A 453,934-nucleotide genomic window follows, 5' to 3' on the forward strand; every position below is an offset into this window, starting at 1 on the left:
GCGCGGATGTTCGGGCTCTACGGGAAGAAGGGCGTGATCCAGCCGGGCGCGGATGCCGACATCGTCGTGTACGACCCGAACGGTCACACCTCGATCGGCCTCGGCAAGACCCACCACATGAACATGGACCACTCGGCGTGGGAGGGCTACGAGATCGACGGACACGTCGACACGGTCATCTCGCGGGGAAAGGTCGTCGTGGACGACAACCAGTACCTCGGCGCCAAGGGCGACGGCCGATTCGTCAAGCGCGGCCTCTCGCAGTACCTGGTCTGACTCGAAGGGTGTGACGTAGACATGTCTATGACCAGCTGGACACCGCCGCGCGGGTGTCAGAACGCCCGGAAGCCTGTCCGACACAGCTCACGGACGGTCAGCTGATGGATTTCGGAGCAGTCCTTCAGACCAACCCGCCCGCGAGCCGCACGGTGCACCTCGCGAAGCTCGCCGAGCAGTACGGCTTCAGCCATGTCTGGACCTTCGACTCGCACATCCTGTGGCAGGAGCCGTACGTCATCTACAGCCAGATCCTCGCCGAGACGCGCAAGGTGAAGGTCGGTCCGTTCGTCACGAATCCCGCCACCCGCGACTGGACGGTCACCGCCTCCGTGTTCGCGACCCTCAACGAGATGTACGGCAACCGCACGATCGTCGGCATCGGCCGCGGCGACTCCGCCGTGCGCGTCACGAACGGCAAGCCGACGACGCTCGCCGAACTGCGCGAGTCGATCCACGTGATCCGCGAACTCGGCAACAGCCGCGCCGTCGAGTACCACGGCTCCACCCTGCAGTTCCCGTGGTCCGAGGGCTCCGAGCTCGAGGTGTGGGTGGCGGCGTACGGCCCGCTCGCACTCAAGCTCACGGGCGAGGTCGGCGACGGCTTCATCCTGCAGCTGGCCGACGTCGACATCGCCAAGTGGATGATCAAGACCGTCCGCGACGCCGCCGAGAAGGCCGGCCGCGATCCCGACGAGATCACCTTCTGCGTGGCCGCGCCGTTCTACATCGGCGACGACTGGCAGCACATGCGCGACCAGTGCCGCTGGTTCGGCGGCATGGTCGGCAACCACGTGGCCGACATCGTCGCGAAGTACGGTGCCGACGGCAGCGTGCCGAAGGCGCTCACCGACTACATCGAGGGCCGCACCGGATACGACTACAACTCCCACGGCAAGGCCCACAACGACCACGTCGACTTCGTCCCGGATGAGATCGTCGACCGTTTCTGCCTGCTCGGCACCGCCGACGACCACATCGAGAAGCTCGAGGAGCTGCGTTCGATCGGCGTGCACCAGTTCGCCGGATACCTCCAGCACGACAACAAGGAGGAGACGCTGCGGGTCTACGGCGAGACCGTGATCCCCGCCCTCCGCGACCAGGTGACGGCCAAGTCGTGAGCTCCGACCCCGGGTCCCTGCCGCGTCGCCGCACGCGGGGTCGCGGCTGGGCGGCCGTCGGCTGGGGCGTCGCGGGTGTGCTGCTCGTCGCGATCCTCTGGGAGGTCTACAAGTTCCTGGGGCCGTCCGAGGGTGTCGTGATCGGCGCGGTCGAGGGCGAGGCCGGCTCGGGGGTGCTGATCCTGCCGCGCACTCACGATCGCGCGATGCCGCACGTCTGGAGCATGCTCATCCGTCTCGGCGAGCCGACGAGCGGGGGAGCGACGCCGCCGCTCGTGGTGTCGGTCGCGCAGGCGGCGGTGATGACGCTCGGGATGGCGGCGCTCGGCTGGCTCATCGGCGTGGCCGTCGGGATGCTGCTCGGCCTCGCGATGCAGCGCTGGAAGCTCGTCGAGTGGGGTCTGCTGCCCTGGATCGTGGTGAGCCAGATCGTGCCGCTCATCGCCTTCGCGCCCGTCGTCAACGTGATCGGCAACCAGATCGACCGCTCCGGCATCCCGTGGCCGCAGTGGCTGTCGGTCGCGGTGATCGCGTCGTATCTCGCGTTCTTCCCGGTGGCGGTCGGCGCTCTGCGAGGCCTCGAGGCGCCCGACCGGATCCACGTCGACCTGATGCGCAGCTACGCGGCCGGCTACTGGTCGACCCTCGTGCGCTTGAGGCTCCCCGCATCCGTGCCGCACCTGCTGCCGGCGCTGCGCCTCGCCGCCGCGAACGCGGTGCTCGGCGCCGTGGTCGCCGAGGTGTCGATCGGGATGCGCGGCGGCATCGGCCGGATGCTCATCCAGTTCGCGGGGCAGGCGTCGAGCGACCCCGCCGCACCGTGGGGGCCGATGTTCGGCTCGATCGCGCTGGGGCTCATCGCGGCGGGGTCCGTCGCGCTCATCGGCTTCGGCCTCACCAAGTACCGCAGAGGAGAGGCGGCCGCATGACCACCGACACCACCCTCGCCGGCACCGCGTCCACCGGCGCCGCCCTCGCGGTGAGCGCCTCGGGCGTCGGCAAGGTGTTCCCCGCCAAGGCGGGCGACGTGACGGCCCTGACGGGCGTCGACCTCGAGGTGCGGGCGGGGGAGTTCGTCTCGCTCATCGGCCCCTCCGGATGCGGCAAGTCGACGCTCTTGCGCCTCATCGCCGACCTCGACGAGGCGACAGCGGGCACGCTGACCATCTTCGGCAAGCCCGCGCGCCGCGCCCGCATCGACCAGGACTATGGGATCGCATTCCAGCAGGCGGGTCTGCTCCCGTGGCGCACGGTCGCCGACAACATCGCCCTGCCGCTCGAGCTGCACAAGGTGCCGAAGCCCGATCGCGCGAGGCGGGTCGCCGAGCTGGCCGAGCTCGTCGGCCTCTCGGACTTCGTCGACCGCTACCCCGATCAGCTCTCGGGCGGGATGCAGCAGCGGGTCGCGATCGCCCGGGCTCTCGCGGCGAGTCCGAAGCTCCTTCTCATGGACGAGCCGTTCGGCGCGCTCGACGAGATGACCCGCGAGTACCTGCAGGGCGAGCTCACCCGGATCGCGGCCGAGACGGGCGCGGCGGTCGTGTTCGTCACGCACTCGATCCCGGAGGCCGTTTTCCTCTCGGACCGCGTGGTCGTCATGAGCCCGCGCCCGGGCCGCATCACCGAGGTGATCGAGACAGGTCTCGGGCCGGTGCGCGACGAGGCGCTGCGCGAGACGCCCGCGTACTTCGCGAAGGTCACCGAAGTCCGCGAGGCGCTGCACGGCGCCCCGACGCAGAGGGCGAACGAGCGATGAGGGGCGCGGTCCCGACCGGCTGGCTGCGCATCGCCGCACCGATCGTGGTGGGTGTGCTGGGTGCGTTCGCGTGGGCGCTGTACGTCGAGTTCGGCGATGCACCCCGCGCGCTCCCCGGCCCCGCGGACGTGGCGTCGGAGTTCGTCCTGCGGTGGGGCATCATCTGGGACGAAATGCTCATCACCGCGACGAACGCGGCGATCGGTCTCGCCGTCGGCACGGTGCTCGCGGTGATCCTCGCCGGCTTGTCGGCCACCTGGCGTCCGATCGACGGCATGCTCGCCCCGCTCGTCGCGGCGCTCGCCGTCATCCCGATCGTCGCGATCACGCCCATCCTCAACACGATGTTCGGGGCGTCCAGCCAGTTCGGCCGCCAGGCGGTCGCCACGATCGCCGCCTTCATCCCGGTCTTCGTGAACGTACTGCGCGGGCTCCGCCAGACCCGGCCCGTGCACCGCGACCTGCTGCGCGCATCCGCCGCGACGGGCGGGCAGACCTTCCGCAAGCTCACCCTCCCGACCGCCGTGCCCTACCTGATGACGGGCGTCCGCGTCGCGGCCTCGCTCGCCGTGATCTCCGCGCTCGTCGCGGAGTACTTCGGCGGCCCCGCGGACGGCGTGGGCACCTCCATCGCGACCTTCGCCAAATCCGGGCGCGCCTCGCTCGCGTGGGCGTATGTCGGCGGGGGCATCCTCATCGGGCTCGCATTCTTCCTCGTCACCGCGCTCATCGAGCGCATCGTGACGCGGCATGCGCCGGACTGACCGGCATCCGCACCACCCCACGCACCACCACCCACCGCACCACCTGCACCACCATCACGAAAGGGAACAGCATGAGACTCCGCACCAGACGCGGCCTGGCTCTCGCCTCCGCGGCGACCGTCACGGCGCTCGCGCTCGCCGCGTGCTCCGGCACGAGCGATGACGGCGACGCCGACTCGGGCGACTTCGAGCCGCTCACGTCGATCAAGCTCCAGCTGCAGTGGCTTCCGCAGGCGCAGTTCGCCGGCTACTACGTCGCGCTCGATCAGGGCTACTTCGAGGAGGAGGGCTTCGACTCGGTCGAGATCGTCCCCTCGGGCGGCGACATCGTGCCGCAGGACGCCCTCGTCGCGGGAGACGTCGACTTCGCGATCGCCTGGGTGCCGAAGGTTCTCGGCAGCATCGAGGCATCCGGTGTCGAGCTCACCGACATCGCCCAGGTGTTCCAGGCATCCGGCACGACCCAGGTCTCGTGGGCGGGTGACGGCATCACGTCCGTCGCCGACTTCGAGGGCAAGCGCATCGGCTCCTGGGGCTTCGGCAACGAGTGGGAGATCTTCGCCGCGATGGCGGCCGAGGGGCTCGACTCCACCAGCGTGTCGATCACGAACCAGGACTTCTCGATGAACGCCCTGCTCGACCGCGATGTCGACGCCGCCCAGGCGATGACGTACAACGAGCTCGCGCAGGTCCTCGAGACGGTGAACCCCGACACGGGCGAGCTGTACACGATGGACGACCTCGACGTCATCTACTACGAGGACACCGAGGGCGCGATGCTGCAGGACGCCATCTGGGCCGACACCGAGCGCCTCGACGACCCGGCCTACGCGGATGCGGCGGTCCGGTTCCTGAAGGCGACCGTGAAGGGCTGGCTCTACGCCCGCGACAACCCGGAGGAGGCCGCGGACATCGTCTACACCGCCGCGACCGCGCCGGGCGTCGACGCGTTCCCGGTCGGGCCGACGCACCAGCTGTGGCAGATGAACGAGGTCAACAAGCTCATCTGGACCGGCGGCGACTTCGGTGTGATCGACGAGGCCGCGTGGCAGAAGACCGTGGCGGGCGCGCTCGCCGCGATCAACCAGCAGGGCCTGCACCTCATCGAGTCGGACCCGCCCGCCTCGGCGTACTCGAACGACTACATCCAGCAGGCGCTCGACGCGCTCGCGGAGGATGGCGTCGATGCATCCGGGACGTACACTCCGATCGAGGTCACCCTCACCGAGGGCGGCCAGTAAGACCCCCGCGTGCCGGGCGGCCCGTCGTGGGTCGCCCGGCCGCACCCCTGATCCAGGAACGGATATGAGCACCAACCAGCACGCACACGACCTCGACCGTGCGCACGTCTTCCACTCGTGGTCGGCGCAGGCGTCCCTCGACCCGCTCGTCATCGCGGGTGGCCTCGGCACCGAGGTGTGGGACTTCGAGGGCAATCGCTATCTCGACTTCTCGAGCCAGCTCGTCAACGTCAACATCGGGCACGCACACCCCAAGGTCGTCGCGGCCATCCAGGAGCAGGCGGCGATCCTGCCGACGGTGGCGCCCGCCCACGCGAACCTCACCCGCGGCGAGGCCGCCGCGCGCATTCTCGCGAAGGCCGGCTCGTCGTTCACGAAGGTCTTCTTCACCAACGGCGGCGCGGATGCCAACGAGAACGCGATCCGGATGGCACGGCTCACGACGGGCCGCGACAAGATCCTCAGCACCTACCGCAGCTATCACGGCAACACGGGCGCCGCGATCGTCGCGACCGGCGACTGGCGCCGCGTGCCGAACGAGTTCGCCCGCGGGCACGCGCACTTCTTCGGTCCGTTCCCCTACCGCTCCGAGTTCTGGTCCGACAGCCCCGAGCAGGAGACCGAGCGCGCCCTGCACCACCTCGAGCGCGTGATCCAAGCAGAGGGGCCGTCGTCGATCGCGGGGCTGCTTCTCGAGGGGATCCCCGGCACGGCGGGCGTGATCATGCCGCCGCCCGGGTGGTACGCGGGCGTGCGCGACCTCTGCGACCGCTACGGCATCCTGCTGATCGTCGACGAGGTCATGTCGGGCTTCGGCCGCACGGGCGATTGGTTCGCCTGGCAGAACGCGGAGGTCAACCCGGATCGCGTCGTGCCCGATCTCATCACCTTCGCGAAGGGCGTGAACTCGGGCTACGTGCCGGTCGGCGGGGTCATCATCTCCGCCTCGATCGCGCAGGTCTTCGACGATCAGGTGTTCCCCGGCGGCCTCACCTATTCCGGGCATCCGCTCGCGGCGGCGTCGATCGTCGCGTCGATGGATGCCATGGAGGAGGAGGGGATCATCGAGCATGCCGCCGAGATCGGGCGCGATGTGCTGGGCCCGGGCCTCGCGGCCCTCGCCGATCAGCATCCCCTCATCGGCGAGGTGCGCGGGGTAGGGGTCTTCTGGGCGCTCGACCTCGTCACGGATCGCGAGACGCGCGAGCCGGTGCCGCCCGCGACGATCGGCGCGCTCAAGAAGGAGCTCCTCGGCCGCGGCTACCTGCCGTTCGTCATGGACAACCGCCTCCACGTGGTGCCGCCGTGCACCGTCACGGCGGAGGAGTGCCTGCGTGCGCTGGCGATCCTCGACGAGGCGTTCACGGCGATCGAGCACTGACGCGGAACGTGGATGCGCGGCCCCGGACGGGGGAGGCGCCGTCCAGGCAATCGGCAGCGGATGCGGCGTAGAATCGCTGACCGTGCCTGCACCCACCAGCCCGTTCGTCGTGCCCGTCCACGACGTCATGCATCGACCCGGAGAGATGCGCGAGCGCGTCCTCGAGTTCGATGCGCCCGAGCGTCTGGGCGAGTCGGTGGCGTCCGTGCACGCCGGTTCGCCGGTGCGGATCGACCTGCGTCTCGAGGGTCTGCACGACGGGATCCTCGTCACGGGCGACGTCGATGCGGTCGCGGATGCCGAGTGCGTCCGCTGCCTCGACCCCGTGAAGCTGCCGGTCGAGGTCGAATTCCAGGAGCTTTTCGCGTATTCTCCTGATGAAGCTTTCGACTTCGCGATTCGAGATGATCACGTGGATCTCGAATCCGTCGTGCGGGACGCGGTAGTGCTGGCACTACCGTTCCAGCCGGTCTGCCGGCCGGACTGCCCCGGTCTCGACCCCGCCACGGGGGAGAAACTGCCGGATGGCGCCGAGCCGAGCGACCGCGAGATGCTCGACCCCCGGTGGGCCGCGCTCGAGGGCTTCCGCCCCGACTCCCATACCGACTGACACAAGCCTCCGGCCCTGCGCCGAACACAGGAAGAGACACCATCATGGCCGTTCCCAAGCGCCGCCAGTCGCGTGCCAACACGCACGCCCGCCGTTCGCAGTGGAAGGCATCCGTGCCGAACCTGGTGAAGACCGTCGAGAACGGCAAGGTCACCTACAGCCTCCCGCACCGCGCCAAGGTCGTCGAGGACTCGGCGGGCACCCCGCTGTACCTCGAGTACAAGGGCCGTAAGGTCGCCGACGTCTGAGACGCGCCCGGCCGGCTCACCGCCGGTCGGTGCTGAGGTCCTCGCCGAGCTCAACTCGGTGCTGCAGCTCGAGATCGAACCCGAGCTGCTCACTCTTGCGCTCACGCACCGGTCCTACGCCTATGAGAACGGCGGTATCGGGCACAACGAGCGACTCGAATTCCTGGGTGACTCGATCCTGGGGCAGGCCGTGACGGTCATGCTCTACCTCGAGAACCCGAACGTTGACGAGGGCGAGCTCGCGAAGCGCCGGGCAAGCCTCGTCAGCTCCGCCGCGCTCGCCGAGATCGCGGTGCACATCGAACTGGGTCGCTACATGCTGCTCGGCCGCGGTGAGGAGCTCACCGGGGGGCGCGAGAAGCAGTCGATCCTCGCGGACGCCGTCGAGGCGATCATCGGCGCCGCGTATCTGTCCGTCGGCCCGGATGCGGCGACCGCGCTCGTGCTGCGCCTCATTTCGCCGCTGCTCGCCGACCCGAACCGCTTCGGCGCCGCCATGGACCCGAAGACGAGCCTGCAGGAACTCTCCACGCGCCTCGGCAAGGGTCTGCCCCAGTACCGCGTCACCGACTCGGGCCCCGACCACTCCAAGCGCTTCCACGCCGAGGTCGCCCTCGGCGGCGACGCGATCGCCGCCGGCGACGGCACGAGCAAGAAGCAGGCCGAGATGGCCGCCGCGCTCGCCGCCTGGGCGATCCTGCAGCGCCCCAAGCGCTAGAGCACCGTGCCCGAGCTGCCCGAGGTCGAGGTGGTCCGCGCGGGTCTCGTGCCGGCGGTCACCTCCGCCCGTGTGACCTCCGTGGAGGTTCTCGATGAGCGCTCCCTGCGGCGGCATCCGGGCCCCTCGGAGGACTTCATCGAGCGTCTGACCGGTGCCCGGCTCGTGGCGCCCTCGCGTCGCGGCAAGTTCCTGTGGATCCCGGTGGCGGATGCCGACGAGGCGCTCGTCGTGCACCTCGGCATGAGCGGCCAGGTGCTGCTGCGTGATCCGGATGCGCCGGTGCAACGGCTCACGCGGATCGTCATCGGGCTCGACCAGCCCGGATACGGCCCAGTGCGCATGGACTTCGTCGACCAGCGCATCTTCGGCTCCATGGCGCTCGACCGGCTCGCCCCCGCGGCCGACCGGCCCGAGGAGCGGATTCCGGCATCCGTCGCGCACATCGCCCGCGATCCGCTCGACCCTCACTTCGACGAGCGCCGCTTCCTCGACCGCCTTGCGCGCCGCGACACGACCGTGAAGCGCGCGCTGCTCGATCAGACCCTCGTCTCGGGCATCGGCAACATCTACGCGGACGAGGCGCTGTGGGCCTCGCGCATCCACTACGACCAGCCCACGCGCTCGCTCTCGAGGCCCCGCGCGCGGCGGCTGCTGTCCGAGGTGCGGGCGGTGCTCGGCCGTGCGCTCGAGGAGGGCGGCACGAGCTTCGACGCGCAGTACGTAAACGTCAATGGGGCGTCGGGCTACTTCTCGCACTCGCTCAACGTGTACGGGCAGCAGGGGCGGCCGTGCCCGCGTTGCGGGCGTCCGATCGTGCGCGAGGTGTTCATGAACCGCGGTTCGCACCTCTGCACCCGCTGCCAGCGCATCCGCTGATCGAGGCCCGCGCGCGGAAGATCCCCAGCCGCCGAGGCCCCAAGGCGCGTATCCTCGGAACCAGGACCCCGACGTAAGGACCCGCCATGGCCCTCAACAATCCCGCATTCTCGAACAGCCCCGCGTTCAACGGGAAGGGGGTGGCGCCCGTCCCGACCCCGACGGCCGAGGAGCTCCAGCAGCAGTTCAACCTGCCCTCGGCACCGCAGCGCTCGGCCGAGCCGATGACGATCGACGGCACCCTGCGTGTCTCGCTCGGCACCTTCGCCGTGCTCGTCGTCGCCGCCGCGATCGGCTGGGTCACGATGCCCGCCGTCCCGTTCCTGTGGATCGGCGCCGCCATCGTCGGCTTCGTGCTGGCCCTCGTCAACATCTTCAAGAAGGAGCCCTCGCCGGCGCTCATCCTCGCCTACGCGGCAGCGCAGGGCGTGTTCCTCGGCGGCATCTCCTCGTTCTACGAGGCGCAGTGGCCCGGCATCGTCAGCCAGGCGGTGCTCGCGACCCTCGCGGTCGTCGGCGTCACCCTCGCGCTCTTCGCGAGCGGCAAGATCCGCGCGTCGAAGCGGGCCACGAAGGTGTTCCTCGTCGCGATGGTCGGGTACCTCGCCTTCTCGGTGATCAACGTCTTCGTGATGATCTTCGGCGGCGCGAACGCCAACCCGTGGGGCCTGCGCGGTGACATCGTCTTCTTCGACGTCATTCCGCTCGGACTCGTTCTCGGCGTCTTCGCCGTTCTGCTCGGTGCCTACTCGCTCGTGCTCGACTTCGACTTCATCCAGAAGGGCGTGCGTCAGGGTATCCCGAAGAAGTACGCCTGGACGGGTGCCTTCGGCATCATGGTCACCGTCATCTGGCTGTACCTCGAGATCCTGCGGATGCTCGCCATCTCGCGCGACTGACCTCGTCATCCACGACGGCCCACGGCACCGCGCCGTGGGCCGTCGTGCGTCTCACTGCAGTTCGCGGCGCCAGGCGCCCTCGCCGCCCATCCGCTCGAAGCCGATCCGCTCGTTGACGGCGAGCATGTGGGTGTTCTCCTCCGCGTTCCAGGTGAGGATCGACGGATGCCCGGGGCGCACTTGGGCGAGTAGCTCGAGGTTCGCGAGCTTCACGAGCATCCCGAGGCCGTGGCCGCGGTGCTCCCGCAGCACGAGCGTGTCGTGCTGCTCGATGGGGCGGGTCACGTCGATCGGCGGGATCAGCTGCGTGTAGGCGATCAGTCGACCGCTCGGCACGTGCACCGCTCCCGCGGTGACCGGCGCGAGTCCCGCACGCACGCTCGCCGCGTCATCCTCGGCGATGCGGGCAGCGGTCCAGACGTCCTCCGGCTCGCCGAGCCCCGACTGCGGGGCGTCGGTGCTCATCCGGGTGTGGAGCACGGCGAGGTCGTCCCGCCACTCCTCGGGGGTGACGCCGACCCAGGACACAGCACGGTAGTCGTCGCCGGCGTGGCGATCGGCTGCGCCGAGCTGTTCGGGGAGCGCGACCGGATCGACGGGTAGTTCGAGCCTGCTCGCGCGCACCACTTGCTCCAGTTCGTATCCGCGAGCGATGAGGAAGCGGACCTCCGGATTGTGCGCGGGGAGGGCACCGACTCCGCTCGAGGGGGCGACGGTGTCGCCCGCGGCATCCGCGGAGGGCACGTACGCGACCGCGTGGGTCGACCCGAGTGCGCGCGCCTCCGCCTCAGCGGCATCCGCGAGCGCTGTGCCGATGCCGCGCCCGCGGTGCTCCGGCAGCACGCGCGTCTCGAGCCACGACGCGGACGGGTCGGCGATGAGCGCCGAAGCGAGCGCGTACGCAACGATGCGTCCATCGATCCGCACGCCGAGCAGCCGGCTGTGCTCGTTCGGATCCGCCCAGTAGCGCTGCAGGTGGCCGACGCTGTGGCCGACATCCGGCGTGCCGTACGCGAGCTCCTCGCAGGTGTTGCGGACCTCGGCGACCTCGGCGAAGTCGCGGCTCGCGTCGTCATCACCGAGCCGCTCGGGTACCTCGAGTCGTATGACCTCGATGTCATCCATCCCTCCAGCATGGGGTGCGGCCGCCCGCACCGCACTCAGAAATGCAGGAGATATTCGCTCCGCCGCCCGTGATACCGCCGCTCCGCACGGGGGGAGGGGTCAATCTCCTGCATTTCTGCACGTGCGTCGGGCCGCCGCCGCCGCGGGCGCTAGCGTAGAGCGACGCCGAAAGGGGATGGAGGTGGCCGGGTGCATCTGAAGAGCTTGACCCTGAAGGGGTTCAAGTCGTTCGCCCAGCCCACCAGCTTCGTCTTCGAACCGGGCGTGACGTGCGTCGTGGGCCCCAACGGATCCGGCAAGTCGAACGTGGTCGACGCCCTCGCCTGGGTGATGGGCGAGCAGGGAGCGAAGACGCTCCGCGGCGGCAAGATGGAGGACGTCATCTTCGCCGGCACCGCCACCCGCGGGCCGCTCGGCCGTGCCGAGGTGCTGCTCACGATCGACAACTCCGACGGCGCCCTCCCGATCGAGTACAGCGAGGTGACCATCTCGCGCACGCTCTTCCGCAACGGGGGCAGCGAGTACGCGATCAACGGAGAGCAGTGCCGCCTTCTCGACCTCCAGGAGTTGCTCTCCGACTCCGGGCTCGGCCGCGAGATGCACGTGATCGTGGGGCAGGGCCAGCTCGACCAGGTGCTGCACGCCACACCCGAGGACCGCCGCGGATTCATCGAAGAGGCCGCGGGCATCCTCAAGCATCGCCGTCGCAAGGAGAAGACGCTCCGCAAGCTCGACGCGATGCAGGCGAACCTCACGCGCCTCTCGGACCTCGCGGGCGAGATCCGCCGGCAGCTGAAGCCCCTCGGACAGCAGGCGCAGATCGCGCGCGAGGCGCAGACGATCGCCGCGATCGTGCGCGACGCGCGTGCGCGTCTGCTCGCCGATGAGGTGGTCGAGCTCCGCCGGGCGATCACGGATGTGACCCGCAGCGAGTCGGAGCGCAAGACCGAGCGGGTGGTGCTCCAGGAGCAGCTCGATCAGTCGAAGCTGCGTCAGAACCGCATCGAGCAGTCGTCGACCTCGAACGCGGTCGACGAGGCGCGGCGCATCGCGTTCGGGCTCGAGCAGGTGCAAGACCACCTCCGTTCGCTCTTCACGCTCGCGAACCAGCGACTCTCGCTGCTGTCGCAGCAGGCGGAGCTTCCGGGGATGGCGTCGACGCTCAGCGAGTCGGCCGTCGCGGATGCGTTCGCGGAGGCGACCGCCCTGGAGGCGGGCATCGCCGCGGCTGAAGAGGTGCTGGGTCGCGCGAGCGCGGCGACCGCCACGGCGCGGGCGAGCCTCGACTCCCTCGACGAGGAGATCAGCGCGCAGTCGGCGCTCGTCAGCCAGCACGACCTCGAACAGGGGCGTCTCGTGGGCGCGGTGCGCGCCGCCGAAGAGCGCCGCGCGGCGACCGTCGCGCAGCTGGAACGCCAGCGGGCCGCACTCGCGGCGGCCGAGGAACGGCGCGAGGCGGCACGTGCCGAACTCGTCGCCCTCGAGGGCGACGACACCGGTGCGGTCCATGACACCGAGCTCGCCGCGGCCGTGACGAGTGCCGAGGAGTCCGTGCAGGCACTCCAGGTGCGGGTGGATGCCCTGCGCGACGAGCTCCACACCGCCGAACGCGAACGCGACGCCCTCGCCGCCCGGACGAGCGCCCTCACGCTTGCGACCGACCAGCGCGACGGATCGCAGCAGATCATCGGACTCGACGGCATCCGTGGGCTCCTCGCCGAGCACGTCAAGGTCGAGGCCGGTTACGAGGCCGCGATTGCCGCAGCTCTCGGCACCCTTGCGGACGCCGTGCTCGCCGACACCTGGGATGCCGCCGCCGCAGCTCTGGCGCACGCGCGCGGAGCCGAGGCCGGGCGGGTCGAGATCGTCGTCGCCGACGCGGCATCGCCGGAGATCGTGCAGGGGCTGCCATCGGGGGTGCGCGCGGCGGCATCGCTCGTGAGCGGGCCGGACGGCATCCGCGGCGTCCTCGCCGGAGTGGTCGTCGCGGACGACCTGGACGCGGCGCGATCCGCGTGGCCGGCGCTCGCGCGGATCGGCGGCATCACGGTGATCACGCGCGAGGGCGATGTGCTTGCGGAGCACGTCGTGCGCGGCGGCTCCGGCGGCTCCCGGAGCCGTATCGAGCTCCTGGCCGAGCGCGATGCGGCGCAGGAGCGCCTCGTCGGGGTCACCACCACGATCGAGCGCCTCGCGCACGAGCTCGCCGAGCACCGCGAGCGGCTCGACCTGGCGCGCATCGACCTCGTGCAGGCGCAGGGCGCGCTTAAGGAGTTCGAGACGCGGCTTGCGGAGCGCAGCGAGGCCCTCGGCCGGTCGCGCGTGCAGCTCGAGGCCGCGGCCGCCGAGAGCGAGCGCCTCGCGGAGGCCGTCGCCGGGCTCGGCGAGCAGGTCGCAGCCGCGGATGCCGCAGTCGAGCGGGCCTCATCCGAGCGCGATGCACACGCCGCCACTCCGCGCCCCATGCTCGACGTCTCGGCTCGCGACGGGCTCGTCGCCGAGCTGGATCAGGCGCGCCAGACCGAGGTCGCCGCGCGGGTCGACCTCGAGACCGCGCGTGAGCGCGTGCGTGCCCAGCGCGAGCAGGCCGAGCAGTTGCGGAAGCGGCTCGACGCCGAGCGCCACGCGGCCGAGGAGGCGGCGCGCCTGGCCGTCATCCGCCGCCACCAGATCGAGGCGGCGCAGGGCGTCATCGACGCGCTTCCCGCCGTGCTCGACACCGCCGACCGGTCGGTGTCGGAGGCGCGGCTCGGGCTCGCGACCGCCGAAGCGGAGCGCGCGAAGCAGAACGAGGAACTCACTGAACTGCGCCGTGCCGAGACCCAGCTGCGCGAGCGACTTCAGGCGCTCAACGAGAACGTGCACGGGCTCGAGATGCAGTCGTACGAGAAGAAGCTGCACCTGTCGTCCCTGCTCGAACGCGCCGCCGAAGAGCTGGGGCTCGTGGAGGACGTGCTGGTCGCCGAGTACGGCCCCCAGGTGCCCGTCCCCGTCGACGTCGTCGTGCCGCCCGCGCCCGCCGCGGCTCCTCTTGCTGCCACTTCAGAAGTGCAGGAGATCTTGCCGTCGGGCGCCGAAGACTCCAACGATCACGCCGCCGCATCCACGGAATCTCCTGTATTTCTGGAGGAAGAGGACCGCGCAGCCGCCGAATCCGAGCCCGATGACGCCCCCGAGGTGGCGACCGAGCCCTACGATCGCGCGCGGCAGAAGGCCCGCCTCGACCGCGCCGAGCGCAAGTACGCGCAGCTCGGCCGCGTGAACCCGCTCGCCCTCGAGGAGTTCGCGGCGCTCGAGCAGCGCCACAAGTTCCTCACCGAGCAGCTCGCCGACCTCCAGGCCACCCGCAAGGACCTCATCACGATCATCGGCGAGATCGACGAGAAGATGCAGGACATCTTCGCGGCGGCGTTCGACGACACCAAGGCCGCCTTCGACCAGGTGTTCCCGATGCTGTTCCCCGGCGGCACCGGATCGCTGCACCTCACGAACCCCGACGACATGCTCACCACCGGCATCGAGGTCACCGTGAAGCCCGCCGGCAAGAAGATCGAGCGCCTGTCGCTGCTGTCCGGCGGCGAGCGCTCGCTCGCGGCGGTCGCGCTGCTGTTCGCGATCTTCACCGCCCGCCCGAGCCCGTTCTACATCCTCGACGAGGTGGAGGCGGCGCTCGACGACGCGAACCTCGGCCGCCTGCTGAGCGTCATCGAGCGCCTGCGTGAGAGCTCGCAGCTCATCGTCATCACGCACCAGAAGCGCACGATGGAGATCGCGGATGCGCTCTACGGCGTCTCGATGCGGCAGGACGGCGTGAGCGCCGTCGTCGGTCAGCGCGTCGCGGCCGAGGCCAGCTGACCCGGAGCCCCGGGCCCGAGGCTCAGGCGACCGCTTCGCCGTTGACGGTCAGCACGCGCCATCCGTCTCCGTCGCGCTCGATCGCCGAGACGGTGCCGTTGCCGATGACATCCACCGGGTAGCCGGTCAGGCGGATGATTGTGTACTTGAGGATCGTGCCGTGGCACACGACGACCACGTTGCCGCCCGGGTAGTCGCGATCGATGTGGGCGAGCCCCTGCAGGCAGCGATCGACCACCGCGTCGAGCGGCTCGGCGCCCGGATAGTCCCGATCCGGCCAACGCTCCATCGCGGCAGCGCTCGACGTGCCCTCGAGTGCGCCGTAGTCGCGTTCCACGAGCTCGTCGTAGGCCGGCCCGAGCGGCAGGCCGAGCCCGTCGGCGACGATCTGCGCGGTCTCCCGCGCGCGTGCGAGCGGCGAGCTCACGACCGCATCCCACGTCCACTCCTCGAGCATCTGCTCGACCTCCCGGGCCTGTTCGCGTCCGGTGTCGTTGAGGGGGATGTCGCTCGAGCCCTGGAGGAGGGCGTCACGATTCCAGTCGGTCTGGCCATGGCGGATGAAGGCGAGAGTCACCCGTCCAGTCTCGCCCACCGTGGGGCAGCTGGCTGACGCGCGGGACGGTCGCGCCCACGTGATCCGGCCGCGGGCGCGCGCCGGTAGCCTGGGGGGATGGCGGCATCCTGGTCTCTCGGCGGCGCACTGCGCGGGCTCTTCGCGAAGCCGACGATCGATGACTCGACGTGGGATGACCTCGAAGACGCGCTCATCGGTGCGGACTTCGGACCGGACCTCACCGAGACGATCGTGGACGAGCTCCGGGCGAAGGTCGAGCGTTACCGCACCACCGATCCGGCCGACCTGCAGCGGATGCTGCGCGAGACGATCGAGGAGCGCCTCGCGAAGCTCGATCCGACGCTGCGTCTCACCAACCGGCCGGCGGTCGTGCTCGTCGTGGGCGTGAACGGCGTCGGCAAGACCACGACGATCGGCAAGTTCGCCCGCTTCCTCGCCACCCACGGTCGTTCGGTTGTGGTCGGCGCCGCCGACACCTTCCGCGCGGCCGCGGTGGAACAGCTCGCGACGTGGGCGGAGCGAGCGGGAGCGCGCATCGTGCGCCCGCAGCAGCAGGGGCAGGATCCGGCGTCGGTCGCGTTCCAGACCGTCGAGCTCGCTCAGCGCGACGGTGTCGAGATCGTGCTGATCGACACGGCGGGCCGCCTGCAGACGAAGTCGGGGCTCATGGACGAGCTCTCGAAGGTGCGCCGCGTGGTCGAGAAGCTCGAGCCGATCGCCGAGGTGCTGCTCGTGCTCGACGCGACGACGGGCCAGAACGGGCTCGCGCAGGCGGATGCGTTCATCCAGCACGCCGGGGTGACCGGTCTCGTGCTCACGAAGCTCGACGGCTCGGCCAAGGGCGGATTCGTGCTCGCCGTGCAGGAGAAGACGGGCATCCCCGTGAAGCTCGTCGGTCAGGGTGAGGGCATCGGCGACTTGACGGGATTCACCCCGCACGTCTTCGCCCAGCAGCTCGTCGGCTGACCTCCCTGCCCCGCGCCCTCCGCGCCGCGCCCCTCTCTCTTCCCCGTGAGAGTACGCACTTTTGCGTGCTCTCACGCCCGAGAGCACGCAAAAGTGCGTACTCTCACGGGGCGTGCGGGGGCATGCGGCGCCCGGTGGGGCAGGATGGCACGGTGAGCGATGACGCGACCGGATTCCTGATCGACGCGGGGGGCGACGCGGGCACCGACCCGCGGGCGTTCGCGTCGGGAGCTGCCGACCTCGAAGCCGCCGGATACGACGGCATCTTCGCCGCGGAGACGAAGCACGATCCCTTCGTGGCGCTGACGGCCGCGGCGATGCGCACCGAGCGGGTCGACCTCATGACCGGCATCGCCGTCGCTTTCGCCCGCAGCCCCATGACGGTCGCCGAGACGGCCAACGATCTGCAGCTGGTCTCGGGCGGCCGATTCATCCTGGGTCTGGGCTCGCAGGTGCGTCCTCACATCGAGCGGCGCTTCTCGATGCCCTGGTCCGCGCCGGCCGCCCGGATGCGTGAGTTCGTCGCCGCCATCCGCGCCATCTGGTCGTCGTGGGAGACCGGAGAGCGCCTCGCGTTCGAGGGCGAGCACTATCGCCACACCCTCATGACGCCCTTCTTCTCGCCGGGCCCCAACCCGTTCGGTCCGCCTCCGGTCTGGATCGCCGCCGTCGGGCCCCGGATGACCGAGACGGCCGGTGCCGTCGCTGACGGCCTCCTCGCCCACACCTTCACGACCCCGCGGTACCTGCGCGAGGTCACGCTGCCAGCGCTCGCCGCGGGCGCCGCATCCGCCGGGCGGGATGCGGGGCAGCTGGGTGTCTCGGTACCCGCCTTCATCGCGGTCGGCGAGACGCCCGAGGAGCTCGACCGCGCCATCGAGGCGACCCGCGGCCAGATCGCGTTCTACGGCTCCACTCCGGACTACCTTCCTGTCCTCGAGCTGCACGGCTGGGAGGGCGTCCATGAGCGTCTCAACGCCGGTGCACGCCGTGGAGCCTGGCGTGAGATGGCGGCGGAGGTCGACGACGACATGCTCGCCGCCTTCGCGGCCGTCGGATCCCCCGCAGAGGTCGCCGGTCAGCTGCGCGAGCGGTTCTCGGGCCTCGTCACGCGCCTGTCGTTCAGCGCGAGCTACCCGATCCCGCCGCAGACGGCCGCCGCGCTGCTCGCCGCGCTGCGCTCCTGAGCGGGAGGCTCAGCCCGCTGCGGGCAGCTGCAGCTCACCCGTCGCGATGAGCACGAGTGTCGTGATGACGAGCACGAGGAACATCGCGACGCCCGCGCTCGCGGCGAGCACGAGCGCCAACAGCCACGGGCGCACCGAGGTCCAGCCGACGGTGCCGGGGTAGCGCTCCTGGATCTCGCGCGCGGGCAGCCCCGGCGGTACCTCGTGCACGGGTGCGCCGATCGCGGCGGAGACTTCGTCGAGCGCCTCCCGCTCCCAGAACGTGCCCGAGAGCCAGAACAGCCGCTCGTTGAGCCGTGAGACCGCGTAGAGCGTCGCCGGTCGGACGGGGCCAGGCGGACCCGGCAGCGGCACGAACACGACGGCCGCGATGTCGTGTCGGATCCACGAGCGCGTGAGGAACGGTCCGCGCACCCGCAACGTGTCGCCCTCCGCATCCACCCGCACGCGCCCGAAGTAGATGGCGAGCGCGACGCCGCCGATCGTCAGGGTGGCGCCGAGCATCAGCAGGCCGAGACCGAGTGACGGCCACGACAGTACGAAGATCACGAGGATGAGCACGGGGCCGACGATAAGCATCCGTCCGAGCAGCCGCCGATGGAACACGGACCACGACGGCAGGAACGTGCGCGTCGGCGCGTCGGTCACTCGAGCTCCCGATGACGGGCGGTCAGCTCCCGGTAGGTGGCAGCGTTGCGGCGGATGCCCGCCACCTCGTCGTCGGACAGCTCGCGGCGCACCTTCGCGGGCACTCCCGCGACGAGGGAGCGGGGAGGTACGACCGTGCCCTCGAGCACGAGCGCGCCGGCCGCGACGAGCGATTCCTCGCCGATGACGGCACCGTTGAGCACGGTCGCGTTCATGCCGATGAGGCAGTCGTCGCCGATGACGCTCCCGTGCACGACCGCGCCGTGACCCACCGAGACACCCGCGCCGATGACGGTGGGGGAGCCCGGGTCGCCGTGCACCACCACGTTGTCCTGCAGGTTCGACCCCGCGCCCAGCTCGATCCGGTCGCGGTCGGCGCGCACGACCGCGCCGTAGAAGACGGAGGCGCCCGGATGCAGCACCGCGTCGCCGATGACCGTCGCGTTCGGCGCCACCCAGGCGGACGGATCGATGCGGGGGACTGCGTCGCCGAAGCCGAGGATCACGCTCATCCCGCCACGCTACCGCCCGGCATCTAGACTTGAGCCCGTCATGGCAACCTTCGGCACGCTCTCCGACCGGCTCACCCAGACCTTCAAGAACCTCCGCACCAAGGGCAAGCTCAGCCCCGCGGATGTCGATGGCACGGTGCGCGAGATCCGTCGCGCCCTCCTCGACGCGGATGTGGCGCTCGAGGTCGTGAAGGACTTCACCGGGCGGGTGCGCGAGCGAGCCCTCTCCGACGAGGTCAACCGCGCGCTCAACCCGGCGCAGCAGGTCGTGCAGATCGTCAACGAGGAGCTCGTGGGCATCCTCGGCGGTGAGCAGCGCCGCCTCGAGTTCGCGAAGAAGCCGCCGACCGTCATCATGCTCGCCGGCCTCCAGGGTGCCGGTAAGACGACGCTCGCCGGAAAGCTCGCCAAGTGGCTGAAGAAGGAGGGGCACACGCCCCTGCTCGTCGCCTCCGACCTCCAGCGTCCGAACGCCGTCACCCAGCTGCAGGTCGTGGGTGAGCAGGCCGGCGTGCCTGTCTTCGCTCCGGAGCCCGGCAACGGCGTCGGCGACCCCGTGAAGGTCGCGAAGAACGGTGTCGCCGAGGCGCAGCGTAAGCAGTACGACGTGGTCGTGGTCGACACGGCCGGTCGTCTCGGCATCGACGCCGAGCTTATGAAGCAGGCCGCGAACATCCGCAAGGCGGTCGACCCCGATGAGGTGTTGTTCGTCATCGACGCGATGATCGGCCAAGACGCGGTCACGACGGCGCGCGCCTTCCAGGAGGGCGTCGACTTCACGGGTGTCGTGCTCACGAAGCTCGATGGCGACGCGCGAGGCGGTGCGGCCCTCTCCGTCGCCTCCGTCACGGGGCGCCCGATCATCTTCGCCTCCACGGGCGAGGGTCTCGACGACTTCGAGCCGTTCTACCCGGACCGTATGGCGAGCCGCATCCTCGACCTCGGCGACATCCTGACGCTCATCGAGCAGGCGCAGGAGGCCTTCGACGAGGAGGAGGCACGCAAGGTCGCGGAGAAGTTCCGCACCGACAGCTTCACGCTCGACGACTTCCTCGCGCAGATGCAGCAGCTCAAGAAGATGGGCTCGCTGAAGGGCATGCTCGGGATGCTGCCCGGCGCCCGGGGCATGAAGGACCAGCTCGAGAACTTCGACGAGCGCGAACTCGTGCGCACGGAGGCGATCATCCAGTCGATGACGCCCGCCGAGCGGCAGAACACGAAGCTGCTGAACGGCTCGCGCCGCCTCCGGATCGCGAAGGGCTCCGGCATGACGGTCACGGACGTCAACCAACTCGTCGCCCGTTTCGAGCAGGCCGCGAAGATGATGAAGACCGTCGCGAAGGGCGGCATGCCGCAGGTCCCCGGGATGGGTCCGATGCCCGGCGCTCACGGCGGCAAGAAGCAGCAGGCGAAGAAGAAGGGCTCGCGCTCCGGCAACCCCGCGAAGCGCGCCGCCGAGAACGCGGCGCTTGCGCAGGGGTTGAAGCCGAGCGCCGGCGGTGGCGAGCCGGGAGGGTCCGGATTCGGGCTCGGCGCCGCGAAGGCTCCCCAGGAGGGCCCGAGCCCCGAGGAGCTGCAGGCGCTGCAGCGCTTCCTCGGCCGCTGACGCGCCGGGGTGTTCCGGCCCTCGCGGTGTGGATGCCAGCGCGCGGTCGGGCGTCTTCCCTAGTGTGAGGCGAGTGACTGTCTCCACTGCCGCCCGCCCCATCCGCATCGCCGCTCAGGTTCAGCCTCAGCACGCGACCTATCCGCAGATCCGCGACGCCGTGCGCCGCCTGGAGGACCTCGGCGTCGACGTGATCTTCAACTGGGATCACTTCTACCCGCTTTCGGGCGACCCCGATGGCCTCCACTTCGAGTCCTGGACGATGCTCGCCGCGATCGCCGAGCAGACGAGCCGCGTCGAATTCGGTGCGCTCGTGAACTGCAACTCGTACCGCAACGCCGACCTGCAGGCCGACATGGCCCGCACGATCGATCACATCTCGGCCCACAGCACCGGCACGGGACGCTTCATCCTGGGCACCGGGTCCGGCTGGTTCGAGAAGGACTACACCGAGTACGGGTACGACTTCGGGACGGTCGGCTCACGTCTCGACGCGCTCGCCGAGTCGTTGCCGCGCATCGAGGCGCGCTGGGCGAAGCTGAACCCCGCGCCGACCCGCGACATCCCGGTGCTCATCGGCGGCGGCGGCGAGAAGAAGACGCTCCGACTCGTCGCCCAGCACGCCGACATCTGGCACTCGTTCCCCTCGCCCGAGGTGCTGCAGCGCAAGCTCGGCATCCTGGGTGAGCACTGCGACGCCGTCGGCCGGGACATCTCCGAGATCGAGATCTCGGTCGAGAACCGCGAGGGCGACGAGAAGATCGCCGACGAACTCCACGAGCTCGGCGCGACCCTCTTCACGGTCGGGATCTCGGGTCCCGACTACCCGGACGAGGCCCTCCGTCGCATGCTCGCGTGGCGCGACTCGGTCAACGGCTGACGGCCGCTACGCACCGCCCCGGAACTCGCGGATGAGGTGGGCGGCGACCGCGCGCAGGTCGCCGCCCGCGTCGTCCGCGACCGCCAGTTGGCGTTGATAGCTCGCGCCCGTCGCGAGCGTCCGCCGGATGCCCTCGAGCTCCGCTCGGCAGCCGAGCTCGGCCGCGATCGGGAGCAGATCGTCGAGCAGCTCCTCGAGGTGTGCCCGCACCGGCCGTTCGACGCCTGCGCGGTCGACGATCAGCTCGGCGTCGAGACCGTATCGGGCCGCACGCCATTTGTTCTCGCGGTGGTACCAGGGCTGGAGGGTCGGAAGTGGATGACCCGCGTCGAGCTCCCGGGAGAAGTGCTCGACGAGGCACTGCGCGAGCGCGGCGAGCGTGCCGAGTTCTTCGATGGTCGAAACCCCGTCGCATGCGCGGATCTCGATGGTGCCCCAGCGCGGGGCGGGGCGGATGTCCCAGCGCACCTCGGTCGCATCCGCCATGATCCCGGTGCGGGTCATGTCGTCGAGGTAGCCCTCGTATCCGGCCCAGTCGTCGAGCGCCCACGGGAGCCCCGCGGTGGGAAGCTGCTGGAAGACCAGTGCGCGGTTGGACGCGTAGCCGGTGCGCTCGCCCGCCCAGAACGGACTCGACGCGCTCACGGACTGCAGGTGCGGCAAGTAGAGCGTCAGCGCGTTGATGAGCGGCATCACCTTGCGCACATCCTCGACGCCGACGTGCACGTGCACGCCCCAGATCATCATGTTGCGTCCCCACCACTGGGTGCGCTCGATGAGGGTGTGGTAGCGGGTCTTGTCGGTGACCGCCTGGTCGTACCACTGCGCGAACGGATGGCTGCCCGCGCACATGAGCTCGAGGCCGCGCGGGTCGGTGGCGCGGCGCACATCGGAGATCGCAGCTTCGATGTCGGCGATCGCTTCGGCCACGTCGCGCCCGACTCCGCTTGTCAGCTCGACCGTGTTCGTGAGGAGTTCGGCGGTCGCCGTGTGCCGAGTGTCGGAGGTACGCGCGGCGGTGACCTCGTCGATCACCTCCGGCCCGCGCCCGGCCAGCTCGCCCGTCGTGGGATCGACGAGCATGAGCTCCCATTCGACGCCGACGGTGCTGCGTCCCGAGGGGGCGAATGCGACCTGCATGCGGCGAGTCTTCCACCATCGGGCGGACGATGGCCGGATTCGGTCGAACGCTGGCAGGAGACGGGGGTCGGGTGTCGTGGGTGGCGCGTAGCGTGAGGCCGTGCAACAGCCCTCGCCGCTTCGGCCGCTCGTCCTGATCGCCATCGGGTTCACCGTTCTGGCGTGGGCGAGCGCGTTCATCGTGATCCGCGGTGTCGCACCCGAGATCGGGGGAGGGGCGCTCGCGCTCGGCCGTCTTCTCGTCGGGGTCGTCGCGCTCGGCGTGCTCGTGCTCGTCACCCGCGGATGGGTGCGGCCGACGCGTCGGGAGTGGCTGCTGCTGGTGCTCTACGGACTGGCGTGGTTCGGGGCCTACAACGTGGCGCTCAACCTGTCCGAGCACACGCTCGATGCGGGCACGACGGCCATGATCGTCAACATCGGCCCGATCCTCATCGCCATCGGCGCGGGTGTGCTGCTCGGCGAGGGTGTCCCGCGCTGGCTGGCGATCGGGGCGGGCGTGGCCTTCTCCGGCGTCGTGCTCATCGGACTGGGCGTCGGCGTTCTGAACGAGGGCGGCCATGTCGATGTGGCGGGTGTCCTCTGGGCGCTGCTGGCGGCTGTCACCTATGCGGCGGGTGTGCTGGCGCAGAAGCCGGTCGTCGCACGGATCCCTCCGGTGCAGGTCACGTTCCTCGGATGCGCGATCGGTGCCATCGCGTGCCTCCCGTTCGCCGGGCAGTTGATCACCGAGACGGCATCGGCATCCCCTGCGGCGGTCTGGGGAGTCGTGTATCTGGGCGTCGTGCCGACCGCGCTCGCGTTCACCACCTGGGGGTACGCGCTCGCGCGGGTCCCGGCAGGTCAGCTCGGGGTGTCGACCTACATCGTTCCGCCGCTGGCGATCCTCGCCGGGTGGGTGGTTTTCCAGGAGGCGCCGGGGGTGCTCGCGCTCGTCGGCGGCGCGCTCTGCCTCACCGGTGTGGCGTTGTCACGGCGTCGCACGCGCGTCCCGGAGCCCGTCGCCGCCGTCGAGTAGCACCCACCCCTCGGGGCATGCCACAATAGGACGTTGGAGCCGCGCTGCCCGACCCTCTATCTGGCGCGACGGCTCACCCCTCAGAGCTTTCTGCCGAGTGTGCCCCCACGCGCACGGGAGCAGTTCGATCCCAACACACACGTCTCAGGAGAATTGTGGCTGTCAAGATCCGCCTCAAGCGGCTCGGCAAGATCCGTGCCCCGTACTACCGCATCGTCGTCGCCGACTCGCGCACCAAGCGCGATGGTCGCGTCATCGAGGAGATCGGCAAGTACCACCCCACCGAGGAGCCCTCGTTCATCGAGGTCGACTCCGACCGCGCGCAGTACTGGCTCTCCGTCGGCGCTCAGCCGACCGAGCAGGTCCGCGCGATCCTCAAGCTCACGGGCGACTGGGGAACCTTCAAGGGCGAGAAGGGTGCCAAGAGCACCGTCAAGACCAAGGAAGCCCCCGAGGCGTTCGTCGCCGACGAGAAGAAGAAGCCGGTTCTGAAGCCCAAGGCCGAGAAGCCGGCGAAGGCCGAAGAGGCGGCGCCCGAGGCGCCGGCCGACGAGGCCCCCGTCGAGGAGCCGACCGCCGAGGCCGCCGAGTCGGCAGCCGACACGGCCGACGCCGACAAGGAGTAATCGGTGCTCGCCTCCGCCCTGGAGCATCTCGTCAAGGGGATCGTCGATCACCCGGATGACGTGAAGGTGGATTCGGCGAGCACCGCGCGCGGCGAGGTCCTCGAGGTGCGCGTGCACCCCGAGGACCTCGGTCGCGTCATCGGCCGCTCGGGCCGCACAGCGAAGGCCCTCCGGACCCTCGTCAACGCGCTCGCCGACGGCCGCCGCGTACGCGTCGACGTCGTCGACACCGACGCGGCGTGAGCCGGGGGAAGCGCTCCGGCACCACCCAGCTGCGGGTCGGGCGGCTCGTCAAGGCGCACGGTCTCAAGGGCGCGCTGAAGCTCGAGCTCTACACCGACGACCCGGCGAAGCGTTTCGTGCCGGGTGCGACGTTCTCGTTGCAGGTTCCCTCCTCGTCGCCGTGGCACGGTAAGACCATCGAGCTCTCTGAGCTGCGCTGGTACAACGGGCATCCCGTCGCGTTCTTCGTGGATGTCGCGGACCGCACCGCCGCCGAGACCCTCGTCAAGGCGATCCTCTGGGTTGACGCCGATGTCTCTGACGACGACGAGCCGGACGCCTGGTACGACCACCAGCTGGTCGGGCTCCGCGCGATGCGCGACGGAGTCGAGGTGGGCACGGTGATCCGCGTGGACCACCTTCCGGCTCAGGACCTGCTGGTCGTGCGTGCCGGTGAGCGTGAGGTCCTCGTGCCGCTCGTTGCGGCGATCGTGCCCGGGGTCGACATCGACGGCGGAACGGTGACTCTCACGCCGCCCCCCGGCCTCTTCGAGGACCTCGCCGAGCCCGACCCCGAGCCGGCCCCCGCCGCTGCTGCGGCCTCCGACCTGGCCCCGGAGCCGGCCCCCGACTCCCCGGGAGAGGATGACGCGCCGACTCAGGCGTAGCAGCGCCGATACGCTCGATGGGTGCGCATCGACGTCGTGACGATCTTCCCCGAGTTCTTCTCGGTGCTGGATATCTCGCTTCTCGGCAGAGCCCGTCAGGCGGGCCTCATCGATGTCGCCGTGCACGACCTGCGGGAGTTCACCCACGATCGTCACCGCACGGTGGATGACACCCCCACCGGCGGGGGCGCGGGCATGGTGATGAAGCCGGAGCCGTGGGGGGAGGCGCTCGACGCGATCCTCGAGGGTGCGACGGATGCGGTGGTCGTGTTCCCGACGCCGGCGGGCGAGCTGTTCCGTCAGCCCGTCGCACGCGAGCTGGCCGAGTGCGGGCATCTCGTCTTCTGCTGCGGACGCTACGAGGGCATCGACTACCGCGTGGTCGAGCACACGCGATCCCGTCCGGAGGTCGCGGCCGTGCGTGAGCTGAGCCTCGGCGACTACGTGCTGAACGGCGGCGAGGTGGCGGTCATGGCGATGATCGAGGCGGCCGGTCGCCTGGTGCCGGGGATGGTCGGAAATCCGGAGAGCCTCGTTGAGGAGAGCCACGAGGACGGCCTGCTGGAGTACCCGAGTTACACGAAGCCGGCCCTCTGGCGCGGTCTCGAGACCCCGCCCGTGCTGCTCTCCGGAAACCACGCCGCGATCGCCGCGTGGCGTCGGGAGCAGCAGCTGGAACGAACCCGCCGAACCCGTCCCGATCTCCTCCCCGACTCCGGCCCCAGCGCATAGACATGTCTACGACCGGCTAGACACCCGCGCGGCGGTGTCTGTCAGGCCATAGCCATGTCTATGGCGCAGGGAGCACCAGCGCAGGGCAGCGCAGCGTCAGGAGGTGCGCGCGGTCAGCACGAGAGGGCCGTCGGGCGTGACGGCCACGGTGTGCTCCGCGTGGGCGCCGCGGGATCCGTCGCGCGAGCGCAGAGTCCATCCGTCGCGGTCCGTGTAGATCTCGTCGGTGCTGCGCATGAACCAGGGCTCGATCGCGAACACCAGGCCAGCCCGCAGCGGGAGGCCGCGCTTGCGGCGCCCGTCGTTCGGGATGTGAGGATCGCCGTGCATCTCGCGGCCCACACCGTGACCGCCGAAGTCGAGGTTCACCCCGAGCCCGGCGGCGTGCGCCACATCTCCGATGGATGCCGAGATGTCGCCGATCCGGTTGCCGACCGTGGCGGCGGCGATCCCCGCCTCGAGTGCCCTCTCGCAGGTGGCGATGAGCTCCAGATCGGCCGGGTCCGCCTCGCCCACGACGATCGAGATCGCCGCGTCGGCCACCCATCCGTCGACGGATGCGGCGAAGTCGAGAGAGAGCAGGTCGCCGTCGCGCAGGCGGTAGTCGTGCGGCAGCCCGTGCAGCACGGCGTCGTTCACGGAGGTGCAGATCACCTTGCCGAACGGCGAGCCGCCGAACGAGGGGTGGTAGTCGATGTAGCAGCTCTCGGCCCCGGCGGCGCGGATCATGTCGTGGGCGAGTGCATCGAGGTCGAGGAGGTTCACGCCGACGTCCGCGGCATCCCGGGTCGCCTCGAGGACGCTCGCCACGAAGCGGCCGGCGCTCTTCATCTGCTCGATCTCAGCGGGCGTCCGGAGTTCTATCACCCGAAAAGCGTAGCCTTGAGGCATGGTCGTCCGCCGCGTGGTCTACCGCCTCCTCTTCCCTCTCGCCTTCGTGCTGCCCCTGTGGGTGCTGATCGGGCGGGGCATCCTGCTCGATGGCATCGGGTGGGACTTCCTGGTCTACCTGTTCGCGTGCCCGGTGCTGTTCGTCGCGCTCGTCGTGGTGGGCGCGCTGCTCGTGTGGCGCCCGGGTGCGCGCGAGCAGAAGGCGGTCTCGGGCTGGGGTTCCGCGGTCATGATCGCGCTCTGGGTCGCGCTCGTCGCATCCGGGTTCGTGGCCCATCCGGCGCTCGTCGCCGCATCCGTCGTGCTCGTGTTGGTCGCGTTCTGGCTGGCGGTCTGGGAGCTGATCGCCGAGGGCCGCCGTCGGCTGCAGGCCGTGATGGATGATGTGAACGCCACCACTCGCGGTGCCCGCGCGTCCGTTCCTCCGCAGCGCACGGTCGATCTCGGCGAGGTGATCGTGGTGACGTCGGAGGATGTCACCGAGCGTCGCCCGGGGGAGTGACCGGCCCCTCAGGTCGCGGCACCGCCCGCGGTGTGGCAGAATTGCTCCTTGTGCTTCCGCACGACCCTGCCACAGGGGGGTCGTCGCCGCGAGAGGCGCATCCCATCTTCTGATATCCGTATACCCGCGGTCGACCTGTGGCGGGCGCAGAGAGCGAACATCCCATGCACATCCTCGACGACGTCGACGCCGCATCCCTGCGTTCCGACATCCCCGAGTTCCGTCCCGGCGACACCGTCAAGGTGCACGTGAACATCATCGAGGGCAACCGCTCCCGTATCCAGGTCTTCCAGGGCGTCGTCATCGCCCGATCCGGTGAGGGCGTGCGCGAGACCTTCACGGTCCGCAAGGTCAGCTTCCAGGTCGGCGTCGAGCGCACCTTCCCGGTGCACTCGCCGGTCATCGACCACATCGAGCTCGTGACGCGCGGTGACGTTCGTCGCGCGAAGCTCTACTACCTGCGCGAGCTTCGCGGCAAGAAGGCGAAGATCAAGGAGAAGCGCGAGGCCTGAGCCCGCGTCCACGACATCGAGCCCGGTTCCCGCTTAGCGGGGCCGGGCTCCGTCGTATCCGGGGCGTGGCACGGGGCTCGGCTTTCGCGGCGGCGCTTATGCTGACAAGGACTTCAGGGGAGACATGAGCGACAAGACCAACGCGGGCACCGATCAGGTGGATTCGGATGCCGAACGGCCGGATGCCGAGGTGCAGCGCTCTCGCAAGCGCGGGTTCGGCCTGTTCTTGCGGGATGTCGCCATCATCATCGTCGCGGCGATCGTCATCTCGTTCCTCATCAAGACGTTCCTGATCCGCTCGTTCTACATCCCGTCGGAATCGATGGAAGACACCCTCCTCGTGAACGACCGGATCATCGTGAACCAGCTCGAACCGGGCCTCATGCCGCTCGAGCGCGGCGACATCGTCGTGTTCCGCGATCCCGGCGGCTGGCTCGACCCGCTGCCGCAGGTCGAGCAGAACCCGGTCGCGGCGGGGATCGACTGGCTGCTCTCGGTGGTCGGGCTCACGGCCCCCGATTCGAACGATCACCTGATCAAGCGCGTGATCGGTCTTCCCGGTGACACGGTCGAGTGCTGCAACGATTTCGGGCAGGTGAGCGTCAACGGTGTCGCCCTCGACGAGAGCCCCTACGTCAAGCTGCCGGACGGCGTCACGAAGGTGTCGCGCGACGACTTCGAGGTGACGGTTCCCGAGGGTTCGCTGTGGGTGATGGGCGACAACCGCTGGAACTCCCAGGACTCGCGCTACAACCGCGACAAGCCGGGCAACGGGTTCGTGCCGATCGAGAACGTCGTGGGTCGCGCGATCCTCATCTCGTGGCCGGCGGATCGCTGGACGTGGCTCGACAACTACCCGGTCACGTTCCAGGATGTGCCGGATGCGGAGTCGACGCCGCCCGCGGTCGAGAACGAGGGAACGCCGACCCCTGACCCCGACACGACCGAGACCAGCGAGTAATGGCCGTCGCCGATCCGACGCTCCGTTTCGAGCGCGCTCTGTTCCGGGAGGGCGCGGCACTCGTGATCGGATGCGACGAGGTCGGGCGTGGCGCGATTGCGGGGCCCGTGGCTGTGGGGCTCGGCGTCTTCCTCCCGGATGTGCGGCGCATGCCCGAGGGTCTGCGCGATTCGAAGCTGCTCTCCGAGGCGAGGCGCGAGGCGCTGCATCCGCTGGTCGCTTCGTGGGCACCGTTCTCGGCGGTCGGCATGGCCGACAACGCCGAGGTCGACCGCATCGGCATCGTCCCGGGTCTCGGCCTCGCGGCGATGCGGGGTCTCGAAACGCTCGTGCTCGCAGGCGTTCCCGTCGAGGCGGCGGTCGTGGTGCTCGATGGCTCGCACGACTGGCTGACGCCCGCGCTCGCCGACTGGCCCGAGACGTCGCGGCCACGGGTGGTCACGCGCGTGAAGGCGGATCGCGACTGCGCCACGGTGGCCGCCGCGTCCGTGCTCGCCAAGGTGCAACGTGACCGGCTGATGGTCGAGGCGGATGCCGTGCACCCCGGATACGAGTGGACGAGCAACAAGGGGTACGCCTCGGCGTCGCACTATTCGGCGATCGAGCGGCTCGGCTCGAGCCCGCTGCATCGCTGGAGCTGGCTGAAGCAGCCCGCTCTCTTCTGACCGCACTGCGACACCCGGGCAGCGCAACTAGACTCGCACCGATGGACGAAGACGAGTTCGACGACTACGACCGCGAGGTGGAGCTCGCGCTCTACCGCGAGTACCGCGACGTGGTCGGTCAGTTCCGGTACGTGGTCGAGACGGAGCGTCGGTTCTATCTCGCCAACGAGGTGACGCTCGAGCGCCACGACACGGAGCACGACTTCTATTTCGAGCTCACCATGACCGACGTGTGGGTGTGGGACGTCTACCGGTCCGACCGTTTCGTGAAGAGCGTGCGGGTGCTGACCTTCAAGGACGTCAACGTGGAGGTCCGCGGCGACAAGGATCTGGAGCTCCCCAAGGAGCTCGCCCTCGACGAGTAGTCGCGTGAGCGTCGAGCCGTGCCCCTGCGGTTCGGGGCGTGCGTTCGCCGTGTGCTGCGGCGCGATCCTCTCCGGTGGAGCGGCGGTGACCGCGGAGGCGCTCATGCGTTCGCGGTTCACGGCCTTCGCGCGGGGAGATGCCGCGTATCTGCTGCGCTCGTGGCATCCGTCGACCCGTCCTGGATCACTCGATGTCGATCCGGAGGTGCAGTGGCGCCGCCTGCAGATCGTCGACACGGTGCGCGGTGGCGAGCATGACGAGGACGGCGTGGTGGAGTTCCGGGCGTCGTTCCGTGGCCCGGAGGGCGCGGGGCTCCTGCACGAGCGTTCCCGCTTCGTGCGCGTCGGCGGTCGCTGGGTCTACGTCGACGGGGAGGTGTCGTAGCGCCGTCGCGCCGGTCGGGCATCGCCTTGCGCATCCAAATGTTAGTGGCTAACATTTCGAGCATGACAGTCACTGAGGCGCCCATAGGGCGTGCCGCGCGCACCCGAGTGCGCATCCTCGAGACGGCGCTCACGCTCTTCGCCGAGCACGGATACGACCAGGTCACGGTCTCGCGGATCGCGGCAGCCGTCGGCATCAGCGAGATGACCTTCTTCAGGCACTTCCCGAGCAAGGAGTCGCTCGTGGTCGACGACCCGTATGACCCGCTCATGGCGGAGCATGTCGCAGGGCAGCCGTCGTCTCTTCCCCTCCTCGCGCGGGTCGCAGGCGGGATCCGCGAGGCGTGGGTCGCGGTGCCGCAGCCTGAAGCGGGAGTGGTACGGACGCGGCTGCGCATCGCCGCAGCCTCGCCGACCCTGCGCGCGGCGACTCGTCAGGCGAACGAGGCGTCGGCCGACGCGATCGCATCCGCTCTTGTCGACGCGGGGGCCGACCCGGTCGATTCGCGCATCGCCGCGGGAGCCGCGATGGCGGGGATCACCGAGACGTTGCTCGCGTGGGCCGTGAGCGATGACGGCTCCCTCGGCGAGGCGCTCGAGCGGGCTCTCCGCGTGATCGAAGGTGCCCGATGAGCGGCATCGAGATGGCCGGCGCCACTCGGGTATTCGCAGGCGGGGCGGGAGTGCGGGGTATCGACCTCGAGGTGCGAGAGGGACGCATCCACGCGCTCGTCGGGTTGAACGGTGCGGGCAAATCCACGCTCATGCGCCTGCTGCTCGGCATGCTCGCGCCGCAGTCCGGATCCGTGCGGATCGCCGGGTTCGATCCGCGGCAGGCGGGGACCGCCCTCGGCCCGCTCGTCGGCCACCTGATCGAATATCCGCTCGCCTATGGCGAGCTGACGGGCCGCGCCAACCTGGAGTTGGGCGCGCGACTGCACGGCGTGCGTGCTTCGCGCATCCGGGAGACGGTTGACGGCGTGCTCGATGAGCTGGGCCTGGCACGTTACGCGGAGGTGCGTGCCCGCCGGATGTCGCTCGGAAATCGTCAGCGGCTGGGGCTCGCGTCGGCACTTCAGCACGACCCGCGCGTGGTGGTGCTTGACGAACCGACCAATGCGCTCGACCCGGCCGGGGTGATCCTGCTGCGGGAGGCGCTCTTGCGTCGCGCCGCCGCGGGTGCTGCCGTGCTGGTGTCGAGCCACCACCTGGATGAAGTGGCACGAATCGCCGACGACATCACCGTGATCAATGCGGGCCGCGTGATCGGGTCGTTGCCGCCGGGTGAGCGCGACCTTGAGCACACGTTCTTCGAACTCGTCCGTGCTGACGACCTGAACCGAGAGGAGGTACCGGTATGAACGCCATGTCGACAGCGCTCCGGGTGGAGTGGTCGAAGACCCGCGCTTCGCGGGTCGTTGCGGCGACCACCGGATTGACCGTGGCGGGGATCGCGGCCATTGTGCTGGCGTTCCGTGCGGTGGCTGCGGGAGGCGACCCAGACCTTCTCGCGAAGCTCGGCGAGGCCGGTGCAGCTCCCGGATGGCCGGGGCTGACGGCCACCGCTCTGCAGGTGTCCGGGCCGGCTCTCTTGCTCGGGATCACTGTGCTCGTCAGCTGGTTCATGGGGCGCGAATTCGCGGACGGCACCGTCACCGGCCTCTATGCCCTCTCGGTGGGGCGCGGGCAGCTGGCGGCGGCGAAACTCGTGCTCGCCGTGCTCGTCTCGGCGGTCATGGGCGCGGTGCTCGCGCTCGTGCTGCTCGTGGGCGGGGTGATCCTCGGCTACGGACTGCCCTCGGCGGATGATGCCGCCGTGCTCGTACGCCTCGCCGTGCTCGCCCCGTTCTCGGCCGTGGTGGCCACGCCGGTGGCGCTCGCGGCGACAATCGGGCGGGGTCTGCTCGCCGGGGTCGCGACGGGGTTCGTGCTCGTCGCCGCCGCGCAGGTGCTCGTGGTCGCGGGTGCCGGGCCGTGGTTCCCCACTGCGGCGCCGCCCCTCTGGGCCCTCATGCCGGATGCGGTGGCGCCTCTCGCGGTCGTCGTCGCGCTCGCGGTCGGCGTGCTCGTCGGGGTGATCACCGGCTGGATGTGGCGGCGGCTGCAGCTCGATCGGTGACCCGTGCGAGGCTGGACCGGTGGGGTTCCCGGGTCGGCGAGGTGTCGTGGTGGTCGCCGCGGCCGCGGCTGCGCTTGTGGCGCTGAGCGGATGCGCCACGGCGCAGACGCAAGGTGCGGGGGATCCTGTGGACTCGACCGCGCCGGTCGTCGCTGACTTCCCGGTCGGCGCGGGGGTCGACTACCAGCTCGGGGGTGCGTATCCGCCGCCGGATGGTGTGGGAATCGTCGCCCGCGACAGCACCGCCGAGCCGGCATCCGGTGTCTGGTCGATCTGCTACGTGAACGGGTTCCAGTCGCAGCCGGGCGACGAGGCCCGCTTCGAGGAGGTGCTGCTGCGGGATGCCGCGGGGGCCCCGGTGGCCGACCCCGATTGGCCCGACGAGTATCTCTTCGACACCTCGACAGACGGAAACCGCGCGCTCATCGCCGCGCAGCTGGACACGGAGCTCACGCGGTGCGCCGATGCGGGGTTCGACGCCGTGGAGTTCGACAACCTCGACACCTTCACCCGGGATCCGCGGGTCACGTTCGAGGGCAACCTCGCGCTCGCAGCGGAGCTGGTGGCCCGCGCCCACGAGCTGGGGCTCGCCGCCGGTCAGAAGAACACCTCCGAGTTCACCCGCGAGCTGCACGAGAGAGCAGGATTCGACTTCGCAGTGGTCGAGGAGTGCGTCGCGTACGAGGAGTGCGGCAGCTACACGAGCGTTTACGGCGACGCGGTGGTGGCGATCGAGTACACGGATAGCGGCGCCACGATCGACGAGATCTGCGCATCGCCCGGGCATCCGGCGTCGCTCGTGCTCCGCGACCGCGACCTGGTGCCTGCGGGGGAGGCGGGGTATGCATTCGCCCTGTGCCCCGCGCCACCCGCCTCGTAGCATGTGGCGATGACCAACCTCGTTCCGTACCTGTTGTTCCCGGGAACCGCGGCTGATGCGCTCGAGTTCTATCGGCGCGTGTTCGGAGGCGAGCTCGTCGCGCACAGCTACGCGGAGTTCGGGCGTGATGACGGCCCCGCCGACGCGGTCGCGCACGGGATGCTGCGCGGCACGGTGACCCTCTTCGCGGCCGACGCGGGGGAGGGGGAGGCGCCGTTCGCGATGTCGGGGATGCTGTTCTCGCTGCTCGGGGCTGCCGAACCGGCCACCCTTCGGGAGTGGTTCGCGCAGCTCGGCGAGGGTGGCGAGGTGTTGGCGCCGCTCGAGGTGCGCGAGTGGGGCGACGTGGACGGTCAGGTGATTGACCGGTTCGGGGTGCGTTGGCTGATCGGGTTCCAGGACTGAGGGGTTCTGGGGTAGCTATAGGGCCAGTTGCACGCGGATCGCGTCGTCGAGTTGTCGCATCAGGTCCTCCGGCATCCATCCCGCAGCGTCGCGGATGCGGGTGACCGACACCGATCGCAGCTGTTCGGCTTGGGCTTTGGAGTCCTTGGGGAGGCCCGTCTGCGCGGCGGGAACTAGCACCTGAAACGGGTACACCCGGCGGGTGTTGCTCGTGAGAGGTATCACCGTGATCACGCCGCCAGTTCGCGCGGCCGCAGCGTTCGCGGTGTTGTTGCTGACGATCACGGCCGGACGCACCTTGGCGACCTCGGATCCGGTCGAGGGGTCGAACGAGATCGCTACGATGGCGCCGCGCCTGAGGAGCGTCGTGACGGTGTCGCTCACGCGGTAAGCCCGTCACCGAGCGCGTCATCCCAGACGTCGTCGTGCCACTCGGCGAACGCCTCGGCATATGCATCCGCGAGCTCGCTCTCGCGGAGCTTGCGGATCGCGTCCTGCAGCGCCGCCGACCTGCTCCCGTAGCGCCCCGCGAGCGTCTGCGCGTCGAGGTAAGAGATATCGGCGTCACTCAAGCTGACACTCACCTTGGTCATGGGCATGCGTCGATGCTACTTGAGTAGCAATGAGCTTGCTACCGGTCCTGCGCCAGGAGGGTCGCGGGTGCCCTCGACTTCTCGTCCACATGTGGTCGGATGCGCGAGCTTTCCCCGGATGTCGTGGTCAGCGGTCGAGGCTGCACGTGTTCCCGCAACCCTGGGGGCATGGCGGCGAAAGACGATCTTGGCAGGCGTGGCGAGCGGATCGCGGAGCGGCATCTGACCGCACGCGGGTTTCGGGTGCTGGCGCGGAATTGGCGGTGTCGACACGGCGAGCTGGATCTCGTGATGCGCGATGGCGAATCGCTGGTGTTCGTGGAGGTGAAGACGCGCGCGTCGACGCTGTTCGGGCATCCGTTCGAGGCGATCACCCCGGCGAAGCTCGCGCGCCTTCGGCGACTCGCCGGGCTCTGGCGGGAGGAGCATCCCGGGGAGCCCGGGCGGATGCGCATCGACGCGGTCTCGGTGCTGGCGCCCGTGGGAGATGATCCCGTGGTCGAGCATCTCGTGGGGGTGTTCTGATGGGGGTGGGTCGCGCGCGGTCGATCGCGCTGCAGGGGCTCGAAGGGGCGCCCGTCGAGATCGAGGCGGACACCGCGAGCGGGTTGCCTGCGTTCGCGTTGGTCGGCCTGCCCGACACGGCGCTCGGCGAGGCGAAGGCCCGCGTCCGATCCGCCATCGGCAACTCGGGCTTCGATTTCCCGGCAGGTCGGGTGACGGTCAATCTCTCGCCCGCGTCGCTCCCGAAGACGGGCGCTGGGTTCGACCTCGGCATCGCGATCGCCTTGCTCGCCGCTGATGGGCTCGTCGATCCGGAGCGCGCCGCGCGCGCCGTCCATCTCGGCGAGCTGGGGCTAGACGGGCGGCTGCGCCCCTCGCGCGGCATCCTGCCGATGGTTCTCGCCGCGGCACGCGCCGGATTCGAGTCGGTCATCGTGCCCGCGGGCAACGCCGGTGAGGCTGCCCTCGTGCCCGGCATCCGGGTCGTTCCGATCGCGAGCCTCCGTGGCGTTGCGATCCACCTCGGCGCGGAGCTCGACCCGATCGACGTCGACCCGCTGCTGCCGCCTGCGGTCGCCGAATCTCCAGACGAATCGGGCGATCTGGCGGATGTCGTGGGCAACCGCGACGCGGTTGAGGCCGTGCAGATCGCGGCCGCGGGCGGCCACCACATGTTCCTGTTGGGGCCACCCGGCGCGGGCAAGACGATGGTCGCCGCGCGCCTGCCGGGCATCCTCCCAGACCTCGACGAGCACGCGGCGCTCGAGGTGAGCTGCGTGCGATCCCTGTCCGGGCTCCCGGTGGGTGGCGCACTCGCGACCCGGCCACCCCTCGAGGCTCCGCACCATTCCGCGTCGCCCGCCGCGATCGTCGGCGGCGGAAGCGGCGTGATCCGCCCCGGCGCCGCCGCGCGAGCGGCCCACGGCATCCTTTTCCTCGACGAGGCTCCCGAGTTCGCCCCGTCGGCGCTCGACAGCCTGCGCCAGCCTCTCGAGTCGGGCGTGATCTCGATCTCGCGGGTGACTGGCACCGCCACCTTCCCCGCGCGTTTCCAGCTGCTGCTCGCCGCGAACCCCTGCCCGTGCGGTAACGCGGGAGTGCGCGAGGCCGAATGCAGCTGCACCCCCTCCGCCCGGCGGCGTTACCTCGGTCGGCTGTCGGGACCGCTGCTCGACCGAGTCGACATCCGCCTCAATGTGCCGCGGGTCACCGCGGCGCAGCTGAGGCTCGCAGGCGACGGCCCCGTCACGACGAGTGCAGAAGCCCGGACGCGCGTCGTCGCCGCGCGCGAAAGAGCGGCACGACGGTTGCGAGGGCGCTCGTGGCGGCTGAACGCGCACGCCCCGGGGAGGTGGCTGAGAGGTGACGGCGCACCGTCGCCCGGATCCGCAACGACCCTCGACCGCGCACTCGAACGCGGCGCACTCAGCATGCGTGGCTACGACCGCGTGCTGCGTGTCGCCTGGACGCTCGCCGACCTCGACGGCGTCGACCGACCGGGGCTCGACCAGATCGGCCGCGCCCTTTACCTCAGGACGGCGGGAGCATGAGAATCCTCGGAATCCCGGCGGCCACGCTCGCTTCCCTTATAAAGCCCCTGGGCGGAGCCGTCGATGATCGTGGGGCCGTGGCGGAGCGCTTCGCCCGCGCCACCTGGACCCTGCTGGCGGAACCCGGCGATCGCATCGCGCGCCTCGTGATCGCCGCGCTCGGAGCCGAGGATGCGCTCGCCGCGCTGCTCGACGATCACGGAGGTGGGGGCCTCGTGCGCGCGCTCGCGAGTGCCGGTCACGAGCACGATGCCGATGACATCGTCGAGGCGGCCACCCGATGGGCACCGCGCATCTCGCGAGAGTCCGCGACCCTGTCGCTCACTCAGGCCGCGAGATTCGGCATCCAGCTCGTGATCCCCGGCGATCCCGAGTGGCCGTGCGGTCTCGACGACCTGGGCGAACATGCACCCCTCGCTATGTGGATGCGGGGCAGGCGCGAGACGCTCCACCGCCTCGCGGACTCGATCGCGATCGTGGGCGCACGCGCCGCCAGTGGGTACGGGGAGCACGTGACGGTCGAGGCATCGGCGGGGCTCGTCGATCGCGGGTACGCGATCGTCTCCGGAGCCGCCTACGGGATCGACGGGGCCGCACATCGATCCGCACTCGCGAGTCGCGGCATCACCGTCGCCGTGCTCGCCGGGGGACTCGATCGGTTCTACCCGTCCGGCCACGACGAGCTCATCACCCGGATCGCCGAGCATGGCGCGGTGCTCTCCGAGGTGCCATGTGGGGTTGCGCCCACGCGCTGGAGATTCCTGCAACGCAACAGGATCATCGCCGCGATCAGCCGCGCGACCGTCGTGGTCGAGGCGGGAGCCCGATCCGGTTCGCTCAACACCGCCGGCCACGCCGCAGCCTTGGGCAGACCGCTCGGCGCGGTGCCGGGGCCCGTCACGAGCACGGCCTCCGCCGGATGCCACCGACTGCTGCGCGAATACGACGCGATCTGCGTGACCTCCGCCCAGGAGATGGCGGAACTTGCGCCCCGCGAGACACCGGAATTTGCGGTCACGAGCGAGACGGAATCGCGCGGCGGGAGTGCGGACGACCGCTCGCTGCTCGACGACCCGTCCGGTGTCAGGCTGCGGCTGCTCGACGCCCTCTCGACCCGAACTTCTCGCACCGCCGAGAAGGTCGCGGCCATCGCGGGACTCGCACTCGACCGCACTCGTGCGGAGCTCGGCCTCCTCGCCCTCGACGGACTCGTCAAGGAACGAGGGGAAGGGTGGGTGCGTGTGAGCGGATAGCGTCTCCCCGCTCGCCGCGGCGGCTCCGCGACGGCGACGGAGGCCCGGGATACCCTCACACCATGATCCAGCTGGGCAGGTACGGGGCGCCGCGGCACACCATCGCGCACCTCAGCGACACCCACCTGCTCGCCGGAGGTCGCCCCCTCCACGGCTCCCTCGACACCGACGCCACCGTGTCGGGCGCGCTCGGCCAACTCGAGCGCAGCGGCATCCGCCCCGACGCGATCGTCATCACCGGTGACCTCACCGACCTCGGCGAACCCGACGCGTACGAACGACTCAAGAACCTCATCGAACCCGCCGCTGCGCGCATGGGCTCCCAGCTCATCTGGGTGATGGGCAACCACGACGAACGCGAACCCTTCGCCACCGTGCTCCTCGGAGACGCCCCCAACACCCAGCCCCAGGACCGCGTCTACGACCTCGACGGGCTACGGATCATCGTGCTCGACACCACCGTCCCCGGCTACCACCACGGCGACCTCGACCCCGACCAGCTCGACTGGCTCCACGAACAACTCGACACGGCCGCCCCCCACGGAACGCTCCTCGCACTCCACCACCCGCCCATCCCCACACCCCTCGAGCTCATGGCGATCCTCGAACTCGACCACCAGACCGAACTCGCCGACGTCATCCGCGACACCGACGTCCGCGGAATCCTCGCCGGGCACCTCCACTACTCCACCAGCGGCAGCTTCGCCGGCATCCCCGTCAACGTCGCCTCAGCCACCTGCTACACCCTCGACGCGAACTCCCCGCCCCACACCATGAACGGCGTCGACGGCGGCCAGAGCTTCAGCCTCGTCCACATCTACGACGACCAGATCGTGCACTCCGTCGTCCCCATCGGCGACCCGCCCCAAGTCGCCCACTTCAGCGACGACGTGCTCAACGCGTTTGCCGCCATGACCCCGCATGAGCGACGCGAAGCCTTCTCCAACAAGCGTTCCACCGTCACCCTCGACGACCTCCTCCGCCCCAGAGCCGAACGCGGATGACCCGGATGCAGCTGCACGCCGCCGTCGACGCCTACCTCACCGAACTCGACACCGAGCGCGGCTACTCACGCCACACCATCCGCGCCTACCGCAACGACCTCACCGACCTCGTCACCTTCGCCGAAGCCCTCGGCGAGACCGACGCCGCCACCCTCGACCTCGAAACCCTGCGCGACTGGCTCTGGCGGGCCTCCCAAGCAGGACTCGCCGCCACCACCCTCGGCAGGCGGGTCTCCTCCGCGCGATCCTTCACCGCATGGCTCGCCCGAGAAGGCATCGCCGCCACTGACCCCGGCCTCCGCCTCCGCACCCCCCGCGCCGGTCGCCGCCTGCCCCGGGTGCTCACCCGCACGCAGATCGACGCGATCCTCGAACGACTCCACACCTCCGCGGCCGACGGCGATCCGGGTGCCCTCCGCGACCTCGCTGTGCTCGAACTCCTCTACGCGGCGGCCGTCCGAGTCAGTGAACTCGTCGGCCTCGACCTCACCGACGTCGACCCGAGCGCCCGCACCATCCGCGTCCTCGGAAAGGGCGCCAAGGAACGAGTCGTGCCGTTCGGCGCGCCCGCCGCGCGTGCGATCGACGAGTACCTCCACCTCGGCCGGCCCGCACTCGTCACCGAGCAGACAGGCTCAGCCCTCTTCGTCGGAACCCGCGGCGGACGCCTCGGCACCCGCGCCGTCTACGAACTGGTCGCCCGCGAACTCGCCGACATCCCCGGCTCCGGACCCGCCGGGCCCCACGCCCTGAGGCACACGGCCGCGACACACCTGCTCGACGGCGGAGCCGACCTCCGCATCGTGCAAGAACTCCTCGGGCACGCGAGCCTCGCCACGACCCAGCTCTACACGCACGTGTCGGCCGAGCGCCTGCGCGAGAGCTACCGTCTCGCGCACCCCCGCGCCTGAGAACGAGCCCCCTCTCATCAGGGCGGTAGCAGTACTGCTCGCGGCTGACCTCCGAGGAACAGCAGCGGCGACACGTACGCGCCATCCACCCTCACCCCGAGGTGCAGGCACGTCTCCACACAGTGCGACGCATCGGAGGTGACCCGCCCGACCGTCTGCCCCCGGCTCACGACATCGCCCGCGGCGAGGTCCGACTCCACCGGCTCGACACTCGAGACGACGCCGTCGCCGTGGTCGATCGTCAGCACAGGGCGATCGACCACCCACCCCGAGAACCGCACCACGCCATCCGCCGGTGCCCGCACTTCCGCATCCGCTGCCGCGAACAGGTCGACACCGCGGTGCCCGGCGGCGTAAGCATCCGCTGGCGCGACGAAGGGGCGCACGACGGCATGCGGCGACCCGGCGACCGGCCAGCCCCAGAGCGTCGCGGTGAGCACCAGAGCCGCCACGCGCCCGACACCGGAAGGCCGAAGGGGTGGAGCCCGATGGATGCGCATCCGTCCACACTCGCGGAACCGGAGCGCCCGAGACCCCGTGGACCGGGAACCTGGGCAGAGTCGCCCCCGATCAGTGCCGGGGAGGAGCTGTCAGAACATCACCCCCATCGCATCCGCGAACAGCTCGCCGGCATCTGCATCGAGACCGCGCCTCGCGAACCAGTCGCACACGTTGCGGCAGTCCCGCTCGAGCAGTGCGAACCCGTTCGGATTCGACGCCACATCGACCAGCTGTGGCAGGTCGATGACCACCACGCGCCCGTCGTGCACGAGCAGGTTGTACGCGGAGAGATCGCCGTGCGCGCATCCCGCCCGAGCGAATCCGAGCAGGATCTCGCGCACCTGATCGAACAGCGCCCGAAGCTCCGCGCCCGTGGCGCGCGACGCCGCCAGCCGCGGAGCCGCGGTCGTGCCATCCCCGATGAACTCGAGCAGCAGCTCCGTGCCGTTCACCTGCACGGGATACGGCACCGCGACTCCCAGCTCCCACATCCGCGAGAGCGCCGCGAACTCGGCGTACGACCACGAGACCGCAGCGACCGTGCGGCCATAGGCGGTGCCGCGTTCCACCGCCCGGCGATCGCGCGTCCGGCGCTCGACTCTGCCTTCGCGGTAGAGGTCCGATCTCTGGAAGTCGCGGTGCTCGGTCGAGCGGTACCGCTTCGCGGCGAGGAACACCCCCGGCGGACCCGCGGGCACGGCACGCTCGATCAGGAAGACGTCGGCCTCCTTGCCGGTCTTGAGGATGCCGAGTTCCGTGTCGAGGGCGGCCGCCGAGGTGACCACCCAGTCGGGCCACGGACGGGGTCCGCGTTCCGAGGGTGTGATGGCCGGCCACGTCGACCAGCGCTGACCCGCGCCGGGCTCGACGTCGGCGAAGGTGGGGACGACGAAGTCGTCGCCGAAGAAGTTGTCCATGGTGGGCTCCGGATGAGGAGGCCACCGCGGGATCAGCGGGCGGCGGCCTCGAGGATGTCGGTCGGGGTTCCGAACACGACGGAATCGATGCGCATCGGATGCCTCCCTTCCTCTCGAAGCCGCGGACCACCCGTGGCGCCGTCAGCATAGACCAGCCGCGCATGCCCCGGCACCCCCGCGCTGCTACACTGACGGCAGCACCCGCTTCGGCGGGTGACTTCGCGTGCCCATCGCACACGGCTCAATTCCTTCGGTCCGCCTCGAACGAGGCGGCGGATGCGCGCCGGGGCACCAGGGTTCGCGGCCGACCGGCCGCAACACACAACTGAGAAACCGCAAGGTATGGCACTGCCGTGCCCTGCGAGGAAAGGAATGCGGCCATGGCCGTCGTCACCATCCGCCAGCTGCTCGACAGCGGCGTTCACTTCGGACACCAGACCCGTCGCTGGAACCCGAAGGTCAAGCGTTTCATCCTCACCGAGCGCTCCGGCATCCACATCATCGACCTGCAGCAGTCGCTCGCCTACATCGACAAGGCGTACGAGTTCGTCAAGGAGACGGTCGCCCACGGCGGCACCGTGCTCTTCGTCGGCACCAAGAAGCAGGCCCAGGAGGCCATCGCCGAGCAGGCGACCCGCGTGGGTCAGCCGTACGTGAACCAGCGCTGGCTCGGCGGTCTGCTCACCAACTTCCAGACGGTCTCCAAGCGCCTCGCGCGCATGAAGGAGCTGGAGGAGATCGACTTCGACGACACGACGAAGGGCTTCACCAAGAAGGAGCTCCTCATCAAGAAGCGCGAGCTCGACAAGCTGCACAAGACGCTCGGCGGTATCCGCAACCTCACCAAGACCCCGAGCGCCATCTGGGTCGTCGACGCCAAGCGCGAGCACCTCGCGGTCGACGAGGCCACGAAGCTCGGCATCCCGGTGATCGGAATCCTCGACACCAACGCCGACCCCGACGAGCTGCAGTACCCGATCCCGGGCAACGACGACGCGATCCGCTCGGTGGGCCTGCTCACCCGCATCATCGCCGACGCCGCCGCCGAGGGCCTCATCCAGCGCCACCAGAAGCCGGAGGCCGAGGGCAACGTGTCGGCCGTCGAGCCGCTCGCCGAGTGGGAGCGCGAGCTTCTCGAGGCCTCGAGCAACCCGCAGTCGGTTGCCGAGCAGATCGAGTCCGTCGACGAGCGTGTCGAGGGCGATGTGGCCGAGGGTGCCGAGAAGGTCGCCGAGGTCGTCGAGGCCGAGACCCCCGTCGAGCAGAACGACGCGGATGCGGTCGTCGCCGAGCACGAGGCCGAGGCCGACGCCACGCTCGTCCCCGAGCACGCCCCCGAGTCGGATGAGCTGACCGAGGCGAAGATCGAGGCCGAGGCCGAGAAGCCGGCTCCCGCCAAGAAGCCCGCGGCCAAGAAGACCGCCGCGAAGTAATCAACACGAACCCACACACGAACAGCTAAGGAACACATCCATGGCCAACTTCAGCCTGGAAGACGTCAAGGTCCTGCGCGAGCGCCTCGGCACCGGCATGGTCGACACCAAGAACGCACTCGTCGAGGCCGAGGGCGACATCGAGAAGGCCGTCGAGATCCTGCGCCTCAAGGGTGCGAAGGGCAACGCGAAGCGTGCCGACCGTTCCACCAGCGAGGGTCTCGTGGCGGTTGTCGAGTCGGCGACCGCGGTGACGCTCATCGAGCTCGCCTGCGAGACCGACTTCGTCGCCAAGAACGACAAGTTCGGCGCCCTCGCCGAGAAGATCGTCGGCGCCCTCGCCGACTCCGGCGCGGAGACCGTCGACGCGGCGCTCGCGGTCCCGGTGGACGGCGGCACCATCGCCTCCCTCATCGAGGACCAGGCGGCCACCATCGGCGAGAAGATCGAGCTGCGTCGCGTGGCCCGCATCGCCGGTGACCAGTTCGCCGTGTACCTGCACCGCACGAGCAAGGACCTCCCGCCCCAGATCGGCGTGGTCGTCGCCTACACCGGCGACGACGCGGAGACCGCCCGCTCGATCGCGCAGCACATCTCGTTCGCCGACCCGAGCTACCTCTCGCGCGACGACGTGCCGGAGGCTCAGGTCGAGAACGAGCGCCGCATCGTCGAGGAGATCAGCCGCAACGAGGGCAAGCCCGAGGCCGCGCTCCCGAAGATCGTCGAGGGTCGTCTCGGCGCCTTCTTCAAGCAGGTCGCACTGCTCGAGCAGGACTACGCGCGCGACAACAAGCTGAGCGTCGGCAAGGTGCTCGCCGACGCGGGCCTCACCGTGACGGGCTTCGCCCGCTTCAAGGTCGGCGCCTGACCTCCAGGTCGCAGCCAGCAACCGCGCGAAGGGCCCGGTCTCGCCATTGAGACCGGGCCCTTCGGCGTCTCACACCCCAGCGGATGCGGGGCGGCTCGCGACGTCTCGCGAGTGTTCGGGCACGCCCGACATGTTCGTCGCCTGTGCCGCGCACAGCAACCGCGGATCGTCGATCGTTGCAGAGCTGTTGCCTGCACGGGACGAATCCGGCGAGCCGCACGGTTGACGAACCCGCGGCGTCGGCGTCCCGAGCGGGTAACCTGTACCCGGCCCACTCGGCCGCAGCCTCCCCGGAAGGACCCCCATGTCGAAGCGCCGCCGCGTCCTGCTCAAGCTCTCGGGTGAGGCGTTCGGCGGTGGTCAGCTGGGCGTGAATCCTGATGTCGTCGGCGGCATCGCCCGCGAGATCGCGGAGGCGACCCCGAAGGGCGAAGACGATGAGGGCGGCGTCGAGGTTGCGGTCGTCGTCGGCGGCGGCAACTTCTTCCGGGGCGCGGAGCTCAGCCAGCGGGGCATGGACCGCGGACGCGCCGACTACATGGGCATGCTCGGCACCGTGATGAACGCGCTCGCTCTCCAGGACTTCCTCGAGCAGGCGGGCGCACAGGTGCGCGTGCAGTCGGCGATCTCGATGACGCAGGTCGCCGAGCCGTACATCCCTCTCCGTGCCGAGCGGCACCTCGAGAAGGGTCGCGTCGTGATCTTCGGTGCGGGTGCCGGGCTCCCGTACTTCTCCACCGACACCGTGAGCGCCCAGCGTGCGCTCGAGATCGGTGCGGATGCGGTGCTCGTGGCCAAGAACGGCGTCGACGGCGTCTACACCGCCGACCCCCGCAAGGATCCGACCGCCACGAAGCTCGACCGCATCAGCTACCAGGAGGCGCTCGTGAAGGGCCTCAAGGTGGTCGACTCGACTGCCTTCAGCCTCTGCATGGACAACGGCATGCCGATGCTCGTGTTCGGCATGGAGCCGGAGGGGAACATCACCAAGGCGCTCCAGGGCGACCACATCGGCACCCTCGTCACCGCGTGAGCGCTCGCGCATGAGCGATCGGTACGGCGAGGACGTCCTCGCGGGTGATTGGCGCGCCCGGGGCCGCGTGAGCGTGCCGACCGTCGAGGCCGCGCGCGACCTGGTCGTCGAGCTCGCCGACGGTTTCGTGGGAGCAGTCGTCGGCGTCGAGAAGGGGAACGTGGGCCTCGAGGACCGCCACGGGCGGGTGCGGTGGTTCCCACTGGGCGGCGGGTTCCTTGTGGACGGCGCTCCGGTCGTGCTCGCGGCGCCCCGGGTGGCGGATCGCGGGCGCGCCTATACGGCATCCGGATCCCGGGCCGTGGCGGGGCAGAGGGCACGGGTAGCCCGAGCGAGCCGGATCCTCGTCGAGGGGCGGCATGACGCCGAGCTGGTCGAGAAGGTCTGGGGCTCGGATCTGCGCGTCGAAGGCGTCGTGGTCGAGTACCTGGAGGGCGTCGACCATCTGGCTGAGACGCTCGTCGATCTGCAGCCGGGGCCGGACCGCCGCATCGGCGTGCTCGTCGACCACCTCGTCGCGGGCTCGAAGGAGTCGCGGATCGCGGAGCGGGTGCAGGGTGAGCACGTGCTGGTGGTCGGGCATCCGTACATCGACATCTGGCAGGCGGTGAAGCCCGAGCGGGTCGGCATCCGGGCTTGGCCCGCGGTGCCGCGGGGCATCGAGTGGAAGCACGGCGTGTGCGAGGCGCTCGGCTGGCCGCACGACGACCAGGCGGACATCGCGGCGGCCTGGCAGCGCATCCTCGCCTCCGTGCGCACCTACGCCGACCTGGAGCCCCCGCTCCTCGCCTCCGTCGAGCGCCTCATCGACCACACCACCACCTGACTGGTCCGTGAGGGGTCGCAAACTGCTCGAGACACGGCGTGTTGGGCGCAGTTTGCGACCCCTCAAAAACGAGCATCTCGCGCGATTGAGGCGGGGACGCTACGCTCCGGTCATGAAGAAACCTCTGCGAATCTCTGCTGTTGCGGTGGCGATGGTCGCCACGGCGACGCTCATCCCCGCGGCACCCGCCGCGGCGTACAACGGGTACTGTGTCAACTCCGAGTGCAATGCGCTGTACAACGATACGTACTCGATCTGGCAGGACAACTGGGAGCCGACACCGGGGCGGGGTTGGTGGGGTACGACGGCTGGTCACAATTGCACCAACTACGTGGCGTGGAGGTTGACTCGCGATGGTGTGCCTGCCAAAAGCGGACTTGGCAACGCAAAGGACTGGGACAACAATCTCGGCGCGAGTGGCCATGTGTATTCGCAATCAGCGTCCGCGAACCATGTCGTCGTCGGCGCGGTCGCACAGTGGAATGAAACTTCGGTACCTCCAAAGGGCCACGTTGCCTACATCCAAGAAGTAGTCGCGAACTCGTACATCGTCCTTTGGGAGGACGGAACCGGTGGCAACTTCCGGATCAAGAAGGTGCTGTGGAACAGCTCGGGCTGGCCCGACAACATCCTCCATTTCAACGGCTCGGAGCCCGCACCCCCGCCGGGGTTCGAGGAGGAAGAGGAAGAGGCGCCGTCGAACGAGATGGTGCTGGCTGACTGGCGCTTGAACAATGCCAACGACTCAAGTTCCGCAGACCTCTCTTATTCGCACGGACTGCCGGGAGACGTGCCGCTCATGGGTGACTGGGACGGCGATGGAATCGACACCGAGGGCGTTTTCCGCAACGGTCGATGGATCCTGACGAACGTGCAGGGTGGCGGTGCGAGCTTCCAGAGCTACATCTTCGGCAACGGGTCGGACACACCGCTCGTCGGCGACTGGGATGGCGATGGGATCGACACCCCGGCGCTCTGGCGGGAGGGTAAGTGGTACATCTCGAACGAATTCGGGGCATCGGCGCCGTATACGATCCACGTCTACGGAAAGAAGACAGACAAGCCCGTCGTCGGTGACTGGGATGGCGACGGCGTCGACAGCTTCGGCGTCGTGCGCAAGGACATTTGGATCCTGACCGACACCCAGTCCAGTGATCAGGCGTACGACGGGTTCCTGTACGGAAAGCCCGGCGACATCCCTGTCGCCGGTGACTGGGATGGGGACGGAGTCGACACCATCGGGGTCAAGCGCGATGACAAGTGGATCCTCACCAACACCTGGTCAAGTGCCCAGTCGTGGCCCTTCCTCTACGGACGTGATCACGACATCCCTCTCGTCGGTGACTGGGACGGGAACGGTACCGACACGATCGGAATCGCCCGCTGATCCGATGGGGGCGCTCAGATGGGCGCCCCCATCTCCCACGCGCTGCACCCCCCGCGAGATGTTCCTCTCTCCCGTGAGGGGTCGCAAACTGCGCTCAACACGCCGTGTCTCGAGCAGTTTGCGACCCCTCAACGACCGAGCTCTCGCGGGGGGTCAGTAAGCTTGGGCGTTGGATCAACCGCGCAGCACCGAAGGAGCCACTCCCGTGATCAGTGACGTTCTCGCCGAGGCGAAGGAGAAGATGGGCCGAGCGGTCGAGGTTGCGAAGGACGACTTCGCGACGGTGCGCACCGGCCGCGCCAACCCGGCGCTCTTCCAGAAGATCCTCGTCGACTACTACGGCACCCCGACTCCGCTCGCGCAGCTCGCGAGCCTCCAGAACCCCGAGGCGCGCACTCTCGTCATCACGCCCTACGACAAGTCGGCGCTCAAGGAGATCGAGAAGGCCATCGTCAACTACCCGAACCTCGGGGCGAACCCGAGCAACGACGGCAACATCGTGCGCGTCACGATGCCCGAGCTCACCGAGGAGCGCCGCAAGGAGTACGTGAAGATCGTGCGCCAGAAGGGCGAGGACGCGAAGATCGCGATCCGCAACGTGCGCCGCAAGGCGAAGGACGATCTCGACGCCACGAAGGAGGTCGGCGAGGACGAGATCGCCCGCGCCGAGAAGGAGCTCGACCAGATCACGAAGTCGTACGTCGACGCGATCGACGAGGCTTTGAAGCGCAAGGAAGCCGAGCTTCTCGAGGTCTGATGGACGACGACCCCGGCGCGAGCGCGACGCGGAAGCGCACCGCACGCGAGGAGTTCGAGGTGCGGGCGCAGCAGAGACGCGCCGATCTCGAACAGCATGCTCAGCACGCGCGCGAAGAGTTCGAAGCCCAGGTGCGGCACGCCCGTGATCAGTTCGACGCGACGCAGGAGCGGATCCGAGAACGTACGGGACGCAACCTGCTCGCCGCGATCGCGATCGGCGTGGTCCTCGGCGGCACGCTGCTCGCGAGCCTGCTGTTCTCCACCTGGATCTTCATGCCGTTCGCGGCGGTGTTGCTCGGATTCACGGTGTTCGAACTCGCGACGGCGTTGCGCCATGCGGGCCGGGACGTCCCGCGGGTCGCGTCGATCGTCGTCGGCATCGCCGCCGTACCCGCCGCGTTCTTCTTCCATGTGCCGGGGCTCTGGCTGGCGACTCTGGCCGGGGTGCTCGTCATCACACTCTGGCGGCTCGGCGAGCTCGTCCGTCCCAGCCACCGCGGCTCCGCCCGCGACGTGTTGGCGGATATCGGCGCCGGCCTGTTCGTGCAGCTCTACGTCACCTTCTTCGCGGGCTTCTACGTGGTCCTCGCAGGTGAGGTCGCCAACGGCGGGCAGTGGTGGCTGCTCGCGTCGCTCATCGTGGTCGTCACGACTGACGTCGGTGCGTATGCGAGCGGACTCGCGTTCGGCCGGCATCCGATGGCCCCCAAGATCAGCCCGAAGAAGACCTGGGAGGGCTTCGCGGGGTCGGCGCTCGCGGCGATGACGGCAGGAACTCTGCTCGCCTGGCTGATGCTGGGCCAGCCGTGGTGGGTGGGCACCCTGATGGGTGCCGTGCTGATGCTCGTCGGCACGATGGGCGACCTGATCGAGTCGCTCATCAAGCGCGAGCTGGGCATCAAGGACATCTCGGGGTGGTTGCCCGGTCACGGCGGATTCCTCGACCGGCTCGATTCGATCCTCCCGTCGGCGGCAGTCGCCTACGCGTTCTTCCTGATCTTCCATTGAGCCGTCGGTAGCATGTCGGGGTGAGCATGACCTTTCCCCGGTCCCGCAAGGGGCGCCTCGGCTACGACATCGACGAGGTCGAGGAGTTCCTCGAAGACGCCCGGCGGGCGTACACGGGTGATCAGCCGGGTGAGGTCATCACGGCCGACAGCATCCGCACCACGGCCTTCTCGATGCGCAAGACCGGCTACTCCACCTCCCACGTCGATGCCGCCCTCGAGCGTCTCGAGGACGCGTTCGCCGCACGTGAACGCGAGCGCGAGATTGCCGAGGTCGGAGAAGAGGCCTGGTACGCGACCGCTCGCGAGACCGCGCAGGAGATCCTCGATCGCACCGTCCGCCCGCGCGGCAAGAAGTTCCAGCGAGTGAGCCTGCTGACCCTCGGCTATTCGACGCGCGATGTGGACGCCTTCGCCGATCGCATCGCCGAGTACTTCCAGTCGGGCGGCGAGCTGACCCCCGCCGACGTGCGGACCGTAGCCTTCCGCCCCCAGCGCGGCGGCTACCGCGAGGCGCAGGTCGATCTGCTCCTCGACGTCGTGACGCGGGTCATGCTGTCGGTGCGCTGAACGGCCGCCTACCTGTCGGATCCCCGGGAACCCGCCCCTCGTCCATGACCTTCCCGGAATCCGCCGTTACACTGTCGTTACTGTGAGCGGAATTCGGCGCAGCGGCACCCACGCCGCGACCACTCAGGCGGTGGTTGCGGTGCCCGTGGGCACCCCTCGCCGTGCCCGGAGTCCTCGATTCCACTGGCTTCTGGGCGTGTTCGCCTATCTCGTCTCCACCGGGCTCGTCGCGGTGCTGCTCGTCGAGCCCACGGGCCTCAGTTCCGCCGCCTCTGTCGCGGCATCGGGGGATATCGCCGAGGTCGCGGCGATCGAGGGGCAGGAGCTCCTGGTCGACGACGCGGACGGCGCCGCTCGCGCCCGTGACGAGTTCACCGTGACCGCGAAGCCCGCTCCGGTCCGCCCTGCGGCCGTGAGCGCCCCCGCGGCGGGCACCCCGGATCCCGGATCCGCGAAGGCCATTGCACTCGAGCTGGTGACGGCCCGCGGTTGGTCCTCGGCGGAGTACGACTGCCTCGTCGCGCTCTGGAACAAGGAGTCCGGCTGGAACGTCTACGCGCACAACGCGAGCTCCGGCGCCTACGGCATCCCGCAAGCGGTCCCGGGTAACAAGATGGCCTCCGCCGGGGCAGACTGGGCGACGAGCGCTCGCACCCAGATCGTATGGGGCCTCGGGTATGTGCAGGGACGCTACGGCACGCCCTGCGGTGCCTGGTCGCATTCTCAGATCAAGGGTTGGTACTGAGCCGCTGATCGGCCCCGGACCTGACGGTTCGCTCGCTCGTTACGATCGAGTATGGAATACGCGCTCGTGGCCGTTGCGGGCATCGTCGTCATCGTCGCGGCCGCGGCGTGGGCACCGCGTCTCGGGGTCGCCGCCCCGCTGATCCTGGTGGTCGTGGGCGTCGGCTACAGCCTGATCCCCGGCGTGCCTCCGATCGAGCTCGAGCCTGACGTCATCCTCTACGGGGTGCTGCCGCCCCTGCTGTATGCGGCGGCGATTACCGTGCCCTTCGTCGACTTCCGTCGCAACCTCTCGACGATCACGCTGCTCTCGGTCGTGCTCGTGGTCGCGAGCGCGTTGATCACCGGATTCCTGCTGCACCTGATCCTCCCGGGGCTCGGGCTCGCCGCAGCGATCGCGCTGGGCGCGGTTATCTCGCCGCCGGATGTCGTCGCCGCCACGTCGATCGCCAAGCGGATGGGGCTTCCCGCGCGGCTCGTGTCGATCCTCGAGGGCGAGGGGCTCGTGAACGATGCCACCGCCCTTGTGCTGCTTCGCGCGGCGATCGCCGCCAGCGCCCTCGTGGCTCGCGGAGAGACCTTCGTGGTGTGGAGCGCACTCGGCGACTTCGCCTATGCGCTGTCGGTCGCGGTCGTCATCGGCCTGGTCACGGGCGTCATCGCGGTGTGGGTGCGGCGCAAGCTCGACAACCCCATGCTCGACACGGCGATCTCGTTCGCGGTGCCCTTCATCGCCTTCCTCCCCGCCGAAGAGTTGCACGGCTCGGGTGTGATCTCGGTCGTGGTCGCGGGACTCTACAGCGGCCACCAGAGTGCGAAGGCTCTCACTCCGCAGTCCCGTATCTCGGAGCGCTTCAATTGGCGCACGCTGCAGTTCGTGCTCGAGAACGGGGTCTTCCTGCTGATGGGTGCGCAGATCTCGACGATCATCTCGAACGTGCACGCCGACGACCTCTCGGTCGACAAGGCGATCCTCTTGGGCGTCGTCCTCACGGGTGTGCTGATCGTCGTGCGGTATGCGTTCGTCATCCCGCTCGTGTTCGTCATGCGTGGTCAGGTGCGCAACTTCGACGCGCGCGACTCGATGCTGCAGAAGGCCCTCGAGCGCATGCGGGCGATGGCCGGGATGGGCGAGCGTTTCGAGCGCCGACGGGAGGGGGTCGAGCGGCGCATCGATCGGCGGCGCAACGACCTCGCGCAGCTGCGCGCCGAGGGCCTGGGGCTCCGCGGCGGCGTCATCCTCGGATGGGCGGGTATGCGCGGGGTGGTGACGCTCGCGGCCGCACAGTCGCTTCCGCGATCGACCCCGTACTACGAGCAGCTCGTGCTCATCGCGTTCACGGTCGCGATCTCGACGTTGCTCCTGCAGGGCAGCACCCTGCCGATCCTCATCCGGGCTGTCGGGATCCGTGGAACGGATCGGGCGTCGGATCGCCGCGAGCTCGCAGCGCTGCTCGAAGAGATGTCGGTCGCGGGCATCGCGGTGCTCGACCGCAGCGAGGTCGAGGTCGAGGGCGTGGAGGTGGGTCGCAGTGTCGTCGCGCGAGTTCGGGAGGACACCCTGCTCGCCGTGTCGTCCGCGTGGGAGCGCGCCGAACACGCCGACGAGGAGGACGGCCTGCAGCGCTCGCCCCATCAGCAGTACCGGTCGCTTCGGCGCGAGGTGCTCGCCGCGGAGCGCGACGTTCTGCTCGAGGCCCGTGCCCAGGGCACGTATCCGTCGCGCATCCTTCAACGCGCCCAGTCGCTCCTCGACCTCGAGCAGGCGCGACTGGAGCAGCTCGACACCGGCGGACGCGTCGAGGAGTAGTTCCGTAGACTCGACGGCATGCCCCGATCGCATCGTCCTCGCCGACGGGGCCACGAGGATGAGCCGGAGCCGCTGGACCTGGAGCGCATTCTCGGCGGGGCCCGGCGCACGGAGGCGAAGCGCGACGGAGTCTGGAACGTGCAGCCTCAGAGCGCCGCGAGCGCGGTCAAGGAGTACATCTGCCCCGGATGCGCGCTGGCGATCTCCCCGGGAACACCCCACCTCGTCACGTGGCAGGCGGATGGCATGTTCGGCGACGAGGCTGCGCTCGCCGATCGACGACATTGGCACACCCACTGCTGGAGGATCCGAGCGTGAGCACCCGCATCTCCGGAGGCACCGAACTGCCGGCGTTCCGGGAGGACATCGAGCTGGCGACCGCCGACGGGCTGACCCTCGTGGGCGAGCTCGCTCTGCCGGAGACCGCCGATCCGGTCGCGACGCTCGTCTGCCTGCATCCGCTCCCGACCCACGGCGGCTTCATGGACTCGCACATCATCCGGAAGGCTGCCGCGCGTCTGCCGGCGCTTGCGGAGCTCGCGGTGCTGCGGTTCAACTTCCGCGGGGTCACCTCGCCGCGGGGCACGAGCGAGGGTGAGTTCGGTCACGGCGTCGACGAGCGGCTCGACCTCGCCGCGGCGATGGCGTTCGTCGCCCAGCGCGCGCTCCCCAACCCCTGGCTCGTGGGGTGGTCGTTCGGCACGGAGGTTGCGCTTAAGTACGGCCTCGAGCATCCGATCGAGGGGGCGATTCTGCTCTCACCGCCGCTCCACCGCACCTCGCCGGAGGAGGTGGCCGCGTGGGCGGGCAGCGGCAAGCGCCTCGTCGCGGTGGTTCCCGAGCTCGACGACTACCTGCGCCCCGCGGAAGCGGCCGAGCGTTTCGCTTCCGTGCCCGAGGCGGAGCTCGTCGCGGTCGAGGAGGGCAAGCACCTCTGGGTGGGGGAGAAGCAGACCTACCGCGTGCTCAGCGAGATCGTGCGCCAGGTGAACCCGGAGGCGCTTCCCCTGCCGACGGAGTGGCCCTAGAGCTCGTTCTGACGCGGGATCACGACCTGCTTGATGATCAGCAGGATCGACGCGGCGACGGGGATCGCGACGAGCGCCCCGAGGATGCCGAGCAGTGTGCCTCCCGCGAGGGCGGCGATCACGACGACGACCCCTGGCACCTTCACCGCGCGGTTCATGATGTTGGGGCTCAGCAGGTATGCCTCGAGTTGCATGTATACGAGATACCAGATGCCGACGATGATCACGGCGGGGGAGCCGTTGAAGAGCCACACCGCTGCCGTGATGATGACGGAGCCGGTCACGGTACCCACGAGCGGCACGAGCGAGAACAGGAAGGCGATGAACGCGAGCAGCGCCGTGTACTCGATCGGCGTGCCGAGGATCCACCCGAGCACCGTCATGAAGAGGAGCGTCTGCACGCCGTTGATGGCGCCGAGCGTGCCCTGGCCGATCACGTAGCGGCCGACGGAGGTCGAGATCTGCTCCGAGATGTCGATGAACTTCTCACGCTTGCTCGCCGGGATCAGCTGGTAGAGCGCCCGCTTGATCGAGCCGAGCGAGGCGACGAAGTAGAGCGTGAGGATGAGCACGATGAGGCCGCCGAAGACACCGCTGGCCACCGTGATGACGGTCGCGAAGACTCCCGTGGTGATCGTCTCGATATTGTCCGTGAACCAGTTCTGGACGTTCTTGACGACCTCGGAGTAGTCGAGCCAGGGGAGGGTTGTCTGCCACCATTCCTTGATCGCAGCCTGGTTCGTGAGCGTGTCGATGAGGTTCGGCACCTGCTGGATCAGTGTGCCGACCTGGTCGGCGATCACCGGGATGACGGCGAAGATGAAGCCGGCGAACACGCCGAGGATCACCGCGAGCACGATGAGAATCGCGCCGGACCGTGGGATTTTGCGGCGCTCGAGGAACGACACGGCCGGATCGACGCCGAGCGCGAGGAAGAGGGCCGCACCGACATAGGTGAGGATCGTCGCGAGGGTCGAAAGCCCGGTGCCGATCACGACCGCGACGAGCACGCCGATTCCGCCGAACAAGCCCAGGCGGAATGCGTTCTGGATCTTCATGCCGTCTCCTCCGCGCCCCGCCTGATGCGGGGCGTAGGGAAAGGCTAGCGTCAGGCGTCGGCGGGGGCGTGCGCCTCGCGACGGGTGTTCCCGCTCTCGTCGGCGGCGTCAGCGTCGTCGCCGTCAGCGTCGTCGGCCGCGTCCGCCTCGCCCGCGGGCTCGGTGTCGTCAGCCGACGTCTCCGACGGCTCCGCTGCGGCGTCGTCGCCTGTCTCGTCGAAATCGTCGTCGCCCGGGCCGGGGAAGTCTCCGAGGGCCCCCGACAGACGATCGGCGCCCGCGATGAGCCCGCGCAGGCTCTCGAAGTAGCCGGCGACGGCCTCGCGCTCGACGCGCAGCTGCTGCAGCCGCTCCTCGGCGTCGGCGATCAGCTTCGACGCGCGCTTCTCGGCGTCGTCGACGATGCGCGCGGCCGTGGCCTCGGCGTCGCGCGTGGTCTGCTCGGCGGCGACGCGGGCATCCTCGGTGAGACGCTTGGCCTCGGCGACACCCTCGGTCTCGAGCTGTTCGATCTCCGCACGACGTTCGGCGGCACGGGCGTTCGCCTGCTCGAGCTGGGCGGTGGCCTCGTCGAGGTACTTCTGGGTATCGGCGGCGGCCTCCTGCTGGGTGCTCAGGTACTCCTTCTCGGCCGCGTCCCGGCGAGCGGCGAGCTCGACGTCGAGGTCGGCGCGCGCCTGCTCCGCGTCTGCGGCGAGGCGCGACGCGAGCTCCGAGGTCTCGTGCTCGATCCGGGCACGGCTCGCCTCCTGCTCGGCGGCGATCTCGCTCCGGATGCGGGCGGCATCGCGCTCGGTGTCGGCGCGCAGCTTGTCGGTCTCGACGGAGGCGGTGTGCCGCAGCTGCGCCACCTCCTGCTCCGCCTCGGCGCGTGCGGCGGCGAGCTCGGCCTCGAGGCCCTCACGCGCGGCCTGCTGCTCCGCGGCCCATCCGGATCGCTCGGCCGCCTCCTGGGCTTCCCAGGCGCTGCGTGCGGCGGCGAGATCGGCTTCCTCCGCCGAACGACGCTCGGCGAGCTCGACCTCCACCGACCGGCGAAGCGCCGCGGTCTCGGTGTCGGCGACAGATCGTGCGCCCGCGAGCTCGGTCTCCTGGCGCTCGCGTGCGGCGGCGAGCTCGGCCTCGAGCGTCGCGCGCGCGGCTGCCGTCTCGGCCTCGAGCGCGGCGCGGGCCGTGGCCAGCTCGCTCTCCCACGCGGTTCGCGCGGCCGTGAGCTCGGTCTCGGCAGCCCCGCGCCTCTCGGCCAGGGTCGTGTCGGTCTGGGCGGTGCGCTCGGCGAGCTCGCCGTCGACCGCCGCGCGGCGCTCTGCCAGCTCGGTCTCGAGCGCGGCGCGAGCGGCGGCGGTCTCGGTCTCGAGCGCGGCGCGTGCGGCCGCGGTGTCGGACTCCAGCGCGGAGCGGTCGCGGGCGATGGCGGCGTCGAGTTCTGCCTTCGCCTTGGCGGTCGCGGCGGCGAGTTCGGCGGCGGCGGCCTCGGAATCGATGCGCAGAGCCTCGCGCTTCTCGGCGATCTCGCGTTCGAGGTCGGTCCGGCCCTGTTCCAGGTCCGAGGCGAGTTCTGCTCGCAGGCTGGCGTCTTCGGCGGCGAACTCGGCGCGGCTCCGTTCGGTGTCGCGCGCGAGCGCCGCGGCGGCCTCGCGTGCCTCGGCGACTTCGCGCTGCACGACGACGCGCAGTTCTGCCACCTCGCGCTCGGCCTCGGCCCGCAGTGCGGCGACCTCGCGGCGTCCCGCGGCACGGGTCTCCGCGACCTCCGTCGCCACCGCTCCCCGGATCGCGGATGCCTCCCGCAGGGCCTCCTGCGTGGCCGACTCGGCGTCCTGAGCAGAGCGCGAGACGAGCGACTCGGCCTCCTCGCGAGCACCGGTCAGGATGCGGTCGGCCTGCGCCTGGGCGTCCTCGACCAGCCGCCTCGCGGTGTCCGTGCTGCTCTGACGGAGGGCGTCCGCCTCCTGCTGCACCGAGGTGCGCATGCGCTCGGCGTCGATGTCAGCCTGGGCGATGAGGCGCGTCGACTGCTCCTCCGCCATCCGCAGGGTGCTCTCGAGCTTGGTACCGAGACCCGAGTAGGTGGGGCTGCCGACCTCGTGCAGCTCCGCTTGGAGGTCGTCGGCCAACGCCTGCAGGCGCTTGACCTCTTTGAGGGCCTCGGTGCGGTCACTCGTGGCCTTGATGAGGTCGCGGCGAAGGCTACCGACCTCCTGGTCGACCTCGTCCTTCTTGTAGCCGCGAAGCTCGGTGCTGAAACCCGCGTCGTCTGCCGCCACGTGCGCTCCTCAATCGGGAAGTCGTCGGGACCGACCCGAAGCTACGGGTCGCGGAACCTTCACGAGTGTAATCGGCGCGAGCCGCTTTCGTCGCCCGAAGGGCAGCAGGTGCCGCCTGAGGGAGGTCAGCGTACTCCCAGGCGGCTCCCGGGGGTCGTCCGGGACGCGAGCCGACTCGTCCGCTAATCTTGGGTGTCTTTGCCTGCTGCCTCCTCGCGCCCCCGGCGAGGTCCGATCCGCCGGAGGCGGTGTCGGATTGCGTGGAATTCCCCCGCGGGCGGCTCGAGAGGAGATTCATCCGTGAGATTCGTACTCGCGATCGTGCTGTTCGTCGTCGCTGTGGCGACCGCGGGGCTTGGTGTCGCCCAGCGGACCGTTCTCCAGGGCCCCGACCACATCACGGCGTCTGTGCAACTGGCGGGTGACGCGCCCTTCGTGATCCTCGACGGGTCCGTGTTGAACTCCCATCCCGGCACTCAGATGGTGAAGATCGAGGGCGAAGGCCCCCTCTTCATGGCCTATGGCCGGTCCGACGACATCACCGCGTGGGTCGGCGAGGCGTCTGCGGATGTCATCGGATACGACGCGGATGCGGTCGAGCTGACGGCCGATGCCCGACCGGGCACCGAGGAGGAATCGCCGTCGCCGGCGGGCAGCGACCTCTGGATCCAGGAGTTCAGCGGCGAGGGCGAACTCGTCCGCAACATCAACGTGCCGACCGACGTCTCGGTGCTCATCGCATCCGACGGCACCGCGGCGGCACCCGCTCAGATCTCCGTGACCTGGCCGCTCGACAACTCCACTCCGTGGTCGGGTCCTCTCATCGTCGGCGGGATCGCCATCCTGCTCCTGGGGCTCGTCGCGCTCATCTGGGCTCTCGTCCACGCTCGCCGCCGCCACGGACCCCGGCGCAAGACCCCGAAGATGCCGAAAGCCCCGCGCCCGGCGCAGCTGAAGCCGGCCCCGCGCCGGTCCGCCATCACCGCGGGTGCGGGTGACACGGGTGCGCGAGGTCGCCGTCGTGCCGCGGTCGCCGCGCCGATCGCGCTCGTGGGGGTGCTGGCGTTCACCGCGTGTACCGCCGACGGGGGCGCGGTGCCGAGCGCCACCCCATCCTCAACGGATGCGATCGCGGCGGCCGAGATCGATCCGCCCGTCGTCACCCAGCAGCAGTTCGAGCGCATCGTGTCGCAGGTCTCGTCGGCCGTTGCGAAGGCGGACGAGGCATCCAGCGCCAGGACGGCGGGGACTCGTCTCGCCGGCCCCGCGCTCGAGCTGCGCACCGCGAACTACAAGGCCCGCAAGGAGAACAGCAAGGTGGCGGCGCTGCCCGCCTTCCCCGCGGGCGAGGCTCAGCTGATCCTCCCGCAGCAGCGACACGAGTGGCCCCGTGTGGTCTTCGCGACCATCTCGGGCGACGAGAACGCCGAGTACGGTGCCATGTTCGTGCAGGAGACCCCGCGCTCCGATTACAAGGTGCACTACATCATGCGACTCACGCAGTCGATCCCCGAGGTCGCGCCGGTCGATCTCGGCGCCGCGAGGCTCGCGCCCGACAACAAGCTGCTCGCGTACACGCCCGAGCAGCTCGCCACCGAGTACGGTGACGTCCTTCTGAAGGGCGACGAGTCGGAGTTCGCCACGCACTTCGACGCAGAGAACGACCTGCTCCGGTCGACCTTCGGCGTGGAGTATAAGGAGCAACGCCGCAAGGATCTGCCGACAGCGTCGCTCAAGTTCTCGAGTTCCGTTGGCGACGAGGAGCCCTACGCGTTCGCGACGAACGACACGGGCGCGATCGTCGCTGTCGACCTGCAGGAGACCGAGACGGTCAAGCCGAAGGAGACGGGCGCGGCGATCAACCCGACAGGTGCGGTGAAGGCGCTGTCCGGCAAGCAGACCACCACGAAGGGGATCGCGGCCACGTATGGGATGCAGGTGCTGTTCTACGTGCCGCCTGCGACGGCCGACGATCAGACGGTGCGGGTGCTGGGCTTCACGCAGGGTCTGATCTCCGCGCGCGAAGTAGCGTAGACGCGTGAGCGATCTGTCCCCGTCGAACCTGCGCGGTGCCGTCGACCTGTCCGGACTGGTGAATCGGGCGAACCGCCCCACGCCGTCCCCAGGGGCCGCCCCCGCGTCCGCACCCGCCTCGGGGCTCGTCTTCGACAGCTCCGATGCGGAGTTCCAGAGCGTCCTCGAGCTGTCGGCGCGCGTGCCCGTCGTGGTCGAGTTCATCGCCCCCGGACTCGCCTCGGCGCTCGGCCCGATCGTCGAGTCGTACCAGGGGCGCCTCGTGCTCGCGGTCGTCGACGGGTCGGCGAACCCGCAGCTCGCGCAGGCCTTCCAGGTGCGCGAGGTGCCCGCGGTCGCCGCGGTCGTGGGTGGACGCCCGGTCAACCTCTTCCTCGGCATCCCGTCGGACGCCGAGGTTCGGCAGGTGTTCGACGAGCTGCTCCAGCTCGCCGCCGAGAACGGCGTCACCGGGCGGGTTCCCACCGCGGAGGGGGAGGACGCACCGGACGGCGCTGAGGCCGAGCCCGTCGAGGAGCCATTGCCCCCGCACCACCAGGAGGCGTACGACGCGATCGAGCGGGGCGACTACCCTGCTGCCATCGCCGCCTACCGCTCGGCCCTCGCCGAGAACCCGCGCGACCAGCTCGCCGTGGCGGGGCTCGCGCAGGTCTCGCTCCTCGATCGTCTCTCGGGAGCCGGTGTCGCCGAGATCCGCGATGCGGCGGCGGCGCGTCCCACGGATGTCGACGCACAGCTCGCCGTCGCCGACCTCGATGTCAGCGGCGGTCACCTCGATGACGCGTTCGGACGCCTGCTCGAACTCTTCGCGCAGTCGGCCGCGCCCGAGCGCGACCGGATCCGCGCGCGTCTGCTCGATTACTTCGAGATCGCGGGAGGCGACGACCCTCGCGTCGTGACCGCCCGGCGTTCTCTCGCGACGCTGCTGTACTGAGCCGATGGCCGTGGCGCGGATGAGCCGCCGAGATCTGTTCCTCGCAACGGGAGAGGTCGTCGTCGCGGCGGTCGTCGTGGTCATCGTGCTGCTCCAGCCGCAGTCGCCGCAGTGGCCGCTGAACGTGACCTTGTTGTTGCTCGTTGCGTGCACCGCTGCGGCATCGGCCGTGCGCATCCGCGTCTCCCGTGCGCCGTCCGGGCAGGTCACGCTGGGGATCTCGGCCGCGCTGCTGAGCATCGGCCTCGTGCCGGGCAGCGAGTGGGTGACCCTGCTCTTCTGGGCGGTGGGGATGGGCATCGGTTGGGGAGTGATCCAGCGCGGGTTCATCGCGGGTCTTCGCGCTGCCAGCCGGTCGGTGGTGCTGGGGGCGGCGTTCGTCGCCGTGTGGTTGCCGCTCGGGATGGAGATCGCGCTTCCTCTCGTGGCGATCACTGCGACCTCCGCGTACGTCGCGCTGGCGGTTCTCGTTCACATCTCAGTTCAGCTGGTCCGGGGAGTGCGGTTCGCGACCATCATGCGCGAGCTCATCGTTCGGCGGATCATCGCTGCATTCGCGTTGAACACGGCCATCATGCTTGTGGTGATCCGGGTGCGCACCCAGGTCCTCGACGCGGGACCGGAGTCGCAGGTCGAGCTCGGCATCATCATCTCCCTCACCGCGACCACGGCCATCATCTCGGCCGTGTCGATGCTGGTCACCGCCCGCGATGCGCGGCGTCGGCTGGATGGCGTGTTCGCGGCCGCCGAGGCTCTCCCGTGGCCGGCGGATCGAGAGCCCTTCGACCTCATGCGCGAGTTCGCCACTCGTGCGCTCGGTACCGCTCGGGTGGAGGTGCGTGAGGTGCCGCCGGACCCTCGGATCGAGATCGGCGCCCGGGTGCGCACACCGACCGCCGAGACCGCGTACCTCGTCGCCCGCCGTCAGCCGGGCCAGTCGCCGTTCCTCGACCGCGACGTACAGACGCTCGCCGCCATCGCCAGAATCGGCGAGGAGACCGTTCGGGCGCGAGTGGAGACGATGGGCCTCATCGAAGAGGCGCAGACGGATCCGCTGACCGGCCTGCGCAACTACCGCGCGTTCCAGTCGGCCCTCACGACCGCGTTGCGCGCGGGCCCCGTCGCCGTCGTCTACCTCGACGTCGACAACTTCAAGTCGATCAACGACGCTCACGGTCACGAGGCGGGCAACCGCGTGCTGCAGGTTGTCGCCGCCCGACTCGGGCGCGCCGTGCGCCCGAGCGACATCGTCGCGCGCGTCGGCGGCGACGAGTTCGTCGTGATCCTCACCGAGGTCGTCGATCTCGCCCACGCCGAGCGGATCGCGGCGCGCATCACCCGGACGGTCAGTCCGCCGATCGACGTCGGAGGCGGCGTCATCGCCCTCACCCTGTCCACCGGACTCAGCTTCTCCGACGGCGACTCGGCCATCGACGCCGCAGCGCTCGTGGAGCAGGCGGATGCGCGGATGTACGCGAGTCGCGGGCGCGCATCCGGCGGGCTCCGCGCGGACGTCGATCAGGTGACGCTCGTCGGTGAAGCGGGCGACACCGTGCGCGCCGCGGCGGAGGTCATCGACCAGAAGCTCATCACCGTGGAATATCAGCCCATCGTCGACAACGTTCTCGGCGCGATCATCGGTCTCGAGGCTCTCGTGCGCGCTACGCACCCGACGGCCGGTGCGATCACGCCGAGCCTCCTGATTCACGAGGCGCGCCGCACGGGGCGGCTCGACATGCTGACCGATCAGGTGCTCGACCTGGTTCTGCGCGATGCCCCGCGGATTCGGGAGGTCGCCCCCGATCTCGCCGAGATGCACGTGAACGTCGAGGTTGATCAGCTGGTGCCGGCGCGGCTGCTTCCCCGCCTCGAGGCGATCATCGGCGAAACCGGGGACATGATCCTCACGCTCGAGATGACCGAGAATTCGCTCAACAAGGCCACCGAGGCGCAGTTGTCGGACCTCAGGGAGTTGCGATCCGCGGGGATGCACTTCGCCCTCGACGACTTCGGGCAGGCTTACTCGACGATGCTCGCGATCGTGCAGTACCCGTTCGACACGCTCAAAGTCGACCGGGTGCTCGTGGAGGAGTCACCCGATTCGCAGAAGTCGCGGCAGGTGATGCGCTCACTCGTGACGCTCTCGCGCAAGCTCGGCGTCACGATGGTGGTCGAGGGTGTCGAGACCTTCGAAGAGCGCGATCGCCTCGCGAGCCTCGGCGTACGGTACATGCAGGGCTTCCTGTTCGGCAGGCCGGAGCCCATCGACGTGCTCCTCGCCCGGTTCGCCGCGCACGGTACGGACGTCGCCAACGCGACGCGCCCCGAGCTCTGAGTCTCAGCCGTCGGCGGAGTCGGCGTCAGCGAGCAGGCGGGTGACCTCGTCATCCGACAGACGCTCCCACGGCGAATCGCCGGGGGAAGCGAGCGCCACTTCCGGGCTCGCGGTCTGGTTCCACCAGCGCGCCTGGTAGGCGATGCCTTCGTACAGGATCCGGTCGCCGGCCTCGTAGATCGCCTCGGGATCCCACGTCGGGTAGAAGCCCTCCGGGAGCGTCGGCACCGCGATCGGTGTCTCGCCATCGAGCACAGGGCCGATGTAGCGCCACGGGGTGCTCGACTCCTCCGCCACGGGATCGTCCGGCAGGTCGCCCTGGGTCCACCACTTCGCCTCGTACACGTTGCGGTGCCACACGATCTTCGTTCCGGCCGGGTAGGAGGCGCTCTCGTTCCAGATCGGGTACGGGCTCGTCTCGGGGTCGTCCTCGTCGGAGCCCGACTCCACCGGTTCGGCGGTCGTGGCGACCGCGGAGGCGTCCGGTGAGGCGTCGAAGCCGTCCGCGAGGAGTTCGGCGTAGGTCGTGTCGCCCTGGTCGACGCCGCTGCAGGCGTCGCTCACGCGTGTCGTGTCGCCGTAGTTGACGCTGCAGGTCTTGTCGCGGTTCAACGACCACATCGACATGCGCCCGAGTTCCGTCTCGATGCCGAACGCGTTGAGCGCCTTCGCGTCGGCGAGGGTGAAGATGTCGGTCGAGACGTCGTTCTGACCGATCATCGGGGTCGCGCCGATCTTGCGCCAGAGCGAGCGATCGCCGAGCTGGATCCCCGCCGAGCGGTAGAGGCCGGCCAGCTGATCGTGCGTGCTCTGCAGGGCGCGGATCGACGCATCCGACATCGACTCGCTGCTGCTCCGACTCTCGCCGAAGTTCATCGTCATCGCGTTGACACCCGCCAGGTCGACCCCGGCGGCAAGGAACCGGGCGACGGTAGCCGAGCCGTCCGCGGTGAGGCCGTCAGGGGAGACGGGCAGGGTGAGCCACACGGCCAGCTGGTCGCCCGCGTCGCGTCGGGACTGCTGCAGTGCGGCGACGGCCTCGGCCCTCAGCTCTCCGCTTGCTGTGTCGGCGAGCGCGGTCCCCTCGATGTCGAAGTCGATCGTCGTGAGGTCGTACCGCTCGACCACGGCGCGGTATGCATCCTCGAGCTCCGATGCGGAGTCGCAATCGAGCGCGAGCTCGTCGTTCGCCTGACCGCCGAACGAGACGATGACGTCGCGGTCCTGGTCGCGCATGCGGGCGATCCTGCGGTCGAGATCGAGGCTCGCGGCGGCCTCCGTGAGGCTGTAGGCGCCGCCCCAGCTGGGGGAGCAGGCGCCATTGGAGACGACGAACGCGAGCGTCACGTTCTCGGTGCCGTCGGATGTCTCCGTCTCGACGGCATAGCTCGGAGTCGCCGTGATGTCGACGTATCCGGCGAACCACGGGGCAGCCTCGGAATCCACCTCGGCGGTGTCCTGCACCCAACGCACGCCGACGAACGCGGAATAGCCCAGCGCGCCGACGACGACGAGCAGGATGGTGAGCCGGAGCCAGGAGAAGCGGCGACCGGCGAAGCGTGACGACATGACGGGGCGGGAGGTCCCTCTGTGCGGGTGAACGGGTCCCGACGCCCCTGAACGGGGGCGGGGGCACGCGTGTGTGCGGATGTTATCCTACTGGGCGTTCTTCGGAACTCCCCGAGACCTGCGGCTCCCACTCGACCCTGAGGACCCAGGTTCCCCTGCTGCCCACGATGGGACCCTGAGTGACGTCTGCCAAGTCGGCCGCTGCTCGTCGGCGCCAATGGGGCGCTGAACGCCGACCTGAGCCGCTGGCGATCCTCCATGAGAGGCCGAGCTCCACGAAGGTCACTCTGGGGCGTCTGTCGATCGTGTTCACGGTCTTCGCATGGGCGATGTACGTGATCACCACGGTCATCCGCGAATTCTTCGACAACGACGACCTCGACTTCCGGTTCGCGGCCGAAGCCACGTCCTACCTGCTGGTCGTCACGGGTCTCACCTTCTCGGCGCTCATGTATCTGCTCGCCCGACAAGGCGCTCTCTACCGCTTCCGTGATCATCGGCGCTCGCCGCGCGCGGTCGTCGACCGCCACTACGCGGCCGACTATGACGAGCGGGTCACCGTGCTCGTGCCCTCGTACATCGAGGAGCTCCAGGTCGTGCGCAAGACCCTGTGGTCGGCAGCGCTCCAGGAGTTCCCGGACGTGCGGGTCGTGCTGCTGATCGACGACCCGCCGTATCCGACCGACCCCGAGCGCCTCGCGGAGCTCGAGGAGACCCGGCGGATCCCGCAGGAGATCGAAGCGACTCTCGCGCCGATCGCACAGCGCATGGAGAAGTTCTCCCGGAAGCAGGCGAAGCGCATCGCCGAACGTGGTCGGGTGACCGTCGACGACGTCGAAGCGCTCGCCGATCAGTATCGCTACGCGGTTCACTGGCTCGAGCGCCGCGCAGACGCGTGGCCGCTCGAGGACCACACCGACGTGTTCTTCATCGACCGCGTGCTGCTCGGTCTCGCGAGCGAGCTGCGGTTGACGACACTCGCGCTCGACGCCGCGCTCGACCAGGGCGGAACCCCGGACGCGGAGCGCATGGCGGAGCTCGTGCGACGACTCGTGTGGACCTTCCGCGCGAGCCTCACCTCGTTCGAGCGCAAGACCTACGCCTCGGTCTCGCACGAGGCGAACAAGGCGATGAACCTCAACGCCTACATCGCTCTGATCGGCAAGCGCTGGCGCACCGAGCACAACTCGGACGGCGTCGTGCTCGTCGAGGCGGAGGCCGACGAGCCCGCCGACCTCGACATCCCCGACTCGACCTACTTGCTCACCCTCGATGCCGACTCGATGCTGCTGCGCGACTACTGCCTGCGCCTCGTCGAGCACCTCGAGCAGGAGGGCAACGAGCGCATCGCGGTCATCCAGACCCCGTACTCCGCCTATCGCGGCGCCCCCACCCGCATCGAGCGGATCGCGGGCGCGACGACCGACGTGCAGCACATCCTGCACCAGGGGCTCACGTATTACGGGGCGACCTTCTGGGTGGGTGCCAACGCGGTCATCCGCAAGCGCGCGCTCGAGGACATCGTCGAGGTCGAGAACGTCGGCGGGTACGTGATCCGCACGTACATCCAGGACCGCACCGTCATCGAGGACACCGAGTCGTCGATCGACATCGCGACCCACGGATGGACGCTCTACAACTACCCCGAACGACTCAGCTACTCGTCGACGCCGCCCGACTTCGGATCTCTCATCGTGCAGCGCCGCCGCTGGGCGAACGGCGGTCTGCTGATCCTCCCGAAGCTCTCGCAGCAGCTGCGCGAGCGCCGGCTGCGGCGGGAGCCGATCCTGCTGCGCGAGACGCTCCTGCGCATCAACTACATGGCATCGATCTCGTGGGCGAGCTTCGGGCTCATCTTCCTGCTCGCCTATCCGTACGACGGGCGGTTGCTGAGCCCCTGGATCCTCGCCGCCGCGATCCCGTACTTCCTCTCGCAGGCGTCCGATCTGCGGCTCTCGGGCTACCGACGCCTCGACATCTTCCGCATCTACGGCTTCAACCTCGTGCTGCTCGCCGTGAACCTCGCGGGTGTCGTGAAGTCGGTGCAGCAGGCCGTCACGGGCGAGAAGATCCCCTTCGCCCGCACTCCGAAGGTCGCCAACCGGACCGCGGCGCCGGGCCTGTACGTGTTCGTTCCGTACTTCATCGTCGGATTCTCGATCCTCACCTTCTGGCGCGACTTCTCGGCGCAGAACTGGGGAAACGCGACCTTCGCCGCCTTCAACGCCGTGATGTGCGTGTGGGCGATCCTCGCGTACATCGGGGTGTTGAACTCGATCACCGACATGGTGCTCGGCGTCGTCAACTGGCTGTGGGTCGAGCGCAAGCCCGCTCCCGTCGAGCAGACCCGCGACCCGAAGGCGCCGATCAACTGGGAGGGCATCCTCTACAACGGCGAGCGACGGCTCGGACGCGACCTCCGGCGCGATCTGGACCGACGGCGCCGGGTGGGCATCCGGTTCTGAGTCAGCCGCGGGCGAGCAATAGCGCCGCGAGCGGCGGCAGGGTGAGCTCGACGGATGCCGGTTGGCCGTGCCACGGCTCGTCGCTCGCCGTCACCCGACCGAGGTTGCCGACGCCCGATCCGCCGAACTCGACGGCGTCGGTGTTGAGCAGTTCCCGCCACGTGCCGGATGCCGGCAATCCGATGCGGTATGGGCCGACGGGGTTGCCGCCGAAGTTCACGATGCAGGCGATCTCCTCGCCCGAGCGCGAGCGGCGCAGGAACGCCACGACGTTGGATCCGGGATCGCTCGTGATCCAGGTGAAACCCGCTGGGTCGGAATCGAGCTCCCAGAGGGCGGGGGTCTCGCGGTAGATCCGCCCCAGCTGGCCGACGAGCCTCTGGAGGCCCTGGTGCGCCGGCTGATCGAGGATCCACCAGTCGAGTCCGCGTTGCTCGGACCATTCCGAGGGCTGGCCGAACTCCGACCCCATGAACAGCAGCTGCTTGCCCGGATGCGCCCACATGAAGCCGAGGTAGGCGCGCACATTGGCGAGCTTCTGCCACTGGTCGCCCGGCATCTTCGCGAGCAGCGACCCCTTGCCGTGCACGACCTCGTCGTGGCTGATCGGCAGCAGGAAGCTCTCGCTGAACGCGTACAGGAACGAGAAGGTGATGTCGCCGTGGTGATCGCCGCGCCACATCGGGTCTTCGTGGATGTACTGCAGCGAGTCGTGCATCCAGCCCATGTTCCACTTGAGGCCGAAGCCCAGGCCGCCGTCGCTGGTGGGGCGGGTGACGCCGGGCCACGAGGTGGACTCCTCGGCGATCATCACGATGCCGGCGTTCCGCTTATAGGCGGTGGCGTTGACCTCCTGGAGGAACGAGATCGCCTCGAGGTTCTCGCGGCCGCCGTGGATGTTGGGAACCCACTCGCCGTCCTTGCGGGAGTAGTCCCGGTAGAGCATGCTCGCCACCGCGTCGACGCGCAGACCGTCGATGTGGAAATCCTCGAGCCAGTACAGCGCGTTCGCCACGAGGAAGTTGCGGACCTGCGAGTTGCCGAAGTCGAACACGAGCGTGCCCCAGTCGGGGTGCTCGCCGATGCGAGGATCGCTGTGCTCGTAGAGCGGCTCGCCGTCGAAGCGGGCGAGCGCCCATTCGTCCTTCGGGAAGTGCGCGGGAACCCAGTCCATGATCACGCCGATGCCCGCCGCGTGGAGCCGGTCGACGAGGTGACGGAAGTCGTCGGGGTGACCGAAGCGGCTGGTGGGCGCGTAGTAGCCCGTGACCTGGTACCCCCACGACCCGCCGAACGGATGCTCGGCGAGGGGCATGAACTCCACGTGGGTGAAGCCGAGCTCGGTCACGTAGGCGATGAGCTCGTCGGCGATGTCACGGTAGCCGAGCCCCGGCCGCCAGGAGCCGAGGTGCAGTTCGTAGACCGACATCGGGCCCTGGTGCGGGTCGGTCGTCGCGCGGCGTTCCATCCACTCCGAGTCGCCCCAGGTGTACGAACTCGTGCCCACCACCGATCCGGTGGACGGCGGCACCTCGGTGTAGCGAGCCATCGGGTCGGCGCGGGTGACCCATCCGGAGGAGGGGCTGAGCAGCTGGAACTTGTAGACCCCGCCCGCGCCGACTCCGGGCACGAAGAGCTCCCAGACGCCGGAGTCGTCGAGGCGGCGCATCGCGTGGCCGGTGCCGTCCCAGCTGTTGAAGTCTCCGACCACGCGGGCCGCCTGGGCGTGCGGTGCCCACACCACGAAGCCCGTGCCGGCGACACCCTCGTGCTCCTTCACCTGGGCGCCGAAGACGTGCCAGAGCTGCTCGTGGCGCCCCTCGCCCCACAGGAACAGGTCGACCTCGCCGATCGAGGGCCCGAAGCGGTACGGGTCCTCGACGATCCAGTCCGGGCCCTCGGGATAGCTCGTGCGGATGCGGTACGCGCCGGGAGCCGAGGTGCGCGCCTGCCACAGTCCCCGGTCGACATGCGCGAGCTCGACCTCGCTGCCGTCGCCGAGCATCGCCGTCACGGATCGAGCGAGCGGCCGCAGGGCGCGGATCACCCATCCGTCGGCGTCCTCGTGGGCGCCGAGCCAGTCGTGCGGACGCGGATGCCGGGCCTCGGCGAGGCTCGCTACGAGACCCCCGTCGAGCGGTGGGAGGCCATCGTCCTGCGCTGCGGCTCCTTCGGGGGTGCGACGGCGAGGCATCTCAACGTCCCTTCTGCGGCTCGACCGCGAGGATATGGACGGGCTCGTCGAACGCATCCAGCCGGACGTAGTTCGAGGAGCCCCACGTCCACCGGGCATCGGTGACGAGGTCGTGCACGGTGAACGATGCGTCCGGGTCGAGACCGATCGCCTCGAGGTCGAGATGCACCATCGTCTCGCGCACCGAGTGCGGGTCGACGTTGGCGACGACGATGAGGGTGTCGGCGCGTCCCGAGGGGGTGAAGGCGCCGTCGAGGTGCTTCGAGTACACGAGCACGGAGTCGTCATCGCTCCAGTGGATGCGCAGGTTGCGCAGCTGCTGCAGGGCCGGGTGGGCGCTCCTGATCCCGTTGAGCATCGTCAAATACGGCGCGAGGCTGCGCCCGGCGGCCTCGGAGCCCGCCCAGTCGCGATGCTTGTACTCGTACTTCTCGTTGTCGATGTTCTCTTCGGAGCCCGGCCGCGCGACATCCTCGAACAGCTCGTATCCGGCGTAGACGCCCCAGGAGGGCGAACCGGTCGCGGCGATCGCTGCGCGCACCTTGTAAGCGGGTCGGCCGCCGAACTGCAGGTACTCGGTCAGGATGTCGGGCGTGTTCACGAACAGGTTCGGGCGCAGATAGTCGGCCGATTCGCCCGCGATTCCGGTGAGGAACTCCTCGAGCTCGTCTTTCGTGTTCCGCCAGGTGAAGTACGTGTACGACTGGTGGAACCCGGCTCCCGCGAGCGAGTGGAGCATCGCGGGCCGAGTGAACGCCTCGGCGAGGAACACGACCTCCGGATGCCGGTCGGCGATCTCGCCGAGCAACCACTCCCAGAAGTCGAGGGGCTTCGTGTGGGGGTTGTCGACGCGGAAGATGCGCACGCCCCGCGAGATCCAGAGCTCGACGATCCGCAGGATCTCGGCGCGGATGCCCTCGGGGTCGTCGTCGAAGTTCAGGGGGTAGATGTCCTGGTACTTCTTCGGCGGGTTCTCGGCGTAGGCGATCGACCCGTCGGGGCGCCGGGTGAACCACTCCGGGTGCTCGGTGACCCAGGGGTGGTCGGGAGAGCACTGGAGGGCGAGGTCGAGAGCGACCTCGAGACCGTTGGCTTCGGCCTGCCGGACGAAGAACCGGAAGTCGGCGAGGCCGCCGAGGTCCGGGTGGATGGCGTCGTGCCCGCCCTCTGCTGCACCGATCGCCCAGGGGCTGCCGGGATCTTGGGGGCCGGCGACTGTGGAGTTGTTCGGACCCTTGCGGTGTGCGCGACCGATCGGGTGGATGGGCGGCAGGTAGATCACGTCGAATCCCATGGCGGCGACGCCGGGCAGCCGCTTCGCGGCGGTGCGGAAGGTTCCCGACACCCAGGTGCCATCGCGCTTCAGACGCGCCCCCTCGGAGCGCGGGAAGAATTCGTACCAGCTGCCGACGGCGGCGCGGGCGGTCTCGACGATGAGCTCGACGGACTCCGACCAGGTGGTGAGCGAGCGCACGGGATGGCGCGCGAGCATCGCGACGAGCCGTCGGTCGTGCGCGACCTTCAGCCGATCTGCCGCAGAGAGGGAGGAGTCGAGGAAGGCGGTGCGCGCATCGGCCGCCGTCTTTCCGGCGATGCCCTCCAGCAGCTCGGCACCCATCGCGAACACGAGCGCCGGATCGTCGCCCGCACCGATCTTGATCTCCGCCGCATGCAGCCAGGTTGCCCAGTCGTCGCTGTAGGCGTGCACGCGGTAGCTGTGGGCACCCAGGGCGTCGGCTCGCACCTCCGCTCGCCAGCGATCGGTGCCGGGGGCGACCAGCGTCATGGGGTGCAGCGTCACGGAGCCATCGGGATGCGTCAGCTCGACCTCGGCGCCGATGATCCCGTGACCCTCGCGGAAGACGGTCGCCTCGAAGGGCACCACCTCGCCCAGGTAGCTCTTCGCGGGCCATCGTCCCTCCGGCTGCTGGGGCGCGAGATGCCGGATCGGGATCCTCCCGATCCGGGCCGGCCGCGGGTTGGTGGCGGGGGGAGTGTGGTCGGTGGGCACGTTCCGACCGTATCGCGTCGATTCGCGTCCCCCGAGGTTGGCGGCGGGGGTTGCGCGTGACTCCCGTTTGGGGGAGGGGACAACACGGTCGTCCCCCATATGTACCCCAGTGAGAAATGCGCAAGACTCCGCAACAAATAAGAAACCCCTGGTCAGAACGATTGTGAACGTGAACACCCGATTGTTCATCTGCCCCTCGCAGTGGGGGGCGGTTGTGCCCTTGTCCTCCACATGGAGGACACAAGAATGGGATGCGGGGCACAGAGCTCCGCCGAATGCCACTCGAAGGCAACGGCACCAACCCGAACAACACAAAACCCGAAACCCGCCAGCGCCACGCGCCTCATCTACTTGCGCGCGCTTACTCGCAGGCGCTCGAAAGGACAATCCGAAATGAACAAGGTCGCCAAGGGCACCATCGCTGCAGCCGCCGGCGTCATCCTGCTCATGGGTGGCGCGGGTTCGCTCGCCTACTGGAACGACACCGCGAACGCCGGCCCCGCCAGCGGGAGCAACACCATCACCGCGGGAACCCTCTCGGTCGCCGCCGTCAACAACGGCACCTGGACCAAGGGCTTCTACAACAACGCCGGCACGCAGGTCACGGCTCCGGCCGCCGTCACGAGCCTCGCGAACGTGCGCCTCGTTCCCGGCAACCGCCTCGTCTACACGCAGACGTTCAACGTGAGCGCGAGCGGTGACGACCTCTACTTCACGATCGGCAGCACCTCGGGCGCCGTCACCGCGGCCTCCGTTGCCGCGGCCGACACCGCCCTCGCCGCGCAGATCAACGCCTCCGGCACCACCGCCTTCTCGGTCGCCTCGGTGACCGGCGGCAACGTGGTCGCTTCCGGTGTCACCTCCGGCGTCTACAAGGTCAGCTCGAACACCGGCGGCCCGTCGACCATCACGGTCACCTGGACCATCGACTTCCCGTTCGGCGCCTCCGCCGTCAACACCGCCAAGCTCGGTGCGGTCAACCTGTCGCAGGGGTCGCTGACCCTCACGCAGGTCGCCGCTCCGTAACCCGAACAGCGAGGGGCCGGAAACCCGAACCGGCCCCTCGCAACGGGAGTGGCGGCTCCCACCCGAACGCACCACCTGCACTACCCGAATCACCCGAACTACCCGAACCACCTGCGTCACCCGGACACCTGCAGCACCCCGAACGCTCCACGACTCGATACGGATGAGACCCATGCCCCGCACGCGTCAGCCCGCTCACCCCCCGCGCGGCCGCCGCTCCACCGAAGGAGCCCGGCGCCGCCTGCCCCGCGTGACCCTCGGCCGCATCTTCGGCGCCACCGCGGCAGTGATCGTCGGCACGATGGCCGCCGTCGTCGCCGCGGGCGGCAGCTACGCGTATCTGAACGCGAGCGCCGTCGTCGGCCAGACCGGTGCCGCGGTCACCGCGGGCACCAGCACCCTGCTCGTCCAGCGCGGTAGCGACGCCGCCGCCGCCACCGTCGTGCTCCCGTCGTCGCTCTTCCAGGGGATGCTCCCCGGCGACGTCGTCAACCAGACCCTCACCGTGCTCAACACGGGAGACGCAGACCTCCAGGTGACCGCCGCTCTGACCGGCACCAGCGCCTGGGAGACGCGCGTCGCCGTGGGAGCGTGTCCCTCATCCGGCACGCTCCCCGGCGGCGCGCTCACCACGGTCCCCTCCGCGTCCGGCGGCCTCGCCGCGGGCACGTCCGCCGCGATCTGCCTGCAGGTCGTGTTGCCCGCGACAGCGCCGGCGTCCGCGGAGGGGACCACCACCTCGTTCAGCCTCGTCCTCACCGGGAGCCAGGCATGAGTCGGGGGTTCGGACTGAAGTCGCGCATCGCCGCCGTGACGGCGATCACCGGCTTCCTCGTGCTGGCGGGCACGGGAGCCGGCTGGGCCTACTGGTCGAGCCAGGCGAACGTGCAGGTCCAGACGGCTTCCGCCGACCTCACGCTCGACGCGACCGGGTTCGATTCCCTCGCGAAGACCTTCACCAACGACTCGCTGAGCCACACCGGCTCGGTCTCGGTGAAGAACACGACGACCACCACGAGCACCCAGAAGGGTGCCGTGACGCTCACGTTCAGCGCGACCGGCCAGAGCACCTCGTTCCTCCAGAACTTCGCGATCCTCGTGTGGCAGTCGACGACGGCGAACCCGTGCACCGCATCCGCGACCCCGGGAACCTCGCTCCTGTCGAGCAACTGGGGCAGCACCTCCAGCTACACGACTCCCGCCGCGAGCGGGTTCAGCGCCGGTGAGACGCGCACCTACTGCGTGCGCACCACGGTCGCGACCCGCGAGTCGGTCGCCACGACCGCCGGGTCGGTGACCTTCACCCCCCGCATCAGCGGCAGCATCGCGGTCGGCTCGTTCACCGGAACCGATGCCGAGACCACCACGCAGGCGACCGGCTACATCTACACGCCGTCGACGATCACCACGAGCACGTCCACCTATTACTGGGTGCGTCCCAACCTCAGCTCCACCGACTACTCGACCTACTGCGCCGACGTGAACGGCGGATCGCCCGGATCCGGGACGACCGTCATCTCCTACGGATGCAAGACGAGTGGAGCCGAGAACCAGGTGTGGCGGTTCACCGGAATCTCCGGACGCACGGGTTACTACACGATCACCACCCGCGCGAACACGAACTACCTGATCGACGGCTCCAGCGGCACCCTGCGCACGCAGACCTCCTCGGGCGCCACGTCGCAGGCCTGGCACCTGCAGCACGTCAGTGGCAGCATCTACCAGATCGTCAACGACGCGTCCGGACTCTGCTGGACCTCGCCCATCGGATCCGGCATCAACCTCGGCGACATCACCCTCGCGTCGTGCTCGAGCTCGGCGCAGCAGCAGTTCGTGATGTCGCGTGCCGTCTCGAGCGTCTCGTGCACCTATAGCGGCGGCAACTTCTCGGTCTCGCTCACCGCCGCACCCAGCACCCCGTACTCGGTCCTCGCCGATGGCACGACTCGTGACACCGAGACCACCAACGCGAGCGGCACGACCACCCTCAGCTTCTCGCGCACCTCGGCGTCGTCGGGCACGCACGATCTCGAGGTCTACGACGAGAACGGCACGCGCGTCGCGTTCGGCTCGTACACCCGCAGCACCTTCTCGTCCAGCACGAACTCGAACTCGTGCTCCATCGGGGACATGATGTGATGGCCACGCGACGGATCCACGCCGCCGGGATGGCGGTAGCGCTCGCCGGGGCTGCGGCCCTGGTGGTCGTCCCTGCGCTCGGTGCCGCCGCACCGGCGAGCGCCGATGTCCAGCCGATCGCGCTCTCGGCGGACGGCAGCACCTTCGTCGACGACCTCGGTACCGCCCTATTCGGAGGCGCGAAGATCGTCCCCGGGGCCTCGGTCACCCGCACCTTCTGGGTGAAGAACCGCACAGCCGAGCCCGGCCACCTCGCCGTCGCCGTGCAGGGCGTCGGCAGCGCCGACCCGGAGCTCCTCGCGCGACTCACCGTCTCCGCCGACGCGGATGGGACGCCCGGCTCGGATGTCGCTCTCGCCGACGTCGATCCGTGCGCGACGCTCGTCAGCGGGGTCACGCTCGCCGGCTCCGGCGCCATGCAGGTCGATGTCGTGCTCGCGCTCGGCGATCTCGCCGGACTCGATGCCCAGGGATCGCTCGGCACGTTCGACCTGCGCGTGACCCTCACGAGCACCGACGTCGACGCGCCCGACGGGTGCGCGACCGTCGACCCGCCCACCGACGGCGGCTCCGGCTCCGGAGGGTCCGGTTCCGGCGGATCCGGCTCGACCGGCACGGCCGGCTCCGGCGGTTCCAGCGTCGTGGTGACCGGTGCCGGTGGCGGCTCCGCCCCCGCAGACACCGACACGGCAGAAGAGCCCGTCGCATCCGGCGAGGACGGCAGCCTTCAGGGCGAGCCCGCCGGAGCCAGCTTCACCCCATGGAACACCGACCGTTTCTACCAGGAGTACATCGTCGCGCTGTGGCTCGTCGGCATGATCGTGGGCGCCATCTACGCCCTCGCTCGTCGCCGTCGTCGCCGCAGCACAGAGGAGGACGCATGAGCACCATGACCACACCGCGCCCGACCGTCGCACCGGTCGAGCTCGCGCCGCTCGCACCCATGCCCGCGCAGGTCGCCGTCCGCGGTCGACGCCGCGCGCTGAAGGAACGCGGGCTGCTCGGCTACCTCGCGCTCGGACTCAGCTGGGGGCTGCTCGCCTTCGTTCTGCTCGTCGCGGCTCTCGTCGTCGTCGTCCCGGCCGCGACCGGATCCACCCCGTACACGATCCTCACGAGCTCGATGGAGCCGAACATGCCCGCGGGCACGCTCATCGTCGTGAAGCCCACGGATGTCGACGACATCCAGATGGGCGATGTGATCACGTACCAGCTGAACTCCGGTCAGTCCGAGGTCGTCACGCACCGGGTGATCGCGATCCAGGGTGAGAACCTCACCGACGGCGAGCGGCACTTCATCACCCAGGGCGATGCGAACTCCGCGCCCGACGAGAACCCGGTCCGCGAGGTGCAGGTGCGCGGTACCGTCTGGTACTCGGTGCCCTGGATCGGCTGGGTCAACAACCTCGTCAACGGCGACATGCGCGCCGTCGTCATCCCGATCGTGGCCGTGCTGCTGTTCGGCTACGCCGGATGGATGCTCGTCACGAGCCGAATCGACAAGCGTCGGTCACGCGAAACCTCCGCGACATCCTGAGAGAGGTTCGCCGATCTAGGGTTGAGCCGTGAAGGCCATCCGTCGGTTCACCGTCCGATCCGTTCTGCCCGAGGAGCTGCTCCCGCTGGAGGAGCTCGCCGCGAATCTGCGGTGGTCATGGCATCAGCCGACCCTCGATCTGTTCCGCGACATCGCGCCGGACCTGTGGGACGAGCTCGGGCGCGACCCCTATGGACTGCTGGGCGAGGTTCCGCCCGCACGGCTCGCCGAGCTCGCATCCGACGAGGTGTACCTCGCCCGCATGACGGCCCAGCGCGACGAGCTGCGCGCCTACCTCTCGGAACCCCGCTGGTACCAGGGAATCGGCGGCGACACCCCGCGGACGATCGCCTACTTCTCGCCCGAGTTCGGCATCGCCGAGGCGCTGCCGCAGTACTCCGGCGGCCTCGGGATCCTCGCGGGCGACCACCTCAAGTCGGCATCGGATCTGGGGGTGCCGATCGTCGGCGTGGGCCTGTTCTACCGGTCCGGATACTTCCGCCAGGCGATCTCACGCGACGGGTGGCAACTCGAAAGCTACCCGGTGCTCGACCCCGACGGCCTGCCGATGAACGTCCTCCGGGCACCGGATGGGGCGGCCGCGCAGGTCGTGCTCGCCCTGCCCGGCGGCACGGCGCTCACGGCGCGGATCTGGCGGCTCGCGGTGGGGCGTGTCACGCTGCTGCTCCTCGACACCGACATCCCCGAGAACGACGAGGCCCTGCGCAGCGTCACCGACCGTCTCTACGGGGGAGGCGGTGAACATCGCCTGCTGCAGGAACTGCTGCTCGGGATCGGCGGAGCGCGGGCCGTCGCCCTCTACGCCCGGCTTGCCGACATCCCCCAGCCGGAGGTCTTCCACACCAACGAAGGGCACGCGGGCTTCCTCGGGCTCGAGCGCATCCGCGAACTCGTGGCAGGCGGGCTCTCGTTCGCCGAGGCGCTGCGCGTGGTGCGCTCGGGGACCGTGTTCACCACCCACACCCCGGTCGCGGCAGGCATCGACCGCTTCGAGGCTCCGCTCGTGGAGCGCTACTTCTCGACCGATCTGCTGCCCGGCATCGACGTCGCCGATGTGCTCGCGCTCGGCGCCGAGGATTACGAGGGCGGAACGCCCGACACCTTCAACATGGCCGTGATGGGGCTGCGTCTCGCCCAGCGCGCGAACGGCGTCTCGCAACTCCACGGCGACGTCAGCCGCCACATGTTCGGCGCCCTGTGGCCCGGGTTCGACGCCGACGAGGTGCCGATCGCCTCGATCACGAACGGCGTGCACCCCTCCACGTGGACGGACCCCGAGGTGCGTCGACTCGCGGCGTCGCGCCTCGGTAATGAGGACTCCACGGCGGTCGACTGGACGAGCCCGGATGTCAGCGACGCCGAGATCTGGAAGCTGCGCGGCACGCTGCGCGCGCAGCTCGTCGCCGACGCCCGCGCCCGGATGACCGCCGCCTGGGAGGAGCAGAACCCGACGAGCCCCGCCCCGCCCTGGTATCGCGACCTGCTCTCGCCGGATGTGCTGACGATCGGCTTCGCCCGGCGCGTACCCACCTACAAGCGCCTCACTCTCATGCTCCACGACCCCGAGCGGCTGCGGGCGCTGCTCACCGATCCGGATCGGCCGGTCCAGCTCGTCGTGGCGGGCAAGTCGCATCCTGCCGACGACGGGGGCAAGCGGCTCATTCAGCTGCTCGTCGAGTTCTCGCAGGACCCTGCGGTGCGTGAACGCATCGTGTTCCTGCCCGACTACGACATCGGCATGGCGCAGAAGCTGTACCCGGGGTGCGACGTGTGGCTCAACAACCCGCTGCGGCCCCTCGAGGCGTGCGGCACCTCCGGGATGAAGGCGGCCCTGAACGGCAGCCTCAACCTGTCGATCCTCGACGGATGGTGGAACGAGTTCCACGACGACCACAACGGGTGGGCGATCCCGTCGGCGGACTCCGCGGGCGACGGAGCCGAGCGCGACGCCCTCGAGGCGGCGGCGATGTACGACCTCATCGAGCACCAGATCGCCCCCCGGTTCTACGACCGCGGGGTCGATGGCGTGCCGACGGCGTGGGTCGGCGACATCCGGCACACCCTCGACACCCTCTCGCCGGCGCTCTCGGCGGATCGCATGGTGCGCGAGTACGTCGAGCGACTGTACCTGCCTGCGGCGTCAGCGATGCAGGCGATCCGCGCCGACGACGCGGCTCCGGCGCGCGAACTGGCCGCGTGGGTCGCGCGGGTGACGGCGGCGTGGCCTGAGGTGCACGTGGCGCATGTGGAGTCCGGGGGAGTGGATGCGACCCCGCAGGTGGGGGAGGAGTTGCGGGTTCGCGCGTTCGTGGAGCTCGGCGAGCTCACCCCCGACGATGTCGCCGTCGAGCTCGTCTACGGTCGACCGCGCACGGGGGAGCAGCTGTCGGAGGTGCGGATCGCGGAACTCGCGCTCGAGAGCCACGACCTCGGCCGACCGGCGGTCTTCCTCGGGTCGGTGACCTTCGACCGTGCCGGAGCCTTCGGCTACACGGTGCGCGTCATCCCGCGCCACCCGCTCCTGGCCTCCTCCGCCGAGCTCCCCCTCCTCACCCTCCCCTGACCCCGTCCCAATCCCGCGAGATGTCCAAATGTGCACATCTCGCGGGGCGAGATGTGCACATTTGGACATCTCGCGGGATTGGTCTCGCGGGCTGGGGCGCGCTGGGCCGCGCGGCCCGGGGCGGGGCTAGAGAGCGATGGGGGCTACGCGCGCGTCGGTGGCGCGGATGAGGTCCGCGGGGGCGAGGCCCAGATCGAAGCCGCGGCGGCCTCCGGAGACGTAGATCTCGTCCCACAGCTCCGCGGTCTCGTCGAGCACCGTCTCGTGCCGGGTCTTCTGCCCGATCGGGCTGATCCCCCCCACGACGTACCCGGTCCGGCGTTGCGCGACCGCCGGATCCGCCATCGCCGCGCGCTTGCCCCCGACGGCGGCGGCGAGCGCCTTCAGATCGAGCTTGCCGGTCACGGGCACGATGCCGACGACGAGTCGACCGTCGACATCCGCGAGCAGCGTCTTGAACACCTGCTCCGGATCCAGGCCGAGCGCCGTCGCAGCCTCCATCCCGAAGTCGCGGTTGGCGGGATCGTGCTCGTACGCGTGTTCCGTGAACGGGATCCCGGCCGCCAGCAGCGCGACCGTCGCCGGGGTGCCGCCCGCCGCCATCAGTCGGCCCGGAACAGCAGGATCGAGGTCGGCGCCATCGGCAGCTCCTCACCCGGTCGGTGTACGCCCTCGATGTTGCTGATGTCGTCGTGCCCGGAATCCCACAGCAGTGTGTAGCGCTCGACGCCCTCGTGCGCGGGCAGCGTCACCGACACGTCGGTTTCGAGGCCGTGCACCACGAGCAGGATGCGGTTGAACTCCTCGAATTCGGGCGTCGACGCCGCGAGGTACTGCAGTGTGCGCTCCTCGGGGGAGTCCCAGTCCTCGAGAGTCATCGTCTCGCCCGACTTGTTGTACCAGTCCATCTGGCTGGCGGACGGCGTCGTCTCGCCCCAGCGACCGAAACGCACCGGACGCAGCGCGGGGTTCTCGCGGCGCAGTCGGATGAGCGTCTTGACGACCTCGAAGAGGTCCTGCTGCCATTCGCTGCGATCCCAGCTCAGCCAGGTGAGCTCCGAGTCGTGGCAGTAGGCGTTGTTGTTGCCGCGCTGGCTTCGCCCGAACTCGTCGCCCGCGGTCAGCATCGGGATGCCGGCCGAGAGCAGCAGCGTGCCCAGCAGATTCCGGACGGCCTTGCGGCGGATGGCGAGTACTTGCTCGTCGCTGGTGGGTCCCTCGACGCCGTGGTTGAACGACTTGTTGTCGTTCGAGCCGTCGCGGTTGTTCTCGCCGTTGCCGAGGTTGTGCTTGCGGTCGTACGCCACGAGGTCCGCCGCCGTGAAGCCGTCGTGCGCGGTGATGAAGTTCACGCTCGCGAGAGGCCCGCGCTCAAGCGAGAACACGTGGTTCGACCCCGCCAGCCGCCGCGCGAGCGATCCGATCCCCTCACTCGCGGTGCCCGACTCGCGGGCGCCCGCGATGTCGCGCAGCCAGAAGTTGCGCATCCGGTCGCGGTAGCCGTCGTTCCATTCCGACCAACCGTCCGGGAAGTTGCCCACCTGCCAGCCGCCGAGGCCGACATCCCACGGCTCGGCGATCATCTTCACGCCCTGGAGCGCCGGGTCGTCGAGGATCGCGTGCAGCAGCGGATGGTCCGGGCTGAATTCCGCTCCCTCCCCGCGGCCGAGGGTCGCGGCGAGGTCGAAGCGGAATCCGTCGATCTGCACCTCGTTCGCCCAGTAACGCAGAGAGTCGAGCACGAGACGCTGCGCAGCGGGCAACTCGAAGTTCAGCGTGTTGCCGCAGCCGGTGGTGTCGATGTAGGCGCCGTCGGGTGTCTGCCGGTAGTAGGACGCGTTGTCGATGCCGCGGAACGAACTGGTCGGGCCGCCGGGTCCCTCCTCCGAGGTGTGGTTGTAGACCACATCGAGGATCACCTCGAGCCCCGCCTCATGCAGCAGCTTGACCATGCCCTTGAACTCGCGCAGCACCGCGCCCGTGCCGCCGAACTGCGCCTCCCGGGTGGCATAGCCCGCGTGCGGCGAGAAGAAGGCGAGAGTGTTGTAGCCCCAGTAGTTGACGAGGCCCATCTTGCGCAGCCGCTGCTCGGAGACGAACTGATGCACCGGCAGCAGCTCGACGGCGGTGACGCCCAACTCCTTCAGGTAGGCGATCGTCGACGGATGCGCGAGGCCGGCGTAGGTGCCCCGCAGCTCCTCGGGGATGTCGGGGTTGAGCTTGGTGAGCCCCTTCGCGTGGGCCTCGTAGACGATCGTGTGGTCGAGGGGCGTGCCGGGCTTCCGGGCGTCGCCCCAGTCGAAGGAGTCGTCTTGCACATAGCTGCGCCAGGCGCCATCCGGGGTGCGCTCGAGGCCACGTGCGTAGGGATCGAGAAGGAATCGCTCGGGGTCGAAGTCGTGGGTGGGCCCTGAGGGACCGTCGACGCTCAGGGCGTACGCGGCTCCCGGTACGAGCGAGCGGGTGGTCGCCTGCCACACATCGCCGTCGCGGGTGAGGGGTACGCGCTTCGCGACCCAGTTCGGGTCGTCATCGTCGAAGATGCACAGCTCGATCGAGGTGGCGTGGGCACTCCATACCCGGATCTCGCCGCCGCGGGAGGTATGACGGACCCCGAGATTCCTGAGCGGATCCGCGGGCGACATGACGTCTAGGTTAGGACGTGCTCATGTCGGACTTGTAACGCGCCCACGAGGAGGCGGGATGGCGGTCTACCTCGATCACGCGGCCACCTCTCCGATGCCGCCCGAGGTGCTCGCCGCCTACGTCGAGGCGCTCGGGGTGGTCGGCAATCCGTCGTCGATCCACGGTGCGGGGCAGACGGCGCGCGAGCTGCTCGAATCGGGGCGCGAGGCGGTCGCACGCTCGCTCGGCGCCGATCCGGTGGAGGTCGTGCTGACCGGCGGCGGCACCGAGTCGGTGAACCTCGCCGTGAAGGGGCTGTTCTGGGCGCGGGCGGGTCGCGCGGGTGCCGGTCGGGCGTCGGGATCTCGGGCGCGCGTGATCGCTCCGCGGGGCGAGCACCACGCGACCCTCGACGCGGTGGAGTGGCTCGAACGCCATGAGGGGACGCGGATCGACTGGATCGATCTCGACGCGCATGGCCGCATCCGCCTCGACACGCTCGCGGCCGCCCTCGACGACGAGCCGGACGACATCGCCCTCGTCACCGCGCTGTGGGCCAACAACGAGGTCGGCACGGTGCAGCCGGTCGACGAGATCGTGCGCCTCGCGCACGCCCGGGGGGTGCCGGTGCATCTGGACGCGATCGCCGCCTACGGCCAGGTGCCGGTGGATGTGCACGCGGTCGGCGCGGACGCCGTCTCGGTATCGGCCCACAAGGTCGGCGGTCCGGTGGGCGTGGGCGCACTCGTGCTCGCTCGCACGGCGACGGTCGAACCGCTCCTCCACGGCGGCGACCAGCAGCGGGGCCGCTCGGGAACTCAGGATGCGGCGGGCGCGGTGGCGTTCGGTGTGGCTGCGGCGCTCGCGGTGGCGCAGCAGCCGCTCGACGCTGTCGCGGCTCGGCGCGATCGGCTCGTTGCGGGGGTTCTGTCCGAGATCGATGGGGCGCGGCTGCGCGGCGACCCGGATGCGGCGGGCCGTCTGCCGGGCAATGCCCACTTCACCTTCGACGGGGTCGACGGCGACGCGCTCCTCTACCTTCTCGACGCATCCGGCATCGCGGTGTCGACGGGGTCGGCCTGCCAGGCCGGGATCCCGGAGGTGTCGCACGTGCTCCTCGCGATGGGCGTTCCGGAGCAGGTGGCGCGGGGGGCGCTCCGGGTGACTCTCGGGCACGAGACGACCGACGCCGACGTGGATGCGTTCCTCGCGGCGCTTCCGGATGCGGTCGAGCGGGCGCGAGCGGCCGCCGGCTGACGGGAGCGGATCCTCTTCTCCGGCCGTCTCCGCCGTCGCGCGCCTGCACCTCCCGTCGCGCGCCTGCCCCGTCGCGCGCCTGCCCCGTCGCGCGCCTGCCCCGTCGCGCGCCTCCCTCCTCGCGCACCTGCACCTCCCGTTCAGAAATGCAGGAGATCCGCCGCGAATGGGCCGCAACATGCGGTGCAGCCGCCACCTGGACGACAGATCTCCTGCATTTCTGACGTGATCCGAGCTCGGATCCCGAGCGATCGACCCACGACCGACCAGCATGTCGGCGGGGCGTCGGCCACGTACCCTGGATGCGTGAAGGTTCTCGCGGCGATGAGCGGCGGCGTCGACAGCGCCGTCGCCGCGGCGCGCGCCGTGGAAGCCGGCCACGAGGTGGTGGGTGTGCATCTCGCCCTCTCGCGGATGCCGGGCACGCTCCGCACCGGATCGCGCGGATGCTGCACCGTCGAAGACGCCATGGACGCCCGTCGTGCGGCGGCGAAGCTCGGCATCCCGTTCTACGTGTGGGATTTCTCGGAGCGCTTCCGGGCAGATGTGGTCGACGACTTCGTGGCCGAGTACTCCGCTGGCCGCACGCCGAATCCGTGCATGCGGTGCAACGAGCGCATCAAGTTCGCGGCCCTACTCGAGAAGGCGCTCGCCCTCGGGTTCGATGCGGTCGTGACCGGGCATTATGCGGATGTGCGCGAGGGTGCGGACGGTCCCGAGCTGCATCGCGCGGCCGCGTGGGCGAAGGATCAGTCGTATGTGCTGGGGGTGTTGACCGGGCAGCAGCTCGCGCACGCGTGGTTCCCGCTCGGGGCGACACCGTCGAAGGCCGAGGTGCGTGCCGAGGCTGAGCTGCGCGGGCTCGCGGTCGCCGCGAAGCCGGACAGCCACGACATCTGCTTCATCCCCGATGGCGACACCCGCGGGTGGCTCGCCGATCGTGTGGGCGCCGAGGAGGGTGCGATCCTCGACCGATCCGGTGAGCGGATCGGGACGCATCCGGGCGCTGCGGCCTTCACGGTGGGCCAGCGCAAGGGACTCAACATCGGCTATCCGGCGCCCGACGGCAAGCCGCGCTTCGTGCTGGAGGTGCGGCCGAAGACGAACGAGGTGGTCGTCGGCCCGCGGGAGGCGCTCGCGGTGGCCGAGCTGGCCGGATCCCGGTTCACGTGGGCGGGCTCGGCGCCTGCGGACGCCGAGGGTGGGTTCGCGTGCGAGGTGCAGGTGCGCGCGCACGCCGATCCGGTGCCCGCGTGGGCGGCTGTCGTGGACGACGAGCTGCTCGTGCGTGTGGACATTCCGATCGAGGGCGTCGCCCCCGGCCAGACCGCCGTCGTCTACGTGGGCACCCGCGTCGTCGGCCAGTGCACCATCGACCGCACCGTCTCCGCGACCCCCGCCCCCGTCTAGCTCGAGGGGTCGCAAACTGTCGCGACACGCGGGGGATTCGCGCGGTTTGCGTCCCCTCACCCTCCGGCAGGACGGGGCTCGGGGATGTCGGACGACCCGCCTAGGCTGACACCCGTGGCACGTGACGCGAAGTCGGACGAGGTGGAGCAGGTCCCGCAAGAGACGCGCGTCGATCTGCAGACCGCGCATGCCGAGGCCGGGCAACTGACAGCGCGCATCCTCGAACTCCGCGAGGCGTACTACGGCCGCGACGCGAGCCTCGTCGACGACGCCGAGTACGACGGCATGATCCGCCGCCTCGAGCAGCTCGAGCGGATGTTCCCCGAGTTGCAGAGCCAGGATTCGCCCACCCAGACCGTGGGTGGGGGCGCCGCTGCCGCGGGGCTCGACACGATCGAGCACGCCGAGCGCATGCTGAGCCTCGACAACGTCTTCTCGGCCGACGAACTCCGCGACTGGTGCGTCAAGACGGCGGATGCCGCGGGTCGGGCCGTCCCGTGGCTCACCGAACTCAAGATCGACGGGGTCGCGATCAACCTCCGCTACGAGAACGGCGTGCTCACCTCCGCCGCGACTCGTGGCGACGGCCGTGTGGGCGAGATCGTCACCGAGAACGCGCTGCGGCTCGCCGACGTGCCCCAGCGTCTCTCGGGCTCCGGACATCCGCCGATCGTCGAGGTGCGCGGCGAGGTGTTCATCCCCGTCCTCGCCTTCGAGAAGCTCAACGAGCTGCAAGCCGAACTGCGCGAGCGGGTGGTCGCCGAGGCGCGCGAGCGTGCGGCATCTCGGGGCGTCGCGTTCGATGAGGAGAAGGCGGAGGCCGGGGCCGCCCGTCGCTTCGCCGCGTTCGCGAACCCGCGTAACGCGGCATCCGGCGGTCTACGCCAGCAGCTCGACAAGAAAGACGGTCTCGAGCTCGAGGCGGCCCTCGCCCGGATCGGCTCGCTACGGCTCTTCGTGCACGGCATCGGCGCCTGGCCGGATCCGCCGGTCACCGCTCAGAGCCAGGTGTACGAGATCCTGAAGGGCTGGGGCCTGCCCACCACCCCCTACAGCCGGGTCAGCAACGACGTCGAGGGGGTGCTCGACTACGTCGCGCACTACGGCGAGCACCGGCACGACGTCGAGCACGAGATCGACGGCATCGTCGTGAAGGTCGACGAGCTCGCCCTGCACGACGAGCTCGGGGCGACGAGCCGCGCACCGCGCTGGGCGATCGCGTACAAGTACCCGCCCGAGCAGGTGAACACGAAGCTGCTCGACATCGTCGTGTCGGTCGGGCGCACGGGCCGCGCGACCCCGTTCGCGGTGATGGAGCCGGTGCGCGTCTCCGGGTCGACCGTGCGTCAGGCCACGCTCCACAACCAGGACGTCGTGAAGGCGAAGGGGGTGCTCATCGGCGATACGGTCGTGCTCCGCAAAGCTGGCGACGTGATCCCCGAGGTGCTCGGCCCCGTGGTCGAGCTGCGCGACGGCACCGAGCGCGAGTTCGTGATGCCCACCCGCTGCCCCGAGTGCGACACCCCGCTCGCCCCGGCCAAGGAGGGCGACATCGACCTCCGATGCCCGAACGCGCGGGCTTGCCCGGCGCAGGTGCGCGGGCGCGTCGAGCACGTCGGATCCCGTGGCGCGCTGGATATCGAGGGCCTCGGCGAGGTGGGCGCCGCGGCACTCACGCAGCCGGTCGTTCCGGCGACACCTCCGCTCGTCACCGAGGCGGCCCTGTTCGAGCTGACCCTCGACGACCTCATGCCGATCGAGGTGGTGGTGCGCGATGCCGAGACCGGCGCCCGCAAGATCCTCCCGGACGGCAGCGACGATCTGCGCACCCCGTTTCGCAAGATCGTGCAGCCCGCCCGCAAGGATCAGCCGGCCGTCGAGGGCCCGTCCGAGGCGGCGCTGCGCCTGGTCGAGGAGCTCGAGAAGGCGAAGTCGAAGGAGCTGTGGCGGTTCCTCGTGGCGCTCAGCATCCGCCACGTCGGCCCGGTTGCGGCCCGCGCGCTCGCGGAGTGGTTTGGGTCGCTCGACGCGATCCGATCCGCGACCCGTGAGGAACTCGCCGCCGTCGACGGCGTGGGCGGCATCATCGCGGATGCGGTGCTCGACTGGTTCACGGTCGACTGGCACGTCGAGATCGTCGAGCGGTGGGAGCGTGCAGGCGTGCCGTGGCGCATGCGCGACCACCCCGGCCCCGGGCAGGCCGCGTCGATCGACGGTCCGCTCAGCGGACTCACCATCGTGGTCACGGGGTCGATGCCCGATCATTCCCGCGATGGGGCACAGGAGGCGGTGATCCAGGCGGGCGGCAAGCCTGCGTCGAGCGTGTCGAAGAAGACCGACTATGTGGTCGTCGGACCCGGCGCGGGGTCGAAGGCGACGAAGGCGGCCGACCTCGGCATCCCGGTCGTCGACGCCGACGATTTCACACGTTTTCTCGCGGAAGGCCCGTCCGCATTGGGCTGAGTCCTGTTACAGGTGTATTTCTCATCTCGCAACCCCGTATTCCGGCGGTAGAATGAGGTGTTCGCTGCTGAGAGTCACTGGGAAGGCAATCAGCTGATCGAGATCGCATTGCTCTGGGCCGCCCCGGTCTTCGTGACCGGGGCCTTCGTCATGCCCGCAGACCATGTGCCCGGGCCTTCGCTCACCTCGATCATCGCAACGGCGAACTCGGAGCACTCCGCGACCACCTCCTTCGACCCGACCGCATCGACCCTGGGCGCGTCGGGCGCATCCGCGGCATCCGCTGACTCGCTCATCACGTCTCTCGGGCCGGTCGCAGGCACCTCGGTCCCCATCTCGCAGCTCCAGGGCATCGTGCTTCTCGACCGCCTCAGCACACTCCCACGCCGTGACATCGCGAGCTACCTCGAGTCGAATCCGCAGGTCGTCAGCGAGATGCTCGCCGACCCACCGACGTCGGCATCGGTCGCCACGTGGTGGGCATCCGCTCCGGTCGAGGGCCGACGAGCGCTGCTCAACGAGGCGCCGAACCTCGTCGGCGGCCTCGAGGGTGTGCCGTATGGCACGCGCGACGCAGCGAACCGGCGGGTGCTGTTTGCTTCGCTCGACGATCTCCGCGAGACACTTGACGGATTCGTCGGCCGCGCCGAGCGGGATGAGCTCGTGAGCCGCGAGCACATGCTCACGGAGGTCGAGAACGCCCTCGTGAGCACTGATGGCCACGTGCGACGCCTCGTGAACCTCGACCCCGAGGGGGAGGGGCGGGCGGTGATCGCCGTCGGCGACATCGCACGCGCCGACTACGTGAGCTTCCTCGTGCCCGGCATGTTCTTCGGCGTCGATGCCCAGATCGGCGCCTGGGCGGACACCGCCGAGGATCTCGTGGTGGAGCAGGAGGAGTGGCTTGCCCGCCTGCACCCGGACGGCGACGCGACGGTCGCGGCGGTGGCCTGGATCGGGTACCGCACGCCGAGCCTCGTGAACGTCGCCTCGATGGAACTCGCGCGCGAAGGTCAGGACGCCCTGACGGCGTCGCTGAAGGGACTCGCGGGTTCGCGCACCGACGACGAGCCGTACCTCAGTGTGCTCGCGCACTCCTACGGCTCGACCGCCGCGCTGTTGTCGCTGGCAGAGGACGACGTGGCGGTCGATGCCCTCGCACTGGTCGGCTCCCCGGGCAGCCCCGCGCGCTCGGTGGCCGAGTTGCACGTCGCCGACGCCAACGTGTGGGTGGGTGCCGCGGACTGGGATCCGATCCCCGCATCCGGCGTGTTCGGGAGCCAGCCCACGTCGGCCGCGTATGGGGCGCACCGCTTCTCGGTCGCGCCCGGCACTGACCCGGTTACGGGCGAGGCGCTCACGGGTGCGACGTCGCACAACGAGTACTTCGCGCCGGGCGGGAGTTCGCTGCGCAACATGGCCCTCATCGGCATCGGCGAGGGATCTCTCGTGACGGACGCGAACCGTAGTGCGGGCGACGCGCTCAAGAAGCTCGGCAAGAGCGGCACGTCGTCGCGGACGTACCTCCTGCGCTGACGCGATCGGCCGGGCGTGCCGCGGCTCCTAGGATGGAGGTCGTGTCTGAGATCACTCCGGAAGTCGTGCGCCATCTCGCGCAGCTCGCACGAATCGGCATCGCCGACGACGAGGTGCAGAGGCTGACCGGCGAGCTGTCGCAGATCGTCGACGCGGTCGCCACGGTGCGTCAGGTCGCCACAGAAGACGTGCCCGCGACGAGTCACCCGATCGCGCTCGGCACGGTGACCCGGCCGGATGTGGTGGGCACTCCGCTCACGCCCGACGAGGCGCTCGCGGGCGCTCCGGAGCGCGACGGCGACTTCTTCAAGGTCACCTCGATCCTGGGGGAGGAGCAGTGAGCGACCTGACCCGCCTGCCCGCGTCGGAGCTCGCGGCGCTGCTCGACGGCGGCGAAGTCTCGAGCGTCGAGATCACGCGCGCCCACCTCGACCGCATCGCCGCGGTCGACGGCGACGTACACGCGTTCCTCCACGTGAACGAGAAGGCGATCGAGACCGCCGAGGCGGTGGATGCGGCCCGTGCCGCGGGAACCGCATCCGGTCTCGCCGGGGTCCCGGTGGCCATCAAGGATGTCCTCTGCACGCTCGACATGCCCTCGACTTCCGGGTCGAAGATCCTCGAGGGCTGGGTGCCGCCGTACGACGCGACCGTGGTCGCTCGGATGCGGCGGGCGGGACTCGTGCCGCTCGGCAAGACCAACATGGACGAGTTCGCGATGGGCTCCTCGACGGAGCACTCCGCGTACGGCAACACACACAACCCCTGGGATCTGACCCGCATCCCCGGCGGATCCGGCGGCGGCTCGGCGGCGGCGCTTGCCGCATTCGAGGCCCCGCTCGCGCTCGGTTCCGACACCGGCGGATCGATCCGTCAGCCGGCGTCGGTCACGGGCACGGTGGGCATGAAGCCGACCTACGGCGGGGTCTCCCGTTACGGCGCGATCGCGTTGGCGTCGTCACTCGATCAGGTGGGCCCGGTGACGCGGACGGTGCTCGACGCGGGCCTGCTGCACGATGTGATCGGCGGGCACGACCCGCACGACTCGACGTCGATTCCGGATGCGTGGCCGTCGTTCGCCGACGCGGCGCGCGCCGGCCGGCGCGAGGGCTCGGTGAAGGGGCTGCGCGTCGGCGTGGTCTCGGAGCTGGCCGGCGGCGAGGGCTTCCAGCCGGGTGTCGTGGAGCGGTTCCAGGAGTCGCTCGCACTGCTTGAAGAGGCGGGTGCTGAGATCGTCGAGGTGTCGGCGCCGTCGTTCCAGTACGCGATCGCCGCGTACTATCTGATCCTCCCGGCCGAGGCGTCGAGCAACCTCGCCAAGTTCGATTCGGTGCGATTCGGGCTGCGCGTGACGCCAGACGGCCAGCCGACCGTCGAGGACGTCATGTCGGCGACCCGCGAGGCGGGTTTCGGCGATGAGGTGAAGCGCCGCATCATCCTCGGTACCTACGCCCTCTCGGCCGGCTACTACGACGCGTACTACGGCTCGGCGCAGAAGGTGCGCACGCTCATCCAGCGCGACTTCGCGGCCGCGTTCGAGAAGGCGGATGTGCTGGCCACCCCGTCGGCACCGACGACCGCGTTCCCGCTGGGCTCGAAGGTCGACGACCCGCTCGCGATGTACCTCAACGACCTGACGACGATCCCGGCGAACCTCGCCGGCGTGCCGGGCATCTCCTTGCCGTCTGGGCTGGCGTCGGAGGACGGCCTGCCGGTGGGCATCCAGTTCATGGCTCCCGCCCGTGAGGACGCCCGCCTCTACACGGTGGGCGCGGCCCTCGAGCAGCTGCTCGAATCCCGCTGGGGCGGCCCCTTGCTCGCGCAGGCCCCGTCCCTCTGAGTCGGCGCGGCGCGTTCCGCGCGCTGCGCCGCGCTGCGCCCATGCCATCCCGCGAGATGTCCATTTCTGCACATCTCGACATGCGAGATGTGCAGAAATGGACATCTCGCGGGGCCGTGCGCTCCCCCTACGCGGGCGGGGCGAGTCAAGCGGGGCCGTAGGCGGCGGCGATGTCTCGATGGCTCGGCCACCGATTGAAGTCATCGGACTGCGGCCATCCCTCCGGGGAGTCCTGCCACGTCTCCTGGCGCCCATACGGCAACAGGTCGATGAGTGAGAACGTGTAGCCGAGTGATTCGGCGCCGCGTCCGGTCGAGTGCCACGTGCGGTACACGGTGTCGCCGTCGCGCAGGAAGACGTTCACCGCGAACCCACCTCCTCGGGGAGCGTCCACATCCGCGCCGAAGTCGCTGCGCGCGGTCGAGTACCACTCCATCCGGTTGCCGACCTTCTCGCGGTAGGCGAGCGCCTCATCGATCGCGCCCTGGGTCACGATCACGAACTTCGCGTCGAACTCCTTGAGGAATTCGAGACGGGTGAACTGCGAGGTCAGGCCGGTGCACCCGATGCACTGCCACTCCGCGCCGTCGCGCCACATGTGGTGGTAGGTGATGAGCTGGCTGCGCCCCTCGAAGATGTCGACGAAACGGATGGGGCCGTTCGGGCCGTCGAGCGTGTAGTCCGGCATCTCGACCATCGGCAGTCGCCTCCTTTGCGCGGCGATCGCGTCCAGCTCGCGTGTCGCGGCCTTCTCGCGGATGCGCAGGGCGTCGAGTTCGCGTCGCCAGCTCTCGGCATCCACGATCGGGGGAACGGCAGTCATCTGAACCTCCTCGTCAAATGTGGACAGCGTACACATCCGAGGAGACCTCGCGCCAGAGTCCCTATCCCGCGAGATGTCCGTATTTGCACATCTCGACGTGCGAAACCTGCAGTTTTCGACATCTCGCGGGATGGGGGATTGGGGATTGGGGGGTGAGGATGGGGGCATGAGCGCGTCGCGAAACCTCCTCCGGCTGGCCCTCGGTGCTGCACTCGCTGGCGCGGGGGTCGCGCACCTGACGTCGGCGCGCCAGGAGTTCCAGGCGCAGGTGCCCGACTGGGTGCCTCTGGATCCCGACACGACGGTCGTCGCATCCGGGGTTGTCGAGATCGCACTCGGTGCGGCGCTCGTCGTGGCGCCCCGCCGCATCCGCCCGAAGGTCGGCGCGCTCGCAGCGGCGTTCTTCGTGGCCGTCTTTCCCGGCAACGTCTCGCAGTGGGTGCGACGCCGCGACGGATTCGGCCTCGACACCGACGGCAAGCGCTTCGCCCGCCTCTTCTTCCAGCCCGTCCTCGTGGTCTGGGCGTGGTGCTCCACACGCGCGTGATCGCCCGGTAGTTCAGGTCTGTCCCCCAGTCAAGGCCCTCGCGGGTAAAATTGATTGCAGTTGTACTGGGTCGCGTACCCCGGGGGTGGTTGTGTTATGCCGAGAATTGTGGGGGCCATTGAAGTTGATGTGCCCGTCTCGACCGTCTATGCGCAGTGGGCGCAGTTCGAGTCGTTCTCTCAATTCCTCGACGATCCGGATCGGATCACGCCGATCGACGACACGCACCAGCACTGGAAGGTGAAGGTCGGCGGCAGCTACCGGGAGTTCGACACCGTGATCACGGAGCGTCGCACGGACGAGAGCATGGCCTGGCGCACGACCGGCGGCGAATCGAACCATGTGGGGCTCGTCACCTTCGAGGCGCTCGGATCGAGCACCCGCGTAAGTGTGCAGATCGACTGGGAGCCGATGGGTGCGATGCAGGCCCTTGCGGCGCGGATGGGCGCAGGCAATCTTGCGGTGAAGCGCGATCTGGCGAACTTCAAGCAGTACATCGAGTCGGTGGCGACCCAGCGCTGAGGATCGTGCGGGTGAGGACCGCCGCACCGCCGCACCACAGCGCCGCGAGTCCGCCCGCCCCGCGCGCATCCGCCCCCGCGCCGCAACCTAGAATCGAACCCATGCCCAAGCCCGACCTGATGGACTTCGACAAGGCGCTCGAGCTGTTCGAGCCGGTGCTCGGATTCGAGGTGCACGTCGAGCTCTCGACCGCCACGAAGATGTTCAGCGACGCCCCGAACCCGGCCGCTCCCGGCGGATTCGGCGCCGCCCCGAACACGCAGATCACGCCGCTGTGCCTCGGACTCCCCGGCAGCCTGCCGGTCGTGAACGAGAAGGCGATCGAGTATTCGATCTCGCTCGGCCTCGCGCTCGGATGCCAGATCGCGCCGTCGAGCCGCTTCGCCCGCAAGAACTACTTCTACCCCGACCTCGCGAAGAACTACCAGATCAGCCAGTACGACGAGCCGATCGCGTTCGAGGGTTCTGTGGAGATCGAGTTGGAGGACGGCACGGCGTTCACCATCCCGATCGAGCGCGCACACATGGAGGAAGACGCCGGCAAGCTCACCCACATGGGCGGGTCGACGGGCCGCATCCACGGCGCCGAGTATTCGCTCGTCGACTACAACCGTGCAGGTGTGCCGCTCGTCGAGATCGTGACGAAGCCGATCTTCGGCGCCGAGCACCGCGCCCCCGAGGTGGGCAAGGCGTACGTGTCGACGATCCGCGACATGGTGCGCGCCCTCGGCATCTCGGAGGCGCGGATGGAGCGGGGCAACCTGCGCTGCGACGCGAACGTGTCGCTGCGCCCGAGGGGGCAGGAGAAGCTCGGCACCCGCACTGAGACGAAGAACGTGAACTCGTTCCGTTCGGTGGAGCGCGCGGTGCGTTACGAGATCCAGCGTCAGGCGGCGATCCTCGCGGCGGGCGGCACGATCACGCAGGAGACCCGTCACTGGCACGAAGACCGCGGGGTCACCTCCGCCGGTCGCCCCAAGTCGGATGCCGACGACTACCGCTACTTCCCGGAGCCCGACCTGCTGCCAGTGGAGCCGTCGCCGGAGCTCATCGAGCAGCTGCGTGCCGCACTTCCTGAGGCGCCGGCCGTGCGCCGTCGCCGCCTTCAGGAGGCGTGGGGCTTCACCGACCTGGAGTTCCGCGACGTGAAGAACGCCGGGCTGCTCGTCGAGGTGGAGGAGACGGTGGCCGCGGGTGCGGCGCCGGCTCAGGCCCGCAAGTGGTGGACGGGCGAGATCGCTCGCATCGCGAACACCCGCTCGGCGGAGCCCGCGGAACTCGTGTCGCCGCTGCACGTGTCCGAGTTGATTGCGCTCATCGAGTCGGGTGACCTCACCGATCGTCTCGCCCGCCAGGTGCTGGAGGGCGTGATCGAGGGGGAGGGCCGCCCGTCTGAGGTGGTCGAGGCCCGGGGCCTCAAGGTCGTCTCGGATGACGGTGCCCTCATCGCCGCGATCGACGAAGCTCTCGCTGCCCAGCCCGACGTGCTCGAGAAGATCCGAGACGGCAAGGTGCAGGCCGCCGGTGCCGTGATCGGCGCCGTCATGAAAGCGATGCGCGGCCAGGCGGATGCGGCGCGCGTGCGCGAGCTCGTGCTGGAGCGGGCGACGGGGGAGTAGCTGGATGGCTGGTGGCGCCGTCAGTTAGTGATGGCGACGCGCGCTCTCCTACGGGCTCGCATTGAAACGAGCCGATCCAACGCGATCACCGCGAACGCGATCGCCGCGAGGATCAGAATGATTCGCCCGAGCGCGAGGCTCATGCTGCCGATCCCGGCGACGGTCGGATCGAGGAACGGATACGGGTACCGATCGTTCACGGCAGGCAGCAGCGTTCCCCGCACGATCATGACGGCTCCGTATCCGATCGGGTACAGCAGCCACACGAGGGCGGTGCGCCAGCGGATGACGCCGTGCGGGCCGATGGCGAGCCAGTCGATCAGCACGAGGATCGGCGACACGTAGTGAAGCAGGAAGAGTCCGGTGTTGTCGATCGCGACGGCCGGGTCGGGATCGAAGAGACCCGGTATCGGGTTCGTGCCGTGGCTGTTGAGGAAGTGCGCGATGAGGGCGGTCGTCGTGAGCCAGAACGTCACCGCCCCGCGCAGTGCGGGTACGGGAGTGACCGTCGCCCGGCGCTGCGCCATGAGGACGAGCGCAGTGAGGAAGTACCCGAGCGCGATGAGGCTGCTCTGGCTCGTGAAGAACGCGAATCTCCGTTCGCCGAGCAGCAGACCCGACACGATGACGATCACGATGGCGGAGCGCAGGGCGAACGCTGCGTATCGGGTGGCGGGTTCCATGGACCTGTGCATTCTTCGTCGAGTGCGAGGGGTAGAAGCACGCTAGCAGTTTCCCGAGGGGCCCCTCGGCGCGCGTGCGCGAGCTGGTGCTGGAGCGGGCGACGGGGGAGTAGGTCTGCCGCTCGGTGCCCTCAGCGTGATTCGTTCACATCGCGCCGATGCCCGACCTTGAACACTGTGACTCGTACCGTCTCGTGCCGAGCTGGTGAACTCGACAGCAAACAGCCTCACTCGGAGAGCTCGTCTCGCAGTTCTTCCAGAGTGACGCGCTCTCCGGTGTCAGCGGACCGGGCTGCCCGGAACTCCGCCGCGTCTCGAGCGTCTTCGAGTGCTTCGAGCAGTTCGAGGTCTTCGACGCCGATCATCACCGCGGCGAGCTTGCCGTGGCGGGTGACGCCGACGCGTTCATGGCCATACAACACCCGCCCGACGACGTCTGCCAGGTCGTCCCGGAGCGCGGCCGTCGTCACTGAGCGGTTGAGCGAGTTCACGGTCGCAGTATACGTCCGTTTGCCACTTAAGTGACGATGTGCAAAAAATGTACAAAACTAGGGCGCGCTGCTCTCGTCGACCGACGACATTGCCGTCGAGACGAGGCTCTTCGACACTGACGGATCGACTTCGACCTCGTCCTGGTCCCGGAACCGCGGGGGCGCGGCCGCCCAGGGCTTCAGCACCTGGCCGAGCTCCTCGTAGCTCGTCTCCACGGCGTCCAACACTGAGTCAATGAATCCGCCTCGCCCGGCCCCGCGTTTCGATCCCATCGTGAAGGTCCGCGCAACGGTGAAGGACTTGAGATCCTTGCCGGGCTCGCCGACGAGCTTCGCCGGGGCCTCTCGGGCGTCGCGTAGCAACTCCGCCATCGCCGTGCGTGACCGGAACGCGAACGCCTCGACCCGGGTGCTGTCCGGAGCTGCCTTCAGCTGACGCAACAGCCAGTTGATGCGTGTGAGGGCGCGGCCCGTCCTCGGTGCATCGATGTCGAAAGAGCATGTGACCTTCGAGGCGCGGAGGTCCGCGACGACCCGCATCGGCGAGATCGCGTTCGGGATGCGAATCTCGCCCGACAGCACTCCCTCCTCGATCAGCTGGTGCGCGAGCGCGTTCGTGCGAAGCGTTGGATCCTGCGACTCGGCACGCGTGCTCACGGGAACGACCTCCGTACCGAGTCGCCGTCCGAGTCGAAGGCACGCGAATCTCAGCAGTGCGTCGAATCGCAATGCGACGTCGACGGCGGTCTTGTCGCTGGAGCGCAGCGTGCCCGTGGAGACTGCCTCACGGACGGGAACCCAGCTCGGACCCATGTCGTCGAACTCCATGGCGCCCGACTTCGGATGTTCGAGGTACCGGATCAGCTCGCCCAGAATCCATGACTGGTCAGGGTCGGCGACTCCCCGGAACTGCCTCTGGAGCACCGCGTGCGAAAGGATCTCGGTCCACGAATAGTGGTGCATGGTGACCTTGCGCAGCTTGCGTCGATCCACCACCGTCGGATGCGACCCTGCCGCTGCGGGAAGCTCATTGGAGATCGTGATCAGGTAGTCGTATCCACGGTCGCGGGCCACGTCGAGGTACTGCTCGAGCTGGTCCGGTCCCAGCGTGTTCGCCCCGGTCTTCACCTCGACGAGCGCGGTCCACTCCTTCGAGGCCCGCTTCACGCGGATGAGACCGTCCGGATAGATGCGCCTTCCGTCGGGCAGGTCGAAGGGCACCTCGATGTAGGTCTCCACGTGACCAGCCGGCGCGCCCAGCGGCCCGAGGAGGGATCTCGAGAACTCGCGCACCGCCTCCATCACGGCGAGAAGTGCCGATGTCGCGCGGCGCTCCTGCTCCTCGGCGCCGTTGATTCCGGATGTGGGGATCAGCCGTGCGGCGTTCCAGGTCTGCTCGTCAGCCACGAGACCTCCTTGCGATTCGACAGCGGTGTCGATGGGTTGGGAGACAGTGTGGCTTGCCGCGGGGTGAGGTTTCCAGCCCCGACTTTGACTTGATCGCCACGCAGCTATGTAGAGTAGCCGCATGGGTCAGCCAGGGAGCCGAGGGTGCCAGTGATGGGTATTGGAGAGCTCGCCGAAGCGGCCGATCGGCCGCGCACGTGGAGTGCCTTGGCGATCATCGCTGTTGTGGCGGCCGTCGTCGCCCCGCCGCTGGGTCTGGTGCTGGGCATCGTCGCCCTGGTTCGCGTGCGCAGGCGCAGGTTCCGGGGCCGCGGCCTCGCCATCGCTGCGATCGTCGTGGCGGGCGTGCTGTGCGTCGCGATTGCCCTGTCGGCGTGGGCCTGGGCGAGTTTCACAGTCGAGTACTCGGCGACGTCCGAGACGGTGTCGCGCGCCGACGGGTGAGGCCGCCAGCCCCGAAGCGGTCGAGCGGCGGCAAGCCGCCTCAATACGGCGCCGCAAGCCCTGCGAACATCGGAAAGTGCTTCACATTCCGCGTGAGAAGCCGCACACCGAGCGCGACCGCCGTCGCGGCGATCGCCAGATCCGCCGTGTCGATCCCACGGTTGCCCGGCAACCACGCGCGACCGAGCTCGCCGGCCAACTCCGCGAGGGTCGCATCGAACGGATGCCAGGTGAACACGTCGAGAAGAGCGCGCGTCGCGACCGCCTCACCCGAGCGCATCCCCGCCAGAACCTCGAGCCGAGTCAGTTCGCTCGCATGAAGAGGGCCAGCCCGGCGCGCCTCCTGCAGTACCAGCGCGGCCGCGTCCGAACCACGGAGCACATCGATCACGATCGAGGTGTCCACGAGCACGGTCATCGATCGATCGTCCCACCGAGGCGCCCACCCGAGCGCAGGCTCTCCACATAGCTCTCGCCGTCGAACTCACGGCCCGACCAAGCTCCCGCGGCGTGAGCGATCGCGCGCAGATCCGCATCCACATCCGCCGCAGGCGCATACACGACGGTGACCGCGTGGCGGATGAGCGCGGACAACGAGCGCCCCGTGCGCGCCGCCTCGGCATCAAGCAGACGACGCTCCTCCTCGCCGAGCGAAATCTGCGTGCGCATCATGATGTAAGGCTACATCACCGCGCTGTTCGCCACCCCTCGTTCACCTCCGGGTCACCCGCACCAACCAGGCTTCGCATGTCCCCCATCGCGCCCCCGAAGGACCCCATGAACCGCCACGCCGCGTCCCGTATCCGCAACATCCGCACCCTCGTCGCAGCCGCCACCGCGACCCTGATCGCCGCATCCGGCGCCCTCGTCGCCACCCAGGCCGCCACCGCCGGCGCCCTCCCCACCGTCGTGATCAACGAGGTGGAGTCGAGCGGCGGGACCCCCGGCGACTGGGTCGAGCTGAAGAACGTGGGTGATGCCCCCGTCGACGTCTCGGGCTACATCGTGAAGGACGACAACGACACCCGTACCAAGGCGATCCCCGCCAATACGACAATCGCGGCGGGCGGGTACTACACGATCGACGTCGAAGACGGCACCGACGGCTTCGGGCTCGGCGGCGCCGACAAGGCGCGCCTCTTCCTGCCCGACGGCACAACCCTTGTCGACGGCACCAGCTGGACGGCCCACGCCGCCACCACGTGGGGCCGCTGCCCCGACGGCACCGGCGACTTCGCCGAGACCGCCGCATCCACCAAGGACGCCGCGAACGCGTGCGCCGAGCCGGTCGACCCGGCCGACGTGCTCGTGATCAACGAGGTCGAGTCCTCGGGCGGCGACCCCGCCGACTGGATCGAGCTCTACAACACGGGCGACGAGGCGGTCGACGCGGGCGGCCTGATCCTGAAAGACAACGACGACACCCACGCGTTCACCATCCCCACGCCCACCACCGTTGCGGCCGGCGGCTACGCGGTGATCGTGGTCGACGACAGCAGCGGCCAGGCATTCGGGCTCGGCGGCGCCGACTCCGCACGCCTCTTCGACACCGACGGCACCACCCTCGTCGACAGCACCAGCTGGACGGCCCACGCCACCACCACGTGGGGCCGTTGCCCCAACGGGACAGGCGATTTCAGCGTGACCGAGAGCTCCACGAAGGGCGTCGCGAACGATTGCGGCGCAACCGACCCCGCGCCCGCCACCCCGCACATCGTCATCAACGAGGTGGAGTCCTCCGGCGGCACTCCCGGCGACTGGGTGGAGCTGAAGAACCTCGACGAGACGAACTCGGCCGACCTCACGGGATGGCGCATCCGCGACAACGACACCGGCCACACCGCGAACCCGTTCCCGACCGGCACCACCATCGAATCCGGCGGCTACCTCGTGATCGAGGAGGCCTTCCTCGGATTCGGGCTCGGCTCAGGCGACTCCGCCACCCTCTTCAAGGCCGACGGCACCACCGTCGCCGACACCACCACGTGGCCCGGCCACGCGAGCGTCACCTGGGCGCGCTGCCCCGACGGCACCGGTGACTTCCGCGACTCCACCGCCTCGACCAAGGGCACTGCGAACGACTGCACCGCTCCGATCCGCATCAACGAGGTCGAGTCCTCGGGCGGCGACCCGGGCGACTGGGTCGAACTCGTCAACACGAGCGCCACAGCCCAGGATGTCGGCGGCATGATCCTGAAGGACAACGACGACACCCACGCCCTCGCGATCCCGACCGGCACGACCATCGCCGCGGGGGAGTACCTCGCGATCGACGTCGACGTGACCGGCGGATTCGGGCTCGGTGGCGCCGACAGCGCGCGGCTCTTCGCGGCCGACGGCACCACCCTCATCGACAGCTACAGCTGGACCGCCCACGCCTCCACCACCTACGGGCGTTGCCCTGATGGCACGGGCGACTTCGCCACCACCCTCGAGCCCACCAAGGGGGCGGCGAACCGCTGCGAAGGCATCGTGCCGGTCGAAACCTGGCCCGGCGGCACGAACATGACCGCCGTCCCCACCGACGTCACCTTCGGCGGCGACCTCTCCGGCCTCGACTACGAGACCCCGCTCGTGGGTGGCGACGTCATCTGGGCCGTCAACAACGGCACCGGAGTCTTGTCGAAGCTCACCCCCTCCACCTCCAACCCCACCCACTGGAACGGGGCATCCGGATGGGGCCAGGGCAAGCGCCTGCGCTATGCCGACGGCACCGGCACCCCGGATGCCGAGGGCGTCACCGTCTCGGGCACCGGATCCGGGGCGGGCGTGTTCGTCGCCACCGAGCGCAACAACGACGCATCCGGCACCAGCCGTCCCTCGATCCTGCGCTTCGACGTGAGCGGTAGCGGTTCGGAGCTGCTCGCCACCAACGAGTGGAACCTGGCGTCGGACCTCGCCACCGACGTGCCCACGATCGCCCCGAACTCCGGGCTCGAGGGCATCACCTGGATTCCGGATGCCGTGCTCACCGAGCGCGGGTTCGTCGACGAGTCGACCGGTTCGGCCTACGACCCTGCCGACTACCCGAACCACGGCACCGGCATCTTCGTGGTCGCCCTCGAGGCCACCGGCGACGCCTACGCGTACGTGCTCGACCTCACCGGATCCACCGCCCACCGCGTCGCGACGATCGAGACGCCCGGCGCGATGGAGCTCGCGTACGACCCTGAGGTCGAGCTGCTGTGGGCCGTCTGTGATGAGGCCTGCGAAGGGCGCACCGCCACCCTCCAGATCGGCGAGACCGGTGCATACGAGGTGACCCACCGCTACGCGCGCCCCGCAGAGGCCGCCAACTACGCGAACGAGGGTTTCACGCTCGCTCCGCAGTCCGCCTGCACCGACGGCCTGAAGCCGGTGTACTACGGCGACGACGCGGACACCGACGGCGTTTCACTGCGCGTCGGCACGATCGAGTGCACCGAGAGCGAGCCGACCGACCCGGGCACGGATCCGACCGACCCGGGCACGGATCCGACGGACCCGACGGACCCGACGGAACCCGTAAACGGCGGCGAGACGGATGCGCCGGACGAGAGCGACCTCACCCCCGGTACCGAGAACCTCATCACCGGCCCGGCGACGGCCGTCCAGGGCGGCACCGTGACGGTGCAGATCAGCATCGAGCTCGCGGGAGAACAGGTCGAGGGATGGATCTTCTCCACCCCGACGTACCTCGGCCAGCGCACGGTGAACGCGGCGGGAAGCGTGACCTTCACGATCCCGGCGTCGCTTCCCGCGGGAGCACACCGGCTCGCGGTTCTCGACGCGGACGGCGAGTTGATCGGCTGGTTCGCGCTCACCGTTGCACCTTCGGAGCTCGGCGCGACCGGAGCGGATGCGTGGGGCGGCGTCGCCCTCGCGGTGCTGCTCCTCGCGGCGGGCGCAGGCTTCGTGGGGGCACGGGGCCTGCGGCGTCGAGTGGCCTGAGCCACCCCACGCCCAAGAGAGCGTCGCCACCCCGGACGGGCCGGGGTGGCGACGCTCTTCGATTCAGGTGTTCAGCGGATCAGCAGTCGTCCTTCGTGAACTCCAGCTCGTACACGTCGTCCGTGCCTTCGACCTCGTAGGTGTACTTCACCGCGATGTCGAGGTCGAGCAGCTTCTCTGTCTCCGGAGTGGAGCACAGGGCAGGCTGCACGACGCTCCGCAGCAGATCCTCGGTCACAAGCGTCGGATCCACACCGGTGAGGGTGTAGTGGTAGGCGATTGCGCTCTCCTCGGCGACGATGTCGGTGAGGATCGTGACCTCATCCACCTGTGCGGGGAGATCGTAGGAGTTGCGGGCCTCTTCGACGTTCTGCTCGATCAGCGCCTGCTTGGTCGGGCCCGCAAGCGCGGTGACGACTGCCCAGGTACCCACGCCGATCCCCACGAGCACGAACACCCCGACCGCGACGAGCACGGTGATGAGCGTGGCGCGGCTCTTGCGCGGGGCGACGGGCGGCGCGTAGGTGCCGGGCGCGGCTGCATCGGCGGGTGAGGCCCCTTCAGCCGGGGCGGGGGTGGGCTGTTCGTTGGACGGGTCGGTCATGTGTTCTCCTCGTGGTGATTCCGCGGTGGTGATGCTGCTGTGGTGGTCAGGTGTCGGGCGTCAGCAGTCGGCGCCCGTGAAGACCCGCTCGTACACGGTGTCGGAGCCCTCGAACTTGATGGTGTACTGCACGCCGATGTCGCTGGCGAACAGCGTCTGCGAGTCCGTGTCGGCGCAGACCGAGGGAACCATGCTCGCGGTGAGGGTTTCCTCGTCGATCAGCGACGGGTCGATGCCCGAGATGACGAAGACGAAGTGGACGGCGTCTTCCTCGGCGAGGATCTCGGTGAGAGTGGTGTTCTCGTCGATCTGGGCAGGCAGCTCGACCTGTGCCTTCGCGATCTCGACACCGCTGGCGATGATGTCCTGCTTGGAGGGCGTGGCTTCCGCCTCGGGCGTCTCGGCCGGCTCCTCGCTGACCGTCTCGACCGGGGTGGGCTCCGCCTGGGCGACGACATTGGTGAGCGCGCTCACTCCGGCCCACGTGGCGACTCCGATCCCGCCGAGCACGATCACGCCCACTGCCACGAGGGCGATGATGAGCGGCGTCCGGCTCTTCCGGGGTGCGGGTGCCGCCGGGGTCGCCGACGCATCCTCCGGTGTTGCCGGTGTTGCCGCCGCCGCGGGGGCCTCTGCCGGCGTTGCGTCCGTCGGGTCGGCGGGCGTGGTGTTCTCGTCGGATGACTCGGCCATCCGTCCTCCTGATCTCGTGGTGGTGTGATTGCCGGATGGCCTTCAATCGCGAGTGTACTTCAGGAATAGAGGACGGGAATCCACCGTCCGGCGACACTTCAGCTCAGGCGGGCCAGACGCCGATGATCACCGCCATCACGACCACCGTCACGAGTTCATGGGCGCAGTTGAGCACGGTCAGGCCGGTGGTGCGCCGATCGAACTGGTCGTGCGTGATGAACCGCGCCGCCGTGAATCCCGCCCAGAGGATCACGGCGGTCAGCACCGAGTTCCAGAAGAAGCTCCCGCCGTAGAACGAGTACGAGATGAACGCCGCGCCGGCGAGCACCCACGCCGTGATGAAACTCACGATCAGGGTCACGATGATCGGTCGGACCGCCGAGCCCATCTCCGATTCGACGATTCCCGCCTCGCGCATCCAGTACCGCCCGAACACCTTCGGGGTGTACCAGACGGAACCCACGATCATGCTCGAGAGCGTTGCGAGCACGACGGCGATGTAGTTGATCTCCGGGACGGTCATGGCGGTTTCTCCTTCATCGGAGGCGGAGCGGATGCCCCGATGCTAGCCCCGTCGGGCGTACCTCAGGCGGCGTCCTCCGGGCGCACGCGGAATCCCTTCGCGAGGTTCTCGCGCAGCTCGTCCGCATCCTGTCGCACGACGTACGCCGGGCGGTCGCGTTCCACCCGCCACGACTCGGCGAGGGGTCCCGCCGACACCGTGTCGAACCCGATGCGGTCGTAGAGCTCGGTGACCAGCTGGACTGCCTCGGGGAAGTCGGATGCCGTCGCGAGCGCCCGGCGGCCGGGGGTTCCCGCGGGCGAGCCGGTGGTCGTGATGTCGGCCGCCATGATGTGGTTGAACGCCTTCGCCACCTTCGCGCCGGGCAGGTGCCGCTGGAGCAGCCCGCTCACGGTCTCCTCGCCGCGATCGAGCTCGGCGATGTGGCCGTCGCGCTCCCAGTAGTAGTTGTTGGTGTCGAGGACCACCTTGCCGACGAGCGGCGCCGCCGGGATGTCGCGGTAGGCGCGCAGCGGCACGGTCACGATCACCACGTCGCCCGCCTCCGCTGCCTCGGCCGCCGTCACGGCGCGAGCGAGAGGGCCCAGTTCGTCGATGAGCCCACCGAGCGTCTCAGGTCCCCGGGAGTTGGCGATGACGACGTGCTCCCCGAGGCCGGTGAGGGCCCGGGCGAGCTGCGATCCGATGTGGCCTGCGCCGATGATTCCGTAAGTGGTCATGTGGGGGTCAACTCGGCGGAGCTCGACACGATTCCCTGAGGGCCACCGGTTTCGCATCGGCAGGGGTGCGCGTCGGGGGAAGGTGACAGAGTGTGCGGATGACCGACCTGCCCACTCCACGCGATCGCACGCGGTCCGCGGTGCTGCAGGGTGCGCGCGACAGCGGGCTCGTGATCCTCGCGTACATCCCGTTCGGGATCGCCCTGGGCGCGACTCTCGCCACGAGTGGCGTGGATCCGTGGCTCGTGGTCTCGTCGTCGGTGCTGATCTTCGCGGGGGCGTCGCAGCTGGCAGGTATCCAACTGCTCGGTGCGGGGGCGGGTATCGCGCTCGTCGTGCTCACGGTCGCCGTCGTGAATGCCCGACATCTGCTCTACAGCGCGTCGCTTCAGCCGCACCTCGCCGAGTGGCCGAGGGGCCTCCGGCTGCTCGGTGCCTTTCTGCTCGCCGACCCCGTGTACGCGCTCGCTGCGGCGCGCTTCGAGCGCCCGGGAGGCGCGGGTTCCCGCCACGAGCAGTACGGCTACTACTTCGCGGCAGGCATCACGTGCCTCATCGGGTGGACGGGCCTGACCGCGGCGGGCGTGTTCGTGGGCTCTCTCGTACCCGACTCGGTGCCGCTCGGGCTCGCCGTGCCGCTGACCTTCCTACTTCTGCTGCTTCCGCTCGTGAAGGACTCGGCGGGCGCCGTCGCGGCCGTGGTCGGCGGGATCGCGGCCCTCCTGGCGAGCGGACTGCCGCTCGGCCTCGCGACGCTCGTGGGTGCCGCGGTCGGCCTCGTCGCGGGCGGCGTGGTGATACGGGCGTCGGGCACCCCAGCGAACTCGAATCCGGATCCGGAGGCGAGCGATGCTTGACGCGATCGCGATCCTCCTCGGCGGGGTGGTGACCTACATCACCCGGGCGATCTTCCTCGTCTCGCGACGGGTGCGTCCGCCTCGTGCTGTGAAGCGCTACCTGCCGCTCGTCGGCCCGGCGGTGCTCGGGGCCATCGCGGTGCCGGGGCTGCTCGCCCCCGGTGGGGAGATCTCGCTGGCGACGACCGTGCCCGCGGTGCTGGCGGGTGCCGCCGCGTGGGGAGCGTGGCGCCTGGCGCGCCGGCAGATGGTGGTGGGCCTCGTCGCCGGACTCGGGGTCTGGTGGGCGTCGCTCTGGCTGTTCCACACCCTCGGGTGGGGCTAGGCCGTCTGCTTCTTCTTCTGGGGACGCAGGCGCAGGTAGCGCTGCTGGCCGTCCTCGCGCAGCTCGACCTGCCCCGAGCGCTTCTTCACGAACTCCGTGAAGTTCGCGTGGCCGAGGCTCTTCTCCGAGAACTCGGGGTTGAGACGCTTCATCTGGCTCTTCACGACGCCCGCGAGCGCCCACCCGTCGTCGTCTTTCGTGACGAGCCCGAGCGCCTTGATGAGCAGCTTCGACGCCCCCGGTCCGCCGATCCGCTGGCCCGGTTGGGCGACCGCGGTGGCCGCGTCGGGTGCGGTGGCCGCGGGCGCGGCATCGGGCGCATCGTCGGCGACGAGCACGTCGACGAGGGCGTCATCGCTCGTGGCGCGCTCCTCGGCATCCTCTTCATCGGCGGCGATGTCGTCGTAGTAGGCGAAGTCGTCGCACGCGGCGATGAGAGCCTGGCTCGTGCCTCCCCGCACGCCGACGCCGACGACCACTCGGCCGAGTCGCTTGCTGCGCTGGGCGAGGGGGATGTAGTCGGAGTCGCCCGCGACGATCATCACGTGCGTGATGTCGGGGAGGCGGAAGAGGTCTTCGAGAACGTCGACCGACAGGCGGATGTCGGCGCCGTTCTTCGTTCCGGATGCGGGGAACATCTGCGTGAGGTCGATCGCGCGGTCCACGAGCTGCCCTCGGTAGGAGGCGTTGGCGGGCACGGACCAGTCGGCGTAGGCGCGTGAGACCGCGACCGTGCCGAACTTCGACGCGTAGTCGAGCAGCGAGGTGACGTCGATGCGGGCGGCGTCGAGCTTCTCGGCCACCGCCTTCCGCGCGTCGCGTGCGTTGTCCTTGCGCCAGGCGCCGGATCCGTGGATCTGGTCGTAGCGCGAGATGACGATGTTGTCGAAGTCGATATAGACCGCGACGCGTTCGGCGTCCACCGAGTCGGGCATCCGGACCTCCCTGAGGTTCGCCCTCGACCCTACCGCCGGTGCCCCCGCGAGAGTCGCGTCGCGGTGTTGAGCGCGGTGGGGAAGTCGTCGGCGAACTCGAGACGAATGTCGAGGCCGCCGAACCAGGTGTCGGCGTACGCCGAGAGCTTGCCGGTGGTGTTGTCGATCGCCACGACGTTGCGCCCCATCTGGAGGCCGAGCAGCATCCCGTGCAGGCGATCGGTCACGATCGTCTCGCCGAGGGAGAGCATCATGACGCCATGACTCAGTCGCCGCCGCGCGCGTTCGAGCCATCTGACGTTCTCTTGGTGGAACAGCGGCTTCAGCATCGGCAGCTGGCGGGAGCGTCTGCTCCACCATGCGAAGCGCCGCAGGTCGTGCGGGTCGGTCAGCCAGTCGACGGCGAACAGCGGCGGCAGCGCAGCGGATTCGCCGTCGGTCCGCGCGAGCACGAGCACGTCTTGCACGGGCTCGGGGGCGCTGATCGCGCCGAGCAGGTGGACCGCGTCGGGCACGAGGATCGGGTCGACCTCGTCGGCGACGGCCACCGCCGAGGCCTCGTCGCGGACCGCGAGCCGCAAGTGCTCCCGCCCCGCCATCCGATCCCGGAAGGCGTACCGCGCCTTGTCGTCCACGAAGTGCACGGACTGCGGCTCTTGGATCAGAAGCGTGTCGGGCTCGAGACGTTCCGCCATCCTGTAGCGATGCTCGGAGATCGAGCGGTAGGTGCCGCCGAGGCTGCCGCCGCCGTTCAACGCGACCGGGACGGATGACGAGTACACCCGCCGGGGGAGCACCTGCTCACTGAAGGTCTCGTGCACCTGGATTCCGGATCGCTCCCAGTAGGCCGCCTGGCCGAGCGCGATGGCCGAGTCGCCGACGTTCGCGTAGTCGGGGAAGTCGGTGAACACGAGCTCGTCGACGCCGTCGTGCAGGCGGTCGAACGCCGACTCGGTTCGAGTCCGCATGAGCGTGGCATAGCTGCTCACTCCGAGCTCCAGCCCCACCACCACGGCCCCCACGGCGGACGGATGCGGGTGGGCGGCGGGGTCGAGGCGGGGACCGTCGCGGTCGGGCTGGGGCTGGGCGTGGGGCTCGGCTGGGTCGGAGCTTGTGGCGACGATTCCGAGGGCCACAGGCGGATCCAGTCGATCAGCATCGTCGACACGGCGGGCGTTGTGGCATCCGGATTCCCCGGCCAGTTGCCGCCGATGGCGAGCGAGAACAGCACATGGAAGTCCTGCTCGAACACCCAGGTCGCACCCTTCGGCAGCTCGTCCTTCGAGACGGTCAGCACCGTTCGCCCATCGATCTGGATGCGCAGCAACCCGGGGGACTTGTCGAGCGTGTAGACGTGGAAGTCGTCGGCGAGGGGAAGGTCGTGCGCGACGGTCGAGTTCACCGCTGCGCGGCCGTCGGAGTCGGCGGCCGGCATGTGCACGTGGTGGGCGCTCGTCGAGGTGGTGTTCGGGGTCTCGACGACATCGATCTCGCCCGCCGCGGGCCATCCGACCTCGTCGAGGTCGTCGCCCAGCAGCCAGAAGGCCGGCAACAGCCCCTGGCCCTCGGGCAGCTGGATGCGCGCTTCGAGTCGGCCGTAGCGGAACGATCCCTTGCCCTGCGTGGTGATGCGGCCGGAGGTGGGGCCACCGGTCGCCGGGTCGTCGAGCCGGGCCGTGATCGCCAGGTGCCCCTTGCCGTCCAGTCGGACGGACTCGGAGGTGTAGGTCTGCAGCTCTGCGTTGCCCCATCCGCCGCCGCCGGTCTGCGCGGACCAGATCCACGGATCCGGTCGATCGCCGGCGTTCCCCTCGAATTCGTCCGACCAGATCAGGTCGGGGGTGGGGCTCGGGTCGGGTGTCGGCTCTGCCGCGCTGGCGACGGCGCCCACCGCTGCGCACCCGGTGGTGATCGTCGCGACGGCTGCCGCGAGACCACCCGCGAGGAGGCGTCGCGCCTGCGCGTTCATCGCGTCTCCGCGAGCGGTGCCGTCGCGGGAGCGAGCGCACTCAGGGGGTCGTCGGCCACGAGCGCGAGGGCGGCGGTGAGGGCGCGCCGAGGTATCCGGGCCTCATCGAAGGCGGTTGTCAGGTGGAGGACGCCGTTCGAGAGGAGGGTGATCAGCGTGATCGCGCCGGCGGTTCCCGGGTCGACGTAGACGACGAGTCTCTGCTCGGCAGGGGGTGCGCTCCACGGCAGCTGCTCGATCGCCCGGACACGCCCGATGCTCGTCACGATCAGTCGGGTACCTGTGGCGACCTCCGAGGCCCCGGTGCGCGTCCGGCGGGGGGTGAGCATGCCGAGCGCGAACCCGGCGAGGGGGCGGCCGTTCGCGAGATCGGTACGGAGCCCGGCGGAGGCGCTCTCCGGGTCGGTGCCTGCGAGTGGGACACCCGTCACGAAGTTGCTCGAGACACGGGCGCCCGCGGGGAGGTATCGGCGGAGATCCACGAGAACGGTGGGCGGCGGGACGAGCCTCACCCCCGCCCGCGCTGCGACCGCGCGACCCAGCTCGACGTCGGCGACCGTGGGAAGGGCGCCCGCGTCGCGCGCCCACCGGCGCACCTCCGCGTAGGCGCGCGCTCCGAGTCGAGCGGTCGCGGCGGCGGCGACAGGAGGCCCCGCCGGAGGTGACGGCGTGCCATCCGCCGCGGGGTTCGCCGCCGTCGCCGCCCTGTCGAACTTGCTCGCGATCACGCGTCGCGCCGTGCCGGGATGCCGGAGGAATGTGGTGCGCAGCGCCGCGACCACCGGCCGTCGCGTGTCGGTCGAGCGCAACATGTCGGGGGCCTCTGCCCCCATCGCGACCGCGACGAGCACTCCGGCGATCTGCGCCGTCACGACGCCGTCGAAGAGGCGGTGGTCACCGACCTGCACGAGTGTGTCGTCGGAGATGAGGAACGTGAGGGGGCGATCGGCGGCATGCCTTCTCACGTCGGCGACGATCAGGTCGATGTCGGCGTCCGGATCATCGAGGGGTCGGATGGTGTCTTCGCACCGTGCGCGAATCTCGTCATCGCGCGGAGACGACCAGCCCGAGCCGCCATCGCGGAGGATCACACGCCGCTCCGGATCGGCCCGCGCGATGCGTTCCAGGGCGTCGACGAGCGCGGCGCGCGACGGGACCTGCAGCGGACGGAACGCCAGCACCATCGCGGTGCCGGTCATCGCGTCGTCCCGACGGGCCCGAGGGATCAGCCGCTCAGTCATCGTCACCGAGCTCCAGCTCGAAGAACGTGAGTGTCGGAGTCTCCTCGGCAAGACGCCAGTGCGGGTTCTCGCGCAACTGCTCCTCGTATCGGTCGATCGATCCGGGCGGGAACATCCCGTAGTAGTCGCTGTAGATCTTCATCTGATCCGTGATGAACACGACGGCCGGCTGGTCGGCGGCAACCAGGTCGTCGGTCATCTTCGTGACCTTCTCGTCGGAACGGAAGTCATAGCCGAGCCAGCCGTACCAGTTGTTGACCCCGTAGTCGAAGGCACCGTTGATGGTCGCGAACTCGGTGTACCGGGCGACCGTCCGCCCCGGCGCTCCGGGTGCGAGCCCGATCATGAGCGTGTGCGGATCGGCGGTGAGCAGGATCTCGGTTGCGCCCACATACGAGTCCTTGCTCACGCGATTCGCGAACCAGCCGCCGAAGTTCGCCTCGGCGCTCGCGAGCGCTGTCACCGAGAGCGCGATGACCGCTGCCGTCTGTGCGATCCAGCCGAATCGCCGGCTGGGACCGAGCCGCCGACGGGCGCGGACGCGTCCGCCGATTCCGGATTGCAAGGCACGCGTGAGGAGCGGCGCGAGGATCAGCGCGCATCCGACGATCGAGTAGAGCATCACGCGGAAGATCGCCTCGCCCCCGTAGCTCTGCCCGGCGAGCAGCGCGAACGACGCGAAGGCGAGCGCGCCGAGCGCGAGCATGCGGCGTCTGGTCCGCTTCTGCCGGATGACCGAGACGATCCAGACGGCCGCCGTCCCCACCCACAGTGCGGCGGTCGTGGCCCGCCCGGCGAGCGAGGAGAGCGCGTGTCCGGGGCTTCCGGCGCCCTCGACATTCGTGTTCGCGTTGCTCAGCACGTCGAACTGCAGGAGCGAGCCGTAGCGCGCGACGATGTCGTAGTTGAGCGCCAGGTAGCCGACGACGACCGCAACGAAGAGCACGACGATCCATCTCGGGCGCACCCAGCGGAGCACGGCGAACGCCGCGACGATCGCCACCAGCCAGTACGGCGTCAACTGGTGGCTGACGGTGATGGCGGCGAAGATCGCGAGCGCGATCCATGAGGCAGCGGGCGAGCGCCGAGAGCGCCCGAGCAGGGCCAGCACGGCGACCCCGAGCAGCAGCGCCACCGCTTGCGGGGAGAAGTAGTCCTGGGCGACCCAGTTCACGAGATGACCGACGAACGCGGCGACGAGCGATGCCTCCCGAGAGAGTCCGAAGCAGCGCGCGCACACGTAGATCGCCCCCGTGAGGGCGACCTGGAAGAGCGGCGTGAACCAGTGCGCCACGTCGACCGTCTCGACGCCGGTGAGGTCGTTGATCCAGGCGACGCCGGCGAAGACACCCGGCCAGGAGTGGTAGATGTCCACGCCATGGGCGACCGTGCCGAAGGTCTGGATGTAGTCGACCACTCCGAAGTGCTTGTACGTCCACGAGTACAGGGGCAGATCGGTCGCGAGGGCGAGTGGCAGGCGCATCACGAGCACCGACGAGCCGAGAGCGACCCATGCGGCCCCGCGTGCGTGTGCCGCGATCGCTGCGGCGAAGGCCAGCGGCCCGAGCACGATCGCGATGACATACGCGAGAGGCGCCGCAGCGAGCAGCCCGTACGGATGGTAGGCCGCATCGTGCAGGTCGGGCATCGTCACGAGCGTGATCCCGAGAGCGACGAGAGAGATTGTGAGCGATGAGGCCGAGCCGAGTCGCTGCCGCTGGACCGTGCGCGCGTATACGAGCGGCTGCTCGCCGCGTTCGATCGCCGGAGGGGCACCCACGAGCGAGTCCATGGTGGTCATGTGCGCACGCTCCGCATCCATCGCGCGCCGGCGACCGCGAGACGGGCGGCGCTCGCGGTCACTGTGGGCGCGGCGATCGCGAGCAGCCCGAGCTGCGGGTCCCAGATGGCGAGTTCGGCCATGACGGTCGCTGCGAGCAGCCACACCGAGATTCCGATTGCGGGCACGACGAGCCACACGGCAGGGGAGGGGATCGGCACCCACGAGGCCAGCGCGCATCCGGGACCGAGCAGGATGAACGCCACGAGCAGCATCCCCACCGCCCACCCGGGCAGGGGGCCGGCGGCGAAGACTCCGGCGATCCCTGCGGCGAGTCCGAGGGTCGGCGGGATCACGGGATCGCTGCGGCTCATGCGGCGCTCCCTCGCGGGCGGGCGAGGTGCTCGCGCAGGTAGGCCGGGGGGCCGGAGAGCACGCTGCGCAGCTCTGTCCGTGCGATCCCCGGATACGCGGGAGCGGGCGCGTCGCCGCGGTCGACCGTCGTCATCGGCTTGCGGATCAGCCGCCCGACGGCGGCGGGTGCCCGGCGCATCGCGGGTGCGAGTGTGCGGGGATCGAGCGCCACCTTCGTGAGCCAGGCGCCGAGGCCGCGGCCGTATCCCACGGCCTGAGCGCGGAGCGCATCCACATCGGACCGGTGCCGATGCCAGATGACGGCAGAGGGCTCGACCACGAGAGCATGCCCGGCGAGCAGCACGCGCACGAACATGTCGATGTCTTCCCCACCCTTCGTCCGGGTGCCGACTCCGAGCCGCCGATCGAACCCGCCGAGTTCGATCGCGACGTCTCGACGCAGGGCGAAGTTGGCGCCGGTGCCGAACTCGCCGACGCAGAACGGGAACATCGGCAGTTCGGCGGGTGGCGTCGCCGTGCGATACACGGCACGGCGGGTGGTCTTGGACCAGTTGACTCGAGCGTCGAAGTAGCGCTGCACGTCGTTGCGCAACTCGCCGCTCGGCACGAGACCGCTCACGCACCCCACGCCCGGGTCGGCGAAAGCCGTGCGGATCCATCGCAGCCAGAGCGGATCGGCGAGCACGTCATCGTCGGTGAACGCGATGATGCCGTGACGTGCTGCCCGAATGCCGCTGTTGCGCGCTGTGGCGAGACCGGGGATCGGCTCCTCCACCAGCCGAATCCGAGGATCGTCGATCTCGTCGACGACGGCACGGGTCGCGTCGGTCGCCGAGGCGTTGTCCACCACGATGATCTCGAACGCCCCGTCCTGCAGCGCGCGCAGTGAGGCCAGTGCGGTGCGGAGGTGATCGGGTCTGTCGCGCGTGCAGACGACGACGCTGATCGGCTCGGGCGGTCCATCGTCTCCGCGCGGCGATGACTCAACGGGCGCGCTGCCCAACTCCGCAACGGCAGACACGAGCTCCGCGGCCGACGCGGCGCCGCCCACGAGGTCGACGCCCGCGTAGCCGCGCACGACGGTGCCGGTTCGCACCAGCAGGCGTGCGCGACGGTGTCCGATCGCGCCGTCGAATGAGACGAGCGCCGCGCCCGGAAGCGTCTCGAGCAGTTCGGTGTCGAGCGCGCCGACCCAGATGGCGCCCGGATCGGGTTGTCCGGATGGGGGCATGGCGCGGGGGATCCGCAGCACGGCCGTCGAGGTCATGCGGCCTCCGATCCGGTGCGCTCCAGGTGCAAGCCGACGGCTCCCGCGGCGCACGACACGAAGGATGCGGCGAGCACCCCGACGGCCGCCCCCACCGACCCCCACGTGGGGACGAGCCAGAACGAGACGGCCACCACCACGGCGGCCGTGACCGCGTTCCATCCGGCGACTCGTCCTACGAGACGCCGCGCCCGCAGGAGAGCGGTCCAGATCGTGTAGCCGCTGCGCAGCACGCACGCCACGACGAGCAGCACGATCGTCGCGATGCCCGCACGGGCGTCGTACGCGGGCCCCAGCAACGCGAAGACGACGGGAGCTGCGGCGGACGCGGCGAGAGCACCGAGCGCCACCACCCCCACGAGTCGCACCCATACTCCGAAGCCCGCGCCGTGCCCGCTGGCATCAGTCGCCGCCCGTCGGGCGAGCGCCGTGGCCACGCTGACCGCGACGAGGTCGAGGGCGGTGCCGAGCGGGAACGCGATCGAGAACACGGCGCCCTGTTCCGGCCCGGCGAGCGCGGTCACGAGGAACGCGAGCGAGAGGTTCACGCCGAGCACCGTGCCGATGGCGAGGGTGTCGCGTGTCACGTAGCTGCCGTATCCGATGGGATGCGGCGGCAGCTCGATCGGTGCCCGCCCGTTCACGGCGCGTGGCAGCAGCCAGACTCCGACGACGATCGTGGCGAGGATCGCTGGACCGAACGATGCGACGAGCACCACATGGGGCACCGAGAGCGCGAATGCGCCCACCACCACGACGACGCCGAGCTTCGCAGCGGTCACGGGGGCGGTCACGGCGACCGTGAGCGGTGCGCGGTCGAGCCCGGCGAGCGCTTGTCCTTGGATCGTGAAGATCGACCAGCCGACGCACAACGCGGCGATCGCCACCACGACCACCCCGAACGGTGCATCCGGCACGATGAAGCGGTGCGCGAGGAGGCCCGCGACGATGCCGAGAGCACCCGCGAGCCCTGCCGTGACGAGGTAGGACCGTCTCAGTACCTGGGACCGGTCGGTTCCGGCGAGCATGACGACGAGCGCCGTGCCGACCCCGCTCGAGGCGACCGCAGAGGCCGCCGTGATGATCGAGACGAGAGCCGCGTCGTGGCCGAGCTCCGCAGGGGTCAGGAGGCGCGCCGCCACGATCCAGAAGACGAACCCGAGCGCGGCGTTCAGGGCGTACCCGCCGAAGAGCCACAACGACTCCCGGGCGATCCCGGAGCCCGCGCGGCTCGTCGCGGGTGCTGCTGCAGGGGCGACCGCGGGTGTCGTCACGGCGTCACCGCCAGGGCCGGGCGGATGCGCGGGGCAGGGGTTGCGCGCCCGTAGAGGTAGCCGACCGCTGCCGCCGCAGTGCTCGTCGTGATCGCGAACGCTCCGACGAGACCTCCGCGATGCGGCCGGAGCAGCTCCCGGCCCACGGCCCGGGGCAGCACGCGCCGCACGTAGGCGCTCTCGGTGCTCAGCGCACTCGCCGGGCCGAGTCGGCGTCCGAGCGCTGCTTTCGAGACGCCTTCGCCGAAGCTGCGTGCGACCAGGTAGCGCATGCGCGTGCGGGGCAGCGTGACCGTGTGGTGGACGACGGCGTCGGGTGTGAAGGCGATGCGCGCACCCGGGCGCAGGCGAGTCAGGCGGATGCACGCGTCGGTCTCCTCCGCGCCCACCGGCACGGTGCCGACGCGCCCGAGGCTCTCGTCGAATCCGCCGACCGCGCGGAGCTCACGCGCCCGGAACGCCATGTTGCAGCCCATGACGTTGCGAACGTCCCGGCCTTCCGGCTGGCCGCGGAAGCTGCATCCGACGATCCACCACAGCTCCGAGGGCAGCGAGGCGGGGCGGACGCCCGGCCATACGGGCTCGGCCCGCCCACCGGTCGCGACCACGGAGGGCTCCGCGAAGGGCTCGACGAGCGCCTCGAGCCAGCCGTCGGCTCCCGCCGCGTCGTCGTCGAGGAAGGCGACGATCTCGTCCTCGACGAGGTCCAACGCGGTGTTGCGAGCGCCCGAGAGTCCCTGCCGGTGTGTGTTCTGCACCACCTGATGCGCGGGCCAGGTGTGCCGGGCGCGCGCATAGAGTTCGGGGTTGTGATCGATCACGATCAGCACACGCGAGGCCACGTCTCCATCGCCCGCTGAGGCGACCGCCTCGCAGAGACGCTCCCAACGGTCCTCGGTGTAGGCGCAGATCACGACCGTGATGCTGCGCATGGTCATGCCGCCGATTCGAGCGAGTCCGGGCCGAGGTCCGCGACCAGGTGCCCTCGTTGTGGCACCCGAGACGCGCGGCGGCGCTCGTCCCACACCGTCCGCAGCACGCGCAGTCCGTCACGCACGGCATTGAGGTTGCTCACGCCGTGGATCCGTTCCCGCTCGATGCTCGGCACCTCGCGCACCCGCAGCCCGAGGGTCGCGAAGCGGCAGTTCAGCACCGTTTCGATCTCGAACCCGTCTCCCCAGCGCTGTGGGCCGGGCACCGTGGGATCGGGGAGGTCGAGAGCCTCGACGTGCTGGCGCCAGAAGGCGTTGTAGCCGTAGCAGAGGTCGCTGTAGCGGGTGCCGAGCAAGACGTTCGTCAGAGTGTTGAGGAACGCGTTGCCCGCGCGACGGAAGCGGGTGATGTCGGCGCTCCCACCGCCCGGCGTGAACCGGCTGCCTTTGGCGACGTCAGCTCCGAGCACGAGCGTGCGCACGAAGTCGGGGATCTCGGCCGGATCGGCTGAGCCGTCGGCGTCGAACATCACGACGATGTCGCCGGTGGCTTCGGCGAAGCCCGCGGCGAGAGCGTTGCCCTTGCCGCGCCGCACCTGGCGGATCACGCGGATCCCCGGGAGCGTGCGTCGTGCGACCTCGATGGTGTCGTCGACCGAGTGGCCGTCGACGAGGATCACCTCGTGGACGGGGGGCAGGTCGGGCAGGACGACCTCGAGGTTGCGAGCCTCGTTGCGAGCAGGGATGACGATGGTGACTCGGGGGGTGTCCGAGCCGTAGGCGTAGAGGTTCACGCGTGCTCCTGTCGGGGGGTGTACAGAAGTTCCGGGTGAGCGGTAGGGCGCCGCTCCGCGTGGTGCTGGTGGTTCCGGGGTTCGGGTAGGGCTGGTGGTTCGGGTGGTTCGGGTTCGGTGGTTCCGGATGCGGCGGTTCGGGAGCCCGTTGCGTCCGTACGTCGATGGTCCCGACCCTATGTAACACCTGAGTTACGACACGGAGAATGTCCCGTAACGCATCGGGGCACGCCGAGCGCGCCCCGCGCCTAGGCTGTGCACGTGAAGCAGTGCGTGTGCGGCCATCCTGAGGAGGCGCATCAGCACTACCGACCGGGCAGCGATTGCGGCATCTGCGGCGCAGCGGTCTGCCCCCGGTTCCGGCCCGCCGGCTGAGTTCCGCTACGGCGACGCCGAGAGGAACAGGAACGACGCGAACAGCACCAGATGTGTCGTGCCCTGCAGGCGCGTCGCGCGTCCGGGGACGACCGTCAGGGTCGCGACGGCGCCGGTGAGGAGCAGCAGCACGATCTGCACCGGGCCGAGCCCGAGCGTGAGCGGCGTCGGCAGCCAGATCGATGCGACGGCGAGCGACGGGATCGTCAGACCGATCGTGGCCATCGCCGATCCGATCCCGAGGTTGAGCGACGTCTGCAGGCGGTTGCGTGCCGCCGCCTTCGTTGCGGCGAGCCCCTCCGGCAGCAGCACGACGAGCGCCACGATCACACCGACGAACGACTCGGGGATCCCGACGGCGTCCACGCCATCCTCGATCGCGGGCGACATCGCCTTCGCGAGCCCCACGACCGCCACGAGCGAGGCGAGGAGCAGGCCGAGGCTCGCGAGTGTGGCCCGCGCCGAGGGGGGATCGGAGTGGTCGTCTTCATCGATGACCTCGCCCGACTTGCCGACCGGGAGGAAGAAGTCCCGATGGCGCCCCGTCTGCAGCAGCACGAACGCCCCGTAGAGCACGATCGCCGCGGTCGCCACGAATGCCAGCTGGAGCGGGGTGAATCGCGCCCCCGGCTCGGAGATGGTGAACGAGGGCACGACGAGGGTGAGCGTGGTGAGTGTCATCACGACGGCCAGCCCGGATCCGGCGCCCTCCGGATTGAAGCGGGGCATGTTGTGCTTGAGCGACCCCACGAGGATCGAGAGCCCGACGATTCCGTTGATCGTGATCATCACCGCGGCGAAGGCCGTGTCACGGGCGAGGGTCGACGCCTCGGTGGAGGGCTTGCTCAACATGAGCGTGATGATGAGGGCGACCTCGATGACCGTCACCGAGACCGCGAGCACGAGAGATCCGTAGGGCTCACCCACGCGGTGGGCGATCACCTCGGCGTGATGGACGGCGGCGAGCACGACGCCGATCAGCACCGCACCCACCACGAGGTAGAGCGGCCCGGGGAGTTCGCGTTCCCAGCTCAGGACGAGTGCGACGAGGCCGAGCAACGGCAGCGCCCACACCCAGGCACCGGCGATTCGGCGGACGGTCAGGGTCGTCGATGCCGCGCGATTCATATGTCCATTGTTCCAGGCGTGCTCGCGCGACGCCCCGAAGCCGCGGGATGGGCTCTCGACAGCCGATCCCGTGACGCGTACCGTCGCACCATGGCGCAGAGCACAAGCCCCGACATCACCGAGACGCTTGCGGCGGGCGTGCCCGATCGAAGCGTGCGACTCGCGTACGGCGAGAAGCAGTCCGTCGACGGTACCGAGATCATCCCGGTCGCCCTCGTCACCTACGGTTTCGGAGGAGGCCAGGACATGGCCGAGCTCGGTACCGGTGGCGGCGGTGGCGGCGTGGCCGTGCCGGTCGGGGCGTACATCGGTGGGCCCGACGGCCTGCGATTCCGCCCCAACACGATCGCCCTGCTGGCGGTCGCGATCCCCGTCATCGGGGTGATCGGATGGTCGATCGCACGGATCGTGAAGGCGGCCTGATCCGTCCGGCGCACCGGTAAGGTGGGCGCATGAAGGTCGCCGTCTTCCTGTTCTCGCTCGTGCTCTTCGTGGGCTCGTTCCTGATGTTCGCGTACGCGGGCACGGTCGGTGGGATCGGTGCGGGGGCTATGTTCCTCGGCGGCATCCTCCTCGTGAGCGCGGCATTTGCCATCCCATTCCACCTGCTCGAGAAGTTCGACTGACCGCGATCTCAGCCGCGCCTGCGCCGCCCCGCGAGCGGCAGGTTGATCGCCGCTGAGACGAACGACGCTCCCGCCGCCGCGACCAGCGCGATCTGCATCGTCGTGACGTCGGCCAAGGGCAGCAGCACGAAGGACGAGACACCTGCTGCGACCGTCGTGACGGCGAGGAATGCGGCTGCGGCATCGCCGATCTCATCGGGCCGCACCGTGTGCTGCACCGCCGCCCGATCTGCCGCGTGAGCGACGCCGAGCGCCAGAAGCGCGAGGATCATCCCCGCGATGACGCCCTCGACCTGTGTCATGAACGACAGCCCCAGCACCACGAGCCCGAGCGCGCCGCGACCGATCGCCGCGGTTGCTGCGAAGCCGATCCGAGGGCCGAGCACGGCCACGAACGACGTGCCCAGCCCATGCAGCACCCAGCCCACGGCGGCCGCCGGGCCGAAGACGGCGGCACCGGCACCGTGCCCGCCGGTCAGCTCGACGAGCTGGGCGGGGATGAGGGTCCCGGTCGCCACGAGCGCTGCGGCGCCCACCGCCTGCGACAGGAGCACCCACCGAAGGGTCGGCGTGGTGAGCGCGAGGTGGATGCTGAGGTGGATCGAGGTGCGGATCCTGTGCGTGGACGGGGAGCTGATGCGAGGCACCGCTCGCGAGGGAGAGGGGATGAGCAGCGCGACCGCGACCAGATGCACGGCCGTCAGCGCCGCGGCGGAGAGGGCGGGGAGCACGAGCGCGCTCCAGCCGGGCACGGGATCCCAGGTCGCGAGAAGTCCGCAGACCAGCACGCCGAACGCGACTGACGTGCCGATCGTGCCGCCCGCGCGCGCGATCGCGTCGCCGAATGATGCCAGTGGTGCGCGGGCCCGGAGCGCATCGACGTACCAGGCCTCGAGGACGCCGATGTCCAGGCCGCGCGAGACGCCGACCGCGACGACCGCGATCGAGAGCTGTGTCGGGTCGCGCGCGACCGCCAGCGTCGTGGTCGCGACCAGCGCCAGTGCTGCGGCGGCGAGCAGCACGCTGCGGTTTCCGAGGGTCGTCGCGATGCCGGTGATCGGCAGTTGGAAGACCAGCGCCAGGAGGCACCCGGCCGCGATGAGGGTTCCCAATTGGCTGAGGCTGAGGCCCCGGTCGAGCGGCACGAAGGTGACGAGCCCGAAGGTCATGCCGACCGGCGTCCATCGGGTCGTCGTGAGGATCAGCAGGCGCGTCTCTGCGCCCTGGGGCGTCACTTTGACCCCGCTAGGAGACCCCCACCGGGTTCGTCGCCGGATGCGGTCACGCTAGGGTTTCGCGCCACGGGACACGGCATTGCTTCTCGGGTGCAGCACGTCATCGCCATCGGCAGTCTGACACGCGGTGATCCGTGCGACGGCAATTGATCACGCGCGTCGCTCACCTTTTGCGGTGTCAGTTGCGGGGGGCCAGCACCTTCGCGGTGAACGCCTCGAGACGGCGGAGGAGCGAGGCGGCGCGTTCGACCACGACCGCTTCGGGGTTCGGGTCCCACGGGCTGCCATGCGGGGCCATGCGGATGAGGGTCGAGCATCCGAGGTCGGAGCAGATGTAGGTGCCCACGCTGTCGCCCGCGTCTCCGGCGTCTCCGGCACGTTGCGCGCTGAAGAGGCGAACCTGGCCGGCGGGCTGCGAGGTCTGGCAGAGCGAACACATGGCGGCTCCTCCGGGGAGCCGGTTCGCCGCGGCGCGCAGCACGATGCCGATGGGGCCGTCGTCGGCATGGAAGACGATGTATCCGCGGTGGGCGGTCGAGCCGTCGCGCCAGCCCAGGAACTCCCGCTCGTCCCAGAGCATCTCGTGGAGCCCCGGCAGCGGGATCCGCTCCGGATCGATGCTGCCGGCGTTCACGAACGAGCTGCGGATCTCGGAGGCGGTGAGCGGTCGCATGACCCCGCCAGGTTAACCGAATCCCCGGGGTGAGCGCTCAGATGCCGCGGATCGCCATCTCGACGACCCGGCGGCCGACCGCGGTCGCCATGTCGGGGTCGAGCCCGCGCAGCGGACCCTCGAGCACGAGCATCGCGAAGCCGTGCACGGCAGACCAGGCGAGCATCTCGGCTGCCGGGCGGCGCTCGGCGGGCAGAGCACCGGATGCGGTCAGCTCGTCGAGCACACCCGCGAGCAGCCCGAAGGGGGTGCCGCCGCCGGGGCCCGACCGCTCGGGCGAGAACGCCCGATCGAGGTCGGTGGGCACGCTGAAGGCGGTGCGGAAGAGCCCGGGCTCGTCGCGCGCGAAGCGCAGGTATCCGATCCCCACCGCACGCAGGCGCGCTTCCGCGCGCTCGATCCCCGGCGCCGACGGGACCGCGGCGAGCTCCGCCTCGATCGCGGCGGCGGCAAGGCTCTGAGAGGAGTCGCTCACGGCGGCCACGAGGTCGGCGCGGTCGGCGAAGTGCCGGTAGGCGGCATTGGGCGAGACCCCGGCGCGGCGCGTCGCCTCGCGGAGCACGACCGCATCCGGGCCGCCCTCGCGGGCCAGTGCGATGCCCGCCTCGACGAGAGCCTGGCGGAGATCACCGTGACGATAGGTCGCGCGTTCGGCGCTCATGGCCTGGTGACCTCCCGGGAGGTTCGGCGGACGACGGGCGTGGACAGTGTACACATCCGCTCGGCGCATCCGGAGAATGTTGAATAGCGGGATGGACCCCGCTCGCGTCGCCGCTCTGCGCGACGATCTCGCCGCCGCAGCTTTCCATGTCGAGACGCTCACCGCCCTCTGGGGTGCGGAGGCCGACGCCGCCCTCCGTCGCGGAAACCGGGTGCAGGCGTCGCGGGCGCTCGGCGGATCGTCATCCCCGGCGGCGGTACTGGCGCGCCTCTTCGTGCTGGGTCATGAGGTCCGAGACGCGGAGCTGGACCGCGCCCTGCCGTCGGTCGGGGTATCCGGTGCCCGCGAGCTCGGCCTCGTGAACCTCGAGGGCGCCCGAGTACAGCCGCGAGCCGATCTGCGGCCGTATTCGTTCGTCGACGCGGAGGGCGCAGGGGAGTGGTGGATCGCCTCCGATCCGGGTGAGCTGGTGACGGGTGGCGCGCTTCCGGTCGATCACGTGCTGGGCGTCGGGGGCGCATCGGCCACTCTCGCGGGCCTGCAGTTCTCGGACCTCGTCGACCGAGCGCTCGACCTCGGCACCGGATGCGGCATCCAGGCGCTGCACGCCCGCCGATTCGCACGCACTGTCGTGGCGACCGACATCTCCGAGCGTGCCCTCCGCTACGCGCAGCTGAACGCCCTGCTCAACGGAATCGACGGCATCGAGTTCCGTCACGGCGACCTCTTCGAGCCCGTCGAGGGGGAGCGCTTCGATCGGATCGTGTCGAACCCGCCCTTCGTGATCACGCCCCGCACCGAGGGCGTGCCCGCCTACGAGTACCGCGACGGCGGACGCGAGGGCGATGCACTCGTCGCTGCCGTCGTCGCGGGCGTCGCACGGCACCTCGCTCCCGGCGGTACCGCGCAGCTGCTCGGCAACTGGGAGTACCGCGCAGACGAGGACGGGCTCGCGCGGGCCGGCGCCTGGGCTCGGGAAGCCGGACTCGAGCACTGGATCGTGGAGCGCGAACGGCTCGATCCCGCGCTCTACGCCGAGACCTGGATCCGCGATGGCGGCACCCGCCCCGGCACTCCCGAATTCGAGCGGATGTGCGGGCTCTGGCTCGACGACTTCGCCCGACGCGGCGTGCTCGGGGTCGGCTTCGGGTATCTCGTGCTGCGGCGCCCGGTCGGCGAACCGGTGCTCCAACGCGCGGAGCGTCAGTCGGCTCCGCTCGACGAGTCGACCGGTTCGGGCGCCCACCTGCAGGCCGCGCTCGCCGCGATCGACATCGTCGCTCCGCTCGACGACGACGCCCTCCTCGCGATGCGGATGCAGGTGGCCGGAGATGTGACCGAGGAGCGCAGCCACTGGCCGGGCGACGCCGACCCCTCGGTGATCGTGCTGCGGCAGGGCGGGGGGCTGCGTCGTGAGCTGCGAGTCGACTCCGCCCTCGCCGCCATCATCGGCGCCTGCGACGGCGAGCTCTCGCTCGGCGTCATCATCCAGGCGGTCGCCGATCTGCTCGACGCCGACCCGCTCGCGCTGCGTGCGGCCGTCGTTCCCGAGGTGCGCGAGCTCGTCGCAGACGGCATGCTCGCGCCTCGCGTATAGGTGCGTGTCAGCCTCGTCACAGCACTCACCCAGCACCCCCACTTAGCTTTTGTTGTGGAGGCAGACATGGGTTTTCTCGATCGCTTGTTCGGCGCCGGAGACTCGCCCGAGCGGGCGACCGCGGCATCGTCGGCGTCGGCGCGCACGGATGACGAGCGGGCTCTCGAGAGGTACCGCTATCTGCTCCGCACCGCGCCTCCCGAGACGATCGAACAGGTACACGCGGACGCCTTCGCGCGGCTCACCGACAGCCAGCGCGCCCTCATCTACGAAGAGCTGAGCCGAGGGGCTGGCACGGGCGAGCGCCCATTGTCGAGCGAGCCCGCGACGCTCGCCCGGGCGGCGACCCGCGCCGAGATGCGCACCCCGGGTGCTCTGGAGCGCTCACTCTCGGGCAGCTCGGCGGGCCTCACCCCGGGGGCGCCGTCGTTCGGTTCGATGCTCGCGAGTTCGCTTCTGGGCACGGTCGCGGGCTATGTGATCGGATCTGCGCTCGTGAGCGCCTTCCTGCCGTGGGACGCCGGATACGATCAGGCGGCGTCGGGCGACGACGCGGCCGCCGACGCATCCACCGCCGACGCATCCGCCGACTTCGGTTCGGCCGACTTCGGTTCTGCCGACTTCGGTTCTGCTGACTTCGGCGACTTCGGCTTCTGACCCGCGCGGAGCGCGATAACGGCGACCGCGTAGCCCAGAGCCGCCGCGACGGCCGACCAGAGCGTCAGACCGCGAACGGTGATGACGACGATGGGTGCGATAGTGGTGACCCCCGCGATCGCGAGCGTCGCGAACGACGCCGGCCGCGCGACCGGTACGGGGCGTTCGAGCCGCGCGACGCCGAGTGAGATCAGGAAGACGACCCCGAGCACCGCGAGGTAGACGAGGGGGCGGGTGAGCCACCATTCGGAGGACCCCGCGACCGGCGTCAGGGCCGGTACGAGCAGCCCGGCGCCCGCGATCGCGACGATCACCGGCAGATGCCAGAGGTACAGCGTGATGAGCCGGGAGCCGAGAGCGTAGACGGCGCCCCGCACCGGACGCGCGCGCATGAGCGCGCTGAGCGGACGCTTCAGCAGCTGGAGCAGCGCCGCCTGGCCGACACCGAGGGCGATGAGCGGAACGGTCGGAGGGTTGAGATTCGTGAGCATGTCGAGTGAGTACGGACCCCACGCGGTGAGCGGCACCAGCACCGCCCAGGAGCCGGCCGCCAGAAGCACGAGCTGCCAGGGCCTCCGTCGGGCGAACGCGCCGTCGGCGTAGTGGAACCCGATGAGCTGCACAAGCGGCCACACGAACAGCAGGTTGAGATAGCCGAGCACGCTCATCCCGGAGGTGTCTTCGGGGACACCGGGAAGGCTGAACTGCAGCACATCGACCGCCGTGGAGGCGACGAGCAGCGACCCGGCCGTGACCCACGGCGCGATCTCGTGCGCGCGCAGCAGAAGAGGCGCGGCGAGCTGGCAGATGAGGTACGCCCCGAGGAACCAGAGAGGGCTCCCGACCCCGATCGCGACTGCGCCGACGAGAGCCGGATCCACGCCCACGACCGCCGCCACTCCCAGCGCGACCGCCAGGAAGGCCAGCAGCGGCAGCGCCGGACGCGCGAGCCGGTCGAGGCGTCCGTGAGCGAAGGTGCGCGCCGCGAGATCGGCATCCGGAATCCGCCGACGGGCGCTGCGAAGCGCGGTCGCCGTCGCGAACCCGCCCACGACGAAGAACAGGGGCATGACCTGCCCGAACCAGGTGGCCAGCCAGAACCACGGCTGCTCCTCGAGCGGCCGACGGATCTCAATCCCGCCATCCGGGGTCGCGCCGACCCCCACGAACATCAGGTGAACCGCCACGACCAGCAGCACGCAGAAGACCCTGGCGAGATCGAGAGTGAGATCCCGACCCGCGAGCGCGGCATCGCGCTCGGGTGAACTGGCGCCCGCGGTCGTCACGAGCACACTGTATCGGCGGGGTCAGGCGTCGACGAGGATCCGCACGGCCGTGTCCAGGTCGCGCGACTGCCCCACCTCCACCGAGGTGTTGAATACGGCTCCCCGGAGACTCACGAAGACCATCCCGGTCTCCATCACGTACCCCAGAACGTGCTCGTCGGTGCGGACCCGATGAATGTCGTCGAGCACTCGTTCCACGTCGACCTCGGCCACCCTCGCCGATCCGATCGTGACATGCATGATTCGACCGTCCCTTCTCGATGCGCCCTCAAATCGGGGGACAACATCAATTACACGCCCGTGTGTATGGGACGGCAAGGGCTGGGGGGAGGGAGTTGTCCGAGAGTTTCCGCAGACGTTCCTCCGAGACGGTGATCCGTACCCCTGAGGCGGCCCGATACCCAGGGTTCTGCCAGGAAGACCAGTCAACGTTGACGATGCCCGGGTGGCCCGGCGTGTCTTCACCGCCGCGGCTCTCCGCCCACCACGGCCTCCATCAGATCCAACGGCGCGCTTCCGCGCAGAGGACGCCTGCGTCCCGACGAACCGAAAAGACCCGACCCGTGCCCCACTCGTCCTCGCCCGCTTCGGCGCATGCGCACTCCCACGTGCGCCTGCACGGCTTCCGAGCCGTCAGCCGCCGTTCCCTCGCCATTTCGACCCTCACGCTCAGCACCCTCCTCGTGGTGGTTCACGACCTGCCCGCCTCCGCGACCACGCTTCCGGAGCCGGAGGTCGAGATCGCCGGACAGGAGCTCGTGCTCACGCGCGCGACCGTCGAGTCGAAGCTCAGCGCTCCGGTCACCGAGGACCGCGACGAATTCGAGCTCATCAGCTACACGCCCGTGCAGTGGCCGATCGATCCGTCGTCGACGATGACCGCGGGATTCGGCTACCGCACCGCTCCCTGCGCGGGGTGCTCCACGAATCACTCCGGCGTCGACTGGACTCCCGGCTACGGCACCCCCGTCGAGGCGATCGCCGACGGCGTCGTGGTCGCCCGCCCCATGTCCGACTGGGGCACCTACGTGGTCATCGAGCACGAGATCGACGGTCAGACCGTGCTGAGCGGATACGCGCACCTCGTCGCGGGATCCGCCCTCGCCGTCGGCACCCGCGTCTCGCGGGGTGACGTCATCGGTCTCGTCGGCAACACGGGACCCACCTCGGGCACGCACCTGCACTTCAGCATCCTCGTCGGCGACACCTTCGTCGACCCGATCGCCTGGATGACCACGAACGTCACGGAGGCATGGGGCGAGTAGCCGTTAGCCTCGACCCGTGACCGACGTCGACATCCGCCCGCTGCGATCCGACGACCTCCCGGCGATCGTCGCGATCAACGACGGCGCCTACCCGGCCGTGCCGATCACCCCGCTCGACGAGCTCGGCGCCCTGGTCGCCCATGCCGAGCTCGCCCTCGTGGTGGAGCGCGCCGGGGCGACCGTCGGATTCCTCGTCGCGATCGCGCCCGGCCGCGACTACGCGAGCGAGAACTACCGCTTCTTCAGCGAACGCTCGAACGACTTCCTCTACGTGGACCGCATCGTCCTCGCGCCGGATGCGCGGGGAGCCGGCGCGGGTCGCGCGCTCTATGGGCGCGTGTTCGACGCCGCCCGCGCTCGTGGCGCGAGCGAGGTGGTGTGCGAGGTGAACGTCGAGCCGCCGAATCCCGAGTCGCTCGCGTTCCATGCCGCGCTCGGGTTCCGCGAGGTGGGCAGACAGGAGACCAAGGGCGGCTCCGTGATCGTCGCGTTGCTCGCGGCGCCCGTAGAAGGCGCCTGAGCCTCACGCCTCCTGGGGGCGCTCGCCGGTGGAGTCGTCGAGCAGGTCCTGCAACGCCCGGTCGACGTCATCCTGTTCGGGTTCGTCGCCCGTGAGCCGTGCGATGAGCAGCGTCGGGTCGTCGATGTCGGCGTCGACGGGAACGATGTCCGGGTGCGCCCAGAGCGCGTCGCGTGCCTCGGCGCCGACGGCATCCGAGACGGCGCGCCACATCGCTGCGGCCTCGCGCAGGCGGCGGGGCCGCAGCTCCAACCCCACGAGGCTCGCGAACGCCGACTCGGCGGGGCCCCCCGCAGCGCGGCGCCGACGCACCGACTCCGCGATCGCGTCGGACTTCGGCAGACGTTTCGTGGCCTCCGCCGTCACGACGTCGACCCAGCCCTCGACGAGCGCGAGCATGGTCTCGAGTCGCGCCAGGGCCACCCGCTGCTCGTCGCTCTTCGGCGGGATGAGCTTTCCGCTCGTCAGCGCGTCGCGCAGAGCCTCGGGGTTCTGCGGGTCGAAGTCGGCCGCGAGCTCCTCGAGCGGGGCCGTGTCGATCCGGATGCCGCGGGCGTAGTCCGTGATCTGGGAGAGCAGGTGCAGACGCAGCCACCGCGCGTGGCGGAAGAGCCGCGCGTGGGCGAGTTCGCGCACCGCGAGGTAGAGCCGCACCTCCTCGACGGGGATCTCGAGGCCCCGCGCGAAGTCCTCCACGTTCTGGGGCACGAGAGCGGCCTGCCGCTGTTCGCCGTCGAGCAGGGGGATTCCCACGTCTCCGCCCGAGACGACTTCCTGAGCCAGCTGTCCGACCACCTGACCGAGCTGCATCGCGAAGAGCGTGCCGCCGACGTTCCGCATGAGGCGGCCCGCATCCGGGATCATCGACGACAGCTCCTCCGGAGCCTGCTCCTCCAGCACGCCGGTGAGCGCGGATGCGATCGAATCGGCCACCGGCTCGGCGAGTTGCGTCCACACGGGCATCGTCGCCTCCGCCCACCCGGCGCGGGTGAGCAGCACGGGTTCGGCGGTGAGCGCCGCGATGCCCGTCGACTCCTCCAGCCACAGCGCCGCGACGTGCAGCGCCTGCTCGAGTGCCGAGACCTCGCCCGGCGTCGCGGGAACGGCAGAGCGCGCGGCGAGTGCCGATGCCTGCTCGCGCGCGAGACCCCAGTCGATCTCGTCACCCGAGTTCTGCAGCGCCTGCTGCAACTGCCCGATGAGTCGCTGCACGAGTTCGGGATCCGAGGGAAGACCGGCGGCGCTCGCCAACTGCGACGGGTCGAGGTCGGAATTGCCCGCGAGGAACTCGCGCAGCATGTCGCGGAACTCCTCCGCGGGATCGTCGGAGGAGCCGTCCCGGGGCTCGAGCGGGTCGTCAGCCATGGAATCAACGCTAGCCCTCGCTGACAGGGAAGACCCGGGGGTTGGCCCTATGCTGGGCCGGTCCGTCTGCGCCCGCAGCGAACACGGAGGGGTATGTGAGCGAGTCCGTCACCGCATCATCGGATCCGCACGCGCGCCGCCGCATCACCCTTCAGGCGATCGGTGTCGCGCTGATCGTCGTGGTGTCCCTCATCGGCATCATGCCCTCGCCGTTCGTCATCGAGCGTCCTGGGCCCGTCTACGACACCCTCGGCACGACGACGGTCGACGGCGACGACGTGCCGGTGATCGAGATCACGGGAACCGAGACGTTCCCGACCAAGGGGCGGCTCGACCTGCTCACGGTGTACCTCGACGGTACGCGCGAGAGCCCGATCGACTGGTTCTCGGTCGCCAGCGCGTGGTTTGATTCGAACCAGGCGATCATCCCCGTCGATCAGGTGTTCCCCGCTGGTCAGACCGACGAGGAGGCCGATCAAGAGAGCGCGATCGACATGCAGGTGTCGCAGCAGGAGGCGGTCGCCGCCGCCCTCTCGCAGCTCGACATCCCCTTCACCGCGAAGGTCGCTGTCGGTGCCGTGACCACCGATGGCCCGTCCGACGGAGTGCTGCTGGAGGGCGATATCGTCCTGGAGATCGGGGGAGCGTCGATCGCCACCGAGGACGAGCTGCGCGAAGCGATCGCGGCGTCGACGGTGGGCGAGCCTCTCGCGATCGTGGTCGACCGCGACGGCTCCGAGCGCGACCTCGAGGTGACACCGCAGGCGAGGTCCGCGGAGGATGCCGGCCCTGTGCTCGGCATCTACCCGATCACGGCCTATACCTTCCCGTTCCAGGTCGACATCGGTCTGCAGGATGTGGGCGGCCCGAGCGCGGGCACGATGTTCGCGCTGGCCATCTACGACAAGCTGACCCCGGGGCCCCTTGTGGGCGGCGAGCACGTCGCGGGTACCGGCACGATCTCCGCCGACGGCACGGTCGGCCCGATCGGCGGCATCCGACAGAAGATGATCGGGGCGCGGGATGCGGGTGCCGACTGGTTCCTCGCGCCCTCGGCCAACTGCGACGAGGTCGTCGGGCACGTCCCGAATGGGCTCACGGTCTTCGCCGTCGACACCTTCGACGACGCGGTCGATCTCGTCACCGCGATCGGTGACGGCGGTTCGACGTCCGCGTTCGCCAGCTGCGAAGGCTGACCCGCTCCCAGAGCCCGTCCAGCCGTAGGCGTCTAGGATCGACCCTGAGCCGCCGGGGTCCGCAATCGCCCCGCTGACCGCAGGAGTGCCACCCGTGACATCCGCCAGCAGCCCCGAAACCCGCCCCCGTGGACGCAGCACCGTCGCGATCGTCATCGCGATCCTCGCCGTGTTCGTGGTCGGTTTCCTCGTGTTCGCGAACCTCTACACCGACGTCCTCTGGTTCGACCAGCTGGGCTATCTGCCGGTGCTCACCACGCAGTGGGCCGCGACGGGAGTCCTGTTCCTTGTGGGGTTCGCGACCACCGCACTCGTCATCTGGGCGAGTATCTACATCGCGTTCCGGTCACGCCCGCTCTACCAGAAGCTCAACTCGCAGCTCGACCGCTACCAGCAGGTGATCGAGCCATTGCGTCGGCTCGCGATGATCGGCATCCCGGTGCTGCTCGGCCTCTTCGTCGGAGTCTCGACGGGCGCGCGGTGGTCGACCACCGTCCAGTTCCTCAACCGCACCTCGTTCGGCCAGACCGATCCGCAGTTCGGGCTCGACGTGTCGTTCTTCGTCTACGAGCTGCCGTTCTATCGCGGTCTCGTCGCCTACGCGTCGGCGATCGTGCTCATCGCGGGGCTCGCCGCACTTGCGACGCACTACCTCTACGGCGGGATCCGCATCAACGGCCGCGAGGTGCGCGTCACGCGCCCCGCGCGTATCCAGCTGGCGATCACGGGTGCGGTCTACGTCGCCCTGCAGGCGATCAGCATCTGGCTCGATCAGTACGCGACGCTCACCGATGACAGCGGGATCGTCACAGGTGCTCTCTACACGGACGTGAACGCGGGCATCCCGGGCCGCGCGATCCTCGCTGGCATCGCGGCGTTCGTCGCGGTGCTGTTCATCGTCACGGCGGTCATCGGCCGCTGGCGCCTGCCGCTCATCGGCACGGGGCTGCTCATCGTCTCGAGCATCATCATCGGAAGCGTCTACCCGGCGATCGTCCAGCGCTTCACCGTCGAACCGAACGCGCGCACCGCCGAGTCGGAGTACATCCAGAACTCGATCGAGGCGACCCGAACCGCATACGGTCTCGACGACGTAGAGGTCGTCCCGTACGACGCGACGACGACCGCATCCGCGGGTGCGCTCCGTGCGGATGCCGCGACGACGGCGAACATCCGCATCCTCGACCCGGCCCTCGTGAGCCCGACGTTCGCGCAGCTCGAGCGCGTGAAGCAGTACTACCAGTTCGCGACGCACCTCGACGTCGATCGGTACGAGATCGACGGCCGTTCCCAGGACACGGTGATCGCCGTCCGCGAGCTCAACCAGTCCGGCCAGAGCAACAACAGCTGGTACAACAACACGCTCGTGTTCACCCACGGATTCGGTGTGGTGGCCGCGTACGGCAACAAGCGCACGGTCGACGGCCAGCCGGAGTTCCTCGAGTCGGGCATCCCGTCGGCGGGCGAGCTCGGCGAATTCGAGCCGCGCGTGTACTTCGGCGAGTCATCGCCCTCCTACTCGATCGTCGGCGGCCCCGAGGGTTCCTCCCCGATCGAGCTCGACTACCCGTCGGGCGGCGAGGACAGCGACGCGAACGCGAAGACGACCTTCACGGGCGACGGCGGACCGCTGCTCGACAACATCGTCAAGAAGATCGCGTATGCGATCAAGTTCCAGTCGGCTGACCTGCTGCTCTCGGACGCGGTCACGCCGGAGTCGCAGATCCTGTACGACCGCGACCCGCTCGACCGCGTGAAGACGGTGGCGCCCTACCTGACGCTCGATTCCGACACCTATCCGGCAGTCGTCGACGGCAAGGTTCTGTGGATCGTCGACGGCTACACGACGACCGCCGACTACCCGTACTCGAGCATCCAGCAGTTGTCGTCGACCATCGCCGACACGTACACGCCGGCGCCCGCGTACCCGGTCGACGACGTGAACTACATCCGCAACTCGGTGAAGGCGACGGTCGACGCGTACAGCGGCGAGGTCACCCTCTACGCCTGGGACACGGAGGACCCGATCCTGCAGACGTGGCAGAAGGTGTTCCCGACCTCGCTCGTTCCGATGTCCGAGATGAGCGACGACCTGATCTCGCACGTGCGTTACCCCGCGGACCTCTTCAAGGTGCAGCGGGCGATCATGCAGACCTACCACGTGGACGACGCGGGCACCTTCTATTCGGGTGATGACGCGTGGGCCACCCCCGCCGACCCCACCCAGTCGGACGATGTGCTGCAGCCGCCCTACTACCTGACGATGCAGGTGCCGGGCACGGATACGCCCGCGTTCACGCTGTACTCCACGTACATCCCGCAGCGTGCGGGCTCCGACAGTCAGAGCGTGCTCACCGGGTACCTGGCGGTGAACGCCGATCCGGGGGAGGACTACGGCAAGTTGACGCTGCTGACGCTTCCGAAGCAGGACACCGTGCCGGGGCCGGGCCAGGTGCAGAACTCGTTCAGCACCGACACGGAGGTGGCCAACCAGATCGCGCTCCTCGAACGCGGTGCGACCTCGGTCAAGCGAGGAAACCTGCTGACACTTCCCGTGGGTGGCGGTCTGCTCTACGTGCAGCCTGTGTACGTGCAGTCCACGGGTGAGACGAGCTACCCGTTGCTGCGTAAGGTGCTGGTGGCATTCGGCGATCAGGTCGCCTTCGAAGACACCCTCGACCAGGCCCTCGATGTGCTGTTCGGTGGCGACTCCGGCGCGAATGCGGGCGACGGCGACGCCGAGAATCCGGATACGGGTGGCGACGGCGGCGACGGCGGCGACGGTACGACCGACCCGGGCACGGGCGGCGGAACGATCGACACGAGCGAGCTTCAGCAGGCGCTTCAGGACTACCAGGACGCCCTCGAGGACCGCGAGGCGGCGTACGCCGATAACGACCTCGTCGCGGCCGCGGAGGCCGACCAGCGCATGCAGGACGCCATCGAGCGCGCGATCGAGCTCGCCGACTGACGCCCGCGCGACTGCCCACCCGATCCGTGCTAGGCTCATTCCTTGTGCCGCGGGGTGGAGCAGTTCGGTAGCTCGCTGGGCTCATAACCCAGAGGTCGCAGGTTCAAATCCTGTCCCCGCAACTGAAGAAACACGAAAAGAACCCCGGGCCCGCAAGGGTCCGGGGTTCTTTTGTCGTTCCGGGAATCGCGGAAGCCGGTCTCCCGTTGTGCACTTAATACCCCATGGGGGTATAGTGCATACCGCAACCCCCTATGGGTATGGAGGAACGATGGCGCACGACCACGACCACACATCTCACGCGTCGCTCGAGGCGTCCGACGACGAACTCGCGGTCTGTCCGGTGATGCCGGGCAATGTCGTGGTGAAGAGCGAAGCCGAAGCTGCAGGCCTCTTCCGTGATGTCGACGGCCAGCGATATTGGCTGTGCTGCGAGAGTTGCGGACCCCGATTCGATGAGGATCCCCAGCGATTCGTCGCTGCGGCGGCCACGCTTCCCACGCCCCGCGAGGTGCTCGAACGGCGGGAGTCGTCCCATCACCACTCCCACGAGCCGCACGAGCACGCGTCGCATGGCCACGGTGATGCGCATGCGCACGACCACGAGCACGACTCTCACGAAGGTCACGGTGGCCACGAAGGTCACGAAGGTCACGGCGGTCACGGCGACCACGTCGGCCAGTTCCGGCGGTTGTTCTGGATCATGCTGGCGTTCGCAGCACCCGTCGTCGCGTTCTCGGGCATGTTCGCGATGTTGATCGGCTACGAGCTGCCTGACGTCGCGGTCATCGCGTGGATCTCCCCGGTCCTGGGAACGGTCATGTACTTCTGGGGCGGCTGGCCCTTCCTCACCGGAGCGGTCTCCGAGCTGCGCAGCCGCGCGCCCGGCATGATGCTGCTGATCGGCTTGGCGATCACGGTGGCCTACCTCGCCTCGCTCGGCGCGAGTCTCGGGCTGCTCGATCATCGACTCGATTTCTGGTGGGAGCTCGCGCTCCTGATCGTCATCATGCTGCTCGGCCATTGGATCGAGATGCGCTCGCTCGCTCAGACGACCTCCGCGCTCGACTCGCTCGCCGCACTGCTGCCCGACGAGGCCGAGGTGGTGGATGGTGAGTCGACCCGCACGGTCGCCCCCGCCGAGCTCGTCGTCGGCGATGTCGTGGTGGTGCGGCCCGGCGGCCGGGTCCCCGCCGACGGTCGTGTCGTCTCCGGTTCGGCGAGCATGGACGAGTCGATGATCACCGGCGAGTCCACGACCGTCAGCCGCGGCGAAGGCGCGACGGTGGTCGCCGGGACGATCGCGACCGATTCGTCGATCCGCGTCGAGGTCACGGCGGTCGGCGACGACACGACCCTCGCCGGAATCCGGAAGCTCGTCGCCGAGGCCCAAGGCTCGACGTCGCGCGCCCAGCGCATCGCCGACCGTGCGGCAGCGTGGCTGTTCTGGTTCGCGCTGGGAGCCGGTGTGATCACGGCGATTGTGTGGACCGCAATGGGTCGTCCCGACGACGCCATCATCCGCACCATCACGGTTCTCGTGATCGCGTGTCCCCATGCGCTCGGTCTCGCGATCCCGCTCGTCGTGTCGATCGCGACGGAACGTGCAGCCCGGGGTGGCGTGCTCGTGAAGGACCGCCTGGCGCTCGAGAGCATGCGGACGGTCGACACGATCCTGTTCGACAAGACCGGCACGCTCACCAAGGGTGAGCCCACCGTGACCGCGGTGGAGGCCGCCGGCGGCCGTTCCGAGGATGAGGTGCTAGCTCTGGCGGCGAGCGCCGAGTCCGATTCGGAGCATCCGCTGGCTCGCGCCATCGTGCGGGCGGCGGCGGAGCGCGACCTCGCCGTCCCCACCGCACGTGACATCAGCTCGTCGCCTGCGGTCGGCGTGGCCGCGACCGTCGACGGCACCACCGTCCGCGTCGGCGGTCCGCGCCTCCTGGAGGAGGAGCGCGCCACCGAGCTGCCGGTCGTCGAGGATTGGCGTCGGGATGGCGCGATCATCCTCCACGTGCTGGCCGGGGGAGTCGTCGTCGGCGCCCTCCGGCTGGAGGACGCGATCCGGCAGGAGTCGCGCGAGGCCATCGAAGCTCTGCATGCCCTCGGCCGCCAGGTCGTCATGATCACCGGTGACGCCGAGGCAGTGGCCATGTCTGTCGCCGAGCAGCTCGGGATCGACCGCGTGTTCGCGGGTGTGCGTCCCGAGGAGAAGGCCGCGAAGGTCCGAGAGCTGCAGGCCGAGGGGCGCTCCGTGGCGATGGTCGGTGACGGCGTGAACGACGCGCCGGCGCTCGCACAGGCGGATGTCGGAATCGCGATCGGGGCCGGGACCGACGTGGCGATCGCGTCGGCCGGTGTCATCCTGGCCGGCTCGGACCCGAGATCGGTGCTCTCGGTCATCCAGCTGTCGCAGGCCTCGTACCGGAAGATGAAGCAGAATCTGTGGTGGGCAGCCGGATACAACCTGCTGTCCGTGCCATTGGCGGCGGGAGTGCTCGCCCCGATCGGTTTCGTTCTGCCGATGTCGGTGGGAGCCCTCCTGATGTCGGCCTCGACGATCGTGGTCGCGCTGAACGCGCAGCTCCTTCGTCGCCTCGATCTGCGGCCGGATTCGAGTGTGCGCGAGATCATCGGGCGAGCACGCCCTCAGCACGAGCAAGAGCAGGAGAACGACCATGTCCACTGAACACGCGCACCACGGCTATATCAGCGACAAGGACAAATACCTCGCCCGCCTCAAGCGGATCGAGGGGCAGGCTCGCGGCATCTACCGCATGGTCGACGAGGAGCAGTACTGCATCGACATCCTGACGCAGATCTCGGCCCTGACGAGCGCCCTGCAGGGCGTCGCAGTCGGGCTGGTCGACGACCACCTCAAGCACTGCGTCGCCGACGCGGTCCGGGAGGGCGGCGAGGTCTCCACCGCGAAGCTGGACGAGGCGAGCAAGGCGATCTCGCGCCTCGTCCGCTCCTAGGCGCTCAGTAGTAGAGCAGCGCCTCGTCGATCGACATGAACACGGTGTCGATCTGGTCGTCGCTCGGCGAGAAGGCGACGAGCGGACCGTCGCTCGAGACGCCCACGATCGCATCCTCGGGGAAGAACATGGAGTAGTACTCGCTGTCGCGGTAGGCGTCGAGCTGCTCCTCGGTGACGTCGAAGTCCCAGTCGCCCGATTCCGGATGCACGTAGTCGAGGGCGAGCGCCGCATCCACGGGCTCGACCTGGGCGTCGGCCTCGCTCGCCGCGATGACCACCCGCACCGGGTCGGTGAATCGCGACTCGAGGCTGTCGGCGTCTCCCGCGTCGAACGCTGCGATCACCTCGGCGCGCAACTCGGCAGTCGGATCGCCGACGGGTTCCGGGTCCGGGTCGGGATCCGCGGCGGTCGCGCTCGGCGCCGCGGCGGGCGGTGTGCTCTCGGAGGGGCCGGGGATGTCGGTGGAGCACGCGGTGAGCACGCCCGCGATGGCGACCGCGATGAGCCAGAGGGCGGGGGTGGAACGTGAGCGCAGGGGCACGGTGCACCTCGATCTTGCGGTGGTGGTTGCCTGATGCTAGCTGAGCCGGGCGACATCGGGCAGGCCCCCGTCGAGGCGTAGTGTGACCGTTATGAACGCCGAGGACACCCCCTTCGCGGTCGCCGTCGCCCAGTTCGCTCCCGGGGATGACACGGCCGCCAACCTCGACGAGATCTCCCGTCTCGCGGTCGACGCGGCCTCGCGCGGCGCGATGCTCGTGGTGTTCCCCGAGTACTCCTCCTACTTCACCCCGACGATGGGCGCCGACTGGGTGGAACATGCGCAGACCCTGCACGGCCCGTTCGTGCGGGGGCTCGCCGAGATCGCCGCAGAGCTCGGCATCCATCTCGTCGCGGGCATGCTCGAGGTCGTCCCCGGTGAGCCCGAGCGGGCCGCGAACACGATCGTCGCGCTCGATCCGAGCGGTGAGCTCGTGGCCCACTACCGCAAGACGCACCTGTACGACGCGTTCGGGCAGCGGGAGTCGGACTGGATCGTCGCAGGCCCCGTGGAGGACCCCCGCACGTTCGAGGCGGGCGGCTTCACCGTGGGCCTGCAGACCTGCTACGACGTGCGCTTCCCCGAGGTCACGCGGCGACTCGTCGATGCGGGCGTCGACCTCGTCCTCCTGCCGAGCGAGTGGGTGCGGGGTCCGCTCAAGGAGTCGGCGTGGCGCACGCTCGTCACGGCGCGCGCGATCGAGAACACTGTCTACGTCGCCGCGGCCGACCAGGCGCCGCCGGTGGGTGCCGGAAACAGCATGGTCGTCGACCCGATGGGGGTCGAACTCGCCACGATCGGCGAGGCGACCGATGTGGCCGTTGCGTGGATCTCGCCCGCCCGCATCCGCTCGGTGCGCCACCTCAACCCGGCGCTCGAGCTGCGCCGGTACCGCGTCGAGCCGCGCTGAGTCGCGTCTCCTCGGTTCTCAGGCGCTCGCGAGCGCCGCACCGGCCGCCGAGCGTGCCTGGATGGCGACCACGATGAGCACGATGCCACCGAGCACCGCATACGCGCCGAGCACGTAGATGAGGCCGACAAGGGCCGCGAGCGGCGTGGAGAACAGCAGGATCGCGAGCAGCACGCCGAACAGGATCGACAGCGCGCCGAACACGATCCCGAGCGTCTTGCGTCCGCCTCCGGCCATCGACGCCGCCGCCGGGATCGAGAAGATGCCGCCGATGATCGCCCACACCGCGACGATCCAGAGCAAGACCAGCAGGGCGAATGCGCCCGCGAGGAGCGGGAAGATGAGCACGAGCACGCCCGCCACGATGCCCACGATGCCGATCGTGAGCAGCCAGCCCCAGCTGCTGTCCTCCTTGCGGATCGAGATCGCGTGCATGATGTTCACGACGCCGTCGACGACGGTGTAGATCCCGAAGACCCAGAAGACGGCCCCTGCGGTCGCGACCGGCCAGATGAAGGCCAGGATCCCGAGGATCACGGCGAAGATGCCCCGCAAGAGCACGAGCCACCATACGGACTTGATGAAGCGGCTGACCTGGATGACGTCGTCGGTCGACATGGTGGTGGTCTCCATCCCGGCGACATTCGCGCCGTCGGGGCGAGCCTAGCGAGGCAGCGCGCCGGCGACCAGAGACTCCGCGAAACGGCGGAAGACCTCCTTGCCCGGGGAGGTGTCGGTCACGTCCGCGTCGACGCCGCGCTCGAGCAGCATCGCGAGCGCCGAGCACACCTCGTCCAGCCCCGCCCAGGGCGCCGTCAGCGAGACCCCGTAGCCGAGCGATCGCACGAGCGCCACGACGGCTTCCGCGTCGACGTCCTCCCGGACCATACCCGCGTGCTGCAGCGCCGGCAGCAGCTGCGGGTGGATGGAGAGCTCGGGGATCGAACCCATGCCATCCAGCGCGCTGACAATCTGCGCGATGCCCCCCGGCGCCATGAGGTGCAGCGCCCGCAGCAGGGGGCGCTCGTAGATACCGCAGATGACATAGGAGAAGATCCGCGATGCGAGCCCACCGCGCGGGTCGCGTTCGACATTGTCGGAGACGGAGGTGACCGCCTCGAGCATCTCGCGCGCAAGAAGCGCTTCGAACACCGACTCGAGGGTCGGGTGCTGATCTTCGACGACCGCACGGGCGATGCCTGTCCGGCTCGCGATGGAGCCGTGGGTGAGCGTGTCGACGCCGTCTGAGATGAGGATCTCGGCTGCCGCGTCGAGGATCCGGTCGGACGTCGGGATAGTGGGCTGCATGTGGTCCGCCTCGGGTGCAATCAGTGGTGGTGCGGAGCGGTGATGCGAGGGTTTGGGCACAGCTTATGCGCGGAATGAAACGTTCTGTGAACCCCCTTCGGGGGTGGCCCGTGGGGGTCCGCCGATCAGTCGACAGCGCCCCGGAGCCCGGCGAGGCGATGTGCCGCCTCATCCAGAACCTCGAGGCGCTTGCAGAACGCGAATCTGACGAGCGTACGGTAGCCGTCGCGTCGCTCGGGGGCGACGAAGGCGCCGAGCGGCACACCGACCACCCCCGCGAGCTCGGGGAGGCGGCGGCAGAACGACTCGGCGTCGGTCACGCCGAGCGGGGCCGCATCCGCGATCACGAAGTATGAGCCGGCGGGGCGCGAGACCGCGAAGCCCGCCGCGCGGAGGCCCGCCGAGAGGACGTCGCGACGCTGCTGGAGTTCCGCGGCGGCTCCGTCGAAGAACGCATCGGGCAGATCGAGCCCGCGCGCGATCGCGGGCTGGAACGGGGCGCCGTTGACGTAGGTGAGGAACTGCTTCACCGCGAGGATCGCATCCCGTACCGGAGCAGGCGCGGTCAGCCAGCCGATCTTCCACCCCGTGGTGCGGAAGGTCTTTCCCGCGGACGAGATCGACACGACCCGCTCACCAGCGCCCGGTCGTGTGGCCGCAGGCACGTGGCGGACGCCGTCGAAGACCAGATGCTCGTAAACCTCGTCGGTGACGACGTACGCGTCGAACCGATGCGCGAGCTCGATCGCCACATCGAGGAACGCCGGCTCGAGAACGGTGCCCGTCGGATTGTGAGGGCTGTTGAGCAGGATCACTCGGGTGCGCTCGCCGACCGCGGCCCGGAGGGCGTCCGGATCCGGCTGGAAGTCGGGGGTCGCGAGAGGAACCGCGACGCGGCGGCCACCCGCGAGCGCGATGAGAGCGCCGTATGCGTCGTAGCTCGGCTCCAGCACCACGACCTCGTCTCCATGGCCGACGAGAGCGAGCAGAGTCGCGGCGATCGCCTCCGTCGCCCCGGCCGTGACGAGCACCTCATTCTCGGGGTCGACCTCCAACCCGTAGAACCGCCGTTGGTGGCGAACGATCGCCTCCCGCAGCTCCTGGGTGCCGAGGCCCGGCGGGTACTGGTTCACACCGTCGGCGATCGCTGCACGTGCGGCGTCGAGCACCTCCGTCGGGCCGTCTTCGTCGGGGTATCCCTGCCCGAGGTTGATCGCGCCCGTGCGTGCCGCGAGGGCGGACATCTCGGCGAAGATCGTCGGACGCGGATCCCCATGCTCGTCGAGCAGGAACGCGCCGCGTGCCGCACGCCGCCAGGGTGATTCGCTCACGCCTCACACGCTATCGGGCAGGTCACAACGACGCCGAAGTAGGCTCCCAGGGACGACTTATGGTTCGTTCAGCTTCGAGTTGGAGCCTGGCGGAGCTGAAAGGAGCACCACCCATGTCTGAGACTCCGTCGTCCGAGACGCCCACACCCGAGGACGGCGCGCCCGCCGCGCCGCAGCCCACCGCGGAGTTCCCTCCGCCCGCTCCGATCGTCGCGCCCGCCGACCAGCCCGCGCCCGTCGCGCAGCCCGTAGCCGAACCCGTCGCACCTGCGGCGGAGTCGGCTCCCGCACCGCAGCACGCGCCCGCAGTGCAGTCCGCCTTCGTGCCGCCGTCGACGCAGCACGCGCAGCCCACCGAGCCCCTCCCGCCCGCAGGCCTGGTTCCTCCGTCGTTCGCTGCGGCGCCTCCGGCTGCACCCCCCGCGTCGCCCTCTGCTGCCACCGGGCAGCCCGAGTCCCGACCGCGATCGATCATGGTTCCGGTGATCGCGGCGGCCGTGGTCGCTGCCCTCCTCGGAGGTGGCGCCGGCGCCGGGGTCGCCGCGTGGGCGATCACGAGCCAAGACGACACCACGACCGCGAGCTCCGCCGGTTCCAACCAGACGATCACCGTCAACAACCCCGACAGCGTGGATGTCGTCACGGCTGTCGCGGCGAAGGCTGCACCGTCCGTCGTCACGATCTCCGTGACCACGTCGAGTGCAGGAGGCACCGGATCCGGCGTCATCCTCAGCGAAGACGGCTACGTGCTCACGAACACGCACGTGGTGACCCTCGACGGCGAGTCGGCCGACGGCACGATCGAGGTCACGACCTCCGACGGGCACATCTACTCCGCGGAGGTCGTGGGGCTCGACCCGATCGTCGATCTCGCGGTCCTGAAGCTCGATGGCGCCTCCGGTCTCACTCCGATCGAGTGGGGCGACTCCGACTCCCTCGACGTGGGCGACCAGGTGATCGCGATCGGCGCACCGCTCGGCCTGTCGAACACGGTGACCGACGGCATCGTCAGCGCGCTGGATCGCAGCATCCAGATCGCGTCGTCGGCTGTTCCGGACGACACGACCGGCGACAGCGACAGCACGCCCGACGACAACCAGAACGGCGGCCAGGGTCCGTTCGACTTCTGGAACTTCGACGACAGCCAGGGCCAGAGCGGCAGCTCGAGCACGAGTTCGACGATCTCGCTGCCCGTCATCCAGACCGACGCGGCGATCAACCCGGGTAACTCCGGCGGAGCCCTCGTCGACTCCGAAGGCCGCCTGGTCGGCATCAACGTCGCGATCGCCTCGACCGGTTCGAGCAGCTCGAGCCAGAGCGGATCCATCGGCGTGGGCTTCTCGATCCCCGCGAGCCTCGCGCAGCGCGTCGCCGAGGAGATCATCGCCGACGGCGAGGCCACCCACGGCCTGCTCGGCGCGAGCGTCACGACTGCGACCTCCTCCGAGTCGGATGTCGTGGGCTCGGTGATCCAGGAGGTCACGAGCGGCGGCGCGGCGGCGGCGGCCGGACTCGAGGCCGGAGACGTGGTCACGAGCTTCAACGGCCACCCGATCACGAGCAGCACCGATCTGACCGCTCAGGTGCGGGCGCTCGCCGCCGGCAGCCAGGCCGAGCTCGTGTATCTGCGTGACGGAGAGTCGCACACCGTGACGGTCACGCTCGGTCAGCTCTGACCTGACAGATCCCGAGAGGGGCGCAGGCGTCGCGACGGCGCCTGCGCCCCTCTGTGTGTGCGGCGCATGTGTGTGGCGCATGCATGCGGGGCGGGCATGGGGGATTGCTAGGCTCGTCGGCGCCGCGATCCACGCGGTGACTCGGGAGGACGGATGGCCGACGCACCCGACGCGACCCCCGGGGTCTCGTACGTGATGCCGGTGCTCAACGAGGTGGGATACCTCGCGGCGGCCGTCGAATCGGTGCTCTCGCAGAGCTACGACGGGCCCGTCGAGGTGATTCTCGCCCTCGGACCATCGACCGACGGCACGGCGAAGGTCGTCGAAGAGCTCGTCGCCCGCGATGAGCGCATCCGGGTGGTCGAGAACCCGGGCATGGACATCCCCATCGGCCTCAACCTCGCGATCGCGGCCGCCCGGCATCCCGTCGTGGTCCGGGTCGACGCGCACACCGAGCTCTCGGACGGGTACACGCGGCTGGGCGTCGAGGTGCTCGAGCGCACCGGTGCGGCGAGTGTGGGCGGCGTGATGGTCGCGGAGGGCCGGCCCGGGGTGCAGGCGGCAGTGGCGCGTGCCTACAACAGCCCGCTCGGGCTCGGGGGAGGCGCCTACCACCGCAGCGATGCGCGCGAGGGCCCCGCGGAGTCCGCGTACCTCGGCGTGATGAGGGCCGAGGTGCTCCGCAGCGTCGGCGGGTACGACGAGACCGTGCGTCGTGGCGAGGACTGGGAGCTGAACTTCCGCATCCGGGAGTCCGGACACCGCGTGTGGTTCGATCCGCGGCTGCGGGTTCGGTACTGGCCGAGATCGAGTTGGGGCGCGCTCGTGCGCCAGTTCTGGGCCACGGGCGTGTGGCGCGGCGAGCTCGTTCGCCGCCTCGGCACGCGGAACTCGTTGCGGTACTTCGCTCCTCCCGTGCTGGTCGTCGATCTGCTGCTGTGTCTCGTGCTCGCGCCGCTCATGATCGCGGGGGTGGTCTCCGGCTGGCCGGCATGGCTGCTCTCGCTCGCCTATCTCGGGCCGCTCGCATACCTCGTGATGCTGGTGGTCGCCGCAGTCGGATCGCACGGCGGTCTCGCCGACCGCCTCCGTTTCGCCTACGCGCTCGCCCTCATGCACCTGAGCTGGGGCTCGGCGTTCCTCGTCGGCGCCACCCGGGGTGCACGCGATGCCGTCGACACCTCGCGCACCGAATCCTGACGGCGCGGCTCAGAGCCATCCCGCGTCGGTCATGCGGCGGACGACACGCATGCCCGCTGACCCGTCGTCGAGCGGGGTGAAGCGCTCCCGCCAGCGCGCGGCTTCCGCCCGGTAGCGCTCGCGGATCAACTCGACATCGGCGATCGCGTCGGCGAGTTCCTCACGGGTGCGCACCACGGGGCCTGGCGCCTCGGCGAGCAGGTCGAAGTAGAAGCCGCGCAGGTCGGAGCTGTAGTGCACGAGGTCGGGCGTGAAGAAGATGATGGGCCGTCCGGTCGCCGCGAAGTCGAACATCACCGAGGAGTAGTCGGTCACGAGGACGTCGGCGATCTGGAGCAGCTCGGCGACGTTCGGGTAGCTCGTGACGTCGATGAGCCGCTCCGCCTCGAGGTCGCGTCCATAGCGCAAGGTGCGCGAGTGGCCGCGGACGAGCAGCACGTGGTCGTCGCCGAGGTCGGCCGCGAAGCTCGTGAGGTCGAGATAGTCGACCATCTCGGTGCGGTCGTCGCGCCAGGTAGGCGCGTAGAGCACCACACGCGCATCCGCCGGGATGCCGAGCGTGCGCCGCACGGACGACGCATCGGATTCTGAGACCAGACGGTCGTTCCGCGGGTAGCCCTCGTCCCAGGTGGGGCGGGCGAACGCATACGCGGAGGCGAAGATGCGGGAGGCGTACGAGTTCTGGGTGAGCAGCGCGTCCCACCGGGCGCTCTCTCGGCGCACGGCGATCCTCGTGCGCAGGCCGACCCCCGCCCGGTCGAGCGCGAGACGCTTCAGCATGGTTCCGTGCCAGGTCTGCAGCACATGCTGGTGCGGACGTCGGCGGTAGCGCTTGCGCAGCCAGTCGTTGACGATGAGCACCCGCGCCGATCCGCGGACGCGCCACCACTCGCGGCTTCCCTCGACGAGGCGCACGTCGCCCTCGGGAACCGCCACCGAGCCGTCGGCGACACTCCAGTACCGGGTGACGTCGGGATGCATACGCCGGAGCATCTGGGCGATTCCGGCGGGATTGCACGACGCCGACTGCCCGTAGAAGCTCTCGAGGAAGACGGCCCGCTCGGGCTCGGGTGTGCCGCGGCGGTAGGCGCGTTCGAGGCGCTTCTGAGCGCGCGGCCCGCGTTCGTCGTCCGCGAGAGGCGCGGAGACATGCAGAACGAGGCCACCCGCGTGCCGCACGAGCTCCGCGTGAAACAGCGGATGCGTGAGCTTCGCGGGCAGCGCTCCGGCGACCTCGAGGCGGCTCGTCGGCACCTCACCCTCGAGCCGGACGCGGTAGCTGCCCGAGGGCAGGGCGAGACCCGGCGTGCCCCAGCGCTCGCCGAGCAGGGGGAGCTGGACCTCGATCCGTGTCGTCGCGTCTGCGGCGGCATCCACTCGCGCCCGCGCGCCTTCGAGGCGCACCGACGTGACCTCGCGCACCGGATCCTCGATCGCGAGACGGAGCACGGGCGCGTCGTGCGCCTCGTCGAACTGTGCCTCGACGACCCGCGCGCGGGACATCGGCGCATCGACCGCAGCCGGAAGGCGGGCGCCGTGCCCGGTCCGCTCCAGGATCTCGCGCAGGACGCGATCTGCCGCATGACCTTCGGGGTAGTCGATGTGCTCTTCGCGCAGCCACCGGCTGTGGCGGGCGATGCGGCGACCGAGCGAGGACTCCGCCCCCGCGTCGAGGTGCTCGAGCACGTGCGGCCATCGCGTGACGTACCGGTCGTCGCTGAAGGTCCGGTAGTTCTCATACAGCCCACGGGCCCGGGCGTAGCGCTCGACGTCCGGCGCGAGGAAGATCACCGGTCCGCCGGTGAGGGCGTAGTCGTACGCGATCGACGAGTAGTCCGTCACGAGCGCGTCGATTCCGGGCAGCACGGGCGTGACGTCGACGATGCGGTCGCCGCCGAGCAGCCGTATGCGGTCGGAGGCGGCCGTGCCCCCCGCGTAGTCGCCGATCCCGAGCGGATGCGCGCGCACGAGCAGCACCGCGTCGCGCGCGTCCAGCCAGCGGGCGATCAGCGCCCAGTCATCGGAGGTCGGGACGCCGGGGTCGGGTGCGCCGTCGCGCCAGGTCGGGGCGTAGAGGATCACGCGCGAGTCCTCCTCGAGCGGCCCGACCGCGTCCGCGAGCCGCGCCCGCGCCGCCGCTCGCTGCGCGTCCGGGTCGATGCCCTTTCCGGAGTCGAGCAGGGCGTCGTCGCGGATGTCGCCGACCGCCACCACGCGATCCGGGCGCACTCCGAAGGCCGAGACGATCCGCGGGGCGACGAGCTCCGAGGCCACGGGGAAGAGTGAGATGCCACGCCCCGCGAACCGGTAGGCGCGCCTCAACAGCGCGCGCACGAGCCGATGATCCGGCACCCCGCGGATGCGGAGGGTCGCGGGGGAGTCGAGGTGCAGCTTCTTGAGCGGGATGCCGTGCCACAGCTGCACGACGAACGCGCGCGAGGTCGCGTAGCGGTTCGCATCCCCGAAACCGTGCGTGACCACGACCACGCGGGCGCGCAGCGTCGCCCAGAAGCCGCGGGCCGAGTGCTTGAGCACGGCGTCCATGCCGCGCCCGCGCGCATCGGCGCACTCCGCCTCGGACGACGCCAGCCACACCATCCGTGTCTCGTCGCCGAGCAGCTCGGTCGCCCGGAGGTAGAGCGGCAGCGCTCCCTCGCCGAGGCCGATCCCCGATCCGAACACCCACAGACGGGAGCTGCGGGGCACCAGCAGCGCGGCGAGCGCCCCGAGCGCGTAGAGGGGCAGACGGAGCAGCTTGCGGGCGTTACCGGCGCCGAAGGTGAAGGTCGCCGACACGGTCCCGATTCTGTCACGCGTGGGAGCGGCGACGAGGCATGCGCGGCGCTGCAACCGAACGATAACGATGCCCCGCATCCGCCGATCCGGTCCGGGGGCGGCTGCTGTAATGGGGAGGGCGCCGTGTGCGCCGAGGAAGGAAGCACGGATGGGGATCGCCGCCGACCTGCGCGCTGCACGACGGGTGATCCGCAACGCGATGCGCTCCCGACAGACCTCGCGCGAGCTGGCCCGCCGCATCGCCGAGCACGGGGCGGGCGAGCCGTCCGAGGTCGACATCGTCGTCTACTTCGCCGACACGCGGGTGAATCTCTACCAGATCCGCCAGTGGTACGCCCCGCTCGCGGAGCTCGCACGAACCCATCCGGTGACGATCCTGACGCGCAGCCCGGGTGCGACGCTCATCCTGCAGGACGAGGCGCCCGTACCCGTGGTCTACCGGCGCAAGGTCACCGATCTGGAGGCGTTCGTCGGGCGCCATCGCGTGCGCATCGTGTTCTACGTGAACCAGAACATGAAGAACTTCCAGATGTTCCGGTACGCCCGCATGTGGCACGTGTTCATCAACCACGGCGAGTCCGACAAGATGTACATGACCTCCAACCAGTTCAAGGCGTACGACTACGCGTTCGTCGCCGGGCAGGCCGCGATCGATCGCCTGTCGCACAAGCTGTGGGGGTACGACGTCGCGCGCAAGGCCATCCCGATCGGCCGGCCGCAGGCCGACCACTTCGCGGGCGAGGTTCCGTACCCGGATGACGATCGCACGGTCGTGCTGTACGCGCCCACCTGGGAGGGCGACCGCCCGGCGGCCGCCTACGGCTCGATCGCGTCCCACGGTGTTGCGATCGCGGAGGCGGTGCTCGCGTCGCCGCAGTACCGGCTCGTCTATCGCCCGCATCCGCGGTCCGGGGTCATCGACCCGGCATACCGCGCGGCGAACGAGCGGATCATCGCCGCGATCGCGGCAGCGAACACCGCCGAGCCGACCGCGCATCACGTGTTCGACGACGGCCCGCAGCTCGGGTGGCAGCTCGCCGACGCGGATGTCGCCATCACCGACATCTCGGCGATGGTGTACGACCGCCTCGCGGTCGGCAAGCCGATCCTCGTGACCCGGCCCTCGTCGCCGCTCGCCGAGGTCGACGAGACCGGATTCCTCGGATCCGCCGAGTGGGTCCACGCCGCGGACGCGCCCGGCATCCTCGCCGAGATCGACCGGGTGCTCCACGACGAAACCGCACTCGACAGCCTCGCCCACTGGTCGTCGCACCACTTCGGCGACACCTCGCCGGGCGCCGCGACGGCGCGGTTCCATGCCGCCGTGGAGCAGCTGATCGCCGAGTGGGACCGCCACGCCGCCGTTCACGCCGGTGATCGGCTCACCTCTGAGTCCGATCCGTTCGATCAGGATGAGGACGACGAGGGTTTCCCAGCATCCGGTGACTAGTCGTCGCTGACGCGCGTGATGGCCTTCCGTCGCGCGGCGATGCGGCGGATCCCACGCACGGGGTCGCCGCTCACTGACGGCCGCGGCTCGGTCTCCGGCGGGAAGAACCTCGGGGGCGGTCCGAATGCCGTGCGCGCCGTCGCGACGACCCGGCGCCCCAGCAGCTGATTCGCGGTACCACCGACCACCGCACCGACGCCGAACGGCAAGACCCGCCCGACGATGCCGCCGCCCGCCGTCGCCAGCAGGCGGGGCAGGTAGACGGTGCGGACGCGGTCCATGAACTGGGCGACCACCGTGCGGGGGAGGTTCTTGGCGATGAGCGCGCCCCAGAACTCGGTGCGCCCCTTCGCTTGCCCGGTCGCCTGCCCGGCAAGCTGGCCGAGCAGTTCCTGTGCCGGCCCGCCGATCACCATCGCGAGGACGAGCGCCCGTGCGCGGTCGGGGTCGTCGACGGGGATGCCGTGCAGCTCCGCCACCGATTGCGCGAACAGTGCAGTCGCCTCTAGAAACAGCACTGTCTCGGCCCCCGAGAGCGCGAGAGCCGCACCGGTTCCCACCGCGGGCACTGCGGCCGCGACACCGACTCCCGCGCCACTCGTCGTCACGGTGGCGAGGTAGCGGCGCTCGAGGGAGCGCAGCACCTGCCACGGTGCGGCATCCGGATGGCGTCCGCGGACGGCGCGCAGATGGGCGAGCACGACCGGCCGATGCACCGACATCACGCGATCGAGGATCGCGTCGACACGCGCCCCGGTGACGGACGGCGCCGGTTCGCTCGGTGCGTTGCTCGGCTCATCCATCCCCTCACGCTACGTCGGGTGAGGGGCTGACACCATGCCGCCGGGAATTCACCCGGCGACCCCCGCGCGTTCACCGCTCGCTCGTCGCCCGCTCACACGCGCGCCTCAGGCTCGCCCGAAGGAGGGCCGGAATGGTGGAGCGTGCGAACGACGAGCGCGCCCGTGCGGCCGTCGCATGGGTGGAGTCGCCGCTGCAGCTTCTCGCCGCAGCGGAGTGGGCCCATCGCCATCGTACGCGCACCGGAGGCACCACTTCCGTGATGCTGCGGATCACCGATCCTCACGTTGTCTCCGCGGCCGAAGAGCTTCGTCGCATGGGCGCCCCCTTCGTCCGGTTCGAGCCGTACGTCGGGATCCCCTGGGCCCGCCTCGCCGGATCGCGGCACTGGGTCGTCGGGGATCCGATGTCGGGGCAGTTCCGTGCGGCTCTGAGCGTGCTGCCCTCGCCTCGCCGGGTCTCTCTCGTGGACGACGGATCGATGATCGTGCGCGCCATGGCCGCCATCGCAGGCGAGACCCACTACTCGCGCCCCGGCCACGCCGAGTCGCGGATGAAGACGGTGCTGGGCGAGTTCGCCGGCGCCCGACTGCGTCGTCTCGCTCACGAGCGCCGACTCGAGCTGTTCACCGCCTTCCCCGCAGCGCTGCCCACGGCCGAGCGTCTCGGCGCGACGATCGCGATCGACGAATTCGCGTGGCTCCGCGACGCCGCGGCGCGCGGTCTCGCTCCCGAGATCGACCTTCCCGGAGAGCGACTCGTGCTGGGCACCGCACGTGTCGTCGACGGGCAGCTCTCCGCTGAGGACCACCTCCGATGGGTCGCGCGACTCGCTCGCGACGAACCCGTCGGCTACCTCCCGCATCGCCGGGAGGCCCCGGAGCAGCTCGCAGCAGTGGCTGCGCTCCCGGGCGTCACGGTCGTGCGCACCGGCCTGCCCGTCGAGATAGCCCTTGCGGGGGCCAGGCGCCCGCTCGAGATCCACGCGCTCCCGACGAGTGCGACGACGACGCTGTCCGCGGTCCTGCGGGGGAGCGGCAGCGTCATCCGGACCGGCAGCATCCCGACCGCGTCCGGCCACGGAAGGACGCCCGCATGAGCGAGACCGTCGCGATCATCCCTGCGCGGGGCGGCTCGCGGGGCGTGCCCCGCAAGAACGTCCGCCGGGTGGGCGGGGTGCCGCTCATCAGCCGTGCGGTTCGGACGGCGACGGCGGCACGCGGAATCGATCGCGTGGTGGTGACGACCGACGATCCGGAGATCGCCGCCCACGCAAGCGCCGCCGGAGCGGAGATCGTCGATCGTCCGGCAGAGATCGCAGGCGACACCGCCAGCTCCGAATCCGCGATCGATCACGCCCTCGAGGTGCTCGCCTCGCGCGGAGTCGACGTGGGGATCGTCGTGTTCATTCAGGCGACCTCGCCGTTCATCGAGGCGCGAGACATCGCGGGGGCCGTGGATGTCGTGCGATCCGGGGATGCCGACGTGGTGTTCTCCGCGGTGCCGTCGTGGGGCTTCCTCTGGCGACCGGCAGCTGACGGGCGCGGGGTCGAGGGGGTCAACCATGACCCGTCCCACCGGCCGCGTCGGCAGGAGCGCGACCCGGAGTACCTCGAGACCGGCGCCTTCTACGTACTGGACGCCGACGGATACCGTGCCGCCCGCCACCGCTTCTTCGGGGTCGTCGAGGCGGCGCTCGTCGCCGAGGCGGGGTCGATCGAGATCGACACCGAAGAGCAGCTGCGTCTCGCCGGGATGATCGCCGTCGAGTTCGAGCGCGGCACACCGATCGGCGTCGACGCGGTCGTCACGGACTTCGACGGTGTGCACACCGACGACCGGGCTCTTGTCGGCGAAGACGGCAGCGAGTTCGTCACCGTCAGCCGCTCGGACGGGATGGGCGTCGCGCGCCTCGTCCGCGCGGGAATCCCCGTGCTCATCCTCTCCACCGAGCGCAGCAGGGTGGTCGCCGCGCGCGCACGCAAGCTCGGAGTCGAGGTGCGGCACGGCCTCGACGACAAGGCGGCGGCGCTCGCCGAGTGGGCGGCGGATGCCGGGATCTCGCTCGAGCGGATCGCCTACCTCGGCAACGACGTCAACGACCTCGGATGCCTGGAGCTCGTGGGTTGGCCCGTCGCCACCCCGGGCGCCCACCCGCTCGTGCAGGCCGCCGCCCGCACCGTGCTGGAACGCGCGGGAGGCGACGGCGCCGTCCGTGAGCTCGCCGAGCGCGTGCTGGCCGATCGATCCACCCCACGAGAGGACTCACGCGGATGAGCATCACCATCGGTTCCCGGGACGTCGGTCGCGACGCACCCGTCTACGTGATCGCCGAGATCGGACTGAACCACAACGGTGACGTCGACCTCGCGAAGGCGCTCATCGACGTCGCCGCGGATGCCGGCGCGCAGGCGGTGAAGTTCCAGAAGCGAACCCCCGAGATCTCCACTCCGGAGCACATGCGCGACGTGCGGCGCGAGACGCCCTGGGGCGAGATGAGCTACCTCGAGTACCGCTACCGGGTCGAGTTCGATCGTGAGCAGTACGTCGAGATCGGCGACTACGCGACGCTGCGCGGGCTCGACTGGTTCGCCTCCCCGTGGGATGTGCCAGCCGTCGGCTTCCTCGAGGATCTCAATGTGGTGGCGCACAAGGTCGCGTCGGCGTCGCTCACCGACCACGAGCTCCTGCGAGCGCTCGCCGACACAGGCAAGCCGATCATCCTGTCGACCGGCATGTCGACGCTCGAGCAGATCGATGCCGCCGTGCGGATCCTCGGCACCGAGCGGCTCGTGCTCATGCACGCCACCTCCACCTATCCGCTCCCGCCGGAGGAGGCGAACCTGCGGATGATCGCGACCCTCGGCGATCTCTACCCGGGGGTGCCGGTCGGGTACTCGGGTCACGAACGCGGGCTCCAGATCTCGCTCGCCGCGGTTGCGCTGGGTGCGGTCGCGGTCGAACGGCACATCACCCTCGATCGGACGATGTGGGGGTCCGACCACGCGGCCTCGCTCGAGCCGACCGGGTTCGACCACCTCGTGCGCGATATCCGCATCATCGGGGAGGCGCTGGGCGACGGGGTCAAGCGCGTCTTCCCGGGTGAGGTCGCGCCGATGGAGAAGCTCAGGCGGGTGACGGTCTGAACGGCCCGCACCTCGAGCCGGATCGGCCGATGCGCGTCGTTGCGATCGCCGACAGCGACTCGTACGTCAAGTGGGCGGCGGCGACGCTTGCCGCGCTTCCCGACGACGTCGAACGCTCACTCGTGATCGTCGACACACGTGCCGCGCCGAGCGCGACCCAGCGGAGCGCCGCACTCCACGGCAGCGGGATCGGGTCGGACGACGTGACCCTCGCCACCCTTCCTGAGTTGCGCCGAGTCATCGCCCCGCGAGGCGCCGACGTGGTGCTCGTCGCCACGCGCGGCCCGCAGGCGCGCGTGCTGCTGCGCGAGCTCGCGAAGCTCGACCCGAGGCCGGTGCTGGTGAGCGGGATGCCGGGCATCTCGGTGCCAGCGACGCGGAAGGCCCTCATCTTCCGGCACCAGGCCGATCTCTTCGTCGTCCACAGTCGGCGCGAGGTGCGCGAGTTCCGGGTCCTCGCCCGTGAGCTCGGGGCGGATCGCGCCATCGCGATGGCCGCTCTCCCGTTCGCCCGGGAGTCGGTGGCGCAGCAGGCGGAGGGGGAGGACCTCGTCTTCGCCGTCCAGTCCGTCGTGCCGGCCGAGCTCGACGACCGACGGGCCGTCGCGCGGATGCTCATCGCTGCGGCGGAGGACGACCCCGGCCGCCGCGTCGTGGTGAAGGTCCGCGCCATGGGCGCCGAGCGGCAGACCCACGACGAGCGGTTCCCGATCCCCGACCTCATCGCAGCGGAGCTCGAGGGACGACGGATGCCGCAGAACCTCGTCGTGTCGGGCGAGCCGATGTCCACGGCGCTGGAGCGTGCCCACGGCCTCGTGACCGTGAGCTCCACCGCGGTGCTCGAGGCGATCGCACGGCGCATCCCGGTGATCGCGCTCGATGACTTCGGTATCTCCCCGGTGCTCATCAACGAGGTGTTCCGCGGGAGCGGACTTTTCGGGGGAGCGGATGACGTCGTGGCGCGCCGTTTCCGCCACCCCGACCCGTCGTGGGTCGACGACAACTACTTCCACGCGCCCGCACAGGACGACCTCGTGCCGCGTCTCCGTGAGCTCGTCGAGGCCCGCCGCGCAGGCGAGCTCGCGCCCCGTGCCGCGCAGCCCCTCTGGGGTGGTGCCCTCCGTCTGCGGTGGCAGCGGATGCTGGCGTTCCCAGACAGCGAGCCGCGGTCCGTCCGTGTGGCGCTGCTCACGGTCGGTGTGCCCGCCCGCGCCGGTGCGGTGCTCGTGCGGCGTGCGCGTCGCGCGGTGCGCGCGTACCGCGGACGCCTGATCGATCAGACGGTGCCGTAGTCGGCGTTGTACCGGTCCACGACCTCGCGGATCGACGCGTCGAGCACGAGGGCGCCCTTGTCGAGGTAGAGCCCGCGCGTGCAGAACCGCAGCAGATCCCGCTCGCTGTGCGAGACGAAGAACAGGGTCCGTCCGCCCGCGAGCAGCTCCTCGATGCGGCGGTAGCACTTCTCACGGAAGGCCTTGTCGCCCACCGCGAGAACCTCGTCGACGAGGATGATCGGCTCCTCCAGGCGCGAGATCACCGCGAATGCGATGCGCACCTTCATGCCGCTCGACAGGTGCTTGTAGGGGGTGTCGACGAAGTCGCCGATCTCGGCGAAATCGATGATCTCGGCGAAGCGCTCGTCGATCTCCCGCCGGGTCATCCCGTGCAGCCCCGCCGTGAGGTACACGTTGTCGCGCACCGAGAGGTCGTTGACGAAACCGCCGGTGATCTCGATGAGCGGCGCGACCCCTTCGCGGACTTCGACGGCGCCCTCGTCTGCGTAGACGACCTGCGCCACGAGCTTCAGCAGGGTCGACTTACCCTGGCCGTTGCGGCCCACCACGCCGATCGCCTCGCCCGCGCGCACCTCGAAGTCGACCCCTCGCAGTGCCCAGAACTCGCCGGGCCGGGTTCGACGGTTGCGGCCCGCGAACAGGTCCTTGAAGCTCCGGCGCGACGAGCGGTTGCGCTTGTACCGGATCCCGGCGCCGCGGACGGCGATCACGATGTCCTCGTCGGCCATCAGATCTCCTTCAGCACCGTGCGGATGGTGCGCGAGAACACCGCGGTACCGATGGCGAGCAGTCCCAGCGAGATCACCGCGGCGATCCCCACCGCGAACCAGTCGAGCTCCTGCGGGAAGAACGCCGCGCGGTAGAGCGAGAAGATACCGGTCAACGGGTTGAAGGCGCCCCAGAAGTGGAAGTCGATGGGGGTCGTGGGCAGGTCGCGGATGCCGTAGATGATGGGCGAGGCGTAGAAGACGAATCGCAGGGCGAGCTTCACGGCACGCTCGAGGTCGCGGAAGAACACGACGAGGGGCGCGACGATCAGGCCGATGCCCACGGTGAGGATCGTCTGCAGCACGATCGCGAGGATCGACCACAGGGCTTCCGGATGCAGCTGCGCCGGGTCGTCCGTCCACAGGCTGAGCACCGCGAACACGACGAGCACGGGGATGCTCGCGAGGAACTCGATGCCCTTGGAGAGCACCAGTCGCGTGACCCAGATGGTGCGGGGGATCGTAGTGGAGCGGATGAGCTTGGACTCGCGGGTGAACGCGCGCGTGCAGTCCGACACGGCGCCGGTGAACCACATCCAGGGCAGGAGCCCGCTCAGCAGGAACACGAGGTACGGCTCGTGTCCGACGCCGCGGTGGAAGATCTGCGTGAAGACGAACCAGTAGATCGCCGCCATGACGAGCGGGTCGAGGATCGACCAGAAGTATCCGAGGAACGACGTGGAGTAACGGACTTTGAGATCGCGAGTGGTCAGCAGCCAGAGCGAGCGCCGGTAGCGAGTGAACGGCGACCAATCGCGTCGGGACAGCGCGGCAGAGGTCACCGCAACAATCTAGCCGGGTGAGACGCCGTGGATGCTCGCGGCACCGCCGAACTCAGACGAAGAGGTTGGCGCGCTCGAGGTCTTCGGCGAAGTCGATCTCGACCGCGTAGAGGTCGCTGATGTCCACCGGCTGGAAGCGGACGCCGTCGTGCTCGATCGCGAGCTCGATTCCGCGCTCGAAGTAGTCCTGCGCGTCCACGCGCTGCAGCTGGCGCACGAGCGCCGCCTTGTCGCGGCTCGAGACGAAGTTGATCCCGACGGCCTCGCCGAGCCCGTCGCGGACGGTCTTCGACAGCTCGCAGATGTGGCCGGTCTCGTCGATCGTGTACTTGACCTCTTCGTCCGACACCTTCGAGGTGTTGACTGTCACAAAACTCTGGTCGCGCGCGATGAGATCACCGGCGCGCACGAGCGCCTCCGGGTCGAAGACGACATCGCCGTTCATCCAGAGCACGCCGCCGTCCTTCGTCGCCTGGAGGGCGCGGAGGAGGCTCTTGGAGGTGTTCGTCTGGTCGTACGCCTCGTTGTAGACGTAGTCGACGTGCGGGAACGCCTCGATGATGTGCTCGAGCTTGTAGCCCACGACGGTCGTGATCGACACGTCGCGACCGAAGGCCTGGTGGATGTTGTCGTGCTGCTGCCCCATGATGGTGCGGCCGTCGCCGAGCTCGGTCAGCGGCTTGGGCAGTGAGCGGCCCAGTCGGCTGCCCATGCCCGCGGCAAGGATGACGATCTGGGTGGTCACGGGGTCTCCTCGGTGGTGTATCGAGCCCCACGAGGCAGCGACGCCATCCGCGTCAATGCTGCCGGGGCAAAGTTCAGGACACGCCATCGTGCTTTATGGATTTTAGCGATGGACGCCGGGAAGTCACGGTCCGTTTACCTGTTGTTCCCGTTTTGTGATGAGTCTTCCAGGCGTTGCCCGGGGTGCGGATCATCCTCGGGATTGATCTCTGTGCCCGCCGGCTGAGCGGACCTCCGCTGTTGATACGGTGAACCGGTGGAGTCAGAGCCCACCACCCCCGCATCCTCCCCCCGGCGACCGTCCGGCACGTCTGCGTGGCGTGGTTCCGCTTCCGTAGCCTCTCGTTCACGAAGCGGTCGGCCTCGGGTCGATGTGTCGCGCCCGCGCGCCGTGGTGGATGCAGAGGCCAAGGAGGCCGCGGCAGCGCTCGCCGTGGTCGAGGCGGCTGAGGCGGCTGAGGAGATGCTCGTGGCCGAGGGGCCCGACGTCGAGACTTCGACGCTCGACCCTGCGCCCGCCGAGGTGCTCGAGCCTGCACCCGTTCCCGCCCCGAAGAAGCGGCCGGTGCGCCGAACTGCAGGTGCCCCGCCGGTGGCGGAGACGACGTCGGAGACGTCCGAGCTCGCGTTGGCGGTGACCGGCCTCACGAAGTACTTCGGCGATTCGCCGGCCGTCGACGGGATCGATCTCGAGGTGAAGCCCGGATCCTTCTTCGGCGTGGTCGGCCCGAACGGCGCGGGGAAGACCACGACGTTGTCGATGCTCACGGGCCTTCTGCGCCCCGATGCGGGCGTGGTCCGCGTGTTCGGTCTCGACGTGTGGGACAACCCGGCACTCGCGAAGCGCACCATCGGTGTGTTGCCCGATCGTCTGCGTCTCTTCGACCGTCTGACCGGCGCCGAGTTCCTGCACCATGCGGGAACCCTGCGCGGACTCGATCGGATGACGACCTCGCAGCGGGCAGCGGACCTGGCGGTTGCGTTCGGCCTGGAGCATTCGCTTCACCGGCTGGTGTCGGATTACTCGGCCGGCATGACCAAGAAGATCGCGTTGGCCGCCGCGATGATTCATGCTCCGCGATTGCTCGTGCTCGACGAGCCGTTCGAGTCGGTGGATCCGGTGTCGACGTCGCGGGTGCTCGATGTGCTGCGGAAGTTCACGGCAGCAGGCGGAACCGTGGTGCTGTCGAGTCACAGCATGGAGCTCACCGAGAGCGTGTGCGATGCCATCGCGGTGATCGTGGACGGCCGGGTTCTGGCCGAAGGGCCGACGGCGGAGCTTCTCGAGGGCCGCAGCCTCGAGGAGCGGTTCGTCGAGCTGGCCGGTGGCGAGGCGGCGGTGGAGGGCATGGAGTGGTTGCACAACTTCTCCGACTGAGGCTGCGGGTTCTGCTCAACGCGTTCCGGCGTCCGCCGGGGCAGGCCTTCGGGCTGGCGGTCGTGCTGGTGCTCGCGGTGGTCGGCGCCGCCGTGTTGTGGTTTGCCGCCCCGGCGCTCACAGACACCGACGGACCGTTCGCGATCAGCGCGACCGTGGTGATCGGGTCGTGGCTGGTGCTGGCCTCGTTGCTGCTTCCGTTGATGCTGGTGCGCCGCGAGGATCTGCCCCCGCGGGCGTTCCTCGGGTATCCGATCTCGTCGGCCGCCGTGTGCGTGGCGCTCTTCGTGTTCCTCATCGTGGGGCCTGGGATCCTCATCGTTCCGATCGCTTTCGCGCCGGTGCGGGCGTGGTCGGATCCGCTTTCCGTGCAGATGGCGTGGGCCGCTGCTCCGCTGCTTCTGCTGCAGGGGCTGCTGACGATGTCTCTCGCCCGTCGGGGTGGGGTGGCGCTTCGGCGGCGGCCTCGGCTCGGACGGCTGGTGCGGGTCGTCGGCACGGTCGTTCTGATCGTCGTGGGGGTCGCGGCGCTGCTCGAGATCGCTCGACGTGTTCCTGAGCTCCTCTGGGTTGTCCGGCTCGGTCGGCCGTTCTACGGCATGGTGGGCGGTCTGGTCGACGCGCTCGCGTTGACGCCGTTCGGGATGCTGTGGGCGGCGCCGGGAACTGCCACGAGCTGGGTGGACGATCCGGCCGCGGGGTGGCGCATGATCGGCGCGGGGGCCGTGCTGGTCGTGGTGCTCGCGGTCGCGTGGTTCGCGATGACGGGCGCGCAGCTCTCGGCTACGCGGCGGCATCCGCGTCCGCGGCGGGCACGCGCGCCTGGCTGGTTCCGGCGTTTCCCGGCGACGTCGGCCGGGGCGATCGCGGGGCGTTCGTTCACCTACTGGGTGCGCGATCCGAGGTATCTCGCGATCTTCGTGATGATCCCTGTGATCCCGGCGCTCATGCTGCTCGCCTTGTGGGTCGGCGGGGTGCCGTTCTCGATCTCGGTGCTCGTCCCGCTGCCGGTGCTGACGCTTCTGGTGGCGTGGTCGACGCTGCACAACGATGTGGCGTACGACTCGACGGCGGTGTGGCAGCATGTCGCGTCGCCGACTCAGGGCGCGGCCGATCGTTCGGGCCGGGCGGTGCCGGTGCTCATCTGGGGCACCTTGCTGTTGGCGGCAGGCATTCCCTTGACCGCGTGGGGGCACGGCGCGACGGATGTCGTCGTCCCTCTGACGGGCGTGTGCGTGGCTCTGCTGCTCGGCGGTGTCGGCATCGCGAGCGCGTTCTCGGCGCGTTTCCCGTATGCCGCCCCGCGTCCGGGGGATCGCGCGTGGCAGTCTCCGCAGGTGCCGGGCAGCCAGGGCGGTGTTGCTCAGTCGATGTCGATCCTGCTGACGTTGCTGGTGGCTGCGCCCGCGTTGGGGGCGTCGGCGTTGTGGTGGCTGCATGGCGGTTTCTGGGGCTGGGTGGCGCTGGCTGCGGGTGTCGGGGCCGGTCTGACCGCGTATGCGGGTGGTCTTCGTGCCGGGGGTGCGACGTTCGACCGTCGCGGGCCGGAGCTGTTGGCGTTCACGTCGCGCAACTGAGGCCTGCGTCGGGGGCGCGTTCGCACGTAATCTGGGCGTATGAGCGATGTGGATGCGGATCGGGTCGGCGGCGGCACGGATGTGTTGGACCGTGAGCTCGAGAAGCTTCTCGAGGGGGAGCTGACGGAGGATGGCGAGCACGATCGCTTCGCGCACTACGTGAAGAAGGACAAGATCGTGGAGTCCGCGGTGACGGGTAAGCCTGTGCGCGCTCTGTGCGGCAAGAAGTGGGTGCCGGGCCGCGATCCGTCGAAGTTCCCGGTGTGCCCGGATTGCAAGAAGATCTACGAGGCGTTGATCTAGCTGCCGCTGGGCGTGCCCTGCTCGATGTAGCGGGTGGGGATCGCGGGTTCTCCGCGGGAGAGCCGTCGGGCGTCGTCGGGGAGTTCGGTGATGGCGCGGGCGTGGTGTTCGCGGGCGTTGGTGACGCCTTCAGGGCCGAGTGCGGTTGGTTCCGGTGCGCCGTGGCGGACGAGCTCGGTGTGGAGGGCGCGTCCCGTTTCGGGGGTGATGCCGGTGGGTGCGGCGTCGATGTGGATGTCTTCGGAGGTCGCGGTGCCGTCGCGGAGTGCGCGGACGGGGTGCTTGCGTCCGCCGACGGTGGCTTTGCCTTCGGAGGTCTTGCCGACGCTCTTCCAGGTGCCGTCGGGGTCGTGCCGGGCGACGAGTTTGTAGACCATTCCTGCGGCGGGGGCGCCGGATCCGGTGACGAGTGAGGTGCCGACTCCGTAGGCGTCGACGGGTGCGGATGCGAGGGCGGCGATGGCGTGTTCGTCGAGGTCGTTGGTGACGGTGATGCGGGTGTCGGTCGCGCCGAGCCGGTCGAGTTGTCGGCGGACGTCGCGCACGACGACTCCGAGGTCGCCGGAGTCGATGCGGACGGCGCCGAGACGGGTGCCTGCCGCGCGGACGGCGTTCTCGACTCCTTGCCGGATGTCGTAGGTGTCGACGAGCAGGGTGGTTTCGGGCCCGAGGCTCGCGACTTGGGCGGCGAACGCTTCCTCTTCGGTGGGGAAGAGCAGGGTGAACGCGTGGGCGGCGGTGCCCATGGTGGGCACGCCCCATCGGCGTCCTGCTTCGAGGTTGGAGGTGGCGGCGAATCCGGCGATGTAGGCGGCGCGTGCGGCGGCGATGGCGGAGTGTTCGCCGGTGCGTCGGGATCCCATTTCTGAGAGGGGTCGGCCTTGGGCGGCGGAGACCATGCGGGCGGCGGCGCTTGCGACGGCGGTGTCGTAGTTGAGGATCGAGAGCGCGAGGGTTTCGATCACGACACCTTGGGCGAACCCGGATTCGACGACGAGCAGGGGGGAGCCGGGGAAGTACAGCTCACCTTCGCGGTATCCGCGAATATTGCCGCTGAACTGGTACGCCTCGAGCCAGTCGAGGCCTTCGGCGGAGACCACGTTGTTGCGTTTCAGCCAGCCGAGTTCGTCGGCGGTGAATCGGAAGTCGTGGATCGCGTCGAGGAGGCGCCCGATCCCTGCGACGACGCCGTAGCGGCGCCCGTCGGGGAGTCGTCGCGCGAAGAGCTCGAAGACGGCGGGGCGTTCGGCGACGCCTGCACGGAGGGCCGCGTCGATCATGGTGAGTTCGTATCGGTCGGTGTGCAGCGCCGTCGACGTCATGGTGTTCAGCGTAGGGCGCGAGGTGGGGGGCTGAGGTTGCGGCGGCGGTGTCAGCACCCGGGTCCGGTTGGGGTTCGACGGCAGTCACGGTCGACGAGGACGGTGTCGGCCCGGACGATGGTGACCGTGGTGGGTGGCGCGGTTCGGGTGAGGGTGCCGGCGATCGGTACGAAGCGTCCTCCGTCGAGTCGGTACTCGACGTGGTACCCGATCTCGAGTCGAACATTTACGGTTGCCGGTTTTCGGTAGGTGTGGCTCGTCGGGGTCGCGGTGAATTCGGCCTGCTGGAGGCGTTGCCAGCTCGTGCCCGCGGTGCTCGTGGTGCGGCTGGTGTCGTCGCCGTAGTCCCAAGTGAACCTTGTGGGGGTGAATCGGACCTCGGCGGGCAGGTCGAGCAGCGTGCCGGATACCGTGACGGGCCGCGGATCCGCGTGGAAGTTCGCAGGGAGCCCCGCTACCGCCCAACCGTCGGGTTCCATCCCGATCCCGGCTGGGGTCGGACGGAATCGCGCGACATCCGCGAGCGAGATGGTGACGACTTCATAGCCGTCCCGAGGGGTGCACAGGTCGGCTTGCCGAAGCTCCTCAGCACACTCCGGTTCGGGACCAATCTCGGAATCGTCCTCCTGCGGGCGCCCAGGAGAGGGCGGGCCGTTCTCGCGGCCATCGAGGACGGCATCGTCGTCCTCGATTGTGCCGGTTATGACGCAAGAGCCCTCGCGTGCGTCCGCGAGTTCACATGTGTTTCCTCCAGAAGCAGCCGAGATCCCTAATAGCAGAATGAGGGCGGTCAGCATACGGGGCTCTGCTCCCATACGTCCTTGCGGACAATGCGCAGGTTGTCGGCCACGTCGAACTCGACAACATAGGGGATTCGCTCAACACGCTCAGGTTTGACGACCGACTGCCCGTCGGGGCCCAAGAGATCGGTTTGAGATACGTCGTCGCACGCGTACACCGAGATGATCGATGCGCCATGTTCGGCGAATGTCAATTCAAACGTCGTCGTGCCAATACCCGTGAGTCGTCGTGCGGCGACTCGCTGGAAGCCCTCGAGCTCTCGTTCAAAGACTTCTGCGCTTACAAGCTCCCGCAGTCTCTCCGCATCTCTGCCGCCGTCCGCAAAGATCGCGTCAGCCGTCGCGAGGTACTTCCCATACGCCTTCTCCGCGGCGGCGAGAGCGTCGGCATCCGTCGCGAACGCGGGTGGGGGACTGCTGCTCGGAGGTTCGACTGGTGGCTCGGTGCAGGCGACGAGGGCGAGAAGGAGGACGGCGGCGAGAGGCACGACGGTGTTCCGTGTGGTGGTGGGGTGGTGCATCCGGTCACCCTAGGGAAGGGCGAAACCCGTCGAGGCTGCTTGTCCACAGGGCGGCCGGGTGCCCGCGCGGCGCGGGTACGCTGGTTGCTCGTGACCGTTCCCGTCCCCACCGATGCGCCGCTCGGCGTCTTCGACTCGGGGGTCGGGGGGCTCACGGTGGCACGCGCCATCATCGACCAGCTGCCGCACGAGGCGATCCTCTACGTGGGCGACACGGCTAATTCGCCCTACGGCCCGAAGCCGATCGCCGACGTGCGCGCATATGCCCTCGCCGTGATGGACGACCTCGTGGCACAGGGTGTGAAGGCGCTCGTGATCGCGTGCAACACCGCGTCGGCGGCAGTTCTTCGCGATGCCCGTGAGCGCTACACCGTTGGCGCGGGCATCCCGGTGGTGGAGGTCATCCAGCCGGCAGTGCGCGCCGCGGTGCGCGCCACGCGCAACGGTCGCGTCGGCGTGATCGGCACCGAGGGCACCATCCAGTCGCGCGCCTACGACGACGCCTTCGCCGCTGCTCAGGGGCTCGAGCTCGTGAGTCGGGCCTGCCCGCGCTTCGTCGAGTTCGTCGAGGCGGGCGTCACGAGCGGTCCGGAGCTCTTCGCGGTGGCGCAGGAGTACCTGAGCCCGCTCATCGAAGCGGACGTCGACACGCTCGTGCTCGGCTGCACCCACTATCCGCTCATGTCCGCCGCGATCCAGTACGTGATGGGGCCCGGGGTGCGGCTCGTGTCGAGCGCCGAGGAGACCGCGGCCGACGTGTACCGCACGCTCGTGAGTCACGGCATTGAAAGCGGTCCCGACCGCCGCCCCGTGCACCGCTTCGAGTCGACCGGCGACGACGAAGGCGCCTTCCGCACGCTCGCCGCCCGGTTCCTCGGGCCCGAGGTGCGCCACGTCGAGAGCTTTCCGACCGGGACGATCCGCGTCCCCGGTATCTGACCTCACCCCGACCGCATCCGCAGGAGGAGCCCGCATGACCGACACCCGCACCGACGGACGCACACCCGACCAGCTCCGCCCCGTCACCATCGAACGCGGCTGGAGTGCGCAGGCCGAGGGCTCGGCGCTCGTCTCCTTCGGGAACACGAAGGTGCTGTGCACGGCGAGCTTCACGAACGGCGTCCCGCGCTGGCTAATGGGCAAGGGCAAGGGCTGGGTGACCGCCGAGTACGCGATGCTGCCGCGGTCCACGAACGAGCGTATGGACCGCGAGTCGGTGAAGGGGCGCATCGGCGGCCGTACCCACGAGATCTCGCGCCTCATCGGCCGCAGCCTCCGCGCCGTGATCGACACCAAGGCGCTCGGCGAGAACACGATCGTCATCGACTGCGACGTGCTGCAGGCCGACGGCGGCACCCGCACGGCCGCCATCACCGGCGCATACGTGGCCCTCGCGGATGCGGTCGCGTGGGGGCGCGAGAAGGGCTTCATCGGCAAGAACGCGAAGGCGCTCATCGACACGGTCTCGGCCGTGAGTGTCGGCATCATCGACGGCACCCCGATGCTCGACCTCGCCTACGTGGAGGACGTGCGCGCCGAGACCGACATGAACGTCGTCGTCACCGGTCGCGGGCTCTTCGTCGAGGTGCAGGGCACCGCCGAGGGCGCCCCCTTCGATCGCCGCGAGCTCGACTCGCTGCTCGACCTCGCCCTCGCAGGCAACGTCGAGCTGGCCCGTATCCAGACGGAGGCGCTCGGCTCGTGACGGTGTTCGTGCTCGCCACCCACAACGCGCACAAGGTCGAAGAGCTGCGACGCATTCTCGGTGAGCGTCTCGGCCCGCACGAGCTCGTCGCGTACGACGGACCCGAGCCCGTCGAGGACGGCGACACCTTCGAGGCGAACGCCCTCATCAAGGCCCGCGCCGCCTTCGCGCATACGGGCCTGCCTGCGATCGCCGACGACTCGGGGATCGCCGTGCGAGCGCTCGGCGGGGCACCGGGCATCCACTCCGCGCGGTACGCGGGAACCCGGGATGACGCCGACAACTACCGCCTGCTGCTCGCGAACCTGCAGGGCGCGACCGACCGTGCCGCCGAGTTCGTCTGCGCCGCGGCCCTCGTCGACGGCGAGCGCGAGCTCACGGTGCGGGGCAGCTGGCCGGGCGACGTGCTCGACGCGCCACGAGGCGACCACGGATTCGGCTACGACCCCGTCTTCCGCCCCGCGGGGCTCGAGATCTCGTCGGCCGAGCTCACCGCAGACCAGAAGAACGCCACGAGCCACCGGGCGCGGGCCTTCGGGGAGCTCGTGGTCCACATCCGCGAGCTCTACGGCTGACGCGCGGCCGCTCATGGCCGTCGTGCTGAGAACGATCGTGAGCAGCATTCCCGAGAACGACACGCGCGGTGCTCGCCGCCCCACGCGGCCTTAGCCTGGAACGGTGGGAGCAGGACACGATCACGGCAGCGCGCTCGACGCGCGACGTGCGGGCGACCGCGTGCGCCTGCGGGTGGCGCTCTGCATCGTCGTTGTCGTGCTCGTCGCGGAGGTCGTCGGGGCAGCCCTCACCGGCTCGCTCGCCCTCCTGGCCGATGCCGGCCATATGGCATCCGACGCGATCGGCCTGATCGTCGCGCTCGTCGCGAGCGGCATCGCGGCTCGTCCGGCGACCGATCGGCACACCTACGGCTTCCGCCGGGTAGAGGTGCTGGCCGCACTCGTGAACGGCGTGCTGCTGACCGTGCTGGCGGTCACGATCGGCATCGAGGCCATTCGGCGGCTTCTCCCCGCGGAGGAGGCGCAGGTCGACGCGGCTCCGATGCTCGCCGTCGCGATCCTGGGACTTGTCGCGAATCTCGTCGCCCTGCTCGTACTGCGCGGAGGCGACCGCAGCTCGCTCAACATGCGCGGCGCGATCCTCGAGGTGGTCGGCGATCTTCTCGGCTCGGTTGCGGCGATCGCAGCCGCCATCGTGATCCTCGCAACCGGATTCGCGGGCGCTGACGCCCTTGCGTCCCTTGCGATCGCGTTGCTCATCGCGCCGCGCGCGGTGCTGCTGCTGCGCGACGTGATGCGAGTGCTCACCGAGTCGGCGCCCCGCGAGACCGACGTTCAGCAGATCCGCCGCCACATCGAGGCGGATCCGGCGGTGGTCGCGGTGCACGACGTGCACATCTGGACCATCACCTCCGGCTCGCCGGTGTTCACCGCGCACGTCGTAGTGGAGCCGGACGTGCTCGTGCGAGGCGAGGTGGGCGAGGTGCTCGATCGTCTCGGAGGCTGCCTCGCCGGCCACTTCGACGTGGCGCACTCGACCTTCCAGATCGAGCCCCACGGGCACGCCGAGCGCGAGGAGCACGCACATCGCTAGACACGCCTCGACCGCCGTCGAGGACTACCTGAAGTCGATCTATGGCCACACCGAGTGGCAGGACGCCCCGATCACCGGTACGCAGCTCGCGGCGCGACTCGGTGTGGTCCCGTCGACCGTCACCGAGATGGTGAAGAAGCTCGCGGCGCTGGGGCTCGTGCGACATGCGCCGTACGGCGCCATCACCCTCACCGACGAGGGGCTCTCTCAGGCCCTGCGGATGGTGCGGCGGCATCGCCTCGTGGAGACCTGGCTCGTGGAGGGTTTCGGCTACACCTGGGACGAGGTGCACGACGAAGCCGAGGTTCTCGAGCACGCGCTGAGCGATCGCCTGCTCGAGGCGATCGACGCGCAGCTCGGTCATCCGCTGCGCGACCCGCACGGCGACCCGATCCCCGACTCGAGCGGCCGGGTCGTCCAGCCGGATGCTGTGCTCGCGTCGCAGCTCGCCGCCGATGCTGCGGGCCGCGTGGCGCGCATCAGCGACCGTGATCCGGAGGTATTGCGCCGGATCGACGCCGACGGCATCGGGCTCGACACGGTCGTCGTCGTGGGGGAGCTCCCGCAGGGCGCGGCGGAAGCCGTCTGGGTCGTCCCGGTCGGTTGATTTCGGTATACCGAAAAATCTCGTAGGATCTCAAGGGCACCATCCCTGCGAGGCAATCTGTGACCCCTCCCGTCGACACGACCGACCGAACGCGCGCTCGCGCCCGTGCAGGAATCGGCGGCGCGCTCGGTCCCGCGATGGTGGCCGGAGTCGCCTACCTCGACCCCGGCAACGTCGCGAGCAACGCCAGTGCCGGTGCCGCCTACGGCTACCTGCTGGTGTGGGTGGTCGTGCTCGCCAACGTGATGGCGTGGCTCGTGCAATACCTCTCCGCGAAGCTCGGCATCGTCACGGGCCGCAGCCTGCCCGCGCTCCTGGGGGAGCGCTTCCGCTCGCGGGGCGCCCGCTACGCCTACTGGATTCAGGCCGAGCTCGTGGCGATGGCCACCGACATCGCCGAGGTGATCGGCGGCGCGATCGCGCTCAACCTTCTCTTCGGGCTGCCGCTGCCTCTCGGCGGCGCGATCACGGGGGTCGTCTCGATCGTCCTGCTCGCCCTCCACAGTCGCCGGGGGCCGGGGATCTTCGAACGGGTCGTCATCGGAATGGTCACGATCATCGCGATCGGATTCTGCGCGGGTCTTCTCGTCGCACCCGTCGATCCGGGCGCGGCGATCGGCGGTCTCGTTCCACGGTTCGCGGACGCGGGTTCGGTGCTGCTCGCGGCCTCCATCCTCGGCGCGACCGTCATGCCGCACGCGATCTACGCCCATTCCGCACTCACCCGCGACCGCTTCGGGCGCGTCGACGAGGGTCCGGAGCGACGTCGCATCCTTCGCGCGACCAGGATCGACGTGACCATCGCTCTCGCGATCGCGGGATCCGTGAACCTCGGCATCCTGCTGCTCGCCGCGGCGACCCTCCCCGGCGTGGCGGGCACCGACACGCTCGAGGGCGCGCATGCGGCACTCGCGGCGGCTCTCGGCGGGGGAATCGCGACACTCTTCGCGGTGGGCTTGCTGGCGTCGGGACTCGCCTCGGCATCCGTAGGCGCCTACGCGGGCGCGGAGATCATGTCGGGGCTCCTCCGGGTGCGCCTGCCGCTCATCGTGCGCCGCCTCGTCACCCTCGTGCCGGCGCTCGTGCTCCTCGCGGTCGGCGCGCCGCCGACCTTCGCGCTGGTGCTCAGCCAGGTGGTGCTGTCGTTCGGCATCCCGTTCGCGCTCGTGCCCCTCGTGCGGCTCACGACGCGTCGCGAACTCATGGGCGACGCGGTCAACGGTCGCGTCACTACGGCGCTCGCCGTCGTCGCGGCGGTGCTGCTGATCGGACTCAACGCCACGTTGCTCGTGCTCGTCGCGACCGGCGCCTGATCAGACGGACGCTCGATCAGACGGACGCCTGATCAGGCGGACGCTCGATCAGTCGTCGAGCACCTGGGGGTCGATCGCGGCCTGCTCGTCGGTGAGCGGCTCGACGCCCGCGGCGCGGGCCCGGCGGGCCTTCACGAGCGACTGGACGTAGTGGAACACCGTGGGGATCACCGCGAGGGCGATCGCCAGCAGCAGGATGATGTCGATGTAGTCGACGACGAAGTCGGCGAGCGGCGGGATGTAGCCGAGGATGAACCCGGCGAACGTGAGCCCCGCGCCCCAGATGAAAGCGCCGACCGCGTTGTACAGGGAGTATCGCTTGTAGTTCATGTGGCCGACGCCCGCTGCGACCGGCGCGAAGGTGCGTACGATCGGAACGAATCGCGCGAGCACGATGGCGAGCGGGCCCCACTTCGTGAGGAAGGCGTTCGTGCGAACGACGTTCTCCTTCGAGAAGAGGCCGCTCTCCTTCCGCTCGAAGATCCGCGGGCCCGCCTTGTGGCCGATCAGATAGCCGACTTCGCCACCGAGGAATGCCGCGAAGGCGATCGCGAGGCACACCACCCAGATCGGGATCTGGATGCCGGTGCCCTCCGCCGTCATCGTGCCCGTGAACGTCAGGAGCCCCGTGATGACGAGCAGGGTGTCGCCGGGGAGGATGAAGCCGACGAGCAGGCCGGTCTCCGCGAACACGATGAGGCACACCACGAGGAGAGCCCACGGTCCCGCCGACACGATGATCGCGTGAGGATCGAGCCACGGAACGAGCGCCGTCGGAGCGGCTGCGATGAGGGCCATCAGGGAGGTGGTGAAAGGCACGCGGGATTCTCCTGTGCGTCGGTCGCAGGGCGATCGGCGGGTGTCCCGTTCAGAGTAGCGGGCGGACAGCATCCGAACCTGGGGGTTCACCCCCGCTTCATTGGGCAGCGGACCGGCGACGCACGACGGGACTACCCTCGGGGGATGCCCCGGCGCACCATCGGCTTGCTCGTCACGGGCGCCCTTGCACTGGCGCTCGCGGCCTGCGCGCAGCCGGCGGAAGTCTCCACCGAGCCCCCGCACGGGTGGGCGGCCGCCGCACCCGCGGAACCCGTTGACCCGGTCGTCGAGTACGCCGAGGCGCGGCTCGCCGACATGAGCGTGCGAGAGCGGGCGGCGAGCGTCCTCCTGATCCATGTACCGGGCACGGATCCCGCCACGCTCCGAGATCGCGTCGCCTCGAGCGGCGTGGCCGGGGTGATCCTCATGGGCGACAACACCGCGGACTCGGTCGCCACGACGCGCGCGCTCACCGCCGGACTTGCAACCGACTCCGGCCTTCCTCCTCTGAGTGCGATCGACCAGGAGGGTGGAATCGTCGCCCGGCTGCCCGACCCGGGGCCATCCGCGCGTGCGCTCGCCGGGCTCCCGGTGGACGACACCCGGACCGCCTTCGCGGATCGGGCGCGTCTCGTCGCGGACGCCGGGGTCGACATCAACTTCGGGATCGTCGCCGACGTGACGGGTGATCCGACGTCGTTCCTCGCCCCCCGCGTGTTCGGGGGAGACACGGATGCCGTGTCCGCCCGCGTCGCCGCCGCGGTGGAGGGGGAGCAGGGCATCGTGCTTTCGACGCTCAAGCACTTCCCGGGACACGGTGGCGCCCCGGGCGACTCCCACCGCCTCATCCCGCAGAGTGCGATGAGTCTTGCGAAGTGGCGAACGGACGAGGCGCCCCCGTTCGAAGCCGGCATCGCGGCGGGGGCCGAGCTCGTGATGATGGGGCACCTGCGCTACACGGCTGTCGACGACGCGCCCGCGAGCCTGTCGCCGGCCTGGTACGGCATCTTGCGCGATGAGCTCGAGTTCGAGGGCGTCGCGGTGACCGACGACCTGTCGATGCTTCAGGCATCCGGAGAGTCGGATCTCGTCGATCCGGTGAGCAACGGCGTGACGGCGCTGGAGGCGGGCGCGGACCTCTTGCTCTATGTGGGACCGATCGACACGGGCGCCTTCGCGGCGCGGGTCGCCCAGGAGGTCGAGCGCGGGTCGCTTCCCCTGTCGCGGCTCGACGACGCCGCACTGAGGGTGCTCGAGCTGCGGCGTGCGGAATCGGCATCGGACGCGCCCTACGTGCGGTGTCGCGACGTGTGCGCCCTCGCCGCGAGCTGACCGGTCGGGCCGGGTCAGTCGAGCGGAAGCGTCTCCAGCTGAACGTCGACCTCTGTGCCTGCGTCGTCGGTGGTCACGGCCGACGCGGGCGCGATCCCGAGCCCGGTGGACGGCTGAAGCACCGCAACGCCGGTGATGGAGGCGACTCCCGCACCCGCGACGAGCGCGATGGAGGCGATGCCGCGGCGCACGTCGAGTCGCCTCGTGCGGGCGAGGCTCGCCACGGCGAGTGCGACGCCGACGACGGCTGCCGCGGCGAGCGCGACGATCACAGCCGACAACAGGGATGACATGCCGATGTCTTTCGGGTGGGGGGAGCCGACCGGGGAGTCGGCAGCAGGGGTTCGCTCACGCTAGCAGCCGACCCGCCACGCCACAACGGTTACGAGCGCGGCGCCGTGACGAGGCCGAGCCCCGCGAGCTGCTCCGCGAGTTCCGCGCCGTCTGCGCCGTAGACCCACGGCACGTCTCCGCCGTGCGGGTACTTCGGAGCGCGTCCGCCAGCGAACACCGCCTCGCCCGCCGTCAGCTGACGAATCGCGACGGCGGCGACCGACGTGGGATGCGCCCTCGCGAACTCCGCGTACCGCGTCTCGTCATGCTGCCCGTCGTCACCGAAGAGCAGCCAACGCATGCTGGGGAACTCGACGGCCAGGCGAAGCAGGCTCGCCTTCTTGTGCTCCTGCCCACTGCGGAACCAGCGCTCGGGCGTCGGGCCCCAGTCGGTGAGGAGGAAAGTGCCGCGCGGGTAGAGGTTGCGCGACAGGAAGCGGTCGAAGCTCAGAACCGTGTTCCAGGCGCCCGTCGACAGGTAGACGACGGGGGAACCCGGATGCGCGGTGACGAGCCGGTCGTACAGCACCGCCATGCCCGGCACCGGACGCCGGGCGTGCTCGTTCACCACGAACGTGTTCCAGGCCGCGAGAAACGGGTGAGGCAGCGCCGTGACCATGACGGTGTCGTCGATGTCGGAGATGATGCCGAAGTCGACCTTCTCATCCACGATGAACAAGGGAGTCTCGATCGCGTCCGAACCGTCGAGTGTGAGGAGCGCTGAAGTCCAGCCGGGCTCGACCGGCGCCTCGACGCGCGCGTCGATGACGCCTCCGCGGTCGGCGCGGATCGTGTGCTCCTCGTTGCCCACCCGCACGCGGATCTCGGCGTCACGCACGGGGATGCTCGTGAAGCTGCGCCAGCCGCGGATGCTCGTGTAGCGGTCGGGCATCCGGCGCCCCGGGCGCACGAGCACGACGCGACCGAGCACGCGGATCCAGCCGTCTCCGCCGTATCCGGGGTAGGGGACGATGGTCGGTACGAGGCCGCGTCGCCGTCCGCGTCGCTCGCGGAACCGGTGGAGCGCATCCTCGATCCGGGCCGCCAGGTGGAGCGGCGCGCGCTCGGCATCGGGGTCGGCGGAATCCACTGCTCAAGTGTGTCATGGTGTCGTTCAGCAGCATTCAGGGATTCCAGGTCTAGAATCTCCGGCGAGACGAGGAGACCCCCGTGCCCGAAACCCTCATGGAAACAAACGAGCACCCCGCGATGCTCATTCGCAACGAACCGGTGCAGGCGCGGAGCACCGCGCGGCTGGCGGCTCTGCTCGACGCGGCCGCCAAGGTAGTCGCCGAGATCGGCTACGAGCGCTTGACCACGGCGATGGTCGCCGATGGCGCTGGCGCGTCGATCGGCACCGTCTACCGGTACTTCCCCGACCGCATCGCGGTGCTGCAGAGTCTTGCGGCGCGCAACGAGGAGCGAGCGACCGCGCGCGTTCTCGAGGGAGTGTCCGACCCGTCGCACGGCGACTGGCTCGATGCGCTGACCTCGACATTCGATGCGTTCGTGGAGTGCTTCCGCTCGGAGCCGGGCTTCGCCTCGCTGCGGCTCGGCGACGTGCTCGACCTGCGTCCGTCGGAGGGCACGCCGCGCAACTCGGTGATGGCCGCGACGATCCACGAGGCGATCTACGCCCGCTTCGGTGGCCCGGCGCTCGACACGCGCGGAGCGTTCGAGCTGGCGATCGAGGCGACCGATGCGCTCGTCGCGCGCGCCTTCGCCCGCGATCCGCAGGGCGATCCCGAGCGTCTGGACCTTGCGCGCCGGGCTGTCGGCGCCATCTTCCGCGAGTACGTGGAGCTTCCGCCCCGCTGATCGCGGCGCATCGAGCGCCCATTACCCTGACGATCTCATCCGACTCCAGCGTCGGTGGCCCGTTTTACGGTTGAGTGGTTACGGACCTGACAGGTTTCGGATCGGCGAGGGGTGGCGATGATCGAGTTCCGAGGTGTGACGAAGCGGTTCCCCGAGGGGACGCTCGCGGTCGACGATTTCAGTCTCGTGATCCCGGCCCGCACGACGACGGTTTTCGTCGGATCCTCCGGCTGCGGCAAGACGACGCTTCTGCGCATGATCAATCGGATGGTCGAGCCGACTGCGGGCGACATCGAGATCGACGGCGAGAGCATCCGCGACCGCGATCCGGTGAAGCTACGGCGGAGCATCGGCTACGTCATGCAGAACGGCGGCCTGCTTCCGCACCTGAAGGTCATCGACAACGTCGCGACCGTTCCCGTGCTGAACGGGGTGTCGCGCCGAGTCGCTCGTGAGCGGGCCGCTGAGCTCCTCGACATCGTCGGGCTCGATCGCGGCCTGGCCGAGCGGTATCCGAATCAGCTCTCGGGGGGTCAGCAGCAGCGTGTGGGCGTTGCTCGCGGCCTTGCGGCCGATCCCAACATCCTGTTGATGGATGAGCCTTTCGGTGCCGTCGATCCGATCGTGCGGGCAGAGCTGCAGCAAGAGACCATGCGGCTGCAGCACGATCTGCACAAGACGATCGTCTTCGTCACCCATGACATCGACGAGGCCTTCTTGCTCGGGGATCAGGTGGTGATCCTCGAGAAGGGCGCGCGTGTGGCTCAGGTGGGATCGCCGTCCGAGATCCTCGAAGCCCCGGCGAACGACTTCGTCGCGTCTTTCGTGGGGATCGACCGGGGCACGCGGGCGCTGCGCCGCAAGCGCACAGCAAATGGCACCGTGCTGGTCGATTCCTCCGGTCGGGCCCAGGGTGTCCTGGTGGACGAGGACACATGACCTGGGTTCTGGGGAACCTCGATCTCATCGCCGGGCTCGCACTGGAGCATCTGCGGCAGTGCATTCTGCCGATTCTGCTCGGCTTCGCCATCGCGATCCCGCTCGGGTGGGTCGCCCACAGGTACCGCCTCACGCGCGGCCTGCTTCTCACGGTCATCGGGCTGCTCTACACGATCCCGTCGCTCGCGCTCCTCGTCGTCATCCCGAGCGTGCTGGGTGTCGGCTATCTCTCTGAGACCAACCTCGTGATCGCCTTGACGATCTACGCGGTCGCCATCATGACCCGCACGATGTCCGACGCGCTCGGTTCGGTCGACGCCGACGTCAAGCAAGCGGCCACGGCGATCGGATACGGCGGATGGCGCCGGTTCTGGTCGGTGGAGTTCCCCCTCGCGGGGCCCGTCATGCTCGCGGGCCTGCGCGTTACCGCGGTCTCGACGATCGCCCTCGCGACGGTCGGCATCCTCATCGGGGTCGACAATCTCGGCTATCTCTTCACGAACGGCCTTCAGCGGCGGATCGTGCCCGAGGTGCTCGCGGGCGTCGTCGCGGTCACGGTGATCGCGCTCATCGTCGACGGACTCCTCGTGCTCGCCGGGCGCATGCTCATGCCCTGGGCGCCCCGCCGCCGCAGTCGTCGCACCGAGGCGCGGATGGCGGTCCGGGCGGAGGCGACCGCATGAACCTCTTCGCCGATGCGATCGCGTGGCTCTTCACCGAGAGCCTCGACTCGTCGCTCCCGCTCCCCGAGGCGATCGCCCAGCATCTCGGCTACACCTTCGTCTCGGTGCTCATCGCGGCCGCGATCGCCGTGCCCCTCGGGTGGGCGATCGGGCACACGGGTCGTGGTCGCGAGGTCGCCGTCGCCGTATCGGGAGCGGCGCGCGCGATCCCCTCATTCGGACTGCTCGTGTTGCTCGTGCTGCTGATCGGGGTGCTCCACAAGCCCGAGGCGGCCACGATCGCGTTCGTATTGCTCGCGATCCCCTCGATTCTCGCGGGTGCGTACTCGGGCATCGAGGCCATCGATCGCCGCGTCATCGACGCGGGGCGCGCCATGGGCATGACCGAATGGCAGATCCTGTGGCGCATCGAGGTGCCGCTCGGGCTTCCCCTCCTCATCGGAGGGCTCCGTTCGGCGACGCTGCAGGTGGTCGCGACGGTCGCGATCGCCGCCTACGTCAACCTCGGCGGCCTCGGCTTCTACATCATCCAGGGCGTGCAGCTGCGCGCCTTCGACCAGATCCTGGGTGGAGCGTTGGTCATCATCGCGCTCGCCCTCATTCTCGACGGGATGTTCGCACTTCTGCAGCACCTCGTCGTGCCGCGCGGCGTGACCGCGACGCGCATCGATGACTCCCTGACGGCGCCCACGAGGCGGCGTCCGGCGGTCGCACCCATTCCCACTGAGGAGAGATAGAGAAATGAGCACAGCACGCACTGGTCGCCTCGCGGCCATCGGCGCGATCGCCGCCTCCGCGGCGCTTGTCCTGGCAGGTTGCTCGACGGGCGACCCGCTCGACTCGGGCGATGGCTCGAACGACGCCGGCACCATCGTGGTCGGCTCGCAGGCGTACTACTCGAACGAGATCATCGCCGAGATCTACGCACAGGCCCTCGAGGGCGCTGGGTTCGACGTGGAGCGGAACTTCAACATCGGGCAGCGTGACGCCTACCTTCCGGCGCTCGAGTCGGGTGAGGTCGATCTCTTCCCGGAGTACACCGGCAACCTCCTGCAGTTCTACGACCCCGAGACCGAGGCGACCACCTCGGACGACGTCTACGCGGCGCTGAAGGACGCGCTTCCGGACGGCTTGACCGTGCTCGACCAGTCGCCCGCGACCGACCAGGACTCCTACAACGTGACGTCGGCATTCGCCGATGAGTACGAGGTGAACTCGCTCGCCGACCTGGCGGCTCTCGACATCCCGCTCACGATCGGCGGGCCGCCGGAGCTCGAGGAGCGCCCGTACGGTCCGTCCGGGCTCGAGAGCAAGTACGGTCTGACGGTCTCGTTCGAGGCCACCGGTGACACCACGGTCGAAGACCTGGTCGCGGGCACGATCGACATGGGCAACGTCTACAGCGCCGACCCGCGGATCCAGACCGAGGGCCTTGTCACCCTCGCCGATCCCGAGGGGCTGTTCCTCGCCTCGAACGTGGTGCCGCTCGTCAACGCGGACATCGCCGACGAGGTCGCGGATGTCATCAACGCGGTGAGCGCGGCGCTCACGCCTCAGGGGCTGGTGGCGCTCAACGTGCAGTCGACGGTCGACGAGATGTCGTCTGCCGACATCGCGTCGAAGTGGCTGTCCGACCAGGGACTCGCCTGACCTCGGCAGCACCCAACGCCTGCGGGCGCCGCGTCGGATCTTCGGCGCGGCGCCCGCAGCGTCATTCTGGGTCAGTCTCGGTCGTGCCGGTCGTCGTGGTCTCTTCCGTGTGGCGGTGGCGCCAGTGACGTGATTCCGAGCGCTCCAGGAGCTTCTTCCCGAGCATGACGGCGACGAGGAAGACGACGATGATCGCCACGAAGATGTACCCGGCGAAGTGCAGCTGTTGGGAGAGCTGCCGGTACGAGCCGGCCGCCGCTGATCCCACCGAGACGTACGCGAACGCCCAGATCACGGATGCCGGTGCGGTCCACGCTATGAAGCGGCGGTAGCTCATCGAGCTCATGCCCACCGTGAGCGGTACGAGCGAGTGCAGCACGGGCAGGAACCGTGAGATGAACACCGCCGGCCCGCCCCGTCGTGCCACATAGTTCTCGGCGCGCACCCAGTTCTGCTCGCCGATCCGGCGCCCGAGGCGGGAATGCCGGATGCGAGGGCCGAAGAACCGGCCGAGCGCGAACCCGAGGCTCTCACCTCCGAGTGCGCCGAGCACCACCGCGACGACGAGCGCGAAGTACTCGATCGGGCCGTCCACGGCTGTCGCCGCGACGATCACGACCGTGTCGCCGGGCACGATCAGCCCGATGAGCACCGAGGTCTCGAGGAGGATGCCGAGACCGGCGAGGAGCGTGCGCAGCACCGGATCGACCGCCTGCACTCCATCGAGGATCGCGGTGAGGACGTCGTCGAACCAGGTCACTCCGTCGCCTCCGTCGCCTCCACAGTGTCCGGCAGCGGTCGACGCAGGGCGTCCAGGCGCAGGCTCCAGCGCGAGAGCCGCCCGGGCTCCTCGGCGGTCGAGAGCGGCCCGCCCTGCCACGCCGTGGCGATCCGGATGCCGTGCAGAGCGTTGAGGGCCCACACCTCGCATCCGTCGAGCTCTTCCGGACGCACCCGCAGCTCAGCGATCTCGATCCCGAGCGCTGTCGCGAGGGTCACCACGGTCCGTTCGGTCACCGAGTGGATACGGGCGAGCGAGCGGTCGGGAATGCAGAGAGTCTCGCCCGCCCACCAGACGAGGCAGGTTGTGGTGCCCTCGACGACCCACCCCTCCGGGGTGACGATCACAGCTTCGTCGGCGCCTCGGGTCTGCGCTTCGGTGCGCAGGCGCGTCATGGCCGCGAGGTCGGGCCCCTTGACCTCGGGTGCGGTGCGGGGATCGGATCCCGTGTGGGTCGTCAGGATGAGCGAACGGTGTCGAGTAGGAGCCTCGCGCATGCGGGCGAGCAGCTGCGGTGCGCCGAGTTGATCGCGCAGCTCCACCCGGGGGAACCACGAGCCCTCGCGCGGGATCGCGGCGATCGCCGCGTCCCAGAAACGTTCGACGTCGAGGCGTTCGCCCGTCTCGCGCGGCACCGCGCGCAGGAACCGATCCCGGTGCAGGTCGAGGCCCCGGGTCGATCCGTTCTCGACGAGCCAGGAGTCGGCCGCGATGATCGTCGCAGGCGCGACGTCGCAGTCCTCTCGCGGCATGAGCTCACTCCCGGTCCACACGGACGCCGTGGGGACGGTCGACGGCGCGCTCATAGGATCAGGCTATGCGTCTCCGGCTCTTGCGGCATCCGCTCGGCGGCGGATTCCGCGCCGACCAGGTGGCGCGGGTGATACTCCCGGATGACGACGCGTTCTGGCTGGATTCGGGCGCAGGTGGACCCGCATTCCTCGGCACGGGGAGCCGGGTGGAACTGTCCTCTGGAGCTGTCCTGCCGGCGCTCCGTGATGCCCTCGCGTCGATGCGCAGCGCCGAGGAGCTCGGCCACGTTCCGCTCGGCCTCGTGGGGTGGCTGGGCTACGAGCTGCGGGGCGAGACCACCGGGATGCCGGTGTCGCGTCGCGGGGCATTGCCCGACGCCGCGTTCCTCCGGGTGGATCGTCTCGTTCGGGTCGATCCCGACGGCTCGGCCGAGCTGCTGGCGCTGGGTGAGGGGTGGACTCCCGATCTCGCCCGCTGGCGGGACCGCATCGAGCACGCACTGACCGAACAGGCAGCCCGCCGAAGCGATCACGAGCGCCCGCGCCCGGTCGAGGCGCCGGATGCCGTGTCCGTTCGCTGGCGCGACTCCGACGACGACTACCTCGCCCGCATCCGTGCATGTCAGCAGGCGATCCGCGAGGGCGACGCCTACCAGCTGTGCCTCACGACCGAGGCCCGTGTTGCGGGGCGCTTCGATCCTCTCGAGGTCTTCGCGCGCGTCCGTGAGGCAAGCCCCACGCATCACGCCGGGCTCGTGCGGATCGGCGGGGCCGCCCTCGTATCCGCGTCGCCGGAGCGCTTCCTCGAGGTCGATCCCACGGGCCTCGTGCGCACGCGCCCGATCAAGGGCACCCGGCCACGGGACGCCCGCCCCGACGAGGACGCACGACTGCGGGGCGAACTCGTCGCGAGCGAGAAGGAGCGCGCCGAGAACCTGATGATCGTCGACCTCATGCGCAACGACCTTTCGCGGGTGTCCGAACTCGGATCCGTCGCGGTGACCTCCCTGCTCGAGGTCGAGTCGTACCGTCAGGTCCACCAGCTCGTCTCGACGATCGAGGGGCGGCTTCTGTCGGGCCTCGGTGCTGTCGATGCGATCGAGGCCTGTTTCCCGGCCGGGTCGATGACGGGCGCACCGAAGCTGCGGGCGATCGAGATCCTCGACGACCTCGAGGGGCGCCCGCGCGGTCCGTACGCCGGTGCGTTCGGATATCTTGCGGCCGACGGCTCGGCGGATCTGGCCATGACGATTCGCACGATCGTGATCGACGATGTCGGCGCGAGCGTCGGTGCGGGCGGAGGGATCACCGCCCTCTCCGCGCCCGAGGATGAGCTCGCGGAGGCGCATCTGAAGGCGGATGCCCTCATCTCAGCGCTCGTCGGACCGCGGGCACAAGATGGCGTCCCTCAACGTTGACTACTCTGGACAGGTTGTCACCCGAGAGATAGAGAGAGCAGTGGCGCACCACGAGCACGGCCCGATCGCCTCCGACGCCGAGGAATACGACTTCCGGCGCCTCCAGGAGCGTTGGCTCCCTGTGTGGGACGAGCTGCAGCCGTTCGCCACGTCCGACAGCGACGACAAGCGTCCGCGCAAGTACGTGCTCGACATGTTCCCCTACCCCTCGGGCGACCTGCACATGGGGCACGCGGAGGCGTATGCGCTCGGCGACATCATCGCCCGCTACTGGCGGCTGCAGGGCTTCAACGTGCTGCACCCGATCGGCTGGGATTCGTTCGGCCTGCCGGCCGAGGGCGCCGCGATCAAGCGCGGCATCGACCCGCGGGAGTGGACGTACGACAACATCGCCCAGCAGCGCTCGTCGATGCGCCGCTACGCGACGAGCTTCGACTGGGATCGGGTCATCCACACCTCCGACCCCGAGTACTACCGCTGGAACCAGTGGCTGTTCCTGAAGCTCTATGAGAAGGGCCTCGCCTACCGCAAGGCCAGCTGGGTCAACTGGTGTCCCTTCGACCAGACGGTCCTCGCGAACGAGCAGGTCATCGATGGCCGGTGTGAGCGATGCGACAACATCGTCGTCAAGAAGAAGCTCACGCAGTGGTACTTCAAGATCACCGACTACGCCGACCGGCTGCTGGACGACCTGAACCAGCTCGAGGGCAAGTGGCCGAGCAAGGTCATCGCGATGCAGCGCAACTGGATCGGTCGATCCACCGGCGCCGACGTCGACTTCGTGATCGAGGGCCACGACGAGAAGGTGACGGTGTTCACCACCCGCCCCGACACGTTGTTCGGTGCGACCTTCATGGTCGTGGCACCCGACTCCGATCTCGCCTCGCAGCTCGCGGCCGAGTCGACGCCCGAGGTGCAGGCGGCGTTCGCCGAGTACCTCGCCCAGGTGCAGAAGTCGACCGAGATCGAACGGCAGGACACCACGCGCCCCAAGACGGGCGTGCCGCTCGGCCGCTACGCGATCAACCCGGTCAACGGCGAGCGACTCCCGGTGTGGGCCGCGGACTACGTGCTCGCCGACTACGGGCACGGCGCGGTCATGGCGGTGCCCGCTCACGACCAGCGCGACCTCGACTTCGCGCGCGCATTCGATCTCCCGATCAAGGTCGTGGTCGACGTCACGGCGTCGATCACGGGTGCGATTCCGGTGATCACTCCCGAGATGCTCGAGAACGCGGATGCCGTCCGCGATCTGTCGTCCCTCGACCCCGCGGTCACGGGTGAGGCGCTCACCGGCGACGGGCGGATGATCAACTCGGGTCCGCTCGACGGCCTGAGCAAGCAGAACGCGATCCGACGCGTCATCGAGCTGCTCGAAGGTGCCGGCACGGGGCGCGCTGCCAAGACCTACCGGCTGCGCGACTGGCTCATTTCGCGACAGCGCTACTGGGGCACGCCCATCCCGATCCTGCACACGGAGGACGGGCGCGAGATCCCGATCGCGGAGTCCGAGCTGCCGGTGCGGCTACCCGACTCGCGGGGTCTCGACCTGCAGCCCAAGGGCACCTCGCCGCTCGGTGCGGCCGACGAGTGGGTCAATACGACCGCACCGGACGGCACGCCCGCGCGCCGCGACCCCGACACGATGGACACCTTCGTCGACAGCTCGTGGTACTTCCTGCGGTTCCTCTCGCCGAACGACGACACGAAGGCGTTCGACGTGAAGGAGGCCGAGAAGTGGGCGCCCGTCGACCAGTACGTCGGCGGCGTGACCCACGCGATCCTGCACCTGCTGTACGCGCGCTTCATCACGAAGGTGCTGTTCGACCTCGGGTACGTCACGTTCACGGAGCCCTTCACGGCGCTGCTGAATCAGGGCATGGTGCTCATGGACGGCTCGGCGATGTCGAAGAGCCGCGGCAACCTCGTGCGCCTCTCCGACCAGCTGGACGAGTTCGGCGTCGACGCGGTGCGCCTGACGATGGCGTTCGCGGGGCCTCCGGAGGACGACATCGACTGGGCGGATGTGTCGCCCGCCGGGTCGGCGAAGTTCCTCGCCCGTGCGTGGCGGCTGGCGAACGACGTGCAGCTCGCGGGCGAGACCGCCTCGGGCGAGGGGGAGCTGGCGCTGCGTCGTCAGACCCACCGCCTGCTCGCGGACGCGCCGGGCCTCGTCGAGTCGTTCAAGTTCAACGTGCTCGTCGCGCGTCTGATGGAGCTCGTGAACGCGGTCCGCAAGACGATCGACCAGGGCGCCGGTGCCGCCGATCCTGCGGTGCGGGAGGCGACCGAGGCCGTCGCGATCCTCCTCTCGATGTTCGCGCCGTACGCCGCGGAGGACATGTGGGCGAAGCTCGGCTATCAGCCGGGCGTCGCGATGCAGACGCTCCCGAAGCCCGATGGGCGGCTCCTCATCGAGGAGTCGGTGACGGCGATCGTGCAGGTCGACGGCAAGGTGCGCGACCGACTGGAGGTCTCTCCGCAGGTCGACGCGGGCGAGCTCGAGGCGCTGGCGCGGGCATCCGCCGCAGTGGTGCGCGCGATCGGCGAGCGCGAGATCGTGAACGTCATCGTGCGGGCGCCTCGCGTCGTCAACATCGCCACCAAGGGCTGATCTCTCCACAGCCGGTCGGCCTGCGTCGGAGGCGGCCCTCGCGGCCGACCTAGCCTTCCCAGGTGAGCGACCGCCCCGACCCCGGCACCTTCCGCGCCCGGGTGCGTCGAGGGGTCGGGGCGGCGCTCATCGTGCTCCTGGCGGCCGCGGCGATCACGGTAGTGGCGGTGGCCGTCACGCCAGGTGGTGCGGCGCGCGAGGTGGCTCCGCCCGATCCAGGGTCGTCGGGTGCGCCCATGATCGAGGTCGGTGCGGCCGACGGATCGGTGCTGTATGTGCACGTCCTCGGCGAGGTCGCGCATCCGGGTCTCTATGAGCTGAGCCCGGGTGACCGAGTGGTCGATGCGATCGCTGCGGCCGGCGGACTGACCGACGACGCCGATCCGGGTGCGGTGAACCTGGCGCGTCCCGTGTCCGACGGCGAGCAGTTGGCGGTTCCGGCGGTGGGGGAGTCGCCCGCCCCCGGTTCCGCGGGCGGCGAGGGTGCCGCATCCGATGGCCGGGTCGACCTCAACACAGCGGACGTCGCGGCGCTCGACACGCTCCCGCGCGTCGGTCCCGCGATCGCGCAGCGCATCATCGATTGGCGCGAGCAGAACGGACCGTTCTCGTCGGTCGACGACCTCTTGGCAATCAGCGGCATCGGCGAGAAGACCGTCGAGGCGCTGCGACCTCTCGTCGTCCCGTGAGCGGGGAGGCGCTCGTGGCTCGGGCTTCGGATGCGGTGCGCGCGGGCGGACGTCCGTCTCGTGCCGAACTGCGCCTGATTCCCGCCGTGGTCGGTGCGTGGGTGGCGGGTGGCGTGCTCGTGGGGGTCTCGCCGGGAGAGTTCCCGGCGCTCGCGGCCGTGGTGCTGTGGGCTCTGGCGCTGGGTGCCGCGCTGGCCGTTCGCCGCCTGCGCGTGGCGGGCGTGGTCGTCCTTGGGTTGATCGCGGCGGCCGCAGTCTCGACCGTCGTAGCCGTCCGGGGTCCGCTCGTCGCACCGCCGACGTTCCGAGACGCCGCCGAGACCCGAGCACATGTGGCGCTCGAGCTCGTGACGACGGGACGGGCGGTCGAGGGGCGAGTGCATGCCCGTGCACGGATCGTCGACGAGCCGGGGGCAGGGGAGGTGACGGTGCTCGCGTTCCTGAAAGAGCCCGCGGACGCCGACCGGCTGCGCATCGGCGACCGTTGGCGAAGCGCCGGAACCTTGCGGGCGGCGGAGCCGGGCGACCAGATCGGATTCCTACTGTTCCTCGATCAGCCCGTCGAGCAGGTCGCACCCCCGCCTCCCGTGCTCGCGGCCGCGGCTTCGCTGCGTGAAGGCCTCGTCGCGCTCACCGCGGACCTCCCCGGGTCAGGAGGCCGACTGCTGCCCGGTCTCGCAGTCGGTGACACGTCGCGCGTCGACGCTCCCCTCGATGAGGCGATGGTGGCGAGCTCGCTCTCGCACCTCACCGCCGTCTCCGGAGCCAACTGCGCCATCGTGGTCGGCGCCGTGTTCGCCGTCGCTGCGGCCTGCGGTGCCTCCCGCGGGCTGCGGGTCGGCCTCGCGCTGGCGTCGCTCGTCGGGTTCGTGGTGCTTGTCACCCCCGAGCCGAGTGTGCTGCGGGCTGCGGTGATGGCGGCGATCGTGCTGCTGGCCGTCGCATCCGGGCGCCCGAGCCGCGGGGTTCCCGCGCTCTGTCTGGCGGTCGTCTTGCTGCTCATCATCGATCCGTGGCTCTCTCGATCCTTCGGATTCGCGCTGTCCGCATTCGCTACGGGTGGTCTGCTGCTGCTCGCCCGTCCGCTCGCGTCGGCACTGTCGCGGTGGATGCCGATGCCGCTCGCGCTCATCGTCGCCGTGCCGCTCGCGGCTCAACTCGCGTGTCAGCCGGTGCTCGTGCTGCTCAGCCCGACCCTGCCCCTCTGGGGAGTGGTGGCGAACCTTCTCGCGGGTCCCGCAGCGCCGATCGCCACCGTGATCGGCCTGGTCGCCTGTCTCCTGGCGCCATTCGCTCCGGATGTCGCGCACGGGCTGGTGACCGTCGCATGGTTGCCTTCTGCGTGGATCGCCGCCGTCGCCGAGTCCACCTCCGCCTGGCCCGGTGCGCGGATGCCGTGGATCGAGGGTGTGCCGGGTGTCGTCGCGATCGCTGCCGCCACGGCGGTTTGCCTCGCGGCAGTTCTCGCTCCCCGCGGCAGTCGGTGGAGGCGCGTGACGGCGATCGTCGCGCTCGCTTCCGTGGTGGGCTACGGAGGTGCCGTGGCGGGGGTGCGGGTCGTCGAGCTCTCGACCCGGCCGGCCGGCTGGCAGGTGGCGATGTGCGATGTCGGTCAGGGAGACGCCGTCCTCCTGCGCTCCGGTGATCGCGTCGCGCTCGTTGACACGGGGCCGGATCCCGCGGCGCTCGCGGCGTGCCTCGACGACCTCGCGATCGGGTGGATCGATCTGCTGGTTCTCACCCATGGCGACCTCGATCACGTGGGCGGCCGAGATGCGGTCGCCGGTCGCATCGGCACGGTGCTGGTCGGCCCGGCAGCCGACGAGTCCGACGAGCGGATGCGGGAGGATCTGCTCGCGAGCGGCGCGCGGGTGGTAGACGCTCGGCGCGACACACGCGGCACTCTCGGCGAGTGGGATTGGCGCGTCCTTTGGCCACCTCCGAGGGGAGTGGAGCCCGGAAACCCCGCGAGCGTGGTGCTGCTGCTGGAGCCGGGGCCCGTCTGCGAGACGTGCCTGCGAGTGCTGCTGCTCGGGGATCTGGGCGCAGAGGAGCAGGCGCGGATGCGCGCCGCGACATCCGTCGGTCCGGTGGATGCGCTGAAGGTCGCCCATCACGGATCGGCCGACTTCGACGCACGACTCACTGCCGAGGCGGCCGCTCCCGTCGCCCTCGTCGGCGTGGGCGCCGACAACGGATACGGACACCCCACCCGGGCTGCCCTCGACGCGCTCATCGCGGCCGGGTCCACGGTGTTCCGCACCGACCTCGACGGTCTCGTGCTCGTCTCCCCGGGCGAGGCGGGTCAGCCGCCACGGGTCTGGTCCTCGCGGGCTCCTGCCGCAGGTGACCAGGGAGCGTCGGCGTCCGACGCCCTCACTAGGCTGGACGCATGGCGGCCAGGAGCGGGGGAGCAGCGAAGAAGCCGGCGATCCCGCAGCCCGCGTGGCACAGCGTCACCCCCGCACCCGTGGTGCTCGTCTCGGGTCCCGAGAGCCTTCTCGCTGAGCGCGCCATCCGGTCGATCCGCGAGCAGATGCGTTCCGCCGACCCGAGCCTCGAGGTCTCCGATATCGACGCAGGCCAGTACGCGCCCGGCGAGCTCCTCACCCTCGCGAGCCCGTCGCTCTTCGCAGAGCCCCGCCTCATCCGCGTGGACCAGGTCGAGAAGTGCACGGACGCGTTCCTCGAAGAGACCCTTGCCTACCTCGCGGAGCCTGCGGACGACACCGTGCTCGTCCTGCGACACGGCGGGGGAGTGCGGGGCAAGAAGCTGCTCGACGCCATCCGTGGCGGCCTCGGATCCGGCGTCGAGGTCGTGTGCGCCGAGCTCAAGCGCGAGAGCGACAAGGTCGACTTCGCCGCTGCCGAATTCCGTGCCGCCGGTCGGAAGGCCACCCCCGGCGCCGTGCGCGCGCTCGTCTCAGCGTTCTCCGACGACCTCGCCGAGCTCGCAGCGGCCTGCCGCCAGCTCGTCTCCGACACCGACGGCGACATCACCGAGGCCGTCGTCGACCGCTACTACGAGGGGCGAGCCGAGGTCACTGCCTTCGCGGTTGCGGACGCGGCGATCGCGGGCAGGCTCGGCGAATCGCTCGGTCTCATGCGCCACGCGCTCGCGTCCGGGTCGGATCCGGTCCCCATGGTCGCCGCGTTCGCGATGAAGGTGCGCACCATGGCGAAGCTCGCGGGAGCGCGAGGGTCGTCCAACGACCTCGCCAAGCGGTTCGGCCTGCAGAGCTGGCAGGTGGACCGCGCGCGCCGCGACCTCCAGGGCTGGACCGACGAAGGCCTCGCCCGGGCGATCGAAGCGCTCGCCACCGCGGATGCTCAGGTGAAGGGTGCGGGCCGCGATCCGGTCTACGCGCTGGAGCGCATGGTCGGCGTCATCGCCTCTCGCGGATCTGGAGTCTGACATGGAGCGTCGCGCCCGGTGGGTGCCCTGGGCAATGTTCGTCGGTCAGGGCATCGTGACCGCCACCGTCATGGGCATGCTGAGCGTGGTCGTGGTGTTCGCCTTCGGTTACCACCCGCTCGACGTCGTCGCCGTCTTCAACGTGTTCGCGATGGCGGGTCTTCTCGCGGCCCAGACGGCCATTGCGGCCGTCACCGCGGTGCTCCTGTTCATCCTCACCGGGGTCGTCGTCGCCGTGCTCGGCTTGCCGGTGCGACTCATTCCCCGATGGAGACGCGCATGGTTGCGCAACGGTGAGTGGACGATCGCCGGAGTGCTCGTCGGCATCGCGCTCCTCATCATCTCGATCACCCGCGGGCAGCCGATCACCACCGCCGTCGGCGGTCCCGCGTTCGCTCCCGAGCCGTGGACGCTGTTCGCTGGCTGGTGGATTCTCGCGTTCTCGCTCTCGCTACTCGTCTGGCCTGTGCGGTGGATGCCCGCTTCCGCGAAGGCGTGGTGGATGCGCACGCAGGTCACGGCCTGACCCAGCGAAGCCGCACCTCATCCCGCCCAGACAAGAAACGGGCCCCGCACCCGGAGGTGCGAGGCCCGTTCGATGTCTGATGCGATCAGAGCGCGGAAACCTGCTTCGCGATGGCCGACTTGCGGTTCGCGGCCTGGTTCTTGTGGATCACGCCCTTGCTCACGGCCTTGTCGAGCTTCTTCGTGGCCACGGCGAGCGACGCCTCGGCCTTCGCCTTGTCGCCCGAGGCGACTGCCTCGCGAGCGGAGCGGACGGCGGTCTTGAGCTCGCTCTTGACAGCCTTGTTGCGCTCCTGGGCCTTCTTGTTGGTACCGATGCGCTTGATCTGCGACTTGATGTTCGCCATGAATGTCTTTCGTTTCGTTCGGAAGGGATCTGCCGGGGAACGGTAGAGGGGCGCTTCCGGCGACTCGCGTGGAGGAATTCACGCGCAAACCAAGGGTCAACGTTACCAGGTAGGGCGGTCGTCGAGCAACGCGGGCGGGGCGTCACCCGGTCCATCAGGGAGGCGAACCGCGCCCCGGTCGGGGGTTGGCCGGATGTTGCGCATGCCGCCCGCTCACGACCATAGACACCATGACCGACAACACCACCGCTCCCGCCGCCGACGGCGCCACGTCGACCGCCGACGCCGAGCTCCCCGACACCCCGACGAACCCCTACGCCGCCCCGGCGAAGCCTGCCGCACCCACCACGGGCCCCGGCGGGCTCAGCATCGCGAGCCTCGTGCTCGGCATCGCCTCGATCCCCACCGGCATCGCCGTTGCGGGTGTCGTCGGCATCGTGCTTGGATTCCTCGCCCGGTCCCGTGAGCCGCAGTCGCGAACCATGTCGACCTGGGGCATCGTCCTCGGTTTCGTCAGCGTCTTCGGCTGGGTCCTCATCGCCATCCTGGGCATCCTGTTCGCCGCCCCGTTCGCGTTCTGGGGCATGCACGTCGGATGGGACGGCTTCGGACCGGGCTTCTTCCACGGGTTCTGAGGGCTCAGGCGGCTTATCCGCCCTCCCTCACGAGCCCGTCTGCTCGCGCCGGAACACGGCCGGGCCGGCGGGCTCGAGTGCGTGCGCGATCCGCCCGAGGAACTCCTCGCGCATCGGCGGCAGCGCGTCGACGGGGAACCACGCGACCTCGAGCGCCTCACCGTCGACCGGCCGCGGCTCGCCTTCGAGGTAGCGGCAGCGGAACGCGATGTCGAGATACTGCGCCCGATCCCCGTTCGCGTAGACGACCGGATCGGTCACCGCGATCGACGCGAGTCGCTCCACCTCGATCCGCACCCCCGCTTCCTCGGCGGCCTCTCGGGCTGCCGCGACCGCGGGCTCCTCGCCCGGGTCGATGATCCCCGTGATCGGTGCCCACTCGCCCGTGTCCGAGCGCCTGATGAGCAGCACCCGGTCGCCGTCGACCACGACGGCGGTTGTGCCGCTCAGCCACAGAGGCGCCGTGCCGATCGATGCGCGCAGTTCGAGGATGAAGTCGGGGATCGCCACCCCGCGATCCTACGGAGGGCCCTCGGCGCGTGTGCACCCCGGCGGCCCGCGCATGGGAGAATCGTCCGGATATGTCACCCCGCGCCGTGAAGCCCCTGCCGCCTGCTGCGACCGACCCCGCGCGCATCCGGAACTTCTGCATCATCGCGCACATCGATCACGGCAAGTCGACCCTCGCCGACCGCATGCTGCAGATCACGGGCGTCGTATCGGACCGCGACATGCGCGCCCAGTACCTCGACCGCATGGACATCGAGCGCGAGCGCGGCATCACCATCAAGAGCCAGGCCGTGCGGATGCCGTGGCAGGTGGGCGGAGACACCTTCGCGCTCAACATGATCGACACCCCCGGGCACGTCGACTTCACCTACGAGGTGAGCCGTTCGCTCGCCGCGTGCGAGGGCGCGATCCTGCTCGTGGATGCCGCGCAGGGCATCGAGGCGCAGACGCTCGCGAACCTGTACCTCGCGCTCGAGAACGATCTCGAGATCATCCCGGTACTCAACAAGATCGACCTGCCCGCGGCCGACCCCGACAAGTACGCACGCGAGCTCGCCCAGCTGATCGGCGGTGACCCCGACGACGTGCTGCGGGTCTCCGGCAAGACCGGCATGGGCGTCGAGGATCTGCTCGACCGTGTCGTCGACCGCATCCCGGCTCCGGTGGGTGTCAAGGACGCACCCGCCCGAGCCATGATCTTCGACTCCGTCTACGACTCCTACCGCGGGGTCGTCACCTATGTGCGCATGGTCGACGGGCAGCTCAACCCGCGCGAGCGCATCCAGATGATGTCGACGCGCGCGACCCACGAGATCCTCGAGATCGGTGTGAGCTCGCCGGAGCCGTCGCCCTCGAAGGGACTCGGTGTCGGGGAGGTCGGCTACCTGATCACGGGCGTGAAGGACGTGCGCCAGTCGAAGGTCGGCGACACCGTCACGAGCGCCGCGAAGCCTGCGACGGATGCGCTCCCCGGCTACACCGACCCCCTTCCGATGGTCTTCTCGGGCATCTACCCGATCGACGGCAGCGACTACCCCGACCTGCGCGAGGCGCTCGACAAGCTGAAGCTCTCGGATGCGGCCCTCCAGTACGAGCCGGAGACCTCGGTCGCGCTCGGCTTTGGCTTCCGGTGCGGGTTCCTCGGACTCCTGCACCTCGAGATCATCACCGAGCGTCTGCGCCGCGAGTTCGACCTCGACCTCATCACGACTGCACCGAGCGTGCCCTACGAGGTGACGACGGAAGACAAGAAGACGGTCACGGTGACGAACCCGTCGGAGTACCCGTCGGGAGCGAAGATCGTCGAGGTGCTCGAGCCGATCGTCTCGGCCTCGATCCTCGCGCCGAAGGACTACGTAGGAGCCATCATGGAGCTCTGCCAGTCGCGGCGCGGCACTATGAAGTCGATGGATTATCTCGGCGAGGATCGCGTCGAGCTGAAGTACACACTGCCGCTCGGCGAGATCGTGTTCGACTTCTTCGATCAGCTGAAGTCGAAGACGCAGGGCTACGCCTCGCTCGACTACGAGCCCGCAGGTGAGGCCCCGGGTGATCTCGTGAAGGTCGACATCCTGCTGCAGGGTGAGACGGTCGACGCGTTCAGTGCGATCGTCCACAAGGACAAGGCCTACGCCTACGGAACGATGATGGCGACGCGCCTGCGCGAGCTGATCCCGCGCCAGCAGTTCGAGGTGCCCATCCAGGCGGCGATCGGCGCCCGTATCATCGCGCGCGAGAACATCCGCGCGATGCGCAAGGACGTTCTCGCCAAGTGCTACGGCGGCGACATCACCCGCAAGCGCAAGCTGCTCGAGAAGCAGAAGGAGGGCAAGAAGCGGATGAAGATGGTCGGTCGCGTCGAGGTCCCTCAGGAGGCGTTCATCGCCGCGCTCTCGGGCGACGTCGAGGCGAAGAAGGACAAGAAGTAGGGTCGTGGGTGCTCCGGTCGATGGTCTGCCGCAGGCGGCGGTCGAACTCGACGGTGCCGATCTGCCCTGGGAATCGCGAGGCCCGGATGCGCCTGCGACGGGATCCCTGCGATGACAGATGACGGGGGTGAAATCTCGGACCTGTATGACCCGGAGAAGAGCTCGCTCACGCGTCGCATCCGGCGGATCTTCGCAGGCGACGATCCCGCGTCGCGGCGCGCGATGTCGGCGATGAGGTACGCCCACCCCCTGGGCTACGGCGTCATCGGGCCGCGGCGGGGTCCCTTCGACGATCCGCCGCCCGAGGCCGCGGCGCTCGACCCCGCCGAATTGCCGTGGGAGCTTCGAGACAATGATGAAGCGGGGCGTTCTTCGGAAGATTGATGCCGGCGGGATGGGTTGGCTGCGCGGTGAAGCAGCTCAACCCCGACCCTCGCGCCGCAGCAGCGGCCTCGGCCAGATCCCGAGCACGAGCATCACGAGCACGCACTGGGCGAGGCCCGTGCCGAAGTAGATGAACTGCAGGGCCGAGAGCCCGCGGATCACGCCCGTCTCGACGAAGATCCAGATCATCATGCCGAAGCCCGCGGTGGCGAAGAGTCCCCACGCGACATCCAGCCGTGCACGGATGGCCAGGATCGGCAGCAGCTGGGTGCCGCCCACGACGACCCCGAGGATCACGCCCGGCCAGAGGTAGTCCGGGAAGATCGAGCCTTCCAAGAGCGATCGCGACAACCCGAGCGATTCGAGCGACCCGGTGGCGACGGCGATCGACCCGCCCGCGGCCGACACGAGGTTGAACCAGGTGATCGCGAGCAGCGTCACCCGCATCCACCGCGGCGCGTGGAACCCGGTCGTCGAACCTGAGGTCATGGTTCAGGCGTACCCGCCGTGGTGCGGCGCCGCATGTGCCAGAGGTCCCGTGGGCCCTGTCATGATCGACGCATGACCGACGTCGTGTCCGAGGGGCTCAACTATGGACCCATCGGTATCGCGCGACCGGGGTCTGAGGCGCCGGAAGGCATGCGGGTGCGTACCCAGCGTGTCCCGCTCGGCTCGAGCGACGAGATCTGGCGTCGTGCCGTCGATGCGGTCTCCGGCTGGGCGATCAAGAAGGCGGTGCGGTTCCGCGTCGACCCCGACGACGCCCGGGTGGCGCTCGGGCGTGACTACGACACCCGGTTCGGCATCGGGTGGTTGCGCCTCCTCGAACCGGTGCGGATCGTCTGGATCGCCGAGGAGCCGGACCTGCGAGGCTTCGGGTACGGCACGCGCACCGGCCACCCGATCACGGGCGAGGAGTGCTTTCTCGCGGAGCGGGACGCCGAGGGCATGGTCTGGCTCGTCGTGCGCACCGTCTCGCGGATCTCGGGCGGCCGCTGGTTGCTCCTCTGGCCCGGCATCCGGATCATGCAGCCGTACTTCCAGCGCTGGTACGCACGTGCGGCGGTGGGGCTTGCGACCGCGGGCGAGAATCCCCTCCAGGGGATGCGCGGCATGCGGCGACGGATGGTGGGCGAGGGGACCTCGCAGGTCGACGGGATCGCCCGTCTCGGCTACGGGATGCAGCCGTCGCGGGGCCCCTTCGACGCTCCACCCGACGAGCCCGTCGAGCTCGATGCGGCCGAGCTTCCGTGGGAGCTGCGGGGCGACGGAGACGCCCGCGAACCGGGGTCCGACGCCCGACTCTCGTGATTCTGGGAGAATAGGACGGTGACCCCCGTCTCTCCCGACGAGTTGTGGCGCGCGCCCGTGGACTACGGCGCAGTCGGCGCGACGCAGGCCGATGACCTGCTCGCGTACCCGCCGCGTGGGTTTCGCGCGCTCGAAAAGCGCATCCGCGTCGGCCACGGGCCCGAGCGGTGGGAGTACGCGTGGATGCGGGTTCTCAGCTGGGGCATCCAGCGCGGCGCGGGCCTGGAGGTCGTTCCCGTGTCTGCTCCCGCGGAGGCCACGGCTGAGACCTACGTGCCCGTTTCGTTCGATGAGGCCGGGAATCCCGTCCAGCCCGCCGCGATCGGGAGTGACGGCGAAGTGCTCTACACCCCAGAGGGTGATGCGCTGGTCCGCCCTGGCGACACGGGGTTCCTGAAACCGTGGTTCTGGCCGAGGCCGATGCCGGTGCGGGTCGTGTATGTGGTCGACGAGCCCGCGCGCCGCGGTGCCGCCTTCGGCACCCTTCCCGGACATCCGCTCTCGGGCGAGGAGCTGTTCCTCGTCGAGCGGGGGGAGGACGACTCGGTGTGGTTCACCGTGCGGATCTTCTCCCGCCCTGCGAACGGATACTGGCTGGCTGTTCTGCCCGCTCTGCGTCTCGTGCAGGCGTTCCTCGTGCGCCGGTACCTGCACGAACTCACCGGACCATTGCCCGGCGCCTGACTCAGAGAGAGCGCTGGTAGGCGCGGATCGATCGCACCGTCCATGCGAAGGCGAGTGCGGCGAGCAGTACCAGCCCCGCGCCCTCGAGCAGCAGGCGTCCCGCATCCGCCGAGTCGTCGAACAGCGTGCCGTCGAGTCCGGCGCGGCCGAGCTCGACGGCCCACGTCATGGGGTTCCACCGCGCGACCGCCTGCACCCACTCGGGCAGCAGGGTCGCGGGCATCATCGTGGTCGAGAGGAACGTCGCCGGAAGCACGATCAGCTGCGACAGCCCGATGAGCGCCACCTGATTGCGGGTGATCAGCGCGACCGCGCTCGATGCGCAGCAGAACACGGTCGCGAGCAGGGAGGCGGCGACGAGCGCGAGCAGGATGCCGCCCACGCCGCCGGGGTAGCTCGCGCCGGCCAGCGCGCCGATTCCGAGCACCACCGCCGACTGCAGCACGTTGATCACGAGCTGCTGCAGCAGCTGGCCCGTGACGATCGCGCTGCGTGACAGCGGAGCGCTCAGCAGCTGGTCCATGACGCCCGAACCGATGTCGTCGATGTAGCCGGTGCCGGCCCACGCGCCCGAGTAGAGCACGGTCATCATCAGGATGCCGGGCACCAGGTAGCCGATGTAGCCGCCGTCGCCGAACACCGGCAGTGCGCCGAGGGCGCTGTAGACCTGGCCGAACAGCACGATCCAGATCACCGGCTGCAGCAACGACATCGCGGGACCCCACACCTGTCGCCAGGTGCCGATGATCCAGCGGCGGAACACCTGCCCCGTCTGAGATGCCCAGGAGGCGCGGACGAGGCGGGGGGATGCGGGGGCGAGTGCGGTCATGCTGCGGCTCCTTCGCTCGGGCGGACCTCGCCGAAGCTGTGGCCCACGTGATGCAGGTAGACGTCGTCGAGCGTCGGGCCCGAGACGGATGCGGCACCGAACGCGATGCCCGCCGCGTCGAGCGCCTGGAGTAGCGGACCGAGAGCCGCCGAGCCGTCGGCGGCGCGGGCGATCAGCGAGCCGGTGGGCCCGGACACCTCGACGACGACGTCGCGCAGCAGCGGCAGGGACGCGGCGGCGCGACGCACGCGGTCGGCATCCGGTTCGAAGAGCTCCACCCGCACACCGTCGCCGGCAAGGTCGGCCTTGAGCGCCTGCGGGGTGCCTTCGACGACCATCGCGCCGTGGTCGACGATCATGACGCGATCGGCGAGTCGGTCGGCCTCCTCGAGATAGTGGGTGGTGAGCACGACTGTGAGCGACTCCTGCCCGGCGAGGCGCCGGATCTCGCCCCACATCGCGGCGCGCGATTCGGGGTCGAGGCCGGTGGTGGGTTCGTCGAGGAACAGCACCCTCGGCGCGTGCACGAGGGCCGCCGCGACGTCGAGGCGCCGCCGGGTGCCGCCGGACAGCTTTCCCGCGAGGCGTTCGCGGTGCTCTGTCAGCGCGAACTCCTCGATCAGCCGCAGGGCTCGGCTTATGGCATCCGCTCGCCCGACGCCGCGCAGCCGCGCCGCCAGCGCGAGGTTCTCGCGGACGGTGAGCAGGGGGTCGGTGCTAGTGCCCTGCGACACGTAGCCGATGCGGGTGCGCACCGCCGCGGCCTCGCGCACGACGTCGGCACCCGCCACGCGCGCGGCGCCCGAGGTGGGCAGCGCGAGGGTCGTCAGGATCTTGGTGGTGGTCGACTTTCCGGCACCGTTCGGGCCGAGCAGTCCGAACACCGATCCGGTGGCGACCGCGAAGCTGAGTCCGCGGAGGGCCTCGACGGGCGGGGTGCGGTGGCCGGTGCGGTAGCGCTTGACGAGCGCCTCGGCCTCGATGGCATGGGGAGAAATGGGCATGGTGAACCGTCCTGAGGTGTGCGGTGGGGAAGGAGACGAGGAACGAGCGGATGCGTCAGCGTGTGGGCGGAAACAGCATCCGGGCGAGCACGATCATCATCACGAGGAAGCCGGCGACGAGGGCGAGCCACGACCACGCCCAGCCGAGGGCGATGGTCAGCACGATGAACGCGACCACCGCGACCACCATGATGACGAGCGTGTAGATGCCGAAGCGCGCGGCCGCGGCGGGATCCTGGGTGAAGCGGTCGCCCTGCTCGGCGTAGTGCTCGCTCTGCTGCAGCGCCCACGCCTTATGCCGGTTGGTCTGGCTTGCGCCGAGTCCGGCGAAGAGTGCCACGCCGCCGAGGAACAGTGCCCCCACCAGGATGAGCCAGGGGAACTCGAGACCGCGCAACACCAGCCACCCGGTGCCGAGTGCGGCGAGCACCGCCGCCGTCGCGACGCCGTAGCCGGAGGCGCGTCGGGGCGACATAGGGTAGTTCGTGGAAGTCTCCTGTCGCAGCGCGTCGCCGACCACGACACCGAGAGACAGCGCGACGGCCGTGACCGCGAGCGCCGCCGCGAGCGTCGGCAGCGCGAGCAGGCCGACGCCGTCCGTCACGAGCACCGCGAGCGCCGCCGCCGCGACGACGCTCAGCACCACGGTGCGCACGACGAAGGCCGGCCGAGGCCGCACCCGGTGCGCGTTCCACGGCGAAGCCGCCGGCAGTTCGGCGACCAGCGCGCGCACATCACCGAGTTCCTCGATCGCCCGACGTGCCGCGGCGTCCGAGTCGGTGCCACTCGACTCCAGCTCGGCGACGCGCGCCTCGAGGTTGGCTCGGATCTCGTCCTTCAGGTCGAGAACGTCGGGGGTCGGGTCGACGCCGGTGAACGCCTCGTCGAGCAGGCGGTGGATCGTGGTCATGGTCAGTGCCTTTCGATGAGGAGCGAGTCGATGGTGTCGCGGGTGGCGATCCACGCGGCGACGTTGCGCTGGTAGACGGCGCGGCCGGCATCCGTGATGCGGTAGTACTTGCGGCGGCCGCCCTGGGTCTCGTCGCCCCAGAACGACTCGACGAGGCCGTCCTTCTCGAGTCGGCGGTAGGCGGCGTAGAGCGTCGCCTCCTTGATCTCGTGGGCGCCTCCGGTCGCGTCGCGGATCGTCTTGTAGATCTCGAAGCCGTAGCTCTCGCCGCGCCGCAGCACGCCGAGCACGATCGTGTCGGTGTGTCCGCGCAGCAGATCGGCCGCGAACGCATCGGAGTCTTGAACCATGTCGAGTACTGTATCTGATCAAGTACTCCATCTGCAACAAATGCCGGTTTCGCGTGAATGCTGTTGGGCAGCGGGTATGAACGCGCGCAATGGAGACCGCGGGGGAGAATGGGCGGATGCCGAGCGCACTCCCCATCGCCGATCCCGCGCCCGCGGACGGGGCGCTTCCGGCATCCGCCGCCGAGGGATCCGCCACGCGCGACCTAGGGGTGTACCTGCACGTGCCGTTCTGCCGCGTTCGGTGTGGGTACTGCGACTTCAACACCTACACGGCCTCCGAGATCCGCGGAGTTCGGCAGAGCGACTACGCCGACGAAGCGATCGCCGAGATCGACCTCGCCGCTCGTGTGCTGCGCGACTCCGGTGCCGCTGCGCGCCTTGTCTCCACGGTGTTCGTGGGGGGAGGCACGCCCACGCTGCTGCCCACCTCCGATCTGGCGCGGATGCTCAGCGCGGTCCGCGACACCTGGGGTCTCGCGCCCGGCGCAGAGGTCACGACGGAGGCCAACCCGGACTCGGTGACCGAGGCGGGGCTCGCGGAACTCGCGGAGGCAGGATTCACGCGAGTGAGCTTTGGGATGCAGTCGGCGGTGCCGCACGTGTTGCGGACCCTGGAGCGCACCCACGATCCGGCCCGCATCCCGGATGTCGTGCGGTGGGCCCGGTCGGCTGGGCTCCAGGTCAGTCTCGACCTCATCTACGGCACCCCCGGGGAGAGTCTCGACGACTGGCATCGCTCCCTCGAGCTCGCCCTCGCACAGGAACCCGACCACCTGTCGGCTTATGCCCTGATCGTCGAGCCGGGAACGAAGCTCGCGCGGCAGATCGCTCGTGGTGAGGTCGCCGAGCCCGACGACGAGGTGCAGGCGGATCAATACGAGCTGGCCGACGAGCTGCTCTCCGCCGCGGGGTTCGACTGGTACGAGGTCAGCAACTGGGCGCGGGACGACAGCCGCCGATCGCGCCACAACCTGGCCTACTGGACCGGCCAGGACTGGTGGGGCGTCGGCCCCGGGGCGCACAGCCACGTCGGCGGTGTCCGCTGGTGGAACGTGAAGCACCCGGCCGCGTACGCGGCGAGGCTCGCCGAGGGGGTGTCGCCGGCTGCAGGGCGCGAGACGCTCGACGCCGAGACCCGCCGGGTCGAAGACGTGCTGCTGCGCATCCGGATCATCGACGGTCTTCCGGTTGACGCGCTCGACACGTTCGGTCGTGAGGCGGTCGCGGGGCTCATTGCCGACGGCCTCATCGAGGGCAGGAACGCGATAGCCGGCCGCCTCGTGCTCACACGACGCGGCCGGCTATTGGCGGATGCGGTGGTCAGACGGCTTTTGCCGTGACCATCGATCTCAGCTGACGAATTTGATCGACAGCGGGTAGGTGTAGAACTCGCCCTTGTTGGCGGCGATCGCGGCCATGATGCCGAAGATGATCGCGAGCACCCACGCGGCGAACCACACGACGAAACCGATCACCACGAAGGTCAGGATGAAGCCCACGACGTAGGCGATCAGCAGCGTCAACTGGAAGTTGAGCGCCGTCGCGGTGTGGGCGCGTACGAACGCTCCGCGGTCCTTGAGGACGAGGTAGGCGATCAGCGGGGCGAGCCAGCTGAACAGGATGCCGCCGACGTGGGTCAGCGTGGACCAGAGTCGCTGGTCGGCAGGGCTCATCTCCTGCGCAGCGGGCGACGCGGCGGGCGGAGGCGGCGGAGGTGTGGCAGTCATGGGCCCATTAAAGCAAGTGCGCCGGGTGAGAGCACCCGGCGCACCGCAGATTTTGCTACTTGATCAGGCGGATCGCGAAGGGGTAGCGGTAGCTTCCGCCCGCGTTGACCTTCGTGAACGCGACGATCGAGAAGATGATCCCCACTGCCCAGAGGGCCAGCCAGATGAGCGTCTGGATGATGCCCCACAGGCCGAAGGTCACGATCGACAGGATGAGCCCCAGGATGAAGTTCGCGACCTGAGCGATCACGAGCGTGATCTGGAAGTTGAGGGCCTCCTTGCCCTCGACGTTCGTCTTCGGTCCTCGATCCTTGAAGATGAGCCAGATGATGAGTGCCGGCAGGAAGCTCAGGATGCCGCCGAGGTGGGCGAACGACGCCCACTGCTTGTCTTCGGCCTCGGTCAGCGGAGCGGCCGGCTGGGGGGCGGGCTGCGCGGGATCGGTCATGCGGGAACCTTTCTCTACGTGGCGCTCTCCGGGGGGAGAGCCGGGGTGGAGCACCCACACGGTAGCGTCCGGGGTTCCGTGCGTGCAACGGATATGAGCGACGACCTCGCGGTAGTATTGGCAGTCTCGTACTCGGAGTGCCAGAGCGTGTCCGGGGCCCGATCCGATTCTCGTGCGGAAAGGTGGTGCACATGACGTCCGAGCGCAGCCTCAAGGTTCTTCGCGTGATCGTGCAGGACTACGTCTCCACGAGCGAGCCGGTCGGGTCGAAGTCGATCGTCGAGCGTCACTCCTTCGGCGTCTCGTCGGCCACCATCCGCAATGACATGGCGCAGCTCGAGGAAGACGGCCTCATCGCCGCCCCGCACACCTCCTCGGGTCGCGTCCCGACCGACAAGGGCTACCGCGTCTTCGTCGACCAGCTCACCGAGGTCCGTCCACTGAGCACCGCGCAGCGCAACGCCATCGAGTCGTTCCTCGGCGAGACCGGCGACCTCGACGAGGTGCTCGGCCGTACGGTCCGGCTGCTGTCGCAGCTCACGAGCCAGGTGGCGCTCGCGCAGTACCCCTCGTTCGGCACCGCGCGGATCCGGCACGTCGAGCTCGTCGCGCTCGGCCCCTCCCGGGTGATGGTTGTGCTCATCACCGACACCGGTCGGGTCGATCAGGGAACCGTCGAGAGCACCGCCGGCGGAGACGTGGATCAACTCGGGCGGTTGCGCGAGCGGATCAACGCGGTGCTCGACAGCAAACCGCTTTCCGATGCCGCGGCGCTGCTCGGCACCATCGGTGACGCGCTCGAGCCGGGAGATCGGGACGCCGCGATGCCGATCGTCGCGAGCCTGCTGGCTCAGGTCGCGGCCACGCGACACGACCGGTTGGTCATCTCCGGGGCGGCGAACCTCGCACGCACCGAGCGCGATTTCCGCGGCTCGATCTACCCCGTGCTCGAGGCGATCGAGGAGCAGGTGACGGTGCTTCGCCTGTTCGGGGAGATGGACCTCGACGAGGCGGATGTCGCGGCACGCATCGGCGCCGAGAACGCGGACTACGGGCTCGGCGAGGCGAGCGTCGTCGCGAGCGGATACGCGGCCCCCGGTGGTGCGCTTGCGCGGCTCGGGGTTCTCGGGCCCACACGCATGGACTACTCGACCAACATGGCTGCGGTACGCGCCGTCGCGCGCTACCTCTCGCGCCTGCTGGGCGAAGACGAGATCAGATAGAGGAACGTTGACCGATCATTACGACGTCCTCGGGGTGGAGCGCACCGCGACCCCCGAGGAGATCAAGAAGGCTTACCGGCGACTCGCGCGCGAGCTCCACCCGGACGTGAACCCGAGCGAGGATGCGGCCGAGCGCTTCAAGCTCGTGACGCACGCCTACGACGTGCTGAGCGATCCGGAGCAGCGGGAACGCTATGACCTCGGCGGCTCGAACCCGTTCGGTGGGGCGGGGGGCACCTTCGGCTTCGGCGACATCTTCGACAGCTTCTTCGGAGCGGCGCAGGGAGGTCGCGGTCGCCCGCGGTCCCGCACCGAGCGCGGCCAGGATGCCCTGCTCCGCGTCGAGATCGACCTCGACGAGGTGATCTTCGGCACCAAGCACGAGATCGAGATCGACACCGCGGTGCTCTGCGAGACCTGCCAGGGATCCTGCTGCGCTCCCGGCACGAGCGAGACGACGTGCGACATCTGCCGCGGGACGGGGCAGATCCAGCGCCAGGTGCGCTCTCTGCTCGGCAACGTGGTCACCTCGAGCCCCTGCGGCACCTGCCGCGGCTACGGCACCATCATCCCGAACCCGTGCCCGACGTGCGCCGCACAGGGCCGGGTACGCGCGAAGCGGACGGTCGCGGTCGACGTCCCGGCGGGTGTCGACACGGGCATGCGGCTGCACCTTCCCGGCGAGGGCGAGGCGGGCCCCGCGGGCGGCCCCAATGGCGACCTGTACCTCGAGGTCAAGGTGCGCCACCACGACGTCTTCAGCCGGTCGGGCGACGACCTGCTCGCGACGCTCGAGGTGCAGATGACCGACGCGATTCTCGGGTCGACGGTGACCCTCGACTCGCTCGACGGACCGGTCGAGATCGAGATCAAGCCCGGCGCGCAGTCCGCCGACATCGTCACAGTGAAGGACCGCGGCGTCAGCCGCCTGCGCGGCGGGGGTCGCGGCGATCTGCGTGTCGGCATCCACGTGCAAACGCCCGTGCGCCTGAACTCGGGCGAGCTCGATCTGATCCGCCAGTTCGCTTCCAAGCGACCCGCAGCGAAGCCGCAGTTCTCGAAGTTCCAGCAGGGGCTCTTCGCGAAGCTCCGCGACCGCTTCCTCGGCTGAGCCCGTGGCGAGCCTCTACCTGCATCCGGATCTCGCGGGCGTCGAGGTCGGGGCGGTCATCGAGATCACGGGAGACGAGGCGCGCCATGCGGTCCAGGTTGCCCGCGTACAGGCGGGCGAGCGGCTCGCGTTCGGCGACGGACGGGGCACGATCGCGCGGGGCGTGGTGACGGATGCGTCGCCCGCCGCGCTCGCACTCGCGGTGGAGGAGGTCGTCCGAGAAGCGGCGGCACTTCCCGAGCTGTGGCTCGCGCAGGCGCTCGCGAAGGGCGACCGTGATGAGCTCGCGGTGCAGGCCGCCACCGAGCTCGGCGTCGCGGGCGTGATTCCGTGGGCGGCCGAACGCTCGGTGTCGCGCTGGCAAGGTGCGAAGGTCGCCCGGGGTGAGGAGCGTTGGCGCTCGATCGTGCGCGAGGCGAGCAAGCAGGCGATCCGTGCCCGGGTGCCCCAGGTGTCGGGGTTGGCATCGACGGGTGAGCTCGCGGCACTCGGCGGGCTGCTCGTGGTGCTGGAGCCGAGCGCAGCGACGCCCCTCAGCTCGGTGGAGCTCGGCGACGCGGAGCGCGTCACGCTGATCGTCGGCCCCGAGGGCGGGATCGCGCCCCGTGAGCTTGAACGCTTCGCCGAGGCAGGAGCGGTGCTCGCTCGGCTCGGGTCAGAGGTGCTGCGCACCTCGACCGCGGGGCCCGCGGCGCTCGCGGTGCTGAACGCCCGTCTCGGCCGATGGTGATGCCCCTCGCCTCGGCTCCCCGGGGTCCGGTCGAGATACCGGATGTCGTGCGCGTGCGTGCACCGGACGCGATTGCCGTGTGGCAGAACCAGGCGGGCGGGCTCACCTTCCGCGCCGACGGGCGCTACCTCAAGTGGAATCCGGCGGGCACGGGGGAGTCTCTGGCCGCCGAGCGGGAGCGCCTCGCGTGGATGGCGCCGCTCCACCCGGTGCCCGAGGTGCTGGATTACGTGGCGGCCCAGGACGGCGAGCTGCTCGTCACCCGCGCCCTGCCCGGCGAGGGCGCCGTGCACGAGCGTTGGCTCGCCGAGCCGCGCACCGCAGTACGCGCGATCGGCGAGGGGCTGCGCGCCATGCACGAGGGCCTCCCGGTCTCGACGTGCCCGTACGACTGGGGCGTGGAATCACGGATGCGCGGAAAGGACGTGCCCGACCTCGGCACCACGCCCGAGATCGATCTGCTCGTCGTCTGTCACGGCGATGCCTGCGCACCGAACACGATCATCGGCGCCGATGGGCGCTGGGTCGGTCATGTCGACGTCGCGGCGGTCGGAAGCGCGGACCGCTGGGCCGATCTCGCGGTGGCGAGCGTGAGCCTCGACTGGAACTACGGCCCCGGATGGGAGCCGGAGTTCTTCGCCGCGTACGGGATCGCGCCCGATGCGGATCACATCCGCTTCTACCGGGCCCTGTGGAACGCCACCTGATATGGTCGAGGACCTCATCGGTTCCCGAAGCCTCGCGATGAGAACGACATATCTTCGGAGGGCTTCGATGATCTCCCGCATCTACACCGCGCCGGTGGCGATCTCGGTCGCGCTGTTGAGTCTGGTGATCGCCGTCGTCCTGTCGCCGCTCTGGTTCGTCGTCGTGGCCGCGCTGGCGTGCGTGAACATCGTTCGGAACGGACGGCGCCTGATGGCGGATCCATCGGCACCTCTTGCGACGGTCTCCCTCATCGTGGTGGTCAACCTGGCGCTCATCGCGGTGGTACTCGTCTGGCTCGCCTCTCTCCTGTGACCGCGGCGGCTTCTCGCCCGAGCGGGCGGCGAGCCGGTTTCCGTAGAATGAAGCAATGACGGATGCCCCCACGATCTTCGAGCGGATCATCGCGCGCGAGATCCCCGCGGACATCGTCTTCGAAGACGACCGGGTGATCGCGTTCCGCGACATCGCGCCCAAGGCACCCGTGCACCTGCTGGTCGTGCCCAAGACGGCCGCGTATCCGGATGTCGCGTCGCTCGCCGATGCCGACCCGGCCCTGCTCGCGCACGTCGTCGCCGTCGCGAAGCAGCTCGCGGGCGAGCACGCCGACGGCGACTACCGCCTCGTGTTCAACAGCGGTGTCGGTGCCGGGCAGACGGTATTCCACGTGCACGCGCACGTGCTCGGCGGCGGACTGACGGAAGGCTCCCTTGGCTGAGCTCACCACCGGCTCTCAGGAGTTCGCTCACGCGGAACTCGAGGTCGACGGCGTCGCCATGGTGCGTCTGCTCGGCCCGCAGGACCGCCTCCTCACCACGCTCGAGCACCAGTACCCGCGCGTGCAGGTTCTCGTGCGCGGCAACCAGGTGAACCTCGACGGGCCCGCCGACCAGGTCGAGGCCGCCCGTCGTCTGGTGTCCGAGCTCGTCGAGCTCGTCCGTCAGGGGGTCGACCTCTCGCCCGGCGAGGTCACGACCTCGCGCCGCATCCTCGATAGCGGCGGTGCGCCCACCGAGGTACTCAGCCAGGCGATCCTCACGGCGCGCGGCAAGGCGATCCGCCCCAAGACACTCGGGCAGAAGGCCTACGTCGACGCGATCGACGAGAACACGATCACCTTCGGGATCGGCCCCGCCGGTACTGGAAAGACCTACCTCGCCATGGCGAAGGCCGTGCAGGCGCTTCAGCGCAAAGAGGTCGACCGCATCATCCTCAGCCGCCCTGCGATCGAGGCGGGGGAGCGGCTCGGATTCCTGCCGGGAACCCTCACCGACAAGATCGACCCGTACCTGCGGCCGCTGTACGACGCGCTCAACGAGATGATGGATCCGGAGCTCGTGCCGAAGCTCCTCGCGGCGGGCACCGTCGAGGTCGCGCCGCTCGCCTACATGCGCGGCCGCACGCTCAACAACGCTTTCGTGGTTCTCGATGAGGCGCAGAACACCACGCCCGAGCAGATGAAGATGTTCCTCACCCGGCTCGGATTCGGTACCAAGATGGTCGTGACCGGCGACATCACGCAGATCGACCTGCCCACGGCGGCGTCGGGCCTGCAGCTCGTCACGCGCGTGCTCGACGGCATCGACGACATTCACTTCGCGCGGCTCACGAGCGACGATGTCGTGCGCCACTCGCTCGTCGGGCGGATCGTCGACGCCTACACGAAGTTCGACGCCGAGAAGCAGGCGCGGGCGCACGAGCGCCGCGAGGCCGCCGAATTCGCGAACCGCGCCGAGCGGCGCCGGGGCATGGGGAAGAGATAGCGATGTCGATCGAGATCAACAACGAGTCGGGCATCGCCGTCGACGAAGAGGCGCTCGTGCGGCTGTCCGCCTTCGCCCTCGACTTCCTCCATGTGCACCCGGACGCCGACCTGGCGATCGTGCTTGTCGACGAGGCCGCCATGGAGCAGTTGCACGTGCAGTGGATGGATGAGCCCGGCCCCACCGACGTGCTGAGCTTCCCGATGGACGAGCTGCGCCCCGGAAGCGAAGAGGAGCTCACCCCGGCCGGGTTGCTCGGCGACATCGTGCTGTGCCCGCAGGTCGCGATCGAGCAGGCGAAGACCGCCGGCCACTCGACGCAAGATGAGCTGCAGCTGCTGACCGCGCACGGCATCCTGCACCTGCTCGGATTCGACCACGCCGAGCCCGACGAGGAGAAGGAGATGTTCGGCCTGCAGCGCGACATCCTCGTCGGGTACGCGCACAGCCAGCGCCGCAGCCGATGATCACACTCTTCGTCGCGGTGGCGGCGCTCGCCGTGGCGGTGGGCGGGCTGCTCGCGGCGGTCGATGCGGCCCTCTCGGTACTCTCGCGCACGGACCTCGTCGAGCTCGCCGGGCACAGCCGCGCGAAGCGGTCGCTCGTGGCGATCTCGTCCGATATCGGCGCGCACGTCAACGCGGTGAACTTCGTCCGCGTCATGTCGGAATCGATCGCCGCGGTGCTCGTGACGTTGAGCTTCGTCGAACTCTTCGAGGACTGGTGGTGGGGGCTTCTCGCGAGCTTCTTCGTGGTGACCGGCATCTCGTTCGTGCTCGTCGGCTCCAGCCCCCGCTCCGTGGGGCGCGCGCACGCCAAGGGGATCATTGCGTTCTCGGCGGTGCTGATCCGCGCGGTGCGGGTGATCCTCGGGCCCGTGGCGGACGGCCTCGTGGCTCTCGGCAATCGCGTCACGCCGGGTCGCCCGAAGTCGTCGGCCTCCTTCTCGAGCGAGGAGCAGCTGCTGTCGATGGTCGACGAAGCGGCCGAGCTGGAGGTGCTCGGGGAATCGGACCGCGAGCTGATCCACTCGATCTTCGAGTGGGGCGACACGCTCGTGCGCGAGATCATGATCCCTCGAACCGACATGATCACGATCGAGCAGGACGAGAGCGTGGGCGCCGCTCTCGGGCAGTTCTTCCGCACCGGCGTCTCGCGGATCCCGGTGGTCGGCAAGGATGCCGACGAGGTCGTCGGGGTGCTCTACCTGCGCGATGTCGCGCGGATCAGTCACGAGCAGCCGCTCGACGTCGCCTCGATCGTCGCTCGGGATCTCGCGCGGCCGGCGACGTTCGTCCCGGAGTCGAAGAAGGCCGACGACACCCTTCGCCTCATGCAGCGCGACCGCGCCCACCTTGTGATGGTCGTCGACGAGTACGGCGGAATCGCGGGTCTCGTCACCCTCGAAGACCTCATCGAGGAGCTCGTGGGCGACATCTCCGACGAATACGACCGCGATGTGCAGGAAGTGCAGGCGATCGGCGAGGGCGTGTATCGCGTGAGCGCGCGTCTGCCGACCGACGAGCTCGGTGATCTGTTCGGAATCGAGCTGGAAGACGACGACGTCGACTCGGTGGGCGGCCTGCTCACCAAGGCGCTTGGGCGCTTGCCCGGTCCCGGTGCGGTGGTGACGGTGTCGGGGCTCATCCTGACCGCCGAGCGTACCGAGGGGCGCCGCAAGCGACTGTCGACAGTGGTGGTCGAGCGTGACCAAGCGCTCGCCGAAGTCGAGGAGGCGCTCGCGCGCGCGGAGGGGGAGTCATGAGCGAGGAGTCGATGCCGAGTGCAGGGTTCCGCGCGGGTTTCGTGACCTTCGTCGGGCGCCCGAACGTCGGCAAGTCGACGCTCACCAACGCGCTCGTCGGCGAGAAGGTCGCGATCACGTCGTCGAAGCCGCAGACCACGCGCAACGCGATCCGCGGGATCGTGCACACCGAATCCGGTCAGCTCGTGATCGTCGACACCCCGGGGATCCACCGGCCGCGCACGCTTCTCGGCGAGCGTCTCAACGCGGTGGTCACGTCGATCCTGGGCGATGTGGACGTCATCGGATTCTGCGTGCCCGCCGATGAGAAGATCGGCCCCGGCGACCGCTTCATCGACGAGCAGCTGGAACGCTTCCCTCGCGCGAAGAAGGTCGCGATCGTCACGAAGATCGACGCGGTGCCGCGCCCGCGGGTTGCGGAACAGCTGCTCGAGGTGAGCCGCCTGCGCGAATGGGAGGCGATCATCCCCGTCTCGGCGCAGAGCCGCATCCAACTCGACACCTTGATGCGTGAGCTGATCGGTCTGCTACCGGAGTCTCCGCCGCTGTATCCGGAGGACGCGCGCACCGACGAGTCGCTCGAGCACCGGATCGCGGAGCTCATTCGCGAGGCGGCGCTCGAGGGCGTGTCGGATGAGCTTCCGCATTCGCTCGCGGTGACGATCGACGACATCGTGGAACGCGACGACCAGGAGCTCGTGGAGGTCTACGCGAACGTCTGGGTGGAGCGCGACAGTCAGAAGGGCATCATCATCGGCAAGGGCGGCGCACGCCTGCAGGAGGTGGGAACGCGCGCCAGAGCCGGCATCGAACCTCTCGTGGGATCGCGCGTCTACCTCTCGCTGCGCGTGAAGGTCGCGCCCAACTGGCAGCGCGACCCCAAGCACCTGACCCGCCTGGGCTTCTGACCCCGCCCCCATCCCGCGAGATGTCCATATCTGCACATCTCGCGTGTCGAATCCTGCACTTCTCGACATCTCGCGGGATGTGCACGGGGGGAGGGATGCGGAGGCGGTTGCGGAGAGGCGCGCGGGCAGGGTGGGCGGATGCACGACATCCCTCACGATCTCGCCCGCCGTCCCTTCAGCGTTCAGGAGGCTCTCGCCCGCGGAATGACGCCGGGTCAACTCCGACGGATGCGGTGGGCGCGGCCGTACCCCGGCGTCCGGTCATCGCAAGCACCGCCAGAGGACGACATCGACGAGCGCTGCAGGCACTACCTTCCGAGGCTCGGGGCGGATGAGTACTTCAGCCACCTGACCGCCGCGCGCCTCTGGGATCTGTGGCTCCCGACGCGCGTTCAGCCCGCCGAGCCGTTGCACGTGACCGTGACCGGCTCGGCGCGCGCACCCCGCATCCAGGGTGTCATCGGACATCACATCGAGCCGGATGCCGCTCACGCCACCTTCGTCCGCGGTCTGCCGGTATCGACGCCGATCGACACCATCCGGATGATCTCTCCGTCGCTCAGCTTGGAGGCGCTCATCGTCGTCCTCGACGGTGTTCGCCGCCGCACCGACCCGCTTGTCGGTGAGCGCAGCCTCCTCCACATGCTTGCCAAGCACCGAGGCAGGCGAGGCATCCGGATGCTGCGTGCGGCATATGAGTTGAGTCGACTCGGGGTCGACTCGCCGCGCGAGACGCGCCTGCGCCGCCGAATGGTGTTGGCCGGATTGCCGGAGCCGGCCGTGAACGCGGTGATCTCGCGGCCGGGCGCGCCCGAGCGCCGGGGAGACCTCGTATTCGCGTCCTGGGGCGTCGTCGTGGAATACGAAGGCGAGCATCATCAGAGCGACCGCGCCACCTATGTGTCCGACATTGCGAGGTTCGAGCAGCTGCGCGATGACTGGACTTTCGTACGCGTCACCGCCGAGCACATGCGAGACATCCCTGCGCTCATCGCTCGCATCCGCCGCGCGAGACGTCGATAACTGCACGATTCGGCCCGCGAGATGTGCATATTTGGACATCTCGCGGGATGGGGGATGGGGCGGGGGAGGGATACATCGGGGGGTGGATGTGGCCGGGGAGGCGGGCGCGTAGCGTGGCGGGTATGTGGAGGCCGATCGCGACGTTCCAGCTCGTCGTCGACATCCTCATCGCCTCCGGCTATTTCGTCTTCTTCGGCCTGCTCGCCTACCGCGGCTATGTCGTCGACCTCATCGTGATCGCTGGGTTCGCGGCCTCCCTCGCCCTCCGGCGGAAGGCGCCGGGCTTCGCTCTCGGCATCGCGTGGTGCGCGGCGATCCTTCAGATGGTGCTCCGCATCGATCCCGGCCCGCTCGATGTCGCCGTGTTCCCGATCGTCTACACGGCGGCCGCCTACGGCACGTCGCTCGTCCGCTGGCTCGCGCTCGCCTCGTCGATCGTCGCCCCCGCCACGATCACCGGGTACATCATCATCACCCAGGGCTGGGACTCGCTCAGCATGTGCCTGCAGTTCCAGTACAGCTCTTGCGCCAGCTACGTCCCCGGCCTCGCCGGACGTGCCGTCGGCTGGTTCGTCGCCTTCACGTTCGCATTCCTCCTGGCCTGGACGATCGGGCAGCTCGTGCGCACACGCGTGCGCGCCCGGGCGAGCCGCGCCGCCGCGCTCGCCGCCGAGACGGAGATCGTGGCCGAGCAGGAGCGCACCCGCATCGCCCGCGACATGCATGATGTGGTCGCGCACTCCCTCGCGGTCGTGGTGGCCCAGGCGGATGGCGCGCGCTACGCAGCCGCGTCCGATCCCGAGACCGCCAACGAGGCGCTCCGGACGATCGCCGCCACGGCCCGCGAGGCGCTCGCCGACGTTCGGGTGCTGCTCGCACAACTGCGCTACCAGCAGGACGACGGCCCGCAGCCTACTCTCGGCGATCTCGACCGCCTCCTCGATCAGCTGCGCTCGTCCGGACTCCGGATCGTGCGCGAGGACTCCGGTGCGCCGCTGCCTCTCGGCGCGACGATGCAGCTGGCCGTGTATCGCATCGTTCAGGAGTCGCTCACCAACGTTCTCCGTCACGCGGACGCGTCGCGCGACGTGGGCCTGCGTTTCGCCTGGAGCTCGCACGGTCTCGAGCTGCAGGTCTCGAGCGCGTTGCGCGATGCGCGACCTCGAACGGGACTCATCCAGGTTCCCGGCAGCGCGGGTCACGGCATCGCAGGCATGACCGAGCGCGCCGCGCTCTCCGGGGGATGGCTGCGCGCGGCCCCGCAGGGCGATCGCTTCATCGTCACCGCGTGGCTTCCCTACGCGCCGACGGCCTCCCATCCGCCCATCACGGTTCCCGTCGCCCCGAAGGACCCCGCATGACGATTCGCGTCGCACTCGTCGACGACCAGGCCCTCTTCCGAACCGGCATCCGGATGCTCGTGAGCTCCCAGCCGGACCTCGAATTCGTGGGGGAGGCGGGCGACGGCGCCGAAGGGGTCGCCCTCGTGGAGAGCTCGCAGCCGGATGTCGTGCTCATGGACATCCGGATGCCCGTGATGGACGGCATCGAGGCCACCGAGCGGATCCTCCGCACCGCCGATGCGGGCGGCCGCTCGACTCCGCGGGTGATCGTGCTCACGACCTTCGACCTCGACGAGGCGGCGACTCGCGCGATCCGCGCGGGGGCGAGCGGTTTCCTGCTCAAGGACTCCGACCCCGAGTTCCTCCTCGCGGCGATCCGCACGGTGCACGCCGGCACGGCGGTGCTCGCGCCCTCGGCGACCCGGGAACTGTTCGAGCACTTCGACTCCCGGGGAGCGACAGGCATCGAGCCGGAGGAGTTCCAGGCGCTCACCGCGCGCGAGCGTGACATCTTCCTGCTCGCCGGTCGGGGTCTCTCGAACTCCGAGATCGCACGCAGTGAGTACGTCAGCGAGGCCACCGTGAAGACGCACATCTCCCGGATCCTCGCCAAGCTGGGCCTGCGCGACAGGGTGCAGCTCGTCGTCTACGCGTTCGAGCACCGGCTGGTCGACTGAGCGTCATCCTCAGGGTGGATGCGGATGCCCCGCCCGCCCGATGCGGGCTCCTCGACCCGATCCCTAGCGTCGTGAGCATGGACCTCACCACCAGCATCCCGACCTCCGGTGCTCCCGCTCCGAGCCTCGTCGCCCGTGTCGAGGCGCTCACCAAGAGCTACGGCGCACACGGCGCGCGGGTCGACGCCCTGCGGGAGGTGACCCTCGGCATCCGGCGGGGCGAGTTCACCGCAGTCATGGGGCCGTCGGGCTCCGGCAAATCGACACTCATGCACATCATGGCCGGGCTCGACTCGCCCACCTCCGGCCGGGTCTGGTTGGGCGACACCGAGATCAGCGGGCTCGACGACGAGAAGCTCACGCTGCTGCGTCGTCGCCGCGTCGGCTTCGTGTTCCAGTCGTTCAACCTCGTGCCCACACTCGACATCGAGGGCAACCTTCTGTTGCCCTTCGAGCTCGACGGGCGTTCCCCGAGCGCGCGCGAGCTCGAGTGGATCGACGAGCTCGAGTCGACGCTCGGCCTCGATCAGCGTCTTACTCATCGGCCCCACGAGCTCTCTGGAGGCCAGCAGCAGCGCGTCGCGATCGCGCGGGCGCTCGTGACTCGCCCCGAGCTGGTGTTCGCCGACGAGCCGACCGGCAACCTCGACTCCCGCTCGGGTCGCGAGGTGCTGCGAGTGTTGCAGGCGGCGACCCGCGACTACGGCCAGTCGATCGCGATGGTGACGCACGATCCGGTCGCGGCGAGCCACGCGGACCGTGTGCTCTTCCTCGCGGACGGTCGTCTCGTCGACGATCGGGCGCGTATGGATGCCGCCGAGATCGCCCAGTACATGCTCGCGATGGAGGGGGTCGCCTGATGGCCGTCTCGACCTCGACGGGCCTGCGCGAGCACGCCTCGTCGATTCTCGTCGCGGGGCTCTCGTCGGCTTTCGGTGTGAGCCTGCTGCAGGTCACCAACGTGTTGGCGGATGCTCTCCGCAACGATCCGCTCGCGTCCTCGAGCGACACGGTGCTCTTCGTGTTGCAGATCATCGCCCTCGTCTTCATCGTGATCGCGGTCTACGTCGGCTCGATCGTCACGGCGAACACGTTCGCGACGATCGTCTCCGGGCGGTCGCGACTCATCGCGCTCCTGCGTCTCATCGGGTCGAGCGCCCGCGCTCAGCGTCGCGCGGTCGCCCGCGAAGGGCTCGTCGTGGGCCTCATCGGCTCGGCGGCCGGGGCGATCGTCGGGACGGCACTCGCCCTCGGGCTCGAACGGATCGCGGTCGCGATCGGGTGGCTGCCGGACATCCCGCACGCCTGGTTCGCTCCGATCCTGCTCGCTCCGATCCTCGGCATCGTCCTGACGACGTGGCTGGCCTCCTGGGTGGGGTCGCGCCGCGTGCTGACCGTCACGCCCCTCGAAGCCATCGGCGGATCGCAGCCGTCGTCGACCGAGGAACTGCGCGCGCGTCCCGCCCGCACCGCGATGGCGATCGTCCTCTCCGTCGGCGGTCTGGGGCTGCTGGTGCTCGCCGTGTTCGTGGGTCTCGTGAGCCCGATCGCGGTGCTCATCGGGGTGGCCGGCGGGGTCGTCTCGTTCACGGGCGTGATCCTCGGTGCGCACCTCTTCATGCCCGCTGCACTGCGGCTCGTCGGGAGGGCGCTCGGACGCACCCCCACGGCGCGCCTGGCGGCGGCGAACGCCGTTCGGTACCCCGAGCGCGCGACGCGGACCACGATCGGGGTCGTGATCGGGGTGACCCTCATCACGATGTTCGGTGTCGCCGTCGCGAGCTTCCGCCAGATCATCGCGGAGGCTCAACGCGGGCAGCCCGAGGTCTCCCAGGCCGCCGACCAGATACTCGACGCGGTCACGGCGGTGTTCTCCACGCTCATCGGAGTGAGTGCGGTGATCGCCGCGGTGGGCCTCGTCAACTCGCTCTCTTTGAACGTGCTGCAGCGCACCCGCGAGCTCGGGTTGCTTCGTGCGCTGGGGTTCTCGCGGGCGCAGCTGAGGCGCATGATCCTCGCCGAGGCGACGCAGTTGACGGTCACATCAGTCGTCGTCGGACTCGTGCTCGGCTCGTTCTACGGCTGGGTCGGCGCGCAGTCGTTGCTCGGATCGGCGAACGGGGTGCCGGGGATCGTGCTTCCGGGCATTCCATGGGCGCTGCTCGGAGCGATCCTCGTGGCGGCCGCCGCGCTCACCTTGATCGCCACGGTCGCACCCTCGCGCCGGGCGACGCGAGTGACCCCGGTCACGGCGCTCGCCGTCGACTAGGCGCTGCGGGCGGCGGCGCGAGTCAGGACATCGACATGAGGTCCGACCGCGCCGTCGTGCCGTCCCAGGTGGAGAGGAAGCAGCCGAAGGGATACAGGCCTTCGTCCACCGCTCCGCTCTCTGCGGTGTCCCAGTCGCCTCCCACGAACCAGCCGGACCACGCGTAGTACAGATCCTCGTTCCAATCTCCGTACACCGTTCGGATCATCGCATCGCACAGGGAGTCGGATCCGGAAAGGGTCTCGGCATCGTACGTGTCCGGATCCCGAATGAAGTCCTCGCCGAGGGCGAGCGCCGAGAACATCAACATGCTCTGATCCGTGTGCGGCTGGCTGCACTCCACGGCGAAGAGGTTGTAGTCGTCGTCGACCTGGTAGCAGTCGCGGGCACGGTTGGGGAATGCGGGGTCGAGCAGGTCGGAGAGCTGCTGGCCCGAGGTGTAGGCGATCGGGTCGTACCAGCGGACCAGGCACCGGATGCGGTGGTCGCCAACCACGAACGCCTCGCGCGGAGCGAGGGCGGCCCGGAGCTCGTAGGCGCCGCCGGGCAGAAGATCGAGTTCTTCTGCGCTCTTCCCTCCCGCCTCGATGTCGGTCCAGCCGATCACTTCGCGGAACGACTGACCGCACGCACGCTCGCCCCAGTGGTCGAAGTCCAGAACCTCGGTGTAGGTCACGCGGGCGTTCGAGAGCTTCTTCCATGCGCCCTCCTCGTCGGACTCCGCGATCAGGGCATCCATATTCGACCACTCGACGAGGCCGACCAGGTCGGCGTGGTGGCGCGTGGCGCAGGTCACGAGCTGGGAGGAGTCGGCGACCGCACCCATCACGTCGTCCAGGCAGTCACCGACCTTCAGCTCGCCCTCCGGATCGACGGTTTCGATGGGCGGCGGATTGAGCAGATCGCCGGGGGACGGCAGCACGCCGCATGCCGACAACAGTGACATAGTCGTGAGGGCGAGCATCGCCCCCGCGACCCGTATGGTGGTGCGCATTCTTCGGGTCCTCTCTGCGCCGGGTCGCCACAGGTTACTCCATGAGTTGTCGTCATGATCGACTTCAGCCGCCTAGGGTGGCCCAATGGATCGCAGCACGTGGATCGAGCATCGCCGTGGCGACGGCGAACTCGTCGGGTGGTTCCGGCCGAGCGGCGATGGATACGTCGTGGTCGACCTCCTCGGGCGCGACGTGAGCGGTGAGCTGAGTTGGCTCGAGGCCGAAGAGACGCTCGATGCCCTCGGGATCGGCTACCTCGCGGACCCGTACCTGCTCGACCGCGAAGGCGAGGAGCCTCTCCGGGTGCGGATCGTGGAGGTCTCGACGCAGCGCATCGTGCTCAAGCTCGACGATTTCGGCGCGATCGGCGGTCCGCGGTACAGCTACGAGCTGCCCTGGCCGATGCCTTCTGAGTTGCGCCCTCTGGTCCGCGGAACGTAGAGCAGCAGATCCGCGACGGGCGCCACGCTATCGACCGTCCGATCGTTAGGCTGTACAGGCCATGCTCGATGAACTCCCCGCCCAGGTTGCGGCCCTCCGCAGCACCTTCTCCGACATCCGCGCCGTCGTGGGGGTGGAGCGGCTCCAGGACGAGATCGCCGATCTCTCCGAGAAGGCGGGCGCTCCCGATCTGTGGGACGACCCCGAGTCGGCCCAGAAGGTCACCAGCACTCTCAGCCACCGGCAGTCCGAGCTCGCTCGCATCACGGCGCTCGAGCGTCGCATCGACGACCTCGAGGTGCTGATCGACCTGGCCCGCGAAGCCGATGACGCGGATGCCGCGGCGGAGGCCGAGCAGGAGTTCGGCTCGCTGCAATCGGCGGTCGGCGACCTCGAGGTGCAGACCCTCCTCGATGGCGAGTACGACTCCCGCGCCGCCGTGGTCACGATCCGTTCCGGTGCGGGCGGTGACGACGCCACCGACTTCGCCGAGATGCTGCTGCGCATGTACTTGCGCTGGGCGGAACGGCACGGCTACCCGGTCAAGGTGATGGACACCTCGTACGCGGAGGGCGCCGGCATCAAGTCGGCCACCTTCGAGGTCGATGCACCGTACGCCTACGGCACGCTCTCGGTCGAAGCCGGCACCCACCGCCTCGCGCGGATCAGCCCGTTCGGTTCGGCCGACAAGCGGCAGACCTCGTTCGCGGCGGTCGAAGTGATCCCGCTCATGGAGGAGGCGACCGAGGTCGACATCCCCGAGGGCGACATCCGGGTCGACGTCTTCCGCTCGTCGGGTCCCGGTGGGCAGTCCGTCAACACGACCGACTCGGCCGTGCGGATCACGCACCTCCCCACCGGCATCGTCGTGTCGATGCAGAACGAGAAGAGCCAGATCCAGAACCGTGCCGCGGCGCTGCGGGTGCTTCAGACGCGTCTGCTGCTGCTCAAGCGCGAGGAGGAGGCGGCGAAGAAGAAGGAGCTGGCAGGCGTCATCACGGCGAGCTGGGGCGACCAGATCCGCTCCTACTTCCTCTACGGTCAGCAGCTTGTGAAGGACCTCCGGACGGGCTACGAGATGTCGCAGCCGGATGCAGTGTTCGACGGCGACCTCGACGGCCTGATCGCCGCGGGCATCCGCTGGCGCAAGTCTTCTCCCGTCGACTGAACCGCGCCTCCTCCGACGGGTGTCAACCGGGGGAGTGTCGTAACCGGGCTCTCGTCGCGGGGTGCTTAGGCTCGAATGGCCATGATCCGATTCGACCAGGTCACCAAGACCTATTCCGGCACGACGCGCCCCGCCCTCGACGGCGTGAGCCTCGAGGTACTGAAGGGCGAGTTCGTCTTCCTCGTCGGAGCCTCGGGCTCAGGCAAGTCGAGCTTCCTGCGGCTGATCCTCAAGGAGGAGCGCCCCTCGAAGGGACGCATCCATGTGCTCGGGCACGACCTCACCACCTTGGCCAACCGCAAGGTGCCGTACTTCCGGCGCAGCCTCGGCGTGGTGTTCCAGGACTTCCGACTGCTTCCCGGCAAGAACGTCTTCGACAACGTCGCCTTCACCCTGCAGGTGATCGGAAAGTCGAAGGGGTTCATCCAGGAGGCGGTGCCCGACGTCCTGAAGATGGTGGGTCTCGCAGGCAAGGCGCAGCGCCTGCCGCACGAGCTCTCCGGCGGTGAGCAGCAGCGCGTGGCGATCGCCCGTGCGATCGTCAACAAGCCGGCCATCCTTCTCGCCGACGAGCCGACCGGAAACCTCGACCCCGCGACGAGCGCCGGGATCATGACCCTGCTCTCCACGATCAACGCCAACGGCACGACCGTGCTCATGGCGACCCACGACTCGGGCATCGTCGACACGATGAAGCGGCGCGTCATCGAGCTCGTCTCGGGCCAGATCGTGCGCGACGAGCGCGCCGGCGGATACCAGACCCAGGCGCTTCCCATTCAGGACATGTCGGCGGCGATGGAGCGGGAGCAGCTCGCGTTCTCCGGTCCGCCCGCTCCGGACTCCTTGCGCACGCAGGTGCCGCCGCCCGGTTCGAGGTTCGCGCCCCAGCCTTCGGCGGCTCCCGCTCCTTCGCAGGCCTCGCCCGCGCCGCAGCCTGCAGCCGCGCCCGAACGGCGGCAGAGCTCCGCGCCCGCGACGCCCGTGAGCCCCATGTCCCCGCCGTCCCCTGCGTCCGTGCCCCCGACGACCTCGTCGTCTCCGTCGGCGCCTCCGCCGCTCGTCGAACCCGGGAGCCGATGATGCGCCTCGGACTCATCCTGTCGGAGGTCGGTCAGGGCTTCCGCCGCAATCTCTCGATGGTCGTCTCCGTCATCCTCGTGACGTTCATCTCGCTCACGTTCTTCGGTGCCGCGGTGCTGCTCCAGCTGCAGATCGGCCAGATGAAGGGCTACTGGTACGACCGGGCCGAGGTCACGGTCTACATGTGCTCGGCGATCGTGCCCACCTGCGACGGCGCGGATGCCACCGAGGAGCAGATCGACGCCGTGAAGGCGCAGCTCGAGGGTGACACCCTCGCCGACTTCGTCGACGCGGTCAACTACGAGACCGCGGAGGACGCCTTCGCGCGGTTCCAAGAGGAGTTCGAGGGCACCACAGTGGCCGAGCTCGCCACGATCGACTCGTTCGGCCCCGACTTCCAGGTGAGGCTCGTGAACCCCGAGGAGTCGGGCGTCATCATCGACAGCGTGAGCGGGATGCCCGGCGTCGACGAAGTGCGCGACCAGCGGGCGTTGCTCCAGCCGATCTTCGATGTCATGAATGCCGCGAGCTACACGGCGGTCGGCATCGCTGCGCTCATGCTCGTGGCGGCTGTGCTGCTCATCTCGACCACCATCCGCCTTTCGGCGTTCTCGCGCCGACGGGAGCTCGCCATCATGCGTCTGGTCGGTGCGTCGAACCGCTTCATCGAGACGCCGTTCATCCTCGAGGGGATCGTCGCCTCGTTCATCGGGTCGCTTCTGGCGTCCGGTGCCGTCATCGTGATCGTGCACTTCTTCGTGCAGGGATATCTGACTGAGATGTTCACGACGTATTCGTTCATCGGATTGCAGGATGCGCTTCTCGTGGCTCCGATTCTGATCGGGGTGGGTGCGCTTCTCGCAGCGTTGTCGGCGAGTGTCGCGATCCGGCGATACCTCAAGGCGTAACGCCCTGCACCGCGTTCGTCGCATAGACTGAACGGCTGCCCGTGATCCGCGGGCCGTTTCATCGAGCGTGCAGGGAGGTGCGCCATGCCCCGCGAGAAGGGCGAGAAGGTCGTCGCGACGAACCGCAAGGCGCGCCACGACTACACGATCGAGGACACCTACGAGGCCGGCATCGTGCTGTCGGGCACCGAGGTGAAGTCGCTGCGGCAGGGGCGGGCGTCGCTCGTCGACGGCTACGCCTTCATCGATGGCGGCGAGATGTGGCTCGACGCGGTGCACATCCCGGAGTACACCGAGGGCACGTGGACCAATCACGCTCCTCGACGCAAGCGGAAGCTGCTGCTGCACAAGGCGCAGATCATCAAGATCAGCCACCGCACGAAGGACGGCGGGTACACGCTCGTGCCGCTGTCGATCTACTTCAAGGACGGCAAGGCGAAGGTCGAGCTCGCGGTCGCGAAGGGCAAGCGCGACTACGACAAGCGTCAGGCGCTGCGTGAACGTCAGGACAAGCGCGAGGCCGAGCGCGCGATGTCCACTCGCCGCCACCTGGGGGAGTAGCTCAGCTCGCCTCGAAGCGGGCGTCGACGCTGACGGAGACCTCGATGTCCTCCGGTGTGAAGTCGAGGACGCGGTCGCCGCCGCCGCTGCCCGTGCTGGCCGCGGCGCGCATCGTCGCCGGCGAGGTGGTGTCCGCGGTGCTCCGCACGCCCAGCATGCCGGGGTCGGAGATCGCGACCGCCCGTACGTCGCTCGCGCCGATCGCCTGCGCGAACACACGCGCCTTGTCGGCGGCGCCCTTCACGGCGCGGGAGCGTACCTCGGTGGTGACGGACGTGCGCCGCGCCTGGGTGAGCGCCCACTCGATGCCGCTCACCTGCACGCCCGGGACTGTCGCCGCCTCCGTCAGCCATTCTGCGAGGGCATCGAAATCCTTGAACTTCACCGACACGGCGATGGAGGCATGGTGCACGGGCGCGAGCTGCTTGCCCTCGGTGTTCCACGGGCGTTGCGCCCACACCCGGATGCGATCCGATGACCACCAGGTGACGGGACCGTCCTGCGGGTCGTGGAGCGGTGCGATGGACGACGTGACGGTCTGCACGGCGGCCGTCACCGAGCTCAACACGCTCGATCGCTCCGGCCCGTCGAACCCGACCACGATGCTGACTGTGGCACGCTCGGCGGGGATCCACGCGGTGAAGTGACCCTGGACGGTGATCTCGGTGCTCACCGGCCCCATCCTGCCAGCGCTCGCCGGTCTCGGCTAGGATGGTGGATCACGCCTTCGGGCGCTCTTTGAAACTCCACAGCGCGTGATGACGGCCCACCTCTCACGGATCCGCGGATCCGGAGGTGACCATGGGGATGATCGGTTTCGACATCGCCTGCGAAACTGCGAGAAGCGGGCCGAGGATGCAGGGTTATCTCGTTAACGATCTCTGCAAACCATAGGTGCCAACGTTAAGCGCACCGACCTCGCTCTCGCTGCCTAAGCGGAGTAGATAGGTCCGTCAGTCCGGACTCGTCCCCGATCCGGATCCTGGCGTCATCTAGGGGACTTGCTGCGCGGTTGGGTTCCAGGGCCGCGCGGGACTTTCACTGGGGCTGGGCTCGTCGACCTAGGTGTTCGTGACAAAGGTCGGAGCCGAGCAGAACGAATCCACGGACTGCGCCCGGAGAAGGCGCAGAATCACAGCGATGGACGGGGGTTCAATTCCCCCCATCTCCACCATCGGCCGTCATCACGCGCTGCGGTCAGGCCAACGCGAATCGATCGCGCGCTGCGAGGCTCGGTCCGGGAACCGCTCGGAGTGCATTGCGCTCGCGCGTGTCCCCCGATTGCTCGGGCGGGGTGCAAATGGTCGGGGATGTCAACCGTGGAACGACTGCTCTGTCTGTGGTCCATCCGGGTGAGCCCGAGGGACTGATACCAAGGAATGGGACGTCGACTCATCCGAGTCAGAGCGCCCACCACTCTCACTCGCCGGGCATGAGCCCGAATTCTCTGAAGGAGAACTCCACGCATGAAGCGCGCCCTGAAAGTCGGCATTGCCGCCGCCACTGCCGGGATCCTCACGATGGCGGTTGCTGCCCCGGCTCAGGCGGACCCGTGGGACGGTGACGACATCGACTACGGACTCGGAATCTGGGGTTTCTACGACGGTCGCATCGAGGACGTCTATCTGAAGACGAGCGGCGAGCCCGAGTACACCGACATCTGGGATGGAATGGGACAGGTCTTCATCGCAGCGGCCGACGCGGGGATCGACGATGAGCTGGTCGACTGCCCGTCTGACGAGGCCACCGACGTCTCGATCGACGATGTCACGGGCGACTTTCTCTTGACCTGCACCTCGGAGGCGGGAGTGTTTGAGGACGCGGGCCTGACGGTGAAGCTCGAGGTGCGCATCTATGCAGACAGCGACCTCGTGCGTGTGTCGACCACGATCGAGAACACGACTGCCGAGCCCGTCGACATCGACGGCGTGGGTTTCTACACCGACTTCGGCACCTCGGGATCGCTGTGGGGTTATCAGGGTCAAGATGACGCGGTCCTTCCCGTTCCTGCGGACGAGACCGAAGAGTCGGGTGAGGCACTCGCGGCGGCCGGCGCGCGGTGGGCAGTTCACTACAACGACTATGACGCGCCTGGCGGGCTTGCATGGGGGAGCGCGGGCGCGTCGGCCCCGGCGTCGCTCGACTATCTGGACGGTGACGAGTACCTCGCCGTGGTCAGCGGATTCACGGTGCCGGCGGGCGCGTCGCGCACCGTCGCATACTTCGCTCTCTGGAACCCGCAGCTGCTGATCGACCTCGGCTACACGAACGACCCAAGCGAGGTGCAGGAGACAGCCGCTGACGCCCTCGTCCCGTCGATGTCGGAGTTCGACACCTTCTCGGGTCGCCTGGCGACGGGCCTCAGCAACGTCGTGAACTGGAGCGTCGTCGCGGACGAGGAAGAGGAAGAGGAGCCTGCGGCCGCGCCGGCCGCAGAGTCGGAGGACCCGGAGCTCGCCGACACGGGTGTGGACGATGTCGCGCTCGGCCTCGGAGCTGCCGCTCTGCTCGCGCTTCTCGGTTCCGCCGCGATCGTCGTGAGCCGCACGCGTCAGCGTCGCGCGACGCGCTGATCGTCTGGCGGGCTTCCGCCATCATCGAGAGCGGCTGGGTGCGTACGCGCCCAGCCGCTCTCGCATATGTGCGGTGACGCTCACGCGCTGCGGAGCATCGACTCCGGCCCGAGGCACAGGGTGCGGTAGGACTCGATGATCTTGACCGTCACGCGGAGCTCGTCGGCGATCGCCTCGGCCTCCGAGTAGAGGCGCTCGGCTTGCGCGTATTCCTCGGGGTCGATGAGGAGGCGGGCGGCGTAGCGGTTGGCCAGGCGCTCGTTGCGCGGGGTGCTCTCGCGATGGCCGTAGTGGTGATGACCCAGCTCGTGGGCGATGACCGATCGACGCTCGTGCGGGGTGAGTCGCAGGTCGAACCAGATGCGCTCCGCGCCCGGCTCGTAGCATCCGAGCATGTCGCCGGGCAGGTGGCAGGCGTGGACCGTGACACCGCGTTCAGAGGCGAGTCGGAGTAGCTCGAGCATCGTCCCTCCTCGCCTCAGCTGTCGGTCTTGCGTTCCCCGTGTTCGGCGGCCAGTCCGAGATCGGATGCGGGGCCGTCGGGGGTGACTTCATAGTGGGCGCCGCGTCCGACATCGGAGCCGGATTGTGCGGCGAAGCGCTCCTCGGCCCGCTGCACGATCACGTGCGGGGGCACGTCGACGGCGCTGGCGATCCGGTAGAGCGTCGTGATGCTCAGTGCACGCTCTCCCTTCACCCAGCGGTCGAGGGTCTCTCGGTTGATACCTGTGGCGCGCGCGACGCCCGCGACCGTCGTGTTCGCCGCCGCGATCTCGGCACGGACCTGCGCAGCCACCGTCTGGGCGAACCGCTCTGCATCGGAGGGGATGACCATGTGGGCAACGATATGCGCATCGCGGCTACACAACAAAGCCGGATCGATATCCCTGTCGGGGCGCGGCCAGGTAGTGTATCTGCATGGCTACATACTCCAGCTGGATATCGCAGGCGATTGCTCAACTGGTGATCGCGTTGCTCGGGGAGACGGGTCTCACCCGTCGCGCGCTCGCGACATCGAGCGGGATCACGTACTCCACGCTGCTGCGCAAGCTCGATGGGCAGGGCGAGTTCTCGGTGCAGGAGCTCTATCTGATCGCGAAGGTGTTCGGCATCCCGCCGTCCGAGTTGCTGCCGCGTGCGTTCCAGCGGGTCGCAGCCTGAGCATCCGGCTCAGGTGCTGCTGAGCACCAGGATCGGCTCGCTCGTCGGCGCGCTCGAGCCGCCCGCAGGCTCGACGGTGATCCCGAGGCTCGCGCCCGCAGGCATCCGTCCGTCGACGAGAACCGTCTCGTCGCCCCCGGCGAGCAGACCTGCCGGCATCGCCCCGGCGTCATCGATGTACCAGAGCTGATACGTCTCGTCGTCGGTCAGGGTGGGCATGTCGTCCACGATCACCGCGGACCGCGCGAGCGAGGGCGACCATACCCAGCTCACCGTCCCACCATCGGGCATCGCGGTGTCGATGTGTTCGGCATCCGGGGCGTCCAGCACCTCATCGAGGGCGGAGATGACCGGCGCGGGCCGGTTCAGCAGCGTGACTGCCGTCGCGGTGCCGCCCACGATCAGGCCGAGCGCGGCGGCCACGGCCACGAGTCCCGTCACGGGTCGCCGCATCCAGTCGCGGATCGACGTCACCCGCCCACCCGAGGGCTCGGGGGTGGGCGGGCGACGTACGAGGTCGGCGTCGACCGCCGCGAGCACCGAGGCTCGCAACGACGCCGGAGGCTGTTCCGGCTGCACCGCGAGACCGAGGATCGCCGCGGTCTCGGCGAACTCCGCCGTCTCGGCGGCGAGTTCCGGATCGGTGGCTCGACGGCGCTCGAACTCGGCGCGTTCGACGTCGCTCAGCGCGTCGAGGGCGTACGCCGCGGCCTGCGCGGTGAGGTCGTCGCGTTCGGTCATGACGTCACCCCCAGGTCATCGCGCAGGCGGATCATCGCGTCGCGCAGTCGGGTCTTCACGGTGCCGAGTGGAATCCGCAGGATCTCGGCCATTTCGCTGTGAGTGTAGCCGCCGTAGTACGCGAGGATCAGGGCCTCCCGCTGCAGTTCGGTGAGCCGCGACATGGCGCGCTTCACGCGTTCATGCTCCAGGCGAACCTCGACGGTCTCGGCGACGTGATCGTAGGGGGCGTCGAGATCACGAACCCCGATCCGCTCGTCCCGGTCTCGACTCGACTGGGCGGACCGCACGCGGTCGACGGCGCGTCGGTGAGCAATGGTGAGCATCCACGACACGGCGGCACCGCGCGCGGTGCGGAACGACGAGGCCTGCTGCCAGATCTCGAGGAAGACCTCCTGGGTGACCTCCTCCGACTGCGCCCCGTCGCGCAGGAGCCGCTTCACGAGGCCGAAAACCCGAGACGCCATCCGGTCGTAGAGCTCGGCGAAGGCGTCGCGATCCCGGTGGGCGACGCGCGCGAGGAGCACCTCCAGCGTTTCCCCGCGCGCGTCGTGACCCGAATCGGCGTCGTCGTCGGCCGCGCTCACGTGGCCCAGCATGACATCCGGTCTCCCCCTCGGATCCGTGCGACCCGCACGATGGAGCGGAAAGGCGATGACGGAGCTCATGCGCTTCTCCTCCTGTCGTCGGGTCGTGGTCGGTTGTGTCGACGGTAATTCGGAGCCGTCGGTCGATCGGATGGGACCGATTCCGTTCACCCGAAAGTGAAGGAGTACACGGTCACACCCCGGGGCACGGTCAGCTCGATCTCGCCCACCGTGGGACCGTCGACGGCGAGGATCTGCGACGAGTCCGGAGCGCCCGCCACCTCGATGCTCCCCGCATCCGATCCGTCGACTCTGACTCGGATCGTGCCGGTGCCTCCGGCCACCACCCGTACCTCCTGTGTCGCCGTGAACGCGAGCCGGATGGACGCGTCGCGGCCCGAGGGGGTGGCGCCCTGGAAGTCGAGTGTCCAGGCGCCGTCGAGCGCGAAGGTGTCGCGCGCAAGGTCATCCGGGAAGCGGTAGCTCGACGTTCCCGAGCGGTACTCCTCGGCTCCGCCGAAGTTCACCTCTTTGCCGAGCCCCAGGTAGCTCTCCGGTGTCGTCGCGCCAACTTCGGGGGTGTCGTCGGCTACATCGGTAGCCTCCGGAAGCTGAACGTCCGGATCGGCATCGGTCAGCAGCTCGCGGATGAGCTTCTCGGTCGTCGCGTATCCGCCCTCGCCGAACTTCACATGCCGCACGACACCCTCGGCGTCGATCAGGTAGTGCGCGGGCCAATAGCGGTTGCGGTAGTTCGTCCAGGTGGAGAGCGAGTTGTCGAGTCCGACCGGATACTCGATCCCGAACTTCGCTGCACCCTGGGCGACGTTGCGGGTCCCCTTCTCGAAGGCGTACTCGGGGGAGTGGATGCCGACGACCTGAAGCCCCAGGTCGCGATAGGCCTCATCCCACGCGACCACGTGCGGCAGCGACCGCTGGCAGTTGATGCAGGAGTAGGCCCAGAAATCCACGAGCACGACCTGACCCCGCAGCTCGGCGAGGTCGATGCCGGAGCCTCCCGGGGTGTTGAGCCAGGTGTCGATGCCGCGGATATCGGGGGCTGTCCCGCAACTCTCGAGCTCGGTCGCGCCGTTCGAGCACTTGTCGAGGTCCTTGTTCTGCTCGTTGACGAGTCCGCCGAGGTCGAGGGCGTCGCGCACCTGGTCGGATTCGGCGAGCTGCTCCTGCAGGGTGCTCGTGTAATCGGGCACGAGCCGCTGCAACGCCGCGGGCACGTCGAAGACGAGGCCGACGGCGAGAGCCAGCATTGCGACTCCTCCCGCGATGCGGATGCCCCGCTGCCGCCGGCGGAACGACTTGACCCGCTCGGCCACCGCGCGCCCGGCGAGAGCGAACACGAGCAGCGGGGCCGCGGCGCCGAGCGCGAACGACACGGTGAGCACCACGGTGTCGATCCCTACGCGACCTGTCGCTCCCGCGACCGTGATCGCCGCGAGGACCGGTCCCGCGCACGGCACATACACGGCGCCCAATGCGAACCCGAGGACGAAGCCGTTGCGCTCGACGCCGACCGCCTTCTGCGGGATCCGCGAGAACGGCTTCTCGAGCAGATGCTGCACGCCCGGCACGATGAGGCCCACGCCGATCACCGCGAGCACGATGATCCCGGCCCAGCGCAGCACATCCTGGGGCAGTCCGAGGAGCGAGAGCAGCACCGAGCCCAGCAGGGTCACGAGGGTGAAGCTCAACACGAGACCGGCGATCACGAGGAATGGGCGCCAGCGGCTGGGTGAGGCGCTGCCGCCGTCTCCGCGCGCACTCTGCGCGCCGCCCGAGAGGAAGATCACGGGCAGCACCGGGAGGATGCACGGCGAGATTCCGGTGACGAGACCGCCGAGCAGTCCGATGAGAACGAGCGAGATGTCCATGCCGGGTGTTCGGAGACGACGCCCGCTGGGATCGGTCATCGACCGAGATCAGATCCGTACCCATCCGATCCCGGGGGTGTTCCGAACCCCTCGTGAGCGTCGCCGCCAGGCGGCCCACTGCGAAAGGGACATCATGCGAAACACACGTCACACACTCGCGGCCGTTGCGCTCCTCGCGACCGCCGGTCTCGCCCTCACGGGTTGTATGGCCAGCACCGACGACACCGATGCCGACACCGCCGCTCCTGAGGAGACCACTCCGTCGATGCAGACGGAAGCGGCCTACGACGACCTCGTCGGCCCCGGATGCGAGGCCTACGCCGAGCAGGTTCCGGACGGCGCCGGCTCGATCGTCGGGATGTCGCAGGACCCGGTCGCGGTTGCCGCGTCGAACAACCCGCTGCTCACCACGCTCGTCGCCGCGGTCTCCGGAGGTCTCAACCCTGAGGTCGACCTCGTCGACACTCTGAACGGCGGCGAGTTCACGGTGTTCGCGCCGGTCGACGACGCGTTCGCGAAGCTCGACGCCGAGACGGTGGACGCGCTCTCCCAGCCGGAGAACGCCGACATGCTCATCTCGATCCTCACGTACCACGTGGTGCCCGGGCAGATCCTGCCGGCCGACATCGTGGGAACCCAGACGACCGTGCAGGGGGGCACGGTCGAGGTGACCGGTACGCCCGACATGCTGATGGTCGGTGACGCCAACGTGATCTGCGGTGGCGTTCACACGGCCAACGCAACGGTCTACCTCATCGACTCGGTGCTCGTCCCAGCGAGCTGACCGAGAACGACCGACGGCCCCGGCGCTCCACCGGGGCCGTCGGCTTGCCCGCAGGCCACGCGCTCAGTCGTAGTCGGGTGCGGCGGGCAGCCCGAAGTACTCCTCCAGGGTCTTCGTCCCGCTCGCGTGCATCTCGGCGGCGACGGTCGTGCCCACATAGCGGAAGTGCCACGGCTCGTAGCGATACCCCACGATGGGCTGCCACCCGTTGCCGTAGCGCAGCACGAATCCGTACTTCCAGGAGTTCTCGGCGAGCCACCGGCCGCCGGGCCGATCTGCGAAGCAGACGTTGAGGTTGCAGCCGGTGCCGTCGTCGAAGTCCGCCGCGAGACCCAGTTGGTGTTCCGAGTGGCCCGGGCGCGCCGAATGCTCGTCGGCTCCCGCAACTCCCTCTCGCGCGACGAACCCGTTGTAGATCGTCGCCTGGCGGCTGTAGCTGCGGTATCCGCTCGACATCCGCAGCGAGATGCCTTCCTTCGCCATGGCGGCGGCCATCTTCTCGGCGGCCGTCGCGGCCTCGGCGCGCAGGGGCAGCGCCCCTCCGATGCCGACCGGTCGCCGGAGGCCCGGGGGCACGTAGTTCGCCGAGAGGCTGCGTTGCTTGTTCACGACGGCGGTGAGCGAGGCGGGGTCCGGGATCCGGTATCCGCCGCCGCCCTCGCCGTCGGTCGTGATGTTGCCGCCGCCCGTCGAGGTCGCGCGGGCGGCATCGGATGACGTCACGACGGCGTCGACGCTGCGGCGGTAGGCGGCGAGCAGTGAGGCCAGCTCGTCCGGCGCCGCGACGCGAAGGGCGTCGACCGCGGATGTCAGCTGGGCGAGATCGTCGTCGTCTGCATCCGAGCGATCGTCGAGCACCTCGTCGCCCCGATCCGCCGTCGCCTGGGCGTACGAGGACGACGCGAGGGTGAGGTCCGCGAAAGCGTCGCGCAGAAAGGTCGTGGCGGCGACAACGAGAGCCGTACGTTCGCCGAGCGCTGTGGTGCGGGCGGTGACGCGGTCGCGCTGAGCGTCCAGTTGCTCGACGGTCGCCGCATCGGCGTCGATCGGTTTCACCGCCGCGGCGACCGGGGGAGAGACCACGGAGTCGCCGGAGGTCGCGGCGGCGGTGTCGATCGCGTCGCGGAGCGCCGCGCGATCCTCGTCGTCGATCCCGGCTCCGCTCACGTCGAGTGCCGCACGGAGTTGCGTGATCAGAGCGACGAGTTCCTGCGATGCCGCTTGGGCGTCGTTCTCGATCCGTCGGTCGGCGTCCGCGGCCATCTTCTGGATGCGCTGGGCCGCATCGAGCCGCTCTGCTGCGGCGTCATGCGCGAGTTGAGCGCTGACGAGCACCCCTGTCAGTGTGCCGCCCACCAGCAGCACGACGAGCAGCGAGGCGACGACGGCGATGAGCCGACTGCGGCGGCGTCGCGTCGTCGTCGGCGCGTGCGCCGTATCGGGCTCGGCCGCATCCGCGGTCTCGACCACGTCGTCGGGTGCGGTCATGGCGACGAGCCTAGGGTGCGACGACGCTGCGAGGGGAGAACCGCGTGGTCTACCGATGGACCTCTCCGCGGGTCAGTCCGTGCTCTGCTCGGTGAACATGGATGCGTACCGCTCGTCCGGATCGAGGGCGCGGTTGATGCTGGATGCGATCGTGGCGAGCTGATCGAGCTGCTCGCGGCTCAGGCTGTCGATGACCACACGCCGGACGAGCGCGATATGGCCAGGTATCGCGCGGACGAGCTCGCGCCTTCCGATGGTCGTGAGTCGCACGTTGGTGGCACGGCGGTCCTCCATGCACGGGAGGCGCTCGACGATCCCGCGCCTCTCGAGGCGGGTGATCACGTGCGAGAGCCGGGGGAGTGTCGCCGCGACACCCGCTGCGAGCTCCGTCATTCGGACGGTCTGGTCGGGCGAGAACCGCAGGAACGACAGCACTCCGAACTCGAAATGCGTCATGTCGGAGTCTCTCTGGAGCTGAGAGTCGAGCGCGCTCGGCAGCAGTTCGAGCAGCGTGATGAGCGAGAGCCAGGCGGCCGATTCCTCGGCGTCCAGTCGTGGAACCAATCGGGCGGTCATGCAGGCATCCTATCGGAATGGTTGTCATAACAACTTTAATGACCTATGGTTGTTGATACAACCAACTGGAAGGATCTGTCGTGACCTCGATCAGCATCATCGGAATCGGCAAAATGGGTGGCGCCATCGCCGGCATCGCGTCGGCCAGCGGAGCGGACGTGCAGGTGGTCGCGCGCGATGTCGCCAAGGCGGAGCAGCTCGCGGCCGGGTCCGGAGCCGCTGTCGCGGCGCTCGGTGAGCCGTTGACGGGCGAGATCGTCGTGCTCGCGGTTCCCTTCGCGGCACTCGATGAGGTCCTCGAGAGCTACGGTGACCAGCTCGCGGGCAAGGTCGTCGTCGACATCACCAACCCGGTCGACTTCTCGACCTTCGATGGGCTCGTCGTCCCGTCGGACTCGTCCGCAGCGGCGGTCATCGCGGAGAGGGTGCCTGCGGCTCGCGTCGTGAAGGCCTTCAACACCACTTTCGCGGCCGCGCTCGCGACCGGATCGATGGGTCAGGCGCCGACGACCGTCCTGGTCGCGGGTGACGACCAGGCGGCGAAAGACGCGGTGATCGGATTCGTGCGCGCCGGGGGCCTCTCCGCGGAGGACACCGGCTCGCTGAAGCGCGCGCGTGAGCTCGAAGGAATCGGATTCCTGCAGATGACGCTCGCCGTCACCGAGAAGATCGGATGGAGCGGCGGGCTCGCGCTCTCCAAGTAGCTTCCCTCGTCCCCCCAAGGGCCCCGGTGTATACATCGGGGCCCTTTCTTCGGCCTAGGCTGGCGGAATTGTTGCTCAGTGTATACATTGAAGGAGTGGTGGCCACAAATCCCCGCGCGAGTGATCGTGCCTATGCGACGCTCCGGGAGGAGATCCTCCACGGCAGCCTCGCGCCGGGCGCGGTGCTCGCGGAGGTCGAGCAGTCGTCGCGTCTGGGAATCTCACGCACGCCGCTGCGGGAGGCCCTCGCACGTCTCGCGGCGGACGGGCTCGTCGAGCAGCTGAGTGGTCGCGGGCTCGTGGTCGCATCCGTTTCGCCGGATGCCATTCGCGCCCTGTTCGAACTGCGTGAAGCACTCGAGACCACGGCCGTCGCCCTCGCCGCTGCGCGTGGAGACCGAGAGCTGTTCGCTCGTCTCGTCGACGAGTTCGCCGACGCCGAGTCGCTCGTCGCCGAGCATCGAATCGACGACTACTACGCGCTCGTGGCGCGCTTCGACGATGCGATCGACGAGAGTATCGACAACCCGTACCTCGTGACCGCACTCCGGGGGGTGCGCACCCATCTGCAGCGCCTCCGCCGTCTCGCACAGGACGACCCGGCGCGCCTCGTGCGCGCAGCTGCGGAACACCGTCTGATCGCGGAGGCGATCCGCGACCGTGACGCCGACCTCGCGCGCCACGCCACGCACGTTCACCTGCGGGCGAGCCTGCGCCGCATCTCGACCGACCCCCACCTGCACCAGAAGGGCACCGAATGAAGCTCCACAGCGTCCGTACCTATCGCAGCGATGAGCAGCTGCCGCGCGAAGACGAGCTTGCCTGGAAGATCGCCCAGGTCGCCGCCGACCCGGTGGCTGTCGATTCCGAGGTCGCCGAGATGATCGTCAACCGCGTCATCGACAATGCGGCTGTCGCAGCCGCCTCCCTGACGCGCGCCCCGGTCGTAGCCGCCCGCGGGCAGGCGGAGTCCCGCCCCCAGTCCGACCCGCGCCCGGGTCGTGCCGGGTCGCGCGTCTTCGGCATCGACGGCGACTATTTGCCCGAGTGGGCGGCATGGGCGAACGGGGTCGCGGTTCGCGAGCTCGACTATCACGACACGTTCCTCGCCGCCGAGTACTCGCACCCCGGCGACAACATCCCCCCGATCCTCGCGGTGGCGCAGCACACCGGAGCGGACGGCGCCGCGCTCGTGCGGGGCATCGCCACGGGGTACGAGATCCAGATGGATCTCGTCCGCGCCATCAGCCTCCACCGGCACAAGATCGACCATGTGGCCCATCTCGGCCCCTCTGCGGCGGCCGGCATCGGCACCCTGCTGGGCCTCGCGCCCGAGGTGATCTACCAGGCGATCGGGCAGGCGCTCCACACGACGACCGCGACGCGGCAGTCGCGCAAGGGACAGATCTCGACGTGGAAGGCGCACGCACCCGCATTCGCCGGAAAGATGGCCGTCGAAGCGATCGATCGCGCGATGCGCGGTCAGACCTCGCCCGCTCCCATCTGGGAGGGCGAGGACGGCGTCATCGCGTGGCTGCTCGACGGCCCCGACGCGCGCTACGAGGTGCCGCTTCCCGAGCCCGGCGAGTCGAAGCGGGCGATTCTCGACAGCTACACGAAGGAGCATTCGGCGGAATACCAGGCGCAGGCGTGGATCGACCTCGCCCGCCGCCTGGGGCAGCAGCATCCCGAGTTGCGTGATCCGGCCGCAGTCCGCTCGATCGTGCTGCACACGAGCCACCACACGCACTTCGTGATCGGATCCGGATCGGGCGATCCCCAGAAGTACGATCCGACGGCCAGCCGCGAGACGCTCGATCACTCGATCCCGTACATCTTCACCGTCGCCCTCCAGGACGGCGCGTGGGATCACGTCGGTTCCTACGCCCCGGAGCGTGCGGCCCGCCCCGACACGGTCGCGCTCTGGCGTCTCGTCACGACCGCGGAGGACCCGGAGTGGACCCGCCGCTACCACTCGATCGACCCCGACGAGAAGGCGTTCGGCGGTCGGGTCGAGATCGAGCTGGCCGACGGCTCACGGATCGTCGACGAGATCGCCGTCGCCGATGCGCACCCCCTCGGTGCCCGCCCGTTCGCACGCGCCGAATACGTGCACAAGTTCCGGACCCTCGCCGATGGGATCCTCGAGGCGGAGGAGATCGAGCGCTTCCTCGCGCTCGCCACCCGCCTGCCCGAGCTGCGGGCCGACGAGGTCGCCGAACTCACCGTCACCGCCGCTGGAATCCCGGCCGCCCCGGAAGGACTCTTCTGATGCTTCACTCCCGCCTCACCTCCCAGAGCAAGCGTCGCGCGCTGCGTGACCGGCTCGCGTCGGGCGAGCTCGTCCGCATGCCGGGCGCGTTCAACCCGCTGTCTGCGAAGCTCATCGAAGAGAAGGGCTTCGAGGGCGTCTACATCTCGGGTGCCGTGCTCTCGGCCGATCTGGGCCTGCCCGACATCGGACTCACCACCCTCACCGAGGTCGCGCAGCGCTCGAGTCAGATCGCGCGCGTCACCGATCTTCCGGCCCTCGTCGATGCGGACACCGGGTTCGGCGAGCCGATGAACGTCGCGCGCACCGTCCAGGTGCTCGAGGACGCGGGAGTCGCAGGACTCCACCTCGAAGACCAGGTGAACCCGAAGAGGTGCGGGCATCTCGACGGTAAGGCCGTCGTCGACGAGGCGACGGCGCTGAAGCGGATCCGGGCGGCGGTCGACGCGCGCCGGGACCCCGACTTCCTCGTCATGGCGCGCACCGACATCCGCGGGATCGACGGGATGAGCGCAGCGGTGGACCGCGCGAAGGCGCTCGTGGACGCGGGCGCGGACGCCATCTTCCCGGAGGCGATGGCGAGCCTGGAGGAGTTCGCGGCCATTCGCGCAGCTGTCGACGTGCCGGTGCTCGCCAACATGACCGAGTTCGGCAAGTCGGAGCTGTTCAGCACTCAGCAGCTGGCCGACGTGGGCGTGAACATCGTGATCTTCCCCGTGTCGTTGCTGCGGCTCGCCATGGGGGCCGCCGAGCGGGGTCTCGACACGCTCGTCGAGGAGGGGAGTCTCACCTCGCGCGTGCCCGAAATGCAGACACGTGCGAGGCTGTACGAGCTGGTCGACTACGCCGGGTACTCGGACTTCGACGCCGGCGTCTACACCTTCGATCTCCGCAACAACCGATCCTGACGACCCCGCGAGATGTCCGTTTTGGCACATCTCGCGCGCGAGATGTGCCAAAACGGACATCTCGCGGGAACCGGGAGCATTGAGAGGACCCATATGAGCGACATCAAGAAGGGGCTCGCGGGCGTCGTCGTCGACGAGACCGCGATCTCGAAGGTCAACCCCGAGACCAACTCCCTGCTCTACCGGGGCTACCCCGTCCAGGAGCTCGCCGCGAACTGCACGTTCGAGGAGGTCGCCTACCTGCTGTGGAACGGCGAACTGCCCACGCCCGTCCAGCTCGAGGAGTTCCAGGCGTTCGAGCGCGCGCACCGCGAGCTGTCGCACGTGGCGAAGCACGCGATCGACCTCCTGCCGCTCGACGCGCATCCGATGGACGTCGTCCGCACCGCCGTCTCGGCGTATGGTGCGGCCGATCCGACCGTCGGCGACCCGGCGGCCGAGACCCAGCTCGACCAGGCGATGCGCCTCTTCGCGCAGCTGCCGGCGATCGTCGCGTACACCCAGCGCCGTCTCCGCGACGAGGAGATCGTGGAGCCCCGCGACGACCTCGGATACTCCGCGAACTTCCTCCACATGACGTTCGGTGAGGTCCCCGATCTCGTGGTCGTGAGCGCCTTCGACGTGTCGATGATCCTGTACGCCGAGCACTCCTTCAACGCCTCGACGTTCACCGCCCGCGTGGTGACCTCGACGCTGTCGGACCTCTACTCGGCGGTGACGGCGGCGATCGGAACCCTGAAGGGTCCGCTCCACGGCGGCGCGAACGAGGCGGTCATGCACATGTTCGACGAGATCATCTTCGCCGACCGTGCCGAGGAGTGGCTCGACACCGCTCTCGCCGAGAAGCGCAAGATCATGGGCTTCGGGCATCGGGTCTACAAGAACGGCGACTCGCGCGTGCCGACCATGAAAGCGGCCCTCGACACGTTGCTCGCCGAGTACGACCGTCCCGATCTCGGCGAGCTGTACGAGAAGCTCGAAGCCGCGATGGACGCTCGCAAGGGCATCAAGCCGAACCTCGACTACCCGTCCGGCCCGGCCTATCACCTCATCGGATTCGACACCGAGCTCTTCACGCCGCTTTTCGTCGCGAGCCGCGTCACCGGATGGACTGCGCACATCCGGGAGCAGGCCGCGTCGAACGCGCTGATCCGCCCGCTCTCGGAGTACGTGGGTCCCGACGAGCGTCACGTGAATCCGCCCGCCTGACCTTCCTCGAACCACGACTGGCCGCCCGGATCCTTCCGAGCGGCCAGTCGTGTGAGGTGCCCGATCAGGTTCGGAACAGCGAGCCTCCGGCCCGCACCCGCGACACGGCGTCGACGGTAGCCGCGAGGACGAGCACTCCACCGGTCACGATGTAGTTCACGCCCGCCGGAAGATTCAGCAGGCCGAGCCCGTTCGCGATGACCGCGATGACGAGTGCGCCGATCGCGGCGTGCATGAGCCGGCCGCGTCCGCCGAAGAGGCTCACGCCTCCGACGACCGCCGCCGCCACACCGCTCAGCACGATGTCGACACCGAAACCGGCGTTGACCGAGCCGACCTTGCTGGCGCTGAACACACCCGAGACGACCGCGAGCACGGAGCACACGATGAACGCCGCCCACCGGATGGTGATGACCTTCACGCCCGAGCGGCGGGCCGCCTCGGCGTTGCCGCCGATCGCGTAGATGTATCGCCCGAACTTTGTCCGGTCGAGCACGAATGTGCCGACCCAGAGGATCAACAGCACGATCGGAACGACGATCGGCACGCCCTCGATCACCTTGATGCTCGACGAGCGGTTGACGCTCAGCACACCGACGACGAACCCGCCGACGGCGGCGATCACGCCGAGCTTCAGCCACACGAGCGCGATCGTGCGGTTCGGTACGCCGGCGCGGGTGCGCAGCGTGCGATCCCACATCGACATCCCGAACGAGACGAGGAGGATGACCGCGAGCATGACCCATCCGCCCCAGACCGGCAGGTTCGAGTTCTGGATCGCGAGGATCTCGGGGATCTGGATGCGGAACACGCCACCCGCGCCGAGCAGGATGAGCGTCACGCCCTGCAGCCCGATGAAGAGCCCCAGCGTGACCACGAACGATGGAATGCCGACGCGCGCCACGAAGAACCCGATGAAGGTACCGATCAGGAGGCCGGTCAGCAGCGCGATGATGAGCGCGGGGATCCAGTTCATGTTCACGCCGTCGGGTTTCGTCAGCACGACGAACGCCGAGAGCGCGACACCCGAGGTGACACCGGCCGACAGATCGATCTCGCCGAGCAGGATCACGAAGACCAGCGCCATGGCGAGCATCACGAGCGAAGCCGCCTGGGTCAGCAGGTTCGCGAAGTTCCGCTCGGTGAGGAAGTACTGCTGGCCGAGGAGGACCTCGCTGAGCAGGGTGAACAGGAGCACGAGCACGACCAGTCCGCCGATGGCGGGGAGTGCGCCCATCTCGCCGGACCGCACCCGCTGCACGTATGCGCGAGCCTGATCGAGCACACCTCCCTCTTGCCCGCTGCCGATGAACCCGCCCTCGGCGGGCAGGCTCGTCGTGTCCGTCGACGGGGGAGTGCTCGGGGCCTGTGGTGTGGTGCTCATGCGCTCGCTCCGTCGTAGGTCTTGCTGCCGGTGATGTAGCCGACGACGTCATCGCTCGTCGTGTCGGCGGTGGCGATCGAGGCGACCATCGTGCCGAGGTAGAGCACGTTGATGTAGTCGGCCACCTTGAAGACGTCCTGCAGGTTGTGGCTGATGATGATGACCGCGACGCCCTGGTCGGCGAGGCGCCGCACGAGGTTGAGCACCTGCTCGGTCTGGGCGACGCCGAGGGCGGCCGTCGGCTCGTCGAGGATGACGAGCTTGGCCTTCTTGAGCACCGATCGGGCGATGGCCACGGTCTGCCGTTGTCCGCCGGAGAGGGAGGACACCTTCTGGCGCACCGACTTCACGGTGCGCACCGACAGCGATCGGAGGGTCTCGCTCGCCTCGCGCTCCATCCGCCCTTCGTCGAAGATGACGCCGGCGCTCTCCTCACGGCCGAGGAACATGTTCTGAACGATGTCGAGGTTGTCGCAGAGCGCGAGGTCTTGGTACACGACCTCGATGCCGAGGTGTGAAGCCTCTCGCGGGGTGTGGAGGTGCACCTCCCGGCCTTCGAATCGCACCGTGCCCCCGTCATAGGGCTGCACCCCCGCGAGACCCTTGATGAGAGTCGACTTGCCTGCTCCGTTGTCGCCGACGAGGGCGGTGACCTTCCCGGAGTACGCCTTGAGGTTCACCCCCTTCAGCACGTTGACGGGTCCGAAGCTCTTCAGGATGCCGCTGAGTTCGATGAGGGGCTCGTCCATCGAGTCCACCCCTTTCTGGGGCGTCGTCGCCCCGTCGTGTCTTGGTCCAGCCCAAAGGGGCCCCGCGTCGTGGAGAGTTCCCGACGCGAGGCCCCTCGTCGCCAAGGGTCAGCTGACGCCGTACTCCTCGCACTTGGCTGCGACGTCGCCGGTGCAGATCTCCGACGCGCTCGCGTTGCCGTCGTCGATGACCGTCTGGACGTCCTCCGGTCCCACGAGGACCGGGGTGACCGCGATGTACGGCGTGCCGTCGTCGAGCGTCTTGTCGACGGAGGGCGTCTCGCCGTTCAGCAGCTGGATGGCGAGGTCGGATGCCGCCTCGGCCTCGAGCTGGAAGGGCTTGTACACCGTGGCGGTCTGCTTGCCGAGGAGCACGTTCTGCAGACCCGCGACCGAGGCGTCCTGACCCGAGACCGGAACGGTGAGGCCGTTCTTGTCGAGGATCGAGATGACTCCGGCTGCGTTGGCGTCGTTCGCCGACCAGACCGCGTCGACCTTGCCGCCGAGCGAGGTGAGTGCCTGCTCGAAGTTGGTCGCCGACTTCTCGGTGTCCCAGACACCGGTGGGCTCGGCGGCCGGCTTGATGCCTGCGGCCTCCATGACCGAGACGGCGCCGTCGTGGAACATCGCGGCGTTGCCGTCGGACGGGTCGCCGCCCATGTAGACGACAACAGCGCTCGCCGGGTCCTTGCCGGCGGCCTCGAGGCCATCGACGACCGACTGGCCCTCGAGCTCGCCGACCTTGAAGTTGTCGAACGAGACGTAGTAGTCGGCGCCCGAGATCGGACGGTCGTAGGCGATCACGGGGATGCCTTCGGCCTTCGCCTTCTCGGTGACGGCGGTGCCGGCGCCCTGGTAGTCGACGACGAGCATCACGCCGCAGCCCTTGGAGAGCTGCTGGTCGGCGATGGTCGCCATCTTGTCGGTGCTGCCTTGTGCGTTCTGGATGTCGGCCTCGAAGCCAGCGTCGGTGAACGCCTTCTCAAGAGCCGGGCGGTCGCCGTTCTCCCAGCGGTCGGACGACTCGGTGTCGGGCAGGATGACGCAGGCGCGTGTGGAGGCCGTGCCGCCGTCTCCACCGTCCCCTCCGTCACTGGGGCTGGAACATCCGGTCAGGACCAGTGCCGAAGCACCGGCGAGTGCAGCGATCGAAATCAACGATGACTTCTTCACGTCGCTCCCTTTCTCATCGTTGAGGGGGGACTTCCTCGGAGTACCGCGCGTTCATCGGTGAACGACGGCAGTGCGATTGTGCACTGCATTCAAGTCTTGAAGGAACCACCCCGCGCCGAAAGTCGGTAACTATTCGGTAACGACGAGTGTATTCGCCGGAGGCGATGGGAGAGAAGCGCCTGCAGGGCGCAGTGAGTTCACTTCACGACGTGAACGTTTTAGCTGGCGAGACGCGAGAGAACAGCGTCGTGCACGACGCCGTTCGTGGCGATGATCCCGCTCGCGAAGACCGTCTCCTCGCCGTCCACGGAGGTGAGGCGTCCGCCCGCCTCGCGCAGCACGGGCGCGAGAGCTGCGACGTCCCACGGCTTCAGGTCGAACTCGCCCGCGATGTCGATGGCGCCCTCCGCCACGAGCATGTACGACCACAGATCGCCGAACGCACGTGTGCGCCCGACCTCGCGAGACAGGCCCACCAGCCGGTCGAGATAGCCGTACTGATCCCAGGTCTGCAGATTGTTGTAGCTGAGTGTGGCGTCCTCGAGGCGATCGACGCCGCTGACCCGGATGCGCCGCGGCTCCTCGCCGTCCTCCTGGACCCACGCGCCGAGTCCGGTCGCGCCCCACCAGCGCCGCTTGAGCGCGGGAGCGCTCACGACGCCCACCACAGGGACGTCGTCCACCGCGAGCGAGAGGAGCGTGCCCCAGATCGGAACTCCCCGCGCGAAGTTGCTGGTGCCGTCGATCGGATCCACGATCCAGCGCCTCGCACCCTGGCCCTCCGAGCCGAACTCCTCTCCGAGGATCGCATCGTGAGGTCGCGCCTCGGCGAGATGATGGCGGATCATGCGCTCGACCCGCGTGTCGGCGTCCGTGACGATCGAGGTGTCGGGCTTCAACTGGATGCCGAGGTCCTGCGATCGGTAGCGATCCATGGCGATGAGGTCCGCCTCGGCCGCGAGAGTCAGGGCGACGGCGAGGTCGTCGGCGATACCGGGCTCCGAAGGTGCGCTCACCCGCCGAGCCTACCGGGAGGCGTCCGGACCGAGCGAGGCCAGCAGGCGCTGCAGGGAGTCGACCCGGGCGGCGTCGAGCTCCCCGCGCTCGACCGCCTCAGCGAGGGCGCAGTCGGGTGCATCCGGCAGGTGCGTGCAACCGCGCGGGCAATCCTCCGCGACCGCGGCGAGGTCCGGAAATCCGCGCAGGATGTTCGCCGGATCCACGTGCCCGAGGCCGAAGGACCGCACCCCCGGGGTGTCGATGATCCAGCCGCCCGTCGGCACGCGCAGCGAGACGGTGGACGACGAGGTGTGCCGACCACGCCCGGTCACGGCGTTCACCACACCGGTCGCACGGTCGGTGCCCGGCACGAGCGCGTTGACGAGCGTCGACTTGCCCACCCCGGAGTGACCGACCGCGACGGTCGTGCGGCCGTCGAGGAGCGGCGCGAGCTCGTCGAGGGGCCAGCGCCCTTGCGCGCTGCGGATCACCGGGATATCGAGCGCGGTGAAGTTCGCGAGGAATGGCCCGGGGTCGGCGAGATCCGTCTTCGTGATCACCATGAGCGGCTGGATACCCGCGTCGTAGGCGGCGACGAGGTACCGGTCGACGAGGCGCGGTCGTGGCTCGGGGTTGGCGGCTGCGACCACGATCATCAACTGATCGGCGTTGGCGACGATCACGCGCTCGACGGCGTCCGTGTCGTCGGCGCTCCGGCGCAGCAGCGTCGTCCGCGGACGGATTCGGACGATGCGGGCGAGCGTGCCGACCTCTCCGGATGCGTCGCCGACGAGATCCACGCGGTCACCCGTGACGATCGCCTGATCGCGGAGCTCGCGGGCCCGCGTCGCGAGAACGGTTCGCTCGTCCGGCGAATCCGCCTCGACCAGCACGGTGTACCGGCCCCGATCGACCGAGAGCACGCGCGCCTCGACGGCGTCGACGTGGCTCGGGCGGATCTTCGAGCGGGGGCGGTTGCCCTTGGGGTTCGGGCGCACTCGCACATCCGACTCGTCCCAGGCGTCGAAGCCCTCCGGATCGTCGTCGTCGTCGCTGAGCCAGCTCACAGAGGCAACTGCTCCCACCGGGTCGCGTGCGCGCCGCGTCCCAGCATCGCGTTCCAGAGCTCCGGGAACTCGGGCAGGGTCTTCGCGGTCGTCCCGATGTCGTCGACCGTCACGCCCGGCACGATGAGACCCGCCAGCGCCCCGGCGGTCGCTATGCGGTGATCGGCATACGCCTCCCACGCTCCGCCGTGGAGGGGCGCGGGGCGGACCTCGAGGCCGTCCTCGAGCTCATCCGCGTCGCCGCCGAGCCGTCGGATCTCGGCGACGAGCGCCGCGAGCCGGTCGGTCTCGTGTCCGCGCAGGTGGCCGATCCCAGTCAAGCGGCTGGGACCGTCCGCAAAGGCGAGCAGGATCGCGAAGGTCGGTGCGAGCTCGCCGCCGATCGTGAGGTCGAGGTCGGCGGCCCGCACAACGCCACCTCCGCGGACTCCGGCGCCGCCATCCACCGTGACGGCGTCGCCCGTCCTCGTCACCGTCGCGCCGAGCCGCGGCAGGATGCGCAGGAATTCGTCGCCCACCTGGGTGGTCTGCTCGGGCCAACCGTCGATCGTCACCGTCCCGCCCGCGAGGAGCGCGGCGGCGAGGAACGGGCCGGCGTTCGAGAGGTCGGGCTCGATGTCGACGTCGCGCGCACGGATGGGCTGAGGTGCGACGTGCCAGACGCCCTCCTCGGGCTCGTCGACCTGGACGCCGTGGGCGGCGAGGCATGCGATCGTCATCCGGATGTGCGGCATGCTCGGCAGGCGTTCGCCCGTGTGGCGAAGGGTCAGCCCGTCGCGGAACCGCGGGGCGGCGAGCAGCAACCCGGAGACGAACTGGCTCGAGGCGGATGCGTCGATCGCCAGGTCGCCGCCGATGACTTCTCCCGTGCCGTGGACGGTGAAGGGCATCGTGCCGCGCCCGTCATCGTTCACCTCGACACCGATCCCGCGGAGCGCGTCGATCGTGGTGCGCATGGGGCGCTTCCGCGCGTAGGGATCGCCGTCGACGTTCGTGGGGCCGAGCGCGAGCGCCGCGACGATCGGCAGGAACCGCATCACGGTGCCCGCGAGCCCTCCATCGATCGTGCCCCCGAGCAGTTCGCCCGGTGTCACTCGCAGGTCCGGCCCGAAGTCGCCGTCGCCGGGCACCTCGGCGATGTCGATGCCCAGCGCGCGGAGACCGTCGACCATGAGCGAGGTGTCGCGTGAGTGGAGAGGCCGCCGGATCGTGGACGGACCGTCGGCGAGCGCGGCGAGGACCAGCTCGCGGTTGGTGAGGCTCTTCGATCCCGGGAGGGTGAGGCGGGCCGCGAGCGGTGCCTCGGCGGTGGGCGCCGACCACGGCCCCGACTCGCTCGGAGGCGCCAGAATGTCGCCCGTCACCGGATCCGTCTCCTCCGGCCGGGCACCGAGGCCCAGGATCAGTTCGTCCCGACCGGAATACCGCAACACGCCCATCGGTTATTCAGGGTAGTGCCCGCGAGAGAGGGATGGAGCGCCCGTGCTGCTGTTGGAAGCACCTCCCGCGTCGAGCGCCCCACGTGAGGTCGCCCGACGCGACATAGACTCGACCCCGATGGCCGACACCGACCGACCCGCACCGACCCCCGACGAGCTTCGGGGAGCCTTCTCCGAACAGGCGATCCCGTTCATGGATCAGCTGTACGCGGCTGCCATGCGGATGACCCGCAACCCCTCGGATGCCGGGGATCTCGTACAAGAGACGTACGCGAAAGCGTTCGCCGCGTTCGCGTCGTTCGAGCAGGGCACCAACCTCAAGGCGTGGCTGTACCGCATCCTCACGAACACCTACATCAACAGCTACCGCAAGAATCAGCGCAGCCCCTACCAGGGCACCCTCGACGACCTCGAGGACTGGCAGCTCGGGTCCGCCGAGTCCCTCACCCAGGGGCGCTCCGCGCGATCCGCGGAGGCGGAGGCGATCGATCACCTCCCTGACAGCGATGTCAAGGAGGCCCTGCAGTCGATCCCCGAGGACTTCCGTCTCGCCGTGTACCTCGCCGACGTGGAGGGGTTCTCCTATCAGGAGATCGCGGACATCATGAAGACCCCCGTCGGCACCGTGATGAGCCGACTCCACCGCGGGCGTCGACTGCTGCGCGAGCGGCTCGCCGACTACGCCCGCGAGCGCGGCTATGTTGCCGCGGACCCGACACCCCGGAGCACGACATGACCGATTGTGGCTGCGACAAAGCCAAGGCCGAGCTCGAAGAGTTCCTGCATCGGGAGCTCTCCGATAAGGACCTGGAGGACATCCAGGACCACCTGGACGCATGCGAGGACTGCTCCACCGAGCACCTCGTGGGGTTGACGCTCACCCAGAAGGTGCAGCGCGCCTGCCAGGAGAAGGCCCCCGACGAGCTTCGCGCGCAGATCCTCGCGAGCCTCGACAGCTGATTCCCGACGCCTGATCGGCGGACTCCGAGGGCGATGAGGCCCCGGGAGTCCGCCGTCGGCTAGATGTTGAGCGCGTCGGCGATCAGAGTCGACTGCTCCCCCGAGCTGCGCTTCGACGACCCGGTCGCGGGCGACGCGGATGCCGCACGCGAGGAGACGAGCAGCTCTCGGTCACCGAGCAGCGGCGCGAACTCGAACGACAGGAACGGCCAGGCGCCCTGGTTCGCCGGCTCCTCCTGGACCCACATGAGCGAGGCCTCCGGGTAGCGCTCGGCGATGGCGAGCAGCTGCTCGCTCGGGAGCGGGTAGAACTGCTCGAGTCGCACGAGTGCGAAGGCACCCGAGTCGCCGCGCTTCTCGACCTCAGCCAGCAGGTCGTAGTGGATCTTCCCGGAGTGCAGCAGCACGCGCTTCACGGTGCTCGGATCCTGGATGCGTGCATCGTCGATGACAGGCTCGAACTTGCCGTTTGTGAAGTCGGCGACATCGCTCGTCGCTCCACGCAGGCGCAGCATCGACTTCGGGGTGAAGACGATGAGCGGTCGCCGCGGGCGCGCGTAGGCCTGTCGGCGCAGCAGGTGGAAGTACGACGCGGGAGTCGACGGCCGGGCGATCGTCATGTTGTTCTCGGCCGCGAGCTGCAGGTAGCGCTCGATGCGGGCCGACGAGTGGTCGGGACCCTGCCCCTCGTAGCCGTGGGGGAGCAGCATGACCACACTCGAGCGCTGGCCCCACTTCTGCTCTGCGCTCGAGATGAACTCGTCGATGACGGTCTGGGCTCCGTTGGCGAAGTCGCCGAACTGGGCCTCCCACAACACGAGGGCATCGGGTCGCTCGACCGAGTAGCCGTACTCGAACGCGAGTGCGGCGTACTCCGAGAGCAGCGAGTCGTAGATCGCGAGCCGCGCCTGCGACTCGGAGAGGTTCCCGAGGGGCAGCCACTCCTGGCCGTTCTCACGGTCGTGGAAGACGGCGTGACGCGAGACGAACGTGCCGCGCCGCGCATCCTGGCCGACGAGCCGCACGGGGGTTCCCTCGAGCAGCAGCGAGCCGAGAGCGATCAATTCGCCGAAGCCCCAGTCGACCGATCCGTTGCGGCTCATGTCGTGCCGCTTCTTGAGCAGCTGCTGGAGCTTGGTGTGCACGGTGAAGCCAGCTGGCGGGTTGGCGTGCGCGTCGCCGACGAGCTCGACCACCGAGAGGTCGACGGCCGTCGACGCCGGTTCCCCGACGGCGCTGTCGTCGGCCTGCTGGGATCCTGGACGCTCGAGGTCGGCGACCGGCTTGCGGTCCTGCGCGACGACGGGGAGCGATCCGGTCTGCGCGGCGTGCGTCTCGGCGAACGCGCGCTCCAGGCGGTCCTGGAAGTCGCGCTGCGACTGCTCGAACTCCTCCTGCGTGATGTCACCGCGACCGACGAGTGCCTCGGTGTAGAGAGTTCGGACGCTGCGCTTCGCCTCGATGAGGTTCGTCATGAGCGGCTGGGTCATCGACGGGTCGTCGCCCTCGTTGTGCCCGCGGCGGCGGTAGCAGACGAGGTCGATGATGACGTCGCGCTTGAACTCCTGGCGATACGCGAAGGCGTGCTCCGCGACGCGCACCACGGCCTCCGGGTCGTCGCCGTTCACGTGGAAGATCGGCGCCTGGATCGTCTTGGCGACATCGGTCGAGTAGACCGAGCTGCGTGCATCGTGCGGCGTCGTGGTGAAGCCGACCTGGTTGTTGATGACGACATGGATCGTGCCACCGGTGCGATACGCCCGCAGCTGCGACATCTGTAGCGTCTCGACGACGACTCCCTGCCCGGCCATCGAGGCGTCCCCGTGCACCAGGATCGGGAGTGTGGCGAACTGCCCGCCGCCGGAGCGGTCCTGCTTCGCGCGCACGATGCCTTCGAGGACTCCGTTCACCGCCTCGAGGTGCGAGGGGTTCGCGGCGAGGTAGACCGGCACCTCCTTACCCGACATCGAGGTGTAGCTGCCCTCGGTGCCGAGGTGGTACTTCACGTCTCCGGATCCCTGGACGGTGCGCGGGTCCTGCGTGCCCTCGAACTCGCGGAAGATCTGACCGTAGGTCTTCCCCGCGATGTTCGCGAGCACGTTGAGGCGCCCGCGGTGCGCCATCCCGATCGCGACCTCGTCGAGACCTGCCTCGGCCGCGCCCTGCAGGATCTCGTCGAGGAGCGGAATCGTCGACTCGCCGCCCTCGAGGCTGAAGCGCTTCTGTCCGACGTACTTGGTCTGGAGGAAGGTCTCGAACGCCTCCGCCTCGTTGAGCTTGCCGAGGATGCGCAACTGCTCGTCGTGGGTGGGCTTCACGTACGGCTTCTCGAGGCGATCCTGGAACCACGCGCGCTGCGCCGGATCCTGGATGTGCATGTACTCGAGCCCCACCGTGCGGCAGTAGGAGTCGCGCAGCACGCCGAGGATCTCGCGCAGCAGAGCACTGCGCTTGCCCCCGAACCCACCCGTCACGAATTCGCGATCGAGGTCCCAGAAGGTGAGGCCGTGGCTCGCGATGTCGAGGTCGGGGTGCGAGCGCTGGCGGTATTCGAGCGGGTCGACATCGGCCATGAGGTGGCCGCGCACCCGGAAGGAGTTGATGAGCTCCTGTACGCGCGAGGTCTTAGAGATGCGCTCGGAGAGATCGACGTTGATGTCCTCGGCCCAGTGGATCGGGTCGTAGGGGATCCGCAGCGCGGCGAAGATCTCCTCGTAGAAGTGCCGCTCCCCGATGAGCAGTTCGTGCACCTTCTTGAGGAACTCGCCCGAGCCCGCGCCCTGGATCACACGGTGGTCGTACGTGCTCGTCAGCGTGATGGTCTTGCCGATGCCGAGCTCCACGAGCGTCTTCGGCGAGGCGCCCTGGAAGGCTGCCGGGTACTCCAGCGCTCCGGCTCCGACGATGCAGCCCTGGCCGCGCATCAGGCGGGGCACGGAGTGCTCGGTGCCGATGCCGCCCGGGTTGGTGAGCGAGATCGTCACGCCCTGGAAGTCGGCGGCGGTGAGCTTGTTGCCGCGTGCGCGCGCGACGACGTCCTCATACGCGGCGAGGAACTCGGCGAAGTTCATCGTGTCGGCGCGCTTGATGCCCGGAACGAGCAGCGAGCGCGTGCCGTCCGGCTTCGGAAGGTCGATCGCGATGCCGAGCGTCACGTGCGCGGGGGAGACGACGGCGGGCTTGCCGTCCTCTTCGCGATAGAAGACGTTCTGGCTCGGGAAGTCCTTGAGCGTCTGCACCATCGCCCACGCGATGAGGTGCGTGAACGAGACCTTGCCGCCGCGAGCGCGGCGCAGGTGGTTGTTGATGACGATGCGGTTGTCGATCATGAGCTTCGCGGGCACGGTGCGCACGCTCGTCGCGGTCGGGACCGTGACGCTCTGATCCATGTTGGTCGAGAGGGTCTTCGCCATTCCCTTGAGCACCGTCACCGACTCCTGCGGCTCGGCGGATGCGACGGGAGTGGACGCCGTCGTCGGGGCCTGGGCGGGGATCGGCTGCGGCTTGGCGGGTGCGGAGGTGGTGCGCGCGATCGGTGTGGTCGGGGGAGCGGGCTCCGTGGCGGTCGGCGCCGGCTGCTGGGGCGCGGGCTGGGAGGCGGCGGGCTGCTCCTGTGCGGCGGGCGGCTGCGGTGCCGCGGGCTGCTCCTGTGCGGCGGGCTCGGCGGCCTGCTCTGTCGGCTCAGCCGCGGCGGGCTCTGCGGCCGACTCGGAATCCGCGACCACGGGGATCGCGGAGGTCGGAGTCGGGTCGTCTACCGGCCGGTAGGACTCGAGAATCGGCCACCAGCTCCTGTCGACCGAATCCTTGTCGACGAGGTACCGCTCGTACATCTCGTCGACGAGCCATTCATTGGCTCCGAACTCGCCCGAGGCACTATCCTCGGGCGTCACACCCGCGACGGGGTTGGACACTGCCGACCGCCCACTCTCACTACTCGTCGATGCCCGGGATCCGGCTGATCCCCACTGGCCACACCGGGTCCAAGCCTAGTCCGGTCTCGAGGCGCGTTGCGGCTCTCATCGCGGACATTGCGCGAAAGCACAGCATCGCGCGCGCGTAGCCTGTGAGCATGCGCTTCACGGGACAGATTCCGGCCCACGACCTCACCTATTCCGACGTGTTCCTGGTGCCGAGTCGATCGGATGTCGCCAGTCGTCTCTCGGTCGATCTGGCGACCACAGACGGCACGGGCGCGACCCTCCCGATCGTCGCCGCGAACATGAACTCGGTGACCGGCCCGCGACTGGCCGCGACACTCGCCCGCCGCGGGGGTCTGGGCGTATTGCCGCAAGACCTTCCGCTGCAGGAGCTCGACGCGGCGATCCGGTGGGTGAAGGATCAGCCGGTCGGCTGGGATGCCCCCATCGAACTGCCCGCTCATGCGACCGTGCAGGACGCGTTGCGCGTCATCCCCGCGATCGCCGCTGGGCTCATCGTGCTGCGCGCCCCCGACGGATCCGAGGCGGGGTGTGTTCCTGCATCGCGACTCGCGACGGCACTTCCGGATGCCCGGCTGGGCGATCTCGTGCACGGGACGGTCGCCTCCCTCGATGTCGACGACCTCACGGGAGCGCGTGCGGCCTTCGATCTCCTCGTCGAGGCGGATCTCGACGCCGCGCTCGTGCGACATCACGGGCACCTCGTGGGCGAGGTCACCCGCAGAAGTGCATTGCGCTCGACCCTCTATCGGCCCGCGGTCGATCGTGACGGTCGCCTCCGGGTTGCGGCGGCGGTCGGCATCAACGGCGACGTCGCCGCCAAGGCGCGCGCGCTCGCCGACGCGGGTGTTGACGTTCTCGTCGTCGATACCGCTCACGGCCACCAGGAGGGCATGCTGCGTGCGCTCCGCACCGTCGCCGGTCTTGGTCTCGGCATTCCGATCGTCGCCGGCAATGTCGTCACGGCTGAGGGCGTGCGGGATCTGGTGGAAGCGGGGGCATCGATCGTCAAGGTCGGCGTGGGTCCCGGCGCCATGTGCACGACCCGCATGATGACCGCCGTGGGTCGCCCGCAGTTCTCCGCGGTGCTCGAGACGGTCGAGGCGGCCCGCGAGCTCGGCGCCCACGTGTGGGCGGACGGTGGCGTGCGCTACCCGCGCGACGTCGCGCTCGCGCTGGCGGCGGGAGCGGCGTCCGTGATGATCGGATCGTGGTTCGCCGGCACGATCGAGGCGCCGGGGCGTCTGGAGACGGACGCCGACGGCCGGCTCTACAAGGAGAGCTGGGGCATGGCGTCGACGAAGGCGGTGCAGGAGCGCTTCGGGCGGCTCGACCCGTACGAGCTCGCCCGCAAGGAGCTGTTCGCCGAGGGGATCTCGAGCTCGCGAATCTACCTCGACCCGAACCGCCCCTCGATCGAGGACCTGCTCGACATGATCACCTCGGGCGTGCGCAGCTCGTTCACGTATGCGGGAGCGGGAACGCTCGCCGAGTTCCACGAGCGCGCGGTCGTCGGTTTCCAGTCCGCGGCCGGCTACGAGGAGGGCAAGGCGCTCCCGGTTTCGTGGTGACCGGCGCCCTGCGGATTCCTGGGGCGTGCCGCTAAGCTTTTCCGATCATGGATGACCCTCCGTCTTCGACGTCAGAGCCAGACCACAGTCCCACGCCGGTGGGGTCCGAGACGGGTCGCCTCCGATGAGCGCCGAATGGTGGATGCTCATCGCGGGAATCATCCTCACGGTCGGCACCGGCTTCTTCGTCGCCAGCGAATTCGCGCTCGTCAATCTCGATCGGCATGACCTCGAGGACCGCCAGTCCAAGGGCGAGACCATGCTCGGGCCGACCATCTCGGCCCTCAAGGTCACATCGACTCATCTCTCGGCGGCTCAGCTCGGCATCACGCTCACGACACTGCTCGCCGGTTTCACGCTCGAACCCGCCTTCAGCGTCTGGCTCGAGCCCCTGTTCTCGGGATGGGGACTCACCGACGCGACCGCGGGCATCGTCGCCACGATCGTCGCGGTCGCTGTTGCCACCTTGCTCTCGATGATCGTGGGCGAACTCGTGCCGAAGAACTTCGCGCTCGCGCTCCCGCGGCAGACCGCCAAGCTCGTCATCCCGTTCCAGATCGTCTTCACCACGGTGTTCCGCCCCGCCGTCGCCCTCCTCAACGGCACCGCGAACGCCGTGCTGAGACGCATCGGCATCGAACCCAAGGAGGAGCTCAGTTCGGCGCGCACGGCCGACGAGCTGAAGAGCCTCGTCCGGCGCTCCGCGAGTGAAGGCGCGCTCGACCGCGACACCGCCACGCTCCTCGCGCGCACTCTTGCCTTCTCGGAGCACACCGCATCCGATGTCATGACGCCTCGGCCGCGCCTCGCGATGCTCGAGCGCACCGACTCCGCGGAGAGCGTCATCGAGCTCGCCCGGCGCACCGGGTATTCGCGCTTCCCGGTCGTGGAGGACGGCATCGACGACATCGTCGGGATCGTGCACGTCAAGCAGGCGGTCGCCGTGCCGCGCGAGCGTCGCGCATCCGTTCCCGTGCAGGCGCTGCAGACCGACGCGCTGCGGGTGCCGGAGACGATGAAGCTCGACATGCTCTTGGGCGAACTGCGCGCGCGCAGCTTCCAGCTCGCCGTCGTCGTCGACGAGTACGGCGGCACCGCGGGGGTTGCCACACTCGAGGATCTGGTGGAGGAGCTGGTCGGTGAGGTCGCCGACGAGCACGACCGCTCGCGTGCCGACGTGGTTCGCAGCCGCGACTGGCTGACCTTCCCCGGAGCACTCCGCCCCGATGAGCTCGTGGAGCGGGCCGGGGTGCGGGTTCCCGAGGACGGCCCCTATGAAACGGTCGGCGGTTTCCTCATGAGCGAGCTCGGCCGGATCCCCGAGGCGGGCGACACGGTCGAGATCGAGGCCGGGATCTTCCGGGTCGAGCGGATGGACGGTCGACGCGTGGATCGGGTGCGTTTCACGCCGCGCCGCGAGGTCACGGGCGAGGAGGCGAAGGCATGACCTCCGCTGATTGGTGGGGCATCGGCTGGCTCGTCATCCTGCTCGCCGCGAACGCGTTCTTCGTCGGCGCCGAGTTCGCTGTCATCTCGGCCCGGCGCTCGCAGATCGAGCCTCGGGCGGAAGCCGGATCCCGTGCCGCGAAGACCGCTCTTTGGGCGATGGAGCACGCGACGCTCATGCTCGCGACGAGCCAGCTCGGCATTACGGTCTGCTCGCTGCTGATCCTGAACGTCTCGGAGCCTGCCATCAAGCACCTCCTCGAGGTGCCGCTCGGCGGCTTCGGATGGTCGGAGGATGTCATCGCGACCGTCGCGTTCATCATCGCGCTCGTGGTGGTCTCGTTCCTCCACGTGGTGTTCGGCGAGATGGTGCCGAAGAACATCTCGTTCTCGGTTCCGGATCGCTCGGTACTGCTGCTGGCGACGCCGCTCGTGGCGATGGCGACGGTGCTGCGCCCCATCATCCGCGCCCTCAACGCGACCGCCAACGGCGTGCTGCTGTTGTTCCGGGTGCAGCCGAAGAACGAGGCGACGAGTGCGTTCACGGTCGAGGAGGTCGAGCTGATCGTCAGGACCTCGACCCGCGAGGGTGTGCTCACCGACACCACCGGAACGCTCAGCAACGCGTTCGAGTTCACGACGAAGCGGGTGAAGGAGGTCGCGGTCACGATGGACGGCCTCATCACGCTGCCGGAGGACGCGACGCCCGCCGATGTGGACCACGCCGTCGCCCGTCACGGATTCAGCCGCTACGTCTTGGTCGATGACGACGGCGAGCCGACCGGCTACGTGCATCTGAAGGACGTCATCGACCTCGACGACGACGAGTACACCGAGCCGGTGCCCCCGAAGCGCATCCGTCAGCTCATCTCGCTCTACCGCGAGATGGAGCTCGAGGACGCGCTGACGACCCTGCGTCGTGCCGGGAGCCACGTGGCGCGGGTCTTCGACCAGAACGGCGCGACGCGGGGTGTGCTGTTCCTCGAGGACATCATCGAGGAGCTCGTCGGCGAGGTGCAGGACGCCACACGTCGCCGGCCGTAGGCGCGAAGCGTCAGAGACGCGCGCGGAGGTACTGCGGCGGCCAGTAGTCGAGGTCGACGCCGAGAGCGGATGCCGCCCGTAGGGGAAAGTGCGGGTCGCGCAGCATCTCGCGGCCCATGAGCACCGCGTCGGCGCGCCCCTCGCGGACGATCGCATCGGCCTGCTCGGGGGTCGTGACGAGTCCCACCGCTGCGACCTCGACGTCCGCAGTGCGCGCGACCTCCTCGGCGAACGGCACCTGGTAGCCGGGCGCGACGGGGATCTGCACGCCGGCCACGAGGCCTCCGGTCGAGACGTCGAAGAGGTCGGCTCCCGCGTCGCGCGCCCACGCGGCGACCGTCGCCGTCTGGGCGGCGTCCCATCCGCCGTCCGCCCAGTCCGTCGCCGAGAAGCGGACGAGCATCGGCACGTTGTCGCCGATCGCGGCGCGCACCGCGCGCACCACCTCGAGCAGCAGGCGAGCCCGGTTCTCGAGCGAACCGCCGTACTCGTCGTCGCGCTCGTTCGACAGGGGTGAAAGGAACTGGTGGAGGAGGTACCCGTGCGCCGCATGGACCTCCACGAGCCCGAACCCGGCCCGCACCGCGCGCGTGGCGGCATCGGCGAACGCGGCGACCACCTGTGGCAGCTCATCGGCATCCAGCGCCCGCGGGGTCGCGAAGCCCTCGTAGGCGATCGCCGACGGTGCCACCGTCGACCAGCCGCCCTCGTCGAGCGGGACCGAACCGCGGCGTTCATCGCCCCACGGTGAGAACGTCGACGCCTTGCGGCCTGCGTGAGCGAGCTGGATCCCCGGCACGGCGCCCTGCCCGCGCACGAACGCGGCGATCCGCGACCAGGCGTGCTCCTGCGCGTCGTTCCAGATGCCGACGTCCTCCGGTGAGATGCGGCCGTCCGCCGTCACGGCCGTGGCTTCGGCGATCACGAGACCCGCGCCGCCGCGCGCGAACGAGCCGAGATGCACGAGGTGCCAGTCGGTCGGGACGCCGTCGCGGTCGAGCGCCGAGTACTGACACATCGGTGCCACCCAGAGTCTGTTGCGGATCGGGATGCCGCGGATGTCGATCGTGTCGAAGAGCGCGGGCATCAGGCGGCCTCGGCGAGGTTCTCGAGGAAGTGGCGCAGTCCACTCGCGTCGCGGAACACGTGGCCGGTCGCACCGAGGGCCACCGCACCGTCGACATTGACTTCCTTGTTGTCGATGAAGACGAGCTGCTCGGGACGGATGTCGAGCTCGTCGATCACGTGGCGGTAGATCGAGGCGTCGGGCTTCAGCATCCCGAGTTCGGCGCTCACGAAGACCTTCTCGAACACGACTGCGGTCGGCGCGCTGCGGAACGGGTCGCCGAAGTCGAAGCCGGCGTTCGAGAGCAGGGCCAGACGCGTGCCACCCGCGTGGAGCTCGTCGAGCAGCTGTGCGGTGGCCTCATCGACGCTGATCCAGCTGCGGAAGTCCGCTGCCCAGATCCGCTGGATGGTGGCGAGATCCCACTCGGCTCCCAGGTCGGTCGCGACTCGCCGCCAGTAGTCGGTCACGCGCAGCCGGCCCGCGTCGAGCGCGTCGCGGTGGCGCCAGTACACGGGCCAGAACGCCTCGCCCGGCTGCCCGGCAGCGCGGAGGATGGCGGCGCGGTCCTCATCGCTGGGTGACCGGGAGATCACCTCCCCGTAGTCGAAGACGACGACACGGCCGGGGATGCTGATACTCACTTCCCCAAACTATCGTGGCGACATGGATGCCACCTTTGGGCCCCGCGAGGCTGCCGCCTGGATCGCGGTCCCCGGTCCCGAGGACGACAAGTACAGCCGCGGAGTGCTCGGGCTGGCCACGGGGTCCGCCCGTTACCCGGGTGCGGCCGTTCTCGGTGTCGAGGCCGCGATGCATACCGGCGTCGGAATGATCCGCTACCTCGGCGTCGGACGGCCGACTCGTCTTGTGCTGCAGCGGCGACCGGAGGCGGTCACGGAACCAGGGCGTGTACAGGCGTGGGTCGTCGGGTCGGGTCAGGATCCCGACGAGCTGGATGCGCGCAGCGCCGCCATCCGCGACCGCGCTCTCGCCGATCCGGTGCCGATCGTGATCGACGCGGGCGCGCTCTCGCTCGCGGATCGCGCCGTCGGCACCCGAGTGCTGGTTCCGCATACGGGTGAGTTGGCCCGGCTCCTCGGGCGTGAACGCGACGACGTGAACGCCGACCCTGCGGGTGCGGTCCGCGAGGCGGCGGTGCAGCTCGGCGCCGTAGTGCTGTTGAAGGGCCACACGACACGCGTCGCCGACCCGGCGGGGAGCGTCCTCGAGGTGTCCGAGGCGCCGAACTGGACGGCCACAGCGGGTGCCGGAGATGCCCTTGCCGGCGTGCTCGGTGCGCTGCTGGCAACCCACGCGCTCGAGCTCGAGGCCGATCCCGGCGCCGCGGTGCCGATCGCCGCGACGGCGGCTGTGCTGCACGGCCGTGCCGCCGCACGCGCGAGCCGCGGCGGCCCGTTCACGGTGCTCGGGCTCTGCGCGCAGCTCCCCGAGGTCGTGCGCGAGCTCGCCGGGGCCTGACGAGGGCTCGGGCCTCAGCCGCCCGACATCCGCGAGAGGAACTCGCGCGTCCGTGCCTCGCGGGGTGAGCCGAAGACCTCCGCCGCGGGACCTTCCTCGATCACGACCCCTCCGTCGAGGAACAGCACGCGGTCGGCGACGTCCCGGGCGAACGCCATCTCGTGCGTCGCCATGAGGATGGCCTGGCCGTCCGTCGCCAACTCGCGGACGAGGTCGAGAACCTCACCCACGAGCTCGGGGTCGAGGGCGCTCGTGATCTCGTCGAGGAGCAGCACCTCAGGTTCCGTGGCGATCGCGCGAACGATCGCGGCGCGCTGCTGCTGCCCGCCGGAGAGCCGATCCGGATGGTCGGCCGCCTTGTCGGCGAGACCGATCCGCTCGAGCAGGTGCATGCCGCGCTCTTCCGCGGCCGCTCGCGGCACGCGATGCACCCGTCGCGCGGCGAGAGTCACGTTGTCGAGCACCGAGAGATGCGGGAAGAGGTTGTAGTGCTGGAACACGACGCCGAACCGCGCGCGCACGGCGTCGACCTTCACACGCGGGTCGGAGATGTCGTCGCCGCCCAGCAGGATCTGCCCGTCGTCGATCGGCTCGAGCAGGTTCAGGCAGCGCAGCAGGGTCGACTTTCCGGATCCGCTCGCGCCGATGAGCGCGACCACCTCGTGCGCGGCGAGGTCGAGCGAGACGCCGCGCAGCACCTCGCGGTCGCCGAACGACTTCCAGAGCCCGGAGGCCTGCAGCAGCGCGCTCATACGATCGATCCCATCTGCTCCCGGTTGCGCAGGCGCGCCGTGTACCAGTCGGACAGCCGGATGGTCGGGATCGCGAGCAGCACGAACAGAACCCCCGCAACGATGTAGGGCGTGAAGTCGTAGGCGAGCGCGGTCTCGATCTGCGCGCCGCGCACGGCGTCGACCGCGCCGAGCACCGAGATCAGGCCCACATCCTTCTGCATGGCGACGAAGTCGTTCATGAGGGCGGGCGTCATCTTCCGGATCGCCTGCGGCATGACGATGAGCCGCAGGGTCTGCGCGTATCCGAGCCCGAGCGCGCGAGAGGCGAGCCGCTGAGACGGATGCACGGCCTCGATCCCCGCACGGATCACCTCGCTCACGTACGCGGAGTAGGTGAGCGTGATCGCGGCGGTGCCGAGCACGACGACCGGGATGCGCGTGTTGAGGAGTGCGGGAACGCCGAAGCCCACGAGATACAGCACGATGATGAGCGGCAGCCCGCGGAAGACGTCGGTGTAGCCCGCCGCGAGGGCGCGAAGCGGGAAGAACACCGGACCGCGAAGCGTACGCAGGGTGGCGAGCACCGTAGCAAGGATCGCGACCGTGACGACGGAGTACAGCAGCACCTGCAGGTTCAGCAGGAAGCCCTCCGCCACGCGGGGGAGCGCGGCTACGAAGGTCGTCGGGTTGAAGAACGCCTGCTGGACCGCAGCCCATCCGGGGGTGTTGATGATCGTCGCCCAGACGATGATCGCGAAGGCGATCGTCGACCCGACCGCGATCAGCACCGAACGGAGGGACTGGCGGCGGCGGAACTCCCGGCGGCCGAGCTCGAGGTCGCTCGGCCGCCGGGGTGCGGAGTCGGTCACGGTGACGACGCTAGCCCAGGAGCCGCCGGTCGCCGACGCGTCACGAGAGCTTCGCGACGCCCGCGTTCGCGCCGAGCCACTCGTCGGCGATCTCCTGCAGCTTGCCGCTGTCGCGGAGGGCATCGACGGCCGCCGTGACGTCGGCGGTCAGGGGCGAATCCTTCGCGAGCACGAAGCCCCACTCGTCCGGGATTCCGGCCGACGGCAGCTCACCGACGATGACGCTGTTCTCGATCTCGACCCCCGTCGTGTAGAAGGCAGTCGGCAGGTCGAGCACGAGGCCGTCGATCTGGCCCGACTCGAGCGCGAACTTCGCATCCTCATTCGTGTTGAAGAGCACGGCGCCGGCGTCCGGCTGGATGACCTCGTCGATGGTCTGCGCGCTCGTGGTGCCGACCATGGCGCCCAACTGGAGCTTCTTCAACTCGGCGATCGTGGTCACACCGTCTGCTGCCGACCCGGCGATCGTCACGACGGCCTGGCTCGCCTGGTAGTAGGGCGAGGAGAAGTCGACGTTCTGCTTGCGCTCGTCGGTGATCGAGTACTGCTGGATGTTGATGTCGAAGGTCTTCGGCCCCGGTGCGATGGCCTCTTCGAACGTCGTGCGGACCCACACGACGTCGTCCTTCGAGAATCCGAGCTCATCGGCGACGGCGTAGGCGATCGCCGCCTCGAAGCCCTCGCCCGACTCGGGCGCGTTGTCGATGACGTAGGGGTAGTACGCCGGCTCGCCCGTGGCGATCGTGAGCTTGCCGGGCGTGATGTAGGCGGCGTCGGTGTCGTCGTCGGCCGCCGGAGTCTCCGAGGTCGCGCACGCCGCGAGGCTCAGCGCGATGACGGATGCGACGGCGACGGCGGCCAGACGGGTGCGGATGCGGGGCATGGGACCTCCAGATGCTGTGTCGGGACCCTCCATCTTCCCGCGAACCGGGCGATGCGCGCAGATCGTCGCGTCTTCGAGCGTCACGTACGCTGGCAGGCATGACGGAAGCGGCGCCGGCCTCCGGCGCCCGCGCCTTCGCGGGCGCCTTCCTCACCCACCCCGCGGTGCTGTGGTCGGCGTTCGTTCTTGTACACCTCATCCTCGGGCTCATCTGTCTCACGGCACCGAGCCTGCCGATGGGCGACGTCACGATCGCCTACGCCTTCTGGGTGCGGCAGGGCGTCGAGGCGGATATCTGGGTCGGCATCGACACCGCGTGGGTCTATCCGATCGTGGCGCTCGTTCCGATGCTGGCCTCGCTCATCGCGGGCTGGACCTTCTACGCGAGCACCTGGCTCACCCTCGTGATGGCGGTCGACGCCATCGCCTTCGCGGTGCTGTTGCGTCGCGGGCGCCCGGATCGCGCGACGGCCCCCGTGGCCTGGTGGTGGCTGGGGTTCCTCCTCGCGCTCGGACCGGTTGCCCTCGGCCGGATCGACAGCTTCGCGACAGCGCTCGCGATCGTCGGCGCGCTGCTCGTCGTCGGGCGCCCTGTGATCGGCTCCGCGTTGCTCGCGACCGCCGCCTGGATCAAGGTCTGGCCGGCGGCACTCGTCGCCGCGGCGGTGATCGCCCTCCGTCGTCGGCTGACTGTGGTCGCCACAGCCCTCGCGGTGAGCGTCATCGTCCTCGGGGTGGGTGTGCTCCTCGGCGGGGGGCCGGGTCTCGTGAGCTTCATCACTCAGCAGGACGGCCGGGGTCTGCAGATCGAGTCGCCGCTCGCGATCCCGGCGATGTGGGCGGCCTGGGCTCACGACGGCACGGTGATCTACTACGACCGCGAGATCCTCACCTACCAGTTGCAGGGGCAGGGGGTCGCCGAGGCGGCCGCGCTCTCGACCCCGTTGCTCGCCCTCGCCGTCGCGGCGATCAGCGCCCTCGGCATCGTCGGGGCGGTCCGCCGCCGTGATCCGGCCATCCTGCTCCCGCCGCTCATGCTCGCCTTCACGGGTGCGCTGATCCTGTTCAACAAGGTGGGTTCGCCGCAGTTCACGGGGTGGCTGGCGGTCCCGGTGATCTTCGGGCTCGTGATGGCGCGCATCGGCGGAGGCCGGTCGTTCCGTACGCCCGCCGTGATCGCCGTCGTGATCGCGGCGTTCACGCAGGTCGTCTATCCGTACCTCTACGGGAAGCTTCTCGCACTCGACACTGTTCTGCTCATCACGCTCACAGCGCGCAACATCCTCACCGCCGTCCTCGTCGCATGGGCCGTCAAGGCCCTCATCGACGCCGTCCGATCGGATCCCGAACTCTCGTGACCACCACCGCACAGCCTGCGACCGGCATCGTCCGCACGCGGCTCGCTCTTCTCTCGCTCGCTCTCGGAGGCTTCGGCATCGGGGCGACCGAGTTCGTCGCGATGGGGCTCCTTCCGCAGATCGCCCATGATCTTCTGCCGCAGGTGTGGGCGCAGTCGCCGGATGACGCGATCGCCCAGTCGGGTGCGATCATCTCGGCATACGCACTCGGCGTCGTGGTCGGCGCCCCCACGATCGCGGTGATCGCGGCACGTGTTCCTCGGCGCGCGATCCTCCTCGCCCTCGCGATCGCGTTCACGATCGGCACAGTCGGGTCTGCGCTTGCGCCGACCTTCGGCACGGTCCTGCTCTTCCGGTTCCTCGCGGCGCTGCCGCACGGCGCGTACTTCGGCATCGCCTCGCTCGTCGCGGCGCGCTTGATGGGTCCCGGCAAGCGCGGGCAGGGAGTCGCGTTCGTGCTGTCGGGGCTCACCGTGGCGAACGTGGTGGGAGTCCCGCTCATCACCGCGCTCGGGCAGTCCGCGGGGTGGCGGGTCGCGTATCTCGTTGTCGCGGGGATTTTCGCCGCCTCCGTGGTCGCGATCAGGCTCACGGTTCCCGCGCAGCCCGGCGACCCCGAGGCGACGCCGCGGCGCGAGCTGGGCGCCTTCGCGCGTCCGGCCGTGTGGTTCGCGCTCCTCACCGGGTCCGTCGGCTTCGCGGGATTCTTCGCCGTCTACAGCTACGTGGCGCCGCTGGCCACCGAGGTGGCGGGCGTTCCGGAGGCGGCGGTGCCGTGGGCGCTCGTGACTCTGGGCCTCGGGATGACGCTCGGTAACGCACTCGGCGGGTGGGCTGCCGACCGCGGCGTGCTGCGTGCCATGTTCGTGTGCTTCGGTGCGTTCGCGCTGGCGCTCCTCGGTCTCGCGCTCACCGCGGCGCAGCCCGTCGGACTCTTCGCATTCCTCTTCGCGGTCGGCGCCGCTGCCGCCGCACTGTCGCCGGCGATTCAGACGCGCCTCATGGATGTGGCGGGCGACAGTCAGACGCTCGCGGCGGCGGTCAACCACTCCGCTCTCAACATCGGGAACGCCCTCGGTGCGTTCCTCGGCGGCATCGTGATCACGGCCGGCTTCGGCTTCGTAGCGCCCACCTGGGTGGGGCTCGTGCTCTGCGTTCCCGGCGTGCTCCTCGCGCTCGCGGGCGCGAGGATCACGCGTCGGCGCTAGAAGTTGCCGTTCGGCGAGTCCTGGATGAGGATGCCGTCCTGGATCGCCCGGCGGCGCAGAGCGACCTTCGTCCCGACGTCGATGCCCGCAACCCGGTACTTCTCCCGGATGCGCTTCAGGTAGCTCTTCGCGGTCTCCTCGGAGATACCGAGTTGGAAGGCCACCGACTTGACCGGCTCGCCGCCTCCGTAGAGGGCCATCACGCGGCGCTCCTGCGCGGAGAGCTTGGGAGCTCCGCCGATGTCGGCGGCGTTGATGGCCAGGTCGAGTTCCGCCGAGACGAAGCTCTCACCCTGGGCGGCGGCGCGAATCGCCTCGACGATCATCTCGGCGTCCTCGCTCTTGACGAGGTATCCGAGCGCGCCCGCGGCGAGCGCCTCGCGCACGACGTTCGGTTCCGAGTAGGTGCTCATCAGGACGACGCGCACGCCCGTGGCCTTGAGCGCCGCGATCTTCACCGCGACGGGGATGTTGTCCTTGAGGTCGAGGTCGAGCAGCACGACATCGACGGGGAACTCAGGGTGGGTCAGCAGTTCCGGCCAGGTCGCCAGCTCCGCGACGACATCGATCTCGTCGCTCGCCGTACGGATCCAGTTGGCCAGACCGCTGAGGATCATGCGGTGGTCGTCCACGACGGCGACACGGATGGGAGCTGCCATGGGCGCGCCTCCTTGATTCTCGCGGGGGGTGGTCAGACGTCGGCCGGATTGTCGACGAGAGTCTCGATGTCGACGCGAAGGCTGCTGTCCTGCGTTGTGTCAGAGTAGCGTCCGACCCGACCGAGGGCGGCCCAGATCGCCGGGTCGACACGATTCCGGCTGATCCCGGTGCTCGTGATCGTGATCGGGACCATGATCTTGTGGTCCTCTCGATCGGACGCTCCGGGAGCGAGCGGACCGATCTGCAGGGTCACCGTTCGGTGCGGGTTGGACTTCTTGCGTGTGTCGCTCACGAGCAGCCATGCCGCTGAGAGCAGCCCGTCGCGCTGCGTCGGGTCGAGGAGGCCGGCAAGGGCGGACTTGTCGACGAGAGTGACGGACTTGCCGAGCATCTCGGACTCGGACACGGCGTGGTAGAGCCAGGTCTCACGCCGCCCTTCGATGAGGTGCAGGCGCAGCTCCGTGGCGAGCGAGGCGGCCAGCGACGCGCTCTTCGGAGTGAGGGGGAGTGCGGTCTTCTTCGTCGCAATGGAGTCGAGCAGGCGCTCGGCAGCGAGGTCCAGTCGCGCGAGCTCCTCGGATGCCAGCATTCCGACCGCATACCGGGGGGCTTGGATGTTGCTCTGCACGAGCACGCGGTCGAGCTCGAGCTGCACCATCGTGCGGTACCCCCGCACGACGATCACCCCGATCACCGCGGGGAGCACCGTGAACGCGAGTGCCGCGAGCGCGGGCGCCAGGTGATCCGCGTCGATCGGCGTCCCCGGCGGCGTATTGAGGAACATCGCCACGCCGATCCCGAGACCGAGCGCGCCGGCGGAGACCAGCACCTCGGTGGCACCGCGGTGGGTGACGACGAGCAGCAGTGCCATTCCGGCGGTCGTGGCTGCGGTGAGCGAGCGCCCCAGGTCGTGGAGCTCCCACACGGAGGCGATGTCGAGCCCCGCGCTCGCGACCAGCCCGGCGACCACCAGCACGAAAGCCCAGATGGGCATCCGATCTCCGCCGAGCCGCGTCCCGACGATGGTGCCGATGATGACGGCCAACAGGACGGCCCACGCCGACGCCCCGAGGATCGGATCGGGGTGGCTACTCCAGGAGACGACGAAGAAGGTGAGCCCGTAGAGGGCTCGGAGCGAGACGAGGATGTCGGCACCGAGCCCGAGGAACGAGCTGCCGAGGCTCGGGCGAGTCGCCTGACCGAGCCGCTTGGCGGTCTTGGAGACGGCGCGCGCTGCATTGCCGACGACGATACCGAGGGTGTTCTCTTCGGGGATTCCCGCGGTCATCGGGGCACCTCCAGGACGACGGTCGTGCCGGAGCCGGGGGAGGAGAACAGGCGGGCGTTGCCCCCGATGTCACGCAGGCGCGCGACCACGGACTCCGCGAAGCCGAGTTTCGCCTCGTCGATGTCCGCGATGTCGAACCCCACACCCGCATCGGTGACCATGGCACGCACCGTGGTGTCGTCTTCGGTGATCGTGACGTGCGCCTCGGTGACGCCCGAGTGCCGCCGCACGTTCTCGAGGCACTCGGCGAGTGCGAGCAGGAATGCGTCGAGCACGTCGCTCGGCAGCAGGACCTGTCCCGTCCCGTGCCAGCTGACCGTGAGACCCATGCGTCCGAAGCGCTGCTTGACCGACTCGAGGGTGCGCCCGAGCACCGGCTCCTCGCCGGGGGCGGTCGCGGCACCCAACCGGTAGCTGCCGGAGGCCTCGGGAGTCGGAGTCGAGCCGAGACGCAGCTGACGCAGCAGACGCGCATCCTCCGAGGCCTGCTGCCGGAGCGCTTCGGGAGTCACGCCCACACCCGAATGCGCGAGCAGGGTCAGCGTGGCGAGCACGGTGTCGTGCAGCAGACGCGCCGACTGACGCCGCTGGGCCTCCAACTCGCTCGCCTGTCTCTCCGCCCGATGAGCTCGGCCGATGCTTCCGATGCGCTTGGCGATCTGGGGGATACCCGCCGAGATCCAGGCGCCGATACCCGCGGCGAGCAGCCAGCCGAGGAGCAGCAGCCCTCCGGTGCGGAGCGGCGGCTGGCTCGCGTCGAGCATCCAGAGGGACGCCGCGGCCACCACGATGAGGGCGCTCGTCGTGCCGAGCAGGCGCCACGCGGTGCCCGCGAGGACGATCGCGGTCGAGGCGAGTGATCCCGAGAGGAGAAGCTGAAGTGCAGTCACACCGCCGTCGCCGAGCGCCGTCTCGCCGAGCCCCGTCGCGGCGGCGAGGACGCCGACCCCGGCACCCAGCGCGATCAGCACCCAGAGCGGGTTGCGGCTGATGCCGATGACGTATTGCGCGATCGCGACCACCGCGAGTCCGAGCAAACCCAGGACGGCCGACATGACGTCGTCGACCGCTCCAGGGAGCGCGTAGCACGCGGCCGCCACGATGGTGAAGCCCAGTCCGTAGGCGCGCGCCGTCCGCTGCAGGACGCGGTCGCGTTCCTTGGCGATCAGTTCCATCGCGCACTCAACCCCGCCGGGACCGGGGCCTCCTCGGGTGACATGGTGGCAGACGCTGCCACCCGAACGGGGGGTGACACGCCATCACGTTCCGCAGTAATCGGTGACGAAGGTGTGGATCGCCGAACGGAACGCATCGTCGACCGTGGGAACCAGCCGAATCGAGGTGCCGTCGACGGTCACGTCGAGCGGCAGGTTCGCTCCGACCTTGTCGTCGGCGAGGCCATGAGCGTCGCACCGCACGGGAACGATCGGCACCCATACCGTGCTCGGTGCGTCCGTCCCGCTGATCTCCACCCCGATCGCCGCGGATTCTGCCGCCTCACCGTCGTCGGACATGGCGATGAGCGGCGTCGCGCGGATCCCGTCGAGAGATGCGGTTCCGGCCGCGCCGGTGGGCGTGACCTCGATGACGACATCCGCCGGGTGGCCTGGCTGGCCGTCACCGTCCACGGTGGCGAGGTGGACTGTGGCGATGCGGGCAAGGGCATCGCTCGCGCATCCCTCGTCGGCGAAGCGCGGGAAGAGGTCGAACGGATCGCCGGGAGTGACATCGAGGCTGCCCGTGCGCCCCTCGTCGTCCACGAGGTCGATGGTGACGCTGCCCGGTCCCTCGGCGCCGTCGCAGCTGAGTTCCGTCGGAACGATGCGCAGGTCGAGAGTCCTGCCGACGCCGAGCGTGCGCGAGCCCTCGTCCCACACCATCGGATCCGTGAATCGCGGCGAGGTGTAGGAGGCGCGCGTGAAGGTGACCGGTGCGTCCGATCCGTTCGTGATCGAGATCGCGAGCAGCCCGTCGGCGATGTCCGTCCGTCGCTGCAGGATGTCGGCGGTGACGCCCTCGGGAACCGTGGCGGCGGGTGCCGAGCACCCGCTGAGGCCCGCGGCGGCGAGCAGGCATGCCGCGATCGTGCGGAGAACTCGTCGCCTCATCGTCATCAGGCGTCCAGCAGCCGCGCGAGCTCAGCGCCCACGAGGGCGTCTTCGATGAGAAATGCATCGTGGCCGAAAGGAGAGGAGATGACGACAGGCTCGGAGCCGCTCAGGCTGTGGGGGAGGTGCCTGGCGATGGTGCGCTGCCCGGGCACGGGGAAGAGGCGGTCGGAGTCGATCCCGAGTACGAGGCCGAGGCTCGTGGCGCGAGCGAGCGCAGCGGCGATGCCGCCGCGGTCGCGGCCGAGGTCGTGCGAGTTCATCGCCTCCACGAGCACGAGGTAGCTGTTGGCGTCGAATCGGCGCGTGAACTTGTTGCCGTGGAAGTCGAGGTAGCTCTCGACGGCGAATCGGCCGCCGCCGCCCATCGGGTTCAGCCCGCTCTGCCAGCTTCGCGCGAATCGATCGTCGAGTTCGTCGGGGGAGCGGTAGTTGAGCAGCGCCATCCTGCGCGCGAGGGCGAGGCCGCGGAACGGCCCTTCGCCGTCTCGCGCGTTGTAGTAGTCGCCGCCTTCGAACGCCGGGTCCATGCGGATCGCCTCGGTCTGCACCGAGTTGAGGGCGATCTGATCGGCCGACGACAACGGCGGAGCGGCGAGCACGGCGAATCTGTCGACCCGCTCCGGATAGGTGACAGCCCATTCGAGCACGTGCATGCCGCCCATCGAGCCGCCCACGACCGCGGCCCAGCGGTCGATGCCGAGCTGATCCGCGAGGACGCGCTGCGCCTCCACCTGATCGCGGATGGTGAGGAACGGGAACCGCGCGCCCCATTCCGCGCCGTCGGGGGCGATCGACGCCGGGCCCGTGGAGCCCTGGCATCCGCCCAGCATGTTGGGCGCCACGATGAAGTAGCGGGCGGGGTCGAGCACCTTGCCCGGGCCGACGAGACCGCCCCACCAGCCGGCGGTGGGGTGTCCGGGCCCGGCGGTGCCCGTCACGTGGCTGTCGCCCGTGAGCGCGTGCAACACGAGAACCGCGTTGTCGCCGGAGGGCGAGAGCTCGCCCCAGGTCTCATAGGCCAGAGTGACCGCCGGCAGCGAGCCGCCACGCTCGAGCTCGAGCGCACCGAGTTGCGCGAAGAGGCGGTCGCCGGGGTCGTCGCCGATGCGCCAGGCGCCGGATGCGGGCGGCAGCGCCGAGAGCGCCCGCCGATTGGACTCGGTGACGAACGCGGCCTGCACCGCGTCCTCGGGTGTCTGCCAGTCCATTCCGCCCATTCTGGCGTGTCTGCGGGACTGTTACGCGACAGGGGCCCCGCCGATGACGGCGGAGCCCCTGCGGTGACGCGTGGGATCAGGCGTTGGCGCTCGCCGCGCTCACCTTGCGGGCGGCGTCGAAGCCCGCCTGCAGGTCGGCGATGAGGTCGTCGACGTGCTCGAGCCCGACCGAGAGGCGCACGAGGCCGGGCGTGACACCCGTCGTGAGCTGCTGCTCGGGGGTCAGCTGCGAGTGCGTCGTCGAGGCCGGGTGGATGATGAGGCTCCGCACGTCGCCGATGTTGGCGAGGTGGCTGAACAGCTTCACGTTGTCCACGAGTGCGCGACCCGCGTCGACACCGCCCTTGAGCTCGAACGAGAGCACCGCTCCGACGCCGTGGGGGGCGTAGGTGTTGGCGCGCGCGTACCACGGGCTCGAGGGGAGGCCGGAGTAGTTGACCGATGCGACGTCCGGGTGCGAGTCGAGCCACTCGGCGACGTGCTGCGCGTTCTGCACGTGACGCTCGATGCGGAGCGAGAGGGTCTCGATGCCCTGGATGAGCTGGAAGGCGCTGTCGGGCGAGATCGCCGCACCCAGGTCGCGCAGCAGCTGCACGCGCGCCTTGATGACGTACGCGATGCCGTCGCCGAGCACGCCGGTGTAGCTCGCCCCGTGGTACGACGGGTCGGGCTCCGTGAGGCCGGGGAACTTCTCGACGTTCTGCGACCAGGGGAAGCGTCCGCCGTCGACGATCACGCCGCCGATGACCGTGCCGTGCCCGCCGAGGAACTTCGTGGCCGAGTGCACCACGATGTCGGCGCCGTGCTCGAAAGGCCGGATGAGGTACGGCGTCGCGATCGTGTTGTCCACGATGAGCGGCACGCCTGCCTCGTGTGCGATGTCGGCCACGGTGCGGATGTCGAGCACGTTGATCTTCGGGTTGCCGATCGTCTCGGCGAAGAAGAGCTTGGTGTTCGGGCGCACCGCTGCGCGCCACTCGTCCGGGTCGTCCTGGTTCTCGACGAAGGTGACCTCGATGCCGAGCTTCGCGAGCGAGTACTTGAACAGGTTGTAGGTGCCGCCGTAGATCGAGCTCGACGAGACGATGTGGTCGCCCGCGCCCGCGATGTTCAGCACCGCGTAGGTCTCGGCCGCCTGACCGGACGACACGAGCAGCGCTGCCGTGCCTCCCTCGAGCGCGGCGACGCGCTCCTCGACGACCGCCTGGGTGGGGTTCTGGATGCGGGTGTAGATGTTGCCGAACTCGGCGAGCGCGAAGAGGTTCTTCGCGTGATCGGCATTGTTGAAGACGTACGACGTGGTCTTGTAGATCGGCGTCGCACGGGCGTTCGTCACGGGGTCGGGCGCCGCGCCCGCGTGGATCTGCTGGGTCTCGAACTTCCAGTCCGACATGGTCTGCTCCTGATCGGCTTCGGGGAGCGGGCAGGTGCCCGCTTGTCGGATCACGGTAGATGCAGCGCTTGACCGCGGCAATGTGCGTGAAACGGAGCGTCACATCCGACTTGACACGCGCGGGTACTTTCGTGAAAGTAGTCGCGTGTCATCCATCCGTCTCTTCGTCCTCGGATCGCTCGCCGAGCGGGGCCCGATGCATGGCCATGCGCTCGTCGCCCTCGCCGAGGAGGAGCACGTCACCGAATGGACGGACATCTCGGTCGGCGGCCTGTACGGGGCCATCCGGCGGCTCGACCGCGAGGGTCTCATCGCAGCCGTCCGGGTCGAGCGCGTCGGCAACTATCCCGAGCGGCAGGTCTACGCCATCACCGACTCCGGTCGTGAGGCGCTCCGCAGCATCCAGGCCGAGACCCTCGAGACGCTCGACCTCCGGCACGACCCCGTCGACCTGGGCATCGCGCGACTCGATCCCGAAGCGCTCGACCGACTCGAGGCCGTCGTGCGGTCCCGTCACGCCCGGCTCACGGCCTCCCTCGCCGAGCTCGACGCCCGCCGCGCGCGGATCCGTCAGTACCTCACCGAGGCCGAGTGGGTCGCGATGGCCCACGGCACTCACCGCTTGCGGGGCGAGATCGCCTGGCACGACGAACTGCTCGCCGCACTCCCCGACATCATCCGCGACGAACGTGCGCGCAGAGAGGAAACCCCATGACCCGCACCGCCCCCTCATCGCTCTCGTCGACCCGAGGGCGCTGGCTCGCCCTCGCCGTGCTCATCCTGGGCGTCGCCATGGGAATGCTCGACACCACGATCGTGAACGTCGCGCTCCCCACGCTCAGCACAAGCATCGAGGCCTCCGAGGCGACTCTCTCGTGGATCATCGCCGGATACGCGCTCGCCTACGGCCTCGTCCTCATCCCCGCCGGGCGGATCGGTGATCGCATCGGGCACAAGTGGGTGTTCCTGATCGGCGTCTCCGGGTTCACGATCGCGAGCCTCGCGTGTGGTCTCGCCCAGGACGGCACGGCGCTCGTCATCGCCCGCGTCGCGCAGGGACTCGCCGGGGGCTTCTTCTTCCCCGCCGTGACGGCGCTGATCCAGCTCATGTTCACGGGGCGCGACCGCGGGCGTGCGTTCGCCGTGATGGGGGCCGCGATCGGGGTCTCCACCGCTCTCGGGCCGATCATCGGAGGCCTCCTCATCGAGTGGCTCGGCGACGCGGAGGGCTGGCGCTCGATCTTCTTCGTGAATCTGCCCATCGGCGTGATCGCGGTCGTGGCCTCCTGGATCGTCCTTCCCGGGGGCGCGGAGGGGCGGGATGCCCAGGGCGTCGACATCGTGGGCACTCTGCTGCTCGCGGGGGCGCTCGTCGCGATCCTCGTGCCGCTCATCGAGGGCCAGGATCTCGACTGGCCGCTGTGGACGTGGCTCTCGCTCGTCGGCGGGGCGCTGCTGGTCGTGGTGTTCGCCCTGTGGGAGGTGCTGCTCGACCGGAGACGCCGAACGACGCCGCTCGTGCCGCCGCACCTGTTCACGCACCCGGCCTTCACGGGTGGCGTGATCCTCGCGATGGTCTACTTCGCGGCCTTCACGAGCATCTTCTTCACCATCTCGATCCTCTGGCAGTCGGGTCTCGGCCACTCGGCGCTCGAGTCGGGCCTCGTCTCGGTGCCGTTCGCCCTCGGGTCGATCATCGGCGCATCCCAGAGCGACCGGGTCGCTCACCGACTGGGTCGCGGAGCGCTCGTGCTGGGTACCGGGATGGTCGCGGCGGGTCTCATCGTCGTCTGGATCGTGCTCGCCACGGTTCCGGCTGCCGACCTCACCAACTGGGAGCTCCTCGCGCCACTCGCGATCGCGGGGATCGGCTCGGGCCTGTTCATCGCCCCGAACGCGCAGTTCATCGTGGCGACGGTCGACCGTGCCGAGGCGGGTGCGGCCTCCGGGGTGATCGGCACGATGCAGCGTGTGGGATCCGCGGTCGGAATCGCCGTGATCGGATCGGTGCTGTTCGGAACGCTCGAGATCACGGGTCCCGACGCCGTGGCAGCGGGCTTCGCGGTGTCGGCCGGGCACGCGATGCTCGTGAGCGCGATCTTCGCCGTGGCCGCGTTCGGTCTCGTGTTCGTGCTGCCCCGCCGGGTCTCGGCAGTTCCCGCGGCCGTGCCGACGGAGTGACTCAGCCGCGGCGGGAACCCGTCGGGTCGGTCCGCGACTGCGTTCGCGGGCGCGAGTCCGCGTCGCGGAAGAGCCAGTCGGGCTTCGGCTCGATCACGGGCCGGAACACACGTCGCACCCACGGGCTCGACAGGACGATCGAGATCGCGAGAGACGCGAACACCATCGTGAGCAGCCAGATCGCCGACGAGTGGTCGTCGCGCAGGATGCCCGACTCGCGGATCGGATACAGCACGAACGAGTGCAGCAGGTAGACGTACATCGTCGCCTGACCGAAAGTCGTGAAGAAGGTGGCGCGACGCGGCACGAGCGCGAGGAAGGCAGCGGTCAGCAGCACCGCGAGAAGGATGAGCGCGAACCGGAGAAGACCCGCCCACCAGGTGGGCTCCCCGAGCGCCTGATACGAGTCGTCGTAGAAGAACCAGAGGCGCAGGTCGAACGCGCGGAAGGACTGCACGTTGACGATGACTACGGCGAGCCATGCGCCGAGCACCGCGAGCGCGGCGACACGTGCCGCCCAGACGCCGCGCCCGAGGTCGAGCCAGCGTCCCCACACATCCCATTGCCGCAGCTTCCAGCCGAGCACGAAGAACGGAAGGATGCCGATCGCTCGCGACAAGGAGAACGTCGAGTCGACATTGGCGAAGTATCCGACCGTCACCGAGAAGAGAACGGCCCAGACGAGCGGCCAACGCAGCAGCGCGAGGTAGGGGAGCACGATGCGGAAGATCGCGAGCGCCAGCAGGAACCACAGCGTCCAGTGCGGCTCGGTCGGGTTGAAGATGTCCTTGCCTTCGACGGCCCACTGCACGATCGACCAGATCGACTGCATGATCACGTACGGCAGCACGAAGTCCGTGATGAGCCGTCGCATCTGACGGCCCCCGGGCGCATCTGCTTTGGAGAAGTACCCGGACACGATCGCGAACGCCGGCATGTGGAACGCGTAGATGAACAGGTACAGGGCGAGCGCGTTGTCCGAATCGGCTGTCTGGCGCTGGATCGCGTGTCCGATGACCACGAGCACGATGCACGCGAATCGCGCGTTGTCCCAGTAGGGCACGCGTGTCCGGTTCTTGACCGGGGTCGACGCGGTGTCGCTCACTGGACAACAGTACGGGGCGTTGCGGGGCGCCCGTCGGTGTGTCCGGGGACGTCCTGCCGAGGCCCTAGCGTGGAGGCATGGCGTATCGGGTGGTCGTGACAGGAGCCAGTTCGGGCATCGGTGAGGCGACGGCACGTCGCTTCGCCTCCGAAGGATGGGAGGTGCTGGGTGTCGCGCGTCGCGCGGATCGCCTGGCGGCGCTCGCGGACGAGGGGGTGCTCACCGCGATCGTCGGTGACGTGACCGACGGCGCCGATGTCGCGCGCATCCGGGAGGAGGTCGAGGCGAGCGGGCCGATCCATGCGCTCGTCAACAACGCCGGAGGTGCGTTGGGGCTCGACAGCGTCGAACACGGCCAGGTCGACGACTGGCGCGTCATGTACGAGACGAACGTGCTCGGCACCAAGCGCATGATCGAAGCCCTGCTGCCGTCGTTGCGTGCGGGTGCGGCGGAGCGCGGCGGCGCCGACATCCTCGCGGTCACCTCGATCGCTGCTCACGTCGTCTACGAAGGTGGGGCAGGCTACAACGCGGCCAAGTTCGCCCAGCATGCGCTCATGGCCGTGCTCCGACTCGAGCTCGCGGGCGAACCGATCCGCGTGATCGAGATCGCGCCCGGGATGGTCAAGACCGACTTCTCGCTCGTGAGGTTCAAGGGTGACAGGGACGCCGCCGACGCCGTCTACGCCGGTGTCGAGGCACCGCTCGTCGCCGACGACATCGCCGAAGCGATCGTCCACGCGGTCCAGCTGCCCGTGCACGTCGACCTCGATCTCGTGACGATCAAGCCCGTCGCGCAGGCTGCACCCCACAAGGTCATCCGGGGGCCGCTCACTCCGCGGGTGTGAGATCGGGCAGCAGCTCGGGCTCCACATCCGCGAACGCGAGCTTCGGCACGAAGAACAGGAACACCATTGCGACCACGGCCCCACCGCCGGAGATCGCCCACACCGTGAGGTAGCCGGCGAGCGGGGCGATCGAGCTTGCAGCGCTCTCGGCGCCCGCGACGAGCGCCACGCCGAAGATCGCCGACGCGAACGATCCGACGATGGTCTTCGTCGTGTTGGTCATTCCCGACGCGACGCCTGTCTGGCCGCGGGGTGCCGCTGCAGCTGCGGCCGCGGGTAGGGCGGCGACGAGCGCGCCCGAGCCGAGACCCGCGATCGCCATATTCGTCATCACCTGCGCCACCTTGAGGTGGAACGGCAGGAACAGCAGATAGCCGAGAGCGACGAGGCCCGTGGCGAGGATGAGCGAGAGCCGCGGCGAAATCCGACGGGAGCCCGCGGCGAAGAGCAGCGCACCGACGATCATCGAGACGAGGTACACGCCGATGAGGTTGGACAACGCGTCGGTGTCGAGACCCAGACCGTATCCGACGAGCTCCGGATCGGTGCCGGCGTAGGTCGCGAGCGGCGCCTGCGCTCCGAGGACGCTGATGCCGAAGAGCCCCGCCGTGACGATGACGGGCCACATGCTCGGCCGCCGCATGACGCGGAGGTCGATCGCCGGGTCGGGATGCTGCAGCTCCCAGCGCCCGAAGCCTACGAGCACCACGAGACCGACGACGATCGCTCCCGCGGTCACCGCGATGCCCGTCGGCGAGCTGTCGATGCGCAGCCAGCCGAGTCCGGCGGTGATGGCGAGGAGGCCGACCGTCAGCAGCAGGAACCCGATGCCGTCGAGTCGGCGCCCGCGGATCGGCTCCGACTCGGGCACACCGAACAGCACCGCGAAGAAGACGAGCGTCACGACGATCGCGGGAGCGAAGAGGGTCAGCATGACGTCCTCGCCGAGTGCGCCGAACACCCTGCTCGCCCCGAGCGCCCCCAGGATCGCCCCGAGCTCGAGCGCGACCACGAGGAATCCGGCCGAGCGCCTCGTCTGCGAGGCGGCCGTCCCGGTTCGGCGTCCGCGGTCGAAGATGAGCGCGATCTCGAGCGGGAGCCACACGACGTAGAAGGCCTGCAACGACCACGCGATGAGGAAGGTCGTGAAGGTCGTCGCGGTGGCGAGCCACCACGTCGCTCCCGCCGTCAGCGCGGTCGTGATCAGCAGCATCCGCTTGTGGCCGTACATGTCGCCGAGCTTCGCGAAAATCGGGACCACGATCGCCGACAGCAGCAGCTGGGCCGCCTCGAACCAGTTGAAGTCACCGTCATGGATGTCGAGACGCAGGACGATTTTGGGGATCAGGGGCACGTAGAAGCCCTGGATGATGCCGCTCGTGAGCTCGACGAGGAACAGGAACCCGACGAGCGAGAAGGTGATCGCCGTCGCGTCTCGGGTGCGGGAGGCCATGCACGGATGTTAGTGGCCCGCGCGGGTCGGTAGCGTTGAGACATGACCGACGAGTCGCGCGAGATCTTGGACTGGAGCACCTACGGACGAGCCGCCCGCGAGCTCGCCGAGACGATCGCCGCGGACCGCTTCCGTCCCGATGCCATCGTGGCGATCGCGCGCGGCGGTCTGGCTCTCGCGGGGTCTCTCGCGTACGCGCTCGACGTCAAGATGCTCGGCAGTCTCAACGTGGAGTTCTACACGGGGATCGGCGCGCGCGGCGACGAACCCGTCGTGCTGCCCCCGACCCTCGATCGCGATTCGCTCGCGGGCAAGCGCATTCTGCTCGCCGATGACGTGGCCGACTCCGGGCGCACCCTCGCACTCGTGGTGCAGTTGCTCGCCGCAGGGGGCAGCGAGGTGCGCACGGTCTGCCTCTACACGAAGCCCACCACCGTGCACGAACCCACGTACACCTGGCGGCGCACCGACCGCTGGATCATGTTCCCGTGGAGCTCAGAAGGCCCGGTGTCGTTCCCCGACGATCTCACCGGGGATGCCGCGTGAGCGTGCATCTCGTGGGAGGTGGATTCACACCGACGGGCGACCCCGAGGTGACGGGTGTCTTCCTCGCCGAGGCGGCGGCACGGGCAGCGGGCAGCGGGCGGATCGTCCCGCGGATCGGGGTGCTGCTGGTGGTCGCCGATGATGTGCCGTCCGAGGGATTCCGCGCCGAGTACCCGGCTTCATTGCGGGCCGTCGCAGCGTGCGAGCCGGTCGTGACGGTGCTCGTGGCGGGGGAGCGGTTCGCACCGGCGGTGCTCACCGATATCGATGGGCTGGTCATCGGCGGCGGCCTCACCCCGGCGTATCTTGCCGCGGTGGACGACATCGTCGAGGAGATCCGTCTGCTCGTGGCCGACGGCCTGCCGTACCTCGGGTTCTCCGCGGGTGCGATGATCGCGGCCGATCGTGCCGTGATCGGCGGATGGCGCATCAACGGCGTGCCTGTCTGCCCGGAGGCCACCGCGGAGGGCCTCGACGAGGTCACGATCGCCGAAGGCTTGGGACTCGTCGATCTCGCCGTGGACGTCCACGCGGCGCAGTGGGGCACGCTCGGCCGGCTCGTCGCCGCCACGGAGGCCGGGATGGTCGACGGCGGGGTCGCGATCGACGAGGGAACGGTCCTGATCGTCGCCGACGAGGGATTCGCGGTGCACGGTGCCGGCAGCGTCTGGCAGGTGCTCGACGAGCCGGCCGGCGTGATCGTCGGGATCCTCGGAGCATGAGCGGACCGCGCCCGCTCTCGGAACTCGTCGACGCCGGATGGGCGCGGGCGCTCGAGCCGGTCGCGCCCCAGATCGCGCGCATGGGCGAGGTTCTGCGCGCCGAAGTCGCCGAGGGGCGCCCCTATCTCCCGGCAGGCGCGAACGTGCTGCGCGCCTTCACCGCGCCGTTCGATGCGGTGCGCGTGCTCATCGTCGGGCAGGATCCGTATCCGACCCCGGGGCATCCGATCGGTCTGTCGTTCGCGGTCGACCGCCACGTGCGGCCCCTGCCGCGCAGCCTGCAGAACATCTACACCGAGCTCCGCGACGATCTCGGCATCGTTCCTCCCGAGCACGGCGACCTCTCCGGATGGTCGACCCAGGGCGTCATGCTTCTCAACCGGGTGCTCACGGTGCGTCGCGGTTCGCCGGGCTCGCATCGCGGCCTCGGATGGGAGGCGATCACCGAGCATGCGATCCGCGCTCTCGTGGCACGGGATTCGCCGCTCGTCGCGATCCTGTGGGGGCGGGACGCTGGGACGCTCCGGCCGCTGCTCGGGACGACCCCGGTGATCTCCTCCGCGCATCCGAGCCCGCTCTCGGCCCGCAACGGGTTCTTCGGCTCGCATCCGTTCAGCCGGGCGAACGCCCTGCTCGAGCAGGCGGGGGCGGCTCCCGTCGACTGGGATCTGCGGGCGATCGACGCCCGATCCTGACCCATCTCCGACCTTCGGGGGAGGCGTCGGACGGGCATCCGCCGTTAGCGTGGACGCCATGACCGGCGCCGTGATCGAGATACAGGGACTCACCAAGCGCTTCGGCCGCACGACGGCCGTCGACGACCTCACCTTCCGGGTGGAACCGGGGGTGGTGACCGGCTTCCTCGGGCCGAACGGCGCGGGGAAGACCACCACTCTCCGTGCCCTCCTCGGCCTCGTGCGGGCCACGAGCGGCACAGCCAGCTTCGACGGGCGCAGCTACACCGAGCTCGGCGACCCCCTCCGCACCGTGGGAACAGCCCTCGAGGCCGCGAGCTTCCACCCCGGCCGCAGCGGGCGTGACCACCTGAGGGTCGCCGCAGCCGCCGCAGGCATCCCCACCGGTCGCGCCGACGAGGTGATCGAGTGGGTGGGCCTCGGCTCCGCTGCGCGCCGCCGGGTCGGCGGATACTCGCTCGGCATGCGTCAGCGGCTGGGGCTCGCCTTCGCGCTCCTGGGGGATCCGGGCGTCCTCGTGCTCGACGAGCCGATCAACGGACTCGACCCCGAGGGCATCCGCTGGATCCGCGGCTTCCTGCGCTCGCTCGCCGCGGAAGGGCGCACGGTGCTCGTCTCCTCGCACCTTCTGAGCGAGGTGCAGCAGACCGTCGACCGGGTCGTCATCATCTCGCGCGGGCGCCTCGTGTACCAGGGCACACTCGACGGCCTCGAATCCGGTCCCGGCCGGGTGCGGGTGGATGCCGCTGACCGCGCCGCACTCGCCGACGCCGTCACCGCGGCGGGCGGATCGATCGAACTCGCACACGACGGGCTGCATGTCTCGGGTCTCGATGCCGAGGCGGTCGGGCGTGCGGCGCTCGCGGCGGGTGTCGTGCTCAGCCTCCTCGTTCCCGAGAAGGAGGGACTCGAGGACGTCTTCCTGGAGCTCGTGGGCGAAGGGGGGATCCGCTGATGCTGCGCTCGATTCGATCCGAGGCTCTCAAGGTCGTCACGACCCGCGCATGGTGGATCCTCGCGATCGTTCTCTTCGGGTACATCGCCTTGTTCGCCGGCGGGATGGCCGCGCTCTTCGGCACCATCTCGGACCAGGCGGATGCGCTGGGACCTGGCTCGTCCATCCCGCCGCTCGTCTACAGCTTCGCGACCTCGGTCGGGTACGTCTTCCCGCTGCTCTTCGGCGCCCTGGCGACGACGACGGAGTTCCGCCACCAGACCCTCACCCCCACGTTCCTCGCCACGCCGAGGCGCGGAGAGGTGCTCGGCAGCAAGGTCATCGTGGGTGCGGCGTGGGGTGCGATCTTCGGTGTCGTGGGGATCGTCGCGACCGTCGGCGTCGGCGGTCTGATCCTGGCGCTCGTGGGGGTCGACCCTCTGCTCGACTCCACCGACACCTGGGCGCTGCTCGGGCGGATGGTGCTCGCCATGGCGCTGTGGGGGGTCATCGGCGTCGGACTCGGCGTGCTGGTGCCGAACCAGGTCGCGTCGATCGTCATCGTGCTCGCGTTCACCCAGTTCGTGGAGCCGACGCTTCGTATCGCCGCAGCCTTCTGGGAGTGGAGCGCCGAGGTCGGGCGGTTCCTGCCGGGCGCCGCGAGCGACGCTCTTGTCGGTTCCAGCTTCTTCACCTCGCTGAGTGCGGGCGGAGGCGCGAATCTGCTCGAATGGTGGCAAGGTGGACTGGTGCTGGCCGGTTACGCTGTCGTGTTCATCGTCTCCGGCGCGCTCACCACGTGGCGCCGGGACGTGACCTGATGCTCGAAGAGGAGTACAACCCTCGACGTCGACTCCCGCCCCATCTGCGCGCGGTTCCCGAGCCCGAGCCCGAGTTCGCGTTCAGCATCCGGGATGCCGAGGCTGCAGATCTGCCGCACATCCGGGAGATCTACAACCACTACGTCGCGAACTCCACGGTCACCTTCGATGAGGACCCGCAGACGCTCGCGGAGGTGCGGTCGAAGTTCCGTCACGCGCAGAAGCTCGGCTACCCGTGGATCGTCGCGGTCTCACCGTCAGGTCAGATCCTCGGCTACGCGAACGTGTCGCCGTGGAAGCAGAAGGCCGCCTACCGCTACACAGTCGAGAACTCGATCTACCTGCGTGCCGCAGCGACCGGCAAGGGACTCGGCACCGCGTTGATGGCCGAGCTGCTCTCGCGCTCGAAGGCCGCTGGCATCAAGGAGGTCATCGCGGTGATCGCCGACAAGGGCGCGGACGCCTCCATCCGCATGCATGAGTCGTTCGGCTTCACGCGGATCGGCCACATGGGCAAGGTCGGCTTCAAGTTCGGCCGATGGCTCGGCACCGTGCTGATGCAGAAGAGCCTGAAGTAGCTCCTTCGGCACGATGCCGAGCCGTGAGGGTCAGGCGCGCGGCGTCGCCCGTCGCAGCACCCCGTATCCGATCGCTGCCGCGACCAAGCCGGGCACGAGCATGACGCTCGCACTGCCCACGGTGCCGAGCGTGCCGATCGCGTCTCCGACCAGACCCCACCCTCCCGTGAACGTCAGCAGCGCGACTGCTCCGATCACGACGGCGGCGAACAGGAGGAGCGCGAGGGTCAGCCCGACCGCGCGCCAGCGGACGAAGACCGCCGCGAAGTAGACGCCCGTGAAGAGGAAGAACGCAAGCCAGCAGAAGTAGATCCACCACTGCGCGAGCGGGCCGGCGTCCGTGGCGAAGTAGAACGGCCGGAAGAAGGCGCCTCCGGAGCCCCAACCGCGGGTGGCCTCTTCGAGGGTCGAGCCGACGGTCAGCAGAAGCGCGTACGCCGCCGCGAGAATCGTGAACGTCAGGCCCGTGCCCAGCAGGAACGCCCGGCGGGTCGATCCGTAGCCGAGTGCGAGCGGGAAGCTCAGATTGATGGCCTGCACCGCGACAACCAGCATGTAGACGAAGATCCAGCTGATCCCGCCGTTGTACTGCGTTCCGGGGAGCCCTTCGGCGCCGACGTCGGGCACGTTGAGCCGGATCAGACCCCAGATCGACAGGGTCATCAGGAAGATCGCGGTGAGGATCAGGACGGGCCACCAGACGGTGGTCCAGGGGTTCGCCGTGAGCAGGCGCACGATGCGCCAGACGCGGGCACCGGGACCGGGGATCGGCGCCGGGCGTGCCGCGAGAGCGGTGGTGGTCATTCGTTCTCTCCGTTCGTGTGGCCGGCGTTCGCGCCGACGGTGGTGCGGATCACGAGTTGCTGCAGGGAGACGGGGGCGAGTTCGAGTCCGGCGTCGCGTGCCGCCTTTCGCCCCGCATCGTCGAGGTTCGCGACGGTGGCCGTCGCGAGGCCGCCGAGACCGGCCCGGTGGAGCACCTCGCGATCCGCGGTGAATGCGTCGACGGCGGACCGCGCGCCCACGACGTCGATCGCCGCGCCGCGCAGATCGTCGGCGTCCGCGTCGATCACGATGCGGCCGTCGTCGATCACGAGCACATGCTCGAGGAGGTTCGAGACCTCGTCGATCAGGTGGGTCGAGAGGATCACGGTGCGCGGATGCTCGGCGTAGTCGGCGAGCAGCACGTCGTAGAACAGCTGGCGGGCGACCGCGTCGAGGCCGAGGTACGGCTCGTCGAAGAACGTCAGTGGAGCTCGACTCGCGAGTCCGACGATCACGCCGACGGCCGAGAGCTGCCCGCGGGAGAGCTTCTTCATCCGTCGCCCCAGCGGCACCCGGAAGCGCTCGACGAGTTCGTCGGCGAAGTCCGCATCCCACTCCGGGAAGAACCCGGGTGCGCTGCGGAGCACGTGCCGAACCCGGAAGTCGTCCGGGTAGCGCTGGCTCTCCTTGATGAAGCACACCCGATCGAGCACCCGGGCGTTCTCCACGGGGCGCTCGCCGAACACCTCGATCGTGCCTCGCGTGGCGAACTCCTGGCCGGTGAGCAGCTGCATGAGCGTGGTCTTGCCTGCACCGTTGCGGCCGAGGAGGCCGTGGATGCGGTTCTCTTCGAGTGCGAAGCTCGCATCGGAGACTGCATGCACGGCGCCGCCTCCGATTCCGTAGGTCTTGGTGAGGCCCGTAGCGCGGACGATCGTGCTCATCGCGCATCCTCCTCACCGATCATGGCCGCGAGCTGGGTCGGCGTGATGCCGAGCCCGCGTGCCTCTGCCAGCAGGGGAGCGATGTACTGCTCCCGGAATCGATCGCGGCGCTGGGCCACGAGGCGCTCGCGCGCGCCGTCGGCGACGAACATTCCGATGCCTCTCTTCTTGTACAGGATCCCCGCCTCGACGAGCAGGTTGACGCCCTTGCCGGCGGTGGCCGGGTTGATGCGCAGGTATGCCGCGAGTTCGTTGGTGGAGGGAACCTGGCTCTCCTCGGGGAGGGCGCCGGAGACGATGTCGTTCTCAAGCTGCTCGGCGATCTGAAGGAAGATCGGGCGGCTGTCGTCCACGGTGGCTCCTGGGGATAATTGGTTAGTTAGTTGAGTAACTAACCAAGCAGGTATTCCTGTGAGTGTCAACCCCGCACGGTGGCTAACCTCGAGAGAGTGTTCGAACTCCACCACCTCACCGCCGTCGAACAACTCGACTGGCTGCGGCGGGGCGAGATCACCTCTCGTGAGCTGACGGAGCACTACCTCGCGCGGATCGAGCGGCTCGATCCGGAACTCGGCGCCTTCACGGTCGTCGACAGCGACGCGGGGCTCCTCCGAGCAGAGGCAACCGAGTCGCTCTCACGAGCCCTCCCGCTCTGGGGTCTGCCGACTGCCGACAAGGACCTCGTCGCGCGGGCAGGACGTGTGAGCGCGTTCGGCTCCCGCGCGTTCGCGGGGCGCGTCGCTGACGAGAGCGACGAGCTCGCGATCGTCCTCGATGCGACCGGGGCGGTGAGTCTCGGATCCACCGCCGCGCCCGAGTTCGGCTTCCCGAGCTACACCGAGCCGCTCGCGGGCCGGCCCGCGAGCAATCCCTACGACGTGTCGCTCGGCGCGGGTGGATCCAGCGGGGGAGCCGCAGTCGCGGTCGCCGCGGGGCTGCTGCCGGTCGCGCCGGGCTCCGACGGCGGTGGCTCGATCCGCATCCCCGCGGCCGCGACCGGTCTCGTAGGGCTGAAGCCGTCGCGAGGGAGGATCGCGGCGGCATCCGGCTTCGGATCCCTCGGTGGGCTCGTCGTCGCCGGGCCGCTCGCCCGCACGGTTGCAGATGCCGGACTCCTGCTGGACGCGTTCGTCGCGCCCTCCGGATCCCGGTCGCAGTGGGCAACCGAACCGCCTGCCGATCGCGACGACGACGGACCCTTCCTCTCGTCCGCGACCCGCGGCGAAGGCCGCTTCCAGCTCGCCGTCAGCGTCGACAGTCCCTGGGCGAGCGCCTACGACATCCGCCTCGACCCGGAGGCGCGCGCCGCCCTGGATCTGGCCGTCCGGGAGTTCGTCGCCCTGGGCCACGGCGTCGACGAGCTCGCGCTGCCCGAGGAGCCCGGCTACTCCCCGGCATTCCGTGCCGTGTGGCAGGCGGGTGCCGCGACCCTTCCGCTCGATGACGCCCAGCTCGCGCTCGTCGAGCCGCTCACCCGGTGGCTGGTGGAGCAAGGACGGGAACTCGACGCGCGGACGCTCGGCGAGGCGCTCGCCTGGCTTGCCGGGTACGAACGCCGCATCGTCGCGCTCCTGGCGCCGTTCGACGCCGTGCTCATGCCGTCGCTCGCCCTCACGCCGCGGCCGATCGGCTGGTATGACTCGGAGGATGGCGAGCGCAACTTCGCTCAGCAGGTGGAGTACACCCCCTTCACGAGCTTCGCGAACGTCGCGGGCCTTCCGGCCATCACCCTCCCCGTGCACACGACTCCCGACGGTCTCCCGATGGGTGTTCAGCTTGTCGGAAGGCCCGGAGGGGAGCGGACCCTCCTGGCGCTGGGCGCCCAGTTGGAGCGCCGCCTCCGCTGGCACCGGCGACACCCGCCTGCATGGGTGAATTGACAGCCACTGCTTAGGTAAGGCTGACCTATACTGGGATCGATGTTGATCTCGGATGTGCTCCCCGCCACCATCGCCTGGAACCCGGGCGAGGGTGACTCGGTGCTGCTCGGTGCGATCGACTCCGACATCGCCATCGCCGAGACCGTCGCTGCCGGCCTTCCGGAGAAGGCCCGCGGCCGGATCTTCCTCGAGGTCGCCGACGCATCGAGCGTGCGGCCTTTCTCCGCACCGGGGCGTGTGTGTGTCACCTGGCTGTTCCGCGACCGCGGTCAGAGCCTGCGTGCCGCGGTCGACGCCTGGCTGGCCGAGATGCTCCCCGTCGAGGCGGAGCGGGAGCACCAGGTCTACGCGTGGGTCTCCGGCGACCGCGCCGCTCACGCCCTCAGCTCGAACTAGTCGCGCCCGCGCTCGACATTCAGCCGGGCAGGTACCCGCCGTCGACGAGCCCCGCCTCGATCTCGAATCGGTTGGTGCGTGCCTCGGACCCAGCCGCGAGGTACAGGATCGGCAACGACAGGCCGTAGTGCCGCCACTGCGTCACGTGAACGGCCTCATGCGTCAGCACACGATCCGACGTGACGTCGCGCGTCAGATACACGGCACCGATGGTGGTGCCGCCTCGCCCGAACGACCATCGGGGGAGTCCCGCGATCACATGCACCCCCGGCGCACGGCGGTGGCGCCCGAACAGGACCGTGCCCCACAGGAACGCGAGCGCGGTGGCGATGCCGAAGCCCGTCGCCGCGACCGGGCGCGAGAGCAGAAGGCGGCGGCATCCGGGAATGCGCGTGACACCGCGCACCGCCCCGGCCGCCCAACGTTGGGCGGTCGACGAAGCCCCTCCGGAGGTCATCCCTCCGTCGCGGGGCGTCCGAACTCCTCGAGCCATCGCAACCAGACCTCGCTTACGGTCGGATACGCGGGCACCGCGTGCCAGAGACGGGCGAGCGGTACCTCGCCGGCGATCGCGATCGTCGCCGCCTGCAGCATCTCGCCGACATCGGGTCCGACGAAGGTCGCGCCGACCAGCACCTCGCGGTCCAGGTCGACGACCGCGCGGGCCTGACCGCGGTAGTCGTCGGAGTAGACGCTCGCACCCGCCACCCACGACAGGTCGTAGTCGAGCACGCGGGTCCGCAGTCCCTCCGACTCGGCGGCCTCTGCCGTCAGGCCGACGGATGCCACCTCGGGATCCGTGAAGGTCACCTGCGGCACCGTGCGGTGATCCGCGGTCGCCACGTGGGTGCCCCACGGAGCGTCGTCGACGGGGCGCCCCGCCGCGCGCGCGACGATCGCGTCGCCCGCAGCCCGCGCCTGGTACTTGCCCTGATGGGTGAGCAGCACGCGCCCGTTCACGTCGCCCACGGCGTAGAGCCACGAGAAGCCCGGCACCTGCATCGTGTCGTCGACCTCGATCCGGCGCTCCGCCGCGATGCCGAGCGCCTCGAGCCCGAGGTCGCCGGTGCGACCGGTGCGTCCCGTGGCGACCAGCACCCGCTCGGCGAGCACGCGACCCCCGTCGTCGAGGGTCAGCACGGCGTTCTTCTCCGCCTGATGCGCCGACACCGGTTCGGTGCCGATGCGGACATCGACGCCCGCCGCGGCGAGCCCCTGCTCGACCGCCTCGCGGGCGAACGGCTCCTGACCCCGCAGCAGCCCGCTCCTGGCCAGCAGGGTCACGCGGCTGCCGAGCGAGGCGTAGGCAGTAGCGAGTTCGCAGCCGACGACCCCGCCGCCCAGCACGGCGAGTGACGACGGGATCTCGGACGCGGAGGTGGCGTCACGACTCGTCCACGGATCGATCTCGGCGAGCCCGGGGATGTCAGGAAGCACCGGCACCGAACCGGTGCAGACGGCGATCGCGTGGCGCGCCTCGATTTCGACGGTCGTGCCGTCGCTGGCGGTCACGACGATGCGGCGCGGTCCGACGAACCGTGCGTGACCGCGCACGAGCTCGATCCCCGCGCCCTCCAGCCACGCCACCTGAGAGTCGTCGGTGTGATCGTGGGTGATGCGATCCCGGCGACGCAGCACCGCCCGTGGGTCGAGTTCGCCGGTCACCGCCTCTGCCGCTCCCGCCACCGCACGAGCGGCGCGCAGGGCTGCAGCGGGCCGTAGCAGCGCCTTCGAGGGCATGCACGCCCAGTAGGAGCACTCGCCGCCGACGAGCTCGGCCTCCACGATGAGGGTCGAGAGCCCGCCCTGCGCGGTGCGGTCGGCGACGTTCTCGCCCACCGCGCCCGCGCCGATCACCACGACATCGACCTCGCGCGCATCCATGCTTCGAGCGTAGGCGGGTGCGGCCGAGGGGTCGAGGCTCAGCCCCGCAGTGCGCCGATGAGCCGCAGAATCGTCGGCGCGTCGTCGACGGCGCGTTCGGCGGTCTCCGGTGCGAACGAGCAGATCGACGCGCCCGCGAGCGGTAGGCGCTCGACCAGAGCGCGAATGGCCGATACGAGAGCCGCCGGAGACATCCCGAACGGGATCGGCTCGAGCAGCCCGCCGAACTCCGGCGGATCGAGCACGTCGAGGTCGATGTGCACGTAGACGCGGCTCGCCCCGGTTGCCGCGACCACCTCGGCGAGCCCGTCGGCTCGGCTGGCGGCCTCGACGTCGAGGCTCGTGACGCCGTGCTCGGCCGCGTAGTCCTCTTCCGCGGAATCCCATTGGCGCACGCCCGCGAGCACGACTCGGCTCGCGTCGATGGCTCCCGAGTCGATGAGCGAGGCCAGAACCATCCCTCCGAAGGCACCGGAGGTCGAGGTGCTCGGGGTGTTGAGGTCGGGGTGCGCGTCGAACCAGACCAGGGCGACGTCCTCGCTCGCGACGTGCTCGACTGCCCCGACCGAGACTCCGCAGTCGCCGCCGATCACGATGGCGGGCTCGTCCAGTGAGGCGAGCGCGGTGCGCAGGCGTTCCCGCACGATCTCGAGCGAACCGTAACGTGCGATTCCGCTGCCCTGCTCGTCACCCGCCTCGAGCGGTACGTCGATCTCGCGAGTGGCGGACGCGGGGAGGTCGGAGCGGATCGCCTGGGCACCGTCGACGAGACGCATGGCGCGACTGGAGGGCGATCCCTGCCACTGCGGGACGACGAGGAACGCGGTCATGCTTCTCCCGGGTTCGGCGCGGCCTGCTGCGCGCGATGTCGGAATCTTATTCCGGCGACGCCGACATTCCGCCGAGTCTGCGGGGCAGCGTCTAGGGGAGTCGGGTGAAGGTCGTGCGCCCGATGGCAGCGACCCCATCGCCGGCGGCGTCGGTGAACTCGAGTCGCACCGACACCTCGTCGCCGTCGGGTGCGAGTGCGGAGGTGCAGTCGAGTGAGGCGACAGCCCAGGTCTCGATGGACGTCGCACCCGCGTCGAGATCGACCCTCCTCGCGTCGTCGGGTACCGCCACGGCGAGGATGCTCCCGTCGTCCGCGGACACCTCGACGCGCGAGAGCAGGAGCGACACAGGCTCGCCGCCGAGGTTCGTCAGGCGCGCGGTCACGGTGAAAGGTGCTCCGGGGGAGCGCCATCCGAGCGGCGAAAGTGATGCCTCGAGCGCATCCGCCGAGACCACGGGCGACCCGTCCGCCGCGCAGCGAAGCCCCTGGTCCCCGCTCTGAGCCGCACCCGCGTCGCCATCCGGAGCGGACTCGGCGCCCTCCATCGTCCCCACGGCCTCGTCCGCGGCGCTCATCGACGTGCTCGCCGCGAGATTCGCAAGGGGAGGCACGACGAATCCGACGGCCGCGACGACGAGGGCGCCTCCGGCGATCCCCGCGGCGAGCTGGCGGGGGCGTCGGCGGCGGCGTGCCAGACGCACGATCCGGTCAGCGTCGAGCGCACCCGGCTCCGGATCCTCGTCACGCAGCAGCGCGCGCAGCTCAGCTTCGGTGGGCATGATCGCCTCCCGTCCTGTCGTCCGTGCGTGCGACCGTTCGGTGGCTGCGCAGCGGGGTGAGCCCGGTGCCGGGCCGGGCGCCATCCGGTCCCAGCCGGTCGGCGATCGTACCGTCGTCGGCCAAGGCGATCGCCATCTTCGCGAGACCGTCGCTCAGGTAGCGCTTCACCGCTCCCGAGCTGATGCCGAGGGTCGCGGCGATGTCGTCCACCTTCAGGTCGTCGTAGTAGCGCAGCACGAGGCACGCCCGTTCACGAGGGCTGAGCTTGGCGAGCTCTTCGTGCAGGTCGAGACGCAGCTCGACATCGTCATCGGCAGGCGGGAGCGCATCTCGCACGAACTGGGTCGGTGCGATCCGCCGCCACAGACTCACGCGCCGTCCCTGATCGAGCGATGCGTTGAGGATCGCCCGGCGAACATACGCCTCGGCGCGTTCCACGCCGAATCCGTTGCGGAGCCGGCCGAAGGTGCGTACGAGGGCCTCCTGCACGAGGTCCGCGGCATCGTCGGGGCTGCCGGTCAGCAGACGGGCGTACCGCAGCAGCGCATCGCCGCGCTCGGCCACGAGCTCGGCGACGACCTGTTCCCAGCTCTCGGTGCGTGCCACGGTTTCCTCCCCTCTATCCGATCAGACGAGGGCCCGACGGAAAAGGTTGGGGGTGGACGGCCCGCGAGGCCAGTAAATTATCGGTGCCCTCGACACGATTCGAACGTGCGACTTCTTCCTCCGGAGGGAAGCGCTCTATCCACTGAGCTACGAGGGCGCGCGAGACCTAGGCTAGCAGCATGCGATCCCGCCACCTGCCGCTCCACCATCGGTCATGAGCCTGCGGCGGGAGGTGCGCACAAGCCTCACCTTCCAGGTGGATGACCCGACCGCGTTCGTCCTCGCACTCGAAGTCGCCGAGGGGGTTCCGGCGGCCGTCGAGTCCCTTCGGGTGCGCCTCGATGGCGCCACGATCGAGACGCGCCCCACGCGCGAGGATCACGGCACGCGGCTGGCGCTCTTCGAAGCGACGCCCGGCATCCTCCAGGTGGATTACGCCGCGACCGTTATCGGGCGGGCGGAACCGGCTCCCGTCGACCCGCTCGACGAGGTCGTCTACCTGCGACCCAGCAGGTATGTGCAGTCGGATGCACTGACCGGGGTTGCGCGCAGCACCTTCCCGGGTCTCGCCGGATGGCCGCTCGTCCGGGCGGTCGGCGACTGGGTGTACGACCAGCTCGACTATCGCCCGGAGGCCAGCTCACCGACCGGGGGAGCGGTCGAGACGCTCGACGCGGGTGCCGGCGTGTGCCGCGACTTCGCCCACCTCACGGCTGCGATGCTCCGTGCTCTCGACGTGCCGGCTCGAGTGGTCGCCGTCTACGCGCCCGAGCTCGAGCCGATGGACCTGCATGCGGTCGTCGAGGCGCTCGTGGAAGGTCGTTGGGTGGTCGTCGACTCCACGCGCCTGGCGCCGCGATCGGGCCTCGTGCGCATCGCGACGGGCCGCGACGCCGCCGATACCGCCTTCGAGACGAACACGCTCGCGGACGTCACGTTGCTCTCGATGGAGATCGACGCGCAGGCCGATGCCCCTCTCAGCGACGACCCGGACGAACCGGTCGAACTCAGCTGAGCGGATCGAGCCGCTCGATCAGGGCAGCGCCGAGAGCGCGTCGTTGACGAGCGGTTCCGCGTCGCCCGGCTCCTGGAAGTAGACGGACCGCGCGACGAGCCAGTAGGCCCCGTCGAACACGATCGCCTCGCCCTCGTCGCCCTGCACCTCGAAGTAGGCCTCGTCCCCGTAGGTCGGCACCATCGTGCTCGACTCGTACGCCTCGTTGGCGAGCCGCTCGAGGGTGCCGGCATCGAAGGACGCCACCGAGATGTCGATCGTCTCGCCGCTGGAGTTGTTGCGCCACCGGCAGGCGACGCCCTCCGATTCGAGCGCGGTCGCTGCCGCCGACCCCGCCTCCGGCTCCCACGAGGCGAGCAGGCTGAAGTTCGGGTTGAAGTCGTACATCTGCTGCAGTGTGATGAGCGAGCTGCAGGCGATGTCGACCGGATAGGTCGCGGGCTCCGCCGAGGGCGTGCCGCTCGGGGTGGGCGATGTCGACGGCGTGGGTGTTGTCGTCGCGCTCGGCGAGTCCGTCGGCTCCGGCGTCGGTGCGTAGCAGCCGGTCAGGACGAGACCCGCACCCGCGAGGATGGAGGCGAGGAGGACGGCGGAGGGGAGGCGTCGCATTCCTCTATTGTCACCCCGACCCTGCCGAAGAGCTGGAAGCGCCTCGGTTAGGATCGGACCTCGTGAATCCCGCCGAACTCGCCGCCGTCCTGCTCGATCTCGCACGCCGGGCGGCCGCGACGCGAGGCACCGACCCCGATTCGATCGCACCGGACGACGTCACGCTCGAACGCCCCCGCAACCGCGACCACGGCGACTGGGCCTCGAACGCGGCTCTCAAGCTCGGCAAGCGCCTCGGAGTCGCTCCGCGTGAGCTCGCGGACGAGCTCGCGGCGGCGCTCGCGGAGGTGCCGGGGATCGCCGGTGCCGAGGTCGCCGGGCCCGGCTTCATCAACATCCGCCTGGACGCGGCAGCGGCAGGCGCCCTCGCCCAGGCGATCCTCGACGCGGGCGACGCCTATGGGCGGGGCGGGCTCTACGCCGGCGAGCGCATCAACCTGGAGTTCGTCTCGGCCAACCCCACGGGGCCCATCCACATCGGCGGCACCCGCTGGGCTGCCGTCGGCGACAGCCTCGCGCGCATCTTCGAGGCGCAGGGCGGCGACGTCTCGCGTGAGTACTACTTCAACGATCACGGCGCGCAGATCGATCGCTTCGCCCGGAGCCTCCTCGCCGCCCACCTCGGTGAGCCCGCGCCCGAGGACGGGTACGGCGGCAGCTACATCCTCGACATCGCCGCACGCGTCGAGTCGGACTACCCCGGCGACCTCGGGGCGTTGCCGCGTGCAGAGCAGCAGGAGGTCTTCCGCGAGCTCGGCGTCTCGCAGATGTTCGGCGAGATCAAGTCGAGCCTGCACGACTTCGGGGTCGACTTCGACGTCTATTTCCATGAGAACTCGCTTCACGAGTCGGGTGCCGTGGAGCGCGCGGTGGCCCGCCTGCGCGAGCTCGGCCATATCTACGAGGCCGACGGCGCCACGTGGCTGCGCACGTCCGAGTTCGGCGACGACAAGGACCGGGTCGTCATCAAGTCGGATGGTGAGCCGGCGTACATCTCCGGCGACCTCGCGTACTACCTCGACAAGCGCGAACGCGGCTTCGAGCGGTGCATCATCATGCTGGGCGCCGACCACCACGGCTACGTCAAGCGCCTCATGGCGATGACGGCAGCGTTCGGCGACGTCCCCTACGTCAATCTCGAGATCCTCATCGGGCAGCTCGTGAACCTCGTCCGCGACGGCGAGCCGCTGCGGATGTCGAAGCGCGCCGGCACCGTCGTCACGATGGAGGACCTCGTCGATGCCGTGGGTGTCGACGCCGCCCGCTACGCGCTCGTGCGCAGCTCGATCGACTCGCAGGTCGACGTCGACCTCGACCTGCTCGCCAAGCGCACGAACGACAACCCGGTGTTCTACGTGCAGTACGCCCACGCCCGCACCCGCGCCGTGGCACGCAACGCCGAGGCCGCGGGGGTGGATCGCAGTGTGTTCGATCCTGCACTCCTCTCGCACGAGACGGAGAGCGTGCTGCTCGGCTCGCTCGCGGAACTCCCGCGGATCGTGCTGCAGGCAGCCGAGTACCGCGAGCCGCACCGGATCGCGCGCTACCTCGAGGAGCTCGCCGGGGCCTACCACCGCTGGTACGACGCGTGCCGCGTGATCCCGCTCGGCGATGCCCCCGTCGAGGACCTTCACCGCACCCGGCTCGCCCTCAACGACGCCACCGGCCAAGTACTCCGCAACGGGCTGACGCTCCTCGGGGTCTCGGCACCCGACAGGATGTGACCATGACCCAGGCGACCCCCGACCCGCTTGCCGCCCCCCGACGGCGGCGCTGGCCGTGGGTGCTCGTCGCTCTCCTCGTTGTCGTCGGCGCGCTCGTGGCCCTCGATCTCCTCGGCCGTCAGTGGGCGGAAGCGGCGATCGCCGACCGCGTCGCCGACGCCCTCGACGCGTCGGACGCGCAGGTCGAGGTGGAGATCGGAGGTGGACCGCTGCTGCTGCAGCTCGCCACGGGGCGCCTCGCGCAGGTCGAGCTCGCCGTCGACGACCTCGAGGTGGGGCCGTTCACGGGTGAGCTCGATGTCGTGGCCGAGGGCGTGCCGCTCGATCTCGACGCAGCGACCACCAGCATCACCGCGAGGTATCTGATCCCCGAGGCGGCGCTCGAGAACGTCTCGTCGCAGCTCACGGGCGTCCCGCTCGCCTCGATCGCGCTCGACGAGCCCGAGATCGTGGTGAGCGGCAGCGTCACCGTGCTCGCCGCATCGATCCCGTTCGGGCTCGGGATCGAGCCGGATGCCCTCGACGGCGCGCTCGCGTTCCGCGTCACGAGCCTCCGGATCGCGAATCAGACCCTTCCCGTCGAAGATGCCGTCGGCGACCCGGTCTTCGGGTCACTCGCCGAGGCCCTGCTGCAGCAGCAGAGCGTGTGCGTCGCCGATCAGCTTCCCGCCGCGCTCGAGCTGAGCGGTGCGGATGTCGTCGGCGACCGCGTGGTGCTCGAGTTCGACGCGTCGGGGGAGGCTGTCGGTTCGGATCGCTTCAGCACACGCGGAAGCTGCACGTGACGGCTGCCCCGCCGCGGCTCCGCGCCTTCGCCTGGCGCTTCGCCGTCGCGGCCGTCGGCGTGGGAATCGCGGCGGCGATCGTGCTCGCTCTCGCGGGCGTCTCGACCACGGGCGACGGCCCCGAGCTGTTCGTCTCGCTGATCCCCGCGGTGCTGATCATCGGGATCGGGATGGGCATTCCGCCCGCACTGATCGGCCTTCTCGCGCTGTCGTTCGCCATCCGTCCGCCGAGGTCGCCGCGACGGGAGACGATCGCCGTGGTGGTGGGGGTCGTGATCGGGTCGTTCGCGTCGCCGACATTCTTCTACCCGGTTCTTCCCGCTATCGCCGTCGCGGTCGCGGTGGGGATCGCGCTCGTGCTGAGCGTCGTCGCCGCGCTGCTCGTCCGCGCGGTGTGGCGGGCGGCAGGCCGGCGCGAGTAACACCAGTAGGCCGCACGGCTAGACTGGCCGAGGCTTCAGGGGCCAATCCGGGTCCGCTCGCCTCACTTTCCTCGTCCCGACGATGTCCCTGTGGGGTTCCCGTGTCCGTCAATCCGCTCGCACCCGGCTGGCTCGCCCAGCCGGTCGACGCGAACGCGCTCGACGCAGGCATATGGCCGGCGCAGGCCGATCGTGCGGCGTCAGGAGCGATCGAGATCGCAGGAGTCCCGGCGACGGCGCTCCACGCGGCATACGGCACGCCTCTCTACGTCTTCGACGAGCAGGCGGTCCTCGATCGTGCCGCCGGGATCCGTGACGCCTTCACCGCTGCGTTCGCCTCGGCGGGGGCGGAGGTCGCCGTCTACTACGCGGGCAAGGCGTTCCTCTCGGTCGAGGTCGCGCGCTGGATGGCCGACGCGGGCCTGCGGATCGATGTCTGCACCGGCGGGGAGCTCGCTGTGGTGCTCACTGCGGGCGTCGACCCCGCACGCATCGGATTCCACGGGAACAACAAGAGCCTCGACGAGATCGATCGGGCCGTCGAAGAGCGCGTCGGCGCGATCGTCATCGACAGTCTCGTGGAGATCGAGCGGGTCGCCGCGGCCGCCGAGCGGCACGGGCGCACCCAGCCGGTGAGGCTGCGGATCAACTCCGGTGTGCACGCCTCGACGCACGAGTACCTCGCCACCGCGCGGGAGGATCAGAAGTTCGGTATCCCGATCGCGGATGCCGCCGAGGCGGTCGCCCGCATCCGTTCCCACGCGCAGCTGCGCTTCCTCGGGCTGCATTCGCACATCGGGTCGCAGATCTTCGAGTCCGCAGGATTCGGAGAGGCCGCGCGTCGCCTGCTGGCACTGCACGCGGAGCTCCTCGAGGGCGGCGACGTTCCCGAGCTGAACCTCGGCGGCGGATTCGGCATCGCCTACACGAGCGTCGACCGGGTGACTCCGATCGAGCGGATCGCTCGCGAGCTCGCGGATGCGGTCGTCGCCGGGTGCGCCGAGCTCGGCATCCCCGTGCCGCGCATCGCCATCGAGCCCGGTCGGTACATCGTGGGTCCCGCCGGTGTCACCCTCTACGAGGTGGGCACCGTCAAGGACGTCGTCGTCTCGGGCGAAGAGACCGCGGTCCGTCGCTACGTGAGCGTCGATGGCGGCATGAGCGACAACCTGCGCACCGCCCTCTACGGAGCCGACTACACGGTGCGGATCGCCAACCGGCGCTCCGACACGGACCCCGCGCTCGTGCGCGTGGCAGGCAAGCACTGCGAGTCGGGCGACATCGTCGTGCGCGACGACTACCTGCCGGGTGACGTGCAGCCCGGTGACCTGCTCGCCGTGCCCGCGACGGGGGCCTATTGCTGGTCGCTCGCGAGCAACTACAACTACGTCGGGCGCCCCGCGGTCGTCGCCGTGCGCGACGGACGCAGCCGGGTGCTCATCCGCCGCGAGACGGAGCACGACCTGCTCCGTCGAGACGCGGGCTACTCGAGCGGAGCCGAAGAGGCAGAGCTCCGCATCCATCATCAGCCGGACGGAACATGATCGAATACCGAAACCTGCGCGTCGCCCTCCTCGGGGCGGGTTCCGTGGGAGCCCAGGTCGCCGCCCTCCTGCTCGAGCACCGGGACGAGCTCGCCGCTCGCGTCGGAGCCGGGCTCGAGCTCGTAGGGGTCGCGGTACGCGACGTCGACGCACCGCGGACGACCGAGATCCCGCGCGAACTGCTCACGACGGACGCGCATTCGCTCATCCTCGGTGCCGACATCGTCGTCGAGCTGATGGGCGGCATCGATCCCGCCCGTGAGTACCTGAAGCTCGCGCTCACCTCCGGGGCCGACGTCGTCACCGCCAACAAGGCGCTGCTCGCCACCCACGGTCCGGAGCTGTTCGCCATCGCCGAGCAGGTGGGGGCCCAGCTCTACTACGAGGCGGCCGTCGGTGGTGCGATCCCGATCATCCGGCCGCTGCGCGACAGCCTCGCGGGCGACCGCGTCGACCGGATCCTCGGGATCGTGAACGGGACGACCAACTACATCCTCGACCGGATGGATCGCGAGGGCGACACCCTGGAGGGCGCGCTCGCGGTCGCCACCGAACTCGGGTACGCCGAGGCCGACCCCACCGCCGACATCGAGGGCTACGACGCCGCACAGAAGGCGGCGATCCTCGCGAGCCTCGCATTCCACACGACCGTCCCGGTCGATGCGGTGCATCGCGAGGGCATCACCGCCGTCACGCGCGACCAGGTGCTCGCGGCCCAGCGAAACGGATTCGTGGTCAAGCTCCTCGCCGTCTGCGAGCGGCTGACCGACCCGGACACCGGAGCAGAGGGTGTGAGCGCGCGCGTCCACCCCGCGCTGGTGCCCACGTCGCATCCGCTCGCCGCCGTGCACGGCGCGAACAACGCCGTGTTCGTCGAGGCGCACGCCGCGGGGAGCCTCATGTTCTACGGAGCGGGAGCCGGCGGCCTCCAGACCGCGTCAGCCGTGATGGGCGATCTCGTCTCCGCCGCTCGGCGTCACGTCGTGGGCGGGCCGGGCGTTGCGGAGTCGACGCACGCGAATGTGCCGATCCTCCCCATCAGCTCGGTGGTGACGCGGTACCAGATCACCCTCCAGGTGTTCGACCGCCCGGGAGTCCTCGCGCAGATCGCGACCATGTTCAGCGATCACGGCGTCTCGGTTGAGGCGGTCTCGCAGAGCGTGCGAACGGCTGAGCCGGGCGTGCAGGCGGGGGAGAGCTCCGGCGCTACGCTGGTCATCGGCACGCACCGGGCGACCGAGGCCTCGCTTGCCGCGACGGTCGCCGCGCTTGCCGACAGCCCCGTCGTCGAGCGCGTGGAGAGCGTGCTCCGGGTCGAAGGATTGTAGGGACTGAACTTCATGGCACATCAGTGGCGCGGGGTCCTGCGTGAGTACGCGGACCGTCTCGACGTGACCGAGGCGACACCGATCATCACCCTCGGCGAGGGCGGCACACCGCTCATCCCGGCTGCAGCGCTGTCGGCGCGCACGGGCGCCGATGTCTGGGTCAAGTTCGAGGGCATGAACCCGACCGGATCCTTCAAGGACCGCGGCATGACGATGGCGGTCTCGAAGGCGGTCGAGCACGGCGCCAAGGCGATCATCTGCGCCTCGACGGGTAACACCTCCGCGTCGGCCGCCGCCTACGCGACCCACGCCGGCATCACCGCGGCGGTGCTCGTGCCGGAGGGCAAGATCGCGATGGGCAAGCTCGCCCAGGCGATCGCGCACGGGGCGGAGCTGCTGCAGGTGCGCGGCAACTTCGACGACTGTCTCGACATCGCCCGCGACCTGGCGGCGAACTACCCGGTGCACCTCGTCAACTCGGTCAACAACGACCGCATCGAGGGGCAGAAGACGGCCGCATTCGAGGTCGTCGAGGTGCTCGGCGATGCTCCCGACTTCCACTTCATCCCGGTCGGCAACGCGGGGAACTACACGGCCTACACGCGTGGGTATCGCGAGGAGGCCGAGCGCGGAGCCGCGACCCGGCGTCCGCGGATGTTCGGGTTCCAGGCCGAGGGTTCGGCGCCCATCGTGCGCGGCGAAGTGGTGCGCGATCCCGACACCATTGCAAGCGCGATCCGCATCGGCAACCCCGCCTCCTGGGAGCTCGCACTGACCGCCAGGGATGAGACCGACGGCTACTTCGGCGCGATCAGCGACGCGAAGATCCTCGACGCGCACCGGATCCTGTCGAGCGAGGTCGGCATCTTCGTCGAGCCCGCCTCCGCCGCGAGCGTCGCGGGACTTCTCGACCGCGCCGAGGCGGGCGAGATCCCCGCCGGGTCACGGGTCGTCCTCACCGTGACCGGTCACGGCCTGAAGGACCCGCAGTGGGCGCTCCGCGGCGCAGACGGCTCCGACATCCAGCCCACGAGCGTCGCGGTCGATACGGACGAGATCGCCGGTGTTCTGGGGCTCGCGCGCGACGCCGCCGGAGCCTCTGCATGAGCGTCGTCGGCCGCACCGTCACGGTGCGGGTGCCCGCGACGACCGCCAACCTCGGGCCGGGATTCGACACCCTGGGAATGGCGCTCGCGGTCTACGACGAGCTGCAGGTCTCGGCGGTCGCCGAGCCCGGCGTCGCTGTCGAGGTCCACGGAGTGGGCGAGGGCGAGGTGCCCGTCGACGAGACGAACCTGGTGGCGCGTTCCATCGTGCATGCCTTCGAAGCGGTCGGTCAGCCTGTGCCCGGTCTCCGGCTCGTCGCGCACAACACGATCCCGCACGGACGGGGCATGGGCTCGTCCGGCGCTGCGATCGTTTCGGGGGTCATGGCGGCCAAGGGACTCCTCGAGGGAGTCGTCGACTTCGACGAGGAGCTGCTGCTGAAGCTCGCGACCGACCTCGAGGGCCACCCCGACAACGTCGCCCCGGCCTTGTTCGGCGGCCTCACGATCACCTGGGTGACCCCCGAGGGGCCGCGGTTCAAGAAGCTCTCGGTGCATCGCGGGGTGAGCCCCCTCGTGGCCGTCCCGGTCGAGCTCACGATGTCCACGGCCCTCGCGCGCAGCTTGCAGCCCGCATCCGTGCCGCATGAAGACGCGATCTTCAATGTCTCGCGGTCGGCACTGCTCATCGCCGCTCTCATTCAGAGCCCCGAGCTGCTGTTCGCCGCGACTGAGGACAAGCTCCACCAGAGCTACCGGGCGAGCGCCATGCCCCAGACGGATGCGCTCATCCAGCTGCTCCGCGCCGACGGCCTCGCCGCTGTGGTTTCCGGAGCCGGGCCCTCGATCCTCGTGCTCGGAAGCGACCCGGGGGAGCGGTTGCGCGCCGCCGAGCTGATCGACGCGCGCGCCGAGTCGCCGTGGGAGTGCCTGATGCTGGCCGTCGACTTCCGGGGTGCTACAGTGGTGCTGCACTCGGACGACGCCGCGGCGTAACCCGGCGTGAGAGTGCATCTCACCGGCAATCGCCAACCGTAGTTCTGCATATCCATGCAACCCGACCGCAACCGGCGAAGCCCCGTACCCGGGCTGTTCTGTGCCCGGGCCGAAAGGACGATCCAGTCGTGACCGACGCCACTATCCCTACCGATGTCGTGGGGAACCGCGCCGCACTGAGCCGTCTGCGGCTTCCGGAGCTCCAGGCTCTGGCCGCCCAGCACGGCATCGCTGGCGTGTCTTCTATGCGTAAAGGAGATCTCGTGACCACTCTCTCCGAACTTCCCGGAGGCGAAACCCCGGCCGAGCAGGGCGATACGGTCGCCGACGCTCCGGCAGTCGACGTGCCCGCGGCCGACGCGCCCGCGGCCGACGCGCCCGCGGCCGACGCGCCCGCGGCCGACGCGCCCGCGGCCGACGTGCCCGAGAGCGCGGCGCCGTCTGCCGAAGCGCCGTCGACGGACGCGCCGACCGACTCCGCACCCGCAGAGGCCCCCGCTGCTCCGGCCGAGCAGCAGGCCGCGACCGACGCCACGAGCGAGGAGGCGCCCGCAGACCAGGCGCCGCGCCGCCGCGGGTCCCGCCGGGCCAGCGCCGCATCCGCGGATGCCGCAGCCATCGCCGCGGCCCTGCCCATCGAGGTTCCCGAGCAGCCGCAGCAGGCGCGACGCAGCGCCGCCCAGCACGCTGCGCAGGCGGAGCTCGGTCTCGAGCTCGACAAGCTGATCCCGTCGGCCGACCAGGACCAGGCCGGCTCGGAGGGTGAGGGCGAGCAGCAGCCGAGCCGCCGCAGCCGCAACCGCCGCGGAGGCCGTGGCCAGGGCGCCCAGAACGGCCAGAACGGCCAGACCAACCAGGGCTCGAACCGGCAGAGCGACGGCGACGAGGGCTCCTCGCAGACCGAGCAGCAGGACCGTACCGAGCGCTCGGCGGGCAACGGACAGCAGCAGCAGGACGGCGAGGGCCGTCGTCGGCACCGCGACCGCAAGCGCGGCCGGGGCGGCAACGTCGACGAGATCGAGCCCGAGATCTCCGACGACGACGTCCTGATCCCGATCGCGGGAATCCTCGACGTGCTCGACAACTACGCGTTCGTGCGCACGACCGGCTACCTGGCGGGTCCGAGCGACGTGTACGTCTCCCTCGGTCAGGTCAAGAAGTACAACCTCCGCAAGGGCGACGCGGTCGTCGGTGCGATCCGTCAGCCGCGTGATGGCGAGCAGCAGGGCGGCCGCCAGAAGTACAACGCGCTCGTGAAGATCGACTCCGTGAACGGCCAGACCGTCGAGGAGTCGGCGGCGCGCGTCGACTTCGGCAAGCTCACCCCGATCTACCCGAACGAGCGCCTGCGCCTCGAGACCACTCCCGAGAAGCTGTCGACGCGAATCATCGACCTCATCTCGCCGATCGGCAAGGGCCAGCGCGGCCTCATCGTCGCGCCGCCCAAGGCGGGCAAGACGCTCATCCTGCAGGCGATCGCCAAGGCCATCGCGGTGAACAACCCCGAGGTCCACATCATGGTGGTGCTCGTGGACGAGCGGCCCGAAGAGGTCACCGACATGCAGCGTTCGGTGAAGGGCGAGGTCATCGCCTCGACCTTCGACCGCCCCGCCGAGGACCACACCACGGTGGCGGAGCTCGCCATCGAGCGCGCGAAGCGCCTCGTCGAGCTCGGCAACGACGTCGTGGTGCTCCTCGACTCGATCACCCGCCTCGGGCGCGCATACAACCTGGCGTCCCCGGCATCCGGTCGCATCCTCTCCGGTGGCGTCGACGCGTCCGCGCTCTACCCGCCGAAGCGTTTCTTCGGCGCGGCGCGCAACATCGAGGGCGGCGGCTCGCTCACGATCCTCGCGACGGCGCTCGTCGAGACCGGCTCGAAGATGGACGAGGTGATCTTCGAGGAGTTCAAGGGCACCGGCAACATGGAGCTGCGGCTCTCGCGTGCCCTCGCCGACAAGCGCATTTTCCCGGCGGTCGACATCTACGCCTCGAGCACCCGCCGCGAGGAGGAGCTGCTCTCGTCCGACGAGGTCAAGATCACCTGGCGCCTGCGCCGTGCCCTCGCGGGTCTCGAGCTGCAGCAGCAGCTCGAGGTGGTGCTCTCGAAGCTCAAGGAGACGACCTCGAACGTGGAGTTCCTGGTGCAGATCCAGAAGTCGCTCCCGGCGGGCGGCAACGGGAACGGCAACGGGCACGCCCACAAGGAGTAACCGGTGTTCGAGTCGGTCCAGTCGCTGCTGGCCGAGCACGAGCAGCTCCAGCAGCAGCTCGCGGATCCCGCGATTCACGCGGATGCCGCGCGCGCCAAGAAGGTCAATCGGCGCTACGCCGAGCTGAGCCAGATCGTCCATGCCCACGAGGCGTGGCAGCAGGCCCAGTCCGACTTGGCGGCGGCTCGCGAGCTCGCCCGCGAGGACGACGCGTTCGCCGACGAGGTCCCCGTCATCGAGGAGACCCTCGAGACCGCCCAGGAACGCCTGCGGCGCCTTCTCATCCCGCGGGATCCGGATGACGGACGCGACGTCATCATGGAGATCAAGGGCGGCGAGGGCGGCGAGGAGTCGGCGCTCTTCGCGGCCGACCTGCTGCGCATGTACCTGCACTACGCCGAGTCGCGCGGGTGGAAGACCGAACTGCTGGAGCGCACCGAGTCCGACCTCGGCGGATACAAGGACGTCCAGGTCGCCATCAAGTCGACGTCGAGCGATCCGGCCGACGGGGTGTGGGCGAGCCTCAAGTACGAGGGCGGAGTCCACCGCGTGCAGCGCGTGCCGGCGACGGAGTCGCAGGGGCGCATCCACACCTCCACCACGGGCGTGCTGGTCTTCCCCGAGGTCGATGAGCCCGAGGAGATCCACATCGATCCGAACGAGCTGAAGATCGACGTCTTCCGCTCCTCGGGTCCCGGGGGTCAGTCGGTCAACACGACCGATTCGGCGGTGCGCATCACGCACATCCCGAGCGGGATCGTGGTGTCGATGCAGAACGAGAAGTCGCAGCTGCAGAACCGCGAGGCGGGAATGCGCGTGCTCCGCGCTCGGCTGCTCGCGAAGCAGCAGGAGGAGCTCGATGCCGCGGCATCCGACGCCCGGCGCAGCCAGATCCGCTCCATGGACCGTTCCGAGCGGATCCGCACCTACAACTTCCCCGAGAATCGCATCGCCGATCACCGCACGGGATACAAGGCCTACAACCTCGACCAGGTGATGAACGGGGCGCTCGGCCCCGTCGTCGAGTCCTGCATCCGCATGGACGAGGAGGCACGGCTCGCTGCTCTCGGCGGCGACCGGTGAGCGTGTGATGATGATGACCGAGCTGGCGACGCCGCGCACGGTCGGCGAGCTGCGCGCCCATGCGGTGCGTGTGCTCGCACTCGCGCATGTCCCGACGCCTGAGGCCGACGCCGAGTTGCTGCTCGCGCACATCCTCGGGATCAGCCGTGGGCAGGTGCAGGCGCGCGCGGTGACCGGCGCGGGAGTGCCGCAGGCCGACCTGCTCGCCTACCTGGAGGCGGTGGAGCGACGTGCCGCGCGCGAGCCGCTGCAGCACATCACGGGAGTCGCACCGTTCCGATCGCTCGAGTTGCAGGTCGGACCGGGCGTGTTCGTTCCGAGGCCCGAGACGGAGTTCGTGGCGCAGCTCGCGATCGACGCCCTGCAGGCTGTGCCTTCGCCTCAACCGACGGCGATCGATCTCGGCACCGGTTCGGGCGCGCTCGCGCTCGCGCTCGCCACGGAGGTGCCGCACGCGTCCGTCGTGGCCGTCGAGAACTCACCTCAGGCGTTCATCTGGGCGAAGCAGAACGTGCGCCGCATCGGTGCGGACAACCTGCGCCTCGTGTTCGCCGACCTCGCGGATGCGCTGCTCGAGCTCGACGGTGGAGTCGACGTCGTCGTCTCGAACCCTCCGTACATCCCCGACGATGCGATCCCGCGCGACCCGGAGGTGCGCCTCCACGACCCCTCGGCCGCGCTCTACGGCGGGCCCGACGGGCTCGTCGTGGTCCGCGCCCTGTCGGTGCGGGCCCGCGCGCTCCTGCGCCCGGGGGGTGCGCTCGTCATCGAGCACGGGGAACTTCAGGGCGCCCAGCTGCGCGAGCTGCTCGCGGCCGACGGGTGGCGTTCGACTGCAACGCATCGCGACCTGCTGGGGCGCGATCGGGCGACGACAGCCGTTCGCTAGGCGGCTGCGCTCCGCGTTCGCGCGAAGTCGTCGATCGCGGCGCGGAGCCCGTCGGCGGTTCCGTAGAGGTACGTCGTGATCCCGAGGGACGCGGCGGCGGCCACGTTCTCCGGCAGATCGTCGACGAAGAGCACGTCCTCGGCGGCCGTCTCGTACGTGGCGAGTACGCGCTCGAACACCGCGGGGTCGGGCTTGCGCGCCCCGTAGCGGCTCGTCGTGCGCAGGTGATCGCCGAAGAGCGGCGCGATCTCGGGTGCGATGGCGGCGAGGTTCTCGTCGAGCAAGGGGCCGTTGTTGGTCAGGAGGCTCACCTGGCCGAGCTCCGCGGCGCGCGCGACGCCGGCGATCGCGTCGGGGCGCGGACGCATCGCCGAGCGCCGGTTGGCGATCCAGTCATCGGCGGCGATCGGGACGCCGAGAGCCGCCTCGAGCGCGGCGAGGTACGCGGCCCCATCGGCGAAGCGCCCGGCCTCTGCGGCCGTCTCGCCCTCCTCGTGCCACCACCGGCGTCGGAGCTCCGCGAAGTCGATCCCCGTGAGGGCCGTCAGCCCGTGCATCCGGGCGCGCCAGTCGTAGTCGTAGAGGACGTCGTCCATATCGAAGAGGAAGAGGAGGGTCATCGGTACCATCCTCCCCGATGCGAAGGGGTGACGACGGCGAGCAGGCCGAACGGACTCAGTCGGGCGCCGCATCGTCGGAGGCCGGCAGGCCGAGGTCCACCACCAGGCGACGGTGATCGCTGCCCGTGCTCGCTCGATCCGCGACGCGAGCCACGTCCACGCCAGCTCCGACGATCACGTGATCCAGGCGCATGAGCGGGGGGATCGGCCCGAGGCCCTCCGGCCAGGTCGAGCCGAGACCCGATCCCGCCACGTCGAATGCGTCGCGCACGTCGGCATCGAGGAGCCGGTCGAGCGGGGCATGGTCGCGCGTCGCGTTGAAGTCGCCCCCGAGCACGATGGGAGACGGGCTGCGCTCCACGAGCCGCGAGAGCTGAGGGAACTGCCCGGCCCAGGTGGCGGCCTCCGCGGTACCCAGGGGAGCCACCGTGTGGACGTTGACGACACGCAGTGGTCCGGCGGGCGTCTGCAGGTCGGTGAGCAGCATCGGTGAGCCGCCGACATCGATCGGTCCGCTCTGGACGATAGGGAATCGCGAGAAGGTCGCGGAGCCGTGGAACTCGGGTTGCGGATCCGAGGCGCGATACGGATAGTCCGTCCACAGCGCCGAGCCCTCGAGCTCTGCCAGTGCCTCCGGCGTCACCTCCTGGAGAAGAACGATGTCCGCATCCTCCGCGGCGAGCTCATCACCGAGCTGGCGGATGTGCGGATTGCTGACGAGCAGGTTCGACGTCACCACCCGGATCGGGACGTGTCCCGCAGGCAGCTCCTGCGGACCGTGCCATCCGACGGCGCCAGCCATCACGAGCAACTGGGTCGCGGCGAGTCCTGCGGCGACGACCGTGAGCGCGATCCGGCGCTTCCACACGGCGAACGCCACGAGCGGGTACGCGGCGAGAAGCGCCCAGTGGGCGACGCCCTGCACGCCGATCAGCACCGGCACGGACTCCGAACGCCACACGCGGGCGAGGGCGACGGTACACAACCCTCCTGCGGCGATCCATCCGAGCGCGACACCCGCAGAAGAGACCGCACGCGCCCTGCGGGTCATGGTTCGGCGGGGAAGAGTCGAGCGATCGCGGTCCGCAGGGCTTCGGAACTGACCGGTTTCGTCAATTGCGCTGCGATTCGCTCGGTGACCTCGGGGGCCACGGACGAGTGCTCGATGACCCCCGTCACCAGCATGAACGGTGGGGGATCGTCGACCCGTTCCACAGCGTCGAGCACGTCGAGACCGGTACCGGTAGGCAAGCGGAAGTCGGAGATCACGAGGTCGTAGGAAACCGCGTCGATCCGAGTGACCGCTTCAAGGCGGTCGCCGGCTTGGTCGGTCGTCCAGTCGAGTCGTGCCAGGAGGTGGCAGAGCACCAGCCGGGTCACCGGATCGTCGTCGACGACGAGCGCGTGCGGGCTCACGACGTCGTCCCTGCAGGCGGGGAATCGATCATCGTGAAGATCTCGTCGAACTGCGTCAGTCGGAACACGCGCATCGCGTCCTCGGACGCCGGCCGGACGAGTGTGACGGATCCGCCGGTCAGCGTCCGGTCGCGCCGTGCCCGTGCGAGCGCGGCGAGTCCGGCGCTGTCGATGAACGCGACCGCCCGCAGATCGATCACGAGGTGCCGTGCATCCGTCAGGTCGGGCTGGGCCAACCGCTCGCGCACAGCGACCGCCTCCACGGCGTCGAAGCGCCCCGCGAGGGTGAGAGCGGCGCTGTCGGGTCCGGTCGAAGCCACCGTGAAGGTCAGTTGACCCTGGGTGGGGGCGTGGCGATCATCGTCGGTCATCGGTACTCCCTACATAGATGCGCAACTCCAGAGTGTTCCTCGATCCGATCCGCCGATAGCTGACGTGGTTCACCAGCGAGCGGATGATCTTCATCCCGTATCCGCGCTCCTGCAGCACGCGCGGCGCGGGTGTCGGGATCGTGGCGGGGTCGAACACGTCGCCGTCGTCGAAGATCTGCACGGTCAGCCATTCGGTGGTCAGCCGCAGATTCAGCTCGACCTGTGACCCCTCGGGGAGGTGGGCGTGGTCGATGACGTTCATGCACGCCTCGTGCACAGCGAGCTCAGCACGAGAGAGCAGCGCCTCCCCGGCAGCGGAGTCGAGCTTGTCGGTCGCCGTCCTCAGCCACGAGCCGATTGCCCGGGCGGCGAGCGCGTTCGGCTCGAGGAGTAGTTGAGATCGGGCGATCAGCGTCACGATCCGCCCTTCGTGCTCGCGATCACGACGAGCGTCCTGTCGTCGGATGCCGGGTGGCCGGCGGCGAAGCCGTCTACGTGGTCGAAGATGGTCTCGCCGATGTGTCGGGAGGTGCGACCCGCGGACTCCCTGCACAGCTCGGCGAGCCTCTCGTACCCGAACTGGTGGTCGCCGCGGTCGCATTGCTCGGTAAGACCGTCGGACCCCACGAGGAGGTAGTCGCGCCCGTCGAGGGCGAACGAGCTGACGCGGGGGACACGGTGACGGACGACTCCGATCGGTGGCACGCTCGCCGGGATCGGCTCGGCGCTGTCGTCATGCACGAGGAGTACCGGCGAGTGACCGGCGTTGACCAGCGAGAGCCGCCGCGTCGACTCGTCGATTACTCCGACGGTGAGCGTGATGAAGACGCCCGCGTCGTCGAGGTGGGGGAAGAGCTCGTCTTCGATCCCTGCGAAGACCTCCACGAGCCCGCCGCCGCGATTCGCGAGGAACGCGACACGGCAGGCGGCCACGGCCCGGGTCATGAGCATCGCGGCGGGGAGACCTTTCCCCGCGACATCCCCGACCGCGAACCAGATGGCTCCGTCCGCCCTGCCGAACGTGTAGAAGTCGCCGCCGGTGAGCGACGCCGGGACGGTGCGGGCGAAGATGTCGACCGCGGATGATCGCGGTGCCTCGTCGGCGATCGCCGACTGGGCGAGTACGGAGGCGAGCTGGTGCTCGCGCTCCACGGCTGCCTGCGCCAACTCGCGATCATGCAGATCGTTGAACGCGAGCAGCACACCGAGCGCAGAGTCGATGGCCTGGATCAGGGGTATGTCGGCGGTCGAGAACGGACTGTCGCTCGGACGGAAGAACGCCACGTGCCGCTCCGCGTCGCCGTCAGGGTCGAGGGTGCCGACCACCGCACAGCTCGATTCGACGATGCGCAGCAGCTTGTCGGGCTGCGCGGCGATGGTGCTCACGGCGATTCGTGCGTGCTCATCGAGTTGGTCGGTCGCACCGCGCGTCATGGTGACCGCCATGTCCTCCAGGAAGAGCACCTGGGATGCGCCCGTGAGCGCGAGCGACTTGTCCAGCAGCAGCCCCAAGGTCTCGGCACTCGCGACCCCTTGGACGTTGATTCGGGCGAGTGCCTCGACGGCGAGCAGGCGATCCTGGCTGGCGACGAGGGCCTCGGTCAGGGCGCCCTGAGTGGACGTCAGTTCGTCGAGCGCCTCGCGGATTACCTGGGCGGCGTGGGTCGCCTCGGCGGGTGGGTCGGGGAGCGGTCCATGCGCGGCGAGCGAGAGGAGCAGGTCGATCGCTGCGTCGGCTCGGATCTCCTCGGTGATCTCACTGCCGCGCCGGTCCAGACGTGTGCGGGTCGCGGTCATGGCGCCCCCGTCGTGTCGATGATCGTGAACATCTCGGCGAGTGCGGTGATCTCGAGGATCACCCGCACCGGATCGGAGGGATCGGCCAGGATCACCTCACCGTCCAGCGCTCGCGCCGCCTTCTGGAGCCGCACGAGCTCGGCGAGAGCCGTCGAGTCGACGAATGCCACCTGCGAGAGGTCGATGTGGATCACATTCGCTTCGGCGGTGACGAGCGGCGTCACGGCGCTGCGGAATCCGGGGCACTCGTGTGCGTCGAAGCGGCCGACCAGGTGCACGAGGCGGCGGGTGGGCTCGATCTCGGTTCGGATGATCACACGCGCGTCCCCTCATCCACGGCGTCGTGCGCCGGCGTCGGGACCCTGGGTTCGGATTCCGGGCGCGAGCGCGCGTAACGGCCGCGTAGATCGTACATTCGGATGCGGACCAGGTCACGAAGGAACTGCATGCTCACCTTCGCCACGTCCACCGTCGAGCCCGGAGCATCGATCCACTCCACCGGCACTTCCGTTACCTCGTAGCCGAGCTTGTGGGCGAGATAGAGGACCTCGAGATCGAACGAGAACCCGTCGAGTTGCTGCAGGTCGAAGAGACGCTTGGCGGCGTCGGCGCGGAGGATCTTGAAACCGCATTGCGTGTCGGCAACACGGACGCCGAAGCCATACGCGACGAGGAGGTGCAGGCCGCGGCTCACGATTCGCCGCCCGATGCTCTTCCCGCGGACTGCTGCCCCGTCGGCCGCGCGCGATCCGATGACGAGGGCCGAGCCCGTTTCCAGCGAAGCGGCGAGTCGGTCGTACTGCTCGATTGGCGTCGACTGATCGGCGTCCGCGACGAGCACGATGTCGCCGCGCGCGGCGCGGACCCCGCGCCGGACGGCGCTGCCCTTTCCGGCGTTCTCCTCCGCGACGAGGAGCGTCAGGTTCGCGAAACGGAGGTCGCGCACGAGTTCGACCGTCGTGTCCCTCGAACCGTCGTCGGAGATGATGAGCTCCCACGGCTCGCCCCGGGCGCTCATGTGCGTCGCGATCGCCCCGATCGTCGGCAGAATGCGCCACTCCTCGTTGTAGGCGGGGATGATGACCGAGACGACGGGCGGCGCGCTGAGCGGCTCCGTGACCCAGGATCGGTAGGCGCGGTAGGCGGTCGAACTCTCGCTCACGGTTCTGCCCTTCTGAGAGATCGGTCGGACGATCGGACGCGCTGCGCGACCGCCCGGCCACTGAGCGCGATGAGCAGCGAGCCCATCGCGATGTACTGCACGGTGATGAGCTCGGCGATGTCGTCGTGCCAGATGAGGAGGAGCACGAGCTGCACGACCGAGGCCCCGAGAAGGATCCACGATTCCGTCATCCGCGACTGGGAGAGACGGGAGCTGGCGACGAGGTTGCCGACGGCGAACAGCGTGGTCGCTCCGGCGTAAGCGGCGAGGGGAACGCTCAGCCCCCCATAGGCCGGCCCGAGCACGATCTCGAGTACCGGTCCACCCATCCACAGAGCGCCGAGCGAGCAGGCCGCACCGATGGCGATCACGGCGAGGATGCCTCCCCGCAACACCGAGGTCGATGAGTCGCCCGCGGCGTGCCGCCGCGCCACCACGGGGAACACGACCGTGGCGACCGACCACGACAGGAAGAACACCGCGCGTCCGACGAGCGCGATCGCAGCGTAGATGCCTGCTTCGGTGGGAGTGAAGGCGGCCTTGGCCACGAAGATGTCGCTGTTGTTCGCGATGATCTGACCGAGGAGGAGCACCGAGACGAGCGCGGCGTACTGTCGGACCTCGCGGCCGGCGATGCCTTCGCCCTCGGGGCCGCCGACAGAGCGGCTCGAGATGCTCACGGCGATGCAGGTGACGACGAACGAGACGCTCAGGGCCGTTGTCGCGCCGATCACCCCGAATCCGGACGCGACCAGGAGGATGCCGAGCCCCACCCGGGTGAGCATCTCGATCACGAATGAGAGGGCGAGAGTCGGGAGCAACAGTCTCGCCTGCATGATCCCGCGGCCGACCGCCTGCACGAGCCAGAACGGGATTCCCACCGCGAGGATCACGAAGGGCCACGGGGATGCGGTCTGGAACACGGCGGACCAGACGGGGGCGGCGCCCGCGAGAATCAGTCCGGCGGCGAGCCCCGCGATCAGCGCAGTCCGCCGCAGACGCCGGGCGAGTCGGTCGGAGTCGCCCGGGAAGCCGAGCTCGTCGCTGCGGGCGATGAATCGCGCGGCGACGAGCTGGAGGCACAGTGCGATCGAGGTCAGGGTGAACAGGAACGTCACCATCAGGTTGGCGTCCGAGAACTCCGCCGGAGTGAGCACGCGCCCGAGGTACAGGTTCAGAACGTAATTCCCCGCGTTCGCCACGAGCATCGCGACCCCGAGGAGCGATCCGCCCCCCAGCAGTCCGCGTGTCGAGGCACGGGCGATCGTCGGCGGCGCAGTCATCGTGACGCCTGCCGATCGAGGAGACGTCCGATGTGGGCGACGTGCCACTGCGCGATCTCCGACATGGGGATTCCCGTTGCGGCGGCGAAGTTCCTGCGGCCGAGCGATTCCCGTGCCGCGGGGTCGTCGAGCACCTCCGCGAGCGCATCGGCGAGGCTGTGCGGATCCCCGGGCTGAAAGTAGACGCCCCGGAATCCCTCCTCTTCGAGAATGTCCACGAGGTCGCCGATCCTCGGCAGGACCGCAGCCCGCCCGTACTCACCCGCCTGGTGCAGGACCCCGGAACTACCCGTCGTCGAGGTGTAGGGGAAGGCGACGACGGATGCCGAGAGGAACAGTCCGGCGACATCCTTCTCGGCGACGTAGCCGGGGAATTCGATGTTCGGAACCTCGGCGTATCGTTCGGCGGCGGCGGCCATGTAGCCCTTCGAATTGGGGCTGTCGGTGCCGGCGAGCACCAGGCGGAGGTCGTCGTATCCGCGGCGCAGCAGCTCCTGGTAGGCGTCGACCAGCATGTCCACGGTCTTGTAGGTGCCCCACTTGCCGAACGCCATGATCGTGCGCGGGCCCGGGGGAGGGGCGAATGAGGGGATGGCGACGTCGTCGAAGCTCCCGTGCGGCACGAGGATCGCGTTGTCGGCTCGGTAGCTGGAGCGGAGGAACTCGACGTATCGCGGGATCGTGAGTGCCACGAGGTCGGCGCGCAGCAGGATCCGGGTGAGCACCCGCCCGGCGAAGGTCATCAGCCGAGCCGTCACGGCTGAATCGGCGAAACCGGCGTCCTTCATGTCGACGTTGTCGGCGAGATTGTGGAGGATGAGCACCGTCGGTACTTTGCGGAGCCGCAACAGGGCCGGGACCAGAAGCCCCAGCGCGCCCGGTGCGCGTTTGTCGCCGAAGGACGCGAACTGCAGATTGAGCACGACGGCGTCCGGTGCGGTGCGTGCGATCTCTCTCGGGATGCTGCGGGCATTCCCCATCGAGTTGAGTCGCCAGCAAGGGTGGACCTCGACTTTGTCCATGGGGTCGGGCGCACCCGCGTCGGTGATGTCGCAGTAGACGATGACCTCGTCGACCTCGTCGAGGTTCGCGAGGTGACGCACCAGGTGGTAGCCGTACTCGCTCAGACTGTTGCGGCCGGGCGGGAACGCAGAAACCACCCCGACTCGAACACCACGCATCATTGCGCCCCCCGTGAATGCGGTCCGCACCGCACTCGCATTGCTGCCCCCAGTTGGGGTGGGGCGAGTCTACCGCCGCCCTTGTCGCAGGCCGAGGTCCCCGTCTGGGTGACGTTCATGCGGTTGACCGGCGGTTTCGTGTATTGCACTCTTGACACCACATCTGCGCGACGTGCTGTGCGCGGTGGCGGAGATGACACAAGGGGGTTGTCATGCCGGAGGATGTAGGGCGCATCTTCGAGGAGGGGCCGCGGCAGGTGGTCGCCGCCTTCGCCGTGTTGTTCGCGGTCGTCATCTTCTACGGGTCCTCGCTGTGGCTGCTTCCGCCGGGGGAGTCGACGTCGCTCTGGTTCGCGATCGGGCACCTGGTCGTCCTCGCGGCGTCGGCGGCGCTCGTTGGTGTGCGCGTCGTATCCGTGCGCCGTGAACGGCTCGCATGGAGCCTCATGGGGGTGGGGCTCCTGGCATTGGCAGTCGCCGATGCCATCGAGTCGTTTTCGGTCGCACCGGGACAGTTCCAGTCGCACAGCGCCGCGTCGAATGTGTCGTACACGATCTTCGCCCTCGCGGTGCTCGTCGCCCTGGGGGTGTTGATTCGACAGCGCTCAGCACGCCTTCCGTTCTCGGTCTGGCTCGACGGATTGATCGCAGCGCTCGGACTGCTGACGGTCGTCTCGTTCTTCACGTTCAGCCCCGATGAGGAATTCAACGGCGTCGAGGTGGCCGAGCTGCTGTACCCATTCGCGCCCCTGCTCTTCGCGGCGATGCTCGTCGCGTCGTTGACAGCGCTCGACAGCCGACCGAGCGCGGGGTGGTGGCTTCAGTCGGTCGCCTCTGTGCTGATGATCGCCGCGAACATCGTTCTCGGACCAGCGCTGGCCTCGGGGGTGTATGCGGTCGGGAACCCTGTCGACGTTCTTTGGCCCCTCGCCACCGTTCTCATGGCTCTTGCCGCGTGGTGCGCTCCTCCTCGGGCAACGCCGCGAGAGGCGAGCTTCCGCGCCACCGTGTTCGCGCCGGCGGTCTTCTCGGTCGCCGCTCTCGTGGTGCTCGTGATCAATGAGATGGGTGAGGGCGCCGACATCCCCGAGTACTTCGCCTTCGCTGCTCTCGCTGCGGCGATGGTGCGCCTGCTGATCTCCGTCGCGGAGGCCGAGCGGCTTCGTCGGCGAGAGCAGACGCTCAATCGCGACCTCGAACGTGCGCGAGACGAGGCGCTCGCTGCGGCATCGGCGAAGGCGGCGTTCCTCGCGACCATGAGCCATGAGATCCGGTCGCCGTTAAATGCCGTTCTGGGCATGAACGAGCTTCTCTTGGATACGGAGCTCGATGTCGAGCAACGCGAGTACGTCGAAAAAGCGCTCTTGAGCGGGTCGCTTCTGCGTGAACTCATCACCGACATCCTCGATTTCACGAAGATCGACGCCGGCGCCATCCAGCTGGAACACCAGCGCTTCGATCTGGTTCGGCTGGTCGAGGGGAGCGTCACGATTCTCTCTTTCGCCGCCGAGAGCAAGAACCTTCCGCTCCAGGTCGACTACGGACCGGGGCTGCCCGTCAGCGTCCTGGGAGATGCGACGCGCGTGCGTCAGGTGCTCGTGAACCTCCTCACCAACGCGGTCAAGTTCACGGATCACGGGGAGGTGCGGCTGAGGGTTGCGCGTGGGGGAGAGCCGGATTCGATCCGTTTCGAGGTGTCGGATTCCGGAATCGGCATCGATCCGGAGCAGGTGGCGCGGCTCTTCGAACCGTTCACGCAGGCCGACGAGTCGACGACCCGGGTGTACGGGGGCACCGGACTCGGGCTGTCGATCTGCCAATCACTCGTCGAGATGATGGGCGGAAGGATCGAGGTTGCAAGCGTTCCGGGTGTGGGCTCGCGATTCTGGTTCGAGGTCGCGCTCCCGGCCGCCGACACCGGCGCCGACCCCGTGACGTCACCGAGCGACCCCGATACTCGGTCGCATTCCCCTCATACGGTGCGTGAACTGAAGGTTCTGGTCGCCGAGGACAACCCGACCCTCCAACTCCTGTCGACGCGACTCGTCGCCAAGCTCGGGCATCGCGTGTCGATGGTCGAGAACGGTGCAGCTGCCGTCGAAGCGTCCCGCCGGGAGCGTTTCGACGTGATTCTGATGGACATGTTCATGCCCGTCATGGACGGCTTGGAGGCCATGCGGCGCATCCGATCGGCCGGACCCGATGTGTTTCAGCCGTACATCGTGGCCCTCACCGCCGCGACGACCGCCCAGGATAAGGAGGACTGTCTCGCGGCCGGTGCCGACACCCACGTCTCGAAGCCCTTCAGCAGTGACGACCTTCGGCGTGCCCTTTTGGCCGTCGAGATCGCACATTCGCCGGAACAGGAACCGGAACCCACGGCCGAACCCCAGCCCGCACCCGAGCCGGCAGCCCAGCGGTCAGCCGACGCCTCGCAGCCGAGGTTGAGCTCGGTGATCCTGGACGAACTGGAGCCGGAGGAACGGGAAGAGCTGCTGAGTTCGTTCCTCACCCGCAGCCGCCTCGATCTGCGCGACATGGAGCGCGCGCTCGCGCTGGGCGACGAGAGCGACGTGAAGTTCGTTGCGCACCGCCTGCGCGGCGGCAGCCTGACGGTCGGAGCTACGGACCTCGCCGAGGAGTGTCTCGCCATCGAAGACGGTCCGGCGGATCAGCCCACCGATCCGGCTCGCGTCACCGCAGTCCGGGATGCGGTCGAAGGCGTCGTCCGTCGCATCGAGGCGGAGCTCCGTGCCCATCCCGCCCCGTAGTCGGCCGTCACGAGGGCTTTCCGTTCGCTCGATCGCTCTTGTCGCGGGGGCGTTCTACTACGTCGCTGCTCTCGTGATCTTCCGGGACGTCCTGTTCGCGATCCCCTCGGTCTTGCGAGGCGAGACCGTCATCGTCGGCGACGAACTGGTGCCCTTCTTCAACTGGCATACCCAGCTGCTCGATCAGGCCGCGGGTCAGTTCAACGACCTCGTCCACGGCTACGAGTTCCGGGTTCGCTACGCCTTCCTGACGACCTGGCTGCGGTTCTACCCCGTGCTCCCGTTCGCGATCCTCCTCGTGATCCCGACGCTGTTCTGGGTGACGTACCTGACGGTCGCGCGGTTCATCGAACGCGTCTTCACCGCGTTGTCGCCGCAGGCGATCTATCTGGCGACGTTCTTTCCCGTCGCGCTGATCTACCTGATCATGGTCTACTCCAAGATCACGCACTTCTACACGCTGATCCTGGGGCTCGTCATGATGACGATGTCGGCGCTGTGGATGCTCTATGCGCTGCTGTTCGCGGGGCGCGCGTGGAAGCGATACATGGTGATCGCCTGCCTAGCCACTCTGCTGAATCCGGCGATCCACTACCTGATTCTGTTCAGCCTGTTCTTCGGGCTCACGATCGTCACGCTTCTCGTCGGCGAGCTCGCCAACTGGATCCGGCGCGGTGGCCCGGCGCGCCTGCGCACGCTGCCCGCGCGGGTGCGCGGGTTCATGACCGACGGCGGGCGCTGGCCGAGGTTGCGCCGCGCGTTCGCGAGATGGTCGGCGACGACCTCGGGACGCGTCGTGCTCGCGTTCGCGATGTACGTCGCGATCACCCTCGTGCCGTACGCGCTGTTCGTGAAGTACGTGGCGCTGGCGGGGGTATCGAACCTGACCGACACCGTGCCCGGGGACTTCTATTTCATCCAGGATGCATCGGTCTCGTGGCTGCACATGTTCTCGTGGGATCTCGCGGGCATCACCGACAAGATCCTCTTCGGCGACTATCTGGCCAAAGTGCCGCGGTATCCGGACGCCGCCTACACGCTGCTACTGGTCGTCCCGCTGCTGGTGCCCGCGGTACGACGGCGCCTGTTTCGCACGAGGCCGCACCGCCAGCTTCTCGGCGTGATCGCCGTGGCGATCGTGTTCGCCCTCTGGGCCACCATCGGCTACGGCGAGCCGCTGTGGTTCCCCACCTTCCACCGCACACTCGCCGCGCTCGCAACCACGGCGAACGAGAGCAATTCGGCGATCGGCGACCTGCTCGTGACCGCGGCAGGAACAGTCGTCCAGATCCTGCGGTTCCCCCACCGCTTCCAGCTCATCCTCTTCATGCTGGCGCCCCTCGTCATGTCGCTGACGCTGGCGTACCTCATCGACGTCGTGAGCGGAAGGTGGCTGCGCCGCTCGGCGCACCGATCCACGGGCGAGGTCCTCATCAAGCTGCTCGCGACAGTGAGCGTCGGCGCGGTGTTCTTCACCCCGTTCTGGTCCAACGATCCTTACCGCACCGTCTTCGCTTCGGGGAACATGGCCGGATTCCTCTCGCCGTTTCCCTTGCAGGATCTCAAGGACCTGAAGCGGGCCATCAAGGAGCTGCCGGAAGGCAAGACGGTCGTCATCCCGCCGACGGAGACGGCCAAGCTCGTAGGTGACAGCAACGGAGTCGACCACAAGTTCATCGACAAGTTCTTCATCTACTACCTCGACAAGCCGAGCTACTACTACGGCCTCACCGGCGACGTGCAGAACAAGTTTGACTTCTTCCTCATCCTGCGGGGCTTGTACTACCGGCAGGACTGGTGGATCAACGTGGCACGGGACATCAACGTGAAGTACATCGTGGTGAACCGGCGCATCCACTCCAACGGAGGCATCGGAGCGGAGTACCTCCCGAACGTCGAGAGCTTCGTCGAGCCGGGCCTCGCGCGACTCTCGGACGACATCGCGCTGCGGTTCGAGAACGACAGCTATGCGCTCTACGAGATCACGGACCTCCCGAGCGGCCCGCGTGACACGATCCTGGTCGACTCCAGCTGGCAGAGCTATCTCGATCTCGTTTTCTCGAGGCGCAATCTCAGCCGCTGCTACACGTTCGAATTCACTCCGTACGTCGACCTCGCCGCGGCGCGTGCAGGGCCGCCGATCAAGCTCCTCACCGACGACGAGCCGACGTCGGCGCTCGATCTCTACCTGCTCGAGCATCCGGAGGCGATCTCCGGGCCGGATACGCGGATGTTCGCCTTCAACCCCGACGTGGTCGCGTCCAACTACTACCTCTCGCCGATGTTCCGGTCGTTCCTGCTGTTCTCGAACACCAAGTGGAATCGGATGGGCATGATCACCCCGGGCGTGTTCGGCACCCTGCGCGGTTCTTTCGTGGGCCTCCCGCGTGACACCGAGATCGCCATCCCGGTCGACATCGCCGAGTCGGGGCGATACCGCGTGCTCATGCGGACAGCGAATACGGCGAACACCGTCCAGGTGACCGCGCCGTCGCTCGGCTTCGATGAGACGTTCGAACTTCGCTCGCCCCCGGAGAACGTGAAGTTCTACCCGGTCGATGACGTGTACGACACGGACAGGGTCGCTGTCGATGCGTCCGGAATGTCGGTATCCGAAATCGAGGATGCCGTTCCCGAAGAACTCGTCGCCGTCAACTTCGGTTACAGCTACCAGGACCTCGGGGTCGTCGACGCGGACGCCGGAACGCATACCTTCTCCCTGCAGAAGACGGACCAGAATCCGATGCTCTTCGAGGGGATGATGCTCGTGCCAGACGACGTCTACCAGACGCTCGAACTGCCGACCGATGTCGTCCCGATCACCGACCCGAACGAACTCGACTGCTCGGAGCGGACCGAGAGTTCGGGACCGGACGACGGCTACGTCGACGCGGCAGCCAACCCGGAACACGCGAACCTGACCCAGGACGAGCTGCTCAATCTCGCTGCCGCCGATGTCGGCGATCTCGAGCCCCCGGCGGGCGGTGTGGTCGGCTCCAGCTGGATCGGGGTGGGGGTGACGGTCCTCATCCTCCTGATGAGTGGCCTCATCGTGCGCTGGCGCTCGCGTTCCCGTCCTGATGATCCGGCACCCGACGACCCCGCACCCGACGACCCACCCTCTGACGACGACGACGACGACAAGGAGCCGACATCATGAGCCCGCATCCGCGACGCATTGTGTTCCTCGGGACGCACGGGCAGTACAACATCGGGGACGAACTGCTCCTGGAGACGTTTCTGACGCGCCTTGGCAGCGAGCATCACTATGTCGTGAACAGTTACGACCCCGACTTCACGCGCGCACAGCTGGGGGACCGCTTCTCCCTGGAGGTGATCGACACCGCCAGCGGGCGACTGCGCCTGCTGCGCGAGCTCCTCCGCTGCGACGTGCTGGTTTTCGGGGGAGGGTCGATCATCAAGGAGCTGTACGCCTCGACCGGGCGGAACCGGTACTCGACGCTGCTGATGATTCTGGGCATCGTCACCTTCGCACATCGGATCGCCCGCCGACCCATCGCGATGCTCAATGTGGGAGTCGGGCCGCTTCCCAGTCCGCGCGGCCGCAGGCTCGCCCGGAGGATCCTGTCGCAGGTCGACGAGCTGACGGTGCGTGATGAGCGATCTGCCGAGCTGTGCCGATCGTTCGGCGTGGCCGCTCGCACCGCCACGGACGCGGTCTTCTCGGCAGACCGCGGCGACCTGCTCGGTGCGCCCCGTGATCGCGCGGCCGGGTCGCGCTCGGGCGAACCCGAGCATGCATCGTCGCCGACCCGGATCGCGTTGAACCTCAACTTCGACATCGCGAACCCGTCGAACTGGGAGTTCTTCCTCTCGCGGTTGGCGGTCGCTCTCGAGAGGGTGCACCGGCGCCACCCCCTCGAACTCCATGCATTGCCGATGCAGGCGGGGTTCAAGGAGCACCACGACGCCGAGATCATCGTCGAGTTCGCTGCGCGCGTTCCGAGCATCCCGTTCGTCGACCACGCACTGGCATCGCCGTCCGAGGTCGCCGGGGTGATCGTCGACTGCGACATCGTCGTGAGCGAGAGGTTCCATGCGATCGTGATGGCCTCGATCCTCGGCGTTCCGTGCTTCGTGCTCTCCTACGACGTCAAGGTCGCCGAACTGGCGAACCTGCTGGGTCTCGAGTCCTCGGCAGTCGACATCAACGAACCCTTCGACGCCGCGGTCGTTGAGGACGGGCTCGTCGACCTGATCGCGCGGAGGGACGCCGAATCAGTGCGACTCGCGGAGCGTGCGACCGAGTTGCGTCGGCGTGCCCGTCGGGACTTCGCAGACGCCCGGGATGCGTTCACGCGGCTCACGTAAGACGCACACGTCTCTCATCTTGGCCGGTGGATGGCGGGAGTGACGGGATCGCTCACCTGGCGCTTCTAGGATGGATGGGCCATGGCGATCTACGACACCGGCGTCCCCGACGAGCTGCTCACGGGGATGCGCCTCGCCCGCGGCGCGATCGCGCGCGGCGAACTCGTCGTCATCCCCACAGACACGGTCTACGGCGTCGCGGCCGACGCGTTCTCGGCGACCGCGGTGCAGAGCCTGCTCGACGCCAAGGGTCGCGACCGCACGGCTCCGCCTCCCGTGCTCGTCCCGAGCCTCGCGACCCTCGACGCGCTCGCCGATCCGATCCCAGATGAGGTGCGCGCGCTCGTCGACGAGTTCTGGCCGGGCGGGCTCACCGTCATCCTCCGCGCCCGCTCGATGCTCGAGTGGGATCTCGGCGAGACGCGCGGCACCGTGGCACTCCGCATGCCCTCGCACCCCATCGCGCTCGAGCTCCTCGCCGAGACCGGCCCGCTCGCGGTGTCGAGCGCCAACCGCACCGGCGAGCCGGCCGCGATGTCCGCCGCAGATGCCGAGGCGATGCTGGGCGATGCGGTCACGGTCTACCTCGAGGCGGGTCCCGCGGGGGAGGGTTACCCCGATGCCGCCGCCCATGCCGGGTCCACGATCGTCGACGCCACGAACCTCGAGCATCCCGACGGCAAGCTGCGCATCGTGCGGCACGGGGTGATCCCCGACGACGAGATCGTGAGGGTCGTCGGAGCCGAGCGATGCGCCTGATCGCCTACCTCGCGACGGCAGGTGTCGCGGCCCTCGTCTCGTTCGCGCTCTCGATGGTCATCTGGAAGCTCTCCACGAGATTCCGGCTCTACCCGAAGATCCGGGATCGCGACGTCCACACGCGCCCGACGCCGCGGCTCGGTGGGATCGCGATGTTCCTGGGCGTGGTCGCGGCCTTCGGCGTGGGGGCTCTGCTTCCGGCCCTGGCGATCGCATACTCGCAGCCCGTGCATCTCTGGGGACTGCTCGGGGCGGCGCTCATGATCGTCGCGATCGGCGTGGCCGATGACATCTGGGATCTGGACTGGCTCACCAAGCTCGCCGGCCAGATGCTCGCAGCCGCCCTGCTCGCGTGGTCGGGGATCCAGTTCGTCTCGTTCCCCATGCCGGGCGTCGTGGTCTCTCTCGCTCCGTGGCAATCGCTCGTCATCACGGTGATCGTGATCGTGATCGTGATGAACGCGATCAACTTCATCGACGGACTGAACGGACTCGTCGCGGGAGTGGCCATCATCGCGAACGGCGCCTTCTCGGTCTACGTGTACCTGATCTCCTACGGGCCGACCGGGCAGAGCGACTACTTCAGCTTCGCCCAGCTGATCTCCGCCGCCCTCATCGGCGCGTGTCTCGGCTTCCTCCCGCTCAACTGGCATCCGGCGCGGCTCTTCATGGGGGACGCGGGCGCGTTGCTCGTCGGGCTCCTCATGGCGGCTTCGACGATCGCGGTGACGGGGCAGATCGATCCGGAGGCGCTGAGCGAGACGGTCGGCAGCCCCCGTCAGTTCCTGCCGGCCTTCATTCCGCTGCTGCTGCCCTTCGCGATCCTCATCGTGCCGCTGCTCGACTTCGGGCTCGCCGTGATCCGGCGTCTGCGTGCGGGGAAGTCGCCGTTCAGCGCCGACCGCAAGCACCTCCACCACCGGCTGCTCGACATGGGGCATTCGCAGCTGCATGCCGTTCTGATCCTTTACGCATGGACGGCGGTCGCCTCGATCGGTGGGCTGCTCTTCCTGTTCATCGACACCTGGTGGGCGGCTATCGCGACGGGAGTCGGCTTGATCGCGTGCACGATCCTCACGCTCGCGCCTCTCAGCCGACGCAAGGCGGTCGAGGCGGCTGCACAGAGCGCGCCCGAGCACGGTGACGGCTCGTCGCGCTTCGATCCGCTCGACATCGCCTCGGAGCGCGTCGAGTTCGCGGATGAGGACTCGCGCGCCGATCTGCGCCACGCCCCCGAGAAGGAGACCCCCGCATGAGCGCACCCGCGAATCCGATCCTCGCGACGTCTCTGAAATGGGGCGGGGCGTTCGCTCTGGCCCTTCTCGTCGTCGCATCCGGCCTGGGGTACCTCTTCGCCGGCCTCCCGGGGCTCTGGGGCGGGCTGCTCGGCGCCGCCCTCGCGGCGATCTTCCTCGGCCTGACCGCGGGAAGCATCATCCTCGGGCAGCGTCTGACGGTCGACGACCCCGCGAGCCCCCTGTTCTTCGGGGTGGTGCTCGGCGCCTGGCTCGTGAAGCTCGTCGTGTTCTTCGTCGTGCTGCTCTGGCTCCGGGGCCAGCCGTGGCTCGACCCGTGGGCGTTCTTCCTCGCGGTGATCGCGGCCGTTCTCGGCTCGCTCGCCATCGACGTTCTGGCCTTCCAGAGGTCGCGGATGCCCTATGTGGATGTCGAACTGCCGGACGAACGGCCTCCAGACAAGTAAGGTCGTCCTGACCGCCCCTTCTGCCCTGCTAAGGTTGAGGTCAACCCCATTCCATCGCCGCGTGCACGCACGCCCCGAGTTTGGAGTCAGCGCTGCTAGCTTCCGCCCTCGCCCCCGTGGTTCGGTTCACTGACGACACCGACGGCGGATTCCACGGCCCGTCGCTCGAAGAGTTCTTCCCGCCTGCGATCTTCTTCGAAGGCACGCCCTTCGAGTTGAACCGGATCATGCTGATCCGCATCCTCGTCACGATCCTCCTCATCGTGTGGCTTGTCATCGCCACGCGCCGCATGCGGATCGTGCCCACGCGCTTCCAGGCGGCGAACGAGTTCCTGCTCGGATTCGTGCGTAACAACATCGTCGTCGAGACGTTGGGCGAGAAGGACGGCAAGCGGTTCATGGCGCCGCTCATGACGATGTTCTTCCTCATCCTCGGTCTCAACCTCACAGGTGTGATCCCGTTCCTGAACATCGCGGGCACGTCCGTCATCGGCACGCCGTTGGTACTCGCCATCGTTTCCTACGTGATGTTCATCTACGCCGGCATCAAGAAGAACGGCGGACGCTTCTTCAAGAACTCGCTCTTCCCGAGCGGCGTGCCGTGGTTCCTGTACATCATCGTCACGCCGATCGAGCTCATCTCGACCTTCGTGCTCCGGCCCGTCACTCTGACGCTCCGACTCCTCATGAACATGGTCGCGGGCCACATGCTGCTCGTGCTGTGTTTCTCGGCCACTCAGTTCTTCTTCTTCACAGTCCTCGCCGACGGCAACCTCATCGGGCTGCTCGGCATCGGCTCGTTCGCCTTCGGCGCGGTCTTCACGCTCTTCGAGCTCCTGGTCGCCGTGCTGCAGGCCTACGTCTTCACATTCCTCGCCGCCGTCTACATCCAGCTCGCGCTGGCGGACGAGCACTGACCTCCGGCGCCTGCCGGCACACATCCCCAAAAGACCACTCACAGAGAAAAGGAAATCCCCGTGATTGTTGGATACCTCGCCCCTATCGCGTTCGGTCTCGCGTCGATCGGCTCCGCCATCGGCGTGGGCATGGTCGTCGGCAAGACGATCGAGTCCGTCGCGCGTCAGCCGGAGCTCCAGGGCCGCCTGACCGGTCTGATGTTCCTCGGCATCGCGTTCACTGAGGCTCTCGCCTTCATCGCGATCGCCGTGGGCTTCATCCCGTTCACCGCCCCCGCCTGATCCGCGTCCCCACCCACTGAAGGAGGTCGGGATGCTGCCCGCAGCCCTCGACGTACGTACGGAAGATGTCAACCCGCTGATTCCAGCGCCCTATGACATCCTCTGGTCGGCGGTTATCTTCGTCGCTCTGCTCATCGTCGTCGCCGTGTACGTCGTTCCTCGCCTGAACAAGGCGCTCGACGCACGGTCGGCGGCCATCGAGGGCGGCCTGAAGAAGGCCGAGGAGGCCCAGGCCGCCGCTGCCGCCGCTCGCGACGAGTACAACGCGCAGCTCGCAGAGGCACGTGCGGAAGCCGCGCGTATTCGCGAGCAGGCGCGCTCCGACGGGCAGGCGATCCTCGCCGAACTCAAGGAGCAGGCGCAGATCGAGGCCGCTCGCGTCACGGCGAGCGCTCAGGCGCAGATCGAGGCCGAGCGCGCGGCTGCGCTGGTCTCCCTGCGTGCCGAGGTCGGCTCCCTCGCGCTCGACCTCGCGTCGGGCGTCATCGGAGAGACTCTCTCGGACGACAAGAAGGCGAAGTCGCTCGTCGACCGTTTCCTCGCCGACCTCGAGGCCGACGAGAAGGCGAAGGCGGGCAAGTAGATGGGTTCGGCGTCACGCGAGGCCCTCGAGGCGGCGAAGCGGAGGCTCGCCGCTGCGCAGGGTGTGACCCTGGCGACGGGTGAGCAGCTTCTGGCTGCGAGTCGTGCGATCGACTCCTCGATCCAGTTGCGTTCCGTGCTCGTCGACTCGTCCGTCCCCGCCGACCGCAAGGCAGGGCTTCTCGCGAGCATCTTCGTGGGGCTCGACTCTGCCGCCGCGGCACTGCTCGACTCGATGGCCGGAGCCCGGTGGTCGAGCGCCGACGAGCTCGTCGCGGGCATCGAAGAGATCGGCATCCGGGCCGTCGCGACGGCATCGGGCGCGAAGGCCGGCATCGAAGATGAGATCTTCGCCTTTGGCCGTGCGGTCACCTCGGATCACGAGCTCGAACTCGCTGTCGGGAGCAAGCTCGGCGCGGCCGAAGACAAGGCCGCTCTGGTCGACGCGCTCTTGGCGGGCAAGTCGTCGCCGTCGACCCTGGTGATCATCCGTCATCTGGTGCAGAGTGCGCGCGGCCGTCGTATCGGGCAGATGCTCGCGGCAGCCGCGGGTGTCGTGGCGGACGCGCATGGCGCGACGGTTGCGACCGTCACCTCTGCGGTGCCGTTGAACGCGGCGCAGCTGAGCACCCTCGAGTCGGCGCTCGGCGCCCGCTACAACAGCACACTTCGCATCAACCTCATCATCGACCCCACCATCGTGGGCGGCCTGCGCGTGCAGATCGGAGACGACGTCATCGACGGCACCGTCGCCTCGCGCCTCGCCGACCTCCGCATCCGACTGGCCGGCTGACCCGGCGCCCACTCCAAGGAAGAGACATGGCAGACATCACGATCAGCCCGGACGAGATCCGCTCCGCGCTCAAGGACTTCGTCGCCGGCTACGAGCCGAGCAAGGCGAGCACGACCGAGGTCGGAACGGTCACCGATGCGGCGGACGGCATCGCCCACGTGGAGGGCCTCCCCGGCGCGATGGCCAACGAGCTCCTGCGCTTCGAGGACGGAACGCTGGGCCTCGCCCTCAACCTCGACGAGGACTCCATCGGTGTCATCGTCCTCGGTGAGTTCACCGGCATCGAAGAGGGACAGGCGGTCACCCGCACGGGCGAGGTGCTCTCCGCCCCCGTCGGCGACGGCTTCCTGGGACGCGTCGTCGACCCGCTCGGCAACCCGATCGACGGCCTCGGCGAGATCGCCGCGGAGGGTCGCCGTGCCCTTGAGCTCCAGGCGCCCGGTGTCATGCAGCGCAAGTCGGTGCACGAGCCGCTTCAGACCGGCATCAAGGCGATCGATGCGATGATCCCCGTCGGCCGCGGACAGCGTCAGCTGATCATCGGCGACCGCCAGACCGGCAAGACGGCCATCGCGATCGACACGATCATCAACCAGAAGGCGAACTGGGACTCGGGCGACGTCTCGAAGCAGGTGCGCTGCATCTACGTCGCGATCGGCCAGAAGGGTTCGACGATCGCCGCCGTGAAGGGCGCCCTCGAGGACGCCGGCGCGATGGAGTACACGACGATCGTCGCCGCGCCCGCCTCCGACCCGGCCGGGTTCAAGTACCTCGCGCCCTACACGGGATCCGCGATCGGGCAGCACTGGATGTACGGCGGCAAGCACGTCCTGATCATCTTCGACGACCTCTCGAAGCAGGCCGAGGCCTACCGTGCCGTGTCGCTCCTGCTGCGTCGCCCGCCGGGTCGCGAGGCGTACCCGGGCGACGTCTTCTACCTGCACTCGCGCCTGCTCGAGCGCTGCGCGAAGCTCTCGGACGAGCTCGGTGCCGGATCCATGACGGGACTCCCGATCATCGAAACGAAGGCGAACGACGTGTCGGCCTACATCCCGACGAACGTCATCTCCATCACCGACGGTCAGATCTTCCTCCAGTCCGACCTCTTCAACGCGAACCAGCGCCCCGCGGTCGACGTCGGAATCTCGGTTTCCCGTGTCGGTGGTGACGCCCAGGTGAAGTCGATCAAGAAGGTCTCGGGAACGCTCAAGCTCGAGCTCGCCCAGTACCGCGCGCTCGAGGCGTTCGCGCTGTTCGCATCCGATCTGGACGCGACGAGCCGTCGTCAGCTCGAGCGCGGTGCGCGCCTCACCGAGCTGCTGCGTCAGCCGCAGTACTCGCCGTTCCCCGTGGAGGAGCAGGTCGTCTCGATCTGGGCGGGCACCAAGGGCAAGCTCGACACCATCCCCGTTGAGGATGTTCTCCGCTTCGAGCGTGAGCTGCTCGACCACCTCGGCCGCAACACCAAGGTGCTCGACACGCTGCGCGAGACCAACGTGCTCGACGACGCCACCGAGGCGGAACTCGAGAAGGCCGTCGACGCGTTCGTACTCGAATTCCAGCCCGGTGGGGGAGTCGACCTCGACGCCCCCGGCCACGAGGAGTTCGAGGCGTCGGAGGCGGAAGACGTGAACCAGGAGCGCATCGTGAAGGGCAAGCGCTGATCCGCTGACGCGGACCACGCCCTCAACGATCACACCGACAGGAAGAGAACGACATGGGAGCCCAGCTTCGGGTCTACCGGCAGAAGATTCGCTCTGCCCAGACGACCAAGAAGATCACCCGTGCCATGGAGCTCATCGCGGCCAGCCGCATCCAGAAGGCGCTTCAGCGGGTCGCGGCCTCGGCGCCGTACGCGCGCGCTGTGACCCGCGCTGTCTCGGCGGTCGCGACCCACTCGAACGTGAGCCACGTGCTCACGACCGAGCCGGAGAACCTGCGTCGCGCAGCGGTCGTCGTCTTCACGTCGGATCGCGGCCTGGCCGGTGCGTTCAATGCCAACGTGCTTCGCGCGAGCGAAGAGCTGACCGCCCTGCTCACCAGCCAGGGCAAGGAGGTCGTCCACTACGTGGTCGGCCGTCGCGGGATCAGCTACTTCAACTTCCGCAAGCGCACGCCCGAGCGAACCTGGACCGGCGACACCGACACCCCCGGCTTCGAGACCGCTCGTGAGATCGGCGACGAGGTCGTTGCGCGTTTCGTGCAGTCGACCGACGAAGGCGGTGTCGACGAGATCCACGTCGTCTACAACCGGTTCGTGTCGATGCTCACGCAGGAGCCGGAAGTCGTCCGTCTGCTCCCGCTTGAGGTCGTCGAGGGCGTCGACGAGCCCGGTGCCGAGATCTTCCCGCTCTACGAGTTCGAACCGGAGCCGGAGCAGGTGCTCGACGCTCTGCTTCCCGTGTACATACAGAGCCGGATCTTCAACGCGCTGCTGCAGTCGGCCGCGTCGAAGCAGGCTGCGACCCAGAAGGCGATGAAGGCGGCGAGCGACAACGCCGACAAGCTCATCCGCGACTACACCCGTCTCGCGAACAATGCGCGCCAGGCGGAGATCACCCAGCAGATTTCCGAGATCGTGGGCGGCGCAGACGCCCTCGGCTCGGCGAAGTAACGATCAGGAAGAGAGACCATGGCTACCGCTACCCAGAAGGCGAAGGCGTCAGAGGCTGCCGCAGCGAGCGTCGGACGTATCGCGCGCGTCACGGGTCCCGTCGTCGACATCGAGTTCCCGCACGACGCGATCCCGGACATTTACAGCGCGCTGCAGACCGAGATCACGCTCGGCGGCGAGACGACCACGCTCACCCTCGAGGTCGCCCAGCACCTCGGGGATGACCTCGTGCGCGCGATCGCCCTCAAGCCCACCGACGGTCTCGTCCGCGGCCAGGAGGTGCGCGACACCGGTGCACCGATCTCCGTCCCGGTTGGCGACGTCACCAAGGGCAAGGTCTTCAACGTCACCGGCGACGTCCTCAACCTCGGCGAGGGCGAGAAGCTCGAGATCACCGAGCGTTGGCCGATTCACCGCAAGCCTCCGGCATTCGACCAGCTCGAGTCGAAGACGCAGCTCTTCGAGACGGGCATCAAGGTCATCGACCTTCTCACCCCGTACGTGCAGGGTGGAAAGATCGGCCTCTTCGGTGGCGCGGGCGTGGGCAAGACGGTCCTCATCCAGGAGATGATCCAGCGCGTCGCCCAGGACCACGGCGGTGTGTCGGTGTTCGCCGGTGTCGGCGAGCGCACTCGTGAGGGCAACGACCTCATTCACGAGATGGAAGACGCCGGCGTCTTCGACAAGACCGCTCTGGTCTTCGGCCAGATGGACGAGCCCCCGGGGACGCGTCTCCGCGTGGCCCTGTCGGCGCTGACGATGGCGGAGTACTTCCGCGACGTTCAGAAGCAGGACGTGCTGCTCTTCATCGACAACATCTTCCGCTTCACCCAGGCCGGTTCCGAGGTGTCGACGCTGCTCGGCCGCATGCCGTCCGCGGTGGGATACCAGCCCAACCTCGCGGACGAGATGGGTGTTCTGCAGGAGCGCATCACCTCGACCCGCGGACACTCGATCACCTCGCTGCAGGCGATCTACGTGCCGGCGGACGACTACACGGACCCCGCGCCGGCGACGACCTTCGCGCACCTCGACGCGACCACCGAGCTCTCGCGTGAGATCGCGTCGAAGGGTCTTTACCCTGCGGTCGACCCGCTCTCGTCGACGAGCCGGATCATGGACCCCCGCTACCTCGGCGAGGACCACTACCGTGTGGCGACTGCCGTGAAGGCGATCCTGCAGAAGAACAAGGAACTGCAGGAGATCATCGCGATCCTCGGTGTGGACGAGCTCTCCGAGGAAGACAAGATCACCGTGTCGCGTGCGCGCCGGATCCAGCAGTTCCTCTCGCAGAACACCTACATGGCGAAGAAGTTCACCGGTGTCGAGGGCTCGACCGTCCCGCTGCGCGACACGATCGAGTCGTTCGACGCGATCGTCCGCGGTGACTTCGACCACGTGGCCGAGCAGGCGTTCTTCAACGTCGGCCCGATCTCGGACGTCGAGGAGCGCTGGGCGCAGCTTCAGAAGGAGAACGGCTGATCATGGCGCTCAACGTCGCCGTCGTCTCGGCTGAGCGCGAGTTGTGGTCGGGTGAGGCCACCCAGGTGGTCGCCCGCACCACCGAGGGCGAGATCGGTGTGCTCAGCGGGCACGAGCCGATCCTCGCCGTCCTCGCGCCGGGGGAGTCGCGGGTCACCGCGCTCGACGGCAGCGTCGTGACGGCACGCGTGGAAGACGGCTTCCTGTCGGTTCAGGGCGACACCGTGACGATCGTGGCGGGCACCGCTGAGCTGGTCTGACTCGGGTTCGTCCGCCGAGCGGCGGGCCGGGCTGATTAGGGTGTGTCCATGCTGATCGTGATGGCGGGGCTCCCCGCAGCGGGCAAGTCGACGATCGCCGAGGTCGTCGGCAACCGTTGTGGCATCCCGGTGATCTCCGTCGACCCGATTGAGACGGCGATCCTCTCGGCAGGGATAGACGCCGATCAGCCGACCGGCCTGGCCGCATACCTCGTCGCCGATGCGTTCGCCGATGCCGTTCTCGGCGGTGGCGGGAGCATCATCGTCGACGCGGTGAATGCGGTGAGCCCCGCTCGGGAGCAGTGGTTGAAGCTGGCCGAGCGTCGCTCAGCCGACATCCGGTTCATCGAGGTGGTGTGCTCCGATCAACAACTGCATCGGGAGCGTATCGAGGCGCGCGCTGCGCGGCTCGCGGAGACCGCCCTTCCTGGTGCGTTCGCGGTCGAGCAGAGCCTCGACGAGTGGGAGGACTGGAGCGGCCCGAGTGGAGCGATCGCACGGATCACTCTCGACTCGATCGACGCCCTCGGCGTGAATGTGGAACGCGCGCTCGCGTTCCTCGACCGCTGACGTGCTGATCCTGCTTCCGCCCTCCGAGACGAAGCGGACGGGTGGGGCGAACGGTTCGCGTCTTGAGCTGGATGCTCTCGCGTTCCCGGCGCTGAACACCGCTCGCGTGGAGGCGCTCGATGCGCTCGTCGCGGTGTCGAGTGATCCCGACGCCGCCCGTGCTGCGCTCAAGCTGAGCGCCCGGCAAGCACCGGAATCCGAGCGCAACCGCACGCTCTGGACGGCACCGGTGATGCCTTCGATCGATCGCTACGACGGAGTCCTCTTCGATGCGCTCGGCGCGGGGACGCTGCCACCCGATGCGCGCGCGTTCGCCCACGCGCATCTCGCGATCTCATCGGCGCTCTTCGGGCTCACGCGGGCGCTCGATCCGATACCCGCGTACCGGATGTCCGCCGACTCCCGCGTGCCGGGAATCCGACCGAAGCACGCCTGGTCGCACCTCGTCTCGGCCGAGCTCGCCTCGGTGAGCGGGGTGATCCTCGACCTGCGGTCCGAGGCCTATGCTGCCCTCGGCCCGGCTCCCCGACGCGAGGGGTCGGTGTATGCGCGCGTCGTGACGGACGAGGGCGGGCGCCGCCGGGCGCTCAACCACTTCAACAAGGCGGGCAAGGGACGCCTGGTGCGTTCGCTGCTGCTCGCCGGCATCGACCACCCGGACCTGGCGTCGCTGCTCGCGTGGTCTCAATCGACCGGGATCCGCCTCGAACGCGGCGCTCCCGGCGAGCTCGAACTCGTGGTCGAGGAATCGTCGGCGATCCACTAGGCTCGCGACCGAGTACAGCGGCGCGCTGCATCCCCCCGAAGGTGCGACCGGTCGCGACGACGATGCCTGTTCTCAGAACCACTACGAGAACAGGAGGGTGAGGCGATGGCTGCGCGCGACATCGCGCCGGGCGCATCCGGCGACCCGGGAATCCGCCTCGACGCGTTCGAGAACGTCCCGGAATACGAGGAGCTTCGTTCGGCGATCGCCAATCGAGACTGGGTACAGCTGGACGACGAGCTCACCCGTTGGGACCCGGACGAGGTCGGGCACGCGATGCTCCTGATGGGGGGCGCGGACAGCATCGGTCCTGATCTGGAGGCCGCGCTGCTGGTCATCCCGCATTCCACCGCTCTCATCTCGGCGGTTGCGTATCACGGGATCCAGCGCGCCTGGCGGGCACGTAGCAACGCCCCCGGCCAGCAGGTCACTCGGGCGCAGTTCGAGGAGTTCTGGCGGATGCTCGATCGCGTCGAGCCGACCCTGATCGAGCTCTGCGCGCGGCATCCGCGCTATGCGCCCGCCTGGGTCGCGCGAGAGACCACGGCGTTGGGTCTCGAGCTGGGACGTTCAGAAGTTCGGCGACGTTACGACCGCGCGGTCGCCGAGCGTCCTCTGTTCTCCGCGCAACTCACCCTCCAGCAGGCTTTGCAACCCAAGTGGGGTGGGAACCTGGACGAAGCAACGACTTTCGCTCGGCAGGCCACCGAGGAGTCCGCGGACGGCTCCAACTCCGGCGCTCTGATCGCGATGCACCACGTCGAACGCTGGTCGGAGATCGGCGGCGACGACTCGGTGCGCTACATGGCCCGGGACGACGTGCTCGCGGAGCTGAGATGGGCGGCGGCGCGCTCGGTGCTGCATCCCGCGCACGTCATGAGCCCTCTCGGGGTGCACGCCCACAACATCTTCATGTTCGCCTTCTGGCTCGGCGGGCACCACCGAGACGCCGCCGGGCACCTCCCATTCATCGGAACTCGAGCCTCGGCAGGGATTTGGACGTATTGGTCGACGGAGCAGGTCGACTTGAAACGAGCGTGGAAAGAGATCGGCGCTGCGCGTCAGGGGAGCGCCGCATGAGCGGGGTGAGCACACGTGCCGATGTGACCGAGTACGCACAGGCAGAGGGAATCGTGTCGGCGGGAGAGGTCGACGGCGTGCCTGTGTTCTACGCGCCTTCGCCCGGTCCGGCCGCGGCGGGTCTGATGTTCAGGGTCGGCATGGCCGACGAGCCACTTCGTCTCTCCGGAATCTCGCACCTGATCGAGCACCTCGTGCTGCATGGGGACGAGGTGGCGGGTCTTCACCGCAACGGCATGACGGCCGATTACGTCACCCACTTCGTGACCTCGGGTTCGGAGGCGGAGATCGTCCAGCACCTCAACCGGGTCTGTGCCGCGCTGCGAGAGCTGCCGCTCGAGCGTCTTGAGACGGAACGCAAGATCCTCAGGACCGAGGAGCAGGGAAGGGCGAACGGCGTGACAGCCGCGCTGCGCCGGGAGCGGCACGGGGCGAGCGGGGCGGCTGTCATGTCCTATTCCGAGCTGGGCATCGAGACCATCACGCCGCACGACCTGCAGGCGTGGGCCAGCGAGCGCTTCACGCGCGACAACGCCGTGCTCTGGATCACGGGGGACAGCATCCCGGAGGGGCTCGATCTGCGCCTCCCCAGCGGATCCTGGCGCCCCATCCTGCCGGAGAACGAGGTGTTGGCTCTGCCTGCGTGGATCAAGGGCGGCGACGGTCTGATCGGCATCGACGTGGTCGTTCCCCATTCGCCAAGATCGGTGCTGTTCGCGTATCTCCTGCGAGCGACCTTGTTCCGTGTCCTTCGTGTCGAGGGCGGTCTGAGCTACTCGATCGACGTCCAGATCGAGCAATGCGGTCCGGATGAGATTCGCGTGACGATCGTCGCCGATGCCTTGCCCGAACAGCAGGCAGCGGTCGTGGGGGAGATCGTCGATACTCTGGCCGCCCTCCGGGTGGGTCGAATCGATGACCACGACCTCGATGTGGCGCGCGCGACGATGCTCGACACGATGGATGACCGCATCCCGTCGCCGTCGTTGCTGGCGACCGTTGCGCACGCCTTTCTGAGTGGTCGGTCGGTCGTTGATGCTGATGACCGACGACGACTGATCGAGGAGGTCACGCTCGACCAGTTGCGGGAGCAGGTCGATGCCTACTGGGAGGCGGCGCTGTGGCGGATCCCCTCCGGAGGCGTGAGCTGGGCTGGTATCGCGCCGGCTCCGCGCTGGTCCTCGAGTGTTGTCGAGGGCTCGTGGTTCGCGGTCTCGGGCTCGTCTGCCCATCTCGTCGTGGGGGAGGCGGGGGTATCGTCGTCCACTCCCGAGGGCCCGTCGACTGTCCTCTTCGAGGACTGTGTCGCCTGCCTCGCCTGGCCGGACGGTCGCCGGATCCTCATCGGAGCTGACGCATTCGTGGTGGAGATCGAGCCGACGCTCGTGCCGCTCCTCGACCGCGAGAGACGCGACGCGATCGATGCGGCGGTCACGGCGGTCATGATCGCGCGTCCTCCGCGGTCGCCCTGGGACATTCCGCAGCCGCCGGTCGATCCGGTCGCGCCTCGCAGACGCGGACTCGGCGTGTGGGCGCTCGTGGTCGGTTCTTGGCTCGGGCTCTTCGGCCTCGTGGGCGTCGCCGTAGGAAGCGAACTGACCGGGAGTGTCGGCCAGCTCGATTCCGATGGAATGCTCATTACTCCGAGCGTTGTAATCACCTCGTGGGTGCTCGTGGGAGTTTGTGCTGCGGGCTCCGCAGCGCTGATCGCGGGCTGGATACGTCGCGTGCGTTGGCGGCGATCGACGGTGGGCAAGGGATAGCGCCTTCACATGCCACTCATAGAGGCGGCGGCGGAAGCCTCGGATAAGGGGCTGAACTCGATCCAGTACTACCTGATCCTCGCCGCGATCATCGCTGGTCTGATGGGGGTGATGCGGCTCGCCGCAAACCGTCGCAACCGTGCCAGAACAGAGGATGCCGCTGTGGCACGGGGCGTAGCTCCGTGGGGGCCGTGGGCGGTTGCACAGGGCCCGGCTGTGCCGCATAGGACATTCGTGATCGCACCGGCACCGCCTCTCAGTGAGTCTGTCGAGCGGCTTCGGGCGGTCCTCGCCGATCCGACCCCTATGCCGCGAATCACGCGCTACACGCGACCGGTGGTCGTGGCTGATCCCTCGTCCCTGGTGATCTCCACGAAGCACCGGGCGTTCCTGACCATCCCCGCGTCGTCGATCGTCTCGATCGACTCGGGCATCGAGGCGCTTCGCCCGAAGGGTGTCATCGGCCCCAGAAAGTTCCCCGCGGTTCGGGTGTCTGTCCGTCGCGGTGACGAGACGGCCACCATCGCCCTGCCTCCGATCACCGGCATGTACGACAAGGTCCGCCAGGCGGATGCTGCGGCTCTCGCCGCGGAACTCGCCGGCCTGCTCGGCGTACCGGTGGAGTGACCGCGGCAGGCGCGCGGTGACTACTCCTTACGCCGCGCGCCAGCAGCCGCGGACGTGGTCGTCGACGAGCCCGGCGGACTGCATGAGCGCGTACATCGTGGTGGGGCCGACGAAACGATAGCCGACCTTCTTGAGCGCCTTGCTCAGCGCGGCCGCTTCGGCCGTCACGGCGGGTATCTCGGCGAGCGATCCCGGGCGGCTCGCGGCAGGCGGGGGAGCGTACGACCAGATCAGGCGATCGAGTGCGCCCGGGTCGTCCGCGATGAGCAGACGGGTCACCTGCGCGTTCGAGATCGTCGCCTCAACCTTCGCGCGGTTGCGGATGATCCCCGGATCCGCGAGCAGCCGCTGCACGTCGGCCGTGTCGAAGTCGGCGACCGCATCGATCTCGAAGTCACGGAACGCCTCCCGGAAGGTCGGCCGTCGCCGGAGGATCGTGATCCACGAGAGGCCCGCCTGGAAGCCCTCGAGGCTGAGCTTCTCGAACAACGGTCGATCTCCGTGCAGCGGGTACCCCCACTCTTCGTCGTGATACCGCCGATACTCGGCGTCATCACCGGCCCACCCGCAGCGTGCCCGACCGTCCTCTCCGACGAGGACGTTCTCTCGGATCACGCGGCGTCGCTCTCGTCGAATCCGGGAAGCGTCGTCGCTGCGTCGCTCGCCGTCGTCGCTGCGGCCGCCGGGACGGTGTGTGCGATGCCCTCGTGCGCGAGCAGCCACGACTTCGTGGGGATGCCCTCGCCGCCCGAGTAGCCCGTGATAAGTCCGGATGAGCCGAGCACGCGGTGGCAGGGGACGAGGATCGGCACAGGGTTCGCGCCCACAGCGCCGCCGACCGCGCGACCGGCGGTCGCCCGCCCGGTCGCCTGCCCGAGTTCCCCGTAGGAGACGACCTCGCCCCACTCGAGCTCGACGAGCTGCTCCCAGACCGCGAGCTGGAACGCCGTGCCTGCGAGCGAGACGGGCACGTCGAATTCGCGGCGATTGCCCGCGAAGTACTCCGCAAGTTGGGCCACAGCTCGATCGGTGACTGCGTCAGGCTTCTCCGGCAGGTCGTCGTGGGGCAGCATGCCGTCGCGCTCGATCGCGAGCGACACGATCGCCCGACCGTTGCCGACCACCTCGATCCGACCGATCGGGGTGTCGAGGCGACGAAGTGCGGCGGGGGAGGGCGTGCTGGTCATGATGCGAGCGTAGCTGCGGCCTCCGACGTCGACTGGCGGAAATCGGACGTCGCGGAACGGGTGTTCTCGAGGCCTGCTGGGGAGGAGGCGATGTCTAGGCTCGGTGTATGCAGACCCGCACTCTCGGAACGTCATCCCTCTCCGTCAGCGTCGTCGGCCTCGGCTGCAACAACCTCGGACGCATCGGCACGTTCACCGAGACACAGGAGGGTGCAACCGACGTCGTCCTCGCGGCCCTCGATGCCGGTGTGACCTTCTTCGATACCGCGGACATCTACGGAGCCGAGTACGGTCTCTCCGAAACGCTTCTGGGGGCGGCCCTCCGCGGGCGCCGAGACGAGGCAGTCATCGCGACGAAATTCGGCCACCAGCAGTTCGCGGCCCCTCTCGCCTCGGTCGGACCTCGCGGCGGGCGTGCCTACATCCGTGCTGCCGTCGAGGGCTCGCTCGCTCGGCTCGGCACGGATCGCATCGACCTCTATCAGTTGCACACACCCGATCCGGTCACCCCGATCGAGGAGACCCTCTCGGCACTCGATGAGCTGGTGCGCGAGGGAAAGGTCCTGGCGATCGGCCACTCGAACTTCGATGGGACCCAGATCCGCGCGGCCGCCGCAGCCGCCCACGCAGCGGGCCTCACCCCGTTCGCTTCGGCGCAGAACGAGTACAGCCTGCTGGCGCGCAGCGTCGAGACGGATGTCCTTCCGGCCGTGCGCGAGCACGGACTGGGCTTCCTGCCGTTCTTCCCGCTTGCCAACGGCCTCTTCACCGGCAAGTTCAGCCGCAGCGAACGACCCGCCGACTCCCGCATCGCTCGGCAGCGGCCGCACATCGCCGACGACGCGCCGTGGGACGCGATCGAGGCCTTCGAGCGATTCGCTGCAGACCGCGGGATCGGCATCCTGGAAGCCACCCTGGGATGGCTGCTCGCGCGACCCGAGCTCTCGAGCGTCATCGCGGGTGCGACGCGCCCCGAGCAGATCCGCCAGAATGCCGAGGCGGGATCGGGATGGCGGCCGGACGCCGACGAGGTCGCCGCGATCGAGGCGCTGTTCCCCGCATCCTGAGGCCCAGCGGCCCGTGAGCCTCAGCTCGCGTACGCGGCGATCGTCACATTGAGGCTGCCCGCGAACAGCAGCCACGCGGCGTACGGACACAGCAGCAGGCCGGCGAGTCGACTGATCGGCCAGAAGCGCAGAATCGTGTACAGCACGGCGAGCAGCATCGCGATGAGGATCGCGAAGGCAAGCCAGAGCGCTGCGACACCCATCGCCGGGTAGAGGGCGAAGAAAACGGGTGCCCAGGCGGCGTTTATGGCGAGCTGGACGCCGTACGCGAGGAGCGCCCCGCCGACCCGCTCCTGGGTGCGCTGCCGCCAGACGAGCCACGCGGCGACCGCCATGAGCAGGTACAGCACGGTCCACACCGGCGCGAAGACGATGTCGGGCGGGGTCCACTGGGGCTTCTCCGCGGTCGCGTACCACCCCGTCACGTGCGACACGGTCGCGAGCGCGCTGATCGAGCCGACCCCCACCGCGAGAACGATCGATCCGAGCAGGGCGAAGGTCGACACCCCCGGATGTGCGGCGCTGCGGATGTGCGCGCCCAGCGGCTCGCTCGCCTCGGTCATACGCCACCACCCCCGAATCTCACGGTATCCGGACGCGGGTGTCCCCACGCGGGGGTTGACGCGTCGACCGGGGCGTGGCAGCGGCCGGGCCTGGTCAGTGCCCGATGAGGGGCCCGAGTGCGCGCGCGACGAGCGATGGGCGGCCGGTGAGGCCCTCCTCGGCATCCGCGACGCCCATCGCAGCGAGCCCGGCGTTCGCTCCGAGGAAGCGGAAGGGCTCGACCTCCCAGTCGGGGGATCGGTGGCCCACCCAGGGCAGGCGCACGAGCTCGCTGTCGGTGCCGGAGAGAAGATCGGCGAGAGTGCGCCCGGCGAGGTTCGTAGTCGACAGACCGTCGCCGACATAGCCTCCGGCCCACGCGATCCGGGTGCGGGGATCGAAGCGCACCCCGGCGTGCCAGTCGCGCGGCACTCCGAGCGGACCACCCCACCGGTGGGTGACCTCGACGTCGCCGATCGCGGGGAACAGTTCCCCGAGGGTGCGGCGCAGATGGCTGAATACGCGCTCGACCCGGTCGTAGCCCGGACGGATCGCACTGCCGAAGTGGTAGCGCGCGCCTCGCCCCCCGAAGGCGAACCGGTCGTCGGCGGTGCGCTGTCCGTAGACCAGCAGGTGCCGGTAGTCGCTGAAGGTGCGTCCGTGCGGCACATCGATCTCGTCCCACACAGCGGCGGGCAGGGGTTCGGTCGCGATCATGAGCGAATAGAGCGGGAGGATCCGGCGGTGCGTCTGCGCGAGCCCCGCGCCGTACCCCTCCACGGCGAGCACGATGCGATCGCAGCTGACGACGCCACGATCGGTCTCCACCCGGCCCGGATCGACGCGGGTCACCGTCGTGCCCTCCGCGATCCGCACGCCGCGCGCCTCGACGGCGCGGGCGATCCCGCGCACCAGCTTGGCGGGGTGTACCCGGGCGCAGCTCGGATCGAAAACCGCCCCGGTCGCGCCGGCCGCGCGGACCGCGTCAGCATCCCACCACTCGAGCGGATCGACCCCGAAATCGGCGGCCTCGTCGACATCCGCCCGTCCCGCCCGCTCTTGCACGACCGAGCGGGTGTAGAGCACCGTGCCGCCACGCACATAGTCGCAGTCCACACCGGCCTCGGCGGCGGCGCGTCCGACTTCATCGACGGTGCCGATCATGGCGCGTCGCATCGCGACGGCACCCTCGCGGCCGTGCGTGCGGGCGAGCGAGGAGGCGGACCGCGGGAACAGCGCGCTGCACCAGCCGCCGTTGCGCCCGGAGGCGCCGAACCCCGCGATCTCTTTCTCGATCACCAAGATGCGGGCGGTGGGTTCCCGTTGGGCGAGATACCAGGCCGTCCACAGGCCGGTGAGGCCCCCGCCCACGATGACGACGTCGGCATCCGTCGGACCGTCGAGGCTTGGACGCTGCGCCAGGTCGTCGCCGTCGGCGGCGACCGAGTCGTGCCAGTACGAGATCTCGCGGTAGCCGCCGCCTGCCGGGGTGTTCAGAGTCGTGTCCACGCCTCGGTCAGAACGCCGCGGAGGATCCCCTCGATCTCGTCGAACTCGGCAGGCCCGATCGTGAGCGGCGGCGCGAGCTGCACCACCGGATCGCCGCGGTCGTCGGCGCGGCAGTAGAGCCCCGCGTCGAACAGCGCCCTCGAGAGGAACCCGCGCAGCAGCCGCTCCGACTCGTCGTCGTCGAAGGTTTCGCGCGTGACCTTGTCTTTCACGAGCTCGATGCCGAAGAAGTACCCGTCGCCGCGCACATCACCGACGATCGGAAGGTCGAGCAGACGCTCGAGCGCCGCGCGGAACACGGGGGAGTTCTGCTTGACGTGATCGACGAGCCCCTCCTCTTCGAAGATGGCGAGGTTCTCGAGCGCCACGGCCGACGAGACGGGATGCCCGCCGAAGGTGTACCCGTGGTAGAAGGCGGTCGTGCCGTGGCGGAAGGGCTCGTAGAGGCGATCGCTCACGATGCAGGCGCCGATCGGCGAGTATCCGCTCGTCATGCCCTTGGCGCACGTGATCATGTCGGGGCGGATGTCGTAGGTCGTCGAGGCGAACATGTCGCCGATGCGTCCGAACCCGGTGATCACCTCGTCGGCGACGAGAAGCACGTCGTACTTGTCGCAGATCTCACGGACCCGCTGGAAGTATCCGGGGGGCGGAGGGAAGCATCCGCCGGAGTTCTGAACAGGCTCGAGGAACACGGCCGCCACCGTCTCGGGGCCTTCGAAGAGGATCATCTCCTCGATGCGGTTGGCTGCCCAGCGCCCGAATCCCTCGAGCGACTCGCCCTCGTATCCGGCCTCGGCGGCACGGTAGAAGTTGGTGTTGGGGACGCGGAATCCGCCCGGCGTGATCGGCTCGAACATCTCCTTCATCGCCGGGATGCCGGTGATGGCGAGTGCGCCCTGCGGAGTGCCGTGGTACGCGACGTAGCGCGAGATCACCTTGTGCTTCGTGGGGCGCCCCTGGAGCTTCCAGTAGTACTTCGCGAGCTTGAAGGCCGTCTCGACAGCCTCCCCTCCGCCCGTCGTGAAGAACACGCGGTTGAGGTCGCCCGGCGCGTAATCGGCGAGTCGGTCGGCGAGCTCGATGGCTGCGGGGTGGGCGTAGGACCACAGGGGGAAGAAGGCGAGCTCCTCGGCCTGCTTCGCGGCCGTCTCGGCGAGACGACGACGTCCGTGCCCCGCGTTCACGACGAACAGCCCCGAGAGGCCGTCGAAGTAGCGCTTGCCGTGGGAGTCCCAGATGTGGTGACCCTCGCCCTTGACGATGATCGGAGCACCGTGCTCCTCGAGCACCGACTGGCGTGCGAAGTGCATCCAGAGGTGGTCCTTGGCCTTCTGCTGCAGCTCGGCGTCGGTCTGCGCGCTCAGGGCGTTGTCGGTCATGGTCATGGTGCGATCACCTGGTTCCCCAGTTGTAGAGCTGCTTGTGCAGCTTGAGATAGACGAAGGTCTCGGTGGACTGCACGCCCTCGATGGTGCGGACGCGCTCGTTGAGCAGCTCGATCAGGTCGTCGTCGTTCTCGCAGACGACTTCGGCGAGCAGGTCGAAGCTGCCGGCGGTGAGCACCACGTAGTCGACCTCGGGGATCTCGCCCAATCGCTCGGCGACCGCTCGGCTGTCGCCGGTCACGCGCACGCCCACCATGGCCTGCCGGAAGAATCCGAGCTGCATCGGATCCGTCACCGCGACGACCTGCATGACCCCGGCCTCGGTGAGCTTCTGCACACGCTGGCGCACAGCGGCCTCCGAGAGGCCCACGGCCTTGCCGATCTCGGCGTACGACCGTCGACCGTCCGCCTGCAGCTGCTCGATGATCGCCTTCGACACGTCGTCGAGCACGGGCGGGCGGCTGCGCGGGGTCATGCGCCCGATTCTCTCATCCGACACCCACTCCGACAAGCGAATCCGCAACATCAGGCGTCACTTGCGACGGAATCAGCAGTTCCGTGGTGCTGGAACTGCGATTAGGGTGTGGGCATGGCCGATCGGATCCTGCGCAACTTCATCAATGGCGAATATGTCGATGCCCGCGGCGACGACAGTTTCGCGGTCATCGACCCCGCGACCGAGCAGAGCTATGCGAGCTCGCCGGTGTCGGGTCAGGCGGACGTCGACGCCGCGTTCGCGGCCGCGGCGACGGCCTTCGAGACCTGGGGGGAGTCGACCCCCGCCGAGAGGCAGCTCGCTCTCTTCCGGATCGCGGACCGCATGGAGGAGCGCGCCGAGGAGTTCGCCGACCTCGAGTCGCAGGACACCGGCAAGCCCCGTGCGAGCCTCGTCGACGACGAGATCATGCTCTCGGTCGACCAGATCCGCTTCTTCGCCGGAGCTGCTCGGAACCTCGAGGGGCGCGCCACTGCGGAGTACATGAAGGACCACACGAGCTCCATCCGTCGCGAGCCGATCGGCGTCGTCGGGCAGGTGACCCCCTGGAACTACCCCCTCAACATGGCCGTGTGGAAGTTCGCCCCGGCCATCGCTGCGGGCAACACGAGCGTGCTGAAGCCCTCCGACACGACGCCCCAGTCGACCCTGCTGCTCGCCGAGATCGCTGCGGAGTTCCTCCCGGCGGGCGTGCTCAACGTCATCACCGGCGACCGGACGACCGGCGCGAAGATGATCGAGCACCGAACCCCGCAGATGGTGTCCATCACCGGATCCGTGCGGGCAGGCATGGAGGTCGCGCGCGCCGCGTCGTCCGACCTCAAGCGCGTCCACCTGGAGCTCGGCGGCAAGGCGCCCGTCATCGTCTTCCCGGATGCCGACATGGCGGCGGCTGCGGAGGGCATCGCGACGGCCGGCTATTTCAACGCCGGGCAGGACTGCACGGCGGCGACCCGCGTTCTCGTGCATCGTGACGCGCACGACGACTTCCTCGCCGCGCTGTCCGCATGGGTTCGCGAGAACGTGTCGACGGGCGACCCCCACGACCCGGACACCTTCTACGGGCCGGTCAACAACCAGAACCAGCTCGATCGCGTGCTGGGCATGCTCGGTGCTCTTCCCTCCCACGCCGAGGTGGTCGCGGGCGGTGGACGCAAGGAGGGGAACGGCTACTACATCGAGCCGACGATCGTCGACGCGCTCCGCCAGGACGACGACGCGATCCAGACGGAGATCTTCGGTCCCGTGATCACCGTGCAGACCTTCGCCGACGAGGCCGAAGCGCTCGCGTGGGCGAACGGGGTGCAATACGGCCTGTCATCGAGCGTGTGGACGTCGGATCACGGGCGGGCCATGCGGTTCGCGAAGCGCCTCGACTTCGGGTGCGTGTGGATCAACACGCACATCCCGCTCGTGGCCGAGATGCCCCACGGAGGCTTCAAGCACTCCGGGTACGGCAAGGATCTCTCGATGTACGGCTTCGAGGACTACACGCGCGTGAAGCACGTCATGAGCTACATCGGAGCGTGACGGACGGTTCCTCCACAACCCACCCCCTCGGGGGATGGGGCTCCCCGCAACGACAGGCGAGAATGGGAGGATCGGGAGGGGGGTGAGCCGCGCGTGCACGATGACATGGACGACACGGTTCCTCAAGCCGTGCGTGAGCGCATCGCGCGCACGACGGTTGACGCCGAGGACGTTGACGTCGTCCTGGGCGACACCGTTGCGCGTCCGGGCAGTCGACCCTCGTCACCGGTATCGGTGGAGCCGCCTCCCGTTCCCGCGGCGCTGCTCCCGCATCACCGGATCCGCATCGGCGACGGCGCGCCCGTCGAGCTCGACCGTCCGATCCACATCGGGCGCCGCCCCACCGGCGCGCGTGTGCCACAGCCTGTGCCTCCGCGCCTCCTCGAGGTCGAGAGTCCGGCGGGTGGCATCTCTGCGACGCACCTCGAACTGCGCGAACTGGGCGGAACGGTCGTCGCGACCGACATGCGCACCTTGAACGGCAGCGAGGTCCGCGTCCCCGGTTCGCCGGTGCGCGCACTCGGACGCGGCGAGTCGGTGGTCGTCACCCCCGGCACGCGGATCGATCTCGGTGAGGGTGTCGTCATCGAAGTGCTCACACCGGGGCGACCGGGAGGTGCGCGATGACGCGACACGGAGTCGATGCCGCACGCCAGTCGTTCCCCGTGCCAGGGCGGCCCGGCGAGGTCGTCGCGCTCGGCTGGGCGGCCGCGACCGATGTCGGACGGCGACGCCAGACCAACGAAGACAGCCTCGTCGTGGTGCCTCCCGTCTTCGCAGTTGCCGACGGCATGGGCGGGCACACCGCGGGCGACCGGGCGAGCGCCGCCGCAGCGGAGCGGCTGTCTGCTCTCGGGGATCGCGACGACATCGATTCCGAGGTCGTGATCGGTGCGTTGCGCCAAGCGGCGCACGACATCGACGAGCTCGCCGAGCTGCTGCCCCTCGGTGCGGGCACGACGGTCACGGGTGCGGTACTGGAGCTCGCCGGAGGACCCCCGAGGTTCCTGGTCTTCAACGTCGGCGACAGCCGTGTGTACGGGTTCGAGGGTAACGAGCTCATCCAGATCACTCACGATCATTCGGTGGTGCAGGAGCTCGTCGATGCGGGGCTGATCGACGCGCAGGATGCCGAGGCGCATCCGGAGTCGAACGTCGTCACTCGCGCTCTCGGGTTCCGTGAGGATCCGCAGCCCGATTTCTGGGAGATCCCGCTTCGCGCCGGCATGCGCCTGCTTCTGTGCTCCGACGGGCTCACCAAGGAGCTGTCGGCTTCACGCATCCACCTGCACCTCGCGGCGCGTCTCTCGCCGGCCGAGACGGCCGGAGCGCTCGTCGACGCAGCTCTTGCCGCAGGGGGGCGCGACAACGTCACGGTCATCGTCCTGGACGTGCTCGACGCACCCGCACACGTGTCGGCACCGCATGCCGACGACGCCGCCGGGGCGAGGGGGTGACCATGGCGCGACGACTTCCCTCCCAGCCGCCCGTCCTGCCCGGGTTCTCCTACGTCCACGTGCTCGGTTCCGGCGGCTTCGCCGACGTCTTCCTGTACGAGCAGAACATGCCGCGTCGCCAGGTGGCGGTGAAGGTCATGCTGAGCGAGGTCGTCAACGACCAGGTTCGGCAGATGTTCCAGGCAGAGGCCAACCTCATGGCCCAGCTGAGCGCACACCCGTCGATCCTTACGGTGTATCAAGCGAGCGTCTCGAGCGATGGCCGCCCCTATCTCGTCATGGAGCTCTGCTCGGCCGCGCTCTCTGAGCGTTACCGACGCGAGCCGCTGCCCGTCGCGGAGGTCCTCCGGATCGCGGTCAAGATCGGCTCGGCCATCGAGACCGCGCACCGTGCCGGTGTGCTGCACCGCGACATCAAGCCTTCGAACATCCTCCTGACGGCATATGGGCATCCCGTGCTCTCGGACTTCGGCATCGCGTCGACCCTCACGGCGCAGCGCGAGCAGGATTCCGTGGGCCTGTCGATTCCGTGGTCGGCACCCGAGGTGCTGCTCGACGAGACGCCCGGCACCATCGCCTCGGAGGTCTGGTCGCTCGGGGCGACGGTGTACTCGCTGCTGGCTGGGCGCTCGCCGTTCGAGATCCCGGGCGGATCGAACTCCTCGTCCGATCTCATGGCACGGATCGGGAAGGCGCGGCCGCAGTCGATCGGGCGCCCGGATGTGCCCGCGAGCCTCGAGGCGCTGCTGCGGCGCTCGATGGCTCGGCGCGCCGATCAGCGACCCGGAAGCGCGCTCGAGTTCGTGCGGGAGCTGCAGCTCGTGGAGGCAGAGCTCGGCATCCCGCAGACCTCGGCCGAGATCGTCATGGAGGAGTGGGCGCTCGGCACCGTGGCCGACGATGAGGACCGCACTCGTTTGCGTCCGGTCGCCACCGGCTCGGCACCCCCGCGATCGGGCGGCCGTCGCCGACGTACTCCGGCGCGGGCCCAAGCGGCGTATGCACCGGTCGGCACCGTCCGCGAGCCGAGTGCGCCGGCATCCGGGCCGTTCTCGAAGTCGCGACCCGCGGAGGCGGGGCCGCGCGCGCGGGGAGTGGCATGGGTGCTCGCCGCGGCCGCACTCCTCGTGACAGGACTCGGTGCGACCGCACTCGTCGTGCTGCTGCGCACGTTGGGCAGCGACGTCCCCGTCGTGAGTGACATCGATGCCCGACTCGACTCCGGCGGGCGTATCGAGTTCAGCTGGCGGGATCCCGGCCTCTCGGAAGGCGATCGGTACCAGGTGCAGGTCGTCGACGAGGGCGTCGCCGCGACCCCGACCCTGCAGGAGTCGGCGGTCTTCGTGGTCGACGCCGACCCGGGCGACACCGTCTGTGTGACGGTGGCCGTGAACCGGGAGGGGGCGACCGGCGCCTCGAGCTCCGAGAAGTGCGTGGAAGCGGCCGAGGGCTGATATGGCCTCATGGCTCTCCGCCCACCATTCGCTCGTGGCGACTGCTACGAGCGGCACCGTCGTGGCGGCGCTCGTGGCGGCGCTCGCGGTCGTCTCGACGGGATATACCGCACAGCGGATGGATCTGAGTGATCCGTCCGTATGGGTCGCCGGTGGCGAACGCCAAGCGATCGGACGGGCGAACACACTCGTGCGCGAGCTCGACAGCGTCGTGGAGACGGATGCGGACAGTCCGGAACTCGTCCAGGACGCCGACACCGTGCTGCTCGTCGACAGCGCGAGCGCGACGATGCGCGTCGTCGACCCGGCGACGGCGCAGCTCGGGGAGGATGTGGCGCTCCCGCCGCAGCAGCCCCGGGTGTTCCTCACGGGAGACCGGGCGGTGATCCTGGCGCGGGGAACCGGCGAGCTCTGGTTCGTCCCGATCGGCGAGCTCGAGAGCTTCGACGCATCCGTGCCGCCCACGCTCAGCCTCGGTGGTGGCGCGGTCGTCGCTGTCACGGAGTCGGGAGCCATCGTCGCGTACCTTCCTGCAGAACAGGAGCTCTGGCGGGTCGATCCCGGGTCGATCGAAGTCGACGAGCGCACCCCGATCGAGTGGGGAGCGGCCGCGCTGTCGACCGACGCGGTGCAGGTGACCGCCGCGGGCGAGAACTGGGCGGTGCTCGACACCGTGACGTCCGAGTTCGCCACCGCATCCGGGGTCAGGGACCTCGGCGACGCTCTCGGCACGGGCGCGCGCATGCAGGAGCCGGGTCCGCCGAACGCGCGGGTCCTCATCGCCGATGCGACGTCCCTCATCACCGTTCCGCTCGAGGGTGGGGATCCGCGGACTCTCGTGGATGATGCCGCGGGTGTCGCGGTCGACCCTGTCGTCGTCGACGGCTGCCGTTACGCGGCATGGAGCGGAGGGCTCGGATGGCGCGGCTGCGGTTCGGACGATCCGGAGCGATTCGAGCTCGCCGACATGCCGGGCAATCCTCGGCTCGGTTTCGCGGTGAACGGTGCGCGTGTACTGCTCAATGACGCCGACGGAGGCGCCAGCTGGGCGGTGCAGTCCTCCGGCGAGCTCATCGACAACTGGGATGAGCTGATCCGTGACGAGGATCGCCAGGAGGACCGCCCGCAGGCCGACGATGACACGCCTCCCGAGTTGGAGGAGGTGCAGCAGCCCCCCGTGGCGGTCGACGACGAGCTCGGCGCGAGGCCCGGCCGCGCGAGCGTGCTCCCGGTGCTGCTGAACGACTACGACCCGAACGGCGACGTTCTGGTGATCACGGGCTTCGACCCGATCGACGAGACGGTCGGTCGGCTCGACCTCGTGAGCCGCAATCAGCAGCTGCAGATCACCCTCGCCGACGACGCGAGCGGCGTGATCCGCTTCGGCTACACGATCAGCGATGGGCGTGGTGGCACGGCGAGCGCCTCCGTCGAGGTCACCGTGCGCGGGGACGATGAGAACTCCCCTCCGAGGGCGGTGCGCACGTCCACGGCGACGGTAGCCGCCGCAGGGCGGGTCTCGACCCAGGTGCTGGGCGACTGGTACGACCCGGATGGCGACGCGATCTACCTCACGGGCGCCGCAGTCGCCGCCCCCGACCAGGTGGGCTACAAGCCCGACGGCGTGGTGGTCTTCACCGACTCGGGCGCCGAGCTCGGAACGAAGACGGTCGCGCTCACGGTGTCCGATGGTCGCGCCCAGACCGGAGGTTCTCTCCAGGTCACGGTGCGCGAGCGCGGTCAGGTCGACATCACCGTCGAGCCGTGGGTCGCGCTCGCGACGGCGGGGGAGGAGATCACCGTCCGGCCCCTGCTGCACGTCCGCGGCGGCAATGCGACGATCCGCCTCGGGGGCGTCCCGCCCAAGTCGGGCACGACGATCACGCCGAGCTTCGAGGCGGGCACCTTCACGTTCCTCTCGGACGAGATCCGTACCCACTACATCGAGTTCACGGTCACGGACGGCACCCAGACGGCGACGGGCTTCGTCCGGATCGACGTCACGGCGCCCGCCGACGCGTCGACTCGCCCCGTCACGGTTCCGAAGACGATCTTCATGACGGTCGACTCGACCCAGACCGTCGATCCGACCTCGACCGACATCGATCCGGCCGGTGGGGTGCTCGTCGTGACGGGAGTCACCAACATTCCGGCGGGGTCCGGTATCCGCGCCGAAGTCCTCGACCAGCGGCGCGTGCGTGTCACCCTCGCGGCGCCGCTCGACGATCCCGTGCCGATCACCTACCGCATCAGCAACGGGCTCGCGGAGGCGGAAGGCACGATCACGGTCGTGCAGATCCCGCACCCGGCGCGATTGCAGCCTCCGATCGCCACCGACGATCAGGTCACCGTGCGGGTCGGAGACGCCATCGACATCCCCGTTCTCGACAACGACGAGCAGCCCGACGGCGAGGAGATCGCGCTGCTGCCCGACCTCGCGCAGGATGTCCCCGAGGACGCCGGTCTGCTCTTCGTATCCGGCGATCGGCTTCGCTATCTCGCGCCCCAGACGGCAGGAAACTACTCGGCCGTCTACGCCATCGAAGGACCGGACGGCCAGATCGCCCAAGCTCAGGTGCTCATCTCGGTGCGCGAGCGCAACGCGGCCACGAACAACCCGCCGTTGCCGCTCACCGTCACGGCGCGCGTGCTCGCCGGGCAGTCGGTGCGCATCGACATCCCGACGAGCGGAATCGATCCCGACGGCGATGCGGTGCAGCTGATCGGTCAGACGACAAACCCGGAGAAGGGCAACGTCGTGGGTGTCGAGGGCTCGACGATCGAGTATCAGGCGGGGGACTACTCCTCCGGGACCGACGTGTTCCAGTACGCGGTCGTCGACGGCCTCGGCGCGCGTGCCACGGGCACCGTGCGCATCGGTATCTCGCCCGCCCTCGACGGGGCGAGGAACCCGGTCGCCAATTTCGACGCCGTGACCGTCCGGCCGGGCGGCACCGTGTCGGTGCAGGCGCTGCTGAACGACTCCGACCCGGACGGCAGCCCGCTGCGGATCCGGCAGGTCGAGCCGAACGGCGAAGGCATCGTGGCCGAGATCGTCGGCGACGACGTAGTGCGCATCACACCCCCGACGGCGTCCGGCGACTACAGCGTCGTGTACACGATCGAGAACGAGACGGGCGGCACGAGCTCGAACTTCATCCGGGTCACCGTCTCGCCCGACGCCCCGCTCGCTCGTCCCACTGTGAGCGACACCGTGTTGAGCGTCGCAGACGTCCTCGAGCGGACGACGGTCGACGTCTCAGTGCTCGATCGGGTCTTCTTCGCCGACGGCGACGTTCAGGACCTGAGGGTCGAGCTGGTGCCCGGGTACAGCGAGTCGGCCGAGGTGCTCTCGGACAAGCGGGTGCGTGTGACGATCGGCGATCGCAGCCAGATCATCCCGTTCGCGGTCGTCCGCCCGGATGACCCGAGCATCCGCGCGTACGCCTTCATCCGGGTTCCCGGCTACGACGATGCCCTTCCGCAGGTCAACCCGAAGGCGCCTCTGCTGAAGGTCGAGTCGGAGTCCACACTGAGGATCGACCTGACCCGCTACGTCGTCGCACTCGGCGGGCAGACGGTTCGTCTCACCGACTCGAGCACCGTACGCGCGACGCACTCCGATGGGGGCAGTCTCGTCGTCGACGAGAGCACCCTCCAGTTCACGTCCGCGGACCGATATTGGGGTCCCGCGTCGATCAGCTTCGAAGTCACGGACGGCACATCGGCGAGCGATCCCGACGGGCACGTGACGACCCTGTCGCTTCCGATCGACGTGACCCCCCGTGAGAACCAGCCTCCGGTGTTCACGGGAGGCGTCGTCGAGTTCGAGCCCGGGCAGGACAAGGAGCTCGACCTCGTCAAGCTCACGAAGTACCCCTACGACGACGACATCGACGAGCTCACCTACACGGTGCTCGATCCTCTGCCGTCGGGCTTCAGCTACCGCCTCAACGGGCAGCGACTGCTGCTGACGGCGGATCCCTCGGCGGTGAAGGGGTCGACGACAACCATCACGCTCGGTGTGCGCGACGCACTCAACGAAGGCCAGAGCGGGCGGATCCAGCTGCGCGTCGTTCCCTCGACTCGGCCGCTCGCCCAGCCGATCGCCGACCGCGCGGTCGCCCAGCGGGGCGAGACGACCTCCATCGACGTGCTCGCCAACGACGCGTCCACCAATCCGTTCCCCGACGTCCCGCTTCGGGTCGTCGACATCCGCGGGTTGAGCGGCGACGGCCTGCCGCCGGGTGTCCGTGTCACGCCGAGCGCCGATCGCTCGCGTCTGACCGTCACCGTCTCCGACTCGGCGGAGCCGATCGACACGACCCTCCAGTACAAGCTCGCCGATGCCACGGGCGATCCGGACCGGATGGTGTGGGGCCTCGTGACGATCTCCGTGCAGGACGTGCCCGATCCGGTCACCGGGCTCCGCGTGGTCGAGTTCGGCGATCGGTTCCTCCGGCTCTCCTGGTCGGCGGGTCTGTTCAACAATTCGCCGATCAGCGAGTTCCGGGTGACTCTCGCCGATCCCGCGTCCGGCTCGCCCATCTCGACCACGAGCTGTGCGGTGACGGTCGCATGCACGGTCTCCACGCCGGGCAACGGGCCCTCGAACGCGGTGCGGATCTCGGTGGTCGCCGTCAACGCGATCGGCGAGTCGGAGCCGACCGCGCTCGTCGGCTCCATCTGGTCGGACGTGATCCCGCCCCCGCCCGACTCGGTCGCGGCGACGCCCGTCTCCCACGGGTTGCGCGTGACGTGGCGCAAGCCCTCCTCGGGGTCGGGCAGTCCCATCGACAACTACGTGATCACCGTCGGCGGGCAGTCAGTGACCCTCCCCGTCTCGGAGGGTGACCCGGTCGGGACGAGCTACGCACGAACGATCACGAGCCCGGGTATCGCGAACGGCAGCGCCGTGGCGTACACCGTGAGCGCTCGGAACAAGGCGCCGAACTCCCTTGCGACCTGGAACCAGGCGGGCGGATCGGGCACACCCGCGGGAGCGCCGATCTCGACCGCGAGCCCCACGGCCACCGCTTCAACGACAGACGGAACGACCGCCAGCGTCTCGTGGTCGGGCGCGTTCGACGACAACGGCAAGGCCTTCGCCGCGTTCTACGTCGTGCGTCACGCAGGATCGACCCCCAGCTGCACCGTGACCGGTGTCGACGACGGCAACCCCCAGCTCGACGAGCCCACCGGATCCAACGTCCAGAAGCTTGCCGGCAGCGCCCGCACGGCCACGTTCACGGGGCTCTCGCCCGACACGACCTACACCTTCACGGTGTTCGCGTACAACGGGCAGGGATGCACCGGATCGAGCCCGGTCACCGCCACTCCGCGCGCCGCGCCGGGGAACGTGGCGTCGGTCACGACCTCGCCGCCGAGCTTCCGCGATGGTTACCTGTGGGACTTCCGGCTCGTCTCGGCCTCGATCCCGAGCGGATCCGCCGACGTCGACGGCTACATCTACCGACTGAGCGGTGGCAGCACCGACACCTCGACCTCGGACATCATCGATCTCGGCGACTACCTGACCGCTGGGACGACCCACTACGGCAACGACATCAGCGTGCAGGTGAAGGCCTGCAAGAGTTATGACGGCGGGGAACTGACGCTCTGCAGCCCGAACTGGTCTCCCGCGCAGCATCTCGGGCGGCCGGTGAGCATCCAGGTCACCGGCCTGCAGGCGATCGTCACCTCCGACCCCGTCCCCGCGGGCGACCCGGGCCAGGGCTACTGGAGCTGGACGAGCGGACCCGCGGAAGCCACCGGCGACGGACGCGGCTACGACTCGGTGAGCTTCACCTGCGGCGACGCCGACACCTCCGACAGCGACAAGATCTGCGAGGTCGTCGGATCCGGACCGCTCGGTACGAGTTATCCCGACCTGGTGGTGTCGGTCGAGGCGAACGGCGCCGTGTATACGCGAACATACTCGTGGAACGACACCCCCCAGTGAATCCGAACGACTGCGCACCCGTGAGAGGACTACCCACATGACGATGACGCCCGAACAGGCGAGCAGCTTCCACGAGACGTTCGGACGTCTCGTCTCGGGGGTCGAACAGGTGCTGCTCGGCAAGACCTTCGTCGTACGCCTGGGGTTCATCGCCCTCTTCAGCGAGGGTCATCTGCTGCTCGAGGACTTCCCCGGTACGGGAAAGACGTCGCTCGCCCGCGCGATCGCTCAGAGCGTCGATGGCACGAGCAACCGCGTCCAGTTCACGCCTGACCTGCTGCCCGGAGACATCACGGGTGTCAGCATCTACGACCAGCGCACGGGCGAATTCGACTTCCATCGCGGTCCGGTGTTTGCGAACATCGTGCTCGCGGACGAGATCAACCGGGCGAGCCCGAAGACTCAGGCCGCGCTCCTCGAAGTGATGGAGGAAGGGCGGGTCACCGTCGACGGAGCCACCCACCCCGTCGGCGCACCCTTCATGGTGATCGCCACCCAGAACCCGATCGAACAGGCCGGCACCTACCGGCTCCCCGAGGCGCAGCTCGACCGCTTCCTGCTGAAGGCATCGATCGGTTATCCCGATCACGCATCGACCGTGCGGATCCTCGAGGGCGCGGGCGTGCGTGCGCACGACACCATCGTCCCGGCCGTCATCTCGGCCCGGGAGGTCGTCGAGCTCGCGGCGCTCGTGCGGACCGTGCACGTCGACCCGTCGATCAACGACTACGTTTCGCGGCTCACCGAGGCCACCCGCTCCGCGACCGAAGTGCGGCTCGGGGCGAGCGTACGCGGCGCCCTCGCGCTCATCCGGGCCGCCAAGACGCTCGCCGCGGCGAGTGGCCGCCACTATGTCGTGCCGGACGACATCAAGTCGCTCGCCGAGCCCGTCCTCGGGCACCGGCTGCTGCTCGACCCCGAGGCGGAGTTCGACGGCGTGACGGCCTCGAGCATCATGTCGCAGCTTCTGCTCGAGACGCCTCCGCCCAGCGATCGGCAGGCTGTGTGACCTCTCGCAGCCGCACCCCGTCGCGCGAGACGACGCCGACGGCCGAGATCTCCGGGCTCACCAACACGCGTGCCCGGATCGTCGGCGCGCGCACCGGTGTGCTCGCCGACACGGTCGTCGAGATCGTCCGGCTCGCGCGCGCCGTGTCGGAGGCGTTCGGCCGAATCGGGCGGCGTCTCGGCGGGGTGGTCACGCCGGTGGGGTGGGTCGTGCTCGCGCTCATCCCGGTGGCGCTCGTGGCCGGCTACAGCCTCGGCTGGCTCGAACTCGTCGCCGTCGGGTGGGCGTCGCTGGCGCTCTCGCTGATCGCGGGGGCTGTACTGGTGGGCCGTGCACCGTTCCGCATGGCTCTCGACCTCCCGCACCGCCGTGCGGTGGTGGGGGAGCCGGCGCGCGGCTCCGTCGAGGTGCGTAACCCCAGCTCGCGGCGCACACTCGGCGCCGTGCTCGAGATTCCCGTTGGCGACGGGGTCGTCGAGGTCGCCATCCCCGGTCTGCGGCGCGGACGCTCCCAGGTGCAGGAGTTTCAGATCCCGACCCAGCGACGCGGCGTGGTGCAGGTCGGGCCGGTGCGCACCGTGCGCGGCGATCCGCTCGGCATCGTGCGTCGTGAGATCGTGTGGACGCCGTCGCGCGAGCTCGTGGTGCATCCGCGAACGATCGGCATGCCGTCGACGAGCACCGGACTCATTCGCGACCTCGAGGGATCTCCGACCCGCGACCTCACCTCGAGCGATGTCGCCTTCCACGCCCTCCGGGAGTATCAGGCGGGCGACGACCGTCGGCACATCCACTGGCGGTCGACCGCGAAGACGGGCACCTACATGGTGCGCCAGTTCGAACAGACCCGACGCAGCCATCTCGTCGTGGCGCTGAGCCTCGCGACCCACGACTTCACCGATGCCGACGAGTTCGAGCTCGCGGTGAGTGTGGCCGGATCGCTGGGCGTGCAGGCGGTGCGCGACGGACGGACGGTCTCCGTCGTCGTGTCGGCACTGACGCCGGAGTTCGCCAAGCGCCGTGTGGTGGCCGTTCGCCCTCTTGCCGTGCACTCGCCCGAGCGGCTGCTCGACGACCTCGCGGTCGTCGAGGCCGACGTCAACGGGCTGCCGCTGAGGGACGTCGCCCGAGTCGTCGCCGACGACACCCCCGGCGTCTCGATCGCCTTCCTCGTGTGCGGATCGCGCACGAGCGCTCAGGAGTTGCGTGCGTGCGCGGCGCGCTTCCCCCCGGACGTCGAGGTTGTCGCGGTCGTGTGCGATCCGGAGGCCGAGCCCGGGCTCCGGCGGATCGCGGGCCTCCGCGTGCTCACGATCGGCTACCTCGACGAGCTGAGGCTCGCCCTCGCTCGATCGGCGGCGGTGGCATGAAGCGCAGCGTGAGCCTCGGGGTGCTCGTCGACGTCCTCCAGCTCTGGATCGCGATGGGCATCGCGGCCGTCATGCTGTGGCCGATCTACCGCTCCGACAGCTTCGTCGTGCTCGCCGCGATCGCGATCGCCCTCGGGACGCTGATCGCACTCGCGGGAGCGGCATTCCGCTGGCCGGGCTGGATCGTCTTCCTCGTCACCGTTGCCGCGTTCGCGCTCGTCGGGGTCCCCCTCGCCGTCCCCGGTGAGGCGGTTGCCGGGCTGCTCCCCAGCGTCGACGGGCTGGTCGACCTGTTCAGCTCGGTCGCCCTCGGCTGGAAGCAGCTGCTCACGATCACCTTGCCGGTGGGCGACTACCAGGCTCTCCTCGTGCCCGCGCTCGTGCTGCTGCTCGGCGGCACGGTCGTGGCGGGCTCCATCGCGTTCCGCTCGAGCCGGGGCGAGCTGGCAGTGATCCCCCCGGTCGTGGTGTTCCTCACCGGCATCGTCTTCGGTCCGTCCGAGGCATTCTGGCCGATCCCGCTCGGCCTCGGGATGCTCGTCGCCTGCCTCGTGTGGGTCGCATCGTGGCGTTGGCGGCGGCGCCGGGCAGCGTCGCGCCGATTCGCCCGCGCGACCGGCACCCGCGAGCGCCGCGGGCGAGGTCAACTGCGCACCGTTCTCGGGGCTCTCCTGATCGTTGCGGTCGCTGGAGCGGGCGCCGCCTCCGCCGCGATCGCCGCCGCCCCCACGGGCGAGCGCGACGTTCTCCGCAACGCCGTGCCGCAGCCGTTCGACCCCCGCGACTACGCGAGCCCGCTCTCCTCGTTCCGCAGCTACCTGCGCGAGGGGGAGGCCGACCGCACGATGCTGACCGTCGAGGGACTCCCCGAGGGCGCCCTCCTCCGGATCGCCACGCTCGATACCTACGACGGCGTCGTCTATTCCGTCGGATCCGCCACCGTCGACTCTGCGTCGGGCACCTTCGTGCGGCTGCCTTCGGCGATCGACCGCAGCTCCGTCTCGGGGCGTCGTGTGCAGCTGACGATCTCGGTCGACGGGTATTCGGGCGTGTGGGTGCCGACGGTCGGCCTCCTCGAACAGATCGACTTCCGCGGCGACGACGCCGCGAGCCTGGAGGATGGCTTCGCCTTCAACGAGACCAGCGGGACGGCCGCAGATCTGGCGGGCCTCCACGCTGGCGACGTTTACCGCCTCGACGCCGTGATCCCTCAGCAGCCGTCGAGCGGCGACCTCATCGACGCGGTGCCCGGGTCGGCGGTGGTTCCGCGCATCGCGGAGGTGCCCGACGACCTCACCTCCGCTCTCGAGCGCTACACGACCGGGGTCGACGGGGCGGGTGGGCAGCTCGTCGCCGCCATCGATGGGATGCGCGCCGAGGGGTACATCAGCCACGGAATCGGCGAAGACGAGCCCGCGAGCCGATCCGGTCACTCGCTCGACCGTATCGGCGAACTGTTCAGCACACCGCTCATGATCGGCGACGCCGAGCAGTACGCGGTCGCCGCGGCGCTCATGGCCGATCAGTTGGGCTTCCCCGCTCGTGTGGTGATGGGATTCGTACCGCAGACCACCGAGTCCGGTGCGGTCGAGGTGCTCGGATCGGACATCTCGGCATGGATCGAGGTCGACACCGCCCAGTACGGGTGGGTTGCGATCAATCCCGTTCCCGAGACGCGCCCCATCCCGGAGGAGGAGCCGGAGGACCCGACGCCCGTATCTCGTCCTGAGTCGATCGTCCCGCCCCCGGCCGATCGGCCCGATCCGCGTGAGGACCAGACCGATCCCGACACGACGGCCGAGGATCCGGTGGCCCCCGATCAGACGCTCGAGGTGCTGCTGCAGGCGCTGCGCATCGCGGGCATCTCGCTGCTCGCGGTCGCCATCGCGCTGTCGCCCTTCCTCCTCGTCGTCGCGGCGAAGGCTCGACGCCGCTACCTGAGGCGCACGGCACCGACCGCGCTCGGGCGCATCCGCGGCGGATGGGACGAGTTCGCGGACCTCGTATTGGATCACGGGCTGCAGGTCCCGATCGCCGCAACGCGCACGGAGGTCGCGGCGGTGGTCGGCACCCTCCCATCGCGCGTGCTCGCAGCCGTAGTCGACCGGGCCGTGTTCGCCCCGGGCGCCCCTGCGGAGGCCGACGCCGATCGCGTCTGGCTGGCGGTAGGGGAGCTGCGCGGATCGCTCGACGCTCCCCGCACGCGTCGCGAACGTCTGCGTGCGCGGATCTCGCTGCGCTCGCTCGGAGGCGGGGTGCGGCAGTTGCTCCGTCGGCCGGGGAGGCGATCGTGAACTGTCGATACTGCGGCACGAGCCTGCCCGTGGGGGCCCTGTTCTGCGTCGAGTGCGGCCGCTCCATCGCGGAGGCTCCCGCGGCGATCCCGTCTGTTCCTCCGGTTCCGTCTGCGCCGTCCGTCCCACCGGTCCCGGCGCCGCCTGACCCGCACGGAGGGTCGATCCACTGCGCCCAGTGCGGCGCGCTCGTCGGCTCGGACGAGATCTTCTGCGGCGAGTGCGGCTTCGTGCTGCGCCCGATCACGGGGATTGTGGGGGCCTCGTCGATCGACGTTCCGGAAGCGAGCCCTGAGACGGCGCCGGAGACGGGGCGAGAGTTCGAGATGTCCGAGCCCGAGCCCGAGCCCGAGCCGGAGCCGGAACCGGAACCGGAGCCGGAACCGGAACCCGAACCGGAGCCGAATCCCGAGCCGGTGGTCGACCGGGTATCGTCCCCGATCCCATCCGCACCCGCGATGGAGGACGTGGAGGCGACCAGGATGGTCGCTCGCGCACCTGCGGGAGAGCGCTACGTGCTGCAGTTCAGCACGGGCGAGAGCATCGTCGTCACCGGGAGCGGTTTGGTCGGGCGCAACCCCTCCGCCGAACCCGGCGAGTACGTCGACGAGTTGATCCCGATCTTCGATGTGGGCAAGTCGGTTTCGAAGACCCACGCGGAATTCGGCCAGGAGTCGGGCAGGTTCTGGATCGCCGATCGGTACTCGACGAACGGCACGGTCGTGCGCAGCCCTGGCGAGGCTCCTGTGCGTTGCCAACCCGGCCGTCGATACATGATCGGCCGCGGTACCCGGGTCGAGATCGGGGAGCAGTTCTTCATCGTGAGCTGATCCCTCAGGGGGCGCTCATCGTCCACGTTGTCCACGGGTCCGTGTCCCGTGACCGGATCACGATTCGGGGACCGCTTCGATCGGAGGATGCGACCACCAACGGAACGACTGACGCTGCCGGTCTTGCCCGACCCGCCACGGCGACCGGGGATCCCGTTGGTCGCGACCGGAGCACCCGTGGTGATGGCCCTGGTCATGTGGGTGTTGACCTCATCTCCGTTCGCGCTGATGTTCGCCGTTCTCGGCCCGGTCGTCGCGCTCGCGTCGCTCGTCGACGGGCGACGCTCGGCACGGCGGGAACGTCAGCGCCAGATCACGGAGACGGCGACGAGGCTCGACGAACTGCGAGAACGGATTCTGGGTCGCGAGAACCGGCTGCGTCAGGAGCTCGTGTCGCGTGTTCCCGACGCACATACGCTCGTTGCCGGGGAGATCCGCGAGGTCGTGGATGGCTGGCTGCTCGGCTGGGGGCGGCTGCCCTCGGGGATCGAGTTGGTCTCGGAGGGCGCCGTCGACATTCCGCAGCTCGGTGCCGGGGTGTCGGCAGTTCGGCAGGCGGCTGCGACCGTCTCCGGGGCGCCCGTTGTCGTGCCCGTGGGGTCCGAGGTCGGGGTCGAATCGCCGTCGATCCGGGCTGCGCTCGCCAGGTCATTGGTAATCCAAGCGGCGGCCGCATGCGCGCCGGGAACCGCGGTGGTGACGGTTCCGCCGGGAGAGGACTGGGCACTCGAACTGCCACATCGGGTTCAGACCGGGGACCACTGGGCTGTGACGACAGACGCGCGGCGCCTCGTGCGGGTCGCGGCGGACGACGCTCTCCGCCTTCGGGTGCGGATCGACACGGACGCACCGATCCCCGTGCTCGCACACGTTCCTGAAGAGCTGCCTCTGGATCGTCCCGCCTTGCTCGGGTCCGCCACAGCGCTGCACCTCGCGCGCCGACTCGCACATCGGGCTCATCAGGCCGGGTGGCGATCCGACGCCGCGCTTCCCGGGCGGGTCTCGTTCTCGAGTGTCGTCGAGATGGGGGTCGGGCCGCGGGTCGCGTTGGGTATGGACCCGGACGGCGCCCAATTCGTCGATCTGACCACCGAGGGGCCCCACGCGCTGGTCGCCGGGACGACGGGTTCCGGCAAGAGCGAACTGCTGGTCACCTGGGTGCTGGCCCTCGCGGCGGCGTCCTCACCGGCGGAGCTTTCGATCCTCCTCATCGACTTCAAAGGGGGCGCGACATTCGCGCCGCTCGCCGCTCTGCCGCACGTCGTGGGGGTCGTGGACGATCTCGATGAGAGGGCGGCCGCTCGCGCCGTCGCCAGTCTGAGGGCCGAAATGCGGCGTCGGGAACGCGTACTCGCCGAGCGCGGTGCGCGCTCGATCGCGGAACTTCCCTCCGAGGCTCTGCCCCGGCTCGTGGTGGTGATCGACGAGTTCGCAGCACTCATGTCGCTCGACCCGGGTGCCGAGCCCGTGCTCGCCGATCTCGCCGCGCGGGGACGCTCCCTCGGCATGCATCTCGTTCTCTGCACGCAGCGGCCGGCGGGTGTCGTCCGGGATGCGGTGCTCGCGAACGTCACCGTGCGGATCTGCCTGCGCGTGCTCGATCCAGCGGACAGTCGGGCGGTCATCGGCACCGCTCTCGCGGCGGAGCTGCCCGCCGATTCCCGCGGGCGGGCGGTGCTCGGTCAGGGCGGCGATGCACGCCGATTCCAGGTGGCCCTCGCGGATCAGGACGACGTTGCCGCGGTGATCCGGCGATGGTCCGACCACCCGAGACCCGAGGCGCGACCGTGGCTCGATCCTCTTCCCGCAGTGCTCCCTCGCAGTTCCCTTCCCGGACCAGAGCAACCCGGGGGAATCGTCGTGGGGATGAGCGACCTTCCTCACGAGCAACGGCGAGCACCGCTCGAGCTCGATCCCTGGTCGGGTGGCCTGCTCGTACTCGGAGGTGCCGCTTCGGGGCGCACGGCGGCGCTCTGCACCGTTGCGGAGGCGGCGGAAGCCGCGAACGCCGAGATCCGATGGGTGCCGGGCGATCCTGCCGAGCTCTGGCACGCGCTCTCGAGCCCGCAATCTGGGCGTGTGCTCGTCGTTGCGGACGACGTGGATCGCACACTCGCGCTCGCCGAAACCGACACCCGTGATGACCTCATCGATCTGATCCGGGCAGCGGCACGCGACTCCCGACGCAGCGGTCTCGCGATCGCTGCGAGCGCGCGGGGTGTGGGAACGGTTCTTTCGGGCGTGCATTCCGCGTTCGAGGCACGGATCCTCTTGCGGATGCCGAGCCGTGACGAGCATCTGCTCGCGGGTGGAGGGCACCTCGATCATCGCCCGGATCGGAGGCCGGGATCGACCGTGTGGAGCGGTGCCGAGTCGCAGCTCGCGATACCCGACGGCCCTCCGCCGACGCCCTGGAGGTTCGATCTGCCCGAGCTGCACCTTCGCGAACTCGCATCCGGGCGATGGGGCATCGTCGCCTCTCATCCGGCGGAGGTCGCCGATGCCCTGCGCACACTGGGCATCGGCGTCTGCAGTGTCGAGGCACACCCGCCAGGGGAGCTGGGCAGCTCAGGGCTCGGGGTCCTGCTCGGCGACCCGGATCAGTGGCTCGGCGCGTTCGGCGCTCTCGGCGCGATCCGGCGAAGCGGGCGGATGCTGATGCTCGGCTGCGCTTCGTCCGATCATCGGGCCCTCACGCGATCGCGCGCGCCCCTCCCGCCGCTCGGCGGCATCGACGAGGGATGGCTCGTCACCGAGGGCCGCACCCTCCGTGTCCGGGTGCGTCGCGCGTGAACCGCGGGTACTCAGGCGAGACCGAGCTGCGGCTCCTCCGCGACGAGCCCGTGCGCGGCGGCAACCGCCGGATTCACCACGTGACCCGCATGCACGTTGAGCCCTCGCGCGAGAGCAGGATCGGTGCGGAGTGCTTCGCGCCATCCCGCGTTCGCGATCGCGCGTACATAGGGCAAGGTCGCATTCGTCAGGGCGTACGTCGAAGTGTTGGCGACCGCCCCCGGCATGTTCGCCACGCAATAGAAGAGCGAGTCGTGCACCGAGAACGTGGGGTCGGCGTGCGTCGTCGGTCGCGAGTCCTCGAAGCACCCACCCTGATCGATCGCGATGTCGACCAGCACGCTGCCCGGGCGCATCCGCGCGACGAGAGCGTTCGTGACGAGTTTCGGGGCCTTGGCGCCCGGCACGAGCACCGACCCGATCACGAGATCCGCATCGAGCACCGCCCGTTCGATCTCGAGGCTGTTCGAAGCGATCGTGCGCACCCGTCCGGCGTAATGGGCGTCGATCTCGCGCAGGCGCGGGATGTTGGTGTCGAGTACCGTCACCTGCGCCCCGAGACCCACCGCGACCGCGACGGCGTTGGTTCCCGCAACTCCGCCTCCGAGAACCACGACGTGCGCGGGCCGAGTCCCGGGCACACCGGGCACGAGCAGCCCCGGCCCTCCCTGCGGCCGCATCATCACGTTCGCGCCCACGATGGGAGCGAGCCTCCCGGCCACCTCGCTCATCGGAGCGAGAAGCGGCAGAGCCCCGGAGGCGAGCTGGACCGTCTCGTACGCGATCGCCGTCACCCCGCGCCCGACGAGCTCACGCGTGAGTTCCGGCTCTGCCGCGAGATGCAGGTACGTGAACAGCACGAGTCCGTCCCGGAAGCGTGCGAACTCCGACGGGATCGGCTCCTTGACCTTGAGGACGAGATCCGCTTCGCCCCAGGCGGTGTCGGCATCCGGAACGATGCGGGCGCCCGCCGCGCGGTAGTCGTCGTCGGCGATCGACGAGCCGTTGCCCGCGCCGGCCTGCACGAGCACCTCGTGACCGTGGACGGCGAGATCGTGCACGCCGGACGGAGTGATCGCAACACGGAACTCGTTGTTCTTGAGTTCGCTGGGCACGCCCACCTTCATGCGCACACCATACGCGCCGTGACGCGTGAATCCGAAGCAAAATTCGGTTCAGGATGCTGATTTCGTGAAATCTATGTTTCCGGATGGACGCTTTTGCCCGTTTCCCTTCGCCGGGACCCCGACCATGTGCAAGTATCAACGCACGGCGTCGCCGCCCGCGTTCAGCTAGCTGAAGGAGTCCTACCGATGGCCCGGTCTCTTCCCGAAGATCCTCTGATCCGTCGACTCGTCGTCGAAGCGCGTCGCGCGCAGGTGAGTCGCCGCACCGTGCTCGGGGGTGCGGGCCTCGGCGCCGCGGCCCTCACACTTGCCGCGTGCTCCACAGGGGGCGACTCGAAGCCGACCCCCGCGGCCGACGACTCCGCCAACGACCCGACCCTCACCTGGGCGAACTGGTCGCTATACCTCGACGAGGACGACGACGGCAACCACCCGACCCTCGAGCGGTTCATGGACGAGACGGGGATCACCGTCGACTACCGCGTCGATGTCGACGACAACAACTCGTACTACGCGAAGGTCAAGGACCAGCTCAAGCTCGGCCAGGACATCGGCGCCGACCTCGTCTGCCTCACCGACTGGATGGTGAGCCGCTGGATCCGTCTCGGATACACCCAGACCTTCACCGAGGCGAACATTCCCAACAAGGCCAACCTCGAGCCGAACCTGCTCAACGTCGACTTCGACCCGGGTCGCACCCAGTCGCTCCCGTGGCAGGGCGGATTCGCCGGCATCTGCTGGAACAAGGAGAAGGTCCCGGGCGGACTGCGCTCGGTGAGCGATCTGTGGGATCCCTCGCTCAAGGGCCGCGTCGGCGTGCTGAGCGAGATGCGCGACACTATCGGGCTCATCATGCTCGAGCAGGGCGTCGATATCTCGGGCGACTTCACCGACGACCAGTTCGGCGCCGCGATCGACGTCTTCCGTGAGCAGGTCGAGAGCGGACAGGTCCGCTACATCAAGGGCAACTCCTACATCGACGACCTCGCGAAAGAAGACACCCTCGCCGCGATCGTGTGGTCGGGCGACGTGACGACGCTCAACTACGAGAACGGCGACCGCTGGGAGTTCGCGATCCCGGATGCGGGCGGCACGCTCTGGAACGACAACTTCATGATCCCCGTCGGATCGCCGCGCAAGACGAACGCCGAGAAGCTCATCAACTTCTACTACGACCCCGAGATCGCAGCCGAGGTTGCGGCATGGGTGAACTACATCACCCCGGTCGTGGGCGCGAAGGAGGCGGCCGAGGCGATCGACCCGGAGCTCGTCGACAACCAGCTGATCTTCCCCAACGAAGAGACGCTCTCGAAGGTCAAGGTGTTCCGCACGCTCTCCGCCGCCCAGGAGCAGAGCTACGGCGCCGAGTTCCAGTCGGTGCTGATCGGCGCCTGATGGCCGGTTCGTTCGACGAGTCGGGAGCCGACCTGGAACTGGTCGGAGTCACGAAGCGCTTCCCCGGCTTCACCGCGATCGAGAATCTCAACCTCACGATCCCCGCGGGCTCGTTCTTCGCGCTCCTCGGCCCGTCCGGATGCGGGAAGACGACCACCTTGCGGCTCGTCGCCGGGCTCGAAGAGCCGAGCGCCGGACGCATCCTCATCGGCGGCAAGGACGTCACCGCCACGAAGCCGCACCAGCGCCCCGTGAACACGGTGTTCCAGAGCTACGCACTGTTCCCGCACATGAGCGTGCTCGGCAACGTCGCATTCGGGCTCCGCAGGCGTGGCATCCCCAACGCCGACGAGCGTGCGCACGAGGCGCTCCGCCTCGTCGAGCTCGACCACCTCGCGGCCCGGCGTCCCACACAGCTCTCCGGCGGTCAGCAACAGCGCGTCGCCCTCGCGCGCGCGATCGTGAACCGCCCTGCGCTGCTGCTCCTCGACGAGCCGCTCGGTGCGCTCGACCTCAAGTTGCGTCGCCAGATGCAGCTCGAGCTCAAGTCCATCCAAGGTGAAGTGGGGCTCACGTTCCTCCACGTCACCCACGACCAGGAGGAGGCCATGACGATGGCCGACACGGTCGCGGTGATGAACAAGGGCCGCATCGAGCAGATGGGCGCGCCCGAGGAGCTGTACGAGCTGCCCCGCACCGCGTTCGTCGCGAACTTCCTCGGGCAGTCGAATCTCTTCACCGGGGACGTCGTGCAGTCGTCGCAGGACTCGATCACCGTCGACATCGCGGGCGTCGGGATCACCGTGCCGCGCGAGCGCGCACAGCGTCACGCGGGGGAGGTCACGATCGGCGTCCGCCCCGAGAAGCTCACCCTCCACACGACGAAGCCCGCTCCGGCGAGTGAGACCAACGTCCTCGGCCCGGGAACCGTGACCGACGTGTCGTTCACGGGTGTCTCCACGCAGTACCTCGTGCAGGTCCCCGGACTGCCGGTCATCACGGTGTTCGCCCAGAACATGTCGTTCGGACCGGTCGTCGAGCCGGGCGCCGAGGTCTGGGTCTCCTGGCGTGTCGAGCACGGCTTCGGCCTCGCCGACGAGCCCTCCGCCGAGCCGCGCTTCGCGGACGACGACGACACCCGCACGATCGCCGTCCAGCGACGTCAGCGGCTCGAGGACGAGCTGGACGAGGCCTGAGATGGCCTTCGGCGCGTTCGCGAACACGGGCCCGGATCTCTCCGCCGCAGCCCCGCGTCGGCGCAGCTACGTCGCCCTCATCCTCCTGCTGCCGGGTGTCCTGTATCTCGTCGCGACCTTCGTCGCGCCGCTCGTCTCGCTCGTTCTCACGAGCTTCAAGGAACCGGGCGGCGACTTCGAGGTCGGCGAGTACGTCTACGCGTTCCGGTGGGAGAACTACACGGAGGCGATCGGTCGCTTCGGCGAGATCTTCCTGCGCACCTTCGGCTACTCGGCGCTCGCGACGATCCTCGCCCTCCTGATCAGCTATCCGCTCGCCTACTTCATCGGGGTCTCGCTGCGAAGGTTCCCGCTGTGGCAGAGCCTCACGCTGATCCTCGTGATCGCGCCGTTCTTCATCAGCTTCCTGCTGCGGACGCTCGCGCTCAAGGCGATCTTCGCCGACGAGGGGCCGGTCGTCCCGGCGCTGCAGAGCATCGGCATCCTCAGCTCCGATCAGTACCTCAACGGCACCGCGTTCACCGTGGTGCTCGGTCTCACGTACAACTACATCCCGTTCATGACCCTGCCGATCTACGCCTCGCTCGAGCGACTCGATCTGCGCTACGTCGAAGCCGGGGGAGACCTGTACGCGGGACCCGCCCAACGCTTCTGGCGGATCATCCTCCCGCTCTCGATTCCGGGTGTCGTGTCCGGGACGCTCCTGACCTTCATCCCCGCATCGGGCGACTACGTCAACGCGAGCAAGGACTTCCTGGGATCGACGAACACCGTGATGGCGGGCAATGTGATCAACGACCTGTTCTTCCAGAGCTTCTATCCGGTGTCCGCGGCGGTATCGATCCTCCTGATGATCGCGATCCTCATCCCCGTGACGGCATACGTCGCCCGAAGCGGATCGGAGGACCTGCTGTGAGCACTCAGGAGGCGGCCGCTCTCGCCGAGGCGGAGCGCGCACCGCGCGAGCGTCGCCCGCGCTCGGGCCGAGGAGGCGCGGGCACCTGGGTGGTGGGGGCGTACTCGCTCCTGGCGCTCGGGCTCATGCTCATCCCGATCGTCTACACGATCGTGTTCTCGTTCAACGACGCGCGCCGCACGAACATCGTCTGGCGCGGTTTCACGCTCGACAACTGGCTCGGCATCTGCGATGACGCACGCGTGTGCGAAGCGTTCGGCAACAGCATCCTCGTCGGAGTCACGGCGACACTCGTCGCCACGATCCTCGGAACGATGATCGCGATCGCGATCGTGCGATACACCTTCCGGTTCCGCACGCTCGTGACGGTGCTGCTGTTCCTGCCGATGGCCACGCCGGAGGTCGTGCTCGGCTCGGGGCTCGGCTCCCAGTTCGTGAACCTCGGCGTCGAGCGCGGACTCTGGACCGTGATCGTCGCGCACATCATGTTCTGCATCAGCTTCGTCGTCGTCACCGTCCGTGCGCGGGTGGCGAGCCTCGACCCCTCGCTCGAGGAGGCGGGTCGCGATCTCTACGCGAGTCCCGCGCAGGTGTTCTGGCGCGTCACTCTGCCGCTGCTCATGCCCGGGATCCTCGCCGCCGCCTTGCTGTGCTTCGCGCTCAGCTTCGACGACTTCATCATCACCAACTTCGTCTCGGGCAACGCCGAGACCTTCCCGAAGTTCGTCTACGTCGCCGCCTCGCGCGGCATACCGCCGCAGGCGAACGTGATCGCCTCCGCGGTCTTCGTGCTCGCGATCCTCATCGTGCTCATCGCCCAGCTCTCGGCCGGATTCCGGCGCAGGCGGCTCGCGAAGTCGGGGTGAGCGTGTACGGCGATCGAGCGCGCCTCACGACGCTGTGGGACGCCGAGCGGGAGCTCTTCCGGGCGACCCATCCCGCGTCGGGCGAACTGTGGAGCCGTGCGTCCGCGCACCTGCCGGGCGGCGTTCCGATGCTCTGGATGTCGAAGTGGCCGGGCGACTGGCCGGTCTACGTCGAGGAGGCGTCCGGCGCGCACTTCCGCTGCGCGGACGGTATCGATTACGTCGACCTGTGCCTCGGCGACACAGGGGCGATGGTCGGTCATGCGCCGGAGGCGGCGGTGCGGGCGCTGACCGCCCGGCTCACGGCCGGCTCGACCTTCATGCTCCCCACGGAGGATGCGGCGATCGCTGCGGAGACGCTCTCGGAGCGCTTCGGACTGCCGGAGTGGCAGTTCACCCTCTCCGCGACCGATGCGAATCGGCACGTGCTCCGCTACGCGCGTCAGGCCACCGGGCGGCGCAAGGTTCTCGTGATCGACTACTGCTATCACGGCACCGTCGACGAGGCGTACGCCACCCTCGACGGCGACGGCAGAGTCGTCTCACGGCGGCGCAACATCGGACCGCCCGTGCCACTGGATGAGACCACGGTCGTGGTCGAGTTCGACGACCTGCCGGGTCTCGAGGCGGCGCTGGCGACGCGCGAGGTGGCCGCCGTGCTCATCGAACCCGCGATGACCAACATCGGCATCGTGCTGCCGTCACCCGGCTGGCACGACGCCGTGCGCGCGGCGTGCGACCGTACCGGAACGGTGCTCGTGATCGACGAGACGCACACCCTGTCCGCGGGGCCCGGCGGCATGACCGCCCGCGACGGCCTGCGACCGGATGTGGTCGTCGTCGGAAAAACGATCGGGGGAGGCGTACCTGCCGGGGCGTGGGGGATGACCCGCGAGCTCGCCGATCGTGTGCGCGCGAGCCTCGACTGGGATGGCGAGGGGCGCGAAGACCTCGACGTCGGCGGGGTGGGCGGCACGCTCGCCGGGAACGCGCTCTCGATGGCGGGCATCCGGGCGACCCTCTCCGAGGTGCTCACGCCGGAGGTGTATCCCGGGATGATCGCGCGCGCGACCGAGTGGACCCAGGGCGTTCAGGCCGCGATCGACCGGTTGGGCGCGCCGTGGCAGGTGACCCAGCTCGGGTGCCGGGCGGAATACAGTTTCCGCCCCACGCCGCCCCGCAACGGGCAGGAGGCCGCCGATGCCGACGACTTCGCGCTGCAGCAGTACCTTCACCTGCACGCCCTCAACCGCGGCATCCTCATGACGCCGTTCCACAACATGGCGCTCATGAGCCCGGCGACCACGAGCGCAGATGTCGAGCGGCACACCGAGGCGTTCCACGACGCCGTCGAGGCTCTCTACGGCTGAACCGCCGATCAGAACGAGACGCGGAGCCCCGGGGTTCCGATCTCGGCGAGCACCGCGTCCGCCGTCGAGCGGGCGAGCAGCCCTTCCCGAACGAGCAGCTCGAGGCCCGCCGGTGTCGTCGCACGGTGCGACCCGTCGAGCGCCTTCACGGCGACGGAGGCGCCATCCGGTGTGACGAGCACGAGCACTCCCTCCGCCCCGAGCTTCGCGACGAGGCCGGTCTTCTCGATCGTCACCGTATTGGCGCGCCCGGGGCCATCGATGGCCCAGGGATGCGAACGGATCGCGTCGCCGAGAGCCGTGCCGCTGCGGGCCGTGCGCGACGCGGCACGCGCGAGCCCGACGAGGCTCATGAGCGGGACGGGTGCGCCGCATCCGTCGATTCCGAGGGTGCTGAGCGTCTCGCCTGCGAGAGAGGACGTCAGCTCCAGCACGTGCCGTTGCATCGGATGCGCCGGGTCCAGGTAGCCCTCCGTGTCCCATCCGTTCGCGACGCACGCAGCAAGGAATCCGGCGTGCTTGCCCGAGCAGTTCATCGTGATCGGACGCGGAGCGTCGGCCGCTCGGCGGGCGACCGGATCGGCGGGCCAGTCCGCGGGGCATCGCAGCGAGCTCTCGTCGAGCCCCGCGTGGTCGAGGATGCGGCGCACAACCTCGACGTGCCGAGGCGTTCCGGCATGACTCGCGGCGGTGAGGGCCGTTGCGACCTGATCGAGTACGACCCCCGCGAGTTCGACCGCCGTCGCCTGCACGAGCTTGAGGGTCGAGCGGGGATAGATGAGCGCGTCAGGGGAGCCGAGCGAGGCGAGGAGCGTGCCGTCCGGATCCACGACGGCCGCCGCACCGAGATGGCGCGACTCCGGGACCTCGCTCCGCCACACGGCACAGAGCTCGACCGAGCTCGCCGGGTCGAGCAGCGCCGTCACGCGCCTACGGCCGCGAAGCACTCCGCGAGCACGTCCATCGCGTCGGTGAGCAGCTCGTCGCTGAGGGCGAGGCTCGGCAGGAAACGCAGCACGTTGCCGTACGTGCCGGCCGTCAGCACCAGCACGCCCCGCTGGGCGGCCTCTGCCGCGATCGCGTTCACCAGGTCGGCGCGTTCCGCTCCGGTCTCAGGGTCGAGCAGTTCGATCGCGATCATCGCGCCGATCCCGCGGACCTCCGCGATGACGGGGTACCGCTCGCGCAAGCTCTCGAGCGCCGTGCGCAGACCCGCCTCGATGCGACGCCCTTGGGCGAGGAGGTCGTCCTTCTCGATGCGCTCGAAGACGGCGACCGCCGCGGCGCACGCCACCGGGTTGCCGCCGAAGGTGCCACCGAGCCCGCCGGGCTGGGAGGCGTCCATGATCTCGGCGCGCCCCGTGACCCCGGCGAGCGGAAGGCCGCCCGCGATGCCCTTCGCCGAGAGCACGATGTCGGGCACGAGCCCGAAGTGGGAGCTGGCGAAGTAGGCGCCGGTGCGGGCCATACCCGACTGGATCTCGTCGGCGATGAACACGATGCCGTTCGCCGTGCACCACTCCTGGAGCGCCGGAAGGTACCCCTCGGCGGGGACGATGAATCCGCCCTCGCCCTGGATCGGCTCGACGACGAGGCAGGCGAGATCCGCCGCTCCGACCGTCTTCTCGAGGTAGGCGATGGTCCGAGCCGCGGCGGCCGGCCCGTCGAGACCGTCGCGCAGCGGGTAGGAGTTCGGGGCGCGGTAGACATCGCCCGCGAACGGTCCGAATCCCAGCGAATAGGGCATCGCCTTGAAGTTCATGGCCATGGTGAGGTTCGTGCGCCCGTGGTAGGCGTGCTCGAGCACAGCCACCCCCGAGCGGCCCGTGTACTTGCGGGCGATCTTCACTCCGTTCTCCACGGCCTCCGCGCCGGAGTTCACGAGCACGGTCTTCTTCGCGAAGTCGCCCGGCGTGTGGGCCGCGAGCAGCTCGGCGACCCGGACGTATTCCTCGTACGGGGTGATCGTGAAGAGGGTGTGGACCACATCCGCCAACTGGGTCTGCGCGGCGGCGACCACCGCGTCGTCGGTGTGGCCGATCGTCGTGACGCCGATCCCCGCACCCAGATCGATGAACTGGTTGCCGTCGACGTCGAGGAGGATCGCGCCGTGCGCCCGCTCCACGAACACGGGCAGTGCGCTCGACACGCCGCCCGACACGACCGCGCGTCGGCGCTCCTGGAGCTCCACCGACCGCGGTCCGGGGATCGCGGTCACGACTCGGCGCTCCTGGGGGAGCGGCGCTACCGTGGGGGTGGTCAGGGTGTCGGTCATGGAGCGATCCTAACTCGCGCGGACGCCGACCCAGCAGGTGCTGATTCCGACGTTCTGGCCCTCTCGAAGTGAGGAATCTGATGGATCTGACCCACGAGTATGCGGTTTCCGTCGAATGGACGGGAAATCTCGGCACGGGCACGAGCGGCGGGCGCCGCGCGCACTCGCGCGATCACGTGGTACGTGCGGCGGGCAAGGTGCACGAGATCCACGGGTCGGCAGACCCCGCGTTCTTCGGCGACGCCGAGCGCTGGAATCCCGAGGAGATGCTGCTGTCCGCGCTGGCCCAGTGCCACATGCTGAGCTACCTCTACGTGGCGGTCCAGCGGGGCGTCGTCGTGGTCGCCTATCGGGACGACGCCGTGGCTCACCTTGAGCGTGACGCCGACGGCAGCGGCCGGATCACGGGCGCCACCCTGCGGCCCGTCGTGACGATCGCGGCGGGCTCGCCCGCCGACGCGGATGACGCACATGCGGAAGCGGCCCGCCTGTGCTTCATCGCCTCTTCCGTCGCGTTCCCCGTGCGTCACGAGGCGACGCTTCTGCTCGCGGACGACCCGCTCAGCTGAGCGTCACGGGGCCTTCCGACTGTCGAGCTGGGCATAGAGGTCGGCGCGGTCCGCGTCGAGTGCCTGGAGCTCCGCAACCTTCTCGTTGTAGGCGTCGACGTCCGCGTTGAGCGCGAGACGTTCCGCCTCCAGGTCGTCGCCTCGTGCCAGCAGCTCCGCCCGTTCGGCGAAGAACTGCTGCTGCGACGCGAACGCTCCGGCGTCGGCGCGCGCATTGAAGTCGATGATGTCGGCATCGAGTTGCGCGCGCGCGGCGTCGTACGCGGCGGAGCGCTTCTCGAGGTCGGAATTCGCGGCGTCGAGCTCGTCGCTCAGCTCCTCGATGCGCGCGGTGACCTCATCGAGCGCAGCGGTCGACGCGTCGTCGTACGCGAGCACGACGCTCCGGTCGGCGAAGACGCCGGCGTAGTGCGTCTCGAGCGCGGCGGGGAGGTCCGTGTACGAGGTGCCGAGACGCGAGTGCCACTCGTCGGCTTGTTGGGCCTCGGGATACCCGCTGACGATCCGCACGTTCTCGTCGTCGTCGGGGAGGGTGGCGACGTACTCCGCGACCAGCTCGTCGATGCGACGCGCCTCCGTGCGGGGCATGCGCTCGTACACGGCGTGCAGCAGCTCGTGCGCGGCAGTCGCCTCGACGGTCCCGGACAGTCGCTCGTCGCTCACATTGAAGACGTAGATCGTGCCGTCGTAGCAGCCGAGCACCACCTCACCCTCGAAGTCGCAGTGCTCCTCGAACGTACGTGCCTCGTCGACCTGCGGTCTCGAGGCGAAGAACACCCGACGTCCGTCCTCGGTGAGCGTCAGGTCGTCCGCAAGCTGCTCGATGTCGGACGCGGGCGGTTCCGTCCAGACGACCCACTGGTCCGCATAGACCTGACGCCGCTGCGCGTCCCACGGAGCGGCGACGATCCCGACGGTCGCGAGCACTGCGGTCACGGCGGTGAGGGCGATCCACCCGCGTGCGCGACGTCGCCGCCTCGGTCGCTCCCGCACCGGATGCGGCGGGAGCAGCGCGTCGATTCCGTCTGACATCGTTCGGTCAGAGCGCCGCGAGGGCCTCTTCCAGGACGCCCGCGGCGTCGTCGATGAGGTCGTCACCGATGACGACGCTCGGGAGGAGACGCAGGACGGAGTCCCACGATCCCGCGTCGAGCGGGATCACACCGTTGGCGGTCGCGTGGCGCAACACGGCGGTGAGGGCGGCAGGATGCGGGTTCGTCGTGCCCGGCTCGACCAGCTCGATGCCGAACATCGCCCCCTTGCCGCGAACCTCGCCTACCACGCCGAAGCGTTCGGGCCAGTCGCCGATGCGTGCCATGAGCGAGCGTTCCACGCGGCGCGCCTCGCCGAGGAGGTCGTCTCGCTCGATGATCTCGAGCACCTTCAGCGCTGCGGCCGTCGAGACGGGATTGCCGCCGAAGGTGCCGCCGATGCCGCCGGGCTGCACGGCATCCATGATCTCGGCGCGCCCGGTGACCGCCGCGAGCGGCAACCCGCCCGCGATCCCCTTCGCACTCGTCACCAGATCCGGAACGACGTCGTGGTGTTCGATGGAGAACCACGTGCCGGTGCGTGCGATGCCGGCCTGGATCTCGTCCGCGACGAACACGATGCCGTGCTCCTCGCAGAAGCGCTTGATCGCCGCGAAGTAGCCCGGGGCAGGGATCACGACTCCGCCGTCGCCCTGGATCGGCTCGACGAAGAACGCCGCCACCTCCTCGGGGCCGATATGGGTCGTGATGTAGTCGATCGTGCGGGCGGCGGCTTCTTCGCCCGTCAGACCGTCGCGGAAGGGATACGAGACCGGCACCGAGTAGAGCTCGCCGGGGAACGGCCCCATCCCGGCACGCTCGGGCCACGGGCGGTACGTCATCGCCATCGTCAGGTTCGTGCGCCCGTGGAACGCGTGGTCGAGGCTCACGATCGCGCGGCGGCCGGTGTAGCGCCGGGCGATCTTCACGGCGTTCTCGACCGCCTCGGCGCCCGAGTTCACGAGGATCGAGTGCTTCTCGAAGTCGCCCGGGGTGATCTCGGCGAGCTTCTCCGCCACGCGGACGTAGTTCTCGTAGGGCGTCACCGTGAACAACGTGTGCGTGAGCTGTGCGGCCTGGGTCGCCACCGCCTCGGCGACCTCGGGGTGCGCGTGCCCGATCGTGGTCACGCCGATTCCGCATCCGAGGTCGATCAGCTGGTTGCCGTCGACGTCGACGAGGATCGCGCCCGAGCCGCGCTCCATGTAGATGTTGGCCAGAGTCCCGGCACCTCGCGACACGCTCGCGACGCGACGCTCCTGCAGAGCCCGAGACTTGGGGCCGGGGAGTTCGGTGACGAGCTTGCGCTCCTGGGGCACGCTGAACGGCATTCTTCGAGTCTAGGCGGGAGGGTGAACTCGGCCGGATGCGTCGCGTTCACCGAACACAGAGCATCCGTGGGGCAGGATGGGGTGTTCCCGTCCTTTGCACCGAGGAGATCGTCGTGCGCCGAATCCTGCCCGTCCTCACCGTGGCCGCCCTGGCGGTCACGCTCGCCGGGTGCGCCGGCACAGCCGAGCCGGATGCGACATCGACTGCGAACGCAGACGAGTGCGCCGTTTCGGGCTCCTCCTCGGAGGCGGTGACCGCCTCGAGCGACTTCGGGACGCTCCCGACGGTCTCGTTCGACGCGCCGCTCGAGCCGGAGGTCACGGAGCGCACGCTCGTGACCCAGGGAGACGGCGACCCGGCGCCTCACGGCGCGGTCGCCACCATCGACTACAGCTTCTACAACGGCCGCAGCGGCGAGGTGATCGAGTCGACCGATTACACGGATGGCCAGCAGGCGGTGTTCGTTCTCGGTGACCAGTTGCTCGCCGGCCTGCGCAAGACGATCGAGTGCACGCCGGTCGGGTCACGCGTGATCGGCGTCGCACCCGCGGCGGATGCGTTCGGAGACGAAGGGCTCTCGGACTACGGCATCGAGGCAGGGGACCCGCTCGTGTTCGTGGTCGACCTGCTCGCCGCCGAGACTCGCGCGTGGGGCGAGCCCCAGGACGCGCCCGACGGCTTCCCCACGGTGGAGCTCGACGACGACGGACGCCCGACGGTGACCATGCCGGACGGATTCGAGACGCCGAAGACGAGTGAATCTGCCGTCCTGATCCAGGGCGACGGCCGTGCGGTGGAGGAGACCGATCAGGTCTACATCCAGTACCAGGGCCTCGACGCGGCTACCGGCGAGATCTTCGACGAGACCTGGGACGACGGCAACCCCTACTCGGGATCCGCGAGCGGCTTCATCACGGGCTTCACCGACGCGCTGGTCGGTCAGAAGGTCGGCTCGCAGTTCATCGTCGTGATTCCGCCCGCGGAGGGCTACGGCGAGGCGTCCGACGACAACACCAACGAGCTCGCGGGCAAGACGCTCGTCTTCGTCGTGGATCTGCTGGGGGCCGTGCCGACGGTCTGATGACCTCCACGCGACGTTAGGCTCGGGCGCATGGGCCGCCGTCGTGTCATCGTCCTTGGATCCACCGGATCGATCGGAGTCCAGGCGCTCGAGGTGATCGCGGCGAACGCCGATCGCTTCGAGCTCGTGGGACTCGCGGCCGGTCGTGACGAGGCGGGCCTGTCGCGGCAGGCATCCGAGACGGGCGTCACCCGGACAGCGCTCGGCATCGACGAGGCCGTGCAGCTCGTGCACGAGGTGCCGGCCGATGTCGTGCTCAACGGAATCACCGGCTCGGTCGGCCTCGCCGCGACGCTCGCCGTGCTCGAGACGGGAGCCACGCTCGCCCTTGCCAACAAGGAGAGCCTCATCGTCGGAGGCGAGCTCGTGCTCGCCGCCGCTGCGCCGGGGCAGATCGTGCCGGTCGACTCCGAGCACTCCGCGATCGCCCAGGCACTCCGCTCGGGAGAGCACGGGGAGGTGCGGCGGCTCGTCGTCACCGCCTCGGGCGGCCCGTTCCGCGGTCGCACTCGGGATGAGCTCGCCGCGGTCCGTCCCGAGGATGCGCTGGCGCACCCCACGTGGGACATGGGGAGGGTGATCACCACGAACTCGGCCACCCTCGTCAACAAGGGACTCGAGGTCATCGAGGCCCATCTGCTGTTCGGCATCCCGTACGACCGCATCGACGTCGTCGTGCATCCCCAGTCGATCGTGCACTCGATGGTCGAGTTCGTCGACGGGTCCACGATCGCGCAGGCCTCTCCGCCGGACATGCGGCTCCCGATCTCGCTCGGCCTCGACTGGCCGCATCGGCTCGCCGGGGTCGGTGCGCCGATCGATTGGACTGCGTCGCAGCATTGGAGTTTCGAGCCTCTCGACGACGGCACCTTCCCGGCGGTCGCCCTCGCCCGCCGAGTTGGTGAACTCGGGGGCACCTATCCGGCTGTCTACAACGCCGCGAACGAGCAGGCTGTCGAGGCGTTCCACGCGCGACGCGTGCCGTTCCTCGGCATCGTCGAGACCATCCGGCGGGTCGTCGATGCACATGAGCCGGGGGATGCGAGTCTCGCTGGTGTGCTCGCCGCTGAGACGTGGGCGCGCGATGAGGCAGACAGGCTGCTCGCAGGAGGGGTGAACGGATGACGCGACGCGTTCTCGCCGGATCGACCGCCGTGGCGCTGCTCGCCGTCGCGCTGACCGCAGGAGGCCTCGCTCAGCCCGCCTCGGCTTGCGCCTGCGGTGCACCCGCACCGCCCGCCGGGACCGTGGTCTCGGTCGGCGAGGAGCACGCTCTGATCAGCCACGACGGTACGACGGAACGCATCGAGATGGTGCTCGACATGCTCGCCGACGGGGCAGAAACGGGTCTCATCGTGCCCACCCCGAACCCCGCGAAGGTCTCGGTGGGTTCCGCGAGCCTGTTCGAGGCGATCGACGAGTTGACGGCCCGGGACGTCGAGGTCGTCGAGGACTGGTGGGGAGCCACCGGCGACGGTGGCGGCGGCGCAGCACCGGAGGTGCTCTCCGAGGTGGATCTCGGCCCCATCACCGCGGTGACGCTCGCCGCATCCGATGCCGAGGGGCTGGATGCGTGGCTCACCGAGAACGGGTACGGGATCGACGCCTCCGTGAGCGACCTGTTCGCCGACTACATCGACCGCGGCTGGTCGTTCGCCGCGTTCAAACTCACCGGTGAGGACCCGCTCGACGGGGCTCTCGACCCGATCCGTCTCGACTTCCGATCGCGGCACATCGTGTATCCGCTTCTGCTCTCGCAGGCCGCGACCACCCCGCAGACCGTGCGGCTGTACCTTTTCGGCGAGGATCGCATGCAGGCGGCGTTCCCCGATGAGACGGCGGTCGGAAGCGTCGTCTGGGCGGGCCCGGTGACCGACTCGACGCTCGAGCCGCTCGGCGCCTACCTGACCGAGATCGAGGCGTACTTCCCCGATCCGGCCAGCCAGATCACGGGCGACCTCACGATCACGTCGACGGGAGTGCGAGAGGACTACACCTCGACCGAGATCCGCACCAAATATGTGCAGATCGCCGGGCTCCCCGTTGGCGTGGCGATTGTGGGTGTCGCTTCCGTGTTCGGGTTCATGCTGTTGATCGTGGTGATCGGCGGCATCATCCATCGCCGCGCGGAGAAGCGCCGCCGTCGCGTCTGGTAGGCGTTCAGCCGGAGCACTGTCAGGCCTCGGCCCGCTCCCAGCGCGCGTGCCCTAGCCTGGCGCCGTGGAAACCGTGCTGCTCTACGTGCTCGGCATCGTCGTCGTGGCGCTCGGGCTCGCGATCTCGATCGGCCTACACGAGTTGGGGCACCTGGTGCCCGCGAAGCTCTTCGGTGTGAAGGTCGGCCAGTACATGATCGGCTTCGGTCCGACGCTGTGGTCGCGACGCAAGGGCGAGACCGAATACGGGGTCAAGGCGATCCCGCTCGGCGGCTACATCTCGATGGCGGGCATGTATCCGCCTGCGCGTGACGGCGGTGGAGCCCGCACCGCCAGCACCGGATTCCTCGACACGCTCGTTCAGGATGCGCGAGAGCAGTCCGCGGAGTCGATCACCGTCGGTGAGGAGGATCGCGTCTTCTACCGGCTCCCGGTCCACAAGCGGATCGTCATCATGCTCGGCGGCCCGTTCATGAACCTCGTGATCGCGATCGTGCTCTACGGCGTGGTGCTCTGCGGGTTCGGCATTCCGCAGGATTCGACGACGCTCGGCAGCGTGAGCGCCTGCATCGCCACCGACAGCTCGCAGACCGAGTGCACGGATGCGGACCCGGTGGCGCCCGCGGCCGCGGCGGACCTGCTGCCCGGCGACCGTCTCATGTCGATCGACGGCACCCCGGTGACGAGTGCGGAGCAGGCGAGCGAGCTCATTCGCGATCATCCCGGAACGACGATCCCGTTCGTGGTCGACCGTGACGGCGAGCAGCTGACCCTCGAGGTCACGCCGCTCCTCACCGAGCGCCCCGTCACCGACGCCGACGGCAATGCGGTGGTGGACTCGTCCGGGGGGACTGTCACGGAAGCCGTCGGATTCATCGGTGTGGGTTTCGCCACCGAGACGGTACGGCAGCCGGTGACGGCCGTGCTGCCCGCGGTGTGGGACAACTCGGTGTCGGTCGGCAAGATCATCGTCACCCTTCCCCAGCGGCTCGTGCAGGTGGCCCAGGCGGCCTTCGGAGGCGACGAGCGCGACCCCAACGGACCGATCAGCGTCGTGGGGGTCGGGCGCCTTGCGGGCGAGATCACCTCGCTCGACTCCGCGCCTGTCGCAGATCGCGCCTCCGCACTGCTGCAGGTGCTCGCTGCGCTCAACGTGGCTCTGTTCGTGTTCAACCTCATCCCGCTGCTGCCGCTCGACGGAGGGCACGTCGCAGGCGCGCTGTGGGAGGCGATCCGCCGACGCATCGCGAAGATCCGGGGCCGCCCCGACCCCGGACCCGTCGACATCGCGCGTCTCATTCCCCTCACGATGGCGATCGTCATCGTGCTCGGGCTCTCGAGCGTGCTGCTGATCTACGCGGACATCGTGAACCCGATCACTCTCGGCTGACCCCTTCCGCCCGTCGGTGGTGCGGGCGAGGATGTCGCCATGGACGAGATCCGCGTGGTGACGGCAGACCAGGTGTCGTGGGAGCAGTTGCAGACGGCACTCGGCAGCCGGGGTGAGGCGGCACGTTGTCAGTGCCAGTGGTTCCATGCCCGCGATCGCGAGTTCTCGTCGATGCCGCGCGAGGAGCGTGAGGCGCGGTTGCGCGAGCAGACCTCGTGTGGTCATCCCGGTGCGCCCACGAGCGGTCTTGTCGCGTTCCTGGGGGAGGAACCGGTGGGCTGGTGTGCGGTCGAGCCCCGCTCGCACTACGTGCGACTCGCCCGCACGCGGATCCCCTGGAGCGGTCGCGACGAGGATCCCGCCGACGACACGGTCTGGGCGATCGTCTGCTTCGCCGTTCGCGTGGGCTTCCGGCGGCGCGGGGTCAGCACGGCCCTCGCCGTCGCCGCCGTCGGGCATGCGGAGCGCAACGGAGCCGCCGCGGTCGAGGGGTACCCGAAAGAGCTCGCGCCCGGCAAGCAGGAGATCTGGGGGGAGCTCTTCGTGGGCACGCCTCCGATGTTCGAGGCCGCAGGAATGCGGGTCGTCTCCCGTCCGACGCTTCGGCGGCTCGTGATGCGGCGCGACTTCGCCTGATCAGCCGGTGAGCCGCTCGAGCTGCTGCGCCTGGTGGCGATGCCCGATCGTCTCGTAGCCGACGACCACGAGGACCGGTGCGAGGACGACGATCCCGAGCCACGCCCAGATCGATGCACCGGCCCAAGCGGCGAGCACGCCGGCGCCGAGGATCACGATCGCGGCCGCGAAGAGCATCACATGGAACGGGTCCACGGTCGAGAGCAGGATCGAGTACAGCGCGAAGAGGGTCAGCAGCAGCGCAGCCACGGGGATCACGACGGCTGCTGCCGCTGCCACCGGCGGCAGCGGAGTCTCTCCCTGGGTGGCGAGCGCTGCCACCTCGAGCCCCGCACCGGTCGCGACCAGCGTCCCGAGGAGCACGATCTGGCCGTATCCCCACACGAATCCCAGATCGCGGAATCTCTCGAGCACGTATCCGGACGGCATGCTGAAGTAGACCCACCAGAGGGCGAATGCGAGGGCGATACCCGCGACAGCCACAAGGCCGGCATCGATCGACCACCCCGTCTTCTGGACCACGGCCCCGATGGTGGTCGCTGTGCCCAACACGACCTCACCGAGGGTGATGATCACGAGCAGCCCGTACCGCTCCGCGATGTGATGCGGGTGCCACGGCGTGCCTCCGAAGCGGCGCTCGGCGATCACCGGCCCCGCGGTCTCCACGACGTAGAGGGGCACGGTGGCAAGCAACGTCCAGCCGATGCTGAGGTTGGAGACCGCGACGACGATCCAGCCGAGTTGAGCGGTCACGAGCGTCACGGCGTAGACGGTCGCGGCGGATCGGCGCGCTGCATCCTGCACGGCCACACGGATCCACAGCGGGAGCAGGCCGAGGCGCATGATGACGTACCCCGTGACCATGACCTCGTTATGGAAGTCGCCGTGCTCCACGCTCTGGAACACCTCAGGGATGCCGAGAGCGAGCAGGATCACGCCGACCATTTGCACGAGGGTGCAGATGCGGACGAACCAGTCGTCGGTATCGAACGCCGACGCCCACCAGGAGAAGTTGATCCACGCCCAGCTGACCGCGAACGTGGTGAAGGCGAAGGCGAGGAGCCCGTCGACGGTGTGCCCGAATGCGATCGCGTGAGCCAACTGGGTCGAGGTCGCGCCGAACGCGATGACGAAGGTGAGGTCGTACAGCAGCTCGAGCGGGGTCGCGGTGCGGTGCGGCTCCGAGGGATCGCGGCCGATCGCGCGGCGCAGTCCGTGCTGGAGGGTCGGCATCGTCACGGCGCGAGAGTAGCAGCGGGTCCGGCGTCGTCGCGGAGTCGGTCCTAAGCTGGAGGGGTGCCCGCAGTGAACATCGGGATGCCCAAGCCCGCACCGGAGACCCTCGCCCCGCGACGGAAGTCGCGGCAGATCCGTGTCGGCAAGGTGCTCGTGGGCGGTGACGCCCCGGTGAGCGTGCAGTCGATGACCACGACGCCGACGACCAACATCAACGCGACCCTGCAGCAGATCGCCGAACTGACGGCCTCCGGATGCGACATCGTTCGTGTCGCCGTGCCGAGCCAGGACGACGCGGACGTGCTGCACATCATCGCCAAGAAAAGTCAGATCCCGGTCATCGCCGACATCCACTTCCAGCCGAAATACGTGTTCCAGGCGATCGATGCGGGGTGCGCGGCGGTCCGCGTGAACCCCGGCAACATCCGTCAGTTCGACGACAAGGTCGGCGAGATCGCCGCAGCGGCGAAAGCCGCGGGCGTGTCGCTTCGCATCGGGGTGAACGCCGGTTCCCTCGACAAGCGCCTCCTCGAGAAGTATGGCAAGGCGACGCCCGAGGCCCTCGTGGAGAGCGCTGTATGGGAGGCGAGCCTCTTCGAGGAGCACGACTTCCACGACTTCAAGATCTCCGTGAAGCACAACGACCCGATCGTGATGGTCAAGGCGTACCGGATGCTCGCCGAGCGCGGCGACTGGCCCCTGCACCTGGGAGTCACGGAGGCGGGCCCCGCGTTCCAGGGCACCATCAAGTCGGCGACGGCGTTCGGCATCCTGCTCTCGGAGGGCATCGGCGACACGATCCGGGTCTCCCTCTCCGCGCCTCCCGCGGAGGAGGTCAAGGTGGGCCTGCAGATTCTGCAGTCGCTCAACCTCCGCGAACGCAAGCTCGAGATCGTCTCCTGCCCGTCCTGCGGCCGCGCCCAGGTCGACGTCTACACGCTCGCCGACTCGGTCACCGAGGGGCTCCAGGGCATGACGGTGCCGCTGCGCGTCGCCGTCATGGGATGCGTCGTCAACGGCCCGGGCGAGGCGCGCGAGGCGGACCTCGGAGTCGCATCCGGTAACGGCAAGGGTCAGATCTTCGTGAAGGGCGAGGTCATCAAGACCGTCCCCGAGTCGGAGATCGTCGAGACGTTGATCGCGGAAGCGAACCGGATCGCGGACGAGATGGGTGCCGACGCACCCGTCGGCGCGCCCCAGGTCATCACTAATTAGCACTTATGCAGGGGCATGTCCAGCCCCAAAATGCGATCACCACCTTCCTCTACACCCCGCTTAGCATCGGCGCAAGGATCAGGACGACGACGTCCGACCGGACGCCGCCAGCTCCCGATCTCCCGAACGAGATCAAGGGGGAAATCATGCCCGGAACTCGAGTCGCCGAGCGCCGTGGGCGCACGCGTGATCGCGTTCTCGCGATCAGCGCCGCCAGCGTCGTACTCGTGGCCGGAATCACTGTCCCGTCGCTTGCGGCGTGGACTGACACCGAGTGGATCACGGGAGGCGTGGGCAATGACGCCGGCGTCGGTGCATCCACTTTCGAAGTACAGCAGTTCGCCGCGGGGGACACCGTGTGGGACGACTACGAGACCCAGCCCGAGGCGAACGTCATCGACTTCAGCGCCCAGGCAGTCCAGCTGACTCCGGGCGACACGGTCTACGGATACGTGAGGCTCCGCACGGTCGCGGGGTCGCTCGGGGGAGACCTGACACTCGGAGCCGACACCTCGGTGGTCGCCGATTCGCTCGAGGACGCCCTCACCTACGGCGCCCGCGTGATGAACGACACGACGGGCTGCACCGCCGGCTCGTACGCCTCGACGGGAACAGAGCTCCAGGCACTCGGGTCTGCACTCGACGCCTCCGCGGGTGGGACGTTCTCGCTCGCCGCGGCGGCCGACGAGTCGACGCCCGGCGTCGAGCAGGTGGTCTGCTTCGCGCTGACCTTCCCGGCCTCATTCGCCGGTGACGACACGCTCCAGGGCGCGACGGCATCGACGGTGTGGCACTTCGACGCGGTGTCCGTCACCGCCTGAGATCATGACGTCCCACGTCGGGCCCGCGACGGCCGCACACGTCGCGCGTCCACGTGAACCGATGCGATGGCATCGGCTCGCGCGGCGGGCGCGCACGGGCGCCGTCACGGCGGCTGCCCTCATCGGACTGGTCGTGCTTCTTGCCGCTCTTGCGCCGTTCCTCGGCATGCGGCTCGTACGACTCGAGACCGGATCCATGTCCCCGGGTTTCCCCACGGGATCGGTTCTGCTCGTGCGCGACGCCGACGCGTCGGAGGCGGTTGCCGGTGACATCGTCACCGTGCGGCGCGCCGACGGCGCGTCGGTCACGCACCGGGTGGTCTCGACATCCGCGGCGGGAGACGGCGTCTCGCTCACCCTCAAGGGTGATGCGAATGACCAGGTCGACCCGAAGCCGTACCTCGCCAACCGGGTCGGTATCGTCCTCGGCGGCATCCCATGGGGCGGCGATCTCGTCGTCCTCGCGCGGTCGGAGGGCGCCATCCCGCTGCTTGCGGGGTTCGTCAGTCTGCTCGTGCTGTGGGCGTGGTGGCCCCAGGGGCGGAATCCGGCGCATGCGCGGCGTCGGACGGAGGTGGCCTGATGCGTGCTCTGACCATCGCCGCAGCGCTCATGGTGGGCCTGGGTCTCGCGACCGTTTCCGCGGGCCCGGCGTCCGCGACCCGTATGGACCACGTCGATGACGGTGAGCCGGGTCTGCTGACTCTCCAAGAGGAGAACCTTCCAGACGACGTCATTCTTCAGCCCGGGGACAGCGTGTACTGGCTCGTGACGACGTCGCTCGAAGCGGAGACGGACGGCGATCTTGATCTGACGATCGAGAGCGCGGGAAGCCTTGCCGAGCATCCGGGCGGTCTGACGGTCGACATCGATGAGTGTGCAGCGCCATGGCTGCTCGGTGCGACTGCTACATGCCCGGCCGGCGAGCGCACCCACTTGGTCGAGACGCCGTTCGCGCTGCTCCGTTCGCCCGAGACGCTCGACATGGGCGAGCTGGTCAACTATTCCGATCGCTATCTGCTCGTGACCCTCGCACTCCCCGATGCCACTCCCGCGGAACTGCAAGGGGGAGAGGCGGAGTTCCAGCTCACGTTCTCGGCCGTGGGCGACTTGGAGACGATTGGGGTCGACCCCAGCGCGGGCGGCAGCGGCACAGCGGCGCTCGGAGCGACGGGCGCCGCGGCGACCGCGCCACTTGCAGTGGCGGTCCTGATGGGCGTCATCGGGATCGCAATGCGGATTCGGGGGAGGCGAGTCTGATGGCTCGGGGCGACCGACGGGCGCGGACCGGTATCGCGGTCACCTCGTCGGCCGTGTTCGCGGTGCTGCTGGTCGGCACCACGGTGAACGCGAGTGCGGCGGCGTGGGTCGACGAGGAGTGGGACACCGCCGACGTCGCCGCGCTCGACTGCTCGGCGTCCGCGACGATGGACTCCGTGGCCTGGGGGCGTGTGCTCACCGGTGCCGTCTCGGGGGCGTCGCTCGACCCGATCGCCTCGACCGACGGCATCACCGTCACGAATGTCGCCCCCGCGACCACGAGCACCGGCACGAGCCAGGCGGCTCCCGTCACGTCGCTCGGCTCGGACGCGTGGTCGGCCGCGCTCGGGCTGTCCGCCCTCTCCTCACTCGACCTCGGTGCCGGCGTCGTGCTCCCCCTCGACGCCGGCACCGGCTCGTACACCCAGTACGGTCGCGCGACGAGCAACGGGATCGCGATCGGGGCGTCCGGAGCGGTCACGAGCCAGGCGGGAGGCCTCGTCTCGCTCGACACCCCGACCGCGTCGACCCCGCGCCTCGGAACGCTCCGGCTCTCGGAGGTGCTCGACGCCGTCCTGCCGGGTCTCGGCACTCCGGTGTCGCGCCTGTCGGACGTCGACCTCGAGATCGGGGCGGTCGGCTCGGTCGCCGAGCTCGACGGATGCGAGGTCGCGTGGAACGAGGCCAGCCTCTCGACCCACCTCGATCGCGACTATCTCGCGTCGGCGCTCGACCTCGGCCTCACCAGCGATCTCGCATCCGGGCTCGGGACCTCGACCGATGCGACGCTCGCCGGGCTCCAGACCACCCTGAACTCGACCCTCAACGCGAGCGTGAGCGCATCCGTCGTCTCGAGTGTGGCCTCCCTGCTGACGACTGCCTTCGCCGGGATCGCGGGTGTCACCGTCGATCCCGACGCCGTCACCGTCACTGTCGCGGGCACGATCGATCTGACCTCTGTCCGCGCGCTCATCACGAACGACATCAGCGACGGCGTCGTCACGATCAACCTGTCGACGGGACGCATCACGGCCGACCTCGCGGCGCTCGTCGGCGAGGCCTACGCCGACAGCGACGGCCTCAACGGGCGGGCACCGAACACCTCGGTGCTGACCCCCGCGGTGCTGAACGCCCTGATGGCCCGTCTCAGCACGGTGCTCGGGAACTTCGTCACGAACACCCTGCAACCGGCGGTCGCGACCGCGATCCTCAACACCGCGATCACGGTGCGAGTCGTCGCTCTCCTCGATGCCACCGTCACAGTGATCGTGCCTGTGACCGTTCCGCAGGTCCTCCGCGTGGACTCCCTCTTCAGTGGCACGATCGGGGGCTTCACGGGCGCCTCCGGGTACCCGGCGCCGACGGTGTCGACGAGCGTGACCCTGGTGCCGGGTCAGACCGGCGCCCTGCTCACCGCCCTCAACACGCTGCTCTCGACGGTCACGACGCCGATCATCAACGCGGTGCAGAACACGGTCCGTCCCGCGATCGGCGGGATCGTGGTGACGCCCATCCTCACAAGCCTCTCGGCGAGCACCACCGCGGCGCTCGCGACCCTCACCGGGTCGACTATTCCGGCCTTCATCACGGCGCTCGAACCGGTCCTGGATCAGCTTGCGCTCCTCGTGAAGGTCACGCTCAACGCGCAGCCTGATCAGACCGGATCCGTGGGCCCGCCGATCACGGCGCTCTCCGGCCGATACATGGTGAGTGCGCTGCACGTCGGTGCCGTCAACGGGCCGACGAGCCTCTTGGGTCTGTGGGCGGCATCGTCGGCGGTGGGACCCCAGACCCTCCGCTGAGCGTCGCATCGGGGACGCTGCGAAACGTTGGGTCGTGGGCGAGGATCCGGCTCGCTACCGTGACGGATATGAGCCCTCGACGACTCGCCATCGCCTCTCTCGCGCTGCTCCTCGCAGCACCCGCGCTCTCCGGATGCGTCGGCACGCCGCAGACGTGCGTATCGTGGGTCGACTTCGCCGACGCCGACGACATGGCGGCGAGCGCGACCCTGGTGGTGGTAGGAGTCGCGGAGCCCGCGACGCGGACGATCGAGTTGCTGTCGGGGCAGGCGGAACTGCACCGGGTGAGCATCGAGGAGGTTCGGCAGGGGGACTTCGACGCCGACGAGCTTTGGGCGGCAGCGCCGCGCGACTACTGCGTAGCCGATGCGCCCCAGCCGAGCGAGGACCCGATCCCTGTCGGTGAGCGCGTGGTGCTCTTCCTGAACCCGGCGAAGGGCTCGCCCGCGCCCGGCGATCTGGAGAAGGTGGATGCGTGGAGCACTCTGACGCCTCACGCGGGAGTCCTGCCCGCCTCCGAGTGAACCGTCGGCCCTGGTCGACGCGGCTACAGTGATCGGGTGCCCACGCTCCTGTCCCAGCTCTTCGTCCGCACCCTGAAGGAAGACCCGGCCGACGCCGAGGCGACGAGCCACAAGCTGCTCGTCCGCGCCGGATACATCCGCCGCCAGGCTCCGGGGATCTTCGCCTGGCTGCCGCTCGGGCTGCGGGTGCGCGCCAAGATCGAGAAGGTCATCCGCGAGGAGATGGCGGCGGCCGGTGCGCAGGAGGTGCTGTTCCCCGCGCTGCTCCCGAGGGAGCCCTACGAGGCGACCGGCCGCTGGGAGGAGTACGGCGACAACATCTTCCGCCTCAAGGACCGCAAGGGCGCCGACTACCTCCTGGCGCCGACCCACGAGGAGGCGTTCACCCTGCTCGTGAAGGACCTCTACTCGTCGTACAAAGACCTCCCGCTCATGATCTTCCAGATCCAGGACAAGTACCGCGACGAAGCGCGTCCGCGTGCGGGGCTCCTGCGGGGGCGCGAGTTCTCGATGAAGGACGCCTACTCCTTCGACTACACCGACGCAGGACTCGACGTCTCGTATCAGGCCCAGCGCGATGCCTACGAGCGCATCTTCGCCCGTCTCGGACTCGACTACGTGATCGTTCAGGCGGATGCGGGTGCGATGGGCGGGTCGCGCTCGGAGGAGTTCCTGCACCCGACGCCCATCGGGGAGGACACCTTCGTGCGCTCTGCCGGAGGATACGCGGCGAACGTCGAGGCGTTCACCACGACAGCTCCCGAGGCGAGGCCGTTCGACGACCTGCCCGCGGCTGTCATCCACGACACCCCGAACACCCCGACCATCGCGACGCTCGTCGACGTGGCGAACGCGCAGATCCCGCGCGATGCCGGCCCCTGGACGGCGGCCGACACCCTCAAGAACGTGGTGCTCGCTCTCACCCATCTGGATGGCCGCCGAGAGCTCGTGATCGTCGCTGTCCCGGGTGATCGCGAGGTCGACCTGAAGCGCGCCGAGGTCGCCTTCGCGCCCGCGGAAGTGGAGCCCGCGACCGAGGCGGACTTCGATGCCAACCCGGTGCTCGTGAAGGGCTACATCGGTCCGTGGTCGCCCACGGGGCCCGTGCTCGGCGAGGAGTCGGCATCCGCGATCCGATACCTCGGCGACCCGCGGGTCGTCGACGGCACGGCCTGGATCACCGGCGCGAACGTCGAGGGGCGGCACGTGTTCGACCTCGTGGCAGGACGCGACTTCACGTTCGACGGCAGCGCCGAGATCGCGGAGGTGCGCGCGGGCGACCCGGCACCCGACGGGTCGGGTCCCGTGGAACTCGCGCGTGGCATGGAGATCGGGCACGTGTTCCAGCTCGGGCGCAAGTACGCGGAGGCTCTCGGCCTCAAAGTCCTCGACGAGAACGGCAAGCTCGTGACCGTCACGATGGGCTCGTACGGCATCGGGGTCACCCGCATCCTCGCCGCGATCGCCGAGACCACCGCCGACGACCGGGGGCTCCTCTGGCCCCGAGGTATCGCGCCCTTCGATGTGCACGTCGTCGCTACCGGGAAGGACGACGCCGCATTCTCGCTCGCATCCGGTCTCTCCTCGGAACTCGAGGGTGCCGGTTTCGACGTGCTCTACGACGACCGTCCGAAGGTCTCGCCCGGGGTCAAATTCGGCGACGCGGAACTGCTCGGCGTGCCGACGATAGTGATCGCCGGTCGGGGGGCCGCCGACGGCGTCGTCGAGCTGTGGGACCGCCGTTCTGGAGAGCGTGTCGAGGTTCCGGCGACCGAGCTCGTCGACCGGATTCGCAGCATCACCTCCGCCTGAGAGGCGAGCTACTGCACCTCGGCGGGCATGGGCTCCACCTGCGCGGGGTCGGGAAGTGCGATGACGCCCTCGACGAGCGAGACGACCGAGGTCCAGAAGCCTTGGTCCGGATCCTCGAAGGCGTGGCCGGGGACGAGCCAGGCATTGCCGTCCACATCCCACAGGAGCAGGAGCGTCGACTCGGCGTGGTCGAGCGTCACCACCACGGACTCCGGCGTCGGAAGCGGCTCCTCGACACCGGGCTCCGGCTCGGGCTCCAGCCCGGGCTCCGGCTCGGGAAGAACCGTCGGCTGCTCGTCGGGCTCCGCGGGAGCGGGTGTCGTCAGCGCATCCGAGTCGCCCGAGTCCTCCGTCCCCGCGCCGCGCACGAGTGAGTCGGCCGCGTACATGACGCCCCCGCCGTACTCGGGGCTCGCGGCGCCGAACCAGCGGCCGTCCTCGAGGCGGCCGACGGCGTCGACGGGCGACACGGTGTCGTACTCGCCCTTCGCGACTGCCTCCACCGCATGCCCGCTTGCCCACCAGATCGAGCCGAGCGGCGACCAGGCGACCGTCCACTCGAGGGCCGTGGAGGTGCCGTCGATCGTCAGCGTCGCCGACGCGTAGGTCTGGGTCTCGTCGGCGGTGACCATCACGTCGGAGGCCTCGACGGCCAGCCCGGTCGCCGAGAACAGGCGTGCAGCCAGCTCCCGCGCCTCCGCTTCACCGGGTGCGGCCGACTCCGCGACCTCGGGGGTCGTGCATTCCTGATAGCTGCCGGCCTCCTCATCCTCGGAGTCGACGGGCACATCGATGCACACCGGGGCGGGGGACGCGGCGGGATCGTTGTACCACCAGTCGCCCGATCCGGCCCATGAGAGGGTCAGCGACGCGCCGCTGCCGTCCTCCGGACCGACGACGTAGCTCGGATAGTCCGGAGTGGAGTACTGCGACAGCTCGGCGGACCCGTCGAGTGCGAACTGGGAGGCGATCCGTTCGGCCACGACGGCGGGGTCGCCGCTGCGCCGGAGCTCGTAGACGGTGCCGCGACCTCCGTTGGATGAGAGCCCGTCTCCCGCGACGTAGTCATAATCGACCCACATCGCGATCCGGGAAGCATCCGCCGAGGCGGAGGCCTCCGCGCCTCCGTCTCCTCCAGCCGCCGCGGCGGCGAACAGCGGCTTGGGGGCGGCGAATGGGTTCGTGATCACGAGCGCGCCGACAGTCACAGCGGCGAGTGCGGTCACGCCGATTCCGGCGCCGCGAGCCAGGCGACCGTGACGCACGAGGCGGGGCGCGGGGCGGTCGGGAGCCTCGGCGATGAGGGCCGAGTCGAGGGCGGGAGCTGCAGGGGCGCCCGCGGCGGCTCGGAGCCGCTCGGTCGGGTCGGTGTGGTGATCCATACCCTGTCTATGTCGCGGTGCCGGCAGATCTTTCATCGGGCGCATCTGCCGCATCCCCGGCCTGTTCTCGGCGCGGGCCTCCGAGCTGTTCGGCGAGGGCGCGCTTGGCGCGATGGAGGCGGATGCTGAGGGCGTTGGCGCTCACGCCGAGCGCGATCGCCGCTTCCGCAACCGTCGCGCCGTCGAGGACGACGAGCGCGAGCACCTCGCGATGGGTCGTACTGAGCTGCCGCCACGCCGCCGCGAGCTCCGGGTCGCGATCGATGAACGTGTCCGCGGGCGGTGCGGAATCCGGTGCGGCGAACAGCGCGAGTGCACTCGCTCGGACAGCCGCACGTCGGCGGAGGTTCGCCACCTGGTAGGAGGCGATGCGGTAGAGCCAGGGGAGTTCCTCACCGGGCGTCACGGCGTCCCGCTTCCGCCACGCGATCGCGAAGACGTCTGCGGCTAGATCCTCGACCTCGTCACTCGCGACGCGCCGGGCGAGGTATGCGCTCACCGCCGGAAGATGCCGTCGGTAGACGGAATCGAACTCGGCGCGCGCGTCGGGCATGATTCCAGTCTCCGGCAGTCGATGACGACGACAAGCCCAACGTTTCGCGCGCGGCGCGCGTCGACCTGTTCAGCGATGGTGGTCGACGACGGGGAGCGGGCCGGTGACGCTCAGCTCGTCGTCCCAGCACTGCACCCCCGAGAGCTCCGGGAGGCGGTCTCGGGTGAACACGGGATCTCGCCCGGCACGACGTTGGGCGCTGTAGTCGCGCAGCAGTCGGAATGCGACGCCGGAGAGCAGGGCGATCGCGACGAGGTTGACGACCGCCATGAGGCCCATGATGCCGTCGGCCGCATCCCACACGAGGCCCGCGGAGGCGATCGAGCCCGCGAAGATCGCCACGACCACGAGCACGCGGTACACCACGAGCACACCGCGACGCGGCGTCACGAACTCGATGTTCGACTCGCCGTAGTAGTAGTTGCCGAGGATCGAACTGAACGCCAGGAGGAACACGATGACGCTCAGGAGAACGCTCGACCAGTCGCCGAGGGTGCTCGTGATCGCGGTCTGGGTGAGCGAGATGCCCCGCTCCGCGCTGGCGAGATCGGGCTGGGAGACGAGGATGATGAACGCCGTGATCGAGCAGATGAGGAACGTGTCGAAGTAGACGCCGAGCGTCTGCACGAGCCCCTGCTTCACCGGGTGTGTGACAGCGGCGCTCGCACCCGCGTTCGGGGCCGAGCCGAGACCCGCTTCGTTGGAGAACATCCCGCGCTTGACGCCCGTCATGATGATCGTGCCGAGCGTCGCGCCCACGACCTCGTTGACGCCGAAGGCCTGCTGGTAGATCGACGCGAACACGACCGGCACCTGATCGGCGTGCAGGGCGACGATGACGAGCCCGATGAGCAGGTACCCGAGCGCCATGAGCGGCACGACCGCCTGCGTGACGGAGGCGATGCGCCGCACCCCGCCGAACACGACGAGCGCCGTGAGGACGGCGAGCACGACGCCGACGATCCACGGGATCGTATCCGCGCCGCCGTCGGGCGCGATCGTCGCGGCGACCGTCGCGCTGATGGTGTTGGCCTGCAGCGAGCTGAAGGCGAACGGGAAGCAGAGGATGAGGATCACGGCGAACAGGACGCCCATCCAGCGCGCTCGCAGGCCGTACTGCATGTAGTAGGCCGGGCCGCCTCGGAATCCGTCGGCGTCGCGCACCTTGTAGAGCTGGCCGAGGGTCGACTCGACGAAGCTCGATGCGCCGCCGATGAACGCCATCGTCCACATCCAGAACACCGCGCCTGGCCCTCCGATCGCGATCGCGGTGCCGACTCCGGCGATATTGCCGACGCCCACGCGCGAGGCCGCCGAGATGGTGAATGCACCGAACGCGGAGACCGACTGCGGCTTGCCGTCGGGGGTGAGCGGGGTGCGGTTCGTGAGCGTGCGGAACATCTCCGGGATCAGGCGGAACTGCACGACCCCGCTGCGGATCGTGAAGTAGAGACCCAGCACGGCGACGAGCGGCAGCACGATCCATGTCCAGAGTGCGTCGCCCGAGGCGACCACGACGGCATCGACGACATCCATGCGGCCAGTATTGATGGCCGACCGGCTGAACGGAAGGGGTGCTGAAGATCCACGTCGGCTCCGGTAGAGTTGACGGTCGCACCCATTGCGGACGGGTGCAGAGATCTGAATATCGGAGGCTGACGTGGACATCGACCTCGCCGTACTACGGCTGATGGAGCGCGAGCGGGAGATCCCCTTCGACGAACTGGTTCAGATCATCGAGCAGGCCATTCTCACGGCATACCTGAAGCACACGGGCAAGGGCCCGGAGTCGGGCGCCCGGGCCGAGCTCGACCGCAAGTCGGGGCATGTCGCGATCTACCTTCCGGAGCTCGACGACGAGGGCGAGGTCATCGGCGAGGCGGTCGACAGCCCCGACGACTTCGGGCGGATCGCAGCCTTCGCCGCGAAGCAGGTGATCAACCAACGCCTCCGCGACATCGGCGACGACAAGGTGCTGGGAGAGTTCCGCGGGCGCGAGGGCGACATCGTCGCGGGCATCATCCAGCAGGGGCCGAATCCGCGGATGGTGCACATCGACCTCGGCACCGTCGAGGCGATCCTGCCGCCCGAGGAGCAGGTGCCGGGCGAGGAGTACGCGCACGGCTCGCGCATCCGCGTCTACGTCACGAGCGTCGCGAAGGGTCTGAAGGGTCCGTCGATCACGGTCAGCCGCACTCATCCGGGGCTCGTGCGCAAGCTGTTCGCGCTCGAGGTGCCCGAGATCGCCTCCGGCGCGGTCGAGATCGCGTCGCTCGCCCGTGAGGCGGGGCACCGCACGAAGATCGCGGTTCGCGCAACCCAGCCGGGCATCAACGCCAAGGGCGCGTGCATCGGCGAGCTGGGCGCCCGTGTGCGCGCGGTGACTTCGGAGCTCAACGACGAGAAGATCGACATCGTCGACTGGTCGGAGGACCTCGGCACATTCGTCGGCAACGCGTTGAGTCCTGCGAAGGTCACGAGCACGGTGGTGGTGGATCCGGCCCTCAAGGCGGTCCGCGCGCTCGTTCCCGACTACCAGCTCTCGCTCGCGATCGGCAAGGAGGGGCAGAACGCCCGTCTGGCCGCGAAGCTCACCGGAGCCCGAATCGACATCCAACCCGACTCTGTCATCGAGTCATAGACATGTCTGTGACCGGATAGACACCCGCGCGGCGGTGTCCATCCGGTCGGAGCCATGTCTAGCGCGGGAAAACAGAGCAGGGGAGGGGGTAGGATGGAAGCCGTCAGAACCTGCCTGGGTTGCCGGCAGCGTGCTCCCCGCCTCTCACTCGTGAGGGTGGTGGCGCGTGACGGACGAGTCGCGGTGGATGCCGCGGCGCGACTCCCGGGCCGTGGCGCCTGGGTCCACCCGGATCCCGGGTGCGTGCGGACCGCCATCCGCAGGAACGCTTTCGGGCGTGCACTGCGCGTGACCGGTTCGCTCGACGCCACGGAACTGACAAACCTCTATCCAGTCCCTGAAGAACAGGCTGAACGGCACATGGACAACTAATGAGCGGCTCGAAATGAGACCCCTCCACCGATAACGTCCGCTCCTGCCTGGAGCGGTTCCAGACAGGAGAATTGTGGCCAACCCCCGCGTGCACGAGATCGCAAGCGAACTCGGCATCGAATCCAACATCGCGCTCGACAAGCTCAAGGAGATGGGCGAGTACGTCAAGAGCGCGTCCTCGTCGATCGCTCCGCCGGTCGCGCGTCGTCTGAAGGCGGCGCTCGAGGCGGACGGCGTCGCGACCGCGCCCAAGACGCAGGCGAAGCCGGCACCCAAGCCCGGCCCGAAGCCGGCAGCGGCGCCCAAGCCCGCCCCCGCGCCCGCTGCAGAGACGACGCCTGAGCCCGAGGCTCCGGCCGCCCCGCCGGCTTCGGCGACCCCCGCCGCTCCCGCGGCGCCCGCAGCCCCCGCGGCCGAGGAGCGCCCCGCGGCATCCGGCGGAACCGCAGGCCCGCGTCCCGGCGCCCCGCGTCCGGGCAACAACCCCTACGCACCCAGCCAGGGCATGGCCCGTCCGGGCGCCCCGCGCCCCGGCAACAATCCGTACTCGTCCTCCCAGGGCATGCCGCGTCCGGGTGGCGGCGGTGGCGCGATCCCGCGTCCGGCCGCTCCGCGTCCCGGTGCTCCGCGCCCGGGTGCCCCGCGCCCCGGTGCTCCCCGTCCGGGTGCTCCGCGTCCGGGCGCCCCGTTCCAGCAGCGTCCGGGCGGTGGCGGTGGCGCCGGTCGTCCGGGTGGTGGCGCAGGCGGTGGCGGATTCCAGCGCCCCGGTGGCGGGTACGCCGGCCGCCCGGGTGGTGGTGGTGGCCGCGGTCGTGGCCCCGGTGGCGGCACCGCGGGTGCCTTCGGTAAGGGCGGCGGCAAGTCGCGTGCACGGAAGTCGAAGCGGACGAAGCGCGCCGAATTCGAGATGCGGGATGCCCCGCAGCTCGGCGGCGTCAGCATCCCTCGTGGCGACGGATCGCGTGCGATCCGCCTGCGTCGGGGTGCGTCCATCTCGGACCTCGCCGACAAGCTGGAGAGTCTGACGGGCTTCACCGTCCAGCCCGGCGCCCTCGTGACGGCCCTCTTCCACCTAGGAGAGATGGCGACGGCGACCGAGTCGCTCGACGAGGCGACGTTCTCGATCCTCGGTGAAGAGCTCGGGTACAAGATCCAGATCGTGAGCCCCGAGGATGAGGACAAGGAGCTCCTGGAGGGCTTCGGTCTCGATCTCGAGCAGGAGCTCGAGGACGAGGACGACGAGGACCTCGAGATCCGCCCGCCCGTCGTCACGGTCATGGGTCACGTCGACCACGGAAAGACCAAGCTGCTCGACGCCATCCGCCAGGCGAACGTCGTGGCGGGTGAGGCCGGCGGCATCACCCAGCACATCGGCGCCTACCAGGTGTGGACCGAGCACGAGGGCATCGAGCGCGCGATCACCTTCATCGACACCCCGGGTCACGAGGCGTTCACCGCCATGCGTGCCCGTGGTGCGCAGGTGACCGACATCGCGATCCTGGTGGTCGCGGCCGACGACGGCATCATGCCGCAGACGGTCGAGGCGCTGAACCACGCGCAGGCGGCCGGCGTGCCGATCGTCGTCGCGGTGAACAAGATCGACAAGGAGGGCGCGAACCCGGCGAAGGTTCGTCAGCAGCTCACCGAGTTCGGTCTCATCGCGGAAGAGTACGGCGGCGACACGATGTTCGTCGACGTCTCGGCGCTCAACGCCATCGGTATCAACGACCTGCTCGACGCGGTGCTGCTCACCGCCGACGCCGGTCTCGACCTGCGCGCGAACCCGAACAAGGACGCCCGCGGTGTTGCGATCGAGGCGAAGCTCGACAAGGGCCGCGGTGCGGTCGCGACGGTGCTCATCCAGTCCGGAACCCTGCGCGTCGGAGATGCGATCGTCGCGGGAACCGCGTACGGACGCGTCCGAGCGATGCACGACGAGAACGGCGAAGCGGTCGAGGAGGCCTGGCCTTCCCGCCCGGTGCAGGTGCAGGGTCTCTCGACCGTGCCCCGAGCCGGCGACACCTTCCTCGTCACCGAGGAGGACCGCACGGCGCGTCAGATCGCCGAGAAGCGCGAAGCCGTCGAGCGCAACGCCCAGCTGGCGAAGGCCCGCAAGCGCATCAGCCTCGAGGACTTCACCCGCGCTCTCGAAGAGGGCAAGGTCGACTCGCTCAACCTCATCATCAAGGGTGATGTCTCCGGTGCCGTCGAGGCACTCGAGGAGGCGCTGCTCAAGATCGAGGTCGACGACTCGGTCCAGCTGCGCATCCTGCACCGCGGTGTCGGTGCGATCACCGAGTCGGACGTGGATCTCGCGACGATCGACAACGCGATCGTCATCGGATTCAACGTGCGCCCCGACGTCAAGGCCCGCGAGCGTGCCGCGCGCGAGGGCATCGACATCCGCTTCTACTCGGTCATCTACGCCGCGCTCGAGGACATCGAGCAGTCCCTCAAGGGAATGCTCAAGCCCGAGTACGAGGAGGTCCAGTCGGGTCTCGCCGAGATCCGCGAGGTGTTCCGCTCGTCGAAGTTCGGCAACATCGCCGGTGTCCTGGTGCAGGGCGGCACGATCACCCGCAACGCCAAGGCGCGCGTCATCCGCGAGGGTGTCGTGCTGGCCGATGGCCTGGCGATCGAGTCGCTCCGCCGGTTCAAGGACGACGTCACCGAGGTCCGTGAGGGCTACGAGGCCGGTATCGGTCTCGGCAAGTTCAACGACATCCGTGTCGGCGACGAGATCGAGACGATCGAGCTGGTCGAGAAGCCGCGCGGCTGAGTGATAACGACGGTGCCGGGGCGAGGCTCCGGCACCGTCGTCGGCTCTCGGAGAGGAGAGATCCATGGGTGAGAACCCTCGGGCGGCGAAGCTCGCCGACCGCATCAAGGAGATCGTGGCCCGACGTTTGGAGCGCGGCATCCGCGATCCGCGCCTCGGGTTCGTGACGATCACGGATGTGCGCGTGACGGGCGACCTGCAGCACGCGAGCGTCTTCTACACGGTCTACGGCACCGACGAGGAGCGGGTGAACTCCGCCGCCGCGCTCACCGCCGCGACCGGGATGCTCCGTACCGAGGTGGGGCGCAACCTCAACGTGCGCCTCACTCCGAGCCTCGAGTTCATCCCCGACGGGATCCCCGAGAACGCGGCCCACATCGAGGAGCTGCTGCGGGAGGCATCGGAGCGCGACCGCGAGGCGGCCGCGCTGGCGTCGGAGGCGCAGTACGCGGGCGAGGCTGACCCGTACGTGAAGCCGCGCGAGCTCGACGACGACGAAGACTGACTCCGAAGACTGACTCCGGCAGGAATCGTCCGGCGTCCGCGGGCGTTGAGCCCGAGGTGACTCCCGCTCTCTCCGTCCTCGACCTCGTGCCGGTGCGAATCGGCCAGACCTCCTCCGACGCGATCTCGGCATCCCTCGCTTTGGCTTCGAGGGCCGACGAGCTCGGATACTCGCGGTACTGGTTCGCGGAGCATCACAACATGCCCGCGGTGGCGTCCACCACGCCGCCTGTGCTGATTGCCGCGGCCGCGACACGTACTCGCCGCATCCGGCTCGGATCGGGCGGCGTGATGCTGCCCAACCACGCGCCGCTCGTCGTCGCGGAGCAGTTCGCAGCGCTCGAGGCGATCGCCCCGGGGCGCATCGATTTGGGAATCGGCCGCGCCCCCGGATCCGATCCGGTGATCACGGCGCTGCTGCGCGCGAGTGGTCCGACGAGCGAGGTCGACAGGTTCGAGGAGCATCTCGGTGACATCCGCGCGTTGGCCGGAGACGGGGCCACGATCACGGTGAACACCCGCGACGGGCTCCGCGACTACGAGGTGCGCGCAACTCCCGCAGCCCGCGGAGTGCCCGAGCTCTGGCTTCTCGGGTCGAGCGACTACTCCGCGCATCTCGCGGCGAAGCTCGGTCTGCCGTACGTCTTCGCGCACCACTTCTCGGGCGAGGGCACCCAGCGCGCACTCGACATCTATCGCGGTGAGTTCCGGCCGCGCGAATGCCTCGCGGCTCCCCGCACCTTCCTGACGCTCAACGTCGTCGTCGCAGAGACCGCCGAGGAGGCGGATGCGCGCGCTCTTCCCGCTCTGCAGAACATGGCGCGTCTGCGCACGGGTTCGCCGTTGCGACCTCTCGATTCGGTGGAGGCCGCCGAGCGCGAGGAGCTGTCGAGCGCCGCGGCGCAGGTCATCGAGGCGATGCGTGCGACGTGGGTCATCGGGGCGGCGCAGGATGCGGCCGAGAGCATCCGCCGCCTCGCGGACCGCTTCGGGGTGGACGAGGTGATGGTCTCCCCGAGCGCGGGCGCGCGCGACGGGGAGCTGATGGATCGTGCCGTCGGGCGCGAACGCTCGCTCGAGCTGCTCGCGGAGTCGCTCCTCACGGAGTAAGCCGTTCGACCTGACCCGCTACTTGAGAAGTCGGTCAAGCACCCGGTCGCTCAACTTGCGGCCGCCGGTCTGGCAGCCGGGGCAGTACTGGAACGTCCGGTCGGCGAAGATCACCTGCTCGATGCGCGTCCCGCACACCGGGCACGGTTCGCCGAACCGCCCGTGCACGCGCAGATTCGACTTCTTCTCGGCCTTGAGCTCCGAGGCGGCGACCCCGTCGGCGCGCGCGACGGCGTCGGAGAGGGTCTCGCGCATCGCGGAGTAGAGGGCGGCCGAGTCGGCGTCGTCCATCGCGGCCGGCTTGTAGGGCGACATGCGCGCGACGTGCAGGATCTCGTCGGAGTAGGCGTTGCCGATCCCCGCGATGACGGACTGGTCGCGCAGCACGCCCTTGAGCTGGGCGCGACCCTGCGCCGCGAGGATGCCACGGAACTGCTCGAGCGAGAAGTCATCGGCGAGCGGATCGGGGCCGAGACGAGCGACGCCGGGAACGTCGCCCAGATCCCGCACCAGATACAGCGCAAGGCTCTTCTTCGTGCCGGCCTCGGTCACGTCGAACCCGCTGCCGTCGTCGAGCGCGAGCCGCGCCGCGAGGGGGCCGGACCCCGGGCGACCGGAGGTCTTCGGCTGGCCCGCGCGCCAGCGGATCCACCCGGCGCGCGCGAGGTGCATCACGAGGTGCAGGCCCCCGTCGGTGGCGAGGTCGAGGAACTTTCCCTGACGTGAGACCCCTGTGATCCGTTCGCCGGAGAGCGCCTCGATCGGCGGGTCGTAGGTCTTGAGCGCCGGGAAAGCCGTCACCTGGAGGCGGCCGATGACGCGGCCGCGCAGGCGCGCATCCAGGTCGGATGCGAGCGCGTGCACTTCCGGTAGTTCCGGCATGCGAAAAGTGTGCCTCAGCGTGCGCCGCGCCGCATCGCGTCAGTGCATCGGAAGGCGGAACCCGCCGTCGCCGATCTCGACGAGCCCGTCCGCGACGAGTCCCCGGAGCGCCCGCTCGAGCTGATCCGCGTCGGTCCACAGCTGGGCGATCCGGTCGCGCGGCACCGGCAGCTCGTTCGCCCGCAGCTCGCGCAGGATCCGCCCGCGCACCTCGCGGTCCGACCCCGCATACGGCTTCTGCCGCGGTGCAGCCGGGCCGGTGTAGGCGGGGTATCCGGCGGCCCGCCACGCACACGCGTCGGCGATGGGGCAGCTGTCGCATCGGGGCGCGCGGGCGGTACAGACGGTCTGCCCGAGTTCCATGGTGCCCGCGTTCGTGAGGCGCGCCCGGGCGGGATCGGCCGGCAGCAGCGCCTCCGTGAGTGCGTGCTCCTCGTTCGTGCGTGCGGGTCCCGGTTCACCCACGCCTCGCACCGCACGTGCGAGGACGCGACGCACGTTGACATCGACCACAGGAACCCGCGACCCGTACGCGAACGCCGCGACCGCTCGCGCGGTGTACGGCCCGACGCCGGGGAGTGCGAGCAGCTCGTCGACATCCGACGGCACGATTCCGCCGTGGCGCTCGGTGATGGCGACCGACGCGGCATGCAGATTGAGCGCGCGCCGAGGGTAGCCGAGCCGGTCCCACGCGCGCACGGCCTCACCGGGAGGCACGGCGGCGAGATCCGCGGGCGTCGGCCAGCGTGCGAGCCATTCCTCGAGCCGCGGGATCACGCGCGCGACCGGCGTCTGCTGCAGCATGAACTCCGACACGAGCACCCCCCACGCGGGGAAGTCCGGTGCGCGCCATGGGAGCGGGCGGTGTCCGGCAGCGAACCAGCTCGCGATCCGCTCGCCCATCTCCGACACCCCACCACGTTACGGCGACAGCGCCTACCCTGGGCGCATGACGGACGAGTACCACGGGGTCGCGGTCGGCCTCGCGGACGAACTGCTGCACAACTATCCGCACGGGCGGGTCACCGCCGCGATCGATGCGCTGCCGGGGGATCCGACCGCGCCGCTGGCCGATGCCCTCGCTGACGAGCTCCGCGGGCGGGGCGCCTGGGCGACCCGCCTCACGCTGGGCGACGAGGCCGCGATCGCCGCGTTCCGCTCGGCAGGGATCGCCGGGTTCCGCGCCGAGGAGGGCGACGGCATCCTCGTGGTCGACGGCACGGGCCTGCACGCCGACGGCATCGTCGACATCTGGAACCTCTCCGTGTGGGTGAGTTCCGATCCGGAGCCCGACCCGCGTGACCCGGCGGCGCGCCGCTATCTCATCGATGCCGACCCGCCGCGTCGTGCGGACGCCGTGGTCGACATCTCCGATCCGGAGGAGGCGGTGCGGCGCTTCTCCGACTGGTGCGTCGTGCCCCGGCGTCGACGCTAGAGCGGGATCCGCCTGATCACGTCGTCGCGGGCGATGAACTCGCCCGTGCGCTCGACCTCGTGTACGAGTTCGACGATGCGATCGTTGACGGGCGAATCGAGGCCGGCCGCTCGTGCATGCTCGACGACCGCGCCGTTCAGGAAGTCGATCTCGGTCGGCTGACCGCGTCGGATGCTCTGGAGCGTTGATCCCGGGTTCGGCACGTCACCCATGCGGCGGGCGAGGAGCCGGGGGAGCAGACTGCCGAGCGCGAGGGGGAGGGCTCCCACGAGACCGATGACCGCGCCGGAGATCCCCTGGACGCGCCCGAACCGCACCCCCGTGCGACGCGCCACGCGCGCCGTCTCGCGCATGCTGGCGGTCATGATCCGGCGGAGCGGCGCATCCGCGATGACCTCCTGCACCGACATCCCGGTGATGGCAGGCAGTGCGTTCACATGGTTGATCAGGAGCTTCGTCCACTGCGCGCCGACGATGTCGCGGGTCACCTCGACCGGCAGCGCTGCGCCGACGACATCCGCGACGGTCCGCAGGAGTGCGTCGTCAGCTCCCGGTCCCGCGCCGATGACCGTCGGATTCGCCCCGGTCACGGTCACATGTCCCGGCTCGAGATACGACGCGGCGAAGAGGGCGAGGCCGCCGAGCAGGGGAGAGCGGGGAAGCTCCTGGTGGGCGACGCGGAGCCCGCCCAGTCCGTTCTGGACCACGAGCACGGGCACGCCGTCGAGCCGTGCTGCGTTCGCGGCCAGAGCCGTCGCGGCATCCTGCGCTTTGGTCGCGAGGATCGCCAGCTCGGGCACCGAGGTGAGCGCTTCGCCGGCCTGCACGTAGACGAGATGGTCGCCCCATCCGCCGTCGAGGTGGAGGCCATCGGCGCGGATGGCATCCAGTTGCCGTCCGCGCGCGACGACCTCCACCTCGTGGCCCTGAGCGCTGAGCAGCGCGGCGAAGACCCCGCCGACCGCTCCCGCCCCGATCACGCCGATCCGCATGCGATCGAGCCTAGGCGGCGACCTCCGCGGGCGCGTCCGACTCGCGAGCGATCTCCTCGACGGCGCGCGTCGCCACCGAACGTCCGGCGGGAAGCAGGAGCGAGGCGACCGCCGTGGCCGCGACGACTCCGGCGCCGGTCAGCACCGCGGGAATCGCGGCGTCAATGTATCCCGTGGGCGTGAGCTCGCCGCCGGCGCCCGTGAACACCGCCGTGAGCACGGCGATGCCGAGAGCGACCCCGACCTCGCGGATGGTGGAGTTGGTGCCCGAAGCCTTCGCCGTGTCGGCTGGAGCGATGTTCGCGAGGACCGCCGTCGACGACGGCGCGAACACGAGTCCCATCCCGACCCCGGCCATGATGAACGGTCCGACCATCTCGGAGTACGGGGTGTCGACGGCCATCGTCAGGCCGAGCCAGGTGAGAGCACCCGCCTGGAACAGGAGTCCCGCGAGGATCAGCAGCCGCGTGCCGACACGGGGCGCGACGAGGCCTGCGAGGGGGGCGATGATCATCGGCGCCATCGTCCACGGTGCCGTCGCGAGACCCGCTCCCAGTGGCGAGTAGCCGCGCACGATCTGGAGGTACTGGATCAGGATGAACACGGCGCCGAACATCCCGAAGCTGAATCCGAGGCCGACGACGTTAGCGACGGTGAACGACCGGTCGCGGAAGAGCCCGAGAGGCAGGAGAGGCGCGGCGGCACGACGCTGCCAGAGCACGAAGAGCACGAGCAGCAGCCCGCCGCCGACGAGGCCGGTGAGCACCTCGGCGCTGTCCCATCCCGCGTCGTTTCCGCGGACGATGCCCCAGACCAGGCCGAGCACACCGAGGCCCGCGAGGATCAGCCCGAGCACGTCCGGACGCTGACGGCGCCCGAACGGGTTGGGGAGCAGGGCGAGCACAAGGGGGATCGCGATGATGCCGATCGGGACGTTGATCCAGAAGATCGCGTTCCAGTCCCAACCTTCGACGACCGCCCCGCCGATGAGCGGGCCGAGAGCGACGCCGAGGCCGGCGGTGCCGCCCCAGATGCCGATCGCGAGGGGGCGACGCGCATCGGGCACGGCGCCGGCGAGCAGCGAGAGCGAGAGCGGCATGACCGCCGCGCCGCCGAGTCCCTGTACAACGCGCGCGACGATCAGCTGAGTCGGGTCGGTCGCGAGTGCGGCCGCGGCCGATGCGAGCGTGAACAGTCCGATGCCGACCGCGAAGACCGTGCGTCGACCGTAGCGGTCGCCGAGCGCGACGGACATCAGGATGAAGCTCGCGAACGCGAGTGTGTAGGCGTTCATGAACCACTGCAGCTCCTCGATGCTCGCATCGAGGTCGAGGCGTATCGCGGGCAGCGCGTTGGTCATCACCAGGTTGTCGAGGGTTGCCATGAACATCGGGAGGGCAGCGGCCAGGATCACGAGCCCGACGGGAATCCGCCTCGGTAGGCGGGTCGGGGTTCGGGTGTCCAGAGGTGCGGTCATGATTGCTCCGAGGGTGAGGGGAACCAAGAAAGTGGTAATCGGATGATTACAAACGCGAGATTAGTAATCGGTTGATAACATGTCAAGCATGAAGTCTGAGGCGTCCGCGAGCCCCACTCGCATGAGGTCCGAAGATCGGCGAGCGCTCATCCTCGAGGCGGCGACGGCGGTATTCGGGGAGCACGGTTACCACGGCGCGACGACCGACCAGATCGCCCGAGCGGCGGGCGTCAGTCAGCCCTACGTCGTGCGGATGTTCGGGGGCAAGGAAGCCATGTTCCTCGAGGTGCTCGACCGCACGCTCCAGCGGATCATCGCGTCGTTCGATGCGGCGGTCGAAGAGAACCGTGCGTCCGGCGCTGAAGGAGAAGAGGCGCTCGCTCACTGCATCGGGCGCAATTATGCGGATCTGCTCTCCGACCGGGGGCTCCTGCTCAGCCTCATGCAGGCCTTCATGCTCGGCGCCGACCCGGTCGTCGGTCCTCACGCGCGTGCCGGATTCCTCCGGGTCTACCGGTACCTGCGCGAGGTCGTGGGGCTCGACGCGACCGCCGCGAACGACTTCCTGGCGTACGGGATGTTCCTCAACACGATCGTCGGCGTGCGGATGGTAGACGACTACGAGAACGACAGCTCGGCCCGGGAGATGCTCGACGAGATCCTCCCCACGAAGCTCGAACTCCTGATGACCGACCGGAGCTCCGCCTCGTGACGAGCGGGCTGCTGCTCGTCGACAAGCCCGCAGGCATCACGAGCCACGACGTTGTGGCACGCACCCGCCGCATCGCCGGCACGCGCAAGGTGGGCCACGCGGGAACCCTCGATCCGATGGCGACGGGTCTGCTCCTCGTCGGGATCGACAGCACCACCCGGCTGCTCACCTACCTCGTCGGGCTCGACAAGGAGTACACCGCCACCATCCGGTTGGGGGAGTCGACCGACACGGACGACGCCGAAGGCACGACGACCGCGCGTATCGACGCCGGGGGTGTCGCGGATTCGGCGATCGCGTCGGGCATCGCCGCGCTGACCGGACCGATCGAGCAGGTTCCGAGCTCCGTGAGCGCGATCAAGGTCGACGGCCGTCGCGCGTACGACCGCGTCCGATCCGGAGAAGACGTGCAGCTTGCCGCACGGTCCGTGACGATCGAGGAGTTCGCCCTGCTCTCCACGCGCCGTGATGGCCCGGTGGTCGATCTCGACGTGCGCGTGGTCTGCTCGTCCGGCACCTACATCCGTGCCCTCGCGCGCGACCTCGGGGCGGGACTCGGCGTGGGCGGCCACCTCACCGCCCTGCGGCGCATGCGGGTGGGGCCCTTCTCGGTCGCGGACGCGATCGAGCTCCCCGACCCGCGCGCCGATCCGGATGCGGCCTCCGCCGTCGACCTCGGCGCGACGCTGCGCACACCGGCCGCGGTGGCGACGTCGCTGTTCCCCACCCTCCCGCTCGACCTCGAATCCACCCGCGACATCGCTCACGGCAAGCGTCTCGAGATCGACGCGCCGGATGCCGAGGTCGCCGCGGCGCTCTCGCCCGACGGGCGCCTCGTCGCGCTCGTCGAGGTCCGCCGCGGACGTACTCGGGTGTTGCTGGGGCTCCCCACCCAGGAGGTTCTCGCGTGATCATCGGATTCACGATCGCCCAGACGATCGTCGCCTGCGCGGTCGGAGTGCTGTGCGTCGTGCTCGGTCTCGCCGGCCGTAAACCCAACGACCTGACCGTACTGGCGCTGCTCGGAGTCGAGGTGCTGCTCGTGGCGCAGGTGGTCGTCGCGATCGCGGCGCCGGCGGTCGGCAATGCTCCCACGGGCAACCCGGTGGAGTTCTGGATCTACCTCGTGTGCGCCCTGTTGATCCCTCCCCTCGCGATCGTGTGGGCGCTCGTCGAGCGCACCCGCTGGTCAAACGTGGTGCTCGGAGCGGCGGCCTTCGCGGTCGCCGTGATGGTCTGGCGCATGGAGCAGATCTGGAGCGTGCAGCTGGCCTGAGTCAGCGGCTCCGGAGCGTTAGTCTGGACGACGATGTCCGCCTCTTCTCGCCAGCGCCCCTCGGGCGTCGGTCGCGTACTCGTCGCGGTCTACGCGATCCTCGCGATCGCCGCTCTCGGCCGCTCGGTGTTCCAGATCGTCGACCGGTTCGACGAGGCGCCGATCGCCTTCAGCCTCTCGGCCGTCGCGGCGCTCGTATATGTGGTCGCGACGCTCGCTCTCGGTCTCGGGTGGGACCGGATCGCGTGGATCACCGTGAGCTTCGAACTTGCGGGCGTGCTGCTCGTCGGCGGGATCTCGCTTCTCGCTCCTGCGCTGCTCGGCCTCGACGATGCGAATCCGTTCGGCCGCGAGGCGACCGTGTGGAGCGCATTCGGCGCGGGGTACCTCTTCATCCCGCTCGCCCTCCCCGTCCTCGGCATCTTCTGGCTACGTCATCGCGCCCGCGCCGGGGTCGTCGCCTGATGCTGTTCTTCGAGGGTCTCGACGCCGTCCCGGCGGAATTCGGCCCGAGCGCGGTCACGATCGGCAAGTTCGACGGCCTGCACACCGGTCATCGTGCGGTGATCGGGCGCCTTCGCTCGGTCGCGGCGGAGCGGGGCCTCGCGTCAGTCGTCGTGACCTTCGACCGCCATCCCCTCTCGCTTCTCGCGCCGGCGTTCTGCCCCGAGCCGCTCGTGAGCAACGCCCAGAAGCGGGAGCTCCTCGCCGACGCCGGGGTCGATGCGACGCTCATGCTGACCTTCGACCAGAGTCTCGCCGATCTCGACCCCGCCGACTTCGTCCGTCGTGTGCTGGTCGACGCGCTCGGGGCGCGGGTCATCCTCGCGGGCGGAGATTTCCGATTCGGGCGCAAGGGTGCGGGCGATGTCGCATTGCTGACCGCGCTCGGCGCCGAGCTCGGCTTCGAGGTCGTGCCGATCGACGATGTACGAGCCGGAGAGGATCGTCCGGATGCCGCCGAACGCCGCGCGTCGTCCACGTGGGTGCGTGAAGCCCTCGAATCCGGGCGCGTTGCGGAGGCCGCGCGTGTGCTCGGCAGGCTTCCGCAGGTGCGCTCGGTCGTGATTGAGGGGGAGCGCCGTGGCCGCGAGCTCGGCTATCCCACGGCGAATCTCGACCCCGATCGACTCGAGGGGTTCCTTCCGGCAGACGGCGTGTACGCCGCGTGGGCCGACGTGGACGGCATCCGCTACCCCGCGGCGGTGTCGATCGGCAACAACCCGACCTTCGAGGGCGTTCCGCAGCATCAGGCCGAGGCCCACCTGCTCGATGTCGACATCGATCTCTACGGGCGCACCCTCGAGCTCGCGTTCGTCGACTTCGTGCGCGGCATGCGGAAGTTCGACTCCCTCGACGAACTCGTCGCGGCGATCGACGACGATGCCCTGCAGGCACGGCGGATCCTGGGAATCGACGAGTGAGTCCGCGCGCCGTGTGGGCGGGCCGCGGCCTCGCCTTCGCCGGGATCCTGCTCATCGCATTCAATCTGCGTACCGCCGTGGCGGCGCTCTCGCCGATCCTCGACTACGTCGGCGCAGACCTCGCGCCGAGCGCGTTCGTCCTCGCGCTGATCGGCGCCGCGCCGCCGGTCGCGTTCGCCGCGGGAGCCCTGCTCGCACCGCTGCTGGCACGGGTCCTCGGCCTGGAGTGGGCACTTCTCGGTGCGGTCGGGGCGATGGTCCTCGGGCATCTCGGGCGCTCCCTTGCGCCGGATCAGGTGACGCTCACCGTCGCCACGGGCGTGAGCCTGCTCGGCATCGGGCTCGGGAACGTGCTGCTGCCCCCGGCGGTGCGGAGGTACTTCCCGGACCGCGTGGGTCTCGTCACCTCGATCTACGCCACGCTGCTCTCGGTGTCGACCGCGATCCCACCGCTCATCGCGGTGCCGATCGCCGATGCTGTGGGGTGGCGCGTGTCGCTCGCCGTATGGTGCGTCGTCGCCGCGCTGGCCGCGCCTCCGTGGATCGCGGTCCTCATGCGGCGCCGTGACGCGCCGCTGCCGCCCGTCACCCGCGAAGAGGTCATCACCGGACCGATCGAGATCGGCGTGATCGAGGTCGAGGACTCGCAGGCGGTGGCGACGGAGGCGGCCGTCGAGGGGCGCGCGGGTTCCGCCGCAGCGGAGCGCATCGGTCCGCATCTCATGCGTTCTCCGACCGCGTGGGCGATCGCCGCGATCTTCGGTGTGTCGAGTCTCTCGGCGTACGCGAGCTTCGCGTGGTTGCCGAAGCTCCTCGTCGAGGAGGCGGGGGTCGCGCCCGCCGGTGCAGGCGCCCTGCTCTCGCTCTACGCGATCATGGGGTTCCCCGCAGGACTGTTGGTTCCCGTGATCGCGGCACGCTTCGCTCGCGGTGCGGTCTGGCTCTCGCTCGCGGGGGCCGTGTTCTTCGTCTTCGGATACGTCGGGCTCCTGCTCGCGCCGGCCGCGGCGCCCGCATTGTGGGTGGCGAGCGCCGGTCTCGGGCCGCTGCTGTTCCCGCTCGCTCTCGTGCTCATCAACCTGCGTTCCCGCCGCGCCGCCACGACGATCGCGCTCTCGGGCTTCGTGCAGACCTTCGGCTATCTCGTGGGAGCCACCGGCCCCTTCGTGGTGGGGCTGCTCCACGATGTGACCGGCGGATGGACGCTGCCGCTGCTGTTCCAGCTGGCCGTGGTGATCCTGATCTTCCCCGCCGCCGCGATCCTCGGCAGGCGCCACAGCGTAGACGACGAGCTCTGAACGATGCCGCGCCGGATGCCGTGCGCGTACCGTGGGTCCGGGGATTCGGATGCAGCTCGAACGCGCCATCGACCTCCCGCGCGCGATCGTGTGGGAGGCCTTCGTCGACCCCATCCTCGTGACGGGCTGGCTGCATCCCTCCCTGACTCTCCTCGCGGCGGACGAGGTCGTCGAGCGCGTGCCTCCGGGCCCCGCGGATCGAGAGGCGGTGCTGCATGTCCGGGGATCGCAGTTCGGGGAGCTGCGCATCGTGCTCGTCGCCGTCCCGGGCGGTACTCGCGGCACCTCGACCGTTCTGCGGATCGATGGGCCGGGGCTCGGCGGTGATGCTGACGCGAGTACGTGGAACGTCCGCATGGACCGCTTGCAGGCCCTGCTCCGCGGCCACCCGGTGGACTGGTCCGTCGGCTGAGCGCCCGCGCCGCGCGGCACTGCTCATATGAGCATCAGAGCACGCGGATGCTGCGGATCGGGGATGCCCCGAGTACCGTCGTCGGGGGAGGGACGATGGACGACGAACTGCTGTCGGTCCGCGTCGCCGAGCTCTACTACGACGAGAACAAGACGCAGGACGAGATCGGGGCGCTGCTCGGCATCTCGCGCTGGAAGGCGGGACGGCTGCTCTCGCAGGCGCGGGAGAACGGGATCGTGCGCATCGAGATCGTGCACCCGCGCGCTCGGAGGCTGACGGCCGAACGCGAGCTGCGCGAGCGTTTCGGTCTCGCGGACGCGGTCGTCGTGCCGAACCCCGAGAACTCGGACGGCGTGCTCGGTCGTGTCGCCCAGGCGGCGGCCGACTACCTCACGAGCCTGCGGCCCGTCCCGCGGATGCTGGGGGTCAGCTGGGGTCGCACGCTCACCGAGGTGGCCGAGCGGCTGCCCGACGGCTGGGCCACCGGCGTGAGCGTCGTCCAGATCAACGGCGGGGTGAGCCTCAATCGCCGCCCCGGCACCGCAGCGACGCTCGCCTCCACGATCGCCCAGCGCGGTCGCGGTCACGTCACCCTGCTTCCGAGCCCCGCGATCCTGGAGAGGCTCTCGACCAAGCAAGCCATCGAGGCCGACCGAACCGTCGCCGAGGTGCTGGCTCGAGCCGCATCGGCGAACGCCTACCTGTTCAGTGCCGGCGTGGGCGACGAGCAGTCCGCGCTCGTCGAGAGCGGGTACCTGCAGGCCGAGGAGGTGCAGGAGCTGGCTCGAAAGGGCGCGATCGGCGACGTCGTCGGGCGCTACATCGACGCCAATGGCAACATCGTCGATCCCGCGCTCGACGAGCGTACGGTGGGGCTGGGGCTCGAACGCCTGCGCGAGGCGGCGACGGCGATCTTCGTGGTCGCGGGCGAGACGAAGCACGACATCGCACGCGCGGTCGTGATGAGCGGGCTCTGCACGGTGCTCATCACCGACGAGTCCACCGCGCGCGCACTTCTGGAGGAGATATGACCATCGACACTCCCGCACTGGCCCCCGTCGAACGCGCCGTGCGCGTCTTGGGCGGCGACCTCACCGAACGCGGACTCCGCCAGCACCTCGAGGGGCTGAGCGGTGTCGACGCCGTCGGACTCGAGCAGCGCGCCGCGTCGCTCGCCACCCGCTCGATCAAGACGAGCTCGAAGGCGTGGGCGCTCGATCGCATCATCGAGCTCATCGACCTGACGACGCTCGAGGGGGCCGACACCCCGGGCAAGGTGCGCTCCCTCGTCGCGAAGGCGCTCGTGCCGGACGCCACGGACCCGTCGACTCCTCGGGTGGCTGCTGTCTGCGTGTACGGCGACATGGTGCCCGTCGCGGTCGACGCGCTGGGCGGCGCGCACGGCGATCCGGATGACGGCCTCGTCTCGGTCGCCGCGGTCGCGACCGCGTTCCCCTCGGGCCGTGCCTCGCTCGCCGTGAAGCTCGCCGATACGCGCGACGCCGTCGCGGCGGGTGCGGACGAGATCGACATGGTCATCGACCGCGGTGCGTTCCTCTCGGGTCGCCTCGGCAAGGTGTTCGAGGAGATCGCCGCCGTGAAGGAGGCCTGCAGGCGCGAGGACGGCACCTCGGCGAGCCTCAAGGTGATCCTCGAGACCGGCGAGCTCGCGAGCTACGACAACATCCGCCGTGCGTCCTGGCTCGCGATCCTCGCGGGGGGCGACTTCATCAAGACCTCGACGGGCAAGGTCTCGCCGGCGGCGACCCTGCCCGTGACGCTCCTCATGCTCGAAGCCGTGCGCGACTGGCACCGGCTCACGGGCGAGCACGTCGGGGTGAAGCCTGCGGGTGGCATCCGCAGCTCGAAGGACGCGGTTCGCTACCTGGTCACCGTCGCCGAGACCGTGGGGGAGCAGTGGCTGCAGCCGCACCTCTTCCGCTTCGGCGCGTCGAGCCTGCTCAACGACGTGCTCATGCAGCGCCAGAAGCTTCGCTCGGGCCACTATTCGGGCCCCGACTACGTGACGATCGACTGAACCGACGAGCTGTGTCTCGTCGGATGGGAGAGAAATGAAGGACATCGAGATCACCGGACGCGGCTTCCTCGACTACGCGCCCGCGCCCGAGTCGACGTCGATCCTGAACCTCAAGGACAGCTACGGCCTCTTCATCGACGGGGAGTTCCGCGAGGGGAGCGGCGGCGCGTTCACGACGATCTCGCCCGCGACCGAGAAGCCGATCGCCGAGATCGCGATCGCCTCCGAAGCCGACGTCGACGCGGCCGTCCAGGCGGCGCGCAACGCGTACCGCAAGACCTGGTCGCGGATGCCGGGCGCCGACCGCGGCAAGTACCTGTTCCGGATCGCGCGCCTCGTCCAGGAGCGCGCGCGTGAGCTCGCGGTCGCCGAGAGCCTCGACAACGGCAAGCCCATCACCGAGAGCCGCGACACCGACATCCCGCTCGTGGCCGCGTGGTTCTTCTACTACGCGGGTTGGGCGGACAAGCTCGACTACGCGGGTCTCGGATCCGCTCCCCGTCCGCTCGGCGTGGCAGCGCAGGTGATCCCCTGGAACTTCCCGTTGCTCATGCTCGCGTGGAAGATCGCGCCGGCCCTCGCGGCGGGGAACACGGTCGTGCTGAAGCCCGCGGAGACCACACCGCTCTCCGCGCTGCTGTTCGCCGAGATCCTGCAGCAGGCCGACCTTCCCCCGGGCGTGGTCAACATCGTGACCGGGGCAGGGGAGACGGGCGCGGCGCTCGTGCGCCATCCGGATGTCGACAAGGTGGCGTTCACGGGATCCACCTCGGTCGGGCGTGAGATCGCCCGCACGGTCGCCGGCACGACGAAGCGCCTGACGCTCGAGCTCGGCGGCAAGGCGGCGAACATCGTCTTCGACGACGCCCCGATCGACCAGGCCGTCGAGGGAATCGTCAACGGCATCTTCTTCAATCAGGGCCACGTGTGCTGCGCGGGTAGCCGGCTGCTCGTGCAGGAGAACGTCCACGACGAGGTCGTCGACCGGCTGAAGGCGCGTCTCTCCACTCTGCGGATGGGCGACCCGCTCGATAAGAACACCGATATCGGGGCCATCAACTCCCGGGAGCAGCTGGAGCGGATCCGTCGGCTCTCCGACATCGGCGAGGCGGAGGGCGGGGAGCGCTGGAGTGCGCCCTGCGACATCCCTCAGGACGGGTTCTGGTTCGCCCCGACGATCTTCACGGGAGTCTCGACGTCGTCGACCATCGCGCGCGAAGAGATCTTCGGCCCCGTGCTCTCCGTGCTCACCTTCCGCACACCCGCCGAGGCGATCGCGAAGGCGAACAACACCCCGTACGGGCTCTCGGCCGGGATCTGGAGCGACAAGGGCTCGAAGATCCTCGCGGTGGCCGACCGGCTGCGGGCGGGCGTGGTGTGGGCCAACACCTTCAATCGCTTCGACCCCGCGAGCCCCTTCGGCGGCTACAAGGAGTCGGGATACGGCCGCGAGGGCGGCAGGCACGGTCTCGGCGCATACCTGCGTTCGGGAGCCAGCACCGAGGGAGGGAAGCGATGAGCCGCCTGACGGTCCCGAAGACCTACAAGCTCTTCATCGGCGGGAAGTTTCCGCGCAGTGAGTCCGGCCGCACCTACGAGGTCGCGACCGCAGACGGCCGCTTCTTGGCGAACGCCGCGCAGGCGAGCCGGAAGGACGCTCGCGACGCGGTCGTCGCCGCACGCGCGGCCGTGGCCGGATGGGCGGGCGCGACCGCCTACAACCGCGGCCAGGTGCTGTACCGGGTGGCCGAGGTGCTCGACGGGCGTCGGGCTCAGTTTGTCGACGAGATCGCGGCGGCCGAGGGCGTCACGGCAGCCGTCGCGGGGCGTCAGGTGGACGAGGCGGTCGACGCCTGGGTCTGGTATGCCGGATGGGCGGACAAATTCGCCCAGGTGGCGGGTGCCGGCAACCCGGTCGCGGGTCCGTTCTTCAACATCTCCGTGCCGGAGCCCACGGGAGTCGTCGCGATCGTCGCGCCTCAGGGTGGCGCGAGCCTCGCGGGGCTCGTGGCTGTCGTGGCGCCCGCGCTCGTCGCGGGAAACGCGGTCGTCGTCGTGGCCGACGAGGCGCATCCGCTCTCTGCCGTGAGCCTCGCCGAGGTTCTCGCGACGAGCGACGTGCCGGGTGGCGTGGTGAACGTGCTGACGGGCTCGCCGGCCGAGATCGCCCCCTGGCTCGCGGCGCATTCCGATGTCAATGCGCTCGACCTCGCGGGAGCGGGGAAGCTCGACTGGGTGGACCTCGAGATCGCCGCCGCCGAGACGCTCACGCGCGTGCTGCGTCCGGAGCCGGGGGTTCCCGAGCGATCGCTCGATCGGATCCTCGCGTTCACCGAGACGAAGACGGTGTGGCACACGAAGTCGTTGCTCTAGAACTCGACACGCCTCATCACGAGGCGATAACGGTTCGATAACGGACGTGTTACAGTCGGGGCACCCCGCATCCCGGCGGGGCGACCCGATTCGGAGCAGGCGTGTCGATGGTGACGCATCCCGCACGGCGGATGGTGGCGTCCGCGGTGGTCACGGTCGCTCTCGTCGCCGTCATGCTGCTCGTGCCGGATGGCGTACGCGTGTATGCCACCCACATGATGGGTGCACTGCGGGCTCCGGGCGAGGCGGCCTTCGTCGCCGGGCACCGCGGCGATCGGGCCACCGCACCCGAGAACACCATGCCGGCGTTCGAGGCGGCGTTCGCTTCCGGTCTCGAGTTCGTCGAGACGGACGTGCAGTTGACGGCGGACGGTGTGCCCGTGCTCATGCACGACGACACCGTCGATCGCACCACCGACGGCCGGGGAGCCGTCGCCGACCTCACGGTCGACGAGATCCGCGCCCTCGATGCCGGCTCGTGGTACTCGGGCGACTTCGCGGGTGTCCAGGTGCCGCTGCTCGACGAGTTCCTGTCGGCGCTGGCCGACGCCCGCAAGAAGGCGCTGCTCGAGCTCAAGGGCTACTGGGAGCCGGATGACATCCGCGTGGTGGTCGACCAGATCTATCGGCACGGCGTGCAGAACCGCGTCGTGTTCGCGAGCTTCCACCTGACGACCGTCACGCACCTCGCGCAGGTCGCGCCCGCGATCCCGCGCGTGATCATCAAGCGCGACCTCCCGAAGGACCCCGTGGCTCTTGCGGAGTATTACGACGCGATTGCGATCCTCACGACGCCCACGTCGCTCTCGGCGGACCCGGATGCGGTCGAGCGCATGCACGAGGCCGGGATCGGAGTTCTCGTCTACACGCTCAACAGCGAGAAGCGCTGGAGCGCGGCGCTCGACTTCGGGGTCGACGGGATCGTCACGGACACGCCCTCGTCGCTCGACGGCTGGATCGCCCGGACAGCGCCCGGCACGTGATCACCTGATCCGAGTCAGAGGCGCCCGATGAGCGCGTCGAAGAACGCGATCGCCTTCCGGTAGGTGCTCACCCGGATGTGCTCGTCGATGCCGTGGATCGTGTCGAGTTCGTCCTGTCGAAGGTCGAAGGGCAGGAAGCGGTACACGTTCTCCGAGATTCGTGAGGCATGCCGCGCGTCACTCGCCTGCAGCATGACATAGGGGGCGACGGCGGCATCCGGAAACACCTCGAGGATGCTCGCAACGAGGGCCTCCCACTCGGGTCCCTCCGCTCGCGAGACCGGGGGCGGGTCGTTGCCCTCGAGCACGCGCACCCGAACGGCGGGGTCGTCGATCAGCCGGACGATGTCGGCGCGGGCGGTCTCCACGGTCGAGCCCGGCAGGATCCGCACGTTCACGGTCGCCGTGGCCAGCTCCGGGACCACGTTGCGACTCGACGACCCGCGCAGCTGGGTCACCGCACGCGTGGTTCGGGTCATCGCCGCGAGCAGCGGGCTCTGGCCGGCGACGATGCGTGCGAGCGGCCCGCGGAAGGTACGCGCGTGGCGGAGCATCCAGCCGCGTGGACCGGGGATCCGCGATCCGAGCGCTTCGAGGAGCCCCACGATCGGGTCGATCAGCCGCGGCGCCTCCGGCTGGTGCTCGAGCCGCAGGATCGCGCGGGCCAGCACGGCCGCCGATCCGCCGGGGATCGGGATGGCGGCATGCCCGCCCGGCTGCTCGACAGCGAGCTCCACGTTCATGAGGCCCTTCTCGGTGAGACCGACGACCGCGGTCGGACCCAGTCCCGGAAGGAGGCCCGACATCACCGCGCCGCCCTCGTCGACGACGAGTCCGGGGGAGATGCCGCGGGAGGCGAGGAGCGCGACCATGGCTGCGGCACCGGAGCCTCCCGACTCCTCGTCGTGACCGAACATGAGGTAGATGTCCGACGCCGGCGTGAACCCCGCGTGGAGCCGTGCTTCCACCGCTTCGAGAATCGCGCCGAGGGCGCCCTTGTCGTCGAGCGTGCCTCGCCCCCATACGGCCGCCTCGTCACCGTCGCCCGCGAGCTCGGCGGCGAACGGCGGATGCGTCCAGCGCGTGTCGTCGTCGACAGCGACCACGTCCTGGTGTGCCATGAGCACCGCGGGGGAGCGCTTGTCGAAGCCGCGCCAGCGGTACAGCAGACTCCCGCTGCCGACGACCTCGCGATCCAGCTTCTCGTGCACGAGTGGGAAGAGCGCACGCAGCTCGTCGTGGAACGCCGCGAGAGCCTCGGCTGATCGGCTCGCACCCTCGTGCGAGAAGGTCGCGTGGCGCACGAGCGCGCGGAGGCGCTCGATCGGGGCGTCATCCATGGGTCGATCCTAGGGAGCCCGCGGGCGGCTCACCGGGCCGTGCGCGACGGATACGCTGGACGGGTGAGCAGCACGCGTCCCGCATCCCGCTACGGCGATCCGGGATGGCGCCGCATGGCGCTCGCTCCCGGGCTCATCGGAGCCGTCGTGCTCTTCGTGGGGATCGCGCTGATCGGCGAGGACGGCTTCCTCTACGTGAGCTGGGGTGTTGCGGTGCTCGCCCTGATCATCATGGTGTTCGTCGTCCGCGCCCGGCACTGGTGGTGGCTTCCCGTCTTCGCGGCGATCGCGGTGCTCTGGAACCCTGTCGTGCCGTTCGGATTCGACGGCCCGCTGTGGCTGGGCGCGCAGTACCTGGCGATCGCGGCGTTCATCACCGCGGGGGTGCTCGTGAAGGTCCCCGTCGACGACGCGGGGCGCCGCTAGCCAGAAGGCGCCCCTCGTGCGCTAGAATCGAGGGGTCCACCTCCCCGCCGGCAAAAGCCGCATCAGGGGGTCCCGGGGACGATCTGCACCGAGAATCCCGTTCCGGCGTACGCGCTGGAACGCCGAAGGGCGACGGACAACCGTCGCACGGGGGTCAAGACCTCCTGAGGAGAACGATGGCCACATCCGGCCAGAAGTCCCGCTCCGGCTCCAAGTCGGCGGGCAATCGCACATCCAGTCGTCGTCGCGCGCACCAGGACGAGACCGGCATCATCCCCGTGCTCGCGCGCGTCGTGCGCGGGATCGAGAACGCTGCCGAGCGGGGGAAGGTCAACCCCGCCAATCGGGTGCGGTACCGCGTCGTGGCGGTTCTCGCGCGCGAGGAGCGCTCGCGCATCAAGGCGGACACCTCGCTCACCGACGCCGAGCGCACGAAAGAGCTGACGCGTCTCGACGGCATCGCGACGATCATGGCGAAGACCGCCGCGCGCGACTCGAGCCTCATCCAGCTGCTGACCGACACCGCCCCGCTCACGCCCGCCGCCCAGGAGGTGCGCCGCACCCTTCTGCTCGAGGGTGGTGCCGAGCTCGCCCCGGAGGATCTCGTCGTCGTCACCGAGGTGAAGGCGCCCGCTCCCGCGGAGGAGCGCCAGGTCGTCCCGCAGTCGGTGCGTCAGTACCAGATGTCGAATCCCTTCCTGGCTCCGGACTTCGGTGCCGCGCAGGCGCAGCAGCCGCGTCGCAGCGGTCAGCTCGACAGCTGGGAGCTCATCGATCCGCTGTTCCGCTCGTTCGAGGTGGGGGCCGGCGGTGGAGCCGCGAGCATGGAGCTGCCCGAGGCGGCGTCTCTCGCAACCCCCGGCGGTATGGAGCTCATGCGGCACCAGGCACGCTTCGTCGAGTCGGCTCGCGAGGGGCACCGCAGCTACCTGCTCGCGGATGAGCCGGGCCTCGGCAAGACCGCGCAGGCGCTGCTCGCCGCGAACGTCGCGAACGCGTATCCGCTGCTCGTCGTGGTCCCGAACGTCGTCAAGGTCAACTGGGCGCGCGAGGTCGACCGCTGGACACCGCAGCGCACGGCGACGGTGGTTCACGGCGACGGCGATGACATCGATGCCTTCGCCGACATCGTGATCGTCAACTACGAGGTGCTCGACCGGCACGTGGCGTGGCTGTCGCAGCGCGGCTTCCGCGGGATGATCGTCGACGAGGCGCACTTCATCAAGAACCGCGACTCGCAGCGGTCGAAGAACGTGCAGCTGCTCTCGGCGTCCCTTCGGCGTCGGATGCCTGATCCGCTGCTCATCGCGCTCACGGGAACGCCGCTCATCAACCAGATCGAGGACTTCCGGATGATCTGGCAGTTCCTCGGGTGGATCGACGAGAAGAAGCCGCTCCCGCGTCTCATGGAGGCGCTCGAAGAGACCGACCTCACACCCGTGGATCCGGGGTTCTTCGCCGCCGCACGCCGTGCGGTCGTCGGGATGGGCATCGTGCGGCGCAAGAAGGTCGATGTCGCGGCCGATATTCCGGCTCGCCGCATCGCCGACATCCCCGTCGAGCTCGACGGCGAGGCCGGGCGCTCGATCCGTGCGGCCGAGGCGGCGCTCATCGCGCGCCTCGTGGAGCGGTACCGGCGACTGCGGGCGACGCGCCCGGACTCCGAGACGGCGGAGCTCGTGCGTCTCGTGGCGGCTGCGGAGCTCGAGGAGTCGAAGCAGGCCGGATCGCAGGGCGACAACGTGTTCACGATGGTCCGCCGGATCGGCCAGGCGAAGGCCACGCCGGCCGCCGACTACACGGTGAACCTCGCGCGCAACGTCGGCAAGGTCGTGTTCTTCGCGAAGCACATCGATGTGATGGATGCCGCCGAGCAGCACTTCGCTCGCGCGGGCCTGCGCACCGTGTCGATCCGCGGCGATCAGACGGCTCGGGCGCGTCAGGCCGAGATTGATGCGTTCCAGAACGACCCGGATGTCGTGGTCGCGGTGTGCTCGCTGACTGCAGCGGGTGTCGGGGTGAACCTCCAGGCCGCCTCGAACGTCGTGCTCGCGGAGCTCAGCTGGACGAACGCCGAGCAGACGCAGGCGATCGACCGTGTGCACCGTATCGGCCAGGAGCTGCCGGTGACCGCGTGGCGCATTATCGCGGCGCAGACGATCGACGGACGCATCGCCGAGCTGATCGACTCGAAGGCGGGGCTCGCGGCTCGAGCTCTCGACGGCGAGATCGTGGAGGCGGCCGAGGGCTCGGTGCAGCTGGAGGCCCTCGTGACGCTGCTCACGGACGCCGTCGCGGACCTCGATCTCGAACCTTCAACTATCTAGCGAGACTTCACGGGTTGTGCGGCGTTCACATCCGAGTAATCTCTCATTCACCGGAAGGCGCGGATCCCCTCGGGGGTCGGCCGGAAGGTAACAGAAAGGCCCTCGGGGCTCGACGAACCCCGGCGTTTCGGCGCCGGTGGAACGCGGCAACCGGGGGCCTTTCGTTGTCTCCGGAGTCCCCTGAAATGGGGGGAGCGGGGCCAGTGTGCGCTCCCTATCGTGTGAGGTGAACTGGTTGGGGGACCAGTCGGCGGCGGTGATCCTGTCCCGTTGGCGATTCCGATACGGGGGGTATACGGGAATCGCGGACAGCATCACCGCCGCCTTTATCTGTGCGGCTCGCTATGCGTCGCAACCTTCAACCATCTAGCGAGACTTCACCGCTTGTGCCCGCGTGGGGCGCGAGTACTCTCGTGGGCAACCGATGAGGCGCGAACCCGACGCACGAGGAGCGATCCGGAAGGCGAGCGGGGCGCAGCCGCACCGGGGACGGTGTCTCCCAGGCCCACACGAGGCGACTCGTGGGTAGCCGGGGAGCGGTCCCGCGAACCCGTGGAGCGTGAGTTCCATGCGCGGGACGGTGCCGAGACGGAGGGCGACCTCCTGCCGGTCGCCGCCTCGGTCGTGGTGGCCTGCCACGGCGATCCGAGCTTCCGTCTCCACCGGCGAAAGTCGGGCCTTCGGGCACGACGGCCTCACCGCCACAGAAGGGCCCCTGGACAGCGTCCGGGGGCCCTTCGTGATCGGCGGCCTCGGCGCCGTCAGTCGATTCGCGCCAGCAACGCCTCGTTGAGCCGGGCAGTCAGCCCCGCGTCGATCGGGCGGGCGACGCCGTCCACCTCGCGCAACGGCGTCGCATGCCGAACGCTCGAGACGAACCACGCCGCATCCGCGGACGCGAGGTCGGCGGGGCGCAGCAGCTCGTACCCGGTCTGCAGGCCCTCGCTCTCGGCCCAGGCGAACACGTCGGCCTGGGTCGTGCCGGCGAGGATGCCGATGTCGACCCGCGGGGTCACCAGCCGGTCGCCGTGCAGCAGCAGGAGGCTCGACACAGCTCCCTCGAGCAGGTAGCCGTCACTCGACACGAAGAGCACGTCATCTGCCCCGCGCCGTTCCGCCTCACGTCGAGCGGCACGATTGACCGCGTAGCTCAGGGTCTTGGCTCCCGCGAGAAGCCACGGCGAGGTCGACGCCACATCGTGCCGGTACCCGCGGTCGAGCAGTACGACGCTGATGCCCTCCGTGCGCTCTCGCGTGAAGTCGGGCGAGGGCAGCCCGAGCGCCCATCCGGTCGGTGCGGTCCCACCCTCGACGCCGCGGGTGAGAACGACCTTCACCGACCCCTCGTCGAGGCCGGTCGCGCTGAGCGCGTCGCCGACGGCGATGATCGCCTCCCGCCACACCCCGAGCTGGGGCGCGGGAAGGTCGAGCATGCGAGCCGACACCGCGAGGCGCTCGAGGTGCGCGTCGAGCGCCTGGAGGCGTCCGTAGGAGACGCTGATGGTCTCGAAGACGCCGTCGCCCCGCGTCGCCGCGAGGTCGTCGACCCGCAGCTGGGGAGACGTCGCGTCGACGAGGTGGAAGCCTGTCGCCTCTCCCGTCTCGGGAGAGAAGTCGATCATGGCGAGCACGGCGCTCATGCTGTCCTCCGTCGGATGTGATCGTCGTCGAGCATCGACCACACCGTCGTGCTGAGCGCGGGGTAGGCAAGGGCGATCTGGCGCATCATGCGGTAATCCACTTCGACCGTGGGGCGCCGCCCGTTGTCGGCCCGGATGAGCTCGGCCCGAAGGGTGAGCACGACGATCTCATCGACCGTGGGGAGCTCCTGCATGAACTCCCACGGATCCTCGCCCGCACGAAGGCGCTCCATGACCAGAGTGGCGCGTTCATCGTTCGCCTCGGCGCGCAGTACCTCCACGCTCGCACGCCGCCGGACGCCGCGCGTCTGGTCGTCTCTCGTCACCGTTCGAGCCTACGTCGCGATGCGGCGAGGGCCCTGCGACGCGCTTTACGATCGAGGGGTGCCCGACGGACCTCTCGCCTCGTCCCCGTACGAGATCCTCCGGGTGTCCGCCGACGCCTCGGAGGCGGAGCTCCGGCGCGCGTATCGGATGCGGGTGCGCGAGACCCATCCGGATCACGGTGGCGTAGCCGCCGAGTTCCACGCGGTACAGCTCGCCTGGGAGCTCGTGGGCTCTGCGGAGGCGCGCGCAGCCTATGACGCCCACGGACGCAGTGACGTGAGGCAGGAGGGGTTCGCCCCGCCTCCGCCGCGACAGCGTCGCGACTCGCGGCCCCAGGCGAGGTCGAGCGGCCACCCGGGCGGCTGGCATCGCGAGCGATACCTCGCCGAGATCCGCGAGTTCGCAGGACGAGGCGTCGAGGTGCCGGATCCCTACGACGCCGCGCTCGTGCGTGGCGCACCCCGTGCGGTGCGGCACCTGCTCGCCTCGGCGATCGCGGAGGAGGAGTCCGCGCGTGAGCTTGCGACGCTGGGGATCGGCTACACGGTCTGGCACGACGTGGCGACCCCGGCGGGCAAACTCGACCACATCGTGCTGGGGGCATCCGGGCTCTGGGCGCTGCTGAGCGCCGACTGGGGTGGCGATGTGCGCAGCAAGGGCACCGAGCTCGTGGGCCCCGCTGTCGCAGGAGAGCGCCCCATGCACGATCTGTCGATCCGGGCCAGGGCGTTCGGGCGGGCTGCGCGGGTGAAGTTCTCGGCGCTCGGCGTGGTCGTGCCCGACGCGGACGCGCCGGGGTTCGCCGACCTCGGCAGCCTTCGCGGATCCCGCTGCGTGCTGATCCCCAGGCCGCAGCTCGCCCACGTGATCCGCACGGGCGTCCCGGGCGTGGGTACGGGCGGGACGGACCTTTTCGAGTTGCGGACGCGCGTGCAGTCGGCCGTGCGCTTCGTCTGAGCGATCCGTCAGCGGCCGGATGACCCGCGTTCAGGGCGCCGCGTAGCCTGGAGGAATGGACTACCGCAGCATCCCCGTGGACGCCGATTCCGCCGCGCGCATCGCAGCGACGGGTCTTCGCATCGAACTGGTCGACACCTCCGACGACGCCGCGTTCACCTCCTGGCTCTCGGCGGACGTCCGCGGATTCCACTCCGAGGCGTCCGCCGATCAGCTGACGAAGATGCGGGGCGAGTTCGGTCACCGTCGGACGACGGGCGTGTACGACGCGACGGCCGCCGAGCCCTCGATCCCGGTCGGCACGGTCAACTCCTGGCCGGTCGAGATGAGCGTGCCGGGCGGTGCGTGCCCGGAGTCGTGGGGGATCAGCTCGGTGACGGTGGCGCCGACGCATCGTGGGCGTGGGATCGCCCGCGCGCTGCTGGAGGGCGAGCTGCGGACGGCGTCTCGTCTCGGGCTCCCGTTCGCCGCCCTGACGGTCTCGGAATCCACTCTCTACGGCCGGTACGGCTTCGGTCCAGCGGCATTCGCGGCCGACTATCGCTTCGACACACGCAGGGTGAGCTGGTCGGGACCTCGCCCGGACGGCCGTGTGCAGTTCGTGAGCATCGACGAGTACCTCGAGAAGGCGCCGCAGCTCTATGAGCGCACCCGCCGCGACCATGCGGGTCAGATCGACGTCTGGCCGCGGCGCTGGGCGCAGGTCGCAGGACAGACCGGCGATGACGCGGCGGCCGCCCGACGCGTGCGGGCGGTGCGCTACGACGATGCGTCCGGAACGCCCCGCGGTTATGCGGTGTACGAGGTCACCGGAGGCGACGACGACTTCACCTCGCATGAGGCGACCCTGAGGTACCTGCTCGCGGACGGGGTCGACGCCTATGCGGCGCTGTGGAGGTTCGTGTTGGAGCTTCCTCTCGTCCGAACCGTCGTGGCGACGCTGAGAAGCGTCGACGAGCCCGTGCGGTGGATGCTACGCGACTGGCGTGCCGTGTCGACGACGAGCTGGGATCACTTGTGGGTGCGCGTTCTCGACGTTCCCGCGGCGCTGGGATCGCGTGTGCCCGGTGCGGAAGGGACCGTGGTCGTCGAGGTGGACGATCCCATGGGGTTCGCCGCGGGCGCGTGGCGCATCGACGGCGGCGCGGAGCGGCTGCGCGCGGAGCCCGCGAGCGAGGCGGATGCGGCGCTTCCGCGGGTGTCGCTCGGCGCGTCCGAGCTCGCGTCGCTGTCCCTCGGGGGCGTCTCGGCCTCGGTACTCGCTCAGGCGGGCCGTGTCTCGGCGTCCGAGCCGTCGGCGGTCGCCGTTCTCGATGCGCTGCTGTCGGTGCCCCGCGCTCCGTGGTTGAGCGTCTGGTTCTGACTCAGCGCGACTGCGGGCCGGGGAGGTAGTAGCCGGGCGTACCGGTCTGCTGGCCGCCGTTCTGCTGGCCACTGCTGCCCGGGAACGGCATCGCGCGGCCCGGCGCGGGTGCGTGGGGACCACCGTCTGTGGTGAGGGGAACCGGCTGCGGTCCCGTCGTGGGTGAGGCGACCTCGGCGCTGCGATCCGTGTGCGGACGGGGCGCCGTGATGCCGAGCGACGCCAGATAGGCGGCGTTGGCGTCCTGCGTGGATGCGTCGGAGGCGCTGAACTGGTTCGGGAGCCGCAGCACCGTGGGTGCCGGGGTGAGCCCGGGGACGCTCGTCGTGGGCGATGCCTCGATGGCGCGCGCCGGGGCCGCAGGCGCGGGCGCGGAGGCATAGACCGAAGGCGCAGGAGCCGCGCCGGTCGGAGCCGACACCTGCGGGGTTCCCGGCGGGGCGACGCGCGGGGGGTTGGTGAGCACCGGCGGGTCGACCTGGGCCGGCCTCTGCGGCTCGAGCTCAGGCTGGGGCTGAGCCGCCACCGGACCCGTGTTCGCATGCCGCGCCTCGCGCCGCGTCAGAGGTGCCGGAGCAGCGGATGCCTGGGGCTGAACGGGGTGCGCCTGGACGGCGGGCTGGGCCTGGACGGGCTGCTGCTGGACGACCGGCTGCTGGACGGCGGGCTGGGCCTGGACGGGCTGCTGCTGCGCGACGAACTGCGGCTGAGCGACCGGCTCAACGCGCGGTGCCGACTGCACCGCAGGTCGGTCCATGGCGACCGCGGGCGTCCTGGGTGCGGGCATCGACGACAGGTCAGGCGGGGGAGGGGGCAGAGGCGTCGTGAACGCCGTCCATGCCCGTCCGTCCCACCAGCGCAGCATTCCTGCGCTCGCGGGATCGGGATACCACGCTGCCCGAGGCAGCCCCCCACTGAAATCCACGCTCAGAGCCCCCACTGTGTCCGTGTGCTCTGAGCCTAAGCTGCGCAATCGAGAACCTCAGCCCCCCATTCGGGGTGAGGAGTTATCACAGAGCGAGCGCGTAGCTGTAGTCGAGGTCGGCCGAGTCGATGCTCACCCAGAGCACCCGCTCCGTGCCGTCCGCCATGGTCACTTGGCACGTGTACAGCGTGCCGATCGCGAGCGACTCGGTGATCGCCGGGCAGGTGAGCGAGGTGGCGTCGCCGGAGTCGACGAACTCCTCGCGCAACTCGGTCTGGACCTGGAGTCCGAATGCCAGCGGTTTCGCCGCATCGGTCATGAGCCCCACGGCGGCGACCGCGCCTGCGGCCGCGAGCAGCAGGAGGTGGGTCACGAGCTGTCCCCAACCGGCGACCCGCGCGCGTCGCGCGATCAGGTAGACGAGCGGTCCGAGCAGCGACCAGACGACGCTCGGGCCGCGCAGCCCCAGCGTCCGGAGGCGCCGACGGTCGAGCATCGCCCACAGGATGCCCGCGAGGTAAGGAACCGCGAGGGTGGCGTAGACGAGCGGCGAGGAGGTCACGTACGCGCCGAGCGCCACAGCAGCGACGAACGCGAGGGCGAACAACAGAGGGCTGAAGCCCAGCATCCAACTGGAGGCGGTCGCGGCGATCACGGCGCGTTCCCGGGGTCGCACAAGGGGCGCATCCGTCGAAGCGGCGTAGCTCGCCTCGAGCGCGAGCGTCTCGGCGGCGGCGTGCAGCTCGGGCTTCTGCTGCGTGTGGTCGGTCCACGCAATGCCGTTCCACCAGCGCACGCGCGATCCGTCGGACGGGTCCTCGTACCAGCCTGCGGGGACGACGCGGGTTGCCTGATCGGTCATGCGGACCACCTCCTGTGCGATGAGTTCGGGTCGCCGGCCTTCGGGGGCCGGGTGGTGCTCGGGTGGAGCGGTTCGGTAGAGCTATCTGGTGGTGAAGACTCCCCAGTCATCGACGCGCCAGTCGATCCACCCGTTCTGGCGGACCAGGCTGACCTCGACCTGTGCGACCTTCGAGGTCGTGACGGCGCGGCACGACATGGTCTCGCCGATGAGCATCGGCGGCACCTGCGGGCAGCTGACAGTCATCTCGGCACCGAGGATGCGCGCATCCTCGGCCACCGACTGCTCGGCCTCGGACGAGAAAACGCCCGGGGCGAGCGCCATCACGATCCCCGGTACGGCGATCGCCGCGCCCACCAAGACGAGCGAAAGCGCCGTCCAGGTCAAGAAGGGGCGCAGTCCACGTCCGGTCTCCCGCACCATCTTCGCCATGCGGGCGATGAGGTAGACGGGGGCGCCGAGGAGCGCCCAGTCCCAGTTGGCCGTGCGGGTGTGGCCGAGGCGTCGGAGCAGGGTGCGGTCGATCGCCGCGAGGATCACCGTCGCGACGTAGGAGCCGAAGACGATGACGCCGGCGAAGAGCGCCGAGTCGCGTCCCGCGTCGCCCGCGAGCAGGAAGAGCATCGCCAGCACGAGCAGGATGAGCGGCAACATCGCGATGATCCACACCGGTCCCGTGCTCACCGGGAGCGCGTTCTCGGCGAGCGCGGCACGACGGGTGAGGGGGGTCGGTTCGGCCGACGCGGTCTCCGTGAAGCTCCCGAAGGCCGCCGGGTCGAAGGTCGACGCGGTGAACGTGCTTCCGAACGAGAGCTGCGAGTCGTCGAGACCGAACGAGAACGGGGACTCGAACCCACTCGGCGCGGGCGCGGTGTACGCGGGCTGCGCCGCCGCGGGATCGATGGGCACCCCGAGCAGGTCGTCGTAGCGGGTGTCGAGGAGGTAGGGCGCACTCTGCGGTGCGTCGTCGATCTCGTGCTCCTGAGCGAAGCGCAGTCCGGGCGAGAGCTCGTCCTCGTCGCGAGTGCGCGCCGCCGGAGCCTCGAGCGAGAGCACCGGATCGGCCGGCGCGAACGGGCTCTCCTGAGCGGGCGAGCCGCCGTCGGCGTCCGCGTGCAACTGCTCGCGGACGACCGCCTCCGGCTCGTCGTCCGCATACGCGAGCTTCGCGGTGATCGTCTCCTGCGCCACCATGGGCGCGCGTGCATCCGAGGTGTGCTCGGTCCACGCATGGTTGTCCCACCAGCGCAGCTGGGGAAGCCCGAGCGGATCGGGGTACCACCCCGCCGGCACCTGGACGTCCTCTTCCGCCATGTGGCCCTCTCCTTCGCGGCGGCCCACGATCCGGCGCCGTGCACCGGGGCACATGAGCACGCCTCGTCCGTGAGCATGATAGGGGTGAGCGCGGAGCCCGGGGAAGACACCGGGATGCCCCCAAGCCAGGGGGCACGCGTGTGCGGGGCACGGGTGGGGCAGACTCGCAGGGTGCCTCCCGTCGACCTCGTCACCGAGTTGCCGCGTCCCTGGGACGCGGATTCGTTCCTTCTCGCGTTCGACGGTTGGGCGCGGTCGCGGGGTACACCGCTGTATCCGGCGCAGGAGGAGGCGGTGCTCGAGCTGGCGCTCGATCGTCACCTCGTTCTCAGCACCCCGACCGGCACGGGCAAGTCGCTCGTCGCGGTCGCGGCGCACGCGATGGCGCTCGCGCGGGGCGAGCGCTCGTACTACACGGCGCCGATCAAGGCACTCGTGAGCGAGAAGTTCTTCGACCTCGTGCATCTGTTCGGCGCCGAGAACGTGGGCATGGTCACGGGCGACTCGAGCGTGAATCCGAACGCCCCGATCATCTGCTGCACGGCCGAGATCCTCGCGAACATCGCCCTCCGCCGTGGCGACGCGGCGGGGATTGCGTCAGTCGTGATGGACGAGTTCCACTTCTACGCGGATCCGGAACGGGGATGGGCCTGGCAGACACCCCTGCTGCTCCTCTCGCGTGCGCGTTTCGTCCTCATGTCCGCGACTCTCGGCGATGTGGGCGCGATCGCGGACGACCTCGAACGTCGGTCCGGTCGCGAGGTTGCACGGGTCACGGGCGTCGAGCGTCCGGTGCCCCTGCACTACCGGTACGAGGTCGCCGCAGTGCAGGAGACGGTGGAGGACCTGCTCGCCGAGCAGCTCGCCCCCGTCTACATCGTGCACTTCTCGCAGGCCGCGGCCGTGGAACGAGCAGCCGCGCTCGCGAGCGTCCGTGTGGCGTCGCGCGAGCAGCGGGATGCGATCGCCGCCGCCATCGGAGGGTTCCGGTTCTCTGCCGGTTTCGGTCAGACCCTCGGTCGGCTCATCAGAGCGGGCATCGGGGTCCATCACGCCGGGATGCTGCCCCGGTACCGGCGCCTCGTGGAACAGCTCGCGCAGCAGGGGCTCCTGCGCGTCGTGTGCGGCACGGACACCCTCGGCGTGGGGATCAACGTGCCGATCCGCACCGTGCTGCTCACCGGGCTCACGAAGTTCGATGGCACCCGGATGCGGCAGCTGAGCGCGCGGGAGTTCCACCAGGTGGTGGGCCGCGCCGGGCGTGCCGGGTTCGATGTCGCCGGAGAGGTCGTCGCGCTCGCGCCCGAGCACGAGGTCGAGAACGCGAAGGCGACCGCGAAGGCGGGCGACGATGCGAAGGCCAAGCGGAAGATCGTGAAGAAGCGCGCGCCCGAGGGCTTCGTGAGCTGGGGACCGGAAAGCTTCGAGCGCCTCATCGCGGCGGAGCCCGAGCCGCTGCAGAGCTCGATGCGTGTGACGGCGGCCATGCTGCTCCAGATCCTGTCGCGGGAGGGGGCTGAGGCTCCGGCGAGCGAACCCGGAAGCGCGTTCCAGCTCGTCCGTTCTCTCGTGACGGACAATCACGAACCCGCCGCACGCCGTGCAGCACTGGCTCGACGAGCCATCGCGATCTATCGGACCCTCCGAACCGCCGGGGTCCTCGAACAGATCGGAGGCGGGTTCTCCGGCAGCGCCCGAGTGCGTCTCACGGTCGAGCTGCAGGCCGACTTCGCCCTCAATCAGCCCCTCTCCCCGTTCGCGCTGGCTGCTCTCGAGTTGCTGGATCCCGCGACTCCCGGCTATGCACTCGACGCCCTCAGCGTCATCGAGTCGACCCTCGACGATCCGCGGCCGGTGCTCTCCCAACAGCAGTTCCGCGCCCGCGGTGAGGCGGTCGCCGCGATGAAGGCCGACGGAGTCGAATACGAGGAGCGCATGGAGTTGCTCGAGGACGTCACGTGGCCGCGTCCGCTCGCGGAGCTGCTCGATGAGGCGTATGAGACGTTCGCGTCGAGCCAGCCGTGGATCCGCGACTACGAGCTGAAGCCGAAATCCGTCGTTCGCGACATGTTCGAGCGCGCCATGAGCTTCTCGGACTTCGTGGCGTTCTACCAGCTCGGCCGCAGCGAGGGTCTCGTGCTGCGGTATCTGAGCGATGCCTACCGCGCGGCACGTCAGACCATCCCGGACGAGGCGAAGACCGATGAACTGCGCGACCTCGTGGAATGGCTCGGCGAGCTCGTGCGCCAGGTCGACTCGAGCCTCCTCGACGAGTGGGATGCCCTCCGCAATCCCACGGACGCGGAGACGGACGCGGTGAGTGCCGAGGTGGTGCCGCCTGCGCCGAGCGATGTCGTGGCGAACCGCCGCGCGTTCCTCGTGCTGGTGCGCAATCAGCTCTGGAGGCGCGTGCAAGCCGCGGCGCTCCAGCACGACGATGCGCTCGTCGCCCTGGACCCGGATGCGGGGTGGCCCGAGGCGCTCGACGCCTACTACGCCGAGCACGACACGATCGGAACCGGTCCGGATGCGCGCAGTGCCGCCCGCCTCGTCATCCGCGAAACCCAGGACGCGTGGGAGGTGCGGCAGATCGTGGAGGATCCCGCGGGGCACCACGACTGGGGCATCGACGCCGTGGTCGACCTCGCGGCGTCCCGCACCGAGGGCGAGGCGGTCGTGCGGGTGGCGGGGCTCAGCCGTCTGTGAACTCGTCGTCGCGGACGGGCGCGCTCGGGCCACGCCGGTAGTCGACAGAGGTGTGGTGGGCTCCGCGGTGATCGTGCACCGAGCGGATGATCCAGATCACCGTCGGCACGATCGCGACGAGCAGGGCGATCGCGCCGATCGCGGCGAAGCCGATGGCGGCAGCCGGGACCGGAGCTGATCCGCACGCGTCGGGCATGCCGGAGCACGCCTCGCTCGTGGTCACATCCACGACCGCGAAACTGATCGCCGCGACGACGACTGCGCTGAGCGCGATCGCGCCCAGCACCTTCCTCGAGCGCACGCGCTGCTCCTTCTCGTCGGGCACTCGCCCGGACTTCGAGGCTAGTTCTCGACGGCGGCGTGGCCCATTCCCCCGTCCGGGGGTTGGACGAGCTGTCCACTCCCGTGCGGGCGCGGGAGCTTACTCCCCGACCGGGGGTGCGCGAGTTGCCGGTGGGTGAACGGCGTGTGAGGATTGCCCGCAGTGGATCCCCTGATTCTGGTCGCGCTCGTCATCGCGCTGGCCCTGTTCTTCGATTTCACCAACGGCTTCCATGACACAGCCAACGCGATGGCGACACCCATCGCGACCGGTGCGCTCCGACCCAAGGTCGCCGTCGCGATCGCCGCCGTGCTGAATCTCGTCGGCGCGTTCCTCAGCACCGAGGTCGCGAAGACGATCTCGGGTGGTCTGATCCGGGAAGGTGACGGGGGCGTGCAGATCACCCCGGTGCTGATCCTCGCGGGGCTCATCGGCGCCATCGTGTGGAATCTGGTCACGTGGTTGCTCGGTCTTCCGTCGTCCTCCAGCCACGCGCTCTTCGGCGGCCTCATCGGGGCAGCCGTCGTCGGGGCGGGCTTCGCCGCAATCGACGGCGGAGTGCTCATCTCGAAGATCCTCATCCCGGCAGTACTCGCCCCGATCACGGCGGGTGTCGTCTCGTACCTCGCGACGAAGCTCGCCTACCGCCTGACCCGCAAGCGTGAGCGCGACGGTTTCAAACGGGGTCAGGTGTTCACCTCGAGCCTCGTGTCGCTCGCGCACGGCACGAACGACGCCCAGAAGACCATGGGCGTGATCACGCTCACCCTCATCGCGGCGGGGTTTCAGGACGTGGGGTCCGGCCCGGCCCTGTGGGTGATCTCCGCGTGCGCCCTCGCGATCGCCCTCGGCACGTATTCGGGCGGCTGGCGGATCATCCGCACGATGGGCCGGGGGATCACCGAGGTCGAACCTGCCCAGGGGTTCGCCGCCGAGTCGGCGACCACGGCGACGATCCTCGCATCGAGCCACCTCGGTTTCGCCCTTTCGACGACCCAGGTGGCCTCGGGATCCGTCATCGGAACGGGAATCGGCCGAAAGGGCGCCTCGGTCAGATGGCGCACCGCGGGGCGCATCGCGCTCGGCTGGCTCATCACGATCCCGGCTGCGGGCGTCATCGGAGCGCTCGCGGCTCTCCTCGCCGGCACCGGCACGGCGGGCATCGTCGCGGTGGTCGTTCTCGCGCTCGCCGCGATCACCGCCATCTTCCTGTGGGCCCGGCGCAACCGGGTCGACCACCGCAATCTGCACCAGCCCGAGCCCGGCGTCTTCGTGCGGCCCAAGAAGCGGAAGGCGCGGCGATGATCGACTGGCTGGCTTTCGTCTCCGTGTTCGTCGCGGCCCTCGTCTCGGCCTGCATCGCGGTGACCCTCTTCTCGCTCGGGCTGCGCTTCGGCGATGGCGAGGCCGCGTGGCGGCGACCGGTGAGCGTCATGATGTTCGTGCTGTGCGCGGCGGCCGTGTTGCTCGGGATCTACATCATCGTGGGCGACCATCTCATGGTCCTGTTCGCCCGCTGAGCGAGACCCGGCGGCCTAGAATCGGGGCATCCATCGAAGGAGATGCGAGATGACCGACACGACCGGCCTGAACGCCTCCGAGCAGCAGATCATCGGCGACGAGAACCTCGTCACGACGGGCCCCGACGGCTCACGCGATCTGCTCTCCGGCACCGGCCCCACCCGTACCGAAAGCGACTCCCTCGGGAGCCTCGAGATCCCTGCCGACGTCTACTGGGGAGTGCATACAGCGCGTGCGCTCGTGAACTTCCCGATCACGAGGCGCGCGATCTCGAACTATCCCGACCTGATCCGCGCCCTCGCGCGAGTCAAGCAGGCGGCAGCGCGCGCCAACCGCGAGCTCGGGGTGCTCGATCCCGCGAAGGCCGACGCGATCGACGCGGTCTGCGAGCGGATCGTCGCGGGTGAGCTGCACGATCAGTTCGTCGTCGGGGTGATCCAGGGTGGTGCAGGCACGAGCACCAACATGAACACGAACGAGGTGATCGCGAACGCCGCGCTCGAGGCGAGCGGATACGAGAAGGGCGACTACACGCACCTGCACCCGATCGACGACGTCAATCGCAGCCAGTCGACGAACGATGTCTACCCGACCGCGATCAAGCTGGCGATGGTGTTCGGTGTGCAACGCCTTCTCGCCGAGCACGCGCGCCTGACGGCGAGCTTCCGAGCCAAGGGGCGGGAGTTCGCGCACGTGCTGAAGGTCGGGCGCACCCAGCTTCAGGACGCGGTGCCGATGACGCTCGGTCAGGAGTTCGCCGGCTTCGCGACGACTCTCGCCGAGGACTACGACCGGCTCACCGAGGTCATTCCGTGGCTCAACGAGATCAACCTCGGCGCCACGGCGATCGGAACGGGCATCACGGCCGATCCCCGATACGCGGAGGCCGTACGGCGCCACCTCGAGGCCGTCACGGGGATCCCGCAGGAGACGGCCCCCGACCTCATCGAGGCGACCTCGGACGCGGGCATCTTCATGACCCTATCCGGCACGCTCAAGCGCGCAGCCGTGAAGCTCTCGAAGATCTGCAACGACCTGCGACTGCTTTCGTCCGGCCCGCAGGCCGGTCTCAACGAGATCCAGCTGCCTCCGCGTCAGGCGGGATCGTCGATCATGCCGGGCAAGGTGAACCCCGTCATCCCGGAGGTCGTGAACCAGGTGGCGTTCGCCGTGATCGGAGCGGATGCGACGGTCACCGCGGCAGCCGAGGGCGGGCAGCTGCAGCTCAACGCCTTCGAGCCGGTCATCGCGCATTCGCTGCTGCAATCGCTCGCCTGGATGACCAACGCCTGCCGCACCCTGCGAGTGAACTGCGTCGACGGCATCACCGCCAACGAGGCGCGGCTCGCGGGCCAGGTCGCCACGAGCGTCGGGGTCGTGACGGCGCTCACCCCCTACATCGGCTACGCGGAGGCAGCGGCTCTCGCGCACACGGCGCTCACGACGAACGCGTCGATCGCCGACCTCGTCGTGGGGCGCGGCCTCATGACCCGCGAGGCGGTCGACCGCGTGCTCGCACCCGACCGGCTGTCGGGGATCGTCCCGCCGACGAGCGCCATCCCGATCGTCGTCGGCAAGGTGGTGGAGTAGGCCGGCCTGGTCCCGTCTAGCGCTCCCAGCTCACCTCGGCGGGATCCTTGTCGGGTCGCCATCCCCGCCAGACCGGGTGGCGCAGGCGGCCGTCGGGGGTGCGTTCGCCGTACTCGACCTCGCCGACGAGCTCGGGGCGCACCCAATGCGCATCCCGAGCATCTTCTGCGGGAACGCCGTCGAGTGCTGGCTCGGCGATGTCCAGGGCATCGAGGCGGGCGCGGGTGCGCTCCAGGGTGCGGTCGTCGAATCCCGTTCCCACGCGACCCACATAGCGAAGACGGCCGTTCTCGGGTACACCGACGAGGAGCGAGCCGATCGTGTCGGTTCGCATGCCCTTCCCGGTGCGCCAGCCTCCGACCACCACCTCTTGCACGAGGCTGTGCTTGAGCTTGCGCCAATCGCGACTGCGCCGACCCTCCCGGTAGGGCGAGTCCGCCCGCTTCGCCACGACGCCTTCGAGGCCGAGCTCGCGGCTCGTGGCGATCGCCGTGGCGACGTCGTCGCCGACGTCGGGCGGCACCTGGATGACCGCATTCGGGGTGACGATCGCATCGAGGCGGATGCGCCGTTGCTCGTAAGGGAGCGCCGTGATCGAGCGGCCGGCCTCTTCCAGCAGATCGAACAGCAGCAGCCTCACCGGCACCGCCCGTCGCGCGCGATCCACGTCGCGTGGCGACGTGAGGCCCATGCGTCGTTGCAGCAGGGCGAACCTCGGCACGCCGTCCTCGTCGGGCGCGACGATCTCGCCGTCCAGGACCGCGTCGCCGTCGACCGCTTCCGCGAGCACGGCGAGTTCGGGGTAACCGGCGGTCAGATCGAGTCCGTTGCGGGAGGTGAGCGTGACCTCGTCTCCCGAGACGCGGGCGATCGCCCGGATGCCGTCCCACTTCATCTCGAAGCGCCACCCGGTCTCGCCGCGCAGCTCGCGCTCGTCCGCTGCCGTCGCGAGCATCGGATGCACCCCTTCCGTGTTCCGGGCCCGTGACCCGACGACGGTCTTGCCCCGGCGGAGGCCACGGCCGGGCGAGGTCGACGGTGGGCGTCGGTAGGGCTCCGTTCCGTCGTGCTCGGGGTGCGGGGTCTGATCCTTCATGAGGTGGATGAGCCAGCTCGACTTCGCCCCCTCGCCGGAGGTGCGGATGAGCGCCAGCCGGTGCGAGCCGTGTCGCGCGCCGTGGATCGTGACGATCACTTCGTCGTCGCGCCACTTCTCGAGGTCGTAGTGGCCCGAATCCCAGATGGTCACGGTCCCGGCCCCGTATTCCCCCTTCGGAATGGTGCCTTCGAAACGTCCGTAGTCGAGCGGGTGGTCCTCGGTCTGGACCGCGAGGTGATTGACCCCCGGATCGGCGGGGAGACCCTTGGGGAGCGCCCACGACACGAGCACGCCGTCCCGTTCGAGTCGGAAGTCGTGGTGCAGACGCGTCGCGTGGTGCTCCTGGATGACGAACGACGGCCGGTCCGGGGAGTCCGCGCCGCCTCCACCGCCCATCGGCTCCGGTGTGCGGGCAGCGTCCCGCATCGACCGGTACTCCGCGAGGCGCTCGTCGACCTCAGCGCCCAGGTGGATGGCTCGCCGAGAGTTCGGCGAGCGGATCTCCCTTCTTCGCGAGGCGCGTGAGCACCTCGTCGAACTCCAGCTGGCGCAGCGACGGCGAGAGCAGCTCGCGCCAGGTGCGCGGAGCGGCGACGGTGGGGCGGGCACGTCCGCGCAGCGAATAGGGGACGATCGTCGTCTTGCTGCCGTTGTTCTGACTCCAGTCGAGGAGGACCTTGCCCACGCGATCGGTCTTCCGCTGATCGCTCACGACGAGATCGGGGTGATCGGCCTCGAGTGCGCGGGCGAGTTCGTGCGCGACCGCGGACACTTGGTCGCTCGACTGCTTCCCGTCGAGGGCGGCGTACAGGTGGATGCCCTTGCTGCCACTCGTCACGGGCATCGGATCGAGCCCCATGTCGCCGAGGATCGCACGCACGAGCTTCGCGACCTCGACGCATTCCGCGAGCCCGGCGCCCTCACCCGGATCGAGGTCGAGCACCATCCGGTCGGGGTTGCGGCGCGTTCCGCCGCGCCCGAAGCGCCACTGCGGCACGTGGATCTCGAGCGCGTTCTGTTGCGCGATCCACACAAGGGTGGCGAGGTCGTCGACGAGGGGATACGTGTTGACGTGATCGCTGTGCTGGATGTCGCGCCGCCGGATCCACGAGGGCGCGGAGTCCGGGAGGTTCTTCTCGAAGAACACCTGCCCGGGCTTGGCCGCGGTGCCGACACCCGAGACCCAGCGCTTGCGGGTGGCGGGGCGTCCCGTCGCGTGCGGGATGAGCGCGTCCGCGACCCGCGTGTAGTAGTCGATGATCTCGGCTTTGGTGGTGCCCGTCTCCGGATACATGACCTTGTCGAGATGCGTGAGGCGGATGCGGTGGCCGCCGACGCCCACGTACTGCTCGGCGCTCGGGTCTTGGACGCGTGCCACCTGGGCACCCTACTCGCGGCCTCCGCCGCCCGTCCATGGGGTATACAGCGTCCACATCCGAGGCGAGAATGTCGGAATGCGCTCGATCTGGAAGGGCTCGTTGAGCTTCGGTCTCGTGAACGTGCCGGTGAAGCTCTACTCGGCGACCGAGGATCACGACGTGCCGCTGCACATGGTGCACGACGCCGACGGAGGTCGCATCCGCTACAAGCGCGTGTGCGAGATCGATGGCGAGACCGTCGACTACGAGCACATCGTGAAGGCGTACGTCGACGGCGACCAGACGGTCGTGCTCACGGACGACGACTTCGCGGCACTCCCCGTCGAGCGCAGCAAGGACATCGATGTCGTCGAGTTCGTGCCCACGGCGCAGATCGACCCGCTGATGTTCGAGAAGTCGTACTTCCTCGCGCCCGATTCGAAGTCGACGAAGGCGTACGTGCTGCTGATGCGCACCCTGGAGGACGCCGATCGCACCGCGATCGTGAAGTTCGCGCTCCGGCAGAAGACCCGCCTCGCGGCTCTGCGCGTGCGCGACGGAGTGCTCGTGCTGCAGACCCTCCTCTGGGATGACGAAGTGCGTGAGGCGCGCTTCCCCGAACTCGACGAGAGCCCGAACATCACGAAGGCCGAACTCGATATGTCGAAGCAGCTGGTCGAGAGCTTCGCCTCGGACTTCGCTCCCGAGAAGTTCACCGACGAGTACCAGGAGCAGCTGCGGACGCTCGTCGAGGCGAAGCTCGAACAGGGCGACGCCCTTGACACCGAGGCGACGTTCGGACGCGCGACGGACGGCGGTGGAGAGGTGCTCGATCTCATGGAGGCGCTGAAGCGCAGCGTCGAGAAGCGTCGCGGCGGCGGCACCAAGAAGAAGCCGAAGACGGCGGCGAGCTGAGACGGGCCGCGACTCGTCTGCGAGGCTGGAGGCGTGCAGACCCTCGCCGAGACCCCGTCGCACCGTCCTCTCATCCCCGCGATCGGAGTCGCGGCGTCCGCGCTCGTCCTGTTCGGCTTCCAGCTGCCGGGCTGGGGCCATCTGCTGCTCGTCGCAGCCGTGGGTCTCGCGTGGGCGATGGATCGCGAGCTCGGCGCCGACCTGACGCTCATCGGGATCGGCATCGCGATCGTCTCGTCGACCTCCGTGGAAGCCGACGTCTCGTGGCCGAGCTTCATCCGAATCGGAGCGGTGCTCGGCCTCGCGGTCGCGACCCCGTTCCTCCTCGACCGCCTCCTCCTGCGGCGAAAGGCGATCACCTTCCCGTGGCGAAGTCGCACCAGGAAGACGCGGCTTGAGATCGCTTACCTCGTCGCCGTGCCGGTCCTCGGATGGCTGATCCTCCCGTTCTACTTCATCCGCTCGGGCACCTACGCGAATTGGCCGCACATCACCGAGACCGACGAGCTCGTCCGCTTCTTCATCGGCGTGAACGCGGTCGGCACGTGGGACGAGCTGTTCTTCATCTGCACGTGCTTCGCGCTGCTCCGGCGCCATCTGCCACTCTGGCCCGCGAACTTCGTGCAGGCGACGATCTTCGTGTCATTCCTGTGGGAACTGGGATACCGATCCTGGGGGCCGTTCCTCACGGCGCCGTTCGCGCTCCTGCAGGGGTACCTGTTCGCGCGCACCAAGTCGCTCGGATACGTGCTCGCCGTGCACCTGCTCTTCGACGCGATCGTCTTCCTCGCGATCGTCCACGCGCACAATCCGGACTGGATCCCGATCTTCGTCTACTGAGCGCCGTCAGGCGCCTCGTCAGAGCGCCTTTCCTCCGGTGACCGGGACGACGGCGCCCGAGATGTAGGAGGCCTCCGGCGACGCGAGGAAGACGTACGCGGGCGCGACCTCCGCGGGTTGCCCCGCCCGGCCAAGAGGCGTGTCCTGACCGAAGTCGGCGAGCGAGTCGGGCCAGCTCGTCGCGGGGATCAGGGGCGTCCAGATGGGGCCCGGCGCGACGGCGTTCACGCGGATCCCGCGGGGGCCGAGCTCTTGCGCGAGGGCGCGGGTGAACGCCACCTGCGCCGCCTTCGTCATGGCGTAGTCGATGAGCTTCGGCGCGGGATGGAACGCCTGGATCGAGGAGGTCGTGATGATCGACGAGCCGGGGGAGAGGCGAGGGATCGCGGCTCGCGCCGTCCACATCGGCGCGAAGAGGTTCGTGTCGAAGACGCGCTGGATCTCCTCGGTCGGGATGGTTTCGAGGCCGTCGCGATTCTCCTGATACGCCGCGTTCAGCACGAGGATGTCGAGGCCGCCCAGCTCATCGACCACCGACTCGACGAGACGCGTGCACTCCTCTTCGTTGCGGACGTCCCGGGGGATGAGGAGCGCGCGGCTCCCTGCCTTCTCGATCCATTCGGCGGTGTCCTCGGCGTCGCCCTGCTCCTCCTCGAGGTACGAGATGGCGACATCGGCGCCCTCGCGGGCGTAGGCGATCGCGACGGCTCGGCCGATGCCGGAGTCGCCACCCGTGATGAGGGCGCGCATGCCGGCGAGGCGCCCGGACCCCACATAGCTCTCCTCGCCGTGATCCGGGGTCGGATCGGTCTTCGAGGTGAGGCCGGGCTGCTCCTGCTCCTGCCGCGGGAAGCCCTCGGTCCGGTAGCGGGTGACGGGGTTGCGATCTGTGTCGTCCATCGCCCCAGACCACGCCGGTGTCGACGACGCCTCAAGGGGCTTCCCTCGGATGCACGCGCGTGCTACCCGCCCGACTCCTCGCGGATCCGCCGCGATCTCGCGACGTCGTCGTCGTGCTGCCGGGCGATCCAGTGGTCGCGACGCACATCGCGTACCGGCATGCGCACGATCTCCTCCGCCTCGATGCCGCGAGCCAACTGCCGCAGGCGCACGAACTCCGCGTCGAGCTCGACACCTGCGACGAGTGCGATGTTGGTGAGGTAGCCCCACAGCAGAGCCACGAGCAGGGTGCCGATCGAGCCGTAGATGGCGCCGTAGGCACCGACGAGCAGTACGTAGCCCGCATATCCGGCCGTTCCGATGGCCCACACGGCCACGGCGAACCCGGAGCCGACGCTCGCCCACACGGCCTTCGGATGCCGCACGTTCGGTGTCGTCGTGTAGAGCACAGCGATGAACACGAAGGCGAGAGCCACGAGCAGCGGCCAACGGACGATGCTCCAGACGAGCGTCGCGATGGGTCCCAGCCCGCGGTCGCCGAGGACCTGCTGCACCGTGTCCGGCGTCGCCAGCAGCGACGCGACGATGGCGCTCGCGACCAGCACGAGTACGGCAGCGACGAGCAGCATCTTGGCCCGGAACATCCAGAACAGCCGCCCCTCCTGCACGCCGTAGACGGCGTTGATGGCACGGCCGAACGCCGTCGCGTATCCGGATGTGGTCCACAGCAGCAGCACCAAGGCGATCGTGAGCGCGATCCCGGGGTTGTCGAGGCGCAGCAGCTGATCGATCGGGGTCGCCAGTTGTTCGGCCACGTCGTCGGGCAGGAGAGTGCCCGCGATCGCGACGATGTCGTCTACAGCCCGCTGCCGGTCGCTCGTGAGCGCGAAGGCGCTCGTGAAGGCGAGGGCCGCGGGGAACGCGGCGAGCGTCGTGAAGAACGTCAGCGCTGCTGCAGCGTCGAGGCCCCGGTGGCGCACGAAGCCGTGCCAGGCTCGGCGCGCGGCCAGCCGCCAGCTCCGCGGAGGGAGCGGTCCCGCTTTCCGCAGCTCGTCCTGGTCGATCGCGTGGCGCGTGCGCTCGTCCATCACATAACCCCGGGGAGCGGGTCGTCGTCTGGGGCCATGCGGGCATGCTACGGCTATCGTGTCCCCGTGACCGCGCCCAAGCAGAGCACCAGCCGCGACGACCCGGCTGTCGTGCGGGATGCAGCGATCGGCGAGATCGATTGGGCGGCACCCGTTCCCGGGTCCGTGCGCGGCGTGTTCGAGGCTCCGAGTGGGCGGCTCGCGGTCGTGTCAATGGGGGATCCCGCGGCGCCCCGCGTGGTTCTGATCCCGGGGGCGACCGGCTCGAAGGAGGATTTCGCGCTCATGCTGCCGCTGCTCGCCGAGGCGGGTTATCGCGTAGAGGCGTATGACCTCGCGGGCAACTACGAGTCGCACCTCGCCGGTCCGCCAGCTGATGGGCGGTACGACTACTCGCTCTTCGTCGACGATCTGACTGCGGTGCTCGCATCCGGTGCGCCTGCGCATCTGCTCGGATATTCCTTCGCCGGAATCATCGCCCAGCTGGTCGTGGCGGAGCACCCGGAGCTCGTGCGCAGCCTCACGCTTCTCACGACGCCCCCCGACGCCGGGAACTCATACCGCCACGTGAAGCTGATCGGTCCGCTCTCGTGGGTGCTCACGCCTCACGTGGGCGCCGGGCTCATGATCTGGGGCATCCGGACGAACAAGAACCGGGTAGGGCCGTCGCGTCTCGCGTTCGTGCAGTCCCGGTTCGCTCTCACGCGTCGTGAGTGTGTGGACGACATCGTGGGGCTCATGATGCGGGCGCCCGACGTCGCGGCGAGCGTCCGCGCGGCGGGTATCCCGGTGCTCGTCGCGACGAGTCGACACGACCTGTGGCCCGTCGAGCGGTACTCGCTGCACGCGGATCGACTCGGTGCGCGTCTCGCGGTGTACGAGACCGGCCACAGCCCGTGCGAGACCACCCCGCATCAACTGGTGCGCGACATGCTCGAGCTGATGTCCGGCGCCGACGGCTCGAGCGCCTGAATCAGGCGGAGCGCCGATCGTCGCGAGTGCTGCTGCGCCAACGCCTCCGCGCGGCGCGACGACGCCACGGGGCGTCGTCCGGCCAATGGTTGCGAAGGGTCGGGACCACCCATCCGACCCGGCGCGAGAGGCCCGAGAGGGTTTCGAAGGGGCGCGCGGAGATACCGACTCGGAAGGCCGGGTCGTAGGTCACGCGCATCCACGGCTTGATGTGGAGGCTGAGGTCGAGATCGTCGTGGATCCCGCGCTCGGTGCGGTGCACCTCGCCTGAGAGCTCGTGCCAGATCTCGGCACGCATGACGAAGTTCGACCCGAAGATCGGCGGATGACCGAGGTACGGGGTCATGGACGCCAGCATGCCGCCGAGGTAGACGACGCGCCCGAGGGTGTGCACGAGGGGGGTCGCACCGTAGAAGTCGCCGATCCCGGTGAGCACCGACAGCCTCAGGTCACGGTCGAATCGGTCAACCGCGTAGGCGATCCAGTCGACGGGAGGCACGCTGTCCGCGTCGAGACGGGCGATCAGCTCTCCCGTCGCGGCGTCGTATCCCCGGGCGGACGCTCGGGGGATGCCGACGATCTCCTCGGTGACGACGCGCGCGCCCGCTTCGGCGGCGATCCGGGCCGTGTCGTCGTGGCTGCCGTTGTCGACCACGATGATCTCGTCGGCCGGGCGGGTCTGGTGGGCGAGCGCGGCGAGGCACGCGGCGAGCATCACCGCGTCGTCCCGCGCCGGGATGACCACCGAGACCGTCGTCACGAGGATCAGCGTACGCGCGGGGCGACCTCGCGCGCGGGACGCGCCCGCCACAGGTGCAGTGCGGCGTAGCTGCGCCAGGGAGACCACTCGCGCGCAGAGGCGGCGAGTCCGCCGCGCGAGGCGGGCAGCCCCCGTGCGGCGGCCGACTGCCGGATCACGAGGTCGTCGACCGGGAGCACGTCGGGAGAACCGAGTGCCCGCATCGCGAGGTAGTCGGCCGTCCACGGCCCGATCCCCGGCTGTGCCAGAAGCCCCGCGCGGAACTCGGCGACCGGCATGCCGATGTCGAGACGCAGACGACCGTCGGCGAGGGCCTCCGCGGCCTGGACGATCGCGTCGATGCGGGCCGTGGGTCCGCGCAGCACCTCGCGGCCACGTTCGGCGATCGTCGCCGCGTCGGGAAAGCCGCCGTCGCCGAGGTTCGCCACGAGCCGGCCGAGCACGGTGCGTGCGGAGGCGACCGAGATCTGCTGTCCGATGAGGGTGCGGAAGAGCGCCTCGGCGGTGTCGAACGATCCCGCGATGCGGATGCCGGGAACAGCCGCGACGAGGGGGGCGAGCGCCGGATCGCGCGAGAGCGAGGCATCGATCGCGTCGGCATCCGCGTCGAGGTCGAGGGCGCGTCGGATGCGCGCGACCGCGGTTCCCACGTCTGCCAGACGCGCGAGGCGGATGCGGCAGAGGAAGCCCGTGCCCTCGGGATCCGCCTCGATCCGGATGTGCGCCGGTCCACCCGGAAGTCCGATCGTGCGCGCGAAGTGGGCGCCGTCCGCGTCTTCGAGACCCGGGATCGCATGGTCGACGAAGAAGCGCAGCAGACCCTCGCGGTCGATCGGTCCGCGGGCGGGGAGTCGCAGCCGCAGCTCGCCCGCATCCGGAGCGGCCGGAGAGCGGGTGCCCCTCCTGCTGAGGGCGCGCAGCTCGCCAGGGGTGGCGCGGTAGATCTCGGCGATCGTCTCGTTGAACTGTCGAAGGCTGCCGAAGCCCGCGGCGAAGGCGATGTCGGCGATCGGCAGCTCGGTGACGGCGAGGAGTGTCCGTGCCGTCTGCGCCCGGTGAGCGCGCGCGAGCGAGAGAGGACCCGCGCCGAGTTCGGCGGTGAGCACGCGTGTCAGGTGGCGGGCGGAGTAGCCGAGGCGGTGGGCGAGTCCTGCGACACCGTTGCGGTCGACGACGCCATCGTGGATGAGCCGCATCGCACGGGCCGCGAGATCGTCCCGCAGGTTCCAGTCGGGTGAGCCCGGGACGGCGTCCGGCTGGCAGCGCTTGCAGGCCCGCAGGCCCGCCTCGTGAGCCGCGGCCGCCGTGCGGTAGAAGCTGACGTTCCCGGGCTTCGGGGTCATCGCGGGACAGCTCGGTCGGCAGTAGATGCCGGTGCTGTGCACACCGACGATGAACTGGCCGTCGAACCGGGCGTCACGGGATGCGAGCGCCCGGTAACGGGTCGCGAACGCCTCCGCGTCATCGGGTGTCACGTGCTCACCTTCGCATGCGCCACCGACCCCCACCAGCGGGAATCGGACATGACCCCACCGGATACTCTCGACTCATGCTGGATGCACTGCGCGCAGAGCTCGGCGACGTCGTGGTCACGGATCCGAGCGCCCTCGAGGCCGCCCGTGCCGACAAATCCGGGCAGTTGTCGTCGACACGCCCGCTCGCGATCGTCGAGGCGACCGAGATCGCGCATGTGCAGGCGGCGATGCGCTGGGCGAGCACCCACGGCGTCCCCGTGGTGCCCCGCGGCGCCGGCACCGGCCTCGCGGGAGGGGCCATCGCCGCATCCGGAGAGCTCGTGATCTCGACCCGCGGCATGACCCGCGTACTCGAGATCTCGGAGGACGACGAACTGGCTGTCGTCGAGGCGGGCGTCATCAACGGCGACCTCAACGCCCTGCTCGCCGAGCGGGGGCTCTGGTTCGCGCCCGACCCCGCGAGCCGGTCGATCTCGACCATCGGCGGGAACATCGCCACCAACGCGGGTGGGCTCATGTGCATCAAGTACGGGGTCACCCGCGAGGCGGTACTGGGTCTCAAGGTGGTCCTCGCCGACGGCACCCTCCTCGAATTGGGCCATCGGACGGTCAAGGGGGTCACCGGCTACGACCTCACGGCCCTCTTCATCGGCTCGGAGGGCACCCTCGGGATCATCGTCGAGGCGACGCTCAAGCTCCGCCCCGTGACCCCCGGGACCGTCGTGACGGTGAGTGCGTCGTTCGCCGACGTCGAGCAGGCGGCCCGCGCGAGCGCGGTCATCTCCGCGAGCGGGGTGAAGCCCGCGATCATGGAGTTGCTCGACGAGAGCGCGCTGACGGCGATCGGCGCCTATCTCGGGCTCGAACTGGGGGATCGCGGCGCGCAGCTTCTCGTGCGGACGGACGGAATCGGGGCGGAGGCCGAGGCGGCGGACGTCGTCGCCATCATCCGGTCGCTGGGGGGCGAGCCCCAGCTCGCGGCGGATGCTGCGGAGGGGGAGCGCCTGTTCGAGGTCCGCCGGTCCTTCCACCCGGCGATGGAGCGGCAGGGCGTGGTGCTCATCGAGGATGTGGCCGTGCCGCGCAGCGCGCTGCCCGCCATGTTCGCGGCGATCGGCCGGATCGAGCGGCGCTACGGCATGTCGATTCCGACCGTCGCGCACGCGGGAGACGGCAACCTGCACCCGAATTTCGTCTTCGAGCCCGACGCGACCGGCGGGCATCCCGAGGTGCCCGAGCATGTGTGGGCCGCCGCGGACGAGATGTTCCAGGAGTGCCTGCGTCTTGGCGGCACACTCACGGGCGAGCACGGGGTCGGGCTGTTGAAGCGCCGGTGGCTGCGGGAGGAGCTCGGGGATGACTCCTTCGAGCTCCAGCGACGGGTGAAGGCCGTCTTCGATCCCGGGGGAATCCTCAATCCCGGCAAGATCTTCTGACGTCTTGTCGGGAATGCGGAGGGGGGCCTCCGCGTTGGACCAATCGTTATGACTGCTATCCGTTCCGTGCCGCGCCCCACGACGGGCGTCCTGCGTCTGCGCCCCACCCTCCGTGGTCGTGGCTTCGTCGTCGGCCTGGTCGACGCCGCGGGCCCTGACACCAACGGCTTCGCCCCTCGCGACCGTGTCGCGTGGCGGGATTCGGGCGAAGAGTTCGGTGATCTCGTGCTCCGTGAGCAGCGCGACGTGCTCGGTGTTCCGCGGTGGATCTCCGACGAGCAGGTGGTCAGCTACCTAGGCCCGGGGCTCATCGCCCGTGCGCTCGTCCGCACACGGCCCTTCGGCCGCGGTGACGACGTGCGCGTCGACTCGGCCGATTCGCTCGTGACCGAGATGACGGCCGCGTGGGCCCGCTCGCTCGGTGCGCGCATCGTCGACTCGGCGGCGGACCTCGCGATCCAGGACGACACGCGCGTTCGGCGCAGCGTGCTCGCGGGCCACGGCCGGCTGGCCGAGGCGGCGGTCGAGGTGTTCCAGGCGATCCGCCAGGGCGTCTTCGACGACGTGGCACCGATCGCGGGGGCGGCCCCCCGCGTCGCGGCGTAGCGTCGCGCGCCGCGCGGCACCCTAATCTGGGACGCATGACGTTCCTGCCCCTGTCGTCGGATGCCGAGCTCTCGGCCGAGGCGGTCGCCGCGGGCGAGCAGTACGTGCGCGACCACGGCGCGCCGCTCGGTCCCTTCGAGCGCACCCTGCTCGGTCATGTGCCGAGCTTCCGCGCGTACACGCAACTCGCGACGCTCTCCGACGAGTTGGTGCCGTACATCGGTGAGCGTGCCGTCCTGCTGTTCGCACATGCGATCGCGACCGCGCAGCACGGCTCGGTGATGTCGGAACGCTACAGGCGCGCGATCCTCGATGCGGGCGACGATCCCGACGCACCGCAGGTGACCGAGTCGGAGCGGTTGCTGCTCGACTGGGGCGGCCTCATCGGCGTCGATCCGGCGTCCATCCCTGACGGGCTCCGCGATCGGCTGAGCACCGCGTTCTCTCCCAGGCTCCGCCTCATGCTCGCCGCGTTCGCGGGCATGGTCGTCGCGTGCGACGTGGTCGCCGCGGTCGGCGGCATCGCGCCCGACGAGGGCTGAGGCTCGCGGCGACGGGTCGGTCTCACCTGCTAAACTGTGTTCTGGTCACAGTGACCTTTAGTCGAGCGAGGTGGGATGAGCGGGATCGACCTCGCGGTCTCGACCGTGATCTTTGCCCTTCGACCGGATGGCGACGGGCGGCTCGTTCTGTCGTTGCCGCTCGTGCGTCGCATCCGACCGCCGTTCGAAAATCGTTGGTCGCTTCCCGGGGGAGCTGCTGACCCCGTCGAGAGCCTCGCCGACACCGCAGCACGCAAACTCGCCGAGACGACCGGGCTCGAGCCCTCGTATCTCGAGCAGCTCTACGCCTTCGGGGAGCCGAACCGCTCACCCACCGGACGTGTGGTCTCGGTCGTCTACTGGGCGCTCGTGCGCGGGGATGAGGCCGACCGGGCTCTCGAAGGCGAGAACGTCACGTGGCGTGCTGCCGACGAGCTCCCGCAGCTCGCCTTCGATCACAACCTCATCGTCGACTACGCGCTCTGGCGGCTCCGCACCAAGCTCGGCTACGCCCGCATCGCGCACGCGTTCCTCGGCCCGACCTTCACGCTCGCCGAGCTCCGGCAGGTGCACGAGATCGTGCTGCAGCGGCCCCTCGACCCCGCGAACTTCCGTCGCCAGATCGAGGCCTCCGGCACGGTCGTCGCGACGGGGGAGCACGTGACCGGCGGGCGTCACCGTCCGCCACGCCTGTACCGCTACGACACCACGGTCGACCCCGTCGACCCCTCGCCGCTGTCCGCGGCGGGGATCCGCTGAACCGGGAGAGAAATGCCCTCCGTCGACCAGACGATCCAGCTCATCCGCGCGACCGGCCGCGACGCGGCAGGCCGCCCCGCGGAGGCGTGCAGCCCCGCGCTTGCGCAGAGCCCGTGGGAGTTCGACCGTGCCGTGCAATACGGTCCTGGCTCGTCGATGAGCGACGTCATCCCTGTCGGTTCGCCGCGCCAGGGCGAGCTGCCGGCTGAGTACCGCGAGGCCGACGATGTCGAGCTCGCCGAACGTATCCGTGCCGCGAAGGCGGTGCTCGGCGACCGGGTCGTGGTGCTCGGCCACTTCTACCAGCGCGACGAGATCGTCGCGCACGCCGACTTCCTCGGCGACTCCTTCCAACTCGCGCGGGCGGCGCAGACCGTGCCGGATGCTGAGGCGATCGTGTTCTGCGGCGTGCACTTCATGGCCGAGACCGCCGACGTGCTCGCGCAGTCGCATCAGGAAGTGATCCTCCCGAACCTCGCGGCGGGCTGCTCGATGGCCGACATGGCCGACATCGACTCGGTCGAGGAGTGCTGGGAGCGCCTCGAAGCGCTCTACGGGAGCGAGCCGGATGCCGACGGGCGCGTTCCCGTCATCCCGGTGACCTACATGAACTCCTCGGCGGCGCTCAAGGCGTTCTGCGGGCGCCACGGAGGCATCGTCTGCACGAGCTCGAACGCCGAGACGGTGCTCGAGTGGGCGTTCGAGCGCGGCCAGCGGGTGCTCTTCTTCCCCGACCAGCACCTCGGGCGCAACACGGCCAAGCGCATGGGCGTGCCGCTCGATCGCATGCCGATGTGGAACCCGCGCAAGCCCCTCGGCGGAAACGCGCCCGACGAGCTCTTCGATGCCCGCGTGATCCTCTGGCACGGGTTCTGCTCGGTGCACAAGCGCTTCACGGTCGGGCAGATCGAGAAGGCGCGCGCGGAGTACCCGAGCGTGCAGGTGATCGTGCACCCCGAGTGCCCGATGGATGTGGTGGACGCCGCGGATGCCTCGGGGTCGACCGACCGCATCCGCCAGTTGGTCGCGGCCGCGACCGAGCCCACGACCTTCGCGATCGGCACCGAGATCAACATGGTCAATCGGCTCGCGGCCGAGTATCCGCAGCACACGATCTTCTGCCTCGATCCCGTCGTGTGCCCCTGCTCCACGATGTACCGCATCCACCCCGGCTACCTGGCATGGGTGCTCGAGGGTCTCGTCGAGGGGCGCACACTCAACCGCATCCAGGTACCGGACGACGTCGCCGCGGATGCACGGGTCGCGCTCGAGCGGATGCTCGACGCGAAGCCGCGGAGCTGACGATGCGCGTCGTCGTCGTCGGCTCGGGCATCGCGGGCCTCGTCGCCGCACTGCGGGCGAGCGAGCGGCACGAGGTGGTGCTCGTCACGAAGGGCGCTCTCACCGACTCGAACACCCGGTATGCCCAGGGCGGGATCGCCGCGGCCATGTTCCCCGACGACTCGGTCGAGTCGCATGTCGCGGACACTCTCCGAGCGGGAGCCGGGCTCAGCGATCCGGCGGCGGTTCAGGTGCTCTGCTCCGAGGGGCCGGCGCGCATCCGCGACCTTCTGCGGTGGGGGGTGGAATTCGACCTCGACGCCGACGGTCGCCTCGCGCGAGGGCACGAGGCCGCCCACTCGGCGCGTCGCGTGCTGCACGCGGGCGGCGACGGTACGGGCCTCGCGATCGAGCTCGCCCTCGTGGCGGAGCTGCGGCGGCGCTCTCTCGTGATCCGCGAGCACACCTTCCTGCGCGACGTGCTGCGCAGTCGCGAGGCCTCCGGCGCCCCCGTCGTCGGCGTCGAGGTCGTGACCCCGGCGGGCACGACCGAACGCCTCGACGCGGACGCGGTGATCCTCGCCACGGGTGGAGCCGGGATGTTGTACGCCCGCACCACGAATCCCGAGGGTGCCACCGGTGATGGCGTGGCGGCTGCCTGGCGCGCGGGCGCGGTCCTCGCCGACGTCGAGTTCGTCCAGTTCCACCCGACCGCGCTGGCTGTTCCCGGCGGCGTACTGATCTCGGAGGCGGTGCGGGGCGAAGGCGCGGTGCTGCTCGACGCGGCGGGCCGCCGATTCCTGCGCGAGGTGCACCCGGACGCCGAGCTCGCACCCCGCGATGTGGTCGCGCGAGGCATCGCGGATGCGGTCGCGCGGCAGGCGGGTGCACCCGTGCTGCTCGACGCAACAGCGCTCGAGCGGGATCGAGGGCACGGCTTCCTCGCCGCGCGCTTCCCGGGGATCACGTCGGCGACCCTGGCGCACGGCTTCGACTGGACCACAGAGCCCATTCCGGTCGCGCCCGCCGCCCACTACTGGATGGGCGGCATCCGCACGGATCTCCACGGTCGATCGAGCGTGCCCGGCCTGTTCGCCGTCGGCGAGGCCGCGCGTACCGGGGTGCACGGGGCAAACCGCCTCGCATCGAACTCCCTTCTGGAGGCTCTCGTGTTCGCGTGGCGTGCGGCCGACGCGCTGGAGACGGCGTGGCCGATCCCGGGTGAGGGCGTCGGCGGGGACGCGACCGTCGTGCGCGTGCCGCCCGCCACGCGGCTGCGTGCGGCGCACGCGATCCCGGCGGACCGCGACCACCTGCGGCACCTCATGCAGGACTCCGTGGGCCTCCGGCGCGACGCCGGTGGCCTGATCGGGGCGCTGGCCGTCCTCGAGAGCTGGGAGGCGTCCACGGACTCCGTCGCTGGGCTCGAAGACCGCAACCTGCTCGACCTGGCACGCGTCGTCACGCGCGCCGCTCTGGCCCGAGAGGAGTCACGGGGCGCCCACGCGCGCGATGACGCCGCCGACGCGCGCCCGGAGCTCGCCCACCCGATCGCGTGGCGGCTCGCCGTCGCACCCCGCGCCGAGGAGGCCCGCCGGTGAGCGACGCCGTCGACGACATCATCCGCCGAGCTCTCGCCGAGGACGCGCCCTGGGGCGACGTGACGAGCGAGGTGTTCATCCCCGAGGAGGCCCGGGCCAGCGCCTCGCTCGTGGCGCGAGAGACGGGCGTCGCATCCGGGTTGGAGGTGTTCGCGCGCGTGTTCGAACTCGTCGATCCGTCGGCGGAGACGGGGCTCACGCGTACCGACGGCGAGTCGTTCGCCGCGGGAGACGTGCTGGCGCGCGTGTCGGGCTCCGCTCGCGCGATCCTGCGGGCCGAGCGGGTCGCCCTCAACCTCGCGCAGCGCATGAGCGGCATCGCGACGCTCACCGCCGAGTTCGTGGATGCCGTGGCGGGTACGCGCGCGCGCATCGTCGACACGAGGAAGACCACGCCGGGGCTGCGGATCCTCGAGCGCCAGGCGGTGCGTGACGGCGGTGCGCACAACCACCGCTTCTCGCTCTCGGACGCGGTGATGGCCAAGGACAACCACCTCGCCGTCCTCACGCGTGCGGGTGTCCCGCTCGGCGAGGCGATTCGCGACGCGCGCGCCCGCCTTGGACACACGACGCACCTCGAGGTGGAGGTCGATCGTCTCGACCAGATCGAGGAGGTCGTCGGTGCGGGCGTCGACACGATCATGCTCGACAACTTCACCCCCGATCAGTTGCGAGAGGGCGTGCGGATCGTCGCGGGCCGGGCGCTCGTCGAGGCATCCGGTGGGGTGCGGATCGACACCGTGCGAGCCATCGCGGAAGCGGGCGTCGACATCATCTCGGTCGGCGCGCTGACGCATTCGGTGCGCTCCCTCGATCTCGGGCTCGACATCGCGGTGGACTGATCCATGGACGAGCTGCTCTATCTCGACACCGCTGCCACAACTCCCGTACGCCGCGAGGCGATCGAGGCGATGTGGCCCTACCTCACGGGAGACTTCGGCAACCCGTCGAGCACCCACGAACTCGGTCGGCGCGCCGCGCACGCCGTCCAGGCCGCCCGCGAGACGGTCGCGCACCAGGTGGGTGCGCGCGCGAGCGAGGTCGTCTTCACCTCGGGCGGCACCGAGGCCGACAACCTCGCGGTGAAGGGCATCGCACTGGCCGAGCCTCGCGGGCGTCACGTCGTGACGAGCGCAATCGAGCACGAGGCGGTGCACGAGTCCGTCGACCACCTGCGTCGCCTGCACGGCTTCGACGTGAGCATCCTGCCGGTCGATGCGGACGGCCTGATCGATCCGGTCGACCTCGCGCAATCGCTGCGACCCGAGACGACCCTCGTCAGCATTCAGCACGCGAGCAACGAGATCGGCACGATCCAGCCGATCAGGCGTCTGGCCGACCTCGCCCATGAGGTCGGGGCCCGCTTCCACACGGATGCGGTGCAGTCCGCGGCAGACCTGAAGCTCGGCCTCGACGAGCTCGGCGTCGACGCGATCAGCATCGCCGGCCACAAGCTGGGCGCGCCCAAGGGCATCGGCGCGCTCATCGTGCGCGGCGGCGTTCCGCTCGAGCCGGTGCTCAACGGCGGTGGCCAGGAGCGCGAGCGGCGCAGCGGCACCGAGAACGTACCGGGGATCGTGGCGCTCGCGACGGCGTTCGCACTCGCGGCTCTCGAACGCCCCCGCCATAACCAGCTCGTGGCGGTCCGCGACGCGATCATCGCGGGGGTGCGGGAGAGAGTGCCGGACGCGCTCGTGACCGGCTCCCGCAGCCACCGCCTACCGGGACACGTCTCGTTCTGCTTCCCGGGCACTTCGGGCGAGGCGGTGCTCCTCGAACTCGAACAGCGGGGCATCGTGTGCTCGTCGGGCTCCGCGTGCGCGGCGGGCCGTGACGAACCGTCGGCCGTCCTCCTCGCGCTCGGGATCCCCCCGGAGGTCGCGCAGACCGCCGTGCGGATCACGCTCCCGCTCGACGCTACCCCCGCGTGGGTGCCGGAGATCGTGGAGCGCGTCGCGGCGGGGATCGGCGCTGTGCGGGCCCTCGCCTCCTGATGCGCTGACTCAGAGCTGCGGCGAGCGCCGGAGCACACCCGCGCGGGGCGGAGTCCGCTTCAACTCGCGGATGACCTCCTCGGGCACCGCCGAGCGAGCCGATGCCGCGTCGCGCATCCCATCGGCGATGGCCATCCCGCCGACGAGTTGCTGTGCGGTCTCGAACGAGTAGCTGGGCGGATTCGCGGGGTCGATGTCGAGCGCCTCCCGGCCGGTGCGGAACCCGTCGAGGAAGTCCGGCAGCACCGCGAGCAGGGCCCGGAAGCGCACCCACCGGTGGTTGTCCCACCCGGTGGGGCTCTGCGTGCGGCCGACGCGGTACCGCGGACGCGCGAACTGCTCCATGAGGGCACGGGCGGCGTTCTCGCTGCGGTCGGCGAGTGCGGCGATCGTCTCGCCCTTCATATGCAGGTTGAGTCCGCCTTCCTCGGGGGTCTGGAGGATCTTGATCACCCTGTCTCGATATCCCGGAACGTCGAGGTGGGCGTTGTCGGCCCAGCCCTGCGGCGTCGTGAAGATGGCGCGGGCGAACGACGCGAGCGCACCGAACCCGTTCTCGGGGATCGGCACGTGCGGCGGTTCCATGCCCTCCCGGTTGTCGCGGGCGTAACGGTAGAGCTCGTCGTCAATCCCCGGGTGCTTCCGCGCGTCGCCGAGATCGATCGCGAACGTCGGTCGGGTCGGCAGGGCGCGGTCGAAGAACTGGAGGGGGAAGTTGTTGCACAGCCCACCGTCGGTGAACCAGAGACGCTCGAATGCGATGCCCGCGGCATCCGCCGCGCCTTCGTCGCCGACGCGAAGCGCGTCGATCGCTGCTCGGGTCGCCGTCGAGCGGTAGTCGACCGCCCAGAGCGGCACGGCAGAGATCAGCAGCGGATAGCTCAATGAGAGGCGGGTCGCCACGATCACCGGAAGGTCCTCTTGCGCGGGGAGGCGCAGCAGCCGTCGTCCTGCTCGGCCGGATGCTCCGAACCGATCGATCCACCGCGCTTCCTCCGTCGCCCCGACGGGCACGTGATCCGCGAGCGCGCGCATGACGTATGCGGGGAAGATGCGCGCCCACTCGTCGGGGTCGTAGGAGAACGTGTTCGCTTCCCACGGCATCTCGTAGGGCCGCGCGCGGGTGAGGCACGTCGTGACCATCCGGAGGTCGATCGGCGCCCAGGCGTTCGCGGACCCTCCCGCGGGTCCGCTCCGCAGCTGACCGAAGGTGAGCGGTGCGACGCCGGGCTCAAGTCCCGCGACGTGGTCGATGCGCGACGACAACCAGTCCGTGAAGGCGGGGGAGGAGTCGGTTCCGAGCCCGGTGCAGATGCCGAACCCGTTTTCGGGGAGAGCCCCCGTGAGCACGCGCATCACGAGAGCACCTGAGGCGACGAGCCAGCCGAGCACGCCGAGGAAGAGCCCGACCACGATGAGCGCGATCCCCGCTGCGATGCCCCAGCCCGGCGTCGTCGTCGCGGCGATGATCCCGAGCGCCACGAGCAGCGCTCCGGGCAGCCCGCCGAGAAGGCCGAGAGGAAGCCCCCGGATGAGGTGGGCGGCGATCGCGCCGACGCGACTCGCCCCCGACCGGGCCGGGCCGGGGCGGTCGTGTCCCGTCGCGATGAGCATGAAGGGCAGAAGCACCGCCGTCGTCTTCTGCGGCCGGAAGAGTTCGGCGAGTCGCCCGTCGCCGAGCTCGTCGGGGAGGCCGCTGAGGGCCCCGAACCCGCCCACGGCCGAGCTGCGACCGTACTCCGCCGCCGCGGCGAACGCGGCCCCGATCGCTCCCGCGGAGGTGCCGCCGACGCTTCGCAGCCGGTAGCGGGTGGCGAACTCGGCGATGGCCCGCGGGTACACGACGGCCGAGGCGATTCCGCCCTTCATGACGAGGTCGCACTCGAGCTCGGGGGACGCCCAGCGATCTCCCGCGGATGTCGGTTCGGTTGTGGTGGACATCTCGGCCTCCTGCATCGCCGGTGACACCGCGCACGATACGCCGCTCGCACCTTCGGGGGAAGGCCGCGAGGACGGCGTTGGTGCTTGTGGGATGGCGGGGTCTCCCGCACGCTTGTCCGGTGAGCATCTCGTCCGGACTCGCCGCTGCCATCGCCGAGTTCGGCGACCCGCGCGGTTATCTCGCGGCCGCATCGATCGGCCTCCCGCCTCGGAGGGCGGTCGAGGCCCTCCAGGCCGATCTGGCCGCCTGGGCCCGCGCCGATCGCGACCCGCAGGGATACGACGCGATCATCGATCGCACGCGCGCCTCCTACGCCAGGCTTGTCGGCGTCGCATCGGATCGCGTCGCGATCGGTTCGCAGACCTCGGTGCAGGCGTCCCTCGTGGCGAGCGCCCTGCCCGAAGGGGCCGAGGTCCTCGCGGTGGCCGGCGACTTCTCGTCGATCATCGCTCCCTTCGAGGCCCGCGACGACCTTCGGGTGCGGACCGTGCCCCTCGACGCGCTCGCCGATGCCATCCACGACGACACCTTCCTCGTCGTCTTCTCGCTCGTGCAGTCGGCGACGGGCGAGATCGCCGACGTGGAGGCGATCCGCGAGGCCGCGTCTCGCCACGGCGCCTTGACCTTCTGCGACACGACGCAGGCTGCCGGCGTCATGCCGGTGGATGCGTCGGCGTACGACCTGACCGTGTGTCACAGCTACAAGTGGCTGTGCGCGCCACGGGGAGTGAGCTTCCTCACCGTCGGCACCGCGGCGGATGCGCTGCTTCGCCCGGTGCAGGCGGGCTGGTACGCCGGTGGCGACGTCTGGCAGAGCTGCTACGGCCCGGGCATCTCGCTGGCCCGCGATGCCCGCCGGTTCGACGTATCGCCTGCCTGGCAGGCGTGGGTGGGCGCCGAGCAGTCGATCGGGCTGTTCGCCGACCTCGACATCGACGAGGTCTGGCGTCACACCTCAGGCCTCGGCGCTCAGCTGTGCGATGCGCTCGGCATCCCGGTTCAGCGCCAGGCCATCGTCGCCTGGCCGGATGCCGACGGGGCGCAGCTCGCGGCGATGGCAGCGGCCGGAGTACGCGCCTCCGGGCGCGCCGGACGCGCCCGGGTGTCATTCCACCTCTGGAACACCGAGGACGACGTCGAGATGGTCGTCCGGGCGGTGCGCGGCGAGAGCGGCCTCGGTCGGTAGGCTGGGGGTTCCGCACCCCCGTGACCGCGCAAGCCGGCGCGGCCCGACCCCTGGAGTCATCCGTGGCGACGCCCAACCCTCTCGACAAGGTCATCTCTCTCGCGAAGCGGCGAGGATTCGTCTACCAGGCGGGTGAGATCTACGGGGGCTCGCGCTCCGCATGGGATTACGGCCCGCTCGGCACCTCTCTCAAGGAGAACATCAAGCGCGAGTGGTGGAAGTTCATGGTCCAGCGCCGTGACGACATCGTGGGCATCGACTCCTCGGTGATCCTTCCCCGGCAGGTGTGGGAGGCGTCCGGGCACGTCGAGGTCTTCTCCGACCCGCTCATCGAGTGCCTCAACTGCCACAAGCGCTACCGCGAAGACCACCTCCTCGAGGCCTACGAAGAGAAGAAGGGCCGTGCGCCCGAGAACGGCCTCGCCGACATCGTGTGCGAGAACTGTGGCACCCGGGGCAAGTGGACGGAGCCGCGTGCCTTCTCGGGGCTCCTCAAGACCTTCCTCGGCCCGGTGGACGACGAAGAGGGCATGCACTACCTCCGTCCCGAGACGGCGCAGGGCATCTTCGTGAACTTCGCGAACGTCGCGTCGAGCTCGCGCATGAAGCCGCCGTTCGGCATCGCCCAGATCGGCAAGAGCTTCCGCAACGAGATCACGCCGGGCAACTTCATCTTCCGCACCCGCGAGTTCGAGCAGATGGAGATGGAGTTCTTCGTTCAGCCCGGGACGGACGAGGAGTGGCACCAGTACTGGATCGACGCGTCGTACGGCTGGTATCGCGACCTCGGCATCGGCGAAGACAACCTGCGCCTCTACGAGCACCCGCAGGAGAAGCTCAGCCACTACTCCAAGCGCACCGTCGACGTTGAGTACCGCTTCGGCTTCACCTCGGGGGAGTGGGGCGAGCTCATGGGCATCGCCAACCGCACCGACTTCGACCTGAAGACGCACTCCGAGCACTCGGGCAAGGACCTCTCGTACTTCGACCAGACGACGAACGAGCGCTGGGTCCCGTATGTGATCGAACCCGCGTTCGGTCTGACCCGCGCTCTCATGGCGTTCCTCATCGACGCGTACCACGAGGACGAGGCCCCCAACGCGAAGGGCGGAGTGGAGACGCGTACTGTGCTGCGACTCGACCGCCGGCTCGCCCCGGTGAAGGTCGCGGTGCTGCCGTTGTCGCGGAACGAGCAGCTCTCGCCGGTGGCGCGCGAGCTCGCCGCATCGCTTCGCGAGGACTGGATGATCGAGTTCGACGACGCGGGCGCCATCGGGCGCCGCTACCGCCGGCAGGACGAGATCGGAACCCCGTTCGCGGTCACGGTCGACTTCGACACCCTCGACGACAAGGCCGTCACGGTGCGTGAGCGCGACAGCATGGCCCAGGAGCGCGTGTCGCTCGACCGCTTGCACGGTTATCTCGCAGAGCAGCTCCGCGGCGCCTGATGAGCTACCCGCCTCCTCCGGGCTTCGCGGCACCGATCGTTCCCGTCGCGCCCGAGCCGATCCCGCCGACTCCGTACCACCGGATGTTCCGCACGGTTCGCGGGTACGCGGCATGGCGGCCGCTCGTGGCGGTCGTGCTGTTCGCAGTCTTCGCGGGCGTCGCGCTCACGATCGTGTCGGTGCTGTGGCTCGTCGTGGCGATCCTCACCGGTGCTCTCGACCTCACGGGCGACCTCGGGTCGCTCGAGTCGGACCTCGTCGCTCAGACGACGGATGTGGCGAACCCGCTCTCGCTCGCGCTGCTCATGCTGAGCCTGGTGGTGCTCCTCCCGCTCGTACCGGCGGCCATGTGGTGCGCGGGCCTGCGTCCCGTGCGGGTCCGGCACTCGGTCGCCGGCCGGCTGCGCTGGGGTTGGATGGCGCGCTGTCTCGTGCCCGCGGTGGTCGTCACCGCCGTGGCGACGGGTCTGCCGTACCTCTTCGTGCTCATCGCGGGGGAGACGGTCGAGCCGGTTCCCGTCGATGGCGGGCTCTTCGCGCTGCTCGCGGTCATGATCATCGTGCTCGTGCCGTTGCAGGCGGCCGCCGAAGAGTATGTGTTCCGAGGACTCATCCTGCAGGTGATGGGAGCATGGCTGCGCTGGTCGTGGATCGGCGTCGTCGTGTCGACCCTGATCTTCACGGTCGGCCACACGCAGTACGAGCTCTGGGGCGCGCTGAGTGTCGCGGTCATGGGCGCGGGTTTCGCGATCGTGACCATCCGCACGGGCGGACTCGAGGCGGCGATCGTCCTGCACGTGGTGAACAACCTTGTGGCGCTGCTGCTTCTCGCGAGCGGTATCACGGGAACCACTCAGATGAGCTCGGAGGGCAGCGGCCCCCTCGCCCCGATCCTGCAGGTGGTCTTCACCACCGGATACGTGCTGTGGGTCGATCGGCTCGCGGCACGACGCGGCATCGCTCGGCTGACCGCCTGAACCGGGAATGCCTCGGCGCGTGCCGTCGTTGACACGTCACATGGCTGAACCCATCAAGATCGACATCTGGTCCGACATCGCCTGTCCGTGGTGCTTCATCGGCAAGCGGCGGTTCGAAGCGGGTGCGGCGGAGGCGGGCGTTCCCGTCGAGATCGAGTACCACTCGTTCGAGCTGTCTCCCGACACGCCGGTCGACTTCGAGGGCAGCGAGCTCGAGTTCTTCTCCCAGCACAAGGGGGTGCCCGAGGACACGGCCAAGCAGATGATCGCGCGCGTCACGGGGATCGCCGAGTCGGTCGGCCTTCACTACGACTACGACGCGCTCCAGCACACGAACACGGTCAAGGCGCATCAGCTGCTGCACTACGCGAAGCTGCGCGGGCGGCAGTTGGAGATGAAGGAGCGCCTCCTGAAGGCGTACTTCGAGGAGGGGCGACACGTCGGCCGTGTCGCGGATCTCGCCGATCTCGCGGCCGAGCTCGGATTCGACCGCGACGACGTCATCCGCTCGCTCGAGGCCGATGAGTACCTCGACGACGTGCGTGAGGACCAGGCCGTGGCGACCGAGTTCGGCATCCAGGGTGTGCCGTTCTTCGTGATCGACCGCAAGTACGGCGTCTCGGGTGCGCAGGAGTCGTCGACGTTCGCCGAGGTGCTGCGTCAGGTCGCTACCGAGAAGGCCGGGGCGGTCGCATGAGCGGGCTCGTTCCGCTCGGCGATCCGGATGCCGTCGTCTGCGAGGGCGACGTGTGCGAGATCCCCGCGGCCGAGTAGCCCGCAAGGCTCCGCGGGTCAGCGCTCGGGCGCCGGCTCGGAGATGTCCGCGACGGTCGCACCGAGACCGCGGATGAGGTCGTCGGCCATCACGAACAGGCTCGCCCCGTGCTCGCCCGCACCCATCGACACCCGGCGACCAACGATGCGCTCGTCCACGTAGACGGGCCAGGCCGACGTGGATCCGAGCGGCGTGATGGTGCCGCGCTCGTATCCGGTCGCGTCCAGAGCGACGGAGGCCTCCGGCATCTGCAGCTTGTTGACGCCCACGAGCGCGCGGAGCTTCGGCCACGAGATCACCCGGTCTCCCGGGATCTCGGCGAAGAGGAAGGTGCCGTCGCTGCGCTTCACCACGAGCGACTTCACGACGTCGGAGGGGGTGATGCCGAGCAGCGCCGCAGCCTCCTCAAGGGACGACGCGGCGGGACGTTCGACGAACTCCACCTCGATGCCCCGCTCGGCGGCATCCTGTGCGACCCGGTCGCGACCTGCGCCCATGTCCGGCCTCCTCGCGGCACGATCTGGAAGAATCAAGAGGATGTCCACCCTATTCGCGCCGTCGGCTGCTCCGCTGACGATCGGTTCTCTGCAGCTCGACGTGCCCGTCGTGCTCGCGCCGATGGCCGGGATCACGAACACCGCGTTCCGCCGCCTCTGCCGCGAGTACGGCGCGGGACTGTACGTGTCCGAGATGATCACGAGCCGCGCGCTCGTGGAGCGCACCCCGGAGTCGATGCGTCTCATTCGTCATCACGAGTCCGAGACGCCTCGCTCCATCCAGCTCTACGGCGTGGACCCGAAGACGGTCGCCGAGGCGGTCACGATGCTCGTCGCCGAGGACCGCGCCGACCACATCGACCTCAACTTCGGCTGCCCTGTGCCGAAGGTCACGCGCAAGGGCGGGGGAGCGGCGCTCCCGTGGAAGACCGACCTGTTCCGTGCGATCGTCGAGGGCGCAGTGAAGGCCGCGGGTGACATCCCGCTGACCATCAAGATGCGCAAGGGCATCGACTCCGATCACCTCACGTACCTGGAGGCGGGCCGGATCGCGGAGGGTGCGGGCGTGGCGGCGATGGCGTTGCACGCGCGCACCGCTGCGGAGTTCTATTCGGGCACCGCCGACTGGACCGCGATCTCGGCGCTCAAGGAGGCCGTCACGAGTGTTCCGGTGCTCGGCAACGGCGACATCTGGTCGGCCGACGATGCCGTGCGAATGGTCGAGCAGACGGGCTGCGACGGAGTGGTCGTCGGGCGGGGCTGCCTCGGTCGCCCGTGGCTCTTCGGTGACCTCGCGGCTGCGTTCCGCGCGCCGTCGGGCGAGTCGGCTCGCACCGCGCAGCCGACGCTCGGCGAGGTGGCACGAGGATTCCGCCGGCACGCCGAGCTGCTCGTGGAGTTCTTCGACGGCGACGAGAACCGCGCGTGCCGCGATATCCGCAAGCACGTCGCCTGGTACTTCAAGGGTTACGCGGTGGGCGGCGAGACCCGTGCAGCGCTCGCGCAGGCCTCGAGCCTCGCCGAGATCGACGAGCTGCTCGGCCGCCTCGACCCCGACCAGCCCTACCCGGGCGCCGATGCGGAGGGACAGCGCGGTCGAGCGGGGACTCCCAAGCAGCCCGCCCTGCCCGATCGGTGGCTCGATTCGCGCGAGCTGCAGGAGACGCATCGCGCCGAGCTCACGGAGGCGGAACTGGACACCAGCGGTGGGTGATCTGGCCCCCGGCTACACGGAGGCCGATACCGAGCGCATGCTCCCGGAGGAGCATTCGACCCGCCGCAGCGACTTCGCGCGCGACCGGGCGCGCATCCTCCACTCGAGCGCCCTGCGCCGCCTCGCCGTGAAGACGCAGGTTCTCTCGCCGACCGCGGGCCTCGACTTCGCACGCAACCGCCTGACCCACTCGCTCGAGGTGGCGCAGGTGGGTCGTGAGCTCGCCGTCAATCTCGGCCTCGACCCAGACGTCGTCGACACCGCGTGCCTCGCGCATGACCTCGGCCATCCGCCCTACGGGCACAACGGCGAGCGGGCTCTCAACGACTGGGCGCAGGACATCGGCGGATTCGAGGGGAACGCGCAGACGCTGCGGCTGCTCACCCGCCTGGAGCCCAAGGTGTTCGACGCCGAGGGGCGCGCCTACGGGCTGAACCTCACGCGGGCGAGCCTCGACGCGAGCTGCAAGTACCCCTGGCCCGAGCAGCAGGGCGTGCCGGATCCCTCCGGTCGCAGCAAATTCGGCTTCTACGCGGACGACACCCCCGCCTTCGCCTGGCTGCGGGCGGGGGCTCCCGAGCGGGTGCGGTGCATCGAGGCGCAGGTCATGGACCTATCCGACGACATCGCGTACTCGGTGCACGACTTCGAAGACGCGATCATCACGGGGTACCTCGACGTGCGGGCCTTGTCGGCGCGGGTCGAGCACGACGAACTGGTCGACAGCATGGTCGAGTGGATCGGCGGAGAGCTCGATCACGCGACGCTCATCGCTGCCTTCGACCGGCTCGACAGCCTGCCGGACTGGATCGACAGCTGGGACGGCTCTCGGCGCGATCTCGCGCGTCTGAAGAACCTCACGTCGCAGCTCATCGGGCGCTTCGCCGGCGAGTCGGTGCGGGCGACGCGCGAGGCGCATCCGGAGGGTTCCCTCGCGCGGTTCGCGGCGGACGTCGTCGTGCCGCTCGAGACACAGGCCGAGATCGCCGTGCTCAAGGGCATCGTCGCGGCGAACGTGATGTCGACGAACGCGCGGAAGCCGATCTATGCGCAGCAGCGCAGCATCCTCAAGGAGCTCGCGGACGCTCTGTGGGCGGATCCGTCCCACCTGGATGCCGGATTCGCCGCAGATTTCGCCGCGGCGGGAGACGATGCGGCTCGTAAGCGGGTAGTCGTCGACCAGGTCGCCTCGTTGACCGACCCCTCGGCGAACGCCTGGCACGAGCGCCTCGTCCCGTGACGGTGCATCCCCAGACGGTCCGCCCGGTCCGACGCGCGTGGCCGCGCGATCCTAGACTCTGAGTCATGCCCGGCCTCATTCGCAGAAGCGACATCGACGAGGTCAGATCGCGGATCAACATCGCCGACATCGTGGGCGACTACGTCACGCTGAAATCGGCGGGTGTGGGATCGCTCAAGGGGCTGTGTCCGTTCCACGAGGAACGCAGCCCGAGCTTCCATGTTCGTCCGGGCGTCGGCCGGTACCACTGCTTCGGATGCGGTGAAGACGGCGACGTGTTCACATTCCTGCAGCGCATGGATCACGTGTCCTTCCAGGAGGCGGTGGAGCGCATGGCGGGCCGCGCGGGCGTGGAACTGCACTACGAGGACGGCTCGGGCCCGGCAGCGGACCACGGTCAGCGTGCGCGCCTGCTCGCGGCCAACGCCGCGGCCGAGCAGTTCTTCCGCACCCGTCTCGGTGAGCCCGACGCGCAGCCGGCGCGAGACTTCCTGGGTGGTCGCGGCTTCGACCAGGCTGCGGCCGAGCGGTTCGGCGTGGGATACGCGCCGAAGTCGTTCGACGCCTTGAAGAACGCTCTCTCGCGTCAGGGGTTCACGGAGCAGGAGCTCGTGGCGGCGGGGCTGCTCTCCACAGGCGAGCGGGGCAACAGCTACGACCGCTTCCGGGGGCGGGTGATCTGGCCCATCCGCGACGTCACGGGGCAGACGGTCGGCTTCGGTGCGCGCAAGCTCTTCGACGACGATCAGGGCCCGAAGTACCTCAACACCCCCGAGACGCTCGTCTTCCACAAGAGCCAAGTTCTGTACGGGCTCGACCTCGCCCGGCGCGACGTTGCGAAGGGCAAGCAGGTCGTGATCGTCGAGGGCTACACCGACGTCATGGCGTGCCACCTGGCGGGTGTGACGACCGCGGTCGCGACCTGCGGCACGGCCTTCGGCGTGGATCACATCAAGGTGGTCCGTCGCGTGCTCGGCGATGTACAGAACTCGGACGCATCATCGACGGGCGAGGTGATCTTCACCTTCGACCCGGATGACGCCGGCCAGCGGGCCGCGAGTCGCGCCTTCGCGGAGGAGCAGCGGTTCGCCGCGCAGACCTTCGTCGCGGTCGCGCCCGACGGTCTCGATCCCTGCGATCTGCGCATCCACCGTGGCGACGACGCCGTTCGGCAACTGGTCGCGTCGCGGAAGCCGATGTTCGAGTTCATGATCCGCCGCCGACTCGCGGAGCACGACCTCGAGACGGTTGAGGGGCGGGTCGCCGCCTTGCGCGCCGCTGCACCGGTCGTGGCAGGCATCCGCGATCGCTCACTCAGCGTCGGCTACGTGCGCAGCCTGGCGGGGTGGCTCGGGATGGACCCCGCCGAGGTCGGGCGGGCCGTCACGAGTGCTGCGAATGTCGCACGTCGCTCCGAGCCGCGATCGGAGCACCGTGAGGCCCCCGCGGGGGAGGGCGACGCGCAGCCGACCCCGCGGGAGGCGCGGCTCGTCGACCTGCCGACCGACCCGGTCACGCGCATGGAGCGCGACGCGCTGATGGCGATCCTGCAGTACCCGAACGAGGTGGGCCCCGCACTCGTCGCCAAGGCGGCCGAGACCCGCTTCGCCAACTCCACCCTCGCCGTCGTGAAGGACGCGGTGCGCGCGAACCTCGACCATCTGGCCGACGGCTCCTGGCTGCAGCGGGTCGCGGATGAGGTTCCGCCCGGCTTCTCGACCCTCGTGTCGCAGCTGGGCATCGCGCCCATCCCCGAACGCCGTGAGCAGGTGGCGATCTACTGCGTCGGCGTCGTCACATCTCTCGTGGACCGCGATCTCCTCCGCCGCAAGGGCGAGATTCTGGGGGCGATGCAGCGTGCGCGCGCGGACGGCGACCGCGAGAGGGAGGCCGCTCTGAGCCGGGAGTCGGCTGCCTTGGAGAGCGAGCGGCGGGAATTGCGGGGCGAGTGAATCCTGCGTCCGGGTTCATGAATGTGCATCCGTGACGCTCCCGCGCACGATTCCTGCGCCCGAGATTGCAGAGTCGTAAACAATCCCCATATGCGCCGTCCCGGCGGGAACGCTATGCGGACCCTGTGCTAGACCTGATAGCTCGCGCCGCCCGTCGTGGCGCGGTTTGCCGATCAAGAGAACAGGGGTACGCGGATATGGCATCCGTTTCTCGAACGTCGCGGCTTCTCGCCGCCGTCAGCATTCCGGTTACCGCGGGTCTCGTACTCGCGGGCTGCGCCGCCGGCTCCGACGGTGCCAGCGGCGACAACGTCATCATCGTGGGCACGACCGACAAGGTCACGACCCTCGACCCGGCCGGTTCGTACGACAACGGATCCCTCGCCGTGCAGACGCAGGTGTTCCCGTATCTCGTGAACACCGACTACAACTCCACCGATGTCGTTCCCGACCTCGCCGAGTCGGCCGAGTTCACCTCGCCGACCGAATACACGGTCACCCTCCCCGCCGGGCTCAAGTGGGCCAACGGCAACGACCTCACCTCGTCCGACGTGGTGTTCTCGTTCGAGCGCAACCTCGCGATCGCCGATCCGAACGGCGCGTCGAGCCTGCTCTACAACCTCGACTCGGTCGAGGCGACCGACGACACCACCGTCGTCTTCCACCTGAAGACCGAGAACGACCAGGTCTTCCCGTTCATCCTCACGAGCTTCCCCGGCGCGATCGTCGACGAAGAAGTGTTCTCGGCTGACGCTCTCACGCCCGACGCCGACATCGTCGCCGCCAACGCGTTCGGTGGTCCCTACGTGATCACCGACTACGACTTCAACAACGTGGTCGAGTTCGAGCCCAACGACGCCTACACGGGTCTGCTCGATGCTCCGGTGAACGAGAGCGTGATCCTCAACTACTACGCCGAGTCGTCGAACCTCAAGCTCGAGGTCGAGAACGGCTCGATCGACGTCGCCTACCGCAGCCTCTCGGCGACGGATGTCGACGACCTGCGCGGCAACGACGATGTCCAGGTGATCGACGGCCCCGGTGGCGAGATCCGCTACATCGTGTTCAACTTCGACACTCAGCCGTACGGCGCGAAGACGGCTGACGCCGACCCGGACAAGGCCCTCGCGGTCCGTCAGGCGCTCGCGTCGCTCATCGACCGTGAGGCGATCTCGGAGCAGGTCTACAAGGGCACCTACACGCCGCTCTACTCTTACGTCCCGGAGGGCTTCGCGGGCGCGACCGAGTCGCTCAAGGAGCTCTACGGCGACGGTGAGGGTGGCCCGGATGCCGACAAGGCAGCCGAGATCCTCGAGGCCGTCGGTGTCGAGACGCCCGTCCAGCTGAGCCTGCAGTTCAGCCCCGACCACTACGGTCCCTCCTCGGGCGACGAGTACGCCATGGTGAAGGACCAGCTCGAGGCGAGCGGCCTGTTCCAGGTCGACCTGCAGTCCACCGAGTGGGTGCAGTACTCCGAGGACCGCACGGCGGACGTCTACCCGGCGTACCAGCTCGGCTGGTTCCCGGACTACTCGGACGCCGACAACTACCTGACGCCGTTCTTCCTCACGCAGAACTTCCTCGGGAACCACTTCTCCGACTCCGAGGTCGACAAGCTGATCCTCGAGCAGGCGGTGACCCCGGACGTCGACGAGCGCACCGCGCTCATCGAGCAGATCCAGGATCTGGTGGCGCAGAAGCTGTCGACGGTGCCGCTCCTCCAGGGCGCACAGGTTGCTGTCGCGGGTGCGGACGTCGACGGGGTCATCCTCGACGCGTCGTTCAAGCTCCGCTTCGCACCGATCACGCGCTGATCGGAGCGGAACCACCGAGCGTGTGGTGGGGCGGTCGCCTGATCGCCCCACCACACGCGGCACCTACTCGGAGATCGATCCCCGAATGACGACGACCGTCGAGACACCCCCTCCCGTGACGCCCGAGGCGTCGCGCCGAGCCAGGCGCCGCGCGAGCGGCTCTCTCGGGCGATACATCTTCGTCCGATTCCTTCTGATCTTCCCGACCGTCTTCATCCTCGTGACGATGGTCTTCGTCTTCATGCGGTTGATCGGCGATCCGATCACCGCGGCGCTGGGCGGCCGGCTCGGAGCCGACGAGCTCGCCGAACGTCGGCACGAGGCGGGATACGACCGGCCGCTCATCGTCCAGTACTTCGAGTACATCGGCCAGGTCTTCACGGGCAACTTCGGCACGACGCTCACCGACAATCAGCCGGTCGTCGACGTGCTGTTGCGGTACGGGACCGCGACCCTCGAGCTCGCGATCTACGCGCTGCTCGTGGCGTTCATCGTCGGGATCCCTCTCGGCATGCTCGCCGCGGCGATCCGCGACCGCTGGGGCGACGCGGTGCTGCGCGTCTTCGCGATCCTCTGCTACGCCACCCCCGTGTTCTTCGCCGGCCTCGTGCTGAAGCTCATCTTCTCGGTGTGGCTCGGCTGGCTCCCCGTCTCGGGGCGCGCAGGAGTCCGCACGGAGTTGAGTCTCGGAAGGCAGGACGGCGCGACCGGTATCTATCTGATCGACGCGATCCGCTCCGGCAATCCCGCCTACATCTCCGATGTTCTCCAGCACGCGGTGCTGCCGGGCATCACGCTCGGGCTCCTCACCGCGGGCATCTTCCTGCGCCTCGTGCGCACCAACGTCATCGGCACCCTCTCGATGCCCTACGTCGATGCCGCACGGAGCCGCGGTGTGCGCGAGTACCGCCTCGTGCGGCGCCACGCCTACAAGCCGGCGCTCATCCCGATCGTCACCGTCATCGGTCTCCAGATCGCGCTGCTGCTCGGCGGCGCGGTGCTCACCGAGACGACCTTCGAGTGGCAGGGCCTCGGCTTCCAGCTCACCCACTACCTGAGTGCCCGTGATTTCGTCGCGGTCCAAGGGATCGTCGCCCTTCTCGCGGTGATCGTGGCGCTCAGCAACTTCGTCGTCGACATCATCGCGGCGCTCATCGACCCGAGGGTGAGGTACTGATGGCCCGCCCACGTCGCGCCAGCCTGCTCGCGAGGCTCCCGATCGTCCACCAGCTGCGCCAGTCCGTCGGGCTTCAGCGTGGCATGCTCGTCGCCGGTCTCGTGATCACGGGCGTTTTCCTTCTCACGGCGGCACTCGCACCGCTCATCGCGCCGTACGGCTTCGCCCAGCTGCGTGATGAGAACGGCCTGTTCGGCGCCCAGCAGCCGCCGAGCGCCGGGCACCTGCTCGGCACGACCGTCGGCGGCTACGACGTCCTCTCGCGCGTCATCTGGGGCACGCAGACGGCGTTCCTCGTGATCGTGGTCGCGGTGATCCTGTCGATCTTCATCGGGGTCTTCCTCGGTCTCATCTCGGGATACATCGGCGGCTGGATCGACCGCGTTCTCGTGGTCGTCGCCGACGCGGTCTTCGCCTTCCCCACGCTTCTGCTCGCGATCGTCGCGGCGATCGTCATCAGCGGCGGCCAGTCGAGCCTGTGGGGCGGCGTGGCGGCCGCGGCCGTGTCGATCACGGTCGTGTTCATCCCGCAGTACTTCCGTGTGATCCGCGCCGAGACGGTGCGGGTCAAGTCGGAGGCCTTCGTCGAGTCCGCCCGCGTCATCGGAGCGCGTGCGCCGCGGATCATGTTCCGTCACGTGCTGCGCAACTCCACGCGTACGCTGCCGCTGATCTTCACCTTGAACGCGTCCGAGGCGATCCTGACGCTCGCGGCGCTCGGCTTCCTCGGTTTCGGCATTCAGCCGACATCCGCCGCCGAGTGGGGATACGACCTCAACAAGGCCATCGCCGACGTCACGAGCGGCATCTGGTGGACACCCGTGTTCCCCGGGCTCGCGATCGTGCTCGTCGTGCTGGGCATCACCCTGATCGGCGAGAGCCTCAACGACCTGGCCGACCCTCGCCTTCGCGCGCGGCGCCGGCTCGCGGCGACACCGGCGGACGCGGTGGCCGAGTCGGCGCCCGCCTCCCGCGACGCGATGGGGGAGGTGCTCTGATGGCGTCGATCGATCCGGCTGTCGACATTCGCGGCCTGAAGGTGACGTTCGACACGGACGGCGGACGCGTCGAGGCGGTCCGCGAGGCCGACCTGCGGGTCGCGCCCGGCGAGGTTCTCGCCGTCGTCGGCGAGTCCGGTTCGGGCAAGACCGTCACCGCGCGCTCGATCCTGGGCCTGCTTCCCGAGACGGCGCTCGTCGAGGGCGCCGTGGTGCTGAACGGCGAGGACGTCGTCCAGCTCGACCGGCGCCGCCTGCGCGAACTCCGCGGTACCGCGGCGGCGATGATCTTCCAGGAGCCGTCCACGGCGCTCAACCCCGTCTACACGGTGGGCTGGCAGCTGGCCGAGGGGCTCCGGGCGCACGGGAAGTACACCAAGCGGCAGGCACGTGCCCACGCCGTCGAGATGCTGCGGCGCGTGGGAATCCCCGATCCCGAGCGACGGGTCGACGACTATCCGCACCAGTTCTCGGGCGGGCAGAAGCAGCGCGTCGTGATCGCGATGGCGCTCGCGCTCGACGCATCCGTGTTGATCGCGGACGAGCCGACGACGGCGCTCGATGTCACCGTGCAAGCCGAGATCCTCGACCTGCTGCGCAGGTGCCGCGACGAGTTCGGCACCGCGGTCGTGCTGATCACCCACAACATGGGTGTCGTCGCGGATCTGGCCGATCGCGTAGCGGTCATGTTCAACGGCGAGGTGGTCGAGACGGCTCCGGTGATCGACCTCTTCCGAGCGCCGCAGCACGACTACACGCGAAGGCTTCTTGCCGCGGTTCCGCGGGTCGAGCTCGCCGAGCGCGCGCCGCATGCCCCGGATGAGTCGGTCGGCGCGGTGGTCGAGGCCCGCGGTCTGGAGATCGAGTACCCGGGGCGTCTCGGGCGCAAGGCCTTCCGTGCCGTCTCGGGGGTGGATTTGCGGATCGCCCCGGGCGAGGTCGTGGGTCTCGTCGGCGAATCCGGTTCGGGAAAGACGACGATCGGTCGCGCGATCGCGGGGCTCACGGCGGTCACGGGAGGATCGCTGCGGGTTCTCGACACGGAGATGCGCGGCGTTCGGGAGCGCGAATTCCGCCCGCAGCGACGTCGGCTCGGGTTCGTGTTCCAAGATCCGGCCACGAGCTTCAACCCGCTGCTGACGATCGCCGAGTGCGTTGCGGAGCCACTCATCGTCCACGGCGTCGCCGACTCCGGGTCCGATGCGCGAGACAGGGTCGACGAGCTGCTCGAGGCGGTCCAGCTGCCGGGCGCGTTCGGCGATCGGTATCCGCACGAGCTCTCCGGCGGTCAGCGCCAGCGTGCGAGCCTCGCCCGCGCGCTCGCGCTCGATCCCGAGCTGCTCATCGCCGACGAGCCGACGAGCGCACTCGATGTCTCCGTGCAGGCGCGTGTGCTCGATCTCTTCGACGAGCTGCAGGAACGCTTCGGGTTCGCCTCGCTGTTCATCACCCACGACCTCGCGGTGGTCGACCGGGTCGCCCACCGGGTGGTCGTGTTGCACCACGGCGAGGTCGTCGAGTCGGGCCCGACCCATCAGGTGCTCGGTGCGCCGTCGGACCCGTACACGCAGCGGCTCCTCGCGTCGCTGCCCGTGCCGGATCCGGTCGAGCAGGCTTCGCGGCGCGCGGAGCTCGCGGCCCTGCGAGAATCGACGGCATGAGTCGCAGTACGGTCCCCGCCGAGACGGCTGTCCTCGCGGACGACCTCACGCTCGCCTATCCGGGCGACGAGACCCCGGTGATCAACGGCGTCTCCCTGCGACTCGGCATCGGCGAGACGCTCGGGCTGATCGGCGAGGCGGGGTCGGGCAAGACCACGCTCGCGCGTGCCATCGCATCCCAGTCCGCTCCCGGCGAGCGGGATGAGCCGGTGATCGCCGGTGGACGGCTCGTCGTGCTCGGGCAGGAGCTGCGCCGCGCCTCACGGGGACGTCGGGATGCCCTCTCGTTGCGGGTGGGATACCTCCCGCAGGATGGTGGATCGTCGCTGCACCCGCAGCTCACGGTGGGCGAGAACGTCGCCGTTCCGATCTACCAACGGGATCGCCGTTTCGATCGTCTTGAGGCGGGCGGAGCCGTCGCCAAGCTCGTCGACGCCGTGCGCTTGCCGCTGTCGGTGCTCGACCGCTATCCGCATGAGCTGAGCCGCGGCCAGCGGCAGCGGATCGCCCTCGCTCGCGCGCTTGTGCTCGAGCCCGAGCTGCTCGTCGCCGACGACCCCACGATGGGCGTCGATGTGCTCGTGCGTGGGCCGATCCTCGAGGTCGTCGCCGAGCTGCAGCGTGAGCTCGGGTTCAGCTCGATCATCGTCGGTCACGACCTGCGCGAACTGCGGCGGGTGGTCGACAGGATCGCAGTGCTGCACGCGGGCCTCGTCGTGGGTTATGGAACCGTCGACGAGGTGCTCGCCGATCCTCTCCACGCGTACGTGCGGCGCCTCGCCGAACTCTCGGCATGACCGGGCTCCTCATCGGCGGGTACGGCCCCGACATGGGCGGCCTGGGTGCGGGCATTGCTCTCGCGCACTCCACCGATACGGGACTCGACGCGGGGGAGGTGCTGCCGATCGCGTCGCCATCGTGGGTCGCGATCCGCGGCGACCGGATGGCGGCTGCTCTCGAAGGAGCAGGAGCCGTCGCCTGGTATCGCCGGGGGGCTCGCGGGTGGATCGCGGACGGCGTGACGACGGATGTCGGTGAAGCGCCCTGCCATCTGGCGTTCCTCGATGACGACACGATCGCCGTCGCCTGCTACCTCGACGGTGTGGTCGCGGTGGTGCGCGCAGGGGAGTCCGTGCCGATGCAGCGGGTCCCGGGTACCGGTTCGGGACCCCGATCGGCGCAGGAGGGGCCGCACGCTCACCACGTTCACGTGCTGCCGGACGGTCGCGTGCTGACACTCGACCTCGGCGCCGACCGGCTGCACATCCACCACCGTGACGCATCCGGCGAGCTGGAGCGCGTCGATTCGATCGCTGTCCCCGCCGGAACCGGGCCGCGCGACCTCGCCCGGCTTCCGGGCGGGGAGCTCGCCCTGCTCGGCGAGTGGAGCTGCGAGGTGCTCGTCCTCGAGCCCGCAGGCGAGTCGTTCGAGATCGTGCAGATCCTCGCTCTTCCGGGAGCTGTCGCGGGGGAGGATCAGGCGGCCGCTCTCGCGATCTCGAACGACGGACGCGTGCTCTTCGCCGGCATCCGTGGGGCGGATCGGGTGGCACGGATCGCGATCGAGGCCGACGGTCTGCGTGCGCTCGGCTGGGTGGAGTCCGGCGGGCACTGGCCCCGCCATCTCATGGTCGACGGAGGCCTTCTGCACGTCGCGAACCAGCTCTCGGACGCCGTGGCGACATTCCTCATCGACGCGGAGGGCGAGCTCTCGCAACAGGGCATGGCCGCATTCGCGTCGCCGACCTGCGTCGTCCGGGACGACGCCGATCCTTTGCTAAGCTAGTCAGGCTGTTCTCAGCGATCCTCGGTAGCTCAATTGGCAGAGCAATCGGCTGTTAACCGATAGGTTCTTGGTTCGAGTCCAAGCCGGGGAGCATCTTCGCGACGCCGTGCGAACCGCCGGTTCGCTACCATCGTGTCGACCACCGGCCGCACCCCGTGCGGCCCGTAGGAGGAACCTCGTGGACGCCTGGCTGAATGCCAACGCAATGACGCTGCTGGTGATCGTCGCCGCCGTCGCGGGCGTTCTGCTTCTCGCGGTGATCGTGCTGCTGGCCCTGTGGCTGCGGTCCCGTCGCGTCGTGCGGCTCGTCGCCCGGGAGCGTTCGGCAGCTGAACGTGCCCGCATCGATCTGGAGCTGACTCTCGCCGAAGAGGGCTCGCGGATGCGCATGATCCGCGAGATGCACGAGGTCGCGGTACACACCGCGTCGCGAGTCATCTCGGAGGCCGACGGCGCGCGCTTCGCCGCCACCCAGGATCCCTCGGCGGCGGGCCGCGCGGCCGCGGCGATCGCCGAGACGGCCCGGGCTCTGCTCGCGGATCTACGTCGCGTCCTCACGCTCGTCCGTGATGGGGAGGAAGAGGCGGCCGCCCAGCCGGGCCTCGCGAACGTCTCCGAGCTCTTCGCCGCAATGGGCGACGCGGGGCTCACGGTCGAGTTCGAGCAGAACGGCGCTCCCCACGAACTCCGGCACGGAGCCGAGATCGCGATCTACCGGATACTGCAGGAGGCCCTCGGCAACGCACTGACGCACGGCGGCGACGGCACCCGGGCGAAGGTCGTGCTCACCTGGACCGACGATGGCCTGCAGCTGCTGATCGAGGACGACGGCACGCGGGCCACGGCGATCCGCGAGGGCCGCGATCCGTATGTCGAGGCGCAGCAGCACAGCTACACCGTCGAGGACGATCTCGCTGCGCTCACGCAGGCTCCCGCTGGTCGGGGGATCGGCGAGATGCGCGAGCGCACGGAGCTGTTCGGCGGGGTGTTCGAGGCTCACCGCGTGCCCGGGGTCGGGTTCACCGTGCAGGCCGTCTTCCCGTCGCTGCGCTACCACAACGGCGTGCACGGCGTGAGGCTTGAGCCGCGCTGAGCGCTGAGCGACGCGCCGTCGACGCGGCGGCTCAGTCGTCGAGGTGGTCGCGCCCCGGCAGCCACGAGTTTCCGGGAACCCCCCACTTGCGTCGCCGCACCACGCGCTGGGCGGCGCGATGGTGGGCGTCGGGCAGGCGGTCGGCGTAGAGCACGCCATCGAGGTGGTCGAACTCGTGCTGGAAGATCCGAGCGAGCCATCCCGTCGCGAGCACCTCGTAGGGCGTGCCGTCGAGCTCCACGGCGCGCAGCAGCGCCGTGTGGGATCGGAGGAGGGGGAAGCGCTCGCCCGGGATCGAAAGGCACCCTTCGGAGTCTTCCTCCGGGTCCGCGTCGCCGAGCGGCGGCGGTGAGACGAGCAGCTGAGGGTTGATCGCGGTGCCGCGGTGCAGCTCGCCGTCTTCGTCGCGCCAGTTGTAGACGAAGAGCCGCAGGGGCACGCCGACCTGCGGTGCCGCGAGCCCGACGCCGGGGGCCTGCGACATGGTGTCCTCCATGTCGTGCACGAGCGCGTAGAGGCTCTCGTCGATCTCGTCGACATCGTTCGCGCGAGCGTGGAGCACCGGATCACCGGTGATCCTGATGGGGAGGACGGCCATTCGGACAGGATATCGGCGCCCGGCCAGGTAGATTCGTCGGGTGCCGGACGTCATCCCCCTCGCTGAAGATGTGGTCGAGGCGTTCCAGGGCTCTGCGCCGCTCGGGATCCTGATCGCTCTGGTGGGGGCTGTCTTCCTGTCGCTGGGGGCGCAGTTGCAGCATCGCGGCGTCGAGAAGGTCGAGGCGCAGCACGGGTCTGGTCAGAAGGCCGGGCTGTCGGGTGGGCAGCTGCTGCGGCTGTTGGCGCGCCCGAGCTGGCTGATCGGCACGATCATGCTGGGGCTTGCCATTGTCTTCCAGCTGACTGCTCTCGGTTTCGCGCCGATCATCGTGGTGCAGCCCATCGGGATCGTGGCGCTCGTGCTGACATCCGTGCTGAACGCGCGTGTGTCGAAGGTGAAGCTCGACCGGCACGCGATCCAGGCGATCTCGATGTGCGTGATCGGTATCGGCGTGTTCGTGACGCTCGCGGCGTTCTTCGCGAAGGAGCATGTGATCCGCGAGGCGCAGCTGATCGTGATCCTCGCGATCCTCGGTGCCGTGCTGCTCGCGTTGGCTGCGGCGTTCGTGTTCTTCCGCCACAAGCTCAACGCGCTCTTCTACATCGCCGCGGGCGGTGTGCTCTACGGTTTCGTGGCGTCGATCGCGAAGGTCGTCATCAACCGCGTGCTCAACAACAACTCGGACTGGGTCACCGTGGTCGGGGCGATCGGTCTGCTGCTGGCACTGGCGCTCGGCTTCTACTTCGTGCAGACCGCGTACTCGGTGGGGTCGCCGGATCTCGTCATCGCGGGCCTCACGGTTATCGATCCGCTCGTCGCGATCGCGATCGGCATCTTCGTGCTCGGCGAGGCGTCGGAGACGCCCGTGTGGGTCATGATCGCCTGGCTCGTCGCGGGAACGGTGGCGATATTCGGTGTGCTGCAGTTGGCGAAGCACCATCCGCAGACGCACCGGCGTGATCAGCCGGGCGAGATCGCGCCCCTGAGGTAACGTGGAGAGACCTTTTCCGCCGACCGAGGGACCTGATCGAGTGACCGACGATACGTCGTCGAACCCGGCATCTGGGCCGCGCCTGACCATCCTCATCGGCTGCGACACCTTCGCCCCAGACGTCAACGGGGCCGCCACCTTCTCGCGCAACCTCGCGGCCGGACTGGCGCGTCGCGGTCACGATGTGCACGTGATGGCTCCCGCGCAGCGGGGCCGCGTCGGCATCTTCACCGAGACGCACGAGGGCGCCGAGCTGACGGTGCATCGCATCTACTCGTGGCGTTGGCTGCCGCACCCGTGGCTGCGCTTCATGCTGCCGTGGCGTGTGAAGGCGAACGCCGAGCGGATCGTGCGCGCGGTGAAGCCGGATGCAATCCACTTCCAGTCGCACATCGTCGTGGGTCGCGGGCTCGCGATCGCGGCGAAGAAGCACGGCATCCGCCTCGTGGGAACCAACCACACGATGCCCGAGAACATCCTGCAGCACGTCGAGATCCTGCCGAAGGGCATGCTCGACTGGCTGGCGCGCGTGCAGTGGAAGTCGGCACGCAAGTGGTTCGAGATGGCGGATGCGGCGACCACGCCGACCCGCCGCGCTGCGGAGTTCTTCGAGAAGGGCACCGGGCTCACCGGCATCCACGCGATCTCGTGCGGCATCGACACGAGCGTCTACACCGCCGATCTGTCGCCGCGGAGCGAGAACGTGATCGCGTTCCTCGGGCGGCTGGATGAAGAGAAGTTCATCCACGAGATCCTCGAGGCGGCGACGAAGCTCGGCGACCTCGACGTGCGCGTGGAGATCATCGGCGACGGGGAGGTGCGCCCGAGGCTCGAGGCGCGCGCCCGCGAGCTCGGGATCGCCGATCGGGTCCACTTCACGGGCCGGGTGTCGGATGACGAACTGCGCGCGTCGCTGACGGCAGCGAGCGTGTTCGCGATGCCGTCCCGAGCCGAGCTGCAGTCGATCGCCACGATGGAGGCCCTCGCATCGGGCCTGCCGGTGGTCGCGGCCGACGCGATGGCCCTTCCGCACCTCGTGCGTCCGGGGGAGAACGGCTACCTCTACCAGCCGGGCGACATCGACGAGTTCGCCGCCCACCTGCGCACCGTGCTCACAGCGGACCCCGAGGAGCGCGAGCGCCTGGCCCGCGGATCGCTCGCCACCGTCGCTGCGCACGACATCGAGCGCACCCTCGACATCTTCGAGGCGCTCTATCGCGGCGAAGAGGTCGTCGATCCGATCACCGACGGCAGCGCGGAGCCCACGGCACGCTGAACGGCCTCGGTGCTCGCCACCCGGTAGGTTTGCTTCTCACGGGGCGGTAGCTCAGCTGGTTAGAGCAGCGGACTCATAATCCGTCGGTCACGGGTTCAAGTCCCGTCCGCCCTACCAATCGGTGGATCGTCGTGCCGACGCCGACAAGGCGCGTGCCTCCTCCGGTGATGCTGGGCTTCGGCATCTGGATCAGCTCCACCACCGTGAGATCGAGCTCGGCCGCGATCGCATTGAGGTCGTCCGAGGTGAACGGCAGTCGCCCGGACAGCCGTCGGCTGATCTGCGGCTGGGTGAGACCGATTCGACGCGCGAGATCCGATCCGGAGATGTTCTTCACGGCGAGGTGTGCGCGGATGGGCGCGGCGATGACTTCGCGCGCGGCGTCGCGCCCAGGCAGCTCGGTGATCGTTGCTGAGGACATGCGCTGAGTGTATCAGAATATGCGATGTGCGCATAGAGGGACCTCCTAGCGCTTGAACCCGACACGCCGCGCTTACGCATTGCGTTGACAACTATGCATCGGATGCATAGCTTGTACGCATGCCCAATGCACCAGATGCATACGTTCCCGGAGTCGTCGAGAACGTGAAAGCCGAGATGGCCCGCCGAGGTGCATCCCAAGTGGACGTGGCTGAGGCGTTGGGGTTGACACAGCCCCAGGTCAGCCGGCGCCTCGCGGGTCGCGTCGAGTTCTCCGCGTCCGAGCTATCCAGGCTCAGCGCTCGCCTCGGCGTACCGGTCTCTGCGTTCTTCGGCGAACCGGTGCGGTCGTGATTGGGCTCGTGCTCCTCGGAGCGGCGATCACGGTTGCAATGCGTCTCGCCTACCTCGGTTCCAGAGGGGAGGGCTCGTAGCTAGACCCGCCCGCAGCTATGGCGGAGCGAACTGCCCCAGCAAGAGAACAGCCCCCGTTGCACCGGGGGCCGAACGAAAGGCAATGCGGATGCCCTCCAATAACACGGTAGCGCCCGAGGGGGCGGCGGCAACACCCCCAGCGTCGGGGGGCCACTGTCGCCTGCTCGGCGACTTCAAGGTGCAGCACTTCGACTGCGACGAGCACCCCGACGGAACGATCACCGACGTTCGGGATCACGTCGGGGAGGTCGATGCGTGAGCGCCGCGCTGACGCTGCCGCAGTCGATGCGCGCGGCAGGGAAGCCGCTCGTCGGGACGACGCTCGGTGTCGATGCTCCGCGGGTGCGGCGCGGTGACCGCGACAACTCGCACGTCGCCGCGGACGCATCCGCACGGTCGATCCACGAGACCAAGCTGCGCGTGTTGCAGATCGTCCTTCAGGAGGGGCCGATCATCGGGGCCGAGATCAACGACCTCTACGACCTGCGCCGCAGCCGCAATGGGTGGCGGAAGATCCACGTCGACTCGCCGCGGAAGCGCGCCGGGGAGCTCGCTGCGGACGGTCTCCTCGAGATCGTCCGCGACCGGGTGAACCCGGCGAATCACCTCCCCGAGGCGGAGTACGCCATCACCGACGCCGGACGCGCAGCACTCGGGAAGCTCTCGTGACCGCCGGTCGGATCGCGGCGAAGACCGCGTCGATGCAGCGCCTCGGGAAGACGAAGCGCCCCGTCGTGAAGAAGACCTCGGACGGGTACGTGTCGGGCTGGTACTCCACGACCGCCGTGCCGGTGGAACATCAGGCCGCGGTCGCGCGCCTCCTCGAGCAGCGCGGCGAGCTCGACCTCGCCGACATGCTCGGCGTGCAGGTGGTGACCGCATGAACCGCGTGCAGCAACAGATCGCCGAGGCGCACGAGCGCACCCTCGGGATGCTCGCCGAGGCCCTGCGTCGCGACCCCCAGATCAACTCGCGATTCAGCGAGGTTGTCGCCGGGCACATCGGCCAGGACGTCGACGCCCGCGCCGACGTCGCAACGATCGAGTACCTGCACGAGCGGTTCGGGCAAGAGTTCCCGATCTCGGGCGACCACATCGCACGCCACCACGCCGCCATCCTGCGCGATGCTGCCGTCGGCCTGGCGGCCGTCGGCCCCACGTTCGACGAGCTCGTGCGCGCCGATGGCACGGAGCTGCCCGACAACGTCGCGCCGATCCGCCACCGTCGTGGTGCCCACCACCGGGGAGGCCGCTCGTGACGGCCGCGCGGGTCCGGGCCAACTACCCGGAGGGGAAGTACCACGAGCACCCGGCGCTCTCGGCGACGGGGGCGAAGCGGATCCTGAAGTCGCCGCGCACGTTCGACTACTGGCGTACGCACCCGCAGCCGCCGAAGGACGAGTTCGACCTCGGGCACGCGGTGCATGCGAAGGTGCTCGGCGTCGGAGCGCAGATCGCGGTCTACCCGCGCGATGTCCTCGCGACGAACGGGGCTGCGTCGACTTCCGCCGCGAAGGAGTGGGCCGCGCAGCAGCGCGCGGCAGGCCGGGTGCCGGTGAAAAGGGACGTCGCCGACAAGGTCAACGCGATGGCGGAAGCCGTGCTCGGCTCGACAACAGCCCGTGCCCTGCTCGAGCAGGACGGCACCCCCGAGGCGACCATCTTCAACACCGACCCGGAGACCGGCATCGACCTGCGCGCCAGGTTCGACTTCCTCCCCAAGCGCACCGGCCGACGCCGCATTGCCGTCGACCTCAAGACCACCACCGACGCCAGTCCCGCGGGGTTCGCCCGGGCGGTGGCGCGGTTCCGGTACGACGTGCAGCAGCCGCACTACCTGCACACGTACGACCCGAGCGGCGCGCCGGATCTCGAGTTCGCGTTCGTCGCCGTGGAAAGCGAGCCCCCACACCACGTGCTCGTCGCCGCGCTCGACTCCGACTTCGTCTCGATCGGCGTCACCGACGCCGCGCACGCTCGGCGCCTGTTCGCCGAGTGCGCCCGTAGCAACACCTGGCCGGGATACCCCGACGAGGTCGTGCTGCTCAAGCCCCCGATGTTCCACGTCTACGACTTCCAGGACGCCCACAATGACGACCACTGACCTGCCCACCGTCCCCACCGTTTCGCGCGCCGGGCGCACGGGCCCGCGCGCTCGTGGCCCCGTGAACCTCGCGCTCCGCAAGCCGACCGGCGTCTCGCCCTGGCCGATCATGCTGCTCGCAGGGGGCCCGAAGGCCGACTCCGCCCGCTTCGCCGCGATCGCGTCCGCCTCCGACCTGATCGACCGCACCCTCTGGGTGTCGTGGAAGGAGCGCACCCCGGATGCGCTCGGCGCGACGCCCGGCGCCCGGTTCGAAATCGTCGACCACGACGGCACGCTCGACGCGTTCGAGGACGCGATCGCCGCGATGACCACCCTCGGGCGGGAGAAGGGCGGCAAGCCGCACATGCTCGTCATCGACGGTGTCTCGCAGCTCGCCGACGCCGTCCGCGACTGGGCGCGCACCGTCACCCCGGGCGCGGGCTACTGGCTCACCGTCGGCGAGCGGTGGCGCACCCTCATCGAGACGCTGCGGAAGCATGCCGGCCCCGTCTTGCTCATCGCCCGCCACGACGCGGAGGGTGTTGTCGGCCACCGCGACCTTCCGGCAGACGTTGACGTGTTCGCTGAGGTCCGCGACGACGGGATCGCGCTCGTGAACGCGCCCCGCACCGAGCCCGCGCTGTACGACGTCGAGGTGCTCGACATCGAAACCGTCTGGCTGCTCCTCAAGCTCGCGGGAGCGGCCAAGTGAGCGCCGCCGAGCTGACCGCCGCGCAGGCCGTCAAGGTCGCCGCGTTCGGACTCGACGAGGCCGAGCGGCCGCTCGTGCGCCTCGCCGCCGCGATCGAACTGCTCAGCCTCGAGCCCGACACCGAGCGCCGTGCAGCGATCCTCGCGATCCTCGAGAGCACCTGCGCCCGGATCAAGTCGGCTGTCGCGACCGGCGGCATCGAGCGCGTCGTGTGGTCGACCGAGCGCGACGGCATCGCCCTCGCCGACGCGATCCTCGACGGAGGTGCAGCGTGAGCACCCCCGATTCCGGTCTGCCCCCGACCCTCGTCGAGCTCGACCACGGAGGTCGCGAGGTGCTTCGCGTCGCGCGGCCGCGTAAAGCGACGCGTCGCGTCGGCCGGGTCGTCGAGGCTGAGGTCGAACCGAAGAAGCGCCGTGGCGCCCGGTCGGGATCGGGTGCCGCGAAGAGCGCCGACAACATCGCCATGCACCGCCTCGCGAACCTCGCCCTTGTCCTCGGCGTCGTCGCGGGCGGCGTCGGGTCGATCGACGGACTGCTGCACGCCGCCGAGATGGCGTTCACTCCCGCGCTGTCATGGGTGCTCCCGACAGCGCTCGACGTGTTCCTCGTCGGCACCGCGGTCGCAACCCTCGCATTGCGGGAGCGGCGCGCTTGGGCCGCGGTCGCATTCTGTGTCGTCGTGACGCTCGGCCTCGTCGGCTTCTCCGCCGTCGTCAACTTCACCTACTGGCAGTCGGTTACCACCCCGGGCACCCTCCCGCACGAGATCGGGCCGTTCATCAAGGGGGCTATGCCGGTGCTGCTGCTGGTTGCGCTCGAGATCCTCGCCGCGATCAACACCACGAAGCGCCGCGTCCTGCCAACCTCGGTCGCCAGACTCGTTGCCGAGCGTGACCGTCTCCGTGGCGAGCTGCGTGTCAGCGGAACGGTCGCGAAGCTCAAGGCGCGGAAGAAGGCCCGCGGATGAGTGCTCGCATCGACTACTGCGACACCTGCGGGATGGAGCCTGTGATCGCGTCGCGCCCCGGCGTATGGCGGTTCGACGGCCGCGAGGGACTGCTGTTGCGGTTCCGCTTCTGGCAAATCGACCCCGATCTGTCCGCGTTCACACTCCGGAAGGTCGCGCACGCGACGACCGAGACCTACACGATCGCCGCAGCCGTGTTCTGGGGCCACTTTCGCCACCGCGTTGTCCTCCCGCTCGACGACGCGGCGCGTTCGTCTGGATGGTCGGGCGCCGAGGAGGCGACCGCATGAGCGGCCCCGTGTTCCTCGACTTCTTCGCCGGGTTCGGTGGCAGCTCTTCGGGGCTCGTCGAGGCTGGCTATGAGTTGGCGACCGCCTACAACCATTGGGACAAGGCCGTGGCCGTGCACTCAGCGAACCACCGCGCCGCCGACCATGTGCAGGGCGACCTGAGCGGCTACGACATGCGCCGTCTCCCGAAGCATGCCGACGTGCTGTGGGCCTCCCCGGAGTGCACGTGGCACTCGCCCGCGGGCGGACGCAAGCGACCCCGCGCGGCCGACCTTGACCTGTTCGGCGAGTACGTGCCGAACGACGCGGGCGAGCGATCGCGAGCGACGATGTTCGACCCGATCCGTGCCGCCGAGGCGCGCGGGTTCAAGGCCGTGATGATCGAGAACGTGCCCGAGGTGGCCTCGTGGCCGCTGTTCCGGAGCTGGCTGCTCATGTGGGAGTCGCTGGGCTACTCGTGGCAGATCGTCAATGTGTCGGCCGCGCACGTCTACGGCCCGGGCAACGCTCCCGCTGGGCAGTGGCGCGACCGGATCTACATCGTCCTGACCGCGAAGGGGGTCCGCATGCCGCGGATCGAGCCCCGCCCGCCCGCGTGGTGTGAGCAGTGCGGCGAGGTCGTCGAGGCGCGGCAGCACTGGCGGAAGCCCGCAGCTCCCGGAGCGCCGCAGGTCGGCAAGTACCGCCGTCAGTACGACTACGTGTGTGGCGCGAACCGCCACGCACGCCACATCGTCGAGCCCTACGTACTGCCCGCAGCGGGCGTCATCGACTGGTCGGACCTGGGCATCCGGATCGGCGACCGAGAGAGCCTGGGCATGCGCCCCCTTGCTGCGGCGACGATGCGGCGCGTAGAAGTCGGCGCGCGCATGTTCGCTCGCCCCGCGGTCGTCGCGCACGGCGGCCAGACGTGGGATGCAGCGAAGCCCGACCACCGCGGATTCGGAGACCCGTCCGCCTACTACCGCGCGTGGGCAGCGGACGGCGCTCCGCTGATGACGCGGCAGGCAGGCGGTACGGGCGACGCGCTGAGCGTGCCGCCGTTCATGACCGCGGTCAACCACGACGACGATCGCCGTGCGCAGACTCTCTACAGGGCACCGCTCCCCACCCGCTCCACGAAGGTCGGAGACGGGATCGTGTTCCCCCCCTTCGTCTCGCACCACTACGGCGAGCAGGCAGGGTCCGAGCGCCGCAACGACGACGCCGACTCTGCTCCGCTCGGTGCGATCACCGCGGGCGGTGCGCACCACAACCTCGTCGTGCCGCCCTATCTCGTCGACTTCCACGGCACCGGCACTGCCAACAACATCGCCGAGGCGCTCGCCGCGGTCTCGGCAGGCGGCAACCACCACGGGCTCACGATCCCGCCCGGCGCGTTCCTCTCGCGCCAGTACGGATCGCGCGGTGACCAGAGCCACCTCAACACCTCGGTGATGGAGCCGACGCACCCCATCACGGGAGCGGGCGGAAATCACGCTCTAGTGATCCCGGAGCGCAAGCGCCCGGACTCGCAGTACGAGGGCGAGCTGCCGTTCGACCTCGCCGACGTGCGCTTCCGGATGCTGAACCCGACCGAGCACCTGCGGGCGCAGCGGTTTTGGGAGGGATACGACGTGTCGGCCGCGAACAAGTCGGAGGCGACGAAGGGGGCCGGAAACGCGGTCGCTGTGAACGTCGCGCATTGGATCGGCGAGCAGGTGTTCGAGGTGCTCTCGTGAACGCGTCCGGCATTCAGCCCCAAGGCGGCATCTCGAAGGGAGTGAGGTCGAGCTCGCCCCCGAGCATCCAGCCGATGAGCCGCTTCTCCGCATCGCTCCGCAGCTTGTTGACCGCGTCGCCTCGATGGTCCATGGGTGATTGCTTCTTCCCGCGGGGTACTGTGGCCCGCCCCTTCACGGCTCGGATCAGGTCCGCTGCTT

The 453,934-nt window shown here is 69.4% G+C and carries 439 protein-coding genes, 4 tRNA genes, 1 other RNA gene and 5 pseudogenes (2 of these 449 only partly in view); 292 read left to right on the forward strand and 157 right to left on the reverse strand.

Annotated elements, in window-relative coordinates:
- The 12 genes from hydA to FVQ89_RS09015 all read left to right on the forward strand — a co-directional run.
- Positions 1–276 carry the 3' portion of a dihydropyrimidinase gene (hydA, locus tag FVQ89_RS08960; RefSeq protein ID WP_147901632.1) on the forward strand. 1,161 nt of this gene lie to the left of the window's left edge, so only the last 276 of its 1,437 coding nucleotides appear in the window; its start codon lies beyond the left edge, outside the window; it ends in the stop codon at positions 274–276.
- A 104-nt stretch (positions 277–380) separates the two neighbouring features.
- On the forward strand, positions 381–1,397 hold the full coding sequence (locus tag FVQ89_RS08965; protein WP_147901633.1) for a TIGR03842 family LLM class F420-dependent oxidoreductase: 1,017 nt from the start codon (positions 381–383) through the stop codon (positions 1,395–1,397).
- Positions 1,394–2,326, forward strand: coding sequence for an ABC transporter permease (locus FVQ89_RS08970; protein WP_147901634.1), 933 nt, complete (start codon positions 1,394–1,396; stop codon positions 2,324–2,326). The genes FVQ89_RS08965 and FVQ89_RS08970 overlap by 4 nt, the downstream gene beginning before the upstream one ends.
- The gene (locus FVQ89_RS08975) at positions 2,323–3,153 is read left to right on the forward strand and encodes an ABC transporter ATP-binding protein (protein WP_147901635.1); all 831 of its coding nucleotides are present in this window, start codon (positions 2,323–2,325) and stop codon (positions 3,151–3,153) included. The genes FVQ89_RS08970 and FVQ89_RS08975 overlap by 4 nt, the downstream gene beginning before the upstream one ends.
- Complete coding sequence (locus tag FVQ89_RS08980) at positions 3,150–3,917, forward strand: ABC transporter permease (RefSeq protein WP_147901636.1); 768 nt, start codon at positions 3,150–3,152, stop codon at positions 3,915–3,917. The genes FVQ89_RS08975 and FVQ89_RS08980 overlap by 4 nt, the downstream gene beginning before the upstream one ends.
- 71 nt (positions 3,918–3,988) lie before the next feature.
- Positions 3,989–5,158: an ABC transporter substrate-binding protein gene (locus FVQ89_RS08985; protein WP_147901637.1), complete on the forward strand. Its 1,170-nt coding sequence runs from the start codon at positions 3,989–3,991 to the stop codon at positions 5,156–5,158.
- Between the two features lie 64 nt (positions 5,159–5,222).
- Entirely contained in the window at positions 5,223–6,539 is a 1,317-nt protein-coding gene (locus FVQ89_RS08990; RefSeq protein ID WP_147901638.1) for an aspartate aminotransferase family protein, read from the forward strand.
- A gap of 82 nt (positions 6,540–6,621) precedes the next feature.
- Positions 6,622–7,149 (forward strand): DUF177 domain-containing protein, encoded by a 528-nt coding sequence (locus FVQ89_RS08995; RefSeq protein WP_255513523.1) that lies wholly within the window; start codon positions 6,622–6,624, stop codon positions 7,147–7,149.
- A 44-nt stretch (positions 7,150–7,193) separates the two neighbouring features.
- Positions 7,194–7,397 (forward strand): 50S ribosomal protein L32, encoded by a 204-nt coding sequence (gene rpmF, locus FVQ89_RS09000; protein ID WP_147901639.1) that lies wholly within the window; start codon positions 7,194–7,196, stop codon positions 7,395–7,397.
- Between the two features lie 58 nt (positions 7,398–7,455).
- The gene (rnc, locus tag FVQ89_RS09005) at positions 7,456–8,115 is read left to right on the forward strand and encodes a ribonuclease III (protein ID WP_147901640.1); all 660 of its coding nucleotides are present in this window, start codon (positions 7,456–7,458) and stop codon (positions 8,113–8,115) included.
- 6 nt (positions 8,116–8,121) lie between these two features.
- A complete protein-coding gene (mutM, locus tag FVQ89_RS09010) occupies positions 8,122–8,994 on the forward strand; it encodes a bifunctional DNA-formamidopyrimidine glycosylase/DNA-(apurinic or apyrimidinic site) lyase (RefSeq protein WP_147901641.1) in 873 nt (290 codons plus the stop codon).
- Between the two features lie 86 nt (positions 8,995–9,080).
- Positions 9,081–9,893 (forward strand): Bax inhibitor-1/YccA family protein, encoded by an 813-nt coding sequence (locus tag FVQ89_RS09015; protein ID WP_147901642.1) that lies wholly within the window; start codon positions 9,081–9,083, stop codon positions 9,891–9,893.
- Positions 9,894–9,944: 51 nt separating this feature from the next.
- Here FVQ89_RS09015 and FVQ89_RS09020 read toward each other — a convergent pair whose 3' ends face one another.
- The gene (locus FVQ89_RS09020; protein WP_147901643.1) at positions 9,945–11,018 is read right to left on the reverse strand and encodes a GNAT family N-acetyltransferase; all 1,074 of its coding nucleotides are present in this window, start codon (positions 11,016–11,018) and stop codon (positions 9,945–9,947) included.
- A 189-nt stretch (positions 11,019–11,207) separates the two neighbouring features.
- Here FVQ89_RS09020 and FVQ89_RS09025 point away from each other — a divergent pair, with 189 nt between their 5' ends.
- Complete coding sequence (locus FVQ89_RS09025; RefSeq protein ID WP_147901644.1) at positions 11,208–14,873, forward strand: chromosome segregation SMC family protein; 3,666 nt, start codon at positions 11,208–11,210, stop codon at positions 14,871–14,873.
- 22 nt (positions 14,874–14,895) lie between these two features.
- Here the strand turns inward: FVQ89_RS09025 and FVQ89_RS09030 are convergent, their stop codons facing one another.
- Positions 14,896–15,450: a histidine phosphatase family protein gene (locus tag FVQ89_RS09030; RefSeq protein ID WP_147901645.1), complete on the reverse strand. Its 555-nt coding sequence runs from the start codon at positions 15,448–15,450 to the stop codon at positions 14,896–14,898.
- Positions 15,451–15,546: 96 nt separating this feature from the next.
- Here FVQ89_RS09030 and ftsY point away from each other — a divergent pair, with 96 nt between their 5' ends.
- Both ftsY and FVQ89_RS09040 read left to right on the forward strand, forming a co-directional pair.
- Complete coding sequence (gene ftsY, locus FVQ89_RS09035) at positions 15,547–16,416, forward strand: signal recognition particle-docking protein FtsY (protein ID WP_147901646.1); 870 nt, start codon at positions 15,547–15,549, stop codon at positions 16,414–16,416.
- Positions 16,417–16,568: 152 nt separating this feature from the next.
- Positions 16,569–17,603: a TIGR03617 family F420-dependent LLM class oxidoreductase gene (locus tag FVQ89_RS09040; RefSeq protein WP_222706077.1), complete on the forward strand. Its 1,035-nt coding sequence runs from the start codon at positions 16,569–16,571 to the stop codon at positions 17,601–17,603.
- Between the two features lie 9 nt (positions 17,604–17,612).
- Here the strand turns inward: FVQ89_RS09040 and FVQ89_RS09045 are convergent, their stop codons facing one another.
- Complete coding sequence (locus FVQ89_RS09045; RefSeq protein WP_147901648.1) at positions 17,613–18,251, reverse strand: hypothetical protein; 639 nt, start codon at positions 18,249–18,251, stop codon at positions 17,613–17,615.
- Positions 18,248–18,763 carry a gamma carbonic anhydrase family protein gene (locus FVQ89_RS09050; protein WP_147901649.1) on the reverse strand — a complete coding sequence of 172 codons (516 nt, stop codon included), beginning with the start codon at positions 18,761–18,763 and terminating at the stop codon, positions 18,248–18,250. The genes FVQ89_RS09045 and FVQ89_RS09050 overlap by 4 nt, the downstream gene beginning before the upstream one ends.
- A 40-nt stretch (positions 18,764–18,803) precedes the next feature.
- Between FVQ89_RS09050 and ffh the strand changes: the two genes are divergently transcribed.
- Together ffh and FVQ89_RS09060 are read left to right on the forward strand one after the other, a co-directional pair.
- A complete protein-coding gene (gene ffh, locus FVQ89_RS09055) occupies positions 18,804–20,369 on the forward strand; it encodes a signal recognition particle protein (RefSeq protein WP_147901650.1) in 1,566 nt (521 codons plus the stop codon).
- A gap of 73 nt (positions 20,370–20,442) precedes the next feature.
- The gene (locus FVQ89_RS09060) at positions 20,443–21,249 is read left to right on the forward strand and encodes an LLM class F420-dependent oxidoreductase (RefSeq protein ID WP_147901651.1); all 807 of its coding nucleotides are present in this window, start codon (positions 20,443–20,445) and stop codon (positions 21,247–21,249) included.
- Between the two features lie 6 nt (positions 21,250–21,255).
- Here the strand turns inward: FVQ89_RS09060 and FVQ89_RS09065 are convergent, their stop codons facing one another.
- On the reverse strand, positions 21,256–22,389 hold the full coding sequence (locus FVQ89_RS09065) for a glutamate--cysteine ligase (protein WP_147901652.1): 1,134 nt from the start codon (positions 22,387–22,389) through the stop codon (positions 21,256–21,258).
- A gap of 100 nt (positions 22,390–22,489) precedes the next feature.
- Between FVQ89_RS09065 and FVQ89_RS09070 the strand changes: the two genes are divergently transcribed.
- The 5 genes from FVQ89_RS09070 to trmD all read left to right on the forward strand — a co-directional run bounded on the left by FVQ89_RS09070 (position 22,490) and on the right by trmD (position 25,655).
- The gene (locus FVQ89_RS09070; RefSeq protein ID WP_147901653.1) at positions 22,490–23,407 is read left to right on the forward strand and encodes a DMT family transporter; all 918 of its coding nucleotides are present in this window, start codon (positions 22,490–22,492) and stop codon (positions 23,405–23,407) included.
- Positions 23,408–23,562: 155 nt separating this feature from the next.
- Positions 23,563–24,033 carry a 30S ribosomal protein S16 gene (gene rpsP / locus FVQ89_RS09075; protein ID WP_147901654.1) on the forward strand — a complete coding sequence of 157 codons (471 nt, stop codon included), beginning with the start codon at positions 23,563–23,565 and terminating at the stop codon, positions 24,031–24,033.
- A 3-nt stretch (positions 24,034–24,036) separates the two neighbouring features.
- Positions 24,037–24,276, forward strand: a complete 240-nt coding sequence (locus FVQ89_RS09080; protein WP_147901655.1) for an RNA-binding protein — start codon at positions 24,037–24,039, stop codon at positions 24,274–24,276.
- Complete coding sequence (gene rimM, locus FVQ89_RS09085) at positions 24,273–24,923, forward strand: ribosome maturation factor RimM (protein ID WP_255513524.1); 651 nt, start codon at positions 24,273–24,275, stop codon at positions 24,921–24,923. The genes FVQ89_RS09080 and rimM overlap by 4 nt, the downstream gene beginning before the upstream one ends.
- A gap of 21 nt (positions 24,924–24,944) precedes the next feature.
- Entirely contained in the window at positions 24,945–25,655 is a 711-nt protein-coding gene (gene trmD / locus FVQ89_RS09090) for a tRNA (guanosine(37)-N1)-methyltransferase TrmD (RefSeq protein ID WP_147901656.1), read from the forward strand.
- A 96-nt stretch (positions 25,656–25,751) separates the two neighbouring features.
- Here trmD and map read toward each other — a convergent pair whose 3' ends face one another.
- Positions 25,752–26,522, reverse strand: coding sequence for a type I methionyl aminopeptidase (gene map / locus FVQ89_RS09095; protein WP_147901657.1), 771 nt, complete (start codon positions 26,520–26,522; stop codon positions 25,752–25,754).
- Between the two features lie 22 nt (positions 26,523–26,544).
- Here map and FVQ89_RS09100 point away from each other — a divergent pair, with 22 nt between their 5' ends.
- The 11 genes from FVQ89_RS09100 (at position 26,545) to FVQ89_RS09150 (ending at position 33,339) form a co-directional block, all read left to right on the forward strand.
- The gene (locus FVQ89_RS09100) at positions 26,545–27,048 is read left to right on the forward strand and encodes an MFS transporter (RefSeq protein ID WP_147901658.1); all 504 of its coding nucleotides are present in this window, start codon (positions 26,545–26,547) and stop codon (positions 27,046–27,048) included.
- A gap of 164 nt (positions 27,049–27,212) precedes the next feature.
- Complete coding sequence (gene rplS / locus FVQ89_RS09105; RefSeq protein WP_147901659.1) at positions 27,213–27,560, forward strand: 50S ribosomal protein L19; 348 nt, start codon at positions 27,213–27,215, stop codon at positions 27,558–27,560.
- Positions 27,561–27,684: 124 nt separating this feature from the next.
- Positions 27,685–28,521 carry a signal peptidase I gene (gene lepB / locus FVQ89_RS09110; RefSeq protein ID WP_147901660.1) on the forward strand — a complete coding sequence of 279 codons (837 nt, stop codon included), beginning with the start codon at positions 27,685–27,687 and terminating at the stop codon, positions 28,519–28,521.
- Positions 28,521–29,186 (forward strand): ribonuclease HII, encoded by a 666-nt coding sequence (locus tag FVQ89_RS09115; RefSeq protein ID WP_147901661.1) that lies wholly within the window; start codon positions 28,521–28,523, stop codon positions 29,184–29,186. Before lepB ends, FVQ89_RS09115 begins: the two co-directional genes overlap by 1 nt.
- Before the next feature lie 41 nt (positions 29,187–29,227).
- A complete protein-coding gene (locus tag FVQ89_RS09120; RefSeq protein ID WP_147901662.1) occupies positions 29,228–29,551 on the forward strand; it encodes a DUF2469 family protein in 324 nt (107 codons plus the stop codon).
- Positions 29,552–29,555: 4 nt separating this feature from the next.
- Entirely contained in the window at positions 29,556–29,936 is a 381-nt protein-coding gene (locus tag FVQ89_RS09125; protein ID WP_147901663.1) for a YchJ family protein, read from the forward strand.
- A 62-nt stretch (positions 29,937–29,998) separates the two neighbouring features.
- Entirely contained in the window at positions 29,999–30,568 is a 570-nt protein-coding gene (locus FVQ89_RS09130; RefSeq protein ID WP_147901664.1) for a TetR/AcrR family transcriptional regulator, read from the forward strand.
- Positions 30,565–31,296: an ABC transporter ATP-binding protein gene (locus FVQ89_RS09135; RefSeq protein WP_147901665.1), complete on the forward strand. Its 732-nt coding sequence runs from the start codon at positions 30,565–30,567 to the stop codon at positions 31,294–31,296. The genes FVQ89_RS09130 and FVQ89_RS09135 overlap by 4 nt, the downstream gene beginning before the upstream one ends.
- The gene (locus FVQ89_RS09140; protein ID WP_147901666.1) at positions 31,293–32,054 is read left to right on the forward strand and encodes an ABC transporter permease; all 762 of its coding nucleotides are present in this window, start codon (positions 31,293–31,295) and stop codon (positions 32,052–32,054) included. The genes FVQ89_RS09135 and FVQ89_RS09140 overlap by 4 nt, the downstream gene beginning before the upstream one ends.
- 19 nt (positions 32,055–32,073) lie before the next feature.
- Positions 32,074–32,934, forward strand: a complete 861-nt coding sequence (locus FVQ89_RS09145; protein ID WP_147901667.1) for an endo alpha-1,4 polygalactosaminidase — start codon at positions 32,074–32,076, stop codon at positions 32,932–32,934.
- 9 nt (positions 32,935–32,943) lie between these two features.
- Positions 32,944–33,339, forward strand: coding sequence for a VOC family protein (locus tag FVQ89_RS09150; protein WP_147901668.1), 396 nt, complete (start codon positions 32,944–32,946; stop codon positions 33,337–33,339).
- A 15-nt stretch (positions 33,340–33,354) separates the two neighbouring features.
- Here FVQ89_RS09150 and FVQ89_RS09155 read toward each other — a convergent pair whose 3' ends face one another.
- Together FVQ89_RS09155 and FVQ89_RS09160 are read right to left on the reverse strand one after the other, a co-directional pair.
- On the reverse strand, positions 33,355–33,723 hold the full coding sequence (locus FVQ89_RS09155) for a type II toxin-antitoxin system PemK/MazF family toxin (RefSeq protein ID WP_147901669.1): 369 nt from the start codon (positions 33,721–33,723) through the stop codon (positions 33,355–33,357).
- Positions 33,720–33,938 (reverse strand): type II toxin-antitoxin system ParD family antitoxin, encoded by a 219-nt coding sequence (locus tag FVQ89_RS09160; protein WP_222706078.1) that lies wholly within the window; start codon positions 33,936–33,938, stop codon positions 33,720–33,722. Before FVQ89_RS09160 ends, FVQ89_RS09155 begins: the two co-directional genes overlap by 4 nt.
- A gap of 162 nt (positions 33,939–34,100) precedes the next feature.
- Between FVQ89_RS09160 and FVQ89_RS09165 the strand changes: the two genes are divergently transcribed.
- The 5 genes from FVQ89_RS09165 to FVQ89_RS09185 all read left to right on the forward strand — a co-directional run bounded on the left by FVQ89_RS09165 (position 34,101) and on the right by FVQ89_RS09185 (position 39,154).
- Positions 34,101–34,457, forward strand: a complete 357-nt coding sequence (locus tag FVQ89_RS09165) for a YraN family protein (RefSeq protein ID WP_147901670.1) — start codon at positions 34,101–34,103, stop codon at positions 34,455–34,457.
- Positions 34,457–35,986, forward strand: a complete 1,530-nt coding sequence (locus FVQ89_RS09170; protein WP_147901671.1) for a YifB family Mg chelatase-like AAA ATPase — start codon at positions 34,457–34,459, stop codon at positions 35,984–35,986. The genes FVQ89_RS09165 and FVQ89_RS09170 overlap by 1 nt, the downstream gene beginning before the upstream one ends.
- Complete coding sequence (dprA, locus tag FVQ89_RS09175; protein ID WP_147901672.1) at positions 35,983–37,239, forward strand: DNA-processing protein DprA; 1,257 nt, start codon at positions 35,983–35,985, stop codon at positions 37,237–37,239. Before FVQ89_RS09170 ends, dprA begins: the two co-directional genes overlap by 4 nt.
- A 62-nt stretch (positions 37,240–37,301) precedes the next feature.
- Complete coding sequence (locus FVQ89_RS09180; RefSeq protein WP_147901673.1) at positions 37,302–38,243, forward strand: phosphodiesterase; 942 nt, start codon at positions 37,302–37,304, stop codon at positions 38,241–38,243.
- Between the two features lie 5 nt (positions 38,244–38,248).
- A complete protein-coding gene (locus FVQ89_RS09185; RefSeq protein ID WP_147902395.1) occupies positions 38,249–39,154 on the forward strand; it encodes a tyrosine recombinase XerC in 906 nt (301 codons plus the stop codon).
- Positions 39,155–39,171: 17 nt separating this feature from the next.
- Here the strand turns inward: FVQ89_RS09185 and FVQ89_RS09190 are convergent, their stop codons facing one another.
- Both FVQ89_RS09190 and FVQ89_RS09195 read right to left on the reverse strand, forming a co-directional pair.
- The gene (locus tag FVQ89_RS09190) at positions 39,172–39,594 is read right to left on the reverse strand and encodes a murein hydrolase activator EnvC (RefSeq protein WP_255513525.1); all 423 of its coding nucleotides are present in this window, start codon (positions 39,592–39,594) and stop codon (positions 39,172–39,174) included.
- A 150-nt stretch (positions 39,595–39,744) separates the two neighbouring features.
- Positions 39,745–40,572 carry a serine protein kinase RIO gene (locus tag FVQ89_RS09195; RefSeq protein WP_147901675.1) on the reverse strand — a complete coding sequence of 276 codons (828 nt, stop codon included), beginning with the start codon at positions 40,570–40,572 and terminating at the stop codon, positions 39,745–39,747.
- 380 nt (positions 40,573–40,952) lie between these two features.
- On the opposite strand from FVQ89_RS09195, the gene rpsB reads away from it, so the two are divergent.
- The 12 genes from rpsB (at position 40,953) to FVQ89_RS09255 (ending at position 52,037) form a co-directional block, all read left to right on the forward strand.
- Positions 40,953–42,005, forward strand: coding sequence for a 30S ribosomal protein S2 (rpsB, locus tag FVQ89_RS09200; protein ID WP_147901676.1), 1,053 nt, complete (start codon positions 40,953–40,955; stop codon positions 42,003–42,005).
- A 40-nt stretch (positions 42,006–42,045) separates the two neighbouring features.
- Complete coding sequence (tsf, locus tag FVQ89_RS09205; RefSeq protein ID WP_147901677.1) at positions 42,046–42,873, forward strand: translation elongation factor Ts; 828 nt, start codon at positions 42,046–42,048, stop codon at positions 42,871–42,873.
- Between the two features lie 304 nt (positions 42,874–43,177).
- Entirely contained in the window at positions 43,178–43,906 is a 729-nt protein-coding gene (pyrH, locus tag FVQ89_RS09210; RefSeq protein ID WP_147901678.1) for a UMP kinase, read from the forward strand.
- 10 nt (positions 43,907–43,916) lie between these two features.
- Positions 43,917–44,732 carry a DUF3097 domain-containing protein gene (locus tag FVQ89_RS09215; RefSeq protein WP_147901679.1) on the forward strand — a complete coding sequence of 272 codons (816 nt, stop codon included), beginning with the start codon at positions 43,917–43,919 and terminating at the stop codon, positions 44,730–44,732.
- Positions 44,733–44,883: 151 nt separating this feature from the next.
- The gene (locus FVQ89_RS09220) at positions 44,884–46,119 is read left to right on the forward strand and encodes a CHAP domain-containing protein (protein ID WP_255513608.1); all 1,236 of its coding nucleotides are present in this window, start codon (positions 44,884–44,886) and stop codon (positions 46,117–46,119) included.
- A 205-nt stretch (positions 46,120–46,324) separates the two neighbouring features.
- Positions 46,325–46,876 carry a ribosome recycling factor gene (gene frr, locus FVQ89_RS09225; protein ID WP_147901681.1) on the forward strand — a complete coding sequence of 184 codons (552 nt, stop codon included), beginning with the start codon at positions 46,325–46,327 and terminating at the stop codon, positions 46,874–46,876.
- Positions 46,876–47,886 (forward strand): phosphatidate cytidylyltransferase, encoded by a 1,011-nt coding sequence (locus tag FVQ89_RS09230; protein ID WP_147901682.1) that lies wholly within the window; start codon positions 46,876–46,878, stop codon positions 47,884–47,886. Before frr ends, FVQ89_RS09230 begins: the two co-directional genes overlap by 1 nt.
- A 26-nt stretch (positions 47,887–47,912) precedes the next feature.
- A complete protein-coding gene (locus FVQ89_RS09235; protein WP_147902396.1) occupies positions 47,913–48,455 on the forward strand; it encodes a DivIVA domain-containing protein in 543 nt (180 codons plus the stop codon).
- 82 nt (positions 48,456–48,537) lie between these two features.
- Positions 48,538–49,200, forward strand: a complete 663-nt coding sequence (locus tag FVQ89_RS09240) for a lytic transglycosylase domain-containing protein (RefSeq protein ID WP_255513526.1) — start codon at positions 48,538–48,540, stop codon at positions 49,198–49,200.
- 51 nt (positions 49,201–49,251) lie between these two features.
- Positions 49,252–51,009, forward strand: a complete 1,758-nt coding sequence (locus FVQ89_RS09245; protein ID WP_147901683.1) for a sodium:proton antiporter — start codon at positions 49,252–49,254, stop codon at positions 51,007–51,009.
- Positions 51,010–51,027: 18 nt separating this feature from the next.
- A complete protein-coding gene (locus tag FVQ89_RS09250) occupies positions 51,028–51,327 on the forward strand; it encodes a hypothetical protein (RefSeq protein WP_147901684.1) in 300 nt (99 codons plus the stop codon).
- On the forward strand, positions 51,324–52,037 hold the full coding sequence (locus FVQ89_RS09255) for an alpha/beta hydrolase (protein WP_147901685.1): 714 nt from the start codon (positions 51,324–51,326) through the stop codon (positions 52,035–52,037). Before FVQ89_RS09250 ends, FVQ89_RS09255 begins: the two co-directional genes overlap by 4 nt.
- On the opposite strand, the gene FVQ89_RS09260 is transcribed toward FVQ89_RS09255, so the two are convergent.
- Positions 52,034–53,095, reverse strand: coding sequence for an AI-2E family transporter (locus FVQ89_RS09260; protein ID WP_147901686.1), 1,062 nt, complete (start codon positions 53,093–53,095; stop codon positions 52,034–52,036). The genes FVQ89_RS09255 and FVQ89_RS09260 overlap by 4 nt on opposite strands.
- Positions 53,096–53,145: 50 nt before the next feature.
- Positions 53,146–55,362: a hypothetical protein gene (locus tag FVQ89_RS09270; RefSeq protein ID WP_187264982.1), complete on the reverse strand. Its 2,217-nt coding sequence runs from the start codon at positions 55,360–55,362 to the stop codon at positions 53,146–53,148.
- Between the two features lie 300 nt (positions 55,363–55,662).
- Between FVQ89_RS09270 and FVQ89_RS09275 the strand changes: the two genes are divergently transcribed.
- The 3 genes from FVQ89_RS09275 to FVQ89_RS09285 are packed head-to-tail and all read left to right on the forward strand — an operon-like array spanning position 55,663 to position 60,665.
- A complete protein-coding gene (locus tag FVQ89_RS09275) occupies positions 55,663–57,396 on the forward strand; it encodes a hypothetical protein (protein ID WP_147901687.1) in 1,734 nt (577 codons plus the stop codon).
- A gap of 4 nt (positions 57,397–57,400) precedes the next feature.
- The gene (locus tag FVQ89_RS09280) at positions 57,401–58,330 is read left to right on the forward strand and encodes a co-chaperone YbbN (protein WP_147901688.1); all 930 of its coding nucleotides are present in this window, start codon (positions 57,401–57,403) and stop codon (positions 58,328–58,330) included.
- A 4-nt stretch (positions 58,331–58,334) separates the two neighbouring features.
- Complete coding sequence (locus tag FVQ89_RS09285; RefSeq protein ID WP_147901689.1) at positions 58,335–60,665, forward strand: bifunctional diguanylate cyclase/phosphodiesterase; 2,331 nt, start codon at positions 58,335–58,337, stop codon at positions 60,663–60,665.
- A 3-nt stretch (positions 60,666–60,668) separates the two neighbouring features.
- Here the strand turns inward: FVQ89_RS09285 and FVQ89_RS09290 are convergent, their stop codons facing one another.
- Positions 60,669–62,234: a chitinase gene (locus tag FVQ89_RS09290; protein WP_147901690.1), complete on the reverse strand. Its 1,566-nt coding sequence runs from the start codon at positions 62,232–62,234 to the stop codon at positions 60,669–60,671.
- A gap of 449 nt (positions 62,235–62,683) precedes the next feature.
- Here FVQ89_RS09290 and FVQ89_RS09295 point away from each other — a divergent pair, with 449 nt between their 5' ends.
- Complete coding sequence (locus tag FVQ89_RS09295; protein WP_255513609.1) at positions 62,684–64,699, forward strand: glycosyltransferase family 2 protein; 2,016 nt, start codon at positions 62,684–62,686, stop codon at positions 64,697–64,699.
- A gap of 1 nt (position 64,700) precedes the next feature.
- Here FVQ89_RS09295 and glgB read toward each other — a convergent pair whose 3' ends face one another.
- Positions 64,701–66,893: a 1,4-alpha-glucan branching protein GlgB gene (gene glgB, locus FVQ89_RS09300; protein WP_147901691.1), complete on the reverse strand. Its 2,193-nt coding sequence runs from the start codon at positions 66,891–66,893 to the stop codon at positions 64,701–64,703.
- A 1-nt stretch (position 66,894) separates the two neighbouring features.
- Positions 66,895–69,003 (reverse strand): alpha-1,4-glucan--maltose-1-phosphate maltosyltransferase, encoded by a 2,109-nt coding sequence (locus FVQ89_RS09305; protein ID WP_147901692.1) that lies wholly within the window; start codon positions 69,001–69,003, stop codon positions 66,895–66,897.
- Between the two features lie 294 nt (positions 69,004–69,297).
- On the opposite strand from FVQ89_RS09305, the gene FVQ89_RS09310 reads away from it, so the two are divergent.
- From FVQ89_RS09310 to glgP, 6 genes are all read left to right on the forward strand, one after another.
- Entirely contained in the window at positions 69,298–69,930 is a 633-nt protein-coding gene (locus tag FVQ89_RS09310) for an alternate-type signal peptide domain-containing protein (RefSeq protein ID WP_187264983.1), read from the forward strand.
- A gap of 172 nt (positions 69,931–70,102) precedes the next feature.
- Complete coding sequence (locus FVQ89_RS09315) at positions 70,103–70,705, forward strand: hypothetical protein (RefSeq protein WP_147901694.1); 603 nt, start codon at positions 70,103–70,105, stop codon at positions 70,703–70,705.
- Positions 70,702–72,069: an RICIN domain-containing protein gene (locus FVQ89_RS09320; RefSeq protein WP_147901695.1), complete on the forward strand. Its 1,368-nt coding sequence runs from the start codon at positions 70,702–70,704 to the stop codon at positions 72,067–72,069. Before FVQ89_RS09315 ends, FVQ89_RS09320 begins: the two co-directional genes overlap by 4 nt.
- Positions 72,069–72,953 carry a hypothetical protein gene (locus FVQ89_RS09325; RefSeq protein ID WP_147901696.1) on the forward strand — a complete coding sequence of 295 codons (885 nt, stop codon included), beginning with the start codon at positions 72,069–72,071 and terminating at the stop codon, positions 72,951–72,953. Before FVQ89_RS09320 ends, FVQ89_RS09325 begins: the two co-directional genes overlap by 1 nt.
- Complete coding sequence (locus FVQ89_RS09330; RefSeq protein WP_255513528.1) at positions 72,950–73,606, forward strand: signal peptidase I; 657 nt, start codon at positions 72,950–72,952, stop codon at positions 73,604–73,606. Before FVQ89_RS09325 ends, FVQ89_RS09330 begins: the two co-directional genes overlap by 4 nt.
- Positions 73,607–73,634: 28 nt before the next feature.
- Entirely contained in the window at positions 73,635–76,190 is a 2,556-nt protein-coding gene (gene glgP, locus FVQ89_RS09335) for an alpha-glucan family phosphorylase (RefSeq protein WP_147901697.1), read from the forward strand.
- Between the two features lie 126 nt (positions 76,191–76,316).
- On the opposite strand, the gene ybaK is transcribed toward glgP, so the two are convergent.
- Both ybaK and glgX read right to left on the reverse strand, forming a co-directional pair.
- Positions 76,317–76,793 carry a Cys-tRNA(Pro) deacylase gene (gene ybaK, locus FVQ89_RS09340; RefSeq protein ID WP_147901698.1) on the reverse strand — a complete coding sequence of 159 codons (477 nt, stop codon included), beginning with the start codon at positions 76,791–76,793 and terminating at the stop codon, positions 76,317–76,319.
- Complete coding sequence (gene glgX, locus FVQ89_RS09345) at positions 76,793–78,835, reverse strand: glycogen debranching protein GlgX (RefSeq protein ID WP_147901699.1); 2,043 nt, start codon at positions 78,833–78,835, stop codon at positions 76,793–76,795. The genes ybaK and glgX overlap by 1 nt, the downstream gene beginning before the upstream one ends.
- 58 nt (positions 78,836–78,893) lie before the next feature.
- Between glgX and FVQ89_RS09350 the strand changes: the two genes are divergently transcribed.
- From FVQ89_RS09350 to gatA, 6 genes are all read left to right on the forward strand, one after another.
- Positions 78,894–80,072 (forward strand): cysteine desulfurase family protein, encoded by a 1,179-nt coding sequence (locus FVQ89_RS09350; RefSeq protein ID WP_147901700.1) that lies wholly within the window; start codon positions 78,894–78,896, stop codon positions 80,070–80,072.
- Positions 80,073–80,378: 306 nt separating this feature from the next.
- On the forward strand, positions 80,379–81,482 hold the full coding sequence (gene mnmA, locus FVQ89_RS09355) for a tRNA 2-thiouridine(34) synthase MnmA (RefSeq protein WP_187264984.1): 1,104 nt from the start codon (positions 80,379–80,381) through the stop codon (positions 81,480–81,482).
- Between the two features lie 84 nt (positions 81,483–81,566).
- A complete protein-coding gene (gene ligA, locus FVQ89_RS09360) occupies positions 81,567–83,945 on the forward strand; it encodes an NAD-dependent DNA ligase LigA (RefSeq protein ID WP_147901701.1) in 2,379 nt (792 codons plus the stop codon).
- 57 nt (positions 83,946–84,002) lie between these two features.
- Positions 84,003–85,481 carry an alpha/beta hydrolase gene (locus FVQ89_RS09365; protein WP_147901702.1) on the forward strand — a complete coding sequence of 493 codons (1,479 nt, stop codon included), beginning with the start codon at positions 84,003–84,005 and terminating at the stop codon, positions 85,479–85,481.
- A 41-nt stretch (positions 85,482–85,522) separates the two neighbouring features.
- Positions 85,523–85,822 carry an Asp-tRNA(Asn)/Glu-tRNA(Gln) amidotransferase subunit GatC gene (gene gatC / locus FVQ89_RS09370; protein ID WP_147901703.1) on the forward strand — a complete coding sequence of 100 codons (300 nt, stop codon included), beginning with the start codon at positions 85,523–85,525 and terminating at the stop codon, positions 85,820–85,822.
- Entirely contained in the window at positions 85,819–87,321 is a 1,503-nt protein-coding gene (gene gatA, locus FVQ89_RS09375) for an Asp-tRNA(Asn)/Glu-tRNA(Gln) amidotransferase subunit GatA (RefSeq protein ID WP_147901704.1), read from the forward strand. The genes gatC and gatA overlap by 4 nt, the downstream gene beginning before the upstream one ends.
- 145 nt (positions 87,322–87,466) lie before the next feature.
- Here gatA and FVQ89_RS09380 read toward each other — a convergent pair whose 3' ends face one another.
- On the reverse strand, positions 87,467–88,144 hold the full coding sequence (locus tag FVQ89_RS09380) for a DUF899 family protein (protein WP_147901705.1): 678 nt from the start codon (positions 88,142–88,144) through the stop codon (positions 87,467–87,469).
- A gap of 166 nt (positions 88,145–88,310) precedes the next feature.
- Here FVQ89_RS09380 and FVQ89_RS09385 point away from each other — a divergent pair, with 166 nt between their 5' ends.
- From FVQ89_RS09385 to gatB, 3 genes are all read left to right on the forward strand, one after another.
- Positions 88,311–88,691, forward strand: a complete 381-nt coding sequence (locus FVQ89_RS09385; protein WP_147901706.1) for a DoxX family protein — start codon at positions 88,311–88,313, stop codon at positions 88,689–88,691.
- 96 nt (positions 88,692–88,787) lie between these two features.
- Positions 88,788–89,213, forward strand: a complete 426-nt coding sequence (locus FVQ89_RS09390) for an SRPBCC family protein (RefSeq protein ID WP_147901707.1) — start codon at positions 88,788–88,790, stop codon at positions 89,211–89,213.
- Positions 89,214–89,314: 101 nt separating this feature from the next.
- Positions 89,315–90,832 carry an Asp-tRNA(Asn)/Glu-tRNA(Gln) amidotransferase subunit GatB gene (gene gatB / locus FVQ89_RS09395; RefSeq protein WP_147901708.1) on the forward strand — a complete coding sequence of 506 codons (1,518 nt, stop codon included), beginning with the start codon at positions 89,315–89,317 and terminating at the stop codon, positions 90,830–90,832.
- A gap of 20 nt (positions 90,833–90,852) precedes the next feature.
- Here the strand turns inward: gatB and FVQ89_RS09400 are convergent, their stop codons facing one another.
- The 3 genes from FVQ89_RS09400 to FVQ89_RS09410 form a co-directional block, all read right to left on the reverse strand.
- The gene (locus FVQ89_RS09400) at positions 90,853–91,515 is read right to left on the reverse strand and encodes a Pr6Pr family membrane protein (RefSeq protein WP_147901709.1); all 663 of its coding nucleotides are present in this window, start codon (positions 91,513–91,515) and stop codon (positions 90,853–90,855) included.
- A 227-nt stretch (positions 91,516–91,742) separates the two neighbouring features.
- Positions 91,743–92,006, reverse strand: coding sequence for a type II toxin-antitoxin system prevent-host-death family antitoxin (locus FVQ89_RS09405; protein ID WP_147901710.1), 264 nt, complete (start codon positions 92,004–92,006; stop codon positions 91,743–91,745).
- Positions 92,007–92,063: 57 nt separating this feature from the next.
- Complete coding sequence (locus FVQ89_RS09410) at positions 92,064–93,413, reverse strand: hypothetical protein (protein ID WP_255513529.1); 1,350 nt, start codon at positions 93,411–93,413, stop codon at positions 92,064–92,066.
- A 153-nt stretch (positions 93,414–93,566) separates the two neighbouring features.
- On the opposite strand from FVQ89_RS09410, the gene FVQ89_RS09415 reads away from it, so the two are divergent.
- Complete coding sequence (locus FVQ89_RS09415) at positions 93,567–93,857, forward strand: DUF4190 domain-containing protein (protein WP_147901711.1); 291 nt, start codon at positions 93,567–93,569, stop codon at positions 93,855–93,857.
- Between the two features lie 40 nt (positions 93,858–93,897).
- Here the strand turns inward: FVQ89_RS09415 and FVQ89_RS09420 are convergent, their stop codons facing one another.
- Both FVQ89_RS09420 and FVQ89_RS09425 read right to left on the reverse strand, forming a co-directional pair.
- On the reverse strand, positions 93,898–94,275 hold the full coding sequence (locus FVQ89_RS09420; RefSeq protein ID WP_147901712.1) for a type II toxin-antitoxin system VapC family toxin: 378 nt from the start codon (positions 94,273–94,275) through the stop codon (positions 93,898–93,900).
- A complete protein-coding gene (locus FVQ89_RS09425) occupies positions 94,272–94,529 on the reverse strand; it encodes a ribbon-helix-helix protein, CopG family (RefSeq protein WP_147901713.1) in 258 nt (85 codons plus the stop codon). The genes FVQ89_RS09420 and FVQ89_RS09425 overlap by 4 nt, the downstream gene beginning before the upstream one ends.
- Positions 94,530–94,604: 75 nt before the next feature.
- Here FVQ89_RS09425 and FVQ89_RS09430 point away from each other — a divergent pair, with 75 nt between their 5' ends.
- Positions 94,605–97,787 carry a lamin tail domain-containing protein gene (locus FVQ89_RS09430; RefSeq protein ID WP_147901714.1) on the forward strand — a complete coding sequence of 1,061 codons (3,183 nt, stop codon included), beginning with the start codon at positions 94,605–94,607 and terminating at the stop codon, positions 97,785–97,787.
- Between the two features lie 79 nt (positions 97,788–97,866).
- On the opposite strand, the gene FVQ89_RS09435 is transcribed toward FVQ89_RS09430, so the two are convergent.
- The 4 genes from FVQ89_RS09435 to FVQ89_RS09450 all read right to left on the reverse strand — a co-directional run bounded on the left by FVQ89_RS09435 (position 97,867) and on the right by FVQ89_RS09450 (position 100,383).
- Entirely contained in the window at positions 97,867–98,391 is a 525-nt protein-coding gene (locus tag FVQ89_RS09435) for a hypothetical protein (RefSeq protein ID WP_147901715.1), read from the reverse strand.
- A gap of 60 nt (positions 98,392–98,451) precedes the next feature.
- Entirely contained in the window at positions 98,452–99,084 is a 633-nt protein-coding gene (locus FVQ89_RS09440) for a hypothetical protein (RefSeq protein ID WP_147901716.1), read from the reverse strand.
- A gap of 103 nt (positions 99,085–99,187) precedes the next feature.
- Positions 99,188–99,607, reverse strand: a complete 420-nt coding sequence (locus FVQ89_RS09445) for a DUF1761 domain-containing protein (RefSeq protein WP_147901717.1) — start codon at positions 99,605–99,607, stop codon at positions 99,188–99,190.
- A 62-nt stretch (positions 99,608–99,669) separates the two neighbouring features.
- Positions 99,670–100,383: an NADPH-dependent F420 reductase gene (locus FVQ89_RS09450; RefSeq protein WP_147901718.1), complete on the reverse strand. Its 714-nt coding sequence runs from the start codon at positions 100,381–100,383 to the stop codon at positions 99,670–99,672.
- Between the two features lie 41 nt (positions 100,384–100,424).
- Between FVQ89_RS09450 and FVQ89_RS09455 the strand changes: the two genes are divergently transcribed.
- A complete protein-coding gene (locus tag FVQ89_RS09455) occupies positions 100,425–101,183 on the forward strand; it encodes an AzlC family ABC transporter permease (protein WP_147901719.1) in 759 nt (252 codons plus the stop codon).
- Positions 101,176–101,508 (forward strand): AzlD domain-containing protein, encoded by a 333-nt coding sequence (locus FVQ89_RS09460; protein WP_147901720.1) that lies wholly within the window; start codon positions 101,176–101,178, stop codon positions 101,506–101,508. The genes FVQ89_RS09455 and FVQ89_RS09460 overlap by 8 nt, the downstream gene beginning before the upstream one ends.
- Here the strand turns inward: FVQ89_RS09460 and FVQ89_RS09465 are convergent.
- The 11 genes from FVQ89_RS09465 to FVQ89_RS09515 form a co-directional block, all read right to left on the reverse strand.
- The gene (locus FVQ89_RS09465; RefSeq protein WP_147901721.1) at positions 101,505–102,443 is read right to left on the reverse strand and encodes an NYN domain-containing protein; all 939 of its coding nucleotides are present in this window, start codon (positions 102,441–102,443) and stop codon (positions 101,505–101,507) included. The genes FVQ89_RS09460 and FVQ89_RS09465 overlap by 4 nt on opposite strands.
- A 29-nt stretch (positions 102,444–102,472) precedes the next feature.
- Positions 102,473–103,432 (reverse strand): polysaccharide pyruvyl transferase family protein, encoded by a 960-nt coding sequence (locus FVQ89_RS09470; RefSeq protein ID WP_222706079.1) that lies wholly within the window; start codon positions 103,430–103,432, stop codon positions 102,473–102,475.
- The gene (locus FVQ89_RS09475) at positions 103,429–104,412 is read right to left on the reverse strand and encodes a glycoside hydrolase family 16 protein (RefSeq protein WP_147901723.1); all 984 of its coding nucleotides are present in this window, start codon (positions 104,410–104,412) and stop codon (positions 103,429–103,431) included. The genes FVQ89_RS09470 and FVQ89_RS09475 overlap by 4 nt, the downstream gene beginning before the upstream one ends.
- Positions 104,409–105,659: a hypothetical protein gene (locus FVQ89_RS09480; RefSeq protein WP_147901724.1), complete on the reverse strand. Its 1,251-nt coding sequence runs from the start codon at positions 105,657–105,659 to the stop codon at positions 104,409–104,411. Before FVQ89_RS09480 ends, FVQ89_RS09475 begins: the two co-directional genes overlap by 4 nt.
- Positions 105,646–107,454, reverse strand: a complete 1,809-nt coding sequence (locus tag FVQ89_RS09485) for a hypothetical protein (RefSeq protein ID WP_147901725.1) — start codon at positions 107,452–107,454, stop codon at positions 105,646–105,648. Before FVQ89_RS09485 ends, FVQ89_RS09480 begins: the two co-directional genes overlap by 14 nt.
- Positions 107,451–107,807, reverse strand: coding sequence for a hypothetical protein (locus FVQ89_RS09490; protein ID WP_147901726.1), 357 nt, complete (start codon positions 107,805–107,807; stop codon positions 107,451–107,453). The genes FVQ89_RS09485 and FVQ89_RS09490 overlap by 4 nt, the downstream gene beginning before the upstream one ends.
- On the reverse strand, positions 107,804–109,075 hold the full coding sequence (locus FVQ89_RS09495; RefSeq protein WP_222706080.1) for a glycosyltransferase family 2 protein: 1,272 nt from the start codon (positions 109,073–109,075) through the stop codon (positions 107,804–107,806). The genes FVQ89_RS09490 and FVQ89_RS09495 overlap by 4 nt, the downstream gene beginning before the upstream one ends.
- The gene (locus FVQ89_RS09500; RefSeq protein WP_147901727.1) at positions 109,072–110,349 is read right to left on the reverse strand and encodes a lipopolysaccharide biosynthesis protein; all 1,278 of its coding nucleotides are present in this window, start codon (positions 110,347–110,349) and stop codon (positions 109,072–109,074) included. Before FVQ89_RS09500 ends, FVQ89_RS09495 begins: the two co-directional genes overlap by 4 nt.
- Positions 110,346–111,287, reverse strand: a complete 942-nt coding sequence (locus FVQ89_RS09505; protein WP_147901728.1) for a glycosyltransferase family 2 protein — start codon at positions 111,285–111,287, stop codon at positions 110,346–110,348. Before FVQ89_RS09505 ends, FVQ89_RS09500 begins: the two co-directional genes overlap by 4 nt.
- Complete coding sequence (locus FVQ89_RS09510) at positions 111,284–112,075, reverse strand: glycosyltransferase family 2 protein (RefSeq protein WP_222706081.1); 792 nt, start codon at positions 112,073–112,075, stop codon at positions 111,284–111,286. The genes FVQ89_RS09505 and FVQ89_RS09510 overlap by 4 nt, the downstream gene beginning before the upstream one ends.
- A 381-nt stretch (positions 112,076–112,456) precedes the next feature.
- Positions 112,457–113,578, reverse strand: a complete 1,122-nt coding sequence (locus tag FVQ89_RS09515) for a calcium:proton antiporter (RefSeq protein ID WP_147901729.1) — start codon at positions 113,576–113,578, stop codon at positions 112,457–112,459.
- A 90-nt stretch (positions 113,579–113,668) separates the two neighbouring features.
- Between FVQ89_RS09515 and FVQ89_RS09520 the strand changes: the two genes are divergently transcribed.
- Together FVQ89_RS09520 and FVQ89_RS14445 are read left to right on the forward strand one after the other, a co-directional pair.
- The gene (locus tag FVQ89_RS09520; RefSeq protein ID WP_255513530.1) at positions 113,669–114,001 is read left to right on the forward strand and encodes a hypothetical protein; all 333 of its coding nucleotides are present in this window, start codon (positions 113,669–113,671) and stop codon (positions 113,999–114,001) included.
- A gap of 29 nt (positions 114,002–114,030) precedes the next feature.
- Positions 114,031–114,204, forward strand: coding sequence for a hypothetical protein (locus tag FVQ89_RS14445; protein WP_187264987.1), 174 nt, complete (start codon positions 114,031–114,033; stop codon positions 114,202–114,204).
- 8 nt (positions 114,205–114,212) lie between these two features.
- Here the strand turns inward: FVQ89_RS14445 and FVQ89_RS09525 are convergent, their stop codons facing one another.
- The 3 genes from FVQ89_RS09525 to FVQ89_RS09535 form a co-directional block, all read right to left on the reverse strand.
- Complete coding sequence (locus tag FVQ89_RS09525; protein WP_147901730.1) at positions 114,213–115,439, reverse strand: MFS transporter; 1,227 nt, start codon at positions 115,437–115,439, stop codon at positions 114,213–114,215.
- A 178-nt stretch (positions 115,440–115,617) separates the two neighbouring features.
- Positions 115,618–116,112: an FBP domain-containing protein gene (locus FVQ89_RS09530; RefSeq protein ID WP_147901731.1), complete on the reverse strand. Its 495-nt coding sequence runs from the start codon at positions 116,110–116,112 to the stop codon at positions 115,618–115,620.
- A 37-nt stretch (positions 116,113–116,149) separates the two neighbouring features.
- Positions 116,150–116,773 (reverse strand): TetR/AcrR family transcriptional regulator, encoded by a 624-nt coding sequence (locus tag FVQ89_RS09535; RefSeq protein ID WP_147901732.1) that lies wholly within the window; start codon positions 116,771–116,773, stop codon positions 116,150–116,152.
- Positions 116,774–116,864: 91 nt separating this feature from the next.
- Here FVQ89_RS09535 and FVQ89_RS09540 point away from each other — a divergent pair, with 91 nt between their 5' ends.
- The gene (locus FVQ89_RS09540; protein ID WP_255513531.1) at positions 116,865–118,370 is read left to right on the forward strand and encodes a methyltransferase; all 1,506 of its coding nucleotides are present in this window, start codon (positions 116,865–116,867) and stop codon (positions 118,368–118,370) included.
- A gap of 66 nt (positions 118,371–118,436) precedes the next feature.
- Positions 118,437–119,027, forward strand: a complete 591-nt coding sequence (locus FVQ89_RS09545; RefSeq protein ID WP_147901734.1) for a hypothetical protein — start codon at positions 118,437–118,439, stop codon at positions 119,025–119,027.
- A 194-nt stretch (positions 119,028–119,221) separates the two neighbouring features.
- Here FVQ89_RS09545 and FVQ89_RS14600 read toward each other — a convergent pair.
- Positions 119,222–120,319 (reverse strand): annotated as a pseudogene (locus FVQ89_RS14600) (acyltransferase); the annotation flags it as partial.
- Between the two features lie 15 nt (positions 120,320–120,334).
- Entirely contained in the window at positions 120,335–120,553 is a 219-nt protein-coding gene (locus tag FVQ89_RS09555; protein WP_147901736.1) for a hypothetical protein, read from the reverse strand.
- 323 nt (positions 120,554–120,876) lie between these two features.
- Here FVQ89_RS09555 and FVQ89_RS09560 point away from each other — a divergent pair, with 323 nt between their 5' ends.
- Together FVQ89_RS09560 and FVQ89_RS09565 are read left to right on the forward strand one after the other, a co-directional pair.
- Positions 120,877–121,578, forward strand: coding sequence for a M23 family metallopeptidase (locus FVQ89_RS09560; RefSeq protein ID WP_187264988.1), 702 nt, complete (start codon positions 120,877–120,879; stop codon positions 121,576–121,578).
- A 16-nt stretch (positions 121,579–121,594) separates the two neighbouring features.
- Complete coding sequence (locus FVQ89_RS09565) at positions 121,595–122,098, forward strand: GNAT family N-acetyltransferase (protein ID WP_147901738.1); 504 nt, start codon at positions 121,595–121,597, stop codon at positions 122,096–122,098.
- 3 nt (positions 122,099–122,101) lie between these two features.
- Here the strand turns inward: FVQ89_RS09565 and FVQ89_RS09570 are convergent, their stop codons facing one another.
- Complete coding sequence (locus tag FVQ89_RS09570) at positions 122,102–123,463, reverse strand: zinc-dependent metalloprotease (protein WP_147901739.1); 1,362 nt, start codon at positions 123,461–123,463, stop codon at positions 122,102–122,104.
- A 95-nt stretch (positions 123,464–123,558) separates the two neighbouring features.
- Here FVQ89_RS09570 and FVQ89_RS09575 point away from each other — a divergent pair, with 95 nt between their 5' ends.
- The 3 genes from FVQ89_RS09575 (at position 123,559) to FVQ89_RS09585 (ending at position 127,752) form a co-directional block, all read left to right on the forward strand.
- Complete coding sequence (locus FVQ89_RS09575) at positions 123,559–124,659, forward strand: PDZ domain-containing protein (RefSeq protein WP_255513532.1); 1,101 nt, start codon at positions 123,559–123,561, stop codon at positions 124,657–124,659.
- 94 nt (positions 124,660–124,753) lie between these two features.
- The gene (locus FVQ89_RS09580; protein WP_187264989.1) at positions 124,754–127,630 is read left to right on the forward strand and encodes a UPF0182 family protein; all 2,877 of its coding nucleotides are present in this window, start codon (positions 124,754–124,756) and stop codon (positions 127,628–127,630) included.
- A 48-nt stretch (positions 127,631–127,678) separates the two neighbouring features.
- A tRNA-Met gene (locus tag FVQ89_RS09585) sits at positions 127,679–127,752 on the forward strand.
- Positions 127,753–127,844: 92 nt separating this feature from the next.
- On the opposite strand, the gene FVQ89_RS14450 is transcribed toward FVQ89_RS09585, so the two are convergent.
- Entirely contained in the window at positions 127,845–128,294 is a 450-nt protein-coding gene (locus FVQ89_RS14450) for a hypothetical protein (RefSeq protein ID WP_187264990.1), read from the reverse strand.
- Positions 128,295–128,333: 39 nt separating this feature from the next.
- Here FVQ89_RS14450 and FVQ89_RS09590 point away from each other — a divergent pair, with 39 nt between their 5' ends.
- Positions 128,334–130,319 (forward strand): heavy metal translocating P-type ATPase, encoded by a 1,986-nt coding sequence (locus FVQ89_RS09590; protein ID WP_187264991.1) that lies wholly within the window; start codon positions 128,334–128,336, stop codon positions 130,317–130,319.
- Entirely contained in the window at positions 130,309–130,608 is a 300-nt protein-coding gene (locus tag FVQ89_RS09595; RefSeq protein WP_147901741.1) for a metal-sensitive transcriptional regulator, read from the forward strand. Before FVQ89_RS09590 ends, FVQ89_RS09595 begins: the two co-directional genes overlap by 11 nt.
- Positions 130,609–130,612: 4 nt before the next feature.
- Here the strand turns inward: FVQ89_RS09595 and FVQ89_RS09600 are convergent, their stop codons facing one another.
- Positions 130,613–131,152, reverse strand: coding sequence for a hypothetical protein (locus tag FVQ89_RS09600; RefSeq protein WP_147901742.1), 540 nt, complete (start codon positions 131,150–131,152; stop codon positions 130,613–130,615).
- A 91-nt stretch (positions 131,153–131,243) separates the two neighbouring features.
- Between FVQ89_RS09600 and FVQ89_RS09605 the strand changes: the two genes are divergently transcribed.
- Entirely contained in the window at positions 131,244–132,062 is an 819-nt protein-coding gene (locus FVQ89_RS09605; protein WP_147901743.1) for a carbon-nitrogen hydrolase family protein, read from the forward strand.
- A gap of 18 nt (positions 132,063–132,080) precedes the next feature.
- Here FVQ89_RS09605 and FVQ89_RS09610 read toward each other — a convergent pair whose 3' ends face one another.
- The 3 genes from FVQ89_RS09610 to FVQ89_RS09620 form a co-directional block, all read right to left on the reverse strand.
- Positions 132,081–132,695 (reverse strand): HdeD family acid-resistance protein, encoded by a 615-nt coding sequence (locus tag FVQ89_RS09610; protein WP_147901744.1) that lies wholly within the window; start codon positions 132,693–132,695, stop codon positions 132,081–132,083.
- Positions 132,696–132,725: 30 nt separating this feature from the next.
- A complete protein-coding gene (locus FVQ89_RS09615; protein ID WP_147901745.1) occupies positions 132,726–133,370 on the reverse strand; it encodes a TetR/AcrR family transcriptional regulator in 645 nt (214 codons plus the stop codon).
- A gap of 125 nt (positions 133,371–133,495) precedes the next feature.
- A complete protein-coding gene (locus tag FVQ89_RS09620) occupies positions 133,496–134,701 on the reverse strand; it encodes an aminotransferase class I/II-fold pyridoxal phosphate-dependent enzyme (protein WP_255513533.1) in 1,206 nt (401 codons plus the stop codon).
- A 113-nt stretch (positions 134,702–134,814) separates the two neighbouring features.
- Here FVQ89_RS09620 and FVQ89_RS09625 point away from each other — a divergent pair, with 113 nt between their 5' ends.
- Together FVQ89_RS09625 and FVQ89_RS09630 are read left to right on the forward strand one after the other, a co-directional pair.
- Complete coding sequence (locus tag FVQ89_RS09625) at positions 134,815–136,377, forward strand: S1C family serine protease (protein ID WP_255513534.1); 1,563 nt, start codon at positions 134,815–134,817, stop codon at positions 136,375–136,377.
- A gap of 153 nt (positions 136,378–136,530) precedes the next feature.
- Positions 136,531–137,577 carry a glycosyltransferase family 2 protein gene (locus tag FVQ89_RS09630; RefSeq protein ID WP_147901747.1) on the forward strand — a complete coding sequence of 349 codons (1,047 nt, stop codon included), beginning with the start codon at positions 136,531–136,533 and terminating at the stop codon, positions 137,575–137,577.
- A 9-nt stretch (positions 137,578–137,586) separates the two neighbouring features.
- Here FVQ89_RS09630 and FVQ89_RS09635 read toward each other — a convergent pair whose 3' ends face one another.
- Positions 137,587–140,373, reverse strand: a complete 2,787-nt coding sequence (locus FVQ89_RS09635; protein WP_255513535.1) for a CDP-glycerol glycerophosphotransferase family protein — start codon at positions 140,371–140,373, stop codon at positions 137,587–137,589.
- 148 nt (positions 140,374–140,521) lie between these two features.
- Here FVQ89_RS09635 and FVQ89_RS09640 point away from each other — a divergent pair, with 148 nt between their 5' ends.
- Entirely contained in the window at positions 140,522–141,823 is a 1,302-nt protein-coding gene (locus FVQ89_RS09640; RefSeq protein WP_147901749.1) for a CDP-glycerol glycerophosphotransferase family protein, read from the forward strand.
- Here the strand turns inward: FVQ89_RS09640 and FVQ89_RS09645 are convergent.
- Complete coding sequence (locus FVQ89_RS09645) at positions 141,820–142,626, reverse strand: hypothetical protein (RefSeq protein WP_147901750.1); 807 nt, start codon at positions 142,624–142,626, stop codon at positions 141,820–141,822. The two genes, FVQ89_RS09640 and FVQ89_RS09645, sit on opposite strands and share 4 nt — an antisense overlap.
- A gap of 131 nt (positions 142,627–142,757) precedes the next feature.
- Between FVQ89_RS09645 and FVQ89_RS09650 the strand changes: the two genes are divergently transcribed.
- From FVQ89_RS09650 to FVQ89_RS09665, 4 genes are read left to right on the forward strand one after another with little or no spacing between them, the layout of a single operon-like run.
- Positions 142,758–143,723, forward strand: coding sequence for a hypothetical protein (locus FVQ89_RS09650; protein WP_147901751.1), 966 nt, complete (start codon positions 142,758–142,760; stop codon positions 143,721–143,723).
- On the forward strand, positions 143,720–144,901 hold the full coding sequence (locus tag FVQ89_RS09655) for an acylneuraminate cytidylyltransferase (RefSeq protein ID WP_147901752.1): 1,182 nt from the start codon (positions 143,720–143,722) through the stop codon (positions 144,899–144,901). Before FVQ89_RS09650 ends, FVQ89_RS09655 begins: the two co-directional genes overlap by 4 nt.
- Positions 144,898–145,770, forward strand: a complete 873-nt coding sequence (locus FVQ89_RS09660) for an N-acetylneuraminate synthase family protein (RefSeq protein ID WP_147901753.1) — start codon at positions 144,898–144,900, stop codon at positions 145,768–145,770. Before FVQ89_RS09655 ends, FVQ89_RS09660 begins: the two co-directional genes overlap by 4 nt.
- 29 nt (positions 145,771–145,799) lie before the next feature.
- Positions 145,800–147,062 carry a DUF6716 putative glycosyltransferase gene (locus tag FVQ89_RS09665; protein ID WP_147901754.1) on the forward strand — a complete coding sequence of 421 codons (1,263 nt, stop codon included), beginning with the start codon at positions 145,800–145,802 and terminating at the stop codon, positions 147,060–147,062.
- Here the strand turns inward: FVQ89_RS09665 and FVQ89_RS09670 are convergent.
- From FVQ89_RS09670 to FVQ89_RS09680, 3 genes are read right to left on the reverse strand one after another with little or no spacing between them, the layout of a single operon-like run.
- A complete protein-coding gene (locus FVQ89_RS09670; protein ID WP_147901755.1) occupies positions 147,047–147,793 on the reverse strand; it encodes an ABC transporter ATP-binding protein in 747 nt (248 codons plus the stop codon). The genes FVQ89_RS09665 and FVQ89_RS09670 overlap by 16 nt on opposite strands.
- Positions 147,793–148,614, reverse strand: a complete 822-nt coding sequence (locus FVQ89_RS09675) for an ABC transporter permease (protein WP_147901756.1) — start codon at positions 148,612–148,614, stop codon at positions 147,793–147,795. Before FVQ89_RS09675 ends, FVQ89_RS09670 begins: the two co-directional genes overlap by 1 nt.
- Before the next feature lie 52 nt (positions 148,615–148,666).
- Positions 148,667–149,359 (reverse strand): NTP transferase domain-containing protein, encoded by a 693-nt coding sequence (locus FVQ89_RS09680; protein WP_147901757.1) that lies wholly within the window; start codon positions 149,357–149,359, stop codon positions 148,667–148,669.
- A 372-nt stretch (positions 149,360–149,731) separates the two neighbouring features.
- On the opposite strand from FVQ89_RS09680, the gene FVQ89_RS09685 reads away from it, so the two are divergent.
- Genes FVQ89_RS09685 through FVQ89_RS09695 form a run of 3 tightly spaced genes read left to right on the forward strand, consistent with a single transcriptional unit; the run spans position 149,732 to position 152,616 of the window.
- On the forward strand, positions 149,732–150,736 hold the full coding sequence (locus tag FVQ89_RS09685; protein WP_255513536.1) for an ABC transporter ATP-binding protein: 1,005 nt from the start codon (positions 149,732–149,734) through the stop codon (positions 150,734–150,736).
- Positions 150,712–152,313, forward strand: coding sequence for a hypothetical protein (locus tag FVQ89_RS09690; protein WP_147901758.1), 1,602 nt, complete (start codon positions 150,712–150,714; stop codon positions 152,311–152,313). Before FVQ89_RS09685 ends, FVQ89_RS09690 begins: the two co-directional genes overlap by 25 nt.
- 39 nt (positions 152,314–152,352) lie before the next feature.
- Positions 152,353–152,616, forward strand: a complete 264-nt coding sequence (locus FVQ89_RS09695; protein WP_147901759.1) for a DUF3039 domain-containing protein — start codon at positions 152,353–152,355, stop codon at positions 152,614–152,616.
- Here FVQ89_RS09695 and FVQ89_RS09700 read toward each other — a convergent pair.
- From FVQ89_RS09700 to FVQ89_RS14605, 3 genes are all read right to left on the reverse strand, one after another.
- Positions 152,613–153,938, reverse strand: a complete 1,326-nt coding sequence (locus FVQ89_RS09700) for a nicotinate phosphoribosyltransferase (RefSeq protein ID WP_147901760.1) — start codon at positions 153,936–153,938, stop codon at positions 152,613–152,615. The genes FVQ89_RS09695 and FVQ89_RS09700 overlap by 4 nt on opposite strands.
- Before the next feature lie 50 nt (positions 153,939–153,988).
- Positions 153,989–154,417, reverse strand: coding sequence for a hypothetical protein (locus FVQ89_RS09705; protein ID WP_147901761.1), 429 nt, complete (start codon positions 154,415–154,417; stop codon positions 153,989–153,991).
- Positions 154,418–154,728: 311 nt separating this feature from the next.
- Positions 154,729–155,259: a hypothetical protein gene (locus FVQ89_RS14605; protein ID WP_255513537.1), complete on the reverse strand. Its 531-nt coding sequence runs from the start codon at positions 155,257–155,259 to the stop codon at positions 154,729–154,731.
- Positions 155,260–155,349: 90 nt separating this feature from the next.
- Between FVQ89_RS14605 and murI the strand changes: the two genes are divergently transcribed.
- The 6 genes from murI to FVQ89_RS09735 all read left to right on the forward strand — a co-directional run bounded on the left by murI (position 155,350) and on the right by FVQ89_RS09735 (position 160,492).
- Positions 155,350–156,198 (forward strand): glutamate racemase, encoded by an 849-nt coding sequence (gene murI, locus FVQ89_RS09710; protein WP_255513538.1) that lies wholly within the window; start codon positions 155,350–155,352, stop codon positions 156,196–156,198.
- A 34-nt stretch (positions 156,199–156,232) separates the two neighbouring features.
- Positions 156,233–156,964, forward strand: coding sequence for a ribonuclease PH (gene rph / locus FVQ89_RS09715; protein WP_147901763.1), 732 nt, complete (start codon positions 156,233–156,235; stop codon positions 156,962–156,964).
- Positions 156,961–157,539: an RdgB/HAM1 family non-canonical purine NTP pyrophosphatase gene (gene rdgB / locus FVQ89_RS09720; protein WP_147901764.1), complete on the forward strand. Its 579-nt coding sequence runs from the start codon at positions 156,961–156,963 to the stop codon at positions 157,537–157,539. The genes rph and rdgB overlap by 4 nt, the downstream gene beginning before the upstream one ends.
- 103 nt (positions 157,540–157,642) lie before the next feature.
- Positions 157,643–158,572, forward strand: coding sequence for a cation diffusion facilitator family transporter (locus tag FVQ89_RS09725; protein ID WP_147901765.1), 930 nt, complete (start codon positions 157,643–157,645; stop codon positions 158,570–158,572).
- A complete protein-coding gene (locus FVQ89_RS09730; protein WP_147901766.1) occupies positions 158,565–159,179 on the forward strand; it encodes a metal-dependent transcriptional regulator in 615 nt (204 codons plus the stop codon). Before FVQ89_RS09725 ends, FVQ89_RS09730 begins: the two co-directional genes overlap by 8 nt.
- A gap of 113 nt (positions 159,180–159,292) precedes the next feature.
- Complete coding sequence (locus FVQ89_RS09735) at positions 159,293–160,492, forward strand: Nramp family divalent metal transporter (RefSeq protein ID WP_255513611.1); 1,200 nt, start codon at positions 159,293–159,295, stop codon at positions 160,490–160,492.
- Positions 160,493–160,540: 48 nt separating this feature from the next.
- On the opposite strand, the gene FVQ89_RS09740 is transcribed toward FVQ89_RS09735, so the two are convergent.
- Positions 160,541–161,290, reverse strand: a complete 750-nt coding sequence (locus tag FVQ89_RS09740) for a DedA family protein (RefSeq protein WP_147902410.1) — start codon at positions 161,288–161,290, stop codon at positions 160,541–160,543.
- A gap of 165 nt (positions 161,291–161,455) precedes the next feature.
- Here FVQ89_RS09740 and FVQ89_RS09745 point away from each other — a divergent pair, with 165 nt between their 5' ends.
- Positions 161,456–162,643 carry a glycoside hydrolase family 3 N-terminal domain-containing protein gene (locus FVQ89_RS09745; protein ID WP_147901767.1) on the forward strand — a complete coding sequence of 396 codons (1,188 nt, stop codon included), beginning with the start codon at positions 161,456–161,458 and terminating at the stop codon, positions 162,641–162,643.
- A gap of 14 nt (positions 162,644–162,657) precedes the next feature.
- Here FVQ89_RS09745 and FVQ89_RS09750 read toward each other — a convergent pair whose 3' ends face one another.
- Positions 162,658–162,936 carry a hypothetical protein gene (locus tag FVQ89_RS09750; RefSeq protein WP_147901768.1) on the reverse strand — a complete coding sequence of 93 codons (279 nt, stop codon included), beginning with the start codon at positions 162,934–162,936 and terminating at the stop codon, positions 162,658–162,660.
- A gap of 89 nt (positions 162,937–163,025) precedes the next feature.
- On the reverse strand, positions 163,026–164,066 hold the full coding sequence (locus tag FVQ89_RS09755; protein ID WP_147901769.1) for an App1 family protein: 1,041 nt from the start codon (positions 164,064–164,066) through the stop codon (positions 163,026–163,028).
- A gap of 119 nt (positions 164,067–164,185) precedes the next feature.
- On the opposite strand from FVQ89_RS09755, the gene FVQ89_RS09760 reads away from it, so the two are divergent.
- From FVQ89_RS09760 to FVQ89_RS09780, 5 genes are all read left to right on the forward strand, one after another.
- Entirely contained in the window at positions 164,186–164,794 is a 609-nt protein-coding gene (locus tag FVQ89_RS09760) for a TetR/AcrR family transcriptional regulator (protein ID WP_255513539.1), read from the forward strand.
- Between the two features lie 117 nt (positions 164,795–164,911).
- Positions 164,912–165,733 (forward strand): ABC transporter ATP-binding protein, encoded by an 822-nt coding sequence (locus FVQ89_RS09765; RefSeq protein ID WP_147901770.1) that lies wholly within the window; start codon positions 164,912–164,914, stop codon positions 165,731–165,733.
- Entirely contained in the window at positions 165,730–166,416 is a 687-nt protein-coding gene (locus FVQ89_RS09770) for an ABC transporter permease (protein WP_147901771.1), read from the forward strand. Before FVQ89_RS09765 ends, FVQ89_RS09770 begins: the two co-directional genes overlap by 4 nt.
- Entirely contained in the window at positions 166,413–167,153 is a 741-nt protein-coding gene (locus tag FVQ89_RS09775) for an ABC transporter permease (protein WP_147901772.1), read from the forward strand. The genes FVQ89_RS09770 and FVQ89_RS09775 overlap by 4 nt, the downstream gene beginning before the upstream one ends.
- A 4-nt stretch (positions 167,154–167,157) precedes the next feature.
- Positions 167,158–168,066, forward strand: coding sequence for an ABC transporter substrate-binding protein (locus FVQ89_RS09780; RefSeq protein ID WP_147901773.1), 909 nt, complete (start codon positions 167,158–167,160; stop codon positions 168,064–168,066).
- Positions 168,067–168,127: 61 nt separating this feature from the next.
- Here FVQ89_RS09780 and FVQ89_RS09785 read toward each other — a convergent pair whose 3' ends face one another.
- Together FVQ89_RS09785 and FVQ89_RS14610 are read right to left on the reverse strand one after the other, a co-directional pair.
- The gene (locus FVQ89_RS09785; protein WP_255513540.1) at positions 168,128–168,826 is read right to left on the reverse strand and encodes a DedA family protein; all 699 of its coding nucleotides are present in this window, start codon (positions 168,824–168,826) and stop codon (positions 168,128–168,130) included.
- Positions 168,823–169,653 carry an aminotransferase class IV gene (locus tag FVQ89_RS14610; RefSeq protein ID WP_147901775.1) on the reverse strand — a complete coding sequence of 277 codons (831 nt, stop codon included), beginning with the start codon at positions 169,651–169,653 and terminating at the stop codon, positions 168,823–168,825. The genes FVQ89_RS09785 and FVQ89_RS14610 overlap by 4 nt, the downstream gene beginning before the upstream one ends.
- An 11-nt stretch (positions 169,654–169,664) precedes the next feature.
- On the opposite strand from FVQ89_RS14610, the gene FVQ89_RS09795 reads away from it, so the two are divergent.
- From FVQ89_RS09795 to FVQ89_RS09820, 6 genes and pseudogenes are all read left to right on the forward strand, one after another.
- Positions 169,665–171,017, forward strand: coding sequence for an anthranilate synthase component I family protein (locus tag FVQ89_RS09795; protein WP_147901776.1), 1,353 nt, complete (start codon positions 169,665–169,667; stop codon positions 171,015–171,017).
- A 40-nt stretch (positions 171,018–171,057) separates the two neighbouring features.
- On the forward strand, positions 171,058–173,631 hold the full coding sequence (gene leuS, locus FVQ89_RS09800; protein ID WP_255513541.1) for a leucine--tRNA ligase: 2,574 nt from the start codon (positions 171,058–171,060) through the stop codon (positions 173,629–173,631).
- Positions 173,632–173,693: 62 nt separating this feature from the next.
- Positions 173,694–174,320 (forward strand): ComEA family DNA-binding protein, encoded by a 627-nt coding sequence (locus FVQ89_RS09805; protein WP_147901778.1) that lies wholly within the window; start codon positions 173,694–173,696, stop codon positions 174,318–174,320.
- Positions 174,321–175,042: 722 nt separating this feature from the next.
- Positions 175,043–176,200 (forward strand): annotated as a pseudogene (locus tag FVQ89_RS14705) (ComEC/Rec2 family competence protein); the annotation flags it as partial.
- A gap of 512 nt (positions 176,201–176,712) precedes the next feature.
- Positions 176,713–177,735, forward strand: a complete 1,023-nt coding sequence (gene holA / locus FVQ89_RS09815; RefSeq protein WP_147901779.1) for a DNA polymerase III subunit delta — start codon at positions 176,713–176,715, stop codon at positions 177,733–177,735.
- Position 177,736: 1 nt separating this feature from the next.
- Complete coding sequence (locus FVQ89_RS09820; RefSeq protein WP_147901780.1) at positions 177,737–178,261, forward strand: hypothetical protein; 525 nt, start codon at positions 177,737–177,739, stop codon at positions 178,259–178,261.
- A gap of 85 nt (positions 178,262–178,346) precedes the next feature.
- Here FVQ89_RS09820 and rpsT read toward each other — a convergent pair whose 3' ends face one another.
- Positions 178,347–178,607: a 30S ribosomal protein S20 gene (gene rpsT, locus FVQ89_RS09825; RefSeq protein WP_147901781.1), complete on the reverse strand. Its 261-nt coding sequence runs from the start codon at positions 178,605–178,607 to the stop codon at positions 178,347–178,349.
- Between the two features lie 230 nt (positions 178,608–178,837).
- Here rpsT and FVQ89_RS09830 point away from each other — a divergent pair, with 230 nt between their 5' ends.
- On the forward strand, positions 178,838–179,242 hold the full coding sequence (locus FVQ89_RS09830; protein WP_147901782.1) for a DUF4190 domain-containing protein: 405 nt from the start codon (positions 178,838–178,840) through the stop codon (positions 179,240–179,242).
- Between the two features lie 27 nt (positions 179,243–179,269).
- On the opposite strand, the gene FVQ89_RS09835 is transcribed toward FVQ89_RS09830, so the two are convergent.
- Positions 179,270–179,752 carry an NUDIX domain-containing protein gene (locus FVQ89_RS09835; protein ID WP_147901783.1) on the reverse strand — a complete coding sequence of 161 codons (483 nt, stop codon included), beginning with the start codon at positions 179,750–179,752 and terminating at the stop codon, positions 179,270–179,272.
- Between the two features lie 71 nt (positions 179,753–179,823).
- Between FVQ89_RS09835 and lepA the strand changes: the two genes are divergently transcribed.
- Complete coding sequence (lepA, locus tag FVQ89_RS09840) at positions 179,824–181,680, forward strand: translation elongation factor 4 (RefSeq protein WP_147901784.1); 1,857 nt, start codon at positions 179,824–179,826, stop codon at positions 181,678–181,680.
- Positions 181,681–182,100: 420 nt separating this feature from the next.
- Here lepA and FVQ89_RS09845 read toward each other — a convergent pair whose 3' ends face one another.
- A complete protein-coding gene (locus FVQ89_RS09845) occupies positions 182,101–182,553 on the reverse strand; it encodes a hypothetical protein (RefSeq protein WP_255513543.1) in 453 nt (150 codons plus the stop codon).
- Positions 182,554–182,625: 72 nt separating this feature from the next.
- Between FVQ89_RS09845 and FVQ89_RS09850 the strand changes: the two genes are divergently transcribed.
- Entirely contained in the window at positions 182,626–183,375 is a 750-nt protein-coding gene (locus tag FVQ89_RS09850; RefSeq protein ID WP_187264992.1) for a DUF1990 family protein, read from the forward strand.
- An 18-nt stretch (positions 183,376–183,393) separates the two neighbouring features.
- The gene (locus FVQ89_RS09855; protein ID WP_255513544.1) at positions 183,394–184,059 is read left to right on the forward strand and encodes a DUF1990 family protein; all 666 of its coding nucleotides are present in this window, start codon (positions 183,394–183,396) and stop codon (positions 184,057–184,059) included.
- A gap of 1 nt (position 184,060) precedes the next feature.
- On the opposite strand, the gene FVQ89_RS09860 is transcribed toward FVQ89_RS09855, so the two are convergent.
- The 4 genes from FVQ89_RS09860 to FVQ89_RS09875 are packed head-to-tail and all read right to left on the reverse strand — an operon-like array spanning position 184,061 to position 187,152.
- Positions 184,061–184,888, reverse strand: a complete 828-nt coding sequence (locus FVQ89_RS09860) for an ABC transporter permease (RefSeq protein ID WP_147901786.1) — start codon at positions 184,886–184,888, stop codon at positions 184,061–184,063.
- A complete protein-coding gene (locus tag FVQ89_RS09865) occupies positions 184,885–185,892 on the reverse strand; it encodes an ABC transporter ATP-binding protein (RefSeq protein WP_147901787.1) in 1,008 nt (335 codons plus the stop codon). Before FVQ89_RS09865 ends, FVQ89_RS09860 begins: the two co-directional genes overlap by 4 nt.
- 55 nt (positions 185,893–185,947) lie before the next feature.
- Positions 185,948–186,802 (reverse strand): permease prefix domain 1-containing protein, encoded by an 855-nt coding sequence (locus tag FVQ89_RS09870; protein WP_147901788.1) that lies wholly within the window; start codon positions 186,800–186,802, stop codon positions 185,948–185,950.
- A 2-nt stretch (positions 186,803–186,804) separates the two neighbouring features.
- Positions 186,805–187,152, reverse strand: coding sequence for a PadR family transcriptional regulator (locus FVQ89_RS09875; RefSeq protein ID WP_147901789.1), 348 nt, complete (start codon positions 187,150–187,152; stop codon positions 186,805–186,807).
- Between the two features lie 116 nt (positions 187,153–187,268).
- Here FVQ89_RS09875 and hemW point away from each other — a divergent pair, with 116 nt between their 5' ends.
- Entirely contained in the window at positions 187,269–188,492 is a 1,224-nt protein-coding gene (gene hemW / locus FVQ89_RS09880) for a radical SAM family heme chaperone HemW (RefSeq protein ID WP_147901790.1), read from the forward strand.
- Between the two features lie 9 nt (positions 188,493–188,501).
- On the opposite strand, the gene FVQ89_RS09885 is transcribed toward hemW, so the two are convergent.
- Entirely contained in the window at positions 188,502–188,879 is a 378-nt protein-coding gene (locus tag FVQ89_RS09885) for a DUF4870 domain-containing protein (RefSeq protein ID WP_147901791.1), read from the reverse strand.
- Between the two features lie 55 nt (positions 188,880–188,934).
- Complete coding sequence (locus FVQ89_RS09890) at positions 188,935–189,327, reverse strand: DUF4870 domain-containing protein (protein WP_147901792.1); 393 nt, start codon at positions 189,325–189,327, stop codon at positions 188,935–188,937.
- Between the two features lie 191 nt (positions 189,328–189,518).
- Between FVQ89_RS09890 and hrcA the strand changes: the two genes are divergently transcribed.
- From hrcA to FVQ89_RS09965, 15 genes are all read left to right on the forward strand, one after another.
- The gene (gene hrcA / locus FVQ89_RS09895; protein ID WP_147901793.1) at positions 189,519–190,550 is read left to right on the forward strand and encodes a heat-inducible transcriptional repressor HrcA; all 1,032 of its coding nucleotides are present in this window, start codon (positions 189,519–189,521) and stop codon (positions 190,548–190,550) included.
- Positions 190,551–190,557: 7 nt separating this feature from the next.
- On the forward strand, positions 190,558–191,661 hold the full coding sequence (gene dnaJ / locus FVQ89_RS09900) for a molecular chaperone DnaJ (RefSeq protein WP_147901794.1): 1,104 nt from the start codon (positions 190,558–190,560) through the stop codon (positions 191,659–191,661).
- Between the two features lie 4 nt (positions 191,662–191,665).
- Positions 191,666–192,391, forward strand: coding sequence for a 16S rRNA (uracil(1498)-N(3))-methyltransferase (locus FVQ89_RS09905; RefSeq protein WP_147901795.1), 726 nt, complete (start codon positions 191,666–191,668; stop codon positions 192,389–192,391).
- Complete coding sequence (locus FVQ89_RS09910) at positions 192,385–193,098, forward strand: aminoglycoside 3'-phosphotransferase (protein ID WP_255513545.1); 714 nt, start codon at positions 192,385–192,387, stop codon at positions 193,096–193,098. The genes FVQ89_RS09905 and FVQ89_RS09910 overlap by 7 nt, the downstream gene beginning before the upstream one ends.
- Positions 193,099–193,165: 67 nt before the next feature.
- Positions 193,166–193,411: a hypothetical protein gene (locus FVQ89_RS09915; protein ID WP_147901796.1), complete on the forward strand. Its 246-nt coding sequence runs from the start codon at positions 193,166–193,168 to the stop codon at positions 193,409–193,411.
- A 55-nt stretch (positions 193,412–193,466) separates the two neighbouring features.
- A complete protein-coding gene (locus FVQ89_RS09920) occupies positions 193,467–193,814 on the forward strand; it encodes a histidine triad nucleotide-binding protein (RefSeq protein ID WP_147901797.1) in 348 nt (115 codons plus the stop codon).
- 58 nt (positions 193,815–193,872) lie between these two features.
- Positions 193,873–194,859 (forward strand): PhoH family protein, encoded by a 987-nt coding sequence (locus FVQ89_RS09925; protein ID WP_147902415.1) that lies wholly within the window; start codon positions 193,873–193,875, stop codon positions 194,857–194,859.
- A 2-nt stretch (positions 194,860–194,861) separates the two neighbouring features.
- Positions 194,862–195,326: an rRNA maturation RNase YbeY gene (gene ybeY, locus FVQ89_RS09930; protein ID WP_147901798.1), complete on the forward strand. Its 465-nt coding sequence runs from the start codon at positions 194,862–194,864 to the stop codon at positions 195,324–195,326.
- Complete coding sequence (locus FVQ89_RS09935; RefSeq protein ID WP_147901799.1) at positions 195,323–196,624, forward strand: hemolysin family protein; 1,302 nt, start codon at positions 195,323–195,325, stop codon at positions 196,622–196,624. The genes ybeY and FVQ89_RS09935 overlap by 4 nt, the downstream gene beginning before the upstream one ends.
- The gene (era, locus tag FVQ89_RS09940; protein WP_255513546.1) at positions 196,621–197,532 is read left to right on the forward strand and encodes a GTPase Era; all 912 of its coding nucleotides are present in this window, start codon (positions 196,621–196,623) and stop codon (positions 197,530–197,532) included. The genes FVQ89_RS09935 and era overlap by 4 nt, the downstream gene beginning before the upstream one ends.
- A gap of 138 nt (positions 197,533–197,670) precedes the next feature.
- The gene (locus FVQ89_RS09945; protein ID WP_147901800.1) at positions 197,671–198,555 is read left to right on the forward strand and encodes a hypothetical protein; all 885 of its coding nucleotides are present in this window, start codon (positions 197,671–197,673) and stop codon (positions 198,553–198,555) included.
- A 122-nt stretch (positions 198,556–198,677) separates the two neighbouring features.
- Positions 198,678–199,916 carry a sensor histidine kinase gene (locus FVQ89_RS09950; protein WP_147901801.1) on the forward strand — a complete coding sequence of 413 codons (1,239 nt, stop codon included), beginning with the start codon at positions 198,678–198,680 and terminating at the stop codon, positions 199,914–199,916.
- Complete coding sequence (locus tag FVQ89_RS09955) at positions 199,913–200,575, forward strand: response regulator transcription factor (protein WP_147901802.1); 663 nt, start codon at positions 199,913–199,915, stop codon at positions 200,573–200,575. Before FVQ89_RS09950 ends, FVQ89_RS09955 begins: the two co-directional genes overlap by 4 nt.
- 77 nt (positions 200,576–200,652) lie before the next feature.
- A complete protein-coding gene (locus FVQ89_RS09960; RefSeq protein WP_147901803.1) occupies positions 200,653–201,435 on the forward strand; it encodes an ABC transporter ATP-binding protein in 783 nt (260 codons plus the stop codon).
- On the forward strand, positions 201,435–202,844 hold the full coding sequence (locus tag FVQ89_RS09965; RefSeq protein WP_147901804.1) for an ABC transporter permease: 1,410 nt from the start codon (positions 201,435–201,437) through the stop codon (positions 202,842–202,844). Before FVQ89_RS09960 ends, FVQ89_RS09965 begins: the two co-directional genes overlap by 1 nt.
- A 22-nt stretch (positions 202,845–202,866) precedes the next feature.
- Here FVQ89_RS09965 and FVQ89_RS09970 read toward each other — a convergent pair whose 3' ends face one another.
- On the reverse strand, positions 202,867–203,838 hold the full coding sequence (locus FVQ89_RS09970; RefSeq protein WP_147901805.1) for a septum formation family protein: 972 nt from the start codon (positions 203,836–203,838) through the stop codon (positions 202,867–202,869).
- An 85-nt stretch (positions 203,839–203,923) separates the two neighbouring features.
- On the opposite strand from FVQ89_RS09970, the gene FVQ89_RS09975 reads away from it, so the two are divergent.
- The 5 genes from FVQ89_RS09975 (at position 203,924) to smpB (ending at position 207,997) form a co-directional block, all read left to right on the forward strand.
- Complete coding sequence (locus FVQ89_RS09975; RefSeq protein ID WP_147901806.1) at positions 203,924–204,280, forward strand: hypothetical protein; 357 nt, start codon at positions 203,924–203,926, stop codon at positions 204,278–204,280.
- Positions 204,281–204,341: 61 nt separating this feature from the next.
- Positions 204,342–205,448: a peptide chain release factor 2 gene (gene prfB, locus FVQ89_RS09980; protein ID WP_147901807.1), complete on the forward strand. Its 1,107-nt coding sequence runs from the start codon at positions 204,342–204,344 to the stop codon at positions 205,446–205,448.
- A gap of 81 nt (positions 205,449–205,529) precedes the next feature.
- Positions 205,530–206,528, forward strand: coding sequence for a cell division ATP-binding protein FtsE (gene ftsE, locus FVQ89_RS09985; protein ID WP_147901808.1), 999 nt, complete (start codon positions 205,530–205,532; stop codon positions 206,526–206,528).
- On the forward strand, positions 206,528–207,436 hold the full coding sequence (gene ftsX / locus FVQ89_RS09990) for a permease-like cell division protein FtsX (RefSeq protein ID WP_147901809.1): 909 nt from the start codon (positions 206,528–206,530) through the stop codon (positions 207,434–207,436). The genes ftsE and ftsX overlap by 1 nt, the downstream gene beginning before the upstream one ends.
- A gap of 84 nt (positions 207,437–207,520) precedes the next feature.
- Positions 207,521–207,997, forward strand: a complete 477-nt coding sequence (gene smpB, locus FVQ89_RS09995; RefSeq protein ID WP_147901810.1) for an SsrA-binding protein SmpB — start codon at positions 207,521–207,523, stop codon at positions 207,995–207,997.
- A gap of 1 nt (position 207,998) precedes the next feature.
- On the opposite strand, the gene FVQ89_RS10000 is transcribed toward smpB, so the two are convergent.
- Complete coding sequence (locus FVQ89_RS10000) at positions 207,999–208,670, reverse strand: SIMPL domain-containing protein (protein ID WP_255513547.1); 672 nt, start codon at positions 208,668–208,670, stop codon at positions 207,999–208,001.
- A 130-nt stretch (positions 208,671–208,800) separates the two neighbouring features.
- Between FVQ89_RS10000 and ssrA the strand changes: the two genes are divergently transcribed.
- Positions 208,801–209,171, forward strand: a transfer-messenger RNA (tmRNA) gene (gene ssrA / locus FVQ89_RS10005).
- A gap of 292 nt (positions 209,172–209,463) precedes the next feature.
- The gene (locus FVQ89_RS10010; RefSeq protein WP_147901812.1) at positions 209,464–210,570 is read left to right on the forward strand and encodes a hypothetical protein; all 1,107 of its coding nucleotides are present in this window, start codon (positions 209,464–209,466) and stop codon (positions 210,568–210,570) included.
- Between the two features lie 80 nt (positions 210,571–210,650).
- Here FVQ89_RS10010 and FVQ89_RS10015 read toward each other — a convergent pair whose 3' ends face one another.
- Together FVQ89_RS10015 and FVQ89_RS10020 are read right to left on the reverse strand one after the other, a co-directional pair.
- Complete coding sequence (locus FVQ89_RS10015) at positions 210,651–211,034, reverse strand: ImmA/IrrE family metallo-endopeptidase (protein WP_147901813.1); 384 nt, start codon at positions 211,032–211,034, stop codon at positions 210,651–210,653.
- Positions 211,035–211,048: 14 nt separating this feature from the next.
- Entirely contained in the window at positions 211,049–211,405 is a 357-nt protein-coding gene (locus tag FVQ89_RS10020; protein WP_147901814.1) for a helix-turn-helix domain-containing protein, read from the reverse strand.
- 83 nt (positions 211,406–211,488) lie between these two features.
- Between FVQ89_RS10020 and FVQ89_RS10025 the strand changes: the two genes are divergently transcribed.
- Positions 211,489–211,731, forward strand: a complete 243-nt coding sequence (locus FVQ89_RS10025) for a helix-turn-helix domain-containing protein (protein WP_147901815.1) — start codon at positions 211,489–211,491, stop codon at positions 211,729–211,731.
- Positions 211,732–211,740: 9 nt separating this feature from the next.
- Here the strand turns inward: FVQ89_RS10025 and FVQ89_RS10030 are convergent, their stop codons facing one another.
- The 3 genes from FVQ89_RS10030 to FVQ89_RS10040 form a co-directional block, all read right to left on the reverse strand.
- Complete coding sequence (locus tag FVQ89_RS10030) at positions 211,741–212,472, reverse strand: anti-sigma factor domain-containing protein (protein WP_147901816.1); 732 nt, start codon at positions 212,470–212,472, stop codon at positions 211,741–211,743.
- Positions 212,469–213,071, reverse strand: coding sequence for an ECF RNA polymerase sigma factor SigK (sigK, locus tag FVQ89_RS10035; protein WP_147902417.1), 603 nt, complete (start codon positions 213,069–213,071; stop codon positions 212,469–212,471). Before sigK ends, FVQ89_RS10030 begins: the two co-directional genes overlap by 4 nt.
- A gap of 155 nt (positions 213,072–213,226) precedes the next feature.
- Positions 213,227–214,987: a cytochrome c biogenesis protein CcdA gene (locus FVQ89_RS10040; protein WP_255513548.1), complete on the reverse strand. Its 1,761-nt coding sequence runs from the start codon at positions 214,985–214,987 to the stop codon at positions 213,227–213,229.
- 94 nt (positions 214,988–215,081) lie between these two features.
- Between FVQ89_RS10040 and FVQ89_RS10045 the strand changes: the two genes are divergently transcribed.
- Positions 215,082–215,732, forward strand: a complete 651-nt coding sequence (locus FVQ89_RS10045; protein WP_147901817.1) for a fasciclin domain-containing protein — start codon at positions 215,082–215,084, stop codon at positions 215,730–215,732.
- A 63-nt stretch (positions 215,733–215,795) separates the two neighbouring features.
- On the opposite strand, the gene FVQ89_RS10050 is transcribed toward FVQ89_RS10045, so the two are convergent.
- Both FVQ89_RS10050 and FVQ89_RS10055 read right to left on the reverse strand, forming a co-directional pair.
- Positions 215,796–217,220, reverse strand: coding sequence for a M15 family metallopeptidase (locus FVQ89_RS10050; RefSeq protein WP_147901818.1), 1,425 nt, complete (start codon positions 217,218–217,220; stop codon positions 215,796–215,798).
- A gap of 72 nt (positions 217,221–217,292) precedes the next feature.
- Positions 217,293–217,796 carry a MarR family winged helix-turn-helix transcriptional regulator gene (locus FVQ89_RS10055; RefSeq protein ID WP_147901819.1) on the reverse strand — a complete coding sequence of 168 codons (504 nt, stop codon included), beginning with the start codon at positions 217,794–217,796 and terminating at the stop codon, positions 217,293–217,295.
- 80 nt (positions 217,797–217,876) lie between these two features.
- Here FVQ89_RS10055 and FVQ89_RS10060 point away from each other — a divergent pair, with 80 nt between their 5' ends.
- The 5 genes from FVQ89_RS10060 (at position 217,877) to FVQ89_RS10080 (ending at position 222,889) form a co-directional block, all read left to right on the forward strand.
- The gene (locus FVQ89_RS10060; protein WP_147901820.1) at positions 217,877–218,500 is read left to right on the forward strand and encodes an NADPH-dependent F420 reductase; all 624 of its coding nucleotides are present in this window, start codon (positions 217,877–217,879) and stop codon (positions 218,498–218,500) included.
- Positions 218,501–218,598: 98 nt separating this feature from the next.
- On the forward strand, positions 218,599–219,261 hold the full coding sequence (locus FVQ89_RS10065) for a GntR family transcriptional regulator (protein ID WP_255513549.1): 663 nt from the start codon (positions 218,599–218,601) through the stop codon (positions 219,259–219,261).
- Positions 219,258–220,772 (forward strand): MmgE/PrpD family protein, encoded by a 1,515-nt coding sequence (locus tag FVQ89_RS10070; protein WP_147901822.1) that lies wholly within the window; start codon positions 219,258–219,260, stop codon positions 220,770–220,772. Before FVQ89_RS10065 ends, FVQ89_RS10070 begins: the two co-directional genes overlap by 4 nt.
- A complete protein-coding gene (gene prpB, locus FVQ89_RS10075) occupies positions 220,772–221,680 on the forward strand; it encodes a methylisocitrate lyase (protein ID WP_147901823.1) in 909 nt (302 codons plus the stop codon). Before FVQ89_RS10070 ends, prpB begins: the two co-directional genes overlap by 1 nt.
- 93 nt (positions 221,681–221,773) lie before the next feature.
- On the forward strand, positions 221,774–222,889 hold the full coding sequence (locus FVQ89_RS10080) for a bifunctional 2-methylcitrate synthase/citrate synthase (protein ID WP_147901824.1): 1,116 nt from the start codon (positions 221,774–221,776) through the stop codon (positions 222,887–222,889).
- Between the two features lie 64 nt (positions 222,890–222,953).
- On the opposite strand, the gene FVQ89_RS10085 is transcribed toward FVQ89_RS10080, so the two are convergent.
- The 6 genes from FVQ89_RS10085 to aroA form a co-directional block, all read right to left on the reverse strand.
- Positions 222,954–224,273, reverse strand: coding sequence for a sugar ABC transporter permease (locus FVQ89_RS10085; protein ID WP_147901825.1), 1,320 nt, complete (start codon positions 224,271–224,273; stop codon positions 222,954–222,956).
- Complete coding sequence (locus FVQ89_RS10090) at positions 224,270–225,022, reverse strand: ATP-binding cassette domain-containing protein (protein WP_147901826.1); 753 nt, start codon at positions 225,020–225,022, stop codon at positions 224,270–224,272. Before FVQ89_RS10090 ends, FVQ89_RS10085 begins: the two co-directional genes overlap by 4 nt.
- 108 nt (positions 225,023–225,130) lie before the next feature.
- Entirely contained in the window at positions 225,131–226,195 is a 1,065-nt protein-coding gene (locus FVQ89_RS10095; protein ID WP_147901827.1) for a sugar ABC transporter substrate-binding protein, read from the reverse strand.
- A 218-nt stretch (positions 226,196–226,413) separates the two neighbouring features.
- Entirely contained in the window at positions 226,414–227,211 is a 798-nt protein-coding gene (locus FVQ89_RS10100) for an inositol monophosphatase family protein (protein ID WP_255513550.1), read from the reverse strand.
- Positions 227,212–227,220: 9 nt separating this feature from the next.
- Positions 227,221–228,261, reverse strand: a complete 1,041-nt coding sequence (gene rsgA, locus FVQ89_RS10105) for a ribosome small subunit-dependent GTPase A (protein ID WP_147901828.1) — start codon at positions 228,259–228,261, stop codon at positions 227,221–227,223.
- Complete coding sequence (aroA, locus tag FVQ89_RS10110) at positions 228,258–229,700, reverse strand: 3-phosphoshikimate 1-carboxyvinyltransferase (protein ID WP_147901829.1); 1,443 nt, start codon at positions 229,698–229,700, stop codon at positions 228,258–228,260. Before aroA ends, rsgA begins: the two co-directional genes overlap by 4 nt.
- Positions 229,701–229,818: 118 nt before the next feature.
- On the opposite strand from aroA, the gene FVQ89_RS10115 reads away from it, so the two are divergent.
- Both FVQ89_RS10115 and FVQ89_RS10120 read left to right on the forward strand, forming a co-directional pair.
- The gene (locus tag FVQ89_RS10115; RefSeq protein ID WP_147901830.1) at positions 229,819–230,436 is read left to right on the forward strand and encodes a sigma-70 family RNA polymerase sigma factor; all 618 of its coding nucleotides are present in this window, start codon (positions 229,819–229,821) and stop codon (positions 230,434–230,436) included.
- Positions 230,433–230,660, forward strand: a complete 228-nt coding sequence (locus FVQ89_RS10120; protein WP_147901831.1) for a zf-HC2 domain-containing protein — start codon at positions 230,433–230,435, stop codon at positions 230,658–230,660. Before FVQ89_RS10115 ends, FVQ89_RS10120 begins: the two co-directional genes overlap by 4 nt.
- Before the next feature lie 59 nt (positions 230,661–230,719).
- On the opposite strand, the gene FVQ89_RS10125 is transcribed toward FVQ89_RS10120, so the two are convergent.
- A complete protein-coding gene (locus FVQ89_RS10125; RefSeq protein ID WP_147901832.1) occupies positions 230,720–234,574 on the reverse strand; it encodes a multifunctional oxoglutarate decarboxylase/oxoglutarate dehydrogenase thiamine pyrophosphate-binding subunit/dihydrolipoyllysine-residue succinyltransferase subunit in 3,855 nt (1,284 codons plus the stop codon).
- 158 nt (positions 234,575–234,732) lie between these two features.
- On the opposite strand from FVQ89_RS10125, the gene FVQ89_RS10130 reads away from it, so the two are divergent.
- The 3 genes from FVQ89_RS10130 (at position 234,733) to FVQ89_RS10140 (ending at position 238,662) form a co-directional block, all read left to right on the forward strand.
- Entirely contained in the window at positions 234,733–236,172 is a 1,440-nt protein-coding gene (locus FVQ89_RS10130; protein ID WP_147901833.1) for a GuaB1 family IMP dehydrogenase-related protein, read from the forward strand.
- Between the two features lie 124 nt (positions 236,173–236,296).
- On the forward strand, positions 236,297–237,619 hold the full coding sequence (locus tag FVQ89_RS10135) for a hemolysin family protein (protein ID WP_147901834.1): 1,323 nt from the start codon (positions 236,297–236,299) through the stop codon (positions 237,617–237,619).
- Entirely contained in the window at positions 237,616–238,662 is a 1,047-nt protein-coding gene (locus FVQ89_RS10140) for a hemolysin family protein (protein WP_147901835.1), read from the forward strand. Before FVQ89_RS10135 ends, FVQ89_RS10140 begins: the two co-directional genes overlap by 4 nt.
- A 10-nt stretch (positions 238,663–238,672) precedes the next feature.
- Here the strand turns inward: FVQ89_RS10140 and FVQ89_RS10145 are convergent, their stop codons facing one another.
- Entirely contained in the window at positions 238,673–239,749 is a 1,077-nt protein-coding gene (locus tag FVQ89_RS10145) for an NADH:flavin oxidoreductase/NADH oxidase (RefSeq protein WP_147901836.1), read from the reverse strand.
- Positions 239,749–240,372, reverse strand: a complete 624-nt coding sequence (locus FVQ89_RS10150; RefSeq protein WP_147901837.1) for an HAD family phosphatase — start codon at positions 240,370–240,372, stop codon at positions 239,749–239,751. The genes FVQ89_RS10145 and FVQ89_RS10150 overlap by 1 nt, the downstream gene beginning before the upstream one ends.
- Before the next feature lie 22 nt (positions 240,373–240,394).
- On the opposite strand from FVQ89_RS10150, the gene FVQ89_RS10155 reads away from it, so the two are divergent.
- On the forward strand, positions 240,395–241,210 hold the full coding sequence (locus FVQ89_RS10155) for an ADP/ATP-dependent (S)-NAD(P)H-hydrate dehydratase (RefSeq protein ID WP_147901838.1): 816 nt from the start codon (positions 240,395–240,397) through the stop codon (positions 241,208–241,210).
- Positions 241,211–241,224: 14 nt separating this feature from the next.
- Here the strand turns inward: FVQ89_RS10155 and FVQ89_RS10160 are convergent, their stop codons facing one another.
- The 3 genes from FVQ89_RS10160 to FVQ89_RS10170 are packed head-to-tail and all read right to left on the reverse strand — an operon-like array spanning position 241,225 to position 243,696.
- On the reverse strand, positions 241,225–241,962 hold the full coding sequence (locus FVQ89_RS10160; RefSeq protein WP_147901839.1) for an amino acid ABC transporter ATP-binding protein: 738 nt from the start codon (positions 241,960–241,962) through the stop codon (positions 241,225–241,227).
- Positions 241,959–242,813, reverse strand: a complete 855-nt coding sequence (locus tag FVQ89_RS10165) for an amino acid ABC transporter permease (protein WP_255513551.1) — start codon at positions 242,811–242,813, stop codon at positions 241,959–241,961. Before FVQ89_RS10165 ends, FVQ89_RS10160 begins: the two co-directional genes overlap by 4 nt.
- A gap of 40 nt (positions 242,814–242,853) precedes the next feature.
- The gene (locus tag FVQ89_RS10170) at positions 242,854–243,696 is read right to left on the reverse strand and encodes an ABC transporter substrate-binding protein (protein WP_147901841.1); all 843 of its coding nucleotides are present in this window, start codon (positions 243,694–243,696) and stop codon (positions 242,854–242,856) included.
- Positions 243,697–243,794: 98 nt separating this feature from the next.
- Between FVQ89_RS10170 and FVQ89_RS10175 the strand changes: the two genes are divergently transcribed.
- A complete protein-coding gene (locus FVQ89_RS10175) occupies positions 243,795–245,054 on the forward strand; it encodes a glycosyltransferase 87 family protein (RefSeq protein WP_187264993.1) in 1,260 nt (419 codons plus the stop codon).
- Entirely contained in the window at positions 245,051–246,262 is a 1,212-nt protein-coding gene (locus FVQ89_RS10180; RefSeq protein WP_255513552.1) for an MFS transporter, read from the forward strand. Before FVQ89_RS10175 ends, FVQ89_RS10180 begins: the two co-directional genes overlap by 4 nt.
- Here the strand turns inward: FVQ89_RS10180 and FVQ89_RS10185 are convergent.
- From FVQ89_RS10185 to FVQ89_RS10210, 6 genes are all read right to left on the reverse strand, one after another.
- Positions 246,259–246,921 carry a response regulator transcription factor gene (locus tag FVQ89_RS10185; protein ID WP_147901844.1) on the reverse strand — a complete coding sequence of 221 codons (663 nt, stop codon included), beginning with the start codon at positions 246,919–246,921 and terminating at the stop codon, positions 246,259–246,261. The genes FVQ89_RS10180 and FVQ89_RS10185 overlap by 4 nt on opposite strands.
- Before the next feature lie 32 nt (positions 246,922–246,953).
- Positions 246,954–248,210, reverse strand: a complete 1,257-nt coding sequence (locus FVQ89_RS10190; protein ID WP_147901845.1) for a hypothetical protein — start codon at positions 248,208–248,210, stop codon at positions 246,954–246,956.
- Positions 248,207–249,385, reverse strand: coding sequence for an ATP-binding protein (locus tag FVQ89_RS10195; RefSeq protein ID WP_147901846.1), 1,179 nt, complete (start codon positions 249,383–249,385; stop codon positions 248,207–248,209). Before FVQ89_RS10195 ends, FVQ89_RS10190 begins: the two co-directional genes overlap by 4 nt.
- 84 nt (positions 249,386–249,469) lie before the next feature.
- Positions 249,470–250,318 carry a hypothetical protein gene (locus FVQ89_RS10200; RefSeq protein ID WP_147901847.1) on the reverse strand — a complete coding sequence of 283 codons (849 nt, stop codon included), beginning with the start codon at positions 250,316–250,318 and terminating at the stop codon, positions 249,470–249,472.
- A gap of 5 nt (positions 250,319–250,323) precedes the next feature.
- A complete protein-coding gene (locus FVQ89_RS10205; RefSeq protein ID WP_147901848.1) occupies positions 250,324–251,529 on the reverse strand; it encodes a homoserine O-acetyltransferase in 1,206 nt (401 codons plus the stop codon).
- A gap of 85 nt (positions 251,530–251,614) precedes the next feature.
- The gene (locus FVQ89_RS10210) at positions 251,615–252,982 is read right to left on the reverse strand and encodes a bifunctional o-acetylhomoserine/o-acetylserine sulfhydrylase (protein ID WP_255513613.1); all 1,368 of its coding nucleotides are present in this window, start codon (positions 252,980–252,982) and stop codon (positions 251,615–251,617) included.
- Positions 252,983–253,076: 94 nt separating this feature from the next.
- Here FVQ89_RS10210 and FVQ89_RS10215 point away from each other — a divergent pair, with 94 nt between their 5' ends.
- Complete coding sequence (locus tag FVQ89_RS10215; RefSeq protein ID WP_147901850.1) at positions 253,077–253,646, forward strand: PadR family transcriptional regulator; 570 nt, start codon at positions 253,077–253,079, stop codon at positions 253,644–253,646.
- Entirely contained in the window at positions 253,643–255,112 is a 1,470-nt protein-coding gene (locus FVQ89_RS10220) for an MFS transporter (RefSeq protein ID WP_147901851.1), read from the forward strand. Before FVQ89_RS10215 ends, FVQ89_RS10220 begins: the two co-directional genes overlap by 4 nt.
- A gap of 1 nt (position 255,113) precedes the next feature.
- On the opposite strand, the gene FVQ89_RS10225 is transcribed toward FVQ89_RS10220, so the two are convergent.
- The gene (locus tag FVQ89_RS10225) at positions 255,114–256,217 is read right to left on the reverse strand and encodes an acyltransferase family protein (protein WP_255513553.1); all 1,104 of its coding nucleotides are present in this window, start codon (positions 256,215–256,217) and stop codon (positions 255,114–255,116) included.
- A gap of 77 nt (positions 256,218–256,294) precedes the next feature.
- Between FVQ89_RS10225 and FVQ89_RS10230 the strand changes: the two genes are divergently transcribed.
- The gene (locus FVQ89_RS10230; RefSeq protein WP_187264994.1) at positions 256,295–257,065 is read left to right on the forward strand and encodes an SDR family NAD(P)-dependent oxidoreductase; all 771 of its coding nucleotides are present in this window, start codon (positions 256,295–256,297) and stop codon (positions 257,063–257,065) included.
- Here FVQ89_RS10230 and FVQ89_RS10235 read toward each other — a convergent pair.
- Positions 257,049–258,518 carry an MFS transporter gene (locus tag FVQ89_RS10235; protein ID WP_147901852.1) on the reverse strand — a complete coding sequence of 490 codons (1,470 nt, stop codon included), beginning with the start codon at positions 258,516–258,518 and terminating at the stop codon, positions 257,049–257,051. The two genes, FVQ89_RS10230 and FVQ89_RS10235, sit on opposite strands and share 17 nt — an antisense overlap.
- A gap of 42 nt (positions 258,519–258,560) precedes the next feature.
- On the opposite strand from FVQ89_RS10235, the gene FVQ89_RS10240 reads away from it, so the two are divergent.
- From FVQ89_RS10240 to FVQ89_RS10265, 6 genes are read left to right on the forward strand one after another with little or no spacing between them, the layout of a single operon-like run.
- Positions 258,561–259,064 (forward strand): phosphoribosyltransferase, encoded by a 504-nt coding sequence (locus FVQ89_RS10240; protein ID WP_147901853.1) that lies wholly within the window; start codon positions 258,561–258,563, stop codon positions 259,062–259,064.
- On the forward strand, positions 259,061–259,786 hold the full coding sequence (locus FVQ89_RS10245) for a Type 1 glutamine amidotransferase-like domain-containing protein (protein ID WP_187264995.1): 726 nt from the start codon (positions 259,061–259,063) through the stop codon (positions 259,784–259,786). The genes FVQ89_RS10240 and FVQ89_RS10245 overlap by 4 nt, the downstream gene beginning before the upstream one ends.
- On the forward strand, positions 259,783–260,481 hold the full coding sequence (locus FVQ89_RS10250) for a uracil-DNA glycosylase (RefSeq protein ID WP_147901855.1): 699 nt from the start codon (positions 259,783–259,785) through the stop codon (positions 260,479–260,481). Before FVQ89_RS10245 ends, FVQ89_RS10250 begins: the two co-directional genes overlap by 4 nt.
- Positions 260,482–260,539: 58 nt before the next feature.
- The gene (locus FVQ89_RS10255) at positions 260,540–261,436 is read left to right on the forward strand and encodes an ABC transporter ATP-binding protein (protein WP_147901856.1); all 897 of its coding nucleotides are present in this window, start codon (positions 260,540–260,542) and stop codon (positions 261,434–261,436) included.
- Complete coding sequence (locus FVQ89_RS10260; RefSeq protein ID WP_147901857.1) at positions 261,436–262,236, forward strand: ABC transporter permease; 801 nt, start codon at positions 261,436–261,438, stop codon at positions 262,234–262,236. The genes FVQ89_RS10255 and FVQ89_RS10260 overlap by 1 nt, the downstream gene beginning before the upstream one ends.
- Positions 262,236–262,814 (forward strand): GNAT family N-acetyltransferase, encoded by a 579-nt coding sequence (locus tag FVQ89_RS10265; protein WP_147901858.1) that lies wholly within the window; start codon positions 262,236–262,238, stop codon positions 262,812–262,814. Before FVQ89_RS10260 ends, FVQ89_RS10265 begins: the two co-directional genes overlap by 1 nt.
- 30 nt (positions 262,815–262,844) lie before the next feature.
- On the opposite strand, the gene FVQ89_RS10270 is transcribed toward FVQ89_RS10265, so the two are convergent.
- The 3 genes from FVQ89_RS10270 to FVQ89_RS10280 are packed head-to-tail and all read right to left on the reverse strand — an operon-like array spanning position 262,845 to position 264,876.
- Positions 262,845–263,618 carry an ABC transporter permease gene (locus FVQ89_RS10270; RefSeq protein WP_147901859.1) on the reverse strand — a complete coding sequence of 258 codons (774 nt, stop codon included), beginning with the start codon at positions 263,616–263,618 and terminating at the stop codon, positions 262,845–262,847.
- Positions 263,615–264,523, reverse strand: coding sequence for an ABC transporter ATP-binding protein (locus FVQ89_RS10275; protein ID WP_147901860.1), 909 nt, complete (start codon positions 264,521–264,523; stop codon positions 263,615–263,617). The genes FVQ89_RS10270 and FVQ89_RS10275 overlap by 4 nt, the downstream gene beginning before the upstream one ends.
- Positions 264,520–264,876 carry a GntR family transcriptional regulator gene (locus FVQ89_RS10280; RefSeq protein WP_147901861.1) on the reverse strand — a complete coding sequence of 119 codons (357 nt, stop codon included), beginning with the start codon at positions 264,874–264,876 and terminating at the stop codon, positions 264,520–264,522. Before FVQ89_RS10280 ends, FVQ89_RS10275 begins: the two co-directional genes overlap by 4 nt.
- Positions 264,877–264,972: 96 nt before the next feature.
- On the opposite strand from FVQ89_RS10280, the gene FVQ89_RS10285 reads away from it, so the two are divergent.
- The gene (locus FVQ89_RS10285) at positions 264,973–266,403 is read left to right on the forward strand and encodes an amidase (protein WP_147901862.1); all 1,431 of its coding nucleotides are present in this window, start codon (positions 264,973–264,975) and stop codon (positions 266,401–266,403) included.
- Positions 266,404–266,442: 39 nt separating this feature from the next.
- Positions 266,443–266,799, forward strand: coding sequence for an SIP domain-containing protein (locus tag FVQ89_RS10290; protein ID WP_147901863.1), 357 nt, complete (start codon positions 266,443–266,445; stop codon positions 266,797–266,799).
- A 19-nt stretch (positions 266,800–266,818) separates the two neighbouring features.
- On the opposite strand, the gene FVQ89_RS10295 is transcribed toward FVQ89_RS10290, so the two are convergent.
- The 6 genes from FVQ89_RS10295 to FVQ89_RS10320 form a co-directional block, all read right to left on the reverse strand.
- Positions 266,819–267,256 (reverse strand): Fe-S oxidoreductase, encoded by a 438-nt coding sequence (locus tag FVQ89_RS10295; protein WP_255513554.1) that lies wholly within the window; start codon positions 267,254–267,256, stop codon positions 266,819–266,821.
- Positions 267,253–268,683, reverse strand: a complete 1,431-nt coding sequence (locus tag FVQ89_RS10300) for an NAD(P)/FAD-dependent oxidoreductase (protein ID WP_147901864.1) — start codon at positions 268,681–268,683, stop codon at positions 267,253–267,255. Before FVQ89_RS10300 ends, FVQ89_RS10295 begins: the two co-directional genes overlap by 4 nt.
- 38 nt (positions 268,684–268,721) lie before the next feature.
- Positions 268,722–269,513, reverse strand: coding sequence for an arginase family protein (locus FVQ89_RS10305; protein WP_147901865.1), 792 nt, complete (start codon positions 269,511–269,513; stop codon positions 268,722–268,724).
- Positions 269,514–269,604: 91 nt separating this feature from the next.
- On the reverse strand, positions 269,605–270,294 hold the full coding sequence (locus FVQ89_RS10310; protein WP_147901866.1) for a hypothetical protein: 690 nt from the start codon (positions 270,292–270,294) through the stop codon (positions 269,605–269,607).
- Positions 270,278–270,901, reverse strand: a complete 624-nt coding sequence (locus tag FVQ89_RS10315) for a SigE family RNA polymerase sigma factor (protein ID WP_147901867.1) — start codon at positions 270,899–270,901, stop codon at positions 270,278–270,280. Before FVQ89_RS10315 ends, FVQ89_RS10310 begins: the two co-directional genes overlap by 17 nt.
- A gap of 84 nt (positions 270,902–270,985) precedes the next feature.
- Positions 270,986–271,058 (reverse strand) — tRNA-Arg (locus FVQ89_RS10320).
- A gap of 57 nt (positions 271,059–271,115) precedes the next feature.
- Here FVQ89_RS10320 and FVQ89_RS10325 point away from each other — a divergent pair.
- Positions 271,116–271,916, forward strand: a complete 801-nt coding sequence (locus FVQ89_RS10325; protein ID WP_147901868.1) for a transglutaminase family protein — start codon at positions 271,116–271,118, stop codon at positions 271,914–271,916.
- A gap of 18 nt (positions 271,917–271,934) precedes the next feature.
- Here the strand turns inward: FVQ89_RS10325 and FVQ89_RS14620 are convergent, their stop codons facing one another.
- Positions 271,935–272,525 (reverse strand): arginyl-tRNA synthetase, encoded by a 591-nt coding sequence (locus tag FVQ89_RS14620; protein ID WP_255513555.1) that lies wholly within the window; start codon positions 272,523–272,525, stop codon positions 271,935–271,937.
- Between the two features lie 62 nt (positions 272,526–272,587).
- Between FVQ89_RS14620 and argS the strand changes: the two genes are divergently transcribed.
- From argS to prmC, 10 genes are all read left to right on the forward strand, one after another.
- Positions 272,588–274,249 (forward strand): arginine--tRNA ligase, encoded by a 1,662-nt coding sequence (gene argS / locus FVQ89_RS10335; RefSeq protein ID WP_255513556.1) that lies wholly within the window; start codon positions 272,588–272,590, stop codon positions 274,247–274,249.
- A gap of 2 nt (positions 274,250–274,251) precedes the next feature.
- Complete coding sequence (locus FVQ89_RS10340; RefSeq protein ID WP_147901871.1) at positions 274,252–275,034, forward strand: DUF2993 domain-containing protein; 783 nt, start codon at positions 274,252–274,254, stop codon at positions 275,032–275,034.
- A complete protein-coding gene (locus FVQ89_RS10345) occupies positions 275,031–275,456 on the forward strand; it encodes a hypothetical protein (protein ID WP_147901872.1) in 426 nt (141 codons plus the stop codon). Before FVQ89_RS10340 ends, FVQ89_RS10345 begins: the two co-directional genes overlap by 4 nt.
- A gap of 101 nt (positions 275,457–275,557) precedes the next feature.
- Complete coding sequence (lysA, locus tag FVQ89_RS10350; RefSeq protein WP_147901873.1) at positions 275,558–277,000, forward strand: diaminopimelate decarboxylase; 1,443 nt, start codon at positions 275,558–275,560, stop codon at positions 276,998–277,000.
- Positions 276,997–278,328, forward strand: coding sequence for a homoserine dehydrogenase (locus FVQ89_RS10355; RefSeq protein ID WP_147901874.1), 1,332 nt, complete (start codon positions 276,997–276,999; stop codon positions 278,326–278,328). Before lysA ends, FVQ89_RS10355 begins: the two co-directional genes overlap by 4 nt.
- A 12-nt stretch (positions 278,329–278,340) precedes the next feature.
- Positions 278,341–279,435 carry a threonine synthase gene (gene thrC, locus FVQ89_RS10360; protein WP_147901875.1) on the forward strand — a complete coding sequence of 365 codons (1,095 nt, stop codon included), beginning with the start codon at positions 278,341–278,343 and terminating at the stop codon, positions 279,433–279,435.
- Complete coding sequence (thrB, locus tag FVQ89_RS10365; RefSeq protein WP_147901876.1) at positions 279,432–280,370, forward strand: homoserine kinase; 939 nt, start codon at positions 279,432–279,434, stop codon at positions 280,368–280,370. The genes thrC and thrB overlap by 4 nt, the downstream gene beginning before the upstream one ends.
- A 128-nt stretch (positions 280,371–280,498) precedes the next feature.
- A complete protein-coding gene (rho, locus tag FVQ89_RS10370; protein WP_147901877.1) occupies positions 280,499–282,583 on the forward strand; it encodes a transcription termination factor Rho in 2,085 nt (694 codons plus the stop codon).
- Between the two features lie 3 nt (positions 282,584–282,586).
- Complete coding sequence (prfA, locus tag FVQ89_RS10375) at positions 282,587–283,666, forward strand: peptide chain release factor 1 (protein WP_147901878.1); 1,080 nt, start codon at positions 282,587–282,589, stop codon at positions 283,664–283,666.
- A gap of 13 nt (positions 283,667–283,679) precedes the next feature.
- Complete coding sequence (gene prmC, locus FVQ89_RS10380; RefSeq protein WP_147902423.1) at positions 283,680–284,555, forward strand: peptide chain release factor N(5)-glutamine methyltransferase; 876 nt, start codon at positions 283,680–283,682, stop codon at positions 284,553–284,555.
- Here prmC and FVQ89_RS10385 read toward each other — a convergent pair.
- From FVQ89_RS10385 to FVQ89_RS14520, 10 genes are read right to left on the reverse strand one after another with little or no spacing between them, the layout of a single operon-like run.
- Complete coding sequence (locus tag FVQ89_RS10385) at positions 284,552–285,175, reverse strand: HAD-IA family hydrolase (protein WP_147901879.1); 624 nt, start codon at positions 285,173–285,175, stop codon at positions 284,552–284,554. The genes prmC and FVQ89_RS10385 overlap by 4 nt on opposite strands.
- A 55-nt stretch (positions 285,176–285,230) precedes the next feature.
- A complete protein-coding gene (locus FVQ89_RS10390) occupies positions 285,231–286,226 on the reverse strand; it encodes an endonuclease/exonuclease/phosphatase family protein (protein ID WP_147901880.1) in 996 nt (331 codons plus the stop codon).
- Positions 286,223–286,591, reverse strand: coding sequence for a response regulator (locus FVQ89_RS10395; RefSeq protein ID WP_187264996.1), 369 nt, complete (start codon positions 286,589–286,591; stop codon positions 286,223–286,225). The genes FVQ89_RS10390 and FVQ89_RS10395 overlap by 4 nt, the downstream gene beginning before the upstream one ends.
- Positions 286,588–286,962 (reverse strand): STAS domain-containing protein, encoded by a 375-nt coding sequence (locus tag FVQ89_RS10400; protein WP_147901882.1) that lies wholly within the window; start codon positions 286,960–286,962, stop codon positions 286,588–286,590. The genes FVQ89_RS10395 and FVQ89_RS10400 overlap by 4 nt, the downstream gene beginning before the upstream one ends.
- Entirely contained in the window at positions 286,949–287,380 is a 432-nt protein-coding gene (locus FVQ89_RS10405; protein WP_187264997.1) for an ATP-binding protein, read from the reverse strand. Before FVQ89_RS10405 ends, FVQ89_RS10400 begins: the two co-directional genes overlap by 14 nt.
- Positions 287,377–288,759, reverse strand: a complete 1,383-nt coding sequence (locus tag FVQ89_RS10410; protein WP_147901884.1) for a PP2C family protein-serine/threonine phosphatase — start codon at positions 288,757–288,759, stop codon at positions 287,377–287,379. Before FVQ89_RS10410 ends, FVQ89_RS10405 begins: the two co-directional genes overlap by 4 nt.
- A complete protein-coding gene (locus FVQ89_RS10415; protein ID WP_147901885.1) occupies positions 288,756–289,076 on the reverse strand; it encodes an STAS domain-containing protein in 321 nt (106 codons plus the stop codon). Before FVQ89_RS10415 ends, FVQ89_RS10410 begins: the two co-directional genes overlap by 4 nt.
- The gene (locus tag FVQ89_RS14510) at positions 289,073–289,921 is read right to left on the reverse strand and encodes a dolichyl-phosphate beta-glucosyltransferase (protein WP_222706082.1); all 849 of its coding nucleotides are present in this window, start codon (positions 289,919–289,921) and stop codon (positions 289,073–289,075) included. The genes FVQ89_RS10415 and FVQ89_RS14510 overlap by 4 nt, the downstream gene beginning before the upstream one ends.
- The gene (locus FVQ89_RS14515; protein ID WP_222706083.1) at positions 289,918–291,204 is read right to left on the reverse strand and encodes an oligosaccharide flippase family protein; all 1,287 of its coding nucleotides are present in this window, start codon (positions 291,202–291,204) and stop codon (positions 289,918–289,920) included. The genes FVQ89_RS14510 and FVQ89_RS14515 overlap by 4 nt, the downstream gene beginning before the upstream one ends.
- Complete coding sequence (locus FVQ89_RS14520) at positions 291,201–292,364, reverse strand: glycosyltransferase (protein ID WP_222706084.1); 1,164 nt, start codon at positions 292,362–292,364, stop codon at positions 291,201–291,203. Before FVQ89_RS14520 ends, FVQ89_RS14515 begins: the two co-directional genes overlap by 4 nt.
- Positions 292,365–292,597: 233 nt before the next feature.
- Here FVQ89_RS14520 and FVQ89_RS10430 point away from each other — a divergent pair, with 233 nt between their 5' ends.
- From FVQ89_RS10430 to FVQ89_RS10520, 19 genes are all read left to right on the forward strand, one after another.
- A complete protein-coding gene (locus FVQ89_RS10430; protein WP_147901887.1) occupies positions 292,598–295,156 on the forward strand; it encodes an ATP-binding protein in 2,559 nt (852 codons plus the stop codon).
- On the forward strand, positions 295,137–298,316 hold the full coding sequence (locus tag FVQ89_RS10435; protein WP_147901888.1) for a hypothetical protein: 3,180 nt from the start codon (positions 295,137–295,139) through the stop codon (positions 298,314–298,316). The genes FVQ89_RS10430 and FVQ89_RS10435 overlap by 20 nt, the downstream gene beginning before the upstream one ends.
- The gene (locus tag FVQ89_RS10440) at positions 298,313–299,488 is read left to right on the forward strand and encodes a polysaccharide pyruvyl transferase family protein (protein WP_147901889.1); all 1,176 of its coding nucleotides are present in this window, start codon (positions 298,313–298,315) and stop codon (positions 299,486–299,488) included. Before FVQ89_RS10435 ends, FVQ89_RS10440 begins: the two co-directional genes overlap by 4 nt.
- An 81-nt stretch (positions 299,489–299,569) precedes the next feature.
- Positions 299,570–300,247 carry an L-threonylcarbamoyladenylate synthase gene (locus FVQ89_RS10445; protein WP_147901890.1) on the forward strand — a complete coding sequence of 226 codons (678 nt, stop codon included), beginning with the start codon at positions 299,570–299,572 and terminating at the stop codon, positions 300,245–300,247.
- Entirely contained in the window at positions 300,244–301,503 is a 1,260-nt protein-coding gene (locus FVQ89_RS10450; RefSeq protein ID WP_147902425.1) for an MraY family glycosyltransferase, read from the forward strand. The genes FVQ89_RS10445 and FVQ89_RS10450 overlap by 4 nt, the downstream gene beginning before the upstream one ends.
- The gene (locus tag FVQ89_RS10455) at positions 301,500–301,949 is read left to right on the forward strand and encodes a hypothetical protein (protein ID WP_147901891.1); all 450 of its coding nucleotides are present in this window, start codon (positions 301,500–301,502) and stop codon (positions 301,947–301,949) included. The genes FVQ89_RS10450 and FVQ89_RS10455 overlap by 4 nt, the downstream gene beginning before the upstream one ends.
- A gap of 116 nt (positions 301,950–302,065) precedes the next feature.
- The gene (atpB, locus tag FVQ89_RS10460; RefSeq protein WP_255513557.1) at positions 302,066–302,866 is read left to right on the forward strand and encodes a F0F1 ATP synthase subunit A; all 801 of its coding nucleotides are present in this window, start codon (positions 302,066–302,068) and stop codon (positions 302,864–302,866) included.
- Positions 302,867–302,926: 60 nt separating this feature from the next.
- Positions 302,927–303,148 carry an ATP synthase F0 subunit C gene (gene atpE, locus FVQ89_RS10465; RefSeq protein ID WP_147901893.1) on the forward strand — a complete coding sequence of 74 codons (222 nt, stop codon included), beginning with the start codon at positions 302,927–302,929 and terminating at the stop codon, positions 303,146–303,148.
- Positions 303,149–303,179: 31 nt separating this feature from the next.
- Positions 303,180–303,731 (forward strand): F0F1 ATP synthase subunit B, encoded by a 552-nt coding sequence (locus tag FVQ89_RS10470; RefSeq protein ID WP_147901894.1) that lies wholly within the window; start codon positions 303,180–303,182, stop codon positions 303,729–303,731.
- Entirely contained in the window at positions 303,732–304,523 is a 792-nt protein-coding gene (locus FVQ89_RS10475) for a F0F1 ATP synthase subunit delta (RefSeq protein ID WP_147901895.1), read from the forward strand.
- A 26-nt stretch (positions 304,524–304,549) separates the two neighbouring features.
- Positions 304,550–306,187, forward strand: a complete 1,638-nt coding sequence (atpA, locus tag FVQ89_RS10480; RefSeq protein WP_147901896.1) for a F0F1 ATP synthase subunit alpha — start codon at positions 304,550–304,552, stop codon at positions 306,185–306,187.
- A 53-nt stretch (positions 306,188–306,240) separates the two neighbouring features.
- A complete protein-coding gene (locus FVQ89_RS10485; RefSeq protein ID WP_147901897.1) occupies positions 306,241–307,137 on the forward strand; it encodes a F0F1 ATP synthase subunit gamma in 897 nt (298 codons plus the stop codon).
- Positions 307,138–307,155: 18 nt separating this feature from the next.
- Positions 307,156–308,619: a F0F1 ATP synthase subunit beta gene (atpD, locus tag FVQ89_RS10490; protein WP_147901898.1), complete on the forward strand. Its 1,464-nt coding sequence runs from the start codon at positions 307,156–307,158 to the stop codon at positions 308,617–308,619.
- A gap of 2 nt (positions 308,620–308,621) precedes the next feature.
- The gene (locus FVQ89_RS10495; RefSeq protein ID WP_187264998.1) at positions 308,622–308,879 is read left to right on the forward strand and encodes a F0F1 ATP synthase subunit epsilon; all 258 of its coding nucleotides are present in this window, start codon (positions 308,622–308,624) and stop codon (positions 308,877–308,879) included.
- A 48-nt stretch (positions 308,880–308,927) separates the two neighbouring features.
- Complete coding sequence (locus FVQ89_RS10500; RefSeq protein WP_147901900.1) at positions 308,928–309,449, forward strand: AAA family ATPase; 522 nt, start codon at positions 308,928–308,930, stop codon at positions 309,447–309,449.
- Position 309,450: 1 nt separating this feature from the next.
- A complete protein-coding gene (locus tag FVQ89_RS10505) occupies positions 309,451–310,215 on the forward strand; it encodes a YaaA family protein (protein WP_147901901.1) in 765 nt (254 codons plus the stop codon).
- 105 nt (positions 310,216–310,320) lie between these two features.
- Positions 310,321–311,295: a hypothetical protein gene (locus FVQ89_RS10510; RefSeq protein WP_147901902.1), complete on the forward strand. Its 975-nt coding sequence runs from the start codon at positions 310,321–310,323 to the stop codon at positions 311,293–311,295.
- On the forward strand, positions 311,292–313,058 hold the full coding sequence (locus FVQ89_RS10515; protein WP_147901903.1) for a pitrilysin family protein: 1,767 nt from the start codon (positions 311,292–311,294) through the stop codon (positions 313,056–313,058). The genes FVQ89_RS10510 and FVQ89_RS10515 overlap by 4 nt, the downstream gene beginning before the upstream one ends.
- A 306-nt stretch (positions 313,059–313,364) precedes the next feature.
- Entirely contained in the window at positions 313,365–313,685 is a 321-nt protein-coding gene (locus FVQ89_RS10520) for a hypothetical protein (protein WP_147901904.1), read from the forward strand.
- Between the two features lie 27 nt (positions 313,686–313,712).
- Here the strand turns inward: FVQ89_RS10520 and FVQ89_RS10525 are convergent, their stop codons facing one another.
- Entirely contained in the window at positions 313,713–314,300 is a 588-nt protein-coding gene (locus tag FVQ89_RS10525) for a DNA-3-methyladenine glycosylase I (protein ID WP_147901905.1), read from the reverse strand.
- Positions 314,297–314,872, reverse strand: coding sequence for a methylated-DNA--[protein]-cysteine S-methyltransferase (locus FVQ89_RS10530; RefSeq protein ID WP_147901906.1), 576 nt, complete (start codon positions 314,870–314,872; stop codon positions 314,297–314,299). The genes FVQ89_RS10525 and FVQ89_RS10530 overlap by 4 nt, the downstream gene beginning before the upstream one ends.
- 107 nt (positions 314,873–314,979) lie before the next feature.
- Here FVQ89_RS10530 and FVQ89_RS10535 point away from each other — a divergent pair, with 107 nt between their 5' ends.
- Positions 314,980–315,939 (forward strand): aldo/keto reductase, encoded by a 960-nt coding sequence (locus tag FVQ89_RS10535; protein ID WP_147901907.1) that lies wholly within the window; start codon positions 314,980–314,982, stop codon positions 315,937–315,939.
- 20 nt (positions 315,940–315,959) lie between these two features.
- On the opposite strand, the gene FVQ89_RS10540 is transcribed toward FVQ89_RS10535, so the two are convergent.
- The 4 genes from FVQ89_RS10540 to FVQ89_RS10555 all read right to left on the reverse strand — a co-directional run bounded on the left by FVQ89_RS10540 (position 315,960) and on the right by FVQ89_RS10555 (position 319,854).
- Positions 315,960–316,502: a TspO/MBR family protein gene (locus FVQ89_RS10540; RefSeq protein ID WP_147901908.1), complete on the reverse strand. Its 543-nt coding sequence runs from the start codon at positions 316,500–316,502 to the stop codon at positions 315,960–315,962.
- A 94-nt stretch (positions 316,503–316,596) separates the two neighbouring features.
- Positions 316,597–317,991 (reverse strand): FAD-binding oxidoreductase, encoded by a 1,395-nt coding sequence (locus FVQ89_RS10545; RefSeq protein WP_255513560.1) that lies wholly within the window; start codon positions 317,989–317,991, stop codon positions 316,597–316,599.
- Entirely contained in the window at positions 317,976–319,379 is a 1,404-nt protein-coding gene (locus FVQ89_RS10550) for an aspartate aminotransferase family protein (protein WP_147901909.1), read from the reverse strand. Before FVQ89_RS10550 ends, FVQ89_RS10545 begins: the two co-directional genes overlap by 16 nt.
- Positions 319,380–319,386: 7 nt before the next feature.
- Entirely contained in the window at positions 319,387–319,854 is a 468-nt protein-coding gene (locus FVQ89_RS10555) for an Lrp/AsnC family transcriptional regulator (protein WP_147901910.1), read from the reverse strand.
- Positions 319,855–319,968: 114 nt separating this feature from the next.
- Here FVQ89_RS10555 and FVQ89_RS10560 point away from each other — a divergent pair, with 114 nt between their 5' ends.
- From FVQ89_RS10560 to FVQ89_RS10605, 11 genes and pseudogenes are all read left to right on the forward strand, one after another.
- Entirely contained in the window at positions 319,969–321,405 is a 1,437-nt protein-coding gene (locus FVQ89_RS10560; RefSeq protein WP_147901911.1) for an aminobutyraldehyde dehydrogenase, read from the forward strand.
- A gap of 105 nt (positions 321,406–321,510) precedes the next feature.
- Entirely contained in the window at positions 321,511–322,032 is a 522-nt protein-coding gene (locus FVQ89_RS10565; protein ID WP_147901912.1) for a hypothetical protein, read from the forward strand.
- Positions 322,029–322,862 carry a PP2C family serine/threonine-protein phosphatase gene (locus FVQ89_RS10570; RefSeq protein WP_147901913.1) on the forward strand — a complete coding sequence of 278 codons (834 nt, stop codon included), beginning with the start codon at positions 322,029–322,031 and terminating at the stop codon, positions 322,860–322,862. The genes FVQ89_RS10565 and FVQ89_RS10570 overlap by 4 nt, the downstream gene beginning before the upstream one ends.
- A gap of 2 nt (positions 322,863–322,864) precedes the next feature.
- Positions 322,865–324,316, forward strand: coding sequence for a serine/threonine-protein kinase (locus FVQ89_RS10575; protein WP_147901914.1), 1,452 nt, complete (start codon positions 322,865–322,867; stop codon positions 324,314–324,316).
- 34 nt (positions 324,317–324,350) lie between these two features.
- The gene (locus tag FVQ89_RS10580) at positions 324,351–330,278 is read left to right on the forward strand and encodes an Ig-like domain-containing protein (protein ID WP_255513561.1); all 5,928 of its coding nucleotides are present in this window, start codon (positions 324,351–324,353) and stop codon (positions 330,276–330,278) included.
- Positions 330,279–330,315: 37 nt separating this feature from the next.
- On the forward strand, positions 330,316–331,287 hold the full coding sequence (locus FVQ89_RS10585; RefSeq protein ID WP_147901916.1) for a MoxR family ATPase: 972 nt from the start codon (positions 330,316–330,318) through the stop codon (positions 331,285–331,287).
- Positions 331,284–332,657 (forward strand): DUF58 domain-containing protein, encoded by a 1,374-nt coding sequence (locus FVQ89_RS10590; RefSeq protein WP_255513562.1) that lies wholly within the window; start codon positions 331,284–331,286, stop codon positions 332,655–332,657. Before FVQ89_RS10585 ends, FVQ89_RS10590 begins: the two co-directional genes overlap by 4 nt.
- The gene (locus FVQ89_RS10595; protein ID WP_147901917.1) at positions 332,654–334,951 is read left to right on the forward strand and encodes a transglutaminase-like domain-containing protein; all 2,298 of its coding nucleotides are present in this window, start codon (positions 332,654–332,656) and stop codon (positions 334,949–334,951) included. Before FVQ89_RS10590 ends, FVQ89_RS10595 begins: the two co-directional genes overlap by 4 nt.
- Positions 334,948–335,166 (forward strand): annotated as a pseudogene (locus FVQ89_RS14710) (zinc ribbon domain-containing protein); the annotation flags it as partial. The gene FVQ89_RS10595 and the pseudogene FVQ89_RS14710, both read left to right, overlap by 4 nt.
- 111 nt (positions 335,167–335,277) lie before the next feature.
- The gene (locus FVQ89_RS14625; RefSeq protein ID WP_255513563.1) at positions 335,278–335,781 is read left to right on the forward strand and encodes an FHA domain-containing protein; all 504 of its coding nucleotides are present in this window, start codon (positions 335,278–335,280) and stop codon (positions 335,779–335,781) included.
- A gap of 183 nt (positions 335,782–335,964) precedes the next feature.
- Positions 335,965–338,574, forward strand: a complete 2,610-nt coding sequence (locus tag FVQ89_RS10605; RefSeq protein WP_255513614.1) for an FtsK/SpoIIIE domain-containing protein — start codon at positions 335,965–335,967, stop codon at positions 338,572–338,574.
- Positions 338,575–338,585: 11 nt separating this feature from the next.
- Here the strand turns inward: FVQ89_RS10605 and ald are convergent, their stop codons facing one another.
- On the reverse strand, positions 338,586–339,701 hold the full coding sequence (gene ald / locus FVQ89_RS10610) for an alanine dehydrogenase (RefSeq protein ID WP_147901920.1): 1,116 nt from the start codon (positions 339,699–339,701) through the stop codon (positions 338,586–338,588).
- Between the two features lie 186 nt (positions 339,702–339,887).
- On the opposite strand from ald, the gene FVQ89_RS10615 reads away from it, so the two are divergent.
- The 5 genes from FVQ89_RS10615 to FVQ89_RS10635 all read left to right on the forward strand — a co-directional run bounded on the left by FVQ89_RS10615 (position 339,888) and on the right by FVQ89_RS10635 (position 345,444).
- Positions 339,888–341,096 (forward strand): PotD/PotF family extracellular solute-binding protein, encoded by a 1,209-nt coding sequence (locus FVQ89_RS10615; RefSeq protein WP_147901921.1) that lies wholly within the window; start codon positions 339,888–339,890, stop codon positions 341,094–341,096.
- Complete coding sequence (locus tag FVQ89_RS10620) at positions 341,096–342,292, forward strand: ABC transporter ATP-binding protein (protein ID WP_147901922.1); 1,197 nt, start codon at positions 341,096–341,098, stop codon at positions 342,290–342,292. Before FVQ89_RS10615 ends, FVQ89_RS10620 begins: the two co-directional genes overlap by 1 nt.
- A gap of 1 nt (position 342,293) precedes the next feature.
- Positions 342,294–343,208, forward strand: coding sequence for an ABC transporter permease (locus FVQ89_RS10625; protein ID WP_147901923.1), 915 nt, complete (start codon positions 342,294–342,296; stop codon positions 343,206–343,208).
- A gap of 125 nt (positions 343,209–343,333) precedes the next feature.
- Positions 343,334–344,074 (forward strand): ABC transporter permease, encoded by a 741-nt coding sequence (locus tag FVQ89_RS10630; RefSeq protein ID WP_147902429.1) that lies wholly within the window; start codon positions 343,334–343,336, stop codon positions 344,072–344,074.
- Complete coding sequence (locus FVQ89_RS10635) at positions 344,071–345,444, forward strand: transaminase (RefSeq protein ID WP_255513564.1); 1,374 nt, start codon at positions 344,071–344,073, stop codon at positions 345,442–345,444. Before FVQ89_RS10630 ends, FVQ89_RS10635 begins: the two co-directional genes overlap by 4 nt.
- A gap of 8 nt (positions 345,445–345,452) precedes the next feature.
- Here the strand turns inward: FVQ89_RS10635 and FVQ89_RS10640 are convergent, their stop codons facing one another.
- Both FVQ89_RS10640 and gabT (FVQ89_RS10645) read right to left on the reverse strand, forming a co-directional pair.
- Positions 345,453–346,370: an asparaginase gene (locus tag FVQ89_RS10640; RefSeq protein WP_187265001.1), complete on the reverse strand. Its 918-nt coding sequence runs from the start codon at positions 346,368–346,370 to the stop codon at positions 345,453–345,455.
- Positions 346,367–347,719: a 4-aminobutyrate--2-oxoglutarate transaminase gene (gene gabT / locus FVQ89_RS10645; protein ID WP_147901925.1), complete on the reverse strand. Its 1,353-nt coding sequence runs from the start codon at positions 347,717–347,719 to the stop codon at positions 346,367–346,369. The genes FVQ89_RS10640 and gabT (FVQ89_RS10645) overlap by 4 nt, the downstream gene beginning before the upstream one ends.
- Positions 347,720–347,799: 80 nt before the next feature.
- Between gabT (FVQ89_RS10645) and FVQ89_RS10650 the strand changes: the two genes are divergently transcribed.
- The gene (locus FVQ89_RS10650) at positions 347,800–348,288 is read left to right on the forward strand and encodes an OsmC family protein (RefSeq protein ID WP_147901926.1); all 489 of its coding nucleotides are present in this window, start codon (positions 347,800–347,802) and stop codon (positions 348,286–348,288) included.
- A 3-nt stretch (positions 348,289–348,291) separates the two neighbouring features.
- On the opposite strand, the gene FVQ89_RS10655 is transcribed toward FVQ89_RS10650, so the two are convergent.
- A complete protein-coding gene (locus tag FVQ89_RS10655) occupies positions 348,292–349,320 on the reverse strand; it encodes a hypothetical protein (RefSeq protein WP_147901927.1) in 1,029 nt (342 codons plus the stop codon).
- A gap of 7 nt (positions 349,321–349,327) precedes the next feature.
- Positions 349,328–350,650 carry a 4-aminobutyrate--2-oxoglutarate transaminase gene (gene gabT / locus FVQ89_RS10660; RefSeq protein ID WP_147901928.1) on the reverse strand — a complete coding sequence of 441 codons (1,323 nt, stop codon included), beginning with the start codon at positions 350,648–350,650 and terminating at the stop codon, positions 349,328–349,330.
- Between the two features lie 113 nt (positions 350,651–350,763).
- On the opposite strand from gabT (FVQ89_RS10660), the gene FVQ89_RS10665 reads away from it, so the two are divergent.
- From FVQ89_RS10665 to FVQ89_RS10685, 5 genes are all read left to right on the forward strand, one after another.
- The gene (locus FVQ89_RS10665) at positions 350,764–351,732 is read left to right on the forward strand and encodes an FKBP-type peptidyl-prolyl cis-trans isomerase (protein ID WP_187265002.1); all 969 of its coding nucleotides are present in this window, start codon (positions 350,764–350,766) and stop codon (positions 351,730–351,732) included.
- Positions 351,733–351,762: 30 nt separating this feature from the next.
- Entirely contained in the window at positions 351,763–352,857 is a 1,095-nt protein-coding gene (gene dxr, locus FVQ89_RS10670; protein WP_147901930.1) for a 1-deoxy-D-xylulose-5-phosphate reductoisomerase, read from the forward strand.
- Positions 352,854–353,888 carry a DUF2330 domain-containing protein gene (locus FVQ89_RS10675; protein WP_147901931.1) on the forward strand — a complete coding sequence of 345 codons (1,035 nt, stop codon included), beginning with the start codon at positions 352,854–352,856 and terminating at the stop codon, positions 353,886–353,888. Before dxr ends, FVQ89_RS10675 begins: the two co-directional genes overlap by 4 nt.
- A gap of 64 nt (positions 353,889–353,952) precedes the next feature.
- Positions 353,953–355,278: an RIP metalloprotease gene (locus tag FVQ89_RS10680; RefSeq protein WP_255513565.1), complete on the forward strand. Its 1,326-nt coding sequence runs from the start codon at positions 353,953–353,955 to the stop codon at positions 355,276–355,278.
- Positions 355,279–355,317: 39 nt separating this feature from the next.
- Positions 355,318–355,914 (forward strand): GNAT family N-acetyltransferase, encoded by a 597-nt coding sequence (locus FVQ89_RS10685; protein WP_147901932.1) that lies wholly within the window; start codon positions 355,318–355,320, stop codon positions 355,912–355,914.
- Here FVQ89_RS10685 and FVQ89_RS10690 read toward each other — a convergent pair whose 3' ends face one another.
- On the reverse strand, positions 355,915–357,147 hold the full coding sequence (locus FVQ89_RS10690; protein ID WP_147902431.1) for a low temperature requirement protein A: 1,233 nt from the start codon (positions 357,145–357,147) through the stop codon (positions 355,915–355,917). It abuts the gene before it with no gap.
- 84 nt (positions 357,148–357,231) lie between these two features.
- Here FVQ89_RS10690 and ispG point away from each other — a divergent pair, with 84 nt between their 5' ends.
- From ispG to FVQ89_RS10720, 7 genes are all read left to right on the forward strand, one after another.
- Positions 357,232–358,365 (forward strand): flavodoxin-dependent (E)-4-hydroxy-3-methylbut-2-enyl-diphosphate synthase, encoded by a 1,134-nt coding sequence (ispG, locus tag FVQ89_RS10695; protein ID WP_147902432.1) that lies wholly within the window; start codon positions 357,232–357,234, stop codon positions 358,363–358,365.
- A gap of 146 nt (positions 358,366–358,511) precedes the next feature.
- Positions 358,512–359,186, forward strand: a complete 675-nt coding sequence (locus tag FVQ89_RS10700) for a hypothetical protein (RefSeq protein ID WP_147901933.1) — start codon at positions 358,512–358,514, stop codon at positions 359,184–359,186.
- Positions 359,187–359,247: 61 nt separating this feature from the next.
- Positions 359,248–359,769: a signal peptidase I gene (locus tag FVQ89_RS10705; protein WP_187265003.1), complete on the forward strand. Its 522-nt coding sequence runs from the start codon at positions 359,248–359,250 to the stop codon at positions 359,767–359,769.
- Positions 359,769–360,446: a hypothetical protein gene (locus FVQ89_RS14460; RefSeq protein ID WP_187265004.1), complete on the forward strand. Its 678-nt coding sequence runs from the start codon at positions 359,769–359,771 to the stop codon at positions 360,444–360,446. The genes FVQ89_RS10705 and FVQ89_RS14460 overlap by 1 nt, the downstream gene beginning before the upstream one ends.
- Positions 360,446–362,248: a choice-of-anchor G family protein gene (locus FVQ89_RS10710; protein WP_187265005.1), complete on the forward strand. Its 1,803-nt coding sequence runs from the start codon at positions 360,446–360,448 to the stop codon at positions 362,246–362,248. The genes FVQ89_RS14460 and FVQ89_RS10710 overlap by 1 nt, the downstream gene beginning before the upstream one ends.
- 68 nt (positions 362,249–362,316) lie before the next feature.
- The gene (locus FVQ89_RS10715) at positions 362,317–362,772 is read left to right on the forward strand and encodes a hypothetical protein (RefSeq protein ID WP_147901936.1); all 456 of its coding nucleotides are present in this window, start codon (positions 362,317–362,319) and stop codon (positions 362,770–362,772) included.
- Positions 362,773–362,808: 36 nt separating this feature from the next.
- Positions 362,809–364,584 (forward strand): proline--tRNA ligase, encoded by a 1,776-nt coding sequence (locus FVQ89_RS10720; protein ID WP_187265006.1) that lies wholly within the window; start codon positions 362,809–362,811, stop codon positions 364,582–364,584.
- A gap of 8 nt (positions 364,585–364,592) precedes the next feature.
- On the opposite strand, the gene FVQ89_RS10725 is transcribed toward FVQ89_RS10720, so the two are convergent.
- The 3 genes from FVQ89_RS10725 to FVQ89_RS10735 form a co-directional block, all read right to left on the reverse strand.
- A complete protein-coding gene (locus FVQ89_RS10725) occupies positions 364,593–365,966 on the reverse strand; it encodes a hypothetical protein (RefSeq protein ID WP_147901937.1) in 1,374 nt (457 codons plus the stop codon).
- Between the two features lie 7 nt (positions 365,967–365,973).
- Positions 365,974–366,519 (reverse strand): RNA polymerase sigma factor, encoded by a 546-nt coding sequence (locus tag FVQ89_RS10730; protein WP_147901938.1) that lies wholly within the window; start codon positions 366,517–366,519, stop codon positions 365,974–365,976.
- A gap of 69 nt (positions 366,520–366,588) precedes the next feature.
- The gene (locus tag FVQ89_RS10735; protein ID WP_147901939.1) at positions 366,589–368,055 is read right to left on the reverse strand and encodes a sodium:alanine symporter family protein; all 1,467 of its coding nucleotides are present in this window, start codon (positions 368,053–368,055) and stop codon (positions 366,589–366,591) included.
- 124 nt (positions 368,056–368,179) lie between these two features.
- Between FVQ89_RS10735 and nusA the strand changes: the two genes are divergently transcribed.
- The 5 genes from nusA to FVQ89_RS10760 all read left to right on the forward strand — a co-directional run bounded on the left by nusA (position 368,180) and on the right by FVQ89_RS10760 (position 373,925).
- On the forward strand, positions 368,180–369,160 hold the full coding sequence (gene nusA / locus FVQ89_RS10740) for a transcription termination factor NusA (RefSeq protein WP_147901940.1): 981 nt from the start codon (positions 368,180–368,182) through the stop codon (positions 369,158–369,160).
- A gap of 93 nt (positions 369,161–369,253) precedes the next feature.
- Positions 369,254–369,532 (forward strand): YlxR family protein, encoded by a 279-nt coding sequence (locus FVQ89_RS10745; RefSeq protein WP_147901941.1) that lies wholly within the window; start codon positions 369,254–369,256, stop codon positions 369,530–369,532.
- Between the two features lie 73 nt (positions 369,533–369,605).
- Positions 369,606–372,311, forward strand: a complete 2,706-nt coding sequence (gene infB / locus FVQ89_RS10750) for a translation initiation factor IF-2 (RefSeq protein WP_187265007.1) — start codon at positions 369,606–369,608, stop codon at positions 372,309–372,311.
- Positions 372,312–372,375: 64 nt separating this feature from the next.
- On the forward strand, positions 372,376–372,816 hold the full coding sequence (rbfA, locus tag FVQ89_RS10755; RefSeq protein ID WP_147901942.1) for a 30S ribosome-binding factor RbfA: 441 nt from the start codon (positions 372,376–372,378) through the stop codon (positions 372,814–372,816).
- Between the two features lie 56 nt (positions 372,817–372,872).
- The gene (locus tag FVQ89_RS10760; RefSeq protein WP_147901943.1) at positions 372,873–373,925 is read left to right on the forward strand and encodes an LLM class flavin-dependent oxidoreductase; all 1,053 of its coding nucleotides are present in this window, start codon (positions 372,873–372,875) and stop codon (positions 373,923–373,925) included.
- Positions 373,926–373,943: 18 nt separating this feature from the next.
- Here FVQ89_RS10760 and FVQ89_RS10765 read toward each other — a convergent pair whose 3' ends face one another.
- Together FVQ89_RS10765 and FVQ89_RS10770 are read right to left on the reverse strand one after the other, a co-directional pair.
- On the reverse strand, positions 373,944–374,807 hold the full coding sequence (locus FVQ89_RS10765) for an Fpg/Nei family DNA glycosylase (RefSeq protein WP_147901944.1): 864 nt from the start codon (positions 374,805–374,807) through the stop codon (positions 373,944–373,946).
- 39 nt (positions 374,808–374,846) lie between these two features.
- Entirely contained in the window at positions 374,847–375,710 is an 864-nt protein-coding gene (locus FVQ89_RS10770) for an A/G-specific adenine glycosylase (RefSeq protein ID WP_147902435.1), read from the reverse strand.
- 46 nt (positions 375,711–375,756) lie between these two features.
- Between FVQ89_RS10770 and FVQ89_RS10775 the strand changes: the two genes are divergently transcribed.
- Entirely contained in the window at positions 375,757–376,242 is a 486-nt protein-coding gene (locus tag FVQ89_RS10775; protein ID WP_147901945.1) for a hypothetical protein, read from the forward strand.
- Here the strand turns inward: FVQ89_RS10775 and FVQ89_RS10780 are convergent.
- Both FVQ89_RS10780 and FVQ89_RS10785 read right to left on the reverse strand, forming a co-directional pair.
- Positions 376,239–377,234, reverse strand: a complete 996-nt coding sequence (locus tag FVQ89_RS10780; RefSeq protein WP_147901946.1) for a ketopantoate reductase family protein — start codon at positions 377,232–377,234, stop codon at positions 376,239–376,241. The genes FVQ89_RS10775 and FVQ89_RS10780 overlap by 4 nt on opposite strands.
- Positions 377,235–377,244: 10 nt before the next feature.
- The gene (locus FVQ89_RS10785; protein ID WP_147901947.1) at positions 377,245–378,711 is read right to left on the reverse strand and encodes a DHA2 family efflux MFS transporter permease subunit; all 1,467 of its coding nucleotides are present in this window, start codon (positions 378,709–378,711) and stop codon (positions 377,245–377,247) included.
- Positions 378,712–378,799: 88 nt separating this feature from the next.
- Here FVQ89_RS10785 and FVQ89_RS10790 point away from each other — a divergent pair, with 88 nt between their 5' ends.
- The 12 genes from FVQ89_RS10790 (at position 378,800) to FVQ89_RS10845 (ending at position 389,227) form a co-directional block, all read left to right on the forward strand.
- Positions 378,800–379,423, forward strand: coding sequence for a TetR/AcrR family transcriptional regulator (locus FVQ89_RS10790; RefSeq protein WP_187265008.1), 624 nt, complete (start codon positions 378,800–378,802; stop codon positions 379,421–379,423).
- Positions 379,420–380,334 carry a tRNA pseudouridine(55) synthase TruB gene (gene truB, locus FVQ89_RS10795; protein ID WP_147901949.1) on the forward strand — a complete coding sequence of 305 codons (915 nt, stop codon included), beginning with the start codon at positions 379,420–379,422 and terminating at the stop codon, positions 380,332–380,334. Before FVQ89_RS10790 ends, truB begins: the two co-directional genes overlap by 4 nt.
- Positions 380,331–380,699 (forward strand): hypothetical protein, encoded by a 369-nt coding sequence (locus tag FVQ89_RS10800; protein ID WP_147901950.1) that lies wholly within the window; start codon positions 380,331–380,333, stop codon positions 380,697–380,699. Before truB ends, FVQ89_RS10800 begins: the two co-directional genes overlap by 4 nt.
- 33 nt (positions 380,700–380,732) lie before the next feature.
- Positions 380,733–381,164, forward strand: coding sequence for a hypothetical protein (locus FVQ89_RS10805; protein ID WP_147901951.1), 432 nt, complete (start codon positions 380,733–380,735; stop codon positions 381,162–381,164).
- On the forward strand, positions 381,164–382,123 hold the full coding sequence (locus FVQ89_RS10810; protein WP_147901952.1) for a bifunctional riboflavin kinase/FAD synthetase: 960 nt from the start codon (positions 381,164–381,166) through the stop codon (positions 382,121–382,123). Before FVQ89_RS10805 ends, FVQ89_RS10810 begins: the two co-directional genes overlap by 1 nt.
- Positions 382,120–383,421, forward strand: a complete 1,302-nt coding sequence (locus FVQ89_RS10815) for a CynX/NimT family MFS transporter (protein ID WP_147901953.1) — start codon at positions 382,120–382,122, stop codon at positions 383,419–383,421. The genes FVQ89_RS10810 and FVQ89_RS10815 overlap by 4 nt, the downstream gene beginning before the upstream one ends.
- Before the next feature lie 49 nt (positions 383,422–383,470).
- Positions 383,471–383,833 (forward strand): hypothetical protein, encoded by a 363-nt coding sequence (locus FVQ89_RS10820; RefSeq protein ID WP_147901954.1) that lies wholly within the window; start codon positions 383,471–383,473, stop codon positions 383,831–383,833.
- A 95-nt stretch (positions 383,834–383,928) separates the two neighbouring features.
- Entirely contained in the window at positions 383,929–384,864 is a 936-nt protein-coding gene (locus FVQ89_RS10825; RefSeq protein ID WP_147901955.1) for a sugar-binding transcriptional regulator, read from the forward strand.
- Complete coding sequence (deoC, locus tag FVQ89_RS10830; protein WP_147901956.1) at positions 384,861–385,871, forward strand: deoxyribose-phosphate aldolase; 1,011 nt, start codon at positions 384,861–384,863, stop codon at positions 385,869–385,871. The genes FVQ89_RS10825 and deoC overlap by 4 nt, the downstream gene beginning before the upstream one ends.
- A 34-nt stretch (positions 385,872–385,905) precedes the next feature.
- Positions 385,906–387,390 carry an aldehyde dehydrogenase family protein gene (locus FVQ89_RS10835; protein WP_147901957.1) on the forward strand — a complete coding sequence of 495 codons (1,485 nt, stop codon included), beginning with the start codon at positions 385,906–385,908 and terminating at the stop codon, positions 387,388–387,390.
- A complete protein-coding gene (locus FVQ89_RS10840) occupies positions 387,387–388,244 on the forward strand; it encodes an aldehyde dehydrogenase family protein (RefSeq protein WP_147901958.1) in 858 nt (285 codons plus the stop codon). The genes FVQ89_RS10835 and FVQ89_RS10840 overlap by 4 nt, the downstream gene beginning before the upstream one ends.
- A 107-nt stretch (positions 388,245–388,351) precedes the next feature.
- Positions 388,352–389,227 (forward strand): glycerophosphodiester phosphodiesterase family protein, encoded by an 876-nt coding sequence (locus FVQ89_RS10845; RefSeq protein WP_147901959.1) that lies wholly within the window; start codon positions 388,352–388,354, stop codon positions 389,225–389,227.
- A gap of 14 nt (positions 389,228–389,241) precedes the next feature.
- On the opposite strand, the gene FVQ89_RS10850 is transcribed toward FVQ89_RS10845, so the two are convergent.
- Positions 389,242–390,567 carry a M20/M25/M40 family metallo-hydrolase gene (locus FVQ89_RS10850; RefSeq protein WP_147901960.1) on the reverse strand — a complete coding sequence of 442 codons (1,326 nt, stop codon included), beginning with the start codon at positions 390,565–390,567 and terminating at the stop codon, positions 389,242–389,244.
- Positions 390,568–390,630: 63 nt separating this feature from the next.
- Between FVQ89_RS10850 and FVQ89_RS10855 the strand changes: the two genes are divergently transcribed.
- The gene (locus FVQ89_RS10855) at positions 390,631–390,993 is read left to right on the forward strand and encodes a DUF6804 family protein (protein ID WP_255513566.1); all 363 of its coding nucleotides are present in this window, start codon (positions 390,631–390,633) and stop codon (positions 390,991–390,993) included.
- A 176-nt stretch (positions 390,994–391,169) separates the two neighbouring features.
- Positions 391,170–393,320, forward strand: a complete 2,151-nt coding sequence (locus FVQ89_RS10860; RefSeq protein WP_147901961.1) for a DEAD/DEAH box helicase — start codon at positions 391,170–391,172, stop codon at positions 393,318–393,320.
- A gap of 761 nt (positions 393,321–394,081) precedes the next feature.
- On the opposite strand, the gene FVQ89_RS10865 is transcribed toward FVQ89_RS10860, so the two are convergent.
- Both FVQ89_RS10865 and FVQ89_RS10870 read right to left on the reverse strand, forming a co-directional pair.
- Positions 394,082–394,960, reverse strand: coding sequence for an aminotransferase class IV (locus tag FVQ89_RS10865; protein WP_147901962.1), 879 nt, complete (start codon positions 394,958–394,960; stop codon positions 394,082–394,084).
- A complete protein-coding gene (locus FVQ89_RS10870; RefSeq protein ID WP_147901963.1) occupies positions 394,957–395,286 on the reverse strand; it encodes a tryptophan synthase subunit alpha in 330 nt (109 codons plus the stop codon). Before FVQ89_RS10870 ends, FVQ89_RS10865 begins: the two co-directional genes overlap by 4 nt.
- 58 nt (positions 395,287–395,344) lie before the next feature.
- On the opposite strand from FVQ89_RS10870, the gene FVQ89_RS10875 reads away from it, so the two are divergent.
- Together FVQ89_RS10875 and FVQ89_RS10880 are read left to right on the forward strand one after the other, a co-directional pair.
- On the forward strand, positions 395,345–396,244 hold the full coding sequence (locus FVQ89_RS10875) for a J domain-containing protein (protein ID WP_147901964.1): 900 nt from the start codon (positions 395,345–395,347) through the stop codon (positions 396,242–396,244).
- 55 nt (positions 396,245–396,299) lie between these two features.
- Positions 396,300–397,607 (forward strand): GNAT family N-acetyltransferase, encoded by a 1,308-nt coding sequence (locus FVQ89_RS10880; protein ID WP_147901965.1) that lies wholly within the window; start codon positions 396,300–396,302, stop codon positions 397,605–397,607.
- 1 nt (position 397,608) lies between these two features.
- On the opposite strand, the gene FVQ89_RS10885 is transcribed toward FVQ89_RS10880, so the two are convergent.
- The 4 genes and pseudogenes from FVQ89_RS10885 to FVQ89_RS14630 all read right to left on the reverse strand — a co-directional run bounded on the left by FVQ89_RS10885 (position 397,609) and on the right by FVQ89_RS14630 (position 400,708).
- Complete coding sequence (locus FVQ89_RS10885) at positions 397,609–398,394, reverse strand: hypothetical protein (protein WP_255513567.1); 786 nt, start codon at positions 398,392–398,394, stop codon at positions 397,609–397,611.
- 24 nt (positions 398,395–398,418) lie between these two features.
- Positions 398,419–398,547, reverse strand: a pseudogene (locus FVQ89_RS14715) (DUF2510 domain-containing protein); the annotation flags it as partial.
- Positions 398,548–398,617: 70 nt separating this feature from the next.
- On the reverse strand, positions 398,618–399,394 hold the full coding sequence (locus tag FVQ89_RS10890) for a DUF2510 domain-containing protein (RefSeq protein ID WP_147901967.1): 777 nt from the start codon (positions 399,392–399,394) through the stop codon (positions 398,618–398,620).
- 81 nt (positions 399,395–399,475) lie between these two features.
- Positions 399,476–400,708, reverse strand: coding sequence for a DUF2510 domain-containing protein (locus tag FVQ89_RS14630; RefSeq protein ID WP_255513568.1), 1,233 nt, complete (start codon positions 400,706–400,708; stop codon positions 399,476–399,478).
- Positions 400,709–400,879: 171 nt separating this feature from the next.
- Between FVQ89_RS14630 and FVQ89_RS10900 the strand changes: the two genes are divergently transcribed.
- Positions 400,880–403,414, forward strand: coding sequence for a DEAD/DEAH box helicase (locus FVQ89_RS10900; RefSeq protein WP_370454462.1), 2,535 nt, complete (start codon positions 400,880–400,882; stop codon positions 403,412–403,414).
- Here FVQ89_RS10900 and FVQ89_RS10905 read toward each other — a convergent pair.
- Complete coding sequence (locus tag FVQ89_RS10905; RefSeq protein WP_147901968.1) at positions 403,401–403,739, reverse strand: hypothetical protein; 339 nt, start codon at positions 403,737–403,739, stop codon at positions 403,401–403,403. The two genes, FVQ89_RS10900 and FVQ89_RS10905, sit on opposite strands and share 14 nt — an antisense overlap.
- A 159-nt stretch (positions 403,740–403,898) precedes the next feature.
- On the opposite strand from FVQ89_RS10905, the gene FVQ89_RS10910 reads away from it, so the two are divergent.
- Genes FVQ89_RS10910 through FVQ89_RS10920 form a run of 3 tightly spaced genes read left to right on the forward strand, consistent with a single transcriptional unit; the run spans position 403,899 to position 406,847 of the window.
- Positions 403,899–405,041 carry an inorganic phosphate transporter gene (locus tag FVQ89_RS10910; protein ID WP_147901969.1) on the forward strand — a complete coding sequence of 381 codons (1,143 nt, stop codon included), beginning with the start codon at positions 403,899–403,901 and terminating at the stop codon, positions 405,039–405,041.
- Positions 405,038–405,256: a hypothetical protein gene (locus FVQ89_RS10915; RefSeq protein WP_147901970.1), complete on the forward strand. Its 219-nt coding sequence runs from the start codon at positions 405,038–405,040 to the stop codon at positions 405,254–405,256. The genes FVQ89_RS10910 and FVQ89_RS10915 overlap by 4 nt, the downstream gene beginning before the upstream one ends.
- Positions 405,257–405,305: 49 nt before the next feature.
- Positions 405,306–406,847 (forward strand): aspartate ammonia-lyase, encoded by a 1,542-nt coding sequence (locus FVQ89_RS10920; RefSeq protein WP_147901971.1) that lies wholly within the window; start codon positions 405,306–405,308, stop codon positions 406,845–406,847.
- Positions 406,848–406,863: 16 nt separating this feature from the next.
- Here FVQ89_RS10920 and FVQ89_RS10925 read toward each other — a convergent pair.
- Positions 406,864–409,240: pseudogene (locus FVQ89_RS10925) on the reverse strand (ATP-dependent DNA ligase).
- Between the two features lie 160 nt (positions 409,241–409,400).
- Between FVQ89_RS10925 and FVQ89_RS10930 the strand changes: the two are divergent.
- Together FVQ89_RS10930 and FVQ89_RS10935 are read left to right on the forward strand one after the other, a co-directional pair.
- A complete protein-coding gene (locus tag FVQ89_RS10930) occupies positions 409,401–410,219 on the forward strand; it encodes a Ku protein (RefSeq protein ID WP_147901972.1) in 819 nt (272 codons plus the stop codon).
- A 33-nt stretch (positions 410,220–410,252) separates the two neighbouring features.
- Positions 410,253–411,059 (forward strand): type II CAAX prenyl endopeptidase Rce1 family protein, encoded by an 807-nt coding sequence (locus tag FVQ89_RS10935; protein WP_147901973.1) that lies wholly within the window; start codon positions 410,253–410,255, stop codon positions 411,057–411,059.
- 18 nt (positions 411,060–411,077) lie between these two features.
- On the opposite strand, the gene FVQ89_RS10940 is transcribed toward FVQ89_RS10935, so the two are convergent.
- Complete coding sequence (locus tag FVQ89_RS10940; RefSeq protein ID WP_147901974.1) at positions 411,078–411,959, reverse strand: SDR family oxidoreductase; 882 nt, start codon at positions 411,957–411,959, stop codon at positions 411,078–411,080.
- A 62-nt stretch (positions 411,960–412,021) separates the two neighbouring features.
- Positions 412,022–413,047, reverse strand: a complete 1,026-nt coding sequence (locus FVQ89_RS10945) for a YihY/virulence factor BrkB family protein (protein ID WP_147901975.1) — start codon at positions 413,045–413,047, stop codon at positions 412,022–412,024.
- 66 nt (positions 413,048–413,113) lie between these two features.
- On the opposite strand from FVQ89_RS10945, the gene FVQ89_RS10950 reads away from it, so the two are divergent.
- A complete protein-coding gene (locus tag FVQ89_RS10950; RefSeq protein WP_255513569.1) occupies positions 413,114–414,019 on the forward strand; it encodes an alpha/beta fold hydrolase in 906 nt (301 codons plus the stop codon).
- 1 nt (position 414,020) lies between these two features.
- Here the strand turns inward: FVQ89_RS10950 and FVQ89_RS10955 are convergent, their stop codons facing one another.
- Both FVQ89_RS10955 and FVQ89_RS10960 read right to left on the reverse strand, forming a co-directional pair.
- Entirely contained in the window at positions 414,021–414,779 is a 759-nt protein-coding gene (locus FVQ89_RS10955) for a glycosyltransferase family 2 protein (RefSeq protein WP_147901977.1), read from the reverse strand.
- A gap of 5 nt (positions 414,780–414,784) precedes the next feature.
- On the reverse strand, positions 414,785–416,254 hold the full coding sequence (locus FVQ89_RS10960; RefSeq protein WP_147901978.1) for an Ada metal-binding domain-containing protein: 1,470 nt from the start codon (positions 416,252–416,254) through the stop codon (positions 414,785–414,787).
- A gap of 74 nt (positions 416,255–416,328) precedes the next feature.
- On the opposite strand from FVQ89_RS10960, the gene FVQ89_RS10965 reads away from it, so the two are divergent.
- The 8 genes from FVQ89_RS10965 (at position 416,329) to FVQ89_RS11000 (ending at position 424,473) form a co-directional block, all read left to right on the forward strand.
- A complete protein-coding gene (locus tag FVQ89_RS10965) occupies positions 416,329–417,690 on the forward strand; it encodes an FAD-binding oxidoreductase (RefSeq protein ID WP_147901979.1) in 1,362 nt (453 codons plus the stop codon).
- Positions 417,691–417,738: 48 nt separating this feature from the next.
- Entirely contained in the window at positions 417,739–418,296 is a 558-nt protein-coding gene (locus FVQ89_RS10970) for a hypothetical protein (protein WP_147901980.1), read from the forward strand.
- A 35-nt stretch (positions 418,297–418,331) separates the two neighbouring features.
- On the forward strand, positions 418,332–418,838 hold the full coding sequence (locus tag FVQ89_RS10975) for a hypothetical protein (RefSeq protein WP_147901981.1): 507 nt from the start codon (positions 418,332–418,334) through the stop codon (positions 418,836–418,838).
- Positions 418,839–418,913: 75 nt separating this feature from the next.
- Positions 418,914–419,597, forward strand: coding sequence for an NUDIX domain-containing protein (locus tag FVQ89_RS10980; RefSeq protein WP_147901982.1), 684 nt, complete (start codon positions 418,914–418,916; stop codon positions 419,595–419,597).
- Positions 419,598–419,609: 12 nt separating this feature from the next.
- Positions 419,610–420,899 carry a quinolinate synthase NadA gene (nadA, locus tag FVQ89_RS10985; protein WP_147901983.1) on the forward strand — a complete coding sequence of 430 codons (1,290 nt, stop codon included), beginning with the start codon at positions 419,610–419,612 and terminating at the stop codon, positions 420,897–420,899.
- Between the two features lie 2 nt (positions 420,900–420,901).
- Positions 420,902–422,479, forward strand: a complete 1,578-nt coding sequence (gene nadB / locus FVQ89_RS10990) for an L-aspartate oxidase (RefSeq protein WP_147901984.1) — start codon at positions 420,902–420,904, stop codon at positions 422,477–422,479.
- Complete coding sequence (gene nadC / locus FVQ89_RS10995; RefSeq protein WP_147901985.1) at positions 422,476–423,321, forward strand: carboxylating nicotinate-nucleotide diphosphorylase; 846 nt, start codon at positions 422,476–422,478, stop codon at positions 423,319–423,321. The genes nadB and nadC overlap by 4 nt, the downstream gene beginning before the upstream one ends.
- Positions 423,322–423,333: 12 nt before the next feature.
- Positions 423,334–424,473, forward strand: a complete 1,140-nt coding sequence (locus FVQ89_RS11000; protein ID WP_147902438.1) for a cysteine desulfurase family protein — start codon at positions 423,334–423,336, stop codon at positions 424,471–424,473.
- 9 nt (positions 424,474–424,482) lie between these two features.
- On the opposite strand, the gene FVQ89_RS11005 is transcribed toward FVQ89_RS11000, so the two are convergent.
- Positions 424,483–426,414 carry a patatin-like phospholipase family protein gene (locus FVQ89_RS11005; RefSeq protein WP_187265011.1) on the reverse strand — a complete coding sequence of 644 codons (1,932 nt, stop codon included), beginning with the start codon at positions 426,412–426,414 and terminating at the stop codon, positions 424,483–424,485.
- Between the two features lie 119 nt (positions 426,415–426,533).
- Here FVQ89_RS11005 and FVQ89_RS11010 point away from each other — a divergent pair, with 119 nt between their 5' ends.
- From FVQ89_RS11010 to FVQ89_RS11025, 4 genes are all read left to right on the forward strand, one after another.
- Positions 426,534–427,601, forward strand: a complete 1,068-nt coding sequence (locus FVQ89_RS11010; protein ID WP_370454463.1) for an aminotransferase class V-fold PLP-dependent enzyme — start codon at positions 426,534–426,536, stop codon at positions 427,599–427,601.
- A 62-nt stretch (positions 427,602–427,663) separates the two neighbouring features.
- On the forward strand, positions 427,664–429,049 hold the full coding sequence (locus FVQ89_RS11015; protein ID WP_147901988.1) for a glycine--tRNA ligase: 1,386 nt from the start codon (positions 427,664–427,666) through the stop codon (positions 429,047–429,049).
- Positions 429,049–430,026: a CPBP family intramembrane glutamic endopeptidase gene (locus FVQ89_RS11020; protein ID WP_147901989.1), complete on the forward strand. Its 978-nt coding sequence runs from the start codon at positions 429,049–429,051 to the stop codon at positions 430,024–430,026. Before FVQ89_RS11015 ends, FVQ89_RS11020 begins: the two co-directional genes overlap by 1 nt.
- Before the next feature lie 40 nt (positions 430,027–430,066).
- Positions 430,067–430,723 (forward strand): DsbA family protein, encoded by a 657-nt coding sequence (locus FVQ89_RS11025; RefSeq protein WP_147901990.1) that lies wholly within the window; start codon positions 430,067–430,069, stop codon positions 430,721–430,723.
- Between the two features lie 95 nt (positions 430,724–430,818).
- Here FVQ89_RS11025 and FVQ89_RS11030 read toward each other — a convergent pair whose 3' ends face one another.
- The gene (locus tag FVQ89_RS11030; protein ID WP_147901991.1) at positions 430,819–431,298 is read right to left on the reverse strand and encodes an aminoacyl-tRNA deacylase; all 480 of its coding nucleotides are present in this window, start codon (positions 431,296–431,298) and stop codon (positions 430,819–430,821) included.
- A gap of 40 nt (positions 431,299–431,338) precedes the next feature.
- Between FVQ89_RS11030 and dusB the strand changes: the two genes are divergently transcribed.
- The 11 genes from dusB (at position 431,339) to FVQ89_RS11085 (ending at position 444,232) form a co-directional block, all read left to right on the forward strand.
- On the forward strand, positions 431,339–432,511 hold the full coding sequence (dusB, locus tag FVQ89_RS11035) for a tRNA dihydrouridine synthase DusB (RefSeq protein ID WP_147901992.1): 1,173 nt from the start codon (positions 431,339–431,341) through the stop codon (positions 432,509–432,511).
- On the forward strand, positions 432,504–433,751 hold the full coding sequence (locus FVQ89_RS11040; protein ID WP_370454465.1) for a deoxyguanosinetriphosphate triphosphohydrolase: 1,248 nt from the start codon (positions 432,504–432,506) through the stop codon (positions 433,749–433,751). The genes dusB and FVQ89_RS11040 overlap by 8 nt, the downstream gene beginning before the upstream one ends.
- A gap of 65 nt (positions 433,752–433,816) precedes the next feature.
- Positions 433,817–435,703 carry a DNA primase gene (gene dnaG, locus FVQ89_RS11045; protein ID WP_147901993.1) on the forward strand — a complete coding sequence of 629 codons (1,887 nt, stop codon included), beginning with the start codon at positions 433,817–433,819 and terminating at the stop codon, positions 435,701–435,703.
- A 197-nt stretch (positions 435,704–435,900) separates the two neighbouring features.
- On the forward strand, positions 435,901–437,517 hold the full coding sequence (locus FVQ89_RS11050; RefSeq protein ID WP_147901994.1) for an ABC transporter substrate-binding protein: 1,617 nt from the start codon (positions 435,901–435,903) through the stop codon (positions 437,515–437,517).
- An 85-nt stretch (positions 437,518–437,602) separates the two neighbouring features.
- Entirely contained in the window at positions 437,603–438,694 is a 1,092-nt protein-coding gene (locus FVQ89_RS11055) for an ABC transporter permease (RefSeq protein ID WP_147901995.1), read from the forward strand.
- Positions 438,694–439,692: an ABC transporter permease gene (locus tag FVQ89_RS11060; protein WP_147901996.1), complete on the forward strand. Its 999-nt coding sequence runs from the start codon at positions 438,694–438,696 to the stop codon at positions 439,690–439,692. Before FVQ89_RS11055 ends, FVQ89_RS11060 begins: the two co-directional genes overlap by 1 nt.
- Positions 439,692–441,353: an ABC transporter ATP-binding protein gene (locus tag FVQ89_RS11065; protein WP_147901997.1), complete on the forward strand. Its 1,662-nt coding sequence runs from the start codon at positions 439,692–439,694 to the stop codon at positions 441,351–441,353. The genes FVQ89_RS11060 and FVQ89_RS11065 overlap by 1 nt, the downstream gene beginning before the upstream one ends.
- Positions 441,350–442,150: an ATP-binding cassette domain-containing protein gene (locus tag FVQ89_RS11070; RefSeq protein ID WP_147901998.1), complete on the forward strand. Its 801-nt coding sequence runs from the start codon at positions 441,350–441,352 to the stop codon at positions 442,148–442,150. Before FVQ89_RS11065 ends, FVQ89_RS11070 begins: the two co-directional genes overlap by 4 nt.
- Positions 442,147–443,139 carry a beta-propeller fold lactonase family protein gene (locus FVQ89_RS11075; RefSeq protein WP_147901999.1) on the forward strand — a complete coding sequence of 331 codons (993 nt, stop codon included), beginning with the start codon at positions 442,147–442,149 and terminating at the stop codon, positions 443,137–443,139. Before FVQ89_RS11070 ends, FVQ89_RS11075 begins: the two co-directional genes overlap by 4 nt.
- Before the next feature lie 18 nt (positions 443,140–443,157).
- Positions 443,158–443,230, forward strand: a tRNA-Asn gene (locus FVQ89_RS11080).
- Between the two features lie 87 nt (positions 443,231–443,317).
- Positions 443,318–444,232, forward strand: a complete 915-nt coding sequence (locus FVQ89_RS11085; RefSeq protein ID WP_147902000.1) for a sensor histidine kinase — start codon at positions 443,318–443,320, stop codon at positions 444,230–444,232.
- 31 nt (positions 444,233–444,263) lie between these two features.
- On the opposite strand, the gene def is transcribed toward FVQ89_RS11085, so the two are convergent.
- The gene (gene def, locus FVQ89_RS11090) at positions 444,264–444,830 is read right to left on the reverse strand and encodes a peptide deformylase (protein ID WP_147902001.1); all 567 of its coding nucleotides are present in this window, start codon (positions 444,828–444,830) and stop codon (positions 444,264–444,266) included.
- A 40-nt stretch (positions 444,831–444,870) separates the two neighbouring features.
- Between def and FVQ89_RS11095 the strand changes: the two genes are divergently transcribed.
- The 3 genes from FVQ89_RS11095 to FVQ89_RS11105 all read left to right on the forward strand — a co-directional run bounded on the left by FVQ89_RS11095 (position 444,871) and on the right by FVQ89_RS11105 (position 447,217).
- Positions 444,871–445,824: a DMT family transporter gene (locus FVQ89_RS11095; protein WP_255513570.1), complete on the forward strand. Its 954-nt coding sequence runs from the start codon at positions 444,871–444,873 to the stop codon at positions 445,822–445,824.
- Positions 445,825–445,864: 40 nt separating this feature from the next.
- Positions 445,865–447,100 (forward strand): glycosyltransferase, encoded by a 1,236-nt coding sequence (locus FVQ89_RS11100; RefSeq protein ID WP_255513571.1) that lies wholly within the window; start codon positions 445,865–445,867, stop codon positions 447,098–447,100.
- Positions 447,101–447,140: 40 nt separating this feature from the next.
- Positions 447,141–447,217 (forward strand) — tRNA-Ile (locus FVQ89_RS11105).
- Here the strand turns inward: FVQ89_RS11105 and FVQ89_RS14720 are convergent.
- Positions 447,174–447,521, reverse strand: coding sequence for a helix-turn-helix transcriptional regulator (locus tag FVQ89_RS14720; RefSeq protein WP_147902442.1), 348 nt, complete (start codon positions 447,519–447,521; stop codon positions 447,174–447,176). The genes FVQ89_RS11105 and FVQ89_RS14720 overlap by 44 nt on opposite strands.
- A 176-nt stretch (positions 447,522–447,697) precedes the next feature.
- On the opposite strand from FVQ89_RS14720, the gene FVQ89_RS14725 reads away from it, so the two are divergent.
- From FVQ89_RS14725 to FVQ89_RS11160, 11 genes are all read left to right on the forward strand, one after another.
- Positions 447,698–447,874 carry a helix-turn-helix domain-containing protein gene (locus FVQ89_RS14725; protein ID WP_370454480.1) on the forward strand — a complete coding sequence of 59 codons (177 nt, stop codon included), beginning with the start codon at positions 447,698–447,700 and terminating at the stop codon, positions 447,872–447,874.
- Between the two features lie 169 nt (positions 447,875–448,043).
- A complete protein-coding gene (locus tag FVQ89_RS14465; protein WP_187265012.1) occupies positions 448,044–448,214 on the forward strand; it encodes a hypothetical protein in 171 nt (56 codons plus the stop codon).
- Positions 448,211–448,624 carry a hypothetical protein gene (locus FVQ89_RS11120; protein WP_147902003.1) on the forward strand — a complete coding sequence of 138 codons (414 nt, stop codon included), beginning with the start codon at positions 448,211–448,213 and terminating at the stop codon, positions 448,622–448,624. Before FVQ89_RS14465 ends, FVQ89_RS11120 begins: the two co-directional genes overlap by 4 nt.
- Positions 448,621–448,839, forward strand: coding sequence for a hypothetical protein (locus FVQ89_RS11125; protein WP_147902004.1), 219 nt, complete (start codon positions 448,621–448,623; stop codon positions 448,837–448,839). Before FVQ89_RS11120 ends, FVQ89_RS11125 begins: the two co-directional genes overlap by 4 nt.
- Positions 448,836–449,213 carry a hypothetical protein gene (locus FVQ89_RS11130; protein WP_147902005.1) on the forward strand — a complete coding sequence of 126 codons (378 nt, stop codon included), beginning with the start codon at positions 448,836–448,838 and terminating at the stop codon, positions 449,211–449,213. Before FVQ89_RS11125 ends, FVQ89_RS11130 begins: the two co-directional genes overlap by 4 nt.
- The gene (locus tag FVQ89_RS11135) at positions 449,210–450,058 is read left to right on the forward strand and encodes a PD-(D/E)XK nuclease-like domain-containing protein (RefSeq protein ID WP_147902006.1); all 849 of its coding nucleotides are present in this window, start codon (positions 449,210–449,212) and stop codon (positions 450,056–450,058) included. The genes FVQ89_RS11130 and FVQ89_RS11135 overlap by 4 nt, the downstream gene beginning before the upstream one ends.
- Positions 450,045–450,752, forward strand: a complete 708-nt coding sequence (locus FVQ89_RS11140; protein WP_147902007.1) for a hypothetical protein — start codon at positions 450,045–450,047, stop codon at positions 450,750–450,752. Before FVQ89_RS11135 ends, FVQ89_RS11140 begins: the two co-directional genes overlap by 14 nt.
- Entirely contained in the window at positions 450,749–451,027 is a 279-nt protein-coding gene (locus FVQ89_RS11145; protein ID WP_147902008.1) for a hypothetical protein, read from the forward strand. The genes FVQ89_RS11140 and FVQ89_RS11145 overlap by 4 nt, the downstream gene beginning before the upstream one ends.
- Entirely contained in the window at positions 451,024–451,722 is a 699-nt protein-coding gene (locus FVQ89_RS11150; protein WP_147902009.1) for a hypothetical protein, read from the forward strand. The genes FVQ89_RS11145 and FVQ89_RS11150 overlap by 4 nt, the downstream gene beginning before the upstream one ends.
- Positions 451,719–452,012, forward strand: coding sequence for a hypothetical protein (locus tag FVQ89_RS11155; protein WP_147902010.1), 294 nt, complete (start codon positions 451,719–451,721; stop codon positions 452,010–452,012). Before FVQ89_RS11150 ends, FVQ89_RS11155 begins: the two co-directional genes overlap by 4 nt.
- Positions 452,009–453,733, forward strand: coding sequence for a DNA cytosine methyltransferase (locus tag FVQ89_RS11160; RefSeq protein WP_147902011.1), 1,725 nt, complete (start codon positions 452,009–452,011; stop codon positions 453,731–453,733). The genes FVQ89_RS11155 and FVQ89_RS11160 overlap by 4 nt, the downstream gene beginning before the upstream one ends.
- 13 nt (positions 453,734–453,746) lie before the next feature.
- Here the strand turns inward: FVQ89_RS11160 and FVQ89_RS11165 are convergent, their stop codons facing one another.
- On the reverse strand, positions 453,747–453,934 hold the final stretch of the coding sequence (locus FVQ89_RS11165; RefSeq protein WP_147902012.1) for a hypothetical protein. It continues 349 nt past the right edge of the window; 188 of the gene's 537 nt are visible here — the last part of the coding sequence; its start codon lies beyond the right edge, outside the window; its stop codon occupies positions 453,747–453,749.

This window comes from Homoserinibacter sp. GY 40078 (assembly GCF_008017545.1).
Taxonomy (GTDB): domain Bacteria; phylum Actinomycetota; class Actinomycetes; order Actinomycetales; family Microbacteriaceae; genus Homoserinibacter.

Coding starts and splice junctions, on each gene's coding strand:
- FVQ89_RS08965 (WP_147901633.1), top strand. CDS start 381: ATGGATTTCGGAGCAGTCCTTCAGACCAACCCGCCCGCGAGCCGCACG.
- FVQ89_RS08975 (WP_147901635.1), top strand. CDS start 2,323: ATGACCACCGACACCACCCTCGCCGGCACCGCGTCCACCGGCGCCGCC.
- FVQ89_RS08980 (WP_147901636.1), top strand. CDS start 3,150: ATGAGGGGCGCGGTCCCGACCGGCTGGCTGCGCATCGCCGCACCGATC.
- FVQ89_RS08985 (WP_147901637.1), top strand. CDS start 3,989: ATGAGACTCCGCACCAGACGCGGCCTGGCTCTCGCCTCCGCGGCGACC.
- FVQ89_RS08990 (WP_147901638.1), top strand. CDS start 5,223: ATGAGCACCAACCAGCACGCACACGACCTCGACCGTGCGCACGTCTTC.
- rpmF (WP_147901639.1), top strand. CDS start 7,194: ATGGCCGTTCCCAAGCGCCGCCAGTCGCGTGCCAACACGCACGCCCGC.
- FVQ89_RS09015 (WP_147901642.1), top strand. CDS start 9,081: ATGGCCCTCAACAATCCCGCATTCTCGAACAGCCCCGCGTTCAACGGG.
- FVQ89_RS09020 (WP_147901643.1), bottom strand. CDS start 11,018: ATGGATGACATCGAGGTCATACGACTCGAGGTACCCGAGCGGCTCGGT.
- ftsY (WP_147901646.1), top strand. CDS start 15,547: ATGGCGGCATCCTGGTCTCTCGGCGGCGCACTGCGCGGGCTCTTCGCG.
- FVQ89_RS09050 (WP_147901649.1), bottom strand. CDS start 18,763: ATGAGCGTGATCCTCGGCTTCGGCGACGCAGTCCCCCGCATCGATCCG.
- ffh (WP_147901650.1), top strand. CDS start 18,804: ATGGCAACCTTCGGCACGCTCTCCGACCGGCTCACCCAGACCTTCAAG.
- FVQ89_RS09065 (WP_147901652.1), bottom strand. CDS start 22,389: ATGCAGGTCGCATTCGCCCCCTCGGGACGCAGCACCGTCGGCGTCGAA.
- FVQ89_RS09100 (WP_147901658.1), top strand. CDS start 26,545: ATGGTCGTCCGCCGCGTGGTCTACCGCCTCCTCTTCCCTCTCGCCTTC.
- rplS (WP_147901659.1), top strand. CDS start 27,213: ATGCACATCCTCGACGACGTCGACGCCGCATCCCTGCGTTCCGACATC.
- lepB (WP_147901660.1), top strand. CDS start 27,685: ATGAGCGACAAGACCAACGCGGGCACCGATCAGGTGGATTCGGATGCC.
- FVQ89_RS09115 (WP_147901661.1), top strand. CDS start 28,521: ATGGCCGTCGCCGATCCGACGCTCCGTTTCGAGCGCGCTCTGTTCCGG.
- FVQ89_RS09120 (WP_147901662.1), top strand. CDS start 29,228: ATGGACGAAGACGAGTTCGACGACTACGACCGCGAGGTGGAGCTCGCG.
- FVQ89_RS09130 (WP_147901664.1), top strand. CDS start 29,999: ATGACAGTCACTGAGGCGCCCATAGGGCGTGCCGCGCGCACCCGAGTG.
- FVQ89_RS09135 (WP_147901665.1), top strand. CDS start 30,565: ATGAGCGGCATCGAGATGGCCGGCGCCACTCGGGTATTCGCAGGCGGG.
- FVQ89_RS09140 (WP_147901666.1), top strand. CDS start 31,293: ATGAACGCCATGTCGACAGCGCTCCGGGTGGAGTGGTCGAAGACCCGC.
- FVQ89_RS09150 (WP_147901668.1), top strand. CDS start 32,944: ATGACCAACCTCGTTCCGTACCTGTTGTTCCCGGGAACCGCGGCTGAT.
- FVQ89_RS09160 (WP_222706078.1), bottom strand. CDS start 33,938: ATGCCCATGACCAAGGTGAGTGTCAGCTTGAGTGACGCCGATATCTCT.
- FVQ89_RS09165 (WP_147901670.1), top strand. CDS start 34,101: ATGGCGGCGAAAGACGATCTTGGCAGGCGTGGCGAGCGGATCGCGGAG.
- FVQ89_RS09170 (WP_147901671.1), top strand. CDS start 34,457: ATGGGGGTGGGTCGCGCGCGGTCGATCGCGCTGCAGGGGCTCGAAGGG.
- dprA (WP_147901672.1), top strand. CDS start 35,983: ATGAGAATCCTCGGAATCCCGGCGGCCACGCTCGCTTCCCTTATAAAG.
- FVQ89_RS09180 (WP_147901673.1), top strand. CDS start 37,302: ATGATCCAGCTGGGCAGGTACGGGGCGCCGCGGCACACCATCGCGCAC.
- FVQ89_RS09185 (WP_147902395.1), top strand. CDS start 38,249: ATGCAGCTGCACGCCGCCGTCGACGCCTACCTCACCGAACTCGACACC.
- FVQ89_RS09195 (WP_147901675.1), bottom strand. CDS start 40,572: ATGGACAACTTCTTCGGCGACGACTTCGTCGTCCCCACCTTCGCCGAC.
- rpsB (WP_147901676.1), top strand. CDS start 40,953: ATGGCCGTCGTCACCATCCGCCAGCTGCTCGACAGCGGCGTTCACTTC.
- tsf (WP_147901677.1), top strand. CDS start 42,046: ATGGCCAACTTCAGCCTGGAAGACGTCAAGGTCCTGCGCGAGCGCCTC.
- pyrH (WP_147901678.1), top strand. CDS start 43,178: ATGTCGAAGCGCCGCCGCGTCCTGCTCAAGCTCTCGGGTGAGGCGTTC.
- FVQ89_RS09215 (WP_147901679.1), top strand. CDS start 43,917: ATGAGCGATCGGTACGGCGAGGACGTCCTCGCGGGTGATTGGCGCGCC.
- FVQ89_RS09220 (WP_255513608.1), top strand. CDS start 44,884: ATGGTCGCCACGGCGACGCTCATCCCCGCGGCACCCGCCGCGGCGTAC.
- FVQ89_RS09230 (WP_147901682.1), top strand. CDS start 46,876: ATGGACGACGACCCCGGCGCGAGCGCGACGCGGAAGCGCACCGCACGC.
- FVQ89_RS09235 (WP_147902396.1), top strand. CDS start 47,913: ATGACCTTTCCCCGGTCCCGCAAGGGGCGCCTCGGCTACGACATCGAC.
- FVQ89_RS09245 (WP_147901683.1), top strand. CDS start 49,252: ATGGAATACGCGCTCGTGGCCGTTGCGGGCATCGTCGTCATCGTCGCG.
- FVQ89_RS09250 (WP_147901684.1), top strand. CDS start 51,028: ATGCCCCGATCGCATCGTCCTCGCCGACGGGGCCACGAGGATGAGCCG.
- FVQ89_RS09260 (WP_147901686.1), bottom strand. CDS start 53,095: ATGAAGATCCAGAACGCATTCCGCCTGGGCTTGTTCGGCGGAATCGGC.
- FVQ89_RS09285 (WP_147901689.1), top strand. CDS start 58,335: ATGGCCGTGGCGCGGATGAGCCGCCGAGATCTGTTCCTCGCAACGGGA.
- FVQ89_RS09290 (WP_147901690.1), bottom strand. CDS start 62,234: ATGTCGTCACGCTTCGCCGGTCGCCGCTTCTCCTGGCTCCGGCTCACC.
- FVQ89_RS09295 (WP_255513609.1), top strand. CDS start 62,684: ATGTATCTGCTCGCCCGACAAGGCGCTCTCTACCGCTTCCGTGATCAT.
- glgB (WP_147901691.1), bottom strand. CDS start 66,893: ATGCCTCGCCGTCGCACCCCCGAAGGAGCCGCAGCGCAGGACGATGGC.
- FVQ89_RS09305 (WP_147901692.1), bottom strand. CDS start 69,003: ATGGGGGACGACCGTGTTGTCCCCTCCCCCAAACGGGAGTCACGCGCA.
- FVQ89_RS09310 (WP_187264983.1), top strand. CDS start 69,298: ATGAACAAGGTCGCCAAGGGCACCATCGCTGCAGCCGCCGGCGTCATC.
- FVQ89_RS09315 (WP_147901694.1), top strand. CDS start 70,103: ATGCCCCGCACGCGTCAGCCCGCTCACCCCCCGCGCGGCCGCCGCTCC.
- FVQ89_RS09320 (WP_147901695.1), top strand. CDS start 70,702: ATGAGTCGGGGGTTCGGACTGAAGTCGCGCATCGCCGCCGTGACGGCG.
- FVQ89_RS09325 (WP_147901696.1), top strand. CDS start 72,069: ATGGCCACGCGACGGATCCACGCCGCCGGGATGGCGGTAGCGCTCGCC.
- FVQ89_RS09330 (WP_255513528.1), top strand. CDS start 72,950: ATGAGCACCATGACCACACCGCGCCCGACCGTCGCACCGGTCGAGCTC.
- ybaK (WP_147901698.1), bottom strand. CDS start 76,793: ATGGCGGCGGGCGGCACCCCGGCGACGGTCGCGCTGCTGGCGGCCGGG.
- glgX (WP_147901699.1), bottom strand. CDS start 78,835: ATGTCGCCCGCGGATCCGCTCAGGAATCTCGGGGTCCGTCATACCTCC.
- FVQ89_RS09350 (WP_147901700.1), top strand. CDS start 78,894: ATGGCGGTCTACCTCGATCACGCGGCCACCTCTCCGATGCCGCCCGAG.
- ligA (WP_147901701.1), top strand. CDS start 81,567: ATGTCGGACGACCCGCCTAGGCTGACACCCGTGGCACGTGACGCGAAG.
- FVQ89_RS09380 (WP_147901705.1), bottom strand. CDS start 88,144: ATGACTGCCGTTCCCCCGATCGTGGATGCCGAGAGCTGGCGACGCGAA.
- FVQ89_RS09385 (WP_147901706.1), top strand. CDS start 88,311: ATGAGCGCGTCGCGAAACCTCCTCCGGCTGGCCCTCGGTGCTGCACTC.
- FVQ89_RS09390 (WP_147901707.1), top strand. CDS start 88,788: ATGCCGAGAATTGTGGGGGCCATTGAAGTTGATGTGCCCGTCTCGACC.
- gatB (WP_147901708.1), top strand. CDS start 89,315: ATGCCCAAGCCCGACCTGATGGACTTCGACAAGGCGCTCGAGCTGTTC.
- FVQ89_RS09400 (WP_147901709.1), bottom strand. CDS start 91,515: ATGGAACCCGCCACCCGATACGCAGCGTTCGCCCTGCGCTCCGCCATC.
- FVQ89_RS09415 (WP_147901711.1), top strand. CDS start 93,567: ATGGGTATTGGAGAGCTCGCCGAAGCGGCCGATCGGCCGCGCACGTGG.
- FVQ89_RS09420 (WP_147901712.1), bottom strand. CDS start 94,275: ATGACCGTGCTCGTGGACACCTCGATCGTGATCGATGTGCTCCGTGGT.
- FVQ89_RS09425 (WP_147901713.1), bottom strand. CDS start 94,529: ATGATGCGCACGCAGATTTCGCTCGGCGAGGAGGAGCGTCGTCTGCTT.
- FVQ89_RS09430 (WP_147901714.1), top strand. CDS start 94,605: ATGTCCCCCATCGCGCCCCCGAAGGACCCCATGAACCGCCACGCCGCG.
- FVQ89_RS09435 (WP_147901715.1), bottom strand. CDS start 98,391: ATGACCGACCCGTCCAACGAACAGCCCACCCCCGCCCCGGCTGAAGGG.
- FVQ89_RS09440 (WP_147901716.1), bottom strand. CDS start 99,084: ATGGCCGAGTCATCCGACGAGAACACCACGCCCGCCGACCCGACGGAC.
- FVQ89_RS09445 (WP_147901717.1), bottom strand. CDS start 99,607: ATGACCGTCCCGGAGATCAACTACATCGCCGTCGTGCTCGCAACGCTC.
- FVQ89_RS09450 (WP_147901718.1), bottom strand. CDS start 100,383: ATGCGAAACCGGTGGCCCTCAGGGAATCGTGTCGAGCTCCGCCGAGTT.
- FVQ89_RS09455 (WP_147901719.1), top strand. CDS start 100,425: ATGACCGACCTGCCCACTCCACGCGATCGCACGCGGTCCGCGGTGCTG.
- FVQ89_RS09460 (WP_147901720.1), top strand. CDS start 101,176: ATGCTTGACGCGATCGCGATCCTCCTCGGCGGGGTGGTGACCTACATC.
- FVQ89_RS09465 (WP_147901721.1), bottom strand. CDS start 102,443: ATGCCCGACTCGGTGGACGCCGAACGCGTCGCGGTCTATATCGACTTC.
- FVQ89_RS09475 (WP_147901723.1), bottom strand. CDS start 104,412: ATGAACGCGCAGGCGCGACGCCTCCTCGCGGGTGGTCTCGCGGCAGCC.
- FVQ89_RS09485 (WP_147901725.1), bottom strand. CDS start 107,454: ATGACCACCATGGACTCGCTCGTGGGTGCCCCTCCGGCGATCGAACGC.
- FVQ89_RS09490 (WP_147901726.1), bottom strand. CDS start 107,807: ATGAGCCGCAGCGATCCCGTGATCCCGCCGACCCTCGGACTCGCCGCA.
- FVQ89_RS09495 (WP_222706080.1), bottom strand. CDS start 109,075: ATGACCTCGACGGCCGTGCTGCGGATCCCCCGCGCCATGCCCCCATCC.
- FVQ89_RS09505 (WP_147901728.1), bottom strand. CDS start 111,287: ATGACCATGCGCAGCATCACGGTCGTGATCTGCGCCTACACCGAGGAC.
- FVQ89_RS09515 (WP_147901729.1), bottom strand. CDS start 113,578: ATGAATCGCGCGGCATCGACGACCCTGACCGTCCGCCGAATCGCCGGT.
- FVQ89_RS09520 (WP_255513530.1), top strand. CDS start 113,669: ATGGCGCAGAGCACAAGCCCCGACATCACCGAGACGCTTGCGGCGGGC.
- FVQ89_RS14445 (WP_187264987.1), top strand. CDS start 114,031: ATGAAGGTCGCCGTCTTCCTGTTCTCGCTCGTGCTCTTCGTGGGCTCG.
- FVQ89_RS09530 (WP_147901731.1), bottom strand. CDS start 116,112: ATGCGACCGCTCACCGCCTCCGAGATCCGCAGCTCGTTCGTGAACGCC.
- FVQ89_RS09535 (WP_147901732.1), bottom strand. CDS start 116,773: ATGAGCGCCGAACGCGCGACCTATCGTCACGGTGATCTCCGCCAGGCT.
- FVQ89_RS09540 (WP_255513531.1), top strand. CDS start 116,865: ATGGACCCCGCTCGCGTCGCCGCTCTGCGCGACGATCTCGCCGCCGCA.
- FVQ89_RS09545 (WP_147901734.1), top strand. CDS start 118,437: ATGGGTTTTCTCGATCGCTTGTTCGGCGCCGGAGACTCGCCCGAGCGG.
- FVQ89_RS09555 (WP_147901736.1), bottom strand. CDS start 120,553: ATGCATGTCACGATCGGATCGGCGAGGGTGGCCGAGGTCGACGTGGAA.
- FVQ89_RS09570 (WP_147901739.1), bottom strand. CDS start 123,463: ATGGCTGACGACCCGCTCGAGCCCCGGGACGGCTCCTCCGACGATCCC.
- FVQ89_RS09590 (WP_187264991.1), top strand. CDS start 128,334: ATGCTGGCGTTCGCAGCACCCGTCGTCGCGTTCTCGGGCATGTTCGCG.
- FVQ89_RS09595 (WP_147901741.1), top strand. CDS start 130,309: ATGTCCACTGAACACGCGCACCACGGCTATATCAGCGACAAGGACAAA.
- FVQ89_RS09605 (WP_147901743.1), top strand. CDS start 131,244: ATGAACGCCGAGGACACCCCCTTCGCGGTCGCCGTCGCCCAGTTCGCT.
- FVQ89_RS09610 (WP_147901744.1), bottom strand. CDS start 132,695: ATGGAGACCACCACCATGTCGACCGACGACGTCATCCAGGTCAGCCGC.
- FVQ89_RS09615 (WP_147901745.1), bottom strand. CDS start 133,370: ATGCAGCCCACTATCCCGACGTCCGACCGGATCCTCGACGCGGCAGCC.
- FVQ89_RS09625 (WP_255513534.1), top strand. CDS start 134,815: ATGTCTGAGACTCCGTCGTCCGAGACGCCCACACCCGAGGACGGCGCG.
- FVQ89_RS09630 (WP_147901747.1), top strand. CDS start 136,531: ATGGCCGACGCACCCGACGCGACCCCCGGGGTCTCGTACGTGATGCCG.
- FVQ89_RS09640 (WP_147901749.1), top strand. CDS start 140,522: ATGGGGATCGCCGCCGACCTGCGCGCTGCACGACGGGTGATCCGCAAC.
- FVQ89_RS09645 (WP_147901750.1), bottom strand. CDS start 142,626: ATGGATGAGCCGAGCAACGCACCGAGCGAACCGGCGCCGTCCGTCACC.
- FVQ89_RS09650 (WP_147901751.1), top strand. CDS start 142,758: ATGGTGGAGCGTGCGAACGACGAGCGCGCCCGTGCGGCCGTCGCATGG.
- FVQ89_RS09655 (WP_147901752.1), top strand. CDS start 143,720: ATGAGCGAGACCGTCGCGATCATCCCTGCGCGGGGCGGCTCGCGGGGC.
- FVQ89_RS09660 (WP_147901753.1), top strand. CDS start 144,898: ATGAGCATCACCATCGGTTCCCGGGACGTCGGTCGCGACGCACCCGTC.
- FVQ89_RS09665 (WP_147901754.1), top strand. CDS start 145,800: ATGCGCGTCGTTGCGATCGCCGACAGCGACTCGTACGTCAAGTGGGCG.
- FVQ89_RS09670 (WP_147901755.1), bottom strand. CDS start 147,793: ATGGCCGACGAGGACATCGTGATCGCCGTCCGCGGCGCCGGGATCCGG.
- FVQ89_RS09695 (WP_147901759.1), top strand. CDS start 152,353: ATGAGCGATGTGGATGCGGATCGGGTCGGCGGCGGCACGGATGTGTTG.
- FVQ89_RS09700 (WP_147901760.1), bottom strand. CDS start 153,938: ATGACGTCGACGGCGCTGCACACCGACCGATACGAACTCACCATGATC.
- FVQ89_RS09705 (WP_147901761.1), bottom strand. CDS start 154,417: ATGGAACCCGACGGTTGGGCGGTAGCGGGGCTCCCTGCGAACTTCCAC.
- FVQ89_RS14605 (WP_255513537.1), bottom strand. CDS start 155,259: ATGCACCACCCCACCACCACACGGAACACCGTCGTGCCTCTCGCCGCC.
- rph (WP_147901763.1), top strand. CDS start 156,233: ATGACCGACACCCGCACCGACGGACGCACACCCGACCAGCTCCGCCCC.
- FVQ89_RS09740 (WP_147902410.1), bottom strand. CDS start 161,290: ATGGCCCTCATCGCAGCCGCTCCGACGGCGCTCGTTCCGTGGCTCGAT.
- FVQ89_RS09745 (WP_147901767.1), top strand. CDS start 161,456: ATGCCCCGGCGCACCATCGGCTTGCTCGTCACGGGCGCCCTTGCACTG.
- FVQ89_RS09750 (WP_147901768.1), bottom strand. CDS start 162,936: ATGTCATCCCTGTTGTCGGCTGTGATCGTCGCGCTCGCCGCGGCAGCC.
- FVQ89_RS09760 (WP_255513539.1), top strand. CDS start 164,186: ATGCTCATTCGCAACGAACCGGTGCAGGCGCGGAGCACCGCGCGGCTG.
- FVQ89_RS09765 (WP_147901770.1), top strand. CDS start 164,912: ATGATCGAGTTCCGAGGTGTGACGAAGCGGTTCCCCGAGGGGACGCTC.
- FVQ89_RS09770 (WP_147901771.1), top strand. CDS start 165,730: ATGACCTGGGTTCTGGGGAACCTCGATCTCATCGCCGGGCTCGCACTG.
- FVQ89_RS09775 (WP_147901772.1), top strand. CDS start 166,413: ATGAACCTCTTCGCCGATGCGATCGCGTGGCTCTTCACCGAGAGCCTC.
- FVQ89_RS09780 (WP_147901773.1), top strand. CDS start 167,158: ATGAGCACAGCACGCACTGGTCGCCTCGCGGCCATCGGCGCGATCGCC.
- FVQ89_RS14610 (WP_147901775.1), bottom strand. CDS start 169,653: ATGAGCGCGCCGTCGACCGTCCCCACGGCGTCCGTGTGGACCGGGAGT.
- FVQ89_RS09795 (WP_147901776.1), top strand. CDS start 169,665: ATGCGTCTCCGGCTCTTGCGGCATCCGCTCGGCGGCGGATTCCGCGCC.
- holA (WP_147901779.1), top strand. CDS start 176,713: ATGGCGGCCAGGAGCGGGGGAGCAGCGAAGAAGCCGGCGATCCCGCAG.
- FVQ89_RS09820 (WP_147901780.1), top strand. CDS start 177,737: ATGGAGCGTCGCGCCCGGTGGGTGCCCTGGGCAATGTTCGTCGGTCAG.
- rpsT (WP_147901781.1), bottom strand. CDS start 178,607: ATGGCGAACATCAAGTCGCAGATCAAGCGCATCGGTACCAACAAGAAG.
- FVQ89_RS09830 (WP_147901782.1), top strand. CDS start 178,838: ATGACCGACAACACCACCGCTCCCGCCGCCGACGGCGCCACGTCGACC.
- lepA (WP_147901784.1), top strand. CDS start 179,824: ATGTCACCCCGCGCCGTGAAGCCCCTGCCGCCTGCTGCGACCGACCCC.
- FVQ89_RS09845 (WP_255513543.1), bottom strand. CDS start 182,553: ATGACCTCAGGTTCGACGACCGGGTTCCACGCGCCGCGGTGGATGCGG.
- FVQ89_RS09850 (WP_187264992.1), top strand. CDS start 182,626: ATGACCGACGTCGTGTCCGAGGGGCTCAACTATGGACCCATCGGTATC.
- FVQ89_RS09860 (WP_147901786.1), bottom strand. CDS start 184,888: ATGACCGCACTCGCCCCCGCATCCCCCCGCCTCGTCCGCGCCTCCTGG.
- FVQ89_RS09865 (WP_147901787.1), bottom strand. CDS start 185,892: ATGCCCATTTCTCCCCATGCCATCGAGGCCGAGGCGCTCGTCAAGCGC.
- FVQ89_RS09870 (WP_147901788.1), bottom strand. CDS start 186,802: ATGACCACGATCCACCGCCTGCTCGACGAGGCGTTCACCGGCGTCGAC.
- FVQ89_RS09875 (WP_147901789.1), bottom strand. CDS start 187,152: ATGGTTCAAGACTCCGATGCGTTCGCGGCCGATCTGCTGCGCGGACAC.
- hemW (WP_147901790.1), top strand. CDS start 187,269: ATGCCGAGCGCACTCCCCATCGCCGATCCCGCGCCCGCGGACGGGGCG.
- FVQ89_RS09885 (WP_147901791.1), bottom strand. CDS start 188,879: ATGACTGCCACACCTCCGCCGCCTCCGCCCGCCGCGTCGCCCGCTGCG.
- FVQ89_RS09890 (WP_147901792.1), bottom strand. CDS start 189,327: ATGACCGATCCCGCGCAGCCCGCCCCCCAGCCGGCCGCTCCGCTGACC.
- hrcA (WP_147901793.1), top strand. CDS start 189,519: ATGACGTCCGAGCGCAGCCTCAAGGTTCTTCGCGTGATCGTGCAGGAC.
- FVQ89_RS09910 (WP_255513545.1), top strand. CDS start 192,385: ATGGTGATGCCCCTCGCCTCGGCTCCCCGGGGTCCGGTCGAGATACCG.
- FVQ89_RS09915 (WP_147901796.1), top strand. CDS start 193,166: ATGATCTCCCGCATCTACACCGCGCCGGTGGCGATCTCGGTCGCGCTG.
- FVQ89_RS09920 (WP_147901797.1), top strand. CDS start 193,467: ATGACGGATGCCCCCACGATCTTCGAGCGGATCATCGCGCGCGAGATC.
- FVQ89_RS09925 (WP_147902415.1), top strand. CDS start 193,873: ATGGTGCGTCTGCTCGGCCCGCAGGACCGCCTCCTCACCACGCTCGAG.
- ybeY (WP_147901798.1), top strand. CDS start 194,862: ATGTCGATCGAGATCAACAACGAGTCGGGCATCGCCGTCGACGAAGAG.
- FVQ89_RS09935 (WP_147901799.1), top strand. CDS start 195,323: ATGATCACACTCTTCGTCGCGGTGGCGGCGCTCGCCGTGGCGGTGGGC.
- era (WP_255513546.1), top strand. CDS start 196,621: ATGAGCGAGGAGTCGATGCCGAGTGCAGGGTTCCGCGCGGGTTTCGTG.
- FVQ89_RS09945 (WP_147901800.1), top strand. CDS start 197,671: ATGCACGACATCCCTCACGATCTCGCCCGCCGTCCCTTCAGCGTTCAG.
- FVQ89_RS09950 (WP_147901801.1), top strand. CDS start 198,678: ATGTGGAGGCCGATCGCGACGTTCCAGCTCGTCGTCGACATCCTCATC.
- FVQ89_RS09955 (WP_147901802.1), top strand. CDS start 199,913: ATGACGATTCGCGTCGCACTCGTCGACGACCAGGCCCTCTTCCGAACC.
- FVQ89_RS09960 (WP_147901803.1), top strand. CDS start 200,653: ATGGACCTCACCACCAGCATCCCGACCTCCGGTGCTCCCGCTCCGAGC.
- FVQ89_RS09965 (WP_147901804.1), top strand. CDS start 201,435: ATGGCCGTCTCGACCTCGACGGGCCTGCGCGAGCACGCCTCGTCGATT.
- FVQ89_RS09970 (WP_147901805.1), bottom strand. CDS start 203,838: ATGCGCACCACCATACGGGTCGCGGGGGCGATGCTCGCCCTCACGACT.
- FVQ89_RS09975 (WP_147901806.1), top strand. CDS start 203,924: ATGGATCGCAGCACGTGGATCGAGCATCGCCGTGGCGACGGCGAACTC.
- prfB (WP_147901807.1), top strand. CDS start 204,342: ATGCTCGATGAACTCCCCGCCCAGGTTGCGGCCCTCCGCAGCACCTTC.
- ftsE (WP_147901808.1), top strand. CDS start 205,530: ATGATCCGATTCGACCAGGTCACCAAGACCTATTCCGGCACGACGCGC.
- ftsX (WP_147901809.1), top strand. CDS start 206,528: ATGCGCCTCGGACTCATCCTGTCGGAGGTCGGTCAGGGCTTCCGCCGC.
- smpB (WP_147901810.1), top strand. CDS start 207,521: ATGCCCCGCGAGAAGGGCGAGAAGGTCGTCGCGACGAACCGCAAGGCG.
- FVQ89_RS10010 (WP_147901812.1), top strand. CDS start 209,464: ATGAAGCGCGCCCTGAAAGTCGGCATTGCCGCCGCCACTGCCGGGATC.
- FVQ89_RS10015 (WP_147901813.1), bottom strand. CDS start 211,034: ATGCTCGAGCTACTCCGACTCGCCTCTGAACGCGGTGTCACGGTCCAC.
- FVQ89_RS10020 (WP_147901814.1), bottom strand. CDS start 211,405: ATGGTCATCCCCTCCGATGCAGAGCGGTTCGCCCAGACGGTGGCTGCG.
- FVQ89_RS10025 (WP_147901815.1), top strand. CDS start 211,489: ATGGCTACATACTCCAGCTGGATATCGCAGGCGATTGCTCAACTGGTG.
- FVQ89_RS10030 (WP_147901816.1), bottom strand. CDS start 212,472: ATGACCGAACGCGACGACCTCACCGCGCAGGCCGCGGCGTACGCCCTC.
- sigK (WP_147902417.1), bottom strand. CDS start 213,071: ATGCTGGGCCACGTGAGCGCGGCCGACGACGACGCCGATTCGGGTCAC.
- FVQ89_RS10040 (WP_255513548.1), bottom strand. CDS start 214,987: ATGACCGATCCCAGCGGGCGTCGTCTCCGAACACCCGGCATGGACATC.
- FVQ89_RS10045 (WP_147901817.1), top strand. CDS start 215,082: ATGCGAAACACACGTCACACACTCGCGGCCGTTGCGCTCCTCGCGACC.
- FVQ89_RS10050 (WP_147901818.1), bottom strand. CDS start 217,220: ATGACCGCACCCGACGACGTGGTCGAGACCGCGGATGCGGCCGAGCCC.
- FVQ89_RS10055 (WP_147901819.1), bottom strand. CDS start 217,796: ATGACCGCCCGATTGGTTCCACGACTGGACGCCGAGGAATCGGCCGCC.
- FVQ89_RS10070 (WP_147901822.1), top strand. CDS start 219,258: ATGAAGCTCCACAGCGTCCGTACCTATCGCAGCGATGAGCAGCTGCCG.
- prpB (WP_147901823.1), top strand. CDS start 220,772: ATGCTTCACTCCCGCCTCACCTCCCAGAGCAAGCGTCGCGCGCTGCGT.
- FVQ89_RS10080 (WP_147901824.1), top strand. CDS start 221,774: ATGAGCGACATCAAGAAGGGGCTCGCGGGCGTCGTCGTCGACGAGACC.
- FVQ89_RS10085 (WP_147901825.1), bottom strand. CDS start 224,273: ATGAGCACCACACCACAGGCCCCGAGCACTCCCCCGTCGACGGACACG.
- FVQ89_RS10090 (WP_147901826.1), bottom strand. CDS start 225,022: ATGGACGAGCCCCTCATCGAACTCAGCGGCATCCTGAAGAGCTTCGGA.
- aroA (WP_147901829.1), bottom strand. CDS start 229,700: ATGGGCGTGTTGCGGTATTCCGGTCGGGACGAACTGATCCTGGGCCTC.
- FVQ89_RS10115 (WP_147901830.1), top strand. CDS start 229,819: ATGGCCGACACCGACCGACCCGCACCGACCCCCGACGAGCTTCGGGGA.
- FVQ89_RS10120 (WP_147901831.1), top strand. CDS start 230,433: ATGACCGATTGTGGCTGCGACAAAGCCAAGGCCGAGCTCGAAGAGTTC.
- FVQ89_RS10130 (WP_147901833.1), top strand. CDS start 234,733: ATGCGCTTCACGGGACAGATTCCGGCCCACGACCTCACCTATTCCGAC.
- FVQ89_RS10135 (WP_147901834.1), top strand. CDS start 236,297: ATGAGCGCCGAATGGTGGATGCTCATCGCGGGAATCATCCTCACGGTC.
- FVQ89_RS10140 (WP_147901835.1), top strand. CDS start 237,616: ATGACCTCCGCTGATTGGTGGGGCATCGGCTGGCTCGTCATCCTGCTC.
- FVQ89_RS10145 (WP_147901836.1), bottom strand. CDS start 239,749: ATGCCCGCGCTCTTCGACACGATCGACATCCGCGGCATCCCGATCCGC.
- FVQ89_RS10155 (WP_147901838.1), top strand. CDS start 240,395: ATGGATGCCACCTTTGGGCCCCGCGAGGCTGCCGCCTGGATCGCGGTC.
- FVQ89_RS10160 (WP_147901839.1), bottom strand. CDS start 241,962: ATGAGCGCGCTGCTGCAGGCCTCCGGGCTCTGGAAGTCGTTCGGCGAC.
- FVQ89_RS10170 (WP_147901841.1), bottom strand. CDS start 243,696: ATGCCCCGCATCCGCACCCGTCTGGCCGCCGTCGCCGTCGCATCCGTC.
- FVQ89_RS10175 (WP_187264993.1), top strand. CDS start 243,795: ATGACGGAAGCGGCGCCGGCCTCCGGCGCCCGCGCCTTCGCGGGCGCC.
- FVQ89_RS10185 (WP_147901844.1), bottom strand. CDS start 246,921: ATGGCAGCTCCCATCCGTGTCGCCGTCGTGGACGACCACCGCATGATC.
- FVQ89_RS10190 (WP_147901845.1), bottom strand. CDS start 248,210: ATGACCGCGGGAATCCCCGAAGAGAACACCCTCGGTATCGTCGTCGGC.
- FVQ89_RS10195 (WP_147901846.1), bottom strand. CDS start 249,385: ATGGAACTGATCGCCAAGGAACGCGACCGCGTCCTGCAGCGGACGGCG.
- FVQ89_RS10200 (WP_147901847.1), bottom strand. CDS start 250,318: ATGAGGCGACGAGTTCTCCGCACGATCGCGGCATGCCTGCTCGCCGCC.
- FVQ89_RS10205 (WP_147901848.1), bottom strand. CDS start 251,529: ATGGACTGGCAGACACCCGAGGACGCGGTGCAGGCCGCGTTCGTCACC.
- FVQ89_RS10220 (WP_147901851.1), top strand. CDS start 253,643: ATGACCCGCACCGCCCCCTCATCGCTCTCGTCGACCCGAGGGCGCTGG.
- FVQ89_RS10230 (WP_187264994.1), top strand. CDS start 256,295: ATGGCGTATCGGGTGGTCGTGACAGGAGCCAGTTCGGGCATCGGTGAG.
- FVQ89_RS10235 (WP_147901852.1), bottom strand. CDS start 258,518: ATGGCCTCCCGCACCCGAGACGCGACGGCGATCACCTTCTCGCTCGTC.
- FVQ89_RS10240 (WP_147901853.1), top strand. CDS start 258,561: ATGACCGACGAGTCGCGCGAGATCTTGGACTGGAGCACCTACGGACGA.
- FVQ89_RS10250 (WP_147901855.1), top strand. CDS start 259,783: ATGAGCGGACCGCGCCCGCTCTCGGAACTCGTCGACGCCGGATGGGCG.
- FVQ89_RS10255 (WP_147901856.1), top strand. CDS start 260,540: ATGACCGGCGCCGTGATCGAGATACAGGGACTCACCAAGCGCTTCGGC.
- FVQ89_RS10260 (WP_147901857.1), top strand. CDS start 261,436: ATGCTGCGCTCGATTCGATCCGAGGCTCTCAAGGTCGTCACGACCCGC.
- FVQ89_RS10265 (WP_147901858.1), top strand. CDS start 262,236: ATGCTCGAAGAGGAGTACAACCCTCGACGTCGACTCCCGCCCCATCTG.
- FVQ89_RS10270 (WP_147901859.1), bottom strand. CDS start 263,618: ATGACCACCACCGCTCTCGCGGCACGCCCGGCGCCGATCCCCGGTCCC.
- FVQ89_RS10275 (WP_147901860.1), bottom strand. CDS start 264,523: ATGAGCACGATCGTCCGCGCTACGGGCCTCACCAAGACCTACGGAATC.
- FVQ89_RS10290 (WP_147901863.1), top strand. CDS start 266,443: ATGTTGATCTCGGATGTGCTCCCCGCCACCATCGCCTGGAACCCGGGC.
- FVQ89_RS10295 (WP_255513554.1), bottom strand. CDS start 267,256: ATGACCTCCGGAGGGGCTTCGTCGACCGCCCAACGTTGGGCGGCCGGG.
- FVQ89_RS10300 (WP_147901864.1), bottom strand. CDS start 268,683: ATGGATGCGCGCGAGGTCGATGTCGTGGTGATCGGCGCGGGCGCGGTG.
- FVQ89_RS10305 (WP_147901865.1), bottom strand. CDS start 269,513: ATGACCGCGTTCCTCGTCGTCCCGCAGTGGCAGGGATCGCCCTCCAGT.
- FVQ89_RS10310 (WP_147901866.1), bottom strand. CDS start 270,294: ATGCCCACCGAAGCTGAGCTGCGCGCGCTGCTGCGTGACGAGGATCCG.
- FVQ89_RS10325 (WP_147901868.1), top strand. CDS start 271,116: ATGAGCCTGCGGCGGGAGGTGCGCACAAGCCTCACCTTCCAGGTGGAT.
- FVQ89_RS14620 (WP_255513555.1), bottom strand. CDS start 272,525: ATGCGACGCCTCCCCTCCGCCGTCCTCCTCGCCTCCATCCTCGCGGGT.
- FVQ89_RS10340 (WP_147901871.1), top strand. CDS start 274,252: ATGACCCAGGCGACCCCCGACCCGCTTGCCGCCCCCCGACGGCGGCGC.
- FVQ89_RS10355 (WP_147901874.1), top strand. CDS start 276,997: ATGATCGAATACCGAAACCTGCGCGTCGCCCTCCTCGGGGCGGGTTCC.
- thrC (WP_147901875.1), top strand. CDS start 278,341: ATGGCACATCAGTGGCGCGGGGTCCTGCGTGAGTACGCGGACCGTCTC.
- thrB (WP_147901876.1), top strand. CDS start 279,432: ATGAGCGTCGTCGGCCGCACCGTCACGGTGCGGGTGCCCGCGACGACC.
- prmC (WP_147902423.1), top strand. CDS start 283,680: ATGACCGAGCTGGCGACGCCGCGCACGGTCGGCGAGCTGCGCGCCCAT.
- FVQ89_RS10385 (WP_147901879.1), bottom strand. CDS start 285,175: ATGACCCTCCTCTTCCTCTTCGATATGGACGACGTCCTCTACGACTAC.
- FVQ89_RS10390 (WP_147901880.1), bottom strand. CDS start 286,226: ATGACCCGCAGGGCGCGTGCGGTCTCTTCTGCGGGTGTCGCGCTCGGA.
- FVQ89_RS10400 (WP_147901882.1), bottom strand. CDS start 286,962: ATGACCGACGATGATCGCCACGCCCCCACCCAGGGTCAACTGACCTTC.
- FVQ89_RS10410 (WP_147901884.1), bottom strand. CDS start 288,759: ATGACCGCGACCCGCACACGTCTGGACCGGCGCGGCAGTGAGATCACC.
- FVQ89_RS14515 (WP_222706083.1), bottom strand. CDS start 291,204: ATGACTGCGCCGCCGACGATCGCCCGTGCCTCGACACGCGGACTGCTG.
- FVQ89_RS10430 (WP_147901887.1), top strand. CDS start 292,598: ATGCCGGAGGATGTAGGGCGCATCTTCGAGGAGGGGCCGCGGCAGGTG.
- FVQ89_RS10440 (WP_147901889.1), top strand. CDS start 298,313: ATGAGCCCGCATCCGCGACGCATTGTGTTCCTCGGGACGCACGGGCAG.
- FVQ89_RS10445 (WP_147901890.1), top strand. CDS start 299,570: ATGGCGATCTACGACACCGGCGTCCCCGACGAGCTGCTCACGGGGATG.
- FVQ89_RS10455 (WP_147901891.1), top strand. CDS start 301,500: ATGAGCGCACCCGCGAATCCGATCCTCGCGACGTCTCTGAAATGGGGC.
- FVQ89_RS10470 (WP_147901894.1), top strand. CDS start 303,180: ATGCTGCCCGCAGCCCTCGACGTACGTACGGAAGATGTCAACCCGCTG.
- FVQ89_RS10475 (WP_147901895.1), top strand. CDS start 303,732: ATGGGTTCGGCGTCACGCGAGGCCCTCGAGGCGGCGAAGCGGAGGCTC.
- atpA (WP_147901896.1), top strand. CDS start 304,550: ATGGCAGACATCACGATCAGCCCGGACGAGATCCGCTCCGCGCTCAAG.
- FVQ89_RS10485 (WP_147901897.1), top strand. CDS start 306,241: ATGGGAGCCCAGCTTCGGGTCTACCGGCAGAAGATTCGCTCTGCCCAG.
- atpD (WP_147901898.1), top strand. CDS start 307,156: ATGGCTACCGCTACCCAGAAGGCGAAGGCGTCAGAGGCTGCCGCAGCG.
- FVQ89_RS10495 (WP_187264998.1), top strand. CDS start 308,622: ATGGCGCTCAACGTCGCCGTCGTCTCGGCTGAGCGCGAGTTGTGGTCG.
- FVQ89_RS10500 (WP_147901900.1), top strand. CDS start 308,928: ATGCTGATCGTGATGGCGGGGCTCCCCGCAGCGGGCAAGTCGACGATC.
- FVQ89_RS10510 (WP_147901902.1), top strand. CDS start 310,321: ATGGCTGCGCGCGACATCGCGCCGGGCGCATCCGGCGACCCGGGAATC.
- FVQ89_RS10515 (WP_147901903.1), top strand. CDS start 311,292: ATGAGCGGGGTGAGCACACGTGCCGATGTGACCGAGTACGCACAGGCA.
- FVQ89_RS10520 (WP_147901904.1), top strand. CDS start 313,365: ATGCCGCGAATCACGCGCTACACGCGACCGGTGGTCGTGGCTGATCCC.
- FVQ89_RS10530 (WP_147901906.1), bottom strand. CDS start 314,872: ATGACCAGCACGCCCTCCCCCGCCGCACTTCGTCGCCTCGACACCCCG.
- FVQ89_RS10535 (WP_147901907.1), top strand. CDS start 314,980: ATGCAGACCCGCACTCTCGGAACGTCATCCCTCTCCGTCAGCGTCGTC.
- FVQ89_RS10540 (WP_147901908.1), bottom strand. CDS start 316,502: ATGACCGAGGCGAGCGAGCCGCTGGGCGCGCACATCCGCAGCGCCGCA.
- FVQ89_RS10550 (WP_147901909.1), bottom strand. CDS start 319,379: ATGACCATGACCGACAACGCCCTGAGCGCGCAGACCGACGCCGAGCTG.
- FVQ89_RS10555 (WP_147901910.1), bottom strand. CDS start 319,854: ATGACCCCGCGCAGCCGCCCGCCCGTGCTCGACGACGTGTCGAAGGCG.
- FVQ89_RS10560 (WP_147901911.1), top strand. CDS start 319,969: ATGGCCGATCGGATCCTGCGCAACTTCATCAATGGCGAATATGTCGAT.
- FVQ89_RS10565 (WP_147901912.1), top strand. CDS start 321,511: ATGGACGACACGGTTCCTCAAGCCGTGCGTGAGCGCATCGCGCGCACG.
- FVQ89_RS10570 (WP_147901913.1), top strand. CDS start 322,029: ATGACGCGACACGGAGTCGATGCCGCACGCCAGTCGTTCCCCGTGCCA.
- FVQ89_RS10575 (WP_147901914.1), top strand. CDS start 322,865: ATGGCGCGACGACTTCCCTCCCAGCCGCCCGTCCTGCCCGGGTTCTCC.
- FVQ89_RS10585 (WP_147901916.1), top strand. CDS start 330,316: ATGACGATGACGCCCGAACAGGCGAGCAGCTTCCACGAGACGTTCGGA.
- FVQ89_RS10595 (WP_147901917.1), top strand. CDS start 332,654: ATGAAGCGCAGCGTGAGCCTCGGGGTGCTCGTCGACGTCCTCCAGCTC.
- FVQ89_RS14625 (WP_255513563.1), top strand. CDS start 335,278: ATGTCCGAGCCCGAGCCCGAGCCCGAGCCGGAGCCGGAACCGGAACCG.
- FVQ89_RS10605 (WP_255513614.1), top strand. CDS start 335,965: ATGGCCCTGGTCATGTGGGTGTTGACCTCATCTCCGTTCGCGCTGATG.
- ald (WP_147901920.1), bottom strand. CDS start 339,701: ATGAAGGTGGGCGTGCCCAGCGAACTCAAGAACAACGAGTTCCGTGTT.
- FVQ89_RS10615 (WP_147901921.1), top strand. CDS start 339,888: ATGGCCCGGTCTCTTCCCGAAGATCCTCTGATCCGTCGACTCGTCGTC.
- FVQ89_RS10620 (WP_147901922.1), top strand. CDS start 341,096: ATGGCCGGTTCGTTCGACGAGTCGGGAGCCGACCTGGAACTGGTCGGA.
- FVQ89_RS10625 (WP_147901923.1), top strand. CDS start 342,294: ATGGCCTTCGGCGCGTTCGCGAACACGGGCCCGGATCTCTCCGCCGCA.
- FVQ89_RS10630 (WP_147902429.1), top strand. CDS start 343,334: ATGCTCATCCCGATCGTCTACACGATCGTGTTCTCGTTCAACGACGCG.
- gabT (WP_147901925.1), bottom strand. CDS start 347,719: ATGACCGACACCCTGACCACCCCCACGGTAGCGCCGCTCCCCCAGGAG.
- FVQ89_RS10650 (WP_147901926.1), top strand. CDS start 347,800: ATGGATCTGACCCACGAGTATGCGGTTTCCGTCGAATGGACGGGAAAT.
- FVQ89_RS10655 (WP_147901927.1), bottom strand. CDS start 349,320: ATGTCAGACGGAATCGACGCGCTGCTCCCGCCGCATCCGGTGCGGGAG.
- gabT (WP_147901928.1), bottom strand. CDS start 350,650: ATGCCGTTCAGCGTGCCCCAGGAGCGCAAGCTCGTCACCGAACTCCCC.
- dxr (WP_147901930.1), top strand. CDS start 351,763: ATGGGCCGCCGTCGTGTCATCGTCCTTGGATCCACCGGATCGATCGGA.
- FVQ89_RS10675 (WP_147901931.1), top strand. CDS start 352,854: ATGACGCGACGCGTTCTCGCCGGATCGACCGCCGTGGCGCTGCTCGCC.
- FVQ89_RS10685 (WP_147901932.1), top strand. CDS start 355,318: ATGGACGAGATCCGCGTGGTGACGGCAGACCAGGTGTCGTGGGAGCAG.
- FVQ89_RS10690 (WP_147902431.1), bottom strand. CDS start 357,147: ATGCCGACCCTCCAGCACGGACTGCGCCGCGCGATCGGCCGCGATCCC.
- ispG (WP_147902432.1), top strand. CDS start 357,232: ATGCCCAAGCCCGCACCGGAGACCCTCGCCCCGCGACGGAAGTCGCGG.
- FVQ89_RS10700 (WP_147901933.1), top strand. CDS start 358,512: ATGCCCGGAACTCGAGTCGCCGAGCGCCGTGGGCGCACGCGTGATCGC.
- FVQ89_RS10705 (WP_187265003.1), top strand. CDS start 359,248: ATGCGATGGCATCGGCTCGCGCGGCGGGCGCGCACGGGCGCCGTCACG.
- FVQ89_RS14460 (WP_187265004.1), top strand. CDS start 359,769: ATGCGTGCTCTGACCATCGCCGCAGCGCTCATGGTGGGCCTGGGTCTC.
- FVQ89_RS10710 (WP_187265005.1), top strand. CDS start 360,446: ATGGCTCGGGGCGACCGACGGGCGCGGACCGGTATCGCGGTCACCTCG.
- FVQ89_RS10715 (WP_147901936.1), top strand. CDS start 362,317: ATGAGCCCTCGACGACTCGCCATCGCCTCTCTCGCGCTGCTCCTCGCA.
- FVQ89_RS10725 (WP_147901937.1), bottom strand. CDS start 365,966: ATGGATCACCACACCGACCCGACCGAGCGGCTCCGAGCCGCCGCGGGC.
- FVQ89_RS10730 (WP_147901938.1), bottom strand. CDS start 366,519: ATGCCCGACGCGCGCGCCGAGTTCGATTCCGTCTACCGACGGCATCTT.
- FVQ89_RS10735 (WP_147901939.1), bottom strand. CDS start 368,055: ATGGATGTCGTCGATGCCGTCGTGGTCGCCTCGGGCGACGCACTCTGG.
- FVQ89_RS10745 (WP_147901941.1), top strand. CDS start 369,254: ATGGAAGCCGTCAGAACCTGCCTGGGTTGCCGGCAGCGTGCTCCCCGC.
- rbfA (WP_147901942.1), top strand. CDS start 372,376: ATGGGTGAGAACCCTCGGGCGGCGAAGCTCGCCGACCGCATCAAGGAG.
- FVQ89_RS10765 (WP_147901944.1), bottom strand. CDS start 374,807: ATGCCGGAACTACCGGAAGTGCACGCGCTCGCATCCGACCTGGATGCG.
- FVQ89_RS10770 (WP_147902435.1), bottom strand. CDS start 375,710: ATGGGCGAGCGGATCGCGAGCTGGTTCGCTGCCGGACACCGCCCGCTC.
- FVQ89_RS10775 (WP_147901945.1), top strand. CDS start 375,757: ATGACGGACGAGTACCACGGGGTCGCGGTCGGCCTCGCGGACGAACTG.
- FVQ89_RS10780 (WP_147901946.1), bottom strand. CDS start 377,234: ATGCGGATCGGCGTGATCGGGGCGGGAGCGGTCGGCGGGGTCTTCGCC.
- FVQ89_RS10785 (WP_147901947.1), bottom strand. CDS start 378,711: ATGACCGCACCTCTGGACACCCGAACCCCGACCCGCCTACCGAGGCGG.
- FVQ89_RS10790 (WP_187265008.1), top strand. CDS start 378,800: ATGAAGTCTGAGGCGTCCGCGAGCCCCACTCGCATGAGGTCCGAAGAT.
- FVQ89_RS10805 (WP_147901951.1), top strand. CDS start 380,733: ATGTCCGCCTCTTCTCGCCAGCGCCCCTCGGGCGTCGGTCGCGTACTC.
- FVQ89_RS10810 (WP_147901952.1), top strand. CDS start 381,164: ATGCTGTTCTTCGAGGGTCTCGACGCCGTCCCGGCGGAATTCGGCCCG.
- FVQ89_RS10820 (WP_147901954.1), top strand. CDS start 383,471: ATGCAGCTCGAACGCGCCATCGACCTCCCGCGCGCGATCGTGTGGGAG.
- FVQ89_RS10825 (WP_147901955.1), top strand. CDS start 383,929: ATGGACGACGAACTGCTGTCGGTCCGCGTCGCCGAGCTCTACTACGAC.
- deoC (WP_147901956.1), top strand. CDS start 384,861: ATGACCATCGACACTCCCGCACTGGCCCCCGTCGAACGCGCCGTGCGC.
- FVQ89_RS10835 (WP_147901957.1), top strand. CDS start 385,906: ATGAAGGACATCGAGATCACCGGACGCGGCTTCCTCGACTACGCGCCC.
- FVQ89_RS10840 (WP_147901958.1), top strand. CDS start 387,387: ATGAGCCGCCTGACGGTCCCGAAGACCTACAAGCTCTTCATCGGCGGG.
- FVQ89_RS10845 (WP_147901959.1), top strand. CDS start 388,352: ATGGTGACGCATCCCGCACGGCGGATGGTGGCGTCCGCGGTGGTCACG.
- FVQ89_RS10850 (WP_147901960.1), bottom strand. CDS start 390,567: ATGGATGACGCCCCGATCGAGCGCCTCCGCGCGCTCGTGCGCCACGCG.
- FVQ89_RS10860 (WP_147901961.1), top strand. CDS start 391,170: ATGGCCACATCCGGCCAGAAGTCCCGCTCCGGCTCCAAGTCGGCGGGC.
- FVQ89_RS10865 (WP_147901962.1), bottom strand. CDS start 394,960: ATGAGCGCCGTGCTCGCCATGATCGACTTCTCTCCCGAGACGGGAGAG.
- FVQ89_RS10880 (WP_147901965.1), top strand. CDS start 396,300: ATGGACTACCGCAGCATCCCCGTGGACGCCGATTCCGCCGCGCGCATC.
- FVQ89_RS10885 (WP_255513567.1), bottom strand. CDS start 398,394: ATGCCCGCACCCAGGACGCCCGCGGTCGCCATGGACCGACCTGCGGTG.
- FVQ89_RS10890 (WP_147901967.1), bottom strand. CDS start 399,394: ATGACCGATCAGGCAACCCGCGTCGTCCCCGCAGGCTGGTACGAGGAC.
- FVQ89_RS14630 (WP_255513568.1), bottom strand. CDS start 400,708: ATGGCGGAAGAGGACGTCCAGGTGCCGGCGGGGTGGTACCCCGATCCG.
- FVQ89_RS10915 (WP_147901970.1), top strand. CDS start 405,038: ATGATCGACTGGCTGGCTTTCGTCTCCGTGTTCGTCGCGGCCCTCGTC.
- FVQ89_RS10920 (WP_147901971.1), top strand. CDS start 405,306: ATGACCGACACGACCGGCCTGAACGCCTCCGAGCAGCAGATCATCGGC.
- FVQ89_RS10930 (WP_147901972.1), top strand. CDS start 409,401: ATGCGCTCGATCTGGAAGGGCTCGTTGAGCTTCGGTCTCGTGAACGTG.
- FVQ89_RS10940 (WP_147901974.1), bottom strand. CDS start 411,959: ATGGACGACACAGATCGCAACCCCGTCACCCGCTACCGGACCGAGGGC.
- FVQ89_RS10945 (WP_147901975.1), bottom strand. CDS start 413,047: ATGGACGAGCGCACGCGCCACGCGATCGACCAGGACGAGCTGCGGAAA.
- FVQ89_RS10965 (WP_147901979.1), top strand. CDS start 416,329: ATGCTGGATGCACTGCGCGCAGAGCTCGGCGACGTCGTGGTCACGGAT.
- FVQ89_RS10970 (WP_147901980.1), top strand. CDS start 417,739: ATGACTGCTATCCGTTCCGTGCCGCGCCCCACGACGGGCGTCCTGCGT.
- FVQ89_RS10975 (WP_147901981.1), top strand. CDS start 418,332: ATGACGTTCCTGCCCCTGTCGTCGGATGCCGAGCTCTCGGCCGAGGCG.
- FVQ89_RS10980 (WP_147901982.1), top strand. CDS start 418,914: ATGAGCGGGATCGACCTCGCGGTCTCGACCGTGATCTTTGCCCTTCGA.
- nadA (WP_147901983.1), top strand. CDS start 419,610: ATGCCCTCCGTCGACCAGACGATCCAGCTCATCCGCGCGACCGGCCGC.
- nadB (WP_147901984.1), top strand. CDS start 420,902: ATGCGCGTCGTCGTCGTCGGCTCGGGCATCGCGGGCCTCGTCGCCGCA.
- FVQ89_RS11005 (WP_187265011.1), bottom strand. CDS start 426,414: ATGTCCACCACAACCGAACCGACATCCGCGGGAGATCGCTGGGCGTCC.
- FVQ89_RS11020 (WP_147901989.1), top strand. CDS start 429,049: ATGAGCTACCCGCCTCCTCCGGGCTTCGCGGCACCGATCGTTCCCGTC.
- FVQ89_RS11025 (WP_147901990.1), top strand. CDS start 430,067: ATGGCTGAACCCATCAAGATCGACATCTGGTCCGACATCGCCTGTCCG.
- FVQ89_RS11030 (WP_147901991.1), bottom strand. CDS start 431,298: ATGGGCGCAGGTCGCGACCGGGTCGCACAGGATGCCGCCGAGCGGGGC.
- dusB (WP_147901992.1), top strand. CDS start 431,339: ATGTCCACCCTATTCGCGCCGTCGGCTGCTCCGCTGACGATCGGTTCT.
- dnaG (WP_147901993.1), top strand. CDS start 433,817: ATGCCCGGCCTCATTCGCAGAAGCGACATCGACGAGGTCAGATCGCGG.
- FVQ89_RS11050 (WP_147901994.1), top strand. CDS start 435,901: ATGGCATCCGTTTCTCGAACGTCGCGGCTTCTCGCCGCCGTCAGCATT.
- FVQ89_RS11055 (WP_147901995.1), top strand. CDS start 437,603: ATGACGACGACCGTCGAGACACCCCCTCCCGTGACGCCCGAGGCGTCG.
- FVQ89_RS11060 (WP_147901996.1), top strand. CDS start 438,694: ATGGCCCGCCCACGTCGCGCCAGCCTGCTCGCGAGGCTCCCGATCGTC.
- FVQ89_RS11065 (WP_147901997.1), top strand. CDS start 439,692: ATGGCGTCGATCGATCCGGCTGTCGACATTCGCGGCCTGAAGGTGACG.
- FVQ89_RS11070 (WP_147901998.1), top strand. CDS start 441,350: ATGAGTCGCAGTACGGTCCCCGCCGAGACGGCTGTCCTCGCGGACGAC.
- FVQ89_RS11075 (WP_147901999.1), top strand. CDS start 442,147: ATGACCGGGCTCCTCATCGGCGGGTACGGCCCCGACATGGGCGGCCTG.
- def (WP_147902001.1), bottom strand. CDS start 444,830: ATGGCCGTCCTCCCCATCAGGATCACCGGTGATCCGGTGCTCCACGCT.
- FVQ89_RS14720 (WP_147902442.1), bottom strand. CDS start 447,521: ATGTCCTCAGCAACGATCACCGAGCTGCCTGGGCGCGACGCCGCGCGC.
- FVQ89_RS14725 (WP_370454480.1), top strand. CDS start 447,698: ATGGCCCGCCGAGGTGCATCCCAAGTGGACGTGGCTGAGGCGTTGGGG.
- FVQ89_RS14465 (WP_187265012.1), top strand. CDS start 448,044: ATGCCCTCCAATAACACGGTAGCGCCCGAGGGGGCGGCGGCAACACCC.
- FVQ89_RS11130 (WP_147902005.1), top strand. CDS start 448,836: ATGAACCGCGTGCAGCAACAGATCGCCGAGGCGCACGAGCGCACCCTC.
- FVQ89_RS11140 (WP_147902007.1), top strand. CDS start 450,045: ATGACGACCACTGACCTGCCCACCGTCCCCACCGTTTCGCGCGCCGGG.
- FVQ89_RS11155 (WP_147902010.1), top strand. CDS start 451,719: ATGAGTGCTCGCATCGACTACTGCGACACCTGCGGGATGGAGCCTGTG.
- FVQ89_RS11160 (WP_147902011.1), top strand. CDS start 452,009: ATGAGCGGCCCCGTGTTCCTCGACTTCTTCGCCGGGTTCGGTGGCAGC.